At 54.9% G+C, this 461,373-nt stretch carries 394 protein-coding genes, 1 tRNA gene, 1 other RNA gene, 2 pseudogenes and 1 riboswitch (1 of these 399 cut by a window edge); of the genes and pseudogenes, 139 read left to right on the top strand and 259 right to left on the bottom strand.

What is annotated here, in order from left to right:
• Positions 1-32: 32 nt before the first annotated feature.
• From U738_RS22660 to U738_RS07015, 10 genes are all read right to left on the bottom strand, one after another.
• The gene (locus U738_RS22660) at positions 33-1,403 is read right to left on the bottom strand and encodes a CHAD domain-containing protein (protein ID WP_051912763.1); all 1,371 of its coding nucleotides are present in this window, start codon (positions 1,401-1,403) and stop codon (positions 33-35) included.
• 53 nt (positions 1,404-1,456) lie between these two features.
• The gene (locus U738_RS07055) at positions 1,457-1,858 is read right to left on the bottom strand and encodes a DUF2784 domain-containing protein (RefSeq protein WP_035578726.1); all 402 of its coding nucleotides are present in this window, start codon (positions 1,856-1,858) and stop codon (positions 1,457-1,459) included.
• Between the two features lie 9 nt (positions 1,859-1,867).
• Entirely contained in the window at positions 1,868-3,094 is a 1,227-nt protein-coding gene (locus tag U738_RS07050; protein ID WP_035578723.1) for a GGDEF domain-containing protein, read from the bottom strand.
• A gap of 68 nt (positions 3,095-3,162) precedes the next feature.
• Positions 3,163-3,960: a M48 family metallopeptidase gene (locus tag U738_RS07045; RefSeq protein WP_035578720.1), complete on the bottom strand. Its 798-nt coding sequence runs from the start codon at positions 3,958-3,960 to the stop codon at positions 3,163-3,165.
• A gap of 274 nt (positions 3,961-4,234) precedes the next feature.
• Positions 4,235-5,035, bottom strand: a complete 801-nt coding sequence (locus U738_RS07040; protein ID WP_035578718.1) for a hypothetical protein — start codon at positions 5,033-5,035, stop codon at positions 4,235-4,237.
• Positions 5,036-5,329: 294 nt separating this feature from the next.
• Positions 5,330-7,021 carry a methyl-accepting chemotaxis protein gene (locus U738_RS07035; protein ID WP_035578715.1) on the bottom strand — a complete coding sequence of 564 codons (1,692 nt, stop codon included), beginning with the start codon at positions 7,019-7,021 and terminating at the stop codon, positions 5,330-5,332.
• Between the two features lie 397 nt (positions 7,022-7,418).
• Positions 7,419-7,910 carry an arsinothricin resistance N-acetyltransferase ArsN1 family B gene (locus tag U738_RS07030; RefSeq protein WP_035578712.1) on the bottom strand — a complete coding sequence of 164 codons (492 nt, stop codon included), beginning with the start codon at positions 7,908-7,910 and terminating at the stop codon, positions 7,419-7,421.
• Positions 7,885-8,319, bottom strand: coding sequence for an NUDIX hydrolase (locus U738_RS07025; RefSeq protein ID WP_081899052.1), 435 nt, complete (start codon positions 8,317-8,319; stop codon positions 7,885-7,887). The genes U738_RS07030 and U738_RS07025 overlap by 26 nt, the downstream gene beginning before the upstream one ends.
• Before the next feature lie 53 nt (positions 8,320-8,372).
• Positions 8,373-8,963, bottom strand: a complete 591-nt coding sequence (locus U738_RS07020) for an O-methyltransferase (RefSeq protein ID WP_035578710.1) — start codon at positions 8,961-8,963, stop codon at positions 8,373-8,375.
• Between the two features lie 53 nt (positions 8,964-9,016).
• Positions 9,017-9,643 carry a LysE family translocator gene (locus tag U738_RS07015; protein ID WP_035578708.1) on the bottom strand — a complete coding sequence of 209 codons (627 nt, stop codon included), beginning with the start codon at positions 9,641-9,643 and terminating at the stop codon, positions 9,017-9,019.
• Between the two features lie 134 nt (positions 9,644-9,777).
• Between U738_RS07015 and U738_RS23705 the strand changes: the two genes are divergently transcribed.
• Positions 9,778-9,897, top strand: coding sequence for a hypothetical protein (locus tag U738_RS23705; protein WP_268746295.1), 120 nt, complete (start codon positions 9,778-9,780; stop codon positions 9,895-9,897).
• A gap of 77 nt (positions 9,898-9,974) precedes the next feature.
• On the opposite strand, the gene U738_RS07010 is transcribed toward U738_RS23705, so the two are convergent.
• Both U738_RS07010 and U738_RS22655 read right to left on the bottom strand, forming a co-directional pair.
• Positions 9,975-10,727, bottom strand: a complete 753-nt coding sequence (locus U738_RS07010) for a Crp/Fnr family transcriptional regulator (RefSeq protein WP_035578705.1) — start codon at positions 10,725-10,727, stop codon at positions 9,975-9,977.
• Positions 10,728-11,369: 642 nt separating this feature from the next.
• Positions 11,370-11,831 carry a hypothetical protein gene (locus U738_RS22655; RefSeq protein ID WP_050713548.1) on the bottom strand — a complete coding sequence of 154 codons (462 nt, stop codon included), beginning with the start codon at positions 11,829-11,831 and terminating at the stop codon, positions 11,370-11,372.
• A gap of 95 nt (positions 11,832-11,926) precedes the next feature.
• On the opposite strand from U738_RS22655, the gene U738_RS22650 reads away from it, so the two are divergent.
• The 3 genes from U738_RS22650 (at position 11,927) to U738_RS06990 (ending at position 16,041) form a co-directional block, all read left to right on the top strand.
• Positions 11,927-12,883, top strand: a complete 957-nt coding sequence (locus tag U738_RS22650) for a LysR family transcriptional regulator (protein ID WP_050713549.1) — start codon at positions 11,927-11,929, stop codon at positions 12,881-12,883.
• Positions 12,884-13,562: 679 nt separating this feature from the next.
• On the top strand, positions 13,563-14,318 hold the full coding sequence (locus U738_RS06995) for a phosphatase PAP2 family protein (RefSeq protein WP_035578702.1): 756 nt from the start codon (positions 13,563-13,565) through the stop codon (positions 14,316-14,318).
• Positions 14,319-15,483: 1,165 nt separating this feature from the next.
• Positions 15,484-16,041, top strand: a complete 558-nt coding sequence (locus tag U738_RS06990; protein WP_050713550.1) for an invasion associated locus B family protein — start codon at positions 15,484-15,486, stop codon at positions 16,039-16,041.
• 206 nt (positions 16,042-16,247) lie between these two features.
• Here the strand turns inward: U738_RS06990 and U738_RS06985 are convergent, their stop codons facing one another.
• Positions 16,248-17,039, bottom strand: a complete 792-nt coding sequence (locus U738_RS06985; RefSeq protein ID WP_035578698.1) for a 2OG-Fe dioxygenase family protein — start codon at positions 17,037-17,039, stop codon at positions 16,248-16,250.
• A gap of 352 nt (positions 17,040-17,391) precedes the next feature.
• Between U738_RS06985 and U738_RS06980 the strand changes: the two genes are divergently transcribed.
• Positions 17,392-19,173 carry a putative bifunctional diguanylate cyclase/phosphodiesterase gene (locus U738_RS06980; RefSeq protein WP_081899051.1) on the top strand — a complete coding sequence of 594 codons (1,782 nt, stop codon included), beginning with the start codon at positions 17,392-17,394 and terminating at the stop codon, positions 19,171-19,173.
• Between the two features lie 282 nt (positions 19,174-19,455).
• Here the strand turns inward: U738_RS06980 and U738_RS06975 are convergent, their stop codons facing one another.
• The gene (locus tag U738_RS06975; RefSeq protein ID WP_035578696.1) at positions 19,456-20,031 is read right to left on the bottom strand and encodes a hypothetical protein; all 576 of its coding nucleotides are present in this window, start codon (positions 20,029-20,031) and stop codon (positions 19,456-19,458) included.
• Positions 20,032-21,199: 1,168 nt separating this feature from the next.
• On the opposite strand from U738_RS06975, the gene U738_RS06965 reads away from it, so the two are divergent.
• Together U738_RS06965 and U738_RS06960 are read left to right on the top strand one after the other, a co-directional pair.
• Positions 21,200-22,363, top strand: a complete 1,164-nt coding sequence (locus U738_RS06965; protein ID WP_035578690.1) for a hypothetical protein — start codon at positions 21,200-21,202, stop codon at positions 22,361-22,363.
• A 245-nt stretch (positions 22,364-22,608) separates the two neighbouring features.
• Positions 22,609-23,166 carry a 3'-5' exonuclease gene (locus U738_RS06960; RefSeq protein ID WP_035578688.1) on the top strand — a complete coding sequence of 186 codons (558 nt, stop codon included), beginning with the start codon at positions 22,609-22,611 and terminating at the stop codon, positions 23,164-23,166.
• Between the two features lie 4 nt (positions 23,167-23,170).
• Here the strand turns inward: U738_RS06960 and U738_RS23790 are convergent, their stop codons facing one another.
• From U738_RS23790 to U738_RS06945, 4 genes are read right to left on the bottom strand one after another with little or no spacing between them, the layout of a single operon-like run.
• Positions 23,171-23,740 carry a Mov34/MPN/PAD-1 family protein gene (locus U738_RS23790; protein WP_081899050.1) on the bottom strand — a complete coding sequence of 190 codons (570 nt, stop codon included), beginning with the start codon at positions 23,738-23,740 and terminating at the stop codon, positions 23,171-23,173.
• The gene (locus U738_RS23425) at positions 23,737-25,419 is read right to left on the bottom strand and encodes a ThiF family adenylyltransferase (protein WP_197671939.1); all 1,683 of its coding nucleotides are present in this window, start codon (positions 25,417-25,419) and stop codon (positions 23,737-23,739) included. Before U738_RS23425 ends, U738_RS23790 begins: the two co-directional genes overlap by 4 nt.
• Before the next feature lie 14 nt (positions 25,420-25,433).
• Positions 25,434-26,705: a nucleotidyltransferase domain-containing protein gene (locus tag U738_RS06950; RefSeq protein WP_035578683.1), complete on the bottom strand. Its 1,272-nt coding sequence runs from the start codon at positions 26,703-26,705 to the stop codon at positions 25,434-25,436.
• 23 nt (positions 26,706-26,728) lie between these two features.
• Entirely contained in the window at positions 26,729-28,318 is a 1,590-nt protein-coding gene (locus U738_RS06945; protein WP_035578681.1) for an SAVED domain-containing protein, read from the bottom strand.
• A gap of 367 nt (positions 28,319-28,685) precedes the next feature.
• On the opposite strand from U738_RS06945, the gene U738_RS06940 reads away from it, so the two are divergent.
• A complete protein-coding gene (locus tag U738_RS06940; RefSeq protein ID WP_035583258.1) occupies positions 28,686-29,606 on the top strand; it encodes a ketopantoate reductase family protein in 921 nt (306 codons plus the stop codon).
• Positions 29,607-29,717: 111 nt separating this feature from the next.
• Here U738_RS06940 and U738_RS06935 read toward each other — a convergent pair whose 3' ends face one another.
• The 9 genes from U738_RS06935 to U738_RS06895 all read right to left on the bottom strand — a co-directional run bounded on the left by U738_RS06935 (position 29,718) and on the right by U738_RS06895 (position 38,954).
• On the bottom strand, positions 29,718-30,344 hold the full coding sequence (locus U738_RS06935; protein WP_035578677.1) for a glutathione S-transferase family protein: 627 nt from the start codon (positions 30,342-30,344) through the stop codon (positions 29,718-29,720).
• A 240-nt stretch (positions 30,345-30,584) separates the two neighbouring features.
• Positions 30,585-31,478, bottom strand: a complete 894-nt coding sequence (gene mmsB, locus U738_RS06930; protein WP_009286467.1) for a 3-hydroxyisobutyrate dehydrogenase — start codon at positions 31,476-31,478, stop codon at positions 30,585-30,587.
• A gap of 37 nt (positions 31,479-31,515) precedes the next feature.
• The gene (locus tag U738_RS06925; protein WP_035578675.1) at positions 31,516-32,631 is read right to left on the bottom strand and encodes an enoyl-CoA hydratase/isomerase family protein; all 1,116 of its coding nucleotides are present in this window, start codon (positions 32,629-32,631) and stop codon (positions 31,516-31,518) included.
• A gap of 53 nt (positions 32,632-32,684) precedes the next feature.
• The gene (locus U738_RS06920) at positions 32,685-33,839 is read right to left on the bottom strand and encodes an acyl-CoA dehydrogenase family protein (RefSeq protein WP_035578672.1); all 1,155 of its coding nucleotides are present in this window, start codon (positions 33,837-33,839) and stop codon (positions 32,685-32,687) included.
• A 196-nt stretch (positions 33,840-34,035) separates the two neighbouring features.
• A complete protein-coding gene (locus tag U738_RS06915; protein ID WP_035578664.1) occupies positions 34,036-35,028 on the bottom strand; it encodes a branched-chain amino acid ABC transporter permease in 993 nt (330 codons plus the stop codon).
• A 2-nt stretch (positions 35,029-35,030) separates the two neighbouring features.
• Entirely contained in the window at positions 35,031-35,918 is an 888-nt protein-coding gene (locus U738_RS06910) for a branched-chain amino acid ABC transporter permease (protein ID WP_035578663.1), read from the bottom strand.
• A 101-nt stretch (positions 35,919-36,019) separates the two neighbouring features.
• Positions 36,020-37,243, bottom strand: coding sequence for an ABC transporter substrate-binding protein (locus tag U738_RS06905; protein ID WP_027959157.1), 1,224 nt, complete (start codon positions 37,241-37,243; stop codon positions 36,020-36,022).
• 164 nt (positions 37,244-37,407) lie between these two features.
• The gene (locus tag U738_RS06900; RefSeq protein WP_035578660.1) at positions 37,408-38,151 is read right to left on the bottom strand and encodes an ABC transporter ATP-binding protein; all 744 of its coding nucleotides are present in this window, start codon (positions 38,149-38,151) and stop codon (positions 37,408-37,410) included.
• Complete coding sequence (locus U738_RS06895) at positions 38,148-38,954, bottom strand: ABC transporter ATP-binding protein (RefSeq protein WP_022523811.1); 807 nt, start codon at positions 38,952-38,954, stop codon at positions 38,148-38,150. The genes U738_RS06900 and U738_RS06895 overlap by 4 nt, the downstream gene beginning before the upstream one ends.
• A 326-nt stretch (positions 38,955-39,280) precedes the next feature.
• Here U738_RS06895 and U738_RS06890 point away from each other — a divergent pair, with 326 nt between their 5' ends.
• The 9 genes from U738_RS06890 to U738_RS06850 all read left to right on the top strand — a co-directional run bounded on the left by U738_RS06890 (position 39,281) and on the right by U738_RS06850 (position 49,750).
• A complete protein-coding gene (locus U738_RS06890; RefSeq protein ID WP_022523812.1) occupies positions 39,281-39,748 on the top strand; it encodes a MerR family transcriptional regulator in 468 nt (155 codons plus the stop codon).
• A 94-nt stretch (positions 39,749-39,842) separates the two neighbouring features.
• A complete protein-coding gene (locus tag U738_RS06885) occupies positions 39,843-41,012 on the top strand; it encodes an isovaleryl-CoA dehydrogenase (protein ID WP_027959155.1) in 1,170 nt (389 codons plus the stop codon).
• 10 nt (positions 41,013-41,022) lie between these two features.
• A complete protein-coding gene (locus tag U738_RS06880; protein ID WP_035578659.1) occupies positions 41,023-42,630 on the top strand; it encodes a carboxyl transferase domain-containing protein in 1,608 nt (535 codons plus the stop codon).
• Between the two features lie 12 nt (positions 42,631-42,642).
• Positions 42,643-43,467: an enoyl-CoA hydratase/isomerase family protein gene (locus U738_RS06875; protein ID WP_035578656.1), complete on the top strand. Its 825-nt coding sequence runs from the start codon at positions 42,643-42,645 to the stop codon at positions 43,465-43,467.
• Positions 43,464-45,545, top strand: coding sequence for an acetyl/propionyl/methylcrotonyl-CoA carboxylase subunit alpha (locus U738_RS06870; protein WP_050713555.1), 2,082 nt, complete (start codon positions 43,464-43,466; stop codon positions 45,543-45,545). The genes U738_RS06875 and U738_RS06870 overlap by 4 nt, the downstream gene beginning before the upstream one ends.
• 10 nt (positions 45,546-45,555) lie before the next feature.
• Positions 45,556-46,476 (top strand): hydroxymethylglutaryl-CoA lyase, encoded by a 921-nt coding sequence (locus U738_RS06865; RefSeq protein WP_035578654.1) that lies wholly within the window; start codon positions 45,556-45,558, stop codon positions 46,474-46,476.
• A gap of 86 nt (positions 46,477-46,562) precedes the next feature.
• Entirely contained in the window at positions 46,563-48,266 is a 1,704-nt protein-coding gene (locus U738_RS06860; RefSeq protein WP_035578652.1) for an AMP-binding protein, read from the top strand.
• A 3-nt stretch (positions 48,267-48,269) separates the two neighbouring features.
• Positions 48,270-49,094, top strand: a complete 825-nt coding sequence (locus U738_RS06855; RefSeq protein WP_035578651.1) for a class I SAM-dependent methyltransferase — start codon at positions 48,270-48,272, stop codon at positions 49,092-49,094.
• A gap of 92 nt (positions 49,095-49,186) precedes the next feature.
• Positions 49,187-49,750, top strand: a complete 564-nt coding sequence (locus tag U738_RS06850; RefSeq protein WP_035578650.1) for a hypothetical protein — start codon at positions 49,187-49,189, stop codon at positions 49,748-49,750.
• Here U738_RS06850 and U738_RS06845 read toward each other — a convergent pair.
• Complete coding sequence (locus U738_RS06845; protein ID WP_035578649.1) at positions 49,747-51,639, bottom strand: monovalent cation:proton antiporter-2 (CPA2) family protein; 1,893 nt, start codon at positions 51,637-51,639, stop codon at positions 49,747-49,749. The genes U738_RS06850 and U738_RS06845 overlap by 4 nt on opposite strands.
• Positions 51,640-51,739: 100 nt before the next feature.
• Between U738_RS06845 and U738_RS06840 the strand changes: the two genes are divergently transcribed.
• From U738_RS06840 to U738_RS06830, 3 genes are read left to right on the top strand one after another with little or no spacing between them, the layout of a single operon-like run.
• A complete protein-coding gene (locus U738_RS06840) occupies positions 51,740-52,018 on the top strand; it encodes a Trp family transcriptional regulator (protein ID WP_035578647.1) in 279 nt (92 codons plus the stop codon).
• Positions 52,015-53,436, top strand: coding sequence for an anthranilate synthase component I family protein (locus tag U738_RS06835; protein WP_035578645.1), 1,422 nt, complete (start codon positions 52,015-52,017; stop codon positions 53,434-53,436). Before U738_RS06840 ends, U738_RS06835 begins: the two co-directional genes overlap by 4 nt.
• On the top strand, positions 53,433-54,113 hold the full coding sequence (locus tag U738_RS06830) for an anthranilate synthase component II (RefSeq protein ID WP_035578643.1): 681 nt from the start codon (positions 53,433-53,435) through the stop codon (positions 54,111-54,113). Before U738_RS06835 ends, U738_RS06830 begins: the two co-directional genes overlap by 4 nt.
• Positions 54,114-54,131: 18 nt before the next feature.
• On the opposite strand, the gene U738_RS06825 is transcribed toward U738_RS06830, so the two are convergent.
• From U738_RS06825 to cysM, 8 genes are all read right to left on the bottom strand, one after another.
• Positions 54,132-54,380 (bottom strand): DUF1294 domain-containing protein, encoded by a 249-nt coding sequence (locus U738_RS06825; protein ID WP_231896853.1) that lies wholly within the window; start codon positions 54,378-54,380, stop codon positions 54,132-54,134.
• Between the two features lie 53 nt (positions 54,381-54,433).
• The gene (rluF, locus tag U738_RS06820; RefSeq protein WP_035578639.1) at positions 54,434-55,495 is read right to left on the bottom strand and encodes a 23S rRNA pseudouridine(2604) synthase RluF; all 1,062 of its coding nucleotides are present in this window, start codon (positions 55,493-55,495) and stop codon (positions 54,434-54,436) included.
• A 36-nt stretch (positions 55,496-55,531) separates the two neighbouring features.
• Positions 55,532-56,077, bottom strand: a complete 546-nt coding sequence (locus U738_RS06815) for a DUF924 family protein (RefSeq protein WP_035578637.1) — start codon at positions 56,075-56,077, stop codon at positions 55,532-55,534.
• Positions 56,078-56,156: 79 nt separating this feature from the next.
• Positions 56,157-58,805 (bottom strand): phosphoenolpyruvate carboxylase, encoded by a 2,649-nt coding sequence (gene ppc, locus U738_RS06810; protein WP_035578636.1) that lies wholly within the window; start codon positions 58,803-58,805, stop codon positions 56,157-56,159.
• A 38-nt stretch (positions 58,806-58,843) separates the two neighbouring features.
• Complete coding sequence (gene mazG, locus U738_RS06805) at positions 58,844-59,683, bottom strand: nucleoside triphosphate pyrophosphohydrolase (protein ID WP_035578635.1); 840 nt, start codon at positions 59,681-59,683, stop codon at positions 58,844-58,846.
• Positions 59,683-61,959 (bottom strand): GTP diphosphokinase, encoded by a 2,277-nt coding sequence (relA, locus tag U738_RS06800; protein ID WP_035578633.1) that lies wholly within the window; start codon positions 61,957-61,959, stop codon positions 59,683-59,685. The genes mazG and relA overlap by 1 nt, the downstream gene beginning before the upstream one ends.
• A 93-nt stretch (positions 61,960-62,052) precedes the next feature.
• A complete protein-coding gene (gene rlmD / locus U738_RS06795) occupies positions 62,053-63,456 on the bottom strand; it encodes a 23S rRNA (uracil(1939)-C(5))-methyltransferase RlmD (RefSeq protein ID WP_035578632.1) in 1,404 nt (467 codons plus the stop codon).
• A 2-nt stretch (positions 63,457-63,458) separates the two neighbouring features.
• Positions 63,459-64,379 (bottom strand): cysteine synthase CysM, encoded by a 921-nt coding sequence (cysM, locus tag U738_RS06790; RefSeq protein ID WP_035578630.1) that lies wholly within the window; start codon positions 64,377-64,379, stop codon positions 63,459-63,461.
• A 91-nt stretch (positions 64,380-64,470) separates the two neighbouring features.
• Here cysM and U738_RS06785 point away from each other — a divergent pair, with 91 nt between their 5' ends.
• Positions 64,471-67,203 carry an ATP-binding protein gene (locus U738_RS06785; RefSeq protein ID WP_035578629.1) on the top strand — a complete coding sequence of 911 codons (2,733 nt, stop codon included), beginning with the start codon at positions 64,471-64,473 and terminating at the stop codon, positions 67,201-67,203.
• Between the two features lie 87 nt (positions 67,204-67,290).
• Here U738_RS06785 and acpS read toward each other — a convergent pair whose 3' ends face one another.
• The 12 genes from acpS to rpoE form a co-directional block, all read right to left on the bottom strand.
• The gene (gene acpS, locus U738_RS06780) at positions 67,291-67,668 is read right to left on the bottom strand and encodes a holo-ACP synthase (RefSeq protein ID WP_035578627.1); all 378 of its coding nucleotides are present in this window, start codon (positions 67,666-67,668) and stop codon (positions 67,291-67,293) included.
• Positions 67,669-67,701: 33 nt separating this feature from the next.
• Positions 67,702-68,526 (bottom strand): pyridoxine 5'-phosphate synthase, encoded by an 825-nt coding sequence (gene pdxJ / locus U738_RS06775; RefSeq protein WP_035578625.1) that lies wholly within the window; start codon positions 68,524-68,526, stop codon positions 67,702-67,704.
• A 56-nt stretch (positions 68,527-68,582) separates the two neighbouring features.
• A complete protein-coding gene (gene recO / locus U738_RS06770; protein ID WP_035578623.1) occupies positions 68,583-69,278 on the bottom strand; it encodes a DNA repair protein RecO in 696 nt (231 codons plus the stop codon).
• An 8-nt stretch (positions 69,279-69,286) separates the two neighbouring features.
• Positions 69,287-70,186 carry a GTPase Era gene (gene era, locus U738_RS06765; RefSeq protein WP_035578621.1) on the bottom strand — a complete coding sequence of 300 codons (900 nt, stop codon included), beginning with the start codon at positions 70,184-70,186 and terminating at the stop codon, positions 69,287-69,289.
• Positions 70,183-70,875 carry a ribonuclease III gene (gene rnc, locus U738_RS06760; RefSeq protein WP_035578619.1) on the bottom strand — a complete coding sequence of 231 codons (693 nt, stop codon included), beginning with the start codon at positions 70,873-70,875 and terminating at the stop codon, positions 70,183-70,185. The genes era and rnc overlap by 4 nt, the downstream gene beginning before the upstream one ends.
• Positions 70,876-70,942: 67 nt before the next feature.
• Positions 70,943-71,746 (bottom strand): signal peptidase I, encoded by an 804-nt coding sequence (gene lepB / locus U738_RS06755; RefSeq protein ID WP_035578617.1) that lies wholly within the window; start codon positions 71,744-71,746, stop codon positions 70,943-70,945.
• 15 nt (positions 71,747-71,761) lie between these two features.
• Positions 71,762-73,579, bottom strand: coding sequence for a translation elongation factor 4 (gene lepA / locus U738_RS06750; RefSeq protein WP_035578615.1), 1,818 nt, complete (start codon positions 73,577-73,579; stop codon positions 71,762-71,764).
• Positions 73,580-73,774: 195 nt separating this feature from the next.
• Positions 73,775-75,190 carry a DegQ family serine endoprotease gene (locus tag U738_RS06745; protein ID WP_035578613.1) on the bottom strand — a complete coding sequence of 472 codons (1,416 nt, stop codon included), beginning with the start codon at positions 75,188-75,190 and terminating at the stop codon, positions 73,775-73,777.
• Positions 75,191-75,272: 82 nt separating this feature from the next.
• Positions 75,273-75,752, bottom strand: coding sequence for a SoxR reducing system RseC family protein (locus tag U738_RS06740; RefSeq protein ID WP_231896718.1), 480 nt, complete (start codon positions 75,750-75,752; stop codon positions 75,273-75,275).
• 34 nt (positions 75,753-75,786) lie between these two features.
• Positions 75,787-76,836 (bottom strand): MucB/RseB C-terminal domain-containing protein, encoded by a 1,050-nt coding sequence (locus U738_RS06735; RefSeq protein WP_035578609.1) that lies wholly within the window; start codon positions 76,834-76,836, stop codon positions 75,787-75,789.
• A gap of 55 nt (positions 76,837-76,891) precedes the next feature.
• Complete coding sequence (locus U738_RS06730; protein WP_035578607.1) at positions 76,892-77,620, bottom strand: sigma-E factor negative regulatory protein; 729 nt, start codon at positions 77,618-77,620, stop codon at positions 76,892-76,894.
• A gap of 306 nt (positions 77,621-77,926) precedes the next feature.
• Positions 77,927-78,526 carry an RNA polymerase sigma factor RpoE gene (gene rpoE, locus U738_RS06725; protein WP_035578604.1) on the bottom strand — a complete coding sequence of 200 codons (600 nt, stop codon included), beginning with the start codon at positions 78,524-78,526 and terminating at the stop codon, positions 77,927-77,929.
• Between the two features lie 360 nt (positions 78,527-78,886).
• Here rpoE and U738_RS06720 point away from each other — a divergent pair, with 360 nt between their 5' ends.
• Positions 78,887-79,963, top strand: coding sequence for a 3-deoxy-7-phosphoheptulonate synthase (locus U738_RS06720; RefSeq protein ID WP_035578602.1), 1,077 nt, complete (start codon positions 78,887-78,889; stop codon positions 79,961-79,963).
• A 46-nt stretch (positions 79,964-80,009) separates the two neighbouring features.
• On the opposite strand, the gene dinG is transcribed toward U738_RS06720, so the two are convergent.
• Positions 80,010-82,139, bottom strand: a complete 2,130-nt coding sequence (gene dinG / locus U738_RS06715; protein ID WP_035578600.1) for an ATP-dependent DNA helicase DinG — start codon at positions 82,137-82,139, stop codon at positions 80,010-80,012.
• Positions 82,140-82,144: 5 nt separating this feature from the next.
• Positions 82,145-83,419 carry an ATP-dependent RNA helicase RhlB gene (rhlB, locus tag U738_RS06710; protein ID WP_035578598.1) on the bottom strand — a complete coding sequence of 425 codons (1,275 nt, stop codon included), beginning with the start codon at positions 83,417-83,419 and terminating at the stop codon, positions 82,145-82,147.
• A 144-nt stretch (positions 83,420-83,563) separates the two neighbouring features.
• Here rhlB and U738_RS06705 point away from each other — a divergent pair, with 144 nt between their 5' ends.
• Together U738_RS06705 and xthA are read left to right on the top strand one after the other, a co-directional pair.
• Positions 83,564-83,821: a hypothetical protein gene (locus U738_RS06705; protein WP_035578596.1), complete on the top strand. Its 258-nt coding sequence runs from the start codon at positions 83,564-83,566 to the stop codon at positions 83,819-83,821.
• Positions 83,821-84,648 (top strand): exodeoxyribonuclease III, encoded by an 828-nt coding sequence (gene xthA, locus U738_RS06700; protein WP_035578594.1) that lies wholly within the window; start codon positions 83,821-83,823, stop codon positions 84,646-84,648. Before U738_RS06705 ends, xthA begins: the two co-directional genes overlap by 1 nt.
• 63 nt (positions 84,649-84,711) lie before the next feature.
• On the opposite strand, the gene U738_RS06695 is transcribed toward xthA, so the two are convergent.
• The 14 genes from U738_RS06695 to U738_RS06630 form a co-directional block, all read right to left on the bottom strand.
• Positions 84,712-85,806: a hypothetical protein gene (locus U738_RS06695; protein WP_035578592.1), complete on the bottom strand. Its 1,095-nt coding sequence runs from the start codon at positions 85,804-85,806 to the stop codon at positions 84,712-84,714.
• Positions 85,807-85,810: 4 nt separating this feature from the next.
• Positions 85,811-86,575, bottom strand: coding sequence for an energy transducer TonB (locus U738_RS06690; RefSeq protein WP_035578590.1), 765 nt, complete (start codon positions 86,573-86,575; stop codon positions 85,811-85,813).
• Positions 86,572-86,979, bottom strand: a complete 408-nt coding sequence (locus tag U738_RS06685; RefSeq protein ID WP_035578588.1) for an ExbD/TolR family protein — start codon at positions 86,977-86,979, stop codon at positions 86,572-86,574. Before U738_RS06685 ends, U738_RS06690 begins: the two co-directional genes overlap by 4 nt.
• Entirely contained in the window at positions 86,972-87,514 is a 543-nt protein-coding gene (locus U738_RS06680) for a MotA/TolQ/ExbB proton channel family protein (RefSeq protein ID WP_035578586.1), read from the bottom strand. The genes U738_RS06685 and U738_RS06680 overlap by 8 nt, the downstream gene beginning before the upstream one ends.
• Before the next feature lies 1 nt (position 87,515).
• On the bottom strand, positions 87,516-88,862 hold the full coding sequence (locus U738_RS06675) for a MotA/TolQ/ExbB proton channel family protein (protein ID WP_035583255.1): 1,347 nt from the start codon (positions 88,860-88,862) through the stop codon (positions 87,516-87,518).
• A 47-nt stretch (positions 88,863-88,909) separates the two neighbouring features.
• On the bottom strand, positions 88,910-89,692 hold the full coding sequence (locus U738_RS06670; protein ID WP_035578584.1) for a DUF3450 domain-containing protein: 783 nt from the start codon (positions 89,690-89,692) through the stop codon (positions 88,910-88,912).
• A gap of 211 nt (positions 89,693-89,903) precedes the next feature.
• The gene (locus tag U738_RS06665; protein WP_035578582.1) at positions 89,904-90,305 is read right to left on the bottom strand and encodes an NUDIX hydrolase; all 402 of its coding nucleotides are present in this window, start codon (positions 90,303-90,305) and stop codon (positions 89,904-89,906) included.
• A gap of 48 nt (positions 90,306-90,353) precedes the next feature.
• Positions 90,354-91,325 carry a class 1b ribonucleoside-diphosphate reductase subunit beta gene (gene nrdF, locus U738_RS06660; protein WP_007114779.1) on the bottom strand — a complete coding sequence of 324 codons (972 nt, stop codon included), beginning with the start codon at positions 91,323-91,325 and terminating at the stop codon, positions 90,354-90,356.
• Between the two features lie 105 nt (positions 91,326-91,430).
• The gene (gene nrdE / locus U738_RS06655) at positions 91,431-93,638 is read right to left on the bottom strand and encodes a class 1b ribonucleoside-diphosphate reductase subunit alpha (RefSeq protein ID WP_081899049.1); all 2,208 of its coding nucleotides are present in this window, start codon (positions 93,636-93,638) and stop codon (positions 91,431-91,433) included.
• Positions 93,620-94,054 carry a class Ib ribonucleoside-diphosphate reductase assembly flavoprotein NrdI gene (nrdI, locus tag U738_RS06650; RefSeq protein WP_035578580.1) on the bottom strand — a complete coding sequence of 145 codons (435 nt, stop codon included), beginning with the start codon at positions 94,052-94,054 and terminating at the stop codon, positions 93,620-93,622. The genes nrdE and nrdI overlap by 19 nt, the downstream gene beginning before the upstream one ends.
• Positions 94,055-94,063: 9 nt before the next feature.
• The gene (nrdH, locus tag U738_RS06645; RefSeq protein ID WP_035578578.1) at positions 94,064-94,285 is read right to left on the bottom strand and encodes a glutaredoxin-like protein NrdH; all 222 of its coding nucleotides are present in this window, start codon (positions 94,283-94,285) and stop codon (positions 94,064-94,066) included.
• A gap of 250 nt (positions 94,286-94,535) precedes the next feature.
• Positions 94,536-95,147: a superoxide dismutase gene (locus tag U738_RS06640; RefSeq protein ID WP_035578576.1), complete on the bottom strand. Its 612-nt coding sequence runs from the start codon at positions 95,145-95,147 to the stop codon at positions 94,536-94,538.
• Between the two features lie 200 nt (positions 95,148-95,347).
• Entirely contained in the window at positions 95,348-96,274 is a 927-nt protein-coding gene (locus tag U738_RS06635; RefSeq protein WP_035578574.1) for an electron transfer flavoprotein subunit alpha/FixB family protein, read from the bottom strand.
• Positions 96,275-96,329: 55 nt separating this feature from the next.
• Complete coding sequence (locus U738_RS06630) at positions 96,330-97,079, bottom strand: electron transfer flavoprotein subunit beta/FixA family protein (RefSeq protein WP_035578572.1); 750 nt, start codon at positions 97,077-97,079, stop codon at positions 96,330-96,332.
• 495 nt (positions 97,080-97,574) lie between these two features.
• Here U738_RS06630 and U738_RS06625 point away from each other — a divergent pair, with 495 nt between their 5' ends.
• Complete coding sequence (locus tag U738_RS06625) at positions 97,575-99,239, top strand: electron transfer flavoprotein-ubiquinone oxidoreductase (protein WP_035578570.1); 1,665 nt, start codon at positions 97,575-97,577, stop codon at positions 99,237-99,239.
• 93 nt (positions 99,240-99,332) lie between these two features.
• Here U738_RS06625 and U738_RS06620 read toward each other — a convergent pair whose 3' ends face one another.
• The 18 genes from U738_RS06620 to U738_RS06535 form a co-directional block, all read right to left on the bottom strand.
• Positions 99,333-100,757: a GGDEF domain-containing protein gene (locus U738_RS06620; protein ID WP_231896719.1), complete on the bottom strand. Its 1,425-nt coding sequence runs from the start codon at positions 100,755-100,757 to the stop codon at positions 99,333-99,335.
• Between the two features lie 109 nt (positions 100,758-100,866).
• Positions 100,867-101,304, bottom strand: coding sequence for a phosphate ABC transporter substrate-binding protein (locus tag U738_RS06615; protein WP_035578568.1), 438 nt, complete (start codon positions 101,302-101,304; stop codon positions 100,867-100,869).
• Positions 101,305-101,315: 11 nt separating this feature from the next.
• Positions 101,316-102,545, bottom strand: coding sequence for a hypothetical protein (locus U738_RS06610; protein ID WP_035578564.1), 1,230 nt, complete (start codon positions 102,543-102,545; stop codon positions 101,316-101,318).
• Between the two features lie 161 nt (positions 102,546-102,706).
• Positions 102,707-104,932 carry an ATP-dependent helicase gene (locus U738_RS06605; RefSeq protein WP_035578560.1) on the bottom strand — a complete coding sequence of 742 codons (2,226 nt, stop codon included), beginning with the start codon at positions 104,930-104,932 and terminating at the stop codon, positions 102,707-102,709.
• Positions 104,929-105,501 (bottom strand): DUF1285 domain-containing protein, encoded by a 573-nt coding sequence (locus tag U738_RS06600; RefSeq protein ID WP_035578557.1) that lies wholly within the window; start codon positions 105,499-105,501, stop codon positions 104,929-104,931. Before U738_RS06600 ends, U738_RS06605 begins: the two co-directional genes overlap by 4 nt.
• Before the next feature lie 27 nt (positions 105,502-105,528).
• On the bottom strand, positions 105,529-106,359 hold the full coding sequence (locus U738_RS06595; RefSeq protein ID WP_035578554.1) for a TatD family hydrolase: 831 nt from the start codon (positions 106,357-106,359) through the stop codon (positions 105,529-105,531).
• Positions 106,360-106,405: 46 nt separating this feature from the next.
• Positions 106,406-106,741 carry a PilZ domain-containing protein gene (locus U738_RS06590; protein ID WP_035578551.1) on the bottom strand — a complete coding sequence of 112 codons (336 nt, stop codon included), beginning with the start codon at positions 106,739-106,741 and terminating at the stop codon, positions 106,406-106,408.
• A gap of 33 nt (positions 106,742-106,774) precedes the next feature.
• The gene (locus U738_RS06585; RefSeq protein WP_035578548.1) at positions 106,775-107,761 is read right to left on the bottom strand and encodes a DNA polymerase III subunit delta'; all 987 of its coding nucleotides are present in this window, start codon (positions 107,759-107,761) and stop codon (positions 106,775-106,777) included.
• Positions 107,752-108,405 (bottom strand): dTMP kinase, encoded by a 654-nt coding sequence (gene tmk / locus U738_RS06580; RefSeq protein ID WP_172821677.1) that lies wholly within the window; start codon positions 108,403-108,405, stop codon positions 107,752-107,754. The genes U738_RS06585 and tmk overlap by 10 nt, the downstream gene beginning before the upstream one ends.
• 34 nt (positions 108,406-108,439) lie before the next feature.
• Entirely contained in the window at positions 108,440-109,447 is a 1,008-nt protein-coding gene (gene mltG, locus U738_RS06575; RefSeq protein ID WP_035578540.1) for an endolytic transglycosylase MltG, read from the bottom strand.
• Between the two features lie 63 nt (positions 109,448-109,510).
• A complete protein-coding gene (gene pabC / locus U738_RS06570) occupies positions 109,511-110,323 on the bottom strand; it encodes an aminodeoxychorismate lyase (protein WP_035578537.1) in 813 nt (270 codons plus the stop codon).
• A 6-nt stretch (positions 110,324-110,329) separates the two neighbouring features.
• Positions 110,330-111,568 carry a beta-ketoacyl-ACP synthase II gene (gene fabF / locus U738_RS06565; protein WP_035578534.1) on the bottom strand — a complete coding sequence of 413 codons (1,239 nt, stop codon included), beginning with the start codon at positions 111,566-111,568 and terminating at the stop codon, positions 110,330-110,332.
• A gap of 192 nt (positions 111,569-111,760) precedes the next feature.
• On the bottom strand, positions 111,761-111,994 hold the full coding sequence (gene acpP / locus U738_RS06560) for an acyl carrier protein (RefSeq protein WP_008956801.1): 234 nt from the start codon (positions 111,992-111,994) through the stop codon (positions 111,761-111,763).
• A gap of 124 nt (positions 111,995-112,118) precedes the next feature.
• Positions 112,119-112,862, bottom strand: a complete 744-nt coding sequence (gene fabG, locus U738_RS06555) for a 3-oxoacyl-ACP reductase FabG (protein WP_035578530.1) — start codon at positions 112,860-112,862, stop codon at positions 112,119-112,121.
• A gap of 58 nt (positions 112,863-112,920) precedes the next feature.
• On the bottom strand, positions 112,921-113,880 hold the full coding sequence (gene fabD, locus U738_RS06550; RefSeq protein WP_035578527.1) for an ACP S-malonyltransferase: 960 nt from the start codon (positions 113,878-113,880) through the stop codon (positions 112,921-112,923).
• A 104-nt stretch (positions 113,881-113,984) separates the two neighbouring features.
• Positions 113,985-115,040 (bottom strand): phosphate acyltransferase PlsX, encoded by a 1,056-nt coding sequence (plsX, locus tag U738_RS06545; RefSeq protein WP_035578524.1) that lies wholly within the window; start codon positions 115,038-115,040, stop codon positions 113,985-113,987.
• A gap of 43 nt (positions 115,041-115,083) precedes the next feature.
• A complete protein-coding gene (gene rpmF / locus U738_RS06540) occupies positions 115,084-115,254 on the bottom strand; it encodes a 50S ribosomal protein L32 (protein ID WP_007114757.1) in 171 nt (56 codons plus the stop codon).
• 36 nt (positions 115,255-115,290) lie between these two features.
• A complete protein-coding gene (locus U738_RS06535) occupies positions 115,291-115,821 on the bottom strand; it encodes a YceD family protein (protein WP_035578521.1) in 531 nt (176 codons plus the stop codon).
• Positions 115,822-116,006: 185 nt separating this feature from the next.
• On the opposite strand from U738_RS06535, the gene U738_RS06530 reads away from it, so the two are divergent.
• Positions 116,007-116,642: a Maf family protein gene (locus tag U738_RS06530; protein ID WP_081899046.1), complete on the top strand. Its 636-nt coding sequence runs from the start codon at positions 116,007-116,009 to the stop codon at positions 116,640-116,642.
• A 20-nt stretch (positions 116,643-116,662) separates the two neighbouring features.
• On the opposite strand, the gene sppA is transcribed toward U738_RS06530, so the two are convergent.
• The 3 genes from sppA to U738_RS06515 are packed head-to-tail and all read right to left on the bottom strand — an operon-like array spanning position 116,663 to position 119,457.
• Entirely contained in the window at positions 116,663-117,811 is a 1,149-nt protein-coding gene (gene sppA / locus U738_RS06525; RefSeq protein ID WP_035578517.1) for a signal peptide peptidase SppA, read from the bottom strand.
• A gap of 9 nt (positions 117,812-117,820) precedes the next feature.
• Positions 117,821-118,465, bottom strand: coding sequence for an HAD family hydrolase (locus U738_RS06520; protein WP_035578515.1), 645 nt, complete (start codon positions 118,463-118,465; stop codon positions 117,821-117,823).
• A 38-nt stretch (positions 118,466-118,503) separates the two neighbouring features.
• On the bottom strand, positions 118,504-119,457 hold the full coding sequence (locus U738_RS06515; protein WP_035578512.1) for an RluA family pseudouridine synthase: 954 nt from the start codon (positions 119,455-119,457) through the stop codon (positions 118,504-118,506).
• A 720-nt stretch (positions 119,458-120,177) separates the two neighbouring features.
• Between U738_RS06515 and rne the strand changes: the two genes are divergently transcribed.
• Entirely contained in the window at positions 120,178-123,501 is a 3,324-nt protein-coding gene (rne, locus tag U738_RS06510) for a ribonuclease E (protein ID WP_035578509.1), read from the top strand.
• Between the two features lie 89 nt (positions 123,502-123,590).
• On the opposite strand, the gene murB is transcribed toward rne, so the two are convergent.
• The 7 genes from murB to U738_RS06475 form a co-directional block, all read right to left on the bottom strand.
• A complete protein-coding gene (gene murB, locus U738_RS06505; RefSeq protein WP_035578506.1) occupies positions 123,591-124,604 on the bottom strand; it encodes a UDP-N-acetylmuramate dehydrogenase in 1,014 nt (337 codons plus the stop codon).
• Positions 124,605-124,629: 25 nt separating this feature from the next.
• Positions 124,630-125,094 carry a low molecular weight protein-tyrosine-phosphatase gene (locus U738_RS06500; protein ID WP_035578503.1) on the bottom strand — a complete coding sequence of 155 codons (465 nt, stop codon included), beginning with the start codon at positions 125,092-125,094 and terminating at the stop codon, positions 124,630-124,632.
• 65 nt (positions 125,095-125,159) lie between these two features.
• A complete protein-coding gene (gene kdsB, locus U738_RS06495; RefSeq protein WP_035578500.1) occupies positions 125,160-125,921 on the bottom strand; it encodes a 3-deoxy-manno-octulosonate cytidylyltransferase in 762 nt (253 codons plus the stop codon).
• Positions 125,921-126,142, bottom strand: a complete 222-nt coding sequence (locus U738_RS06490) for a Trm112 family protein (RefSeq protein WP_035578497.1) — start codon at positions 126,140-126,142, stop codon at positions 125,921-125,923. The genes kdsB and U738_RS06490 overlap by 1 nt, the downstream gene beginning before the upstream one ends.
• 13 nt (positions 126,143-126,155) lie before the next feature.
• A complete protein-coding gene (gene lpxK, locus U738_RS06485) occupies positions 126,156-127,154 on the bottom strand; it encodes a tetraacyldisaccharide 4'-kinase (protein ID WP_035578494.1) in 999 nt (332 codons plus the stop codon).
• Positions 127,151-128,887: a lipid A export permease/ATP-binding protein MsbA gene (gene msbA / locus U738_RS06480; protein ID WP_035578492.1), complete on the bottom strand. Its 1,737-nt coding sequence runs from the start codon at positions 128,885-128,887 to the stop codon at positions 127,151-127,153. The genes lpxK and msbA overlap by 4 nt, the downstream gene beginning before the upstream one ends.
• 56 nt (positions 128,888-128,943) lie before the next feature.
• Positions 128,944-131,220, bottom strand: a complete 2,277-nt coding sequence (locus U738_RS06475) for a DNA internalization-related competence protein ComEC/Rec2 (RefSeq protein ID WP_035578489.1) — start codon at positions 131,218-131,220, stop codon at positions 128,944-128,946.
• Between the two features lie 97 nt (positions 131,221-131,317).
• Between U738_RS06475 and U738_RS06470 the strand changes: the two genes are divergently transcribed.
• On the top strand, positions 131,318-131,869 hold the full coding sequence (locus tag U738_RS06470; RefSeq protein WP_035578486.1) for a DUF2062 domain-containing protein: 552 nt from the start codon (positions 131,318-131,320) through the stop codon (positions 131,867-131,869).
• 23 nt (positions 131,870-131,892) lie between these two features.
• Here U738_RS06470 and U738_RS06465 read toward each other — a convergent pair whose 3' ends face one another.
• Positions 131,893-132,636 (bottom strand): ABC transporter ATP-binding protein, encoded by a 744-nt coding sequence (locus U738_RS06465; RefSeq protein WP_050713570.1) that lies wholly within the window; start codon positions 132,634-132,636, stop codon positions 131,893-131,895.
• Positions 132,637-132,676: 40 nt separating this feature from the next.
• The gene (locus tag U738_RS06460; RefSeq protein ID WP_035578482.1) at positions 132,677-133,918 is read right to left on the bottom strand and encodes a lipoprotein-releasing ABC transporter permease subunit; all 1,242 of its coding nucleotides are present in this window, start codon (positions 133,916-133,918) and stop codon (positions 132,677-132,679) included.
• A gap of 236 nt (positions 133,919-134,154) precedes the next feature.
• Here U738_RS06460 and U738_RS06455 point away from each other — a divergent pair, with 236 nt between their 5' ends.
• Both U738_RS06455 and U738_RS06450 read left to right on the top strand, forming a co-directional pair.
• Positions 134,155-135,228, top strand: a complete 1,074-nt coding sequence (locus tag U738_RS06455) for an agmatine deiminase family protein (RefSeq protein WP_035578479.1) — start codon at positions 134,155-134,157, stop codon at positions 135,226-135,228.
• Between the two features lie 28 nt (positions 135,229-135,256).
• Positions 135,257-136,171 carry a carbon-nitrogen hydrolase gene (locus U738_RS06450; RefSeq protein WP_035578476.1) on the top strand — a complete coding sequence of 305 codons (915 nt, stop codon included), beginning with the start codon at positions 135,257-135,259 and terminating at the stop codon, positions 136,169-136,171.
• Between the two features lie 93 nt (positions 136,172-136,264).
• Here the strand turns inward: U738_RS06450 and U738_RS06445 are convergent, their stop codons facing one another.
• The 4 genes from U738_RS06445 to U738_RS06430 form a co-directional block, all read right to left on the bottom strand.
• Complete coding sequence (locus U738_RS06445; protein WP_035583246.1) at positions 136,265-137,221, bottom strand: Nudix family hydrolase; 957 nt, start codon at positions 137,219-137,221, stop codon at positions 136,265-136,267.
• 105 nt (positions 137,222-137,326) lie between these two features.
• Complete coding sequence (argJ, locus tag U738_RS06440) at positions 137,327-138,556, bottom strand: bifunctional glutamate N-acetyltransferase/amino-acid acetyltransferase ArgJ (RefSeq protein WP_035578473.1); 1,230 nt, start codon at positions 138,554-138,556, stop codon at positions 137,327-137,329.
• Between the two features lie 93 nt (positions 138,557-138,649).
• Positions 138,650-141,382 carry a preprotein translocase subunit SecA gene (gene secA / locus U738_RS06435; protein ID WP_035578469.1) on the bottom strand — a complete coding sequence of 911 codons (2,733 nt, stop codon included), beginning with the start codon at positions 141,380-141,382 and terminating at the stop codon, positions 138,650-138,652.
• 103 nt (positions 141,383-141,485) lie between these two features.
• Positions 141,486-141,848, bottom strand: coding sequence for a hypothetical protein (locus U738_RS06430; RefSeq protein WP_035578467.1), 363 nt, complete (start codon positions 141,846-141,848; stop codon positions 141,486-141,488).
• A 112-nt stretch (positions 141,849-141,960) separates the two neighbouring features.
• On the opposite strand from U738_RS06430, the gene U738_RS06425 reads away from it, so the two are divergent.
• On the top strand, positions 141,961-142,422 hold the full coding sequence (locus U738_RS06425) for a DUF721 domain-containing protein (RefSeq protein WP_035578464.1): 462 nt from the start codon (positions 141,961-141,963) through the stop codon (positions 142,420-142,422).
• A gap of 181 nt (positions 142,423-142,603) precedes the next feature.
• On the opposite strand, the gene lpxC is transcribed toward U738_RS06425, so the two are convergent.
• The 17 genes from lpxC to rsmI form a co-directional block, all read right to left on the bottom strand.
• Positions 142,604-143,515, bottom strand: coding sequence for a UDP-3-O-acyl-N-acetylglucosamine deacetylase (gene lpxC / locus U738_RS06420; RefSeq protein WP_035578460.1), 912 nt, complete (start codon positions 143,513-143,515; stop codon positions 142,604-142,606).
• A 135-nt stretch (positions 143,516-143,650) separates the two neighbouring features.
• Positions 143,651-144,826, bottom strand: coding sequence for a cell division protein FtsZ (ftsZ, locus tag U738_RS06415; RefSeq protein ID WP_035578457.1), 1,176 nt, complete (start codon positions 144,824-144,826; stop codon positions 143,651-143,653).
• 34 nt (positions 144,827-144,860) lie between these two features.
• The gene (gene ftsA / locus U738_RS06410) at positions 144,861-146,150 is read right to left on the bottom strand and encodes a cell division protein FtsA (RefSeq protein ID WP_035578454.1); all 1,290 of its coding nucleotides are present in this window, start codon (positions 146,148-146,150) and stop codon (positions 144,861-144,863) included.
• Between the two features lie 301 nt (positions 146,151-146,451).
• Positions 146,452-147,165: a cell division protein FtsQ/DivIB gene (locus U738_RS06405; protein ID WP_035578451.1), complete on the bottom strand. Its 714-nt coding sequence runs from the start codon at positions 147,163-147,165 to the stop codon at positions 146,452-146,454.
• 39 nt (positions 147,166-147,204) lie between these two features.
• Positions 147,205-148,146, bottom strand: coding sequence for a D-alanine--D-alanine ligase (locus U738_RS06400; protein WP_035578448.1), 942 nt, complete (start codon positions 148,144-148,146; stop codon positions 147,205-147,207).
• A complete protein-coding gene (murC, locus tag U738_RS06395; RefSeq protein WP_035583244.1) occupies positions 148,143-149,588 on the bottom strand; it encodes a UDP-N-acetylmuramate--L-alanine ligase in 1,446 nt (481 codons plus the stop codon). Before murC ends, U738_RS06400 begins: the two co-directional genes overlap by 4 nt.
• Positions 149,589-149,605: 17 nt before the next feature.
• The gene (gene murG / locus U738_RS06390) at positions 149,606-150,703 is read right to left on the bottom strand and encodes an undecaprenyldiphospho-muramoylpentapeptide beta-N-acetylglucosaminyltransferase (protein WP_261378016.1); all 1,098 of its coding nucleotides are present in this window, start codon (positions 150,701-150,703) and stop codon (positions 149,606-149,608) included.
• Positions 150,704-150,736: 33 nt separating this feature from the next.
• The gene (ftsW, locus tag U738_RS06385) at positions 150,737-151,918 is read right to left on the bottom strand and encodes a putative lipid II flippase FtsW (protein ID WP_035578442.1); all 1,182 of its coding nucleotides are present in this window, start codon (positions 151,916-151,918) and stop codon (positions 150,737-150,739) included.
• Positions 151,915-153,303: a UDP-N-acetylmuramoyl-L-alanine--D-glutamate ligase gene (murD, locus tag U738_RS06380; protein WP_035578439.1), complete on the bottom strand. Its 1,389-nt coding sequence runs from the start codon at positions 153,301-153,303 to the stop codon at positions 151,915-151,917. Before murD ends, ftsW begins: the two co-directional genes overlap by 4 nt.
• A 58-nt stretch (positions 153,304-153,361) precedes the next feature.
• Positions 153,362-154,444, bottom strand: a complete 1,083-nt coding sequence (mraY, locus tag U738_RS06375) for a phospho-N-acetylmuramoyl-pentapeptide-transferase (protein WP_035578436.1) — start codon at positions 154,442-154,444, stop codon at positions 153,362-153,364.
• A 14-nt stretch (positions 154,445-154,458) separates the two neighbouring features.
• A complete protein-coding gene (locus U738_RS06370; protein WP_035578433.1) occupies positions 154,459-155,811 on the bottom strand; it encodes a UDP-N-acetylmuramoyl-tripeptide--D-alanyl-D-alanine ligase in 1,353 nt (450 codons plus the stop codon).
• Positions 155,811-157,304 (bottom strand): UDP-N-acetylmuramoyl-L-alanyl-D-glutamate--2,6-diaminopimelate ligase, encoded by a 1,494-nt coding sequence (locus tag U738_RS06365; RefSeq protein WP_035578430.1) that lies wholly within the window; start codon positions 157,302-157,304, stop codon positions 155,811-155,813. Before U738_RS06365 ends, U738_RS06370 begins: the two co-directional genes overlap by 1 nt.
• Positions 157,305-157,321: 17 nt before the next feature.
• Positions 157,322-159,028, bottom strand: coding sequence for a peptidoglycan D,D-transpeptidase FtsI family protein (locus tag U738_RS06360; protein ID WP_035578427.1), 1,707 nt, complete (start codon positions 159,026-159,028; stop codon positions 157,322-157,324).
• Entirely contained in the window at positions 159,025-159,360 is a 336-nt protein-coding gene (gene ftsL / locus U738_RS06355; protein ID WP_035578423.1) for a cell division protein FtsL, read from the bottom strand. The genes U738_RS06360 and ftsL overlap by 4 nt, the downstream gene beginning before the upstream one ends.
• Before the next feature lie 8 nt (positions 159,361-159,368).
• The gene (gene rsmH / locus U738_RS06350) at positions 159,369-160,325 is read right to left on the bottom strand and encodes a 16S rRNA (cytosine(1402)-N(4))-methyltransferase RsmH (protein ID WP_035578420.1); all 957 of its coding nucleotides are present in this window, start codon (positions 160,323-160,325) and stop codon (positions 159,369-159,371) included.
• Between the two features lie 68 nt (positions 160,326-160,393).
• An RNA gene (gene rnpB / locus U738_RS22720) (RNase P RNA component class A) lies at positions 160,394-160,752 on the bottom strand.
• A 32-nt stretch (positions 160,753-160,784) separates the two neighbouring features.
• Positions 160,785-161,642 carry a 16S rRNA (cytidine(1402)-2'-O)-methyltransferase gene (rsmI, locus tag U738_RS06345; protein WP_035578418.1) on the bottom strand — a complete coding sequence of 286 codons (858 nt, stop codon included), beginning with the start codon at positions 161,640-161,642 and terminating at the stop codon, positions 160,785-160,787.
• A gap of 114 nt (positions 161,643-161,756) precedes the next feature.
• On the opposite strand from rsmI, the gene U738_RS06340 reads away from it, so the two are divergent.
• The 4 genes from U738_RS06340 to U738_RS06325 all read left to right on the top strand — a co-directional run bounded on the left by U738_RS06340 (position 161,757) and on the right by U738_RS06325 (position 164,985).
• A complete protein-coding gene (locus U738_RS06340) occupies positions 161,757-163,265 on the top strand; it encodes a penicillin-binding protein activator (protein ID WP_035578415.1) in 1,509 nt (502 codons plus the stop codon).
• Positions 163,255-163,626, top strand: a complete 372-nt coding sequence (locus U738_RS06335) for a YraN family protein (RefSeq protein ID WP_035578413.1) — start codon at positions 163,255-163,257, stop codon at positions 163,624-163,626. The genes U738_RS06340 and U738_RS06335 overlap by 11 nt, the downstream gene beginning before the upstream one ends.
• A gap of 103 nt (positions 163,627-163,729) precedes the next feature.
• Positions 163,730-164,320, top strand: coding sequence for a phosphoheptose isomerase (locus U738_RS06330; protein WP_035578410.1), 591 nt, complete (start codon positions 163,730-163,732; stop codon positions 164,318-164,320).
• 92 nt (positions 164,321-164,412) lie between these two features.
• Entirely contained in the window at positions 164,413-164,985 is a 573-nt protein-coding gene (locus U738_RS06325; RefSeq protein ID WP_035578408.1) for a BON domain-containing protein, read from the top strand.
• 81 nt (positions 164,986-165,066) lie between these two features.
• Here the strand turns inward: U738_RS06325 and U738_RS06320 are convergent, their stop codons facing one another.
• The 8 genes from U738_RS06320 to zapE form a co-directional block, all read right to left on the bottom strand.
• Positions 165,067-165,573: a ClpXP protease specificity-enhancing factor gene (locus tag U738_RS06320; protein WP_035578405.1), complete on the bottom strand. Its 507-nt coding sequence runs from the start codon at positions 165,571-165,573 to the stop codon at positions 165,067-165,069.
• 66 nt (positions 165,574-165,639) lie between these two features.
• Entirely contained in the window at positions 165,640-166,266 is a 627-nt protein-coding gene (gene sspA, locus U738_RS06315; RefSeq protein WP_035578403.1) for a stringent starvation protein SspA, read from the bottom strand.
• 149 nt (positions 166,267-166,415) lie between these two features.
• Positions 166,416-167,183, bottom strand: a complete 768-nt coding sequence (locus U738_RS06310) for a cytochrome c1 (RefSeq protein ID WP_035578400.1) — start codon at positions 167,181-167,183, stop codon at positions 166,416-166,418.
• Positions 167,183-168,442 (bottom strand): cytochrome b, encoded by a 1,260-nt coding sequence (locus tag U738_RS06305; protein WP_035578398.1) that lies wholly within the window; start codon positions 168,440-168,442, stop codon positions 167,183-167,185. Before U738_RS06305 ends, U738_RS06310 begins: the two co-directional genes overlap by 1 nt.
• Positions 168,442-169,041: a ubiquinol-cytochrome c reductase iron-sulfur subunit gene (petA, locus tag U738_RS06300; protein ID WP_035578395.1), complete on the bottom strand. Its 600-nt coding sequence runs from the start codon at positions 169,039-169,041 to the stop codon at positions 168,442-168,444. The genes U738_RS06305 and petA overlap by 1 nt, the downstream gene beginning before the upstream one ends.
• A gap of 208 nt (positions 169,042-169,249) precedes the next feature.
• Complete coding sequence (gene rpsI, locus U738_RS06295) at positions 169,250-169,639, bottom strand: 30S ribosomal protein S9 (RefSeq protein WP_035578392.1); 390 nt, start codon at positions 169,637-169,639, stop codon at positions 169,250-169,252.
• 13 nt (positions 169,640-169,652) lie between these two features.
• Positions 169,653-170,081, bottom strand: a complete 429-nt coding sequence (gene rplM / locus U738_RS06290) for a 50S ribosomal protein L13 (protein ID WP_008958668.1) — start codon at positions 170,079-170,081, stop codon at positions 169,653-169,655.
• 186 nt (positions 170,082-170,267) lie between these two features.
• A complete protein-coding gene (gene zapE, locus U738_RS06285) occupies positions 170,268-171,464 on the bottom strand; it encodes a cell division protein ZapE (RefSeq protein WP_035578390.1) in 1,197 nt (398 codons plus the stop codon).
• A 208-nt stretch (positions 171,465-171,672) separates the two neighbouring features.
• Here zapE and U738_RS06280 point away from each other — a divergent pair, with 208 nt between their 5' ends.
• On the top strand, positions 171,673-172,137 hold the full coding sequence (locus U738_RS06280) for a YhcB family protein (protein WP_035578388.1): 465 nt from the start codon (positions 171,673-171,675) through the stop codon (positions 172,135-172,137).
• Positions 172,138-172,196: 59 nt separating this feature from the next.
• Here the strand turns inward: U738_RS06280 and U738_RS06275 are convergent, their stop codons facing one another.
• Positions 172,197-172,958: a Nif3-like dinuclear metal center hexameric protein gene (locus U738_RS06275; protein ID WP_035578385.1), complete on the bottom strand. Its 762-nt coding sequence runs from the start codon at positions 172,956-172,958 to the stop codon at positions 172,197-172,199.
• Positions 172,959-173,086: 128 nt separating this feature from the next.
• Between U738_RS06275 and U738_RS06270 the strand changes: the two genes are divergently transcribed.
• The gene (locus U738_RS06270; RefSeq protein WP_035578382.1) at positions 173,087-174,352 is read left to right on the top strand and encodes a Do family serine endopeptidase; all 1,266 of its coding nucleotides are present in this window, start codon (positions 173,087-173,089) and stop codon (positions 174,350-174,352) included.
• Between the two features lie 75 nt (positions 174,353-174,427).
• Here U738_RS06270 and hisD read toward each other — a convergent pair whose 3' ends face one another.
• The 9 genes from hisD to U738_RS06225 all read right to left on the bottom strand — a co-directional run bounded on the left by hisD (position 174,428) and on the right by U738_RS06225 (position 181,346).
• Complete coding sequence (gene hisD, locus U738_RS06265; RefSeq protein ID WP_035578379.1) at positions 174,428-175,744, bottom strand: histidinol dehydrogenase; 1,317 nt, start codon at positions 175,742-175,744, stop codon at positions 174,428-174,430.
• A gap of 15 nt (positions 175,745-175,759) precedes the next feature.
• The gene (gene hisG, locus U738_RS06260; RefSeq protein ID WP_035578376.1) at positions 175,760-176,413 is read right to left on the bottom strand and encodes an ATP phosphoribosyltransferase; all 654 of its coding nucleotides are present in this window, start codon (positions 176,411-176,413) and stop codon (positions 175,760-175,762) included.
• Positions 176,414-176,474: 61 nt separating this feature from the next.
• On the bottom strand, positions 176,475-177,737 hold the full coding sequence (murA, locus tag U738_RS06255; RefSeq protein WP_035578374.1) for a UDP-N-acetylglucosamine 1-carboxyvinyltransferase: 1,263 nt from the start codon (positions 177,735-177,737) through the stop codon (positions 176,475-176,477).
• Positions 177,738-177,747: 10 nt separating this feature from the next.
• Positions 177,748-177,999 (bottom strand): BolA family protein, encoded by a 252-nt coding sequence (locus U738_RS06250; RefSeq protein WP_007114696.1) that lies wholly within the window; start codon positions 177,997-177,999, stop codon positions 177,748-177,750.
• A 92-nt stretch (positions 178,000-178,091) separates the two neighbouring features.
• Positions 178,092-178,430 carry an STAS domain-containing protein gene (locus U738_RS06245; protein WP_035578371.1) on the bottom strand — a complete coding sequence of 113 codons (339 nt, stop codon included), beginning with the start codon at positions 178,428-178,430 and terminating at the stop codon, positions 178,092-178,094.
• Entirely contained in the window at positions 178,427-179,068 is a 642-nt protein-coding gene (locus U738_RS06240) for an MlaC/ttg2D family ABC transporter substrate-binding protein (protein ID WP_081899044.1), read from the bottom strand. Before U738_RS06240 ends, U738_RS06245 begins: the two co-directional genes overlap by 4 nt.
• Positions 179,069-179,189: 121 nt before the next feature.
• On the bottom strand, positions 179,190-179,654 hold the full coding sequence (mlaD, locus tag U738_RS06235; RefSeq protein WP_035578367.1) for an outer membrane lipid asymmetry maintenance protein MlaD: 465 nt from the start codon (positions 179,652-179,654) through the stop codon (positions 179,190-179,192).
• Between the two features lie 16 nt (positions 179,655-179,670).
• Entirely contained in the window at positions 179,671-180,471 is an 801-nt protein-coding gene (mlaE, locus tag U738_RS06230; RefSeq protein ID WP_035578364.1) for a lipid asymmetry maintenance ABC transporter permease subunit MlaE, read from the bottom strand.
• A 59-nt stretch (positions 180,472-180,530) separates the two neighbouring features.
• Positions 180,531-181,346 carry an ABC transporter ATP-binding protein gene (locus tag U738_RS06225; RefSeq protein WP_035578362.1) on the bottom strand — a complete coding sequence of 272 codons (816 nt, stop codon included), beginning with the start codon at positions 181,344-181,346 and terminating at the stop codon, positions 180,531-180,533.
• Positions 181,347-181,654: 308 nt separating this feature from the next.
• On the opposite strand from U738_RS06225, the gene U738_RS06220 reads away from it, so the two are divergent.
• The 10 genes from U738_RS06220 (at position 181,655) to U738_RS06175 (ending at position 188,872) form a co-directional block, all read left to right on the top strand.
• Positions 181,655-182,641 (top strand): KpsF/GutQ family sugar-phosphate isomerase, encoded by a 987-nt coding sequence (locus tag U738_RS06220; RefSeq protein ID WP_035578360.1) that lies wholly within the window; start codon positions 181,655-181,657, stop codon positions 182,639-182,641.
• A 53-nt stretch (positions 182,642-182,694) separates the two neighbouring features.
• Complete coding sequence (locus U738_RS06215) at positions 182,695-183,237, top strand: KdsC family phosphatase (protein WP_035578357.1); 543 nt, start codon at positions 182,695-182,697, stop codon at positions 183,235-183,237.
• Positions 183,238-183,807, top strand: coding sequence for an LPS export ABC transporter periplasmic protein LptC (gene lptC, locus U738_RS06210; protein WP_035578355.1), 570 nt, complete (start codon positions 183,238-183,240; stop codon positions 183,805-183,807).
• Between the two features lie 11 nt (positions 183,808-183,818).
• A complete protein-coding gene (gene lptA, locus U738_RS06205) occupies positions 183,819-184,313 on the top strand; it encodes a lipopolysaccharide transport periplasmic protein LptA (protein ID WP_035578352.1) in 495 nt (164 codons plus the stop codon).
• A gap of 11 nt (positions 184,314-184,324) precedes the next feature.
• Positions 184,325-185,074 (top strand): LPS export ABC transporter ATP-binding protein, encoded by a 750-nt coding sequence (gene lptB / locus U738_RS06200; RefSeq protein WP_081899043.1) that lies wholly within the window; start codon positions 184,325-184,327, stop codon positions 185,072-185,074.
• A gap of 164 nt (positions 185,075-185,238) precedes the next feature.
• Positions 185,239-186,651 carry an RNA polymerase factor sigma-54 gene (locus U738_RS06195; protein WP_035578349.1) on the top strand — a complete coding sequence of 471 codons (1,413 nt, stop codon included), beginning with the start codon at positions 185,239-185,241 and terminating at the stop codon, positions 186,649-186,651.
• Positions 186,652-186,749: 98 nt separating this feature from the next.
• A complete protein-coding gene (gene hpf / locus U738_RS06190; RefSeq protein ID WP_007114683.1) occupies positions 186,750-187,058 on the top strand; it encodes a ribosome hibernation-promoting factor, HPF/YfiA family in 309 nt (102 codons plus the stop codon).
• Between the two features lie 4 nt (positions 187,059-187,062).
• A complete protein-coding gene (locus U738_RS06185) occupies positions 187,063-187,533 on the top strand; it encodes a PTS sugar transporter subunit IIA (protein ID WP_035578346.1) in 471 nt (156 codons plus the stop codon).
• A 91-nt stretch (positions 187,534-187,624) separates the two neighbouring features.
• Positions 187,625-188,557: an RNase adapter RapZ gene (gene rapZ / locus U738_RS06180; protein ID WP_035578343.1), complete on the top strand. Its 933-nt coding sequence runs from the start codon at positions 187,625-187,627 to the stop codon at positions 188,555-188,557.
• A gap of 45 nt (positions 188,558-188,602) precedes the next feature.
• Positions 188,603-188,872: an HPr family phosphocarrier protein gene (locus U738_RS06175; protein WP_035578341.1), complete on the top strand. Its 270-nt coding sequence runs from the start codon at positions 188,603-188,605 to the stop codon at positions 188,870-188,872.
• A 20-nt stretch (positions 188,873-188,892) separates the two neighbouring features.
• On the opposite strand, the gene pmbA is transcribed toward U738_RS06175, so the two are convergent.
• On the bottom strand, positions 188,893-190,233 hold the full coding sequence (gene pmbA, locus U738_RS06170) for a metalloprotease PmbA (RefSeq protein WP_035578338.1): 1,341 nt from the start codon (positions 190,231-190,233) through the stop codon (positions 188,893-188,895).
• Between the two features lie 124 nt (positions 190,234-190,357).
• Here pmbA and yjgA point away from each other — a divergent pair, with 124 nt between their 5' ends.
• Positions 190,358-190,891 (top strand): ribosome biogenesis factor YjgA, encoded by a 534-nt coding sequence (gene yjgA, locus U738_RS06165; protein ID WP_035578335.1) that lies wholly within the window; start codon positions 190,358-190,360, stop codon positions 190,889-190,891.
• Between the two features lie 10 nt (positions 190,892-190,901).
• Here the strand turns inward: yjgA and tldD are convergent, their stop codons facing one another.
• From tldD to U738_RS06130, 7 genes are all read right to left on the bottom strand, one after another.
• On the bottom strand, positions 190,902-192,353 hold the full coding sequence (tldD, locus tag U738_RS06160) for a metalloprotease TldD (RefSeq protein ID WP_035578332.1): 1,452 nt from the start codon (positions 192,351-192,353) through the stop codon (positions 190,902-190,904).
• Positions 192,350-196,204 (bottom strand): YhdP family phospholipid transporter, encoded by a 3,855-nt coding sequence (locus U738_RS06155; protein WP_035578330.1) that lies wholly within the window; start codon positions 196,202-196,204, stop codon positions 192,350-192,352. The genes tldD and U738_RS06155 overlap by 4 nt, the downstream gene beginning before the upstream one ends.
• Positions 196,205-196,206: 2 nt before the next feature.
• Complete coding sequence (gene rng, locus U738_RS06150) at positions 196,207-197,670, bottom strand: ribonuclease G (RefSeq protein ID WP_035578327.1); 1,464 nt, start codon at positions 197,668-197,670, stop codon at positions 196,207-196,209.
• Between the two features lie 71 nt (positions 197,671-197,741).
• Complete coding sequence (locus U738_RS06145) at positions 197,742-198,323, bottom strand: Maf family protein (protein ID WP_035578324.1); 582 nt, start codon at positions 198,321-198,323, stop codon at positions 197,742-197,744.
• Positions 198,320-198,808 carry a rod shape-determining protein MreD gene (mreD, locus tag U738_RS06140; RefSeq protein ID WP_035578321.1) on the bottom strand — a complete coding sequence of 163 codons (489 nt, stop codon included), beginning with the start codon at positions 198,806-198,808 and terminating at the stop codon, positions 198,320-198,322. Before mreD ends, U738_RS06145 begins: the two co-directional genes overlap by 4 nt.
• The gene (mreC, locus tag U738_RS06135) at positions 198,808-199,767 is read right to left on the bottom strand and encodes a rod shape-determining protein MreC (protein ID WP_035578319.1); all 960 of its coding nucleotides are present in this window, start codon (positions 199,765-199,767) and stop codon (positions 198,808-198,810) included. The genes mreD and mreC overlap by 1 nt, the downstream gene beginning before the upstream one ends.
• 24 nt (positions 199,768-199,791) lie before the next feature.
• Positions 199,792-200,829, bottom strand: a complete 1,038-nt coding sequence (locus tag U738_RS06130; protein WP_007114671.1) for a rod shape-determining protein — start codon at positions 200,827-200,829, stop codon at positions 199,792-199,794.
• A gap of 230 nt (positions 200,830-201,059) precedes the next feature.
• Here U738_RS06130 and gatC point away from each other — a divergent pair, with 230 nt between their 5' ends.
• The 3 genes from gatC to gatB all read left to right on the top strand — a co-directional run bounded on the left by gatC (position 201,060) and on the right by gatB (position 204,356).
• Entirely contained in the window at positions 201,060-201,347 is a 288-nt protein-coding gene (gene gatC, locus U738_RS06125; RefSeq protein ID WP_035583239.1) for an Asp-tRNA(Asn)/Glu-tRNA(Gln) amidotransferase subunit GatC, read from the top strand.
• 94 nt (positions 201,348-201,441) lie between these two features.
• Positions 201,442-202,902 (top strand): Asp-tRNA(Asn)/Glu-tRNA(Gln) amidotransferase subunit GatA, encoded by a 1,461-nt coding sequence (gene gatA / locus U738_RS06120; protein WP_035578317.1) that lies wholly within the window; start codon positions 201,442-201,444, stop codon positions 202,900-202,902.
• Positions 202,902-204,356, top strand: a complete 1,455-nt coding sequence (gatB, locus tag U738_RS06115; protein ID WP_035578314.1) for an Asp-tRNA(Asn)/Glu-tRNA(Gln) amidotransferase subunit GatB — start codon at positions 202,902-202,904, stop codon at positions 204,354-204,356. The genes gatA and gatB overlap by 1 nt, the downstream gene beginning before the upstream one ends.
• Before the next feature lie 167 nt (positions 204,357-204,523).
• Here the strand turns inward: gatB and sixA are convergent, their stop codons facing one another.
• The 4 genes from sixA to U738_RS06095 form a co-directional block, all read right to left on the bottom strand.
• A complete protein-coding gene (gene sixA / locus U738_RS06110) occupies positions 204,524-205,003 on the bottom strand; it encodes a phosphohistidine phosphatase SixA (protein ID WP_035578311.1) in 480 nt (159 codons plus the stop codon).
• Entirely contained in the window at positions 204,996-206,063 is a 1,068-nt protein-coding gene (locus U738_RS06105) for an NAD(P)H-dependent glycerol-3-phosphate dehydrogenase (protein ID WP_035578308.1), read from the bottom strand. The genes sixA and U738_RS06105 overlap by 8 nt, the downstream gene beginning before the upstream one ends.
• Before the next feature lie 107 nt (positions 206,064-206,170).
• Entirely contained in the window at positions 206,171-208,105 is a 1,935-nt protein-coding gene (gene htpG / locus U738_RS06100; protein WP_035578305.1) for a molecular chaperone HtpG, read from the bottom strand.
• 136 nt (positions 208,106-208,241) lie between these two features.
• Positions 208,242-208,574, bottom strand: a complete 333-nt coding sequence (locus U738_RS06095) for a YkvA family protein (RefSeq protein WP_035578304.1) — start codon at positions 208,572-208,574, stop codon at positions 208,242-208,244.
• Between the two features lie 138 nt (positions 208,575-208,712).
• On the opposite strand from U738_RS06095, the gene U738_RS06090 reads away from it, so the two are divergent.
• Positions 208,713-210,662 (top strand): transglycosylase SLT domain-containing protein, encoded by a 1,950-nt coding sequence (locus U738_RS06090; RefSeq protein WP_035578301.1) that lies wholly within the window; start codon positions 208,713-208,715, stop codon positions 210,660-210,662.
• A 38-nt stretch (positions 210,663-210,700) separates the two neighbouring features.
• Here the strand turns inward: U738_RS06090 and U738_RS06085 are convergent, their stop codons facing one another.
• A complete protein-coding gene (locus U738_RS06085; RefSeq protein ID WP_035578298.1) occupies positions 210,701-211,357 on the bottom strand; it encodes a LysE family translocator in 657 nt (218 codons plus the stop codon).
• 133 nt (positions 211,358-211,490) lie between these two features.
• Here U738_RS06085 and U738_RS06080 point away from each other — a divergent pair, with 133 nt between their 5' ends.
• Positions 211,491-211,694: a cold-shock protein gene (locus tag U738_RS06080; protein ID WP_007114660.1), complete on the top strand. Its 204-nt coding sequence runs from the start codon at positions 211,491-211,493 to the stop codon at positions 211,692-211,694.
• A gap of 79 nt (positions 211,695-211,773) precedes the next feature.
• Here the strand turns inward: U738_RS06080 and U738_RS06075 are convergent, their stop codons facing one another.
• From U738_RS06075 to U738_RS06060, 4 genes are all read right to left on the bottom strand, one after another.
• On the bottom strand, positions 211,774-212,586 hold the full coding sequence (locus U738_RS06075) for a hypothetical protein (protein ID WP_035578296.1): 813 nt from the start codon (positions 212,584-212,586) through the stop codon (positions 211,774-211,776).
• Between the two features lie 44 nt (positions 212,587-212,630).
• Positions 212,631-213,587: a lipid kinase YegS gene (gene yegS, locus U738_RS06070; protein ID WP_035578293.1), complete on the bottom strand. Its 957-nt coding sequence runs from the start codon at positions 213,585-213,587 to the stop codon at positions 212,631-212,633.
• 44 nt (positions 213,588-213,631) lie between these two features.
• A complete protein-coding gene (gene pepN, locus U738_RS06065) occupies positions 213,632-216,262 on the bottom strand; it encodes an aminopeptidase N (protein WP_035578290.1) in 2,631 nt (876 codons plus the stop codon).
• 66 nt (positions 216,263-216,328) lie between these two features.
• Positions 216,329-216,814 carry a YajQ family cyclic di-GMP-binding protein gene (locus U738_RS06060; RefSeq protein ID WP_035578287.1) on the bottom strand — a complete coding sequence of 162 codons (486 nt, stop codon included), beginning with the start codon at positions 216,812-216,814 and terminating at the stop codon, positions 216,329-216,331.
• A gap of 248 nt (positions 216,815-217,062) precedes the next feature.
• Here U738_RS06060 and cobO point away from each other — a divergent pair, with 248 nt between their 5' ends.
• The gene (gene cobO, locus U738_RS06055) at positions 217,063-217,662 is read left to right on the top strand and encodes a cob(I)yrinic acid a,c-diamide adenosyltransferase (RefSeq protein ID WP_035578285.1); all 600 of its coding nucleotides are present in this window, start codon (positions 217,063-217,065) and stop codon (positions 217,660-217,662) included.
• A gap of 82 nt (positions 217,663-217,744) precedes the next feature.
• Here cobO and U738_RS06050 read toward each other — a convergent pair whose 3' ends face one another.
• The 11 genes from U738_RS06050 to U738_RS06000 all read right to left on the bottom strand — a co-directional run bounded on the left by U738_RS06050 (position 217,745) and on the right by U738_RS06000 (position 230,948).
• Positions 217,745-219,040, bottom strand: a complete 1,296-nt coding sequence (locus tag U738_RS06050) for an adenylosuccinate synthase (protein WP_035578283.1) — start codon at positions 219,038-219,040, stop codon at positions 217,745-217,747.
• Positions 219,040-220,236, bottom strand: coding sequence for an ATP phosphoribosyltransferase regulatory subunit (locus tag U738_RS06045; RefSeq protein ID WP_035578281.1), 1,197 nt, complete (start codon positions 220,234-220,236; stop codon positions 219,040-219,042). Before U738_RS06045 ends, U738_RS06050 begins: the two co-directional genes overlap by 1 nt.
• Positions 220,237-220,435: 199 nt before the next feature.
• Complete coding sequence (hflC, locus tag U738_RS06040) at positions 220,436-221,332, bottom strand: protease modulator HflC (RefSeq protein ID WP_035578278.1); 897 nt, start codon at positions 221,330-221,332, stop codon at positions 220,436-220,438.
• Complete coding sequence (gene hflK / locus U738_RS06035) at positions 221,333-222,610, bottom strand: FtsH protease activity modulator HflK (protein WP_035578275.1); 1,278 nt, start codon at positions 222,608-222,610, stop codon at positions 221,333-221,335.
• A 148-nt stretch (positions 222,611-222,758) separates the two neighbouring features.
• Positions 222,759-224,069, bottom strand: coding sequence for a ribosome rescue GTPase HflX (gene hflX / locus U738_RS06030; RefSeq protein ID WP_035578272.1), 1,311 nt, complete (start codon positions 224,067-224,069; stop codon positions 222,759-222,761).
• 37 nt (positions 224,070-224,106) lie between these two features.
• The gene (gene hfq / locus U738_RS06025; RefSeq protein ID WP_007114649.1) at positions 224,107-224,355 is read right to left on the bottom strand and encodes an RNA chaperone Hfq; all 249 of its coding nucleotides are present in this window, start codon (positions 224,353-224,355) and stop codon (positions 224,107-224,109) included.
• Positions 224,356-224,546: 191 nt separating this feature from the next.
• Entirely contained in the window at positions 224,547-225,485 is a 939-nt protein-coding gene (miaA, locus tag U738_RS06020; RefSeq protein WP_035578269.1) for a tRNA (adenosine(37)-N6)-dimethylallyltransferase MiaA, read from the bottom strand.
• A 47-nt stretch (positions 225,486-225,532) separates the two neighbouring features.
• The gene (mutL, locus tag U738_RS06015; protein ID WP_035583237.1) at positions 225,533-227,476 is read right to left on the bottom strand and encodes a DNA mismatch repair endonuclease MutL; all 1,944 of its coding nucleotides are present in this window, start codon (positions 227,474-227,476) and stop codon (positions 225,533-225,535) included.
• 18 nt (positions 227,477-227,494) lie between these two features.
• Positions 227,495-228,958, bottom strand: a complete 1,464-nt coding sequence (locus tag U738_RS06010) for an N-acetylmuramoyl-L-alanine amidase (protein WP_035578266.1) — start codon at positions 228,956-228,958, stop codon at positions 227,495-227,497.
• Complete coding sequence (gene tsaE, locus U738_RS06005; protein ID WP_035578264.1) at positions 228,949-229,464, bottom strand: tRNA (adenosine(37)-N6)-threonylcarbamoyltransferase complex ATPase subunit type 1 TsaE; 516 nt, start codon at positions 229,462-229,464, stop codon at positions 228,949-228,951. The genes U738_RS06010 and tsaE overlap by 10 nt, the downstream gene beginning before the upstream one ends.
• An 11-nt stretch (positions 229,465-229,475) precedes the next feature.
• Positions 229,476-230,948, bottom strand: a complete 1,473-nt coding sequence (locus U738_RS06000) for an NAD(P)H-hydrate dehydratase (RefSeq protein ID WP_035578261.1) — start codon at positions 230,946-230,948, stop codon at positions 229,476-229,478.
• A 144-nt stretch (positions 230,949-231,092) separates the two neighbouring features.
• On the opposite strand from U738_RS06000, the gene queG reads away from it, so the two are divergent.
• Complete coding sequence (gene queG / locus U738_RS05995) at positions 231,093-232,184, top strand: tRNA epoxyqueuosine(34) reductase QueG (RefSeq protein WP_035578258.1); 1,092 nt, start codon at positions 231,093-231,095, stop codon at positions 232,182-232,184.
• Positions 232,185-232,200: 16 nt separating this feature from the next.
• Here the strand turns inward: queG and orn are convergent, their stop codons facing one another.
• Positions 232,201-232,794, bottom strand: a complete 594-nt coding sequence (gene orn, locus U738_RS05990; RefSeq protein ID WP_035578256.1) for an oligoribonuclease — start codon at positions 232,792-232,794, stop codon at positions 232,201-232,203.
• Positions 232,795-232,930: 136 nt separating this feature from the next.
• Between orn and rsgA the strand changes: the two genes are divergently transcribed.
• From rsgA to asd, 3 genes are read left to right on the top strand one after another with little or no spacing between them, the layout of a single operon-like run.
• Complete coding sequence (gene rsgA / locus U738_RS05985) at positions 232,931-233,950, top strand: small ribosomal subunit biogenesis GTPase RsgA (protein ID WP_035578253.1); 1,020 nt, start codon at positions 232,931-232,933, stop codon at positions 233,948-233,950.
• An 18-nt stretch (positions 233,951-233,968) separates the two neighbouring features.
• Positions 233,969-234,811 (top strand): sulfurtransferase, encoded by an 843-nt coding sequence (locus U738_RS05980; RefSeq protein ID WP_035578251.1) that lies wholly within the window; start codon positions 233,969-233,971, stop codon positions 234,809-234,811.
• 10 nt (positions 234,812-234,821) lie between these two features.
• The gene (gene asd, locus U738_RS05975) at positions 234,822-235,664 is read left to right on the top strand and encodes an archaetidylserine decarboxylase (RefSeq protein ID WP_035578249.1); all 843 of its coding nucleotides are present in this window, start codon (positions 234,822-234,824) and stop codon (positions 235,662-235,664) included.
• Here asd and U738_RS05970 read toward each other — a convergent pair.
• Positions 235,641-236,303 (bottom strand): TetR/AcrR family transcriptional regulator, encoded by a 663-nt coding sequence (locus U738_RS05970; RefSeq protein ID WP_050714189.1) that lies wholly within the window; start codon positions 236,301-236,303, stop codon positions 235,641-235,643. The genes asd and U738_RS05970 overlap by 24 nt on opposite strands.
• A gap of 180 nt (positions 236,304-236,483) precedes the next feature.
• Here U738_RS05970 and U738_RS05965 point away from each other — a divergent pair, with 180 nt between their 5' ends.
• Positions 236,484-237,677, top strand: coding sequence for an HlyD family secretion protein (locus tag U738_RS05965; protein WP_081899042.1), 1,194 nt, complete (start codon positions 236,484-236,486; stop codon positions 237,675-237,677).
• A 38-nt stretch (positions 237,678-237,715) separates the two neighbouring features.
• Positions 237,716-239,224 (top strand): DHA2 family efflux MFS transporter permease subunit, encoded by a 1,509-nt coding sequence (locus U738_RS05960; RefSeq protein WP_035578246.1) that lies wholly within the window; start codon positions 237,716-237,718, stop codon positions 239,222-239,224.
• A 20-nt stretch (positions 239,225-239,244) separates the two neighbouring features.
• Here the strand turns inward: U738_RS05960 and epmA are convergent, their stop codons facing one another.
• Together epmA and efp are read right to left on the bottom strand one after the other, a co-directional pair.
• A complete protein-coding gene (gene epmA, locus U738_RS05955) occupies positions 239,245-240,225 on the bottom strand; it encodes an EF-P lysine aminoacylase EpmA (RefSeq protein WP_035578243.1) in 981 nt (326 codons plus the stop codon).
• 82 nt (positions 240,226-240,307) lie between these two features.
• Positions 240,308-240,874 carry an elongation factor P gene (gene efp / locus U738_RS05950; protein ID WP_035578240.1) on the bottom strand — a complete coding sequence of 189 codons (567 nt, stop codon included), beginning with the start codon at positions 240,872-240,874 and terminating at the stop codon, positions 240,308-240,310.
• Between the two features lie 99 nt (positions 240,875-240,973).
• Here efp and epmB point away from each other — a divergent pair, with 99 nt between their 5' ends.
• The 10 genes from epmB to atzF all read left to right on the top strand — a co-directional run bounded on the left by epmB (position 240,974) and on the right by atzF (position 253,894).
• Complete coding sequence (gene epmB / locus U738_RS05945; RefSeq protein WP_035578238.1) at positions 240,974-242,008, top strand: EF-P beta-lysylation protein EpmB; 1,035 nt, start codon at positions 240,974-240,976, stop codon at positions 242,006-242,008.
• Positions 242,009-242,219: 211 nt separating this feature from the next.
• Positions 242,220-242,342, top strand: a riboswitch (guanidine-I (ykkC/yxkD leader).
• 57 nt (positions 242,343-242,399) lie between these two features.
• Positions 242,400-243,515: a putative urea ABC transporter substrate-binding protein gene (locus tag U738_RS05940; protein WP_051912762.1), complete on the top strand. Its 1,116-nt coding sequence runs from the start codon at positions 242,400-242,402 to the stop codon at positions 243,513-243,515.
• A gap of 76 nt (positions 243,516-243,591) precedes the next feature.
• Positions 243,592-244,419 carry an ABC transporter permease gene (locus U738_RS05935; protein WP_035578235.1) on the top strand — a complete coding sequence of 276 codons (828 nt, stop codon included), beginning with the start codon at positions 243,592-243,594 and terminating at the stop codon, positions 244,417-244,419.
• Positions 244,416-245,210 (top strand): ABC transporter ATP-binding protein, encoded by a 795-nt coding sequence (locus U738_RS05930; RefSeq protein WP_035566453.1) that lies wholly within the window; start codon positions 244,416-244,418, stop codon positions 245,208-245,210. The genes U738_RS05935 and U738_RS05930 overlap by 4 nt, the downstream gene beginning before the upstream one ends.
• Positions 245,207-245,944 (top strand): urea amidolyase associated protein UAAP1, encoded by a 738-nt coding sequence (locus tag U738_RS05925; protein ID WP_035578232.1) that lies wholly within the window; start codon positions 245,207-245,209, stop codon positions 245,942-245,944. The genes U738_RS05930 and U738_RS05925 overlap by 4 nt, the downstream gene beginning before the upstream one ends.
• Positions 245,945-245,956: 12 nt before the next feature.
• Complete coding sequence (locus U738_RS05920; RefSeq protein ID WP_035566457.1) at positions 245,957-246,595, top strand: urea amidolyase associated protein UAAP2; 639 nt, start codon at positions 245,957-245,959, stop codon at positions 246,593-246,595.
• A gap of 75 nt (positions 246,596-246,670) precedes the next feature.
• Positions 246,671-250,300 carry an urea carboxylase gene (uca, locus tag U738_RS05915; protein WP_035578229.1) on the top strand — a complete coding sequence of 1,210 codons (3,630 nt, stop codon included), beginning with the start codon at positions 246,671-246,673 and terminating at the stop codon, positions 250,298-250,300.
• A complete protein-coding gene (locus U738_RS05910) occupies positions 250,297-251,358 on the top strand; it encodes an isopenicillin N synthase family dioxygenase (protein ID WP_035578227.1) in 1,062 nt (353 codons plus the stop codon). The genes uca and U738_RS05910 overlap by 4 nt, the downstream gene beginning before the upstream one ends.
• The gene (locus tag U738_RS05905) at positions 251,358-252,071 is read left to right on the top strand and encodes a hypothetical protein (RefSeq protein ID WP_050713594.1); all 714 of its coding nucleotides are present in this window, start codon (positions 251,358-251,360) and stop codon (positions 252,069-252,071) included. Before U738_RS05910 ends, U738_RS05905 begins: the two co-directional genes overlap by 1 nt.
• 2 nt (positions 252,072-252,073) lie before the next feature.
• Positions 252,074-253,894: an allophanate hydrolase gene (atzF, locus tag U738_RS05900; protein WP_035578225.1), complete on the top strand. Its 1,821-nt coding sequence runs from the start codon at positions 252,074-252,076 to the stop codon at positions 253,892-253,894.
• A gap of 79 nt (positions 253,895-253,973) precedes the next feature.
• On the opposite strand, the gene U738_RS05895 is transcribed toward atzF, so the two are convergent.
• Together U738_RS05895 and U738_RS05890 are read right to left on the bottom strand one after the other, a co-directional pair.
• Positions 253,974-254,360, bottom strand: coding sequence for a type II toxin-antitoxin system VapC family toxin (locus U738_RS05895; protein ID WP_035578224.1), 387 nt, complete (start codon positions 254,358-254,360; stop codon positions 253,974-253,976).
• Position 254,361: 1 nt separating this feature from the next.
• Positions 254,362-254,601, bottom strand: coding sequence for a type II toxin-antitoxin system Phd/YefM family antitoxin (locus U738_RS05890; protein WP_035578222.1), 240 nt, complete (start codon positions 254,599-254,601; stop codon positions 254,362-254,364).
• Between the two features lie 239 nt (positions 254,602-254,840).
• Between U738_RS05890 and U738_RS05885 the strand changes: the two genes are divergently transcribed.
• Both U738_RS05885 and U738_RS05880 read left to right on the top strand, forming a co-directional pair.
• On the top strand, positions 254,841-255,206 hold the full coding sequence (locus U738_RS05885) for a hypothetical protein (protein WP_035578221.1): 366 nt from the start codon (positions 254,841-254,843) through the stop codon (positions 255,204-255,206).
• A gap of 10 nt (positions 255,207-255,216) precedes the next feature.
• Entirely contained in the window at positions 255,217-257,298 is a 2,082-nt protein-coding gene (locus U738_RS05880) for a pyrroloquinoline quinone-dependent dehydrogenase (protein WP_035578219.1), read from the top strand.
• A 73-nt stretch (positions 257,299-257,371) separates the two neighbouring features.
• On the opposite strand, the gene U738_RS05875 is transcribed toward U738_RS05880, so the two are convergent.
• From U738_RS05875 to U738_RS05865, 3 genes are read right to left on the bottom strand one after another with little or no spacing between them, the layout of a single operon-like run.
• Positions 257,372-258,490 carry a hypothetical protein gene (locus U738_RS05875; protein ID WP_035578217.1) on the bottom strand — a complete coding sequence of 373 codons (1,119 nt, stop codon included), beginning with the start codon at positions 258,488-258,490 and terminating at the stop codon, positions 257,372-257,374.
• Positions 258,491-258,523: 33 nt separating this feature from the next.
• Positions 258,524-260,230 carry a 2-isopropylmalate synthase gene (gene leuA, locus U738_RS05870; protein ID WP_035578210.1) on the bottom strand — a complete coding sequence of 569 codons (1,707 nt, stop codon included), beginning with the start codon at positions 260,228-260,230 and terminating at the stop codon, positions 258,524-258,526.
• Between the two features lie 35 nt (positions 260,231-260,265).
• Positions 260,266-261,138, bottom strand: coding sequence for an ion transporter (locus tag U738_RS05865; RefSeq protein ID WP_035578209.1), 873 nt, complete (start codon positions 261,136-261,138; stop codon positions 260,266-260,268).
• A gap of 163 nt (positions 261,139-261,301) precedes the next feature.
• Between U738_RS05865 and U738_RS05860 the strand changes: the two genes are divergently transcribed.
• From U738_RS05860 to U738_RS05835, 6 genes are read left to right on the top strand one after another with little or no spacing between them, the layout of a single operon-like run.
• Positions 261,302-264,142: a monovalent cation/H+ antiporter subunit A gene (locus U738_RS05860; protein WP_035578207.1), complete on the top strand. Its 2,841-nt coding sequence runs from the start codon at positions 261,302-261,304 to the stop codon at positions 264,140-264,142.
• Positions 264,142-264,474, top strand: a complete 333-nt coding sequence (locus U738_RS05855) for a Na+/H+ antiporter subunit C (RefSeq protein WP_035578205.1) — start codon at positions 264,142-264,144, stop codon at positions 264,472-264,474. The genes U738_RS05860 and U738_RS05855 overlap by 1 nt, the downstream gene beginning before the upstream one ends.
• Positions 264,471-265,982 (top strand): monovalent cation/H+ antiporter subunit D, encoded by a 1,512-nt coding sequence (locus U738_RS05850; RefSeq protein ID WP_035578203.1) that lies wholly within the window; start codon positions 264,471-264,473, stop codon positions 265,980-265,982. Before U738_RS05855 ends, U738_RS05850 begins: the two co-directional genes overlap by 4 nt.
• Entirely contained in the window at positions 265,979-266,476 is a 498-nt protein-coding gene (locus tag U738_RS05845) for a Na+/H+ antiporter subunit E (RefSeq protein ID WP_035578201.1), read from the top strand. The genes U738_RS05850 and U738_RS05845 overlap by 4 nt, the downstream gene beginning before the upstream one ends.
• Positions 266,470-266,739: a K+/H+ antiporter subunit F gene (locus tag U738_RS05840; RefSeq protein WP_008958594.1), complete on the top strand. Its 270-nt coding sequence runs from the start codon at positions 266,470-266,472 to the stop codon at positions 266,737-266,739. The genes U738_RS05845 and U738_RS05840 overlap by 7 nt, the downstream gene beginning before the upstream one ends.
• A 43-nt stretch (positions 266,740-266,782) precedes the next feature.
• Positions 266,783-267,169 (top strand): Na+/H+ antiporter subunit G, encoded by a 387-nt coding sequence (locus U738_RS05835; RefSeq protein ID WP_035578198.1) that lies wholly within the window; start codon positions 266,783-266,785, stop codon positions 267,167-267,169.
• A gap of 60 nt (positions 267,170-267,229) precedes the next feature.
• Here U738_RS05835 and serB read toward each other — a convergent pair whose 3' ends face one another.
• The 5 genes from serB to pgi form a co-directional block, all read right to left on the bottom strand.
• The gene (gene serB / locus U738_RS05830) at positions 267,230-268,150 is read right to left on the bottom strand and encodes a phosphoserine phosphatase SerB (protein WP_035578196.1); all 921 of its coding nucleotides are present in this window, start codon (positions 268,148-268,150) and stop codon (positions 267,230-267,232) included.
• 20 nt (positions 268,151-268,170) lie between these two features.
• Positions 268,171-270,417 (bottom strand): DNA topoisomerase IV subunit A, encoded by a 2,247-nt coding sequence (parC, locus tag U738_RS05825; protein WP_035578195.1) that lies wholly within the window; start codon positions 270,415-270,417, stop codon positions 268,171-268,173.
• Between the two features lie 83 nt (positions 270,418-270,500).
• Complete coding sequence (locus tag U738_RS05820) at positions 270,501-272,465, bottom strand: methyl-accepting chemotaxis protein (RefSeq protein WP_035578193.1); 1,965 nt, start codon at positions 272,463-272,465, stop codon at positions 270,501-270,503.
• Between the two features lie 109 nt (positions 272,466-272,574).
• A complete protein-coding gene (gene parE / locus U738_RS05815) occupies positions 272,575-274,470 on the bottom strand; it encodes a DNA topoisomerase IV subunit B (protein WP_035578191.1) in 1,896 nt (631 codons plus the stop codon).
• A gap of 152 nt (positions 274,471-274,622) precedes the next feature.
• The gene (gene pgi / locus U738_RS05810) at positions 274,623-276,305 is read right to left on the bottom strand and encodes a glucose-6-phosphate isomerase (protein ID WP_035578189.1); all 1,683 of its coding nucleotides are present in this window, start codon (positions 276,303-276,305) and stop codon (positions 274,623-274,625) included.
• A gap of 108 nt (positions 276,306-276,413) precedes the next feature.
• Here pgi and cmoA point away from each other — a divergent pair, with 108 nt between their 5' ends.
• Positions 276,414-277,157 carry a carboxy-S-adenosyl-L-methionine synthase CmoA gene (gene cmoA, locus U738_RS05805; protein WP_035578187.1) on the top strand — a complete coding sequence of 248 codons (744 nt, stop codon included), beginning with the start codon at positions 276,414-276,416 and terminating at the stop codon, positions 277,155-277,157.
• 2 nt (positions 277,158-277,159) lie between these two features.
• Positions 277,160-278,170: a tRNA 5-methoxyuridine(34)/uridine 5-oxyacetic acid(34) synthase CmoB gene (gene cmoB / locus U738_RS05800; RefSeq protein ID WP_035578185.1), complete on the top strand. Its 1,011-nt coding sequence runs from the start codon at positions 277,160-277,162 to the stop codon at positions 278,168-278,170.
• Positions 278,171-278,250: 80 nt separating this feature from the next.
• Here cmoB and U738_RS23420 read toward each other — a convergent pair whose 3' ends face one another.
• The 9 genes from U738_RS23420 to U738_RS05755 form a co-directional block, all read right to left on the bottom strand.
• Positions 278,251-279,375, bottom strand: a complete 1,125-nt coding sequence (locus tag U738_RS23420; RefSeq protein WP_050713599.1) for a hypothetical protein — start codon at positions 279,373-279,375, stop codon at positions 278,251-278,253.
• A 227-nt stretch (positions 279,376-279,602) separates the two neighbouring features.
• Positions 279,603-280,637, bottom strand: a complete 1,035-nt coding sequence (locus U738_RS05790) for a WD40/YVTN/BNR-like repeat-containing protein (protein WP_152561129.1) — start codon at positions 280,635-280,637, stop codon at positions 279,603-279,605.
• Positions 280,638-280,796: 159 nt separating this feature from the next.
• Entirely contained in the window at positions 280,797-281,921 is a 1,125-nt protein-coding gene (locus U738_RS05785) for a WD40/YVTN/BNR-like repeat-containing protein (RefSeq protein WP_035578181.1), read from the bottom strand.
• Positions 281,922-282,001: 80 nt separating this feature from the next.
• A complete protein-coding gene (locus U738_RS05780; RefSeq protein ID WP_144814615.1) occupies positions 282,002-282,904 on the bottom strand; it encodes a hypothetical protein in 903 nt (300 codons plus the stop codon).
• A 2-nt stretch (positions 282,905-282,906) separates the two neighbouring features.
• Positions 282,907-285,051, bottom strand: coding sequence for a type VI secretion system Vgr family protein (locus tag U738_RS05775; protein WP_235208635.1), 2,145 nt, complete (start codon positions 285,049-285,051; stop codon positions 282,907-282,909).
• 271 nt (positions 285,052-285,322) lie between these two features.
• Positions 285,323-285,997, bottom strand: coding sequence for a zinc metallopeptidase (locus U738_RS05770; protein WP_035578179.1), 675 nt, complete (start codon positions 285,995-285,997; stop codon positions 285,323-285,325).
• Between the two features lie 118 nt (positions 285,998-286,115).
• Positions 286,116-287,234 carry an App1 family protein gene (locus U738_RS05765; protein ID WP_035578177.1) on the bottom strand — a complete coding sequence of 373 codons (1,119 nt, stop codon included), beginning with the start codon at positions 287,232-287,234 and terminating at the stop codon, positions 286,116-286,118.
• Positions 287,234-287,797: a type 1 glutamine amidotransferase domain-containing protein gene (locus U738_RS05760; RefSeq protein WP_035578175.1), complete on the bottom strand. Its 564-nt coding sequence runs from the start codon at positions 287,795-287,797 to the stop codon at positions 287,234-287,236. The genes U738_RS05765 and U738_RS05760 overlap by 1 nt, the downstream gene beginning before the upstream one ends.
• A 102-nt stretch (positions 287,798-287,899) precedes the next feature.
• Positions 287,900-288,787 carry a helix-turn-helix transcriptional regulator gene (locus U738_RS05755; RefSeq protein WP_035578174.1) on the bottom strand — a complete coding sequence of 296 codons (888 nt, stop codon included), beginning with the start codon at positions 288,785-288,787 and terminating at the stop codon, positions 287,900-287,902.
• Positions 288,788-288,923: 136 nt separating this feature from the next.
• Between U738_RS05755 and U738_RS05750 the strand changes: the two genes are divergently transcribed.
• The 3 genes from U738_RS05750 (at position 288,924) to U738_RS05740 (ending at position 291,261) form a co-directional block, all read left to right on the top strand.
• The gene (locus U738_RS05750) at positions 288,924-289,628 is read left to right on the top strand and encodes an ABC transporter permease (RefSeq protein WP_035578172.1); all 705 of its coding nucleotides are present in this window, start codon (positions 288,924-288,926) and stop codon (positions 289,626-289,628) included.
• Positions 289,625-290,356, top strand: coding sequence for an ATP-binding cassette domain-containing protein (locus U738_RS05745; protein WP_035578170.1), 732 nt, complete (start codon positions 289,625-289,627; stop codon positions 290,354-290,356). The genes U738_RS05750 and U738_RS05745 overlap by 4 nt, the downstream gene beginning before the upstream one ends.
• A 95-nt stretch (positions 290,357-290,451) precedes the next feature.
• Entirely contained in the window at positions 290,452-291,261 is an 810-nt protein-coding gene (locus U738_RS05740; RefSeq protein ID WP_035578168.1) for a substrate-binding domain-containing protein, read from the top strand.
• Positions 291,262-291,329: 68 nt separating this feature from the next.
• On the opposite strand, the gene cysN (U738_RS05735) is transcribed toward U738_RS05740, so the two are convergent.
• The 6 genes from cysN (U738_RS05735) to U738_RS05710 all read right to left on the bottom strand — a co-directional run bounded on the left by cysN (U738_RS05735) (position 291,330) and on the right by U738_RS05710 (position 296,567).
• Positions 291,330-292,772 (bottom strand): sulfate adenylyltransferase subunit CysN, encoded by a 1,443-nt coding sequence (cysN, locus tag U738_RS05735; RefSeq protein WP_035578166.1) that lies wholly within the window; start codon positions 292,770-292,772, stop codon positions 291,330-291,332.
• Between the two features lies 1 nt (position 292,773).
• Positions 292,774-293,751, bottom strand: coding sequence for a sulfate adenylyltransferase subunit CysD (gene cysD, locus U738_RS05730; RefSeq protein ID WP_081899041.1), 978 nt, complete (start codon positions 293,749-293,751; stop codon positions 292,774-292,776).
• Positions 293,752-293,926: 175 nt separating this feature from the next.
• Positions 293,927-294,697 (bottom strand): metallophosphoesterase, encoded by a 771-nt coding sequence (locus U738_RS05725; protein ID WP_035578164.1) that lies wholly within the window; start codon positions 294,695-294,697, stop codon positions 293,927-293,929.
• On the bottom strand, positions 294,697-295,143 hold the full coding sequence (locus U738_RS05720) for a DUF1249 domain-containing protein (protein WP_035578163.1): 447 nt from the start codon (positions 295,141-295,143) through the stop codon (positions 294,697-294,699). Before U738_RS05720 ends, U738_RS05725 begins: the two co-directional genes overlap by 1 nt.
• A gap of 2 nt (positions 295,144-295,145) precedes the next feature.
• Positions 295,146-295,835 (bottom strand): NUDIX domain-containing protein, encoded by a 690-nt coding sequence (locus tag U738_RS05715; protein WP_035578161.1) that lies wholly within the window; start codon positions 295,833-295,835, stop codon positions 295,146-295,148.
• A gap of 72 nt (positions 295,836-295,907) precedes the next feature.
• Positions 295,908-296,567, bottom strand: a complete 660-nt coding sequence (locus U738_RS05710) for a tetratricopeptide-like helical (RefSeq protein WP_035578159.1) — start codon at positions 296,565-296,567, stop codon at positions 295,908-295,910.
• A 171-nt stretch (positions 296,568-296,738) separates the two neighbouring features.
• Between U738_RS05710 and greB the strand changes: the two genes are divergently transcribed.
• Positions 296,739-297,269 carry a transcription elongation factor GreB gene (gene greB / locus U738_RS05705; protein WP_081899040.1) on the top strand — a complete coding sequence of 177 codons (531 nt, stop codon included), beginning with the start codon at positions 296,739-296,741 and terminating at the stop codon, positions 297,267-297,269.
• Between the two features lie 33 nt (positions 297,270-297,302).
• Here greB and U738_RS05700 read toward each other — a convergent pair whose 3' ends face one another.
• From U738_RS05700 to U738_RS05685, 4 genes are all read right to left on the bottom strand, one after another.
• Positions 297,303-298,031 (bottom strand): SIMPL domain-containing protein, encoded by a 729-nt coding sequence (locus U738_RS05700; RefSeq protein WP_035578156.1) that lies wholly within the window; start codon positions 298,029-298,031, stop codon positions 297,303-297,305.
• 120 nt (positions 298,032-298,151) lie between these two features.
• A complete protein-coding gene (locus tag U738_RS05695) occupies positions 298,152-299,156 on the bottom strand; it encodes a methyltransferase (protein WP_035578154.1) in 1,005 nt (334 codons plus the stop codon).
• A complete protein-coding gene (locus U738_RS05690; RefSeq protein WP_035578152.1) occupies positions 299,153-299,992 on the bottom strand; it encodes a methyltransferase domain-containing protein in 840 nt (279 codons plus the stop codon). The genes U738_RS05695 and U738_RS05690 overlap by 4 nt, the downstream gene beginning before the upstream one ends.
• Positions 299,993-300,027: 35 nt before the next feature.
• Complete coding sequence (locus tag U738_RS05685) at positions 300,028-301,545, bottom strand: amidase (RefSeq protein WP_035578151.1); 1,518 nt, start codon at positions 301,543-301,545, stop codon at positions 300,028-300,030.
• Positions 301,546-301,921: 376 nt separating this feature from the next.
• Here U738_RS05685 and U738_RS05680 point away from each other — a divergent pair, with 376 nt between their 5' ends.
• The 5 genes from U738_RS05680 (at position 301,922) to U738_RS05660 (ending at position 307,599) form a co-directional block, all read left to right on the top strand.
• Complete coding sequence (locus U738_RS05680; protein WP_035578149.1) at positions 301,922-303,652, top strand: HD domain-containing phosphohydrolase; 1,731 nt, start codon at positions 301,922-301,924, stop codon at positions 303,650-303,652.
• 100 nt (positions 303,653-303,752) lie between these two features.
• Positions 303,753-304,769 carry a LacI family DNA-binding transcriptional regulator gene (locus tag U738_RS05675; RefSeq protein ID WP_035578147.1) on the top strand — a complete coding sequence of 339 codons (1,017 nt, stop codon included), beginning with the start codon at positions 303,753-303,755 and terminating at the stop codon, positions 304,767-304,769.
• A 96-nt stretch (positions 304,770-304,865) separates the two neighbouring features.
• On the top strand, positions 304,866-305,849 hold the full coding sequence (locus tag U738_RS05670) for a sugar kinase (protein ID WP_035578144.1): 984 nt from the start codon (positions 304,866-304,868) through the stop codon (positions 305,847-305,849).
• An 89-nt stretch (positions 305,850-305,938) separates the two neighbouring features.
• Positions 305,939-306,913: a 2-hydroxyacid dehydrogenase gene (locus U738_RS05665; protein WP_035578142.1), complete on the top strand. Its 975-nt coding sequence runs from the start codon at positions 305,939-305,941 to the stop codon at positions 306,911-306,913.
• A gap of 8 nt (positions 306,914-306,921) precedes the next feature.
• On the top strand, positions 306,922-307,599 hold the full coding sequence (locus U738_RS05660; RefSeq protein WP_092490850.1) for an HAD family hydrolase: 678 nt from the start codon (positions 306,922-306,924) through the stop codon (positions 307,597-307,599).
• A gap of 23 nt (positions 307,600-307,622) precedes the next feature.
• Here U738_RS05660 and U738_RS05655 read toward each other — a convergent pair whose 3' ends face one another.
• Complete coding sequence (locus tag U738_RS05655; protein WP_035578137.1) at positions 307,623-308,831, bottom strand: amino acid deaminase; 1,209 nt, start codon at positions 308,829-308,831, stop codon at positions 307,623-307,625.
• A gap of 111 nt (positions 308,832-308,942) precedes the next feature.
• On the opposite strand from U738_RS05655, the gene U738_RS05650 reads away from it, so the two are divergent.
• The 4 genes from U738_RS05650 (at position 308,943) to U738_RS05635 (ending at position 313,332) form a co-directional block, all read left to right on the top strand.
• Positions 308,943-309,806: a MurR/RpiR family transcriptional regulator gene (locus U738_RS05650; RefSeq protein WP_035578136.1), complete on the top strand. Its 864-nt coding sequence runs from the start codon at positions 308,943-308,945 to the stop codon at positions 309,804-309,806.
• Between the two features lies 1 nt (position 309,807).
• Entirely contained in the window at positions 309,808-311,295 is a 1,488-nt protein-coding gene (locus U738_RS05645) for an N-acyl-D-amino-acid deacylase family protein (RefSeq protein ID WP_035578135.1), read from the top strand.
• Positions 311,292-311,684, top strand: coding sequence for a RidA family protein (locus U738_RS05640; protein ID WP_035578133.1), 393 nt, complete (start codon positions 311,292-311,294; stop codon positions 311,682-311,684). Before U738_RS05645 ends, U738_RS05640 begins: the two co-directional genes overlap by 4 nt.
• Before the next feature lie 148 nt (positions 311,685-311,832).
• Positions 311,833-313,332 carry a sodium:solute symporter family protein gene (locus U738_RS05635; protein WP_035578131.1) on the top strand — a complete coding sequence of 500 codons (1,500 nt, stop codon included), beginning with the start codon at positions 311,833-311,835 and terminating at the stop codon, positions 313,330-313,332.
• 84 nt (positions 313,333-313,416) lie between these two features.
• Here U738_RS05635 and uxuA read toward each other — a convergent pair whose 3' ends face one another.
• The 8 genes from uxuA to U738_RS05595 form a co-directional block, all read right to left on the bottom strand.
• Complete coding sequence (gene uxuA, locus U738_RS05630) at positions 313,417-314,589, bottom strand: mannonate dehydratase (RefSeq protein WP_035578129.1); 1,173 nt, start codon at positions 314,587-314,589, stop codon at positions 313,417-313,419.
• 15 nt (positions 314,590-314,604) lie between these two features.
• Positions 314,605-316,074 carry a mannitol dehydrogenase family protein gene (locus U738_RS05625; protein ID WP_035578128.1) on the bottom strand — a complete coding sequence of 490 codons (1,470 nt, stop codon included), beginning with the start codon at positions 316,072-316,074 and terminating at the stop codon, positions 314,605-314,607.
• 5 nt (positions 316,075-316,079) lie between these two features.
• Positions 316,080-317,360 (bottom strand): TRAP transporter large permease, encoded by a 1,281-nt coding sequence (locus tag U738_RS05620; RefSeq protein ID WP_035578126.1) that lies wholly within the window; start codon positions 317,358-317,360, stop codon positions 316,080-316,082.
• A 2-nt stretch (positions 317,361-317,362) separates the two neighbouring features.
• Positions 317,363-317,941, bottom strand: coding sequence for a TRAP transporter small permease (locus tag U738_RS05615; RefSeq protein WP_035578123.1), 579 nt, complete (start codon positions 317,939-317,941; stop codon positions 317,363-317,365).
• A 95-nt stretch (positions 317,942-318,036) separates the two neighbouring features.
• A complete protein-coding gene (locus U738_RS05610) occupies positions 318,037-319,005 on the bottom strand; it encodes a TRAP transporter substrate-binding protein (protein WP_035578122.1) in 969 nt (322 codons plus the stop codon).
• An 84-nt stretch (positions 319,006-319,089) separates the two neighbouring features.
• Positions 319,090-320,112, bottom strand: a complete 1,023-nt coding sequence (locus U738_RS05605) for a Zn-dependent oxidoreductase (protein WP_035578119.1) — start codon at positions 320,110-320,112, stop codon at positions 319,090-319,092.
• 48 nt (positions 320,113-320,160) lie between these two features.
• Positions 320,161-321,372, bottom strand: coding sequence for a D-mannonate dehydratase ManD (gene manD, locus U738_RS05600; RefSeq protein ID WP_035578116.1), 1,212 nt, complete (start codon positions 321,370-321,372; stop codon positions 320,161-320,163).
• Entirely contained in the window at positions 321,369-322,106 is a 738-nt protein-coding gene (locus U738_RS05595; RefSeq protein WP_035578114.1) for a GntR family transcriptional regulator, read from the bottom strand. The genes manD and U738_RS05595 overlap by 4 nt, the downstream gene beginning before the upstream one ends.
• Before the next feature lie 362 nt (positions 322,107-322,468).
• Here U738_RS05595 and U738_RS05590 point away from each other — a divergent pair, with 362 nt between their 5' ends.
• Genes U738_RS05590 through U738_RS05575 form a run of 4 tightly spaced genes read left to right on the top strand, consistent with a single transcriptional unit; the run spans position 322,469 to position 328,419 of the window.
• On the top strand, positions 322,469-324,031 hold the full coding sequence (locus U738_RS05590) for a sensor domain-containing diguanylate cyclase (RefSeq protein ID WP_035578111.1): 1,563 nt from the start codon (positions 322,469-322,471) through the stop codon (positions 324,029-324,031).
• Between the two features lie 44 nt (positions 324,032-324,075).
• Positions 324,076-324,744, top strand: coding sequence for an ABC transporter ATP-binding protein (locus tag U738_RS05585; RefSeq protein ID WP_035578109.1), 669 nt, complete (start codon positions 324,076-324,078; stop codon positions 324,742-324,744).
• A gap of 4 nt (positions 324,745-324,748) precedes the next feature.
• A complete protein-coding gene (locus tag U738_RS05580) occupies positions 324,749-327,250 on the top strand; it encodes an ABC transporter permease (RefSeq protein WP_035578107.1) in 2,502 nt (833 codons plus the stop codon).
• Positions 327,247-328,419: a lipocalin-like domain-containing protein gene (locus U738_RS05575; RefSeq protein ID WP_035578105.1), complete on the top strand. Its 1,173-nt coding sequence runs from the start codon at positions 327,247-327,249 to the stop codon at positions 328,417-328,419. Before U738_RS05580 ends, U738_RS05575 begins: the two co-directional genes overlap by 4 nt.
• Positions 328,420-328,432: 13 nt before the next feature.
• Here the strand turns inward: U738_RS05575 and hutG are convergent, their stop codons facing one another.
• The 5 genes from hutG to hutU all read right to left on the bottom strand — a co-directional run bounded on the left by hutG (position 328,433) and on the right by hutU (position 335,399).
• Complete coding sequence (hutG, locus tag U738_RS05570) at positions 328,433-329,251, bottom strand: N-formylglutamate deformylase (RefSeq protein ID WP_035578103.1); 819 nt, start codon at positions 329,249-329,251, stop codon at positions 328,433-328,435.
• On the bottom strand, positions 329,248-330,456 hold the full coding sequence (gene hutI, locus U738_RS05565) for an imidazolonepropionase (RefSeq protein WP_035578102.1): 1,209 nt from the start codon (positions 330,454-330,456) through the stop codon (positions 329,248-329,250). Before hutI ends, hutG begins: the two co-directional genes overlap by 4 nt.
• Before the next feature lie 8 nt (positions 330,457-330,464).
• Positions 330,465-332,021: an HAL/PAL/TAL family ammonia-lyase gene (locus U738_RS05560; RefSeq protein ID WP_035578100.1), complete on the bottom strand. Its 1,557-nt coding sequence runs from the start codon at positions 332,019-332,021 to the stop codon at positions 330,465-330,467.
• Positions 332,014-333,606 carry a BCCT family transporter gene (locus U738_RS05555; protein ID WP_035578098.1) on the bottom strand — a complete coding sequence of 531 codons (1,593 nt, stop codon included), beginning with the start codon at positions 333,604-333,606 and terminating at the stop codon, positions 332,014-332,016. The genes U738_RS05560 and U738_RS05555 overlap by 8 nt, the downstream gene beginning before the upstream one ends.
• A 125-nt stretch (positions 333,607-333,731) precedes the next feature.
• Entirely contained in the window at positions 333,732-335,399 is a 1,668-nt protein-coding gene (gene hutU / locus U738_RS05550) for a urocanate hydratase (RefSeq protein WP_035578096.1), read from the bottom strand.
• A 261-nt stretch (positions 335,400-335,660) separates the two neighbouring features.
• Between hutU and U738_RS05545 the strand changes: the two genes are divergently transcribed.
• Positions 335,661-337,022 carry a formimidoylglutamate deiminase gene (locus U738_RS05545; RefSeq protein ID WP_035578094.1) on the top strand — a complete coding sequence of 454 codons (1,362 nt, stop codon included), beginning with the start codon at positions 335,661-335,663 and terminating at the stop codon, positions 337,020-337,022.
• Positions 337,023-337,072: 50 nt separating this feature from the next.
• Positions 337,073-337,351, top strand: a complete 279-nt coding sequence (locus U738_RS05540; RefSeq protein WP_035578092.1) for a hypothetical protein — start codon at positions 337,073-337,075, stop codon at positions 337,349-337,351.
• Positions 337,352-337,378: 27 nt separating this feature from the next.
• Here U738_RS05540 and U738_RS05535 read toward each other — a convergent pair whose 3' ends face one another.
• On the bottom strand, positions 337,379-338,242 hold the full coding sequence (locus tag U738_RS05535; protein WP_035578090.1) for a LysR family transcriptional regulator: 864 nt from the start codon (positions 338,240-338,242) through the stop codon (positions 337,379-337,381).
• A gap of 72 nt (positions 338,243-338,314) precedes the next feature.
• On the opposite strand from U738_RS05535, the gene U738_RS05530 reads away from it, so the two are divergent.
• Entirely contained in the window at positions 338,315-339,328 is a 1,014-nt protein-coding gene (locus U738_RS05530) for a YeiH family protein (RefSeq protein WP_327050251.1), read from the top strand.
• 43 nt (positions 339,329-339,371) lie between these two features.
• Here U738_RS05530 and U738_RS05525 read toward each other — a convergent pair whose 3' ends face one another.
• The 10 genes from U738_RS05525 to U738_RS05480 all read right to left on the bottom strand — a co-directional run bounded on the left by U738_RS05525 (position 339,372) and on the right by U738_RS05480 (position 348,555).
• Positions 339,372-340,382 carry an ABC transporter ATP-binding protein gene (locus tag U738_RS05525; RefSeq protein WP_035578086.1) on the bottom strand — a complete coding sequence of 337 codons (1,011 nt, stop codon included), beginning with the start codon at positions 340,380-340,382 and terminating at the stop codon, positions 339,372-339,374.
• Positions 340,382-341,167 (bottom strand): ABC transporter permease, encoded by a 786-nt coding sequence (locus U738_RS05520; protein ID WP_035578084.1) that lies wholly within the window; start codon positions 341,165-341,167, stop codon positions 340,382-340,384. The genes U738_RS05525 and U738_RS05520 overlap by 1 nt, the downstream gene beginning before the upstream one ends.
• Entirely contained in the window at positions 341,164-342,027 is an 864-nt protein-coding gene (locus tag U738_RS05515) for an ABC transporter permease (RefSeq protein ID WP_035578082.1), read from the bottom strand. Before U738_RS05515 ends, U738_RS05520 begins: the two co-directional genes overlap by 4 nt.
• Before the next feature lie 75 nt (positions 342,028-342,102).
• Positions 342,103-343,137, bottom strand: a complete 1,035-nt coding sequence (locus U738_RS05510) for an ABC transporter substrate-binding protein (protein WP_035578081.1) — start codon at positions 343,135-343,137, stop codon at positions 342,103-342,105.
• Positions 343,138-343,169: 32 nt separating this feature from the next.
• Positions 343,170-344,012, bottom strand: coding sequence for a PfkB family carbohydrate kinase (locus U738_RS05505; RefSeq protein WP_235208660.1), 843 nt, complete (start codon positions 344,010-344,012; stop codon positions 343,170-343,172).
• A gap of 56 nt (positions 344,013-344,068) precedes the next feature.
• Positions 344,069-345,031, bottom strand: coding sequence for an ADP-ribosylglycohydrolase family protein (locus tag U738_RS05500; RefSeq protein ID WP_268746294.1), 963 nt, complete (start codon positions 345,029-345,031; stop codon positions 344,069-344,071).
• A gap of 47 nt (positions 345,032-345,078) precedes the next feature.
• A complete protein-coding gene (locus U738_RS05495) occupies positions 345,079-345,786 on the bottom strand; it encodes a GntR family transcriptional regulator (protein ID WP_035578078.1) in 708 nt (235 codons plus the stop codon).
• A 410-nt stretch (positions 345,787-346,196) separates the two neighbouring features.
• On the bottom strand, positions 346,197-346,910 hold the full coding sequence (hutC, locus tag U738_RS05490) for a histidine utilization repressor (protein WP_035578077.1): 714 nt from the start codon (positions 346,908-346,910) through the stop codon (positions 346,197-346,199).
• 57 nt (positions 346,911-346,967) lie between these two features.
• Positions 346,968-347,570, bottom strand: a complete 603-nt coding sequence (locus tag U738_RS22640) for a HutD/Ves family protein (protein WP_050713611.1) — start codon at positions 347,568-347,570, stop codon at positions 346,968-346,970.
• Between the two features lie 13 nt (positions 347,571-347,583).
• Complete coding sequence (locus tag U738_RS05480; RefSeq protein WP_081899039.1) at positions 347,584-348,555, bottom strand: isopenicillin N synthase family dioxygenase; 972 nt, start codon at positions 348,553-348,555, stop codon at positions 347,584-347,586.
• 441 nt (positions 348,556-348,996) lie between these two features.
• Between U738_RS05480 and hutH the strand changes: the two genes are divergently transcribed.
• The 13 genes from hutH (at position 348,997) to U738_RS05415 (ending at position 361,775) form a co-directional block, all read left to right on the top strand.
• On the top strand, positions 348,997-350,529 hold the full coding sequence (hutH, locus tag U738_RS05475; RefSeq protein ID WP_035578075.1) for a histidine ammonia-lyase: 1,533 nt from the start codon (positions 348,997-348,999) through the stop codon (positions 350,527-350,529).
• Between the two features lies 1 nt (position 350,530).
• Positions 350,531-351,799, top strand: coding sequence for an alpha-hydroxy acid oxidase (locus U738_RS05470; protein WP_081899038.1), 1,269 nt, complete (start codon positions 350,531-350,533; stop codon positions 351,797-351,799).
• Positions 351,796-353,184, top strand: coding sequence for an FAD-binding oxidoreductase (locus U738_RS05465; protein WP_200882485.1), 1,389 nt, complete (start codon positions 351,796-351,798; stop codon positions 353,182-353,184). The genes U738_RS05470 and U738_RS05465 overlap by 4 nt, the downstream gene beginning before the upstream one ends.
• 219 nt (positions 353,185-353,403) lie before the next feature.
• The gene (locus U738_RS05460) at positions 353,404-354,237 is read left to right on the top strand and encodes a transporter substrate-binding domain-containing protein (protein WP_035578074.1); all 834 of its coding nucleotides are present in this window, start codon (positions 353,404-353,406) and stop codon (positions 354,235-354,237) included.
• Positions 354,238-354,316: 79 nt separating this feature from the next.
• The gene (locus U738_RS05455) at positions 354,317-354,976 is read left to right on the top strand and encodes an amino acid ABC transporter permease (protein ID WP_035578073.1); all 660 of its coding nucleotides are present in this window, start codon (positions 354,317-354,319) and stop codon (positions 354,974-354,976) included.
• Positions 354,973-355,635: an amino acid ABC transporter permease gene (locus U738_RS05450; RefSeq protein WP_035578072.1), complete on the top strand. Its 663-nt coding sequence runs from the start codon at positions 354,973-354,975 to the stop codon at positions 355,633-355,635. The genes U738_RS05455 and U738_RS05450 overlap by 4 nt, the downstream gene beginning before the upstream one ends.
• A 13-nt stretch (positions 355,636-355,648) precedes the next feature.
• A complete protein-coding gene (locus U738_RS05445; RefSeq protein ID WP_035578071.1) occupies positions 355,649-356,533 on the top strand; it encodes an amino acid ABC transporter ATP-binding protein in 885 nt (294 codons plus the stop codon).
• On the top strand, positions 356,533-357,651 hold the full coding sequence (gene hisC, locus U738_RS05440; RefSeq protein WP_035578070.1) for a histidinol-phosphate transaminase: 1,119 nt from the start codon (positions 356,533-356,535) through the stop codon (positions 357,649-357,651). The genes U738_RS05445 and hisC overlap by 1 nt, the downstream gene beginning before the upstream one ends.
• Before the next feature lie 70 nt (positions 357,652-357,721).
• Positions 357,722-358,477, top strand: a complete 756-nt coding sequence (gene hutC / locus U738_RS05435; RefSeq protein ID WP_035578069.1) for a histidine utilization repressor — start codon at positions 357,722-357,724, stop codon at positions 358,475-358,477.
• Positions 358,478-358,616: 139 nt separating this feature from the next.
• On the top strand, positions 358,617-359,525 hold the full coding sequence (locus U738_RS05430; protein ID WP_035578068.1) for a 3-keto-5-aminohexanoate cleavage protein: 909 nt from the start codon (positions 358,617-358,619) through the stop codon (positions 359,523-359,525).
• Positions 359,522-360,475, top strand: a complete 954-nt coding sequence (locus U738_RS05425) for an L-carnitine dehydrogenase (RefSeq protein ID WP_035578067.1) — start codon at positions 359,522-359,524, stop codon at positions 360,473-360,475. The genes U738_RS05430 and U738_RS05425 overlap by 4 nt, the downstream gene beginning before the upstream one ends.
• Positions 360,475-360,930, top strand: a complete 456-nt coding sequence (locus tag U738_RS05420) for a thioesterase family protein (RefSeq protein ID WP_035578066.1) — start codon at positions 360,475-360,477, stop codon at positions 360,928-360,930. The genes U738_RS05425 and U738_RS05420 overlap by 1 nt, the downstream gene beginning before the upstream one ends.
• A 23-nt stretch (positions 360,931-360,953) precedes the next feature.
• Complete coding sequence (locus tag U738_RS05415; RefSeq protein WP_035578065.1) at positions 360,954-361,775, top strand: alpha/beta hydrolase fold domain-containing protein; 822 nt, start codon at positions 360,954-360,956, stop codon at positions 361,773-361,775.
• Between the two features lie 26 nt (positions 361,776-361,801).
• Here U738_RS05415 and U738_RS05410 read toward each other — a convergent pair whose 3' ends face one another.
• The 3 genes from U738_RS05410 to U738_RS05400 form a co-directional block, all read right to left on the bottom strand.
• A complete protein-coding gene (locus U738_RS05410) occupies positions 361,802-362,755 on the bottom strand; it encodes an ABC transporter substrate-binding protein (RefSeq protein ID WP_035578064.1) in 954 nt (317 codons plus the stop codon).
• A gap of 106 nt (positions 362,756-362,861) precedes the next feature.
• Positions 362,862-363,830, bottom strand: coding sequence for a GlxA family transcriptional regulator (locus tag U738_RS05405; protein WP_035578063.1), 969 nt, complete (start codon positions 363,828-363,830; stop codon positions 362,862-362,864).
• A gap of 31 nt (positions 363,831-363,861) precedes the next feature.
• Positions 363,862-365,097: a GAK system CofD-like protein gene (locus tag U738_RS05400; RefSeq protein ID WP_231896724.1), complete on the bottom strand. Its 1,236-nt coding sequence runs from the start codon at positions 365,095-365,097 to the stop codon at positions 363,862-363,864.
• 192 nt (positions 365,098-365,289) lie between these two features.
• On the opposite strand from U738_RS05400, the gene U738_RS05395 reads away from it, so the two are divergent.
• From U738_RS05395 to U738_RS05365, 7 genes are all read left to right on the top strand, one after another.
• Positions 365,290-366,816 carry an aminoglycoside phosphotransferase family protein gene (locus U738_RS05395; protein ID WP_152561127.1) on the top strand — a complete coding sequence of 509 codons (1,527 nt, stop codon included), beginning with the start codon at positions 365,290-365,292 and terminating at the stop codon, positions 366,814-366,816.
• Positions 366,809-367,717: a GAK system ATP-grasp enzyme gene (locus U738_RS05390; RefSeq protein WP_035578059.1), complete on the top strand. Its 909-nt coding sequence runs from the start codon at positions 366,809-366,811 to the stop codon at positions 367,715-367,717. The genes U738_RS05395 and U738_RS05390 overlap by 8 nt, the downstream gene beginning before the upstream one ends.
• Positions 367,717-368,826: an HprK-related kinase B gene (locus tag U738_RS05385; protein WP_035578057.1), complete on the top strand. Its 1,110-nt coding sequence runs from the start codon at positions 367,717-367,719 to the stop codon at positions 368,824-368,826. The genes U738_RS05390 and U738_RS05385 overlap by 1 nt, the downstream gene beginning before the upstream one ends.
• A complete protein-coding gene (locus U738_RS05380; RefSeq protein ID WP_035578055.1) occupies positions 368,826-369,518 on the top strand; it encodes a histidine phosphatase family protein in 693 nt (230 codons plus the stop codon). Before U738_RS05385 ends, U738_RS05380 begins: the two co-directional genes overlap by 1 nt.
• Before the next feature lie 27 nt (positions 369,519-369,545).
• Complete coding sequence (locus tag U738_RS05375; RefSeq protein WP_172821678.1) at positions 369,546-370,877, top strand: metallophosphoesterase; 1,332 nt, start codon at positions 369,546-369,548, stop codon at positions 370,875-370,877.
• Entirely contained in the window at positions 370,878-371,159 is a 282-nt protein-coding gene (locus U738_RS05370) for an amphi-Trp domain-containing protein (RefSeq protein WP_035578050.1), read from the top strand.
• A gap of 111 nt (positions 371,160-371,270) precedes the next feature.
• Positions 371,271-371,588, top strand: a complete 318-nt coding sequence (locus tag U738_RS05365; RefSeq protein WP_035578048.1) for a hypothetical protein — start codon at positions 371,271-371,273, stop codon at positions 371,586-371,588.
• Between the two features lie 48 nt (positions 371,589-371,636).
• Here U738_RS05365 and U738_RS05360 read toward each other — a convergent pair whose 3' ends face one another.
• Positions 371,637-371,891, bottom strand: a complete 255-nt coding sequence (locus tag U738_RS05360; RefSeq protein WP_035578046.1) for a DUF333 domain-containing protein — start codon at positions 371,889-371,891, stop codon at positions 371,637-371,639.
• A 218-nt stretch (positions 371,892-372,109) separates the two neighbouring features.
• On the opposite strand from U738_RS05360, the gene U738_RS05355 reads away from it, so the two are divergent.
• Together U738_RS05355 and U738_RS05350 are read left to right on the top strand one after the other, a co-directional pair.
• Complete coding sequence (locus U738_RS05355; protein ID WP_035578044.1) at positions 372,110-372,598, top strand: pyridoxamine 5'-phosphate oxidase family protein; 489 nt, start codon at positions 372,110-372,112, stop codon at positions 372,596-372,598.
• Positions 372,591-373,151 carry a CAP domain-containing protein gene (locus U738_RS05350; protein ID WP_231896725.1) on the top strand — a complete coding sequence of 187 codons (561 nt, stop codon included), beginning with the start codon at positions 372,591-372,593 and terminating at the stop codon, positions 373,149-373,151. Before U738_RS05355 ends, U738_RS05350 begins: the two co-directional genes overlap by 8 nt.
• Positions 373,152-373,173: 22 nt before the next feature.
• On the opposite strand, the gene U738_RS05345 is transcribed toward U738_RS05350, so the two are convergent.
• Positions 373,174-373,671, bottom strand: coding sequence for a CreA family protein (locus U738_RS05345; RefSeq protein ID WP_035578040.1), 498 nt, complete (start codon positions 373,669-373,671; stop codon positions 373,174-373,176).
• A 54-nt stretch (positions 373,672-373,725) separates the two neighbouring features.
• Here U738_RS05345 and U738_RS23785 point away from each other — a divergent pair, with 54 nt between their 5' ends.
• Positions 373,726-373,968 (top strand): tetratricopeptide repeat protein, encoded by a 243-nt coding sequence (locus U738_RS23785; RefSeq protein WP_081899037.1) that lies wholly within the window; start codon positions 373,726-373,728, stop codon positions 373,966-373,968.
• Between the two features lie 420 nt (positions 373,969-374,388).
• Here the strand turns inward: U738_RS23785 and U738_RS05335 are convergent, their stop codons facing one another.
• Together U738_RS05335 and U738_RS05330 are read right to left on the bottom strand one after the other, a co-directional pair.
• On the bottom strand, positions 374,389-375,039 hold the full coding sequence (locus U738_RS05335; RefSeq protein WP_035583205.1) for a BON domain-containing protein: 651 nt from the start codon (positions 375,037-375,039) through the stop codon (positions 374,389-374,391).
• 104 nt (positions 375,040-375,143) lie between these two features.
• Positions 375,144-375,644, bottom strand: a complete 501-nt coding sequence (locus U738_RS05330; RefSeq protein ID WP_035578038.1) for an Hsp20/alpha crystallin family protein — start codon at positions 375,642-375,644, stop codon at positions 375,144-375,146.
• 373 nt (positions 375,645-376,017) lie between these two features.
• On the opposite strand from U738_RS05330, the gene U738_RS23750 reads away from it, so the two are divergent.
• The 3 genes from U738_RS23750 (at position 376,018) to U738_RS05320 (ending at position 378,825) form a co-directional block, all read left to right on the top strand.
• Positions 376,018-376,230: a poly-beta-hydroxybutyrate polymerase N-terminal domain-containing protein gene (locus U738_RS23750; protein ID WP_092490853.1), complete on the top strand. Its 213-nt coding sequence runs from the start codon at positions 376,018-376,020 to the stop codon at positions 376,228-376,230.
• Positions 376,214-377,755 carry a PHA/PHB synthase family protein gene (locus U738_RS05325; RefSeq protein WP_050713617.1) on the top strand — a complete coding sequence of 514 codons (1,542 nt, stop codon included), beginning with the start codon at positions 376,214-376,216 and terminating at the stop codon, positions 377,753-377,755. The genes U738_RS23750 and U738_RS05325 overlap by 17 nt, the downstream gene beginning before the upstream one ends.
• A gap of 368 nt (positions 377,756-378,123) precedes the next feature.
• Positions 378,124-378,825 carry a helix-turn-helix domain-containing protein gene (locus tag U738_RS05320; RefSeq protein ID WP_050713618.1) on the top strand — a complete coding sequence of 234 codons (702 nt, stop codon included), beginning with the start codon at positions 378,124-378,126 and terminating at the stop codon, positions 378,823-378,825.
• A 256-nt stretch (positions 378,826-379,081) separates the two neighbouring features.
• Here U738_RS05320 and U738_RS05315 read toward each other — a convergent pair whose 3' ends face one another.
• Positions 379,082-381,748 (bottom strand): bifunctional acetate--CoA ligase family protein/GNAT family N-acetyltransferase, encoded by a 2,667-nt coding sequence (locus tag U738_RS05315; protein ID WP_035578036.1) that lies wholly within the window; start codon positions 381,746-381,748, stop codon positions 379,082-379,084.
• A 263-nt stretch (positions 381,749-382,011) separates the two neighbouring features.
• Here U738_RS05315 and U738_RS05310 point away from each other — a divergent pair, with 263 nt between their 5' ends.
• The 3 genes from U738_RS05310 (at position 382,012) to U738_RS05300 (ending at position 383,362) form a co-directional block, all read left to right on the top strand.
• Complete coding sequence (locus tag U738_RS05310) at positions 382,012-382,386, top strand: hypothetical protein (RefSeq protein ID WP_235208634.1); 375 nt, start codon at positions 382,012-382,014, stop codon at positions 382,384-382,386.
• Positions 382,387-382,435: 49 nt separating this feature from the next.
• Positions 382,436-382,885, top strand: a complete 450-nt coding sequence (locus tag U738_RS05305) for a hypothetical protein (protein ID WP_035578034.1) — start codon at positions 382,436-382,438, stop codon at positions 382,883-382,885.
• A gap of 150 nt (positions 382,886-383,035) precedes the next feature.
• Positions 383,036-383,362, top strand: coding sequence for a TraR/DksA family transcriptional regulator (locus tag U738_RS05300; RefSeq protein WP_035578032.1), 327 nt, complete (start codon positions 383,036-383,038; stop codon positions 383,360-383,362).
• Between the two features lie 27 nt (positions 383,363-383,389).
• On the opposite strand, the gene U738_RS22630 is transcribed toward U738_RS05300, so the two are convergent.
• The 4 genes from U738_RS22630 to U738_RS05280 all read right to left on the bottom strand — a co-directional run bounded on the left by U738_RS22630 (position 383,390) and on the right by U738_RS05280 (position 386,474).
• Positions 383,390-384,391 carry a GGDEF domain-containing protein gene (locus tag U738_RS22630; RefSeq protein WP_050713621.1) on the bottom strand — a complete coding sequence of 334 codons (1,002 nt, stop codon included), beginning with the start codon at positions 384,389-384,391 and terminating at the stop codon, positions 383,390-383,392.
• A 66-nt stretch (positions 384,392-384,457) separates the two neighbouring features.
• Positions 384,458-384,943 carry a hypothetical protein gene (locus U738_RS05290; RefSeq protein ID WP_035578029.1) on the bottom strand — a complete coding sequence of 162 codons (486 nt, stop codon included), beginning with the start codon at positions 384,941-384,943 and terminating at the stop codon, positions 384,458-384,460.
• 280 nt (positions 384,944-385,223) lie between these two features.
• Positions 385,224-385,529, bottom strand: coding sequence for a chaperone modulator CbpM (locus U738_RS05285; RefSeq protein WP_035578027.1), 306 nt, complete (start codon positions 385,527-385,529; stop codon positions 385,224-385,226).
• 3 nt (positions 385,530-385,532) lie between these two features.
• Positions 385,533-386,474 (bottom strand): DnaJ C-terminal domain-containing protein, encoded by a 942-nt coding sequence (locus U738_RS05280; RefSeq protein WP_035578025.1) that lies wholly within the window; start codon positions 386,472-386,474, stop codon positions 385,533-385,535.
• Between the two features lie 331 nt (positions 386,475-386,805).
• Between U738_RS05280 and U738_RS05275 the strand changes: the two are divergent.
• Positions 386,806-387,785: pseudogene (locus U738_RS05275) on the top strand (IS30 family transposase).
• 170 nt (positions 387,786-387,955) lie between these two features.
• On the opposite strand, the gene U738_RS05270 reads toward U738_RS05275, so the two are convergent.
• From U738_RS05270 to U738_RS05245, 5 genes are all read right to left on the bottom strand, one after another.
• Complete coding sequence (locus U738_RS05270; protein WP_050713624.1) at positions 387,956-388,726, bottom strand: SapC family protein; 771 nt, start codon at positions 388,724-388,726, stop codon at positions 387,956-387,958.
• A gap of 73 nt (positions 388,727-388,799) precedes the next feature.
• The gene (locus U738_RS05265) at positions 388,800-405,377 is read right to left on the bottom strand and encodes a malectin domain-containing carbohydrate-binding protein (RefSeq protein WP_161786293.1); all 16,578 of its coding nucleotides are present in this window, start codon (positions 405,375-405,377) and stop codon (positions 388,800-388,802) included.
• A gap of 1,234 nt (positions 405,378-406,611) precedes the next feature.
• Positions 406,612-406,688, bottom strand: a tRNA-Arg gene (locus U738_RS05255).
• 66 nt (positions 406,689-406,754) lie between these two features.
• The gene (locus U738_RS05250) at positions 406,755-407,702 is read right to left on the bottom strand and encodes an AEC family transporter (protein ID WP_035578020.1); all 948 of its coding nucleotides are present in this window, start codon (positions 407,700-407,702) and stop codon (positions 406,755-406,757) included.
• A 139-nt stretch (positions 407,703-407,841) separates the two neighbouring features.
• The gene (locus U738_RS05245; protein ID WP_035578018.1) at positions 407,842-409,863 is read right to left on the bottom strand and encodes a diguanylate cyclase; all 2,022 of its coding nucleotides are present in this window, start codon (positions 409,861-409,863) and stop codon (positions 407,842-407,844) included.
• A gap of 259 nt (positions 409,864-410,122) precedes the next feature.
• On the opposite strand from U738_RS05245, the gene U738_RS05240 reads away from it, so the two are divergent.
• The 8 genes from U738_RS05240 (at position 410,123) to U738_RS05205 (ending at position 425,800) form a co-directional block, all read left to right on the top strand.
• Positions 410,123-412,123, top strand: coding sequence for a capsular polysaccharide biosynthesis protein (locus U738_RS05240; RefSeq protein ID WP_035578016.1), 2,001 nt, complete (start codon positions 410,123-410,125; stop codon positions 412,121-412,123).
• Between the two features lies 1 nt (position 412,124).
• Positions 412,125-413,366 carry a capsule biosynthesis protein gene (locus tag U738_RS05235; protein WP_035578014.1) on the top strand — a complete coding sequence of 414 codons (1,242 nt, stop codon included), beginning with the start codon at positions 412,125-412,127 and terminating at the stop codon, positions 413,364-413,366.
• 80 nt (positions 413,367-413,446) lie between these two features.
• On the top strand, positions 413,447-414,244 hold the full coding sequence (locus tag U738_RS05230) for an SDR family NAD(P)-dependent oxidoreductase (protein ID WP_035583194.1): 798 nt from the start codon (positions 413,447-413,449) through the stop codon (positions 414,242-414,244).
• Complete coding sequence (locus U738_RS05225) at positions 414,237-415,907, top strand: LTA synthase family protein (RefSeq protein WP_035578012.1); 1,671 nt, start codon at positions 414,237-414,239, stop codon at positions 415,905-415,907. Before U738_RS05230 ends, U738_RS05225 begins: the two co-directional genes overlap by 8 nt.
• The gene (locus U738_RS05220) at positions 415,904-423,325 is read left to right on the top strand and encodes a type I polyketide synthase (RefSeq protein WP_035578011.1); all 7,422 of its coding nucleotides are present in this window, start codon (positions 415,904-415,906) and stop codon (positions 423,323-423,325) included. The genes U738_RS05225 and U738_RS05220 overlap by 4 nt, the downstream gene beginning before the upstream one ends.
• The gene (locus tag U738_RS05215) at positions 423,322-424,647 is read left to right on the top strand and encodes an aminotransferase class I/II-fold pyridoxal phosphate-dependent enzyme (protein WP_035578009.1); all 1,326 of its coding nucleotides are present in this window, start codon (positions 423,322-423,324) and stop codon (positions 424,645-424,647) included. The genes U738_RS05220 and U738_RS05215 overlap by 4 nt, the downstream gene beginning before the upstream one ends.
• Positions 424,648-424,682: 35 nt before the next feature.
• Positions 424,683-425,204 (top strand): transcription/translation regulatory transformer protein RfaH, encoded by a 522-nt coding sequence (gene rfaH, locus U738_RS05210; RefSeq protein ID WP_035578007.1) that lies wholly within the window; start codon positions 424,683-424,685, stop codon positions 425,202-425,204.
• Between the two features lie 86 nt (positions 425,205-425,290).
• Positions 425,291-425,800: an REP-associated tyrosine transposase gene (locus U738_RS05205; protein ID WP_035578004.1), complete on the top strand. Its 510-nt coding sequence runs from the start codon at positions 425,291-425,293 to the stop codon at positions 425,798-425,800.
• 359 nt (positions 425,801-426,159) lie between these two features.
• On the opposite strand, the gene U738_RS05200 is transcribed toward U738_RS05205, so the two are convergent.
• The 8 genes from U738_RS05200 to U738_RS05165 form a co-directional block, all read right to left on the bottom strand.
• Positions 426,160-426,498, bottom strand: coding sequence for a type II toxin-antitoxin system PemK/MazF family toxin (locus U738_RS05200; RefSeq protein ID WP_035578002.1), 339 nt, complete (start codon positions 426,496-426,498; stop codon positions 426,160-426,162).
• Entirely contained in the window at positions 426,489-426,695 is a 207-nt protein-coding gene (locus tag U738_RS05195; protein WP_035578000.1) for a hypothetical protein, read from the bottom strand. Before U738_RS05195 ends, U738_RS05200 begins: the two co-directional genes overlap by 10 nt.
• A 195-nt stretch (positions 426,696-426,890) precedes the next feature.
• Complete coding sequence (locus tag U738_RS05190) at positions 426,891-427,379, bottom strand: hypothetical protein (protein ID WP_035577998.1); 489 nt, start codon at positions 427,377-427,379, stop codon at positions 426,891-426,893.
• A gap of 80 nt (positions 427,380-427,459) precedes the next feature.
• Complete coding sequence (gene pgm / locus U738_RS05185) at positions 427,460-429,064, bottom strand: phosphoglucomutase (alpha-D-glucose-1,6-bisphosphate-dependent) (RefSeq protein ID WP_035577996.1); 1,605 nt, start codon at positions 429,062-429,064, stop codon at positions 427,460-427,462.
• A gap of 649 nt (positions 429,065-429,713) precedes the next feature.
• Positions 429,714-430,487, bottom strand: a complete 774-nt coding sequence (gene cysQ / locus U738_RS05180) for a 3'(2'),5'-bisphosphate nucleotidase CysQ (RefSeq protein ID WP_035583192.1) — start codon at positions 430,485-430,487, stop codon at positions 429,714-429,716.
• A gap of 91 nt (positions 430,488-430,578) precedes the next feature.
• Positions 430,579-432,483: a sulfate adenylyltransferase subunit CysN gene (gene cysN / locus U738_RS05175; RefSeq protein WP_035577994.1), complete on the bottom strand. Its 1,905-nt coding sequence runs from the start codon at positions 432,481-432,483 to the stop codon at positions 430,579-430,581.
• A complete protein-coding gene (gene cysD / locus U738_RS05170; RefSeq protein WP_027958948.1) occupies positions 432,483-433,385 on the bottom strand; it encodes a sulfate adenylyltransferase subunit CysD in 903 nt (300 codons plus the stop codon). The genes cysN (U738_RS05175) and cysD (U738_RS05170) overlap by 1 nt, the downstream gene beginning before the upstream one ends.
• Before the next feature lie 57 nt (positions 433,386-433,442).
• A complete protein-coding gene (locus U738_RS05165) occupies positions 433,443-434,183 on the bottom strand; it encodes a helix-turn-helix domain-containing protein (RefSeq protein ID WP_035577992.1) in 741 nt (246 codons plus the stop codon).
• A gap of 184 nt (positions 434,184-434,367) precedes the next feature.
• On the opposite strand from U738_RS05165, the gene U738_RS05160 reads away from it, so the two are divergent.
• Positions 434,368-436,095 (top strand): SLC13 family permease, encoded by a 1,728-nt coding sequence (locus tag U738_RS05160; RefSeq protein WP_035577990.1) that lies wholly within the window; start codon positions 434,368-434,370, stop codon positions 436,093-436,095.
• A gap of 447 nt (positions 436,096-436,542) precedes the next feature.
• Here the strand turns inward: U738_RS05160 and U738_RS05155 are convergent, their stop codons facing one another.
• The 15 genes and pseudogenes from U738_RS05155 to rfbB all read right to left on the bottom strand — a co-directional run.
• Entirely contained in the window at positions 436,543-441,984 is a 5,442-nt protein-coding gene (locus U738_RS05155; protein ID WP_081899036.1) for a non-ribosomal peptide synthetase, read from the bottom strand.
• A 251-nt stretch (positions 441,985-442,235) separates the two neighbouring features.
• Positions 442,236-442,922, bottom strand: a complete 687-nt coding sequence (locus U738_RS05150; RefSeq protein ID WP_035577987.1) for a 4'-phosphopantetheinyl transferase family protein — start codon at positions 442,920-442,922, stop codon at positions 442,236-442,238.
• Between the two features lie 163 nt (positions 442,923-443,085).
• Positions 443,086-444,144 carry a glycosyltransferase gene (locus U738_RS05145; RefSeq protein ID WP_035577985.1) on the bottom strand — a complete coding sequence of 353 codons (1,059 nt, stop codon included), beginning with the start codon at positions 444,142-444,144 and terminating at the stop codon, positions 443,086-443,088.
• The gene (locus U738_RS23320) at positions 444,141-444,812 is read right to left on the bottom strand and encodes an aminoglycoside phosphotransferase family protein (protein ID WP_161786292.1); all 672 of its coding nucleotides are present in this window, start codon (positions 444,810-444,812) and stop codon (positions 444,141-444,143) included. The genes U738_RS05145 and U738_RS23320 overlap by 4 nt, the downstream gene beginning before the upstream one ends.
• A 466-nt stretch (positions 444,813-445,278) precedes the next feature.
• A complete protein-coding gene (locus U738_RS05135) occupies positions 445,279-447,516 on the bottom strand; it encodes a glycosyltransferase family 2 protein (protein ID WP_035577981.1) in 2,238 nt (745 codons plus the stop codon).
• Between the two features lie 240 nt (positions 447,517-447,756).
• Positions 447,757-449,109 (bottom strand): hypothetical protein, encoded by a 1,353-nt coding sequence (locus tag U738_RS05130; RefSeq protein WP_035577979.1) that lies wholly within the window; start codon positions 449,107-449,109, stop codon positions 447,757-447,759.
• Between the two features lie 88 nt (positions 449,110-449,197).
• On the bottom strand, positions 449,198-450,196 hold the full coding sequence (galE, locus tag U738_RS05125; protein ID WP_035577977.1) for a UDP-glucose 4-epimerase GalE: 999 nt from the start codon (positions 450,194-450,196) through the stop codon (positions 449,198-449,200).
• A gap of 397 nt (positions 450,197-450,593) precedes the next feature.
• Positions 450,594-451,343 carry a sulfotransferase family 2 domain-containing protein gene (locus U738_RS05120; protein WP_035577975.1) on the bottom strand — a complete coding sequence of 250 codons (750 nt, stop codon included), beginning with the start codon at positions 451,341-451,343 and terminating at the stop codon, positions 450,594-450,596.
• 12 nt (positions 451,344-451,355) lie between these two features.
• Positions 451,356-452,438: a polysaccharide pyruvyl transferase family protein gene (locus U738_RS05115; protein ID WP_035577973.1), complete on the bottom strand. Its 1,083-nt coding sequence runs from the start codon at positions 452,436-452,438 to the stop codon at positions 451,356-451,358.
• Positions 452,439-452,451: 13 nt separating this feature from the next.
• Complete coding sequence (locus U738_RS05110) at positions 452,452-456,204, bottom strand: rhamnosyltransferase WsaF family glycosyltransferase (RefSeq protein ID WP_081899035.1); 3,753 nt, start codon at positions 456,202-456,204, stop codon at positions 452,452-452,454.
• Between the two features lies 1 nt (position 456,205).
• A complete protein-coding gene (locus tag U738_RS22620; RefSeq protein ID WP_152561126.1) occupies positions 456,206-457,924 on the bottom strand; it encodes a sulfotransferase family protein in 1,719 nt (572 codons plus the stop codon).
• A gap of 10 nt (positions 457,925-457,934) precedes the next feature.
• Positions 457,935-458,447, bottom strand: a pseudogene (gene rfbC, locus U738_RS05095) (dTDP-4-dehydrorhamnose 3,5-epimerase).
• A 36-nt stretch (positions 458,448-458,483) separates the two neighbouring features.
• Entirely contained in the window at positions 458,484-459,374 is an 891-nt protein-coding gene (rfbA, locus tag U738_RS05090; RefSeq protein ID WP_035577967.1) for a glucose-1-phosphate thymidylyltransferase RfbA, read from the bottom strand.
• A 104-nt stretch (positions 459,375-459,478) separates the two neighbouring features.
• A complete protein-coding gene (gene rfbD / locus U738_RS05085; RefSeq protein WP_035577965.1) occupies positions 459,479-460,396 on the bottom strand; it encodes a dTDP-4-dehydrorhamnose reductase in 918 nt (305 codons plus the stop codon).
• 108 nt (positions 460,397-460,504) lie between these two features.
• Positions 460,505-461,373, bottom strand: partial view of a dTDP-glucose 4,6-dehydratase gene (rfbB, locus tag U738_RS05080; protein ID WP_035577963.1) — the 3' portion only. It continues 202 nt past the right edge of the window; the window shows 869 of its 1,071 coding nt (coding positions 203-1,071); the start codon falls outside the window, past its right edge — the gene reads right to left on this strand; the stop codon is at positions 460,505-460,507.

Here is a 461,373-nt window from a genome sequence, read left to right as displayed (position 1 = left end):
ACGATTGGCGGCAAGGCTACCTGATTACGTTGTTACGGGGACACGTTGGCCATAGGTTCCAACGCCAATACTTCTTTGCGCAGCACAAGCTTCGGCTTCTCTAACGAATCACGCCACTGAACACACTCCTGCTGTTGCTGCGGGTCGTTATCGGGGCTTGCGCCAAAGGCATCCAGCCAGGCCTGACGGGAACACAGGTCTTGATACTCGCCGAGCAGGCGCTGGCGGTGCTTCAATTGAGATAGAAACGGCTCAGGGGTCTCTGGATTCAGATCAGCCAGGTAACGAATCCGCTTCACGCCCTTCCGCAGTTCATGGAACCCGGTGTCATGGGTATCCAGCGAGAGTGCCGCCTGGTCTTCATCGTGGCGTGCGATACGCTCATTCAGTACCGTACGGATACGCTTTGGCGTCAGTTTCGAAAGTGCCTTACCAACGTCATCGGAAGCGATAAAGTACTGCCATGCCTCCATCTCCTCAGCATAAGCCGGTGCATTTAACTGCTGACATAGCGCCTGGTGGCGCTCCCGCTGGCAAGCCTGGAGCCACTGCATCAATCCCTGGCGACTACCAGAAGTGAGCGGCGGGGGCGTCTTGGCTATATCCTCCAGAAACACATCAATATCACGCAGGTCACTGGTAGCCTGGGCACGTTGCTTGAGCCGCTTAAGCATCTTTTTCAGGCCAGGCACTCGGGTAATGGCGCGCACGGATTCACCCACTGCCCGGCTACGACGCAGATTAACCCGGTACTGGTGCAGGAACTCAGGATCAATGCCTGCGATGACACCGGCTTCCAAGGCACGGATCATCTGATACTGGTGCTCCAGCATGTCACGCATGCGGCTGGCGGTGTCGTTATTGCGTTTGGGTGGTTGGGGGGCAAGGCGCTGAAAAAGAGGATAGCTGGCCGTTTCCGGGGTCAGGCACCCTGCCAGTTTGGCTCCGTTATGCCCCACGCTTTTCCAAGAAGAGCCGGACAGCGTGAAATGCAGCACACTCCCGGTGGGCAGCGAATGCGGCGCTGTCTGGTCGAGCCAACGAGCCAGATCATGCAGCGCCGGGTTATGCCCAATCACCAGGACTCTTTCGGCTTCGTTTGGCAACGATTCGACCCAGGCCTGCAGCCCGCCACCATCGAACGTATAAAGGTCTTCATCAAAGTGAACCTGGTTGACCAGGGTATGATCAGGCAGTTGGCCTGCGATCTTGTCGAAGGTTTCCCGCGTGCGAGCCGCTGTACTGACGTAAATCCCCCCTTCTAACGCTTGCCAGTGCTGAAGTACATGCGCCATAGCCGCTGCCTGACGTTTACCACGCTTTCGCAACGGCCGTTGGTGGTCGGTCATGTCGCCACTGGGCTGTTTAGCTTTGGCGTGCCGCATTAGGTATAGGTGCCGCATGGGTTCGCTCCCAAGCACAGTATGATACGCAAAGTTTAGTACACGCCCATCTTCTAGGAAGAGTGCTGACGAGGCTTCACCACAAACCAACTGGCCAACACCAGGCTACCGAATAGCGTGTACACCACCACAAACACCCACTCCGGCAAAGTGAAATAGAGCAGGCTATGCAGCCAGTACTGAATAAACGAGCCCGAATAAGTAGCGGCGCCCGCCTCCGCCCTCAGCGCCATTTCCCAGGTGGTTAACGGGCAAACCACCCCGAGCCAAGCCTGAACCACCACATAGCCAATGGCGCAAAGATGTACGATGCGGAAGGTTTTATTGCGAACCCACCGCCAGTTGAAGAAATAGCCTGCGTAAATGGCGACCAGGCCTAACACCACGAAGGCCACAAACAGCACGTGGAGAATTAGAAGGGTGTCGGCGAGCATTAGCAGCAGTGATGGGGGCATAGGAAAGCGCTACTTGCTGCCAACGGGTGAATCTGGTGCTTCGACGACATCGCTGCAGACGACGACTTGGTTCCTCCCAGCGCGCTTGCCAACATAAAGCATCTCATCCGCTCGTTTAATTAAAGACTCCAGATCGGCTTCCTCTGAATCGGTAGCCGCAACGCCAACGGTGACGCTGGGGCGCAGTTTGCCCATCTCTTCTGTTAACGAAAGTTCAGCCACCTTCTTTTTCAAACGCTCTGCTACCATTTGCGCATCGTGCGAGCTGGTGTCCGGCAATGCAACGACAAACTCTTCACCACCAAAACGTCCTATCACATCCGTTGGGCGCAGCGACTCGGCACAGACTTCGGCAATTTTGGTTAGCACCCAATCCCCGTGGCTATGCCCCCAGGTGTCGTTAATGTGTTTGAAGTGATCCACATCGATCATAAACAGGCTAAATGGCACCTTGTGGGATTGCGAGTGCTGCAACAGATCTTTAGCCAGTTTTATAAAATGGCCGCGATTATTCAGGCTGGTCAGCGCGTCCTGCTCAGCGACTACCCTCAGCTGTTCTTCCAGTGATTTTCGGTGCGCGATCTCTTTGTGTAATTGGTGGTTATTCTCTCGCTCTTCTTGAAGCAGTGCATATTGCTTACGTTGCAGGCATTCCAAGCGCAGCAGGGCGAAAAACCCTACAACGCTGCCCATAATCAGCAACAGTGCGACCAGCAGCGTCGCTATCGGGCTAAGCCCCGCAAACAGTACCGCAGCCACTAAAAAGCCAATATTTAAATAGAGGCTGGCCGCTGTCACGACTGTTAGCGGATTGGGAATCAGAAGATAAAACGCCATGGTAGCCACCACCACCGCGGTGATTTGAGTGGGGAGGCTTTCGGGTCGTAGGGGGACAATCAATATAATGCCCGTGGCAAATACCCACAGCGGTAAGGCGTGCAACCAAGCACGGTAATCATTGCCACCCCAGCGCCGCACAACGAGTGCCACCAACAGGCAAATGCTCACCACCACTATTCGCATGGTAAGCAGCAGATAGAACTCCCTGGTAAGGCCCAGCAGGTAGTAATCCGCAATCGCGAACATGCCAAAGACACATGCCGCAACGCTCACAGCAAAGCTAAACTCAAGCCGCACGCTTTCCTGGATAGAGCGGCGATACATCAACTCACGGCTGGCATCGCAAAACTGCCCCGTTAACCCATGCACCTGATACTGTTGTTTCTGTAATGGCACAGCCCCACACACTCCCGACGTCACGTGGCAATTTTTCTTATTTTATCAATAACGCGATGCCACTCACCTCAACATTCAGCAGGCGTAACCGTACGATAGCTGGCCGTGGCCTTTTCCAGCCCTTGCTGTAATGCCCGAATGCGCGATTCATGGGCAGGATGCGTAGAAAGAAATTCAGGGGGCTGACCACCACCGCTAGCAGCCATGTTGCGCCACAGGGTCACGCTCTGCTGCGGGTCAAACCCCGCACGGGCCATAATTTCCAAGCCCATCAAATCGGCCTCCTCCTCATGGGTGCGGCTGAAAGGCAGGCTAATCCCCAACTGGGCACCGATACCCAAGGCCTGCATCAATTGCTGGTTGCCAAATTCCTCTTCCCCTAATAACCCCACCACCAATAACACGGCTTTAATGCCAAGCTGCTGGGTAAGCCGCTCATTGCCATGATCCGCCAACACATGCCCCACCTCGTGCCCAATCACCGCCGCTAGCTGGGCTGGCGTCTCGGCCACCCGCAGTAGCCCGCTATGCACCCCGATGCGTCCACCCGGCAGAGCAAACGCATTGGGGGAAGCATCCTCAAATACCACCACTTCCCAGCGTTCAGGGAAAGCGAGCCCTGGGTAGCTCGCCTTAGCGCCAGCCACCACTTTTTCGGCCACGCACTGCACTAATTGATTAGCCTGCGTATCGCGATTGATCGGCTGGCTATTGCGCAGCTGATTAAAGGCATCTTCCCCCATGTCAGCCATTAACGCGTTCGGTACTAACGCCAATTGGGAGCGCCCGGTGGGCGTTTCCCCGCAGCCTGCCAAAGAGGCCAGCAACATCAAAAGAAAAAGAGGTAACAGAAATCGCCGATGCATCGGATAGTATCGCCTGGATTAAGAAATGTGCAGTAGAGTGTAAGGCGCTTCGCAGGCGTGGCGCTCGTCGCGTTCATCAACGCTACCCAGCCCAAGGTGCCGGTCGTTATCGTAGGCTACAAACAGGCGGTCATGATCCAACTCAGTACTAAGCTATAACGAGCCTTCCGCACCTTATGGGGCGGTAGATACCGTCGATGACCTCCCCGTTCCAGTAGCGGGGAGGCACGCCTATATCGCTGTGCTGCAAGATGTTATGCGTTAAGGCTGTAAATCACTCAGGCGTTTGCGCTTCGTCGCGCATCACTTCGAGCGAAGTGATTTCAACGGTGAGCGCATCACGCGTTGTTTCTAACTCACTTACCCGATCACCGACCGCTGAAAGTTGGTTATTGGCCTCTTCAATCTGAGTATTTAGCGCTTCCAGGTCAGCTTCAACCTGACTGCGGGCATCTTCTGCCTCTTGACGAGCCTGTTGCGCGGTATCGCTGGCGGCTTCGGCCTCTTCAATCTCTGTGTTGAGCGCTTCAAGATCTGCTTCAGCCTCGCTGCGAGCGTCTTCTGCGTCTTGACGAGACTGTTGAGCGGCATCACGGGCGGCCTCGGCCTCTTCTTTCTCTTTTTCTACCTCGGCGTAGGTCTCATTCAGCTCTTCAAGGCTGCTCTGCCGTTTGTCGACCTGCTCATTGAGGGTCTCTACTTCTTCTTCACGGGTTTCACGCTCGCCCTGTAAAGCATTCAAATCTTCTTCAGCGTGGGCAATGTCTGATCGGGTTGAAGCTAGCTCGGCTTCAGCATCAGCTTGCTCAACCTCAAGGGCGCTCATTCTCTGCTGCAGTGTTGCTAAATCAAGCTCCGCGGCTTCAACCTCAGACATCTCCGCCTGAATCTGTTGATGCTCTCGCTCAGTTTCAGCCAGCTGCGCTTCGAGCGCTTCCATACTGTCTCCCCGCGCCCCTGCAATGGTGTGCGCCACGATGGCCCAGACCACCGCAATAACCGCGATGACCAAGAGTACCTTTACCCGATTATCACTCAGCAATGCTATCGTTGATGGTTTATTTGTCCCTGTCATTGGTGCAATCCTCTCGCTTTATTAGTAAAGCTAATTTAGTAGATAACGCATCTACTTCAGCGCTTGTTGTCTGGCCTGTTGTTAATATGGAGGAAAGTTTCTAATTGGGCTAGGAGCAGCCATTTATAAAAATGTGGCGTTAAAACACGCTCGTTTGTTTTACATGATATTTCAAGCTAGTAATCAGGCACTCACTGCCTTGGAGACTACTATTTTCAGAAAGCAAAACCCGGCCGTTTTGGCCGGGTTTAAAACACGATTGAATAATAATCTACTCCTGAAATGAGCGCCTATTCAAAACGCTTCCCACTCGACTTCTGCTACTTTGGAGCTGGGCGCCCTCCCTCTTGCAGGCCGAGCCTGTTTTATAGAAGGCACTGCCTTGGGTGCAGAATTGCCGATGGGCAGAGACCCACGGTTCTCGCCATCAGCCAATTTGAAGGTAGCCACAGCCGATTCAAGTTGGGCTGCTTGCTCTTCGAGTGAAGCTGCTGCTGTAGCAGCTTCTTGTACTAGGGCTGCGTTCTGCTGTGTCACCTCATCCATCTGCGAAACGGCTTGATTGACCTGCTCAATACCATCACTTTGCTCCGAGGAAGCAGCGGAGATTTCATCCATAATATCGGCAACACGCTTCACGGAAGCCATTATATCTTCCATTGTTCGGCCAGCCCCCTCTACAAGGTTAGAGCCCTGCTGAACCTGGCCCGCTGATGTTTCAATTAATGCTCTAATCTCCTTAGACGCATCAGCGCTACGACTTGCCAAATTGCGTACTTCAGTGGCTACTACGGCGAAGCCGCGTCCTTGCTCACCCGCACGGGCAGCCTCAACAGACGCATTAAGTGCCAGAATATTAGTCTGGAAGGCAATCGAATCGATCACACCAATGATGTCGCTAATCTTTTTAGAGCTTTCCGCTATACCATGCATTGTCGCAACTACTTCGCCTACGGCTTCACCACCACGTGCTGCCGTTGTAGACGCATCACTCGCTAGGGTGCTGCCCTGCCGCGCATTATCTGAGTTTTGCTTCACGGTGGCGGTGAGCTGTTCCATGCTGGCAGCTGTCTCTTGTAGTGAAGCGGCCTGTTGCTCTGTACGGGAGGAGAGATCGGCATTGCCTCCGGAAATTTCTCTCGCGCCAATATGGATGGAACCACTGCTATCACGCACGGATGAGACAGTTTGTGAAAGACCTGTCTGCATATATTTCATAGCCGCGAACAGTTGGCCAATTTCGTTTCGTCCCCGGTCTGCGATTTTATGCGACAAGTCACCTTGGGCAATGCGCTCAAAGTGATGGACGGCTTCCTCAATAGGACGAATGACAACTCGCATCATCCCCATTCGAACGAAAGCGACACAAAGAAAAACCAGAAGCAATGCAGCCAATCCTATATAACCAGATGTTGTCATGGTCGATTGATAATCGGCCATCAAATTTTGACCACGTGTACTGGCATAGTCATTGAAGGCTACATTCGCCTGGATATAGGCTAGGTTGAGCTGGTCACCTTCACGTTTGGCTGTACGAAAGGCACTTTCATTATTGCTCAGTAGGGCCTGATATTGTGGTTCTATACCGCGTGATACAAGTTGAGTAAAGGCGGCTTCTATCGCATCTGCAAAGGGCTTTCCTTGCTCAGACTTTGGTGCCGCTACAAATGCTTCAAAACGCTGCTGCGCCGTTTGCAGCATTTGGCCTGCTTTTTCAAGATGGGCTTCTGCCAGCGCCTGCTCCCCTTCGTTCAATGCGTCGAGATGATTAAGGAAAAACAGCTGAGTGTCAGCGATATTCACTTGCGCACGGTTAAGCGCGTTCAGTTGCTCAACGTTAATACGGTTAAGTTCATCTATCGAACTCGCTCCCAGAGTGCTGGATTGGTAGCCCAAAGCCGCGACAAGGAGGATCAAGGCTGTAAACAAGCCCAGAACAGCCGTTAAGCCTGCCTTAACGGATAGGTTTTTCAATAGGTTATGCATTGTCTACTCTTATGTAGAGAATCAATCGTTAACGAATGATTCCAGCCACGGGGAGGGTGTTACTCCATAACAAGCAAGCTAACTACTTGTTATAGGTAAGTGCTATAAATTATCGGCAGCAGTAACCCGACATTTAGCTTTCAAAAACGTTAATTTCAATATATTGATCCAGGTCAATTTATTAATTTACTTTTCAGATGGTGGCGATGGTTCCAGCTTGATATAAATCAATTGCTTAACAAACCAATAGGGCAATAAATTAGATTAGCCAGCTATCGACTATTAAGATAAAAGCTTGATATAAATAACAATAAATAAAAATATCGAAAAAAGCAGCGAATATCATTACGTCGCCTAAGTTTATCTTTGAAGCTGGCCTTAATGTGTTGAGTGACAATTAGGCATTCAGATTTAGCTGCCAATAGCCAACGTCGTGCCACTGATCGAACTTAAACCCTACCATTTCAAAATGGGCCACTTTTTTCATGCCCATTTTTTCATGCAGTGCAACGCTGGCAGGGTTGGGAAGCGTGATGCCGCCCATCACCGCATAAATCCCGCTCTCTTTGAGCTTGGTAAAGAGTGTTTCGTACAGCTTTGCACCCAAGCCCCTACCATGCGCCTGGTTGGAAAGGTAGACGCTGACTTCGACTGAAAATCGATAAGCGCTTCTCTCTTTCCATTTTGTCGCGTAGGCATAGCCCACCACAGCACCATCTTCCACTGCCACCAACCAAGGCAAACCTGCCCCCTGGACGTTTTCAATCCGGCCTTGGATGTCTGAACCCAATACTGGCTTTTCTTCAAATGAAATAGCGGTATTTTCGATGTAGTAGTTATAAATGTGCGCTATGGCTTCCGAATCACCCTTTGCGGCATCTCTGATCATGGTTTATTCCATTTATATTCTGACGGTTTACGTTCATCGAAAACGACTTTTGAATAGCTTTCGCATAGCCTATGGGCAAATTATCTGGCAATTCATTGACTGGAAACGTTTCAATATTGCTGTGCTCGTGACTCACTACAGGGTTAAACCGCCCAATTAAGCAGCAGCTATAAGTGACGATGAATACATGTTTGCTCGGAATCACCTCAAAGAGATAGGTATCAATAAGGCCGTTTGCCTCAACATCTATAGCAAGCTCTTCTTTAAACTCTCTAATCAGGCACTCGGTAGAGCTCTCTCCAATCTCAATGCGTCCACCGGGCAGCTCCCACTCATCGCGGTCATTGAGCGCCAGCACCACCTCATCAGATGGCAAGACCAAAACACCTTTTATTGATACTGGAAACATAGTGTTCTCTCCCGCTCATCCTGGTTAAGCCAAGCCACGATAAGAGCCGCCCTCTAACCATCGCACCGCGTTGCCAGAAACTCGCCATTGCCGACAGGTACAGTGCACGTGGTGAAATCGGGGTCTGCCGATACCAGCGCCATAAAATCAGCCATTTCATCTGCATGGGAAGTGGCGTTATCAACCACAAGCAGCCCGCCCTTGCATAAAACTCGCTGGATATTCGGCCACCACTGCACATAATCAGAGCGTTTTGAGTCTAAAAAGAGCAGATCGAAACAGGCATCGTCCAGGCTTTCAAGAAGCCCTCCTGCTTCCCCTCGCTGCTGAGTGATGACCTTAGAGAGGCCGGAGCGCTCAAAATTTCTCGCGGCCATCTCAAGCTTGTATTCGGAAAGCTCAACAGTGGTAACTTGCCCACCAACCCTCTGAACTGCCTGGGCCAGCCACAAGGTGGAGTACCCATTCGAGGTGCCAATTTCCAGCACTCGCTGGGCATTGGTTGCTTGAACAAGTACCGATAAAAACTCACCCGTATCACGAGTAATATTGAGCATTCGTCTTGGGCGTTCAGAAATGGCAGCATCGTTTTGTTGGCCAAATTGCTCAAGTTCCGTTAGCAGTTCTTTAAGGGTTTCACTCACAGTTGTCTCCCGCTAGGCTCAGCATTTCCATCATCAAATTTAGCGGCCTTTGCTTACGCAGGCCGCTTGGCAAGCAGCGCCCAGACACCCGCTGAAGAGAGTAACGTTCCGCCAACCAAGTTGAAGCGACGCTGGGCACGACGCGATGCCAGCATCTTACGCACCGACGTTGCGAATACGGCGTAGAGAGTGGCATTCAGCGTTGCCAACACCACAAACGTGATCGCAAGTATCCACAGTTGTTGCCCAGCATCGGCATTCGGGCTGACGAATTGCGGCAAAAAGGCGACGAAGAAGATAATGCCCTTCGGGTTGAGCGCAGTAACGAGATAGGTATTGGTGAAAAGCTTCCAGCGCGAACCCGATACCGCCGGTGTTACTGGCTGCACCGACGATATACCGGCACGCAACAGCTTGATGCCCATATAGAGAAGGTATAAACCGCCGATCCACTTGATCACGGTGAACCAAAATGCCGAGGTGGCTAACACCGCTCCCAGGCCAAGCAGTGAAAAGAGCAGCGCCGTTGAGTCACCCAATGCCACCGCAGCGACAAGCGGAATATTGGCGCGCCTACCTTGAGCAATGGAGTAGCTAACCACGGTCAAAATCGTTGGCCCGGGGATGGCGAGCAACGCCACGGACGCAAGAGCAAAGGCGAACCAGATTTCAATAGACATGGAAAGCTACCTCACAGGTTGTTAATGCTAAGTTAGCATAAGCTCAACAATGATTGGAATGCTCTGTTAGAAGCTAAGCGGCTCTAGCTATCAAGCTTGCTTTTAACTATCACCATATATCCAGCTGAACGACGATTCAGCGCCCCGATGCGAGGGAACCAGCCCAGCGTGCGCCCTGGCACACATTGCGACTTGGACAACGCCTTACCGAAACCTGGGTGGAATGGGTCGAGGAAGTGATAGAGGAAAAGTAGCTTTTGGTGAAACCAGCTTCTCGTGGAAGCTGGGGCTTTGGTGGGGGCTTGATCAGCCAATAGAGGCTACCAGCGCTTTACGGGCTCGCTTTTAAAAGTTCAGAAAACGAGGGAGGTAGGAATTCATCGATATAGCTATCATTGAATTCGACTAACCGCGCCAACGCTTCGGGGTCGGGCAGCTTCACGTGCTGGCGGTTTCGGATCACCAGCCCCTCATCACGCAGCATCGAGAAAGTCCGGCTTACGTGTACCGGGCTCATCCCCAGCGCATCGCTAATCAGCTCCTGCGTGAGCGGCATGAAGAAGCTATTATCCCTAACAGCCTTGATCCGCTTGAGTCGCAGATAAATTTCGTAGAGAAAGTGCGCCAGTTGCTCGTGGGCTGAATACTTGCCGAGGTAGATCAGCCGCTCGGAGAGTTGCGCCTGCTGACGCGTTGCTGTGGCCACGATACCGGCAGCTAGGCTTGAACGCCCAAAGAGCTCAAAAAGCTGCTGATAGGAGAAAGGACAGATCACACCTTTATTAATCATTGCCGCACTTGCCAGGCGGCGGGTGAAGCCAAAATCACGAATACCTATTATATCGCCAGGAAGGTAGAACTTGAGGATCTGCTTTGAACCATTTTTCAAGTTACGATAGGAGTATGCCCAGCCCTCCTTGACCACGCAGAACAGATCAGCATCCTCGCTCTCTTGCCAGAGCACCTCACTAGCTGACATGTATCTAGGGCTGAGTTCAAGACCCAGCAATAGCGCTTTGTCTTCCTGAGACAGCGCACCTTGAGTACTAAGGCCCCGCATCACTACTGTATCGATGAGAGACACTCTGTTACCCCTCAGGCAAATGGTTTATTAGCGTCATTCTAAAACATTTGCCGACCTCACTAACCTAACGTAGGTTATGAATTATGCTTGTTATCAAATGGTTGCATGAATCCTATAGGGATGCCCTGGTTCCCGAATGCCACACGGCAACTTCGTTTTGGCAACATTTCAGGCAGCACCATCAGGTCAGCCCTCGCGACTGGGGCAAGACCTTCGGCGACAATGCCTGACTATCCTGCCAAACTTCTCGTGTCAAAACGTCAGAATTGACGCTGCGTACCCCTTCTCAAAGCAAAGGAGTTGCAAATGAAGCACCATGGAAAACTTGGACAAGTTGGGTGCAAAAGCTTTTCCCTGCCGGTGGCTATAAGCCGAGTTTACCTTGGGGTTCATTGGCCGACCGATGTGCTTGCCAACTGGACGGCCGAGGTGAGCTGGGCAGCGCTGGATGAAGCGGCATGGGCAGGTAGAGACGGAAAATAGCAGGTCGGACACCGACGACTGCAGTCTTTGCGGCGCTTGGCGATTACGTTCTTGGGTATCCCTACGCCGAGGATCGCCTCACGGTTTTAGTCGTCTGGGTATAAGAGCCTGAAGCTATGGCAGGCCACATCTTCAGGTCCCAGATAGAAGTTCTCCCGGTCACGTATACTGGCCGTCGGCGTCGTTGGTTGGATGCTTAGGTGTTCCAGAAGCTGTCAGCGGTTTGAAACGCTCAAACTGGGCCCAAAGGGTCATTCCGCCGGTTGCCACCAAGATGGCAGCGAGCGGCAGTCCGGCGGGATTCAACACCACATGAAACGCCACAATCACCGCCATCACAGGCGCAAGCAATGCCAACCCTAGTGCAGGCGCTCGATTGCTCAGCAACAACGAAGCGCCGATCAGTTCGATAACTTTCATCAAGGGCCAGAAAAATCCAACCTCTTTGAGAGCGGCTTCAAAAGCCAGACCATCTACTGATGTCGGTGGGTGGATGAGGTGCGATCCAGTGAATATGTACCAAAACCCATCAATTGCGCCGGTCAGGAAGATGCCTCCAAGCACCAGTCTTGGGCCAGTATCAACAAATAGAGTCTTTGCGTTTGGTAACGAGAGTGCCATCGTGAATTCCTTTCAGCTGTATATTGATCTTTGACCGATACGGGGCCATTATGCTGGGAATTCCGTGTCATAAAAGCAAATAGTATTCATTTAGCATGAATGAAATTCAGATTAGAAACCTGGACCTTAACCTGCTTTTGGTCTTCCGTGTGTTGATGGATGAGGGCAGTGTCAATCGGGCCGCAGAACAACTCGGCCGGACGCCTTCGGCAGTCAGCCATGCTTTAGGTCGGTTGCGCGACCAGCTTGGTGATCCGCTTTTGGTTCGTGTTGGTGGAATTATGCAGCCCAGTCCAAGGGCTCTCGCACTTTACCAAGAGATACAGCCGATCCTCGCCCGGATTGAACGCGCCGTGCAGCCGCCAGCAGAATTTAATCCCTCGAAAAGCACACGTATTTTCAAAATAGCCGGCCCCGGCTTGGACATTGTGGCCACAGAAGTTGTCAGAAGGATGCACAGAGAAGCACCAGAGTCCGGCCTTGCATGGCAGCCCCTGTCAAAGGAGACCATGGGTCAGATCGTAAGTGGCGAAATAGACATTGCTTTTGGGAACGCAAACTTCCCTCTCCCGGCAGGATTGAAGGCTAAGGCTCTCCCCCCATTAAAACGCTATGTCTTCGCTCGTCATGGACACCCAGCTTCAAATGACTGGACAACGGAAAGTTGGATGAGTTGGCCTCATGTCGTTGTGCGCGCTCCAGGTGCAACACATGGAACCGTAGAAGAGCGGTTCGACAGCTTAGGTCTGAAACGCCGGATTGGGTTACACGCTGCCAGTTGGTCAGGCATTGGTGCGGTCTTGAACAATACCGACATGCTGGGTAATTTTGTCGCGCTGTGTCTATTGGGAGGCGCTCAGGGTGAAGATATTCAGGTATTTGAGCCTCCCGAACCCTTGCCTGACGTGTCTTTTCGGGTGATGTGGAAATCAGAACTTGATGGTGACCCCGCCACCCGGTGGCTACGCAATATTGTTTTGGCGACATTCGATGCGCTAATCGATGAGGCTGACCGACGCCTCGCAGCATCTGACATCATCAAGCCACGCTAAAGCACCTGTTAGGCTGTCGCAAAATTTACGGGCAACGAGAGCTGGGTTGGTGATGTCAGGTAGATCGGGACGAGCGCTGAGCCTGCAGGCTCGGAGTGATTATGCGGCGATGGTGCGAGTGCTGTGATCGCGGAGGCTATCAATTTCTTGGCCGTGTCCGGCAATACCAGTTGTCTCGATCTACTGCCGCAGTAGTGGCCGTCTGGTCTCACCGATATCCGGATTGGGTCGAAATCAGCCCTCCAACCAGGTGCATCTAGAGCAATAATCTGCGCTTACCTTCACCCACTCTACGCGCAGATTTTCAAAATCTTCTTAGCGTCAACGCTTCCAGATAATGATTGCTGCCATCGCTGGAAATTAGCCTTTTATACCACCTTCATTTATAGGCAGTGAACACAATAAGCTTGGCGGCAACGCCGCTCCCAAGGATGAAGCCAAAATCGCGAATGCCACACGGCAACTTCGTTTTGGCAACATTTCAGGCAGCGCCATCAGGTCAGCCCCCGCGACTGGCGCAAGATCTTCGGCGACAATGTCTGACTATCCTGCCAAACGTCTCCTATAAAACGTCAACAAGCCCTAGAAGTAAGCGGTTTTCCGCGCTATTGATAACGCAGGCACAATAAGCCGTCATAACCGACGTTGCGTATCACTTATCAAAGCAAAGGAGTTGCCAATGAAGCACCATGGAAAACTTGGCCAAGTTGGGCGCCAAAGCTTTTCCCTACTGGCTCGGCTCGGCCGCTACGAACTAGCGATGCTGCTATGCGTCGCGGTACTTTCCGGTGGGATTTGGGGGTTCGTCGCGCTGGCCGACGAAGTTATCGAGGGGGACACCCATAGCATTGATGAGAGCCTACTGCTCGCCCTTCGCAACCCCGCAGATCTTAGCGACCCAATCGGGCCGGGCTGGGTTGAGGAAATGGGCCGGGACTTCACCGCACTGGGCGGTGTCGGCGTGCTAGTACTCATCACATTGGGCGCCCTGGGCTACCTGTTACTTGCCAGATACTATCGCGCGGCTCTCTTTGCCTCAATCGCGGTGCCCGGCGGCATACTACTCAGCACCGTGATGAAGCTAGGCTTTGACCGCCCTCGCCCAGATCTCGTGCCTCATGAAGCTATGGTCTACACCGCGAGCTTTCCCAGCGGCCACTCAATGATGTCTGCCGTGACCTACCTCACCCTGGCCGCGCTGCTCATCCGCGTACAGCCCGCGCTGAGGCTAAAGGCTTACCTTTTGATACTGGCGATATTGTTGACCCTGCTGGTGGGCATAAGCCGCGTTTACCTTGGAGTTCATTGGCCGACCGATGTGCTTGCGGGCTGGACGGCCGGGGCGAGCTGGGCAGCGCTGTGCTGGATCGTGATGCGCTGGATGCAGCGGCATGGGCAGTTAGAGCCGGAAGAGAGCAGTTCGGGCACCGAATAACGTGGCTCAAACAGCGCTGGGCAACACAGAGGGTGTTGCCCAGCCAACTGGAAGAACGCATATTTAGCTCGAAGCCGATTAAAAGAGGCTGATGACATCCAGACCAGCCAGTCACACCAGAGCAATACTTGCAAAATCAGCGCTTTTGGGGCGTTCTGGGAGGCAAATAGCCGCTTAAAAGCCAGCGTAGAATATTGCGCGGTTCAATTATCGGACAAAAAAATAACTTTAGTCAAAGCTAACAAATAAGCTTAACCCTATAGAAACAAAGAATTAGGTTGTATTGGAGCAAGGTGCGGTCTATCAGTCACCTTGCTACTTCCTGAGGATTTCATAAGGCCAGGATGAGGCCAGCTTTTACGTTTTAGCAGGGTATTAACTATATACAATGCGCGTCGACACTTTATGCGCTAACATCAGCTCTCCGAAGCTGGTTTCATACAGCTTAACGGGTCAACTAATGGATTAATAGAGGCAAATAGCATGAGCAAAGGAAAAGACAGTAAAAAAGACACTAAAAAGAAACCCCTTCTAACAGCGAAAGAAAAGAAAGCTGCTAAATCATCAAAGAAAAGCGAAACCAACGTACTAGGTAACTAAGCGAGCCTAACTCAGCACTACCGCTCACTGCTAAGACTAAATAGCAAAATACAGTAGTGTTAGGCGTTGCTTTTGATAGAACGAAACTTTGTTACCTTACATAATTTCAAACAGCCCCTTCACACTCTTGCCTTTCACTTTTAATTGACCACTACACAAAACACGCCAATAAAAACTGCAAAGGTAAGCGGACATATAAATACAGCCTGGGTATATCAGAATATTGCTCAGGGTATAATGCCAGATTTATATCGGCAGGATATCTGACGGTGTTTTTCAGCTTAGGGAGACTCAGCAGCAGTTGCACCGCTATACGCGGCAACACGCCTGCCAAGCGTCCTGTGTAAGCCTTAATCGCCACTCCGGAGTTCACCTATATAGCGAATGGTTTTACACATAAAATCTATATTTACCTTAAATAAAAAAGCGCTCAGGAAAACCGGTTGGAGAGGAAAGTAAACCGCCCAACCACGCTCTCGTAAATCAAGGGCTCGACCTCAAGCGAACAAGCAGGCATGGTGAGTATTATCATCCACCATCAGCGAACCAACAGGAGGTTACTCAAATGCCGCACTCTCTTACTCAAAACCTGTCTCAAAACCTGTCTCAAAACCTATGCAGGATGGGGCTATTATCGCTCTTGGCGTTGTCCCCCAATGCCTTCAGCCAACAACAACCGGGGGCAGCCTCCGGTAATGATGTCACTACCGAGTCGTTCCAGGACTGGGAAGTCCGTTGCCAGCGTAGTGCCGAGGGCCCGAGCCCTTGTGCGATGTCGCAATTGATCACTCAACCTGACAGCGACCAGCCCTTGATGCAGGTAATTCTCGACTACCCGCCTCAGATCGATGACCCGGTGATGAGCTTCTTCGTGCCGCTGGGGGTACGTCTGGCCCCGGGCTTGCAATTCAGTGTGGATAACGCTGAGCCAGTCCAATTCCCCTATCAGGTATGCCAGGAGCAAGGGTGCCGTGCTGACGTGCCCATTGAGTCGTCGATGTTGCAGCAACTCCGCAGTGGCAATACAGCAACCCTCAGCATGATTAGTCCACGCGGTGAACGCATGGACATAGATATTTCACTGCTCGGCTTTACTGACGCCAGTAACCGCATCGCTCGTTAACCTTCGGGGCCTTGCCCAGACAAAGCCGACTTAAAAGGGACACGTTTACTCAGCCGTTGCCAGCAGCCGCTCACACAGCGTTGGCCAGTGGAGACAGACACCCTTGCCGTCGGCCAGCACTTCCCCTTGCCGGGCGCACAACCAAAACGCCCCCGGAGTTCCGGGGGCGTGGGTGTTGCTAGGTTCTCAATTTACCGAGAGTGTCATTAGCTCTCATTGAGGACCGCTTCCGGGAAGTAGCGACGCAACATCCGGTTTTGGAAGTCGTCCACGAAGCGACTATTGATGATGATAATGAACCGCTCGAAGGGTGACTCGCTGTCGAGCTGTTCGATCCCGTCGACACTGTGGAATAGCCGGTCATCGTTCAGATGAAGGATATCACCCGGATTCAGGGTGATATCGACCAAGGGTTGCGTGCCAGCCTTGTCTGCGTAGAGGTGGTTTTCGGCGCCCGCCACGTTTTCCCGATTGATGACCAGAATGCTTAGGGCCTTGCAGCCATCGGCATGAATTCCCTGTCCCTGAAGGGGGTCGATGCTGCCTTCCCCGCGAACCCCGGTGATCTGCATCAGGATGGGTTCGTGCGCACCGATACTCCACAGCCTTGCCCAGGCGCGAACGAAGGCTTTCACATCGGGGCGTGCCATAAATTCCCGAGTCAGCGGATCATAGTACCGCAGGCGATCCGCCATGCTTTCCGCGTCGTTGAAGGCACCCCCCTGGGCCATGGGGCATTGGCCCATATCCTCGACATCACCCTGATCATTCAGGGCGAGCCATGACATCCGCTTCCATCGCTGGTTAACGTAGGGATCGCGCGGCAGGTCAGCGGTAAACCCCTGCCAGGCAGTCAGATCGATTCGCTCCCGAATATTGGTTTTCGCCCAATCCTGATGCCTCAGCGCCTCTATCACTCCCGGATTCCAATAATCGGCGAGTGAATCGGCAGGCATGGAGGTGAGGTCGAAACCGTGCTTGAGAGTATCGAGTTTCATGTTGGTATTCTCCTGTTAACTGGGCTGAATTGCCCGGTGTTGCCGGTGTAAACACTGAGGTCAACAGGTAGAAAATGAAAAGATTTGCAACGATATGTCAAAGAAATGTACTAAAAAGAGTGATTTTTTTGAAAACAGGATCAGACCGTTGATGACGTATTTGTAGGTTATCTCCTACAAATAGGTGTAGGATAATCACAACAAAGTGCCCCTCTCGTTGCCATTATGATGGTTCTTGACAGTGTTTTTTCTTTAAGTGGATCCCATGACTGCCAGCGATCCCCGACTTCACAGAGATCCGAAACGCCTGAAGGAGAACCGCAGGAAGTTTTCCGGTGCACTCGTGTTGAAGATGTCAAAGACACCTTCAACTGATGGCATCGATTCGCATGATGCCGGTAGGGAAGAAGTCGAGTTAGTACGCCGCCAGTATCTGGAGAGTGAGCAGCAATTCCGCTCCCTGCTGGAGAGTCTGCCGAAAGTGGCAGTTCAGGGTTATGATCGCGATCGGCGGGTGATTTACTGGAATGAGGGTAGCACTCGTCTCTATGGCTATACCGCTGAGGAAGCCCAAGGACAGTTACTGGAAGATCTGATCATTCCTGCCTTCATGCGTGACGGGGTGATCCAGGCGCATGATGCCTGGATCAAAGAAGGGGTCGATATACCCGCCGATGAACTCCAGCTCAAACACAAAACCGGTGAACTGGTATCGGTCTTTTCGCAGCATCTGATGCTCAATGAGCATACCGACTCCCCCCTGATGTTCTGCGTGGATGTCGATCTTTCCGACCAAAAGCGCGCCCACCGTGACCTGGAATTCGCCACCCGTTTCGACAGGCTCACCCATCTCCCTAACCGCCAGACCTTCGAAGTCGATCTGAACAGTCTGTTGGATTCCTGTCGACGCCAGGGTCATGGCCTGGCAACCATCTACCTGGACATCGATCACTTCGTCGAAATCAATGATGCCCTTGGCTATGATCAGGGCGACCGCCTGCTCATTGAGCTGACTCGGCGACTAAGAGAGTGCCAGCGGGTCACTGACCTGGTGTCCCGTGTTTCTAGCGATGAATTCGTGCTGGCCTTTCCCGGCGTCCACTTGCCCCCCGATGTCAGACGGGTCGTTCGCCATGTCCAGAATGTCTTTCGGGAACCTTTCGTCCTGGATGGTCGAGAGCGTCAGGTCACGGCCTGCCTGGGTGTGGCACTCTTTCCCGAGAATGGTGAATCGTCACGCGAATTGATCCGTAATGCCGATGTTGCCAAGAATCGTGCCAAACTGGAGGGCCGGGGTGCTGTACGTTTCTTCCAACAGAAGCTCCATGATGAGCTGGTTCGCCAACACTATCTCTCGGCGCGACTCGAGGAAGCCCTTGATAACGGTGAATTCTCCCTCCACTACCAACCCCAGGTCTCGGCGGCCAGTGGGAGAATAGAGAATCTCGAGGCCTTGATACGCTGGGAGCCTGCCGAGGGCCCGCCGATCTCGCCTGCCGAGTTTATCCCGCTGGCCGAGCGTTCCGGTGTGATCCATCGTCTGGGCGACTGGGTCATCGAAGAGGCTTGCCGCCAGCAGGTGGAATGGCGTGCCAAGGGATTTCATGAGCACCGCATCGATATCAATGTCTCGGGGCGTCAACTGGTGCGTCCCGATGCCCTCAAGAGCTTCGAGGACTCGCTGCAGCGCCACGGCTTAGGCCCGCGGGATATCGGCATCGAATTGACCGAGAATGTCCTGATAGAAGCCGACGAGACCGTCCTCGAGGATCTGCGGCGCCTCTATCATCGCGGTATTCACATTGCTATCGACGATTTCGGAACCGGTTATTCCTCCCTGAGCTATCTCAAGCACTTTCCAGTCACCGCCCTGAAGATAGATCGCTCCTTCATCCACGACGCTCCCACACAGCCGAAGGATAGGGCCATCCTGGAAGGTGCCATCTTCATTGGTCATCGGTTGGGATTGGAAGTGGTGGCCGAGGGCGTCGAGAACGCCGAACAGTTGTCATTGCTTCGCGAAATGCATTGCGACCTCATCCAGGGGTTCTTCTTCTACCGTCCAATGCCTGCCAAGGAAATCGACCGCCTGCTGGGCGGTTTCGTGCCTGGTCACGAAGGGCTGTCGAGCTGAGACTCGTCGTGATTTGGCGTCCAATGCCCGGGGTTGCCATGACCTGGAGAACTTGTTAGCGATCCTGATGCTCATTGATCGCAGGGACTGACACTGCTGGCCCTAGCTGGATTGCCGTTATCGGCCAGAAGCAGACATTCAGCACAACTGAAATAACAAGTAATACAGCCACAGCGAAACCGTTATCTGCAATTGTAAGCTAGGGCTAAATCGCAGTCGTTCACTAGGCTGCTCGCCCGCTATCGCCGATCTTGGCCTGCGCAGCCATGCTACCAAACTGAATTAATATCTATACACCAAGTGATCATAATCAACATCAATAAATCCAGATTTAACACCAAACAGGACTCCAATTTCTTTTATCGCACAGAGAACGTCTCGTTGAATCTTCTGCATGCTTCTTTCTGAGAAATCGTGCTGAAACTTAGCTGCAAAACTGAAACCTATATAAACTACCGGATCCTTATAATGAACAAGATAGTTTCGCATATCAAAAAGATCCTGGATGCCAGCTCTCCAACTTGAATCGCCATAAGGCAATCGAGAGATTTTGTACAATTTTTTTAGCTTGGCTGTTGTGCTTCCATAGCTTCTCTCATTCTCTTCTTTAGCTATTGGATGAGCATGCCAAACTAAATTTACAAATGCCTCAAATGAAATTGCCCAGCCAAGAATAGCTTCAATGCAGAGAGCAATAGTTTCATCATCTTCAAACCCTGGACCTTTAAAGGAATAAGGTTTTCCAGACTCTGGCACAGAATCAGGAACCTCAACCATCTTCTTCTTAGCTTCATCAAAACTATTGTTTGCTCTCCTTAGCATGAGCTGCTCAACATTGAGCCTGTATCCATATGTCATATATTTCTCTGCGCTTCAAAGTTTCATTAATCTGGCTTTTTTTTCGGCCAAAAGCAAGCGTTGAGCATAGCCTAATCTAAACATAGTCGATCGTTAAGCCGACACCGGCAATGCAATAGACCAATCAAACCAAAGCTCCTCGGAGCTATTAGAAAGACCGATCCAGTTTACCCGGACATCTTTCGCGGCAGAGCTCGCATTCGCCTCGGCCAGTTGGGTATTAAAAGCGGATTCCGCTAGTGCTCCTGGTGTGAGTACGCAAAGTGCTCCAAAAGTGTAATGGTTGCTCGTCCATGAAGGTGGAAACTTTACTTCATATAGAAGTTCACACGTTCTCAATGTCGATCGGTACCTAAAGTGTCCTTCTGGGCAAACAAGAAATTCGTTAAATGTCAGCTTCCCGAGTGGAACCTCAAGAGTCGGCAGCTTGAAGCCCTGCTTCGGGCTGTCATTAGTGATGGCAAGGGCCACTGAGCGAGCAGCCCCATCCACATAGAATTCGATCTGCGCTAGCGCGTCCCCAAAATTATATTGCCATATCTCCTCGCACTGCCGGTGCGGCGGACCTAGTGATGCAACCACGAACTCTTTGGAAACCCCAGGGCCTATGTGCTCGAAAAAATTCCGCGGAGTCTTCTTAGCTTTGATTCTATGGGGAACGAGTCGGCCGTAAAGATACTTGACTCCCGCTAAGAAAGCGGACCCACCCAATCGAGTTGCTAATGTTTCAAATATCACAGGCGCCAATATCCTTTGGTCTGACGATAATCGGTGGCCGATCGGCTCCAGCGACCGATGCTGCGGCCGTTACATCAGCATAGCCTGAAGCTACCCCATTCGGCCAATTGCAGTCGTTCGAGAATTGTCCTAGGCGACCCTAAATACTAAACACTCGGTCAGTAGGTGCGTGGCTCTAGCCAATCGACAGCCTCATGCTCGCTTTAAATCTGACGAAGCACGACCACTGACTACTCCCTTGATCACCCGCTCTGTCAACGGAACTGCCGCATATCCTTCTTTACATTGTGCCCCGACTTGGAATAGCCTGAAAAGGTGCCTGTCGAGGCATGAAAATGGGTGTTTGAGTCAACCGGACTCAGCGCCGGCACACCCTGTGCCCTGACCAGGCGGGAACCTGGATATGACTCATCATTGGTATGGAGTCCTTATGACACAATCCTCTCTAATTGCGGTAGCATCTGCTCGTGCGCAATCATTTCTTACCAAAATAAGCAAACGACATGAAGGCATCTGGCAGCAGATTGACGGTGTCCGCCAGCTCGCTCATGAGCATGATACCAAGTGGGACCGGCGTTGCTTCATTCCCACCAGATTTTTGAATCACGAGTTTCAAGACCCCTTCCCTGCGCGCGGTCGCTACAGCCGACCAGGCAAACTGGAACAGAGAAAGCGCTTAAATGACATCGATGTCATTGCCGGCCTAGCTTCTTGGCGCCTCACGAAAGGGATATTTGTGATGAGCGATGAGGACGTTACGGACGCCCGTGAGAACGGTATTCCTAGCGATCCTGATCCCAAAATGTTCCTTCACCTTCCACAACCATGTATCTACGTGCCTACACCGGGGTTTTCATGGCTGGGAGATCCCTTGTCCGGTTTCTTTGCCTATCTCGACGACCATCTCGATGGAGAGTTGGGACTGATTCTATTGATGGACCGTGACGAGCCGCTTTTTCATTCGCTGACCGATATCGTCCATGTGCGGATCGAATACCAGATTCACAAGGTGCGCGAGCCCATGAACTCACGTGCCGACATCATTCGAAACTGGAAGAAGGGCGCGTCTTGGTGGGGAATGAACAACAATGATCGAAACCTCTTCCAGGCAACGGTTCTAAGGGATTATAGGAAGCGCCCACCACTTCTAAATGAGAGCCAAAAACATCCTGAGGAACTCCTCGAAATCCTGAAAAGCACCCTGGAGGAAGATATCCTTCCCATCGCGGGCTTGCTTTATCGGCTTTGTGCCATAACAGCTGAGGTACCCCCTGCAAGTAGGCCTTCTACCCCAAAGCCCAAGCGGACCCCATCTGGATTCCAGATGATTCCTCCAAAGGAAATCACCGCCTGGGATGTTGAAACTCGAACCCGCCAACTTCGCAAACGCCCCACCTCATCTAAAGCTGGTGACGAAAAGCAGGGCGGCGGCACTAGCCAATCCAAGCGCACACATGCCCGAAATGCTCACCTTCGGAAGCTCTCCAACGGGAAGCAGGTACAGATCCCATCGACCATTGTGAACGCTGCAGCAACATCTCCGGACGATAGGCCCATAACAACTGTCATTGTGCCTCCTCTCAACCATAACTGACTCTGCTCTACAAAAAATGCCAGTACTCGTCACGAGTACTGGCATTACCTAGCAGAGAGAAGCCTATCGCGCTTGGCTGAAATCGGCCAGGAGCGGACGCTTTAAGCTGTCGATGGCAACTAAGATGATGCTTTTACCACAGCTCAGGATCGATCAAACACTTCAGGGCGGGACGAAGGCCACCAAGCGATAGCCGAAAAGCCACAAAGAATTTCTCCCTTTTTACAACCGGAGCACCTCGGCCCATGAGCAAGAAACACGAAGTTTATATTTCAATTGACGTCGAGACCTCAGGCCCGATTCCTGGAGAGTACAGCATGCTCACAATTGGAGCGTGCAATGTAGATAAACCTGAGCAGGTGTTCTCATGTAAGCTGAAGCCAATATCGACCAATGCAGATCCTGAAGCACTAGCGGTGACGGGACTTTCTTTGGAGGCCCTAGAAATTGAGGGACTCAATCCAGAAATTGCGATGGCACAGTTCCAGAGCTGGGTCGGGGAAGTTGTTGGTACTGAAAACTTGCCCGTATTCGTCGGGCTCAATGCGCCATTTGACTGGTCCTTCGTAAACTATTACTTCCACCGCTATCTCCAGACAAATCCCTTTGGCTTTACCGCGCTAGACATTAAGGCACTGTACATGGGAGCAACTGGGTCAAATTGGATAAATACCCGCTCTAGCCAAATGGCCGCTCGACTCCAACCCAAATTACAACCGGACCATCAGGCACTGCATGATGCTCAATACCAGGCCGAGCTGTTTCGCATGATCAGGGAAATCATACAGCAAACGAAGAACTGATCTTTCACTCTGATTTACATGACCCGTTTTGGAGATCTCCGATAGTTCGTGCTGCCCCCTTAAACTGGAGATTCGTCTTGCCACAGGCAATCGTAGCTTCACAAAGTTGTGTCCACTCACGAGATGGTTGGCATGAGGCCAGCCATACACCCATGTTAGGCACGCCACCATGATTACCTATTATCACCATGAGATAACGAGATCTCTCTCCATGGAATGAGTCGAGATATTCCCACGTAGTCTTTTGATCCCGAGCTGAGGGCGACGGATATATCTCTGGATGTGTATGCCACAAACCAACCACATGCCTGTTGTGCGAGAATTCGATCTGTCTATTTCTATCGGAGGCTTTTATATCAGGGTTCCAGGCGCATCTACGTCGGTAATCAGCGCGGTTGGGACCAGTAGCGGTGTGGATGACAAGGCCGCTGGAGCCCGGCTCTGAACTGAATACCTCACCGCCAGCTTCTTTCTGCCATAGTCTCCTTTGGGCATGAGCATACATATGAGACAAGGCTTGCTCAGTAAACAGGACATAACGGGTATTATCGGGATAGAAGAATATCCTGATCATGGAAATTGCCTGTTCAAGATCAACCCATCGTGAACGCTAGCATCCTTTGCCCATTCTTTATGCGTAAGCCCAGGCCAGTGCTTGTCTAAAAAGCGTTGCCCACGTACCCAACTCCGTACTGATGAATCGGTAGTAACTGTTGCTGAATTGTCGATCATCTCCAGCGAGCACTCAGCCACCAATGCAACCGCATGCTCTGCAGCCGCAGCCGTATAGCTTTGGAAGCGGCTACTGCACCCAGGCTCTTGTATAATCACTTCACTTGGCCATACCACTGCTTCTAAATAAGACAATGGATCTTGTGCTCCCTTCAACCATTTCTGACCTGCAGGCAGCATGCAAGCATGAGCGGCAGCCACATAAGGTTCCATCCACCCGATCAGCAAGGGGCGTGGGTAACTTAAGCGGACTTGTTCAATCTGCACTCGTACATCAGGCTCGCCAGTGAGATCGAGCACCACGTCTACATCTACCAAAGTGTTTTTCTTTAACCACTCTGCTGTGCTCATCGCATACGGAGTCACTTCTGTAGCCGGGTAAGCCAAGTTAATCCGCCTAGCAATTGCATCCACCTTATTTTGACCTATAGAGTCAGCCCCAAGCAGGTGCCGCCCAATGTTCGCAGAAGACATGGTGTCAGCATCTACCACGGATATCCGACCAACACCTGCCTTGGCGATATGATCTACGATCGGGCTGCCGAGAGCCCCGGCCCCCAAAACCAGAACGTGCTTACTTTGACGCCCACTAATCTGAGGATGCTGATCTCGCCCGACCGTCCAATCTGGATCTAAGCGGGATGTCATCAGTGGTAGCGGTTTAGGAAGAGAAGGCCTAGCTTTCTTTCCTCGGTATACGTCTAGAACGGTTGGCGGACCACCGGGAAGCAAATAGGCAAAGGACACTTCATTATTTCTTAAAAGAACAACGCAGTATATGCCTCGCCCTTTGCGACTGCGGCAATTTTTAAGCCTCAAATACTCTGCAGGAAGAAGCCTACCCTGTAGAATGCGCTCCAGATCAGACATAGAGCTTGGCCAAGTAGACGGCGTAAATGAATGTGAAATCGGAATATCTGCCACTAGCACGCGAACACGCTGCTTCGCTGCAAGCCCCATGGACTGCACTAAACGATTGGTGATAGGCAACTGCTCATCTGCCGCAATAATGACCCTATTTGGAATCAAGAGCAGTCCGCTTCTAACTCGTGCCTTTGGTGGAGGCGAATCAACTGTCCATAAACCTCTAACGGCATCGAACTTTGAACGTGCCTTAGTTACCGCTATAGCCCAATAATTCAGTGCCTCATTTTCGAAGTCACCATCGAGTTCACCATTCAGCCAAGGCCTCAGGAACTGTTCAACATAGCCATGCAAGGTTAACTTAACCCTGTCCTCTGGGGAATATCCGAGGCCAGGGCCTGGGTCGCCTTCAATGCAAAGCACTCCAGCTCTATCGAGATGCGGTATACGCAAGACAGCATCTGGAGATAACTGAATGAATGCTTTGCCATACTCAGGAAACCCCTTGGGCAAACGCAGCTCAGCCCACTTAAATTCTCTTCCCTCTTGAAAAGGAGGTAGCCGCAATTGGTAGGCAGTGACTCCTCCCTCCCGGTGCAAAGCTGATAGCTGAAGCTCAGGGAATTGCTCGCACAAAAAGCTCGAATCCAGCGCCATTAATCCTCCATTTTTTAAGCCAAACCGCGACTTGCTGGAGTGGCTCTAGGAGCTGGAGGCTGAATTGTAGTCAAGCCGTTGCCCCCACCTGTTGGGGCAGCAATCCCAAAAACATCGCGCACACGTATGGAAATAGCCTGAGGGTCTTTCAGAGCAAGAATGGATTGGAGATCAGCAGATAGTGCGTTTGTCCAAGTCATGAATGATTTATAACGCTCGCCGTTATCATCATTCCATTTCTCAGCGAAGTTCTCTCCCTCGACTGTTGGGTTATCAACCCGGTATTTACCATCGAGTTCCAGCACGAGGTGCGGCATAAGGGTAGCGAGTTCATCCAGCAACTCTATTGGGTGTTCAAATGATCGACCTAAGTCCGCCAGACCCTCATAGCAACTGGTGAGTAATGTCACGATAATGACTGAGATTGGCTTGGTAGCCGCATCAATTATCCCACGCCTAGCGCACATATCTCGGTGGCGTTTAAACAACCGGATAGCAACCCGAAGTGTGTCTGTGATGTCTACGGTCTGATCCGGCACCGGAGAAATGCTTGCTGCAGCCCTATCATATGCATGCGCTTCCATCACATTTGACCAAAGGAGGCGGCGCTCCGACGTGTCGTTAACCCACTTGCTCATACCCTCAGAATTAGAGGTTTTCCAGCTTTCGGTGGGCATATCAACGACCGCAAGCGCGGTTTCTCCATATCGCGCTACGCTATAGCGCGGCGCCATAGAATGTAGGGTTTGCTCCGATATAGTATTCAACGGTATAGAAGGGGTAAATTCGAGATAAAATTTCCGTCCGGTGAAAGGTATCTTCCAGCAGCGCCGTTTGGGTTGAGCCTCTAGCTCTTTCAAAGCCTGACCTATTGACTCAAAAAATGACACGGGATTATCCGCCTCAATGTGAGAGATGTCGATTTTGCATACAGCATCAATGTCGAATTTTTCACTTCCATAGGGGGAGCGAATCAAAGTCTTAGTGCTCACCGAGCCTTGTGGCTTGATCGAAATAGATTCGGGGGGCCAAGAGAGGTTAGTGGCTAAATAATCTGCAACTTCATTGTATGCGTCAGTTGCAGCCGCGATTTCTTCCTTATCCACAGCGATATGCGAATTCGCTTCACTAAGCGCCTTAGCCCAAAGACCATATTCTTCCAGCCTATTTATAGCACCAGCTATGTAGCCCTCTCTGAGAGCCGCAAACGATTCAAGCGACTGCGTTAAACGAGTAGGACATTTTTGTTCAGCATGCTTTACCAATTCTGCGCTTTTAGTGATCATGGTATCAAACTCATTTGGGCTGCTTATCGCAGATTAACTATGTAGGTCTGCTGACCGTCAGTGGCCGAAACGTGATGGCCAGTAATCGACAAAGCAGGTATGAATTCGTAGTCACGACCTGCTCGGTCATAGATGATGTATTCGGGATGGTGCCCCGCCTGCAGCATCTGCCCGAAACGGAACACTGTGCTGGCGGGACTTACGGCGATAAGGTGTACCTTCTGAACCCTCATCACATCCTGAACATGCATGATTGCTTTACGGGCAACCTCTGCGAACTGGTCAAGATCATCAGGGTGCCCGATACAATTGATTCCTGTATTCGAACTTGTAACGCGAATCCAGGGCAGATGACCATTATCTATACGAGTTTTAAGGTCGGCAGGTAGGGCCCCTTCATCCACGTGAGCCGTTAGCTCAAGAGTAATAAGAACCTCTATGGCGTGGTCCAGCGAAAGTGAATCAACGTTAAAGGTGTCTCTGGAATGAGGAGCAACCTGAGGGTTCCAAGCCCATGTCTTCCGATGCCTGTCGTACTGAAATATCTGAATGGCCTGTGCCTCCCCCATTATGCGTCCTGCTAAAACAAGCGTCGGGATGTGGTGTAAGGGAAAAACGGCCAAGTTTTCAGTAACAGACCCACTGCACGATTCAAATCCAGTAACTAATTGGCGAATATGGTGTTCATGTTCTCTTAAATACTGATGCCAAAATCCTGGCAAATGACGATCATCTCTCTGCGATTTCCGTCGAACATAGTGGACCACCCCTGGCAGCATCGCTCGTCTCGTTGCAATGATGGCTTCAATGAGCTCGGAGTCGTGGAAGTAGGTTGGTACGTTTGCTAGATTGGCATGCAAAGTGACTGCTTTCGTAGGGGGGAATGCCAAAGAATCCAAGTAGTTTCGAACCATATCCCGATGAGACTTGCGCATCTCGTAAAGGATTTCTTCGGTGTAGTGCTCAGGCGCGAACGAGTCGATCAAGCGATGGTGTTCATCGCACATCAACATGATGTTGTCTGGGTTATTTGCGAGCCGATGAGAGTCCTCTTGGTTCCCCCGAGGCCCTTCGGGGTCAGATGCAACGATATGGGCTAAATATCCAACCTGGGCGGCTTTTGTCCAGAGATGGATCTCTGACAAATCCTTGCTACAGCCTTGGAACATGCATCTCCCACCTGCGTCAGCCCACACTTTCTGTGCTGTTTGCTTGGAAATCTCTGGCCCTCTACCTCTGGCTTTGCCGAGCAGCCCATCTCGTGTGGCAATGAGCAAATCTACACAGGGCTTGCTTTTCACTTGGTCATATATCCAAGTGCTGTCGGCAACCCGCGCGTTACTCAGCGCTTCACTCGAAACCTCAAGGCTGAATAGCAGCTTCTTGCCGACTAGCTTCTTTAGACGAGCCTTGGCCTCTGATCCTGGATCAGCTGGATGGAGAACGGGGGCGGACTCTTCAAGATCAACCACCTTGCTCAGGTACCCAGCGTGGACATATGCCACACGATGCTCTTGGGCCAAACAGGCATCCAGCCAGACAGCTAGGCTCTGATCATCAAAATTGCCTGGAGCGACGGTGTTGTTCAAAAGTGAGTCAGAGGCTTGGGGCATTTCTCGCTATTCCTTGGTCGAACTATGAATTGAGCCGCTGTTTGCTAAGGATGACAATGACGATTTTAATGGAAAGCTCCATTATTTTGCTGCTAGGTATTGCCTTTCGAAGGACGTGCAAGGTAGCGCGAATGTCTGCAAAGGGTCGAAAACAGCCATCTAATAATTCTTCATGACAACATCGGGCATCATACGCCGTCACACATTGACCACTTCACCACCAAATTCACTTAGCTTCAAACTTATCAGACATTATTTACCACCGTCACTAGCCATTAGTCCCCTTTGCTCGGCTTTTTTACCTTCGCGACCCTAAACCAAACGCGGTAAGCTTGGCGGCAACGCCGCTGTAGAGTACATGCTTGATATGACTACCCACTGGATACTCGGCCCGGGTGCCATTGGCCGCCTGCTGGCCCATTCGCTTTCACCCATAGCGGCCACCACGCTACTCGGTCGCCGTGCGCTGACTGCGCGCCAGATGCTGACCACGCCGGAAGGCGAACAGCTCGTGCTGCCGTTAAACTCGTTGACGATAGATCAACTGGCATTAAAGACGCTGGTACCGCCCGCCTTTGTGCATATCACTACCAAAGCCATGGTGGCTGAGTCGGCGTTGGCTGGCATTACTGACTGCATTTCCCCTGCTACACCGCTAGTGCTGTGGCAAAACGGTTTTTTGGCGCAACCGCGTATTACCCAGGCGTGGCCGGGGCCGGTGCTGTGCGCGACAACAACCGAAGGTGCTTATCTAACCGGTGATGATGGCGTGGTGCATGCGGGGCGTGGGCATACCTTTGTGGGTGATTTGCATAACCACCACGGTGCGCTGGCGGAAGAATTAGCGCAAACATTAACCCAGGCAGGGCTTGCCGCCACAAAGGTGTGTGATATTCGCCAGCGCTTATGGCAGAAGCTGGCGGTGAACGCGGCGATTAATCCGTTGGTGGCATTAAATGGTGTGCGTAATGGTGAATTGCGCGGTGAAGCTTATGCGGGCCGTGTGTTGGCTGTGGTAAAGGAAGTCGCGGCGATTATGATAGCCGAGGGCATTGCGCCGCCTAATGATGGCAACGGTGAAGATGCATGGTTGGCGTTGGTGTGGCAGGTGGTGGAAAACACGGCAAACAATAAGGCTTCGATGTTGCAGGATGTAGAGGCTAAACGCCCCACCGAGCGCGGGGCGATCTTGGGGCCGTTGATTGAGAGTGCCCAGCGCTATGGGTTGGCGTGTGAGGTATTGCAGGGGTTGGATGATGAGTTGGCGGAGGTTGAGGCGAGCTTTTAGGCATTACCCTGGGGCAGCTTCGCTGCCCTCCCGCGGGTGCCTCGTTTCTCGCTGCGCTCGCTACTCGTTACCACGCGCTACAAGTACGCTTACCTCATTTACATTCAAGCATCACGTTACAGGAATCACCACCACTTTTTGGTAGGCGGGGCGTTCAGCGATTTGTTGGTACCAGCGTTCTAGATTGGGGCGTGGCTGCCAGGTTAAGCCGATATGCCATAAGTTGTAGATAAAGGGTGCAACGGCAATATCACCCAGGCCAAACTCATTGCCCGAGAAGAACGTTTGCTTGGCCAGCACGTTATCCATCAACTCAAACAGCTCTTCACACGCCTGCATACCCGCTTCAATGGCAGCGTTATCGCGTTTTTCGGGTGGGGTTCTGACATAGCCCATTAGGATCGTGCGGTGCCTGGGTGACAGGGTGCTGTTCGACCAATCCATCCACTTTTCTGCCTGCGCCCGTTCGGCGGGGGCTTCGATCCATAGCTTGCTTTGCCCGTACTGCGCGGCAAGGTAGCGAATAATCGTATTGGATTCCCACAGCACGCTGTTGGTGGCGTCATCTTTGAGTAGCGGCACTAGGCCGGTGGGGTTCATGGCCAGGTATTCCGGCGTATTGTTAACGCCGTGCTCCAAGCCAGCCTGGATCTGCTCGAACGGTAGTTCCAGCTCTTCTAGCACCCAGCGCACTTTCTTGACGTTGGTGGAGTTGTTGCGGCCCCAAAGCGTGATCATGGTAGTCCTTGTATATGAGCAGTTTCTTTAAGTTTGCCCGCCCTTGAGATCGGAGACAAGCTGTGGCTTTGGTGGGATAGCTGGGGCGGCTTCGCCGCCCTTTCGCGCGGGGCCGTCCATACGGGTGCCTCGTGTTGCTCGTTCCTCGCAAAACTCGTTACCACGCGCTACAAAACCCCGCTCCTCACCACTTACGATTCATACCTCACGATTCACACCTCACACCTCACACCTCACGCCTCACTCTTTATCCTGATAAAACTGCATCAGGCTTGAGAAGTCGAGTTTACCGTTGCCTTTGGCTTTATGCAGGGTGAACAGTGAGCGGGCGGCGGAGCCCATGGGGACTGCGGAGGCGCTTTGCTGGCTGACATCCATGGCAAGGCCTAAGTCTTTGATCATCAGGTCGACCTGGAAGCCACCCTGATAGTTTTTGGAGGCCGGTGCGTTTTCCATGACGCCTGGGTAGGGATTGTAAACATTGAGCGCCCAGTTACCGCCGGAGCTCTGCTTCATGATTTCCGAAAGCACCGCGGGATCCAGGCCGTTTTTGACGCCCATATTGATCGCTTCGCAGGTGCCCGCCATCAGGATAGAGAGCAGCATGTTGTTGCAGGCTTTGGCCACCTGCCCTGCGCCGTGATCTCCGGCGTGGAAGATATTTTTGCCCATGGCTTCCAGCACCGGCTTGGCCAGCCTGAACTCGACCTCGCTGCCGCCCACAATAAAGGTCAAGGTGCCCGCTTGAGCGCCGCCCACGCCACCGGAAACCGGCGCATCGATAAAGCCGATACCCAGCTTCTCGCCCTCCTCAGCAACGCCTCGGGCAGTGGCACCGTCAATGGTAGAGCAGTCGATGACCAGCGCTCCACGTTTGATCACTTCAAACAGCGGCGCATCGTCTTCAATATATAGCCCGCGTACATGCTTTCCGGCGGGCAGCATTGAAATAATAAAATCGGCGTCGGTGGCAGCTTCCTGGGCCGAGAAAGCCACTTCACAACCATTCGCCTTGGCGGTCTCTTGCGCCTCTTGAGAAAGATCAAAGGCGCGCACGTCAAAGCCCGCTTTTACTAGATTGGCAGCCATGGGGCCGCCCATATTGCCCAGGCCGATAAATGCGATGGTGTTCATTTTATTATCCTTATTAGCCGGTAATGGGAAGATTATATTAGCGTAGATCCGCCAGCGGATTTTGCGACCATGCGGAAGATAGTAGCTCGTTGATAAAGCTCTCCTCTACCGAGGCCACATCGGGATACGTCCAGTTCGGTTGCCCGTCTTTATCGACCAGCAGTGCGCGCACACCCTCGGGGAACTCGCGGTGGCGGCAGCACTGCACCGAGAGCGACATTTCGGATTGGAAAACCTCTGCCAGCGACATATGTTTAGCCCGCTTTAGCTGCTCATCAATCAATTTCACTGACACCGGGCTACCGTGGGCCAGCGTTTTCTGTGCCTTGCCAAACCACTGATTGTCGCTTTTTACCGCCGTAATGGCGGCGACAATTTGCTCCACGCTGTCGTGATCCATCAACTCGCGAATCAGCGGCGAGTGCTGGTAAACGGGCGCTTCCAACTCGGCAAATACAGGCTGGGATGTTTGCTCAAGCTCACGCATGATGCGGTTAACCACACCGTTGGCATCGGTATTCTCCCCGGCTCCCCATTGTGCGTCGGTCAGCTGCTGCAGCATGGCATCACGGTGGTGGCTGGCGATACAGCGGTCTGCCAAGCCTAGATGTACAGCATCTGGCGCATTGATCTGGCAGCCGGTCATGGCTAGAAAGCGCCCTGCGCCGTTGGGAAGCCGGTTTAAAAACCAGCTGGCGCCTACATCCGGGTAGAGGCCGATGGTGACTTCTGGCATGGCCAAACGCGAGGTCTCGGTCACGACACGGTGGCTGCTGGCGCTTAACAGCCCCATGCCGCCGCCCATCACAATACCATTGCCCCAGCAGATCACTGGTTTGGGGTATGTATGGAGTAGAAAATCGAGTCGATACTCGGTCTCGAAAAAGCGCTCCGGAAAGCTGGGGTCGCCCTCGCCGGTAATCGTTTTATATAGATTCACCACGTCGCCACCGGCACAAAAGGCTTTTTCGCCTGCGCTATCCAGCACAACCGCCACCACCCGCTCGTCGGTGGCCCAGGCGCGCAGGCGGGGCAGCATCTCTTCACACATTTCAAGCGTTAAAGCGTTCAGCGAGCGCTCGGCATTGAGCTTAACCTCAGCAATTACGTGGCCGTCTTGGGTGGCGTGTTCGGTAAACAGTACGCTGCTCATTGGCATTCCTTATCCGTCGCTATCGTATCCACCGTAATCTTATTCATCGTCATTTACAGCTCGGTGGCACCGTCTGCCAGCACCCGGCGGGAGATGATCAGTCGCATGATTTCGTTGGTGCCTTCAAGAATCCGGTGTACCCGGGTATCGCGCACGTAGCGCTCCATCGGGTACTCCTTGATATAGCCGTTGCCGCCGTAAAGTTGAAGCGCTTCGTCGCACACCTTGAAGCCCACATCGGTAGCAAAGCGTTTAGCCATGGCACAGTAGGTCGGTGCATCGGCGTGGCCTGCGTCCAGCTTGGTAGCGGCCATGCGCACCAACTGCCGTGCAGCGACCAGCTCAGTGACCATATCGGCTAGGCGGAACTGCAGCGCCTGAAACTCGGCTAAGCGCTTACCGAACTGTTTGCGCTCCAGCATATACTCCCGCGCTTTGTTGATCGCCTGCTGGGCGGTGCCGATAGAGCAGGTAGCAATATTGATACGCCCGCCGTCGAGGCCCTTCATGGCGATTTTAAAACCGTCGCCTTCATTGCCGAGCAGATGATTGGCGGGTACCCGCACCTCTTCAAAGGTAATCATGCGGGTGGGCTGGCTGTTCCAGCCCATTTTCTCTTCCTTGCGCCCATAGCTAATGCCGTCACTCTTGGCATCAACCGCAAACGCCGAAACGCCGCTGGCGCCCTCACCGCCGGTGCGCGCCATCACCACGAGAAAATCGGTGCTTCCGGCGCCGGAAATAAACATCTTGCTGCCGGTCAATACGTAATGGTCGCCGTCGCGCTTGGCAGTGGTTTTCAGCGAGGCGGCGTCGGAGCCTGAGTTAGGCTCGGTTAAACAGTAAGAACCCAGCAGCTCGCCCGTGGCCAGTTTTGCGCCCCACTGCTCGACCGCTTCCGGAGTACCGAAATCCGCCAGCATCCAGGTGACCATATTGTGAATGGTTAGGTAGGCCGTGGTAGAGGTGCAGCCCATGGAGAGCTGTTCGAAAATGATGCTGGCGTCCAACCGCGAGAGGCCTAGCCCACCCACGCTTTCAGGTGCATAAAGAGAGCAGAAGCCCAGCTCGCCTGCTTTACGAATCACATCGACGGGAAAGAAGGAGGTTTGATCCCACTCGGCAGCGTGGGGCTCGAATTCGTTTTGGGCAAAGGCCCGCGCCATATCGGCAAAGGCCACCTGGTCTTCGTTGAGTTCAAAATTCATGGCGTATCTCCGCAGATGCGCGTGCGCACTGCTGTTGTCGTTATAATTGACGTTAACGTTAACTTATCCATTTACTCGGCTACAAGCAACCTGCCAACGCTTGCTACCTTAGGCGTAGGCCTTATAAAAGAATCAAAAAAAGGGCGCCAAACGGCGCCCAAAATCGGACAGAGAGAGTGCTATTTAATAAAAACGGTTACTTAAAGTTTTTGCGATACATCTTGTCCAGCTCACCGATTATTCCGCTACGGAAACTGAGTACACAGACCACAAAGATGATACCGAGAATAACGCTAACCCAATTCCCCAGCGGCGACTGCGCCAGGATATGCTGAAGGCTGACCACGATTCCCGCACCCATTAACGGCCCCAGCAAGGTGCCCACACCGCCCAGCAGGGTCATCAAAATCACCTCACCGGACATATGCCAGTGCGCATCGGTCAGCGAAGCCAGCTGGAAAACCACGGTTTTGGTCGAACCCGCCAAGCCCGCTAAACCTGCAGAGATCACGAACGCCACTAGCTTATAGGCATCGGCGTTGTAGCCCAGCGATACCGCGCGGGGCTCGTTTTCACGAATCGCTTTTAGTACCTGGCCAAACGGCGAGTGCACCGTGCGCTGAATCAGCGCGAAGCCGAAGATGAAAATCGCGAACACAAAGTAGTACATCGCCAGGTTGCTGCTTAGGCTGATAAACCCAAATAGTTCGCCACGGGGCACGCCGTGCAAGCCATCCTCACCGCCGGTAAACGGTGCCTGTACAAACATGAAGTACACAAGCTGGGCGATCGCTAAAGTCACCATGGCAAAATAGATGCCCTGACGCCTGATGGAGAGCACCCCAAACACCACCCCAAGCAGCGTGGCCAAAACAGTACCGGCGATAATACCCAGCTCCGGGGTTAATCCAGGGTAGCTCGCCAACAGGTAGCCGGTTACGTAACCACCAGTGGCCAAGAAAGCCGCATGGCCGAAAGACAACAGACCCGCATAGCCAAGCAACAGGTTGAACGCACAGGCAAACAGCGCAAAACAGAGCACTTTCATCAAGAACACGGGATAGGCCAAAAACGGCGCTACCAGCCCCACCACGATTAGCGCCAGATAGAACATATTGCGGCGAAACTTGGCCCGTTTCTGACGTTCCAGCACCGCGGATGGCGCCGCCATTGATTGAGATTCTGCCATGTTCATGCCTCCTTACCGAACAGCCCAACGGGGCGCAACATGAGCACGAGGATCATGACAAGAAAGATCACCGTATTAGAGGCTTCGGGGTAGTACACCTTGGTCAGCCCTTCGATGATGCCCATGGAAAGCCCGGTAATAATGGCACCTAGAATCGACCCCATTCCCCCGATGACCACCACCGCAAACACCACGATTAACAAACTCGACCCCATGGTCGGCGATACCGGATAGAGCGGCGCTGCTAACACGCCGGCAAACGCAGCAAGACCAACCCCAAACCCATAGGTGAGCGTGATCAGCAGCGGCACATTAACGCCAAAAGCCTGCATCAGCTGCGAGTTTTCAGTACCCGCGCGAAGGTAAGCACCCAACCGCGTACGCTCGATCATAAACCAGGTAAACAGGCACATCGCCAGCGCTGCCACCAGTACCCAAGCACGGTATGTCGGTAGGAACATAAAGCCCAGGTTCAAACCGCCCTGAAGGATCTCCGGTGTAGCGTAACGCGCCCCGGAAACACCGAAGAAGTTGACCAGCGTGCCCTCAAAAATGAGCGCTAAACCAAAGGTGAGCAGCAGCCCATAGAGGTGATCCAGATGGGCAATACGGCGCAGCAAAAAGCGCTCCAGCAGTACCCCAAAAGCACCAACCACTAGCGGCACTAACAGCAGCGCCAGCCAGTAATTAATGCCCAAATAGCGAAAGCCTAACAGCGCGGCGAAGGCTCCCAGCATGTATTGCGCCCCATGGGCAAAGTTGACGATCTTCAACAGGCCGAAGATGACCGCCAGGCCCAGGCTAAGCAGTGCGTAAAAGGCGCCATTCACCAGGCCCAGCGTTAGCTGGCCCATGAAGACGGCCATTGGCACGCCGAATATCATCGTCATAACGCGACTCCCCTCGCCCTCAAACAGTTGGCGGCAACTTGCCGCCAACCGGTTCTACACATCACTTGCTATGGCTATCTGGTTCAAGCTCAGCCGGGAAATTAGTTTTGCACCAATTTGCACTGGCTTTCAGATAGCGGGCGGTAGGCTTCTTCGGCGGGAATGGTGCTGAGGATTTCGTAAAGATCCCACTCACCGGTGGACTCATCCGGTGTTTTCACCTGGGCCAGGTACATGTCGTGGATCATGCGGCCATCTTCACGAATGCTGCCGTTACGGGCAAAGAAGTCCTCGATAGGCATCTCGGCCATTTGTGCACGTACGGTTTCAGGGTCGTCGGTGCCAGCGGCTTCAACGGCTTTCAGGTAGTGCATGGTGCTGGAGTAGATACCCGCTTGTACCATGGTCGGCATGCGGCCTACTTCATCGAAATAGCGCTGTGCCCATTCGCGGGACTGCTCATCCATATCCCAGTACCAGCCGGTAGTTAGCAGCAGGTTCTGAGTGGCTTCCAGGCCAAGGGCGTGAACGTCATTCAAGAAAATCAACAGGCCTGCTAGCTGCTGCCCAGATTGAGTCAAGCCAAACTGGCTGGCCGTCGTGATCGCGTTAACGGTATCGGCACCGGCGTTGGCCAAGCCAATAATTTTCGCGCCGGAGCCCTGAGCCTGAAGAATGTACGAAGAGAAGTCGTTAGTCGGGAAGGGATGACGAACGCCGCCCACAATTTCACCGCCGCTCTCTTCCACTACTTTGGTGACGTCAGCTTCAAGCGCATGACCGAAGGCGTAGTCTGCGGTCAGCATAAACCAGCTGTCGCCGCCCTGCTCTACGACAGCTTTGGCGGTACCGTTAGCGAGCGGATAGGTGTCGTACACCCAGTGGATGTGATTAGGGGTACAGTGTTCGTTGGTAATGCTAGAAGCCGCCGAGCCGGACACGATACCCAGGCCATTGTTCTCTTCCAGCACTTTGGTCACTGCAATGGACACAGAAGACGCTACTAAGCCGCCCACCATATCGACGTTATCCTGATCGATCCAACCACGCACGGTATTCGCGCCGACGTCAGCGCTGTTGCGATCATCTGCACTGGAAATAACGATGGGCGCGCCATCTACACTGCCGCCAAAATCGGCCACCGCCATCTCCATGGCGGTTAAGCCGCCGGGGCCTGCGAGGTCGCGATAAGTGCCGGACATATCGGCCAGGTAACCAATGCGGACTTCACCATCACTCATATCAGCCTGGGCGGTAGACACGGCGAGGCTTGAAGCGGCCGCAACGGCGATGCTGACGGCCAGCGTTTTTTTCATAAAGGTCATATTCGTCTCCTGGCCCGGAGGCCTTTGTTGTTGTGTTGTTTTTGAGCTGTTGTGTAGTCTTTGAGCTGTCGTGAAAGTGCGTACTGCAAATTACTGATTAATATTGTTGTTTTGTGAGCAGCGAAACTGTTGGCGGAATGAACATTTAAGTGTCTAGCCGTGTGTTATACCCCTAGCATTGAGTTGAGATGTTCCCGACGCGATGGCAGCTGCGCGGCGCTGATTTCTTCGACAATCTGACCGTGATCCATCACGAAGTGGCGATCCGCAAGCGGCGCCGCAAAGCGAAAGTTCTGCTCCACAAGCACAATGGTCATACCGCGCTCTTTCAACTGAACCAGCACTTCGGCAAGCTTCTGCACTATCACCGGGGCCAACCCCTCGGTAATTTCATCGAGCAGCAGCATGCGCGCTCCGGTGCGCAAGATACGCGCCATGGCTAACATCTGCTGTTCACCCCCGGAAAGCCGCGTCCCCTGGCTTCTACGCCGCTCATAAAGGTTCGGGAACATGGCGTAGATTTCGTCCAGGCTCATACCGCCGGAACGCACAGTGGGTGGAAGCAATAGGTTCTCGTGCACATCCAAGCTTGCAAAAATGCCGCGCTCTTCCGGGCAGTAACCCACTCCGAGACGCGGGATATGGTGCGGCTTCATATGCAGCGTTTCATTACCGTTAATCACAATAGAGCCCGTTCTGCGCCCCACCATGTTCATGATCGATTTCAACGTGGTACTTCGCCCGGCGCCGTTACGCCCCAGCAGCGTTACCAGCTCGCCACGCTTCACATCAAAATTGACGCCGTGCAGGATGTGCGACTCGCCATAAAAGGCGTGTAGATCCTGCACGCGCAACATTTCCAGGCTTTGCGTGTTTTCAACCGGCACTTCGGCCTCAGCGATATTCATACGGCAGCTCCCTCTTTTTCAGAACCATCCTCTTCCGCGGCATCGCTGCCCATATAGGCTTCGCGTACCAATGGATTCCGAGAGACAGCGTCGTAATCGCCCTCAGCCAAAACAGCGCCTCGCGCCAACACGGTGATGCGGTCACATAGGCGGCTAACCACGCTCAGGTTGTGCTCCACCATTAATACGGTGCGCCCCTGGGAGACACGCTTAATCAGCGCCACGATGCGGTCGACGTCTTCTGCGCCCATGCCTTGGGTAGGTTCATCAAGCAGCATCATGGTGGGGTCAAGCGCAAGGGTAGTGGCCAGTTCAAGTGCTCGTTTACGACCGTAGGGCATCTCTACCGTTAGCGTATCGGCATATTCCCGCAACCCCACTTCTTCCAGTAGCTCAAGCGCGCGCTCATTAAGGTGATCCAGGGATTTCTCAGATTTCCAGAAATGAAACGAGGTACCCAGTTTACGCTGCAGGGCCACTCGAACATTCTCCAACGCGGTCATGTGGGCGAATACCGCAGAAATCTGAAACGAACGCACCAACCCTAACTGAGCTATTTCGTTGGATTTTTTACTGGTGATTGAGTTGCCGCGATACAAAATATCGCCGCGGGTAGGCGGCAGAAATTTGGTCAATAAGTTAAATACGGTGGTTTTACCAGCACCATTGGGGCCAATCAGTGCGTGAATATGCCCTTCCTGTACCTGGAGGTTGACATCGTCCACGGCGGTGAAGCCGCGAAACTCTTTGGTCAGCCCTCGGGTTTCGAGGACAGGTCCCTGAAGGACATCGTTTGCACTCATAGAGTGGCAAGCCTCTTATTGTTGTTGTGCTAATTCTTTACAGGCATGGCAAAAGCGGCTGCTACTGCCTTACCTGAACGTAAGGTGTATGTGCAAACTAGCAACTGTCGCTATAGCAATACAATTACAACTTTGGTCTATCGACGACATTCTCCTGAATTAACAACTGTCTTCAAAACATAAATATCAACGACTTACCTGATTTCAACGCTTTTCAACTGCTAGCAACAATTGCTTTACGTTAACGTAAACTTGTTTTAGCCTCAGTGGCAGTGTTCCATAGGCGTCATATATTGGGAACAACGACTTTGTGAGAGAACGTCACCATGAGCAAAACTTACTCGATCAGTGAACTAGCCAACGAGTTTGATTTAACCACCCGTAGCATCCGCTTCTATGAAGATCAGGAGCTGCTCCACCCTACGCGCCGCGGGCAAACCAGGGTTTACAGCAGCAAAGACCGTGTACGTCTGAAGCTCACCATTCGCGGTAAGCGGCTGGGGTTTTCATTGGCAGAGATACGCGAACTGTTCGAACTTTGGGACGAAACCCGCAGCGGCAGCAAAAAACAGCTGCATCTAATGCTTAGCAAAATAGGCGAGCGCCGTGCGGCGCTGGATCAACAAATGAAAGACATCACCATGGTTCAGCTAGAGCTTGAAAGCGCTGAGATCCGCTGCCGCCAAGCGCTCGAAGAACTACTCGAAAAAGAGCCTCAAGAAACACAAAACGAAGAAGAGCACGCGAGTTCGGCCGATAAAGCCTCAGCCCCCTCTTCCGCCACTATGCACTGACGCGTCCGCCAGCTCGATTAGCCGACACAGCTACGCCAGCCCAGATGGCTAATTACAGATAGCAAACACAAATAATCAGCACAGGTGATTGACCATGTTTTCACACTACTCAGAACTCAATTTTGGCCTCGAAGACGAACTGAACATGTTACGCGAGCAGGTCAACGCCTTTGCTGCCAGCGAGATTGCCCCCCGTGCGGCCGAAATCGACCGCAACAACGAGTTCCCTAACGACCTGTGGAAGAAGTTTGGCGATATGGGGCTATTGGGGATTACCGTCTCTGAAGAGGATGGCGGCAGCGGCATGGGCTATCTGGCCCACTGCATCGCCATGGAAGAGATCTCCCGGGCCAGCGCATCGGTAGCGCTCTCTTACGGCGCCCACTCCAACTTGTGTGTTAACCAGATCAAGATCAACGCCTCCCCCGAGCAGAAAGCCAAGTACCTCCCCAAACTGATCAGCGGCGACCACGTGGGCGCTTTAGCCATGTCGGAACCCGGCGCAGGCTCGGATGTGGTCTCGATGCAGCTGCGTGCCAAGCAGAATGGCGATCACTACATCCTTAACGGTAATAAAATGTGGATCACCAACGGTCCGGATGCGGACGTACTGGTGGTGTACGCCAAAACAGATCCAGACGCCGGTTCCAAAGGCATCACTGCGTTTATTATCGAAAAAGGCATGCCCGGTTTCTCCACCGCCCAGAAGCTCGACAAGCTAGGCATGCGCGGTTCCAACACTTGTGAGCTGGTATTCCAGGATTGCGCCGTTCCCGCTGAAAACATTCTCGGTGGGGAAGGCAAAGGCGTACGCGTACTCATGAGCGGCTTGGATTACGAGCGCACAGTGCTTGCAGCTGGCCCGATCGGCATTATGCAGGCCGCCATGGATGTGGTGATGCCCTATATCCACGAGCGCAAGCAGTTCAACCAGTCAATCGGTGAGTTCCAGCTGGTGCAGGGCAAAGTGGCGGATATGTACACCACCCTGAACGCCTGCCGCGCCTATTTATACGCCGTAGCCGGTGCCTGTGACCGTGGCCAAACGTCCCGCAAAGACGCTGCCGGGGTGATTCTCTACTGCGCCGAAAAAGCCACTCAGGTAGCGCTGGACTCCATTCAACTGCTCGGCGGCAACGGCTATATCAACGAATACCCCACCGGGCGCCTACTGCGCGACGCCAAGCTGTATGAGATCGGCGCAGGCACCAGCGAGATTCGGCGGATGCTAATTGGTCGCGAACTCTTCACCGAAAGTAAGTAAGGGTCCTGTCATGAGCTCCATTTCCACTCAGATCAACCCGCGCAGCGATGTGTTTCAAGCCAACGAAGCCTCAATGCTCGGTGAAGTGAACAAACTGCGTGAACTGACCGCTGCCGTCGCCCAGGGTGGCGGTGCCAAAGCCCGCGAGCGTCACGAAAGCCGCGGCAAGCTGTTTGTACGCGACCGCATCGATCACTTGATTGATGAAGGTTCGCCATTTCTAGAGTTTTCCGCCCTTGCGGCGCACAACATATACGATAGCGAGATCCCTGCCGCTGGTGTGGTCACTGGTATTGGCCGTGTTTCCGGCGTGGAGTGCGTGATCGTCGCTAACGATGCCACGGTGAAAGGCGGCACCTACTTTCCGCTCACGGTGAAAAAGCATATTCGCGCCCAGGAGATTGCCCGCAAGCATCGCCTGCCGTGTATCTATTTAGTCGATTCCGGCGGTGCCTTTCTGCCCCGCCAGGATGAAGTCTTCCCCGACCGTGATCACTTCGGGCGCATTTTCTATAATCAGGCGACCATGTCCGCCGAGGGCATCCCGCAAATCGCCGTGGTGATGGGGTCGTGTACCGCAGGTGGCGCTTATGTGCCTGCAATGGCGGATGAGTCGATCATCGTCAAAGAACAGGGAACGATTTTCCTGGGTGGCCCGCCCTTGGTAAAAGCCGCCACCGGTGAAAGCATTAGCGCTGAAGATCTGGGCGGTGCAGATGTTCACGCCAAGGTCAGCGGTGTCGCCGACCACTACGCGGAAAACGACGCCCATGCGCTACAGTTGGCTCGCGCCTGTGTGTCGCGGCTGAACTGGCAAAAGCGTGGCAAGCTCGCCATGCAGGCACCCAAGCCACCCAAGCTTGACCCTGCTGAGCTGTACGGCATTGTCGGTACCGACCTGAAAAAGCCCTACGACGTGCGGGAAGTGATTGGCCGCATCGTCGATGACTCCGACTTTGACGAGTTCAAGCGCTACTACGGTGAAACCCTGGTCACCGGCTTTGCCCATATTCACGGCTACCCAGTGGGTATTGTGGCCAATAACGGCGTGCTGTTTTCCGAAAGTGCGGTGAAAGGCGCGCACTTTATCGAGCTTTGCGCCCAGCGCAAGATCCCGCTGATCTTCCTGCAGAACATTACCGGCTTTATGGTCGGCTCCAAATACGAGCACGAAGGCATCGCCAAGCACGGCGCCAAACTTGTGACTGCCGTAGCCTGCGCCAAGGTGCCCAAATACACCGTTCTGATTGGCGGCAGCTTCGGCGCCGGTAACTACGGTATGTGTGGCCGCGCTTACGACCCCAACCTGCTGTTTATGTGGCCCAACGCGCGCATTTCAGTGATGGGCGGCGAGCAGGCGGCGGGCGTGCTGGCCCAGGTTAAGCGCGAGCAACATGAGCGCGAAGGCCGCGAGTGGAGTAAAGCGGACGAAGAAGCCTTTAAGCAGCCCACCCGCGACCAGTACGAGCATCAGGGCCACCCCTACTACGCCAGCGCCCGCTTATGGGACGACGGCGTGATTGATCCGCTGCAAACCCGCGATGTGTTAGGGCTTTCTTTAGCTGCCGCGATGAACGCAGAAATCGAAGAGACACGCTTCGGCGTGTTCCGGATGTAAGGGGGTCTTACCATGGCTTACTCAACACTGAATATAGAAGAGGGTGTGGCGCGCCTGACCTTAAACCGCCCCGAAGTGCATAACGCTTTTGATGACAGCCTGATTGCTGAGCTAAACGCGCACCTTGACCAGTTGCATTCGTTGGCCGAATCAGGCGACGTGCGCGCGGTAGTGCTGGGTTCAGAAGGCAAAAGCTTCTCCGCGGGTGCCGATCTGAACTGGATGAAGCGCATGGTCGATTACGACCTGGAAGATAACCTCGCCGATTCCCGCAAGCTCGCCGCGCTAATGCATGGCCTGGATACGCTGCCCTGCCCTACCCTCTGCCGTGTGCAAGGCGCAGCCTTTGGCGGCGCGGTGGGCTTGGCTGCTTGCTGCGATGTGGTGATCGCCTCGGGCAAAGCCAAATTCTGCCTTTCGGAAGTCAAAATTGGCCTATCGCCCGCAGTCATCAGCCCTTACGTGCAGCGGGCTCTGGGCGAGCGACAGATGCGCCGCTATGCGTTAACCGCAGAAGTCATGGACGCCGAAATAGCGCTCGCGCTGGGTTTAGTCCATCTGGTGGTGGAGCACGATAAGCTAGACGACGAAGTGGACGCCCTGCTGGCAACCCTGTTAGCCGGCTCGCCCCAAGCCCAGCGCGCCACCAAAGCGCTGATGGCCTCGGTCGCTCAAGCGCCTGACAGTGACGCCACCCGCGAACATACCTGTCAGGTGATCGCCAAACTGCGGGTAAGCCAAGAGGGCCAAGAGGGCTTATCCAGTTTCTTTGAAAAGCGCCGCCCCGCCTGGGCCGATTCTAATAACACACCCCACGCTTCGGAGCGTCGCTCATGAGTCATTCACCCCCAATTGATAAAAACGAAAGAGCCGAAAAAGCCGCTCGCACGACGCCTTTTGACACGCTTCTGGTCGCCAACCGCGGTGAAATCGCCTGCCGCGTGATGCGCACTGCCCGCCGTATGGGCCTGAAAACCGTCGCGGTTTACTCTGACGCCGATGCCAGCGCACGCCACGTGCGTGAGGCCGACGAGGCCGTTCGTCTGGGGCCTGCCGCCGCGCGGGAAAGCTATCTCAATATTGATGCGGTGATCGAAGCTGCCAAGCGCACCGGCACCGGCGCTATTCACCCCGGCTACGGCTTTCTTTCCGAAAACGGTACCTTCGTCAAAGCCCTTGAAGAAGCGGGCATTACCTTCGTCGGCCCGCCCGCCTCAGCAATTGCTGCCATGGGCGATAAATCCGCTGCTAAAGCGCGTATGGCCAATGCGGGCGTGCCGCTGGTGCCGGGCTATCACGGCGACGATCAGGACGACGCCCTGCTGCGCAGCGAAGCCGACAAAATCGGCTACCCGGTGATGCTCAAAGCCAGCGCCGGCGGCGGTGGTAAAGGGATGCGCGTGGTTGAGTCTGGTAATAGTTTTCAGGCCGCATTGGATGGCTGCCGCCGTGAATCCAAAGCTGCTTTTAGTGATGACCGGATGCTGATCGAGAAGTATCTGGTGCAGCCCCGCCATGTGGAAGTGCAGGTATTTTGCGACCGCCATGGCAACGGCGTTTACCTGTTCGAGCGGGACTGCAGCGTTCAGCGCCGTCATCAAAAGGTGATCGAAGAAGCCCCCGCCCCCGGCATGACCGCGGAGCTACGTAGCGCCATGGGCGATGCTGCCGTACGCGCCGCCCAGGAGATCGGCTACGTAGGCGCAGGCACCGTCGAGTTTCTTTTAGACATTGATGGTTCGTTCTACTTTATGGAGATGAACACTCGCCTCCAGGTCGAACACCCCGTCACTGAGATGATCACCGGCCAGGATTTGGTCGAGTGGCAGCTGCGCGTCGCCATGGGCGAGCCGCTGCCTTGCACCCAGAACGAACTAACGATTACCGGCCATAGCTTTGAAGCGCGTATCTACGCCGAAGACCCGGACCAGGATTTCCTGCCCGCTACCGGCCTGCTCACTCGCTTTGCACTGGATTTAGAAGGCGCTGGTCTAAGCGGCGACCAGGTACGTTTGGATAGCGGTGTAGAGAGCGGCGATGCGGTGTCGATGCACTACGACCCCATGCTCGCCAAGCTAATCGTTCACGGCGCCGATCGTGATGCCGCGCTGGCTACCCTTAATCGTGCGCTGGCAGCTTTAGATGTCCAAGGAGTCGTGACTAACCGCGCCTTCCTAATGCGCCTGGCAACGCATCCGGGCTTTAAGAACGTGGAGCTGGATACCCGCTTTATCGAGCGCAACGAAGCGACGCTGTTTGCAGCCCGTACTTACAGCATGGAGGCCTACGCGAGTGCCGCGCTGATTGGCCTGAATCAACTTACCCAGGAGTGCGAAAGCGACTCGCCCTGGGATCGCCACGACGGCTTCCGCCTCAACGCCCCGCACACCATTCGCATTGCCCTGTGTGACCCGGCAAGTGCACAAGCGCCGGATAGCGATGAAGCGGTAGTGATCGTCGAAGGTAAACGCAGCCCTGGCGAGTCGCTGTGGAATCTCACTATTGGTGATGAAACCCTTACCGCGAGTTTGCAGCCGCTCACCGGCGATGCGGTAGCAGTTACCTTGAATGGCCACCGCCGTCGCCTGCAGGCCCGCCGCGACGGTCATGTGGTGGTCATGGCCGACCCCAGCGGTGAAACCCGCCTGTTCTGGCGGCGCATCGATGCCATTGATCACGGTCACCACGAGGCAGAATCCACGCTAACCGCACCCATGAACGGCACGGTCGTTGCATTGCTGGTAGAGCCCGGCGTTAATGTTGAAAAAGGCATGCCGCTAATGGTGATGGAAGCCATGAAAATGGAGCACACCATGACCGCTCCGACGGACGGCAGCGTGGAAACCTTCCACTTCCAAGCCGGTGACACCGTGAGCCAAGGCGCCGTGCTGCTCGACTTTGCGGCCAACGAATAAGGAGCTCTCCATGACACTGCGCCAATCTACCTTACCTCAGCAAGTTCGCCTGTTTGAAATGGCCCCCCGGGACGGCCTACAAAACGAGCCAGGGGGGATTGTACCCACGGCGACCAAAATTGCCCTGATCGAGCGGCTTGCCAAGGCGGGTATGACGCATATTGAAGCCGCCAGCTTTGTGTCACCCAAATGGGTGCCGCAAATGGGTGACGCCATCGAAGTGATGGCTGGTATTAAGCGCCAACCCGGCGTGGTTTACTCAGCGCTCACGCCTAACCTGAAAGGGCTTGAAAACGCCTTATCCGTTGGCGTTGAAGAGGTCGCAGTATTTGGTGCTGCATCTGAAGCTTTCTCGCAAAAGAACATCAACTGCTCAATTGCCGAATCGCTGGCACGCTTTGAACCGGTGCTCAAGCGCGCAGGCGATGCGGGCGTACGTGTACGCGGCTACGTCTCCTGCGTATTGGGCTGCCCTTATGAGGGCGAAATCGCGCCTGGCAAAGTAGCCGAAGTCACCAAGGCACTTTATGAGATGGGCTGCTACGAAGTGTCGCTAGGGGACACCATTGGCGTCGGTACACCGCTGGCTGCCAAGCGCATGATTGAAGCCGTTCAGCAGCAGGTGCCCATTGAGTTCCTGGCGGCCCACTTTCACGATACCTACGGCATGGCGCTGGCCAATCTGTACGCGGTAATGGAAGAAGGCGTCAGCGTTATTGACGCTGCCACGGCAGGCCTCGGCGGCTGCCCCTACGCCAAGGGCGCCTCCGGCAATGTGGCCACCGAAGACGTGCTCTACATGCTTGAAGGGCTGGGGATTGAAACGGGTATCGACCTGCAGGCAGTGATCGATACCGGCTTTTGGATCACCGGCGAGCTAGGCCGCAAGCCCAGTTCCAAAGTCGCCCTGGCAAAAGGCCCTAGCCGTTGAAATGAGAAGTGAATAATAAAAATTAAAAGCAGCTAACTATCCTCTGCCTTCCCGTTCGGACAAAAAAAATCTCGGAGAGATACACCATGGCATCATCTACCCTTACCCAACCCAGCTACTCCAGCAGCATGGCAGACAAGCCGCTTCTAGGTATGACGATTGGCGATAAATTTGATCAAATCGCGACACAGCATGCTGATAACGACGCCCTGATTGTGCTGCACCAGAATATTCACTGGAGCTATCGCCAGCTTCACGAAGAGGTTAACCGCTGTGCCCGCGCGCTGCTCTCCATTGGCGTTAATAAGGGTGACCGCGTTGCCATGTGGGCGCCTAACTGCAGCGAGTGGACGTTAACCCAGTTTGCCACCGCCAAAATTGGCGCCATCCTGGTCAACATTAATCCCTCTTACCGTACCCATGAGCTGGAATACGCACTGAACCAGTCTGGCGCGCGCTTTCTGGTCACTGCCAACAGCTTTAAAAGCTCTGACTACAGCGCCATGCTGTATGAGCTGGCACCCGAATTAAAAGCCAGTAACGATGGCGAGCTGAAGTCACAAAAGCTGCCCGACCTTGAGTGCATTATTAATTTAAGCAGCGAAAAGCTCAGCGGCATGTGGCGCTGGTCTGACCTGATGAAAGAAGCCAACAAAGTTAGCCAAACTGACGTTGACGACCTGCAGGCGACGCTGCAGTTTGATGATGCGATCAATATCCAGTACACCTCGGGCACCACGGGCTTTCCTAAAGGCGCAACGCTTTCCCACCACAATATTCTCAATAACGGTTTTTTTGTGGCGGAAAGCATGGGCTTTACCAGCGAAGACCGTTTGGTGATTCCGGTACCGCTCTATCACTGCTTTGGCATGGTAATGGGCAACTTAGGCTGTGTTACCCACGGCGCCACTATGATCTATCCGGATGAGGGCTTCGATCCCGGCAAAGTACTTAAAGCGGTTCACGAGCAGAAAGCCACCGCGCTCTACGGCGTGCCCACCATGTTTATCGCCGAGCTTGAACACGAGGGTTTTGCTAGCACTGACTTCTCCACACTGCGCACCGGGATTATGGCGGGCTCGATCTGCCCTGCGGAAATCATGAAGCAGGTGATCAACAAGATGAATATGAAGGGCGTGCAGATCGCCTACGGCATGACGGAAACCAGCCCGGTCTCCACTCAAACGGGTGCCAACGACAGTATTGAGAAACGCGTTTCCACCGTGGGCCGCACCCAGCCTCACTTAGAGAACAAAATTGTCGACCCTGGCAACGGAGGCATTCTGCCTCGGGGCGAAATCGGCGAGCTGTGTACCCGCGGCTATAGCGTAATGCTGAAGTACTGGAACAACGATAAAGCCACCGCAGAGGCCATCGACGAAGCGGGCTGGATGCATACCGGCGACCTCGCCACCATGGATGAAGAGGGTTACATCCAGATCGTAGGCCGCATCAAAGATATGGTCATTCGCGGCGGCGAAAACGTTTATCCCAAAGAGATTGAGGAATTCCTCTACGCTCACCCGGCCATCTCAGAAGTACAGGTCACCGGCGTGCCGGATAAGAAGTATGGCGAAGAGCTGATTGCCTGGGTAAAACTCAACAACACCGCGGATGAGGTGACCGGCGAAGCGCTGCGCGAGTACTGCAAAGGCAAGATCACCCACTTCAAAATTCCGCGCTACTTTAAGTTCGTTGACGAGTTCCCGATGACCGTCACCGGCAAGATTCAGAAATTTAAAATGCGTGAAATTTCCATTCAAGAGCTGGGCTTGGATCAAGAATCGTAAGCGATGACCCCTTCCAACCCTTTAGCCGATCACTATCAGCGTGCCCTGCGCGCTGATGAGGTATTGGCACAGATTGACGCCCACTACCCCGCTGGCCCCACGCTGCATCAACTGGCCCCTTTGGATCAGCTGCATATTGGTGGCGTGGCGGCCTCTACTCGGCTGCTTGCACGCCTCAACCCTGACACCCACAGCAAGGTACTGGATATCGGCGCAGGACTGGGCGGATTAATGCGCCAGGGTGCTTCGCTGGGTTTTAAGATGACTGGGCTGGATATTACGCATGGCTTCAGTGCACTGAACAAAGCGCTGAGTTTACGGGTTAACCAGGCTGACTCGTTACCACTCATCTGGGTAACCGGTAACGCGAGCGCCCTGCCATTTGCCAATAGCAGCTTTGATGCCGTGCTCTTTCAGCACAGCCTACTCAATATGCCCGATGCCACCAAGGTAATCGCAGAAAGCCAGCGTGTTCTGCGCCCTGGCGGGCAGCTAGTGATGCATGAAGTCATCAGCGGCCCCAACGTGGCACAGCTTCGCTATCCAGTGCCTTGGGCGGCCTCTTCTGAGCACTCCCATCTAATGACCATTGCGGAGCTGACTCAATTGCTGGAAACAGGCGGTTTTCGACTTGAACACACGGAAGACTGGAGCAAAATAGCCTTGGAGTGGCGCCAGCGACAGCGGCAAAAAGAGCAGACGCCACGCCAAGCGGTGCTATCTCCACAGTGGGTATTTGGCGAGCGCTTTATCACAATGGGTAAAAATTTAGTCGATAACTTAGCAGAGGGCGCAATTAAAGTGGTGGAAATCCAAGCCAGTTGCTAGTCTGAATGGGATAGCTTTTTCTCCCGGCCCGTATTCTCACACCCCATGGGTATACGACAATATATGGGTATAAAACAATAGGTGTACGAAAAATGCCAACCAAACGCTTGGCAAGCACCCTGCTCTGCTGCTCCGTTCCTTGGTTTAGCAGCTACGCCGACGATACCCCGCCGGTCATGGCTTATACCGCTCCCAATAGCGAACTCATGCAGCTGGATAACGGCGTTATCTTAGAAGGCAGTGACCTTCAAAGCCTTGATAACTATACCAGCGGTTTTCGAGTAACCGCAGGCTACAGCCCCTGGCGCCTCCCCCAAATCGATATTGGCGCTGAAATCGCCTACCGGGAAAGCGAAGAAATCGCCACATCCTCCAGCATTAATCCGCTGATTATGGATACACTGAGTTTAGGCGGTGCCATTGTTGCCGGTGTTCGCATGGGCGCCTTCAGCGTCTATGCGAAGTCCGGCATCACTGAGTGGCGTGGTGAAAGCGACCTGGAAGGCGCCGATGAAAGCGGCACCGCGATGCTGCAAGGTTTCGGCGCCACCATGACCATCAACCGACTCGTTAGCCGCCTAGAGTACGAACGCATCGACGCCCCATCCCTCAGTCATCTCAATATGTTAAGCGCTTCCTTACATCTGCCGTTTTAAACTGCATCGCGACTTTGGTCTGGCGGTGTCCAGATAGGAACATCCTGCCGTTGCGGCTCGGGCCAATCCTGCTGCATAGCGGTATTGAGCGCTTCTTCGAGTTTCATGAACAGCTCACTATAGCGAGGGCCGAAAGCACTCCCTCCCTCAATATCCTTCCATGTTGCAAACAATTCATCCTCATGGGCATCTTCGTTCTGTACAAACGCCCAAGTCATCTGCTTGGCACGCATGGGATGCACGCCCATGGCAGTCAGTGCGTGCCCGCCCAGTTCCAGCGCTGAGTGGTAGGTTTCACTGATAACGTCGTCGGCCCCTGCGTCACGTAGCTGATAGCCGTGTCCCCGGTCGAATGCACGGGCCAGCACCCACACTTGGGGGTAGGCATGCTTCACATGCTTAACCATTTGTACGGCACGATCACGATCGTCTAACGCGATAACCAGTAACCTAGCGTGCTCAATCCCTGCGGTCTCTAGCAAGTCGGAGCGGCTGGCATCGCCAAAGTAGCTTTTGATGTTAATTTTGCGCAGGTTCTCGATCTGCTCAATCTCCAGATCCAGCGCCACGATGGGAATATTATTGGCGCGCAGCAAGCGGCAGATAATTTGTCCAAACCGGCCTACTCCCGCAACGATAACCGGTGCCTGCTCCTCAATAGCATCGGCTTCGCGATCATCGTTTTTAGCGATAAGGTACCGCGGTAGCACCAGCCGGTCGTAGGCAATAAATAGCAACGGCGTTAAGAACATTGATAGCGCCACCACCAGTGAGAGAATCTGAGAGATATCAGTAGGAATCACGTTGTTTTGAACACTGTAGGTTAGCAGCACAAAGCCGAATTCACCGGCTTGGGCAAGGCTTAAAGTAAACAGCCAGCCGTTGCTACCATGCACTCGAAATAGCAGCGCCAAGCCCAGCAGAATCACACCTTTAACAACGATAACCGCCACGCCTAGCGACAGCACCGTGCCCCACTCCGCTGCTAACACTGAGAAGTTGATGCCCGCCCCTACGGTAATAAAAAACAGCCCCAGTAGTAGTCCTTTGAAGGGCTCAATATTGGCTTCCAGCTCGTGCTTAAATTCACTGTTGGCGAGCACCACCCCCGCCAGGAAGGCCCCCAGGGCGGGGGATAAATTGACCACACTCATCAGTGCGGCGATGCCAATCACCAGCATCAGCGCAGTAGCGGTAAATACTTCACGCAGGCCAGAGCCAATCACATAGCGAAACAACAGCGGCATCAAATAGTAGCCAGCGGCAATAACGCTTGCGATAGCTGCCACGACCACTAAAGCGTGCGCCCAGCCGGGCAAGTGGGCTACCAGGCTTAAGCTGGCATGGCCATCATCGCCGCCCGCGCCCATTAATTCCGGCAGCGCCAGCAGCGGAATCAACGCCAGCATTGGGATCACCGCAATATCCTGGAATAGCAGTACCGAGAAAGCGCTGCGCCCGCCTTCTGTTTTGGCGAGCCCCTTCTCATTGAGTGTTTGCAATACAATGGCCGTGGAGGAGAGCGCAAAAATCAGCCCCACCGCCAGAGCGGTTTGCCACACAAGCCCCAGCCACCAAGCAATGGCAGTGCCAGCAGCGGCCGTTAGCACTACCTGAAGCCCACCCAGACCGATCAGCCTAACGCGCATCGCCCAAAGGCCCTTGGGGTCAAGCTCCATGCCCACCAAAAACAGCATCATCACCACGCCAAACTCGGCAAAGTGCTGAATGGTGGTGGTCTCCTGCCCCACTAGCCCAAAAATGGGGCCAATCACCACCCCAGCAACCAAATAACCCAGCACTGACCCCAGGCCAAAGCGCTTGGCCAGCGGTACCGCAATCACCGCGGCGACAAGGTAAATAAAAGCTTGAATAAAGTATCCGGTCATCGAATTCCCTTAACGTAAATCAACACGCATTGCTTGACTTTTCTGGCCAACAATATACCGTACTAGTACGCTAGTACACGCTTATTAACCGGCCTTGACCATGCTCACAAACGAACACTACCAGGCTGAGCTCATTCGTCACCTGCTCGCCATCGACTCGCCGGACGCAATGGATGAGGCGCTGGCCAGCCTGCTGACTCCTGCAGAGTACCAAGAAATCAGTAAACGCCTACAGATTTTTAAACTGCTGCAGGAAGGCGTGCCTCACCGCAAAATAGCCGAAACCCTGGGCGTGGGCATCGCTACGGTTTCGCGGGGTTCCCGCGCGCTGACCACGTTACCCTCTTCAAGCCCTTCTTCACGGAATGATGCATCATGACCACTGCCAATACACAGGCCTCATCAGGCCCGCAGCCTTTTACGCTGCCACGCAAACCTCACTATGTGACCTTGGCGGCGGACTGCGACTTCTTTGCCCTGTTTCAGAAAATCGAGCGCCGGTTTGATACCTGCTACATGCTGGAGTCATTGGGCGAAGATAGCCATATGGCGCGCCACTCGATCATTGGCTTTGATCCCGAGTACACGCTTTACGCCAACGGCAACACGCTGACGATCGAAGACCGCAAAGGCAACGCCAAACACTACCCCAGCGATAACCCCTATGAGCTGCTGCGCAGTCTGATCCCGCAGAATATTATTTCCCGCAAGTATGCCGGTGGGTTAAGCGGTTACCTTGGTTACGACGCCATGCAGTACTTCGAGCCCTCGCTTACGTTAAAAGCCAGCGATGATTTCGACACCTTCCGCTTTGGGCTCTACAAAGATGGTCTTATCCTCGACAAGATGACCGGGGAAGTCACCTACTTCTACTACGATAATAGCCGCTACGACTTTCTGCAGACACTGATCAATGCAAACGATGAGCCAGCAGGCCCGCTGCAAATCACCGCTCTGGGCGACACCATGAGTCAGGCAGAGCACGCCGAGGCGGTGGCCAAGGTGAAGCAGGATATTATCGACGGTAAGGTGTTCCAGTGTGAAGTCGGCTTTAAAAAGCGTTTTAGTATCAAAGGCGATACCTTGGCGCTGTACGACCAGCTACGCACCATTAACCCCTCGCCGCAGATGTACTACGTCAAATTTGGTGAACAGAAGCTGATTGGCGCCAGCCCCGAGCTTCTATTCCGGCTGCGCCAAGGGGAAATGGAAACCTTCCCCCTGGCGGGCACCACGCTGCGTGGCCAAACGCCCCAGGAGGATACCCAGCTCGCCCGGGCGCTGCTCAACGACCCCAAAGAGATCGCCGAGCACAATATGATTGTGGATCTACACCGCAATGATATTGGTCGTGTGGCGCAATTTGGCACCGTCAAAGTGCGCAGCCTGATGGATATCAAACGCTTCAGCCACGTTCAGCATATTTCCAGCGAGATCGTCGGCATTATCGCCGAAGGTGAAGATATGTTTACCGCGCTGGCCAGCAACTTTCCCGCGGGCACTCTCACCGGCGCCCCCAAAATCGAGGCGATGAAAATTATCGATGACCTGGAAACTGACGGTCGGGGCCCCTACGGCGGCGCAGTGGGCCAGTTCTCGTTTAACGGCGACTGCACCTTTGCGATTCCCATTCGCACCGTGTTTGTGAATGGTGAACGTGCCTACGTGCAAACCTGCGGTGGCAATGTGTTTGATAGCAACGCTGCCGATGAGTACGAGGAGATCCGCCGCAAGTTTGCCGGTACACGCAAAGCCCTTACCCCCTTTATGGAGACGGACATGGAGAGCCAAGCATGAAGGTACTGATCATCGATAATTACGACTCCTTCACCTATAACCTCTACCAGTTTATTGGAGAGATTCTAACCACGGAGAAGAATCGCGGCGGGCTGGCCAATTTCGAGATACTCGTTAAGCGCAATAATCAAATCGATTTCCACGCCATCGAAGCCATGGCACCGGATCGCATTATTATCTCCCCCGGCCCCGGCTCGCCGGATGACCCGCGCTACTTTGGTGTGTGTGCAGAAGTGATCGAAAAACTGGGCAAAACCACGCCGCTGCTGGGAGTATGCCTGGGCATGCAGGGCATCGTGCACGTGTTTGGCGGCAAGGTAGTCAAAGCGCCGCTGCCGATGCATGGCAAGATCAGCCCGATCAACCACAATAACGCATCGGTGTTTAACGGCGTGCCTGACCAGCTTGAAGTGATGCGCTACCACTCGCTAATTGCCGATGCGATCACTCTACCCGAGTGCCTGGAAGTAACCGCCACCGTAGGCGCACTTGCAGCCGATAGCTTTGAGCAGCGCAGCCGCTGGCAGGCACTGGGCGAATTCGAACTAATGGGCGTTAAACATCGGGAGTACCCGATTCATGGCATCCAGTTTCACCCGGAATCGTTTGCCACCGAGGGCGGTAAAGAGCTAATCGCTAATTTTCTTTTCGCGCCCAGCAACCACGCCAGAGCGTAGGTACCCAGCATAGGGTGGCTAAATGAGACTCAATGAAACCATTAGCCACCCTACACAGACCAGATTTACGACAACTGTCAGCCAGAACGTAACTTGAAAAGCGGTTTTCTGGGTTTTATGTCTCAGTTGCTGTTGGGCCAGTAGCGCACCCGGCCAGCCCCCCACTACCCCAAGCAGATGTAGCGATTTCTCACTCACCCGACGGCGGTTATTAATAGCCGCCTTTTTGTCGATAGCGTAAGTGATATAAGCGATAACGCTAATCACAGAGTAAAAAGCGACGATTGGAATCACAGTGGAAACTCTTGAATGGTTAGCAGCTACTTGCGTCGCTGAGAAGGTTTGCCGCCCACCGCTGGCTTGCCGCGGCCTTTACCCACGGGCTTACCTTTAGCACCAGGCTTGCTTTTAACACCGGGCTTGCCGGGGGCTTTACCTTTGGGGTGCGGTTTACCGGCACTGCCCTTCGGGCCGGTACTGACTTTTCCGCTGGCAGCTTTTTTACCTTTGGGAAGCGGTTTAGCTCCGGCGGCCTTGGCACCAGTCGCCTTCGAGCCGGCTTTGGCCGGGCGCCCTTTCGCAGCGGGCGGCTTTGCCTTTCCTGCGCCTGAGCTGTAGTTGGGTCTTTCAGGCTTAGCTTTACTTTTCTTCTCGGGTGCCGCCTCTGAGCGTTCGGTCAACGCGATAATGGTATCGATCTCTTTGGCAGTGAGATCGCGCCAGTCGCCCAAGGCCAAGCCTTTGAGGGGCACATTCATAATGCGCGTGCGAATAAGCTGGGTAACTTCATAGCCGAAGTATTCGCACATACGGCGAATTTGCCGATTGAGCCCCTGCACCAGGGTAATGGTGAACACAAAGGTGGACTCTTTTTGCACCTTGCAGCGCTTGGTCACCTTGCCAAGAATCGGCACGCCGCTCTGCATGCCCTCTATAAACTCGTCGGTGATCGGCTTGTTCACCGTCACCTGGTACTCTTTTTCGTGGTTGTTATTGGCGCGCAGAATCTTATTAACCAGATCGCCGTTATTGGTTAAAAAAATCAGTCCCTGGGAGTCTTTATCGAGCCGCCCAATGGGGAAAATACGCACGCCATGCTTCACAAACTCAACGATATTGTCCTTTTCGCTGGATTCAGTGGTACTGACAATGCCCACCGGTTTGTTCAGCGCGATCAGTACCAGATCCTCCTCTTCTTGAGGCTCAATCTCCTGGCCGTTTACTTTAACCAAGTCACCTGCCAACACTTGATCACCGGTGGTCGCGCGGCGACCGTTTATCCACACGTTGCCCTGCTCCACAAAGCGGTCGGCCTCGCGGCGCGAGCACATGCCACTTTCGCTAATGTACTTATTGATCCGGGTAGATTTTCGCAACGACATATAACGCCATAGGGCTAAAAGGGAATAAATATACGCTTAAAAAGAGGAGCCGGGCTGCTTTAGAAAGTCCAGCTCCTCGTCGCTAGAGGCCCGCCCCAGCAATGCATTGCGGTGCGGATAACGCCCGTAACGATCAATAATCGCCTTGTGGCGTACTTCAAAATCGAGATTATTCTCTAGTCCCGGCTGGTCAAACAGCTGCATCGCCAGCTCATGAATGACCACAGACTCGCTATGCATATAGGGCATATACAAAAACGCCCGCTGCACTCTGGAAAGCGGAGCATCGGCTCCAACGGCCACTGCCTCTTGGGCCAGCGCCAGCGCTAAGGTATCGGTGGCAAAGGCGCGGGCGTCGTCGCGGTAGATATTGCGCGAGAACTGATCCAACACAATGATCTCCGCGAGCCGCCCTTCGGCTGTTTGCCGCCAAGCGTAGCACTCGCACTGTGCGGCCTGGACATGCAGCGCGCCAAACCTCTGCGAGATTGTACGATCCAACTCAGCGTCTTTTTTAAACCACTGAGCAGCCGTCAACTCCTCAAACCAAAAGTCGAGTACCGCTTGAGCATCTGAGGACATTGGCGCCTCTCTGTAGTAGTAGAACGTTGTAGTAGAACGTTACGGTTAAAAATCACGGTAAAAATCGTATCAAAACAGCCTAGCCGGTGTTGCGCAGCCCTGCCGCTATGCCCGCCATAGTGACCATCAACGCCCGAGAAAGGTCGGCGCTAATCGCCCCATCGGCATCGCGATTACGCTGCAGCAGCTCCGCCTGCAAACCGTGCAGCGGATCAATGTAGGGATTGCGAACATCGATTGCCTGGCGAATCAGCGGGGTGTTCTCCAGCAGCTTCTCCTGCTGAAGAATATCCAGCACTGCTTCTTCCAACGACGCGAACCGCTGGCGTAACTGTTTACCCAACGCCTTCAACGAGGGCTCGTCGACTAAGCGGTGCTCGTAGTAGGCAGCAATGGCCACATCGGCTTTGGCCAGCAGCATCTCAAGCATGTCCAGGTAGGTGCCGAAGAAGGGCCACTCGTTGCGCATCTCCTGCAGCACATCACGGCCACCGGGCTGTTCCAAGCGCCGCGAGAAGGCTTCGCCGCTGCCCAGCCACGCGGGTAGCATCAGGCGAATCTGCGTCCAGGCGAAAATCCATGGAATGGCGCGCAGGGTTTCCACCCCGCCATCCTGACGCCGCTTGGTGGGGCGGGAGCCTAGTGGCAACCTGCCCAGAGCGCCCTCCGGGGTGACCGCCCGGAAATAAGGCACAAAGTCCGGGTCTTCCCGCACTACGCCTACGTAAGCCGCGTGCGCTACCTTGGCGAGCTGATCCATCTCCTCGCGCCAGTGAGGTTCTGGTGTGCGTGGAGGCAATAGCGTGGCCTCCAGTACTGCACAGGCGTAGATCTCCATGGAACGCAGGGCAATATCCGGCTGGCCAAACTTGAAACGAATCATCTCGCCCTGCTCAGTAACCCTGAGGCTGCCGTTTACCGAACCAGGGGGCTGGGAGAGAATAGCCGCGTGGGCCGGGCCGCCACCGCGGCCGACGGTGCCGCCGCGGCCGTGGAACAGGGTTAAATCGACGCCGTGTCGATTACACACATTCACCAGCGACTCCTGTGCACGGTACTGCGCCCAGGCAGCGGCCAGCTGGCCGGCATCTTTTGCCGAGTCGGAGTAGCCAATCATGACCTCCTGACGGTCATCGATCAGCGAGCGATAGCCAGGAATTGAGAGCAGTTTATCGACAACGTCGCCTGCGTGATCCAGGTCGTTAAGGGTTTCAAATAGCGGCGCAATAGGTAGCGTTACCTGTCCCCCAACCTCTTTCATGAGCAGCGCGACGGTGAGCACGTCTGAGGGCTCAGCGGCCATGGAGATAATGTACGTCCCCAGCGCTTCAGAATGCTCCTGGGCGATGACTTTGAAGGTGTCCAGCACCTCCCGGGACTCGGCGGAGCACTCCCAGCGGCGTGGAATCAGCGGGCGACGCGAGGAAAGCTCGGCGAGCAGAAACTCTTGGCGCTGAGCCTCGTCCCATTCGCGGTAGTGGCCAAGGCCCAGCGTGCTGGTCAGCTCTTCTATCACCTGGGCATGGCGGCTGGCTTCTTGGCGTAGGTCGAGCTTGGTCAGCGTGACGCCAAACACGGCTACCCGGCGCAGGGTGTCCAGCAGTGCGCCATTGGCGATGGTGTCGAGACCTACATCGCACAGCGAGCGGTAGCAGGCGAGCAGTGGCGAATAGAGCTGATCGCGGGTTTCGATAATCGGCCCGCCGTCGTAGTTGCGCCCTTCCAGTTCGGCCTTGGCCCAATCCCGGGTCGACTCCATCTTCGCAAGCAACCGCTTCAGCACTTCGCGGTAAGGCTCAGCGACATCGCCCGCTTCGGCTTTAAGTGCACTATTAGCCTTCCACATGGAGAGCTCGGTTTTGAGCTGCTCAAGATCGCGCAGATAGAGGTCGGCGGCCATCCAGCGGCCTAACAGCAGAACTTCGCGGGTTACTCGGGCGGTCACGTTGGGGTTACCGTCGCGGTCACCGCCCATCCAGGAGGCGTAGCGTATCGGTGCGGCGTCCAGGGGCAAGCGCTCGCCGGCGGTATCCAGCAGCAGGTTATCCAGATCGCGGTGGAAGTCAGGCACCGCCTGCCACAGCGAGTTTTCGATCACTGCAAAGCCCCATTTGGCTTCGTCTACCGGGGTGGGCCGCTCGTGGCGGATCTCGTCAGTGTGCCATGCCTGACTAATCAGCTCTTCCAGACGCCCTTGGGCACGGGTGCCACGCTCGGGATAATCTTCAGAGCTCTCGATGGCGGTTAAACACTCATCAATGGCGTCATATTTTTGGATCAAGGTGCGGCGAATAACTTCGGTGGGGTGCGCGGTGAGCACCAACTCTACGCGCATATTGGCGAGGGCCTCGACCAGATTACGCGGTGAGTTGCCCGCCTGCTGGGCGCGCTCAAGCAGCTCCCCCAGCACCGGCTGAGAGCCGGGTTTGTAGTCCTCTACCCGGCGAAAGCGCGCCCGATAGTGCTGTTCGGCAATATTGGCGAGGTTTAAAAACTGGTTAAAGGCTCGGGTGACCGGCAGCAGGTCGCTCTCCGGGAGCTCACGCAGATACTCGATCAACTCGCGCTGTTGCAGCGAGTCGCCCTGGCGCCCGCGCTTGGCGTGGGCGCGGATGGTTTCAATTTTATCGACAAATGCTTGGCCCAAATCATCGGCAATGGTGCGCCCCAGGCTGTCGCCTAGAATACGCACGTTATCGCGCAGAGATTCGTGTAGGTCGTGACTCATTGGCATGGCCTCCTTGCAGGGGTCGCATCATTATTAAATCAGGGATGGGTAGGTTGTTTTTCTTCTGCTTTCGCCGCCTGCCAGTGGGCTTCCATCTCGTCTAGAGAAGCCTCCGTTAATGGCCGCTGGGCAGCGCTCAGCTCGCGCTCAACAAAACGAAAACGGCGCTCGAACTTGGCATTGGTAGCGCGCAGGCACTGCTCCGGGTCGGCACTCAGCGTGCGGGCAAGGTTGGTGACCGCAAACAGCAAATCGCCGACTTCTTCCTGGGCGTGCTGCTGGTCGCCAGCGGCAAGCGCTTCTTCGACCTCGGCCAACTCTTCACGAATTTTGTCAATGACACCGCGGGCATCGGGCCAGTCAAAGCCTACCCGCGCGGCGCGTTTAGACAGCTTGGCAGCGCGGCTTAGCGCAGGTAGCGTGCGCGGTACATCGTCGAGCACAGAGGGCGCCTCAATGGCCCTTTCAGCACGCTCCTCGGCTTTCAACGACTCCCAGCGGCTGTTGACCTGCTGGGTTTGCACTTCCTCGGCGCTCACTCCCGGCGGGCGGCGTGAGGCCAGGGTGCCCTCCGGAAATACGTGGGGATGGCGACGCAACATCTTGGCGGTCAGGGTATCGACGATATCAGCAAAGTCGAAGCGCTGCTCCTCCGCCCCGAACTGGGCGTAGTAAACCACTTGAAAAAGCAGATCGCCTAGCTCTCCGGGTAGCTCGTCAAAAGCGCGTCGCTCAATGGCGTCGGCGACCTCGTAGGCCTCTTCCAGGGTGTGGGGCACAATGCTGTCCCAATTCTGCTGGAGATCCCAAGGGCAGCCCTGCTCCTGGTTACGCAGCACCTGCATGAGCGTCAGCAGGTCGTCGATACCATGGCGCATTATGCTCCTCCCTTGCGAACTTGTTGATCCGGGTCGGCGTTGCGCAAACGGCGCACTTCGGTAACGTTGGGCAACTGCTGAATACGCGAGAACAGCCTCCCCAGGGACTCCAGACCGTCGACTTCCAGCGTGATACGCAGCCGGGCAATACCCTCATCAGTATCGGTTAGCGTGTTCACCGCCAGCACGTTAACTTTTTCATTACCCAGCAAACCAGTGACATCACGCAATAGGCCGGAGCGATCCCAGGCCTGAATCTCGATGGTCACCGGGTAGCGGGTTTGAGCACGTTCGCCCCACTCTACTTCGATAATGCGTTGGGGCTCATCCAGGCGCAATTGCAGAATATTGCTGCAATCTTGACGGTGAACAGTAACGCCGCGCCCCTGGGTAATAAACCCGATAATCGGTTCGCCAGGCACCGGACGGCAGCAGTTGGCCATACTGGTTTTCAGGTTGCCGACACCCAGCACGGTAATATCGCTTTTGGTGGCTTTGCTGGATTGGCGTTTTGGCTTGGCGAGCAGGCGGTCGAGCTGCTCTTGGTCGTCAGTTTCACCAAACAGCTGCTGAGCCTGGTGCAACACCTGGCCGATACGCAGGTCACCGGCGCCGATGGCGGCGTACATGTCCTCGGCATTTTGGTAGTTGACGGCCTTGGCCAGCTTGGGCAGATCGAGACCCTCGACATCCAGGCGGCGCATTTCACGGTCAAACAGCACGCGCCCCTCGTCCAGGTTTTGATCCCGCGCCTGATGTTTAAACCACGCCTGGATTTTGGCCCGAGCCCGGGAAGTGCGCACATAGCCCAGGCTGGGGTTTAACCAGTCGCGGCTTGGCCCACCCTTGGTGGCGGTAAGAATTTCTATCTGCTGGCCGGTCTTTAACTTGTAGGTGAGCGGCACAATGCGCCCATTAATCTTGGCGCCTCGGCAGCGGTGACCAATTTCGGTATGCACCCGGTAGGCGAAATCGATCGGTGTGGCAATCCGCGGCAGATCAATCACGTGGCCGTCGGGGGTAAATACGTAGATACGATCAGGCGCTACATCGCTGGAGAGCCCTTCGCGCAAATCGCCAAAGCCGCCCACTTCGTCCTGCCACTCCAACACTTGGCGCAACCAAGCAATTTTCTCTTCGTAGCTACGGCTTTTGGCGTTGGTATCGTGGCCTTTGTAACGCCAGTGGGCGCACACGCCCAGCTCCGCTTCGTCGTGCATAGCGAAGGTACGAATCTGGATTTCGAGCACCTTATTTTCCGGCCCCATTACGGCGGTATGCAGCGACTGATAGCCGTTCTTTTTGGGGTTGGCGATATAGTCGTCAAACTCGTTGGGCACGTGGTGCCAGCGCGAGTGGATAATCCCCAGCACGGTGTAGCAGTCGGCTACTTCCGGCACCAGAATGCGCACCGCGCGTACGTCGTGTACCTGTGAGAAGTCGATCCGCTTACGCTTCATTTTGCGCCAGATCGAGTAGATATGTTTGGCCCGACCATCCACGTCATAGCGGTGGATGTGCTGGGCTTCCATCAAAGCTTTGATGGTTTCGACGACATCGTGGATGTAGCGGTCGCGGTCAAGACGCTTCTCCGCCAGCAGCTTGGCTATCGCTTTGTACTCGTCTTCGTGCAAATACCGAAACGATAGATCTTCCAGCTCCCACTTAAGCTGACCGATGCCCAGGCGGTGAGCCAGCGGTGCGTAAATATCGGCGACTTCCCTGGCCACTTGTAAACTTTTTTCCCGGGGAGCGTCTTTTACCTGGCGCAGGGCACAGGTGCGCTCGGCAATTTTGATCAGCGCCACGCGCACATCGCCGACCATATTGACCAGCATCTTGCGTAGGTTTTCCTGCTGGTTGTGCTGGCCCATACCGTGATCAGGCGCCAGCGGATAGCTGATAGCGGCCATTTGCAGCACGCCATCAATCAGGCTGGCCACTTCTTCGCCAAAGCGCTTTGACACCGACTCAAGGCTCAACAACCCTTCCCGCACGCCACGGTAGAGAACGGCGGCCTCTAGCGTCGCTTGATCGAGCTTTAATTCGCCAAGGATATCGGCCATTTCCAGGCCCATGCGAAAGCTAGAACCTGGCGACAGCCATACACGATGAGTACGCGGCGCCTCAAGCTCTAACTGCTCAGCGAGCTCACAGGCCTCGACTAAACGCTCAGGCTCAGGTAGGCGCACATCCTCCTGCAGGCGCGTTAACCACTGCTGTATGTCCACCTTTCCGCTTGCGGTTAGCGGCTGGTCTTCACGCACTTTCACCATGACAATCACTTATCCTTTCAGGAAGACGGTCTCTACACGGCCGTCACCGTGGCTTGATGCGATGGGGCAACACTAGCCCCCCAACTTTTAACATCAGCTTTTAACATCAGTTTCAAACAGCATCAGCGTTTCCATATGCGCAGTGTGAAGGAACATATCCGCCACTGCTACTTGCTTGACCCGGTAACCTGCATGCACAAGATGTGCCGCATCCCGGGCAAGCGTCGCTGGATCACAGGAAATATAGACCACCCTGGGCACAGGGTGCTGCGCCAACGCCTGACAAATGACTTCAGCGCCACTACGCGGCGGGTCGAGGACCAGCGCATCACTATCGCCGTGATCGTTTAACAGCTCCTTAACGCTGACAGTGCTGTTTAAATCGGCCTGCTGGCCGCTGACCATTAGCTGGTTACGCTTGGCATTAATGGCAATGCGCGCCACCATGGCGGGGTTACCCTCCACCGCATGCACCTCAGCTCCCGCGGCCGCGATGGGCAGGCTGAAATTACCGATACCGGCAAACAGGTCGAGTAGCTTTTGTCCTGACTTAGGCGCTAACCACTGGATGACCTGAGCGACCATTTGCTGATTAACCTGGGCGTTGACCTGTAAAAAGTCCCCCGGCGCAAAACTTAAACTCAGCGGTGGCTGGCCGTTAACGGTTAACGACTCTTCTAGCGTCGGCGGTGCGCCATGCCAGTGCAGTGTGGGCGATTCACGCCCCAACCAAGTGCCCAGCGCTACTGCCTGCTGCTGTGCAAAGGCTTGCCAGCGTTCGGCGTCTTTACCATGCTCCTTTAACTGACGCACCAACACCACCTGTGTTGCAGGCGTTGCCAGCAGCTCTATATGGCCTACCTGGCGCGGGGCCTCCAGGGTTTCCAGCAACTCGCGCAGGGGCGCTAGCAACTGCTGCAGGGGATTCACCAATACCGGGCAGCGTTCGATATCCACCAGGCGGTGGCTGTGGGCAGCGCGAAAGCCAAGCCGCGTATTACCCTGGCTATCGACTTTGACACCCAACCGCGCTCGGCGACGGTAGCCTTGATCATCCCCCTGAATCGAGGCGATCTGATCCAGCGTGATGCCTTGACGCGCAAAGAGGTCGCGCACTACTTCGCGCTTATGGGCACGCTGGGCATCGATATTTAAATGCTGCAAATCGCAACCACCGCAGTGGCCAAAATGCGGGCACGGCGGTGTAACGCGCTGCTCCGACGTCGTTAGCAATGACTTGATATGCGCTTCATCAAAGCGCTTGCGAGTGAGGTGAACGGCTACTTCCACCTGTTCACCGGGCAGCGCCTGATCAACAAACACGGTTTTACCGTTGGCAGCGTGGGCAACGCCACGGCCATCGTGGGCCAAGCGCTCAATCACCAGGGGCGATGTATCATCCGTCGCGGTATGCCGCGTTTTGCCGCCTGGCGTGCCCGCTAGACCAGAATGACCTGACGCAGGCCTGGGTGGCCGCCGTTTTCCCAACATGGCCATGGTTATACTCCTGGGGCAAAAAGGCCAGTGGAGAGATAGCGGTCACCACGGTCACAGACAATAAACACAATCACTGCATTTTCGGTTTGCTCAGCGATGCGCAGCGCGCCCGCGAGGCTGCCACCCGACGACACTCCGGCCAGAATACCCTCTTCGCGGGCCAGACGTCGCATGTGCTCTTCGGCTTCCTGTTGGCCAATATCCAGGGTGACATCCACTCGCGGCGCCTCAAAAATAGCCGGCAGGTAAGCTTGTGGCCAGCGGCGGATGCCGGGAATACTCGCGCCATCGGCAGGCTGCAAGCCGACAATTTGAATGGCTGGATTTTGCTCTTTCAAATAGCGCGACACACCCATAATGGTACCCGTGGTACCCATGGAGCTAACAAAGTGAGTCACCTCGCCGCCCGTCTGTTGCCATACCTCCGGGCCGGTGGTGCGGTAGTGCGCCAGGGGGTTATCCGGGTTGGCGAACTGATTGAGCGGCTTCCCCTCGCCTCTGGCAATCATGCCATCCGCGATATCCCGAGCCTCCTCCATGCCCCCGGATTTGCTGGCAGAAATTAATTTAGCCCCAAAAGCTGCCATCGCCTGCTTACGCTCATCTGAGGCGTTTTCCGGCATTATCAGCACCATCTGGTAGCCTTTAATCGCCGCCGCCATGGCAAGCGCAATCCCGGTATTGCCCGAAGTCGCCTCAATCAGCGTATCGCCAGGGGTAATATCGCCCCGCGCTTCTGCTTCATTAATCATGGAGAGCGCGGGGCGGTCTTTGACCGACCCGGCAGGATTATTGCCTTCGAGCTTGGCCAACAGTGTATTGTTACGTCCAGCGCTAATGCGCTTCAGGCGTACCAGGGGCGTGTTACCAACCACATCTTCTAACGTGGGATAGCTCTTGAGATAGCCCTTGAGATCATTCATGAATGTTCCTTATCGTCACCGTTATGCTGCATTATATCGGTGCTGCCTTGGACTGGACAGGCAACCTTATTGAATCAACGAGCTTCTTTTCATGTCATTGAATACCCGTCTTCTATTTGCCTTACTCGGTTTTCCACTCCTGGTGTACGCCCTGATGGCGGTAATGCTGGTCATATTGAGTGATACGCAAGCGCGCGCGGCCCACCAAGAGCGTTTAGTCAGCGTCGGCGAGTTGCTGGCCCCAAGCCTTGCTGATGCGGTCGAAACGGCTGATACCCAGCGCTTGGAGACCTTGGCCCGCCAACTGCTCAATATGCAAGGGCTGCGTACGGTTGCGCTCTTTAATCAACAAGGCAATCGTCTTTTATTAATGGGTCAATCCAACCCACCACCGCTAACCGCCCCCGCTGATCAGCAATTGATTAAGGAGCAAGAGGCTTGGCGACTGCGTTTGCCACTAAGCACTCCCCAGACCAATGCCAGCCAAGCAGACAATAGCAGCGTTGGCTGGCTAGATATCGAAATGGACACCCGGGCGTTAACCCTAGGACGCTATAAACTGATCGCTAGTCTAAGCTTAGGCGGCATGCTACTTGGCCTGCTGCTGTTTTTAGTTGCGTTTGCCATCAGCCGCTATACCACCCGCCCTATAGAGGAAGCCAACCAGGCCCTTTATCGTCTATCCCGCGGTGACTATCGGCTACGCCTGGCGCCCTCTAATACAACAGAGTTTCACCACTTAAGTAGCTATATCAACGCCCTGGCCGAGCACTTTCAGCAGGCCCAGCGGGATATGCAAACGCAAATCGAGCAGGCCACCAGCGAGCTGCAAGAGTCAATGGAAACCATTGAGGAGCAGAATATCAAGCTCGATTTGGCTCACCGCAGTTCTCTGCGAGCTAACGCCGTGAAGTCTGAATTTTTAGCCAATATGAGCCATGAGATTCGCACGCCGCTAAACGGCATTATCGGCTTCTGCCGTTTGCTCGGGCGCTCGTCGCTGGATACACGACAGCAGGAGTGGCTGCAGCATGTGCACCGCGCTTGCGACAATCTGCTGATACTGGTTAACGATGTACTCGACTTCTCCAAGCTTGAAGCCAACCGCCTCACTCTGGAAGAGACGGATATCGATATCGTCGCCCTGGTCGACGAAGTGGTGGGGCTGCACGCCCCAGAAGCCCAGCGCAAGCAGCTGCACTTGGTGGCCATGGTGTATGACGACGTACCCACACCGCTGACCGGCGACCCGCTGCGCATTCATCAGGTGTTGAATAACTTAATTGGCAATGCGCTCAAGTTCACTCATGAAGGCGACGTGATTGTGCGCGTCATGCTGGACAACCTGGAAGGCCAGCATGTGGTGCTCAATCTCAGTGTCAGTGACACGGGGATTGGCCTAAGCGAGGCCCATCAGGAAGCACTGTTTAGCGCCTTTTCTCAAGCAGAGCCCAGCCATTCGCGGCAATTTGGCGGCAGCGGCCTTGGCCTTACTATCTGCCGACAATTGATTGAGCGCATGGGCGGAGAGATTGGCGTCGAAAGCGAGCTGGGCAAAGGCACGACGTTCTCCTTTACACTGCCCATGCTGGCGCACAAAGCCATCGAACGGCCAGCGGAAATCAGCCTTGCCAATCCGGCTATTCGTTTATATGAGACTCACGCACCGACCCGACACGTACTCGAGCATTTACTGCAGCGCTGGGAAGCACAGCCGATCGCCTTTGATGCCTCTGAACCAGCGCAATTACTCATATTAGGGTTGGAGCACGGCGACTTTAACCCCGAATGGCACGCCCATTGGCAAACGGTGATTGATCAAACGCCCTGCCCCACACTCATTTTAGCCAATGGCAACAGCTTTGATCTGCCACCGCTGCACTTAACCCATGGCGGCGAGACTCTCTACAAACCTTTTTCCCGCGCTCAGTTGGTGGCCTCCCTCAAGCAGCTACTATTATCTGCGTTTACACCTACTAACATCGACCAGGAACAACTAGCGCTTCCAGCCGCGACTCCACCACTCAAGCTACTGATTGTCGACGATAATGCGCCGAACCGGGAGCTGCTCAAAAGCATGCTTGAAACCCCAGCTCTGCATGTCACCACGCTAGAAAGCGGCCATCAGGCGCTTGAGTACGCCCGCACCCATAATGTTGACATGGTGTTAATGGACATTCGTATGCCGCGGATGGATGGCGTCCAGACCACCCAAGCGCTGCGCCGAATCAGTAGCACCTGGGCCCGCTGCCCGATTATTGCCGTCACCGCCCACGTGCTCAGCAGCGAACGCCAGCAATGGCTCGCGGAAGGCCTTGATGACGTGCTGATAAAACCGATTGATGAGGAGCAGCTCGAACAGTTGCTAAAGCGCTTTTTGGGGGTTACCCATCGGCTAACCGCCAGCAACCCTGCACCGACCGACTCTCAGCGCGATAGCAAAACCCCCACCAAGCCACGCTTCAGCCACACGGCACCCGCTAAGCTACCTGTCGTTGATCTTGAGATTGGGGCGCGCCTAGCAGGGGGGAAAGAGGACTTGGCGCGAGAGCAGCTCAAACGCCTGATCGACAGTTTGGATGAAAGCGAACAGCATATGCGCACCGCTTTTAGCCAACAACACTTACCCACACTGCTCGACTGGGTACATGGACTCAATGGTGCCAGCCGTTACTGCGGCGCGCCGGAGTTAGCTTTGCTGGTCGAGGCCTTGGAAACCCGCCTTCGTACCAGCGGTTTAGACCATGTTGAGGGGCTATTGGACGAGCTATACCAAGCAATGGCGCGGCTACGTGCGCACCGACCACAGCTACTTAGACATTAAATTACCGGACATTAAATTACCGGCCATTAAATCATTTGGGCGTTAAGTAAATCGAGCACCCAGCAATCCTTAACGTTAATCTTGAAATTATCGCTCAAGCACCACAAAAGCCACCGCGTACTCAGCTTCATCGCTCAAGGTCACATGGCTGTTGATCACACCGGCGGCTTGCAACAGCCGTTCGGCTTCGCCGCTGAGCAGGAAATAGGGCTTACCCAAGGCATCGTTCAGCACCTGAATATCACTCCACTGCAATCCCTGGCGCAGGCCTAGACCCAGGGCTTTTACAAAGGCCTCCTTGGCAGCAAAGCGTTTGGCCAGAAACGCCGCGGGTTGGGATTTCTGCAGCCAAAGCGTCTGCTCATCGGGGCCTAAAATACGCTGGGCAAAGCGTGGGCCGTGCCGCTGCATGGCCCGCGTAAAACGCTCAACGCGGGCAATATCAGAACCGATTCCCACGATCATCGCCTAAACAACCTCTCAGTAGAAAACTGCTGATTAATGCCCGCAGCAGCCATTATGAATATGCTCAGCGTGGTCTGCATGATCATGATCGTGGGCATCTAAGGCCGCCATTAACCCTGCCTCTTGGCCAGCGACGATCAAGCGCTTCATCTCCTGCACAGCCTCTTTCAGGCCAACAAACAACGCACGGGCGATAATGGCATGGCCAATATTGAGTTCGTTAACGCCCGGCAGTGCCGCAATCGCTTCCACGTTGTGATAGTGCAAACCGTGGCCAGCGTTAACCACCAAGCCTAGTGAGATAGCGTGAGTCGCAGCGGTGGTTAAGCGATGATACTCCGCATTGGCGGCATCGCTGCCGGAACGCGCTTCGGCGTAAGCCCCGGTGTGCAGTTCAATCGTCGGCGCCCCGGCGCGCTGAGCAGCGTCAATCTGCTCAATATCAGGGTCGATAAACAAGGATACATCGCAACCCGCCGCGCTCAACCGCTGACAGGCGCTGGCAATGGCGTCAAAACCGCCAACGACATCCAGACCGCCTTCGGTGGTTAGCTCTTCGCGTTTTTCCGGCACTAAACAGACATGTGCGGGGCGAACGTCTTCAGCCAGGGCCAGCATTTCTTCAGTGACGGCCATTTCCAGATTCATGCGCGTGTTCAGCACTTCGGCCAGAATGCGCACATCGCGGGGCTGGATATGCCGCCGGTCTTCACGCAAATGCACCGTAATGCCATCGGCGCCCGCCTCTTCAGCGACTAAGGCCGCCTGTACGGGATCGGGATAGCGAGTATCTCGGGCTTGGCGAAGTGTCGCGATGTGATCAATATTGACGCCTAACAGTATCCGAGGGGGGTGCATAGAGCCTCCAGCGCAGCGATAAAATAAGAGTTTGTGAACACAAAATTTAAAACAAATCAGGACCGATGACGACGCCGCGCTAAATCAAGCATCAGTTCCCGTGAACGTAAAACGGTAGTCCCCAGATGGGGCGCAAGCGCCGCGCGCATTACCGCTTTGAGCGCATTGGCAAGCCCTTCATGCTGCCAGTCACCCTGTTCAATGTAACGTAGCGTTCTGCCATCGAGCCCACGCTCAGCAGGCATAAATGCCCGGCTGTCGGTGTCAAAACGGTAGCGGAGTTGAGGGTCCAAAACGCTACCCTCTGGCGTCGTGAACTGTGGCGTGGCCTCAAGCGCCTCTAGCAGCGCCCACTCATAGCGGCGAAGCGCCAGCGCTCGCTCGGCAGGGGCTGGCAACGCCTCAAGTAGCGCCGTATAAAACGCAAACAGTTCGGGTGCAGGCAGCTCTAACGGCAGCAGCCGGGTGGCGATCTCATTGGCGTAGAGCCCGCATAGCAGGCCTTCCCCAGCCAGCAGCGCCGTCTGGCCGCGGGACTCCATTAACGTGAGCCGCTTTAAGTCGCGGCTGCCCTGCCAGGTCACAAACAGCGGTGTAAACGGCTGCAGGCGCTGGCGTGATTTTGAGCCAGGCCGTTGCCCGCCATGGGCCACAGCACGCACCCTACCGTGATCAAGCGTTAATAGATCCACCAGCGCACTGGTTTCACGGTAGGGCCGACGGTGAAGCAAAAAGGCCGGCTCTGGCGACATCGTTACCTTCAATCGAGGTCGTAACCCAAGCTTTTCAAGGCGCGCTCGTCATCCGACCAACCGCGTTTTACTTTCACCCATAAATTGAGCATCACCTTGGTACCCAGGGCGCGCTCCATATCCAGGCGCGCCTCGCGACCTATGCTTTTGAGGCGGTCACCGTTTTCACCGATCAAAATGACCTTTTGCCCCTGGCGCTCGACCAGGATCAAGGCGCTGATATGAGTCACCCGTTCAGTCTCGCGAAACTCTTCAATTTCGACGGTCATCTGGTAAGGGAGCTCATCGCCCAACTGGCGCATGACCTTTTCACGCACCAGCTCCGCGGCCATAAAGCGCAGGCTTTTATCGGTAATTTGGTCTTCGGGGAAGAAGTGGACGCTTTCGGGCAGGTGTTTGGCCACCTCCTCTTCCAGGGTATCTACCTGGGTGCCGTGCTTCGCTGAAATCGGTACGATAGCGGCAAAATCGCGGCGTGCACCAACCTCTGCCAGCCATGGCAGCAAATCGCCTTTTTCGCCCAGGCGGTCGACTTTATTAACCGCCAGAATCACCGGCGCTTTAACATGCTCCAAGCGCTTTAACACCGCCTGGTCTTCTTCCGTCCAGCGGGTGCGGTCGATAATAAATACCACACAATCGACATCGCGCAGCGCCTGGGTGGCCGCCTGGTTCATAAAGCGGTTAATGGCTTTATTGCGGTCCTTGGACATGATGTGCATGCCCGGCGTATCCACATAGATAAACTGTGTTTCATCAACCGTTTTAATACCCATGACCTGGTGGCGCGTGGTTTGTGGGCGCCGTGAGGTAATCGATATTTTCTGCCCCAGAATACGGTTCATGAGGGTCGATTTGCCCACGTTGGGTCGGCCAACGATGGCAACGAATCCGCAGGTTTGGCTCATGATTTATCTCCAGGGCTTTTTTCGAGGTAGGACAGCGCTTCTTCTGCCGCTTGCTGCTCAGCATGGCGGCGGCTAGGGCCTTTACCGGTGGTATGCTCAGCCAACAGGTCAATGTAGCACTCCACGGTAAAGGTCTGGGCATGCGCCTCACCCTTTACGCAGACAACTTCATACCGCGGTAACGCCGCTTGGCGTGACTGCAAAAACTCCTGCAACCGCGTTTTAGGATCTTTTTGCGTATCTTGCAGTGAGATATTACCCAGCCGCTCGAAGTACCAATCCAACACACGCTCGCGCACCACATCCATCCCGGCATCCAGATAAATGGCGCCAATGATGGCTTCTACCGCATCCGCTAGAATTGATTCGCGCCGGTGCCCGCCGCTTTTCATCTCACCAGAGCCTAGCCGCAAGCATTCACCGAACTCCATTTCCCGGGCTAATTCTGCCAGGGTTTGCCCCTTCACCAACCGCGCACGCAGGCGCGAAAGCTGCCCTTCACGGGCTTGGGGGAACCGCTGAAATAGCGCTTCAGCGATCACAAAGTTGACGATGGAGTCACCCAGAAACTCCAGGCGCTCATTGTTACGACCACCGAAGCTACGGTGGGTCAAGGCCAATTCCAATAGCGTATCATCGCCAAAGGTATGGCCGATTCGTCGGCAAAAAGCGTTCAAGGAATTACTCACAGCTCTCCTACGTCATTGACGTTAACTAAAGTGACATAACTAACTAAATTCAGTCTAAGCAGCGCTTTCATTCAATCCGCCGCACGCTGGTAAAGCTTGGCAACCCACCATCCCAATGCATCCATACCGCAAACGCACGCCCCACAATATTCTCTTCCGGCACGAAACCCCAGTAGCGGCTGTCGTTGGAGTGATCACGATTGTCACCCATCATGAAATAGTGCCCTTCAGGGACTTCCACTTCACGCATTTGCGGCCCAGGGTCGCGGGGGTTGTTATAAATAAAGTGCTCGGCTTCGCCCAGCTGCTCTTCTAACAGTAGCTGCTGTGGCGAGCCATCGGGCCCCTCTTCGATCAACTCCTTGGCCACCGGCTCACCGTTAACGTAAAGCTGCTTGCCTTCGTAGCGAATACGGTCTCCGGGCATACCCACTACCCGCTTGATGAAATTGACCGAGGGCTCTTCTGGGAAACGGAACACCATCACATCACCCCGCTCAGGGTCATCGACTTCGATAAAGCGGGTGTTAATCACCGGCAGGCGTAGGCCGTAGGCAAACTTGTTGACCAGAATAAAGTCACCCACTTCAAGCGTCGGCCGCATTGAACCCGAAGGAATCTGAAAGGGTTCAATGATAAAGCTACGCACCACCAGCACCACCAGTAGCACCGGGAAAAACGAGCGCGCATAGTCGACCGGCCAAGGCTCTTTAAGCAGCTTTTCGCTGGTAACTGGGTCCAGACCTTCCGGGGTCTTGGCCTCCGCTGTGGCGAAGCGTTGGCGGCGTTTGGGCTTTAATAGCCACACGTCCAACAGGTAAATAACGCCCGAAAGCGCAACGGCAAGTACCAGCAGTAATGAAAAATCCATGAGTGGCGTTCTTTCCTAGTCGTTAACCTTGAGCACAGCAAGGAAGGCATCCTGGGGAATTTCCACGCGCCCCACTTGTTTCATGCGTTTCTTACCCGCTTTCTGTTTCTCGAGCAGTTTTTTCTTACGGCTGACATCACCGCCGTAACACTTAGCCGTCACGTTTTTGCGCAGCGCTTTCACGGTGGATCGTGCCACCACTTGGCCACCAATCGCCGCCTGAATCGCCACGTCAAACATCTGCCGTGGAATCAGCTCTTTCATTTTTTCGACCAGGAGACGACCACGCTGGTGGGCATGATCGCGGTGAATAATCACCGCTAACGCGTCGACTTTGTCGCCATTAATCAGCACGTCGAGACGCACCAATTTGGCCTCTTCAAAGCGCTCGAAGTTGTACTCAAGCGAAGCGTAGCCCTTGGAGATCGATTTCAAGCGGTCAAAGAAGTCCATGACCACTTCCGACATGGGCAACTCGTACGCTAGCTGAATTTGGTTGCCCAGGAACTGCATATCCAGTTGCGTACCCCGGCGCTGCTCACACTCGGTGATCACGTTCCCCACATACTCCTGGGGAACCAGAATACTGGCGCGCACCACCGGCTCACGCATTTCATCTACGTCGGCCATGTCGGGTAGCTTTGAGGGGTTGGAGACATAGGTAATATCGCCATTTTTCATCGCCAGCTCATAGACAACCGTCGGCGCGGTGGTAAGCAGATCAATATCATACTCACGCTCCAAACGTTCCTGGACGATCTCCATATGCAGCGTGCCCAGAAAGCCCACCCGGAAGCCAAAGCCAAGGGCATCGGAGTTTTCCGGCTCGTAGGCAAGCGAGGCATCGTTAAGTGCCAGCTTCTCAAGCGCATCGCGGAAGTCTTCGTAATCATCCGCACTGACCGGGAACATGCCGGCATACACCTGCGGTTTTACTTTTTGGAAACCAGGCAGACGCGCGACATCTGGCGTTTTGGTGTGGGTAATGGTATCGCCCACCGGTGCGCCGTGAATCTCTTTGATACCGGCGACAATAAAGCCGACTTCACCTGCACGCAGAATACCGGTCTGCTTACGCTGCGGGGTAAAAATCCCCACCTCAGTGGTGCCCCAATCGCGGCCCGTCGATTTAATACGGATCTTATCGCCTTTGCGCAGCGTGCCATCAAACAGACGAACCAGCGAAACTACACCAAGGTAGTTATCAAACCAGGAATCGATAATTAGTGCTTGCAGCGGCGCTTCCGGGTCGCCCTTGGGCGGCGGAATATCGCGCACCAAGCGCTCTAGCAAGGCATCAATGCCCAAGCCACTTTTGGCCGAGACCTGGCAGGCGTCGGTGGCATCCAGGCCGATAATCTCTTCAATCTCCTGGGAAACCTTGTCGCAATCCGCCTGAGGCAAATCGATTTTATTGAGTACCGGCAGAACTTCTAGTCCCTGTTCGATAGCGGTATAACAGTTGGCCACCGACTGTGCCTCTACCCCTTGTGCGGCATCGACAACCAACAACGCCCCTTCACAGGCGTATAGCGAACGCGAGACTTCATAAGAGAAGTCAACATGCCCTGGCGTATCGATAAAGTTCAGCTGGTAAACCTGACCGTCTGCAGCGGTGTAATCCAGCGTAACCGACTGCGCTTTGATGGTAATACCACGTTCGCGCTCGATGTCCATAGAATCGAGCACTTGCTCTTTAAGCTCACGCTCGGTTAACCCTTCGCAAGTCTGAATCAAGCGGTCAGAGAGCGTCGATTTACCGTGGTCGATGTGGGCGATAATAGAGAAATTGCGTATGTGCTTAAGCTTTCCGTTGGGAACGTCTTGGGACATCGAGTCTGTTCTGCCTTAGTGGTACGCAAGCGACCGCATTAGCAGGCCGCTTCGAGAGTTCAAAGCTCGAAAACAGCTGCCGTTTAAAAATAAGGGCCATTTCCGACAAAAAGATATCCGCTATTGTAGCGATATGCGCAGGCTAGGAACAGCGGTCCGGCGAGAACCGCCGAACCAGGAGTGAAAATAGGCGGGTTATTCCAGACGCAGCGCTACGAAAAGTGAACGCCCATCACGGAACAGACGTACTGGTATAGCGCGATCAGTGGGCAACGCCTCGACAATCTCTACCAGTTCATCGGACGAGGAAACGCTGCGATGATCGATGCTCACCAACACATCTCCTGAGCGAATACCTGCGTCAGCGGCCACGCTGCCGGACTCTACCTGGCGGACGACTACGCCGCCGGGAATATTCAGCTGCTCGCGCGTTGCGTCATCAATTTCAGCGACCATCACGCCAAGCCGGGCTTGATTATTGCTGCTGGCCTGCCCTGGCTGTTGCTCGGCATCTGGCCAGCTACCCAACTCGACTGACTCGGTCAGCTCTTCGCCGTCACGCATTAAGGTGAGTTCCACCTCGGTGCCTGGTGCGCCTTTACCGATTAGGCGCGGCAGTGAGCTTGAACGCTCAACCTCTTCGCCATTGACCTCAAGAATCACGTCGCCGGCCTGCAGCCCACCTTGGGCCGCGGGGCCTTCGGGATCAAGGTCAGCAATCAAAGCGCCAATCGCACTCTCCATCCCAAAAGATTCGGCCAGATCCTCAGACACAGGCTGAATCATGACGCCTAACCAACCACGATCCACCCGTCCGCCTTCACGCAGCTGTTCGGCCACATCCATAGCCACATTGATAGGGATAGCAAACGACACGCCCATAAAGCCGCCGCTACGGGTAAAGATTTGCGAGTTAATACCGACCACTTCCCCGTCTAAGTTAAACAGCGGGCCACCGGAGTTGCCGGGGTTGATCGCCACATCGGTTTGAATAAAAGGTACATACGCATCCCGCGGCAAGGTGCGATTAATCGCACTAACGATGCCCGCAGTAACCGAGTGATCAAATCCGAAGGGGGAACCGATAGCCGCCACCCACTCGCCGACTTTGAGCTCGTCCGAGTCGCCTAGATTGAGCGTAGGCAAGTCATCTGCGTCAATTTTAAGCAATGCCACATCGGTTTGCGGATCGCTGCCGACCACTTCCGCACTCAATTCGCGACGATCATTGAGGCGCACCAGTATCTCATCGGCATCTTGCACCACGTGAGCGTTTGTCATCACGTAGCCATCTTCGCTGATAACGAACCCCGAACCTAACGATTGACGCTCTTCCGTCCGCCCTTGCCCGTTGCCAGGTGGTGCTGGAAAGCTGTCACCAAAGCTCTCTCCAAAAAAATGGCGGAAAATTTCCGGAATTTCCTGCCCACCGAAACTAGGCGCGCTACTGCGCTGAATCGTTCGGCTGGTCGAGATATTCACCACCCCTGGGGCGGCGTCTTCAACTAACTCGGTGAAATCAGGTAAACCTTGTGCGCTGGCGGCTTGGCCAAACGTTAGCAAGGCCACCACACAGATCCAGAGCGTGGAAGGGAGAATCAAGCGCTTCATGCAAGAGCTCCTACTTAATGTAATAGTAATCGAAGGCAGATCAACAACTCACAGCGAGATGCTGGAGAACCAAATTGACGAACTAATTGACCAAGCGTGGGCGAAAGCGTTCCCCACGCTCACGCATTAGACATTTAATACTCAACGCTCCGCCCGCCAAGGCAATAAAAAAGACCAGCGGCGCCAGCCAGATTGCGGTACTGACGAACGAGACCAGGCCGGATAGCAACAGGGCTAACAATAACGGCAGCCCATAAACACAAAAAGCCAGCAGCGTGACAGAGGCACGCGGCAGGCTGATAGTGACTTGGCTGCCTAACGGATAGCTTTGCTCAGCGCTGTGCACGTTGGGGGGAAGCGTGACGGCAATGCGCTGGCTGCGCTGGCGCGCCAGCAACCCAATGCCGCACCCTCGCCCTTGAGCACACTGCTCACAGCCCTGTTGGGCGGAAATTTCTACGATAAGTCCTCTCGGTGCACAACCGAAAGGGAAATAGTCAACAGTCGTGCCCATGCGAAGCAGAGGGGTACTCAGCTGAGAAGCACAGTGTACGGAAGTCATCAGCTATCTTCTCGCCATGAAACAATAACCAACACTACTGTTCAGCCTCATCGTCACTCTCATGAACTTCACCTTCAAGGAGGTCGAAGGTAATTGAGCGTACAATTCGCTGCAATGTTGCTACCGGCAGCTCACCAATGGCTATCAGTTGCCAGCGCCCTTCAGCGGTAATAGTGTGCTCAATAGCAACGGCCGACACGCCCAACTGCTGCACCCCTTCTTGCAAGGCGGTCGTTTCTTCAGAGGCGAGAGGCTCTACAAAAATACTCACCGTGGCTAAACCATCGCTGTAGACACGCTGATGGCCCTTATCACCAGCCAAGGAAACCGGCTGCGCAACAAAGCCATCGGGCAACCAAGTGGCATGCCAAGGAGTATTGGGAATAACGTTGGGCGTACTCGCTCTAACACTACCGGTATACTTTTGGGGTGATTGGAGCTGGGTAATTTGGAAGGTTTCAATGATCTGGCCTTGCTGATCACTGAGCACATGCTTAAGCAGCAGGCTGGTATCCCGGTCTAACCACCACTCATGAGAAAAACGCCATTGATCGACAGGCTTAAAAACCAGTTTGACGGCGTCTCGACCAGCTACCCGGGCGTCATCCTCTAGCTCAATAGCGTAATATTTCTCAAGATGAGCCGCCCACCTTGCAGGCGAAGGTAATTCACCGTTGCTATGCTCTTCGGTCCAGGCCAACCGACCCACTGGCGAGCGGCGCTCAATGCTGACAGAGGGGCCGTCTAAATACTGAACCACCTGTTGACGAATGCCGTCTTGAATACGGTGTGAAAGCGCCAGCGTGCGCACATCAACGGCATCGATAGCCACCGCTCTGGCCTGAAAGGCATAACAGTGGCTGGCCCACAAACCACGCTCCAGCCACTGCGTTGGGCTGCTGGGCTGCGCTTCGGGTTCCAATGCACACTCGTAGCCCGCATGGTTGCCAGAAGGCGTGCTGGTTGCTGAGGGACTATTGGCCGATGAAGCACTATCGGCGTTTTCCGCATGCGTTTGAAAAGGGAGCGTACCGATGACGACTGCCAGCACCCATGCGCGCTTAGCTCGCTGGGGAACCATCATGTTGCGCACTCCCTACTCACCTAACATGCACCATCAAAATAGAGCGACATTCGGTTTAGCGCTGGCCTAAAGGCTCAGTAACTGCCGATGAACGCATCAGCGGCATCCAACTGTCGCCACTGCCGTAGGCGGCACTCTGAGTGTGCTGCTCTAAATAAGACTGCAGTAAGCCAATCTGCTCGATATCAATATTAGTACCTTGGGAAGCGGTTACTCCCTGAGGCGTCTGAGCCGAGAAGCCACTTTCGCTAATATTCATTAGACCACTTTGACCTGATTGGCCGCTAAGCCGAAACGGCGTTGGCTCAAACATGGGCATGTCAGCACGCGTAGCCATTGCCGACTGAGACGCCAGACTAACGGGCTGCACTTGGGTAGCTCCGTTGGAACCAGACGCTGTCGTCGCAATGTCACTACTGCCCTGGCGAACGGATGAGTCATTGCCAAAGAACTGAACGCCAGTGATCACCATCAATGATACTGCAGCCGCAACCCCGGCACCTCGGGCAAACGATATACCTCCCGCACGGTGAGCCACAGGCTCAGCGTCTTGCATCATTGGCGCAGTCTCGTCGCGCAAACGGGCCATAATACCCGCCGAAAGGTCAACGCTTACATCTACGCCTTGCTCGCGCTGCATCATACTGCGGGCAAGGTGATAACGGCGCCAAGTATCTGCGGCATCGTCATCATTAGGCAGTGCCTTCAACACTCGGCGAAGCTCAAGCTCATCACTTTCGCCATCCATTAACACCGAAAGTGATTCCCGTGTGTTTTGACTCATACTTCACACCCTCACACTGTTTAAAAGAAGTACTGGGGTGATGGGCCATCATTCTGCGCACCACCACTCCGACGACTTCCAAGGCCAAGACTCCGCCACACACTAATAAATTACCAACCCCCATTAGTCTGCAACGCTAAGCTCATGACGCTTTGCACATTGATATATCATTTATCGATACATCGAACGTACTCATCAAGATAGTCAGGCTTTATGACGCCTTACATGCCAGACAGTTCACAAAAAAAGATAAAACCTTTATTTCGGCGTCCTATGGCGACCATGCTGCCTACCCTCTACTGACCACTACTCATCGCGACTGTTCCGCGCGGTGGATACTAATGGCCGGATATGTTCATCAACCGCCTCGCGAGCGCGGAAAATCCGCGAACGCACGGTGCCCACCGGGCATTGCATGACCTGCGCTATATCTTCGTAAGCAAGGCCATCCAGCTCACGCAGAGTAATCGCCGTGCGTAGATCATCCGGCAGGTTTTCAATTGCTTGATAAACCGCAGCTTCTAGCTGGTCTCTGGCAATCGCCGCTTCCGGCGACTCTGAATCGGCCAGCCTTCCGCTTTGGTCGATAATTTCAGCATCGACGATATCCAGATCACTTCCCGGCGGGCGCCTTCCCCGTGAGACCAGATAGTTTTTCGCCGTGTTAATCGCGATGCGGTACATCCAGGTATAGAACGCACTCTCTGAGCGAAACTTGCCCAAGGCGCGATATGCCTTAATAAATGCCTCCTGGGCCACATCCTGAACTTCAGAGTGATCATGAACGTAACGACCAATCAGGCCGATAATTTTATGCTGGTACTTTTTTACCAGCAGATCGAAAGCGCGCGTATCACCTTTTTGGGCACGTTCAACAAGCTGTTGGTCTGTTTCCCGAGTGCCCATTCACACGCTCCTCCAGCTCGTACGGCGTGCGCCGAGCCCCATTCCTATTAGCCCTGACAAATGGGCGTTCACAGCAAGCAGCATAGCGTCCCTTGGGCATTGATTAATAATAGAGTTAGTAAAAGAGCGAATACATCGCCCGAGTATGTTGCTGCATTTTATAACGATATGCGGCCAGTGTTGCGCGTTCTTTGCAGCGTATCAAGCGCTTAGCCCCTTTCGCAAAACCCTGCGGCTGACACTTTTAATGCCGCTATAGTTCCACAGCAATTGATTTTTACCTGCTCGACAAGCGATAGTAGGTGCCACTTTTATCGCCCCTCACTTTTTTTCAGCCATCGCGCAAGCACAGGTAGCAAGATGTCAGAACAGCAGGTTAATAACCTTAACGTCCTCGCTCAAGACGTTCTCACCACCCCAGAAGCGCTCAAAAATGCCGTGCCGTTAACCGATGCGGCAGAGCGCAGCGTAATTGAAGGTCGTCAAACCATTCAGAATATCCTGGATGGCAACGACCCGCGACTCTTAGTCGTCGTCGGCCCGTGCTCAATCCACGATGTGGAAGCCGCGCTTGATTACGCCCGCCGCCTGCGCGCGCTGGCTGATCAAGTCAGCGACAGCCTGTATATCGTGATGCGCGTCTATTTTGAAAAGCCGCGCACAACAGTGGGCTGGAAAGGTCTGATCAACGACCCGCACCTCAACGACTCTTTTGAGATCGATGAGGGCCTGCATATCGCCCGCAAACTGCTGGTCGATCTGGCCGAAATGGGCTTACCGCTAGCCACCGAAGCACTCGACCCCATCTCGCCCCAGTACCTACAAGACTGCATCAGTTGGTCAGCAATTGGCGCCCGCACCACTGAGTCGCAGACTCACCGGGAAATGGCGTCTGGCCTCTCCTGCCCGGTCGGCTTTAAAAACGGCACCGACGGCAGCCTGGATGTGGCGATCAATGCACTCCAGTCCGTGGCCAGCCCACACAACTTCCTGGGCATTAACCAGGCAGGCCAGGTGGCGATCATTCGCACCCGCGGCAATGCCTACGGCCACGTCGTCCTGCGCGGCGGCAACGGCAAGCCCAACTACGATAGTGTAAGCGTTGCCCTTTCTGAGAAAGAGCTTGAGAAGGCCAAGCTATCGCCCAACATTATGATCGACTGCTCCCACGCCAACTCTAATAAAGACGCGGCGCTACAGCCGCTGGTACTTGAAAACGTCACCAACCAGATTTTGGAAGGCAACACTTCCATTATCGGCTTGATGGTTGAATCCAACATTGGCTGGGGCAATCAGAAACTAACCGCAGACCTCAGCCAACTGCAGTATGGTGTGTCGATTACCGATGCCTGCATCGACTGGGACACCACGGTGGAAACCTTCAATCGCATGAACGAGAAGCTGGCCGCCACCCTGGCTAAGCGCATTGCCAAATAACACTGCGTTCAACACCTGCAAAACCCCGCTACGGCGGGGTTTTTCATTACCGGCTAATTTCGCGCCGAAACGGTGGCAACGCATCCAACAGTGCTTGCCCGTAGCGGCGGGTAATCACCCGTTTATCCAATATTGTGATCGTCCCGCGATCACTCTCTTTGCGAATCAAACGCCCGCAAGCCTGTACCAGTTTGATAGACGCATCGGGCACGCTAATGCGCATAAACGCATTGCCGCCCTGGCTCTCTATCCACTCGGCTAGTGTCGCGCCCACGGGGTCGTCGGGCACTGCAAAGGGCAGTCGCGTAATCACCACATGGGTCAGGTAATCACCAGGTAGATCGATTCCTTCGGCGAAGCTCGCCAAACCAAAGATAATACTACCAGCCCCTTTATCCACCGCCGCCCGATGGCGCTCAATAAGCTCACGCTTAGGCAGCGCATCCTGGGCAAGCACGCGTTCCTTCACACTTGCGGGCAGCGCTTTATCCACCGCCCGCAGTTGAGCTCGGGAAGAGAACAGCACCAGTGCCGCCTCGGTGTCGGCGAGTTGCGACACAAACGTGACGATGGCGCGTTCGTGTGCGTCCCTATCACTGGGGTCGGTGGCCTCTTTGGGCACGCGCAACACCGCATTGGCGTAATCAAAGGGGCTAGGCAACGCCTGGTAGCGGTAGCGATTGGCCAACCCTGCCCGTTCCTGAAGACGCTCGAAGCGTCCCAGGGCGGTCAAGGTCGCCGAGGTGACGACGGCGCCATGGCAGCGCCCCCATAAGTGCTTGGCCAGAGTATGCGCCGCCGACACCGGGCTGGCTGAAAACTCAACCTCCGGCTCGCCGGCTACGCGGCTTAGCGTGACCCAGCGGGCGCTAGGCGCTTCATTAGCTACGTCCTGCTCGCTAAACGCCTGCCACAGTGCATGCGCCTCTAACGCTCGCCCGTGTAGCAGTGCCACCAACGGCAGCCAGGTTTCCGCCTGCTCACGGTCAAGGCCGGTCTGCTTATCGGGATCAAGGCTTTCACGCAGAATATCGCTGATGCTTTCCAGACAGCGCGCTAGCGAAGCAAACATCACCAATAGCTGCTGCGCCTGCTCACGCAAAGCATCGGGCACTTGGCCCTTCTCAAAGCGCGATTGATGGGTAGCCTCTTCATCAGCCAAACCGTTGGGCCGCCCCGCCAGCTGATGCCCCATGCTAAATACATCACCCAGAGCGGGCTCCAGGTTATGGATCAGCTCTGGCAAGCTTACCAACAGGCGAGACACCGTTGGCTGAATGGCCAACGCTTGGTGAAGGTCGGTCAAACTGCTTCTCAGCGTTTTCAGCCAGCGCAAACAGCCGTGCACCGCAAAGCGGTGGGCAAAGTGAGAAAGCGCCTTCTCCGGCAGGTGGTGACCTTCGTCAAACACGAAAATGCAGTCTGCTGGGTCAGGCAGAATCGCGCCGCCACCCAAGGCCAAATCAGCCAGCACAAGATCGTGGTTGGCGACGATTACATCGGCATTTTCAAGCTCCCGGCGGGAACGAAAAAACGCGCAGGCGCCAAAGTGCCCGCAGCGTCGTCCCGTGCACTGGCGGTGATCCACCGTCAGCCTGCGCCAGTGGGCATCCTCAATCGCCTCGGGCCAGTTGTCGCGATCCCCTTCCCACTCACCCTGCCCATAGGCTTGCGCCATATCACTGGCAATGACATTGAAGTCGCTACTTTGGGTTTGCAGAGACTGCTCAAACAGTGACAGCGTCGGGTTGGGTTCACTCCCCTCCAGCGCCTGATCTAACCGCGCGACACACACATAACGCCCCCGCCCTTTGGCTAACGCGTAGCGAAAGGCAAGGCCACTATGGCTGGCCAGCGAAGGTAGATCCTGGTTGAGCACCTGCTCTTGAAGCGCAACCGTCGCGGTCGAGATGATTAGCCGCTTGCCGCGCGCTTTCGCGATCGGCAAGGCGGCGATCAGATAAGCCAGCGTTTTGCCAGTACCGGTGCCTGCTTCAAGCACACAGACATGGGTATCGCTGGTTCGCTTACCCTCGCCGTCGCTCTCTATATTACCCAGCGTCCGGGCGATTTCGGCGATCATCATGCGCTGTCCGTAGCGTGGGGTCAGCTCAAGGGTGTCCACCACGCGACGGTAAGCGTCTTGAATCTCGCTTTTGAGGGCTGTATCGAGCATGCGACTTAGAGCATACCTTCCGGCGGATGCACGCAGGGCAGCTTGTCGTTGATATAGCGTTCGATTTCCGGCAGCGAGAAGGCATCCTCTTCACCGACGAAGCTGATCGACACACCCTTGGCGCCAGCACGGCCGGTACGACCAATACGGTGCACGTAGTCTTCCGGGTCTTCGGGCAGGGTGTAATTGATCACGTGGCTAACGTCTTCAATATGGATCCCACGGCCAGCCACGTCGGTGGCGACCAATACCTGAATTTCGCCTTCGCGGAAGCTTTCCAGGGTTTTGATGCGCTGATTCTGGGGCACATCACCCGACAGCATCGCAGCACTGACACCGGCTTTTTTAAGCAGGTCATCCAGCTTACGCACCAAATCACGGCGGTTGCCAAACACCATGACACGCTCAAAGCTCTCCTGCTGAAGCAGATTCACCAGTAAGCGCTGCTTGTCGTCATCGGACACCAAGTACACCCGCTGATCGATATCCGCCTGGTTCTCAACGGTCACTTCGATCTCGACGTGGGCTGGGTCTAACGTCCACTGACTGGCAAGATTCAAGATGTCTTCGGTAAAGGTGGCCGAGAAGAGGAAGGTCTGACGCTCCTCTTTTTTCGGCGTGTAGCGAATAATCCGCTTCACGTCGGGAATAAAGCCCATCGACAACATCCGGTCAGCTTCATCCAGCACCAATACTTCAACTTCATTGAGGTCGATATCGCGCTTCTGGTGGAAATCCAACAACCGCCCTGGCGTTGCCACCAGAATATCGATCTTGCTGCCCAGGCTTTCACGCTGCTTCTGGTAGTCCATGCCGCCGACCACACTCGCCACGTTGAGCTGTGTGAACCGTGCTAACGCTTTGGCATCTTTTTCGATCTGCAGTGCCAGCTCGCGGGTAGGCGCAATAATCAACGCCCGCGGCGCGCCCGGCTTTTGCCCATTGGGCGTTGGCTCTTCCAGGAAGTAGGCCATCACCGAGATCAAAAAGGCCGCGGTTTTACCGGTTCCGGTTTGCGCTTTGCCGACAATGTCGCCACCTAGCAGCGTTTGGCGCAGGGCCTCAGCTTGAATAGGCGTGCAGTATTCAAACCCTTGGGCATGAATCGCGCGCATTAAGGGCAGCGGCAGATCAAAGTCATGAAAGCGCCACTTGCCGGCCACGGCAGGCACCTGAAACTGACGAAGATCCCAGTTCGACTGGCGACGACGCGGTTTACGACGGCGGCGTTTTGGCTTGCGATTCTGGGCCGGGGCTGTGGTCTGTTCCGACTCGCTCATAGGCTGTCTATCTGTCCATTGCTGTGGAAGTTGGCATCATGAAGCGCGCATTGTACCAGGGCTTGGCGATAAGAGCGCGTCCTGCTGTCGAAGGAGTCCCAAGGCCTGTTAGAATAGCCGTTAAATCGACGTAAGGAGCGCGACATGACGCGTAAGAAAAAAACTCGTTCACTGGCCGACAAGGTGACTATTCGTACCGGTCGACGCAAGGATTACAAAAAATGGCGCCACGACAACCCTGATCAAGTCGCCCCTTCGCGCCGTTTTGTGGCTAAAAAGCAGCAACAGCGCAAACTGCAGGCAGTGCGAAAACTCGCCCGTCAGCAGAGTGGTCAAGATATCGCTATTCACCCTGACAAAACGGATAGCGGTGCTAACAAGCCTCAGGGGGACGACTCGTAATGCGCTTGGTTTCGTTCAATATTAACGGTATTCGTGCCCGTCTTCACCAGTTACAGGCATTGATCGACACCCAGCAGCCTGACGTAATTGGCCTGCAGGAAACCAAAGTACAAGACAGCGAGTTTCCTATCGCAGACGTGGAAGCCATGGGCTACCACGTCTTTTATTACGGCCAAAAAGGCCACTATGGCGTTGCCCTAATGTGCCGTCAGGCGCCCCAAGAGGTGCTCTACGGTTTCCCCGACGATGAGGAAGACGCCCAGCGCCGCATGATTGGCGTCCGCCTGCTGGCCGAAGATGGCGAACCGGTGACGGTGTGGAACGGCTACTTCCCGCAGGGCGAAAACGTCACTCACCCGACCAAATTTCCCCATAAAGAGCACTTTTATGGTCAGCTAGCGCGGCTGCTTAACGAACAGCACCGCCCTGACGAGCGGCTGGCGATCATGGGCGATTTTAATATTTCACCGCAAGACCAGGATATCGGCATTGGTGATGCCAACCGTAAGCGCTGGCTGCGCGAAGGCAAAACCAGCTTTCAGCCCATTGAGCGCGAGTGGCTGGAAGGCATTAAAGCCTGGGGACTATCCGACAGCTATCGTCTCTGCCATCCACACAGCGATGACCGCTTCAGTTGGTTCGACTACCGCTCAAAAGGGTTTAACCAGGAGCCCAAGCGCGGCCTACGTATCGACTATATTCTAGTTACCAAGCCGCTAGCCGAGCAGACCACCAACGCGGGCATCGACTACGACCTGCGCGGCATGGAGCGGCCTTCCGATCATGCGCCTACTTGGAGTGACTTCGCTCTTACGCTTAAGACATAGCACTTGAGACATAGCACTTGAGACATAGCACCTGAGACATAGCACTTCCTACATTAGCCTTACCTACTTGAAACTGGCCAGCCACTGCTCCGCCTCCTCGTCACCTAACGACGAGGCGCGGGCAAACGCCTGCTTTGCCTGGTTATTTTCACCCCAGGCATAAGCGAGCTGGCCATAGCTTCGCCAGTCAGCGGCTGTTTGGGTATGCAACGCTAACGTCTGCCAAGCACTCAAAGCCTTCTCAATGTCTTTAGCCTGTCGCCAGGCGCTGGCCAGCATGCGTAGATTGGACTCATCGCGAACAATATCGCCCTCATTCAACGCCAGTTCTAGGTGTTCAGCCGCGCGGGCGGGCGTACCTGCCGCCAGATGGAGTTGAATCAACAGCCAAAAATCTTCCTGCTCGGTTAATTTACCTAATTGCCATGCTGTCTCCCACAGGCCAGCGGCTACACCCGACTGACCAGCCTGCTGGGCAAGCCCCGCGGCTTGACGCCATTCGGCGGCTTCACTCTGCGTATTTAAACCGTCAAGCAACCACCCTAGGGCCCGACCACCTTGCCCAGCGTTGCGATAGATGACAAGCGCCAGCGCCTGTTGCGCTTCGCTTAGCCCTTCATTAATGGCAGGCTCTTGCTCAAGCGCCTGATCAAGCCACTGCGCGGCTTCGTCCCAGCGCTCCTGCTGCGCCAGCAGCCGGGTTAACTGCCAGGTGGCATCACTATCCTGATGGCTGGATAACCACTCACTGAGCAGATCAATGGCATGATCACGCTGGCCCGCAGCACGTCGCAGGGAGGCCTCCTCACGTAGCCAGCGAGCCGCCTGGGCGTCATCAACACCATTTAAACCACGGGCAATCGCCAACCGATCTGCTGCCGCTGCGTGCTGATCCTGGCGCGCCAAGGCGCCTGCCGCCAGCTGTTGATAGAGCGCGCTGGCCCATTGATCCGATTGGTTCCCCGGCGCCAGGCGCTCGGCCTGTGCGGTCGCCCGCTCTACAACGCTGGATAACGCTCCATCTTGTAGCTGGGCCTGGAGCGTATTGAGATCGTCAATCACACCGCCTTGTAGCGCAGGGCTGGCCAGCGCCGAGAAGGACCACGTGGTTAGTATTAAACACATGCTGAGCAATAAAACCGATAAATGACGCTGCATACCGCTACCTCAACTGAAACTCGATCCGCTGGGTGGCATTGCGTAACCGATCACTGGGTTCAAATTGCCACTTAGCAATCGCGTCACGCGCGGCATCATCAAACACCCGGCTTGGCTGCGCATTGGTGACGCGAATGGAGGAACTATCAACACTGCCATCGCGCTGAATCGTAAAGGCCACTTCTACATAACCCTCCATACCCCGCCGCTGTGCACGTGGCGGATAGCTTGGGTTGACCCGGCTGGTCGGCGTCGCTTGGCCAACGCTGACCGGCTCGTTAGAAGGAGCAGGCTCAGCTTCCGGCGCGGCTTCGCGCTCGGCGGGCTCACTCTCTACTGCGTCTGAAGCAGGCGCTGGCTCAGCGGGCACTTCTTGTGGCGGCGGTTCCGGCGCAGGCTCGGGAGTAGGCTCTGGCCGAGGCTCCGGCGTCACTTCCGTCAGTTCGGGGAGCTGACTATCCATTTCAACCGGCTCAACGGGCTCATCCGGCAGCTCTACTTCCGGCAAGCTAATCGTGCTCTCAGTGACTGGCGGTGGCTTGGGGGCTGGCATGGGCGGCGGCGCCTGCTGGGGTGCCGCTTCTACAGGCTGCGGCGTGGGCGCCTCCTGCTCAGGGGCAACTTCCGGCGCTTCAACCATCTTCATCGCCATACTCATGGTCAGCTCTTCGGGCTCCCGCTCAGGGGGGGCAACCAGCTGCGCCAGCAGCCAGAATAAGCCCACCGCCAGCACAACGCCCCCCAACAACGACAGAAGGTGGCGCATCATGACCCACTCCGACTCGCCGCCACCGCCACTTGGTCAACCCCCGCCTCACGTAGGCGATCCATCACTTCGATCAGCAAGCCCGTGGTCGATTCGCGATCCGCCTGGATAACCACTGAGCCATCTTCACTCAGCATATCGGCCACCTGCTGCCCAACCCGGTGAACATCTACCGGGCTACCATCCACCCACACAGCGCCCTCGGAGGAAACCGCGACAAGCACCTGAGCATCAGGGCGCGGCGTGGCGGCACTGGATTCAGGTCGCTCAATTTCGACACCACTCTCTTTGACGAAGCTGGTGGTGACGATAAAGAAAATCAGCATGATAAAAACCACGTCGAGCATGGGCGTCAGGTTCACCTCATTACTCTCAGCGGTCGCATCTATGGAACGGCGTCTACGCATCACTTTCCTCCAGTGCCCGCGCCAAGCGATCATGCAGCCGCTGGTCTTCGCGACGAATGACGTGCTCTAAACGACTAATAAATAACAGTCCTACCACGGCAATGGCCATGCCGGTTAAGGTCGGCAGCGTCGCCCGGGCGACGCCGTCTGCCATGGCACGGGCTTGATGGGTCTCGCTCAGCGAAAGGCTATCAAACACGCTAATCATGCCCGTTACCGTGCCTAACAACCCCAGCAAAGGGCACAACGCGACCAACAGCTTTAACCATGGCAAGGGTTTGCGCAGCCTAGCGACCAATGCTTCTGCCCAAACCTGGCGCAGCGTACGCGCACTCCAACTGGTGTGATCGCTGCGCGCCGCCCAGCGACGTAGCAATTGTCGCCGCGCTATACGCCAGGTAATCCGGTAGTACCACCATCGCTCCATGGCCATGGCAAACACCAATACGGCCACGACGGCCAAAACCACCAGTACCGCACCACCCGCCTCCACTAAGCGCTCAACGGGTTCGAGCCAGAGAGGAAGTGTGGACATGTTAGTTCACCACAGGTGTGTGTGATTCCAGGTGATCCGCCAATGTGGCGCTCGCCTGCCCTTCAATCACGTGGGTTAAGTAGCGGCTGCGGCCTGCCAGCGCTGTTTGCACGAACAGCAACGGCACAGCGGTAATTAGACCCAACACGGTGGTAACCAGCGCCTGGCTAATACCGCCCGCCATTAGCTGCGGGTCGCCGGTGCCAAACACGGTAATAGCCTGAAAGGTAACGATCATGCCGGTCACTGTCCCCAGCAGACCGAGCAGAGGAGCAATAGCTGCAAGCAGTTTCACCATCGGCTGACTGCGCTCTAGCTTGGGTAGCTCGGCCAATACTGCTTCGTCCAGCCGCGCTTCTAGCGCTTCAGGGGTTTGATGCTTGTCCATGCCTTCAAAGCGTAGCAGTACCCGCCCCAGCGGGTTATTGGCCTGCAGTTGATCAAGGGAGTGACGCTGACGTTTAACACGCAGACTGACCAGCACCAGATAGAGGTATTGGCCAAGCCCAATTATCATCCCCAAAACACCCAGTGCCACGACCACGTAGCCGACATAGCCGCCCTGCTGGAAGCGCTCCCATAGGCTGGGCTGCTGGGCCAAAGCTTCCAGTACGCTGCCCTGGGTAGGATCCAACGCCATCACGTTACTTTCGCCTTGGTAGTAATTCGCCAGTAAACCGCCAATGGCATCGGGCGTACGCGGCAACACGACGAGATTGCCATCGCTTTCACCACGTTCTAAAAGCTCGCTCGCGGTAAAGGCAGCGAAATTGCCCAGCCTCACCAACTCGCGGGTGGTCACTTCACCGCTAGCATCAGCGACCGGCATTGAAAGCCGCTCGGCGCGCCCGGTGCGCGCGGTTAACGCCGCTAAATGATCCACTACATCTTCCAACTGGTGGCGTTCCAGCACTTCGACTTCATCCAAGCGCGGCGGCAGTGACCCCACCTCTAAGGTGAGCAGGCTCTCTTCACCCAGCGAATTACGAATCTCGGAGCTATGCCGGGCAAGATTTGCGAGCAGACCTGAAAGCGCCTCGCCCTGCTCCGCTTGGCGCTCGCTTAGCTCGCTGGCTTGATCTGTTTGCTCTGCCTGCTGAGCCGCTAACGTATCATGCTGCTGCTGGGCCTCTTCATGCTCGGCGCGCGCCTCTTCCAGTGCGGACTCTAATGCTTGCTGATCATCAAGAAAGCGCATTAACCGCTGCTGGTCTCGCGCTTGCGCCGCCTCACGGGCTTCCCGCAGCGAAGTCGCGCTCTCGGTTTGCGCCATTGATACGCCACTGACCGCTACCAGCCCCAATACAACGCAGGCATAGCCAAGTTGGCGAAGCGTTAGCCGACGCATGGATAGGCGACTAGCGGGTTGGCGGTTAAGTGTTAGGCTGAAACGACTCATGGCTGCTCTCCCTGCAGGTCATTGGCACTGATCGAGAACGGCAAGGTGAGTAGATCCGGAGCGCGCTGATCTTCCGCCATGCGCAACCCACTGCGCACTTCACGCAGGTATTCATCTTCCAGCGGCTCCCATGCGCCACTTTCAGCATTCCACACACCGCCTTCACGGCCGTCAGGGGTTAGGTAATAAAAGCCGATACGCCCAATGCGCAAGAAATCCACTTCGCGTTCGCGGCTATCCTGACTTAGACGCCCCCGCCAGCTGTCCATCTCCTCACCATAATCAAGCTCAACTCGCCACGCTTCGAGCAGTCCGTTGATACGTTCAATGGTATTTTGACCCTGCTCGTCGGGCTGACGCTCAACCCGTGCCAACCGCTCTTCGCGCAGAAATGGCAGGTCACGTTCGATCCACTGGCTAAGCTGCACCGACATATTTTGTTCAATGACAGGCAGCGCGGCACGGGTCTCTTCCAACGTATCCAGCGCAGTCGCCAGCCGCTGCTGGCGCTCAGCCTCTTCCGCCAAGCGTCCTGTCAGCGAAGCATTATCAGCCTCTAACTGGCGGGTTTCACGCTCTAAACGACGTAGCTCTTCCAACTGTTCGCGGGTTTGCTCATCGGCAGCGTCTATCTGCTCTTGAAGCGCTGCCTGGGTTTGCTGGGCTTCGACACTTTCGGCCGCTTGAGCCACTGCTTGTTCACTTGCCAACAGCGTGCCACTGGCCAGCACTCCCGCTAGCCACCATCCACGCAAGGCAAAGAAAGGCCTGTTCAGCACGTCGACTCTCCGTCACTGAGTAGCGGGCGGCGGACACCGCCCAACTAGAAACTAATTGGGTATCAGAACGATTTGCGTTTATCTTTTACGGGCCATAGCCTACCACTAATAGAAGAAATGACAATATTTATCATTAACAATCAATCGATTTTGCTTACCTTGCTCGCACAAAAAAGGCGCCCATCGGCGCCCTTTATCACAATATTCAACTTCAATGCTTCACTACTACGTACTCTTTTGTCAGCGGCGCCAGCGGTAGCTGCCAAGCCTCTTCACGGGTGACCCATCTTGCTTCGGCGATTTCAGCCGCCGCTTCGACAGGCTCATCAATAACCAGGCTAAACAGGTGCGCTTCAAGCGCCATGCCCGGCTCATTGGCGGCGGGAGCGCTGTGCACGCCTAGCGGAATCAGTTGATCTTCATTAACCTGCAAGCCCAACTCCTCCTTCAGCTCACGGCACAGCGCCCTTAGAGCGGTTTCCCCCGCATCGATCTTGCCGCCGGGCTGCATAAAGAAAGACGTATTGTGCTTACGCACTAATAGCAAACGCCCATCGGGGTCGCTCACTACGGCAGCGGCGATCTTCAATAGGTTAGCTTCGCTAGCTGACATACATCCTCCTCTATGACCATGACTTCATGCCCATAACTTCCGGTGATATTAAAACGCCCAGTCGTCGTCTTCGGTGGCGACGGCTTTGCCGATGACGTAGGAGGAACCGGAGCCGGAGAAGAAGTCGTGGTTCTCATCGGCGTTGGGTGACAGCGCCGCCATGATGGTCGGATCCACATCGGTGACGCTGCTGGGGAACAGCGGCTCGAAGCCTAGGTTCATCAGCGCTTTGTTGGCGTTGTAGTGAAGGAATTTTTTCACGTCTTCACTCAGGCCTACCTCGTCATACAGCGACTCGGTATAACGCACTTCGTTGTCGTACAGTTCCAACAGCAGCTCGTAGGCATAATCTTTCACTTCCTGCTGACGCGCGGGTGTCGCTTCCGCCATTGCCTGCTGGAATTTGTAGCCAATGTAGTAGCCGTGTACCGCTTCATCGCGAATGATGAGACGGATCAGGTCAGCGGTGTTGGTCAACTTGGCATGGCTTGACCAGTACATCGGCAGGTAGAAGCCAGAATAGAACAGAAACGACTCAAGGAAAACGCTGGCAACTTTGCGCATCAGCGGGTCATCCGAGCGGTAGCGCTCCAGAATCAGCTGGGATTTTGCCTGCAGCGTGGGATTCTCTTCGCTCCAGCGAAAGGCATCATCCACATCGCGGGTGGTGCAGAGTGTCGAGAAAATCGAGCTGTAGGAGCGCGCGTGCACCGACTCCATAAAGGCGATGTTGGTATAAACCGCCTCTTCGTGAGGCGTGCGGGCATCTTCCATTAATACCGGTGCACCGACGCTGCTCTGAATGGTATCGAGCAGTGTGAGACCCGTAAACACGCGAATCGTCAGCTGTTTTTCTTTTTCTGTCAGCGTGTTCCATGACTGAATATCGTTAGACAGCGGCACCTTTTCGGGCAACCAAAAATTACTCGTTAAGCGGTTCCACACTTCCAGGTCTTTATCATCCTGGAGTCGGTTCCAGTTAATCGCGTCAACCCGCGATAAACGTTGCATGGTGTTCATATCACTCTCTCAAAGCCCGGCCATCACAGCCGGGCTAGCAAAGCTTGGTTATATAAGCAGGGTTATAAAAACTAACGCTCAAAAAAACCTAACGCGTCGGCGCGATTACAGCGTGCACGACACACAGCCTTCCACCTCGGTGCCTTCTAGCGCACTTTGACGCAAGCGGATGTAGTAAAGCGTTTTGATACCCTTTCGCCAGGCGTAAATTTGCGCCTTATTGATATCCCGGGTGCTTGCGGTGTCCGGGAAGAACAGCGTCAGCGATAGGCCTTGATCGACGTGCTGCGAAGCTTCCGCATAGGTGTCGATGATCTTTTCCGGGCCAATTTCGTAGGCGTCCTGGAAATAGTCAAAATTGGCTTCATCCAGGAAAGGCGCGGGATAGTAAACACGCCCTAATTTGCCCTCTTTACGAATCTCGATTCTCGCCGCCACCGGATGAATACTGGAGGTGGAGTTGTTGATATAGGAGATCGAGCCCGTCGGCGGCACCGCCTGCAGGTTACGATTGTATAAACCGTGGGCCATGACCGAGGTTTTAAGCTCCTGCCAATCGTCTTGAGTCGGCAGCGCGATACCGCTGCGCTCGAACAGCCCACGTACTTTTTCGGTACGCGGCAACCACGCCTGATCGGTGTACTTATCAAAGAAGCTACCCGAGGCGTAGGTAGAATCGGCAAAACCTGCGAAGGTGTCTTTATGCTCAATGGCCAATCGGTTCGACGCGCGGATTGCATGGAAGGCCACGCAATAGAAATAGAGATTGGTAAAATCCAAGCCCTCATCAGAACCGTAGTAGATATGTTCACGCGCCAAATAGCCGTGCAGGTTCATCTGGCCCAAGCCGATCGCCCGGGACTTCGCATTGCCTTCGGCAATCGACGGAACGCTGCGCAGATTGCTCATTTCCGAAACGGCGGTAAGGCCGCGAATGGCGATATCCACGCTGGTGCCGAGATCGCCTGAGTCCATGACTTTGGCTATGTTCATGGAGCCCAGGTTGCAGGAGATATCCTGGCCAATATGGCGGTAACCCAAGTCGTCGTCATACTCCGTAGGCGTATTCACCTGAAGTATTTCAGAGCACAGGTTACTCATGTTAATGCGGCCAGCAATTGGATTGGCGCGGTTAACCGTATCTTCGAACATCAGGTAGGGGTAGCCCGACTCAAACTGCAGCTCGGCCAGCACCTGGAAAAATGCCCGCGCATTAATCTTGTGCTTACGGATACGCGCATCGGCGACCATTTCATGGTACTTCTCGGTAACGCTGATATCGCCAAAGGGGACGCCGTAAACGCGCTCGACATCGTAGGGCGAGAACAGGTACATATCGTCGTTACGCTTGGCGAGCTCAAAGGTAATATCCGGAATCGTCACGCCCAGCGAAAGCGTTTTGATACGAATTTTCTCATCAGCGTTTTCACGCTTGGTATCCAAAAAGCGCAGGATATCCGGATGGTGAGCGTTGAGATACACCGCCCCGGCACCCTGACGCGCCCCCAGCTGGTTAGCATAGGAGAACGCATCTTCCAGCAATTTCATAATCGGGATGATGCCCGACGATTGGTTTTCGATGCGCTTGATGGGGGCACCCGACTCACGAATATTGCTGAGCAGGAACGCCACGCCGCCGCCACGCTTGGAGAGCTGCAGGGCGGAGTTAATCGCCCGGCCAATCGACTCCATATTGTCTTCAATACGCAGCAGAAAGCACGACACCAGCTCACCGCGCTGCTGCTTACCACAGTTCAAAAAGGTCGGCGTCGCAGGCTGGAAACGGCCGCTAATAATTTCATCCACCAGCGACTTCGCCAGCGTTTCGTCACCCCGCGCCAGGGTCAGCGCGACCATGCAGACGCGGTCTTCGTAACGCTCTAAGTAGCGCTTGCCGTCAAACGTCTTCAGCGTATAGCTGGTGTAGTACTTAAAAGCGCCCAAAAAACTGGGGAAGCGAAACTTATACGCATAGGCCTGCTCGAACAGCGCCTTGATAAAGGCGAAGCTGTACTGGGCTAGCATTTCTGCTTCGTAGTACTGCTCTTCTACTAAGTAATCGAGCTTTTCCTCTAACGAGTGGAAAAACACTGTGTTCTGGTTAACGTGTTGCAAAAAGTACTGCCGCGCCGCTTCACGATCTTTATCCAGCTGCAGCTCGCCATTGGCCCCGTACAGGTTGAGCATGGCATTGAGGGCGTGGTAATCCAGCGTGCGCGCTTCAGAAGTAGCCGCAGGCCGTTTTGCCTCAACATTTTTAGGGGCTAAATCTTTAGAGGCTGTGTCTTTAGAGGCTAGGCTTGTCGTTTCCAAAACTCTTCTACTCCTTTGCGGACGTTGGCCACGTCGTCGTCGGTGCCAAACAGTTCGAATCGATACAGCAGCGGCACGTTGCACTTTTTGGCGATAATGCGACCAGCAAGGCCATAGGCTTCGCCAAAATTAGTATTGCCCGCTGCAATGACCCCCCGCAGGAGGCCCCGATTATGCGTGTCGTTGAGAAAGTGGATTACCTGTTTGGGCACCGCACCCTGCTCACTTCCCCCACCATAAGTAGGGGTAATTAAAATATACGGCTGGGTGACACGTGGAACAGGCTCGTCTCGATTCAGCGGCAGTCGCTTTGCGGCAAAACCAAGCTTTTCTACAAAACGATGGGTATTGCCTGATTTAGTAGAGAAGTACACCAAACTGCCGGCCGCAGGCGCGGATGTGCAACTTGCCAGCATTTAGATGACTTAAGCCAGCGCTTGAATACGGTCTGGACGGAAACCCGACCAGTGATCTTCGCCGACTACCACGACGGGAAGCTGGCGATAGCCCAGCGCTTCAACTTCTTCTTGGGCACCAGATTCAGCGGTAATATCGATGACGGTGTACTCAAGCCCCTGCTTGTCTAGCGCGCGGTAAGTCGCGGTACACTGAACACAAGCTGGCTTGCTATAAATTTGGATTTCCATGGCTATTTTCCTTTTCATAGCGGCATTTTTCGGGTAGAGCACATCTAGTGCCCGCCCCCTCTAGAAGATACAACGCATACTATATATAGACCAATAGAAAATCAATTCAAGCATATGTGGTATTTTTCATCCACAGGATATTGACAACTAATGCCCCACGTTATCCCAGGCAATAAAAAAACCGCCCACTAAAAGTGGACGGTTTTTTCACAACGCCGCAAAGCGGCGCAGCTAGCGGATCATAGCAATATTAGCTAATCGCCGCCTGGTAACGACGCTCAACGTCTTCCCAGTTAACAACGTTAAAGAACGCTGCAATATAGTCAGGACGCTTATTTTGATACTTCAGGTAGTAGGCATGTTCCCAAACATCCAGACCCAGCAACGGCGTGTTGCCGTGCATCAACGGGCTGTCTTGGTTCAGGGTATTTTCTACTACCAATTTCTTTTCAGGGGTAATGGATAGCCATGCCCAACCACTGCCGAAACGGCCAACGGCTGCTTTTTTGAACTCTTCTTTAAAAGCTTCCAAACCGCCCAGCTCAGAATCGATGGCTTTTGCAACATCGCCCTGGGGGTTACCACCGCCGTTAGGCGACATCATTTGCCAAAACATGGAGTGGTTGGCATGACCGCCACCGTTATTGATAACGGCTTGACGCTTGGCTTCTGGAACGCGATCTAGATTGGCGACCAGCTCTTCAACGGGTACATCTTCAAGACCCGTGCCTTCCAGCGTGGCGTTCAGGTTGTTGATGTAGGTTTGATGGTGACGAGAGTGGTGAATTTCCATCGTCATCGCATCGATGTTTGGTTCGAGAGCGTCATATGCGTACGGCAATTCGGGTAATGTATGTGCCATATCATCATCTCCTTGAGTGGCTTTCGTTGCTTTCACTTAACTATGTGCGGTCAGCCCGCAGCTTTTTCAACCACCGGGGTGGATTTTCTTACCTTTTGCCCCAGTACTTTAGTCAACTATTGGCAGTTTACCTAATAGACCCGGCACAAAAAAGCCGACTTCTGGCGAAGTCGGCTTTTAAGACTTAGCTGTTCAACCGCTTACAGCTTGCTCTCGAGCTCCGGCAGGATCTCAAACAGATCCCCCACCAGGCCGTAGTCCGCGACCTGAAAAATCGGCGCTTCGTCGTCTTTGTTGATCGCGACGATCACCTTGGAATCCTTCATGCCCGCCAGGTGCTGGATGGCACCGGAGATACCCACGGCAATGTAGAGATCCGGAGCAACGATCTTGCCAGTCTGGCCGACCTGCATATCGTTGGGCACAAAGCCTGCATCCACCGCGGCGCGGGAGGCGCCAATGGCCGCGCCTAGTTTGTCGGCAATGCCGTCAAGCAGCTTGAAGTTTTCGCCGTTGCCCATGCCGCGACCACCGGAGATCACCACCTTGGCGCCGCCCAGCTCGGGGCGATCCGATGCCGCCAGCTCTTCTTTAACAAAGCTGGATTGGCTGTTTTCTACCACAGTGTTGACCACTTCGATGGTGGCACTGCCGTTTGTGCCCACAGCATCAAAGCCGGTCGTGCGGATGGTGATGACTTTTAGCGCGTCGTCACTTTTGACCGTGGCAATGGCATTACCGGCATAGATCGGGCGCAGGAAGGTGTCGGCACTTTCTACACCAAGTACATCCGACAGTTGGCTGACGTCCTTTAGCGCCGCCAGGCGCGGCAGCACGTTTTTGCCAGTGGTGGAGGCGCTGGCAAGTACGTGGGTGTAATCACCTGCCAGTTCGACCAGTAGAGTACCCATGGGCTCGGCCAGCTGGTGGGCGTAAACGGCGTTATCGGCGACGCGCACTTTACTCACGCCGTCGAGCTTGGCGGCAGACTCGGCCGCGGCTTGCACGCCTTCACCGGCAACGAGAACGTCGATATCGCCGCCGATTTGTTGGGCGGCCGCAATCACGTGAGCCGTCGCACCGGCCAGTTGGCCTTCATGCAGATCGGCAAGTACCAAAATGCTCATAAAATCAGCTCCTTCAAAAGCGCTTATCTCAACGTACGGGGGTAAACAACCGACTTCAGAGAACTTTGGCTTCGTTTTTCAGTTTGTCGATCAGCTCGTCTACCGAGGCGACTTTAACGCCACCCTTGCGCTCCGCTGGCGATTCGACTTTTAGCAGGCTCACCTTGGAGGCAACCTCGACGCCGTAGTCGGCGGGGGTTTTCACATCCAGCGGCTTTTTCTTGGCCTTCATGATATCGGGGAGCTTGGCGTAGCGCGGCTCGTTGAGGCGCAGGTCGGTGGTCACAATCGCCGGCAGCGTCAGGGCAATGGTTTGCAGACCGCCGTCGATTTCACGGGTCACATGCACCTTGTCACCGTCCACCGCCACTTCTGACGCAAAGGTGCCCTGGGGCAGGCCGGTCAACGCGGCAAGCATCTGGCCGGTCTGGTTGTTGTCGGTGTCGATGGCCTGTTTGCCGAGAATCACTAAGCCCGGCTGCTCTTCCTCGACCACTTTAGCCAGTAGCTTGGCAACGGCCAGGGATTCGGCGCGCTCGTCGGTTTCGATATGAATAGCACGGTCGGCGCCCAGCGCCAGTGCCGTACGCAGCTGCTCTTGGGCGGCTTTGGGGCCAACGGTGACAGCAACCACTTCGGTGGCCACACCCTTCTCTTTCAGGCGTACCGCTTCTTCCACGGCAATTTCGCAGAACGGGTTCATGGCCATTTTGACGTTGGTAAGGTCGACGTCCGAGTGATCCGCTTTAACGCGGATTTTGACGTTGTAGTCGATGACGCGTTTAACCGCGACGAGTACTTTCATAGGTTCCTCGCTTGGCTTGTCGTAAAGCCGTTACCCTGAGACGGCACCCGCCCGGCGGATACCCCTTAATTTAAGACGTGTCGTGAAGACTGACTGGCCACTTCCTAACAGCGACCCACCTGCCTTAACACAGCTACTGCCAACAGCAATGGTGGCGCGTTTAAATTCAATGGATTAAATTCAATCAAGCGTTTGATAGGTGCGCAATTGAGAAACCCTACCAATTTGCCATAGCCTGCTGCAAAACGACAACACCTAATGCCTAAACAACCACTACGGCCTTAGTCGTAGCACTGAACGCTGATTAGCGAAGCATACAGCCAATAAATGCCTCTTTCACCATCGTAGGCGTGACCTGACACAGGTATTATGCCTATCATGGCATATAACCAGAAGCAAACGACCGTTTTAAATTAAGGCCGATTTTTTATAAGCTAGTTCTCATTCGCTAGTGTGTATAAATAATGGCACTTAAAGAGAATAAGGAGAAACCGGGTGGAAACTGTTGAACGCGATGTAATGGACTTTGATGTCGTCATTGTCGGTGCGGGCCCATCCGGGCTTTCCGCCGCATGCCGCCTAATGCAGCAAGCCAACGAAGCTGAGCAAGAGCTTACCGTCTGCGTAGTTGAAAAAGGCTCGGAAGTGGGCGCGCATATATTGTCAGGGGCGGTATTTGAACCCCGCGCCCTGGCAGAGCTATTCCCTGACTGGGAAGAGCGCGGCGCACCGCTCAATACGCCGGCGATTCGCGACGATGTTTTTTTGCTCAAAGACGCCGAAAAAGCGCAGAAAGTGCCCAACGCCTTAGTGCCTAAAAGCATGCACAACACCGGCGGCGACCTTACCCGCTATGTGATCAGTGCTGGCAATCTGTGCCGCTGGTTGGCCGAACAGGCCGAAGCCCTCGGCGTTGAGATCTTTCCAGGCTTTGCCGCCCAGGACGTTATCATTGAAGATGACGCCGTGCGCGGCATTTTGATTGGCGATATGGGCGTCGCCGCAGATGGCACCCCCAAAGATGGCCATATGCCGGGTATGGAGCTTCGCGCCAAGTACACGCTGTTTGCTGAAGGTGCGCGCGGGCATTTGGGCAAACGCCTAATTAAAGACTTCTCCCTGGATGCAGGCCGCGACCCGCAACACTACGGGATCGGTCTCAAGGAGCTGTGGGATGTACCTGCTGAACAACACGAACCAGGGCTTGTACTCCACGGCTCAGGCTGGCCACTGGACAAAAACACTCACGGCGGTTGGTTTCTCTATCACGCGGAAAACCAGCAGGTCGTCGTTGGTCTAATTATGGACTTGGGCTACCAGAACCCATGGCTCTCGCCCTTCGACGAGTTCCAGCGCATGAAGCATCATCCAGTCCTTAGCCAGTACCTGGAGGGTGGCAAGCGCGTGGCTTACGGCGCCCGGGCGATTACCAAAGGGGGCTTTAACAGCCTGCCTAAAATGACCTTCCCAGGGGGGCTATTGATTGGTTGCGATGCAGGCACCCTCAACTTCTCCAAGATCAAGGGTCTGCACACCGCCATGAAGTCAGGCTTGGTCGCGGCAGAGAGCGTATTTGAGGCGATCAAAGCTGGCGATGAGGGTGCGCAGGAGCTAACGAGTTTTACCCAGAAATGGGAAGCGAGTTGGGCATATCAGGAGCTTAAAGAGAGCGCCAGCTTCGGCCCCGCGATCCATAAATATGGCACTGTGGGCGGTGGAGCATATAACTTTGCCCACCAGTTGCTGGGCAACAAGCTGCCTAACGTCCACGACACCACTACCGACCACGGCGCCCTTAAGCCTGCGGCCGAGTTTGAAAAGATTAACTATCCCAAACCGGACGGCAAGCTCTCCTTCGACAAGCCGACCTCGGTATTTCTGTCGAACACCAACCATGAAGAGGATCAGCCGTGCCACCTGCACCTTGATGATCCTGACCTGCCGATCCGCGAAAACCTGCCCGAATACGCCGAACCGGCACAGCGCTACTGCCCGGCCGGTGTTTACGAAGTGGTGGAAGATAGTGCAGGACAGCCACGCTTTCAGATCAATTTCCAGAACTGCGTGCACTGCAAAACCTGTGATATTAAAGACCCGGCGCAGAATATTACCTGGGTAGCCCCCGAGGGCGGCGGCGGACCCAACTACCCCAATATGTAGCACCCCAGTATGTCGTAGAGACGACTGATACTTAAGGCGTCGGCGCTCGCCGACGCCATTTAAGATGATGAAACCAGCTTGAGAGTTTGGTACTTAACTCAGCGCTATGCTACAGAAGTGCACATTGTTTTTACCCGCTTGCTTGGCTTGATACATCGCCACATCCGCATTTTTCATTAAGCTTTGTTCATCGAGTCCATCAGCGGGGAACAGCGACACCCCGATGCTTACCGATATATGACACTCTTGACCCGCTAAGATAAATGGCTGCCTCATGGAGGATAGTAATTCGTTAGCAATCGGTACAATTTGCTCGGTTCGACTTACTTTGCGTAATAGAATAATAAACTCGTCACCCCCCAGTCGGGCTACCACATCACTTTCGCGTACCGCTCCAGTCAGCCGCTTAGCCGCTTCTTGCAGTAGATAATCGCCCACAGCATGCCCCAAAGAATCATTGATTAATTTAAACCGATCAAGATCCAAGAAAAGTAGTGCGAAAGATTCGCCATGGCGACCACAAAGGACAACTTCCTGGCTCACTAGATGACTCAAAAAAGCGCGATTAGGCAAATCGGTTAGCGTGTCATGAAAAGCCAAGTGCTCCACTTGCTGAGCATGCAATACACGCTCGTCCATTACCCGCTGCCGCTCCCGCTGAAGCTGCCAGCTCAGGCGGCCGAGTATCACCAGAATCATGAGCAACAGAGCACTTGTCCACGCGGCTCGCTGCCAATACTTTTGCACTAGCAGTTGAGCCTCTGCCAACTGCTCCTGGGCCGAAAGCCCTACGACGATTGATAGTGGAAAATCATAGAGTTTGCGCACCAGTGTGTAGCGTTCCACACCTTGCCAGTGGGTCAGAAAGGGGACACTAACAGCATCCAGCGTACTACTTTGCCAAGCCGCTAACTCCATCAACTCGCCTGAATTAATAGACTCCCCGGTACGCCTGACGCGGACGATGCCATCCTCGCCGACTAGCGCCAGCATACCCTGCTGGCCCAAAGAACGAGCTTCATAGCTGCTCACAAAATAATTGGCATCAATAGCAATAACGACCCAGCCCGAGCCTATCTCTTGCGTTGGCGCTTGCCCCGGCAGTAGTGGCCGGGTAAAGGTAAGCTGCTTCTCTTGTTCAGTCTGTGCTTCACCCACAGCTAAGTAATCACCCTCTTGCGTGGCTTGCAAAGGAGGCCTCAAGCGCAGCCCAAGCAGCTCTGAATCAGTCGACTCAACCACCATACCCTGGGCATCAACAAGACTGATGGTAAATAGCAACGCAGGTGGCAATAAGCGCTGTTCATTTAATGCATTGAGCACGTTCGCGTGGCCGGTGTTGTTGGCGGTGAAACGGACTAATTTCAATGCCGTGTCAATTTCCCTGAGAGCTCTTACAACGCGTGCTTCATAGGTGTCGGTAATTTCCCCAACGGAGAGCTCTGCCTGACGCTCAATGGCCACACGCTCTTTATTAACTAAAAAATAAGTACTCCCCCAGACAACCAACAGCATCATAAAAGCTACTATGCTGAATAGCACCAGTGGCTCTACAAGATGATGAGGCCATCGCTTAATAAAGGCTTTGGTTGAGCTGAACCGGTGAGGACTTCTCTGCTCATTGAGACTACTCAATTGTCAACACTCTTAAACGCTCATCAAGAAAAGCAGGGTCTATATAACCCAGTGCTTTTGTATCACTGACCAGCCGCTCTACCACAGCACGACTATTAGCGAGCGCTTGGGGCGGCTGCCCCCGTCCGGTAAATATCTGCCTGGCCCAGTGCGCCTTGATCTGCGCGGGGGTTTGCCCCGTGAAGTGAGTGTAAAACTCGCTTCTCGCCGCCGTACCTTCAGACTGATCCAAAGGTACCACCATCATCCCATCGGCTATTTGCGTACGGCGTCCTAAATAAATATCCCTTAGATCACTGCTTGTGAGGCGAGAAAAAGGCGCGTCCGCTGATACAACCACCAACACCTCAGCTAAAGCGGGGTTATAAATCAGGCTCAGCATTGCCCCCAATAAGAGGCTGATTCCAGGCGCAATAAGACGTTTAACCATTGTCACTCTCCTTAAAACACAAAGTCGAGCGCAAGGCTGAACAAGTTAATACGTTCACCTGGGGTAAACTCGGACTGTTGATTAATCAGCCCCCCGGATGACCCTGAACGCATATCGATATGATCATACTGGGCTGTAAGTGCCATGCCCGGCCTGAAATCCCAGCGAGCCCCAACCGTAATACTGTCTTGCTGCATTCTGCTGGATAGAGTCTCATTTAACACACCATTAAGAAGCTGCGCGCCTTCTGCATAGGGCGATGGGTAGAGGGCAGCATTCAAGCCCGGTTCTGAGGTGCTACTGGTGATTTTTGCCCGCGCCACACCCACATAAGGCGTCCAGTCGGCGATACGATAGCCGAAAGTCATGTAGGCTCCTTCACTTTTGCCTAACAGAGACGACGACGAAAAGTGCGCCCACTCTCCCATCACAAACCATGAACCGGGGTCATAACTCGCCCCTAAACTCAGCAGGCGCGCACGCTTACCATCAACTTCGTAACGGCTAGCAAGCTCTTCGCCAGGCAGACCAAAGAGACGGTAAATATCGAAGAATTGTGTGAGCTCATCAGCGCTTACTTTCAGTTCGCCGTAGCTGGCAAACAGGGTGGTACTCCCCCAATGCGTGCGATGAGACACACCCCATGAATCGCTGGCGTCGATACTTCCAGTTTGATAATCAGCGCTGCCACCCCCAAAATTCATCTGCAGCTCATTGGTGGCACTTCCGCGGTGGTATCGATAGCGCACATCAACACCATCGAAATTAGCCACAGGGATTAAACGGTAAACTTCTTGTGGTGGTCTAACCCACGGGGTGGCGTAATTAACCTTGCGGTGCTCAGAGGCCATAAAAGAGCTCTGCACCATACGCCCAACGCGCAGACTAAGATCAGGGGTAACATCGTATTGGACATTCGCCCATTCAATATCAGGTGCGAATGAGCCGTCGTGTCGCTTCTCGCTGACCACCTGCACAACAGAGGAGAGCTGAGGCGTCATTCGTAGCGTTGCTTGAAGCCCTAAGCGGCTATCAACTTCAGCGCTCCAGTCATTACTATACCCCGCACCTTCTGAGGCAAAGGGGTCAGCAACGAAGTCAGCGTCACGCTCATCAGAGTGAACGACCCCTAGCGTGCCAAAACCATTAAATTCCAAGTTCGGCATACCGCTATCGGCCAGCAAGGCGCCGCTTTGGGTGACAATCAAAATGGCGCAGAGCCAAGTGGCTTGCCTTACCATGCCCGTTCCCTATTTCATCAGTTATTATGCGATGAGCTGCTGAGTATTAGCTCGGTAGGCTTGTGGGTATTAAATCGGCAGGGCCATGCTAAGTCAAACCGCCCTAAAGCTTAATTTGACGGCAAGTGTGAAAGAGTGTGTCTTGGCGTTGAATCAACTACTTACCCAACAAGCGTTGAGCCATTTTTCAACACTTCAATGGGTGCCCGACGGGCAATCAGCCGCCGTCTTCCCGCCTGATCAAAGCGCACATCAATCACCGGGTCGCTGGCACTTCCCTCTACCGCCGCTACTTCGCCCTCGCCAAACACCGCATGAAGCAGCCGCTGGCCAGGATAAAAGTGCGTCTCTCCGGAAGAGCCCGCGCCTGAATAACCGGCTTTGGTCTCTTCAACCTGCGCCGGGGCAAGCACAATGTCGTCGCGCCCAAGACGCGCCAGATAGCGCTCTACCAGCGCCACCGAGGTCACCTGTAGCGAAGCAGCAGTTGAGCTTTCAGCAACCAGGCAGGCAGCGACGCGCATGCTATCTTGCCAGGCGCTTTCGGCGATAAAACGGCTAGGACGGTGCACGCCGCCGTCATGCAGCACCAGCAGTTGCTCTTGGGCGCGGGTGATCGCTACATAGAAAAGCCGTCGCTCCTCCTCCAAACGCTCATCGCTGAGCGGGTTATCGCGGCTATAGTGGGGGAAATCTTCCTCATTGACCCCGGCCACCGCTACCAGTGGCCATTCAAGCCCCTTGGCACCGTGCACAGTACTGATCAGCACGCCGCCCGCCTGGTTCTCTACTGGGCGTTCCAATAGCTCGATAAAAGCGTCGGGGTCTTGCACGCTTTGTGCTTGTTCAATCAGCACGTCGAGTAAGCGAACATCCTCTTCGCCTTTATCCCGTCGCGCCGCCGCGCGCTTCAGCGTCTTTTCAGCATCGATACTTTCCACCACGTGACGTAATAGCTTGGCGGGTGGCCAGGCACTTAATTGCGGCAGTTCGCAAAGCAGTACCCAACGTTTTTTCAGCGTACGGCGCTGAATCGGCTTTAGCTCCGTCAACATGGGATCGTGCCGTTCGGGCCACTGCTGAGTAGCAGCCAACTGATAGGCTAGCCGCTGCAGCCGCTCACGGGCAACGAAGGGCGTCGGCTGGGAAAGCAGCAGTAGCAACTGCTGGGGGTCGCGTAGCAGGTCAGGCCGACGCGACAGCTTTAAATAGCCCGCCAAGGCCTGCACCAGCGGCAAACGAAACACAAAGCGATCCTCGCGCTGCAGCCGAAACGGAATGCCTGCCTGGAGCAGCGCCAGTTGAAATGGCACCGAGAGTGCCCAGCTACGCACCAGCAGGCTGGCCTCGTTAAACGCTCGCCCCTGGGCCTGCCAATCCATTAATGCATCGAGTAGCAGGCGGCTGCCCTGCCCCACCGCAACGCGAGTTTCGGGGTTATTGGCCGCGGCTAAACACAGCTGGTTAGGGCGCCGCTGGTTAGCGGCAATGGCATGATTAGCGGCGAGCGCTAAGGCGTGACCGTGGCGAAAGGTTGTCGATAGCGGATAGTCGGTAGCACTGCCGAAGGTGGCCGTAAAATTTTCCAGCATGGTGTCGGGTTTGGCGCCGCGCCACTCATAAATACACTGGTTAGCGTCGCCCACCGCCATTACCTCGGCCGTGCGGCCCACCAGCACGGATAAAAGCCGTTGCTGCGCGGCGTTAATGTCCTGATACTCGTCAATAATGACATGATCGAGAAACCCTTCCACGCGACCACGCAGGTCAATATCTCCCTCTAAAGCCAACAGCGGGCGGTAGAGCAGATCGGCATAGGTCATCACCCCTTCGGTTGCTAGCAGCCGCTCGCCCTCGGCAAAGGCCGCCGGAAAATAGTCCGTGTCGGGGTCTAAATTGAGCCGCTCATAGAGCGCTTCCGGGGTGATCATTTCCGCCTTCACTAAGCCGCAAAAGTGGGCCAGGGTTTCAAGACGATCCCCTTCCAGTGCAGCATCGCGGCGTTCAACTGCGTCACGCAGCACATTGAGACTCGCTTGGCGAAGCAGCCTTTCCAGCTGCCAATCAGCGGACAGTAGCTGGCGTGGCGCCAGCGCACCCCATCGACATAAGCTTTGGGTTAAACGGTGGCCCAGGGAGTGAAAAGTGCGCACATCCGGCAGCGCCTGCCCAGCGGGTGCCATTGAGGCTAACCGGCGTTGAAAATCATCCTTGGCGGAGCGGTTGAACATCAGCACCAGGATACGCTTTGGCGGCACACCGCTAGCCAATAGATGCAGTACCCGGGCAGCCATAGTGGTCGTTTTACCGGCCCCAGCCACTGCCGCCACCCGCGCGTGCCCAGCTTGGTGATTAACCACAGCCTGCTGTTCAGCGGTTAACTTCACGGCGCCTCGCCCAATGAATCGTCGTCGAGTTGCCCCAGCGCAAACCAGTGCCCGGCGCTCATCAGCCCAATTTCGCTAGTGCCATTGCCTAAATCACGGGTTTCGGCGGCCTCTACCAGTTGGTAATAGACATTACGGTGCAAGCGCGCAGCCAGTCCAAAACGTACCGGCAGTTGCGGCACCGCCTCTCCTTGCGGCGTTAACGTAACGGAGAGCGGATGTTCGGCATCTAAGCGAATAACGTCGTCAAACTGGGTGGTAAACCACCAGGCATTATCACGAAAGTCGGCTTCTACCGCGACCAGCGGCAGGTCTTCAACCTGAACACGCCAGCGCTCCACCGGCGTGACCAGGCAGTAACCCTGGTCATCAAAGCGCAGCAGCGTGGCCAACAAGCGCGCCACCTTGGGGCGGGCAAACGGCTGACCTTCGTGCCACCAGCTACCGTCAGCGCGAATGCTTATATTCATATCGCCAGAGAGCGCCGGCTGCCACTCATCAAGCGGCGGAATAGCGCCAGCGCGCTCTTGCTCTCCACTACCTTGCTGCAGCAATCGGTCAATATTCATCTCGCCCACCTCGCTTAAGCGTATTCGCTATAAAAGCCCAGCGTTTGCCAGTGCCTGTTTAACGTGTTCTGGGGCATCCGGCGCGGCGGCACGAAAGAGCTGGTAAAAGTTGGCGGTGGTTTGCATGGCAACTTCATCGACACTGATCCCCCGTTGCTTGGCGATGCACTCTGCCACTTGCGCCACCCAGGCTGGCTCATTGGGCTTGCCGCGATATGGAACGGGCGCTAGATAAGGGCTATCGGTCTCAATCAGCAGGCGGTCCAGCGGCAGCTGACGAGCAAGTTCACGCAGCGCAGCAGCGTTGCGAAAAGTAATAATACCCGACAGCGAAATATAAAACCCCAGCCTCACCGCCTCACGGGCCATCGCCAAGTCTTCTGTAAAACAGTGTAATACACCGCCCACGCGGGAGTCGCTATATTCACGCAGCAGCGCCAGGGTTTCTTGTTTGGCTTCGCGGGTATGAATAATCACCGGCAACTCCAGCTCTTGCGCCGCGATCAAATGCCGCTTGAAGCGCTCATGCTGAATCTCTACAGGTACGCTGTCACTGTAGTGATAATCCAGGCCGGTTTCGCCAATCGCTACGGCGCCATACTGTCCAGCGGCCTCTTTAATATCCGCAACACTGGGTTCGCGCTCAACGCTATATAAAGGGTGTAACCCAGCGGAAATTGCCACATCGTGATGGGCACGGGCAATGGCCGCCAGCTGCGGCATATCCTCTAACGTCACCGCCACAGCAAGAAATTGGCTGACGTGGGCAGCACGAGCAGCGGCCAGGGTAGCGGCGATATCGCCCTCATGGGTCTGGTCGGATAAACGGTCTAAGTGGCAGTGTGAATCAACAAACATGCAGGTCTCGACAACAGGTGGGCTATAAGCGTTTTAACCGTCTGATTTAGAGCGTAAACGACGGGGCTGCTTTATCTAATTGACCGGCAAGCAGCGTCTCAATGCGGTCACGCACCGGGTAATCTTGCTGGCTGAAGTGCAGGCCAATACCTGGCATACGGCGGCCACTCACCCCCTCTGGTGATACCCACGCCACCTGACCGGTGACCGAAAGGCGTTCACTTTCACCCGGTAGCGTGAGCAGTAAAAACACTTGCTGGCCAAGGGCGTAAGGGGTTTGAGTGGGCACAAACATACCCCCATGATCCAGAAAAGGCATATACGCGGAGAGCAGTGTCGGCACATCCGGAACAGTAAGAGAGAGCGCTTTTTGAGCTGCCATAACGACCTCGCTGCAAAACGTTAAGATATGCCGCTATGAGCGCAGCAGCGCCGCCCAGCGCACCAACCATGCTTCAAGCACTAACTGCGGATTGGGGTTGGCCCCCACCGCCAACAACCGCCGCTGCTCGCGGGCGTAATCCAGCAGGCGAAACCAATCCTGCACACGACCATTTTTAACCGCCTGGCGATAGAGCGGCTCAAGATCGGGGTTATGCAACACCTCTGCTTCACCGGATAAGCCCAGTCGAATCAGGTCTTCCAGCCAGGCGATACCGTACCATAAGATGGCATCAATCGCCTGGCGATCCAGGCGAGCCGCCTCTGAAACAGGCTCAGCGCCGCGCACTAGCTGCTCAAAACTGTCGTGAATCTGGTGGCGCAATGCACGCTCTTCCGGGACGGCCAGCTCCACCGCAAGCAGCGGCAGACCGCCAGCCACCTGCCACCAGAAATAGGCTTCATCGGCGCTGCCCAACTGCTCAATTAACCAGCCGCGACACGCCTCATAAGCAACGCTTGGCAGCGACCACTGCTGGCAACGGGAACGGATCGTCGCCAGCATCCGTGAAGGCACGTCTGAGAGCAGAATAAACAGCGTTTTATCGCCAGGCTCTTCTAGGCTTTTGAGTAGCGCATTGGCGGCGGCAACGTTCATTGCCTCGGCGGGCGAAATCACAATCACCCGGTAACCACCCTGCTGGGCCGTTTGCGAAACAAAGCGATTAACCTCGCGAATCGGGTCAATACGGATTTGGCGCTTCCCCTCTTCCGGCGAAACGCGCAGTAAGTCCGGGTGGTAACCCGAAGCCAGCATGGCACAGCTATGGCAGTGGCCACAGGCCTGGTCGGCAGGCGATGCACATAGCGTCCGGGCAATTAACGCCTCTGCCAACTGCTGCTTACCCACGCCGTGAGCGCCGTGAATAAGTAGCGCATGGGGCATGCGTCCGCTATTGGCCAGGCGGGTTAACTGTTGCCACGTGGCCTGGTGCCACGGCATTACGCCGGTTAACGCCATGCCGCGACCCGTGTGAGCAGGGCTTGATGAATTTGCGTTTGTACTTCTTCTAGCGGGTGCTGGGCGTCGATCAACGCAAAGCGCTCCGGTGCTTCTTTTGCTCGCGCTAAATAGCCATCACGCACCGCCTGGAAGAACTCGGCCTGCTCCTGCTCAAAGCGATCACGCTGTTCATGGCGATCACGCAGGCGTGACTCTAAGCGCTGTTTTGCCGCCTCTTTGGGCATATCGAGCAGTAGGGTTAAGTCCGGCGAAAGCCCCTGCTGAACAAAGTTTTCCAGCACGGCTATACGCTCCTTTGCAATGCCCCGTCCGCCGCCCTGATAGGCAAAGGTGGCATCAGTGAAACGATCACACACCACCCACGCCCCTCTGGCCAGGGCGGGCAGAATTTTTTCCGCTAAGTGCTGCGCGCGGGCGGCGAACATCAGCAACAGCTCAGCATCCACATGCAGCGGCTCTTGGGGGGCGGGATCCAGCAGCAGTGCGCGAATCGCTTCGCCACGGGCGGTGCCGCCCGGCTCGCGGGTGCGCACCACTTCCAGCCCTTGGGCTTCCAGACACTCGGCGACAAAGCCCACATTGGTGGACTTTCCGACACCTTCGCCGCCTTCTAGCGTAATGAAGCGTCCACGCTTACTCATCATGCTCCCTTAATGTGGTAATCAGTCATGGCTATTATCGGTTGCGGATATAGCGATTAACGGCATTGTTATGCTCTCGCAGGGTACGCGAGAAGTGGTGCGTACCATCACCACGGGCGACGAAATAGAGTGTTTCTCCGGGCAACGGGTTCACAGCCGCTTCTAGCGAGGCCCGCCCCGGCATGGCGATCGGCGTGGGTGGCATCCCGTCAATCACGTAGGTGTTATACGGCGTGGCCTCGCGGATATCGGCGCGAGTAATCCGCCCGTCATAACGCTCGCCCATACCGTAAATAATCGTCGGGTCCGTTTGCAGGCGCATGCCCTGCTCCATGCGGCGCTTAAACACCCCGGCAATTTCGCGCCGCTCCTCAGGTGCACCGGTTTCCCGCTCGATCAACGAGGCCATGATTAGCGCCTCGTAGGGGGACTCAATGGTTAGGTCGTCCGCGCGCTCTTCCCATACCTCTTCAAGGATGCGCTCCATCCGCGTAAGTGATTGGCGCAGGATATCGACGTCGCTCATCCCCAGGTGGTAACGATAGGTATCGGGGAAGAACCAGCCTTCGGGAAAGGTGTCTTCGCGGTCAAGGAGCGTCATTACCTCGGCGTCGCTCAACTCAGCGGTACGATGGTCGAGTTTCGGTGCGGCATTGAGCAACTCGCGCATCTGTCGAAAAGACCACCCCTCAGGAATCGTCAGCGAGTAGGTGACCACCTTATTGCTGCCTAACAGTGCCATCATTTCCAGACCGCTCATATCCGGCAATAGCTGGTACTCGCCGGTACGCAGCCGTGGCACGCGTTCTGGCTCAACCCGTGCGAGCAGACGAAACGCCCAGGCATCTTCCAGCACACCCTGCTCTTCCAATTGCGCCACAACCTGATTAAAGCCCGCGCCAGATGGCACCTGGTAAAGCATTGGCTCATCAAGCGCAAGCGGTGCCTCTAATCGGCTCTGCCAATAGAAATAACCGCCTGCTGCAGCTGCAGCGCCGACCACCACTAACACCAATAAAGCGGTTAATAACCGTTTCACCATGACACCTCTAAGAAAATTACCAGGCGATATCTGAACAAACGATATCTAAACAAACGTTGGTGTTTAAGCAACACCCAATAGCTGATGTGCCAAGCGTTGGAACGGGTCAGACTGAAATAAGGGCCAGCGCTGCAACAGCGAGCCATCCGCTGCAAGTAGCGTAGTCACTGGCCATACCCCCTGGACAGAGTTTGCCACCCATAGCCGTTCGACATCCGCGAGTTGATGAAGCAAAAGCGAAGCTTGAGCAACGGCACCTTGTTCAAGCATTGCAGCACGCAGCGTTCCCGCCACTCCGCACTGGTCAAGCGGAGGTGTCAACACCTCCCCCGCCTGCTGCCAAAAAACATTCATACTGGTGGCTTCTACGACAAAACCTTCGCTATCGGCCAGCACCCCTTCGGCAATAGCGCTATCGCTCCACTCTTGGCGGGCCAGTACGTTTTCCAGTCGATTTAGGTGCTTGATACCCGCCAACCGAGGCTGACGAGCAAGCTGCAAGTCGCAAAGCCGTACCGCCACTCCCTTCTGCCAGCGCTCAACCGACGGTTGAAACGGCGCTCGACGGCTAAGCAGTCGCGGTGCCATCTGATCCGGCTGGGCATAGCCACGCCCGCCACTGCCACGGGTCAGTATCAGCTTAAGCACTTCGAATTCAGCCGTGGGGTCTCCCTGCCAAGCGGCGTCAAGCGCCTGCTGGCAAGGTAGCGGTATTCCCAGACGATGACAGCCCTGCGCCAAACGGGCCACGTGATAGCGCCACAGCACGGGTGACCCAGCACGCAGCAGTACCGTCTCAAACAGACCGTCACCATACGCCAGCCCACGGTCATCAAACGGCACAGACTGTTCGTCAGATAGCGCGGGCGGCAGCATGGTCAACTACACCTTCTTAAACAGCAGCGAACCGTTAGTGCCACCAAAGCCGAAGGAGTTCGATAGCGCCATATCAATAGGCATATCACGCGCTGTATGCGGCACGTAATCCAGGTTGCAGCCTGCCTGGGGGTTATCCAGGTTAATCGTGGGTGGTGCAACCTGATCGCGTATTGCCAAAATACAAAATACTGCCTCTACAGCGCCTGCTGCACCCAAAAGGTGGCCAATCATCGACTTGGTGGAGCTTACTGCCACCTTAGCAGCGGCATCGCCTAAGACGTTTTCAATAGCGCGACTTTCCGCCAAATCTCCTGCAGCCGTCGATGTGCCATGCGCATTAATGTAATGCACTTTAGAAACATCTATCTGGGCATCTTTGATCGCATTGCGCATAGAGAGCGCTGCGCCACGCCCATCTTCCGGCGGCGACGTCATGTGATAAGCATCATCGCTCATACCAAAGCCCACCAGCTCGGCGTAGATATTGGCGCCCCGCGCCTTAGCATGCTCATACTCTTCAAGCACCAGCACACCCGCACCATCGGAGAGCACAAAGCCATCGCGGTCAGTATCCCACGGGCGGCTTGCCGCTTCCGGATCATCATTACGTGTAGAGAGTGCACGAGCAGCCGAAAAGCCGCCCAGGCCCAGCGGCGTGGTGGCCATTTCAGCGCCCCCGCAGATCATCACGTCAGCATCACCATAGGCAATCGTCCGCGCGCTGTAACCAATATTGTGGGTACCCGTCGTGCAAGCTGTGGTAATGGCGATATTGGGACCTCTGAAGCCGTGCTGGATCGCCATATTGCCGGAGATCATATTAATGATGGAGCCCGGCACGAAGAATGGCGACACCTTACGAGCACCGCCTTTGTTCAGCGCGTTGTGGTTATGCTCAATCATGGGGAGACCACCAATGCCTGAACCGATAGCCACACCGATACGGTCGGCATTCTCCTCAGTGCACTCGATACCGGAATCTTCTACTGCCTGGGCGCCCGCCGCCATGCCGTACTGAATAAACAGATCCATCTTGCGGGCATCTTTAGGATTCAGATACGGGCTAATATCAAAGTTTTTAATCGATCCACCAAAGCGGGTGTTAAAGCCGCTGGTGTCAAAATGCTCTATGGGCGTAATACCGCTTTTACCGGCCACGATGTTAGCCCATGACTCATCAACGCTATTACCCACTGGGGTCACCAGGCCTAACCCAGTTACCACTACCCTTTTCCGTGCCATCAGCTTTCCTCCAGGCATCCATGGTGACGCGACCCACTTGGGTCATTTGCTGCTTAAATTTGGTCAACAGTATAACGGAGATTGAACGTTATAAGCATTGTGGCAGCAAAGCAAAAAAGCCGCCCTGGAAAAGGACGGCTCTTAAGGCGGGTGGCTAGCACCCCACCCTGGTTCGATGCATCGACACAACCCTTACTGGTGGGCGTTCACGTAATCGATGGCTTCTTGAACCGTGGTGATCTTCTCAGCTTCTTCATCAGGAATTTCAGTATCGAATTCCTCTTCCAAAGCCATGACCAGCTCAACGGTGTCGAGCGAATCAGCACCCAAGTCTTCTGTAAAAGAAGAGCTGTTTTGGATGTCTTCTTCTTTAACGTTCAGGCGCTCTGCTACAACTTTCTTCACGCGCTCTTCAATAGTACTCATTAACGTACTCCAGTCGTTCACATTAGCCGTTTTTGATAACCAGCTATTTGGAAACCGCAAGCCAAAAGCTGCGGGGTAGTTTATAGACGCCCTTGGACAGACGCAACCGCCAAGCCCAAGGCCATCAACGCATATTCATGCCGCCATTGACGTGAAGCGTCTCGCCAGTGATATAACCGGCTGCATCACTGGTCAAAAAGCCTACCGCGGCGGCGATCTCTTCCGGCGCCCCTAAACGGGCCAACGGAATTTGCTTAAGCAACATCTCGTGCTGTGCTTCAGGCAGTGCCTCGGTCATGTCGGTGGCGATAAAGCCCGGGGCCACAGCATTGACCGTAATCGCCCGTGAAGAGACCTCGCGGGCCAGAGCGCGGCTAAAACCTTCCATACCGGCCTTAGCTGCAGCATAGTTAGTTTGGCCCAGGTTGCCCATGGTTGCCACAACAGAACTAATTGACACAATACGCCCAAAACGCGCCTTGGTCATACCGCGCAAACACGCCTTGCTCACACGATAGACCGATTTCAAGTTGGTATCCACAACGGAGTCCCACTCGTCCTCTTTCATGCGCATCAGCAGATTATCTCGGGTGATGCCAGCATTGTTGACCAAAATAGTGGGCGCACCAAAGCGCTCAGTGATGGTTTTCAGCACACTATCAATGCTGGCCTGGTCGGTCACATTAAGACACAAACCGGCCCCTTCAATGCCGTGCTCTTTCAAATCGGCATCAATTTTTTCAGCACCTGACTCGCTGGTCGCGGTACCAATAACCGTACGGCCTTGGCGACCTAACTCGCGAGCAATGGCTTGGCCAATGCCGCGACTCGCCCCTGTCACCAGGGCAACTCTACTCTCTTGTGTCATAACGTTCTGCCTCTAACCGTGTAATCAAGCCTGGATAGCGAAATAAAGAGCCCCTTGGTCACGCCTTATCAGCCAAGGTTTCACGTGCCAGCTCAAGCGCCGCCTCCAGGCTGTCAGGATCATTTACCGCCAACCCTCTGCTACCCTTTACGATACGCTTATTGAGGCCAGTCAACACCTTTCCTGGCCCGCACTCAATAAATACCTCCACGCCCTGACCCGCCATTGCTTCAACGCAGGCGCTCCAGCGTACCGGCTGATAGAGCTGTTCGATTAACCGTGTGCTGAGTGTTGCGGTATCGGCATGGGCCTGTGCATCGACATTCTGGATGACCGTATAGCGCGGCGCCCGCAGCTCAATGCTTTGCATAGCCGCTGCCAGGCGCTCGGCCGCAGGGCGCATTAGCGCGCAGTGCGAGGGCACGGAAACCGGCAACGCCACGGCACGCCTGGCACCGGCCTCTTGACAGGCAACGATCGCACGGTCGACGGCTACTTTAGAGCCCGCTATCACCACTTGCCCTGGGGAGTTGTAGTTAACCGCTGACACAACGTCGCCCTGGGCAGCCTTTTCACAGGCGGCTTCAACCGCATCGTCTGCCAGGCCCAAGATCGCCGCCATACCGCCTTCACCTGCGGGCACCGCCGTCTGCATGGCCTCCCCGCGTAGACGCACTAAGTTGACGCCCTCGGCAAAACTCATAACGCCTGCGCATACCATGGCGCTGTATTCACCCAGGCTATGGCCCGCCATCACTGTCGGCCGCGGCCCTTCTAACTCTTGCCACACGCGCCAAATAGCGACGCTTGCAGAGAGTAGCGCAGGCTGGGTGCAGGCGGTTGCATTAAGCGACTCTTCGGGGCCTTCTTGGACGACTTTCCACAAATCGTAGCCCAAAGCATCCGACGCTTCCTCAAATGTCGTTCCCACCACACTGTAGCGCTCGGCAAGCTCTCGCAGCATTCCAAGCTGCTGAGAGCCTTGCCCGGGAAAAATGAGGGCAAGGGGTTGAGACATGTCGTTCACCTTTGCTCTTGTAGGCATTTGCTCATATGAGCGATAGGCGAGATTATTGGCACATCCTGATGCCACCTATAAACCCGCAAAAAATTAGCTATTTATTATCTCCATGGCTGACGTGCGCCATCGCCTTCACTTGATGACGTCTGCCAGCGGCCTGCGATCCGCGCAGGTAAATCATGTTCTACCTCTTGCAGGGCACGCCGGATAGCGTAGTAAAAACCATCGGCGTGAGTACTGCCGTGACTTTTTACCACGATGCCGCGCAACCCTAATAAGCTGGCCCCGTTGTAGCGCACGGGATCAAGCTCTTGCTTTAAGCGCTTCAACACAGGCTTGGCCAGTAGACTTGCTAAACGTCCGCTTAGACGCGATTCAAATGCCATCTGCACACGTTCAACCAACATACTGGTCAAGCCTTCGCTCGCCTTGAGCACAGCATTGCCCACAAAGCCATCACACACCACCACATCCAACTGGCCTTTAAACAGATCACCACCTTCAGCATAGCCCTGATAGTCGAAAGCACTCGCCTTGGCATACTCGCGCAGCAGACGGTCAGCCTCACGCACGCTAATACTCCCTTTGGTGGCTTCGGCACCAACATTGAGCAGCGCCACACGGGGCACCGCGGTGCCATCTATACACTGCGCCATCGCCGCCCCCATCAGCGCAAAATCGACTAATCGATGAGCGGGGGAATCCACGTTGGCGCCCAAGTCCAGCAGATAACAGCGGCGCCCTTGGCGTGCGGGAATCGCAGTACTGATCGCCGGTCGAGAAATCCCCTCAACCATGCCCAGCTCGCGCCTTGCCAAAGCAACAAGCGCCGCCGTATTGCCTGCGCTAACGCCGGCAACCGCTTCACCCTGAGCGACACACTGCAGCATGTGCACCATGCTAGTGGCATGGCCTCTGCGCAATGCCCAGGCAGCCGTTGATCCGGGCGCCACGCTATCGGGTGCATCACGCGCCACCAAACGTGACGTTGCCGCAGCCAGAGGCTGCGGCAAGCGCGAAAGCTCAGCAAGAATCTGCTGACGCGGGCCAAACAGAATCAGCTCAAGGTCGGGGTATTCCACCACCGCCTTTGCGGAGCCTGCGATCATCGCACGAGGGCCTTGGTCACCCCCCATCACATCAATCGCTAAGCGCATACCGCACTGAGTCCGTTTAGCCGCTTAGTAACGCAATTGAGGTTTATACCTCAACCACTTTACGACCACGGTAGAAACCGTCTGGAGAAACGTGGTGACGCAGGTGAGTGGTACCGGTTTCTTTGTCCTGGGACAGCGTCGGAGCGGTCAGCGCATCGTGGCTGCGACGCATGCCGCGCTTGGAACGAGTTTTACGGTTCTGTTGAACTGCCATGGGTGTTTACTCCAAGGTATTTAAGGTAAAGGGTGCTTATTTTTTGCCTTTCAAGACATTGAGCACCGCGAAAGGGTTCGTCGCTGGCGTTGTTTCCGACGCCGCGCCTTCTGTTTTGCTGACCAGCTGCTCCGCCGAGACATGACATTCGGCTTCATCGTGATAGACCACCTGGGGCAGGCTGAGAATTAACTCATCTTCAACCACCGTCAGGAGATCCAGCTGTTCCTTTTCCACCAGCACCGGTTCATGACTAGCAGGCAACTCGGCCGCTAAGGCTTCGTCAGTGACCATTCCAAGCAAAAAGTCACTGCTAACCTCTTGAGGCAGCGGCACCAGGCAGCGTCGGCAGGCAAGCGCCAACGTCGCTTGCAAGTGGCCACGAATTTCACGACGACCTTGAGCGTCGACGCCAAACTCAAGCACGACTTGACAGTCGCCGGTTTGGACACCCGCTTCTTCGGCAAGACGTGGCAGCTTATCAAGCGCTACCAAGCCTTCGATTCGTTCGTGGCGGGCTGCGAGCTTATAAGGCTCCACCCGACTGGGGAGTTGTGAGGTCAACATAGGCGCGCAATGATAGGCACTCCCCCTGCTGGTGTCAAAGCTGTCGGTATATTTCTTCATGCCTACCTCAGCAAATAATCCACATAGGCGACAATAAACAGCCAACATAGGCACTTGTGTTGGCTTTCGCTACACTCTACTGCTTTAGATTTCGATACGTGTAACCCCGTTGCCAGGAGCTATTTGTGACGTCCTCATTACCAACAGAGCCATCAAGCAACCAGCTATCAACGGCAGAACTGGTACTTGCTTCAAGCTCACGCTCGCGGCGCGAGCTACTGAACCGCCTACAACTCCCCTATCAGTGTCTCTCACCGGATATTGATGAAACGCCCCAGCGTGGCGAAACGCCCCAGGCATTAGTGCATCGGCTAGCGCTAAGCAAAGCCAACGCCGTTGCGCAGCATTTCACTCACCACCTCATTATAGGCTCTGACCAGGTGGCGGTATTTGAAGGCGACATTCTGGGCAAACCCCATAGCGCCGAAAAAGCCTGCGCCAACCTTGCTCGCTTCTCTGGTCAGCGTGTCACCTTTCTGACCGGCTTAGCGCTACTGGATACCCGCCACCAGCGCCATCAGGTTCATGTAGAGCCTTTTGAAGTGGTCTTTCGCCCCTTGAGCAACCAAGAGATCGAAAACTATGTCGCTAAAGAGCAGCCTTTAGACAGCGCTGGCAGCTTTCGCATGGAAGGCCTCGGCATTGCGCTGTTTGAAAAACTGGAAGGCCGCGATCCCAACGCGCTGATTGGCCTGCCGCTGATTGCGCTCTGCGAGATGTTGCGCCAAGCGGGTCTCGACCCGCTTGGCGCCGCCCACTAACCATGAGAGGCTATGCCAACCTAGAAGCGCAGCGGGGTGTTGGGCGCACTAATACCCAACACCTCGGCGGCAACCTGGGTAAAACGCCGCGTAAAGCGCTCAAATGGATCAAGGCTCGGCGTATAGTCTACCCAGTCGGTGTTACCGACCTGATCGCGAGACAGCTGTTCGAGGCTACCCAATTGATCGACTAAACCTAGCCCGATGCTTTGCTCGCCACTCCAGATCAGCCCTGAGAAAATGTCCGCACTATCGCTGAGCCTTTCGCCGCGACCGGCGCGCACATCATCGATAAACTGGCGATGGGTTTGGCTGAGCACACCTTGCCAAAATGCCTCTGCATCGTTATCCAGCGGCTGGAACGGGTCTAAAAAGGCTTTATTCTCCCCGGCCGTGAGCACACGGCGCTCAACACCAATACGCGCTATCGCCTCTTCAAAACCAAATCCTGCGTAGATAACACCAATTGAGCCCACCAAACTCACTGGTGAGGCAACAATTTCATCCGCCGCCGCCGCAATATAATAGGCACCGCTGGCACCGATATCTTCAATCACCGCAATAATCGGCTTATCGCCCTGCTCGCGCAGGCGCATGATTTCTGCATAAATCCGCTGAGACTGCACAGGGCTACCGCCGGGGCTATTAATGTGCAGCACCACGGCAGCCGCGCTTTCGGCATCCCAGGCTCGGTTTAACCCTTGGATGATGCGCTCCGCATTGGCTGGCGAATCGCTGGCGATTACTCCATTAACCTCAACAATGCCCAAGTGGCGCTGGGCGGGCGTTGCGACAGTCGGCGAGCCCCAGAACAGGCTATACAGCGCGGCAGACAGCGCCACCAGCACAACAGCGAGAAACATCAGCCGGAAAAACAGCTTCCAGCGACGAGTACGCCGCTGTTCGGTCAAGACGCCACCTATCCAGTGATCCATCATTTCCAGCTGGGCGAGTCGCTGGCGTTCGCGCAGGGTTTCGGCATCGTCGCCTGACGCCCCATACCCCTGCTTAGCCCCTTTCCCGGGCGGAACCTCAGGCCCTTCAGTCCAGGGATCCTCATTTAGCTCACTGGACTGGCCACTATTATCAGCGTCGCTACGGCGGTAGCCGCTGGCCGGGCCATCATGCCCTTCATCTGAACCACCTGGGCGGGTTGGATCGTCACTCATAAAATATCCTTATAACCGGTCAAAAAGCTCGTCGACGCTATGGGCAATCCACTTCGGGCGGCTCAGCGCTAACCGCTCCGGGGCATGAACCCCGTATGTGACTCCCACTCGGTCCATACCGATTGCGCGGGCCATTTCAAGGTCGTACTCGGTATCGCCAACCATCACCGCCCGCTCTACTGGAACCTCAAGTTCTGCCAACAGCTCAGACAGCATTTGCGGATGCGGCTTAGAGCGGGTTTCATCCGCAGTGCGGCTGGCATGAAACCACCCACCACTGCCTGTTTCAGCAAAAATGCGATCCAAACCACGCCGGCTCTTACCTGTCGCCACCGCTAAACGCTGCTGCTCACGCCCGCGCAAACGGGCAATTTGCACCTCTACGCCGCCAAAAAAAGCCATCGGCGTAGCGTCAGCATGTACAAAATGGTGCGCATAACGCTCGCGAAGCCGCTCAGCCTGGGCAGGCAAAATGCCTGGGCAAAGCTGTGCAATCGCCTCTGGCAGCCCCAGGCCAATAATATCTTCCACCTCCGGCGCTGAAAGATCGCCCCACTCGGCCTCTACAGCCGCCGCCTGCATGCAGGACACGATGCGCGGCACGGAGTCCATTAACGTCCCATCCCAATCAAATATAATCAGCTCGTACTGCATGGCAACTCCTTGTTGCTGGACACACTTATAAGGTCGTATCAGCGAAGGGCATTTTGCCGGGCGCGCCTAAGCGTCTCTTCCAAGGCGTCAGGCAGCGGTGCTTTAACGGTGACTGGACGTCCGTTACCAGGCTCTGGAAAGGTCAACGCTCGGGCATGCAAAAACAGCCGCCCCAAGCCCAACTGCTTAGTGAGAAACCCGCTTTCGCGGGTAGCGTACTTGTCGTCACCTAACAGGGCATGCCCGGCATGGGCGGCATGAACGCGAATTTGATGGGTTCGCCCGGTGACCGGCTCAGCCTCTATCAAGGTTACTTTTTCGAAGGTTTCGACCACCGAAAAATGGGTACGCGACACTTTACCATTAGGGTCCACCCTTACCCGCCGCTCACCATTGCCCGCATCAAAGCGATCCAAACGGGCGCTCTCATAGGTTTTTCGGGCTGGCCAACGCCCACTCACCAAGGCTAGGTAGCGCTTATCCATACCGTGTTTTTTCAGCGACTCGTTAAGGGTCACCAGCGCATCACGAGATTTGGCCAGCAGTAAACAACCGGACGTATCGCGATCCAAGCGGTGAACCAGTTCCAGGAAGCTCAGATCATCACGCACCTGACGTAGAGCTTCTATTAACCCAATTTTAACTCCACTGCCGCCATGTACGGCCAAACCAGAGGGCTTGTTAAGCACCATCCAGTCTGGGCCTTCCATAATGACGCTCCCTACCAACAGGTCGCGCAAATTATCGCTGACTTCCTTAACGGCTTCGCGAGGCGCCAAGCGTAGCGGCGGAACGCGGACTAAATCGCCCGCCTGTAAGCGGTAATCGACCTTTACGCGCTTTTTATTAACGCGCACTTCGCCTTTACGCACGATGCGATAGATAAGCGCGCGTGGCGCCCCCTTAAGACGCGTCATGAGAAAATTATCAATTCGCTGCCCAGCCTGTTCCGGGGCGATATCCACCCACTGCACTTCACGCCCTTCGGACATTACCGCTTACTCCTGCTCTGCTGTGACGCTAAAAACGGCATTCTAACGTAGACCCAAGGGCATTGCGTCAATTGCTGGTCGTTGTCTTTACTGTTATATTCAAAGTTGTTCACCAGCTAAGCGCCGAAAGCTTCCTTGTCTAGCGCTAGTGACTAGCTGAATGATAGCTAATTGATTAAATTTGTTAGCAAAGAGCATCACCGCTGAGCTTGGTTAATGCGCCTGCCCGACTAACACGCAGGCCTGAACACAAAACGGCACCAGTGTACGCATTGGCCGTTTTTCCAGTATTAAAAACTGATCTTAAAAATGCAGTAACTCTGCCGCCCGTTTTATGCCGGCAGATGAAAGTAAGCCTAGCCCTCAACGGCAGGCAGTAACTAAACAACGCCACGCCCTGAGCAGCCCCTCCTTATTCGTCACAAGGCGCTGGCTGACTCCGGGCGAAAAGTTCAACGCTGTGCCGGTGGCCGGCGTTGGTGAATCGATGAATGCCAGGTGTTGGCGGTGTCAGCAGGGCCGGATGGACGTGACAGAACCACCGGAACACGTCCTGCCTCCGCCACGTACTCAACGCCCTATTGGCCGGGTCGGCGATGACGCCCTCCCGGCTTGACGCGTCAGCATAGCAATGCGCCGAGCACAAGCACGCAGCACCCAGCGGTTCGCCTACGTCACCCCATAGGCCGTTCGCCGGTACGCAACGCTATGCGAGACACTATGAAACGGATGCTTATTAATGCGACCCAGCCCGAAGAGCTGCGTGTCGCTTTAGTTGATGGACAACGCCTTTACGATTTAGACATCGAATCCGGCGCAAGAGAACAGAAAAAAGCCAATATCTATCGCGGCAAAATCACCCGCGTAGAACCCTCCCTGGAAGCCGCCTTTGTTGACTACGGTGCGGATCGCCACGGCTTCTTGCCTCTGAAAGAAATTTCCCGTGAGTACTTTGTCAAAGACGTTTCCGGGCGTCCAAGCATTAAAGAAGTGCTTAAAGAGGGCCAAGAGGTCATCGTTCAGGTTGATAAAGAGGAGCGTGGCAATAAAGGCGCCGCGCTAACCACCTTTGTTAGCCTTGCGGGCCGCTTTTTGGTGCTGATGCCAAACAATCCGCGGGCGGGTGGCATTTCACGCCGCATCGAAGGCGACGAGCGCAGCCAGCTCAAAGACGCCATGGGCCAGCTGACCGTGCCCGATAAAATGGGCCTGATTGTGCGCACCGCTGGCATCGGTCGTAACCCAGAAGAGCTACAGTGGGATTTGGATTACCTCGTTCAGGTGTGGGAATCGATTACCACCGAGGCTGCCAAGCGACCTGCCCCCTTCCTGATTTATCGTGAATCCAACGTCATCATCCGCGCCATGCGCGACTATCTTCGTCAGGACATCGGCGAAGTATTGATCGACAGCCCCGAGATTCACGCCGAGGCGCTGGGCTTTATTCGTCAGGTCATGCCCTCGTATCAGCAGAAGATCAAACTCTACGCGGACGAAGTGCCGCTGTTCTCGCGCTTCCAGATTGAATCGCAAATCGAAACCGCCTATCAGCGTGAAGTGAAGCTGCCTTCGGGCGGCTCGATTGTCATTGATCACACTGAAGCGCTGGTTTCTATCGATATCAACTCCGCGCGCGCTACCCGCGGTAGCGATATTGAAGAGACCGCCCTACAGACCAACTCTGAAGCCGCCGATGAGATCGCCCGCCAGCTACGCCTGCGCGATATTGGCGGCCTGGTGGTGATCGACTTTATCGACATGGGGCCCGCGCGCAACCAGCGTGAAGTTGAAAACCGCATGCGCGATGCCCTAAAGCTGGATCGTGCACGGGTACAGATTGGCCGCATTTCCCGCTTTGGCCTGATGGAGATGTCCCGTCAGCGTCTACGCCCTTCACTAGGTGAGACCAGTGGCGTGGTTTGCCCGCGCTGTAATGGACAGGGCACCATTCGCGATGTGCGCTCGCTGTCGCTCTCCATCATGCGCCTGATTGAAGAAGAGGCCATGAAAGAGAATAGCGCACAGATTCGCGCCATTCTGCCGGTACCGGTGGCCACTTACCTGCTCAATGAAAAACGCAGCGTGCTGGCTGATCTTGAGTCTCGTCAGAATGTTCGCGTCGTACTGCTGCCCAATCCTGAAATGGATACGCCCCACTACGACGTACAACGCCTGCGCGACGACCATCTGGACGAGGATGACACTCAAAGCCTTTCGAGCTTTGAACTCTCGACCGATACCGAAGTGGGCAAAGAGCCGACACCCAGCTTTGTGCCACCCGCCATGCGGGCAGAAGCGGCGGTTAAAAGCGTCACCCACAACGCGCCAGCACCCGCTTCGCTGCAAACCGAAGAGAAAGCGCCTGCGGCTGCCCCAGCTCCTGCGGCCCAACCAACACCGGCGACCAGCGAGCAACCCAGCGTTATTGGTCGCTTTATCCGCGGTTTCGCCAAACTGCTTGGCAGCGACGAAAATACAACCGAAGCCACACCAGCGCCAAAGGCTGAAACCCCGGCGCCACGCAAGCCGAGCGAGCGTAAAACTACTCAGCGCAGCAGCGAGTCGCGGCAGAAGTCTTCGCGCAGCGAGCGCGGCGATAGCAGTGCCAGAACTGAGCAAAAGGCTGAACAAAAAGCCGACCAGAAAACTGAGCAGCGCAGCAGCACACCGCGCCCAGCCAATGACGACAATAGCGAAAAGCGCAGCGGCCCTAACCGTACCCGCAACCGCCGTCGTCATCCTCAGCAGGAGGATGCCAATGGTCAAGATTCGGCCAAGGCACCTCGTAAAGAGTCCCAGGCTGATAACTCTTCTAAAGACGGCGCCTCCAAAGGCAGTACTGCCAAAGAGAGCTCTAAAGAGAGCAACAACAGTAAAAGCGCAGGGCAAAAAGAGCCACGCCGTGATAGCGGTGCTGAAAAAGCAAGCGACAATCAGCGCGATGAAACGGCTAAGCAGGACGACGGCAAGCCGAAGCGTACCCGTAACAACCCGCGTAACCGCACGCGTACCCAGGCGATTAATCCCCAAGCAGAAGCTGAGCAGTTAAAGCTGCAGGCCCAAGCCCAGGATGACGCGCCAGCAGCCGCGCAAGCGCCGAGTGAAGCACCTGCTACAGAAGCACAGGCACCGGAGGCTAAGGCAGCGACAAATGAGACACCGATTACTCCCGAACCGACATCGGGACCGGAATCGGATGATCGTAACCCCGCGCCAACAGCCGACACCGCTCAGCCAGAACCGACAGCAGCTGTAGAGCCCGATACCACAACGGAGCCCGAGGCTAAGAGTGCGCCAGAGCAAGCGGACAACGTTACAACCACCGACCAGCCCGTGGCAGAGAACGCTAAAGCGCGCAAGTCGACGCACCAGCGTCGTCAGCCTAAAGCGGCACCTGGGGAAACCACCGAGGATAGCGCTGAGCAGCAGGCAGCCCCCGCTGCTGAAGCGCCCCTGGCTGAAGCCAACGCGGAGCCTGCTGACACTGAGCAAACTGGCGATAGCCAGCCCAGTGCTAGCGAACCGGTAGCGCCTGAAGCCATCGAACCGCCTGCGGCCAACGCTGTTGATCCAGCAGAAGCAATTGAAGAGGCCGCCTCCTCTGCGCCTTTCCATAGCGCTGGTTCAGACGAGCGTCAGCCTGAAGCGTCAACCAACGTCCAGGAAACTGGCACTCCCAGTGCTGCTGAGAGTGTCGACGCTGAGCCCTCAACTGAAGAGCCATCCAGCAGCGAGCTAAAGCCAAGCGCCGAAGCAAAAAACGATGAGCCACAGAACGTTGAAGAGAGTAGCGTTGAACTGAATAATACGGAAGAGAGCAGTACTGAAGATAACAGCACTGAAAAGAAGAGCAGCGATCTAGAAGCCCCTGCGGCTGAAGCTGAGCCTCAGCCCGCTCAGTCGGTCGCCAACGAAGCACCTGCTAAAGAGGAGCCTGCAGAAACGGTTAATGAAGATATGCCTAAACCGCGTCGTCGCACCCGGGCCCACAACGACCCGCGCGAGAAGCGTAAACAGGCGCAGCAAGACACCCACTCCGAGTAAATCGGTCAGCGTGTTGCAACAGCAAAAAACCCCGCTTCGGCGGGGTTTTTTACGTTATCGGCACCGTTAGCACCCGTTAGTAATAAGCATTAGGGATTAACCAACCGCGGCTCAGGTTCTAAACGTAGTCCAAAGCGTGCTTCCACTTGGGCGGCGATATAGTCGGCTGTTTTCATCAGCCCCTGACGATCTCCGCCGCCAAAGTGCACCAGCACCAGCGCTTGATGCTGGTGCACCCCGAAGGCGCCATCGCGCATCCCTTTCAAGCCGCACTGATCGATTAACCAACCCGCCGCCAGCTTTGTTTGACCGCCCTCCTGGGGGAAGTGCGGCATGGACGGGTGTTCTTTCAGCAGCTGTGCTGCCCATTGATGGCTAACGAGTGGGTTTTTGAAGAAACTTCCCGCGTTGGCCAGCACCTGAGGGTCGGGCAACTTCTCGCGCCGAATAGCGCATACCGCTTCGGCGACGGCAAGCGGCGTGGGAGTGAGAGAGTTCGCTAAGCGTGCAGCGAGATCGCCATAGCCGAGCCGGGGTGCTGGCGTACGTGACAAACGCAAAACCAACTGGGTGATCACCACACTACCCGCCAATTCACCTTTAAATAGGCTGTCACGGTAACCAAAAGCACACTGCTGAGAGCTCAACCAATCAACCTGCCCGGTGGCAAGTTCCATTACCTGTACCGCTTGCAGCGTATCGGCAAGCTCAACGCCGTAGGCACCAATGTTCTGCACCGGTGCGGCACCACAACTACCGGGTATCAGCGCCAGATTTTCAATGCCCCATAGGCCGCGTGCAGCTGTGGTCATCACCAGCGTATGCCAATTAACGCCAGCCCCCACGTGGGCCAATACATCCCCTGGACGCTGACTAAGCCAGTACTGCTGCAAAGCAGGACGCACCACCAACCCTGGTAACGTTTCGGGCAGCAGCACATTGCTACCGCCGCCCAGCAGCGTGACCGGCCAGCCCTTACGGCAAGCCTCCGCTAGCGTTTGGCGTAAGGCTGTTAATGTCGTTGGCGCTGCGAAGCGCTCTGCTTGGCAGGGAAGCCGAAGCGTGTTCGCCGCGGACAGATCGACATTGCTGAAAATAGTCATTTATTTAGCCACACCATCAGCCCCATTAAAGCCCACGCTTGAGGTGTTGAATCAACCCATCTGATGCGGCCTCAATCATATTCAGCACGTTCTCAAACCCCTCATCACCGCCATAGTAAGGATCTGGAACTTCGGCACCCGCGGAACCGGCAAAATCCAAAAAAAGCCCCACATGCGCCTGGCTATTGGCGGGCTTCAGCTCGCGCATGGCGCGTAAATTGTCCTGATCCATACCCAGCACGTAATCGAATTCACGGAAATCCTGCTCGCTTAGCTTACGGGCCCGCAGGTCACTTAAATCGATACCGCGCAGTCGCGCTGCCTGCTGGGCACGGGCGTCCGGCGCTTTGCCTAAATGCCAACTGCCGACGCCGCAGGAGTCAATTTTAACCTGCCCGGCCAACCCCGCTTGTTCAACAGCACGACGAAAAACACCCTCCGCGGTGGGTGAGCGGCAAATATTGCCTAAACACACAAATAACACTTTCACAGTAGCGCTCCTTTACAACTTATTAGCGTCACTCGTCATTAACCACAGGCTATGTTAATAGCGCGCTAAGCCAGCAGCGCCCGAACCCGCGCTAGATCCTCAGCCGTATCGACCCCAGCAGGGTTGACTTCGCAGGCCAATGCCACCTGAATCACGTGGCCGTTCTGCAGTGCACGCAGCTGTTCGAGCTGTTCAAGTTGCTCAAGGCTTGAAGCGGGCCAGTCCCGGTAGGCGGCTAGAAAACTAGCCCGGTAGGCATACAGGCCGATATGACGCAGCCAAGCATCGGTTGCCAGCATGGTGGGCGGCGCTTTGAACTGTTCACGATCCCAGGGAATTGGCGCCCGGGAAAAATACAGCGCGCGCCCCTGAAGCGTACGCACCACCTTAACCACATTAGGATTAAACAGCGTGTCCACATCATTGATAGGCTCGGCGAGCGTGGCTATCGATGCCTCGGGATCGTCGGCCAAACGCAGCGCCACCTGGTCAATCAGCGCGGGGGGAATTAACGGCTCGTCACCCTGCACATTGACCAGCAGCGCATCATCCGCCAACGCTAAGCTAGCAGCCACCTCGGCTAAACGGTCGGTGCCCGATGGGTGATCGTCACGGGTCATGATCACCTCGGCACCGTAAGGCAGCATGGCATCGCGAATGCGGCTATCGTCTGTCGCCACTACCACTCTGGCGGCGTGGCTCTGCCAGGCGCGACGCCATACGTGGGCAATCATTGGCTCCCCGGCAATCTCAAGCAGCGGCTTGCCGGGTAACCGGGTAGAGCCATAGCGCGCGGGTACGACAACCGTATATTCAGGAAAAGCCATTAAGCGCCTCCTGAATGTCCTGGAGAGCGTCCTGAAGAACTGGGTAACTTTTCATCGGCATCCATTGTGCGGGCCTCTTCAGGCAACATCACTGGAATCCCCTCTTGAATGGGATAGGCGAGTCCATCGTAGTGGCAGCGCAGCTCTTGAGCGTCGCGGTCATATTTCAGCTTACCGTTACACAATGGGCATACCAGCATTGCCAGCAGTTCCTTATCCATGCGCATATCTCCTTTAGGAAAGAGCCGACAGCCGCGCTGCCAGCCAGTGCTCAAATTCGGGTGGAAGGGTTGCTTCCACGTCTAGTACCCAGCTATTCGGCGGCGCCAGGGCGTAACACTTAACGGCGTCTTTGGCGGTCATAATCACCGGGCGCGACTCTGCAAAGCTTAGCGCGTCTGCATCAAAATGCTGGTGATCAGCTAGCGGGTGCCACTCGCCCTCAATACCCAGCGCAGAAAGGGTACGAAAAAAGCGTTCGGGATGACCGATACCGGCGACCGCGTGCACCGGCAGCGTAAACGGCAGTGGCGCAAGAGGAAAATGCACGCCATCGTCAAGGCGGCGCCAGCGCAGCGGCGCTAGTTGCATGGTAGTGACCGAGGCGACCGGCAACGACGGCGGTGAGTCGCCGTTGACGATTACCGCATCAACACGCTGCAACCGGCTAGACGACTCGCGCAGTGGCCCCGCGGGCAGGCAGCGGCCGTTACCCAGCCCGCGGGCACCATCAACAACGACCAGCTCAATATCCCGGGCCAGCGCCAGATGCTGCAAACCGTCGTCGCTAAGGATAATATCGCATCCCGCATCAACCAATGCCTGAACACCCCGCACGCGCTGGGGATCCGCCACCACTGGCAAGCCGGTTTGCTGTGCCAGCATCAGCGGCTCATCGCCGCTTTCGGCAACGTTGCTGCTGGCGGTAACAAATAATGGGTAGTGCAGCGCTTTTCCGCCATAGCCGCGACTAACAATGCCTGGCGACCAGCCTTGAGCCACCAGCCAGCTAGCCAACCACGCCACCAGCGGCGATTTTCCCGTTCCCCCCAAGGTAATATTACCGACCACAATAACCGGCACGGGGGCTTCCCAGGCGGCCTTGCTGCCACGCTGATATGCCTGCTCCCGACGCACCATGGCCCACTGGTACAACGCCCCTAATGGCCTCAGTGGCAATAGCCAGCAACTGCCTTGATAGGCGCCCTTCAACCAGCGCTGCGACAGTGTCATAGCACCTCTTGGAACTGTAGCTGGTGCAGTGCCGCGTAGGCGCCCTCGGCATCCAGCAGCGCCTGATGCGAACCCTCTTCGATAATGCGCCCCTGATCCATCACCACAATTCGGTCGGCTCTTTCAATGGTAGACAGGCGGTGAGCGATAACCAGCGTAGTACGCCCTTCACAAACCCGCTCAAGGGCTTTTTGGATATAGCGCTCGGACTCCGTATCCAGCGCTGACGTCGCCTCATCCAACACCAGCAACGGCGCATCCTTAAAGATCGCCCGAGCTATCGCCAGCCGCTGGCGCTGCCCGCCCGAGAGCATCACACCGTTTTCGCCCACGGTGGTGGCATAGCCATTGGGAAGCTTGTCGATAAACTCATGGGCATAGGCAGCCTCTGCCGCCGCCTGAATGGCCTGGGGATCAGGATTGTCCACCCCATAGGCAATGTTATCGGCGATCGAGGCGTTGAATAGCGTCACCTGCTGGGACACCAGGGCAATTTGCTGGCGTAGTGGCCCCAGCGCGTACTCATCAACGTTAATGCCATCGATGCTAATACGGCCCTGGCTGGGCCGGTAGAAACGCGGCAGCAGGCTGACCAGGGTGGACTTGCCACTTCCCGAACGCCCGACAATCGCCACCAGTTCACCCGGCGCTAGGCGCAGATTAATATCGTGCAACACTTCGGGCTGGTCGTCAGCGTAGCGGAAGCTAACCTTATCAATCACTACCTCGCCGCTTAAACGGCTGGCGATGCGCTTACCGCTATCCTCTTCAGGGGTCATATCCAGTAACCCGAAAAGTTCTGACGCGGCCGCTAGGCCTTTCTGGATCTCACCATTAATCTCAGTCAGTTGGCGCACTGGCTTGATCATCAGGGCGGCTGCGGTAATAAAAGCCACAAACTCACCGGGCGTCATGTTCTCCATCAGCGAAGGCGCCATGGCCAGCCAGACCAGGATAGCCATGGAGATAGCCACCAGCATCAGAATCACTGGGGAACTGACCGCACGGGTCATGGCCTCTTTCATGCTTTGGCGGCGATTCTCTTCACTGACCCGCTCGAAGCGCTGCTTTTCATAATCTTCCGCGCCGTGGGTTCGCACTACCCGGTAGCCCGACAGCGCCTCAGAGGCAATATGGGTGACATCGCCCATGGAGTGCTGAATACGCTTTGAAATGCGCCGAAATCGTTTACTCACGTAGCTCACCACTACCGCGATGATCGGCGTTACACCCAAGAACAGCAGCGTTAACATCCAGTTAGTCCACAGCAAATAGAGCACCAGACCGACGACGAACAGTCCCTCACGCAGAATAATCGTCACCGCTTTGGTGGCCGCCCCGGCAACTTGCTCCACGTGGTAGGTCACCCGCGACACCAGTTGACCGCTGGAGTGGTGGTCAAAAAACCAGCCGGGCAGATGGAGAAGATGGGCAAACACGTCGCAGCGCAGGGTATGAATCACGTAGCGGCCCACATAGGCCATAAAATAGGTGCTTAAAAAAGTACCTAGCCCCCGGGCGGAAAACATAATAATCACAAACAGCGGTAGAAATAGCCGAAAGGCCGCATCCGGGTTTTGAATGCCATCAATTAGACGCTTCATCATTTCCGCAAGCGCCGTACTCGATGCGGCATACACCACAAACCCCACCACCGCCAGTGCAAAAGCACGCCAATGCGGCTTAACATAGCCCAACAACCGTTTATAGATAACCCAACCTGAATCAGTCACACGCGCTCCTGGCCATAGTGTGCAGTGTCGGGAATTCTACCTGATGGCGGCGCGCTTCAACACTGGTTACGTCGTCCCGGCAATGGTCGCGTTGTTTCAACCTGAACGGGATGGGCCGCGTTTAGCCAAAAACGCAGTGCTCCGTCATGCACCGTGTTCCATAGACAGCTTCCCTGCTGGCGAAAACGGCGCACAACATCATCGACCGGATGCTGAAAAGCGTTACCCCGCCCGGCGCTAAATATCACATGTCGAGGTGCGGCATGGCGCACAAACTGGATACCCGAACTAGTGCCGCTGCCATGGTGCCCAGCAACCAGCACGCTAACGGGCCGCTCTACCTCACCCAGAAAGCGCCGCTCTACCTGCGTGCCCACATCCCCGGTAATCAGCAGACGCTGCTCACCAACGCTCACCTCAAGTACGCAGGAGCGATCGTTGGCAGAAAAATCGTTATCTCCCGCGGGCGGCCAAAGGATGCGGTAATTTACGCCGTCGCGCTGCCAGCGTTGACCACGCTGGCAGTCATGGCTTGAAACAGGCAGCGCCTCACCCGCGGGCGCCATCCACTGCCTGACCCGATGATCGGCTAGCAACGCGCGAATACCGCCCGCATGGTCATTATCAGCGTGGCTAACAATCACTTGATCAAACCGCTGCCCCGGCGACCAAAGCGTCTCTAGCGGCATAAAGCCGCTACGAAAGCGCGGCCCGGTGTCGTAGAGCAGGCGATAATGTTCGCTGCGCAGCTCTATCAACTGCCCCTGCCCAACGTCATACACACTAACTCTGAGCGTATTGGGAGGAATCGATGACGGCAGCGACCACCAGGGCAGCGCTAGAACCAGCGCGGTAGCAGACAACCGCAGCCCCGGCAGCACGGCAGGCAGCCCCCAGCATAACGACAGTAATAACAATGCAAAAGCGAGCGGGTAAGTTAACGGCCGATCAGGCTCCCACAATGGCCAGTGCTGCACAGCAAGCGCCAACAGCAGATGGAAAACGTCAAGTGCCTGCTCAAACAACCACCACAGCGCTTCTCCCACCCCAGGTATCGGGGACAGCAGCCACCCCAGCAGCGCCGAGGGTACCATCACCGAACTCACCCAGGGCACGGCGACTAAATTGATTAACGGCGCGGCGGGCGCCACCCGTCCAAAGGCCACCAGTACCGCAGCGGCCATTAACGGGGCGAGCAGTAGCTGAGATCTCACCAGCGCCCAGCACCAGCCTTTCACCCCTTTGGGTCGCTGCCGCCCCTGCCAAATAAGGATTAACCACGCTACGGCTACGAACGACAGCCACATGCCAGGGCGCCATAAAGCCAGCGGATCAACGATCAGCACCAGCGCAAGGGCCAGCCACCACGCTTGCCACGGCCCTGGCGCATGACGCCCGCTGAGCACCCACAGCCCTATCAGCGTCATTACCATCGCGCGCATGGCGGGAGGCGCCATTCCGGCAAGGGCGGCGTAACCGACGCAGGCTACTGCCGCCAACCACCATGGCCAGGTACGCATGCGCCAGTGGGTGGGCGTCGTCAAACGCGCGGCTAACTTGGCGAGTAGCAGCGCAAACGACGCCACCAGACCGACATGCAAGCCTGAAATCACTACCAGATGCGTGGTGCCGGTAGCATTCAGCAGCGACCAGTCATCCTGGGTAAGCTGTTCGCTATCTCCCAGTGTTAGCGCCGCTAACCAACGCTTCGTACGCTCGTCAATTGTTTGCTGGGCTAAAAAATTCAGCGCCAGTTGGCGCAGCGAAGTGCTGGCGGGAGAGAGCCGCACCGGTGCAGGGTCCTGGCGCAGGTAGCCCGTGGCGTGGATTCCCTCACGCCATAGCCACTGCGCATAATTGAAGGTATCAGGATTGGCAAAGCCGCTTGGAGGGCGCAAACGCAGCGTCATTTGCCACGCTTCTCCGGGCTTAAATCGCTCATCGCTATAAGCGGTTATGCGCACCTTGGAGAGCGCCGAACAGCTGGGCCGGGCTGGGCTATTTACAGCACTGTGGCACTTATCAACGCTTAACAACAGGCGCGTTGCATTGCCCAACGGCTGAGCGGTCAACACGGTCGCCTCCACGGTAATATCTTCACCGCTGAGTCCCGCCGGCAAGCGACTTCCCCACTCACTTTGTACGCCAATGAAGACCCACGCCCCGATTAGCAGCCATCGACCTGAGCGCGGCCGCCACACCATTACCAGCAAAGCAGCTACCAACCCCCACTCAAACCCACGTTGGCTCAGCGCGGCAGTGTGGCTATACCAAGCAAAAGTGCCTCCGGCGAGTGCTGCAAGTGCCGCTGGCATGGCAACACCTAAGCGCATAGAACCCTCCCTGGTGACGCATCATTGATGGCCTAGCATAGCCGAAAGGCAGCTCGATATGGATAATGGGCCACATCGATAGGTAAGAGTATCCATCATGCCGCGCCGGTTCCTGCAGCGCTACATGCCCAAACCCGACACCATCAGGAAGCAGCGCTCGCTACGCTTTATGGCACCGCTGATTGCCGATCCAGGTTTGTGGCTTTTAACTCGCCGAAGCGTTGCCAATGCATTTAGCGTGGGCGTGTTTTGCGCGATGCTGCCTATCCCCTTTCAAATGGTGGTCGCCGCGCTGGGCGCGCGCATAACACGCTGCAACTTAGCCCTCTCGGTGGGTTTGGTATGGATTACCAACCCCTTAACAATGCCGCTGATTTTTTACGGCAACTACTGGATTGGCACCTTTATACTCGGCGCGCCCGTGCGGGAAGCCCCCTCGCGTATCTCTTCACGCTGGATCGCCGAACAGATGCACGACATTATGCCGCCACTGATCGTCGGCTCATTGGTAACGGCGGTCGTATTGGCCATCGTCGCTAATATTGGCATTCGATTAATCTGGCGCTGGCACGTCTCCCATAACTGGAAACGCCGCCGCCAGAAACGTCGGCAGCGGCGCGCACAGATTGAAGCGGAATTTGATGAGTAATGATGGATGATTGAGCTCGACGGTTAGAGCGCTGGAGCCTGCTCTACCAACTTACCCGCATCCAGTTTAAGCACCCGGTCTTGATGGGCCGCAAGGCTCACGTCGTGGGTCACAATCACAAAGGCGCAGGCGCTCTCTTTGGCCAGTTCGTCCATCAGCGCCAAAATAGTCGCCGCCGTGGTCTGGTCCAGGTTACCCGTCGGCTCATCCATAAGCACCAGGCTAGGATCGGTGACCAGCGCGCGGGCGATAGCCACGCGCTGGCGCTCCCCGCCGGAAAGCTCTCCCGGCTTATGATCCGCACGGGGCTGCATGCCTACCCGCTCGAGTATCTGCATCGCCCGCTGCTCGGCTGCCTTTTTCGACTGGCCGCGAATAATCAGCGGCAACGCAGCATTTTCGACGGCGGTGAATTCCGCCAACAGATGGTGAAATTGATACACAAAGCCAATGTAGCGGTTACGGAAGCTACCCAGCGCCGCTTCATTTAAGCCCGAAAGCGGCTCACCGGCGATCACCACCCTGCCTTCGCTGGGACGATCCAGCCCCCCCAGCAAGTTGAGTAGCGTCGTCTTACCCGACCCCGAGCTACCTACGATGGCCACCCGTTCCCCGGCACGCACCTGCAAGTTGAGCTTATCCAGCACCGTGAGATCCTGAGGGCCCTCACTGTAGGTTCGTGTCAACGCTTGGCAATCGAGCATCACCGCCGCCTCTTGCCCACCGTGGGTAGACGTAGCGTTTATAGTCGCCGAATTCATAGACATCGAGTCATCCTTATTCCTGAAGTCATCATTCCGGAAGCCATTATTCATAGCGCAACACATCCGCCGGCTGAACTTTTGCTGCCCGCCAAGCAGGATAGAGTGTCGACAGGAACGTCAGACCAAAGGCTGCCAAAACGATCCGAATAACATCGCCCCACTGCAGTTGAGAGGGTAGATCGCTGATGAAGTAGACCCCGGCATCCAAGAACTGGATACCTATCGTTCCCTCAACCCAGCCGATGAGATCGGCAATGGTGAGCGCCAGCAACACACCCACAGCCACCCCGATGGCGATACCGATAAGCCCGATGGCCATGCCCTGGACAATAAAAATGCCCATAATCGAGCTCGGTTTAGCGCCGATCGTACGCAGAATAGCGATATCCGCACGCTTGTCGGTAACCACCATGACCAGCGTGGAGACGATATTAAACGCCGCCACGGCGATAATCACGGTTAGCAGCAGCGCGATCATGCGCTTTTCCATCTGTATCGCCTGGAAAAGGTTACCTTGGGAGAAGGTCCAGTCGCTGCCGCGATACTCAGGGCCAAGTTCATTGAGAATTGCCTGGGTTTCGCTACTGGCGGCAAATAAGTCATCCAACTGCAGGCGAAGTCCGCCTACCGCATCGCCCATCCGTGCAAGGGTCTGCATATCTTCGATACTTGCGTAGGCCAAATTGGCATCAAGTTCGGCGCCAACGCTAAAAATACCGCTAACGGTAAAGCGCTTTAAGCGCGGGAATACGCCGGCGGGGGTAATGGATGCTTCCGGCACTAACAGTGTCACCCGATCCCCCACGCCAACCCCCAAGTTGCGCGCCAGCATCGACCCTAGCACCACATTCCACTCACCGGGCACCAGATCGGCCAGCTCGCCTTGGCGCATATGCTCGCCGATGATAGACACCCGTCCTTCCCAGTCAGGATTAATACCGGTCACCATAGCGCCCTGATTGCGCCCCCCCACGGAGAACATGCCCTGCTGCTCAACGTAGGGAGCCGCGCCAATGACGCGCTCGCGCTGCATTAACTCTTCAGCCAGGGACTCCCATTCGACCATCCCCACACGGGACTCGATTTTAGCGTGGGGCACCATACCTAAAATACGCGTGCGCAGCTCATGGTCGAAGCCGTTCATCACCGACAGCACCAGAATAAGTACCGCGACCCCCAGCATTAGCCCCAGCATCGAGGTAAGTGAAATAAACGAAATAAAGTGATTCCGGCGTTTAGCGCGCACGTAGCGCAGCCCCACCAGAAAAGGCAAACGATCAAGCATGGCGTCATTCCTTATCAATAAGCGCTCATGGTACGGTTTTTTTAGTCTCTCTGCATGTTCCAAACGGCCATTAGAGCGGCCTTCGCCGTGAGCGTTCATAATAAAAACGTTACGCTTGCAACTTGCCCCGCCACACCCTACATTGCGCCGATTTACTGCTGACCGTGTGGCTACCTTTGTGTCTTAGCCTCGGTTAGGTTTATTTACTCCAAAAGGCCTTCATGACATTGGCGACTATGACCTATCGTTTGCTACCCGAATGGCATCCCCAAGACGGGATACAACTGACCTGGCCTCGCCATGACGGCGATTGGGCGCCACTGATCGAGCGCATCGAAGCCACTCTCGAACGCATTGTGATGGCCACGGCTCACTACCAGCGGCTACTTATATGTATCCCCGATGAGGCCACAAAACAGCGTTTAGCGGTCACTTTTGACGCCTACGGCGTGCCCGCTGAACGCCTGCAGCTTATTGTCGCACCTACCGACGATACCTGGGCGCGGGATCATGGACCGATCAGCGTGGTCGATGAAGATGGCCAATGCGTCATGCTCGATTACACCTTTACCGGCTGGGGTGGCAAATTCCCCGCCGAGCGTGATAATCGACTCACCCAGCGGCTTGCTGATGCAGGCGTATGGGCCTGCCCGGTGGTAAGTCGGGATTTTGTGCTGGAGGGCGGTGCCATCGAAACCGATGGTGAAGGCACCCTGCTGACCACCGAAGCATGCCTGCTAAACCCCAACCGTAACCCCATGCAATCTCGAGTTGAGGTAGAAGCACGGCTAGCCCAAGATTTCGGCGTTGACCGCGTATTGTGGCTGGCCAACGGCCATTTAGAAGGCGACGATACCGACAGCCATATTGATACCCTGGCGCGCTTCTGCGATCCATCCACCATAGCTTACGTGCGCTGCGATGACCCCAACGACCCGCACTACCCGGCCTTGGCAGCCATGGAGCGGGAGCTGCAGGCTTTCCGCCAGCGCAATGGCGAACCTTACCGGCTTATCGCCCTGCCCTGGCCCCAGCCTTGCTTTGACCCGGAAGATGGTCACCGCCTGCCCGCCACCTACGCCAATTTTCTGATCATTAATCAGGCCGTGTTGGTGCCCACTTACGGCGATCCAGCGGATGTCACCGCGCTAAACGCACTGGCGGTTGCTTTTCCTGAACACACGCTTATCCCTATTGAGTGCGTCAGCGTTATTCGCCAGCACGGCAGCCTGCACTGTTTAACCATGCAGCTTCCACAAGGCACGCTTGTCCGGGACACGCTTGTCCAGCACTCGGCTGGTACTGATTAGATAATACTGACGAAATAAAGGAGCCATTATGTCGATTAAATCCCGTTCGACGCTAACCGTCGGTGTTGTGCAGCAACCCGCCTGGCCGGACAAAGCCCAAAGCCTGTCAGCAAGCGAAGAAGGTATCCGTAGCGCCGCTAAACAAGGCGCGCAGTTGGTACTGCTGCAAGAACTGCACGCCACCCACTACTTTTGCCAATTTGAAGATCCCGCGCTGTTTGATCTCGCGGAGCCCCTCGACGGCCCATCCGGCCAGCGCCTGGCGGCGCTCGCTAAAGAGCTGGATATCGTCTTGGTCGGGTCGCTATTTGAGCGCCGCGCCCCCGGGCTCTATCACAATACCGCTGTGGTCTATGACCGTGCTAAAGGCCGCGTCGGGCAGTATCGTAAGATGCATATTCCCGATGATCCGGGGTTTTATGAGAAGTTTTACTTCACGCCGGGTGATCATGACAGCGCCCGCGGAGAAGGCTTTACGCCGATTGAAACCTCGCTGGGCCGTCTCGGCGTACTGGTCTGCTGGGATCAGTGGTATCCCGAAGCCGCCCGCCTAATGGCACTGGCCGGCGCGGACTTACTGCTCTACCCGACGGCGATTGGCTGGGACCCGAACGACGACAACGCAGAAAAGACCCGCCAGAAAGATGCCTGGACGGTGATTCAGCGCGCCCACGGCGTGGCTAACGGCTTGCCGGTAGTGGTGGCCAATCGGGTGGGCTTTGAGGCAGATCACTCCGGGGTCGGCGATGGCATTCAGTTCTGGGGCGGCAGTTTTGTCTGCGGGCCGCAAGGTGAACTATTAGCCCATGCAGGAGAAGAGACAGAGCAGCTTGTTGTACAACTTGATATGGCGCGCAGTGAAAACACCCGGCGCATCTGGCCCTATCTGCGTGATCGCCGCGTGGACGCGTATGGCGATCTAACCCGCCGCTACCGCGACTAGGCTTGTTAAAGAAAAAAACGCCTGCCTTGGATAACTACCGAGGCAGGCGTTTTTCATTACATAGCGCTTTTTATGCGTTCTGGCTTGGCCGGTTTACTTCCAGAAATCACGGATTGAGGCGATCCCTTGGGCGCCCACGGCGCGGGCGTGGTTAGCGTCAAAGCGCGTCATACCGCCCAATGCAAACACTGGCATACCGGCGCGCTCGACCAACTGCTGGAAATCATGCCAGCCGAGCGGGAACACTTCTGGGTGTGACGGCGTAGTGCGCAAAGGCGACAGGCTAACAAAGTCGCAGCCTAACACCGCCGCCTGGGTAAGCTGCGTTTGGTTGTGGGTCGATGCCGACAACCACTTGTTTTCGGCAATCGGGCGACGCTCAAGCTGCATCAAACGCTCGCTGGTCAAATGAATACCATCGGCGTCAATGTGATCAAGCAGCGTTGGCTCACCATTGAGCAGCAGTCGCGCGCCATGCTCACGACACAGACTCAAGGCACGCTGGGCACGGGCCAGATAAGCCGCCTCATCCAACTGCTTGGCACGCAGCTGTACCAGGCGAATCTTGTCTTCACGCAGCGCACGCTCCAGGAACGCATCGAAACGCGCCTCATCCGACTCTTCCCCGGTAATTAAATACTCGGTAGGCAGCCTTACTGCGCGCAGAATCGGCAAATTCGCCGCCGGGAAAGGGTAATTGGAGAGCTCACTCATGGGCACCCAGCGCACCGCCTGCCCTTCACGACCAAAGGGCTCGCCAGCAAACTCGTGTACCTGCCATACATCGAGCAGGATGTGCTTGTCGGGGTACTCATGGTGGACGCGAATCAATGGCTGGGCGCACACAATCTCGACGCCCAGCTCTTCGTGCAGCTCTCGCTTTAACCCTTCTAGACCGGTTTCATAAGGGGCCAGCTTGCCGCCTGGAAACTCCCACAGTCCGCCATGGTCAACGTTTGACGGCCGACGAGCAATCAGTACTTGCTGTTGATCGGCGCTGATAATCGCAGCCGCCGCGACGTGAACCCGTCGTTTTACCTTTACACTCATTACGTCTTTATCCACTGTCTGCGCGCCGCCATTCTGCATGACGGCGCTATCTCGCTGCGTTTGCCCATTACCACCGCTAATCAGTCCCCTCTTAGGGCAACATGACTAGCTGCGATAATCCGCGTTGATCGACACATAGTCATGGGAGAGGTCGGAAGTCCATACCGTGGCACTCTCCTCACCGCGCCCCAAGTTAATGCGAATGGTAATTTCTGACTGCGCCATCACGGCGCTTCCTGCCGCTTCGGTGTAGCCCGCTGCACGTCCACCCTGCTCGACTAAACGTACATCACCTAAATCAATCACCACACGATTCACATCAAAGTCACTCACCGGCGCTCGCCCGACAGCCGCCAAAATACGCCCCCAGTTAGCATCTGAGGCGTAAAGCGCGGTTTTAACCAGCGGCGAGTGCGCAACGGTAAAGGCCACATCAAGCGCCTCTTGACGGCTTTTAGCTTCGCCCACCTGCAGGGTAACGAACTTGGTTGCGCCTTCTGCGTCGCGAATAATCGCTTGTGCCAGTTCGGTCATTACCCGCTGTAGAGCGTTGCTGAACACCGCTATCTGCTCATCATCGGCGATGCGAGGGCCTGTCCCGGTTGCCGCTAGCATACAAGCATCATTGGTCGAGGTATCGCTGTCCACGGTAATGCAGTTAAACGAGCGGTCGACCGTTTCCCGCAGCAGGCGATCCAGCAGCGGTGCTTCGATAGCCGCGTCAGTCACCACAAACCCTAACATGGTCGCCATATTGGGCTTGATCATGCCCGAACCTTTGGCGATACCGTTAATCGTCACCGGCTGGCCATCCATTTCCAGCGTCACAGTCGCGCCTTTGGCCCGGGTATCGGTAGTTAGAATGCCTTGGCCTGCGTGCTGCCAGGCGGCAGCGTCACTGGCTAAACTTTCGATCGCTGGCGCCAAACCCGCTAACAGCCGCTCCATGGGTAGCGGCTCACCAATCACACCGGTCGAAAACGGCAGCACGTCCTGCTCCGTCACGCCGACCTGCTTAGCCAGTTCTGCACAGCTTGTATGGGCATCACGCAAGCCAGCATCGCCAGTGCCTGCGTTGGCATTGCCGGTATTGATCAGCCAAAAACGCGGCGAACGCTTTTCTGCACGGCACTGTTCAAGGTGCTGCTTAGCCACCACCACGGGCGCTGCACAAAATGCATTACGGGTAAAAACCCCTGACACTGTCGCGGTATCGGGCAACTCAATCACCACCACATCACGGCGATCCGGCTTTTTGATACCTGCCATTGCAACCCCCAGGCGCACCCCTGCTAAGGGGGGCATCGCTGGAAAGGGAGTGTTTCCTACCGCCATGATTCTTCTCCTTCAGGCAGACGCTTAGGCGATGCCTGACCACCCGCTACGCTCGCTGAGTGTTCAGGCACGCTGGATCAGACATACTCGCCGTTAACTTAATTTTCCGCAGCACTGCTTATATTTTTTACCCGAACCACAAAAACATGGATCGTTGCGGCCAACCTTGGGGCCTTCGCGCCGCACAGGGCGACCATCTACACCCGGTGCTTCCTGCTCGGCTGTGGACGGCTCCGGGCTCGGGGTGTCATGACGGCTTGCCGCCGTGGCGGTTTCCCGCGCCAGCGCTTCGCGGCGCTGTTGCTCAAGGGCGTCTACTTCCTCGGGCTGACGAACCTGAACGTGGCTCAGAATGCGCGTTACATCGGCTTTAATATGCTCTAGTAAGTGCTGGAAGAGCTCAAAGGACTCACGCTTGTACTCTTGCTTGGGGTTTTTCTGCGCATAGCCGCGTAGGTGGATACCGCGACGCAGATGATCCATCGATTGAAGGTGCTCTTTCCAACGCGTATCCAGCACTTGCAGCATGACCTGCTTCTCAAAGCGACGAATCAGCTTCTCACCCGCCGCCTCGATTTTGGCTGCATAGGCCTCGCGATGCATCGTCTGCAGACGCTTGCGCAGCTGCTCTTCACTGAAACGGTCATCCTCAGCGGCCCATTTAACCACGGGCGCATCAAGGTTGAACTCGGTCTTCAGGTGCGCTTCCAAGCCGGGCAGATCCCACTGTTCAGGCAGGCTCTGGGGCGGCACGTAATCGCTGATAGCCGTCTCCATTACCTCTTCACGGATACCGATGACAGCATCGGCAACATCGTCCGCAGCCAGAATTTCATTGCGCTGGTCGTAGATCACCCGGCGCTGGTCGTTGGCAACGTCATCATACTCAAGCAGCTGCTTACGAATATCGAAGTTACGTCCTTCGACTTTCTTCTGGGCGCGCTCAACGGCGTTAGAGACCATCTTATGCTCAATGGCTTCGCCGTGCTCAAGTCCCAATGCCTGCATCAGGCGCTTGACACGATCAGAGCCAAACAGCCGCATCAGACTATCTTCAAGCGACAGGAAGAACCGCGTCGAGCCAGGGTCACCCTGGCGCCCAGCACGGCCACGCAGCTGATTATCGATCCGCCTGGACTCGTGGCGCTCAGAGCCCACTACGTGCAGGCCGCCCGCGGCCAGCACACCATCGTGACGCGCTTGCCACTCGGCTTTAAGTGCATCAACCTGCTCTTGGCTTGGGTTTTGCAGCTTGGCGACTTCGGCTTCCCAGTTGCCGCCCAGAACAATATCGGTACCACGACCGGCCATATTGGTGGCGATGGTAATCGCCCCTGGACGGCCCGCCTGGGCAATAATTTCGGCTTCGCTCTGGTGCTGCTTGGCGTTCAGCACGCTGAACGTCAGGCCCGCTTCACGCATCAGCTTGGCAAGGTACTCGGATGTCTCAATGGAAGCCGTACCCACCAGTACCGGGCGACCGGCTTCAGTCTCGGTTTTGACATCTTTAATGATCGCTTCGTACTTCTCTTCCGCGCTCAAGTAAACCAAATCGTTGAGGTCTTTACGGGCCAATGGCCGGTTGGTGGGAATCACCACCACGTCGAGGCCGTAGATTTGCCTAAACTCAAAAGCTTCGGTATCTGCCGTACCGGTCATCCCAGCTAATTTTTCATACAAACGGAAGTAGTTCTGGAACGTCGTGGAGGCCAGTGTCTGGCTTTCACGCTGCACCGTGACGCCCTCTTTGGCCTCAACAGCCTGGTGCAACCCTTCCGACCAGCGGCGCCCTGGCATCGAACGGCCAGTGTGCTCATCGACGATCACCACCTGACCTTCAGAGACAATGTAGTCGACATCCCGGTTATAGAGATAGCGGGCACGCAGGGCTGAGTGCATATGCTGAAGCAAGTTAAGATTTTGCGCGGCATAGAGCGACTCTTCATCGCCCAACAAACCCTCAGCGCGCATCAGCTCTTCAACTTTATTATGCCCCTGCTCTGTTAGCTCTACCTGTTTCTGCTTCTCGTCGACTAAAAAGTCACCGACCACGGCGGCCTCTTCATCTTCAATCTCCTCGCCTTTCTCAAGCTGTTGGGCAAGTTGATTAACGACTTTATAAAGGTCGGTATTCTCATCCACCGCGCCGGAAATAATCAGCGGCGTACGCGCTTCATCGATCAGAATCGAGTCAACTTCGTCGACAATTGCATAATGCAGTCCACGCTGGACTTTATCTTCTAACGAAAACGCCATGTTATCGCGCAGATAATCGAAGCCGAATTCGTTGTTGGTACCGTAGGTAATATCGCAATGATAGGCATGACGCTTCTCTTCGCCAGTCTGGCCGGAGAAGATAACGCCAATGGTCAGGCCTAGAAACTCATACAGCGGGCGCATCCACTCGGCATCGCGCCGAGCCAGGTAGTCGTTTACCGTGACCACGTGCACGCCCTTAGCCGGCAGCGCATTCAGGTACACCGCCAGCGTCGCTACCAGCGTTTTACCCTCACCGGTTTTCATTTCAGCAATACGACCACGGTGCAGGGTCATGCCCCCCACCATTTGCACGTCAAAGTGGCGCATGCCCATAACGCGTTTACTGGCTTCTCGAACGATCGCAAAGGCGGGCGCTAGCAGCGCATCAAGGGACTCACCAGCCTCTAAACGTTGGCGCAGTTCGGCCGTCTTTCCCTGCAACTCCGCATCGCTAATCGCCTCAAGCTCTGCTTCTAAGGCGTTAATCTGCGGCACATTTTTGTGCATGCGTTTAACATCGCGGTCATTTTTAGAACCCACGACTTTACGTAATAAATTATTAAGCATGAAATATCCAAGTATTCACGAGCGTCCTAGCGGACATTGCCCTTTTACGACAGGCTTTTCACCGCACACTCTTTCTCTGCAGAGCATGCCCAATGTAGGTGTATTAACGACAGACTCGTTGGGAAGGTGGGCCGCGCTGGGTCAAGACATCCCGTGCAGCGACCAGCATAGCCATTGGGGCAAACCAGAGGCATAGGCGCCGAATAGGCGCAAATCGCCGGGGGCTTTGCGCCCAGCGCTGCAGGGCACGCCGTCGCTTGGCAATCCAGTGCGACTGGGCGCGTAAAATCGCGGGCACCCAAAAACAGATAGCCACGCTACGCTCGCCACTGCGCAACGCATCTGCAGGGCCTAAACTGGCGGGCAATAGGCAGCTCACTAGCAAACCGGCCAGCCACCAACGCGCTATACCGTAACGGCGTTGGCGCCGCGGCAAAGCTGATTGAACATCAAGCGTAGGTGGCATGCTGTAGACCGGCTCCTGAGCGTGGTAAAATCGGCTAAAGTGAAATCGGCTAACATTTCCGACATCGTCATTAGCGGTACCCTAGGATAGCGGTACCCTAGGAATTAAGCGTATGAGTATAAAGGTTAAGCGTTCTCGCGCACAGCCCATTGCCCGCCTGCTCTCGAAGTCGGGCGATATTAATAAGCTAATGCGCCTATCTCGGTTAATCGATCAGGCGCAGCGTCACCTGCGCGCCCACCTGCCCGAAGAGATGCGTGAGCATATCTTTGTGGGTGGCTTTAGCGAAGGTCGCTTAACCCTGATTAGCGGCCAGGCGAGCTGGTTGACATGGCTACGCTTTGAACAGCGGCGGCTGCTGGAACTGCTTCACCAGTTACCCGGCTTTGAAGGGGTCAGCGGCTTCACCTTTAAAGTGCGCCCTGTGCGCCCTATTGTGGCTCCCCAGCGCAACACACGCAGCCTATCAGCCGACGCGGGCAAAACACTGGCGGAGTGCGCTGAAGACACCACCAACCCCGCGCTTAAACGGGCGCTTGAACGTCTTGCCTCTCACGCGCGACCGGCTAAATAATCAGCGTACCGACCGACGTTACTTGTGGTCGATTTTAAACGCATAAAGCACCGCCTAAGCGATGCTTTATTAACTTACCTGCCCAAGCGACTTGATTCCTATAAACTAGCTCGTATGATTTGATGCATATAACTTAGCTCAAATGATCTGGCTCATAGCGCTCGGATTAGCTGGCACAACATCAGGCCATAGCAGGCGCTGCATAAGAGATCGGCGCCACAGCCTTGTCTTCTTCAAAGGTAACGATTTCATACGCCTCTGGCTGCGCCAATAATTCGCGACACAGCTGGTTGTTTAGCGCGTGGCCAGACTTCACCCCACGGAACTCCCCGATTAAGCTATAACCCAACTGGTACAAGTCGCCAATCGCGTCTAACACTTTATGCTTAACAAACTCATCCTCGTAGCGTAGACCGCCTTCATTAACAATGCGGTAATCGTCCACCACAATAGCGTTATCTAAACTTCCGCCTAACGCCAGGTTGTTTGAGCGCAAAAACTCTAAGTCGCGCATAAAACCAAAAGTACGCGCTCGGGAAACTTCCTTGACGAAAGAGGTCGTCGAAAAATCGATCAGTGCGGTTTGCTTCTGCTGCTCAAAAACCGGGTGATCGAAGTCGATAGCAAACGAGACCTTGAACCCTTGATGGGGTAAGAAAACAGCTTCTTTATCGCCATCGGTCACCGCCACGCGGTGCTTGATACGAATAAATTTCTTCGCAGCGTCCTGTTCCAGGATACCCGCCGACTGAATCAAAAACACAAACGGGCTAGCGCTACCATCCATAATGGGCACTTCAGGTTCGCTAACGTCCACATAGGCGTTATCGATACCCAATCCAGCAAAGGCCGACATCAGATGCTCGACGGTGGCTACCTTGACCCCATCCAGAACCAGCGCAGTACACAATTTAGTGTCTTCCACCAATGCTGCCCGCGCGGGCACGTGTGCAACGGGATCCAGATCGGTTCTAACAAACACAATCCCCGTATTGGGCGGCGCCGGACGCAGAGCCAGATGGACTTTTTTGCCAGAATGCAGGCCCACTCCGGTGGCGCGAATGACGTTTTGCAGGGTGCGTTGTCTGATCATGGATAGTAGCCGAGCTCTGATGACGGTAATAACCGCAGGGGAAAAAGTTATCAAACAGTGTTCACTTTAACAGCAAACGAGCGTTTTAGCCAATAAAACGCTCGCTCGCTGCTGCAGTGAGCCAGATATCGAGAATCAATCCGCCTGGCGGCGTAGAAACGCGGGTATGTCCAGATAGTCATCGGCTTCAGCAGCGCGACGCTTTTCAGGACGAGGTTTTGCGGCCGTTTCAGGTGCTTCAGAGCGGGCCGTTGCCTGCTGACGCATCACCGTCGGCTGCTGCAGCTTGCGGTAATCCGACGACTCCGTCGCCGAACGACGCGCTGGCTCGCGGGCGGCCGTTTTAGGTTTTTGTCCATCTAAACCAGCAGCCACAACGGTGACACGCAGTTCATCGGACATTTCCATATCAATGGAGGTGCCCACAACGATAGTGGCGTCTGGAGAAGCGAACTCCTGCACGGTAGCGCCCACATCGTTGAACTCACCGATCGACAAATCGGGACCAGCAGTGATGTTGACCAAGATACCGCGCGCGCCGTGAAGATCGATATCTTCCAATAGCGGGCTACGGATAGCCTTCTCAGCAGCTTCACGAGCACGATTTTCGCCCGTGGCCCCACCGGTACCCATCATCGCCATGCCCATTTCAGACATAACGGTGCGCACATCGGCAAAGTCGACGTTGATGATGCCTGGGCTGGTAATCAGCTCTGCAATACCTTGCACAGCGCCCAGCAGCACATCGTTCGCCGCACTGAATGCCGTTAGCAACGTAGCATTCTTGCCCAGCACGGAAAGCAGTTTTTCATTGGGAATAGTGATCAACGAATCCACGTGCTCAGAGAGCTCTTTCATGCCCTCTTCAGCAGCGCGCATACGCTTTGGCCCTTCAAAGGGGAAGGGGCGCGTCACTACCGCGACGGTGAGAATCCCCAGCTCTTTGGCGACCTGAGCCACAACCGGGGCGCCTCCGGTACCGGTACCACCACCCATGCCAGCAGTGATAAAGACCATATCGGCCCCCACCAGCAATTCCGCAATCCGTTCGCGGTCTTCCATTGCTGCCTGGCGTCCCACGTCGGGATTGGCACCTGCGCCTAATCCTTTAGTGATTTCGCTACCCAATTGCAACACCGTCTTCGCTGCACAGCGTTTCAGCGCCTGGGCGTCCGTGTTAGCGCAGATAAACTCAACGCCTTCAATATTACTCTCGACCATGTGGTTAACAGCATTGCCGCCACCGCCGCCAACACCAACCACTTTGATGACCGCACTGCTCGAGGGTGCGTTATCTACTAATTCGAACATAAGCCCCGTCTCCTGAACCGCGCTTGCGGCCCTGTCAGAAATTTCCTTTGAACCAGCCTTTAATTCTTGCCAGCGCCGAATGGTCTTCCTTGATATCACGCCGGGCAAGCTCGTTGCGGCCCTTATGAGCTGCAACCACTCCCCCGTGGCTTCTTAGACCTTGCCCATGACGCGTTTCCTGCAAGGCATAATGCAGTAGCCCGACGCCTGTTGCATAAATGGGGTTATGAACGACATCCGCCAAACCTCTTACATTTTGCGGACATGCGATACGAACGGGCATATGGAAAATCTCTTCCGCCAATTCGCTAACCCCCTCCATGCGCGAGGTACCACCAGTAAGCACTATCCCAGCAGCCACCATGTCTTCATAGCCACTACGGCGCAATTCGTCTCTTATTAGCGTAAACAGCTCCTCATAGCGCGGTTCTACCACTTCAGCGAGCGCTTGACGCGATAGATCACGCGCAGGACGATCGCCTACGCTAGGTACTTTAATCATTTCATCGCTTGCGGCTAAATGGGTAAGCGCGCAAGCGTATTTAACTTTGATCTCTTCAGCGTGCTGCGTTGGTGTGCGCAGCGCCATGGCAATATCGTTAGTGACTTGGTCACCCGCGATAGGAATAACCGCCGTGTGGCGTATGGCGCCTTCACTGAAGATAGCCATATCGGTCGTTCCGCCGCCAATATCTACCATACAGACGCCAAGTTCACGCTCATCTTCAGTGAGCACTGCCATGCTTGAGGCCAGCTGCTCTAAGATAATAGCATCAACTTCTAAACCGCAGCGGCGTACACACTTCTCAATATTTTGCACCGCGTTTAATGCGGCCGTCACTAAGTGCACCTGCGCTTCCAAGCGCACTCCGGACATACCTAGCGGCTCACGTATACCGCCTTGAGCATCAATCGAGAACTCCTGGGGCAGCACATGCAGCACACGCTGACCTTCTGAAATGGCGCGCGCCCTTGCTGAGTCAATCACGCGTTCAATATCGGAGGGCGTTACTTCACGCTCTTTAATGGCCACAACGCCATCCGAATTCATTGAACTAATATGGCTACCGGCGACGCCAACGTATACCGAGTGGATATCACACCCGGCCATTAACTCTGCTTCTTCAACCGCCCGCTGGATAGACTGTACCGTTGATTCAATATTGATCACCACGCCACGTTTCATACCACGCGAAGGGTGCGAACCAATACCAGCAATTTCAATTCCGCCATCATCGGTAGGTTGACCGACTATCGCGACGACCTTGGACGTTCCAATGTCCAGCCCGACCACCATATTGGATGCGTTGGGTGAGCCTGCCATGAGTCGGGAAATCTCCTTGCGTCATTGTTAAAAATAAATATAAATAGGGTGACGCTTAACATTGAAGGCGTACTACCCGAAATAATCAGTGCTGTTTCTCAGACACTCGCTAATTGTCGATAGTCGAAATTAAAAACTATTTAACTCGTGTCTGGCCCATAGTATAGAAACAATAGTCGCAATACGACTAGTACAAAACCACAATAATAGGCTTGAAAAGCAATTTAAAGCCGATTATTGGCTTTTTCAACGATGGCAACCACTCACTTTTACACCTTATTTGCATCAAGTAATAGAAAAGTTACTCATCTTGCACCGCAAATTCACTTTCTCCATGCCACGCAACAGCAACACCGTTAGGGTAGCGTAGATCAATATAGCGAATCTGTTCGCTAAGAGAACTTAACTCCCGCTGCCATGAAGCCGATAAACGTGCTAAGCGTACTTCATGCTGTCGCCTCCCCAACATCACCCAAGCGCCATCGTTTAATTGCAGCCGCCAAGCACCGCGTGGCTCTAAACGAAGCTGAGTGAGTTCGAGCGATAATTGTTCGAAGTGGGATTTTAGCCGATGGTAATAGTTCAACACTTCTTCGCTGCTACCAGCGGGGCCTGCCAGATCAGGCATGCCTGACGGTGGCGTTAAAGGCGCAAAGGCGAAAGGCTCGCCATCAGGGTTAAGCAAGAAATCATCATTCCAGCGCGCGACGGGCTGCTGCTCAATGAGCTCAAACACCAGGGCGTTAGGCCACTCACGGGAGATGCGCACTTCGTTTAACCAGCCTACCTGTAGAGCCCGGTCGCGCAGCTCTCCCAGATCTGCCGACAGCCAAGTGGCATCGACCACCAGTGGGGCCAGTTGAGTGCGCAGATAGTCGGCGCTGACGTACTCCCATTCGCCACGAATAGACACCCGCTCAATAGGGCGATCTAGCCACAGCCAAAGCGCACGCCCGCCTGCCCCCATCAGCAGCGCCAGCAGGATAACTCCCAACCAAGCATTACGCCTTTTCATAAGGCACTTTTAATAAGGCGCTTTTAAATAAGTTATTGCTCATGCGGTGAACGGCTCGCCTGCGGTGTTGAGTATGTGCAGCACTAGATCATCAAAGCCAATACCCGCATGCGCCGCTGCTTGAGGCACTAAACTATGATCGGTCATGCCTGGCACCGTATTGACTTCCAATAACCAAAAACGCCCTTCGCTATCGCGCATGACATCAACCCGGCCCCAGCCTACCCCGCCTATGGCTGTAAACGCCTGCTGGCACAGCTCAGCCAGTGCTGCTTCATCCTCGGCAGATAAGCCGCAAGGCAAGTGGTACTGGGTGGTATTAGCGATATATTTGGCTTCGTAGTCGTAGAAGCCGCCGGGCACTTCAACACGGATGGCGGGCAACACCTGGTCACCTAGCAGCGCGACCGTATACTCGTCGCCCACTACAAAGCGCTCCGCCATCACGCGGGCGTCGAACTGGGCTGCCTCGCGGTAGGCCGCCTCAAGCGCTGCCTGACTTTTTACGATGCTAATTCCCAGCGTCGAGCCTTCGTGTACCGGCTTCACGATCAGCGGTAAGCCGAGCTGCGCGACGACCGCTGACCAGTCCGCTGTTTGATCCAGCATAATGCTTTCAGGGGTAGGCAGGCCAACTGCACTCCACACCTGTTTGGTGCGCTGCTTATCCATCCCCAGCGCCGAGGCCAGCACCCCGCTACCGGTATAAGCAATACCCAGCAGCTCTAATGCCCCCTGCAGGGTGCCGTCTTCCCCGCCGCGACCATGCAGGGCAACGAAGACCACCGAGGGAGCCAGTTGCTCTAAGCCTACCAAGCCGTTGTCTCGGGGGTCGTAGCCGCAGGCATCGACACCTTTACGCTGCAGCGCTTCAAGTACCGCCGCACCGCTTTTCAGCGAGACCTCGCGTTCCGCGGAGGTGCCGCCGTAAACAACCACGACTTTTCCAACAGAGTGGGGAGTTGCTACGTCGACGCTCACAGATCCACCTCGTTCATCGCTAGCTGTGCCTGAGCCAGACGCAGGGAGATCCCCCCCACATCACCGGCGCCCTGGGTAATTAAAATATCACCTGGGCGTAATACGTTGGTTAACAGCGCAGGCAATTCATGTTTATTCTCGACAAACAGCGGATCGACGTCACCGCGCTGGCGGATAGAGCCCGCCAAGGTGCGCCCCTCTGCGCCAGGAATCACCGCTTCACCGGCACTGTAAACATCAAGCAACACCAGCGTATCGACTTGAGAAAGCACGCGCACAAAATCTTCGTACAAATCGCGGGTACGGCTGTAGCGATGGGGCTGGTACAGCATGACCAGCCGACGCTCAGGCCAGCCTGCACGAATCGCTTGAATGACCATATCAACTTCGCGAGGATGGTGACCATAGTCGTCCACCAGCATGATGTCGCCGCCACCTTTAGGCGCAGGAAAGTGGCCGTGCACCTGAAAGCGACGCCCCACCCCGGCAAAGCCTGCCAAACCGCTCAAAATAGCCCTATCACTCACCCCGGCATCGGTGGCCACCACGATCGCCGCCATGGCGTTTAAGGCGTTATGGCGGCCCGGCATGGCCAAACGCACGTCTAACGGCGCGGCGCCACCAGGGCGTAGGGCTGTAAACGATACTTCACCGCCTTGCTGGGCAAAATCCACAATGCGGTAATCGGCATCGCTGTCAAACCCATAGGTCACAAACTGCCGTTTCACCTGTTCGCATAGCACACGCACGTGAGGGTCATCGATACACAGCACTGCCAACCCATAGAACGGCAAGTTGTGCAGAAATTCGATAAAGGTACTTTTCAGCCGCTCAAAATCACCACCGTAGGTAGCCATATGGTCTGCATCGATATTGGTGACAATCGAGACCATCGGCTGCAAGTGCAAAAACGATGCATCAGACTCATCGGCCTCGGCGACTAAATAGTCACCCTCCCCCAAGCGGGCATTAGCACCGGCGCTGGTCAGTTTGCCGCCAATCACAAAGGTCGGATCGAGCCCACCTTCGGCCAGCAGTGTCGCCGTTAAACTAGTCGTGGTGGTTTTGCCATGGGTGCCCGCCACGGCGATGCCGTGACGAAAGCGCATCAGTTCAGCAAGCATTTCAGCCCGACGCACTACCGGCACGCGGTGTTCATGAGCCCAGCGTATTTCCGGGTTGGTTTCATCAATGGCGCTGGACACGACCACCACATCGGCGCCTTCCACATTGGCCTCGGCGTGCCCGATCGCCACACTGACACCACATTGACGCAGGCGCTCCAAGACCGAAGAGTTTTTGGCATCACTACCGCTCACGGTATAGCCCTGATTCGCCAGCACCTCCGCAATACCACACATGCCCGCGCCACCAATGCCAACAAAATGGAGTCGGCGTATCCGACGCATGCCAGGGCCCGCAGCAGTCCGTGAAGGTGTCATGGTTTGGTCTGAATCGATCACACAGAGTCTCCTACCGGCACCATCGCCAAACACCCTTCAGCCAAGCGCTTCGTCGCGTCTAGATGCGCGGCCTGGCGTGCTTTTGACGCCATCGCAGCCAGGGTGTTTGGGACGAGCAATTGATTTAAAAATTCACTTAACCGCTCAACGGTTAGCTCAGACTGAACAACGCACTGGGCAGCACCTGCCTTGACGAGTACCTGGGCGTTGATGCGCTGATGGTCATCCACAGCAAACGGGAACGGCACCAGTAGCGCGGGCTTAGCCGCAGCCGCTAATTCAGCCACTGTCAGCGCACCAGCGCGGCACACCACTAAGTCAGCCCACTCGTAGGCGGCGGCCATATCGTCAATAAAAGGGCTAACCTCAGCGCTCACGCCGTGCTGCTGATAATTTTCAGCAGTGGCCGTTTCACGCTCCTTACCCGCCTGATGGCGCACCTGGGGACGCTGTTCGATAGGCAGTGCAGCCAGTGCGGGGGCCAAGCGCTCGTTAAGCGCGACAGCGCCGAGCGAACCACCCACCACCAGCAAACGTAGAGGCCGAGAAGAGAGTGTTTTCTCATCCCTCGGCGTGCTCCCCAAGGCGGCGATATCCTCCCGCACTGGGTTACCGACCACTTCGGCGCGCGCCCCAAAAGCCTCAGGGAAGGCAGCGTAGGTGCGCTTTGCCAGCCGCGACAGCACCCGGTTGGTCAGACCGGCTACGGCGTTCTGCTCATGGATCACCAGAGGAACACGGGCCAACCATGCAGCTAGCCCCCCCGGCCCACTGGCAAAACCGCCCAGGCCGACCACGACATGGGGCTTGAAGTCACCAATAACAGTGCGCGCCTGCAAAATCGCGCGGCTAAGGTTCAGTGGTGCTTTTAGCCAGCCCGTTAAACCGTTGCCGCGCAGCCCACTCACTGCAATGGTATGTAACTTAATTCCTGCCTCGGGCACCAGACGGTTTTCAATTCCCCGCGGGCTACCCAACCACTCAACATCGACCTGCTGTGCCTGCAAAGCCTTGGCAAGCGACAGCGCCGGGAACACGTGGCCGCCGGTACCACCGGCCATAATCAGTACTCGTCGCCTTACGTTCGTCGTCACATCAAACTCCTGATAACACCCAGCGGCATAGCGTTACGATAAACGCGGTTCATGGCGCGATTTATACGGGGTGGAGGCGCGCCGGGGCCGATGGCGTGTTTCGGCATCTGTACGCAGCAGCAGACCGACCATAATCCCCGTCACGAGGAGGCTAGAGCCGCCATAGCTCATCAGCGGCAACGTTAGCCCTTTAGTCGGCAACAGGCCAGAACTGACCGCCATGTTAATAAACGCCTGGGCGGCTACGACAAAACCGACCCCGTAGCTTACATAAGCGCCAAATAGATGCCCTGCCAGTTCAGCTTTGCGCCCTATCCACATAGCGCGGGTAATAAACAGCGTGAACAACAGCACGACGATAATCGCGCCGATCATGCCCAACTCTTCAGCGATTACGGCAAAGATAAAGTCGGTATGCGCTTCGGGCAGGTAATGCAGTTTTTGCACACTGTTACCCAAGCCAGTACCGGTGACGTGCCCCCGTCCGAAGGCGATTAACGCTTGGGTTAACTGGTAGCCGGTTGCAAACTGATCGGCCCAGGGGTCTAAAAAACTGGTCCACCGGGCCAGCCGGTAGGGTTCTATCAACACCATTACAACCGCCCCGGAGCCGAGCAGCAGCCCGCTGCCAACCAGCAGCACCAGCGAGGCACCGCACATCATCAGCATGCCAATCACGCAGACGGTAAAGACCACCATCCCGCCGAAATCAGGTGCTAAAAATAGCAGCCCAACCGGTACGGCCAGCACGGCCAGAGGGCGCCACATGCTGAACGCTCGGCGACGCAAATCGTAGGTAAAACGCGACATAAACGCCGCCATATAGAAAATCAGCCCGACTTTGGCAAATTCAGAGACCTGTAAACTCGGCAAGGGCCCCGGCAACGCTATCCAGCGCTTACTACCATTGATCTCCTGGCCAACAATCAGCACCAAAACCAATAGAAAAATAGTGGCGAGTAGAATTAGCGCTGCGTTTTGGCGCCACACTTCAAGCGGCACACAGAGCATAAATACGCAGGCGATGATGGCAAGCACCAGGAAAACGCCGTGCTGACGTGAGTAGTGATAGGTATCTTCCAGCAAGCCAATCGACGCCGAACTAACCATGACCCAACCCAAACCTGCCAAGGCAACCGCTGCCACGATGAGCCAGACATCGCAGGGTAAATCGCGCGTTGAAAGCGTCGCGCGAAGACGTTGAAGTCGACTCATAGTGCCCCCTCGCCTGTTGGTGATGCCTTTTGCTGCACCCAACGGCGAAATACGTTGCCGCGCTGCTGGTAGTTGGCAAACTGATCCAGGCTTGCGCAGGCGGGCGAAAGCAGCACGCAGTCACCAGGCTGGGCAAGCTCAAAGGCTGTCTGCATCGCCTGGGTTAAATCCTCTACCTGCTGAATACTAACGTGTTCAATCAATGCGTCGGCTAGCCGTGGGGCATCTAACCCGAATAACAGCACGTGACGTGCGCATTTTGAAAGAGGCTCGGCCAAGGGAGAAAAATCGGCGCCCTTGCCGACCCCGCCCGCCAATAAAATCAACCGCCCTTCCAGCGTAGCGCCAATGCCATTAATGGCCGCTAAGGTAGCGCCCACATTAGTACCTTTAGTGTCATTAACCCAGGTGACGCCGTTAATTTGCGCAATCACTTCACTGCGGTGCTCCAAGCCTTTAAATGCGCGCAGCGCGCTGCACATGGGCCCAGCCGCGAAACCCAACGCCTGGCCCATGGCCAGTGCCGCCAGGGCATTCAGGTAATGGTGCTGCCCGGCCATGTTTAACTCATCAATGGCCAGCCAGGGTGTTTTACCCTGCATTAATGTCAACTTATCGTGGTGAAGCGCCAGCCCCCACTCGCCCCCCTTAGGGGCAGCTTGAGTAAAGTAAGCCACTTGTGCCACTGACTGCTCAGGCCATGTCAGGGGCTCATCGGCATTCACCACGGCACTCTCTGCACCGATAAAAATACGTTGTTTTGCGGCGCGATAGCCATGCATATCCCCATGACGATCAAGGTGATCTTCGGATAAGTTCAGAAAAGCCGCACAGCTCGCACCAAGAGAGGGAGTCGTCTCAAGCTGAAAGCTTGAGAGCTCAAGAATATACAGCGCAGCACCAGGATGACTGGCCAATAGATCCAGAGCAGGCGTACCCAGATTACCGCCCACCGCCGCGTTGACACCGGCGGAAGCGGCCATTTCTCCCAGTAGCGTGGTGACCGTGGATTTGGCATTAGACCCGGTGATAGCGGCGATGGGGGCGTTAGCGGCACGTACAAAGAGGGCAATTTCGCCCACCACCCTCGGCTCGCCGGTGCGCGGATTAAGCTGATCCACCAGCTCTATCAAGCCCGGCATTCTCGGATCAAGACCAGGGCTAACGACTACCTCTTCAACATCACGTAGATCCAGCGACGTTAACGGGCCACAGTGAACTTCAACACCCGGATGAGCGGCTTTAAAGTCATCCAACCCCGGTGGCTCGGCACGTGTATCCGCCACCATGTAAGGCACCTTTAAGCGGCTTAAATGGCGACAAATGGCACGACCCGACAGCCCTAGCCCCACCACCAACGTTAAACCTTTAGCAACTTGAACCATCACAGGCTTCCTCTCGCCTCATGCTCACGACCAATAGCGGCACACATGGTCACCTGCATTAACGAATTTTGAGCGTTGCGAGGCCAAGCAGCACCAGCACCACGGTAATAATCCAAAAGCGCACGATAACCCGCGGCTCGGGCCAGCCTTTTAATTCATAGTGGTGATGCAATGGCGCCATGCGGAAGATGCGTCGCCCAGTGAGTTTATAGGAGCCCACCTGAAGAATGACCGATACCGTCTCCATGACAAAAATACCGCCCATGATAAACAGCACGATCTCCTGACGCACGATCACAGCCACCACGCCCAACGCAGCTCCCAGCGACAAGGCGCCTACGTCGCCCATAAAGACCTGGGCGGGATAAGTGTTGAACCATAAAAAACCCAGCCCGGCACCGGCAATAGTGGCACAAAAAACCGCCAACTCGCCGGTACCGGCAATAAACGGAATATGCAGGTACTCAGCAAACAGGGTATTGCCACTCGCATAAGCAAACACCGACAAGCCCATAGCGACCAGTACCGTGGGCATAATCGCCAAGCCATCAAGACCATCGGTCAAATTAACCGCATTGGAACTGCCCACAATCACAAAGTAGCTAAGCACGATATAGAAAACGCCCAACGGTAGTGCAACCTCTTTGAACATCGGCACTAACAAACTGGTTTCGACCGGCGTTGAGGCGCTCAAATAAAGCAGCACTGCCGCCCCCAGGCCAACGACTGACTGCCAGAAATACTTCCAGCGAGCGGGCAAGCCACGGGGGTTTTTCTCTACCACTTTGCGGTAATCATCGACCCAGCCAATGGCACCAAAGCCAAGCGTGACGCCTAATACCACCCAAATATACAGATTGGTGAGGTCACCCCATAGCAAGGTACTTATGGCGATAGCCAACAGGATCATCGCCCCACCCATGGTCGGAGTACCCGCCTTGGAAAGGTGCGACTGAGGACCATCGTCACGCACGGATTGGCCGATTTGGCCTTCGACCAGACGCCTGATCATCCATGGCCCCAGCCATAAGCAGAGCATTAACGAAGTGAGAGCGCCTAAAATCACGCGCAGGGTTAAATAGTTGACTACCTGAAAATCAGATTGGTATTGCGACAGAAAATTCGCCAAGTGAAGTAACATGAACGGCGTTTACCTTATTTATCCGAACGCAGTGCATTGATGACATGTTCCATGCCCGCACTGCGCGACCCTTTCACCAGCAAGGTGGTGTCCGGCGGCAAAGTATTAGTGACATGACGCGTTAGCGCCTCGTGATCGTTAAAATGCAGCCCACGACCAAAGGCCTCGCTGGCGGGACCTGCGGCATCACCCAGCGTTAAAAACTGATCAATCCCTAGCTCAGCGGCGTAGCGGCCAATTTCCGCGTGCAGCGCTGCCGACTCGTCCCCCAGCTCACCCATCGCCCCTAACGCACACCAGCGTGGGGCTGGGAAACTTGCCAGGGTATCCAGGGCTGCTTTGACCGCCCCAGGGTTGGCATTGTAAGTGTCATCCAGCAACTTGGCCCCCCGCAAGCCAGGTACCACGGTTAACCTACCCGCTAGCGCAGGCAGCGCTGCCAGGCGCGCAATAATTTGCTCTGCCGACACACCCAGCGCTAATGCTGCTGCGGCGGCGGCCAAGGCATTACTGACATTATGTTTGCCGAGTAGCGGCAAACGCACCTGGCCCAGCGCCTGACCATGCTGCAGTAGCGTGAAAGCATACCGCCCTTGAGGATCACAGGAAAGCGCTGAGGCACTCACATCAGCCTGGGAGTGAAAGCCAAAACTGACAACTCGCCTTGGGGCCGCCCGAGAGGCCCAGAAGGTGTAGTAGTGATCATCGCGATTCAATATGGCCGTACCCTGCCCGTTCAGCCCAGCCAGCAGTTCACTTTTCGCCTGGGCGATCTGCCCCATGCCGCCAAACTCACCCACATGGGCACCGGTCACATTGGTAATAATCGCAATATCGGGGTTTGCCAGCGGCGCTGTCCAGGCGATCTCACCCAAATGATTAGCCCCTAGCTCTATCACGGCGGCTTTATGCTGCTGACGCAATCGCAACAGGGTCATCGGCGCGCCGAAATCATTGTTCAGATTCCCCTCGGTGGCTAGCACCTCCCCTAAAGGCGTCAACAGTGCAGCGCACATCTCCTTCACGGTGGTTTTACCGCTGTTGCCGGTGACTGCGACTAAGGGGCCTTGCCATGCACGCCGGTGCGCGCCGGCCAGTAGCCCTAGAGCTAAGCGCGTATCGGGGCACACCAGTTGGGGTAGGTCACTGGCAACAGGTGTGTCAACCAACGCTGCCACCGCGCCCAGCGCGTGAGCACGCTCAACAAAATCATGACCGTCAAAATTGCCACCTTTTAAGGCAACAAACAGGCAACCCGCCTCAATTTTACGGCTATCGGTAATCACCGCAGAGATAGTTAACCGGGCGCTTTCTGACGGTGCTTCAATACCGAGCGCCGCGGCTACTTGACCAAGATCCCAGTGCATTATTGGGCTCTCCGCAGGGCAAAGGCACGCTGAATCTCTTCACTATCGGTGTAGGGGTGGCGGACACCTTCGATCTCCTGATACGCCTCATGCCCTTTGCCAGCGATCAGCACCACATCCTGGGCACCAGCTTGTTTAATGGCCGCTGCCAAGGCTTCGCGGCGATCACCGATTTCAATGGGATGCGCGCTAGCCGAGAAGCCCGCCAAAATCTGCTCACGGATTTGCGCGGCGGGCTCGTGGCGCGGGTTATCATCGGTGATCACTATGCGATCCGCCAGCGGCTCGGCGGCCCTGGCCATTTCGGCGCGCTTACCTGTATCGCGTTCACCGCCGCAGCCAAAAACGCACCATAATTGACCCGCATCACCCAGGTGAGCGCGTAGCGCCTGCAGGGCACTTTTCAGGGCATCCGGCGTGTGGGCGTAATCAACCACTACGCTGGGAGCGCCAACATCGCCATACAGCTCCATGCGCCCCGGCACCGGCGTCAGCGCCATCGCTGCATCAAACAGCGCATCAAGGGGTTCGCCTAATCCGTACAACACGGCCATTGCCAGTAACACGTTATCTAAATTAAACCGCCCGATTAACTTTAAGCGCAGTATTTTCTCGCCGTCTGGGGTCGCAATCATCGCCTGCTGCCCCTGCTCAAACGCCTGCCAATCGAGCACCCGCAATGTCACGGCTTCGTCTTGCCCGGTGGCCAGCACGCGTACGCGGTTGCTGCAGCCGGCCAGCATTAAACGCGCCAAGGGATCATCACCGTTGACCACCGCCAAGCTAAGCTCAGAGCGTCTAAACAGCTTGGCCTTTGAAGCGGCGTAGGCGGCCATGCTGCCGTGGTAATCCAAGTGGTCACGGGTCAGGTTGGTAAACACCCCTACGCTGACGTTGACCGCTTCCAAACGGTACTGATCCAGGGCATGGGAAGAGGCCTCCAGAGCAACACGTGTTACCCCCTGCTGCGCCAGCTCTCCCAACGTCGCCTGCAGCGCCAGGGGCCCAGGCGTGGTTAGCCCGCTGTCGTTCAACTCGCCGGGGCGCCCCACACCCAAGGTGCCGACGAGGCCGGCAGGTGTGCCCAGGGCCTCGCTAAGGGCTGCGATGTAATGGGTCACCGAACTTTTACCATTCGTCCCCGTTACGGCAATGACTTCCAGCTCACCGGGCACCTTAAACAACGCTCGCCCTAGCTCTCCCAAGCGTGATGACAGATGCGGCAATGTCAGCACCCGCCCATCGAGCTGAACATCACTGTGCGCCCCCTGCGCTAAAACAAGCGCCGCACCGGCCTCAAGCGCTTGCTCGATAAAGTCGCGGCCATCACGCTGGCTGCCCGGCACGGCGACGAAAATATCCCCTTTGGCAAGCTTGCGCGAGTTCATCTCAATGCGCACCTGATCCGGCAGCTTAGGCAGATCAGCGGGCAGTGGTAACTTGGGCCATACTTTCGCAAGCGCCGTTAATACATCGCCTGGACTCAGCGTCATGCAATCTCCTTTAAAAGCTACTCCGCCTCGTGATCCGGCGGAACGTCTAACAAGCGTAAAGCATTCCCTGTCACACTGGAAAAAACCGGTGCGGCGACAGCGCCGCCGTAGAACTCGCCCGCCTTGGGATGATCAATCATTACCACAGTGACAATACGCGGATCAGAGATGGGGGCTATCCCGGCAAAAACGCTGCGGTAAGCATCGGTGGTATAACCTTGCAGGCCTACTTTACGCACTGTGCCCGTTTTACCGCCAACGCGATAGCCCTCTACACGGGCTCTGCGGCCACCGGTATAGGCCGCCACCGACGTTTCGAGAATATTCAGCAGATCATTGGCAACCGTCGGTTCGATCGCAGGAATACCCTGGGGTGGCTCAGAAAGGCGCAGCAACGAGGGTGGCAAACGCATGCCATCATTGGCTAACGCCGTGTAAGCACTGGCCAGTTGTACCGCTGACACAGACAAGCCGTAACCATAGGCGAGGGTCGCTCGCTCGCTGCGCGACCAGCGAACCGGCGACGGCAGGCTCCCCGTAGACTCGCCTGGAAAGCCGGTTCCGGGCGCCTGGCCCAAACCTAGCTGATTATACTTTTCCCAAATCGCCGTATCGCTTAACCGCAGCGCCAGGCGGGACATACCCACATTTGAAGAGTGTTCCAGAATGCCAGCCAAATCCAATTCGCCATAATTACGGAAATCGCGGATGGTGAACTGATCCAGCCGCATCCAGCCGGGCGAGGTGTCCACGATAGCGTTACGATCCACCACCCCACTTTCCAACACGGCGGCCATGGCCAATGGCTTCATCACCGAGCCCGGCTCGAACACATCTACCAGCGCCTGATTACGTAACCCGCGTGGATCAAGCCCCGCTCGATTATTAGGGTTATAGGAGGGTAAGTTAGCCATGGCCAAAACTTCCCCGGTGCGGGCATCCATCATTACCAGCACGCCGCCATCAGCCTCATTCTCAGCCACCGCGGCGCGCAGCTCACGGTAGGCCATATATTGAATACGCTGATCAATGGAGAGGGTCAGTTCGCCCCCCGGCTGGGCTTCGTTAATCACTCCCAGCTCGCGCACCAGCCGCCCACGGCGATCCTTAATAACCCGCCGTTGACCTGGGCGGCCCGCTAGGTAAGGCTGATAGGAGAGCTCTAGCCCCTCCTGACCGACATCATCCACATTGGTAACCCCCAGCAACTGGGCGGCGACCTCACCGGCAGGATAGTAGCGTTTATATTCGCGTTGCGGATATACGCCGGGCGTGCGCAGGTTAAGTATCTGCTGGGCCGCCGCGGGGGTCATCTGACGGCGCAAATACATGAACTCATGTTCACTAAAGCGCGCCACCCGAGACTCAAAGTCGCTTAACGTCATACCCAACGCCTGGGCTAACATAACGCGCTGAATGGCATCATCGGGTAATTCTTGCGGGTTGGCCCAAAGAGTCACCACTGGCGTGGAAATAGCCAACGGCTCGCCATTACGGTCAGTAATCATGCCGCGGTGGGCGGGGATCGTTTCGTGACGGAGGGTACGTGCGTCACCCTGGCTTTGCAGAAAGGGGCGGTCAATGACCTGAAGCAAGGTAATGCGGCCAATCAAAATAATAGATGCCAAGCCAATGGCAACCAGCATAAACATGAACCGCCCGCCGCCGAGAGGGGGCGCAATCGGAGCCTGGCGGGAGGTACCGCCTCGACGTTCGTTTCTCATGGCCGAATCACCTCAACATCATGGACGTCGGGGATTCGCATACCCAGGCGATCAGTGGCAATTTGTTCAATGCGGGCAGGCGTTGACCATGCGCCCTCCTCAAGCAGCAGCTGTCCCCACTCCGTTTGCAGCTGGTTCTCTTCCTGCTCCAGCTGTTGCAGCTGAGCAAATTGAACCCGCGTCATATGGGTAGTGACGACCACACCTAGCCCGGAAGCCATGCAGAGTAGAAACAACAGCGTAATAACTACCGGCCAGGTGCGTAGGCGCAGCCTGAAAGGCCATTCGGTGCGTAGCGTGGTCGCCCACTGCTCAATCCGATCCATGCTCATGATGATATTTACATCCGTTTGCGTGCAGCCCGCATGACAGCACTGCGTGCGCGAGGGTTTGCATCCACTTCCTCCTCGCTGGGACGCACGCCTTTGCCCAGCGCTTCAAGCCGCCGATTCAGCTGATCGTCGCGAATAGGCACTCCACGCGGTAGGTCGGTATCGCCGCGCACATGATGGCGAATAAAGCGCTTCACACGGCGATCTTCCAGGGAATGAAAACTGATCACCACTAAGTGACCACCCGGCGCCAACGCCTCAAGCGCGGCGTCTAAAGCACTGTCTAACTGCTCCAACTCGCCGTTGACGAAAATACGCAGGCCCTGAAACGCCTTGGTTGCTGGGTGGCGTCCCTTCTCCCAGGCGGGGTGGGCAACTTTTAATACTTCCGCTAAATCCACCGTATGGGTAAACGGCTTCTCAACCCGACGAGTCACAACGGCGCGGGCCAAACGCTTGGCATAGCGCTCTTCGCCGTAAGTTTTCAACACATAGGCAATATCTGCTTCGCTGGCACGGGCCAGAAAATCAGCCACGCTTTGCCCCTGGGTAGGATCCATACGCATATCCAGCGGGCCATCACGCATAAAGCTGAAGCCGCGCTCGGGGTCATCAAGCTGGGGAGACGAAACGCCGACATCAAGCAGCACCCCAGAAAGCTTGCCGAACACGCCCTGTTCGCGGGCAAACTCGGCAAGCTGAGCAAATTCGCGCTGGGTAATCAGGAAGCGTGGATCGGCTATTTCAGCAGCGGCGGCAATCGCCTGGGGATCACGATCCATAGCCAGTAGCTGGCCCTGGGCATCCAGACGATCAAGAATAACCCGTGAGTGACCGCCCCTCCCGAAAGTACCGTCCAGATAGATGCCCTGCGCATCATGAACCAAGGTATCGACAGCACCCTCCAGTAGTACGCTGGTATGGCGAAAGCGGGGAGCAACCTGTTCAGCGTCAGGAGAAGGCATGTTTTTCTCACACAAGATGATAGTGACAGCGTAATAAAGAGCGTGGGTGCACGCTCTGGTACGTAATATGGGGGAGTCGGCCGATAAGCCGGGTTCTGTCGTGGACAGCCATTCCTCTAGGCGCTGCGTTACCACAGCGCTCAAGCAACCTACCCGGATCCAGCGCGGGCCACGCCATTGGATCCCTATTTGGTCTTGCTCCGAGTGGGGTTTACCATGCCACGCACTGTTGCCAGGCGCGCGGTGCGCTCTTACCGCACCCTTTCACCCTTACCGGCCCCGGAGGGCTTAGGCGGTCTACTCTCTGCTGCACTTTCCGTCGGCTCACGCCGCCCAGGCGTTACCTGGCACTCTGCCCTATGGAGCCCGGACTTTCCTCCCCCAACACCTTTTGAGGGGTATTAGCGGCGACTGTCTGGCCAACTCCGGCGGCAAGCATACCAGCGCCCTCGACTAGCCTCAATGCTCACCTTTAATTGCTTGCAAGCGCGCGTACCAAGTCTGCTTGCGACCACCGAGCATTCGCGCCGCAATTGCAGCGCCCTGTTTGACGCCAACCCCCTCGGCCAACAGCGTTTCTAACAACGCATCCGCTGATATAGCCTGATGCTCACTCTGCTCGACCGGCGGGGCGCCGGCGACAATGACCACAAATTCGCCGCGAGCCTGATTAGGATCAGCGGTCAACTGCGCCAATAGCGACGCAGGGGTACCGTGCAGAAACGTTTCGAAGGTTTTGGTTAGCTCACGCGCCAATACCACATCGCGATCCGCCATTTGCTCCTGCAGTGCCTCAAGAGTGTGCACGATACGGTGAGGTGATTCATAAAACACCAGCGTCTCTTCGCGGGTTTTCCAACCGTCCAACGCTTGGCGACGCGCGCCTGGCTTGGCGGGCAGAAAACCCGCAAACACAAAGCGGTCTGTCGGCAAGCCCGCGCCTGAAAGTGCAGTAATCAGCGCGCAGGGGCCCGGAATGGGCACTATATGGCGATTGCGTGCCCGTAACTCGCGCACCAACACAAAACCTGGGTCGCTAATTAACGGTGTTCCGGCATCGCTGATCAGGGCAATATCCTCACCTGCTGCAAGGTAACTATCCAGGGTATCCACCCGGCGCGCTTCGTTGTGCTCGTGCAAAGAAAGCATGGGCTTATTCAGCCCCAAGTGCGCCAACAGGCGCCCACTGTGGCGGGTATCTTCAGCCGCAATACGCGAAACTTGTCCTAACACCCGAGCGGCACGCGCGGTTAAGTCATCCAAATTCCCAATTGGCGTGGCAACCACGTACAATGTGCCCGGATTATCGTCTGTCATTGTTGACTCTCAATTCGTTGATGGCTTGCCCTGCTGGTGCGCTATGCTTGTGCAGTGGCTTTGTCAATCGCTGACAAGCAGCGACAGCGCAAATGGAAACCTAAGGAAGGATACATGAAACAGTCATTACGTGGCTTACTCGCCGCTGCCCTCATGGCATTTCTGGTTGCTGGCTGTGCGATGCAATCGCCTAGCGTGGTAGATCGTGCGCCCGATGAAGATCCCGGCCAGCTACTCAGCCAAGCCGAACAGCAAGCACCAGAACAGGCCGCCAAGACACGCTTGGAAGCGGCTAATATTCTGGCCCGCCAAGGTGAGCGCGACAGAGCCTTTGAAACCGCCGACGGGATCGATGAAAGCCTGCTATCAGAACCGGATCGTGTCCGTTGGGCGCTGCTCTTTTCCGAACTCGCCCGCGCCCTGAATGAGCCGCGCGCCGTACTTCGTGCAGCACAAGTGCTTGACGACGAACTACCGATGCAGGCCAATCAGCAAGAGAGGCTTGCAGAGCGCCAACGCTGGGCCCGCGAGGCACTTGATCAGCCCAGCGATGCCGTTAGCGTTGCGCTACCAGAGCTCGAGGGCCAGGAAATACGCCGCATTGTGGTTGCGCTGCCTGAATCAGGCCCGCTGAGTAGTGTTGCCAACACGATCGCCACGGCCATGCGTCAGCACCATGATGTCAAAGGTAGCAATGTCGAGTTGAGCTTTCTGGACGCCTCGCGCTACTCGATGGATGAGCTTTATGACCGCGCCCAGCAGATGAATGCGCAACTGATTATTGGCCCGCTAGACAAGGATCAAGTCACCCAGCTAGAGCAGCGCGATAGCGTACCGCTCCCGACACTGGCACTCAACTATGGCAGCGGCGAAAGCAACCAAGCCCAGCGCCTGTTCCAGTACGGCCTTTCGGCTGAAGACGAAGCGCGTCAAGTCGCTCGCCGCGCCTGGCAGGATGGACACCGCCAAATGTCCATGATGGTACCGGATAACGGCTGGGGTCGCCGCGTAGGTGAAGCCTTCTGGAATGAGTGGCACAGCCAGGGCGGCGAGATCACTAACGCCGTACGCTACAACCCCGAGAGCTCGGTCTCCAATGCCGTACAAACGGCTCTCAATGTCAGCGGTGATCGTGCTCGCCTAAGCAATATTGACGCTCTGTTCCTGCTCGCCTTGCCTGAGTATGCCCGCCAGGTGCCCCCGACCATGGATTACTACTACGCCCCCGACCTACCTATCTATGCTACCTCACACTTGCATGAAGGACGCTTGCAGACGCGCCTTGACCAAGATCTAAACGATGTCATGTTTGTGGATATCCCCTGGCAGATCCCCGATGCCGCTGTGGGCGGCGAAGAGGCCCTGCCCTTTGCATCTACCTATCAAAGCCTGCGCGACGAATCCGATGCTTCTATGTTCCGCCTAATGGCCATGGGCGTAGATGCTTACGAACTGGCCATCCGCTTTTCCGATCTGGGCGAGCTTAATGGCCTTAATGGTAGCACCGGTACTCTCTACCTGAGTGGCGACGGGCGCATCTACCGCGAGTTGCCCTGGGCCAAATTCCAGAACGGTGTGCCTTCGCCCATTTTAATCCCAAACCTGGTCGACAGTGACGACTAACGCCCACACTGCCCGCGCCCGCGGTGCAGCCATTGAGCAAATTGCCGCTCAATGGCTGCGCCAGCAGGGGCTCACCCTGATCACGCAGAATCATTACGTGAAAGGGGGTGAGCTTGACTTGATAATGCGAGATGGCGATATTCTTGTCTTTATTGAGGTCAAACACCGTACGACGACGCGCTACGGGCATCCACTGGAAACCGTCACTTACCAAAAACAGCAGCGCCTGGTGCGTGCGGCACGGCTTTATATCGCCCGCGGCGGGCTTTCATCGCCTTGCCGCTTTGATATTCTGGCGATAACGGGCAAGCCACCCAACCTTGAATTTGACTGGGTGAAAGCTGCCTTTGATGCCTTTTGACGGTTTTTAAAAGCTGTTTTTAAAACTATTTGTAATAACCATTTTTTTAAAAGCTGCCTTTAAAAACACTCATTAACACTCTCATTTTACCAGGAAGCCCCTGATGGACTTTCAATCTCGGATACTCGACCACTTCAACGCCAGCATCGACACCAAGACCTACGCCAGCGAAGTACTTCCGCCGTTTATTGAAGTGGCCAGCCAAATGATGGTGCAGTGCCTTGTCAGCGAAGGAAAAATTCTCACCTGCGGCAATGGCGGCAGCGCCGGTGACAGCCAGCACTTCTCCTCAGAACTGCTCAACCGTTTTGAACGTGAACGCCCCAGCCTACCCGCACTGGCCCTGACTACCGACACCTCTACGCTAACCTCAATTGCCAACGACTATAGCTATAATGAGGTGTTTTCAAAGCAAATTCGCGCCTTAGGGCAGCCAGGTGATGTATTGTTGGCTATCTCCACCAGCGGTAATTCAGGCAACATTGTGCAGGCCATTCAAGCCGCCCATGATCGCGACATGACCGTGGTTGCGCTTACTGGCCGCGATGGTGGCGATATGGCGTCGCTATTAGGCCAGGATGACTGCGAGATTCGCGTCCCGGCAACATCGACGGCGCGCATTCAGGAGGTTCACCTACTGGTGATTCACTGTTTATGCGATCTTATCGATGAACAGCTGTTTGGCAGCGCCTAATCACTTTATTAGCGCGTTGTCACGCAGGATATTGTTTAACTGAACGTTTTTACAACCCATGCTCTATCTGCCAGCACTAAGGAGTCATACCGATGACCCAACGCCTCTCCCCCCGCGGCTTACTGGTCGCTGTGCTTTGCGCAGCACTCTTCATCACTGGCTGCGCCAATAACTCAGCCTCCAATCAGTCCAACTATGCCCAACGTAGTGACGATGTTGAAGCCGTCGATACCACCATCGAACGTGAAGTCGGTCGCGCTCTGGAACGCGCCGATGCACGTCTAGCCGATGCCCGCATTCATGCCCATAGCTATAACGGGGTTGTACTACTGGTGGGGCAAGTGCCTAGCGAAGAGCTTCGCGATATGGCGGAAGACGTCACTAGCCAGTTACGCGGCGTTAATCGGGTTCATAACGAGCTAACCATCGCCGCTAATCTACCCACAAGCCAACGCCTAGCCGACACCTGGCTCACCACCAATGTAGTTAGCCAACTAGCCACCAATGACCGCATCGACTCTTCAAAAATAAAAGTCACTTCTGAAAATGCCAGCGTTTATCTAATGGGCCGCGTTACCCGCGAAGAGGCTGATCGCATTGTCAACGCAGCCTCCTCGGTGGGCGGCGTACAGCGTATCGTAAAGGTATTTGATTACCTCGACTAAGCATCACGCCAAGGCACTCTATTAGCCACAAAAAAGCCTCGCTTAATAAGCGAGGCTTTTTTGTGCGGCTACCGCTGGGGGTTATTTAACAACCCGCAGGGTTGGCTTTTTCTTCGCCTTGCTCTTTGCTTGCGCCTCTTTATCAGCGTCTTCGCTTGAAGCGTTAGAATCGCCGCCAGGCTTTTCAGCAACCGGCTCAGTCACCGACAGCTCAGGCTTGGTAGAGGACTTCTCCTCATCCTCAATATCACCAAAGGATTCGGCACCTTCGCCCAGTTCAGGCTCATGGCCAAAGACCATTCCAGCGCCATTTTCTCGGGCATAGATAGCGATTAAGGCCTCGGTCGGTATCATCACCTGCATAGGCTGCCCGCCAAAGCGCGCATTAAAACCTATCGCCTGATTCTCCATAAAGAGATCACGCACAGCGGTCGGCGCTACGTTCAAAACGATCTGACCGTTCTGAACAAACTGGCGAGGTACTTCCACGCCTGGCAAGGTAGCGTCAACCACTAGGTAAGGCGTCAACTCATTGTCCAACAACCACTCATAGAGGGCTCGGGCGAGATAGGGGCGACTCGATTTCATCTAGACTCCCTCCTCCTTACAAGAAAGGCTCCCTGCCCTTATCACGCGCAAGGGAGCCGAATGAATTCAAGCGCGCATCTCTTTTTCACGCTCACTTAAAGATGCCTTAAATGCTTCACGCTCGAATACTCGCGACATGTACGACAGCAGCGGCTTGACCTGTTTTTCAGGCAACTCGATATTGAGCTCCGGCAAACGCCATAATAAAGGCGCCAAACAGCAGTCCACCAGCGTAAACTCTTCGCTCATAAAGAAAGGCATGTCCTCGAAAATTGGCGATATGCCAATCAGACTTTCACGCAACTCTTTACGTGCCTTATCTGCCTCTTTCTTTCCACCGCTACGAATCAGGTCGACCATTGGGCACCACTCGCGCTCAATGCGGTGCATCCAAAGGCGGCTTTGCGCACGCGCTACTGGATAAACAGGCAACAGCGGAGGATGCGGAAAACGCTCATCCAAGTACTCCATCATGACTTTGGATTCATACAGCACCAAGTCACGATCTAACAGCGTTGGCACGCTGTTGTACGGGTTGAGGTCTGCCAGCTCTTCCGGTGGTTTTTCGTCGAGCACATCGACAATATCGACGGCAACCCCCTTCTCGGCCAACACAATGCGCACACGATGACTGAAATGATCATCACTACCTGAGTAAAAGATCATCGACGACCGCTTGGCCACAACACCCATGAAAGCATCCTCACATCAAAACAATCTTGGATAATAACACGCCAGCGCTACCTTAGGGGAAGCTAGCCTGCTTTGCTTTATTGCCATGCCGACAAGCAAAAGGCGCACGGCTTACGCCGTGCGCCCTACTGACCATCAGCTACTGCTAATTAGTGGATATCTCGCCAGTACTCACGCTTGAGCAGGTAAGCAATCACACCAAAAATGAAAATAAAGATCAGTACTTTAGGCGCCAGCGTCTGGGCCTGAAGCTTGGAGGGCTCGCCTACGTAAGCCAGGAAGTTAGTAAGATCATACATCGCTTCCTCAAACTCAGCTGGTTCGAGCTCACCCGGTTCGGTCACCTGCAGCACATCACACGACTGGTACTTGCCCGATAACGCATCCGGCTCTTGGCCTTCTACCGGGTGATCCGTTTCAGCACACACCAGCTCCTGCACGCCCTGCAGAGGCTCCAACACGTTCGGCATTGCGACTAAGTCAAACACCGTGTTGTTAACGCCCGTGGGACGGCTAGGGTCTTTGTAGAAACCCAGCAGATAGGAGTAGATCCAATCAGTTCCACGCACACGCGTTTTTAGCGACAGATCAGGCGGCGGCGCTCCGAACCAACCCTCTGCATCGCCACTGTTCATGGCGTTATGCATCTGATCGTTATAGGCCAAATCAGGTGAGAAAATCAGATTCTCTTCAACCAGATCCTGAGGCATTCCCAAGTCGTCTGCCGCACGCGAAAAACGTTGGTACTGAAGCGAGTGGCAGCCCATGCAGTAGTTAACATAAAGCTTCATGCCATTTTGCAGCGAGGCTTGATCTTGCAGATCAGGATCCATCGAGTGGGGCACGCTTGCGCCCCCTGCAGCCATCGCGGTTACTGGCACTAAGGCGAAAAGGAGTCCAAATAGATACTTTTTCATTAGCCAGTCACCCTTTCCGGAACGGGTTTAGTCTTCTCCAGCTTGGTGTAGAACGGCATCAAGACAAAGAAGGCGAAATAAATCACGGTGCACGCCTGGGCTAGGAGCGTCCTACCCTCTGTCGATGGCAATACACCCAATACACCCAGAATGACAAAGCTGATAGCAAATAGCAGCAGCATTACTCTCGACATCCAGCCTTTGTAACGCATAGAGCGCACCGGACTACGATCCAGCCAGGGCAGAACAAACAGTATGGCAATCGCCGCCCCCATAAATATAACCCCCAGGAACTTAGCGTCTAAGCCAAACACCGAGAAGGTTATCGCGCGCAAAATGGCGTAAAACGGCGTCATATACCAAACGGGCGCAATGTGATCGGGCGTCTGCAGCGGGTTCGCCTGGTCAAAGTTAGGCCGCTCAATGAAATAGCCGCCGCCTTCTGGGAAGTAGAATACCACCACACAGAAAACAAACAGGAAGACGGCCACGCCAACAAGGTCTTTCACCGTGTAGTAGGGGTGGAAAGGAATTCCGTCCAGCGGTATACCCGCCTCATCTTTCTTCTGTTTGATATCAATGCCGTCTGGGTTGTTAGAACCCACCTCATGCAGGGCAATGATATGCAGCACAACAAGCGCCAGAATAACGATCGGCAAGGCGACCACATGCAGAGCAAAGAAGCGGTTAAGGGTAATACCTGAAATCAGGAAATCACCACGTACCCACTGCGCCAGATCGGGCCCGATTGCCGGAATAGCCGAGAATAGCGAGATAATAACCTGCGCGCCCCAGTAGGACATTTGCCCCCATGGTAGCAAATAGCCCATAAAGGCTTCCGCCATAAGCACCAGGTAAATCGTCATACCAAAGACCCACACCAGCTCACGAGGGGCTTTATAAGATCCGTATAAAAGGCCGCGGAACATGTGCAGATAGACGACGAGGAAGAAAGCAGAGGCACCGGTGGTGTGCATATAGCGAATCAGCCACCCCCACTCCACATCTCGCATTATGTATTCGACGGAATCGAATGCACCTTCAGCAGAGGGGTTAAAGCTCATGGTTAGCCAAACCCCGGTCAGGATTTGATTAACCAGTGCCAGCAGCGCTAACGAACCAAAGAAATACCAAAAGTTAAAGTTTTTCGGCGCATAGTATTTGGAAAGGTGCTCTTGCCACATTTGTGTCGCAGGGAAGCGGTCATCCACCCAACGCATGAGGCCTTTTTCCGCTTTGGCTTTATTCGGATTACCCATTAGGCAGCCTCCTCATCTTCGCCGATGACAATGATATCGTCATTCTCAAAGCGGTAGGGTGGAACCTCAAGATTGGTCGGCGCAGGGACGTTACTGAACACGCGACCCGCCAAGTCAAAGCGAGAACCGTGGCAAGGACAGAAGAAACCACCCGGCCAGTTATCAACACCGACACCTTCAGCGTCGGGCTCGGGACGGAAAAGCGGCGAACAGCCCAAATGCGTACAGATACCGATCAACACCCCAATTTCAGGCTTGATAGAGCGCATATGCCCTTCAATATAAGGTGGCTGCTGAGGCTCTGTTGATTCTGGATCCGCGAGCACGCCCTCCCCAAGCGACTCAGTTCGCTCGATCATCTCCGGCGTGCGATTGATAATCCAGATTGGGCGACCACGCCACTCAACAGTCATACGCTGCCCAGGCTCAAGCTTGGATATATCTGCTTGAACGGGAGCACCCGCTGCTCTTGCCCTGGCACTAGGCTGCCAAGAAGCCACAAAGGGTACCGCTACCCCGACAGCACCTACCGCACCTACTACGGAGGTGGCGCCTACGAGGAAACGGCGTCGGCCTTTGTTTACGCCGTTATCTGCCATTTCAGGTTTCTCCCATCAGCTTACCCGTTCCGCCGCAAAGAGATCCCGCGGCGACGAATATTAATTACGCTCTATGGTAAAAAAACAAAGCGCTGTGCACAAGAACAACCGCTCGTGACCATAGTGGTACAAGCAATATAATTTTTTGATATTCCAATAAAAAACGCCCAGGTCGATGACCTGGGCGTTTTGCCGCATAGCGTGGAAATTAACGCTTAGAGAACTGCGGACGACGACGTGCTTTGCGCAGGCCGACTTTCTTACGTTCAACTTGACGCGCATCACGCGTTACGTAGCCAGCGGCACGTAGCGAAGGACGCAGGTCTTCATTGTAGTTCATCAGGGCGCGGGTAATGCCGTGACGAATAGCGCCGGCTTGAGAGGAGCCACCACCGCCAGCGACAGTCACGAAGATGTCAAACTGGTTCAGGGTTTCAGTCAACTCAAGCGGCTGGCGAACAACCATGCGACCGGTAACACGACCAAAGTAGAGGTCAAGGTCTTGGCTGTTGACAGTAATTTTGCCAGAGCCCGGCTTCATAAACACGCGAGCGGTGGAAGTCTTGCGGCGCCCGGTACCGTAATACTGCTGTGTCATGGCGAAGATTTCCTCAGATGTCTAGTTCAAGCGGCTGTTGGGCAGCATGCGGATGCTCGGCACCGGCGTACACTTTTAATTTAGTGTACATGGCGCGACCCAAAGGACCTTTCGGCAACATGCCTTTAACGGCTGACTCAATAATACGCTCAGGCGCATGATCAAGCATTTTGTCGAATGTCATAGAGCGCAGACCGCCCGGGTAACCAGTGTGGCGGTAATAGGTTTTAGCCTTCGCCTTGTTGCCGGTCACATGGACTTTCTCTGCGTTGATAACGACGATGTAGTCACCGGTATCAACGTGAGGGGTAAATTCGGGCTTATGCTTGCCACGTAAGCGGCGAGCAATCTCGGTTGCCAGACGACCGAGCGTTTTGTCCTTAGCGTCGACAACATACCAGTCGCGCTGGACGGACTGCGGCTTAGCACTGAACGTCTTCATGGATAAAAATCACCAGATTAAATGTATTGGGTGACTCACACCGTTACACGGCGAAGCACCATCCCTATTCTTTTTGGTTGCTGGTTTACGCCAGCAACATGCAGCGAGGCGGCATTCTACAGTAAGGCTACTTACAAGTTAAGCCGTTTCGCGACTTTTTTATTGGGTCGACGCACACCCCGGCTCTTAAGGTTTATGCGCCAGCGCCAGGTACTCTTTGGACTGCATCTCTTGCAGGCGTGAAAGGGTTCGCTGGAACTCAAACGTCAGCTTGCCATCGCTATACAGCTCTTCAATCGGCGCTTCTGCTGACATCAGCAGCTTCACGCCGCGGTCATAAAACTCATCGACCATATTAATGAAGCGACGCGCCTGATCATCCTGCTTGGCATCCATACGCCTGACATTGGAAACCAACACTGTATGGAACTCCCGGGCCAGCTCAATATAGTCGTTTTGACTGCGCGGCCCATCGCAGAGCTCCAAAAATTCAAACCAGGCAACGTCATCATGCAGACGGCGCGTTTTTAGCACCCGGTGGTTGACCTCCAGCGATGCCTCCGACTCCCCTTCGTTCCCCGCTATTTCCCGAAAGCTGCGCGACAGTTCACGCTCAGCGGACGCATCCAACGGTGAGTAAAAGATGGCGGCTCGCTCTAAGGCGCGCAGCCGATAGTCCACCCCAGAATCGACGTTAACCACTTCACAGTGGCGGTTCACAAGCTCAATAGCCGGCAAAAAGCGCGCCCGTTGCAGGCCATCTTTATATAAATCATCAGGCACAATGTTGGAGGTCGCCACCAGCACCACTCCACGCTCGAACAGCGCTTCCAGCAAATTGGCGAGAATCATGGCGTCGGTAATATCTTTAACAAAAAACTCATCAAAGCAAATAACCCGCGCCTCAGTGGCAAACTTGCCGGCGATTAGCGTGAGCGGATTCTTTTCACCTTTATAGTGGGTCAGCTCGTTATGAACCCGCTGCATAAAGCGGTGAAAATGGGTGCGCATTTTATCGGGAAAGGGCAAGGCTTCATAAAAGGTATCGACTAGGTAAGTTTTGCCACGCCCTACTCCGCCCCAAAAATAGAGACCCTTAACTTGAGGCAAAACAGGCTCCTCAGGCGACGAGGATTTCTTACCCATAAACCCCGCCATTTTGGCTTTTAACCCTTTATGCAGGCCTTTATTAGCGACCAACGCTTTGGGGACCGTCGTAGGCGCGGCAACAAGCTCATCGTAGAGCCGCTGAAGATGCTTTACCGCCAACTCCTGAGCGGCATCATATTGAAAATCATCGCGCTCTAAGTCCGCCCGATAGCGCTCTATAGGCGATGCAGGGCGCGTCTTTATCGCTGCCCCACCCGCAGATGTTGATGACATGCACTCGCCTCCTACAGCATATAAGGCAGTAGCCAGCACAACCACTGGCAACCTTAAGAAGGCAGTGATTATACCTGTAGAGACATCTAAGCGCATGAGTGGATTGACCCAACCGGCTGACTGACGCCTATAATAGCAGCCTGTTCGATTCTTAAGCTGCTAGCTAATGCAGCCTAACTGTTATATTCAAGGCGCCAGGGAGAACACTGTGGACGCAAGCTCACCATTAACGTTTGCCATCATCGGGTTTATTGTCGGCCTAATCGTTGGAGCGGTCGCATATCGGCTGTTCAGCAAAAGCCAGCGCGAGGCCTCTTCCATGCGCCAAAAGCTACTCGAGCGCGAGCATCAGATTGCCGAGATGAAGAGCAGCGTGGGCAGTCATTTAACGGGCATTTATCAACGTTTAAGCAATATTCGTGATGAAGCCAACCAGCTTGAGCTTCAGCTCAAAGAGGACGCAGCGGAGTGGAATATTCGCGATGCAGCCATTCATCAACCCAGCCTCGATCTTTCGGGCGTCGATTCAGCCCAAGAGCAGCAGACAACGGCTGACACCAACACGCCTGCTACGCCCCGCGACTACGCGGATGGCAAAGGCGGCACGCTGTCTGAAGACTTTGGCCTGAAAGGCAATGAGGCGACGACACCCCAGCCGCCGCCGCGCTACTAGCCCCCAATAATAATTAATCAGCCCCGGCTTCTGCTATCAGCGATCCGGGGCATTGAATGTTAAGCAGGGTTATCAATATTCACAAAACGATGCTCAACGTCGTACTCATCGCTTAACCACTCGCCCAGCGCCTGAATCCCATAGCGTTCAGTGGCGTGGTGCCCGGCAGCGATATAGTGAATGCCCATTTCCCGCGCCAGATGAGTAGTCCGTTCGGAAATCTCACCCGATACGAATACCTGCGCGCCAGCATCGAAGGCAGCGGTAATCATGTCTTGCGCCCCACCGGTACACCAAGCAATGCGTTCGATATCTCCCACCTGCGGGGCTTCAATGACCAAAGGCTCACGCTGCAAGGTTTGCGCTATTTGCGCGGCTAGAGCGCTAACCGACTGCGACTGCGCTAAACGCCCTGACCACAAAAGCCCCTCCCCCAGCTCGCCATCAATACACCCTTCTACCTTCCACCCCAGGCGACGGGCCAACTCGGCGTTATTGCCCATTTCTGCATGCGCATCCAAGGGCAGATGATAAGCTAACAGGCTGATATCATTATCAAGCAGCGTTTTAATCCGCTTCTGTTTCATGCCAGTAATCGCTACGGGCTCATTCTTCCAAAAGTAGCCATGATGCACCAGCACCATATCCGCCTGCCAAGCGACCGCCTCATCCAGTAGCGCCTGACAGGCAGTCACCCCCGTCATGATACGCTTGACGTGCTCGCCGCCAGCTACCTGCAAGCCGTTAATGGTAAAATCTTTAAATTCCGCCGCACGTAACTGATGGTCACAGGCCGCCACTAATTGGTCACGATGAATCATATTGCATCCTTTATTGATTTAACTGCACCCGTGAGGAAGTTGCTAAGAAAGTGTTACCATAAAACCATTGTAAAACTTGCTGCTTTTTATCGCGAACAGCAAGACCGACCCGCTAAGGAAATGATCGCATGCGACGCTACGTGCTGCCTTACCTCTGGCCTGTTATCACAGGCGTACTGCTCGCGGTGGTGATCCTTTTTGCACTTCCCGAGCAGCTACCCAACCCGTTTCGTGGCTCATCGCCACAAGCCCCTCAGACGCCAGCCCCGGTGATTTCTACGACCCCGACACTGGTAGAGCCCAATCCCAACCGCCCCGCGCCAGAAATTCATCAAGCGGCGCCACTATCTCGCAACGAAGGCCCCGCTAGTTACGCACAGGCAGTCGAGCAGGCCGCGCCTGCAGTGGTTAACATTTACTCGTCACGCATTGTTGAGCGCGACCAGCACCCGCTGATGTCGGATCCGTTTTTTCAGCAATTTTTTGATAATCAGGGTGACGACGCCACCACCCACCAGCGGATGCTGTCTAGTTTAGGCTCTGGCGTTATCGTCAGCGAGGACGGCTACGTACTGACCAATCACCATGTTATCAACGGCGCCGATGAAATCCAGGTCGCCCTGCGTGATGGGCGCGAAACCCTGGCGGAAGTTATTGGTACAGACCCAGAGAGTGATTTAGCCGTGCTGAGAATAACTCTGGACGATCTGCCGGTAATTGAACTGGCGGATTCTGCCGATGTGGCAGTAGGCGATGTCGCGCTCGCCATTGGCAACCCTTTTGGCGTCGGCCAGACGGTCACCATGGGCATCATTAGCGCCACGGGGCGCAATCATTTAGGGCTCAATGCCTACGAAGACTTTATTCAAACTGATGCGGCCATTAATCCGGGCAATTCAGGCGGCGCGTTGATCAACCCCGAAGGCGCTATGGTCGGGATTAATACGGCGATCTTCTCGCGCTCAGGTGGCTCTCAAGGCATTGGCTTTGCCATTCCCGCCAACCTTGCCCACAGCATTCTCGATGAATTGGTCACTCAGGGACGGGTGATTCGTGGCTGGCTGGGTATTGAAGCGCAGGCGCTATCCCGCGAACTGGCGGCTTCCTTTGGGCTGCAAACGCCCCAAGGCGTCATCGTCGCCGGCGTTGTCAGCGGCGGGCCCGCCGAGAAAGCGGGGCTGGAGCCGGGCGATGTACTACTCTCCGTCGACGGTCAGCCTATTTTGGATGCCCGTAACACGATGAGCGAAATCGCCTCTATAGCCCCCGGCACTTCGCTACCGCTCACCATCGTACGCAGCGGCGAACGCATGGAAATGACGCTGGAAGTGGGAGAGCGTCCACTGCCCACCACTCCGATTAATGAAGAGACTCCCAGCCAACGCGACTCATAAAGGCCTCACATAAGCGCCTAAGTCAGCATGTCTGCTAGGCGCTTTGTTAGACGCTGTCGTTATCTATCTAAGTTATCAATCGCGAATCCGGTACTCCGCTGAGCGGGCGTGAGCGGTTAATGACTCTCCCCGCGCTAACACCGAAGCTATTTTACCCAGCTCGGAGGCTCCCTCTGCCGAGCAGTGAATAATCGAAGAGCGCTTTTGGAAATCGTAAACGCCCAGCGGTGAAGAGAAGCGCGCTGTGCCAGAGGTAGGCAGCACGTGGTTGGGACCAGCACAGTAGTCACCTAGCGCTTCGGCGGTGTAACGCCCCATAAAGATGGCACCAGCATGGCGAATATCGTCTAACCACGTTTCCGGGGCAGCCACCGAAAGCTCCAGGTGTTCAGGGGCGATCCGGTTAATCAGCGTAATCGCCTCTTGGGCGTCCTGGCAGAGCACCAACGCTCCTCGCTTACGCAGCGACTCACGCACGATTTCTTCGCGCTCCAAGGTGGGCAGCAGCCGCTCAATCGCCTCTTCGACGGCCTCTAAGTGCTCAGCATCCCAGCTCACCAAAATCGCCTGGGCATCTTCGTCGTGCTCGGCTTGAGAAAACAGGTCCATCGCCAGCCAATCAGGATCGGTCTGACCATCGGAAACCACCATAATTTCCGAAGGCCCGGCAATCATATCGATGCCCACTTGACCAAATACCGCACGTTTGGCTGTGGCCACATAAATATTGCCCGGCCCAACTATTTTATCGACTCGGGGGACACTTTCCGTGCCGTAAGCCAGCGCTGCGACGGCCTGAGCGCCACCTATGGTAAACACATAGTCGACACCTGCCAGGTGAGCCGCTGCCAGCACCAGCTCATTGAGCACGCCATCGGGGGTAGGCACGACCATAACGATTTCACGCACGCCGGCCACATGGGCAGGAATGGCATTCATCAGTACAGAGGATGGATAAGCCGCTTTTCCGCCCGGCACATAAATGCCGGCGCGATCCAGAGGGGTGACTTTCTGCCCCAGCACCGTGCCATCAGCCTCTTCATACTGCCAGGAGTTGGGCTTTTGGCGCTCGTGGTAGCGCTTAATCCGCTCGGCGGCACTGGAGAGCGCCTCTCGCTGCTCAGCAGGCAAGTTGTCAAACGCCCTTTTCAACTGCTCGGGCGTCAACTGCAGCTCATCCATCGAGGTAGCAGAAAGCCGGTCAAAACGATTGGTGGCTTCCACCACCGCCGCATCGCCCCGCTGCTTTACGCTGGCAAGGATTTCTTCTACTCGCGTCTGTACCGCTTTATCAGACACCCCTTCCCAATCCAACAGCGCATCAAGCCGATGGTTAAAGGCAGCATCGCTTGTCGATAGGCGTGAAATCGTCGCAGTCGTCTGTTTGCTCATGGGGGTCACCTCAGATCATTCGGCAAGCTGGGTCTGACGCTTTTTGACCGCACTGGCTAAGCGGTCGAGTAACGGCTTAATACGCTCATGCTTCATGGTCATGGCGGCCTTATTGACCACTAGCCGGGTGCTGATATGGGCAATAAGCTCGCGGGGCTCCATGCCATTTGCCCGCAGGGTATTGCCAGTATCGACGATATCGACAATCTCATCGGCTAGGTTCATCAGGGGCGCAAGTTCCATAGCGCCGTAGAGCTTGATCACTTCGGCCTGAATCCCCTGTTCGGCGTAGTAGCGGCGCGCCACGTTAACAAACTTCGTTGCCACCCGACGCCGGGCGCGGGCTGGCAATTGGCCGGTCACTCCCGCAGTCATCAACTTACAGCGGGCAATCTCCAAATCCAGCGGCTCGTAAAGCCCTTCGGCACCGTGCTCAAGCAGTACATCTTTACCCGCAATACCGACATCGGCTGCCCCTAGCTGAACGTAGGTGGGCACATCGGTGGCGCGGATAATCACCAGTTTTACGTCGGGCAAGTTGGTATCAAATAGCAGCTTACGGCTTTTGCTTAAATCCTCTGCAGGCGTAATGCCCGCATCGGCTAGCAGTGGCAGCGTCTCTTCCAGAATACGGCCCTTCGAGAGGGCTAAAATCAGTTGCTTACTCATCATGTCGCCCAGTGGTTATTAGCATACAGGGGCTTAGCAGCAGGGGCTCAGCAGAAATGGTCTAGCCAGGAATACGGCGAATGCGCGCACCCAGTAGCTGCAATTTCTCTTCGATACACTCGTAGCCGCGGTCAATGTGATAGATGCGGTCTACAAGGGTTTCGCCCTCGGCCATCATGGCCGCAATCACCAGCGAAGCCGACGCGCGCAGATCGGTTGCCATTACCGGCGCACCGGAAAGTTTCTCGACCCCCTCGATCAAGGCGGTGTTGCCTTCCAGCACAATATTGGCGCCCATGCGGTTTAGCTCTTGAACGTGCATAAAGCGGTTCTCGAAGATAGTCTCGACTACCCGAGAGTGCCCCACGGCCACTGCGTTCATGGCCACGAACTGCGCCTGCATGTCGGTAGGGAACGCAGGATAAGGCGCGGTACGAATATTTACCGCCTTAGGGCGCTTGCCGTGCATATCCAGGGCAATCCAGTCGTCGCCACTAGTGACTTCGGCCCCCGCCTCTTCCAGCTTAGCGATGACCGCATCCAGGATATCGGCCCGGGTACGCTTGACCTTGACCCGGCCGCCGGTCATGGCGGCGGCGACTAGAAACGTGCCGGTCTCGATACGATCGGGCATGACATCGTGTTCGCAGCCGTGCAGCTTCTCGACACCTTCGATAGTAATGGTGTCAGTACCCTGGCCGCTGATTTTAGCGCCCATTTTGATCAAGCACTCTGCCAAGTCGACGATTTCAGGCTCGCGGGCAGCGTTTTCTAGAACGGTTTTGCCTTCGGCCAAGGTCGCCGCCATTAGCAGGTTTTCGGTACCGGTCACCGTCACGGTATCAAAGTAGATAGTTGCGCCTTTCAGGCGACCGTCGACCCGCGCGCGGATATAACCCGCCTCAACGCGAATCTCCGCCCCCATGGCTTCTAAACCGCGAATGTGGAGATCCACCGGCCGCGAGCCGATGGCACAACCGCCGGGCAGGGACACATCGGCTTTACCGAAGTGGGCAAGCAGAGGGCCCAGCACCAGGATGGAGGCACGCATTTTCTTCACGAGCTCATATGGCGCGTGGCACTGGGTCACCTGGGAGCCATCCAACTGAATACTCAGTTTTTCGCCCATCACCGGCTCAACGCCCATGCGGCCAAGCAGCTCTAGCGTGGTGGTAATATCCTGTAGGTGGGGCAAGTTACCAATTACCACAGGACCATCGGCCAGCAGGCTGGCACACAGGATTGGTAACGCCGCGTTTTTGGCGCCGCTCACCCACACTTCACCGTCTACCGACCCATTGCCGGTAATAATTAATTTATCCATGGGGCGACCGTTATTGAACGTTTTCCGGTGCAGTTTGCCACTGCGCCGGAGTAAACGTTTTGATGCTAATAGCGTGGAGCGCGCCCGAGGCGATCTCATCACTCAGCGCTGCATAAACCAGCTGCTGACGTTTGACCGGAGAGAGACCTTCAAAGGCATCGCCAACCGCAATCACCTGAAAGTTACAGCCTTCACCCTGGATATGGAACTGACATCCGTCAATACGGGATTCAAGCAGTGCTTTTACCTCGTTGGGTTGCATGGCGCAAAAACTCCTTTGGGGTCATCGTTATCATTGAGCGTAATTGGGTCGACATAATAAAGAAAAGCAGCGCGCTTGGCGATGCCGTACTTTTAAACTGCCAAGGTAGCGGTGGGTTGCTCAATCAACGCATCCAATTCAGCCAGTGAGGCAAGGCGGCGCAGCGGAGCTGAAAAGTGAATGGATTGAACCTGGATACCGCGCTGCTGGCAGATGCGAAGCCATTCAAACAGCACGCTAATAGCAACGCTGCTGGCCTTTTCAACGCGGCTGAAATCAAAGCTGATGGTGGTGAGCTCGGTGTGTTTGAGCCATTTAACGCCACTGGCGGCCAAATCGGCCGCCACGGTTACCTCCACATCCCCCACTACCAGCAGGGTGGCATCATCTACGCTAACGGTGACGCTAGGGTGTGAAAACAGCGCTGTCACGCATCGCCTCCCTGCTCCAGCTCTTCAACGCCCACCTCTGGCGACCACCCATCAATTACCGCATCGTAATCGCGGTTGTTATCGCGCATGGCTTGGTCAAACTGATTGCGGAAGGTTAGCCCCAGATTAATACCATTAACGATCACATTCACCACCCGCCATTCGCCGTCAGAGAGCCTTAGACTATAGCTAACGGGATATACTTGCCCGTCACTGGCCACGACTTCCATGGCAACGCTGGCCTGGTCGTCATAGCGCTGTGCCTGCTGGGTATCCAACACCCGCAGCTCATCGTAATCAAACGTCACCAACCCGCGGGTATAGGTATCAATCAGCGTTTGCCGAAACACATCGACAAAACGACGGCGCTGCTCCGGTGAAGCATTGCGGAAATAGTTGCCCATCACGCTGGCACCGATATAGCGAAAATCTGCCACCTGGTCGAGATTGCTATCCACCAACGCCTCAAGCTCGCTAAGGTTATTGGCATAGTAATCCTTGCGGCCCTGAAGATCTGCCATCAGCGACTCAACGTTATCGCGAACCATCTCTTCTGGCGTCTGAGACTGCGCATGCGACTGCAATGGCACCATTAACGCTGCCATCATTACGACGACCCATAACCAACGCCCCCACATCAAGTTCACTCCATTCATAACGCTTATCTCCCTACCCGTGATTACACAGGGTTAGTGCCTGCAATTTGAAACATTAGCTATTTAACACAGTAGCTATTTAACACATTCGCTACTTGAAACATCAGTTACTTGCCATATTGGACACAAATTGCTGGATAAGTTCTTCCAGCACCAGCGCCGACTGGGTGTCGCGAATGGTGTCGCCATTCTCCAGCATCTCGGGGTCGCCGCCCACGCTTAGGCCAATGTACTGCTCGCCTAATAAGCCTGCAGTCAGAATAGAGGCAATCGAGTCTCTTGAGAGCTGGCCTTCAAGTTCGCTATCCAGGCTGAGCACCACCCGCGCATCGAACCACTCGGTATCTAGTTCAATCGCTTCTACTCGCCCCACCGTTACGCCCGCCATAGTGACCCTGGCACGGGGCTTTAAACTGCCAATATTGGCAAAGTTGGCCTCTAGCTGAAATGACTGTGTGGGTGCAGAGAGCGTCAGTCCACTAACCCGCAAGCCGAGGAACACAAGCCCCAGGATGCCTGCCACCATAAACAGGCCTACACCGAACTCCATGGTTTTACTGCGTTTCATGAAACTGCTCCAGCCATTAAAGGCCGCCAAACATCATGGCGGTCAACACAAAATCAAGCCCCAATACTGCAAGCGACGAATACACTACCGTGCGCGTAGTAGCACGCGAGATACCTTCCGAAGTGGGCACCAAATCATAACCCTGGAACACCGCAATCCAGGTTACCACCAGGGCAAATACGGCGCTTTTGATCATGCCGTTACCAATATCACTGAGAAAGGCCACGTTGGCTTGCATATTGCTCCAGTAGGAGCCCTCGAAAACGCCTAACCACTCGACGCCCACCAGGTAGCCGCCCCAAATACCCACCACGCTAAAACCTACCGTTAGGATAGGCAGCGACACAAAGCCAGCCCACAGGCGTGGGGCCACCACGCGGCGTAGCGGATCAACCCCGATCATTTCCATGCTGGTGAGCTGCTCGGTGGCTTTCATCAAACCAATCTCGGCGGTAAGCGCTGAGCCTGCCCGGCCAGCAAACAGCAGCGCCGCCACTACTGGGGCAAGCTCACGCAATAGCGAAAGCGCTACCATTTGACCCAGCGCCTGCTCAGCCCCGAAATCAACCAGAATGGTATAGCCCTGCAGCGCCAGCACCATGCCGATAAACAGCCCAGACACCAACACAATGGCCAGCGAAAGCACGCCAACAAAGTGCATCTGGTGCAACCACAAACGCCAACCTTCCCGGGAAGGCACGCCAATCGCTGACTGGAATAGAAACACCCCGGCACGGCCTAATGCTTCCATTAAATCGCACCCTCGACGCCCTAGCCGGGTGATACGCGCGGTGCTACTAGAGAACTTTGACTGCATTAACCCTGCCCTTTATTTGCCCTGCATGTGTGCATTTAAGCTAACGTTGTCGCCTATCCCTACGGTGTCACCGGGGCGTCACCCAGAATGTCGCGATAAAACGCTTCAGCGGGGTAGTGAAACGGCACCGGGCCATCTGGTTCGCCATGAATAAACTGGCTAACCCGCGGATCTTGGTTAGTGTCCAACGTTTGCGGCGTGCCATGGGCGACCACCTGACCATCGGCAATTAAATAGAGGTAATCCGCAATGCTCAAGGTCTCTTTGATATCATGGGAGACCACCACGGAGGTTAGCTGCAGCGCTTGATTCAGGCGCTTGATGAGCTGCACCAACACACCCATAGAAATAGGATCCTGACCCACAAACGGCTCGTCATACAGAATCAGCTCCGGATCCAGCGCTACCGCACGGGCCAACGCCACCCGGCGAGCCATCCCCCCGGAAAGTTCCGCGGGCGTTAAGTGGCGCGCGCCGCGCAGTCCCACGGCCTGTAGCTTTAACAACACCAGATCGCGCACCATGGTGTCAGGCAAATCAGTATGCACGCGCAGCGGGAAAGCTACGTTCTCGAACACATCCAAATCGGAAAACAGTGCGCCACTCTGAAACAGCATTCCCATCCGCTTGCGCAGCGTAAATAGCGCCTTCCGGGATAGCCGATGAACATCCTGACCATCAATGAGGATGCGCCCGCTCTCCGGGGTCAACTGGCCACCAATCAGTTTCAACAGCGTTGTTTTACCGGTGCCGCTTGGCCCCATGATCGCCGTCACTTTACCCCGCGGTATAGTCATATTCACACCACGGAAAATCTCGTGATCGCCACGAGAGAAATAAAGGTCTTCAATTTCTATAAAGGGTGCATCAGTCATGGATCAGTTGACTCTTAACAAGGCGCAGCTAGGACTAATTATCATACCCTACTTGCTGCTACCGCAGTTAGAAAACAGTGTTTCTAAAACATTATCGAACATTGTACTATAACGCCACAAAACATTACGGCGCGAGCGGGCCTTCCTGTTGATTAATAACATCACTGGTGAGCTAATCCCTAGACTAGGCCAGCTTACCGCTCAAGCCACCAGGGATAACGAGCGCAATTACTGCCTATAAGCGGTGTCGAGATGTTATTCTTGGCGGTTACCACTTTTTATATTTTCAATCGTTAAGAGAAAACGCTATGCGCCAGCCTCTCGCTTCATCCAGCCTATTACGCGAAAGCGCACTGCGTACGCTGCAAATTGAGCAGGCAGCGATTGGCGGTCTCCAGGCTAAACTAGACGAAAGCTTTGACCGCGCCTGCGAATTAATCCTCGCCTGCCAAGGGCGGGTGGTGGTGACTGGCATGGGCAAGTCGGGGCATATTGCTGGCAAGCTGGCAGCAACGCTTGCCAGCACGGGCACACCGGCCTTTTTCGTTCACCCCGGTGAAGCCAGTCATGGCGATTTGGGCATGATCACCCGCGCTGATGTAGTACTGGCGCTCTCTAACTCGGGTGAAACGGCCGAAGTCACCGCCCTACTGCCGCTGCTTAAACGCTTGGGTACGCCACTGGTCAGCATGACGGGGCGTCCCCACTCGACGCTTGCCAAACACGCTGATGCACATCTTAACAGCGGCGTTGAGCGCGAAGCGTGCCCGCTCGATCTGGCCCCTACCAGCTCCACTACCGCCGCTCTCGCCCTAGGCGATGCACTGGCGGTGGCGTTACTGGAAGCCCGTGGATTTACCGCTGAAGATTTTGCCCTTTCCCACCCGGGTGGCAGTTTAGGCAAACGCCTGCTACTGCGCGTTAGAGACCTGATGCACGACGGCTCGCGCCTGCCCCAGGTCGCGCTGGGCAGCCCGCTGCGCGATGCGTTATTGGAGATTACCCGGCAAGGGCTTGGCTTTACCTGTGTGGTGGATAGCGATGGACGCCTCGCCGGAGTCTACACCGATGGCGACTTGCGCCGTACGCTGGATCAGTTTCACAACCTGCGCGATGTCCGCGTTGACGACGTTATGACCCGGCCAGGCAAACGCATCGGCCCCGACATCCTGGCGGCCGAAGCGGTACGCATTATGGAAGAGAGCCGGATTACCGCGCTAGCGGTGGTGGATGAACAACAGCGCCCTATTGGGGCTCTACATATGCACGACCTGCTCGCTAGCGGCGTTATTTAACCCATCACCGTTCTACGCCGACTGGTTTTAAAAATGACTGATATGGAGGCTCTATGACCCTACCTGCTGCGCTACTTGATCGACTCCGCCGCGTACGCCTATTGGCGCTGGATGTTGACGGCGTACTCACCGATGGCCGCCTCTACTTTCAGGCCGATGGAATCGAAATCAAAGCCTTCCATACCCAGGATGGCCATGGGCTAAAACTTCTCAAACGCGTGGGCGTGCATGTTGCGCTGATTACCGGCCGCGATTCACCTATGGTAAGTCAACGCGCTGCCGCTCTGGGTATCGACCATGTCCATCAAGGCTGTGAGGACAAACTGGCGACCCTGCGCGGGCTCTGCCAGCGCCTTGATATCGAGCTGGAGCAAGTGGCCTATTGCGGCGACGACCTGCCCGATCTAGCGGCGATTAAGCGCTGCGGCGTCGGCATTACGGTTCCTAACGCGCCGGATTATATGCACACCCACGCTGACTGGACCACCGAACGTCTGGGTGGCCACGGCGCCGTGCGTGAAATTTGCGACACGCTGCTTGAATCTCAAGGGCACTGGGGCGCGGTGCTTGACACCTATCTGCACGGTCGACCATAAATGTTGAAACGGCTTAACCTACGCCTCTGGCTCGGCGGGCTTGTTATCGCGCTAGGCGCGCTGTTGGTGTGGCTTGACCCAGGCGGGCCTCAAGATACCGCTATCGACCCTGAAGCACAGGCTCAGGAGCCAGGCCACGTACTCGAAAACGCTGAAATTACCCTGTTTGGTGATAACGGCAAGGTGTTGCAGTCGCTAAAAACGCCGCGCCTAATTCATACCCCTCAGCGAAGCGAAACCTGGACCGAAGAGCCCGAAGCCGTACTATACGACAGCGAAAACCGTCAGTGGCTGGCCAGCGCCGATGTCGGCACGCTCAATACCGCTACCCAAGCCCTGCTGCTGTCAGGTTCAGCTCGCCTGGTCGCGCCGGATGAAGGCTGGCAGCTAGACACCGAGCTATTGCATTATGATGGCCTAACTCAGCATGCCTGGAGTGAAACACCGGTAATGCTGCAGCAACCGCCCCAGCAAATGAGTGCCTCACGCATGGATGTGTGGCTTAACAATAGCCAGGTTCGGCTAACTGATAATGTGCGCGGCACGCACCCCCCGGCCACGCAACGCTAATAGGAATTGTCATGAAAGCACTTATTTACACAGCCCTTTTTGCGCTCGCGATGCCGCTACTGGCACTGGCCCAAACCTCACAACAGGCTCCGGTGGAAGTCGAAGCCGACCGTTTAGATCTCGACCAACGGGCGGGCACCGCCGTTTATACCGGGAATGTGGATATTCGTCAGGGCGAGATGCAGCTGCGCGGCGAGCGGGTAGAGATCGAACGCAACGCGGCTGGCGAACTCTCGACGGCAACAGCCACCGGCGAGCGCGCCTACCTGCGCCATCAAGCCGAAGGGCAAGATGGCCCGACGGAAGGTTGGGCGCGACGGATTATTTACCACGTCGCCGAGCGCCGCGTAGAGCTAATCGACCAAGCCGAACTGATCCAACAAGAAGATACCTTTAGCGGTGGGCGCCTTGAGTATTTTATTGACCGCGAAGTGATTCAAGCGCGCTCTGACGTTGACGGCAGTGAGCCCCAGCGCATTCGTATGACTATTCAGCCTGAACAATAGGGAGCCAAGCTGTGGCAACTGCTGACACTGCGCCGATCAAAACCCTGTATGCCCACCACCTGGCGAAAAGCTACAAGCGCCGCCGAGTGGTCAAAGACATCAATTTAGAGATCTCCCAAGGCAGCATTGTTGGCCTACTGGGCCCCAACGGCGCAGGTAAAACCACCTCGTTCTACATGATTGTCGGGCTGGTGAAATCCGATGCTGGCAAGGTCGGAATCGATGCGGTGGATTTAACCCGTGCGCCGATGCACGAGCGCGCAGCGGCGGGTATTGGCTACCTCCCCCAAGAGGCGTCTATTTTTCGCAAACTATCGGTTGCCGATAACATTATGGCGATACTCGAGACGCGCAAAGAACTTGACCGCACAGGACGCGAACAGCGCCTGGAAGCGCTACTCGAAGACTTTCATATCACCCACATCCGCGACAACCTTGGCATGAGCCTTTCGGGCGGTGAGCGCAGGCGTGTAGAAATTGCCCGCTCGCTGGCCACTGACCCTGCCTTTATTTTACTGGATGAGCCCTTTGCTGGCGTCGACCCTATTTCGGTAGGCGAGATCAAAACCATCATTCGTGCGCTGAAGCAACGTCATATTGGCGTACTGATCACCGATCACAACGTGCGTGAAACCCTCGATATTTGCGATATCGCCTATATCGTTGGTGATGGGCAAATCATTGCCAGCGGTTCACCCAGTGCCATTCTCGATAATCAGAAGGTCAGAGACGTATATCTGGGTGCTGATTTTCGCCTTTAAACTGATCAGCTATGCCTACAATCACCGCCTGCCCATAAACCTATTTTTTGGTTCTGTAAATAGCGCTCTGCAACAACTTTACTACCAATGGCATGCTTATTGCACTTGCACCAGACACTCACTCGCACTAGGGTGGAGCATTCTGATTAACGAGTGGTTCTCAGATGGTCATGAAAGCTTCTCTCCAACTGCGTATCGGCACACAGCTGACCATGACGCCCCAGTTGCAACAGGCGATTGCGCTGTTGCAACTCTCGACGCTGGACCTTCGTCAAGAAATTCAGCAGGCCCTAGATGCCAATCCCATGCTGGAGCAGGAAGATGAATTTGGTGAGCAGGCTGTCAGCGAGCCTAAGGAAGAAGAGTGGTCAGAGGGCATCCCCACTGAACTCTCAGTAGATAGCGACTGGTCAGATACCTATCAAGATATGGGTAGCCAGGGCGGCAGCAGCGAAGGCCCTGATTTTGAGCGTCAGGCAGCCGGGCAGAGCCTGCATGGGCACCTACTATGGCAGCTTGCCATGACCGACTTTAGCGCCCGCGAACAGCTTGTCGCAGAGAGCTTAATCGACGCGCTCGACGCCAACGGCTACTTAACCCAGCCGCTTAACGATATTCGTGAGGGCCTGCGTGCCCAGGGCATTGACGGGCTTAGCCAACGCGAGGTAGAAACCATTCTGCTCAAACTCCAGCAGTTTGAGCCAACCGGTATCTTTGCCCGCGACCTGCGTGAATGCCTGATGCTGCAGCTCGCCGCCCTGCCCGATGATACGCCGCTACTGGTTCCCGCCCGCCGCCTAGTGCGGCAGTTCCTCGAAGCGCTTGGTAAGGATGACATGCGCCTGCTAAAGCGCCGCCTGGGGCTCGATGACCAACAGCTGGCCGATGTTATCCTACTTATTCGCAGCCTCGACCCCCGCCCAGGCAGCGCCTACGGCGACACCGATGACAGCTATGTAACCCCCGACCTGGTCGTCCGCCACGACCACGAAGGCTGGCATTTAGAACTCAACCCAGAGGCCCTGCCACGGCTGCGCATTCAGCCCGACTACGCCAGTTTGATTAAGCGTGCGGACAAAAGCGATGACAACCAGTTTCTCAAAGAGCACCTACAGGAAGCGCGCTGGCTGATTAAGAGCCTCTCGAGCCGTAACGATACGCTGCTACGCGTGGGGCGCGAAATCATCACCCGCCAGATTGGCTTTTTAGAGCACGGCGAAGAAGCCATGAAACCGCTGATACTGGCCGATATTGCCGAAGCTGTGGAGATGCACGAATCGACGATTTCACGGGTCACGACGCAAAAATATATCCATACCCCCCGGGGCGTGTTCGAGCTCAAGTACTTTTTCTCAAGTCAGGTGAGCGGTCAAGATGGCGACAGTCACTCCAGCACCGCCATCCGCGCGCGACTCAAGAAATTGATTCAAGAGGAGCCACCCGGCAAGCCGCTCTCAGACAGCCGCCTAGTCACGCTATTAGGCGAAGGAGGGATTCAAGTAGCGCGGCGTACGGTGGCTAAATATCGCGAGGCCATGGGCATTCCTTCCTCCAGTGAGCGACGTCGTTTACGCTAGGTTCTGTCGACGTTGCAGCGAATCTCTCGACAAGGGCTTTGCAACGCGGCAAAAAGGGTTACAATCGAAGTACAGTCCGATGGATAAGGAGCACGTCAATGCAAGTAAATATCACTGGTCATCACGTAGAACTGACTGACGCCTTGCGTGACTATGTCAACGAAAAGCTTGAGCGTGTAGAGCGCCATTACGACAATATAACCACGGTGCAAGTCACCTTATCAGTGGAGAAAGAGCGCCAGCAGGCCGCTTGTACGCTGCACGCCGCAGGTGCTGACTTACATGCGGAAGCCCTCGACAGTGATATGTACGCCGCTATCGACGCCCTAGCGGATAAAATCGACCGTCAACTCGTTAAACACAAGGAAAAAGCACAAGCTCGCGCCCAAGGCGCAGGTGTGCGTTAATTCAATGACGTTGGAAACCATACTCCCCCCGGAGCGCGTTCTTTTTGACGTACCCGGGGGCAGCAAAAAAAGGGTGCTGGAGTTTTACAGCACCTTTATCGCGCAAAATATCCCCAGCCTGGACAGCCAAGAAGTGTTTAGCCGTCTAATCGGCCGCGAGCGCTTAGGCAGTACCGGTATCGGTAACGGCGTGGCTATTCCCCATGCGCGCAGCCCCCACTGCACCGCCCCTATCGCTGGTTTTTTAAAACTCTCAGAAGCGATTGATTTTGACGCTATCGACGGAGACCCGGTAGATCTGGTGTTTGTCCTGCTGGTACCTGAAGAAGCAGATGACACACACCTCTCTCTGCTCGGCCAAGTAGCGACCATCATGAATGATGCGGATACACGCCAGCAGCTGCGTAAAGCAGCCAGTCAGCGCGAGCTACTTGAGCTGATTACCGCCAAAATTCGTGAGCAATCCGCGGCCTAACGGTCTTCAAACCTGTTTTAAGGTTCGTTACGGCAGGTAATGTTTCGCTCACCACCCTCAACGCAGCTTGACCAAAGCAAAGAGAGACTCTATGCAACTGGTGATCATTAGCGGCCGCTCCGGGTCAGGCAAATCTATCGCTCTACAGGCGCTGGAGGACCTTGGCTATTATGCGATTGATAACCTCCCCGCTATGCTGCTGGGCTCGTTGGTGGACGAATTACGCGACCAGGGTGACCGCGCTCACTTGGCGGTCAGTATCGATGCCCGTAATTTGCCGGGAGCGCTGGAGCGCCTACCGTCTTTGTTAGAAGAGTTGCGCCAGCGTAAAATCGATTTTCAAGTTATTTACTTGACCACCGATGCCCGTATCCTGCTTGAGCGTTACTCCGCTACCCGGCGACGCCATCCGCTGACTCGGGATAGCGAGATGACCCTGGAAGAGGCGATCAATAAAGAAGAGGAGACGCTGGAGGATATTCGCGATCTAGCCGATCTATTGATCGATACATCTCGCTTATCGGTACACGATTTGCGCCGTCGCATTACCGACCAGGTAGCGCACCAGCGCCGCGATAAGCTAACGCTGACCCTTGAGTCGTTTGGTTATAAACGCGGCGTGCCGTTAGACGCTGATTTGGTCTTCGACGTGCGCTGTCTGCCGAACCCTTACTGGGACCCAACGCTACGCCAGTTCACCGGCCGCGACGCTGAGATTGTGGCTTTTTTGAGCGGCTATCCCATTGTTGACGCCATGAGCGACGACATTCTGGCTTGGCTAGAGCGTTGGCTACCCGCTTACCAGAATAGCCAACGCAGCTACATGACTATCGCGATTGGCTGCACCGGTGGCCAACACCGCTCGGTCTATATGGTCGAGAAGCTGGCAGAAAGGCTGGCCACCAGCATGGGCGACGTTCAATTACGCCACCGTGAGCTGGGGCTGCACTACACCTTAAGCGATCAGTCGGCGGCCCCTCTCCTCAGCGCTACTCCAAACAACGAGCGAGAAGAGACTTCTTAAGAGCGCCTATCCATTAATGACACCACTCGGCGAAAAGGAACCAGGGTGCCAGAAAGAATACTTACACTCACCAATCAACGCGGGCTACACGCGCGCGCAGCGACAAAACTGGTCAAATGCGGCCAACAGTTCTCGGCTAAAATACGTGTTTACAAACAGCAACAGGTTGCCGACGCCGCCAACATCATGTCGCTGCTGATGCTCGCCGCCCCTTGCGGTACCGAGCTAACGATCAGCGCCGAAGGTGATGACGCCGAACAGGCACTTGAAGCTATTCAAGCGCTGTTCGACGCGCGTTTCGAGGAAGATCAGTAGCCGCACTTGGCTATTTGGACTTAGTCACCGGCTACCGTCATGGCATCGATTAACCAGCTACCCGTGTGAACACTGCCACGGGTATCGGTGTCATCGCCGATACCGACTAGCCCAGCAAACATCCGCTCTAGATTACCGGCAATGGTGAACTCTTCGACCGGGTACTGCACCTTACCGTTTTCGACCCAAAAGCCTGCGGCACCGCGGGAGTAGTCGCCAGTCACACCGTTAACGCCTTGGCCCATCAGTTCAGTTACCCAAATCCCCCGCCCCATCTCCTGCAGCAGGCTTTCGCGTGATTGCAGCGGCGCCGCTAAACGCACATTACGTGCGCCACCGGCATTGCCCGTGGTTTGCATATCGAGACGACGAGCGCTGTAAGAAGAGAGCATATAGCTGGCAATGCTGCCCTGATCGATAAAGCGATTATTACGGGTTTGCACGCCCTCGCCATCAAACGGCGAGCTCGCCGTGGCACCGACCTCCATGGGACGCTCTTCTAAGCTAAACCAGTCGGGAAACAGCGGCGTGCCGAGCCGGTCGCACAAAAACGAGGCCTGCCGGTAGAGCGCGCCACCGGCCAAACCACTGAGAAGGTGGCCGATTAAGCCACTGGCCAGCGAGGGATCAAACAGTACCGGAAAAGTGCCCGTGGGCGGGCGTTTAGCACCGAGCCTGCGCAGCGTTCGCGCGGCGGCCTCGCGGCCCACTTCGGCAGGGTCTCGCAGTGCCTTGGGGTCGCGGGCAGAAGTGTAGTCGTAGTCGCGCTGCATACCGGCCGCGTCTTGGGCAATCAGCATGCACGAAAGAGAGTGACTACTGCCTTTTTGGGTACCTAAAAAACCGTGGCTATTGGCGTAAACGCGTACCCCTTCGCCGCTGGAGAGTGACGCGCCATCCGACTGAGAGATGCCCTCAACGTCGCTTCCCGCCTGCTCACAGGCAAGCGCCAGCTCAATCGCCTCATCCGTTGTCAGGGACCAGGGGTAGTGCACTTTTAAATCGGGCTGCTCGGTGGCCATCAACGATGCATCGGCCAGCCCAGCGGCAGGGTCTTCGCCGGTATAGCGGGCAATCGCCAGGGCTTTCTCCACGGCGGCCTGAATTGAGGCGCTGCTGGCGTCTGTGGACGAAGCACTGCCTTTACGCTGACCTACGTAAAGCGTGACGGCAATGCCCTGGTCACGGGATAACTCAACCGTTTCAACTTCGCCCAGGCGCACGCTGACACCGATGCCCTGGTCTACACTTGCGCCCACCTCAGCAGCATCTGCGCCCAAGCGCTTGGCCAGCGCTAGCGCTTCTTCGGCACGCGCGGTCAATAACGACTGCTGCGCGGATGCATTAAATGCCTGTGCCATATGGCCTCCTTTTTCAACCGCATGTCTCTCAAGCGAATGTCTTTCAAGAGAGTGTCTTCGGCGAATCAATGTTGTACTCGCAGCTGGTATAATGCCGCTACGAATCTTGTCTGTGAGTCACACTATGCGTAAGCAACGTCCCGATACCGTCTCAAGTACTAATGAAGTAGAAGAGCAGGAAGAACGCCCTAGCAAGTCGCAACTCAAACGCGAAATGCATGCCTTACAGGCACTTGGGGAAACCTTAATCGCCATGCGACCGGCGGAACGCGCCCGATTCCCCCTCTCTGACGATATGCTGCGCGCTATCGAGGAAACCTCGCGCATCCGTTCCCATGAAGGTCGCCGCCGCCATATGCAGTATGTCGGTAAGCTAATCCGTAAAGAGGATCTCACCGCCATTCAAGGCGTATTCGATTCCATCGACCAGGAGCAGGAGCAGCGCGACCACGCGTTCCACCGACTGGAAAAATGGCGGGAACGCTTAATTGACGAGGGCGATCCTGCTGTCGACCTGTTTATGGCGGAGCACCCCGATGCCGATCGCCAGACCCTGCGTCAATTGATTCGCAACGCCCAGCGGGAACGCGAGCAGGGCAAACCGCCGACCAGCTCGCGCAAGCTATTCAAACACCTGCGCGAAACGCTCGCTCTTTAAAGGCGGCTCATTAAGACTGCGTGCCGCCGACGGTCAGCTCATCCAATTTCAGGGTGGGCTGGCCGACACCCACCGGTACGCCCTGCCCCTCTTTACCACACACGCCAATACCGGTATCCAGCGCCATATCGTGGCCAATCATGGAGACCCGCTGCATCGCTTCTGGCCCGTTACCAATCAAGGTGGCCCCTTTTACCGGCGCCGTCACCTTACCATCTTCAATCAGGTAGGCTTCGCTGGCGGAGAACACGAATTTACCCGAGGTGATATCCACCTGACCGCCGCCAAAGCTGACCGCATAAATACCGCGCTTAACGCTTTTGATAATATCGCTGGGCTCATCTTGGCCCGCAAGCATAACGGTATTGGTCATACGCGGCATCGGCAGGTGAGCAAAGGATTCTCGCCGCGCGTTGCCTGTGGGTGCCATGCCCATTAAGCGAGCATTTAGCTTGTCCTGCATATAGCCGGTCAAAATGCCGTCTTCGATAAGCGGCGTGTATTGCCCCGGCGTGCCCTCGTCATCCACGCTCATGGAGCCACGGCAATCCGATAAAGTTGCATCATCAACAATCGTTACGCCTTTAGCGGCCACGCGCTCGCCCATCTTGCCTGCAAAGGCGGAGCTGCCCTTACGGTTGAAATCGCCTTCAAGGCCATGCCCCACTGCTTCGTGGAGCAAAATACCCGGCCACCCAGACGCCAGCACTACGGGCATTTGACCCGCGGGCGCATCGACGGCTTCCAGATTAACCAGCGCCTGACGCACCGCTTCTTTGGCGTACTGCTCGGCGACTTGATCATCGCGCAGCTTAGCCATGGAATAACGGCCACCACCGCCTGCGCTGCCGCGCTCACGGCGACCATTCTTAACCGCAATAACGCTGACATTAAAGCGTACCAGGGGGCGAATATCGGCAGCCAGAGTGCCGTCGCTGGCCCGCACCAACACCACTTCATAAGTACCCGACAGAGAAGCGCTCACTTGGCTAATGCTCGGATCAGCCGCACGCGCCACACGGTCAGCCTGTTTGAGCATGGCCACTTTCTCTTCGGCGCTTAGCCCGGCTAAGGGATCAATCCCTGCATAGCGCGACATAGCGGAAACGGGCCGAACCAATTGCCCAGGTAAACGTTGACCGCTGCGCACAATACCTGCCGCGGTGCGGCCAGTGTCCATTAGCGCATCGGCCGTAATTTGGTTGGAGTAGGCAAAGCCGGTTTTTTCACCGGCCAGTGAGCGCACGCCGACACCGCCGTCAATATTGTAGCTGGCCTCTTTCACCTCACTATCTTCCAGCACCCAGCCCTCTTGCCAAGTACGCTGAAAATAGAGATCCGCGTAGTCAATGCCCGCGCCCATGGCGTAGCCCAACCCCGTTTCCAGAGCCTCTAAATCGAGTCCTCCAGGGGTCAACAGAATGGCAGCAGCCGTATCTACATCACTTTTATATGCGGTCATTGGGGGCCTTCTAAAGTAACCTGCGGCGAGGTCCAAGGGCCTCGCACGCGATAATGGAGTGTTGTGGCACGATCTAAAGCGTCGCCAAACATCTGGTCAGCAAGGAACAGCGCGCCGCCCACGATGGGCGCGCCAACGGCGATCGCCGCGATCGGTAAACTTTGCGTCACTGGTAGTGTGACGCCAAGCCGCTGGTCAAGTTCACGCGACACCAGGTCGACACTGCCGGTAAGCGTTAGGGTGGTGGCCGGCGCATCAATTTGCAATGGCCCGCGTAGCGTCAGCAACCCACCGGTAACGTCGGCGGTGCCCTGGACACGATCAAATGCCGTGCCCCGGCCGGTAACGTCAGAAAAATCCAGGCGCAGACGACGTAAAATATTATCGAAATTAAGCAAGCCGATTAAACGCGCAGGCGCCGATTCCAGGGTAACAAAACGGCCATCGCGAATGTCGGTACTGATAGTGCCATCCGAGCGGCTTAGCTCCAACTGCCAGGGAGCTCCCGGCCAATCAAGCGAGGCGGCCACATCGGTACTACGGCTGCGCATGGCCACCGGTTGGTCAAGACGTTCAAGGGCGGTCCCAATGTCGCCCCCCTGAATGGTAATGTCCGCACGAGTATGACTGGAAACAGCGTCCCCTTCCCAGTAAAGCTCGCCTCGCGCAGAGAGCTGGCCCAGGGTTAAGCCAACGGGGGTAAGCGAAAAACGCTCACCGTCGGTTTTCCAATAGGCCGTCAAGGGACCAAAACGACGCGGCCCCATCGCAATTTCGGCTAAACGCAATCGCCCATTGGGCACATCGGCTAGCCAGTCAGGAATGGCCAACGGCGCCTGACGCTGCGTTTCGACCGATCCCATCCAGGAGTCTGGCATCGGTGCATCGCTGTCATGCTCAACATTGGCTAACGCCAGCAAGCGATCAAGCGCCAGCGCTTCAATGGCCATATCTAAAGGTTGTGATGATTGAGCATCGTAGTTTACACGCCCGGTGACCAGGTTACCGCTTAGGCCCAAATCGATCAGGCCAGCGTTAATGCCTCCAGATGCGTTTAGAGAGCCTAAACACTCGCCTTGGTAAACCACGCAGGGGGTGGTTAACGAGACCGCCAGCGGCGTTTGAGTGCCTGCGCTTGACTCCCCGGGTGCCCCACCAGCCATTAGCGGTGCAATCGCCCGCTGCCACGCTAGCGGGTCAAGCCTTGGCACGGCAGCGTTAAGGCTAAACCCAGGTTGGGTGGGCCAGCCGGGCAGACGCTCCGCTTGGCTGCCTAAATTTAGCGACCCGGCAAACTCGCCATTACGCTGCTGAATTCGGGCTGCGACGATATCGGCCAGCTGTGTTTCAAGCCGTTTGGCATCTAAATCAGCGGTCAAAGTCCAGGGCCAGGGCTGCTGTGGAGATTTGGCAAACGGTTCGGGCAGGTGGCTAGTAACACCGAGCAAGCGGCTCTCAAGGCGAAGGGTGGGCGTCGGGACTATGCTGACAAGGCCCTGCCACTCTATCGGCCCTTCTAAGGGCAGACGTCCTTGGCTACTGTCTAACCCGGCAAGCCCGAACAGCGCCGCGGTAGCGACACTCCCTTGCAGTTGTATGCCGTCGCTTTGAGTATCAATATCAGCGTTGATAGCCCCCCCCAGCAACTGCCCTTTAGCCTCGCCGACGAGCCCCGAACTCTCCCCATCTTGAAGCCAGGCGAGATCCCCCTCAACCGATTGAAGACGTAAGTCGAGCGGTTGATAAACCACTTCCGAGAAGCGCGGCTGAGCATTAATTTCCAGCTGCAGCGCCTCAGGGTTTGCCAATGGCAATGACAGCGCAATATCGCCGTTAACATCCCCCGTCACGCGCAAATCACTTAGTTGGGAAAGGTCGACCTCAGGCATCGCCTGTAAAAATGATATAAGCGCTGGCCCATCCGAGATTAACTGCCCCGAAAGGTTGAGCGTCTCATCCTCCATCACCACCTCGCCCTCTGAAGCCGTAACACCATGGCTCTGGGCGTTATCAATTTCAGCCTCTAACACCCTGTTTTGCCACTTCAGTCGCCCCTCGACATCGTCAAGGCGTGGCCAGCCTGGCGCGATCGGCAAATGCCCTTGCGTCACCGCCAAGGCAAGCGTTGCTGTAAAGTCTTGGGCAGTCGCCCCTTCGCCTAACGGCTGGCTTAGCTGCAGCGAGCCTTCGCTGACGTAACCACCCATATCATTAAGCAGCCATTCGCGCAGCTCATCGTCCATCACGCTGAGCGGCAACCACTGGGCAAGCGGACGCTCAAGAGCATCCACGTCGCTAAAAGTTAGGTCTAAACCAAAATGACCACGCTGATTGCCGGTCACCAAACCGAAGCCACCCGCTATCTGGGCACCGTCCCAGTCGACGCTTAGCCGCTTGCCACTCACCATGGTATTGGGGCCGTCATATACCCACTCCACTTCCCCTTCAGCACGCCGTAGCTGCATGGGAGCGGCAAAAAACTCAGGAAAGTAGAGGGTGCTATCGCCGTTGCTGCTAAACAGCACGCGGCCGCGGAAATCCCGCGCCTGCACCCAGGCATCCAGCGGGCCACCGCCCGGCGCCTGCTGCCACGGTGAAACCTCTACGCCGGTTAGCGCCGCGTCCACCCCCCAGTGGCCATCCTGCTGCCCCACGTGTAACCCTTCGACTTGCCCGCGGGGGGCCAGGGTTTGCAATACCCGGGTGACGGATTCAGGGAGCAATACGTAGTCACGCCAAGCAGTCAGCGAGGCGAGCTCAAAGGCACTGGTGCGCACTTCCCACTGCCCAGGCTGGTGGGTGGCGTGCCAGTGGCGTGGCAAGGCAGGCCCGACGCTGCCACCGGGGGGCTGCGCCCACTCTACACTGTCGGCATCACCGCTTAGCCACGCTTCACCGCCGTCGCCGTCGCGCTGCCATAAACCGTTAGCCTTGATGTCCCTTAACACCGCGTACTGAACCTGATGGCGTAGCGTCAACTGGGGAACATCGACAGCAATGCGAGACTCCTCAAGGCGTCCGGCGCTCCAGCGCCCCCACAGCCGCGCACTGCCGCCGGCTTGCTCTAAATAAGCGGCATGATCCGGCCGGAACATATCCGCCAAGACGACTAACTGATCAAGCTGAACATCCAGTTGCAACGCTGCCGAAAAATCGCTGAAGCCCCGTCGGCCGGGCTGCATTTCGACCTTCATTTCAACCGCGGGCAGATCCACCTCGCGCGCCTGCTGTAGCGATTCTGCGATATTGATAGCGCCTTCCAGCCGTGTCCGCCGCTCATCGCCGGTCAGCAGCAGTGTCTGCGCATGGAGCATCACGGTGTCTTGCTTGCCGTGCAGCACCACGCGGGTGTCATCCACCCAGAGACGTTGACGCAAAATCAAGCCTGCCCAATTATCAATCGTGGCCAGATCCACGTCTGGCTCCGCCGCCATCAATAGCGGTAACTCTGCGGGCTCAGGCCACTGCAAAGACGCCCCCGAGCCTTGATAAAGATGAAACTGGGTACCGCTGATGCGTGCGTCGCTAAAAATCGGCGCCATGTTGACAAGCGACGCCCAGGTATCCAAACGTAGCCCCGCATGCTCCAGGGAAAACAGCGCTTGGCCATCCGGGGTTTCCGCGTTTACGCCATCAAGGCGTAATAGAAGATCGCTCCGGGCGAGCGAAAGCGATAGCCGCTCGATGGTGACCGGCACGCCAATGCGCGCCTCTAGCAGCGCTTCAATACGTGGGGTTAGGGCATCGGATTGGCTAATCGCCAAGCGCAGCAGCAACAGCAGCACAGCCGTGCTGCCCAGTAGCCAGGCTGCGATCAGCAAACTCCAACGCACCAGCGAACGCGTTAGCATGGTTACATCAGCACAATATCGTACTGCTCTTGGGAGTAGTGCTGTTCAACCTGAAAGCGGATGGTTTTATTGATAAACGTCTCCAGGTCAGCCACCGCGGCTGACTCTTCATCCAATAAACGATCAACGACAGGTTGTGATGCAAGCACCATGTAGGTTTCAGCACTATAGGCGCGCTCTTCGCGCAGTATCTCACGAAAGATTTCGTAGCAGACGGTTTCTGGCGTTTTAAGCGTGCCCCGCCCACTGCAGGTGGGGCACGCTTCACACATCGTTTGCTCTAGGCTCTCCCGGGTGCGTTTCCGGGTAAGCTGAACAAGGCCAAGCTCGGTAACGCCGGTACACTTGGTTTTGGCATGATCACGCTCTAAGGCTTTTTCCAATACCCGCAACACCTGACGCTGATGCTCAACATCGACCATATCGATAAAGTCGATAATGATAATGCCGCCCAGATTGCGCAACCGAAGCTGGCGGGCAATGGCCGTAGCTGCTTCAAGGTTGGTTTTGAAAATAGTCTCTTCAAGGTTGCGGTGACCAACATAGCCCCCGGTATTGACATCAATGGTGGTCATTGCCTCAGTGGGGTCAATCACCAGATAGCCACCGGATTTCAGCTGTACCTTGCGCCCCAAGGCTTTTTGGATCTCATCTTCGACGCTGTAGAGATCAAAGATGGGCCGCTCGCCGGGGTAGTATTCAATCCGCTCCACCGCGTCGGGCATAAACTCTTCGGCAAACTCCACCAGCTTGACGAAGTTTTCCCGCGAATCGATGCGCACTTTTTCGATATCGTCGCGCATTACGTCGCGCAGGGTACGCATAAAGAGCGGCAAATCATCGTAAATCACGCTTTGCGGCGTCGCGGTCACTTTACGCTCGCTAACCTTACGCCACAGCCGCAGCAGAAAGTGCATATCGCCTTTTAGCTCTTCGTCACCCACGCCTTCCGCGGCCGTACGAACAATAAAGCCCCCCGTCACTTCCAGCGTCTGCTCCGCCACGCTATTATCCAGCAGAGCTTTTAACCGTTCGCGTTCGCGCTCATCCTCAATACGCTGCGAAACGCCGTGATGCGGCGAATCGGGCATATAGACCAGATAGCGAGAAGGGATCGACAGGTGCGTGGTTAAGCGCGCCCCTTTGCTACCGATAGGGTCTTTGGTCGCTTGTACCACTAACGCCTGGCCCTCATGGAGTAACTGGCCGATGGTCTGCTGCTCATCGAGCGGTGTGCCGGGTGGCATCACTTCGTGGGCGTGAATAAACGCTGCCCGATCTAAGCCAATATCAACAAAAGCAGCCTGCATGCCAGGCAGTACACGAACCACTTTGCCTTTGTAGATATTGCCCACGATGCCACGCCGACGGGAACGCTCGATCAGTGCCTCTTGCAAAACGCCATTTTCAACCAGCGCGACGCGGGTTTCCATTGGCGTTAAATTGATGAGAACTTCACCGCTCATGCAAAATTCCTTGTTGGTTGACGTATTCCTTGCCAGCGATACAGGTGCTCGATACCTTCAATCCAAAGGTGTCAGACACGCTGCCAGATAGGAACTCCCTGTCGGCATAGCAAGTGCGTCGTCTCAAACAGCGGTAGCCCTACCACTGCCGAGTGACTGCCTTGAATCTGTTTTACAAATATGGATGCCAATCCCTGTATGGCGTAACCACCGGCCTTATCAGCAGGTTCACCGGTACACCAGTAGGCAGCAATTTCATCGGCGCTTATCTCACGCATCGTCACCTGAGTGGCCACACAGCAAGAGAGCATCCCCGCCGGCCCACTCACTGCCACGGCGGTAAGCACCTGATGGCACCGACCCGAAAGCAGCCCCAGCATTTCAGCGCCCTCCCCTGCATTCGCCGGTTTACCTAGAATACGCCCATCGACCACCACTGCGGTATCTGAACCTAGCGTAGGCAGGTCAGTGAATGGCACTGCCGCCTCAGCTTTGGCCATCGCTAAGCGCTGTACATAGGCTTGAGCCGACTCACCGACCAGCGGCGTCTCATCAATATCACAGGGATACACCTTGACCGGCACCCCAATAGAAGCCAGCAAGGCCCGACGGCGTGGAGAAGCAGACGCTAAGCACAAAACAGGCGTCGTCATGAAGCCGCCAACCGGCGCTCTAACGCCTGGAACATCGTCGCCAGCCACGGCCATAGCAATGCACTGATCAGCGCGGGAATCAAAAACGCTAAATGAATTGAAAAATCACCCACGATAGTGCGCAGCCACTGGGCGACTAGCTGCATCAAGCCCAACAGTACCAGCACCAGTGCCGACTGCTGTACCAGCGAATAGGCCCGAAAACGGGGGTAGACCAGAGCACACAAAAACGCCAACAGCGCATAGATAAGCGCATGCTGCCCCAACACGGTGCCTTCAATTAAATCCATCAAAATACCCAGTACAAAGCCGTGAAAAACACCCACTCTGTCGGGAGTACGCATACACCAGTAGATCAGCATCAACCCCAGCCACTCAGGGCGATATACCTGCCAGCCATCGGCTAGCGGCATAACTTGCAAGCAGAGGGCTAGGATGAGACTAAACCAAATAACCACTAATGGAACAATCGGTGCTCGCGGCATCAGGGCACCTCTGGAGATGATGCATTTTGTGCGGGAAGCGCTTCTTCAGGACTGGCGAGCTGAAGAGAGGAGCGCAATGCCTCTGCCGAGATATCCAGCGTATCATCCCAGGCACTCTCTTCCACTTCCTCTCGCAGAGGTGGGAAAAGCAACAAGAAGTGACGTGAACGCTGCAACTGCGCCATGGGTTCGGCCGTTACGCGCGCAAATGGCTGGCCTGGATCGTGGTACACCTCAGTAACGCGCGCCACGGGGTAACCCGGAGGAAAGCGCCCAGCCAAGCCCGATGTGGTCAACAAATCACCTTCGCGAATATCCGCCGTATCAGGCACGTGCATCACATTAACGCTACTGTAACGCCCCGCCCCCTGGACAATAAAGCGCAGCCCATTGCGGTTTAACTGAACCGGCAAGGCGTGACTGGCATCGGCCAATAGCAGCACACGGCTGGAGTAAGCAGAGACTGCGGTAATTTGCCCCACCAATCCAGAAGCATCGATGACCGGCTGACCTACATAGGCGCCGTTACGATGGCCACGGTTAACCACCATCTGATGACTAAAGGGGTCATTATCCAGCGACAGCAGCTCAGCCGTGATATAGGGAATATCACGCCGCTTCGCCGCCTTCAGCAAATCGCGCAGTTCGCTGTTTTCCGCCGTCAGGTTGGCCATCCGCTGACCACGATGGGAAAGGGTGAGAATCTGCTCACGCAGGCGGCGGTTCTCATCCACCAGCGCCTGTTGATCAGAGAGCGCAAGCGACCCCCAGTTCAACAGGTCGCTAGGCACACTAACGACCCATTGAATAGGAGCAACGACCATCGACATCTGCGCACGGACTTGCTCCATACGCGTGAAGTTCTGGTCGACAAACATCAATGCACTGGCAGCCAGGACACAAAAAAACAGCCGGTAGCCCGGCAGTGGCCCGTGCGAAAACAGCGGTTTAATAGGCAATCCCCCCGCAATTAACCGCTGCGATTAGTCGCTCGACAGCAACTCAAAGGTGTGCTGATCAATCATTTCCAGCGCTTTACCACCGCCGCGAGCAACGCAGGTCAACGGATCTTCGGCAACGATCACCGGCAGACCTGTCTCTTCAGCAATCAGCTTGTCCAGATCGCGCAACAGCGCACCACCGCCCGTTAACACCAAGCCTCGCTCGGCGATATCAGACGCCAATTCAGGCGGTGACTGTTCAAGAGCGCTCTTAATCGCGGCCACGATAGACCCCAAGGTTTCTTGCAGCGCTTCCAGGGTTTCGTGGGAGTTGAGCGTAAAGCTACGTGGAATGCCTTCGGCCAGATTGCGCCCGCGCACGTCAATTTCGCGCAGTTCGCCACCGGGGTAGGCGCAGCCAATTTCTTCCTTAATGCGCTCAGCCGTTGCCTCACCAATCAGGCTGCCGTAGTGACGACGCACGTAGGCGGTAATGGCTTCATCAAAGCGGTCGCCACCCACCCGAATAGATTCGGAGTAGACGACGCCGTTAAGTGAAATGATCGCGATCTCGGTGGTACCACCACCGATATCCACCACCATCGACCCCTGTGCTTCATCAACTGGAAGGCCTGCGCCAATCGCCGCCGCCATGGGTTCTTCAATCAAGAACACCTCGCGGGCACCGGCACCTTCTGCTGACTCACGAATCGCCCGACGCTCTACTTGCGTTGACATGCAAGGAACGCACACCAGCACACGCGGGCTGGGGGTCAAGAAGGTGCTTTGGTGAACTTTGCGAATAAAATGCTGGAGCATCTGTTCGGTGACGGTGAAGTCGGCAATAACGCCATCTTTCATCGGCCGAATCGCGGTAATATTACCCGGCGTGCGCCCCAGCATTCGCTTGGCATCGGTACCGACTGCCGCGACGCTGCGCATATTGCCAGACTGGCGGATAGCAACCACGGACGGCTCATCGAGCACGATACCGCGACCGCGTACATAAATCAGTGTGTTGGCCGTACCCAAGTCGATCGATAGATCGCTGGAAAACAGCCCCCTCAAACGTTTAAACATGGATGTTGTTACCTAGTGCAGACCGGGAACCCTGTGCGGATGCAAACGGTATCACCGCAACCCCCTGGCAGCAAGCACGAGTCGCGCCTAACACTGCCCGTTAAGGCCAAGATGTGGTACCTTTTGCGGCTATTTTCCACGTCTGCGACACAAGACGTATTTTTTGATATCGGTATGTATACCGCTTAAAGCGGATTATGTTCCATCACATTTACGAGGAAGACTCGATCATGGCGCTTGAAGAATCTCATGTGCGCCGGGCCGCTCACTTGGCCCGACTCGCCGTCAGCGATGACCAAGCCAGCGGCTTTGTAGACGACCTAAGCCGGATTCTGGACATGGTCGACCAGCTACAAAGCCTCGATACTGAAGGCGTTATGCCGCTCGCCCACCCGCTCGATGCGACCCAGCGACTGCGCGCCGATGAAGTAACGGAAACCAACCAGCGCGACACCTTTCAGCGCTGTGCTCCGGCAGTGGAAAATGGCCTGTATCTGGTGCCCCGCGTCGTTGAATAAACTCAGTGAACAAACACGCTGAGTAACGGCATACGAGCATTGGCAGCCACCACTATTGCCACTTTTTTTCTCCCCTGAACGGAGCTTCTGGGTCATGCATGAGAAAACCTTAACGCAACTCGCTGCCGCCTTGAAAAGCGGCGAGTTTTCCAGCCGCGAGCTGACCGCTCACTATTTACAGCGCATTGACAAGGCTGACGGCAAGCTGAACAGTTTTATCAGCGTGACCGCTGAGCAGGCGCTGAAACAGGCTGAAGTCGCCGACAACGCCAGAGCGGCGGGCAACGCCGGGCCGCTGGCGGGCATTCCTCTGGCGCTGAAAGATATTTTTTGCACTCAGGGTGTAAAAACCAGCTGCGGCTCGAAAATGCTGGATAATTTTATCGCCCCCTATAACGCCACCGTGGTTGAAAAGCTCAACGCAGCGGGCACGATCAGCCTGGGTAAAACCAATATGGATGAGTTCGCCATGGGCTCCTCCAACGAAAACAGCTACTACGGCCCGGTTAAGAACCCCTGGGATCTTCAAGCCGTGCCCGGCGGCAGCTCAGGCGGCAGCGCGGCCGCAGTGGCGGCAGGCTTGGTGCCTGCCGCCATGGGCACCGACACCGGCGGCTCTATTCGCCAACCGGCGGCGTTTTGTGGCATTACCGGCCTAAAGCCCACCTATGGTCGCGTCTCGCGCTTTGGCATCATTGCCTACGCCTCAAGCCTTGATCAGGCAGGTCCAATGGCGCGCAGCGCTGAAGATTGTGCCCACCTGTTAGGCGTTATTGCGGGTCACGATGGCCGCGACTCCACCAGCGTTGCCCGCGGCGTGCCCGACTATGTGGAAGGCCTAAACGCCCCGCTCTCAGGCCTTAAAATCGGTCTTCCCAAAGAATACTTTGGAGATGGTTTAGCCCCGGAAGTCGAAAAAGCCGTCCGCGAAGCAGTGAAAGTCTACGAGTCACTAGGCGCCACGGTGCGCGAAGTTAGCCTGCCGCATACCCACTATGCGATTCCGGCCTACTACGTCATCGCCCCCGCGGAGGCCTCGTCGAACCTGTCCCGCTACGACGGCGTGCGCTTTGGTCACCGCTGCGACAACCCCAGCGATTTGATTGACCTGTATACCCGCTCCCGTGCAGAGGGCTTTGGCGAAGAGGTCAAACGACGCATTCTCATCGGCACTCACACGCTCTCTGAAGGCTTCTTTGACGCCTACTACACCAAAGCCCAGCAGGTGCGCCGTTTGATCCGTCAGGACTTCCTGGACGCCTTTGAAGACGTCGATGTACTGATGGGCCCCGCTTCGCCTACGCCAGCCTTTGACCTGGGGGCCAAAAAAGACCCGGTGTCGATGTACCTGCAGGATATCTACACTATCGCGGTGAACCTGGCGGGCATTCCCGGCATCAGCGTACCGGCAGGGTTTGCCGGTGGCCGCCCCGTCGGCCTCCAGATTCTGGGCACCCACTTTGCCGAAGCGCAGCTGCTTAACGTCGCACACCAGTTTCAGCAAGCGACCGACTGGCACTTACAACGTCCTGCCTTTGCCGAGGAGTACGCCTAATGCAATGGGAAACCGTGATTGGGCTTGAAGTCCACGTTCAGCTCGCAACGCGTTCAAAAATATTCTCCGGTGCCTCCACGGCGTTTGGCGCTGAGCCAAACACCCAGGCCTGCGCAGTGGATTTAGGCCTACCCGGCGTGCTGCCAGTACTCAATGAGCAGGCCGTGGCCATGGCCGTGCAGTTTGGCCTGGCAGTGCATGCGGATATCGCCGAAGTCTCGGTGTTTGACCGGAAAAACTACTTCTACCCCGACTTGCCCAAGGGTTATCAAACCAGCCAGATGTACCACCCCATCGTCGGCCCTGGCGACGTTGAGATTACCCTGGAGGATGGCAGCACCAAGCGTATCCGCATCCACCATGCTCACCTGGAAGAGGATGCCGGCAAGTCACTGCATGAAGATTTTCACGGCATGACCGGTATCGACTTAAATCGGGCGGGCACGCCGCTGCTGGAGATTGTCTCTGAGCCGGATATGCGCAATGCCAAGGAAGCCGCGGCGTACCTCAAGGCGATTCACTCCATCGTGACCTACCTGGGCATTTCCGACGGCAATATGGCGGAAGGCTCCATGCGTTGCGACGTTAACGTCTCGGTACGCCCCAAAGGTCAGGAAGCCTTTGGCACCCGTGCAGAAATTAAAAACGTTAACTCATTCCGGTTTGTCGAACGTGCGATTGCCTTTGAGGTTGAGCGCCAGATTGAACTGATCGAAGATGGCGGCAGCGTGGTTCAAGAGACCCGCCTGTTCGACCCTGACCGTGATGAAACCCGCAGCATGCGCACCAAGGAGGAGGCCAACGACTACCGCTACTTCCCCTGTCCTGACCTACTGCCGGTGGTGCTTGACCAAGCCTACCTGGATCACCTGCGTGGCCAGTTGCCCGAACTGCCTGCGGATAAGCGCGAGCGCTTCCAGAATGCGCTGGGGCTGTCTGCTTATGACGCCAACGTCATCTCCGCCAGCCGCGATATGGCCGAATTTTTTGAAGCCGTACATAGCGAGTGTGGCGATGCCAAGCAAGCAGCCAACTGGGTTCAGGGTGAGCTTTCCGGGGCACTTAACCGCGAAAACCTAAGCATTGCCAATAGCCCGATTTCTGCCCGCCAGCTAGGCGAGCTGATCAGCCGCGTGTTGGATGACACCATTAACGGCAAAGCCGCAAAAGAGGTCTTCCAGGCATTGTGGAATGGCCAGGGTGAAAGCGCTGATGAGGTGATTGACGCCAAAGGTCTCAAGCAGGTGACTGACACCGGCGCTATTGAAGCAATGATTGATCAAGTGATTGCCGACAGCCCCGCCCAGGTCGCCCAGTACCGCGACTCGGAGCCGGAAAAACGCGGCAAGATGATTGGCTACTTTGTGGGTCAGGTGATGAAAGCATCACGGGGCACCGCCAACCCCCAGCAGGTTAACGGCTTGCTAAAAGAGAAGCTCGACGCGTTGTTGTAACAGGGAGACGATCCGAACAACTCTTCGCGGTGGCGCTGTGAACCCCTCCCTGGGCGCTACTTTCGCCATCCCTGGCGAAAGACCCCCGCTACGAGCTGATTCGGATCTGAAAGCTTGCAAATACTAGCGGCTGCATTGGCAGCCGCTTTTTTTGGCATTTAAGGTTCTTAAAGCTGGCTGGGCTGGGTAAAGCGCTTCAACTGTGCACACCCCGCCGCCCATACGTCAGCCTCAAGCTCGGCGATAGCGGCGGTAGGGAAGCCAACTCCCTGGGCTGGGCTACCCTCGACTAATAATCCGGCCAACTCTCCCACCAGCGGCATATGGCTGACCAGCATAATTGGCGCGCCCTCAGGCTGCTCAAGTAGCCAGTCGCTTACTGCACCGGGGGAATCATCCGGGGTAATAAAATCAAGCGTCTCAAGTGATGTTTTCAGCGCGTCACAGAGCGTTTGCGCGGTCTGCTGCGCGCGGGCATAGGGGCTGGCATAAACCCTCGGCACTGGCAACTCACCCGCAGCAATACGCTCGGCCAGCCAGCGCGCCATTTTTTCGGCTTCCAGCTCGCCGTGAGGCGTCAACCGGCGCGCCTGGTCGGGATACCCCGGCGCGGCCTCGCCGTGGCGCATCATTAGCATATCAGGCATGCCAGCCTCCATTTTCTCTATGCGCCTGCTGCACCGCTTCACGGGGCAGAATAAACTCTACGTCACTGCTCTGCTCACCCATCATTAAGGTACGCGCCATATCCTGGGCAGGTACGCCGTCAAACAGCACGTGATTAAGGCCCTCAGCAAGCGGCATGTAAACGCCCATTTCACTCGCTTTAGCGCATACCAGCTTAACGGTATTCACCCCTTCTGCGACTTGACCAAGCGCATCAACCGCTTCTTCCAGCGTGCGGCCTTCCCCCATGGCGTAGCCGACCCGGTAATTGCGCGACAGGTTAGACGAGCAGGTAACAATCAAATCCCCCACCCCCGCTAGACCTAAAAAGGTCATCGGGTTAGCCCCCTGGGCGACGGCAAAGCGGCTCATTTCCGCTAAAGCGCGGGTCATCAGCATGCTGCGGGTGTTTTCCCCCATGCCCAGCGCTGCCGCCATACCGGCAGCAATGGCATAAATATTCTTCAGCGCACCACCCAGCTCAACGCCGTGGCGGTCATCGCTGGCGTAAACGCGGAAATAGCGGCAGCCCAATGCCTGCTGAACCCGAGTGCGGGTTAACGGATCTGCACTGGCAATCACCGTGGCGGTTAGCTGTTTATCGGCGATTTCAGAGGCCAGATTGGGGCCAGCAATCACGCCAATATGGCTAAAGCCCGTCTCCTGCTCAAGCACTTGGCTCATCAGCAGAAACCCATCCTGCTCAATTCCCTTAGTCGTACTGACCAGGATCTGCTCGGGCCTCAGCCATGCTTTCGCAGCTTGCACGACGCTGCGAAAAGCCTTGGAGGGAATCGCGATCAGCACTAGCTCGGCGTCGGCCAGCACGGCTTGAAGGTCGGTTGAGGCCTCCATGGCCGGATTCATTGCGTAATGCGGCAGATAACGTCCGTTACGGTGCTCTTGGTTGATTTGCGTGACCAGCGTTTCATCACGCATCCACTGGCGAACACGGGCGCCGTTGTCAGCGGCAATACTCGCCAGCGCCGTACCAAAACTACCGCCCCCCAGCACCGCTACGTTGATTTGCTGCTCAGCCATAATAATAGTGTCCTAAGAAGTCTTGCAGAACGTAAACCCTACTCTATCAAAACAGACGGCCCGCTGGGGTAACCAGCGGGCCGTCGTCGTTAACGCAGCGTATTTTATTAAGCCGTTAGAACGCTATTCAGGCGCTTCACGTAGGCAGCAGGGTCATCCAAGTGGCCACCCTCGGCGATGATCGCTTGATCCAGCAAGATGTAGGCTAGCTGGGTAAACAGATCGCCTTCAGCACCTTCCAAACGGGCTACCAGCGCATGGCTGGGGTTAAGCTCAAGGATCGGCTTCACCTCGGGCAGCGGCTGACCAGCGGCCTCCATAATGCGGCGCATCTGGTAGCCCATCTCATGCTCGGGCAGCACCACGCAGGCCGGTGAATCGGTAAGACGGTGGGTCACTTTGACCTCTTGAACGCCATCGCCCAGGGCTTCTTTAACACGCTTGACCAAATCTTCTTTGGCTTTAGCGGTCTCTTCCTGGGCTTTCTTCTCTTCTTCGTTTTCCACATCGCCAAGGTCAAGCTCGCCCTTGGCCACATCGGCAAAGGTTTTGCCGTCGAACTCGGTGAGATGGCTCATTAGCCAGTCATCAATACGATCAGACAGCAGCAGCACTTCGATGCCTTTTTTGCGGAAGATCTCCAGGTGCGGGCTGTTTTTGGCCGCATTGAAGCTATCCGCCACCACGTAGTAAATCTTCTGCTGACCCTCTTTCATACGCTCTACGTAGTCTGCCAGCGCATGCTCTTGGGTAGCTGTATCGGTGTGGGTTGAGGCAAAGCGCAGCAAACCAGCAATTTTTTCGCGGTTGGATGGATCTTCACCCGGCCCTTCTTTAAGGACGCTGCCGAAGGTATTCCAAAAGGTTTGATACTGCTCTTTATCCTTGGCGAGCTTTTTGAGCATATCCAAGCCGCGTTTGGTGAGCGCCGCTTTGATCTTATCCACATTGGGGTCTTGCTGGAGCAATTCGCGGGATACGTTGAGCGACAGTTCGCGGGTATCCAGCACGCCTTTGACAAAGCGCAGATAGAGCGGCAGGAACTGCTCAGCGTCGTCCATAATGAACACGCGTTGGACGTAGAGCTTAACGCCCCGGGCGCCGTCGCGGTCAAACATATCAAAGGGCGCACGACCCGGCACATAGAGTAGGCTGGTGTACTCAAGCTTGCCTTCGACCTTGTTGTGGCTCCAGGTCAGCGGGTCAGAGAAATCGTGCGCAACGTGCTTATAGAACGCCTTGTACTCATCGTCGGAAACCTCGCTCTTGGGGCGCGACCAAAGCGCCGTCGCTTCGTTTACGGTTTCCCAGGTAGTCACTTCACTACCTTCGATGGGATTGCCTTCGTCATCTTTCGCCGTTTCCGTTTTCGGCATGCGCACAGGCACTTCAATATGGTCCGAGTACTTGCGCACCAAGCCTTGCAGGCGATAATCGTCGGCAAACTCTTTGGCGTCGTCTTTCAGGTGCAGGGTAATTTCGGTGCCGTGCTGGGCACGCTCGATATCGGCTACGGTAAACTCGCCTTCCCCTTTTGAACGCCATTCAACGCCCTCGGCGGCTGGCGTGCCCGCTTTGCGGGTACGTACCGAAATTTCATCAGCGACAATAAAGCCCGAGTAGAAGCCAACGCCGAACTGGCCGATCAGCTTGGCATCTTTCTGCTGCTCGCCGGAAAGCTGCTTGAGAAACTCAGCGGTACCGGAGCGCGCGATGGTACCCAAGTTGGCAATCACGTCTTCGCGGTTCATACCGACACCATTATCACGTAGCGTGATGGTGTTGGCTTCACTGTCGTGCTCGATTTCGATACGTAGTTCGCTGTCGCCTTCGTAAAGTGCATCGTTATCAAGCGCCGCGTAGCGCAGCTTGTCGCAGGCATCTGCCGCGTTTGAAATAAGCTCGCGTAAGAATATCTCCCGGTTGGAGTACAGGGAGTTAATCATTAAATTCAGCAGTTGCTTAACTTCGGTTTGAAAGCCAAGGGTTTCTTCGTGGTTGGCTGGTTTGTCGGTCGCTTGTTCGTGGGTAGCTGTCGTCATGCGCTTAGCCCTTATCAATCACGTTGAGTCATGTACCCCTGCGTGATACCTGCAGGGGCTTAAAGTGGTTTCGTGAACTTGATATGGGGCTAAGCAGGGATTTTTCAAGCAGCGGAATGTTAACAAATCGTGGGTATTAAGAAGGTGTCATATCGGGATCGGTATATTTCCAGGCCCGATAGCCCTCTAAGCGCTGATCGATACGATTTAGCAGCCAGCCGACAATCAGTACATCGTCCACCACACCGATTAGCATCAGAAAATCGGGAATCAGATCGAAGGGCATTATCAAATAGCCCAGCGCTAATGCCATCATGCCAAATGCTGACCAGGGGATAGGCCGAAAATCACCGCGGAGCACATCGCGGGTCATGGGTATAAACAGTTTTAACGCACGTACAATGCGTTTTGTCGCCCAAAGGCGGGATTTGAGTCGACGTAAGAACCACCAAGTGGATAATGGGGCCATCGTAATTAGATCCTTTAAGTATCTGGGCGGTCAGATCATGACTGCGGGTATTCGTTCAGTATAGCGGTTGCTCAGCAAACTAGGTGGGCTGCTCCCGAGCCCAGATAACGTGCCACCGATTGATAGAGAGAGAGCACCATGTTGGTTTCGCCATTTCGCCATATCGCTCGTCTGCTGTGTACAGCACTGCTGGCTGGGTTACCCGCGCTTTCCTGGGCGGCTTCAGACAGTGAGTTACGTGATGCCCTCGCTGCCGCAAGGGAGCAGCAGTGGGCGCGGGTAGATGAACGCGCCATTGAAGACCACACGCTGCGTGGCTACGTGGAATACCACCGCATAAGGGGACAACTGCCGAATGTCTCCCCTGACCGAGTGCAGCAATTTATTGATCAATACGCCGACTCTCCGTTAGCGGGCTGGATACGCGGTCAAGCCATTGCCAAGTATGGTCACGCGGGGCGCTATAGCGACCTGCTCGCGGTAGCCGACGGTGAACCGGCGGGCACCGCTCGCCAATGCCACTACTACACGGCGTTGCTCGCTAGTCAACCCCAACTGGCGAGCGAGGCAGGGTTAGCTTTATGGCGTGTAGGCAGCTCTCAACCTGACGCCTGCGACCCGCTATTTGAGCGTCTGCGGGCCAATGGCACTATTGACGCTACGGCTATCTGGGAGCGCAAAATGCTCGCCTGGCAGGCAGGAGAAACACGCCTCTCAAGCTATCTTGGCGGGTTATTAAGCGGCCAATGGCAAACTGCCCTGGATACGGTCGATAGCGTGGCAGCGCGCAGCAGCGCGATTACCCAGGCGCCCGCTTGCCTAGGCCCGGAGTGCGCCGCCACGGCAAGCTTCTACCAGGCTGCCATGCAGCGCTATACCCGCGAAGATACATCGGCAGCCTTTGCCGCTTGGCAAACACTATCACCACGCTTAAACCTGCTGCCCAGTGACCGTGCAGCCATCGAAGAAGAGCTTGCCTTTTACGCTCTGGTGCGGGATGTCCCAGGCACGCTTAGCTGGGTCGACGGCGTATTACCGACACTTGACAGCGAGCGGGTGTTAGAGCTGCGGGTCCGCCATGCGCTGGCCAGCCGTGACTGGAATGGGGTTATCCACTGGATCGCTGAAATGCCCGCTAGCCAGCAGGAGAATAGCCGTTGGCAGTATTGGCTGGGCCGCGCCAACGGACAGCTTGGCAATCAAGCAGCGGCAGAAGCGCGCTACCAGCAGGCTTCCCAGGATCGCAGTTTTTACGGCTTTGCGGCAGCAGAAAAGCTTGGCCAACCCTATCAACTGAATCTTGAGCGCAACCATTTTGACGCAGCGTCGCGCCAACGTGTTGCCCAACTCCCCGCCGTACAGCGCACCGAGGCCTTGCTACGCATTGGCGAAGATGGGCTGGCCAACAGCGAGTGGTTACACGCGGTACAGAGCGGCTCTCCCCAGCAGGCGCGCGCATTAGCCGACTACGCCGCTCAGCAGCAGTGGCATGCGCGCTTAGTGCAGACCACCATTGCCGCCGAGATGTGGGACGCCTTGGACTGGCGCTTCCCTCAGGCTTACCACGACAGTTTTCAGCATTGGGGCCGAATGACGGGCGTTGATCCCTACTTATTGATGGCGATTACCCGGCGTGAAAGCGCTTACAACCCCAACGCCCTATCACCTGCAGGAGCCCGCGGGCTTATGCAGTTGATGCCCGGCACCGCTAGCCAAGTCAGCCGCGAACTGGGTATTAACGACCCTGGCCCCTACGGCGTACTCGACCCCGAGCTTAATATCCGCCTGGGCAGCACCTACCTGCGCGATAAACTGCAACGCTATCAGGGTAATCGCCTAGCCGCCGCGGCGGCCTATAACGCAGGCCCTGGCCGCGTCGACCAGTGGCTTGGCGATGGCGTAGAAGCCTTCGATCTGTTTGTGGAGAGCATCCCCTTCCGCGAGACCCGCGACTACGTCCAAGCGGTGCTCAGCTATCGGGTGATTTTTGAGAGCCTTGCCAACGGCGGCAGTAGCGAAGGCGTTTCGCTGCTAAGCGATAACGAACAGCAGGTGCGCTACGACCGGGCGCTACTTGCCCGCCGCTAAACCGCATCCTCTGCTTTAGATTGACGCCAACGCCCGGTTTATACCGGGCGTTGTGTTAATGCCAGCCGAATACCAAACACCACCAATACCGCCCCCGTAGCGGCGTTTAGCGTTTGCGCAAAGCGCGCACTGGCCAACCACTTACCGGCACTCCCCACCATTAGCACTACGCCGATTTGCCAGATATTGGCGATGATAAAGTGCACCCCCGCCAACCACAGCGACTTCAGTAAAGCAGGCTCGCCGGGCGCGATGAACTGAGGCAAAAAGGCCATATAGAACACCACTGTTTTAGGATTCAACACATTGGACAAAAAGCCCTCTTTGACCGGCTGCCAGCGAGAAACAGCCGATGTGCCCTCTAGCACGCCATTAACCGGCAGCGGCTGGCCTTTCCGCGCCGCCAACAAGCTGGTGATCCCCAGCCAAATGAGGTAGCCCGCCCCCACTAGTTTCAGCATATGAAACGCCCAGGCGGATTGCAGCAAGATCAGCGAGATGCCCAACGCCGAGATCGTGGCATGCACAAACAGGCCACAGCAGATAGCAAGACTGGTGGTAACCCCATCCCTAATCCCCCCACGCGCCGTATTACGAATCACCAACAGGGTGTCAACACCGGGGCTAATCGTTAGCAGCGTGATCGCTACTAGAAAGGAAATAAACTGTGCATCAATGAAACCTAACTGCATCATGAGTGCTTACTCGCAACGAAATAAAAAATCTTAGGAATGTCGCTGGACGACAGCCGCGTTTGCATCTAGAGTAATTGTAGCGGGTGGACAATTGAGTTGCCCGTGATTACTAAGCATGTTAAGGAAATAGAAAATGGCAACTGGCACTGTTAAGTGGTTCAACGACACTAAAGGCTTCGGCTTCATCTCTCCTGATGACGGCGGAGACGATCTGTTCGCCCACTTCTCCGAAATTCAAGCTGAAGGCTTCAAGACCCTGCAAGACGGTCAAAAAGTCAGCTTTGAAGTGACTCAGGGTAAAAAAGGCCTTCAGGCTTCCAACATCCGCCCAGCTTAATTGCTAACGGATGGACAAAGGCCCGCATTTGCGGGCCTTTTTTATTGCTGATCGATAACGCTAATCGAGCCCTCAGCGATCACCCTTCATCACTGCGAGAATCACCGTTCGCACCGCTTTCCTGGCTATTTTCACTGCTTTCAACATCGCTGCCAAGTTCGCTTGATGGCTCAACAACCGCGCCACTCTCAGCCTCTCGATTTTCTAACTCTTGATACTGCTCTTCAAGCCGCTGCTGTGCTTCTTCAAAGCGGCGTTCGGTATCTTCAATCAAGGCATCAACATCGGTTGCCTCGCGATCATCCTGCAACGGCGTGCGCTCTGGCAAACTGCTTTCGGTGTCCCAACTCGGCGAGACATCCTCACTTTCCATCGGCTCTAATGATGGCGCCTGCTGCTCCACCTCCTGAAACTGCTCTTCTAAACGCTGCTCCGCTTCTTCGAAGCGGCGTTCAGTTTCGGCAATGATCTCATCCACATCAGAGCGTGTAGCCTCACCCGGCATAGCACCCTCTTCATCGAGCACATCTTCAGGATTAGCCGCCAGCGTATCTTCTCCCGCTTCAACCTCTTCACCGTCTGCCGTCGCATTGCCACTGACGCCACTAGACTGGGTATCGTCCTCGCGTAATGCTTCCGCTCGCTCAAGCTCTTCAGCGGCTTGGCGCGCTTCAATGTCATCCTCTACCTCTTCGGGACTGGACATATCTGCCGCATTTTCAGCGGCGTCTGGAACCTCTTCCTCGCCCGCCCCCTCATCACGAGTCGGCTCTTCATCCGTCACCGCAGCATTATCATCAGGTGTCACGCTGGGATCATCCTGGGAGTCTCCGCAGGCACTCAGCAACAGTGCCACGGCGGCGAGTGCGGGTATCCACACGCGATTTGCCATTTGATTCTTCTCCTTTGTAACGTTAAAAATCTAAATCCAGCCTGTCATGGATGATTGGAGGAGAGCAACGGGCACTCCTCAGGTAGCAATACGCGCAACGCAAGGGGCACTACTTCCGCGCAAAACTGATCATAGTAGCGCGCCTCGCCATCGAGCGTGAGTGGCCAAGGTGACTCATTTGGCTGAGTGGTCACCGTCAGTTGGGTAGTGGTGAAATAGCGCACGAATCGCCCGTCATAGGGAAAGCTTTGCAGCTCGCTGATGAGCTTGGTCAGTTCCGTTACCGAGCTGAAGTCTTTAACCAGCAGCACGTCCAAGCGACCATCATCCAGCTTGGCACGGGGCCCTAGCACTTGGCCGCCGCCTGATTGACGCCCATTGCCCAGTGCCAATAGCAATAACGAGGCGCTCTCCTCTTTCTCGTCCCAATGCAGCGTGCCGCGATAGCTGCGATGGCGCCACGCTTTTAGCGCCCCCATCACGGAGTATGCCCCGCCCCCGAGCAACCGCTTTAAGGTTTTCGGTGTCGATGAGGTGATTTCAGCGCCAAACCCACCGGTGGTCATATTGATATAGTAGCTGGTGGCTGATTCACCACCAGCGCCTGCGGTCACGCGCACAACATCAATGGGATAGGCGTTCAATTCCCTTGCCGCAGCCAAAGCGGCGCTTGGCTCCAGCGGCAGGCCGACCGAAGTCGCAAAGTCATTGGCACTGCCTAGTGGCACAATGCCCAATGCAGGCCGTCGATCATGGGGCAGACGCATCAGCCCATTCATGACTTCGCTAACGGTGCCATCACCGCCACAGGCAATCACATGGGTGATCCCCATGGCGTCAGATTGCTCAGCAATATCAGCAGCGTCGCCCCCTTCCCAGGTGGCGCGAACAGTAATCAGCATCCCTGCCCGACGTTGTTCGTCGACTGCTTCACGCAATGCCGGATTACCGGCGGATTTACCATTAATAATCAGTAAATAGTGTTGCTGAGAATCTGTCACTGTTGTTATTCCTTTCCTTAGGATACACGTTTAATAGCAATACCTTATGCCAATGCCTTCTCGACCACCTCGTAAACATTTGCCGATAGCGGCTGTTGCTTAATGCGTTCAAGCTCAGACCGCATCAATGCTTGGCGGGTTTCATCAAAGCGCTGCCAGCGGGTTAGCGGCGTGATAAGCCGTGCGGCAATCTCTGGGTTGAGCCGATTAAGCTCAATGACCACATCGGCCAGCAGTTGGTAGCCTTGGCCATCCAGGCGGTGGAAATTCACTCGGTTCTGAGCAAAGGCCCCCACTAGCGCGCGGACTCGGTTGGGATTTTTGAGTGAGAAGGCGGGGTGCTGCATCAGATACTTCACCCGCTCAAGCACATCCGGCTGGGGACGCGATACCTGAACCGTGAACCATTGATCCATCACCAGCGGGTCATGGGCCCACTTCTCTCCGAATGCCTTCAAGGCGGGTGACGCCAAATCATCACGATCACTATGCACCAGCTGGGTTAGCGCTTGACGCACATCGGTCATATTGTGATCAGCAGCAAACTGCGCCTCACACAAGGCCAAGCCCTGCTCATCCTCAATCGACATCAGATAAGCAAGCGCCACGTTTTTCAGGCTACGCTGAGCAATTTGCTCCGCTGTCGGCGCGTAGGGCTCCTCCGCCACATTGGCCTCATAGACAGCCAGAAACTCATCGCGCAGGGCTACGGCCAACGACTGGCGGACAAATTCACGCGCAGCGTGTATGGCATCAACATCAACAATAGGCTGCTGCTCGGCGATATAGGCTTCAGAGGGCAGCGTCAACATCTCAGCCAATACCGCTTTATCACTCATTGGCCCGTTCAGCAGGGCTTTAAAGGCATCCACAACGCGGCTGTCCATGACCTTTTCAACCCCATTGCGATGGGCGGCAATCAAGTCATCCAAGGCCAGTAGTGCCAGGCGTTGGCCCGCATCCCAGCGATTGAAACCATCGCTGTCGTGGGTCAACAAGAAGGCAAGGTCTTCCCGTGAGTATGGGTAATGGATCTTCACCGGCGCTGAGAATTCGCGTAGCAACGAGGGCACCGGCGCTTCGGCAACATCGGTAAACACAAACGTCTGCTCGTCATCACGCAGGTGAATGACCGCATCTTTGCCTATTTTTTCGCCATTGAGTGTCAGGGTGAGATCCTGGCCCGACTTGGTACCCACCAACCCCATACGCACCGGAATATGCAACGGTAGCTTATCCGGCTGGCCTGGCGTTGCAGGCGTGCGCTGACGCAGCGTTAAGTGGTACTCACCGTGCACGTAGTCATACTCGCCGTGGGCATCAATGTCCGGCGTTCCCGCCTGGGAGTACCAGCGCATAAACTGGCTAAAATCTTCACCGGAGACTTCCGCCATACAGCCGACGAAGTCTTCAATGGTCACCGCTTGGCCATCGAAGCGTTCAAAGTAAAGGTCTGAGCCGCGGCGAAAATTCTCCTCTCCCACCAAATTACGCAGCATGCGGACAACTTCAGCCCCCTTCTCATAAATCGTCAGGGTGTAGAAGTTGGTGATTTCAATATAGTGGTCGGGGCGAATCGGATGCGCCGTGGGACCGGCATCTTCGGCAAACTGGGCAGTACGGAAAAAAGACACATCCTGGATGCGCTTAACCGGCGCTGAATTGGTATCCGCCGAAAAGCACTGGTCACGAAAGACCGTAAAGCCCTCTTTCAGCGAGAGCTGGAACCAGTCGCGACAGGTGACACGATTGCCCGACCAGTTATGAAAATATTCGTGGGCAACGATCCCTTCGACACTCTGAAAAGCAGCGTCAGTGGCCGTCTGAGGATGGGTCAGTACCGCCGCAGAGTTAAAGATATTGAGGCCCTTGTTCTCCATCGCCCCCATATTGAAATCGTTGACGGCCACGATCATAAATAGATCCAGGTCGTACTCGCGGCCATACGCCTGCTCATCCCACTCCATCGCCCTCTTTAACGCGGCCATGGCATGTTCGGTTTTATCCAGGTTGTCTTTTTCCACCCAAATCTGCAGCGTCACGTCACGCCCGCTCATGGTGGTGAAGTGATCCTCTACACTATGCAGATTACCTGCCACCAGGGCAAACAGGTAGCAGGGCTTGGGGTGCGGGTCTTCCCAAGTGACAAAATGACGACCGCCTTCCACCTCGCCGCGCTCTATTGGGTTACCGTTTGCCAGCAAAATCGGCTCGCGCTGCTGATCACCGATCACGGTGACCTTAAAGGTCGCCATAACGTCCGGGCGGTCGGGGTAAAAAGTAATCCGACGAAAGCCTTCAGCTTCACACTGGGTGCAGTACATAGCGTTGGACTGATATAGCCCCTCTAACGCGGTATTCTCCTGCGGAGCGATCTCCACCTCGCTTTCCAATGCAAATCGCTCGGGCACCTGAGCAATGCGCAGGCCTTCATCATCGAGTGCATATGCCGAGGCTTCCAGCGGCGTTTCATCAATAGCCAGGGAGATCAGCGTCAGGTGCTCGCCATTTAAGACCAGCGGGGCATTAACGTCAGCCTCTGGATGTCGCTCCATCAACAGTCGCGCTTTCACACGGGTCGCGGCGGGGTCAAGATCAAACGTCAGCTCGGTATGAGTTACCCGGTAGGCGGGTGGCTGGTAGTCGCTTAAATAAACCGGCTGCGGATCAGACATAGTGCGTGACTCCTGTATAAAACGAATGTTACATAATTAAAATGTTCGACAGCTGAACACCATCGCCTAGTCGCGGAAATTATCAAACTGGAGTGGCAGATCCGGCCCCTCTTCGCCGCGCAGCAACGCCATAACCGCTTGTAAATCGTCGCGCTTTTTGCCCGTCACACGCACCTTCTCACCCTGAATTTGCGCCTGTACTTTCAGCTTGCTGGCTTTAATGCGCTTGACCACATCTTTGGCTTCCGCCGCGTCGAGCCCCTCCTTGAGAGCGACTTCCTGGCGCGCTTTCACGCCGGAGAGTAGCGGGTCTTGCACATCCATACAGCGGGCATCGATGCCCCGGGCGATGAGACGTGCGCGCAGCACATCGAGCATTTGCTTAAGCTGGAAATCAACTTCCGCCTCGAGCTGCACTTTGTCGCCTTCAAGGGTGAAGCTGGCATCAACACCTTTAAAATCAAACCGCGACTGCACTTCTCGGTTGGCTTGATCAACGGCGTTAGCGCCTTCGTGTTTATCGAACTCTGAGACAATATCAAATGAGGGCATGATGTAATTCCTGATAAGAGATGGCTCCTATTCTAGAGCAGCCAGACCCCTAGGGGCCAATTCTGTTGTTTTTTGTTGGTTTTCAGAATGAATTACTAAGACAAAGGTTCACAAGGCATAGAAAATATCTATACAAAAATTATCTCAAAGTACGACCATAGAGATGTTCAACCCTCGGCGGATGGCTTAGGCTAACGGATTATGAATTTTGGTTATTTTTTAGCTTGCTGCTTTTACCAGGAGATATCATGAGTGACCGCGACACCCGCCACAAAGCCTCTATGGAGAAGCTCAAAGCGCGCGTAGAGGAGAAAGTCGCCAGTGCCAACGAGCAGCGCGGCCTAATCATTATTAACACCGGTAATGGAAAAGGCAAAACAACGGCTGCCTGGGGCACGGTTACACGCGCCTTGGGCTACGGCTACAAAGTGGGCGTGGTGCAGTTTATTAAGGGCCTGTGGGAGTGCGGCGAACGCAATCGATTGGAAGATGATGCCAACCTAGAGGTGGCGATAATGGCCACTGGATTTACCTGGGATACACAAAATCGCCAAGCGGATACTGACGCCTGCCAGGCGGTGTGGAAAGAGGCTGAGCACATGCTGGCCGATCCAGAGACCTATCTGGTAGTACTCGACGAAATCACTTATATGCTCAAGTTTGGCTATTTGGACATCGCCACAGTTAAGCAAGCATTGGAGAATAGACCTCAAGAACAGACGGTGATTATTACTGGCCGCAACGCTCACCGCGAGCTCGTCGCTATGGCCGATACGGTGACCGAGATGCAGGAAGTTCGCCACGCCTTCAACAATGGTCTTAAGGCACGCCGTGGCATCGACTTTTAAATAGCAAAAGGGGCAACTAAGTTGCCCCTTATTGTTCATCTGCCCATCTGCATACTCACAATGACCAGCGTGCGAACCAATCTTAACTATCGAAGGGGTTACGCAGTACGATGGTTTCCATGCGGTCTGGGCCGGTGGAGATAATATCGATGCTGGTACCTACCTGCTGTTCGAGATAGCTGATATAAGCGCGGGCGTTGGCAGGCAAATCCTCTACCTTTTTAGCGCCTAAGGTAGACTCTTTCCAGCCTGGCAGGTCTTCGTAGAGAGGTTCGACCGCTTCATAACCTTCTGAATCCACCGGGGTTTCCAGCACTTCACCATCTTTACTGCGATAACCCACGCAGACGCGAATATTTTCCAGTCCATCCAGCACATCCAGCTTGGTCAAGCAGATACCTGAGACCGAGTTGATTTGCACCGCGTGACGCAGTGCCACGGCGTCAAACCAACCGCAGCGGCGGGCACGGCCAGTGGTAGCGCCAAACTCATGGCCACGCTCGGCAAGATGGCGGCCATCGACGTCAAACAGCTCCGTGGGGAACGGGCCTGAACCCACGCGTGTTGTATACGCCTTGGTGATACCCAGCACGTAGTCCAAATAGAGCGGGCCGACGCCAGAGCCTGTCGCTGTGCCGCCTGCGGTGGTATTCGAGCTGGTCACGTACGGGTAAGTACCGTGGTCGATATCCAGCAGCGAGCCCTGGGCACCCTCAAACAGGATGTTCTCACCCGCCTTACGCAGGTCGTGCACCATACTCACGGTATCGCATACCATGGGGCGCAGCTCTTCGGCCATCTGCATCGCGGTGTCCAGCACTTCCTGGAAGTCGACTGCCGGTTCGCCGTGGTAATTCACCAATACGAAGTTGTGGTAGTCGAGCACTTCGCCCAATTTGGAGGCGAAACGTTCGCGATGCAGCATATCACCCAGGCGCAGGCCGCGGCGGGCGACTTTGTCTTCGTAGGCGGGCCCAATGCCCCGGCCTGTGGTGCCAATTTTGGCGATGCCACGGGCTTTTTCACGGGCCTGATCCAGACGCACATGGTAAGGCAGGATCAGCGGACAGGCCGGCGAAAGACGCAGACGCTCACGCACCGGAACGCCTTTGGCTTCCAGCTCACGGATCTCTTTGATCAGCGCTTCAGGTGAAAGCACCACACCATTACCAATCACGCAGGTTTTACCTGGACGCAAAACGCCGGAAGGTATCAGGTGGAGAACGGTCTTTTCACCGTCGATGACCAGCGTATGACCGGCATTATGACCACCTTGAAAACGCACCACGGCGGATGCTGATTCGGTGAGCAGGTCAACGATTTTACCCTTGCCCTCGTCACCCCATTGGGTGCCCAGCACTACGACATTCTTACCCATTATGATGCACTCGTCTCTTGTGTCAGGGCCGTTGGCTGCCAACGACCATCGATAAGCTCAAGACGGCGGTCACACTCATGCTCCGCCGGCCCAGTACGCTGCCCTGGCAGCGCTTGAATCACGCGTTCCCCCTGCTCACGCAGCGCGACAATGGCAGCGTTAAGCGACTCATCCTGCGTAGCGGGCGCCCAAATTGCCCCATGGCTTGGGGATGCCAGCGCCAGCGATGCCAGCTGTTTCAGGTCCATCGAGAAGCCGGTGGCCGGACGCGCACGCCCAAAGGCCCGCCCCGTATCATCATAGCGCCCGCCTTTCGCCAGCGCATGGCCGTAGCCTGGCACGTAGGCGGCAAACATCATACCCGTGTGGTACTGATAGCCGCGCAGCTCCGCCAGGTCAAAGTAGAGCGATACATCAAAGCGTGCCAGCACTCCCTGATAAAGGGCATCCAACTGATCCAGTGCCGCCGTGACTGAAGCGGGTGCGCCGGCAAACCGCTCCCGCGCCTGGCGTAGAATATCTGCGCCACCGTGCAGCTCACCCAGCGCCAGCAGCATATCCGCTAATGCCGGGTCGCTGACACTGGCGTCTACAAGCTGCGCCAGTTGACTCGGTGATTTTAGCGCCAGCGCCTCAAATAACGCACGCTCTTGTTCGTCGCTGAGCGCTGCGGCCTCTACCAGGCTGCGGTAAATACCGATATGCCCCAGCGCCAAGTGAATCTCTTCGGCGCCTGCGGCTTTCATGCTGGCCAGCGCCAAGTGAATAATTTCACTATCCGCCTCAAGCCCTGCATGACCAAACAGCTCAGCACCCACCTGCACCGGGCTACGCCCCCCTTGATGCTGATCCGCCTTAGCGCGCAATACGTTGGTGCAATAGCACAGCCGTACCGGCCCCTGACGCTTTAGCGAGTGGGCATCCATACGTGCGACTTGCGGCGTAACGTCAGCCGAGGCGCCCATCATGCGCCCCGTTAACTGGTCGGTCAGTTTGAAGGTCTGAAGATCCAGATCCGTACCGGTACCCGTTAGCAGCGAGTCCAGAAACTCCACTGGCGGCGGCATGACCTGGTCATAACCCCAGCAGTGGTAAAGATCGAGCAGCGCACGGCGCAGCTCTTCCATACGGCTTGCCTGAGGCGGAAGCACCTCATCCATGCCGTCGGGCAGCAGCCAGCGGTCAGCAATGGTCATGTAAACAATCCTGCAAGACGATGAAGGCCCAACAAATTCAATCAGTAACGTAGCATGGTCATGGGCGACATTAGCGTTAAACGAGGGCCACAAAAAAACCGGGCGACGCCCGGTTAGTAAATTCTATCACGTTTATGGGCCGGGTGAACCCCGCTTGGCTGTCAGCCAACCAAGACGAGGAGCACCGGCCAACGGCGGTTTACTCGCCGTTGTCTTCACCGCTTTCTGGTTCAGCGCTGCGCAAATAGCGGAAGAAATCGCTACTCGGTTCCAGCACCATCAGGTTGCCATCGCCAGCAAAGCTTTCGCTATAGGCATTCAGGCTACGCCAGAAAGAGTAGAACTCCTGATCCTGACCATACGCTTCAGAGAAGATCGCAGCGGCCTGGGCATCACCCTCACCGCGCAGTGTCTCTGAGCGCTCATTGGCCTGAGCAAGTAGAACCTGACGCCGACGATCCGCATTGGCGCGAATACGCTCGGCCTCTTCCTGACCCTGCGCGCGCCATTCACGGGCTTCACGCTCACGCTCAGAACGCATCCGCTCAAATACCGCGGCCGACACATCTTCCGGCAAGTCGATGCGCTTAATACGAATATCACGAATGGCCACCCCGAGCTCTTCGCGCATAAGCGCGTCGAGTTCTTCGGTGGGGCCCGTCATTAGATCATCACGGCGCTCAGCAATAATCTCCTGAAGGTTGAGGCGGCCAAATTCATTACGCAGGCTTTCATCCACCCGCGGCTGAATCAAGCGGATAGCCATCAATTCATCACCCGCCGTCGCTTCGTAGTAGCGCGTGGGATTCACCACCTGCCACTTAACGTAGGAATCGACGATCACCGCTTTCTGCTCAAGGGTCAGATAACGGCTGGTATCGGTGTCCAGCGTCAGCAATCGAACATCAAACTTACGGATCGTTTGCGCGATCGGCACCTTGGCGTGCAGGCCAGCCTGAATATTCTCTTCAATGACCTCACCAAAACGCAGCTTAACGGCGCGCTCGGTTTCGTCTACGACATACAGAGTGTTGCTCGCCAGCCACGCCACGGCAGCCAGACCACCAACAATCAGCAGGGATCGATTATTAATCATTTACCGGCCCTCCCTGCGGATGGAGCTACTATTGCTATTCGATGAAGAACTGGAGCTGCCCTGGGTGTTGCGTAACCGCTCAAGCACACTCGGGTCTAGCTGTTCATCGCTGTTGTCGCTTCCGCTGGAAGAGTTATTTCGATTACTGCTTCCACCGCTTAGCTGATCGAGGGGCAGGTACATCAACGGCGCATTTTCGCTTACATCCAGCAGTACCTTCGGCGTTTTGCCAAACACCTCTTCCATCGTGTCCAGATACATACGCTCGCGCATGATATCAGGCGCATTGCTGTACTCGGTCAACAGCGAGTTAAAGCGGTTGGCTTGACCCTGCGCTTCAGCGACGACCGACTCACGATAACCCTGGCCCTGCTCAACAATACGCTGCGCCTGACCTTGCGCTTCAGGAATGATCGCATTGGCGTAAGCAATACCTTGGTTGATGGTACGCTGGCGATCTTCACGAGCACGAATAACATCATCGAATGCGTCAATCACTGGCGCGGGCGCCGAGGTAGACTCAATGTTGATGGTTTGTAGACGAATACCGGCACCATAGTTGTCGAGATAGGACTGCAGACGACTAGCGACCGAGCTACCCAGAATTTCACGACCCGAGGTCAGGATATCGATCATATCGGTACCACCAACGACGTGACGGAGCGCCGAATCCAGTGCGTTCTCAATCGAGATGGCAGGATCACGTACGTTAAGTACGAAATCGCCCGGATTAGCCACTTGGTACTGGGCAGAAATTTCCACTTCGACGATGTTTTCGTCGCGGGTCAGCATCGACTGCGTTTGTGACAGCGAACGCACACGTGTCACGTTGACCATGCGGACATCATCAATCAACGGCGGATTCCACTGGAGACCGGGGTTGACAACGCCTTGGTATTCACCAAAGCGGAGTACAACACCACGTTCGGATTGGTCAACCAGATAGAAGCCCATGGCCGCCCAGATAGCCAGTGCCACGATAATCAGCAAGCCTGGCAGCGCAAAGGGGTTGCGGTTTTTATCACTACCGCCACCGCCGGTTTTTTTACCACCGCCTTTTTTACCACCACCCAACATACCGTTGAGCTTGTCCTGAAACTTTTTCAGCGCTTCATCCAGGTCAGGAGGCCCTTGGTTGTTGCCCCCTTTATTACCGTTATTGCCGCCGCCGTTGCCATTGTTATTGCCACGGTTTCCATCACCATCATTTCCACCGCGTCGGCCGCCGCTACTCCAAGGGTCGTGCTGGTTGCCACCACCAGGCTCATTCCAGGCCATACTTCTTCTCCACTAAGGGTATTCGCTCGCGCATCTGGCTTCGTAAATCAACGAAGCGCTGGCGTTTTGATATTATTGCTATGTAAATCTTGTACCGTTTTTATACAAAAGCAGATACTGACAGCGTACTAGACATTAAACGGTGAGGCTACCAATCTTCAGTTTCCTGCAACGCTGCAGGTAAATAGGTATTGGCACGCTCGCCTAGCTGAGCCATTAGCTGGTTGAAATCGCGCCGCGGCAAACGCACATCCAGCACCGACTGCCCCTGCTCGTCAAAAGCCTCTTCGCGAACAGCATTCAACTCGTGAAGGCCAGCGCGCAGCTTACCTTGCTCAGGAGTGAGTGTCAGCGAAAAGCCAATGACATCGTTGGCCAGGCGCTCGGTTAATGCTTCATGGAGTAGCTCAAGGCCCTGCCCCTGCTGGGCCGAGAGCCAAACCACTTCGGGTACGCCATGGCCATCACGCTCTATGCGTGGGGCACTATCGAGCTTATCAATTTTGTTCATGACCTTGAGTACCGGCACATCATCCGCGCCGATCTCTTTGAGCACTAACTCCACCTGCTCCACGTTTAACTCGCGGTCAGGGTCTGCGGCATCAATGACGTGCACCAACAGCGACGCTTCCGATGCTTCTTGAAGCGTGGCTTGAAATGCCTCAACTAACTTGTGTGGCAAATGGCGAATAAAGCCCACGGTATCGGCCATCACGACGGCGCCAACGTCTTCAATCTCAAGCCGTCGCAGCGTGGGGTCAAGTGTCGCAAACAGCTGGTCGGCGGCATACACCTCGGCGTTGGTCAAGGCGTTAAACAGCGTCGACTTCCCGGCGTTGGTGTAACCGACCAGCGATACGCTATGAATTTCCGCGCGCGCACGCGCACGGCGATTCTGGTCGCGCTGGCTACGTACTTTATCGAGGCGTTTATGAATCGATTTAATTCGCCCGCGCAGCAGGCGGCGATCCGTTTCAAGCTGCGTCTCACCCGGGCCGCGCAGGCCAATCCCGCCTTTTTGGCGTTCAAGGTGTGTCCACCCACGAACCAAGCGAGTCGACATATATTCAAGCTGAGCAAGCTCTACTTGCAGCTTACCCTCATGCGTTCGAGCCCGCTGCGCAAAGATATCGAGAATCAGACCGGTACGGTCAAGCACTCGGCATTTGAGCTCTTGCTCAACATTGCGCTCTTGAGAGGGACTTAAGCTATGGTTGAAGATCACCAGCTCAGCCTCGTGAGCCGCGAGCAATGCCCGCAGCTCTTCCAACTTACCTGACCCAATAAAGGTGCGCGAGTCAGGTCGGTGGCGGCTAGCAGTGAGTAGAGTCGCAGGCTCTGCACCCGCAGAGCGTACGAGCTCTAAAAACTCACCCGGGTCTTCACGTTTTTGTTCATCATGAAAATCGACATGAACAAGAACTGCCGTTTCACCGGCGTCTGGGCGTTCGAAAAACAATCAATACCTCGTGGACTCTCTTGCTGCTTCAGCGGTGTTAAATCTCCGCATCTTGCTCTGCCGGGTCTTGCGCAGGCAGGCGTACGTTGCGAGATGGAACAACCGTAGAAATAGCGTGTTTATAAACCATCTGACTGACGGTGTTACGCAACAGGATAACAAACTGGTCAAACGATTCGATCTGGCCCTGCAGCTTAATGCCGTTGACCAAAAAGATAGAGACCGGAATGCGCTCCTTGCGCAGAATGTTCAAGTACGGGTCTTGAAGGGACTGCCCTTTGGACATGTTGCTCTCCCTAAAACTGTCGTTGGGGTTAATTATCAAATGGCGTGCCCTACTGGTGCTACGCCGCACTATTTATTACTGCCCGAAAGGCCGAGTGATGCCCGAAGAGCTTTGAGGTTCGCGACAGGCCCAATCACTCAGCCAATCGAAAACACACTTACTAAGTTACTATCTTAGCGGACTATCTTACGCTAAGCACCGCTGTCACGCACGAGTTTCAGCACCTGATCCAGCGCGTCTGAACGCTGTGAATCAACCCAATTAAGCTCTGGCCAGCTTCTTAACCAGGTTAATTGACGCTTGGCTAGCTGACGAGTTGCGATCACGCCTCGCTCAACGAGCGAGGAATAGTCATACTCACCTTCCAGGTACTCCCACACTTGGCGATAACCAACACTCTTCATCGCCGGCAGGCCTAAATGTAAGTCATTACGCTTTTTGAGGGCGGCGACTTCATTTATCAAGCCCTCACCCAACATTACTTCGAAACGCTGGGCAATGCGTTGATGCAAAAGCGCCCGATCATTAGGTGCCAATGCTATCGACAACACACGCCAGGGAAAGGTTTCCGGCTGTTGTTCCGCCCATAGCTCACTCATTGGACGCCCACTGGCGTAGTACACTTCCAGCGCACGCATTATGCGCTGGGGGTCATTGGGATGGATACGCTGAGCAGAGATCGCGTCCACCTCAGCCAACTGCTTATGCAGCGACGATAGCCCTTCACTTTGCCATTGCGCTTCGAGCCGCTGACGAATGACCGGGTCAGCAGAGGGTAAATTCGCCACACCTTCGATTAGCCGCTTGTAATAAAGCATGGTACCGCCGACCAGGAGAGGAACTCTGCCCGCCGCGCTCATTTGTCGCATTAGCCGTAGCGCATCTTCACGGAAGTCGGCGGCGGAATAGGGTTCGGCAGGATCACGGATATCGATCAAGTGATGGGGCGCTCGGGCAATCTCAGCCGCGCTGGGTTTGGCGCTGCCAATATCCATGCCGCGATACACCATCGCCGAGTCAACGCTGATCAGCTCGTGCCCCAGCCGCTCGTGGAGCGCCATCGCGGTATCGGTTTTCCCGGCGGCCGTTGGGCCCATCAAAAAAATCGCCCAGGGGCGCGTATCAGCCATGCGCGGTTCCATCAGGTAAGAAAAGAGTAGCTGTAAAAGAGTAGTGACTATTGCCCGCGCAAGAAGAGCCGATCGAGCGCTTTAAGCCCCATCTGTGTCCAGGTAGGGCGGCCATGATTGCATTGGTCGCTGCGCTCGGTGCGCTCCATATCCCGCAGCAGCGCGTTCATTTCGTCGATCGTCAGCCGTCGGTTGGCACGTACGCTGCCGTGGCACGCCATGGTGGAAAGCAGCTCATGCAAGCGCGCCTCGACTTGATGGGTACGTCCATAACGCGCCAGCTCCTCCAGCATCTGACGCACCAGCGCTTCAGGGTCAGCCTGGGCAAGCAAGGCGGGCAATTGGCGCACCAGCAGCGTCTCTGGCCCGGCAATATCGAGCTCAATGCCCAGCTGGGAGATCGCCTGTTGCTCGCTCTCAGCAGTGGCCACCTCTGCCCGGCTAGCGGCAATGGAGACGGGCACCAGCAACGGTTGCGCATCCAACCCTTTAGCAGCGGCCAGCTGTGTTTTCATACGCTCATAGACAATGCGCTCGTGGGCGGCATGCATATCCACCAGCACCAGCCCTTCGGCGTTCTGGGCCAGAACATAGATACCGTGCAACTGCCCTAGCGCAAAACCTAGCGGCGGCGCTGCAGTGGGGTCGTTGTCGGGCATTGCAAGGGGCGCTTCACGCACCTCACTGCCCCGCCCACTGGGGACATTCGGCTGAGGCGTTAATAGCGTCTCTTCATGATCGGGGTGAAGCGCCTGATAGCCCTGCATAAAGCGCCGCACGCGCGCCGCACCTGGGTGGCGATCCGGCGAGTGGGTTAATGCGATGCCCTGCTGCTGCCATCGGGGCTGCTCGGCGCTCGCCTCTGAAGCCACGCCCTGTGGCGATGCGCCTGGCGTATTGGCCTCATCGGCAACCCCCTCGTCTGAACTATCGCCCGAACTATCTCCTGAACTATCTCCTGAACTCTCAGCAGGTTTAGCGGAGGCCAGGCAGTGGTGGAGGCTCGAATAGAGAAAATCATGCACCATGCGGCCATCGCGAAAGCGCACTTCGTGCTTGGTGGGGTGAACGTTGACGTCCACCACATCCGGTTCGAGCTCCAGATAGAGCACAAACACCGGATGACGGCCGTTAAACAACACGTCGCGATAGGCCTGGCGCACCGCGTGGGCAACCAAACGGTCACGCACCACCCGCCCGTTAACAAAAAAGTACTGCTGGTCGGCCTGGGAACGCGAATGGGTGGGTAGACCCACCCAGCCGCTTAGCCGCAAACCGCCCGCTTCGCGCTCGATATAGCGGGCGTGCTCGATAAAATTTTTGCCTAGCAGCGAGGCAATCCGCCGCTCCCGGGCCGACGCTGAGTGACCGGCAGGCAGTTGGTGAATGACTTTTTGGTTATGGCGCAATACCCAGGTGATGTCGTAACGCGATAGCGCCTGGCGACGAAACGCCTCTTCCACGTGGGCAAACTCGGTCTTTTCAGTCCGCAGGAACTTGCGCCGAGCGGGGGTATTAAAAAACAGATCGCGCACGCCGACGCTGGTGCCACGGGGGTGCGGTGCTGGCGTCACTCTGGCGTCCATACCCCGCCCTTCGGCTACCACTCGCCAGCCGTGACGGGGATCCTCTTCGGCATTGGAGATCAGCTCCAGCCGTGAAACGGAGCTAATTGAGGCCAACGCTTCGCCGCGAAAACCTAGTGAGCTGACACCCTCTAAATCTTCCAGACTGCCAATCTTGCTGGTGGCGTGGCGGGCCAAGGCCAGCGGCAAGTCCTGTTCGCCAATGCCGATACCATCATCGCGCACCTTAATCAGCCGCGCGCCACCCTGCTCAATTTCCACCTCGATGCGCTGGCTACCGGCATCGATAGCGTTTTCAATCAGCTCTTTGGTTACCGATGAGGGGCGCTCAACCACCTCACCGGCGGCTATCTGGTTAGCCAGCCGCGGGTCGAGCACATGAATACGCGGTGCAGTAGCGGTCACATCAGTCAACACGACACCTCATGAACGGGGAATCTGTAACACTTGGCCAACGCGGATCACGTCACCATTCAGGTCGTTGGCCTGCTTCAACTGATTCACCGGTACGCCGTGGCGCACGGCAATCGCCGACAGGGTATCTCCCGACTGAATACGGTACTCATTACCCGACGGCTGGCGTTGGTTATCACGCTGCCAGGCAAGCAGGCTGGCCGGCGGTGGGAAGCGCTCAAAGTGATCGCGCAGCCCACTGAAAATTGCTTGCGAAAGCCCCGACTGGTGCACAGGGTCGCGTAGACGACGCTCTTCGTCGGGGTTCGAGATAAACCCCACCTCAATCAACAGCGAGGGGATATCGGGAGACTTTAATACCATAAACCCAGCCTGCTCGACGCGGGACTTATGTAGCCGATTAATTCGCCCTAACTGTTCCAACACCTGCCCGCCGATAGACAGCGAATCGTTTAAGGTAGCGGTCATGGTTAAGTCCAACAATACCCCGCGCAGCACCTGATCTTTATCGCGCAAAGAGAGGTTGCCATCAACGCCGCCAATCAAGTCGGAGCGGTTCTCGCTATCCGCCAGCCACTGGGCGGTTTCCGAGGTAGCGCCGCGCTGGGAGAGCGCATACACCGAACTGCCTTGAGGGCGTGGGCTAGTAAAGGCATCGGCATGAATGGAGACGAAGAAGTCCGCCTTCTGCTCCCGCGCCAATGCGGTACGCTGGCGCAACCCTATATAGTAGTCGCCGTCGCGCGTTAGCACCGCCTTGAAGCCCGGCGTGTCATTGACCTCCGAGGCCAAACGACGGGCAATTTCCAGCACCACGTCTTTTTCACGGGTACCTGAAGGGCCGATGGCCCCTGGGTCTTCGCCACCGTGACCGGCATCGACGGCGATAATAATGTCTCTACGCGGATGCGGCTTGGCTTCCTGAACCTCAACCGGTACTGAGTCACTGGGTGGCTCTGCTGTGCCCGGCAACTGGTTTTGCGCCGATGCCCGCTGGGCCTGAATTTCCTGATCCCGAATCATCGCCTCGATAGGGTCGATCGGGTTCTCAACGGCGCTTTCACCGGGATATTCGAGATCCACTACCAGGCGGTGCCCGTATTGATCATTGGGCGTCAGGGTGAAATGACGCGGCTCAATCTCACGGTTAAGTTCAAGCACCACCCGCAGGCCACCTCCCTCCCGTACGCCTGTGCGTACCGATTCAATCGCACTGTCATTCAAAGGCAGCGTGCTTGGGTCGGTACCCATTTGGGTATCATCTAAATCAATCACCAAACGCGCAGGATTCTCCAGCGAAAACACGTTGGCATTGGTGGCAGCGGAGAGATCAAATACCAGCCGGGCATGATCCGGCGCCGCCCACAAACGCATACTTTCGACGCTGGACGCTTGAACATTAACCGCCGCTAGGGCAAAAAAACTGGCGGCCAATAAACGATATACGCGTGCCGCTATGCCCTTTATTTCCATTGAATCACACCACTCTCCAACTGGTCGGAACTTAGCTTACTTGCGTTACTTAGCTGACGTTGCAAGGAGGTCAATATGCGTTCACCTTGCTCACTACCCGCGGCCAAGGAGACCAAACGCCCTGGATCAGCCACTTCCAGCACCAGACGAAGATCCGGCACTGGCAGCCATCCTTCACCGCGGCTGGGCCACTCAATAATGCAAATCGCATCGTCGGCCAGCACGTCACGACCACCGATAAACTCTAGCTCTTCTGGATCAGACAAACGGTACAAATCTAGATGATAGATCCGCTGGGAGCCTAGTTCGTAAGGCTCCACCAGCGTATAGGTAGGACTTTTAACCGCCCCTTGATGCCCGTAAGCGCGCAGAATGCCACGTGTTAGTGTCGTTTTACCGGCACCCAGTTCACCCTCTAGATACACCCGTCCGCGTCCTTGCAACACTTGCCCTAATGCTTCGCCAAAAGCTACCTGGGCCTCTTCACTGTCTAATCGCACCTGCATGTGGGCTGCCTTCACGGATTAATCAATTTTCGCGCATAGGATGCCAGATCGCTGGCCAGCAGGCCACGCTCGCCTTCTTCCTCGGCTGCGCGATCTGCCGCTAGCGCGTGCACCATGGTACCCAGCCAAGCGCTAAACTCCACGTCACCACGCTGCGCCATCAGTGCCCCCAGCATGCCGCTGAGCACATCGCCCATACCCCCGCTGGCCATGCCTGGGTTACCGTAAGGGCACACCACCAAGCCACTGGGGCCAGCAATTAAACTGCCTGCACCTTTTAGAATCACCACGCCCCCCCGGGCACGTTGCAGTGCCAGGGCGGCGGCAGGCCGATCCGCCTGAATATCGGCCACTTCACAGCCCAGCAGTCGCGCGGCTTCACCGGGGTGCGGCGTCAATACCCAGTTATCGCGGCGAACATCCGGCCACTGGCGCGCCAAAAGATTCAAGCCATCGGCATCAACCACCAAGGGCGCGTCTGACTGCAGCGCACTCTGTAGCACCGCCTGCCCCCAAGCAGCCTGACCCAGCCCTGGCCCGACCACCACAACGTCAACGTTGTTGGGCAACTCAGCGGCCTCAGCGCCACCGCGAACGCCATGGGCCATCACTTCCGGGCAGCGCACCAAGCTGGCGGCAATATGTTCAGGCGCCGTTGCCAAACTCACTTTACCCGCCCCCAACCGCGCGGCGGCCTGGCAGGCAAGTAGCGCCGCCCCGCCAAATCCAGGAGCCCCGCCCATCACCAGTACGTGGCCCATATCCCCTTTATGGTGGGTACGCAGGCGGGGCGCAAAGGCCTCTTCCAGTAACGAATCATCCAGCCGCCAAGCCGTGGGCGGAATATCAAAATAGGCCTGAGCCTTGACGCCTAGGGGGCGAAAATCTATTTCGCCGGTATAGGCCGGCGCATTCCCTGTGTGCAAACCCACCTTATCGCCAATAAACGTCACCGTGCAGGCGGCTTTAACGGCAATACCCAGCACGGCGCCAGTATCAGCCACTAACCCAGAAGGAATATCAATCGCCAGTACCGGCTGATCTGCGGCGTTAATCATTTCAATAGCCCGCTTGAAGCGCCCTTCTACCTCACCGGTCAAACCGGTACCTAGCAGTGCATCGACAATTATTTCGCCAGTAAGCACTATCCCGGCGCTCCACTCTTCGCAGCCTACGCCTGCGGATGTCGCCAGCGCTGCTGCACGCGCCGCGTCGCCGCTTAGTTCCTCAAGGGGTTTAAGGGTTACCCGCTGCACTTTAAGGCCAGACTGCATGGCCAGCGCTGCCAGCACATGACCATCGCCGCCGTTGTTCCCGCTGCCACACATCACGGTGATGCCACGCGCTTGGGGCCAGCGCGAGCGGAAGCTGTGCCAAGCGCTCGAGGCGGCGCGTTGCATCAACGCAAATCCATCGATACCACCGGCAATGGTGCGGCGATCGAGCTCCTGCACCTGGGCGGCTTTATATAATGGGCGTAGCATGGAAGTATTCGGGATCGACACGATCGCTCCTTTCACATGTTTTGATGGCTGCCAATGCGTTAGCATAGCGCGGCTAACGTCTAGCCGTTGAGTATCAACTTCCAATTCCTTTGGCTTTTCATTTTTCGCGACAAAACGGCGCCCATGCTTTCAGAAAACACTCTTACCGATCTTGCCGACCTGATTAAAACCTGGGGACGCGAGCTGGGCTTCCAGCAGGTAGGTATTACCGATACTGAACTGTCCGCTCATGAAGCCCACCTCGACGCATGGCTGGAAAACGGCCATCACGGCGAAATGGGCTTTATGGCCAAGCATGGCACCAAGCGTACCCGTCCTGCAGAACTTGAACCCGGCACTCAGCGCATTATCAGCGTGCGCATGGATTACCTGCCTGCCGAAGTGGAGAGCACCAAGGTGCTTGGCCAGCCCAGCCGCGCCTATGTTTCGCGCTACGCTTTAGGGCGTGATTATCACAAGCTAATACGCAAACGGTTAGCCCTATTAGCAAAAAAAATTGAGCAGGAAGTCGGCGACTTCGGTTATCGCGCCTTTGTCGACTCCGCGCCGGTCATGGAGCGCGCCCTAGCGCAAAAAGCCGGGCTCGGTTGGTTCGGCAAAAACGCCATGCTACTCAACCCCAAGGCGGGCTCGCTATTCTTTCTGGGCGAACTCTATACCGACCTCCCGCTACCCATTGATGCACCCTTTGAGCATGAACACTGCGGAAGCTGTAGTGCCTGCCGAACGGCCTGCCCCACCGGCGCCATCGTGGACGACAAAGTGGTCGACTCACGCAAGTGCATTTCCTACCTCACCATTGAACTGCACGGCGCTATTCCGGTTGAGTACCGTCGCGCCATGGGTAATCGTATTTACGGCTGTGACGACTGCCAGCTTGTGTGCCCGTTCACTCGCTTTACCCATATTACCCAGGAAGATGACTTTGCACCGCGCTACGATCTAGACCGCGCAACGCTTATCAGCCTGTTTTGCTGGGGTGAAGCGGAGTTTCTGGATAAAACCGCCGGCAGCCCAATCCGGCGCATTGGCTACGAGCGCTGGCTGCGCAATATCGCCGTTGGCCTGGGCAATGCACCCTGGAGCGAAGCCGTAGAGGCCGCACTGTGGGCACGCAGAGCCTACCCAAGTGCCCTGGTACGCGAACACGTCGCCTGGTCGCTTGAGGAGCAGCGCCTTAAACGCAGTGAGCGCATTGCCACTGACGCGTCTTAAACGCTACTCTTCTTAGCTATTCTTCTTCGTCGCTGCGCTGATCAACGCGCAAAAACGTATTGCGATAATGAGCGAGCTCGGCAATCGACTCTTTAATATCGTCCATGGCCAAGTGCACATTTTGCTTACTAAAGCCGGCCAGCGCGCCGGGGTTCCAGCGTTTGGCGACCTCTTTAAGTGTCGACACATCGAGATTGCGGTAGTGGAAAAAGTTAAGCAGCGCAGGCATCTCACGCTCCAGAAAACGCCGATCCTGATGGATACTGTTACCGCACATCGGCGACGAGCCTGCCACCGCGTACTGCTGTAAAAACGCCAGGGTTTGCTGCTCGGCTTCAGCAGTTTCCACTTGGCTGGCTTTAACACGGGCAACTAAGCCCGACTCGCCGTGGGTTTTCTGATTCCAGTCATCCATCTGCGCCAGCAAGCTGTCCGGCTGTTTCACCGCAATCACCGGCCCTTCCGCGACCACGTTTAAATCCGCGTCAGTAATCAGTGTGGCCACTTCAATGATGCGCTCTATATTAGGATCCAGACCGGTCATCTCTAGATCAATCCACACCAGCAGATCATCCCGTGGCACCGCTGAATCCGTCTTTTCGTTGCTCATTACCGTTCTTCCTTTGCCCAAATGGCCATTAATATCATCCAAGTGTGCCTTAAATAAGCCCATCAAGCAGCTATACAGGACAGCTTGGCTAGTTGGTAGGTACAATGACCGCCATTGTAACGATCATCAGGTGATCATGAGCAAACGTAAATTAAGTCGCCAGCAGCAGTGGCGAGTCGAGAAAGTCCAGGCGGAACGTGCCCAGCGTGCGGAAAAGCGCGACGTACAAGACGCTGAAAAACTTGCCGCGGGCGAATACGGCGCAGAACAGCCGGGCCGTGTCGTTGCTCACTTTGGGCGCACTCTAGAGGTGCGCAACAGCGACAATGAACCGGTTCGCTGCCACTTACGCGCCAATTTGGACGGCCTGGTCACCGGTGACCGGGTGATTTGGCGCGCCGGGCAAGAAGGCTCCGGCGTGGTCGTCGCTCGAGAGGAGCGAGACAGCGTGCTCAAGCGCCCTGACGCCCGCGGCCTGCTCAAACCGGTAGCTGCCAATATTGATCAGCTGTTGATTGTGTTCGCAGTGGAACCCGCGCCCCACGCCAACCTTATTGATCGCTATCTGGTGGCTGCCGAAGCCACCGGTATAGCGCCGGTGCTGGTGCTCAATAAAACCGATTTGCTGCCGGAAGATGGTGGCGAGCTGGGTAAACTACTCGAGCGCTATCGTGAGTTGGGCTATCCCGTGGTGCGCACCACCACCGCCACAGAAACGGGGCTAGACGAGCTGCGCAGCCAGCTTGAAGGGCGTACGTCGGTGTTTGTTGGCCAGAGCGGCGTCGGCAAGTCATCGCTGATCGACCTTTTGCTACCCGACGAAACCCTGCGCATTGGCGCGCTTTCGGAAGATTCCCGTAAAGGTACCCATACCACAACCACGGCACGCCTCTACACCATGAGCCGCGCTGAAGTGGCTGACGGCGATCTCATCGATTCTCCAGGTATTCGCGAGTTTGGCTTGGTGCACCTTAATGAGCAGGAAGTCACCGACGGCTTTATTGAGTTTCACGACTATATTGGCCACTGCCGTTTTCGTGACTGCCGCCACCGCAATGAGCCCGGCTGCGCTTTACTTGCAGCGGTTGAGGCAGGCAAGATTCATCCAGCACGCTTTACCAGCTATCGGCGCATTCTCGATAGTTTGGATAGCTAGGATTTACAGGAGTTAGTCATGAGCACAGCAAGCCAATCGTCGGAAGCCAACCTGCTGCCGCTGATCGTTGAACCCGAACAGCTGCAGGAGCATTTGGGTGATTCACAGCTACTGATTATCGATGTGCCGGTCAACGGCGACAGCTATCGCCAGGGCCATGTACCCGGCGCTATATTCCTCGACTTCCGCTACTTGATGCGCGGCGAAGGGCCGGTGCCCAGCGATGTTCCCGATGTGGATGCGCTATCAAGACTATTTAGTGCCTTAGGCCTGACACGCGATACCCATGTAGTGGCTTACGATGACGAAGGCGGCGGCTGGGCGGCACGGCTACTGTGGACGCTAGACCTGATCGGCCACACCCGCTACTCCTACTTAAACGGTGGTATTCACGCTTGGCGCGATGCAGAATTCGACGAGAGCATCGAACCGACAGCCCCGACACCCAGCGATTACCATGCTGAGATCCTCAACCCCGATGCCCTGATCACTTGTGAAGAGATCAAAGAGAAGCTCAGCGATAAGCAGTTCGCGGTATGGGATGCACGCTCCAAAGATGAGTACGATGGCGTACGCGGTAACAATAAGCACCTGGGCCACATTCCCGGCGCGGTCAACATGGACTGGCTGCAGGCCATGGATCGCTACCGCGCGCTGCGCATCCGCGATTACGCCGAGCTTATCACCGAGCTAGGCGCACTCGGCCTCACGCCCGACATGGAAATTGCCACCCACTGCCAGAGCCACCACCGCAGCAGCTTTACCTGGCTGGTAGGTAAAGCCTTGGGCTTCAATATGCGCGGCTACGCGGGCTCCTGGGGTGAATGGGGCAACCGCGACGACACACCGATTGAGAAGTGAAAATATTACTGTGACTCTTTCCCAAAAAGCCTTTTCGCTACTCCAATATCCGCTGCCTCACCACGCGCTCTCGCGCCTGACTGGCAAGTTCGCCCAGTGCGACAATCCGTGGGTGAAAAACACCCTGATTAACGCCTTTATCAAACGCTTTAATGTGGATATGAGCCAAGCGCTGGAGCCCGACCCCACCGCCTACGCCACGTTTAACGACTTTTTCACCCGCGCGCTAAAAGCCGATGCGCGCCCACTGGGCGATGGCATCCTGAGCCCCGCCGACGGCACGCTCTCCCAATACGGGCTGCTACAGGCTGGGCAACTGGTACAGGCAAAAGGCCACACCTACTCCGCCCAAACCCTGCTCGGCGGCGATACCGCTCTGGCAGAAGAGTTTCTGGATGGCAGCTTTGCAACGGTTTACCTATCGCCACGGGACTACCACCGGGTGCATATGCCGGTAACCGGCACCCTGCGAGAAATGATCTACGTCCCTGGGCGATTGTTCTCGGTCAACCAAGCCACCGCCAACTACGTGCCAGGTCTGTTTGCCCGCAATGAACGATTAGTCTGTATCTTTGATACCGAGCAAGGCCCCATGGCAATGGTATTGGTCGGTGCCATGATTGTCGCCGCCATTGAGACCGTCTGGTCTGGGCAGGTAACACCACTCTCGGGTTACCCTCAGCGCATGCAGTTTGGCCAACCGATCACACTAGAAAAAGGCGCCGAGATGGGCCGTTTCAAGCTCGGCTCCACGGTCGTCATGTGCTTCGCCAACCAGGTCAATTTCGCACAGCTTCCCCCTGCCACCATGGTGCAAATGGGGCAGACGCTAGGAGCGGGCCACACCCGATAGAAAAATCGCGACACAGCGCCTTGCCCGGGCGCTGCACTGCGCCTCGTCAAGGCACAAACTGCGGCCAAGCAGCGCGTCAATATGCCACTCACCGAGCAACATACCCATAAACATACCGGCTGCTTCGCGGGGATTATCGAGGTTAAGGCGACCGGCGGCGGCCTGTTCGCCAAGATACATCGCTAACGCCTGACGCGTCTGGTCGGGGCCGCGAGTAAGGAACAGCTCGCAAAGCTCGGGGGACCGCTCGGCCTCAAAGGCCAAGCCGCGAACCAGACGAATCACACCGGGGTCACACACCAGCGTCAACATGCGGCGTCCCAGCTCATAAAGCACCTGCTCTAGGGCATGATGATCCCGCCGCCCCTCTTCCAGCACGGCCCAGGCGGTAGAGATATGGCGCTCCATGGCCGCGGTAAATAACCCCTCCTTGCTGCCAAACTGCTTGTACAGTGTCGCCAGTGACCCACCCGCGCGGGCAACCACTTCATTAACACTAGCGCCTGCATAGCCCTGTTCAAGAAAGACATCTCGGGCAGCGTCCAACAGGCGTTCGCGACGCGCCATACCCCGTGAAGTCACTATGGCATCCGCCCTATTAGGGCAATCGGGCGGACCTGATATTGTTGAACGAGGCATTTCCACTCCCGTTGAAGCATCCGAGTAATCGTCAATGATAGAGGCGCTAAGCGTGAATGACATGTGTTAGTGCTAGATATGTAGTGTAGCATTCATTACACTATGTATCTTCACTTCCAAGGGTGGTGTCTGCACCTCCCAGGAAAGCCCCTTTGTGACGGTAGGTATTGAGGAGTGGCCATGACAACGGATGGCAAGCGCAGCGAGGCTCAGGCCAAACACCAGCGCGACGATTCAGTCACAGGTCGAAAGGCAGGATCCAAAGGAAAAGCTAAGCGTAAACTACTCATCGTACTGGTCGGGCTCACTGCCTTGTCGGCGTTAGCCTGGTGGGGGCTGGGCTGGTGGCAAACCGGCCGTTTTATCGAAGAAACCGACAACGCCTATGTGCGCACCGACAGTGTCGCGGTGCGCACCGAGCTTTCAGCGCGGGTCGCCGAAGTAGCGGTGGACGACAACCAGATAGTGAAACAAGGCGATTTGCTCGTACGCCTGGACGCCGAAAGCTACCACGACCAAGTCACCCAGGCTGAGGCGCAGCAGGCCGTGGCGGCGGCCTCTATTGCTCAGTCCCGTCGTCAGGTGGAACTCCAACAAGCAGCTATCGATCAAGCTATAGCGGAGCAGCAGGCCACCCAGGCTAACGTTGATCAGGCGCGTCAGCACCTCGAACGCTCCTCCTCCCTGGCTGCCAACAACTATGCCTCACGCCAGCAGCACGAGGACGACCAAGCCACACTGCGGGTTGCCGAAGCCAACCTGGCTAAAAGCCGTGCCGCCGTCGTATCGGCCCGGCGACAGTTGGCCGTCGCCGAGAGCGATGTAACCCGCGCCGAGGCTAATCTAGATGCTGCCAGCGCCGATCTTGACTATGCTCGCCACCAACTGGACAAGACCCAAATCGTCGCCCCTCGCGATGGGGTGATCGGTAACCTGAGGGTCGAGACCGGTACGCTGGCACAGCCATCGTTGACACTTCTGCAGTTAGTGCCGATTGATTCGGCCTACGTGGCGGCCAACTTTAAGGAAACCCAGCTCACCCGGATCCGTGTCGGCCAGCCGGTCGAAGTGCACCTTGATGCCTACCCGGACATCACTTACCAGGGGGTGGTCGACAGCTTGTCGCCAGCCACCGGTACCGAGTTCAGCCTGCTGCCCCAGGACAATGCCACCGGCAACTTCAACAAAATCGTCCAGCGAGTACCGGTCAAAATTCGTGTTACCGGCCCCGCCGAGGCGCTAGGCAGTTTGCGCGCAGGGTTATCCGCAGTGCCCGAAGTCGATACCCGTGATTTGAACCCTCGAAAGGATGATGCGACCGAAGAGAGTCATCGTCCGATGGCCACATCTTCCGGCACTCTGGCCGATTCGTGAGCAACGTGGCCGCAGGTTCAGTCGCAGGCGTCAGCGATATGCCACCCTGGCCGCAGCGCATCGGCTTCATCGCCGCAGTGTTTGGCATGTTTATGGCGATTCTGGATATTCAGATTGTCGCCAGTTCGCTCAACGAGATCCAAGCGGGTCTGTCGGCTAGCGAAGACCAGATCTCCTGGGTGCAGACCGCCTACCTGATCGCCGAGATTGTGATGATCCCGCTATCGGGCATGCTGATGCGGATCCTCTCGACCCGAGTCGCCTTCACCCTCTCCTGCGTCGGCTTCACCCTGGCGAGCCTCGGCTGCGCGCTGGCCACTTCGATTGAGCAACTCATCGTGCTGCGGGCCATTCAAGGCTTTATGGGCGGGGCGATGATTCCCATTACCCAGGCGGTGAGCTTTTCAATTTTTCCCCGGCGCGTGATGGGCAGCGTCCAGGCAGTGATCGGTATGGTGGTGACCATGGCACCCTCGGTCGGCCCCACGGTAGGCGGCTATATTACCGACACACTGAGCTGGCACTGGCTGTTCCTGGCCAACGTGATTCCCGGCGTACTGGTCTGCTGGCTGGCGTGGTCTTACTTAGATATCGACAAGCCTAACCACGCGGTAGCGCGCAACCTGGACGTCATCGGGCTGATACTGATCGCCTTGTTTCTCGGCTCGCTGGAGTTTGTGCTTGAGGAGGGGCCCGGCGACGACTGGTTCGCCAGCCAGCGGATAATACTGTTCAGCCTGACTTGTCTGGTAGCGGGGGTGTGGTTTTTTACCCGCACCTTGCGCCACGACCATCCGATTGTCGATCTGCGCGCTTTTGCCAACCGCAACTTCGCGATCGGCGCGGGAATGGGTTTTATCATCGGCATTGCGCTCTATGGGCTGGTCTACATCATGCCGCTGTTCTTCGGTTTTGTGCGCGGCTATTCGAGCCTGCAGATCGGCCAAGTGATGTTTGTCACCGGGGTAACGATGTTTCTGTGTGCACCGGTCGTCGGTCAGCTGACCAACCGCCTTGACCTACGCATTATGCTGTTCATTGGCCAGCTGCTGGTTGGCGTGGGCACCATGATGAACAGCAACCTCACCGTAGAGTCGGGTTTCTGGCAGTTCTGCGTGCCCCAGATCGTACGCGGCATGGGGCTGATCATGTGTATCATCCCAGCCTCACGTATCGCCATGGGCACGCTGCCGCCCAGCGAGGTGGGCAACGCCAGCGGGCTGTTCAGTGTAATGCGCAACCTGGGTGGCGCTATTGGGCTGGCGCTGCTTGATACCGTGCGCGATATTCGCGAGGACTTTCACTGGAACCAACTGATTCCGGCCATCGATACCAGCCGTGAAGTGGTGGTGGCAGAGATCGCCAAGTACCAGACGATGCTCGCCGGCTCGGTGCCCGATGCCTACCACGCCGCCGTCGCGATGCTGGCCCAGAGAGTCTCACAGCAGGCCCAAGTACTGGCCTTTAACGACATTTTTACCTGGCTGGGGCTAATCTACATCGCCACGGTGCCGTTGGTGTTCTTACTTAAACGCATCGAGGCTTAGGCCCTAGGCTTACGCCGCCCCTAGCAATTGGGTGTCGAGAACGCCAGCACCTCTTCCAGACGCGCCTTACCTAGTGCCAGTTGAATCAAACGATCAATCCCCAGCGCCACCCCGGCACCTGCCGGCATCCCGTGTTCAAGGGCGGCCAGCAGGCGCTCATCGATATCCACTTCCGGTAAACCTAACCGGCGGCGCTCGGCGTTATCTTCAGCAAAGCGGGCGCGCTGCTCAGCCGCATCGGTCAGCTCATCGTAGCCGTTGGCCAACTCAATACCGTTTAGATACAGTTCAAAGCGGGACGCTACCCATTCACCGTCGGCATCTTGGTGGCGGCGCGCCAAGGCTGCTTGGCTTGCCGGGTAATCAATCACCACACTTAGCTCATGCTGGCCTAGCTGCGGCTCGATCACCATGCTCATCAACAGGTCAAGGCAGGTATCACGGCCTTCGCCAGCTAAGGACTGGGCAGTCATTTGCGCCCGCTTAGCGGCCAATGAGCGCAGCTTTTCCAGCGAGGTGGTAAAAGGGTCAACCTCTAAGTGAGTATGAAACAGCTCCCGGTAGCGGTAATGCACAAGCGGTCCCGGGAAACTGGGTAGCAGCGACATGACCAGGGTAGCGGCCTCATTAATCAGCTTTTCCAGCGTAAACTGTGGTCGATACCACTCCAGCATGGTGAATTCGATATTGTGGCGGGCGCCGATTTCAGCGTCGCGAAAACTTCTGGCGAGCTGAAAGATCGGCCCACTGCCAGCCGCTAACAGCCGCTTCATATGAAATTCAGGGGAGGTTTGCAGCCACAGACGGCGCTGACCTTTATCCGTCCGCGCCAAGGTGTGCAGCGACACCAAATGCACATCCGTACTGCCCCCCTGCCCCAGCACCGGTGTTTCTACTTCCAACACGTCACGCTGGGCAAAAAAAGCTCGCACTTTGGCCATTAACCGCGCACGAGCGCGGAGCGTTTCAATTGACGCCGAGGGTTGCCAGTCAATGGCCATCACTACTCCTTAGACACACGATTCACAAGTAAAAATGGCCACGCACAAGGCGTGGCCATCAAAAAGTGCGAGTAAAAAGTGATTAAGCGCGGGAGACGTAGTCGCCACTGCGGGTATCAATTTTCAATACTTCGCCCTGATTGATAAATAGCGGTACGCGGACAACAGCGCCAGACGACAGCGTCGCAGGTTTAGAACCGCCCTGCGCAGTATCGCCTTTCAAGCCAGGATCTGTTTCAACGACTTCCAACTCAATGAAATTGGGCGGCGTCACAGAGATCGCCTTGTCATTCCAAAGCGTAATAATGTAGGGCACCTGCTCCTTGAGCCATTTCTCGGTGTCACCCAAGGCTTTCTTCTCCACCGCGTACTGCTCGAAGGAGCCATCGGTTTTCATAAAGTGCCACATGTCGCCGTCGGTGTAGAGATATTCCATCTCCAAATCCATGACATCAGCACCTTCCAGCGAGTCACCGGACTTGAAAGTCTTCTCACCCACGCGGCCGGTCATCAGGTTGCGCAGCTTAACGCGGTTAAACGCCTGCCCCTTACCCGGCTTGACCAGCTCATTTTCAACGATCGAACAAGGATCGCCGTCGAGCATTACTTTCAGACCGCCTTTAAATTCATTGGTAGAATAGTTCGCCATATTGCCTCTCAATTACCTATTCTTAACGACTTTGTCTGCGAAGCCGCAGCTTCACGCTTGTGATCAGTGCGCCGCATGATAACCCGAAGGAGGGCTTTTTTGCAGGAGAACATCATTATTGCCGCGTCTGAAACGCAAAGCCATGGCAGCTCAATGGCACGACCCACTTGGCAGCAGCAACTTTCCCATGCCATTCGCGACCCTCAGGCACTATGCCAACGGCTGGGGCTCAGCCGCGAATGGTTGCCCGGCGCCAAGTTAGGCCACGAACTGTTTGAGGTATGCGTGCCTGAAGCGTATCTCACCAGAATAGCCTATGGCGACATAAACGACCCGCTGCTGCGCCAAGTAATACCGCTAGGCGAGGAAGCGCTTACGCCTCAGGGCTACGTTGTCGACCCCCTGGAAGAGGCCGATCACCGGCCCGCTAAAGGGTTGATTCATAAGTATGCGGGCCGGGTGCTGCTGATCGCCAGCCCTAACTGTGCCATTAACTGCCGCTACTGCTTTCGCCGCCATTTTCCCTACAGCGACAATTCACCTTCCAGAGCCCAGTGGCAGGAAGCCCTCGACTACTTACACAACGACACCACTATCCACGAGGCGATTCTTTCTGGCGGCGACCCGCTGGCCGCCAATGACCGCCAATTGGCATGGCTGGTGGAACAGCTAGAAAGCATCCCGCACCTTAAGCGGCTACGCATTCATACCCGCCTACCGGTCGTGGTTCCTGACCGCATTGATGACGCCCTACTCAATTGGTTATCCACCACCCGACTACAAAAAGTCGTGGTGCTGCATATTAACCACGCCAACGAGATTGACCAGGCAGTCGTTGATGGCTGCACGCGGCTTAAACAAGCCGGGGCGACGCTACTCAATCAGAGCGTACTGCTGCGCCGAGTGAACGATAGCGTCAGTGCGCTTGCAGCGCTATCTGAGCGGCTATTTGAAGCGGGCATTTTGCCCTATTACCTACATGTATTAGACCCCGTGCAGGGCGCTGCGCATTTTGATGTGCCGGATAGTGAAGCCAGTGAACTCGTTGCTCAACTGCGCGATCATTTACCGGGGTTCTTGATGCCACGCCTGGTGCGGGAAATTCCTGGTAAGGGCAGTAAAACACCTCTTTGACGCTGACCAAGCGACACAAATCAGTGCAGAAGCCCACTTTTTCGCACTATTAAGATGCATGAAGCGGGCCCATGCCCCTGCCGCTCTGCAGGATTTTGCACTGTAATTATCTGAAACGGAAAGATTTAGATTGAATCGGCCACGATTTTGCCTTGTATCTAAGCGTAACAAACGGGGTATCGGTGGCTAACGCTGCCACACAATTTAGTTTCCAATAGATCGCTAGGGTTCCGACACCATCAACGTACGCCCCCTGATGGCTGTGGCTGGTCCGAGAGCAATCGACCTAACGCTAAGGCGTTAGGTTACACGGCGGGACAAAAGCCCGGGAGGATAAGGTGCAGTGATGCGCCGATGCCCCCGAGTTTTCTCTTAGCCGCTGGAGGCTGCCATGACCCGTTGCAAGCGCATTTCCCCAAATCGTGTATCCCCAAACCGTACTTCGAAAAGCCTATCCCTTGCGCCGCTATCGGCTGCCCTGGTGATAGCCGCTCTTACCTCCCCACTCTCGGTTACTTCTGCCCAGGCCCAAGAGCGCGATGAATTCAGCGTCTGCTGGTCGATTTATGCTGGCTGGATGCCCTGGGCCTACGCCGATGTTGAAGGCGTCGTCGACAAATGGGCCGACGAGTACGGCATCAGCATCGATGTGGTGCAGGTCAACGACTACGTTGAGTCAATTAACCAGTTTACCTCGGGCAATGTTGACGGCTGCGCCATGACCAATATGGATGCGCTGACAATCCCCGCCGCCAGTGGGGTTGACTCCACCGCACTGATTATTAACGACTACTCCAACGGTAACGACGGCATAGTGCTCAAAGGCAGCGACGATCTAGCCGATATCGAAGGCCGCGAGGTCAATCTCGTTCAGTTCAGCGTCTCCCATTACTTTCTCGCTCGCGCCCTTCAGAGCGTCGGCTTAACCGAACGCGACATCGAAACAGTCAACACCTCCGATGCGGATATTGTTGGCCTGTTCTCTAGCGACACCACCGAAGCCGTGGCCGCCTGGAACCCACAGCTAAGCGCTATTGCTGAGATGCCCGACAGTAACGTGGTGTACACCTCAGCGGAAATTCCCGGTGAAATCCTCGACATGATGGTCGTCAACACCCAAACCCTGGCGGACAACCCAGAACTTGGTCATGCCCTGGTAGGCGCTTGGTACGAAGTGATGGACTTGATCGAAGCAGACGACGAGAACGCGCTGAGTATTATGGCTGACGCTGCAGGCACTGATGTGGAGGGCTATCGTAATCAGTTAGACGCCACCTACCTCTACACCGACCCTGCCGAAGCTATCGAGTTGATGGAGAACCCCGAACTGCTTGACACCATGGAGCGCGTAGCCGAATTCAGTTTTGAGCACGGTCTACTCGGCGATATTGCACCCAATGCAGGCGTGGTCGGCATCGAAACCCCCAGTGGCGTATTCGGCGATGAGAGCAATGTGCAACTGCGCTTCGACCCTAGCTTTACCCAAGCTTACCTCGACACTCAGTAACGGGGTCCTCCTGCATTAGCGCGATGGGAGCGGCGCCTGCCGCTCCCTCTGCACTCATCTTCTGTGGACAACCGCCATGAAGCGATTGATTAACCTAGCGCCCTCCCGGGGCAGCCGCTGGCTTTTAGGCCTACTGCCTTTTTTGCTATTGGCGATGCTGTATATGAGCTTCTCCAATGCAAGGCTGGCGGAAAACCCTGATGACCGCCTGCTGCCTACGCCCTCGACCATGGCCAGCACTTTTTACCATTTGGCCACCGCTGAGAACGTGCGTACAGGGGAGGTGGTGCTGTGGACAGACACCTTTGCAAGCCTGGAGCGCATCGTCATTGGAGTGGGGATCAGCGCGTTGATTGGCTTGGTCGTGGGCATCTTAAACGGCGGCATTCCCATCCTTCGTGCCAAGTTCTCGCCGCTGGTCACCGTCGCCTCACTGATTCCTCCCATGGCGATACTGCCGATTCTATTTATCGCCTTTGGTACCGGCGAAGCCGCCAAGATTGCACTGATTGTGATTGGGGTAACGCCCTTCCTTATTCGTGACCTACAAGGCCACGCCTTGCGGCTACCCGACGAGCAGTTGATCAAAGCGCAAACCTTAGGCGCCAGCTCCTGGCAGGTGTTGTTAAGAGTTCTGCTGCCACAACTTACCCCACGGCTATTAAACGCCACCCGTTTGGCACTGGGCACCGCTTGGCTGTTTTTGATCGCCGCCGAAGCCATTGCCGCCCAGGAAGGGCTTGGCTACCGCATCTTTTTGGTACGCCGCTACCTCTCCATGGACGTGATTCTGCCCTACGTGGCCTGGATCACCCTGCTGGCGTTTTTGCTTGACCAGCTGTTGGCCTGGGTATCGCGGCTGGCATTCCCTTGGTACCACGCTGGCGAAGGAGATAACTCATGAGCCTGCTAGCGGCCAAACGGCTAGAAAAGCACTACGGCAATCATGTGGTGCTCGAAAATCTTAATTTCAGCGTTGAGCCTGGAGAATTTGTCACCTTAGTGGGTGCTTCAGGCTGCGGTAAAACGACTTTTCTGAAAATGCTGTTAGGTACCGAAGCCATTTCGCGCGGCAGCTTAACCCTGGATGATCAGCCCATTCCCAATGAGCCAGGACCAGATCGCGGCGTGGTGTTTCAGAAGTACTCGGTGTTCCCCCACTTAACCGTGCTCGGCAACGTAATGATTGCCGATGAGTTACACAGCTCAAAACTGCTGGGCAAAAGCTTCGGTGCCGCCAAGCGCCGCGCAATAGAAAAAGCGCGCGCTCGGATTGAAGAAGTCGGCCTGGGCCACGCGCTTAATAAATACCCTCATGAGCTTTCCGGCGGTATGCAACAGCGCCTGGCCATTGCCCAGGCGCTGATGATGCGGCCACGCATTTTATTACTCGATGAGCCTTTCGGTGCGTTAGATCCCGGCATTCGCCAGGATATGCACGTGCTGATCAACCGCCTGTGGCAAGAGCAGCAGCTGACCATCTTTATGATCACCCACGACCTTAAAGAAGCCTTTGAGCTGGGCACACGGCTGTGGGTATTTGATAAAACCCGCCACGATCCCCAGGCGCCGGAAGCCTATGGCGCCACGATTACTTACGACTTACCTATTTCACGCGATCGTCCTTCGAACGAACTTAAAGAAGCGCTTCACCAGGGCGGCCTGCAAACTCACACCCAGGAGACGCTGCTATGACAGACGCTGTTATGAATAGCCAACCCGCTTACACCACCCACTTACCCGGCGGGCATCACTGGTCGCTGCGCCTGCGCCGCGGCACCACCCTCACGCTGACGGCCAAAGAGGCCGACAGCAACGTGGGGCTTTTGTGCTATAACCCGGAAAACCTGCTGGAACGCTTAAACCTGCCCGATACCTTGAAGGGCCAGCACACCTTTAAGCTTACCCAGGGTCACTGCCTTTACTCAGATATGGGGCGCATTTTCGCCTCTATCACTCATGACGACCTGGGCTGGCACGATAGCGTTGGCGGCAACCTGATGCCCCATCACTTGCTAAAGAAAGGCTGGCAGCCGGTCAGCTATCAGCAGGCTCACAACGACTGGACGCTTACTGGCTTCGACGCCTTTTTGGTTGAGCTTGCCAAGTACGGCCTGGGCCGTCGGGATATGGCGGCCAACCTCAACCTGTTTTCTCGGGTAGAAAGCGACGACGAAGGCAAGCTGCGCTATGTGCCCGGCCACTGCCAGCCGGGCAAAAGCGTCACGCTGCGCTTTGAGATGGACACGCTTGTCCTGTTGCATACTTGCCCTCACCCCCTCGATCCCAGTGCTGACTACCCCCACCGTGGCGTGGACATTGCCCTCGGCACCGCCGAGCCGGTGACAGAAGACGACCCCTGCTACCGCTCGCGGCCTGAAAACGCGCGTGGTTTTGCCAATAACCGCCTTTACCACCTCGGCTTATAAGGGAGACACCGCATGATTATTGAAAGCACTCTACGCCCCGAAAACGCCTTGAGCCGCACAACGGTGAACGCAGGTGATCACTACATTGGCACAGTCAAGCGCGGCCAAACCCTGCGCATTCTCGATTTAGAGGGTAACCAGGCCGCCGACACGCTGTTCTTTAGCGCTGACGATACCAGCGAACGCTACAGCGCTATGGATACGGTACGCGAACAGGGCGCGGTTTATCTCACCGCAGGCACGACGCTAATGTCCAGTGAAGGCCGCGCCATGCTGACGATCAGCGCCGATACCTGCGGCCGTCACGACACCCTGGGCGGCGCCTGCGCCAGCGAAAGCAACACCGTGCGTTACGACCTGGAAAAGCGTCATATGCACTCCTGCCGAGATAACTGGATGCAGGCCATCGCCAACTTTCCAGAGTTCGGCCTGACCAAGCGCGATATCACCCACAACATCAACTTCTTTATGAACGTGCCGGTCACTGCCGACGGCGGGCTGACCTTTGAAGACGGCATCTCCGCGCCGGGCAAGTATGTGGAGATGATCGCTGAGATGGATGTGATCGTGCTGGTCTCCAACTGCCCTCAGCTCAACAACCCCTGCAACGGATACAACCCAACGCCCATCGAGCTATTGGTTTGGGAATAAGTACTTCGCCCTAGGGACGACCCTAGAAGGCCAAGCAACCTGCGGGACGACCCGCCTTTGTTTGCAGGCAGTGCCATGTCCATCAATACAACGTTTAGCAAAGTTCTGATTGCCAATCGCGGCGCCATTACCGCACGCATTTTACACACGCTGAAAGCCCTCGGTGTGGGCAGCGTGGTGGTTTACGCAGATGCGGATCGCGACGCCCCCTACGTCCACCAGGCCGATGAGGCTTACTCTCTCGGCGAAGGCGGCGCCAGCGATACCTATCTTAATATCGATAAGTTGATCGCCATTGCCCAACAGAGCGGCGCCCAGGCAGTGCACCCCGGCTACGGCTTCTTGTCAGAGAACACCCGCTTTATCGCTGCCTGCGATGCCGCAGGGCTGACCTTTTTAGGCCCAACCGTCGAACAGATTGAGCAGTTTGGTCTTAAACACCAAGCGCGTGCGCTGGCCGAAAAAGCCGGTGTACCGCTAGTACCCGGCTCCGAGCTGCTTGCAAGCGTTGATGAAGCACTCAAAAGCGCCGAGCAGATTGGCTACCCGGTGATGCTCAAATCCACCGCCGGTGGTGGCGGCATCGGCATGCAGGTATGTCAAAACGCCGCCGAACTTGAGCGCGCCTTTGACTCGGTCAAAGGTCTGGGCGAGCGCAACTTCGGTGACGGCGGCGTGTTTCTCGAGGCCTATATCGCCCGCGCCCGCCATATCGAAGTGCAGCTCTTTGGCGATGGCCAGGGCAATGTCGTTGCCCTGGGCGAGCGTGATTGCTCGACCCAGCGCCGCCACCAAAAAGTGCTCGAAGAGTGCCCGGCCCCTAATCTACCGGAACATGTTCGCCAGGCGCTGCACGCCACCGCTGTTCAGTTGGGCAAAGCGGTCAACTACCGCAGCGCCGGTACCGTTGAGTTTATTTACGATACCCAGCGCGAGGCATTTTATTTTCTTGAAGTGAATACCCGGCTCCAGGTTGAGCACGGCGTCACCGAGATGGTGTATGGCATTGATATCGTTGAGTGGATGGTAAAACTGGGCGCAAATCAACTGCCCACGCTTGAAACACTGACAAAAGATCTCGCCCCCAGCGGTCACGCAGTGCAAGCACGCCTCTACGCCGAAGACCCCGCCCACGATTTTCGCCCCAGCGCAGGTTTGCTGACTGAAGTTGATTTCCCACAGGCTGACGGCCTGCGTATCGACCACGCCATAGAAGCCGGGCTGGAGATCTCAGCGCTCTTCGACCCCATGCTAGCCAAAGTAATCGCTCACGCCAACAGCCGCGACGCTGCTATTGAGCAGTTAGCTGCAACGCTTGATACCGCCAGTGTTTATGGCATCACTACTAACCGCATCTGGCTGGCCCATGTGCTGCGTGCCGAGCGTTTTCAACATGCCGACCTGGATACGCACTGGCTTGCTACCCTTGAGTGGGCGCCCCCCGTCGTAGAGGTGATCGCTCCTGGCACAATGACGACGATTCAGGACTTCCCAGGCCGCCAGGGCCACTGGGATGTGGGTGTGCCGCCTTCCGGGCCATTTGATGACTGGTCATTTCGCCTGGGCAACCGCCTGCTGGATAACCCCACCGATGCCGCCGGGCTTGAAATCACCCTCACCGGTCCAACGCTACGCTTTCACCGTGCGACCCAGATCGTGCTGGCAGGTGCCAGGCTCCCCGCTACGCTAGATGGAGAAGAAGTAGCCTTTTGGCAGGTAGTGGATATTCCTGCCGGTTCCACGCTGACGTTGGGCAAGGCCGCGGCGGGCGCTCGCGCCTATCTATTGGTACGCGGCGGTATTGCCTGCCCTCGTTACCTGGGCTCCCGCAGTACCTTTACCCTGGGCCAGTTTGGCGGCCACGGCGGCCGCGCGCTAAGAAGCGGCGATATGCTAGATTTACCTCTGCTCTCGCCTACCTCGGCGGCTCAGCTTGATAAGACGCTCATCCCGACCTTTGGCAATCAAGGCAGCGGTAAAACCTGGCGAGTGGCGGTACTTTACGGCCCCCACGGCGCGCCGGACTTTTTCACCGATGACGATATCGAGCGCTTTTTCGATCACGAATGGGAGGTGCACTACAACTCCAGCCGCACAGGGATCCGGCTGATTGGTCCACGCCCCGAGTGGGCGCGAGCCGACGGCGGCGAGGCGGGACTACACCCCTCCAATATTCACGATAACGCCTATGCCTTTGGCACTATCGACTTTACCGGCGATATGCCGGTTATTCTGGGCCCCGATGGGCCTTCACTTGGCGGCTTTGTCTGCCCCGCCACCGTAATCCGCGCCGAACGCTGGAAGCTGGGACAGCTCGCCGCGGGCGATAAAGTACGCTTTGTCCCGGTCAGTCTTAACACCGCTCGCACCCTGGAAGAGCGCCAGCTAGACCAACTGGCGTCTCTCACAGCAGCGCCCGTCGAAGAGATTCAGCCAGAGCGTGACACCCCTGTTGTGCGCGACGTACCCGCCGAGCAAGCCGGTGAGCGAATTGTCTACCGCCGCGCCGGGGATGATTTCCTGCTGATCGAGTTCGGCGCCATGGAGCTGGATATCGCGCTGCGCTTTCGGGTTCACGCCTGGATGCTGTGGCTACGGGAACACTCGCTGCCCGGTCTGCGGGAATTAACCCCCGGTATTCGCTCGCTGCAGATTCACTATGAGCCATTAGCACTGTCCTTGGATAAGCTGCTCGCCCATCTGCAAAAAGCCGAGCAGGCGCTAATAGATGTGGAATCGCTGGAAGTGGAGTCGCGGGTGGTGCATCTACCGCTCTCCTGGGACGACCCCGCCTGTCAGGAAGCCATCGATAAATACCAGCGCAGCGTGCGCCCGGATGCGCCCTGGTGCCCCAGCAACCTGGATTTCATTCGCCGTATCAATGCGCTTGAAAGCGAACAGCAAGTGCGCGATATCGTCTTCGATGCCCGCTACCTGGTAATGGGGCTGGGGGATGTCTACCTGGGTGCGCCTGTGGCGACTCCTCTTGACCCGTGCCAGCGGCTGGTGACCACCAAGTACAACCCCGCTCGCACCTGGACAGCTGAAAACTCCGTGGGCATTGGCGGCGCTTACCTGTGCGTTTACGGTATGGAAGGCCCCGGCGGCTACCAGTTTGTTGGCCGTACGCTGCAAATGTGGAACCGCTACCGCACCACGGCACACTTCGAGACCCCTTGGCTGCTGCGCTTTTTTGATCAACTGCGTTTTCATGAAGTCAGCCACGAAGAGCTTGAGCAAATTCGCCGCGACTTTCCCCATGGTCGATATGACCTATCTATTGAAACCGCACGTTTTCGCCTAGCGGACTACCAAGCCGAGATCGATAAAAATGCTGAAGCGATTGAGACCTTCCGCACCAAGCGCGAAGCTGCTTTCCAGGCAGAAATAGCCGCTTGGCGGGCCAATGGCCAATTCACATTCGAAGATCAGGCACCGGAAAGCGCCGAAGTAACAGCGCTGGATGACAACGAGCTAGGCATCGAAAGCCCCGTCACCGGCAGCCTTTGGAAGTTACTGGTTGCAGAAGGTGAGCAGGTAACCGCTGGCCAACCGGTGGCACTGGTGGAATCGATGAAAATGGAAGTTGAGATCACCGCCCACTGTGGTGGCCGCGTCGTTCGCCTGCCGCTTACAGAGGGAGCATCGATTGCCCCCGGGCAGCCCATCGTGGTGCTTAGCAGTGAAGCGGAGGCAACCCCATGAGCCAATCAACGAACGATCAGCGCCTCGCCGATTTTCAGGCGATCCCAGTGATCGATATTCATGACCTGCTACATGGAGATGTAAGCGCGCGCCAAGCCGTTGCCGAGCAACTTGGCCGCGCCGCCCGAGAGGTGGGTTTCTTTCAAATGGTGGGGCACGGCATTGATCGCCCCCTTCGCGAAGGGCTAATCAGCCAAGCCAAGCGCTTCTTTGCCCAGCCAACCGAGACCAAAATGGAGCGCTATATTGGTCTTTACCACCACCACCGGGGCTATGTGCCGCCCGGTGAAGAGTCGCCGGATCCCAAAAAGCCGGATATGAAAGAGGCCTTCGATCTTGCCTTTGAACTCCCCAGCGATGATCCTGAGGTCTTGGCAGGCACTCCCCTGCTCGGCCCCAATCCCTGGCCCGACCTTGAGCACTTTCGCGAGCCGGTCGCAGCCTATTATGACGCGGCCTACCAGGTTGGCCGCACACTGATGGGCGGCTTTGCCCTAGCGTTAGGGCTTAAAGAGAACCACCTACTTCACCATGTGACTAAACCGCCCAGCCAGCTGCGCCTGATTCACTACCCCTATAACCCCGATGCCGAAGATGCTCAGGGCATTGGTGCCCATACAGATTATGAGTGTTTCACCCTATTGCTCCCCACCGCACCGGGTCTTGAGGTGATGAACGGCGCAGGTGAATGGATTGATGTGCCGTTTCGAGACGACGCCTTGGTGGTCAATATCGGCGATATGCTGGAGATATGGAGCAACGGCGAGTTTGTCGCCACCTCTCATCGGGTGCGTAAAGTAAAGGAAGAACGCTACTCTTTCCCGCTGTTTTTCGCCTGCGATTATCACACCGTGGTCGCCCCGCTGCCCGAGCTGGTGACCCGCCACGGCCAAGCATATTACCCACCGCTTAAAGCGGGGGATCATCTCTACGCGCAAACGATTCAAACCTTTAAATACCTGCGTGAACGGCTAGCCCAGGGAGAAATCGCGCTGCCCGATGGCGCCCGCGAAGTGGGCAGCCTTGGCCAGCACGGCAAGCATAAGGAAACCCCATAATGAGCGTTTCCTTACCCAGTATCCCGCGCGAATTTCGTGGGGGTTGGCAGCGCACGCTTTATGCCGAGCCCGCCACCGAGCCCTACCAACAGGCCGATAGTACCAGCCAGGTTGTCTGGCTCCAGGGCGAGCACTGGCATGCTGATTTACGCCTACCTGCCAACGGCCCGGATTTTTCCGGCATTACCGGCCTAGAAGCGTGCAACCGATCACAGCTTGAGTGGTTGGCAAGCCTGACCGCCTTTGCGGGCGTTACCCAAACCGAAGAAGGGCTATGCATATGGCACCGCTATCAGGATCTTTGCCCCAGTTTAGAGCGTGATGTTGGCCTACTACGCTGGCTTGATGACACCACCCTAGAAGAGCGGCCCCCCCATGGGCTCTACGTTGAGCACTGGCAGCGGCTTTCCGGTAACGCCGTTGAAGAAGTAGTTCGTTGCGATGAGCAAGGCCACCTTCGCTGGCTGCAGCTGGGCGAATACGCCATAGCGATTACCCCTCGCTCCGCAACGGCCAATCTAGCAGCTTTATTTGAACCAGTAAGTGACTTAACTGAAGGCGCTTTACGCTGGCGCGCCAGCCTTTGCTTCGACTACTTAGAGCGCAGCCAAAACGGTTGGCAGATAGTGCTTTCGACTCACCCCTGGCGGGTGGGTGAGCTACTTTCAGTATCAACGTTTAATGACGGTCACCGTTCACAGATAGGAGTTTAATAATGTTACCCATCGCATCACTGGATATTGCGACCCTTCACACCGCCTACCAACAGGGTGAGCTTACCCCCGCTGCGTTAATCGACGAGCTGCTGGCCCAAGCTGAAAGCCACGGCAAAGAGCCCGCCTGGATTACTCGTTTAACGCGAGAGCAACTGGAGCCTTACCTACAGCGCTTGGAAGGCGAATCACCAGACACACTGCCGCTTTACGGCATTCCCTTTGCGATGAAAGACAATATCGACTTGGCGGGAATTCCCACCACGGCAGGTAGCCCGGCGTATGCCTATACGCCAACCGAAAATGCTTTTGTGGTGCAGCAGTTGATCGGTGCGGGCGCGATCCCGATGGGTAAAACCAACCTGGATCAATTTGCCACTGGTCTGGTGGGTGAACGAGCGCTGGATGTATACGGTACGCCTGCTAATGCCTTCGATCCTAAGCTGGTACCCGGCGGCTCCAGCAGCGGTTCGGCGGTGGTCACTGCGGCGGGGATGGTCAGCTTTGCGCTGGGCACCGATACCGCTGGTTCTGGGCGCGTGCCCGCCTGCTTCCATAACCTTTACGGGGTCAAGCCAAGCCTGGGGCTGCTTAGCACCCGAGGCGTAGTACCTGCCTGCGCGACGCTAGACACCATTAGCCTGTTTACCTTCACTGCCGACGATGCCGCTAAAGTGCTCGGCATTACCGCTGCCTATGATGATCAGTGCGCTTGGTCGCGGAAGCATGACTTTGCTGTGCACGGTAAACGCTATGGCAAAGCCCCTGCGGCGTTCCGCTTCGGCGTGCCGCTGGAATCCCAGTGGCAAACCGATGAGGCGTATACCAAGGGAATGCACCACGCGATTGCCGAACTGGAAGCTCTCGGCGGTGAGAAAGTCGAGTTGGACTGCTCGCCATTACTCGCAGCAGCACGCCTGCTTTACGAAGGCCCTTGGGTGGCGGAACGCTACCATGTTATTCGCGAGTTGATGCAATCACATCCTGACGCTATCCACCCGGTAACGTTTGAAATTACCCAAGGCGGCGCTACACCACTGGCCGTGGACGCCTTCGATGCGCGCTATAAGCTCGCCGAATTTAAGCGCCAAGCCGACGCGTTAATCGCTAACGTCGATATCATGCTTTCGCCCACCACAGTCACGCACCCAAGCAAGGCCGAAGTAGCGGCGGACCCCATCGGCGTTAACTCCCGCCTGGGCACCTGGACTAACTTTATGAACCTGCTCGACTACAGTGCTCTGGCCGTGCCTGTAGGCTTTAGCGAGCGCGATTTACCAGTGGGCGTGACACTGTTTGGGCCGGTGTTTGCTGACTTAACGCTGCTCTCCCTCGCCCGTGCCATAGAAGCCCGCTTAATGCTGCCGTTAGGTGCCACAGGCGTTGCCCATCCGGCGTTATCTGAGCCCTTAACCAATGCCCAAGACGGCACCATGGAGCTGGTAGTGTGCGGTGCACACCTGCAAGGACTGCCGCTTAACCACCAATTGACCGAACGCGGCGGCGTATTAGTGAGCACCACCCAAAGCGCGCCGCGCTATAAGCTGTTTGCCCTGGCAGGCGGGCCGCCCAAACGCCCAGCATTGCTACGCGACGAAAACGGCCAAGCCATTGAAGTGGAAGTGTGGCACCTGCCCATCGAAAGCGTGGGCAGCTTTTTAGCAGGCATTCCCGCCCCGCTCGGTTTAGGCCAAGTGGAGCTTGCCGACGGTAGCTGGAAGTGTGGCTTTATTTGCACCGCCGGAGCGCTTAATGAAGGTGGCGAAGCACAAGACATCAGCGAATTTGGCGGTTGGCGCGGATGGCTGGCGAGTCGTTCATAGCGCCAACATATCAGGCCCATCTAGTCGATGGGCTTTTAAGCGAAACAGATTTTTAACCTACGGCTCACGAACGAAACGCTCATACTTTTCTAATTGGGCCAGCGTACTGAGCCACCAGCTCATCCGCTGTGATTAGCAAAAAACCTTCAGCCTCTGCCTGGGCCACCAAAATCCGATCAAAGGGGTCTTTATGAATGCTAGGTAAATGAGCGACGTTAAGTGTATGCAGTGAACTGATGGGGAGTTCTAAATAGCCATTATCCACCAACCCTCTTCGCAATAAGTGCGGGTCAACTTGAAAATCAGGGCGCTGCAGGCTGTTCTTGATCACCACTTCCCAGATGCTGGCGGCGCTAAAGTAGAGCCTATTATTCTCGTCATTGATCAGCGATAGCGCATCCGCCGGGAGTTGCTCCGGTGACGCCGCTGCCCAGAGCAAAACATGCGTGTCCAGAAGCAGATTCACATCAGCCTCCAAACATCTCAGCTATTTCCTCCTGCCCCATCCGATCAAAGTCATTAGGCACTTTAAACTGGCCTGCCAAAAAACCTAGCCGCTTCTGCTGACCAGGCAGAGGGCTGTCAATCGCCGTTACCCGCGCCATCGGCTTACCCGCTTTGGCGATAATAAACCCCTCGCCCTCGGCAGCCCGCGCGACTAGCTGCGACAAGCGCGTTTTGGCTTCGTGTATGTTGATAGCTTCCATATGAAGTTCTCCCGAGAAACACGACTTAGTTCAATTAGTTTAGTTTATTCGAGATAGGCAATTTTGCAATGCCTTACCTCCACTGAAAAAAAACAGTGCGACGTGTTGCGACATTTGATCAGGTTACGGCCCCCAGATCATAAAGGTACCGTTTTCTGCTAAAGTTATAGTGCTAACGATTTCTGACGTTGAATTAGCCTCAATGTCAGGCTTTCCACTCAGCAGGAGGCCAACACGTTATGTCGTCACCCCTCTCATCAAAATCGGGCGCTATCGTCCTTCTGATAGCCTCACTCGCCGGGCTTGCAATCGCTCTATATGCCTATTTCACACCACTTACCGGGGTCACGGGAACACTCGGGGCACTGGTTGCCATTGTGGCCTGTTGCGTTCTTGCGGTGATGGCGCTATTGCTCATGAAAGTCAAAACACGCGGGGCCTCCCTCACACTGAGAGGGCTTATTCTGCTAGGGCTCGCCGGTACATTTTTCGCCGCAATGCTGCTCCATCAGTGGTGGATTGGCGTTGCCATGGTGCTCGGCCTGATCGGTTTGATTGTGGACATGGTTCGCCCAGCGCCTCACGCACGCCTCACTCACAACTAAGGAGCTGCCCATGCCAACTTTATTATCCGCCCCGAGCACTCCGTTTAAATTTGTCACATCGGGCTTAGGCGCGATTACCGCTCTGGCTATTTGCTTTACGCCCTTGCCGCTACTCGCTCAGGAGCCGTCAGTAGATACACAGCAACCCACTGCTCAAGAACAGTCAGGTGAACAGGCATCGCCAGGGGAGCAAGAGAACGACACACCGGAAGAATCGACTAGCGCCGCCCCCATTCCGCTGGTGCCTGGAGAGCCGACCTGGGACAGTTTTCATGGTCAGCTCAACGCCCAGAAATATAGCCCGCTTGATCAGATTAATGCCCACAACGTTGGCGAATTGGAAAAAGTCTGGGAAGTGCATACCGGCGATGTAGCGGATGGTTCAGGTGATTTACCAGCGACCGTTTGGTCTGCCACTCCGGTGTTTGCCAACGACACGCTGTATATCGGCACCCCCTTCTACCGGATTCTGGCCCTAGACCCCGCGAATGGCGAAGAGAAATGGAGCTTCGATACGCAGTCCTCTCTCGAAGCGCTGACCCAGCCCGCCCTGAAGAATCGCGGTGTGGCTTATTGGGAAGCGGATACCCCGGAAGCAGGCGAGCCCTGCCAAAAGATCATCTACATGGGCACCATGGATGCGCAACTGTTCGCGGTCGATGCCGATAGCGGTGAACAGTGCGCAAACTTTGCCGATAACGGCGTGTTGGACGTCAACCAGTGGAATGACACCAATGAAAAATGGCCGTTGTCGCTGCTACAGCCACCCACTGTGGTGGGCGACCATCTAATTCTTGGCTGGGCAGGCATGGACTGGGCCTATGAAGAGGCTCCCCCTGGCACCGTATTTTCAATCAATGCCCGCACCGGCGAGCTCGAATGGACGTTCCAGGCGCTGTCTGATGAGATGCGCGAGCAGAGCGGCACCGCCAATGTCTGGACGCATATGTCCGCCGATGAAGAGCTTGGCCTAGTCTATTTACCGGTCTCCTCCCCTTCACCGAACTACTGGGGCGGTAACCGCAGCGAAGAAGTGCCGCTAGGCACATCGACCACCGCGGTGGATATCGAGACCGGCGAAGTGGCTTGGTCGCGGCAGTGGGTTCACCACGATATTTGGGATTACGACATTAACGCAGCCCCAACGCTGATGGACATTACCGTCGATGGCGAAGAGATCCCGGCGCTGATTCAGGCGACCAAAATGGGCTTTCTGTTTGTGGTCAATCGAGAAACCGGTGAAGATGTTTGGCCGATTGAGGAGCGCCCAGTACCCAGCGGCGACGGTAGTGTTGAGGGCGAAGTCTATGCGCCGACTCAACCCTTCCCCACCAAACCCGCGCCACTGTTAGATCAGTCCGAGAAACCCAACGTCTGGGCGCTGGCTGATGCGGTTAGCTTTGGGGAGTGCTCTGCACTGTGGGACGATCTCAGCTATGAAGGCATGTACACCCCACCGACGACCCAAGGCGAAGGCACCCTTGGCTTTCCCATCAGCGCGGGTGGCGTTCAGTGGGGCGGCGTAGCCTTCGACCCCGAAAGCCAGACAGCGATCGTCAATACCTCGCACATTGTGCAGTACATAAAACTCTATAATCGCGAAGATTATGACAAAGCGGATAGCGGATCCGGCAATGAAAGCGGTTTTGCCCCACAGGAAGGCGCGCCCTATGGGATGCGTTTAGAGGTCGCGCTCAATCGGTTGGGCATGCCCTGCTGGGAACCACCCTTTGGTGAGCTTGTTGCCCTCGACATGACGACAGGTGATATCAAATGGCGTCGTCCCATCGGCGCATCGCAACAGTACGGTTTCTATATGCCAGAGAGTTGGGGCTCGCCCACCATTGGCGGCCCAGCGGTAACCGCTGGCGACGTTATCTTTATTGGCGCTTCCATGGATGCCAAGGTGCGTGCCTACTCGCTGGAAACCGGTGAGGAGCTGTGGTCAGATCAGACCGAAGCCCCCTCCGTCTCGAACCCTGCTGTCTACGAGTACAACGGTCGCCAATACGTCGCCTTTGTTTCCGGTGGCAACAGCATCTTGAAAGATCAGGTAGGTGATCAGGTTGCCGTTTATGCCTTGCCGGAATAACGCTTGCGGTTGATCAATAGAAAACAAACGGGGCGGCCTTAAGGCCGCCCCGTTTATGTTACATCCCATCTTCTTAGTTAGTCTCGTCGACTTGCCTTGGAGTACGTTTGGCTAACGCATGGTTAGCAGTTTTAAAACATACCCGCATCAACGGCACTAGCAGCCACAGCAGCGGCGTCAACAGCCAGCGATAGGCAAATCGCGCCACTATCAGCACCGGCAGTAGCACAACCAGCCAAATAAGAAACTGGCCCAACCATACCGGCCAGCCTAGCCAGGTAGAAAGGTTGGCGCCCAGCGCGCTAACTAGGCTTGGGTGGCGAACCACCACATAGGCGGTGCCCGCTACCGCTGCAATCTTGGCCATACGCGGCAGAGTCGCAAAACGCCCGCTGGTGGCAACAACTCCCTGGCGCAAGCCAACACGAGCGCCCTGGGCTTCAACGCTCCCTACCCGCGCAGCACGAGCGGCCTTGCCCGCCCGCAGCACCTTAACGGTGCTGGCCATGACCAGTAGATCGACACCGGCCCAGCCCAAATCGGCTGCGCCAATAGCGTCGCCCCGCCGCCACTGGCTTTCGAGATCGCGCAGGCCGCTGGTAAAGAAATCGCCAACGCCCGAGACCAGCCGTTCGCCCTGTAGCCACTCCACGTCGCCTTGTTCACTGACTACAAACTGGTTGAGCAGCGCGTGACCATTGGCATCCAGCAGCGCAATACCCATCTGCCCGCGGCGGTAAGGGGTGAGCGCCGAATCCGCGTCGCCCTCTTCATCGCTCCACCAATGACTAAGCTGCTGATAGCGCTCACCAACCCAGTGCTGCGCCCTTAGCGTCGCTACATCGTGGCTGCGAAAGTAGCTGATAGGCAGTACGGCGTCGGCGCCAAAGCGCACCAGCACCTGCTGAAACTGAGGCGATAAACCGTACTCCACCAGCACATCGCGGGCTATATCACCATGGCGTAACATCGCCAGCGAAGCGCTCATCCACAGCGCCTGATCGGCGGCGTAGCTGAGAAAAAGCGCGTTGAGCTCTGGCGACTCCTGCTTAAGCGATGCCTCTAGAGCGGGCAGCGCCCGCTGAGCTTCCAGGCGTACCAGCTTGGACTCAAACGGCTCGTGGGAAGCCACGGCTGATGCTAACCCAGCCAGCACTAACGCGATTAACACTATGATCTGCCAGGGCCGCATCGCTTTCCACCTTGTTATGTTGGCAATCGACTACTAGCCCAACGTCTCCGCCGTCACGTTCGCCGCCGCAGGCTGGGTGGAGTGGTGGCGATTGATCGCGCTAAGGACGCCTTTCATGGAGGCACTGGTAATGCTCTCATCGGTGCCTACACCAAACACCGCTTTGCCATCGATGCGCACTTCGACATAGGCAATAGCTTCAGCGTCGGCGCCCTGGCCACGGGCGTGCTCGTGGTAGTCGATGATTTCCACATCGTGCCCAGCGGCGGCCAACGCTTTAATAAAGGCCGCTAGCGGGCCGTTGCCCTCACCAGTAAGCGTTTGCCGCTCACCGTTTTGTTCGACCACGGCATCCAAGGTGATTTTAGGGCTGTCGGGCTCCGACGACAAACGATGGCTCACTAGCGCGAAAGGTGAGCGCTGCTCTAAATACTCATCGGCAAAGGCCTGATAAATCATCTGCGAGGTAATTTCTTTACCGGTGCGCTCAGCCACTTCCTGCACCACCTGGCTAAACTCGATGGAGAGCCGACGAGGTAGCTCAATACCGTGTTCCTGCTCTAGCAGGTAAGACACCCCGCCTTTGCCCGACTGGCTGTTAACCCGGATCACAGCTTCATAGCTGCGGCCCACGTCCAGCGGGTCGATGGGCAAATAAGGGACGTCCCAAACGGCATCAGGATTTGCGCGCCGATCCGCCATGCCTTTTTTGATCGCGTCCTGGTGGGAGCCAGAGAAGGCGGTAAACACCAAATCGCCCACATAGGGGTGACGGGGATGGACCGGTAGCTGATTGCAGTACTCCACTTCACGCATGATGGGAGTGATATTGGAGAAATCGAGCGCAGGGTGAACGCCCTGAGTGTACATATTCATTGCCAGAGTAACGATATCCACATTGCCAGTACGCTCGCCGTTACCAAAGAGAGTACCCTCAACCCGGTCGGCCCCAGCCATCAGCGTTAACTCGGCTGCCGCTACGCCGGTGCCGCGGTCGTTATGGGGGTGAACGCTGACGATCAGATGATCACGGTTTTTGACGTGGCGGCAGAACCACTCAATTTGATCGGCATAGTTATTCGGCGTGGCAACTTCTACCGTGGCCGGGAGGTTCACGATCATGCGCTTATCAGCGCTGGAACCATAAGCCGCCATGACCGCTTCGACGATCTCAACGGCAAAATCCATCTCGGTAGTGGTGAACAGCTCAGGCGAGTATTGAAACGTCCAGTTAGTTTCCGGTGCAGCGTCCATCTGCGCGCGTATCTGCTGGGTCGCCTCTACGGCGATTTGCACGCACTCAGGCTTATCGACGTTAAACACCACCCGGCGAAACATGGGATCAGTGGCGTTATAAACGTGGACAATGGCGTTCTTGGCGCCTTTCAAGGCTTCAAAGGTGCGTTCAATCAAGTGCGGGCGCGCCTGGGTCAGCACCTGAATGGTCACATCCTCAGGGATTTTATCCTGCTCAATCAGCGAGCGCACAAAGTCGAAGTCCGTTTGCGATGCTGACGGAAACCCTACCTCTATCTGTTTAAAACCAACGCTGAGTAGCATGTCGAATAAGCGCTGTTTACGCTCCTGATCCATAGGGTCGATCAGCGATTGATTGCCGTCGCGCAGGTCAACACTGCACCAGATAGGCGCTGATTCAATGCGCTGGCTCGGCCACTGACGGTCCGGTAGATCAACGGCCACAAAGGGGCGGTACTTTTTGGCAGGATCAGTCAACATCATGGCGGCTCTCCTAAAATCAGTCAGTTGTGGGTTTGTCAGTGTGCTTTACCGCCCGCGTCATTCTGGTGTGTGGGGGCTGTCGAGTAGGCTTGAGCGAGGGCTGACTCCATGCGGTCAAGCTGTGCTTTCAGCCCGCGAACATCATTGCGTAGCGACTGCAGCTCGGCTTCTTCGCCTTCGCCGTTGTCCAGCGCCATTTGCGCGCTCTCTTTCTGCATCACATCCAGCACAATACCAATCATCATATTGAGAAAGATAAAGGCATTCAAAAAGATAAAGGTTAAAAAATAGATCCAGGCATAGGGATAAACCTCCATGGCCGGATAGAGCACCGCAGTGGCCCAGCTCTCAAACGTCGCCACCTGAAATAGCGTCAGCATGGCCAGGGAGATGTTACCCCATAGGCCCTCGTCGACATTGTGGAACAGAAAACTGCCAATGGCGGCGTAAATATAGAAGATGATAAACATCAGCAGGACCACATAGCCCATCCGCGGCACCGATTTCACCAAAGCGCTAAGGAGCATCTGTAGTTCAGGTATCATTGATACCAAGCGGAGTACCCGGAAAATACGCAGCAGCCGTGCCAGCAGCACCATTTCCGAGTCGTCCATGGGAATTAGGCTGGCGGTGACAATCAGGAAGTCAAAAACATTCCAGCCCTTTTTAAAAAAGCTAAGCAGGCTGCGTTCTGCGGCCATTCTGATTAAAATCTCAATCAGGAAAAAAATCGTCACTGCGATATCGAGATAGAGCAGCCACTGCTCAACCTGGGAAGTTTCGTCGTAGGTCTTGGCCCCTATCACCAGGGCGGAAAGGACGATAATGGCAATCACCACCGCTTCAAAAAACTTATTCGAGCGCAGCTTTTCAAAACGGGACTGCCAGGTAGTAAAGGAGTTACTCATGTAACAAAAAATCTCTTAACGGTTAATCCGCACACTTTATACTAAAATTACACACCTGCTACACAAGTGATATCCTGTTGTTTCACTTGATGTATCCTACGCCACCAGAACGCCTCTATAGGCGCCCTGTCGGTACTCTTTTGTTTAGACGCTGGATGACCCCATGACACTGCTTTGGATAGCCTTATTGCCTCTGCTAGGCGTACTGGTGCCGGCACTCACCGCACAGCGCGGGCGCGGTTTCTGCTCACTTGCGACGGCTGTGCTGCCGGCGACTGCCTTAGTAATGACGCTACTCAACGTGCCGGCTCTGCTAGACGGCGAGCAGCTGCGTTTTTCGGCCACCTGGATGCCTGAACTGGCACTGAACCTAGCGTTTCGCCTGGATGGACTGTCGCTACTGTTCAACCTGCTGATACTCGGCATTGGCCTGTTGATTATTCTCTATGCACACTACTATTTAGCCAAAGATGAACCCTATGGCCGATTCTACGCCTTCCTGATGCTTTTTATGGCGTCAATGGTGGGTATTTCAATATCAGACAACCTGATACTGCTTTGGCTGTTTTGGGAATTAACCAGTCTGTCATCTTTTCTGTTAATTGGCTTTTGGTCCTACCGCAGCGACGCTCGCAAAGGCGCACGTATGGCGCTAACCGTAACGGGCGCAGGCGGCCTGGCACTGTTGGCAGGCTTACTGCTACTGGGCGATATGGCAGGCAGCTTCAACATGGGCGATGTATTGGCCAGCGGAGACGTTATTCTTGCCGACCCGCGCTATCCGCTTATGTTGGGGTTAGTCCTGTTGGGTGCCTTTACCAAATCAGCCCAGTTCCCGTTTCATTTTTGGTTACCTCATGCCATGGCGGCCCCCACGCCGGTATCAGCCTATCTACACTCGGCCACCATGGTGAAAGCAGGCATTTTCCTGATGGCACGGCTACACCCCGCTATTGCGGGCAGCGAGCTATGGAGCGTGGTGGTCTCGTTGGTGGGTATCATCACCATGCTTTATGGCGCCTGGTTTGCGCTGATGAAAACCGACCTCAAGGGCATTTTGGCGTTCTCCACCGTTAGTCATTTAGGCTTGATCACCGTGCTGTTGGGCATCGGTAGCCCCATGGCCATTTTGGCTGCCCTGTTTCACATTCTGAATCACGCCACCTTTAAAGCCGCCCTGTTTATGAGTGCCGGCATTATCGATCACGAAACCGGCACTCGGGAGTTGAAGCAGTTGGGGGGGCTGAGAAAAGCCATGCCTGTGACGGCGCTACTGACCACCCTGGCTGCGGCAGCAATGGCGGGCGTACCGCTATTTAATGGCTTCTTATCCAAAGAGATGTTCTTCACCGAGGCGCTGGCGACACCCGTTTTAGGTGGCCTAAGCTGGTTATTACCCGCATTAGCGGCGCTTGGCGGCATTCTTTCCGTGGCCTATTCACTGCGTTTAGCACACGCCGTTTTCTTTAAACCCGCCCGTGAAGCCCCTCCGAAATCTCCTCACGAGCCGCCACACCTCATGCGGTTGCCGGTAGAAATATTGGTAGTCCTGTGCGTGGTAGTGGGCCTGTTCCCGGCCTTTATGGCAACAGGCTTACTTGAACTCGCCAGCCAAGCGGTGATCGGTAGTCCGCTCGATTTCCACCTGGCTATCTGGCACGGCGTAAATCTGCCACTCATCATGAGTTTGCTCGCCTTCATAGTGGGTATTGCACTCTATTGGCGCCATGCCGAGGTGCGTCGATTTACCCAGCAGTTTGCCGGAGTGGATGCTCGGCGCGTGTTTGAACGTATTCTTGTTTCCATGGGCTATCGCGCCGAGCAGCTTATCGCCGCGCTTGAAGGCAATTCGCTACAGCGCTATGTGGGCTGGCTGTGGCTGGGCGCACTAGTCATGGGTGGGATCGGTCTGGTCCAGATCACCGACTTAACGGGAGCTGCTGGCAATCAAGAGCTGGATGGTATCCTTATACTTGGGGCGGGGATGTTGATGTTTGGCGGCGTAGCCACTGCTGCCACTCACCGCTACCGGCTGATTTCACTGCTGATGCTATCGGTCGTCGGGCTATTTGTGGCGCTCACCTTTGCCCGCTTCTCAGCACCCGATTTAGCGCTGACACAGCTTTCGGTGGAAGTGGTGACCATGATTCTGCTGATGCTGGCGCTGTTTTTCCTGCCGCAGAAGACCCCACGGGAATCCAGCCCACTGCGCAACGTTCGCGATATGCTGCTGGCAGGCACGCTAGGCTTGGTGATTGCCAGCCTTAACTACGCGGTCATGACCCGCGAGACGCTGTCGATTTCCAGTTTCTTTGTGGAGAACAGCAAGCCCGGTGGTGGCGGCTACAATGTGGTCAACGTGATTCTGGTCGATTTCCGGGGATTTGACACCCTAGGTGAAATCACCGTACTGGCCATCGCTGGCCTGGCGATCTTTAAGCTACTCAACCGCTTACGCCTGTTTATGCCGCACAGTGACGGCGAAGGCCGGGTATGGTCACCTGACCGCTACCCAGCGGTACTCACGTCAATTTCAATGACGCTGCTGCCACTGGCACTGTTGGTATCTGCCTTTATCTTCCTGCGCGGCCATAATCAGCCTGGGGGTGGCTTTATCGCCGGGTTGATTACTGCGGTCGCCTTGATCCTGCTGTACATGGCCCGGGGTGTGGCGTGGGCGCAAGAACGTTTGGACTTCCCGTTCCAACCGGTAGCCGTCATTGGGGTGGCGATAGCCACTCTAACCGGGCTGGGTAGTTGGCTATTCGGCCATCCGTTCTTAACTTCGGCCTTCGGTTACTTCTCGCTACCACTGATCGGTACCTTTGAACTTGCCACCGCGTTGCTCTTTGACCTGGGCGTTTATTTAGCGGTAGTGGGTGCCACGCTGATGATTCTTGCCAATCTGGGCAAGGTCACCACCGCCCACCGCCCGGTTACTGAAGCTTCAGAAAAAGATGCCGACGCCAGCGCGGCAACGCCCTCTGCCAAGGAGCCTCGCTAATGGAACTGCTCTATGCGATGACCACCGGTGTATTGACCGCCTGTGGCCTGTACTTGACGTTGCGAGGCCGCACCTTTCCAGTAGTGGTGGGCCTTACGCTGCTCTCTTACGCCGTGAATCTATTCCTGTTTTCGATGGGCGGCTTAACCACTGATGGCCCCGCTATTGTGTCTGAGGGAACTGACTACGCCGACCCGCTCCCCCAGGCGCTGGTGCTCACTGCCATTGTGATCGGCTTTGCGATGACGGCCTTTGTGGTGATCCTGGCGATGCGGGCGCGTAGTGAAGTGGGTAACGACCACGTCGACGGTAAAAAGGAAGACCGAGAATGATGCAGCACCTGATTGTTTTTCCTGTTGTTCTACCGTTAGTGGCGGGCATCTTACTGCTCTATCAACGCCAAGGACTGGTGCGCTATAAGCGTATTGTCAGCGTTGCCGCCACTGCGCTACTGCTGCTGGTAGCGATTGGCTTGTTACGCCAAGCCGCTAGCGGTGAAATCACTTACTACGCACTCGGTGACTGGCAAGCCCCGTTTGGCATCGTACTGGTACTTGATCGCCTCTCGGCGTTAATGCTGCTGCTGACCGCTGTATTAGCCGTTGGCGCAGTGGTCTTTGCCTGTGCGGGTGACGACGAAAAAGGCAGTAACTTCCACGGCCTTTTTCAGTGGCAGTTGCTGGGCATTAATGGGGCTTTTTTAACCGGCGATTTGTTCAACCTGTTCGTCTTCTTTGAAGTACTGCTGCTAGCTTCTTACGCCCTGCTACTGCACGGTGGCGGCAAAGCGCGCATTCAGGCAAGCGTCCACTATGTGGTGCTCAACCTGGCGGGCTCTTCGCTGTTTCTGATTGCGGTGGGAATTCTCTACGGCGCCACGGGCACGCTGAATATGGCCGATATGGCCATCCGGGTCGCTGACCTACCGACAGAACGCGACGGTTTAGTGACCGCCGGTGCACTAATGCTGCTGGTGGTGTTTGGGTTAAAAGCGGCGATTCTACCGCTCTACTTTTGGCTGCCCAAGGCCTACGCCTCCGCCCCGGCCCCGGTGGCTGCACTGTTTGCGATTATGACCAAAGTGGGGATTTACGCCATTCTGCGCGTTTACTCACTTATTTTTGGCGATAGCGCTGGCGGCTTGGAGGCGCTGGAGCAGCCCTGGGTATGGTGGCTATCGCTCGGCACTCTGGCAGCCGCAGGCGTTGGGGTAATGGCCGCGCGAGATCTGCGCTTGCTGGTGGCTTACCTGGTGTTGGTGTCGGTGGGCACGCTGCTGGCAGGTATTGGCATGCGCTCACCTCAGGCGGTCTCTGCGCTACTCTATTACCTGATCCACACCACGCTAATCACTGGTGGTCTATTCCTGCTAGCGGAAATGATTGGCCTACAACGCGGTAAAGCAGGCACCCGTTTGGTCAAGGGTCGCCCTATGGTGCAAGGCGCCGTACTCGCCATGCTGTTTTTTGTCGGCGCTATCGCCGTCGCGGGCATTCCACCGTTTTCCGGCGCTTTCGGCAAGGCGTTGATGCTTAATGCCGCCGAGGGCACCCAGCGCTTATGGCTCTGGCCACTACTGCTGCTGACCAGCCTGGCCTCGCTGATCGCCCTCTCCCGGGCTGGCTCTACGCTATTTTGGCGTAGCCACCGGGGCACCACCAGCGGTAGCTCACTACCCGCTTGCCAGTGGTTTGGGGTTATCTGGCTGCTGAGCGCAGCGCCGCTATTAGTCGCACTTGCAGGGCCTGTGAGCGGCTACACTCAAGCCACAGCTGAGCAATTAGCCAACCCCCAGGTGCTGATTCGCACGCTACTACCTGATGCTGGAGATGCCCAATGATCGCCCCGCGTTCCTGGCTACCCACGCCTGTATTATCGCTACTTTTGCTGGTCGTGTGGCTGCTGTTAGTACGCAGCTACGCCTTTGGACAATTCGTGTTGGGCGGCTCGTTAGCTATCCTGATTCCCCTGCTGACCCACCGCTTTTGGGATGCACGGCCTCTGATCGCTAAGCCTTTCGCCCTACTGCGGTTTATCTTCCGGGTACTGGGAGACATTATCACCGCCAACTTTGAAGTGGCTTATTTGATCGCCAACCCCTGGCGCAAACTAAAGCCTCACTTTATCGAATACCCGCTAATGCTCGAAGAGCGCTTCACCATCACGTTACTCGCCAGCACCATCAGCCTGACACCGGGTACCGTGTCGGCCAATCTGCGTATGGATGGTAAGTCACTGCTGATTCACGCCTTAAATGTCGACGATGAAGAGGCGCTGATTAACCAGATTCGTGAGCGCTACGAACGCCCGCTCAAGGAGATTTACGAATGCTGAGCATTGCGCTTTATATCACCTTAGCGCTGGTGGTGATGGCACTGTTGATGAACCTATATCGGCTGACCATCGGCCCTAGCCTGCCCGACCGAGTACTGGCTCTAGACACCATGTACGTCAACTCGATTGCACTCATTGTGTTGTTAGGGCTGTGGCTGAACAGCAAAACCTACTTCGAGTCGGCGCTGCTGATCGCGATGCTAGGTTTTATCAGCACCGTGGCGGTATGCAAATATATTCTACGCGGAGACATCATCGAATGATTAACATGAACTATCGAATGATGAATCTAGGTCAGGGGGAGCTATGTCAGTAATCATTGAAGCGCTTATTTCACTGCTGCTGATCGCTGGCGGTATCTTCGTTTTCATCGGTTCGCTGGGGATGGCGCACCTGCGCGATTTCTATATGCGTCTGCATGGCCCTACCAAGGCCACCACCTTGGGCATCGGCTGCATGCTGATCGCTTCAATGCTGTATTTCTGGAGCATTGACGGCAAACCGGATGCTCAAGAGCTGCTGATTACGCTATTCCTGTTTATTACCGCCCCCGTCAGCGCCCACCTGTTGGCCAAGTCAGGCCTGCACCTGCGCTTAAAACACGCTGATAAAACCCAGGGTAAGCCGGTAGAGCTGCGCCCTGAGGAAGTAGGCGACAAACCAGTACCGCATCCGGATAAAGGTCATGGCTAAAAACGAATAGAGGCACTAAAAAATATAAAACAAGGCGGCGCCCAGTGGCACCGCCTTTTTTTACGGCGTTAAATCCTGCTGATGGTAGCCCAGCAGATAGAGCACACCGTCAAGACCCACCGACGATATCGCTTGGCGTGCCTGGGCACGTACCAGAGGTTTGGCGCGAAACGCGACCCCCATCCCCGCTTTGGCAAGCATTTTTAGATCGTTGGCGCCGTCACCCACCGCAATCGTTTGACCCAGGCTAAAACCTTCCCGCAAAGCAATGGACTCTAATAGTGCGGCTTTGCGTTCGGCATCGACAATCGGTTCGCTAACTGCGCCTGTGACCTTGCCCTCCTCGATGATCAGCTCATTAGCATGTATCTCGTCAAAACCCAGCTTTTCCTGCAAGTGAAGAGCAAAGTAGGTAAAGCCGCCAGAGAGAATTGCGGTTCGATAGCCCAAGCGTTTTAGATTGACCATCAGCCGTTCAACGCCGTCCATCAGCGGAAGCTCCGCAGCGATTTCCGCCAGCACCGACTCATCCAAACCGCCCAGCTTACTCATCCGCTCGCGGAAACTTGCTTTAAAATCAAGTTCGCCGCGCATGGCCCGCTCGGTGACTTCTGCGACCTCTTCACCAACGCCATGGCGGCGCGCCAGTTCGTCAATCACTTCGGCTTTGATCAGCGTGGAGTCCATGTCGAAACAGACCAAACGGGGCTGAACGTGATCTCGCGTATCTGCTTGGATAACAATATCCACGCCCAGGGTTTCGCTCAGTACCAGTGCGGCATTGCGCACGGCCTCAACATCTACCTCGCCTACCAGACGCTGCTCAACACAGTCGATACTCTCGCCCTGCTGTATATCAGCAAGGCGCTGGGTGCTCTTTTGCTGTAGACCAAATTGCACGATAAGCGCGTCTATCTGAGCCTGAATATCCGCGGTGAGTCGCGGCGCTAAAACGGTTAGGATCAAGTCACCGTTTGCCATCACTTAACTCCTACCATTATTTATTCCCCTGCCTCTAAACGGTCAACTTTTTGGAAGCCGCGGGGCAGCTTGCTGCCGCGTCGGCCACGCTCGCCACGATAATAGGCCAGATCGTCGGCTTTTAGGGTTAGCTTGCGCTTACCGGCATGAATCATTAGTGCATCGTTAGACGCCAGCACGGTAAGACCGCAGACAAACTCTTCTCTGCGCGCAGCCCTTGGGCCGGGTATATCGAGCATTTTATTGCCTTTGCCTTTGGACATCTCAGGCAGTTGATCTAGCGGGAACAGCAGCAGTCGGCCTTCGTTTGAAACCGAGGCCACCCACAACTCGTCGCCCTCAGGCACTTCAACCGGCGCCATCACATTGCAGCCTTTGGGCAGGCTAAGCACCGCTTTACCGGCTTTATTTTTACCGGTGAGCGTATCAAGGCGCGCCACAAAGCCATAGCCACCGTCGGTAGCGAGCACAAAGCGGCGTTCGGGCGGCGCAAACATCAGCCCCGCCATTTTTGCCCCGGCGGCGACATTAGCACGCCCGGTAACCGGCTCACCCTGGCCCCGGGCACTGGGCAGGTTATGCGCCGATAGCGTATAGGCACGCCCGGTGTCATCCAACAACACCAGCGGTTGGTTGGTTTTACCTTTGGCCGCTAGCTGGAAGCTATCCCCAGCTTTGTAGGAGAGCCCTTCGGGATCAATATCATGCCCTTTGGCGGCACGAATCCAGCCTTTGTCCGACAACACCACGGTAATCGGGTCAGCGCCCAACAGCTCCACTTCAGACAGCGCTTTGGACTCTTCACGTTCCACCAGTGGTGAACGGCGTTCGTCGCCGTGCTCTTTACCCGCGGCGCGAATCTCTTTTTCGATCAGGGTGGTGAGCTTGGCTTCGCTGCCTAGCAGGCCTTCTAAATACTTGCGCTCTTTTTCCAGTTCGTCCTGCTCTCCGCGAATTTTCATCTCTTCGAGCTTGGCAAGGTGACGCAGGCGCAGCTCTAGAATCGCTTCCGCTTGACGCTCGGAGAGACTAAAAGTCGCGATCAGCGAGGCTTTCGGGTCATCCTCTTCACGGATGATGCGGATCACTTCGTCCAGATCGAGGTAGGCGATCAGCAGGCCTTCCAGGATATGCAGGCGGTCTTCGACTTTACCCAGGCGGTGCTCTAACCGGCGGCGCACTGTGCTGCGTCGGAACTGCAGCCACTCGCCCAGCATTTCGGGCAGCGGCATCACCCGTGGGCGCCCATCCAGGCCGATCACGTTCATGTTCACCCGCACGTTCTTTTCCAAGTCGGTGGTAGCGAACAGGTGCGCCATCAACGACTCAACGTCAATGCGGTTGGAGCGTGGCTCAATGACCAGGCGCGTTGGCTCTTCGTGGGTCGACTCATCGCGCAGGTCGGCCACCATGGGCAGCTTTTTGGCCTGCATTTGCGCGGCAATCTGCTCCAGCACCTTGGCGCCGCTGACCTGATACGGCACAGCGGTGATAACAATATTGGCTTCTTCGCGGATATAGCGCGCGCGCAGCTTGACCGAGCCACGGCCGGATTCGTAGAGCTTACGCAGATCCGCGGGCGGGGTAATAATTTCCGCATCGGTGGGGAAGTCCGGCGCGGGCACGAATTCCATCAAATCGGTGGTGGTGGCCTTGGGGTTGCGCAACAGGTGGCAGGTGGCTTCGACGATTTCCGAGACGTTATGGGGTGGAATATCGGTAGCCATGCCCACGGCAATCCCAGTGCCGCCGTTAAGCAGCACATGGGGGAGCTTGGCAGGTAGAACCAGTGGCTCCTGCATGGTGCCATCGAAATTAGGCGCCCAGTCAACGGTGCCTTGGCCCAGTTCGCCGAGCAGCACTTCGGCAAACTTGGAAAGTTTGGCCTCGGTGTAACGCATGGCGGCGAAGGATTTAGGGTCGTCGGGGCTACCCCAGTTGCCCTGGCCGTCAACCAGCGGATAGCGGTAGCTAAATGGCTGCGCCATCAGCACCATGGCTTCGTAGCAGGCGCTATCGCCATGGGGGTGGAACTTACCCAGTACGTCACCGACGGTACGCGCCGACTTTTTGTACTTGGCGTTAGCGTGCAGCGCCAGCTCGCGCATGGCGTAAATGATTCGCCGCTGCACGGGTTTCATGCCGTCGCCGATATTGGGTAAGGCGCGGTCGAGAATGACGTACATCGAGTAGTCGAGGTACGCTTTTTCAGTGTAGTCGCGCAGGGAGAGACGTTCGACGTCGCCCTCCGCTACTTGAATATCCATGTCGATTATATCCTACCTTGACAACAAAACCGCCCCAGTCGGGGCGGCTGATAAGCGGACGCGCGGCCACTTAACATGGCTCGCTATGTTAATTGATACCTTTCGTTTGGTGCCTTCGTCTCGTGTGACAGTGCAGCCGCTTGAGAACTGCCATGAAACTCATCAAGCAATCCTTTCAAGCGCTGGGCCTGGAGCGACAGCTCATTGGCAGCACCAGCGGCCTGGCTGACCAAGCCAGCGTTCTGTTGAGTTACCGTATCCATTTGGGTAACCGCCCGGTTGATCTCGTCAATGCCGTTAGTCTGCTCGCCAGACGCTTGGCTGATTTCACTGATCCGTGCGGTCACCTCTTCAATCGCCACCACTATGTCTTTCATGGCAGATTCAGCTGCCTGAGCATAGCCACTACCGGTCGCAATCTGCTCAGAAGTGGTTTTAATCAGCCCATTAATGTTTCTGGCAGAGGCAGCACTGCGTGACGCCAGCTCGCGAACTTCGCTAGCCACCACAGCGAACCCACGGCCATGCTCACCCGCACGCGCTGCCTCAACTGAGGCGTTTAGCGCCAATATATTGGTTTGGAAAGCAATATTCTCAATCACACTAACAATGGTAGACACTTCACCGGAGCTTTCGTTGATCGCCTCCATGGATTGCGCCAGCCGCGATACCTGTTCACCACCTTGCTTAACTTTTTCCGCTGACTCTTTCGCTCGCTGATCCGCCTCTTGGGCGTTGTCAGCGTTGCGCTTCACCGTCGCGGCCATCTCTTCCATCGTGGAAGAGGTCTCTTGCAAAGAAGCCGCCTGCTGCTCGGTGCGGCTAGAAAGCTCGGTATTGCCCGCGGCAATTTCCGTCGATTCACTGGCGATAGCATCAGCTACGCTGCGCACGTCGCCGAACAGATGCTGCAGTTTATCCGAGTAGCGGTTTACAGCGCTGCGTAGCTCGCCAATTTCATCGTCGCGATAAATAGTCAGCTCACGGCTAGAGCCACCCTGCCCTAACTGATCAATCTGCAGCGTGGTACTGCGAATTTGCCGCAACAGGATGCGTCCACCCCACCAACCCAGTGCAAGCAACAGCGCTAACAGGGGCAGAATGACAACCAGCAAATCACGCGTTAAGGTTCGCGCCAGCGCCGTCACTTCTTCTTGCGGCGTCATTAACCCAAGCGTCCAACCGGTATCCTGCATATCAAACAAGCGCACCGAGGCGGGAGCATCCAGCACTCCTGCTGTCTCAACGCTGATTTCGTCGCGCCCTTCATTGAGGCCATCAATAACGGGCTGCAACCAAGGCATATTGCTGGTTAAATTCGCTAAGCCCTGCATTTCATCCGTTTCCAGGTCAGCACCTGGGAAATGAATTACATTACCCGCACTATCAAGCACAAACGCATAGCCACCGGTAGCACCGCCGTTTTCGGTTAAGAACTCGGCAACACCTTCTAGCTGCATATCAATAGTGGCCACGCCCGCAAACTCATCATCAAGATAGTAAGGGACGCTACACGTCACCATTGCCACGCCCGTGGCAGGGTCACGATACGCCGTTGACCATACGCATTGCCCCGGTTCGGCACCACGGGCGCTGCTGTACCACTCTTCATCCTGATAAGGCGACATACCGGGGGCATTATAATCATCTAAAAACTCAAGCCCGCCTTGCTCGTTTCTTGCCCAGAAGAAACTAAAACGCTCAACCCCCTCTTCAAATGCATTGGGCTCTGGCCAGATGCCACCGCCAACAATGACGCTGTTACTATTGTCATCCACCACTCTTGGGAAGGCTTGCAAATAAAGTTCTTCTTCGCGAGGTAACGACTCAGCCAAGGCGGCAAGACTCGAGGTATTGCCTTCAACCCGCGATAACTGCGCGTCCAAAGCGTTGACTATCGAACCGCCTGTTCGATCCACCAACGACTGGCTTGCTTCAATCACCAGCGGTTGGCCACGCCACGCCATCACGGCGTAGATACTGGCGGCCATCAGTAGCATAAGTGCGAGTGCGGCCAGCGTTAGCTGCCTAGATATGGTTTTAAACAACGTTTTCCCCTTGAATGTGCGGTTTTTAGAGTTTGTAAGCCCTACATTCAACTATCGGCTAAAGCACGAGTTACTGTAACAACGCCTTGTTAACGCTTATCTATTTTATTTATACCTCGATATCAGCGAGGTTGCCGTAATCTTCCAGCCACTTTTTGCGATCACCGGCACGTTTTTTGGCCAGCAGCATATCCATCATTTCCATGGTGCCATCGCCATCGGTCAAGGTGAGCTGCACCAGGCGCCGGGTTTCCGTCGACATGGTGGTTTCACGCAGCTGCAGCGGGCTCATCTCCCCCAGGCCCTTGAAACGCTGCACATTAGGCGTGCCGCGCTTACTGGCCAGTTGCTTGAGAATGGCGGCTTTTTCGCTCTCATCCAGGGCGTAGTGCACTTCTTTACCCAGATCAATCCGGTAGAGGGGCGGCATCGCCACATAGACGTGGCCGGCATCGACCAAGCTCGGGAAATGGCGCACGAACAGCGCGCACAGCAGCGTGGCGATGTGCAGGCCGTCGGAGTCGGCATCGGCGAGAATACAGATCTTGTGGTAGCGCAGTTTTTCCAGATCAGCGCTGCCGGGGTCGGCGCCGATGGCCACGGCGATATCATGGACTTCCTGGGAGCCGTAGATATCGTGCGTTTCTACTTCCCAGGTATTCAGGATCTTACCGCGCAGCGGCAGTATCGCCTGCGTTTCGCGGTTGCGGGCCTGTTTGGCACTGCCGCCGGCAGAGTCCCCTTCGACCAAAAACAGCTCGCTTTGCGCGGGGTCTTGGCCGGAGCAGTCGGCCAGCTTACCGGGCAATGCCGGGCCGGACGTGACCTTTTTACGAGCGACCTTCTTGGCTTTTTTCTGGCGATTCTGCGCCGCGCTGATGACCAGTTCGGCAATCGCTTCGGCTTGATCCACATGATGGTTTAGCCATAGCGAGAAAGCGTCTTTAACCACGCCGGAAACAAAACCAGCAATCGTGCGCGATGAAAGCCGTTCTTTGGTTTGCCCGGCAAACTGTGGGTCGAGCATTTTTACCGAGAGCACAAAGGAAGTGCGCTCCCATAAATCATCGGCGGTGAGCTTGATGCCGCGGGGCAACAGGTTGCGGTATTCGCAGAACTCGCGCAGGGCATCCAAGAGCCCGGAACGGAAACCGTTGACGTGGGTGCCGCCCTGGGGGGTAGGAATTAGGTTAACGTAGCTCTCCAGCAGCGCTTCGCCGCCTTCGGGTAGCCACTGGATGGCCCAGTCCACGCCGTGTTCGTCGTCGCTAAAGTGGCCGACAAACGGCTCGGGGGGCAGCACTTCATAGCCATCGGTGGCTTCTACCAAATAGTCGCGTAGGCCGTCGGCGAACTCCCACTCAGTGGTGGTGCCCTCGGGCTCTACCAGCTTGACCTTGAGCCCAGGGCAAAGCACCGCTTTGGCACGCAGCAGGTGTTTGAGCCGCGTTAGCGCTAGTTTGGGACTATCGAAGTAGCTCTCATCGGGCCAGAAACGTACCAGGGTGCCACTCGTCCGCTTGGGCGCTTTACCAATTTCATGCAGCTCTTCGACTTTTTCACCGAACTCGAAGGCCATGGCATGGCGTGCACCGTCGCGGGTGACTTCGACATCCAGTCGGCGCGATAGCGCATTCACCACCGAAACACCGACACCGTGCAGGCCGCCGGAGAAGCGGTAGCTGGTGGAGGAGAACTTTCCTCCCGAGTGCAGTTTGGTAAAGATCAGCTCAACGCCGGATACCCCGTGCTCAGGGTGCAGGTCGATAGGCATGCCGCGGCCATTGTCCTGCACTTCGATCCCGCCGTCGCTATGCAGCACGACGTGGATCTCGGTGGCGTGGCCTGCTAGAGCCTCATCGACACTGTTATCAATGACTTCCTGGGCAAGGTGGTTGGGGCGAGTGGTGTCGGTATACATACCGGGACGCTTACGTACCGGCTCGAGGCCCGACAGGACTTCGATGGAACTCGCGCCGTACTGAGAGGCATCAAACTGGGTCATGTAACGTCGGTTCCCTGAAAAATCGTACTGGCAGCCATATTGAATGCTGAATCGAGTAATTGGCGGCTGGCAAAGAAGCACAGGATAGCGGAAAAGCAAAAAGCTGTATATCTAGCCATGCTTATTACCAGGGGCGCCGGGGACAGGACAGATCACTCTTGCTCCGCCGCCCAAAATGCCTCAATCAACCCACGGCTTGAGGCATCCATCCGCGATAGGTCTCCTTCACCGTCGATGATTTTCTGGGTATCGGTGGCAATCTGTTTACCCAACTCAACGCCCCATTGATCGAACGGGTTGATATCCCAAATCACCGCTTGAACAAATACCTTGTGCTCGTAAAGCGCAATGAGCGCCCCCAGCGTAGAGGGCGTCAGTTGATCAAGCAGCACCGTGGTGGAGGGCTGATTGCCCCGATAACGTTTATGCTCCGGTCGTGGGCCGTCATCTTCCAAAGCATCGTCACCGAGCATCAACACACGGGACTGGGCAAAGCAGTTAGCCAGCGCCAGGCGGTGCTGGGTTTTAAGGTGGCGACGGGTATCCGGGTCTTCCACCTCATCATAACGCTTGAGCGGCGCGATGAAATCGCATACTACCGGCTGGGTGCCTTGGTGCAGCAACTGGTAAAAAGCATGCTGGGCATTAGGGCCAAGCTGGCCCCAAAGTACCGGGCATGTGGAGTAGTTAACCGGCTGGCCTTGGCGGGTGACCGACTTGCCGTTGGACTCCATCTCAAGCTGTTCAAGGTAGGCGGCAAAATACTCCAATCGTCCATCGTAGGGCAGTATGGAGTGCGCGCGGATATCCAGAAAATTAACGTTCCAGATTCCTGCTAACGCTAGCAGCACGGGCAGGTTCTCCGACATTTCTGCCTTGGCGAAATGGTGATCCATGGCGTGCGCACCGGCTAAAAATTCGCGGAAATTCGCCATCCCCACCACCAGTGCAATCGGCAAGCCGATAGTGCCCCACAGCGAGTAGCGCCCGCCGACCCACTCCCAAAAAGTTAACTGATGGTCGTCCGCAATGCCCCACTCGGTCATTTTCTCGGGGCTCGCCGACACCCCGATAAAGTGCTGGCGAACAACTAACTCTGCGCTGATCGGCGTCGCGCCATGCTGAGTCAAACGACCCAGCAGCCACTCCCGGGCAGTGTTAGCGTTGGAGAGCGTATCAATGGTCGTGAATGATTTGGACGACAGCACAAAGATGGTGGTTTCAGGATTCAACCGACTCAGATAATCCGCTAACTGCGAGCCATCCATGGTGGAAGCAAAATGCACCTCAACCGGGTGAATATCTTTGGGACGGAAATCCGCCAACGCATGGGTGACCATCAAGGGTCCCAGATCTGAACCGCCAACGCCCAGATTCACCACATGGCGAATCGGCTTGCCGGTGGCACCGCGCCACTGCCCTGCGTGCAGCCGGCTCACCAAGCGCTCCATTTGGGCAAGGCTTTCGTGCACGGCAGCGACGATATCTTCACCTTCAACATCAAGCGAGGCATCGGCGGGCAAACGCAACGCTGTATGTAACGCCGGACGGTTTTCGCTAACATTCACTCGCTTACCGCTTAGCAGTGCCTCAATCGCCGAGGGCACCCCCGCTTCAGTCGCCAGCGTAAACAGATGCTCGAGCGTATCGTCATCCCAGCGCTGTTTGGAGAGATCCAGCGTCAAGCCCGCCACCTGGCGAGTAAAACTCTCCCAGCGCGAGGGCTCGGTGCCAAACAGCGTTTTTAGGTGAACGTGCTGCAGCGTTTCAGCGTGATGCTTTAACGTCTGCCACGCGGGTAACGTATCGGGGGTAGCGCTTGATGCTGAGGCCATGTGGCATCTCCAGTGGCGTCGTTCCATGCAAGGTCTGTTCTGGCGTACTGTTCTGACTTACGAAGGACGCGTAAACTACGCAGCCTCATTAACAATACCGGCTTGCCCATGAGTGATGCATCTTACCGTGACGCTATCTTTTCGACACCCCTTGACCGCGTAGCGCGGTTCTCTTTCGATGAGAAGGTCGTCGCATGCTTTCCTGATATGATCCGTCGATCAGTGCCTGGATACGGGCAAATTCTGGGCATGCTGAGTTTAATTGCCCAGCGCCACCTTCGCCACGGTGCCCATGTATATGACCTGGGCTGCTCCCTTGGCGCCTCCGGGCTTGCACTGGCGGGCGCGCTGCCGCCTGATGCTTTTCGCTACACAGGTGTCGATCTTTCCCCCGCCATGGTGACTCAGGCACGGCAAACCTTCGCTGACGAGTGCCCAGCGTACGCTATGCAGGTCGAAGAAGCCGACATTCGTACCCTAGAGTATGCGCCTTCGGGCATGATCATTCTCAATTTTACCCTACAGTTTCTACCCGCCGCTGACCGCGATGCGCTACTGGCGCGGCTTTATGCAGCACTGGAACCCGGCGGCGTGCTGATTCTTTCCGAGAAAACCGTCGATGCCGACGAGCGCGATAACGCCTGGCGGGTCGAACGCTACCACGACTTTAAGCGCGCCAATGGCTACAGCGATTTAGAAATCAGCCAAAAGCGCACTGCCCTGGAAAACGTGCTGGTACCGGACACACTGGACGCACTGCATGGGCGGCTAAAGCAGGCAGGCTTTCCGCGCTCAATGACTTGGTTCCAGTACCTCAACTTTGCCTCGCTGATTGCGTTTAAGGAGGGCTAAAGGTGGCACCGTTATCCGACGATCATCGCGCAATTTATCAGGCGTTTTTAGATCAAGCTACACTGGATGCCTCGCTAACACCCTGGCTAGCGAAGCTGCCTGAGCAGCTAGCTTATGGGCTTGACCGCAACCGCCACGGCGACTTGTCTGCCTGGGAAAAAGCTGTGGCCAAACTGCCCACGCTGCCCTCTGAGCGGCGCGTGGATTTAAACAGTGATACCGTCAGCGTTGAGCTCGACCTTAGCGATAGCCAGCAGCGCCAATGCTTTAACCTGCTTAGAAAGCTTGCCCCGTGGCGTAAAGGCCCTTTTCAGCTAGGCGGCATTTATATCGACACCGAGTGGCGCTCTGACTGGAAGTGGCAAAGAGTGGCGCCACACCTGGCACCGCTAAAATATCGCAAAGTGCTCGATGTGGGTGGCGGCAGCGGTTACCACGCTTGGCGGATGGCCGGGGCAGGGGCTGCTTTTGTGCTAATCATCGACCCTTCGCCACGTTTCTACTGGCAGTTTCAGGCAGTACGCCACTTTGTGGGTGATGCGGATGGCGGCAGAACGCAGTTTTTACCCGTGGGCATTGAAGATGTGCCTGAGAATCTGGGCTTTTTTGATACGGTATTTTCCATGGGCGTGCTCTATCACCGCCCTGCCCCGCTGGAACATCTTCAGCAGCTAAAAGCCGCCTTGGCACCGGACGGCGAGCTGGTGCTGGAGACCCTGGTAGTCGAAGGCGACGAACAGACCGTATTTGTGCCCGGCGAACGTTACGCCGCCATGCCCAACGTCTACTTCCTGCCCTCTTCTCAAGCGCTCTGCCACTGGCTGGAGCGCTGCGGTTTTACCAACGTGCGCGTGGTTGACGAAGCCGTTACCACGTTAGACGAGCAGCGATCGACGGAGTGGATGACTTACCAATCGTTGGCCGATTTTCTTGACCCGAACGATCGCAGCCGCACAATCGAAGGTTACCCAGCACCGCGGCGGGCGGTGATTTTGGCGAATAAGGCGGGGTAGATAACATGTCGCCCGCCCCAGCGGCAACTTCAAAATGGGGCTTAGCCGAAAGCCATAGTTTTAAGCCATCATGCTCGCCCTCATGGTGTTCCATCACTTTTTATTTCCAGGTTTAGCTCTTCTTCTATCGCTAAATAATTAGGAACCAAACTTACCATTAGGTTTTCTCTTCCTTTCCATTTTGTATTTTTGACAACTGATCGATGAGAAGCCCTCGCCTCCTCTAGCTCTTTCCAGCTAACCTGCTCGTAAAATTTTTTCCAATGAGCGCTTTCGACTATTCTCTTTCCTTCTTTATCATGAAGCCTGGTAGTAAAATCTAAATCGCGAAATGGCTCTAACTGAGGAATGTCTGGAAGAGGTTGAGATACATCCATATAACGACATAACATATCCCATGCCGCCTGATGCTCCGCGACACCTCCATCTACTTCTAATATAAAATCAAGTGGCTGATAAGCGGTAGGTGAACGGCTATCATTAGGATAACGATGAATTATATTTAAAGCGTATTTGTGGTCACCTAATAAGCTTACTTTCCTGACAATATAAGCATCAAATTCATAAAACAAAAACTCTCCCCACGGTGCAACAACTTTTCCAGTCTTGCGTGAAAAATAAAATTCGTTCAAACCGCGTAGAGACAACCGATGGTATTTATGATCATTTTCCACCCACTTAACTACTAAATACGCTCCTGTCATAAATACAACTATCCAGCCTATAGGGCTTATTAGCACTGCTAGCAGAGAGTATGGATCCATCTTATAAGCAATGATTACAGAAATCGAAAATATGCAATAAAAAAACTTCTCAGATGAACTTGCACTACCCCAAAACCTAAACCAGTCATTATATAATCTTCCAAAATAACTTTTAATGACGTCAAAATCATTAAACGCCTCATTTATTCTCATTAACCAACGCGTGTCGTTCACTTCGCAATCTTTTCTTCGTTGGGGATCCATAAAAAACGCTGAGGGAGTTTCAGAATACTGATATGACGTAGGGTGCACTCCTAGGTAAGAAGACCACCCAAGACGTTTTACAAGCTTCTTTTTCTTAAGTCTAAAATCCGCATACGCATTTTCTTGAGCAGGGATAGAGTCTAATCTAAACGCCGTTTCTGAATACCCAGACTTACAACCATTAGGTGAATACTCTTTCTCTGAGAGTAATTTCTCGTCTTCAATTTTATCAGTCATAATATCTCTAGCTTACTATCATTTTAAGCTTTAATCTTCCGGAAAAAATAGAGCCCTTCACATGCCTACTCCTGCCCTCCAAAACTAAGAGGGTTAATACAACAACCGCAGCTCCAATCATCTCCTTGCTTATATTGTCTTATAGTCACTACATCTACTATTGAGTAGCAAAAGCTATATTACCCCTGCTTCATCAGGCGTTTCTAACAGTTGTAACACCATACTATTTAGGGAATCTCTCGCCGATAGAGTGAATAGCCAGCCACCCGCCAACGTTCGCCTGTGCGGGTGTCGTAGTAACCTCCCTGAGCGCTGCGACCTTCATCCTCTATACGCCAGTCAGCACCACCATCGTAGTTAACGGCCGTAACGTCTTTACCCAGCAGGCTGCCTTCGTTAACCCCATCGAACAATAATCCCTCTTCCGGCGTGATGTAGAGTGCATAGCCCACCAAGTCGCTGTCGAACTCATGTAGTTCCGTCAGTTGACTGCCATTCCAGTGCCAGATAGATGTAGGGTGATGTACCAACTGTTCCTTGGGCATCAGGGACGTCGGGCGTCCTTTGCGGGCCAGAATATAGACCTCACCCTGTTCATTAGCGGCAATATCATTCACGCCGTAATCGCCGATGGCGACCTCGAAGCGTGGCTCGGTTTCTCCCCACGGTAGTGAGTAGATAACGCTTTCGCCACGAGCTTGATCGAAGAATGTCATCCGCAGAACGTTATCCTGGCCAAGGGCAACTAGATCGAAACGCTCCCGTTCATTTTCCGGATCACGCGCTTCTGCTGGCACAGGGATTTCCTCCCAGTGCTCACCACCATTCTCGGTACGCCATATATGTGGTCCCCAACCAATCAGGTAGCCTCGCTGGGCGTCGAGAAACCGAAATGCCGAAATATTTTGGTCTTCTGGCCAGCGTAACTTCTCCCAGGACTCGCCCTGGTCGGTGGATTTAAAGAGTTGAGTTGCTTGAGGGCGATAGCGCTGACCTACAGGCTTATTAGCAGTACGGTCTGACCAGCCTGTCGCTAGATATAAGGTATTCCAATCTGGAGACAGCCACCAGTCGGCCTGCTGGGCAGGCTCTTCAAAGCGCCGTTCAACGCCTTCTTCAAGCGAGCCACCAAGAATACGTACCGTACGGCGATTAGCTGTTTCGCTTGGGCTATACATCCACTGTTCAGTAAACTCAGCCCGTGTTGGGTCGCTTCGCTCTTCACGCGACTTCGTGGTTACTTCAGGATTTGTAAGCTTCATGGACAGCACTTGCTCTCCACTCATCCTAAAGTCCCCTGGCCCGTAGGGCGTATCTTCCTTCATAAAGTCGTTACTAACACGCTCCCACTCCGTGCCATGGGTGAAGGCCCAGTATGCAAATAGCACGCTCCCTAATAGGAAGCCATAGCGCTTTTTCATTTAGGGAATTTCGCGTCGGTAAAGCGAATAGCCAGCCACCCGCCAGCGTTCGCCCGTGCGTGTATCGTAGTAGCCTCCTTGGGCGCTGCGGCCTTCATTCTCTATCCGCCAGTCAGCACCGCCGTCGTAGCTAACGGCCGTAACGTCTTTACCCAGCAGGCTGCCTTCGTTAACCCCATCGAACAATAATCCCTCTTCCGGCGTGATGTAGAGTGCATAGCCCACCAAGTCGCTGTCGAACTCATGTAGTTCCGTCAGTTGACTGCCATTCCAGTGCCAGATAGATGTAGGGTGATGTACCAACTGTTCCTTGGGCATCAGGGACGTCGGGCGTCCTTTGCGGGCCAGAATATAGACCTCACCCTGTTCATTAGCGGCAATATCATTCACGCCGTAATCGCCGATGGCGACCTCGAAGCGTGGCTCGGTTTCACCCCAGGGCAGTGAGTAGATAACGCTTTCGCCACGAGCTTGATCGAAGAATGCCATCCGCAGAACGTTATCCTGGCCAAGGGCAACTAGATCGAAACGCTCCCGTTCATTTTCCGGATCACGCGCTTCTGCTGGCACAGGGATTTCCTCCCAGTGCTCACCACCATCCTCTGTGCGCCAAATGTGGGGTCCCCAGCCAATCAGATAGCCCCGCTGGGCGTCGAGAAACCGAAATGCCGAAATATTCTGATCTTCGGGCCAGCGTAACTTCTCCCAGGACTCGCCCTGGTCGGTAGATTTAAAGAGTTGGGTCGCCTGAGGGTGGTAACGCTCACCTGCAGGCTTATTAGCAGTACGGTCTGACCAGCCTGTCGCTAGGTATAAAGTATTCCAATCTGGAGACAGCCACCAGTCGGCCTGCTGGGCAGGTTCTTCAAAGCGCCGCTCGACGCCCTCCTCAAGCGAACCCGCGAGAATGCGTACCGTGCGGCGGTTGGCGGACTCACCGGGTTTCCCCATCCACGCCTCCGCAGGTTCTGCTCTATTAGGATCACTCCACTCATCACGTGGCTTAAACGTTATTTCAGGATTCGTGAGCTTCATTGACAATATCTGCTCACCACGCATTCGAAAATCCCCCGGCCCGTAAGGGGTGTCTTCCTTCATAAAATCGTTACTAATGCGCTCCCACATACCACCACTCCCTATCACGTATCCTGCTATCAAAATGACCAATGTTGCTGCTGCCCACTGATATCGGCGCATAGTGGCTCCTAGCGTATATGATTCATCAGCCGCGAAAGCGCCTGCTCCACAGCACTGAGACCCTCATTCGCCGCCTCGGCCGCCGCTTGTGCTCGGCTTGAGACAGCATCCTTGGCACTGTTAGCTTTGTCCCAGCCGACTTCAACAGCGCTGTCCCAAGCCTGCTTCCACGTCTCGCCATCCAACCACTCTTCAGCATTGGGCTGGGTGCCAATTCGCATCAGGTCGGTGATCGGTAAATCAGCAAGGCCCGCATCAAGATAGGCAGGTACATGGGTATTGAAAGCAAAAGTTTTGAAGGTGATGGGATCGACTTCCAGCTCATACTGGGTGACTTCCATCTGAACGCTGCGGTTGGGGTAGCGGCGGCAGACCACAGAGATGTAATCGCCATCCATATTGTCTTCAAGACCAGTTTCTATATTCTTCTGTAGCAAATATCGCGCTTCTGCTAACCACCCTTTCCCAGCATCGCTTAAACGAGGTTGAAGTCGCTCCCCATAGGTATAACAGTAGTAATATCCGTAGCTGATGTAATAACCCGGTGGCAGATGCCCGCAGCCAATATGGCGCATCATAAAATTGGCGTGCCGCGACCAGTGAGAATGGGCGCTATCGGGTGCAATAATTTCATCCCGGTTAGCTAGAAAACGGAGGAATACGTCAACATTGTCAAAAGGGTTCCAGGTGGTGGCCCAGGCTTTAAGAGCTTCCCAGCTTGCAACGCCGCTTTTATCAATAAACTCATCGTGAAGAGGACGATAATACCACTCGCAGTTGCCTAAAAAGGCCTCATTGGCGGGTGGCACCTGCTTGTTACAGACATGAAGATTAACGGTGACAGGCTGTGTGTCATCGGTGGGGGTATAGGCCGCATCAGCAGCACCTAGAACATCATCATTCGTAGACACCCTTAGACTCCTAAGATATCGATATGCAAGCGGCCAGGTACGTCGCTTTCGGTGAGCTCGGTTTCACCCAGTTCATTAGTGCGCCCTTCTTTTACGACGCCACCCTGCGCATCGGTAATGCGATAGCGCATATTGGCGGCAGGTATATTCGTACCGCTCCATTTAGCGACAAAGGCTTGGTTATAGCTACCAGCGTCACTTTCACTGCCACTAGGCCGCAAAGGGTCTAAGACCGCCTGTCCACTCCCCAAGCCGGGGCTACCCCCAGAGTTGAACTTGACCTGAGCACCAACGATGGTAATGCCGCTAAGATCAAGTTTTACGAAGCTGCCCCCGGCTTTGAGGGTGATCTCTGCTCCGGCATCGATCACCGTTTTGCTGCCTGATTTTTGATGCACTTCCTGCCCCGCTTCCATCAGCTGCGCCTGGCCAACTTTTTCATGGCGGGTGCCGTCGATTCTCAGGTGGTCGTCACCATCGACTTGGGTATGGCGGTTGTTATGCACCGTGTGGTGATCGTCGTTATCAATCTCGCTGATGCGGTCATTGTGCACCTTGAGATGGCTGTCGCGGCGGATCTCTTCGGTGCGGTCGTTAAGTGTTAACAGGTCCAGGTCTTTCTGGGCGTGGAGCCAAATTTGCTCTTCGCCCGCTTCGTCTTCAAAGCGCAGTTCGTTGAAGCCTTCGGCCTTGTGGCTTTGGGTACGGATGACGGTGCGGGTTTTGTGTTCCGGCAGCGGGTAAGGCGCCGTATTCACCGCGTGGTAGGTACGCCCGGTAACCAGCGGCTGATCTGGGTCACCCTCTAAAAACGAGATAATCACTTCATGACCAATACGCGGAATGGCGATACTGCCATAGCCGCCACCTGCCCAGCCTTGGGCAACACGCACCCAGCAGCTCGCCGTTTCATTAGGTTCGGCGTAGCGATCCCAGGGGAACTGCACTTTCACCCGGCCGTGCTCGTCGCAGTGGATCTCTTCGCCTTCGGGGCCCACGACAAAAGCCACCTGGGGCCCATCGACGCGGGGCTTGGGATTAGGCGTGGCTCGCCAGGGGGCATCTCCGGGGATCAGCGTGACCTGATTGTGATAACGGGTCATCCCAGCGCTGTCAGAAGCGGTCATCCCGTCCTCTTCCAGCGCCTGGGGTTGCTCACCAAAGTGTCTCACTTCAATGGCTTGCCAGTCGCGGTTTAGACTGTCGGTGTCATGATTAGTCAGAGCAAAGCGCAGGCCGGGGGCCAGTTCGGGAAGGTCGCTTTCGGCGCTGGCGGTGATCGCTTCCCGGCGCAGCTGCTCCAGGCGAATGCGGGCAAACGGCTCGCCAGAGGCGTCCTGCTTATAGCGACCGGGGTAGTCGTAATGCTCGTAGTCAGCTTGCTGCCCACTAGCTTCTACACCTCGGCCCTGGTAGTCGTGCAGCTGTGCATAGGCGGGGTTTTTAAAGCTATAGTCTTTCAGCGTGGCGGACGCGGTCGCAACACGGGCAGTATGGCTGAGTTTGCGCACATGGCGGCTGGGGGCGGTGCCGCCTGCACGGCTGTGGTAAGTGCGTTCGCCGAGGTTGGTCAGTACCTGCGGGTCATCGGCGAAGATCAGCCGATGGCTACCCTCTGCAAATTCATGGAAGTAAAACAGGCCCTCTTCGGCGGCCAGGCGCTCGATAAAGGTGAGGTCGGTTTCACGGTACTGGACGCAGTACTCACGCTCGGCTAGGTCGCGGTTTACCGCAAATCCAACATCGGTAATACCCCGCTCATCGCACAGGGTATTAATGATGGTGAGCGGGTCGACCTTTTGGAAAATACGCGAGTTCTGACGCAGCGAAAGCCGCCAGAACGCTGGGCGCAGCCCCAGCGAGTAGAAGGTACGGCGATGGCCGCGGTCGCCCTGGCCAAATTCACTAACGATACCGTGCACTCGGCGCAGCGGTTCGCCATCCTGCCAAATAGTCAGTTCTGCCTCACGATCCAGCAGCTCCGCGGCGTCCAGGCTGCCATCGCGGCTGGCAAGGTTGAGCGCCAGCTCGAAAGGCTGGGAGAGCGCTTCATGGTAGGTGAAGTCAATCACCGCCACGTCATCCACCCCCGGTAGCGTTAGGGTGAATTGAAGGCCTGTCTTATCCGCCCCCATCCTGTCAGACATAATGCCGCTCCCTGGACCATCATTCGCTAATGAGAAACGCTCAGCATAGCGAGCCAAAAGCGAAGCGCAACCCTTGCAGGGCAAGTCACAGAGATCTCTTACACGCATGTAAGAGATCTCTTACAAAACTTTAAGCGATGGCTTACAGAAATCTCAGCACTCCCTCACTTAGTAGTGCTTTTTAGCAATAGCAGACCAACATTGAGCTATAGCTTTGTAGTCATCAGTGGCACTGAAAACCTGAATTCAGCAACAAAGATGCAATACACACTTACCGCCGCAAAATCACCAGCCAACGGCCCAAATTCATGACGCTGGCGAGCGAGGCGGCTACGTAGGTGAAGGCGCAGGCGGTGAGTACATGCCGGGCACCGGGCATATCGTAGGGTGGCACATACTCTTTTAGCAGCGGCAGTGCGCGATTAAAGCTGGCATCGAACTCTACAGGTAGGGTCACCAAATGCACCAACGCCGCCGTGCCAAAGCTGATGACCGCCATGGCAACCACGATCGCCAGGCCACCTGGCAAACGGGTCAATAGAAAAAGAAAAGGCGCGGCCATCATCAATAGAGCGCCGAGTTTTTCGGCTTTTTGAGCGACGCCGACTAACCGGCTGCGCGCCAGCAGTGGCGCGTAGCCCTGATGATGCTGAATAGCGTGACCGACCTCATGAGCGGCCACGGTGACGGCAGTTAGCGAACGGCCATCATAGTTGTCCGGGGAGAGCCTCACGCAACGTGTTTCGGGGTCGTAATGATCGCCAAACTCGGTGCGCTCTACGCTTGCGCCCTCAATGCCCAACCGACGCAGCAAATGATCGGCCAACTCGGCCCCTGTACCGGGGTAGTCGTCACGACCGCGGGTGTGGCGTTTGAGTACCCATTTGGCCCACACATTGGGGAGCACAAAAACCGCCAGCGCAAAAATGATCAGCAGAACAACCATGGCAGCCCCTGTTGATAAGCAAACGTAGGTAAATAGCCACACGCAACTATTTACTCATAGCCCGAAGGGCTGTTTTACCATGGGGACTGACTTGGCAACAGCGTTATACAGGTATGAGTTAGGTAGGATGGTTGCGGTGCTCTTCTACGTCGCGCTGAACCGCCTGCAAGCCGTGAGCAGAGATATCGCCCTGGGCGTGGGCGTGTTCGGCAATCAGCACGCTATCAGCGGCTAACACCAACTCACATTGGGTACCTACTAACTCATCGCGCAGGCGCTGAATCGCCTGCTCGCGCTTGGGATTTTTATCCACCCGACGTATATAGATAGCTTTAATACGGTTTGGGTAGGCCTTGACGATCTCGATATACACTTCTGGATCGTGCTGACCGCTGTCGCCAATCAGTATGCACGGCAGCTCGTTGTAGAGGGTCAACATGCGATCAATCAGATCGCGCTTATGCTCTTCGGCACGGCGCGGCCACGGGCGGCGCAAAGAGATGCCCCACTCGCGTAAAAAAATAATCGGCCCGACAGGAATGCGATTGATCTGAAAAAAGGTTTCGAGCATTTCATAAATGGCCCAGGGCCCCCGGGAGACATACAAAATAGGCCGTTCGGCGCGTTCACTCACGCCACGATGCAGCGCCTGATAAAGCGATGCTACACCGGGAAAAGCGGTGCGGCGATGGGGTTTTTTAACAAATAAGCGATACAGCATTTTGAGCTTTTCCGCCACGCCGGTAAACATCACGGTGTCATCGATATCACTGATCACCAGCAAATCGGCTTCGGGGGGCGGTATGTAAACTTCTACGTGAGTACGCACTGGCGTTTGATTGGGGCAATGCACCACAATATCGGCGCGGTGCCAGGAGACATCAATGGGTAGCGTGTGACTAATCGGCAAATGCACGTCGAAATAGCCATCGCGATCCGTACCCACGCAGAGCTGATTTTCGCCGATATGAATTTCTACCTGTGCATCGGCCAACCCGCGGCGCAAAATTCGCCGCGCCACATCTGCCGTATCTCGCAACATGCCATGGCGTGGGATGGCTCGACCTAGCGCAGCTTGGCGAAACACCCGGCCCATGACAAATACTTCACGCTGGGAGCCATAGCCGCGGTAAGGGTGCACCACCATGCCACCGCGGCTACTGTCTCCTTTAATGGGTTTGGCGATGACGTGGACAAGCCTTTTTACAAAGCTTGCCCACTGACGAATTAGCGCCATCAAGCGTGCTGGCCGGAGTGACGTCCTTCCTGCAGCTCTTCAAGTAACTTGGCATTAAAGGCATCCAAGTCTTTCGGCGTACGGCTAGTCACGAGTCCGCTATCCACAACAACCGGCTCGTCGACCCATTCAACGCCGGCATTGCGTAAATCTTGTGCAACGCTTGGCACGGAGGTCATGCGACGGCCTTCAACCACACCCGCGTTAATTAAAATCCAGGGGGCATGGCAAATAGCCGCGACAGGCTTGCCTGTCTTGAAAAACGCCTTTACGAAGTTCAGGGCATCGTCGTTAATGCGCAATGCATCGGGATTGAATAAGCCACCTGGAAGTACCAGTGCGTGGTAATCAGACTCACTGGCATCAGCAAGGGCTTTATCAGCTTCATAAGTGTCGCCCCAGTCGGTTTCCGCCCACGCGCGAATTCCTTTGCCTTCCGGGGTCACTACGTGAACCTCAACACCCTCTTTTTGCAGAGCAGCGCGCGGCACACTCAGTTCAGACTCTTCAAAACCATCGGCGGCTAAAATCGCCACGCGTTTACCGTTTAATGCTTGTTTCATCATGCTCTCCTTTTCGTGATGATTTGCGTTAGTAACGCTCCACCATTGTGGCGCATACAGTAACAGCGTCAAGCTAACCTGCTAACGATGTAAGCGAGTGCCTTAAGCGTTATAGACAATTTTTCCGGCCTCTCCGATATCATAGCCACCTAGCATGGCAGCCCTCTCGGCAAAGCGCGCTTGTTGCGTGAAAGCCAACAACCGCTGCAAGGCAGGTTCGAAATAGCTGCGCCGCTGCATAATTAAATCAAACGGCTCGTCGCAGAGTGGAATGAAGCCCAATTGCTGGCGATGGGCGGCGGCTTCAACGCCCAGACCCACATCGGCCTCGCCCTGACCAATACTGAGTGCCAAATCATCTTCACTTAAGGATGCGTGCGGCGCCCAGTTAAGCGCCGAGCTCTCTATCCCTGCTTGCTGTAGCAAACAGCTCAGCAGCCTTGCTGCCCCCGCATCTGGCTGGCGGTGCGCCACGCGAACATCGGGCCGCTTTAAATCGCTCAGCCCGGTGATTTTCAGCGGGTTATCAACGGGTAAGAGCAGCCCCTGGCGACGTTTGGCCCAGTGCACTATCAACAGGTCACGCATGCCGCTTAAACCGAGCAGGCTGGGCTCGTTGTAGCGTTGGGATGAAGCATCTAGGAGGTGAATACCCGCCAGCATCGCCTTGCCATCAATCAAGCGCCGTACACCATCGCCACTGCCCTGGCAGAGCATCGCCAAGTCAGAGCCACTCTCTCGAATCGACCACTCCAGCAGCGGATCCTGGCTCCCCGCGACGACCAGTGGTACCGATAAACGCTGCGCCTGATCGCCCTCCAAATGGCTCAGCACCCATAAATCAATCTGTTGACGGGGAAACAGCAGCTTTCCCGTTACCCGACTACAGGGGATCTGGCCTTGGCGCACCAGGTCGTAGACTTTGCGCTCTTTTAAGCGCAAATAGTCAGCGACTTCTGCGGTGGTCAGGTAAGCATATTGTTCAGCCATCACAATGAGCCCCTCCGCTGAGTATAAGCAATAAACAATTTACTGCATAAGGCTGCACTAATTTCAGCCTCAAGTGCATTAAGTCACTTTTCAGTACATTATGCTCAATATCACATAATAATGACGCCGATGCTCAATGCTAACCAGTGACAACCCCTTTAGTACCGCCCTCGCACTAATCCTGAGTATGGATAGCGCGTTAATTTCCATCGTGGCGCTATCGCTGCAGGTATCGCTAATGGCGGTGATGATTGCCAGCCTGATAGCCCTCCCCTTAGGCGCGGCTCTGGCGCTATGGTGCTTTCCCGGGCGTAACATCGTCATTGTTGCCCTTAATGCCTTAATGGGCTTACCGCCTGTCGTCGCCGGGCTTTGCGTGTACCTACTGCTTTCACGCGCGGGTCCACTGGGCGAATGGGGGCTGCTATTTACGCCGACGGCGATGGTGATCGCCCAGGTCATCCTGGTACTCCCGATTATTGCCGCCCTCACCCGCCAGCAAGTTGAAGCGCTTCACAGTGAGTATGCTGAACAGCTGAACTCACTAGGGCTAACACGCTTTCGCATGATCCCCACCCTGCTTTGGGATGCGCGCTTTGGGCTCCTCACGGTGATTCTTGCCGGCTTTGGCCGTGCCAGCGCCGAGGTTGGCGCGGTGATGATTGTCGGCGGCAATATCGATGGCGTTACCCGCGTCATGACCACCAGCATTGTGCTGGAAACCAGCAAGGGCAACCTACCCATAGCACTAGGGTTGGGGATTATTCTACTTGTCCTGGTCACCATGATTAACGCTATCGCCCATATAATCGGCGAAACATCGAAGAGGCGGCTGGGATGAACGCACACCACATGCCTCCCGTCGCCACTCTTGAGTTAGACAACGTGGGCTTTATCCATCGCGGCCATACGCTGCTTAAGCCCACCTCACTGCGTCTGGCGGGCTGCCAGCGAACGCTAATTATGGGCCCCAACGGCGCGGGCAAAAGCCTGCTTATGCGCCTGGCCCACGGCCTATTAACGCCTACCAGCGGCACGGTTCGTTGGCAAGGCGCACCGCCCGCACAAGCCATGGTTTTCCAGCGCCCTGTGCTGCTGCGCCGCTCGGCGCTGGATAATCTGACCTATGTGTTAGCCATCAACAAAGCGTCGCGATCAGAACCTAAAACATTAACCCGGAAAGCACAGGCCATGAGTGCCCTTGAGAAGTTCGGCCTGGCGCATCTCGCCAAACGTCCAGCACGGGTGCTTTCTGGAGGCGAACAGCAACGTTTAGCACTGGCGCGGGCTTGGCTACTCAATCCCCAGGTGCTGTTTTTAGATGAACCCACTTCGGCACTCGACCCCGCCGCCATTAAGGCCGTTGAAGATGCGGTGCTTGAGTTTCATCACAGCGGCACGCGCATTGTGATGACCACCCACGACTTGCACCAAGCACGCCGCTTAGCCAATGACGTGCTGTTTTTGCATAACGGCGAATTACTTGAACACACCTCCGCCAGCGACTTTTTTACCGCCCCCACCTCTCGTGAGGCAGGCGCGTTTATTCGCGGTGAGCTGGTTTGGTAGTCCCAAAGTGGGCGAACCCTGGGTATGAAGAAAAAGTACTGAAGCAAAAGCACTGAAGAAAAATGATTAATGCCAAACGATCAAGGAGCAATCACATGAATAAGACCACCGCATGGTTAACCGCAGGCGCGCTAGGGCTGACCTGGAGCGGCACACTGCTGGCAGCGGATGACTACATTACCCTGGCGTCGACCACTTCTACCGAAAACTCAGGCCTGTTTGACGCGATTATTCCTACCTTCACTGAAGCAACAGGGATTGATGTACGCGTAGTGGCCGTAGGCACCGGCCAGGCGTTTGAAATTGGCCGCCGTGGCGATGCCGATAGCCTGCTGGTTCACGACACCGCGGGTGAAGAGCAGTTCGTGGCCGATGGCTACGCCACCGAGCGCCTTAATGTGATGTACAACGATTTTGTGATCGTTGGCCCCAGCGATGATCCTGCTGGCATCAGTGACAGTGAATCAGTAACCGATGCCATGCAACGCATAGCCGAGAGCGAGTCGCCCTTTGCTTCACGGGGCGACGATAGCGGCACCAACCGCGCTGAGCTGCGCTTGTGGGAAGATGCGGGCATCACGCCCCAGGGCGAGTGGTACCGTGAACTGGGCAGCGGCATGGGCCCCACGCTGAATACCGCCGCGGGCATGGATGCCTATACGTTTACCGACCGCGCTACCTGGGTTGCCTTTGACAACCCGCAAGACTTAACCCTGCTGTTTGAAGGCGATCAAGCGCTATTTAATCAGTACGGCAGCCTACTGCTCTCAACCGAGCGCTTCCCACACCTAAAGCATGAGCTCGCCGCCCAGTGGCACGAATGGCTGGTGTCTGAACAGGGACAGCAAGCGATTGCGGATTATGAAGTGGATGGCCAGCAGCTGTTTTTCCCTAACGCTGAGTAATCTTGCAAGCCCCCAAAATAGTAACGGCACGCCTTGAAGGCGTGCCGTTTTGCTTTAAGCGATTATATTTAGCGGTTAAACAAGCCGCTAATATCTTTCGCTTCCCAGTGGGGGAAATGCTTACGCACCAGGGCATTCAGGTCACGCTCAAACGCCGCCCAATCAGTGGTGTTTGAAGCAGTGCCTGGGGCGCTTGCGGTGCCGCGAATCATGCCCGCGCCTACGGTCACATTGGTCAGCCGATCAATAATAATAAAGCTGCCGGTGCCCGGGCTGGTGCGGTAGTCATCCACAGGAATCGCAGCAGTCAGCTCCACGTCGCAGCGGGCAATGGCATTTAAGCCCAGCGAATGCGTGGCATGTTTCTCCAAGGTATTGACGTCGATTTGGTAATCTATCGCGCTTACCTGGCCGGAAAGATCGCGGGTCGCTAGCTTGAAATCATATAGCTTACCCGGGGTTAACGCCTCTTCCTGCATCCAGACAATATCGGCTTTAAAGGTGTTGGAGAGCGGCAACTCGCTATCCGCCGCCACCAGCCAATCGCCACGGGAGATATCGATCTCGTCTTCCAAGGTCACCGTGATCGCCTGACCTGGATACGCCGCGTCAAGGTCACCATCATAAGTAACAACCCGTGCAACCCGCGACGTTTTACCCGATGGCAGCACTTTAACGGCTTGCCCTGGGCGCAACACACCCGCGGCTAAGGTGCCGCAATAACCACGGAAATCAAGGTTCGGGCGGTTGACGTACTGCACCGGCAAGCGCAGATCGCTAAGGTTTTGATCGCGGGTGATCTCGACACTTTCCAATAACTCGATCAGCGTTTTACCCTGGTAACTATCGGTAAAGTACCAGGGCGTTTGCTCGCTGCGATTCACCACGTTGTCACCATTCAGCGCCGACATCGGCACGAAGCGAATGTCCGGTGCTTGGAGGTTAGTGGCAAAAGCGCGGTACTCATCGACTATCTCATTAAAGCGCTGCTCGGAGAAGTCCACCAGGTCCATCTTGTTGACCGCAATCAACAAGTGCTGAATCCCCAGCAAATCGGCAATAAAACTGTGTCGGCGCGTTTGCGTCTGCACGCCGTAGCGAGCATCGATCAGGATAATCGCCAAACTGGCCGTTGAAGCGCCAGTGGCCATATTGCGGGTGTACTGCTCGTGCCCCGGCGTATCGGCGATAATAAACTTGCGCTTATCAGTGGAGAAAAAGCGGTATGCCACATCGATGGTAATGCCCTGCTCACGCTCCGACTGCAGGCCATCCACCAATAGCGCCAGATCAACCGTATCACCGGTAGTACCACTGGTTTTAGAGGCCTGGGTGATCGCCGCCAGCTGATCTTCAAAAATCATTTTCGAGTCGTGGAGCATGCGACCAATCAGCGTCGACTTACCGTCGTCGACGCTACCGCAGGTAATAAAACGCAGCAGATCCTTGTTCTCGTGCTCGTGCAGGTACTCTTCGATATTATCGGCGATTAAATTGGATTGATGAGACATATTAGAAGTACCCCTCGCGCTTTTTCTTCTCCATGGAGCCCACTTGGTCGCGATCAATGGCGCGGCCACTACGCTCGCTGGTTCGGGTCAGCAACATCTCTTGAATAATTTCCGGCAGCGTCGCGGCTTCGGATTCCACAGCGCCGGTTAAGGGGTAGCAGCCCAGCGTTCTAAACCGCACCGATTTCTCTTCCGGGACTTCGCCAGGCGCCAACGGCATGCGGTCGTCATCCACCATAATTTGCATACCGTCGCGCTCGACCACCGGGCGCTTGGCCGAGTAGTAGAGCGGCACGATAGGGATCGACTCTAGGTAGATGTACTGCCAGATATCCAGCTCGGTCCAGTTGGAGAGCGGAAACACGCGGATCGATTCGCCTTTATTGACCTTGGCGTTATACACATTCCACAGCTCAGGGCGCTGATTCTTGGGATCCCAGCGGTGATACTTATCGCGGAAGGAGTAGACGCGCTCTTTGGCCCGGGACGCCTCTTCATCACGGCGGGCGCCGCCGAAGGCCGCATCAAACCCATGTTTATCCAGCGCCTGCTTGAGCGCTTGGGTTTTCATGATATCGGTGTATTTGGCGCTGCCATGATCGAAGGGATTGATATTGGCTGCCCGCCCCTCTTCATTGGTATGCACGATCAGCTCCATCCCCGCCTCTGCCGCCATGCGGTTGCGGAACTCGATCATCTCGCGAAATTTCCACGTGGTGTCCACATGCATCAGCGGGAATGGCGGCGTACCGGGGTAAAAGGCTTTACGCGCCAGATGCAGCATGACCGAAGAGTCTTTACCAATGGAGTACATCATCACCGGGTTGGAGAACTCCGCGGCGACTTCACGAATAATATGAATAGACTCGGCTTCTAACTGCTTGAGATGGGTCAAACGCGCAGCATCAGGGGTGTTAAAAGCCTCTCCCGGTGGCGCTGAAGACCGCTCCTTTGAAGAAATAGTAGACAATTGGGTCATGGCCCCTTACCTCACAAAAACATGCTCGTCACACAAGCTAGAAACAGTGTACGTTCTAAATATTGTACGTTCGAATGCAGGTAGGGTAACGCCAAGCTGATAATAACCCAAAAGAATTAATAACTATCTTTTTATTCCTAAATCACCTATCCAAGAATGAAACAGAGATAATCTTCTAATCGATGCGCTCAATCCAGCTCTGCCACTCGCCTCGTTGGGCATCGCTCCCGGTCAAATCAACAATGCGATAGCCAGGCCGAGAGGCTTCATCAATGGCGAACTGTTCGGCGCCGGGTAGAAACTGATCCGCCATCGCCGGGCAGCCATACACATCAATCGTGGTTTCGCCTAAGCCTTCACCTGTACCTTCGCTCAAAACATGCTGCTCGGCGTAGGCTTGATGCGCGTGACCAAACACGATGATTTTGACCTGTGGGTGCCTGCTTAGCAGCTGCCAAAACGCTTCGCGATCTTGCAACCCAATGGCATCCATCCACACCGCGCCTACATCAACCGGCGGATGGTGCATGGCAATCAGCGTGGGGCGATCGTCCTTCTCTAGCTGCTCAGCAAGCTTGGTTAGCCGCTCGCTTCCCAGCTCCCCAAAAGGCTTGCCTTCTACCTGGGTATTAAGCAGCACTATACGCCACGCACCCACGTCCACTTGATCGACCATCGGGCGCTCAGCAGCCATAAATTCGGGCTGGTCGTGGTTACCCGGCAGCCAGTACCAGGGGCAAGGCAATTGCTCCATCGCTTGAGCTGCCAAGGCATAAGAAGCGGCCGATTCATCCTGACTGATATCACCGGTAAACAGCACAAGATCGGGTTTGGCGGCAACAACGGCACTTAATACCTGCTGAAACTGACGCCAAGGGATGCCCGCTCGGGAGCGCGCTTGGGTATCTGCATAGAGATGAGCGTCGGTAATCTGCACCACCCGCATTAGGGCATCTCCGGAACATCAGCGGTATGGCCGTGGGCAAGGCCGTGAGCCAGCCACTCGCCTAGGAAACGGTTGAGCTGCAGCTTCTCATCGGGCTGATGCATGCGGGCATTGGGATAGCGGTAGCGGCCACTAAAGTGGCGCTCGCGCTGAAAATCGGTCACTTCCGCCATACGGACATCGTGATAGAGGTGCACCCGCATACGCGGCCCTTCCAGAACAGTATCTAGCGGACCGGTCTGAGAAACATCCACCATAGTGGTGTAAGGCGCCTGCTGTTGAATATAGAGATGCAAATCGCCGAAATGCTGTTTATTACCGCGCAGGGCAATATCACGGCGCTGGCCGGTCTCCATATCGCCCACCAGGCGCACCAAACGTAAATAGTTGGCGCTGCACTCCCCTTGGAGCGATTTTAAATCGGTGACATAGGCCGTTCTCGCCATGATCACTCCTTATCTGTTTCGCTTTGCGTCGTTTCGCTTTTCGTTACCGCGCGCTGAGAGGCGGCACGCAGTGACGCTCGCTGGTTATTCAGCCAATGTAGCCCAATCAAACACATGGCGTTGTCGAGTCGTCCTTGGGTTAAGAGTTCCCAGGCATCTGGAAAAGACACCACGTGAACACGAATGTCCTCATGCTCTTCGTCTAAGCCATGAATCCCGCCTAAGCCTTGGGTATCTACCAAACCACAAAACAGTGTCACTTGCTCGTTGCAGGCGCCAGGACTGGGATAATAAGTGTGAAGTTTGGTCAGTTGGGCCACTTTACAACCGGCCTCTTCCCACGCCTCGCGACGCGCCACGTCTTCCAGCGATTCATCTTTTTCTGCCAAACCGGCGACGATTTCCAATTTCCAGGGCGATATGGCGTCATCAATAGCGCCAGCGCGAAACTGCTCAATAAGCACCAGTGAGTCGCGTTCGGGGTCGTACAGCAGTACGCCCACCGCATCAAAGCGATTATGCACTTCACGCCGCATAGGTTCGCTCCAACCGCCTTCAAATAGCCGGTGGCGAAGCTCTAACGCTTCCAAACGGAAAAACCCCTGGTGCAGCGTCTCACGCTTGTGCAGCTCAACATCGTCGAGCTTTAACGGCGGAACGCTAAGCGATGGGGCAGTGGGACTCGTCGACATGCGGCACTCCCGGTGGTGATAATCGCTCTATTATCAATGCTTGCCACCGGGAATGCCAATTCAGCGGAAGGATTAAAGCTGATTAAGCAACGCCTCGGCATCGCGGCGCAGCGCCTCATCAGAGAGTTGTCGGTTATCGCGGGCGGTACCGTTAACCGCCCGCTGGGCGTGCTCACGGGCGGCCTGCCCGTTGCCCTCCTCTTGCAAAAAGGCGGCATAATAGTAGTTCACATCAATACCGTCCGGACGAATTTCCAGAGCACGCTGGAACATGCGTTCAGCGGTATCGCTATTGCCAAAACCAAGCGGACGGCCTGGAACACGATCATAGAGCGCGCCTAGCGTGACGTAAGCCGAGCCATTCAGCCCTTGAGGGTCGATTTCAATCGCCTTTTCCAGCGCCTCGCGCGCATCACCAGCGGTGCCTAACGCGCCTAAGCCACCGCGCTCACGAGCATAGGAGGCCAGCACGATCCCTTCCCAGACCAATACATCAGCTTCGTCACTGTACTGCTCGGCTAACTGCTTCGCTTCACCCGCCAATGCTTTTAACGTGCTTTCCCGCTCGTTGTCGGGCAGTTCCGCCACGCTATGCTCCCACCTGTTTTTCAGCGAGAAGAGCTCGCTTTCAAAGGCCGAAGCGGCTAGCGGCGACAGCACCAGCGCGCTGCCAATGGCGGCGGCAATTAATGAGCGTGGTAAAGAGATAGATAAAAAAGAGGGCGTTCGCATAGTTGCTCCTAAATTATTGTTGTCCGGCTTATACCCACCCATGGCGGGCCTCTCCCCCAATATAGCAAAAAATCTAACGAACGTTTGAATGATTCATCAGCGGCATGCTGCTTGGTTGCTTGGCGCAATTAACGTAAGGTAGATAGCTCGAAACATAATGGGGAACAGGTAATGAAAGGCCGCAACATGACCCGCTGGCGCGATCCAGCCAAAGATCCGCGTCAAGCCCCTAAGAGCAACCTGATTACGCCAGAAGGGGCGGCCCGCTTGCGCGCTATTTTAGATCACCTCTCGCGGGTTAAACGTCCGGCTATTTCAGCGAAGGTCGGCGAAGCAGCCGCCCAGGGTGACCGCAGTGAAAATGCCGATTACACCTATAACAAAAAAGAGCTGAACCGCGTTATTGCCCGGACCACCTACCTGACAAAACGCTTGGACGAACTGCAAATCGTTGACCGCCTACCCGCTGACACCAGCAAGGTGTTTTTCGGTGCGTATGTCAGCCTGGAAGATGGCAACGGCGAGCAGGTGCATCTTAGAATTGTGGGCCACGACGAAATCGACACCAAAAAGCGCTGGATCAGTATCGATGCGCCCATGGCCAAAGCACTGCTGGGTAAACAAGTGGGTGATGAAGCAAAGGTGCTCACGCCTAACGGTGATACGTTTTATACCATCACCGCCATCGATTACACCGCCTAACTGCTGCTCCTTTAACACTTAATCCTGCTGCACCTAATCTTGTAAGGCATAGTCTACCGTGGTGACAACGCGGACACGCTTGGTTTGCGGCGTGTAGCTATCCAAGTCTTCGATGGAAAAGTAGCCTTGTGTTGCTTGGCGAATTTGGCCCACTTGGCTACCGGAGTCTTCGGCAAACTGCTGTGCGGCGTTGCGCGCATCAGCAGTGGCTGCCGCGATCATTTCGGGCTTGATCGCGTCAAGACCGGTAAATAGAAACTCCGTACGGTACTCATAGCTTGGCGAGAGCAGTACACCCTCGCGCACCAGTGACGTCGCACTAGGGATCGCCTCAATTACGCCCTCAACATTGGGGGAGCGCAGTAGCAGCGTCGCTTCGGCACGGTAGCGTTCATCCGGGCGCTGACCGCCGTATTGGTTGCTAAATTGATCGGTAATTCGTGGCGGTGTCGAGCTAACATGCTCTGGGGCAAAGCCCTGGGCCTCAAGAAAATCGCGAATCGCCTGCTCATCCCTGGACAACTGCTGCTCAAGGTCGCCCAAGCTGTTGGCGCTGACACTGTAGTTGAACGGCCACAGCACCAAATCAGCAGGTACTTCTCGCTCAGCTAAACCTCGCACCGTGACGCTACGTGACGACTGCTGCCATACTTCCGCAGCGCCCTTGATATAACTACCGCTCCATACCAGCCCCAGCGCCAGCAGCCCGCCCAGCAAAATAGCGCTGCCCAATACCGCTGTATTACGAATGTTTCCCGCCATTTCGGCCACTCCCACTAACGTTCGTTAAATTAACGACTACTTATTTGCATCATAGCCCTTAAAGGTAGGGTCGTCGGCGGCTGATTGTGGCAAGTTTGAGGAAATATCTATGCGTTAGCTCTAACGCCCTGACTTAATCGCACCGTAAACCTTGAAGCGACGATTATCCGCCAGGGTCTGGAAATCCTGAAACGCCCGCTGCAAGTGATCTGGATAGGGTAAAAAACCATTGGCAACAATGACTAGACGCCCACCTGTGTTTAGGTGCTCGGGCGCTTGGCTAATCAAGCGTTGGCTGGGACCATAGCTAATATCGCGCTCTTTATGGAACGGCGGATTGCTGACGATCCAGTCAAACTGCTCACCTTCAAGGGCGCTAAAAACATCACTGCAGAGTACCCGCCCCGCTAGTCCATTGGCTGCTAAGCTGCGCTTACACGCCTCCACTGCAAAGGCGCTAACGTCCACAGCAGTCACATGGTGACCACGCTGAGCCAACCAGGCGCTAATGATGCCGTCGCCACAGCCCATATCCAGCACTTTGAGCGGTTTTTTCGGCAAACTACTTTCCAAACTCTCCAACAGTAATAGCGTGCCTTCATCGACTTTGCCGTGACCAAAAACGCCCGGGTGACTGTTCAGCGTCAGTCCTAATGTCTCGAATTGCTGCCAAGCGCTATCGCTAGTCGAATCCAATGCAACGGTTTGGGTGGCAAAGAGTGAACAGCGCCGGGCGTTGTCGCGCTTATCCCAAGGCATACCCAGCTCATCAAGCATCTTGGGAACGCGTTTGATCCCCCCTTGGTGTTCACCGACAATTTCAATGGGTGTGCCTTCGGGTAGCTGTTCACATAGCCACTTGAGCCACCAAATTCCCAGTTGGTGGGCCTTCGGCCAAAACAGCACAATCTCTTTGCTTAAGGGCTCCCCCGCCGCCAAGTCAAAAGGCGTTCGGGCCTGCTTGCCTTTCGCCTGCCACTCACGCAGTACGTCTAAGTCACCACTGATCACGCCCATCGATTGATCGATAAGCCAGCTATCAGTGGGTGGGCCAATGGCCCACAGCGCTGTATAGGTATCATTTTGACGCTCTAACAGCTGGCATGCGGGTGCTTGGGCACTCATTCAGCGAACTCCGGTTTAGTTAATGTGTAAAGTAGGTAACGGCCCAGGCGCCAGTGGGGGTCTTGGCGACAGTACTGCTTTTCCAGCGCCAGCAGCGTGGCATTTTCTGCTGGCGTGGCGGGTGGTTGGCGTAAGTAATCTTGAAAGACGCGGATACCGGCAACGGCGTCTATTCGCAAACCGCTCTCTGCGCTCCACTGTTCAATCTCCGCGTGGCTAACGGGCGAAATAGGCGTCAATCGTTGGCGTTTGCCCTTCCCCGCTAAGCGGTCACTCAACGCCTTCTCCAGATTGCCTTTGACCGCGTTGGAAAAGCGCAGTGCATCGCGATTAAACACCATCAAGCTCAACTGGCCGCCCGGTGCCAGTAACTGACTCAAAGTAGCTAGCGCTGTCTGAGGATCGCCCAGCCATTCCAACACTGCGTGGCAAGTGATTAAAAGCCATGGGCCAGGGGCCTGATCGGCCAGTTCTTGCAGGGGCGCCTGCAGATAAGTGAGCGCCGCTTCCGGCAACGTCTTAGTACCCTGGTGCCAGGTTTTCGCATAATCCAGCATATCTGCTGAGGGCTCCGCCATCACAACGCTATGGCCCCGCTCAGCAAACCATGCCGCTTGTTGGCCCAGGCCACCACCGACATCGAGCACTTTCTGGCGGCTCAAAGTAAGCATTTGCGGCAACAGGTAGTCCAGCATTGCTAAACGCAGCTCGCCACGCGGCGCTTGATAGAGCGAACGCGAAAACTTATCGACTAACCCGTCAAAATAGCGATCGCCAGCCTGGGTTAATTGATAGTTTTTAAATTCGGGATTTATTAATTTATCGTTGGGGTGCATGCATAAGACCAAGCGTCGCATCAAAGCGGCGTAGTTTACCCTGCTTGCGCGTGGAACGCCTGCGGGGGTAAGAAGTGTTGCCAATCATCGTGCTGTTCCATGGCAGCAGCGAGCTGAAGCAGTTGCTTGTCCTGCCCAAGGCGGCCCACCACCTGAACACCAACCGGCAAGCCATTGCCCCCAATATGCATAGGCACTGACATGGCAGGCTGCCCGGTAAGATTGGCTAGTTGGGTAAACGGCGTACGGCTGAGCGCGTCTACCGCCAAACGTTTTAGCATCCCCGCCTTCAACGCCAACGATGGTACCCCCGGGATCGCCAACAGGCTCATCATCCGCTCTCGCGCTTCTGAAGGGTATAGCTCGCCAATCTTTGGGGCTGAATCAGCGGCTACTGGCATCACCAGTGCATCATAGCGCTGATGAAACAGGCTCATCTGCTCGGCCGCCATATGCCAGTAACGTTTCGCCAATTCGTAATCCCGCGCGGAGAGCTTTGCTCCCAATCGTCCAATGGCGCGGGTTGAAGGCTCAATATCGAGCTTGCGGACAGATATCCCGGTTTGCTGACTAACCCAAGCCAGGTCCGCGGCCAAATGGCCCAAATATAGGGTGAGATAACTATCGGCTAGCGCCTCTCCATCAACGGGCGGGTCACACCACTCGACCTCATGACCCATCGCTGCCAGCGCCACAGCCGCCTTCTCAACCGCCAAGCGAACCTCACAACTTAACGTCGTTCCCAGGCCTTGGCTTAGTGGCTCGCCCAGCGAGATGGCAATGCGCAACGGTGGAGGCGGAACTGACAACGCTGCCACATAGCCGGTTTCCCTCGGCACCGGGTAGGGCCCCGACGCCGCCATACCGTTGATCTGTTCAAGGAGAGAGGCACTATCACGTACGCTACGCGTCACGGCATGCTCAATGACCGCACCTTGCCATACCTCACCATGGGCAGGCGCAAGGGGAATCCGTCCACGCGAAGGTTTAAAGCCAAACAATCCACAGTAACTGGCAGGAATGCGAATAGAACCTCCACCGTCCCCAGCGAGGGCCATCGGCACGATACCGCCGGCCACTGCTGACGCGGCGCCACCGCTGGAACCGCCAGGGGAGTACCCAGCCCGCCACGGGTTTTGGGGGTGCGGATAAGCTTTCGGCTCAGTAATCCCCATCAAACCAAGCTCAGGGGTGGCTGTCTGCCCTACGAATACCAAGCCAGCAGCTCTTGCACGCTGAATCAGTAACGCATCTTCCTTGGGGCACCATTTCGCCAGCGACGCACTACCAAAGGCCAGCGGCTCACCGGCCAGCCCCATTAAAAGGTCTTTACTTAAGGTGGGCACCCCACCGAACGGAGTATCAGCCGGGAGTTTTTGACTCTCTTGCCGGGCACGCTCATAACGCGTTCGTACCACAGCGTTCAAGGCAGGATTAAGTTTCTCAATAGCCGTTAGGGCAGCTTCCAACACCTCATCCCGACTGACTTCACGGCGGCAAATCAGCTCGGCCAAGCCCACCGCGTCATACTGCTGGTACTCGTCAAGATGCATGGTAGTCGCCTCATATTTTTTTCCCAGCCTAGCAGACAGCATACATATCGTGCCTATCAGCACTCCAGCAACATGCCCCTTAGCCCCACCATCTAACGCTGGTAGCCATTTTTGCCCAAAAACATTGACCATGCTCAGCAAGTACTGGTTTTCAATGTCACCTAAGCCCACGCCACCACAACAAAAAGGCTATCAAGGAACATTTCATGATAAACAAAATAAATTGATATGTGTTTGCAAATGCTTTCGGAATACTAGCTAATAAACTGATAGTTTATTGGCAGATATTTTATACACATTCCCGACAGGTGCTTACTAAAAATCGACAAATAAAATCACCTAACTTTACAAAAACAATACAAAAGGTGGGATTGACATGCTTATCGACACAGCCATTCAAAATACTACCAGCCAAATAATGAAATCGTTGTTCGATAAAGACCACACCATTACGATTTTTTCTAAGGAAGCTGCCCAATCCATAGCGGCGACAGCTATTAAAGTTGAGCCCGATAATAGAAAAATTACGTTAGAGATAAAGTACGCGGGTCTTTCGCTGTCTCCTTACCTAAATAACGACACCATATCGTTTGATATAGAGGCTTCGCGGCATGGGCATGATGCTGAAGAAATTTATAATATCGAGCACGTTCCTGCTCATATTATTCAAATAGACACCCACACTTACCACCTAACGTGCCAATTACCCAACTCCATTTTTTCCTCTGATAACCGTGGTGCATTAAGAGTCCCTTTTGTTCTTGGCATGCACGCCCGCGTTTACCTGGAAGTGTTTGCCCACGAGCTCAATATAGAGGGGAAAATACGAAACCTTTCAGTGGGTGGCTGTATGGTGGATGTGCGCCTAGAAGACAGCATTGCGCTTTCTGTCGATCAGATACTTCCAGGCGTAACGCTAAAATTTCCAAATGGAGAGGCATTTAGTACCCAAGGCCGCATACGTCATATGCGCCCTTTTGGCAATCATGGTCATGCCGCCGTTGGCATAGAGTTCATTGATATGAGCCCCGCCGCAACGGAAACGCTGTTCCATTACGTTGCTGAAGCTGAATTTGAGGCCGCTTTACGCTCGGGTACTCAACATAACGCGCGGGCAAGATCAAAACTGTTTATAGCCGATGCGAAAGAGAAAAAAATGCAGCGTCAAGAAGAGCATGACCAGCTAGTAAGTGCGCAACATACCCCCTTACTGCGAGGCGTCCTCGAAATAGCCCAGCAGCTCCAAATCATGTTGATGTTTATGAAAAATAAACATTTATTACCAGCAGAAATTTTATATGAGTGCGTGGATAGCATCCTGTATATGGTCAACCATGACCGCAAAGCCCTACAGTATGCCCTGACGTATTTGCACGATGAGCCGGAGTGGGTACGCCACGCCATCCAAGTGGGTAGCCAGCTCGCCATGATGCTGATTAGCCGCGACCCCTACGCCTACAAAACGCGGGAAGCAGTAGCGGGCGCCTTGCTTCATACCATGGGCAAACCACTGCTCATTAGTGAGCAGTTGCCCTCACTGAAAATACACATGTCACCGCCACACGCGGAGATACTCAAGCAGCATGTACATGCCCTTAGCAAAAAACTGTCGGTTCTCGACTGGACACCTAGCCCAACGTGCAGCGACATTATCCTCAATGCAAACGAAAGGCTCGATGGCAGTGGCTACCCCACGGGAATGCAAGCAGAGGCGCTATCAGAAGTTGTTCGCTTAATGAGTGTTATCAAAATAATCAACAAGCTGACACATGAACGCAATGGGCAACACCCACAGCAACCTCTGGATGCTTACCGGTGGGTTAATAGCCGTCCAGAGAAATATGAAAAGTCATTGTTGGTCGAGTATATCCAACACTTTGGCCTTTACCCTATCGGCAGCCTGGCTAAGTTTTCAAACGGTTTTCTAGCCTGGATTGTGGATGTAGATGCAAAGGGCATGCCTTGTAAGGTAGACGTTGTTAAAAATTTGGCTTTTAGGGATACGTCCATTGATACAGTGCTGTTCAGTAACGACTTTAACCAGATTGGTCGACTCGAGGGGACGGTCAACCCTAGCGATTATAATGTCAGCATGAAAAAAGCATAGCTAGGCTTACCGTTCTCAAACATAGCTACCTTCAAAAGGTCGTTGCTAAGTAATAAGTGATTGCTCAAAATGGAACCGATACCATTACTTTAAGTGGTTTATGTCGTCTATCTCACGTCGCTCCACCATTGTTGAAGTAGCCCGTCTCGCTGGCGCCTCTAAAACCAGCGTTTCGCGCTATTTTGGCGAAGAGCGTGACCGGCTCTCGCCTTCACTTCAGGCGCGCATAGCCCATGCGGCAGGCACCCTTGGCTACCAGCCAAATCAAATGGCACGCGGCTTAAAAGGTGGTCGATCTAAATTGATCGGCATGCTGGTCGCCGATATCCGCAATCCATTTTCAGTGGCCATCACCCACGGTGTTGAGCAAGCGTGCCGCCAATACGGCTACTCGTTGGTCGTGTGTAATACCGACAATGACCCGGAACAGGAGCGCCAGCACTTAGACCTGCTTGGCGCCTATCAAGTGGAAGGTCTCGTGGTCAATGCGTCCGGCAACCCAGAACGCCAACTGCACACCTTTATTAGTCTGGGGACACCCATCGTGTTGCTAGACCGGGAAGTCGACCATGTAGAGGCGGAAGTGGTCGGGCTCGATAATCACCTAGCCATTGATATGGCGCTCAAATACTTAGCCGGTCAGGGCTACCAAGCCGTGCTGTATGTTAGCGAAGCGCCTGAACAATCAAGCACACGGCAAAGGCGTTTGTCCCGCTTTCACCAAGCTGCCGAGCAGCGAGGTCTGCATAACGCGACATTACTACTCGCCGCCCCAAATGGCACGGCAGCGCAGCAAACGCTAAGCGACTTTTTAGCCGCCCATCAACAGCACGCCTGCGCGGTTTTGTGTGGTAACGGCACCGCCACCCTAGCAGTGACCCGCCTGTTTCAGCAGTTGGGCTTAACGCTTGGCAAGGTAGGCTTGATGGGAATCGACGAGCTCGATTGGTGCGCCTTAGTCTCCCCCGGCATTACCACGCTTGCCCAGCCCACCGATGCGATCAGCAAAACGGCGGTTGAGTGCTTGATGCATCGCATTGCGCCGCATACATCGGCAATGCCGACCACGGTAAGTTTTGCCCCTAGCCTGATTGAACGAGGCTCCACCCAGCGCTAATTTTTAAGGCACCGCTAGAAAAGAGTCGCAAAAATGGTATCGTTCCCATTGAATGACAACAAACAGCACCAAGACAGCACAAAGAGAGTATCGACCATGCCCCACTCCATCTCTAGCCCACCCGAAATTCTCACCTTTGGCGAAGCCATGGCCATGTTTGTGGCGGATACGCCGGGCGACTTATCCAGCATTGAGCGTTTCCACCGACGCTTGGCCGGTGCCGATAACAATGTCGCTATCGGCCTCTCAAGGCTAGGTTTTCACGTCGGCTGGTTAAGCCGAGTGGGAACCGATAGCTTTGGAGGTTTTATCCAGGCGGCATTAACAGAGGAAGGTATCGATGACCGCTATATCCACGCCGATGCCCAGCACCCCACCGGGCTGCTTTTTAAAGAGCGCGCCCAAGACGGCGCCGACCCGCGAGTCGAGTATTTCAGGCGTGGCAGTGCCGCCAGCCACCTTACTATTGACGACGCCCAGAGTGTCGACTTTCAGGCGCTGAAACACCTTCACGCGACGGGCATTACCCCGGCGTTATCTGAAAGCGCCTGCCAGCTGAGCCATCATTTGATGGAACAGGCCCGCGCCCATGGCGCCACTATTTCCTTTGACCCTAATTTGCGACCATCACTTTGGCCCAGCGAGAGTGTTATGCGTTCGACCCTCAATGAACTTGCCGGCCGTGCTGACTGGGTTCTACCAGGGCTTTCCGAGGGCCAGCTGCTCACCGGGCAGAAGACACCTTACGACATAGCAGGCTACTATCTGGATCAAGGCGCCTCCGCGGTGATCATCAAGCTGGGGCCGGAGGGCAGCTATTATCGTGGCAATCTGGATGGGCAAGAGGAGAGTTTTACAGTCAGCGGTTGCCCTGTCGCTGAGGTGGTGGATACCGTGGGCGCAGGCGATGGCTTTGCCGTCGGAGTGATTAGCGCCCTGCTTGATGGCTTTACAGCACGCCAAGCCGCCCAGCGGGGAAATCTAATCGGCGCTCAGGCAATTCAAGTCATTGGTGATATGGAAGGCCTTCCTAATCGCAAGCGGTTACAAGCGCTTGAAGCAGAGCAACCCTCTGCCTAATTCGCCTCCGATGTTCTTAGTATATGGTTCTTAATATATGGCTTTTAATAAACGACCTTTAATAACAGGCTTTTACCCAGGAGATAACAATGAAAAAACGCCTAGTGGTTCAAGGACGACTCAGCGACGCCCAACTAGCGGCGCTTAATGACTTGTTTGAGGTAGACGTACTGCCGAAGACCACCGCGCTTGATGCCCCTGAAAATCGCGCGCTGTTAGCTGACGCTCAAGGCATTATCGGCTCCGGCTTGGCGATCACTCCCCAGTTGCTGGACGCAGCACCCAACTTGAAAGTCATCGCCACCATCTCGGTTGGCTACGACAACATCCCTGTTGATGAACTGACTAAGCGCGGCATTATGCTGTGCAATACGCCTGATGTGCTTACCGAAACCACCGCCGACACCGGCTTTGCGTTGATCATGGCCGCGGCGCGCCGGGTGGTTGAACTAGCCGAGTGGGTGAAAGCCGGTGAATGGCAAGCCAGCATTGGCCCCGCACTGTTTGGCAGCGATGTACACGGCAAAACACTGGGCATGGTGGGGTTTGGACGCATTGGTCAAGCCGTTGCCAGGCGCGGTGCGCTAGGCTTTGGCATGCAGGTGCTCTACTCCAACGCTTCACCCAAGCCCGATTTAGAGAGTGAACTTGGCGCGCAGCGCCGCGAACTCAGCGAGCTATTGGCCGAGGCCGATTTCGTCTGTGTCACTGTACCGCTTACCGCCGAAACCGAGCATTTGATCGGTACCCAAGAGTTCGCGCTGATGAAGCCTTCCAGCATTTTTATCAATATTGCCCGCGGCAAAGTGGTCGATGAGCGCGCCTTGATACACGCACTGGAGAACGGAGTTATTCACGCGGCCGGGCTGGATGTCTTTGAGCAGGAGCCACTACCCGCTTCGTCACCGCTGCCGAAGATGGCCAATGTCGTCGCCCTGCCCCATATCGGCTCTGCTACCCATGAAACCCGCGACGCCATGGCCCAGCGGGCGGTGGATAATATTCGCCTAGCGCTTCAGGGCAAGCGGCCGATTAGCTTAGTCAACGAGGACGCCTATCAATGAACTCTGCGATGAACACGGCCACACCTCTCTGCCTGCTGTTTGACTGCGATGGCACCCTGGTGGATAGCGAAATACTGCTTGCCGAGGTGATGGGCGACATTCTTCCTGAGTTCGGCTTACCTTTCTCAGCACGGCAATATATGGATGAATTTCGCGGGGTACGTTTCCAGACCATCGTGCAAACGCTAGAAAGCCGTTTTCAGGCATTGGAAGAAGACACGTTTTCCCAGCTTGAAGCAGGTATGCGAACCCGTATGGAAGCCCGGATGCGTGCCGAACTAGTGGCAATACCCGGCATGTCCAATGCGCTGGAACAGCTAAGCAGCCATCCCAAGGCCGTGGTATCCAATGGCCCTGAGCGCAAAATTCGCTGCGCCCTGGAAAGCACTGATCTAGGCCACCATTTTGCCGACAGGCTGTTTAGCGCCTATACCCTCAACGTCTGGAAACCCGACCCAGAACTGTATCGAAAAGCAGCCACTGCCATGGGCTACTTACCACAAGCGTGTGTTGTGATCGATGATGCGGCAGTGGGTGTGGAAGCGGGGCTAGCGGCAGGCATGCATGTGATTCATCTCAACCACTTTCCGAATGAAGAAAGCACGCCCGAAGGCGCGGTGGGTATTCACCACGCCAGCGAGCTGCCCGCGGCAATCTTACGCTTAGCGACAGCCACTACCGCTTAGCGGCGGGAAGGCGCGGGCGATTTTTAAAAGCAGGTCACCAAGCGCTCTTTAACGTTTAATTGATCATCGACGAGCAATAGCTGGCGCCACTTATCAAAGGTCAAACACGGATGAGAGGCGCCAAATGCGACGATATCACCCACCTCAACGTCCTGCGCCTCATCGGGAAGCCGCACGAATGTATGTTGATCCATGATTTTCGTCACTTCCCAACCACCCACCGACAAGGGCTGCGCGGGGTCACCTGCTTCCCGGAACCGACGTAGCGCAATAGGTAACTGGTCATGACCAATATCACGCTTACCTAGGGCCACAATAGCCAGTCCAGGTTCAGGCAGCGACTGCACCTGGGCAAAAACTTCCAGGGCAGGCTCAAGCCCCTGGTGCAAATCTGGTCGACGGTTTAGCACGGCGGACTGCGCTTCACGATAGAGCCCATGGTCGTGGACCACATAGCACCCAGGCCTTAGCACCGGGGTAAAACGACCCTGTAGCGGCGCGCCTTGAAAGGCTTCCGCAATCACGTCATACCAGGCAGAACCTGAGGCCGTTACGATCGGGTTTTCCTCCGCAAAGCGTCCAGCAGCTTCGAGCTCTACTGCAACATCCACCAGGTATTGAGCATAAGCACGAATGCCAGATTCAGGGTTATCCCCGTGAACCACACCTTCATAGCCCTCTAGCCCCACCAGGGAAAGCGCTGGCTCATTAGCAATTGTCTCCGCCAGCGAGAGAATCTGCTGCTTATTGCGGCAGCCGCAACGGCCACCGGTGACACCCACCTCAATAAGTAGCGCCAAATTCAAATCACGCTCAGCAAAGAAACGCCCGAGCTGGCGCACGTTTTCCTGACTGTCAACCACACAGTAAAACGTCGCGCCCTGCTCAATCAGGCTAGCGATGATGGCCATATTAGCCTGACCGACTAATTGGTTAGCCATTAATAGCTGGGTAACACCATTAGCAAAGGCCGCACGACACTGGGGCGCCGTCGCCAGGGTGATGCCCCACGCACCCGCCTGAAGCTGGCGATGGAAAAGTGCCGGGGTCATGGTGGTCTTGCCGTGAGGGGCCAAACGGGCACCATGGGCTTCCGCAAAGCGTTGCATCCACTCGATGTTATGCGCCAGCGGGCCTTCATGCACCACCGCGGCGGGCAGGCTGACACCGGACAGCATATTGGGCCCCACTTCGATACCACCTTTGTCCAACGCTAACGCCATTGTCTGCATTCGCCCATTTCCTCTTTAGCGTAAAGCACGCATGTTAGTTACTTTCACAAGCATTGACTTCAAGTTAGAAACTAACATATTTTCTAAGGAAGGCAATCATAGGAGTCCACGGTGAGCCAAGAAATTGACATTTTGTCACGCATTACCACTGACTTTGCCGCGCTGCGCGACGCTGAAAAGAAAGTTGCTGAGCTGATATTCGCTGACATTGAGTTTGTTACCGAAGCCAGCATCGGTGATATTGCCCAGCGCGCCGGGGTGAGCGACGCCAGCGTCACCCGCTTTGCCCGCGCCATCGGCTGTACTAACGTGCGCGACTTAAAAACACGCTTAACCCGCGCCTTAGCTGCTGGCCGTCGTTTTATTCAAGAAGCAACGCCAGAAGACAACTCAAGCGTGGTGTATGACATTGCCACCCAAACCCTGGCGCTTAACCGTGACCTACTTGCCCAAGCCGACGTAGCAGGCGCGGTTGAACAGCTAGATAAAGCCCGCCAGATACTGGTGTTTGGTGCTGGCGGCGGTTCCAGCATGCTTAGCCAGGAGCTCCAGTTTCGTTTGGTACGCCTTGGCTATGCGATCAGTGCTTACCCGCAAGCACTGTTGCCCCGCATGGTGGCATCCACCCTTGAGCCCGAAGATGTAGTGGTTGTACTCTCCGCCACCGGCTACACCCCTGAAATGGTGGAGTCTGCTCAGATTGCCAAGCAGTACGGCGCTAAGGTGATTGCGATCACCGCGATGAATTCTCCGCTAGCCGACACATCCGATATCGTGCTGCCAGTGACCTCCCGCGAAACCGACTTCATTTTCCATCCTTCCGCCTCCCGCTACGCGATGCTCGCCGTTATCGATGTATTAGCGCTTGAACTCGCCATGCGCCACCGCGAGCGCTCGCGGACTAAATTGCGCCGCCTCAAGCTGAGTCTGGATGACCATCGCGGTGGTGATAACCGCCAGCCTCTAGGAGATTAAGATGGTTTACGACTTACTGATTCGTAATGCCAACGTGCTGGATGGCTCAGGCGCTGCCCATTTTCGTGCCGATGTAGCTATTCAGGGCGAACGTATCTGCGCCATCGGCGATATGCCCGACGCCACTGCCACCACTATCATTGACGCCCAAGAGCGCTATCTGGCCCCTGGCTTTATCGATGTCCACACCCACGACGATACCAACGTCATTCGTACCCCCGAGATGCTGCCGAAGTTGACCCAAGGGGTAACCACAGTGGTAGTAGGTAACTGTGGTATTAGCGCAAGCCCTGTAACGCTTGCTGACGAAGTGCCCGACCCAATGAATCTATTGGGCAATCTAGAAAACTTTCGTTATCCCAGCTTCGCTGACTATGCCAACGCCGTAGACGCCGCTACGCCAAGTATTAACGTCGCCGCCTTGGTGGGGCATACCAGCCTACGCAGCCAGGTAATGGACAGCTTTGCCCGCCCCGCCACACAGCAAGAAATATCCGCGATGGAGGCTCTGCTACGCCAAGCGCTGAGTGAGGGCTCGTTAGGGCTTAGCTCGGGGCTTGCCTATCGCAATGCGATTCAGGCGCCCACCAGCGAAATGGGGCCACTGGTGGCGGCTGTTGGGGAGTCAGGCGGTGTCTATACCACTCATCTTCGCGATGAATTTGCGGGTTTACTGGGTGCCATGGATGAAGCCTTTACCACTGCGCGGGAGGGCAAGGTGCCGCTAGTCATCTCGCACCTGAAATGCGCTGGGGCAGGCAACTGGGGAGGAGCGGGTAAGGCGCTGAGCAAGTTGGAAGCGGCCGCACAGCATCAGCATGCCCACTGCGACTGCTACCCCTACACCGCGGGCTCTTCCACCCTCGATTTGGGCCAGGTCACGCACGAGATTGAGATCACCATTACCTGGTCTCAGCCCCACCCAGAGCAAGCACGCCGCCCACTCAAAGAGATCGCCGCTGAGTGGGGTTTATCGCTGCTAGAAGCTGCCAAGCAGCTACAGCCTGCGGGCGCGGTTTACCACAACATGAGCGAAGCGGATATGCAGCAGGTGTTAGCGCACCCGCTCTCCATGGTGGGATCTGATGGCCTGCCGAACGATCCGCATCCACATCCGCGCCTTTGGGGTGCATTCCCGCGTGTACTGGCCCACTACAGTCGCGATTTAAATTTAATGCCACTGGCAGAAGCGGTGCGCAAAATGACCAGCCTCTCGGCGGCCAATTTTGGCTTAACCGATCGCGGCGTGATCCGCATCGGTGCTTACGCAGATCTCACCCTGTTTGATCTCGCGGTGCTGGAAGATACCGCGAATTACGAGACTCCTATCGCCGCCGCAAAGGGCATCGATATGGTCGTGGTGAACGGCCAGCTCGCCTACTACCAAGGCGCGATTACCGACCAACGCGCTGGCCGAATGCTGCGCAGAACAGCGCGTATTTCTCAAACCCTCACTCCCTCACAACCCAACCAGGAGCAAACCCCATGAGTATTACTCGATACGGCACCGAAGGCGGCGTAGGCACCGGCGGTCAGAAGCTGCCCTTTGCGCGCGCCGTAGAAGCAGGTGGCTGGCTATACGTCTCTGGCCAAACGCCGATGACCGATGGCGAAGTGGTGGAAGGCGGCATTGTGGAGCAGACCCGCCTCGCCTTCGACAACTGCCTGGCCATTATGCAGGAAGCCGGGTATGGCGTTGAAGACGTCGTACATGTCACCACCGTGCTCACCGATGCGCGCTATTTCACCTCGTTCAACAAGGTGTTTAAGGAGGTCTTTGGCGACAACCCACCGGCACGTATCTGTAGCGTTCAAGACCTAGTGGTGGATTGCAAAGTAGAAGTTGACGTGAAGTGTTTCAGAGCGGATCGCGTTTAAACACCGGCTCTAAAAAAAGCGCCGCGCCCCGGCAAGGGCGCAGCGCCAGATTACCGCGTGATTAGGATAATAAAGCCCCGCGGTAATCGCTTCCATTGCCTACCTTCGGCCGCGGCAACGGCCGGATACACAACGACAAGAGGTTAACATGAACAGTCAACTATTCCTTATTACCTTCGTGCTCTACATTGTCGCCATGATCGCGTTTGGCTGGTGGGTGTCCAGGCATAAGCGCGGTAGCGGTGACGACTTTCTACTTGGCGGGCGAAGCGTGCCGCTCTTTTTAACCGTGGGCACCACCGTCGCGACCATGGTCGGCACCGGCTCCAGTATGGGCGCCGTCGGCTTTGGTTACGCCAACGGCTGGGCCGGTGCTTTATACGGGCTTGGCGGCGCAGTGGGTATTTTACTGCTCGCGGTCTGTTTTGCCCCAGTACGTCAGTTTCGTTTTATGACCATGAGCGAAGAACTGGCCTATTACGTCGGCGCTAACCGGCTGGTGCGCAACGTTGTCGCGCTACTTATCTATATCGCCTGCATCGGCTGGCTGGGTGCGCACATTCTGGGTGGCGGTCTCTACCTCTCTTGGATGGCGGGCATCGACCTGACCACGGCGCGTATTTTGGTGGCACTGGGCTTCGGCATCTACTGCGTCGTCGGCGGTTATTTTGCGGTTATCTGGACCGATACTATTCAAGCCGTTGTGCTCTTCGCGGGCTTTATTTTAATGGCAATATTGGCGCTGATAGAGGTGGGCGGCCTCCCAGGTCTTACGGAGGGTATGGATGCGGGCGCCACTAGCTTTTTAGGTATTGGTCAAATAGGCGCGCTCCCGGCACTATCGTTGGCGGCTGTTATCGCTATTGGTGTGCTGGCAACGCCCTCTTTCCGCCAACGTATATACTCTGGCGAATCAGTCAAGTCGGTACGCCGTTCGTTCTTAATCACCGGCGTGCTATACCTGGGCTTCTCGATTATCCCCGCGATTATCGGTATGGCCACCCACGCGCTTAATCCTGGGCTCGACAATAGCAACTACGCCTTCCCTTTTTTGGCGACTGAAATTATGCCGCTGGGGTTAGGATTGCTGCTATTGGTAGCGGGCCTCTCCGCCACCATGTCCAGCGCCAGCTCCGATGCCATCGCCGGTGTTTCCACCCTGATTCGAGATCTCTATGTGCTGGCCACGGGCCGCACGCCATCCGCGCGTAACGTGGTGCGCTTCTCGCGTATTGCGCTGGTGGCTACCATAGGCTTGGCGCTGCTGTTCGCACTCGCCTCGGACAATGTGATCACCTACATCACCCGCATGATCTCGACGATTCTTTCAGGGCTGTTTGTCAGCGCCATGCTGGGCCGCTTCTGGCCACGTTATAATTGGCAGGGCGCTATTGCGACGCTTATTTGCGCGTCGGTGACTTCCTTGACGATTATCGCCAATAGCGATTGGACAGCCTTCTGGGGTAACCCCAGCATCCCCGCGGTGCTAGTAGCGCTGGTAGCCGGTGTGGTCGTCAGCCTGGCAACACCCGCTTCCCGCGTCACTTCTGCCCAGGCCCTGGCGATTCTTGACCAAGAACGTAAACGTATGGAGCAAGTGCCCGAGCCGACACTGACCGGTGCAGAAGCGCCGTCTACTTCGCGCTAACGGTTAGCCATTCGTACACAAAACCCCCGCTGATTGAATCAATCAGCGGGGGTTTCTATATGAAGGTAGTGTCTTGATAGGTAATTAGGTTAACTGCCGCACTGCCAACTCCACACCGCGCAGTTCGGCAAGGCCGCGCATACGGCCATAAAGCGGGTAGCCGGGAGCCGTATTGCGTCGTTGATCATCAAGCAGTTGGTGACCATGATCCGGGCGCAGTGGTAAGCGCGCCCCGCCCTCTCGTTCGCGTCGCCGCTCTTCCTCCACCAAGGCATGTATCACCCCCACCATATCCACATCGCCGGCCAAGTGCGGCGCCTCGTGGAAAGAGAGCGTATCCGCTTCACGCTGCGTGGCGCGTAGATGAATAAAGTGTATATGCGCGGCAAAGTGGCGGGCCATCGCCACCAAATCATTATCGTCACGAACACCGTAAGAGCCTGTGCAAAACGTCAAGCCATTGGCCGGGCTGGGCACGTGATCGACAATCCATTGGGCATCCTGCCGCGTCGACACAACCCGGGGCAGGCCCAGCAGTGGCCGCGGTGGGTCATCCGGGTGGATAGCCATTCGGACACCCACCTCTTCTGCCACCGGAATCACCGCCTGCAGAAAGTAGCCAAGGTTTTCCCGCAGCCTGGCGGCGTCAATATCAGCGTACCCTTCCAATACAGTGCGAAACTGCTCAAGGGTGTAGTGCTCTTCGGCGCCCGGTAGCCCAGCGATCAGCGTATTGACCAGCTTGTCACGACGGGCTTTATCCAACCCGTCTAAATAGCGAGCTGCCTGACTTTTTTCCTCGGTACTGTACTCGTTCTCAGCACCAGGGCGTTGAAGCAGATACAAGTCAAAAGCTGCAAACGCCACCTGCTCAAAGCGCAGCGCCAAAGCGCCATCGGATAGCTCATAGGTCAGATCGGTGCGCGTCCAATCAAGGACAGGCATGAAATTGTAGCAAACAGTATCGACGCCACAGGCAGCTAAATTGCGCAGGGTCTGGCAGTAGGTGGCAATTAACCCGTCACGTTCGGGCAAGCCTTTTTTAATCGACTCATGTACCGGCACACTCTCCACCACCGACCATGTCAGACCAGCCGCTTGGATCATTTGCTGGCGCTCACGAATCGCCTCGACCGACCAAACCTGATCATTGGGCACCTCATGCAGTGCCGTCACGATACCGGTAGCGCCTGTCTGGCGGATCTCTTCTAGGCTAATCGCATCATTAGGGCCGAACCAGCGCCAAGTATGCTCCATTGGGATCTCCTTATATTAGTTGTGATCAAGCGCCGCGAGCGCCCCGCGCAGCCCATCATGGGTCAACGTCTGATAGGCGACCACCACCGCCTGGACAAATCCCTTATTCGCTGCCAGTTCCCTCGGCACCACATCGTCCATAGCCAAAAAGGCAGCCACTAGTGCAGCGCTATCGGAACCCTGTGCTTGGTGCAGCGAGGCAAACCGCGCGGCCAACGGGTCGTCGACGGTGTAACGATTCCCAAGCAGATCTTCGCCTGCGGTATAGCGAATCCAGGCCGCCATCCCCAACGCCACGCAAGGCGATGATTGACCAGCGGCGCTGCGTTTTAGTGCGCCGGAGAGCCAGCGCTGCGGGAGCTTTTGGCTGCCATCCATGGCGATTTGCTGCAGGCGATGGCGCAGGCTGTCATTAGCAAAGCGTGCCAGCAGCGAGTCGGCATAGGCGTCTAAATCGATTCCTGCGGGCAACTCAAGGGTAGGCGCCGCCTCTTCAAGCATATAACGACGCAGTAGCGCGCGAAGTTCGGCGTGATTGACGCCGTCAAACACGGTTTCAATGCCCGCCAATGCGCCCAGGTAAGCGAGTAAAGAGTGGCTGCCATTCAGCATGCGTAGCTTCATGGTTTCAAACGGCGCCACATCGGCGACCATTTCAACGCCCTCGGCTTCCCAGCTTGGGCGCCCCATAGGAAAGTGATCCTCCACTACCCACTGAGAGAAAGCCTCACATACCACCGCATTGGGATCAGTAACGTCCAGTGCCGCTAAACGCCCGAAGTCCGCGTCGGTCATCGCGGGCACAATGCGATCCACCATGCTGCAGGGAAATGCCACCTTATTGGCGATCCAGCTGGCCAATTCTGCGTCTCGATGTTCGGCCAGTTGCATCACCGCTTGACGTGTTCGCTTACCGTTATCCGGCATGTTGTCGCAAGAGAGCACGGTAAAGGGGGCTATGCCTGTCTCGCGCCGCCTAGCTAACGCTTCCACCAATAGCCCAGGGGCAGTACGCGGCTGTTGGGGCGAAGCTATATCACCGATGATCATCGGGTCATCGACTCTTAGTTCACCGTTGGCGGGGTTTAGAAAGTAGCCCTTTTCGGTCACCGTTAAAGTAACGATACGGGTATCCGCAGAAGCCATTCGCACCAGCAAAGCCTCCCTGTCGCGGCTCCAGTTACCCGCGCCATCACGGCCCGAGAACAGCGTCTCTTCAATCACGCCTACTTCACGCAGCGTGATGTTATCGCTATCAGCGTACTCTGCTACATGATAACGATGCCCAGCCGCGCTCAATCCATCGACTAAACCAATGCTAGCGCGTAGGTTAGCGCTGCATATACCCCAGGCAGTATCGCCGCTGCGCTGACGATAGCGCTCTAAATAGACAGCCTGATGGGCGCGGTGAAAAGCGCCTAAGCCTAAATGGACAAACCCGATCTGGCCGCTTTTAGGCATGGCGTCAAGACGTTGCTGGTCCATAGTCACTACTCTCCCATCAGCAAGTTAGGCAACCAAAGCGAAATCGCGGGGACATAGGTCACCAACAGCAGCACCGCTAAGTTGCAGAGCAAAAAGGGCACGATGGCTCTGGCAACGGTCAACATCGGAATTTTGCCAATGCCGGCCACCACAAACAGGCATACCCCTACCGGCGGTGTGGTTAAACCAATCATCAGGTTCAACACCGCGATCACCGCAAAGTGAACCGGATCGACACCCACGCCAGTGGCTACCCCCACTAAGGCCGGGAAAAGAATAATCAGCGCGGCGATGGTCTCCATAAAAGCGCCGACAAATAGCAGAATCAGGTTGAGAATAAGTAAAACAATGAGCGGGTTATCGCTGATGGAGAGAATAAGCGCAGCGATCATCTGCGGGATCTGCTCACTGGTGAGTATCCAGCCAAACAAGTTAGCCAACCCTACCATCAGCAGGAGTGCCGAAGAGGTTAATACAGTATCCGACAAAATCGCCGGGAGCTTTTTCCACGACAACCCTTTATACACAAACATCCCCACGACCAAGGCATACAGGCAAGCCACAATGGACGCTTCGGTGGGGGTAAAGAACCCGCCAATAATGCCGTACAGAATAATCACGGTCATCAGTAGTGCCCAGAAGGCTGTTTTGGCTTCGCGCAGCAGTTGCAAAAAAGGTACCCGCTGCTCTTTTGGATAGCCACGCCGAACGGCCAGAATGTACACCGTGATCATCATGGCGAGGCCCATTAAAAGCCCCGGAACTGCACCGGCTAGGAACATCCGCCCGACCGAAATACCGCTAAGTGAACCGGCAATAATCATCGGTACGCTGGGCGGTATAATCGGCCCAACGGTTGACGAGGCGGCGGTAACCGCAGCAGCAAACGGCTTGTCATAACCCGAGCGCGCCATACCGGGAATCATCACCGAGCCGATGCTGGCGGAATCGGCTACGGCCGTACCGGAGATACCGCCAAAAATCATCGATCCGGCCACGTTGGCCAAGCCAAGACCGCCGCGAATATGGCCTAACAGAGCGTTGGAAAAGCGCACAATATGATCCGTAATATTGCCCACATTCATTAAATTGCCAGCCAGCACGAAACCGGGGATACACAGCAGCACGAAGGTATCGATACCCGCATACATACGCTGCGGCACAATGGTTAATGAAATGCCTTCAAGCAGAAGATAAGAGAGCGACGCTAACCCCAACGCAAACGCAATGGGCATGCCCACCAACAGCAAAACCAAGAAAACGCTAAAGAGGATAATAACTTCCATGCTTACGACTCCTGAAGGGAGGCAGAGGAGCGACACATTGCGATAATTCCCTCAAGACACCCTAGTAAGCTGTAAACCAGGAGTAGCGCAAAGGTGACTACCGTTGAGAAAAAGATATACAGCATGGGAACATGCAGCGTGGGCGAGGTCTGCCAGGCGCCGTTTTGCGCATACTGCCAAGCGTAAGGCAGCACCAGAAAGGCAAACAGGCCAATCAGCGCACAGATCAACACTTGAAAAGCCGCCTGCATACGCGGCCCTAGCAGGTGATGAAAAAGCTCGACGCTAATGTTGCGGTTCTGGCGCAGTACCACGCCAGCGGATAGCGCCACCATATAAATAAACAGATAGCGCGAAAGTTCTTCGGTCCAAGCTATCGAAAACGGCAAAAAAAGCCGCGAACAAATTTGCAGCAGTACCGTGGCGGCAATCGCTACAAGTGCCACAACAGCCAAGGTCAGAAAGCACCTATCCACCCAGCCAATCACGCGTCCGATGGGGCCCTTTAGCTTAGGCACCGCCGACATTGAATCCAGGCTATCCAACGCTTCCTGTTCAAGCGCTTTGTGATCCGAGTTCATAACCGTATCCTTATAGGCAAGCTGCATGTGCAGTTCGAAGATGGGCCAGCAAGATGCCAGCCCATCGCCATTACCAATTCACTGCAAATACGACCTTACAAATCCTGGATAGCGTCGAAGAGTTCGCGCTGCTCTTCGGTTAAGGCCTCAAGCACGGCGGGGCGAGCTTTCTCTGCGAACGCATCAACGTCGACTTCCACGAACTCCATGCCACGCTCCTGAAGCGCTTGCTCAAGACGTGCCTGGTCATCAACAAAAAGCTCGGCCTGATACGTTTGCATTGTTTGGGCGGCATCACGAACCACCTGCTGAAGCTCATCCGGCATGCTTTCCAGCTGGTTACGGCCAATCACTACATAGATCCAGCTGCGCACATGGCCGGTCATGTTGACGTAGTCCTGGACCTCATTGAAGCTGGCGCTTTCGATCAGACTAAGCGGGTTCTCCTGACCTTCCAGGGTATTTTGCTGTAGCGCGGTGAACACTTCGCTAAACGCCATTGGGGTTGGACGTGCCCCCATTGCCTGCCAGGTATCAACGAACAGCGGCACGTTCGGCACGCGTAGACGTAACCCATCCAGCTCATCAGGCGTTCGGATAGGACGATTGGAGGTCAGCTCACGGGGCCCACGCTCAAACCACGCCAAGGGCACCAGGTTAGTACGCTCAGTGATTTGCGCTTCAATTTCAGCACCAATATCACCATTCACCGCCGCATGAAGATGTTCGGAATCTCGAAAGGCGTAAGGAACCGCCATCATCGCGGCTTTAGGCGCCCAATTCTGTAAGCTTTCACCGGTGATCGTCATATCCGCCGTACCTAGCTGGATACTGTTGATCACGTCCATCTCGTTACCCAGTTGCTCACTGGGGTAGAGACGCACCTCAATCTGCCCCTCGGAGTTCGCTTCGACCTCCTGTTTAAATTTCTCGGCGGCCTGGTGCCAAATATTCTGCTCGTTGGCTAAATGGCCAAAACGCAGCGTGTAATCTGCCGCCATTAATGAGTGGCTGCCTAGCATGGCGGCCCCAAGAACAGCGCTGGTGATCAGTTGTTTAATCATTGTCTTTCTCCTGCACGCGGGTGTTGTTAGTTGTTAATTGCAGCTTCTAATTGCACGTGGGTTGGCGTGGGTGGGTGTAGCCCCTCAAGCACCGATTTGAATCAGCACCTTGCGGGCCTCTTCTGGGCGGTGTTCAAGCATGTCAATAGCGCTGGGCATGTCGCTTAGCGGCAACCGATGGCTGACTAACGCCAACGGATCCAATTGCCCACTTGCCATTAGCTTAAGCACCTCCGGAAACTTACGGTTGTTAAGTCGCGAGCCGACCAGGGTCAGCTCTTTCTTAATCACCTCTAACTGCACTAGCTCGCTGGGCTGAACGCTAAAGCCCAGCAGACCAATGCGCCCTGCCGGCGATGCTAAGCGCAGCATTTGCGGTAGCAGCGCGGGCACGCAGGCCGCATCGGCAATCAGCGGCACACCTTCACCCTGGGTTAAGGCAAGCACCTCTTTTTCCACATCCTGCTCGCGGCTGTTAAAGACCTGCGTTGCCCCCAGCTGTTTTGCCGCCGCTAATCGCTCATTAATAACGTCCGTGACGATGACCTCTTCGATACCCTTGGCCAGAGCCATCTGCAGAATCGTCAGGCCAATAACGCCAGCGCCCAAAATCATCAGTCGGTCGCCGGGATGCGGCTGCATACGATCAAGCACGTTAGCGGCGATGGTGTAGGGCTCAACCAAGGCCGCAGCATCTAGCCCAATGTGATCAGGTAGCTGGTGCAGATTTTCAGCGGGCACGGCGACTAACTCTTCAAAACCGCCATTGCGATGCACGCCGATCACCTCAAGCGTACTGCACACGTTGGGACGGCCAATCCGGCACGGGTAGCACTCGCCGCAGCTAATCACGGGGTCAACGCATACGCGATCCCCGACGGAAACGCCGAGCACGCCTTCCCCCACTGCTTCGACTACCCCGGCAAACTCGTGACCGGTGATACGCGGAAAGCGTACAAAAGCGTTATCGCCATGGATAATATGCATGTCCGAGCCGCAAATGCCGGCAAATGCCACACGCACCAGTGTTTCACCAGTGGCAGCCTTGGGCGTTTCAACGTCCGCTACCTGATAGTCGTGAGGCGCCTTCACCTGGAATGCTTTCATTGATGTAAATCTCCTTTACCCGTGCGTTAAGTTACCAATGCCCCTAATTCACCAATGCCAGAGCGTGCCATCTTCCAACCGGTTAACCGGCAAGCTTGCGCGCTTATAGGGGTACTGCTTGGCTAGCCGTTCATCGATATCAACACCATGCCCCGGCTTTTCGCCGACAATGAAATGCCCATCTTCAAAGCGATAGTCGTGGGGGAAGACCTCGTCAGTGGCACGGGAATGGGGCATATACTCCTGGATACCGAAGTTGGGCACCCAAGTGTCAAAGTGAATCGCCGCACCCAGACACACCGGAGAAAGGTCCGTCGGCCCGTGGAAGCCGGTACGCACGTGATAAAGGCCTGCTAAATCGGCGATTCGGCGCACATGGGTAATACCACCCGCATGGGTTAGCGTGGCGCGGATATAGTCGATCCACTGATTTTCAATCAGCGCTTTGGCATCAAACAGACTGTTGAAAACTTCGCCGACGGCCAGCGGTGTGGTGGTGTGCTGGCGGATAAGCCCAAACGCCTCCTGATTTTCAGCCGGTACGCAGTCTTCAAGCCAAAATAGATGGTAGGGCTCAACCTCTTTGCCTAAGCGGGCGGCCTCGATGGGCGTCAGGCGGTGGTGAACATCGTGTAGAACATGCAGGTCTTCACCGAAGCGCTCACGCACGGCGGCAAACAGCTTGGGCACATGATTTAAATATTTGCTGGTACTCCAAACGTGCTCGGCGGGTAAATCAGAATCGGCTGGCTCATAGGGCTCGCCATCTTTTTTGGCAACACCATAAATGCTCGCAATGCCGGGCACACCGGCCTGCACACGTACCGCTTTGTAGCCCTCATCCACATGACGGGCGACCTCTTCCAGGCAGGCGTCAATATCACGCCCCGTTGCATGGCCGTAAACCATGACGCGGTCTCGGCTTTTACCACCTAACAACTGGTACAGCGGCATGCCCGCGAGCTTTGCTTTAATATCCCAAAGCGCCATATCAACGGCGGCAATCGCACTCATGGTGACAGGCCCACGCCGCCAGTAAGCGCCGCGGTAAAGGTAGTGCCAGATATCTTCAATACGCTGAGGGTCTCGGCCGATCAAGGTCGGGATTACATGCTCTTCCAAATAAGCCACTACGGCCATTTCACGGCCATTGAGCGTTGCATCACCAATGCCGTACTCGCCCTGATCGGTCACAATCTTTAGCGTCACAAAATTGCGCCCCGGCGAGGTCACAATGGTATAGGCGTGCTCAATTTTCATCGCATCGACTCCTGCTTTAGCTGTTGATTTTCTTGTTCTTCGAACATGGCGGGGAAACGGCGCACCAGATCAGGCATAGAGACCAAAATTTCACGCAGATGAAGCATCATCGTCTCTTCAGCTTGCTGAACGTCTCGCGCCTCAATGGCCGCCACGATGCTGGCATGCTGGTCCACAAGCCGTTCGAGCGGGGTGCTATGGGGCACACTGAGGTAGCGCACCCGGTCAAGCTGAGCGCGGACTTCTTCAATGACTTTCCAGGCTGCATGCTGCTTTACCCCCAGCGAAAGCGTCCGGTGGAAAGCTTCGTCAAGACGATAAAATCGGTCATTATCATTAGGCTCAATACAGCGACGCTGCCGCGCTAGCAAATCATGCAGCTCCGTCAGCATCGCTGGCTCAATCCCCTTCTCTGCCGCCAATTTCACTACGGCTACTTCAACGGCTTCACGTACAAAGCGTGCCTCAAGCACCGCCCGCTGGGATATTTTGACCACATAGGTGCCACGCTGAGGTTTAACCTCCACCAGCCCAGCCTCAGAGAGCCTTATGAAAGCCTCCCTCACCGGCTGACGGCTAACCGAAAAGGTATCGGCTATCTCCTTTTCAGATAACACCTGACCCGGCGCCAGCACCATTTGGATAATCGACTGCCTCAGCACGTGAAATAGCCGTTGGCGAACCGATTCTCCATCGTGGGTTTCCTGCCAAAGCGTTTGTAATGTTGTGGGCATGGCACCTGATCCTGATAGAGAAGTGCGTGTAGGTTAGCTGCGAGAACTGATATGACTAGTATGGTAGTTGACTTAAGATAAAAAAAGCCCGAATGCGTCACTCTTTAGTCGCATTCACGATTAACGCCCACTAGCCAAATTCATACATACCTTGTAAGAAATATCTTACATAACAACCCGTTTTGGGTTATTTTTTGAGCATTGCTCTGCAAAAAAATCGCCAGCTAAAATTAAGTATTTCGCAACCTAATCGCTTAACATGCTTTGATACAAACGACTGAATACGATGACCACTGCCCAGTACGGCAATTGCCATGGACGGCCGAGGGCTGCTGCGAGCCAATACCAGTTAGGAGAGAGTAATGCAGGCCATCCAGGCAAGGGATAATTCGAAAGACCTGGTCTTAACGAAGGAACTTCCGTCATTTTTGGTAGCGGATCTACTCAAGTGCCCAAACTTACCTACCCTGCCCACTGTTGCTGTTAATGTCTTGAAAATGGCACGTACAGAGCGTCCTTCGGTTAACGACTACGCGAATGCCATTGAGCGTGACCCAGCTTTGACTATGCGTATCATTACCCTTGCCAACAGCGCCTTTTTTTCGCGTAGCCATACGAAGGTACACGGGTGTCAGGAAGCGACGGCTCGCCTGGGGCTAGACACCACGCTGGCAGCGGTAATGAGCTTTAGTCTGCTGCAAAACAGGGGGATTGATGCCCATTACCAACGGGTATGGATGCGTTCTATCATCGCCTCGTTAGCAGCACGACACCTGGCCATACAGCTCTGCCCCGATATAGCAGGGCCCGTGTTCACCGCCGCCTTACTACAAGACATTGGCATCATGGCCCTAAGGGCGACATACCCTAAAGAGAGTAATGAGATATATACCGAGGTGGCCTTATCTCATCGACAGTTATCCGAGTCTGAACAGCGGCTTTTTGGCTGCGATCACTCTCAAGTGGGCGCTTGGCTTGCCGCCAAGTGGGGCGTTCCGACACCGCTTGCTCAGCGTATCTGCGATAGTCACGGCGAACCTGATATTACAGCCCTGGACAGGCTGTGCATTCAGCTCTCTGGCCCCATCGCCGATGCCTGGCTCTCGTCTCACCCTGCGCAGTCGCTAGTCGCCGTGGTGCGAGAGTTTGAAACCTATCAGGGGGCCCACTCGATCTCGTTACGGCATTTACTCGAGAATATTCAAGAACAGTTGCCTGCGCTGGCAGATATGCTGCAAATGACGGCGCCCCCTTTACAGGATAACGAGTCGCTGCTTGCCGAGGCCCAGCAACTGCTGTTTCAGCAAACGCTACAGCTCAAGGCGCGCCTTGATACCCAGCAAGCAGAACTCGGCTCCCTGCGTCAGCGCCAAGATGAGTTAGAAGAGCGCTCACGAACAGATATGCTTACCGGGCTTGCCAACCGATCCTGGCTTGAAGAGCAGACGCATCAGCGCTTTATACTTTGCAAGGAACAGGCTCGCATCATGTCGGTGGTGTTTATTGATCTTGACCACTTCAAGAAGCTAAACGATCAATACGGCCACCAAATGGGTGACCATGTGCTGCAAAAATTTGGTAAAACGCTACAGGCACTTATTCGCGAAGGTGACCTTGCAGGGCGCTGGGGCGGCGAAGAGTTTCTGGTCATTTTGCCCGATGAAGATGCCCAGGCAGCCCAGCTATTCGCCAAACGAATTGCCCAGCGTTTAGAAAAAACACCCATGGCTCACGATGACCAGCAACCCATCCATGTATCCGTCTCGATTGGCATTGCCTGCTTGGATGATGGCGGATTTGGCGATGCAGGCGAGCTTATAGATGCCGCTGATAAAAGTATGTACTTCATTAAACGCACAGGCCGGGGGGGAATAGCGGTGTATGGCGAGCGTGGTGCTCCAGGCGCACCTCCTAGCATCGACTAGCGTATGCTTATTGTTTAGCCCTTCAGTTGACGACAAGAGCAGCCATGCTGGAACTTCACCAGATACACAAAACCTACGCGACGCCACAAGGCCCGCTGAAGGTACTTGAAGATGTCTCCTTTCGCCTAGCGTCAGGGCAAAGTATGGCGCTAATGGGTGTATCCGGCAGCGGCAAATCCACTCTATTACACCTAGCCGCCGGATTAGATCTGCCTGACCAGGGAAACATCACCCTGGCAGGAAACAACATCGCCTCTCTATCTGAACCCTCCCGTGCCAAGCTGCGCCGAGAAAACCTGGGTCTGGTCTTTCAGCAGTTCCATCTAGTGCCTAGCTTGACCGTCATCGATAACCTGCGCCTTCAGGCGCGCCTCGCTGGTCGCGACAATGCCGGCTGGACAGCGCACTTACTCGAGCGGCTAGGGCTGACGAGCATGGAAAAACGTTACCCGGAACAGCTCTCCGGTGGTCAACAGCAGCGCCTGGCCATTGGCCGCGCTTTGGCCCCGCGCCCGCCTCTGCTACTGGCCGATGAACCCACAGGCAATTTGGATGAAAACACCGCTGGCGAAGTGCTTGAACTGCTATTGAGCCTGGTTCGCGAAACGCAATGTGCGCTGTTAGTCGTGACTCACAGCCAGCAGGTCGCCGCGCCACTTGATCGCTGTCTGCATTTACGCCATGGCCAACTGATCAATAGCGCACATGTTTAGAGCAATGCCCACCGTTCTGGCCACGCTCCTTAGCCACTACCGGCGTCACCCTGGGCAACTGGCCATGCTGCTACTTGGTCTTTGGGTTGCCAGCGCTTTATGGAGCGGTATTCAAGCGATCAACGCCACAGCAAGAGACAGCTACGCCCGCGCCGATGCACTGTTTGCCACCCAACTGGACCAGTTTGAGCGCCGCGATGGCGCCCCACTCACCCGCGCCGAGTATCACGCTCTGCGCCAAACAGGCCTGCCTGTTTCGCCTATGCTAGAGGGTGAAGTCGTTACCCAAGATGGCACCCGACTAACGCTGATCGGCATTGACCCGCTTACCCTTTCCAGCGATAACGCGCTGGCTCAAGCAAACACCTCCGCGTCGTTAAGCGACTTTCTAACGCCGCCGTGGCAAACACGCCTAGCGCCTGATGCCTTGGCAGCCCTGGGGATAGAGCGCGACAATGCACCGGGTGCTAGCCCAACGTTGGCAGATGGCAAAACGCTACCTCCGCTCGTTTTAGCGCCAGCGTTGCCGCCGGACACTCTGATCATGGATATTGCCGCAGCGGCACAGTTACTGGAAAGCGGCGACGAGATTACCCGAATCGTTAGCGCACCGGGGGCACTTGCGAAAGCGCCCGCAGGATTGACCCTCACCCGTGCCAGCAACTTAGCCACCCCGGGCCAACTGACTGAAAGCTTTCACCTAAACCTTACCGCCTTGGGGCTACTGGCCTGGGTGGTGGGGCTATTTATCGTTCAAGCAGCGCTGGGTCTAGCCTTAGAGCAACGTTTGGGTATGCTGCGCACCCTCAGGGTGCTGGGTGTATCAGGGCGCAGTTTAGTCGTGACACTCAGTTTAGAGTTACTCCTGCTCGGCCTGATCGGCGCGCTTGCCGGTATTGCCAGCGGCGTCTGGCTGGCACGCCTGCTGCTACCCGATGTGGCGGCCACCCTGGGCTCACTTTATGGTGCAGGCGTGGGTCAAGAACTCAATCTACCCTGGCATTACTGGGTCGGCGGGCTGGCAGTTAGCCTTGGCGGGCTAGTGCTGGCGGGCAGTGGCGTGCTATGGCGTGCCGCCCGTTTAAACATGCTGGAGTTAGGCCAGATGCAGGCCTGGCGTAGTGGTTACCGTCGGCAATTAACGCTAATGAGCATGGGCGGTGCACTCGCCTTGAGTATTGCGTTAGCGCTATACGCCTGGTTACGTTTACAGCCCCCTGGCGATGGCTTAGTGGCAGGTTTTGGACTAATCGCAGCCCTACTGCTGGCCAGCGCCCTGTGGTTGCCACCCTTGTTAGCGTTGGTATTGAAAGTGCTGGCGCACCTTGCCCGGCGGCGGCCGCTTATTCACTGGGCAGTCGCGGATATGCAGCTTCAGCTACCCAAGCTTTCGCTGGCCATGATGGCCTTGCTCATCGCGCTGGCAACCAATCTGGGTGTCGGCAGTATGGTAGGCGGCTTTCGTTTGACCTTTTTAGACTGGCTTGATCAGCGCTTAGTCGCCCCACTCTATTTAAATGCACCCGCCGAGCAATATGCAGACATTGATGCCTGGCTGGCGGATCGCCCGGAGGTCTTTGAGCGCCTGCTCACTCGGCGCAGCGACGCAACCCTTCAAACAGTTAGCACACCCGAAAGCAACCGCTCTTTAGGCACGCCTATCGAGCTTTATGGTATTACCCCTGGCGTATCGCTGACACCTCACTGGCCGCTGCTGGAGACACAATCAGGTCGCGCCGCAGCCTGGGCAGCTTTCGACCACGGAGCGGTTTTTGTTAACGAACAGTTAGCCACGGCTGAAAACCTTGCCCCCGGTGATCGGCTAGCATTGAGCGCGCCAGGGGTAAGCGAAAACCTGATCATAGCCGCTGTCTATCCCGATTACGGCAACCCCAGCGGCCAAGTGTTAATGGCGTCGCCCCAGCTCGCCGCACGGTTTAATGCACCGCCTAGCTCGATAGGCTTGGTGCTACATGACGATGCCGATGTGGGTGCTCTACGAGCAGCCCTTACCGTGCGTTTCGATTTAGGCAGCGATGCACTTACCGATCAAGCCGAAATCAAGCGCATTGCCACCGAGATTTTTGAGCGCACCTTTACCATTACCCGCGCGCTTAATGCACTAACCCTAGCCGTCGCTGCCCTGGCACTATTCGCTAGCCTGCTGGCCCAGGCACGCAGCCGGCGCCAGCAGTTAGCCCCACTCTGGGCGCTGGGCGTCCCCCGGTCACAGCTAGCATGGCTAAACTTAGCGCAGCTGGGTGGCGCGGCATTCGTCACCGGCCTGCTGGCCGTACCACTGGGCATTGCGATTACCTGGGGCTTAGTGGCGATTATCAATGTGGCCGCCTTCGGCTGGCGTCTGCCGCTCTACCTATTCCCTTGGGAAATGTCCGTGACACTCGCCACGGCAGTCGTCGTGGCGCTGCTGGCTGCTGCCCTGCCCGCGCTGCGTTTCTGGCGCGCATCACCGCGTGCATTGCTGGCGGAAGAGGCCAATCAATGAGCATACGCCGACGGCTAAACCTGCCACTTCTACTGATAGCCATCGTTGCTTTGATGCTTCAAGGCTGCGGCGATGAAGACGTAACCTCAGCCAGCAGTGCGGGGTTTGCCGGGTTGGGCCAGGACGCCGACGGCTTCCAACACGCCGTGCCAAACCAATTACTGACATTCCCAACGGATCACTCAGCACACCCGGATTACCGTATCGAATGGTGGTATTTAACCGCCAATTTGGAAGATGAATCCGGCGAGCCACTCGGCCTGCAGTGGACACTATTTCGTCAGGCGCTGATGCCACCCAACGAGCGACCCGAACCCACGCCCTGGGCAGCGGATCAACTCTGGATGGCCCATATGGCAATCTCACAAGGCGAGCAGCACTACGTTGCTGAGCGCTTTGGGCGCAGCCACTCACAGGCCCCATTGAGCACTCCCCAGGACAGCCAGGCGGGGGTTATCGCTTCACCCTTCCACGCTTGGCTGGATGATTGGCAGCTTAAAGCAAACGAGCAGGCCGATAGCAGCGATTTCAATAGCCTAACGCTCACCGCCTACAGCGGCGAAGGCGCGTCGCGGTTTGGTTATACGCTGGAACTTACCGCCGAGGGGCCGCTGGTGCTGCATGGCGACAAGGGGTTTAGCCAGAAAGCCGCCAATGGCCAGGGCTCGATGTACTACAGCCAACCCTTCTGGCAGATAGAGGGCGACGTCACGCTCAATGGAGAAACCAAAACGGTCAGCGGGCGCGGTTGGTTAGACCGGGAATGGAGCAGCCAACTACTGGATGCCCGCCAATCTGGCTGGGACTGGTTCTCGATTCACTTTGATGACGGCCACAAGCTAATGGCCTTTCAGCTGCGTGGCGGCTCCGCCCAAAATGCCGACTACCGCTCTGGCACCTTGATAACGCCTGAAGGCCGAGCCACCCCCTTAGCCAACAACGACATCACACTCACACCGCTGGCAAGCTCGGCAGTCGGCGGGCGCGAGGTACCCACCCAATGGCGGTTGGAAATACCGTCAGTGGAAATCGATATCAACATTGAAGCCCCTCACGCCAACCGCTGGATGACCACCAGCGTGCCCTACTGGGAAGGCGAAGTAGTGGTCAACGACCGCGCCAGCGGCGAGCCGCTGGGCGAGGGCTACCTGGAAATGACCGGGTATTGAGCTAACAAACACATTAACCCTTTGCGTAGCGAGCCTCCCCCCATCGCTGCATCGCCTCAAGCACTTCACGCAGCACCGGTCGTACCTCGGCGGCGCGATCTTCGCGATAGGCGAAGATAGGCTGGTCATCATCGGGTTCGTTCATATAGGTGCGCTGGGAGAGTTCGAGCTGCGCCGCGTGAATATGGTTGGCGGGATCGCCATAGCCGCGCGTAATATGCCCGCCTTTAAAGCGGCCATTGATCACATGCGTAAAACGCGACTGAGCAGCACAGACGGCTTGTAACGACTTGCTAAGCTCAGGGTCACAGCTCTGCTCCTCAAAGGTACCCAGGTTGATATCCGGCAGTTGGTCGTCGAAGAGCCGCGGGATGCGAGAGCGGATAGAGTGGGCGTCGAACAGCAGCGCATAGCCGAAGCGCGTCTTTAGCCGCGCAAGCTCCCTCGCCAGGGCATTGTGGTAAGGGCGCCAAACATGCTCCTTTGCCCACTCGCGCTCTTCCTTGCTCGGTACTTGTCCGTCTCGAAACAGTGGGTCACCGTCGAAGTCGATGTCGGGAAATAATCCAGTCGTCGCACCCGCGTAGAGCGGCGCGTCATTCTCAGGCCGATTAAGGTCGATAACGTAGCGCGAATAGCGCGCCTCAAGTCGGCTCGCCCCAAGCTCGGCGGCGAAGTCGTAAAGCTTGGGTATATGCCAGTCGGTGTCGGCAAGGCTGAGCGCAGCTTTATTAAGCCCCGCCTCTACCTCCGGCGTTAGCGCGGTGCCTGCGTGAGGCATTGAAACCAATAGCGGCGTATCGCCCTGGGTGAGTTGGTAACTTTCGATCATGCCTCTAGCTCCTTACCTGCTTTGAATACCGTGACCGGCAATTGCCCGCCCAGCCAGTAGCTAAGCTCCGCTGGCCCGGTAATCTCCCAGACGACCGCGTCTGCCCATTTACCTACTTCTAGCGAACCGTGAGTGGCATCAATACCCAGCGCTTTAGCGGCATTGATGGTCACGCCTGCCAGCGCTTCTTCAGGGGTAAGGCGAAACAGCGTGCAGCCCAGATTCATCATCAGTCGTAACGACAGTACGGGTGACGTCCCGGGGTTAAGGTCGCTGGCCAGCGCCATGGTGACGCCCTGCTCACGAAAGTCTGCAACCGGCGGTAGCTGGGTTTCACGCAGGGTCAGAAAAGCCCCCGGCAGCAACACGGCGGCAGTACTGCTTTGTGCCATCGCACGGGCATCCGCTTTATCGGCGTATTCGACGTGGTCCGCAGAAAGCGCGCCAAACTCCGCAGCCAGTTGGCAACCGCCAAGACGCGACAACTGCTCAGCATGTAGCTTGAGCGGCAGGCCCAATTGCTTTGCAGTTTCAAATACGCGCCGCATCTGTTCCACAGAGAAGGCGATACCTTCACAGAAGCCATCGACGGCGTCGACAAGACCTTCCTTCGCCAGCGTCGGCAGAATTTCCTCGCAGACTAGATCAATATACTCATCGCTACGTTCGCGGTATTCGGGCGGCAGCGCGTGAGCCGCAAGGCACGTCGTGAGCACTTCGGCAGGTAGCCGTTCCCCCAGCGCCCGGGCCACCTTGAGCATTTTGCGCTCGCTCTCCAGATCAAGCCCATACCCCGACTTGACCTCTAGCGTGGTGACGCCTTCACGCAGCAGTACTTTGGCGCGCTTCTCGGCGCTGGCCAGTAATTCGTCAAAGTTGGCCTCGCGAGTTGCCCGCACGCTGCTAACGATCCCACCGCCCTGTTTAGCTATCTCGCTATAGCTCACGCCCTCCAGGCGCTGCTCAAACTCATTACTGCGGTCACCGCCAAACACCAGGTGCGTGTGGCAGTCGATCAACCCCGGCGTTAGCCAGCGCCCACCCAGGTCACGCACTTCATCGAATGCCACATCGCGGTCAAGTTGCGCCTCAGTGCCAATCCAGGCGATGCGTCCCGCGTCTATAATCAGCGCCGCATCGCGCACAATTCCGTAGCGGCCACCCGCCAGGGTCACCGCATGGCAGTGGTGCCATAGCTGTTTCATGCTTCCTCCTAATCGCTAGGCTGCCGACTCGGCAGTAAGTTCGGGGCAATAGACAGGAGCTTATCGATCACTTGAGTCTCCTTTAGGCGCTGGTAAGCCGCCTCAATATCCAGGTGCAGCGCATGCTCTTCCTGGTAGGCAGGCAACACTTCTCGCAGTGATTTCCAAGCCAACGATGTGCCCTTGGCAAACTCATCGCTGCCAATTAAATCAAGGGCCTGAGAGGCGAGTAGATATTCGATCGCAAGAACGTAGAAAGCATTGTCGAGGCTCTTGTCCAGTTTCAGGGCAGCACTTTCGCCAAAGCTTAGATGGTCTTCCTGGAGGCCTGAGGTGATAAAATTGTCGGTCACTGCGGGCTGCGCCAGACGTTTGTTATCCGCCACCAGGGAAGCCGCCGAGTAGTGGGCGATCATCATGCCGGACTTGACGCCGCTTTCAGTGGTCAAGAAAGGTGGCAGCTGATTTGCCTGGGGGGTCACTAAACGGTAAGCGCGCCGCTCGGAGATCGAACTCCACTCACAGGCCGCGATGGCCAACAGATCGCAGGCCATCGCCACCGAGGCGCCGTGAGGATTAGCCTGAGACACAACCTGATAGCCATCTTCAACGGGAATCACTAACGGATTATCGGTGGCGGAATTAAGCTCTTTCTCTACCTGCTTTGCCGCATGGTCGAGCTGGTCGCGGCAAGCACCATGTACCTGGGGCATGGAACGCAGGCTTAGCGCATCCTGTAGCCGCTGCCCTTTATGACGCGCCAGGTGCGCACTGTCCGCAAGAAGCCGGCGCAAGTTGTCGCCAGTTTGCTGAACGCCTGGGTGGCATTTGAGGGCCGTCACCTCGGCCATAAACGCATTCAACTGCCCGCCCAATGCCTCAAAGCTCATGGCACCGATAATATCTGCCCAGGCGGAGAGGCGCGCTGCATCGTCAAGCGCCAAACAGGCCAGCCCGGTCATCGCGGGGGTGCCGTTCACCAGGCTCAGCCCATCCTTGGGCCCAAGCGTTACCGGCACCATACCGATGGCCTCCAGCGCCTGCTTGGCAGGCATCCGTTGGCCACGAAACTCAACATCGCCGTGACCGATTAGCGCCAAGCCAATGTGTGCCATATGAGTGAGATAACCCACCGAGCCGCGTGAGGGTACGACGGGAATAATCTGCTCATTGAGCAGCCTTATCAGCCCCTCCACCACGGCCGGACTGATACCGGAGTAGCCGTGACTGTAGTTGATCACCGCGCTGCACATAATGGCGCGAACTTGCTCCGTTCGCAGCGGGCTACCAACACCACAGGCATGGCTCATCAAGGTGTGGTGCGAGAGACGTTGCAGCTCATCCTGCTTGAGCACTACATCGCACAGCGCGCCTAACCCGGTATTGATACCGTAATGGGGCACGCTCGAAGCGGCAATCTTCTCGACGGCTTCGCGGGCGCAGCGAACCTTCTCCCAGGCCGAGGGCGACAGCGACATCGGATACCCGTCGCGGGCGACCCTGACCACCTCCAGCCAAGCTGGAGGCGTATTGCCAATTTCCACGTAGCGAGACAACTCACTCATAAACATCCTCGGCGGGTTTAACACGCGCCTGGCTCTCTTGGGGGTTATTAGCGCCATCCAAGATGAAAACCTTCACCGCAGAAGCCACAATCAGCAAAAACAGAAACAGCACGATAAAGCCCCCCGCTGCCGCCAGGAACTTAATACCGTCTACCCCCTGAGCACCGCCGCCAAAGGCCACCATGACATAGGCGATAATAGCGATTGATAGCCCCCAGAGGATCTTCTGCTTGCGGGGAGCTTCCTCCTCCGCCGTCATGTTTCTAGTGCAGATGGTAGCGATGGTCGATGACATAGAGTCTGCGGCCGTAGAGAAGGAAATAATCAGCGTAAAAATAGCTAACGGGATCAGCAAAGCGGACATTGGCAGGTTTTGCAGGAAGCCCCAAAGTCCCGAAACTGCGCCGTTCTCGGTCACCACGCTAACCAGATCGAGAGTGCCATCCATCTGCCACTTGATCGCCGACCCGCCCCAGATAGCGAACCAAACGATGCCGAACACGGAAGGCAGGATCCAGTTAATTACCAAAAACTCACGTAGCGTTCTGCCATAGGAGATCCGCGCCAAAAACAGACCCATCAACGGGGCGTAGGCGATCCAGATCGACCAGTCGTACATCGTCCACCAGGTGACCAGCGCTTCACCGCCAGACTCTTTGGTATCGAATGACCACAGGAAGAAGTTATCGAACCAGTAACCCAAGCTGGTTACCGACAGACTCAGGATGTAGCTCACTGGGCCAATGATCAGCAGAATGACGACAAAAGCGTAGAAGATGTAAGCATTGACCGATGAGAGGAAGCGGATGCCCCGCTTAAGCCCAGATAACGCAGAGGTAATAAAGATCGCCGAAATAACCAGCGTTAAAATCAGCCACGTCATGGGGCTCGAAGCGATACCGTACTCAGCCTCAATGCCGGAACTGATCAGTGCGAGGCCCGCCCCTAACGATGATGCCAGCCCAAGCGCAATGGCAAGAATAGAGATAATATCGACCACGGCTCGTACGGTAGGGCTTCGCTCGCGACTCCCTAAGAGCGGGGACAGCGTCGAAGAGATCGAGAAACGCTCTTTGCGATTAAAGTGCATATATCCAATCATCAAGCCAACGATGGAGTACATGGCGTAGGGAATAAAGCTCCAGTTATGGAAGCTTCTTGCCAGTGCAAAGATGGCCGCTTCGCCACTGTTGGGCTCAAAAGATTGATTGGCGATCTCGCCATAGACATTGCCCAGATAGATGATGGGCTCATTGACCGAGTAGGTCACCACCCCCGTCGCTATCCCGCCGGTTAGCGCCATGGCAAAAGTCGCCGCCAACGAAAACGTGGGTTTAGCGTTCGCCCCACCCAAACGGATATTGCCTGCCTTGGAAAAGAAGATAAACGCCGTGACACCCAGCGTCGAGATAGCCAACAACTGATAAAGCCAACCAAAGTCGGAAAGCGAAAGATAGAACAACTGCCTGGCAACGCTGACCAGTAGTTCGTTATTAACCAAGCCAATGATGACGGCCAGCATAATAATCACGAAGGCCGGTATAAAGACGCTTCGCTTTAACTGTTTCCTGTCTGTTTGTGACATTGTATGTCTCCTGTCGAGGTTTATTCTTATAACGCTTTTTTATTAGGTGCCGACATGCTGTCTGTCGACACCCGTATCTGTGTATCCAGCAACGTTAAAGGGAGGGAGGTAGTTGATAAGGAAGATTACTTAACCATCGGCAAATCGAGCCCCTGCTCACTGGCACTCTGTTTGGCGATGTCGTAGCCAGCATCGGCATGACGCATGACCCCAGTGGCCGGATCATTACGCAGCACGCGGCCCAATCGGGCATGAGCGTCATCCGTGCCATCGGCGACGATCACCACCCCTGCATGCTGGGAGTAACCCATGCCCACTCCACCGCCATGGTGAAGAGAAACCCAGGTAGCGCCCCCGGCAGTGTTGAGCAGCGCATTGAGCAGCGGCCAGTCGGAGACGGCATCCGAGCCATCCTGCATTGATTCAGTCTCACGATTGGGGCTGGCCACCGAGCCGGAGTCCAGGTGGTCGCGACCAATCACAATGGGTGCTTTGAGCTCACCACTGGCGACCATGGCGTTAAACGCCTGCCCCAAACGCGCACGATCCTTTAAGCCCACCCAGCAGATGCGCGCCGGTAAGCCCTGGAAGCTGATACGCTCCTTGGCCATATCCAGCCAGTTATGCAGATGCGGATCATCTGGGATGAGTTCTTTGACTTTCTGGTCGGTCTTGTAGATATCTTCTGGATCACCGGAGAGCGCCACCCAGCGGAATGGGCCAATTCCCTGGCAGAACAGTGGGCGAATGTAGGCAGGCACAAAGCCGGGGAAGCCGAAAGCATTAGAAACGCCCTCCTCCTGAGCCATCTGGCGAATGTTATTGCCATAATCGAAGGTAGGTATACCCATTGCCTGGAAGTCGAGCATGGCCTGCACATGCACCGCCATGGAGCGCTTAGCCGCCTTGACCACCACCTCGGGTTCGGTCTTCCCGCGTGCCAAATACTCATCCCAAGTCCAGCCTGCCGGCAGATAACCGTGCAGTGGGTCGTGAGCGCTGGTCTGGTCAGTCACCATATCCGGCTTGATGCCACGCTTAATCAGTTCCGGCAGAATCTCAGCCGCATTACCATGCAGCGCAATCGAGACGGCTTTACTTTCTGAGGTATAGCGCTCCAGGCGCGCCAGGGCATCGTCGAGATCACTCGCCTGCTCATCCACATAGCGGGTACGCAGACGCATATCAATGCGGCTCTGCTGACACTCAATATTAAGGCTGCAGGCCCCCGCCAGCGTTGCCGCCAATGGTTGCGCCCCGCCCATACCGCCAAGACCAGCCGTCAGAATCCAGCGCCCGGCTAGCTTGCCATCGTAGTGCTGGCGACCAGCCTCAACAAAGGTCTCGTAGGTGCCCTGAACAATGCCCTGAGAACCGATGTAGATCCATGAGCCAGCCGTCATCTGGCCGTACATCATCAGGCCTTTCTTATCCAGCTCGTTGAAGTGCTCCCAGTTGGCCCAGGCGGGCACCAGGTTGGAGTTGGCGATTAATACCCGTGGCGCATCCTTATGGGTCTCAAACACCCCCACCGGCTTGCCGGACTGGATCAGCAGCGACTGGTTATCTTCCAAGCGCTTGAGGGTCTCAACGATGGCATCGAAGCACTCCCAGTTACGGGCGGCGCGACCGATACCGCCATACACCACTAACTCTTTGGGGTTCTCGGCCACATCTGGATCAAGGTTATTCATCAGCATGCGCAGCGGTGCTTCCGTCAGCCAGCTCTTGCAGGAGAGCTCGGCTCCATGAGGTGCCCGAATTTCGGTATCGCGAAAGCGTGAAAGAGACATGGTAACTCCTGTTTGCTGTCAAAGTTTGTATATACATTATGACAACAAACGCTTCTGCGCAATCACCTAAATCGCCCTTTTTAGCAAAAAAACAACTCAGCCCTAAATATTCGCCAACATAGTGCAAACGCCAACAATAGGGCGAAATTACGCACCAAAATGGACTTTACGAGGAAATTCCAACTCTCTTCTTTACCTAAGAAGCGGACTTCGCTATATGTATATACATTAGCCGTTATTCGTTAACAAAAAGGAGCCCCGATGACCCACTGCTATTTTGCTGATCATGCCCTACTCCCGACTGGATGGGCCTCTCAGGTGCTGTTCGAAGTCGATGCCACCGGCATGCTTATATCGGTACTGCCCAACAGCTCGCCCGGCAACGCCCAGCGCTTAGCCGGGCCAGCGCTACCCGGTATGCCTAACCTACATTCACACGCTTTTCAGCGCGCCATGGCGGGCCTGGCAGAAATCGGTAGCCCCCAGCCAGACAGCTTCTGGAGCTGGCGAGACCGCATGTACGGCTTGGTTGACCGCCTGACACCGAATCAAGTGGGCACTATTGCCCAATCGCTGTATGTCGAAATGCTTAAGGGCGGCTATACCCAGGTCAGCGAGTTTCATTATTTGCACCACGATCTATCGGGCAAGGCCCATAGCGATCCTGCTGAGATGGCCTGGGCGATTAGCCAAGCGGCCGAGCGCAGTGGCATTGCGCTTACCTTGCTACCGGTGCTTTACGCCCACAGCGGCTTTGGCGGCCAGCCACCCAATCATGGGCAAAGACGTTTTATCCACGCCGTACCAGATTTTTTGAAATTGCTTGAGACGTTGAAGCCAAGCTTTGCCGACCACTCCACACAGGCACTAGGCATGGCGTTTCATTCCCTGCGCGCGGTGACATTGGAAGAGATCCAGGCGGTGCTGGCGACGAACCCTGTCGGGCCACGCCACATTCATGTCGCCGAGCAGCAACGCGAAGTGGAAGACAGCCTCGCCTATTCAGGCAAACGCCCTGTGCGCTGGCTACTGGATAACGTTGAGGTGGATGAGCGCTGGTGTTTGATTCATGCCACACACCTGGACGATGCAGAGATACGTGACCTCGCCACTAGCGGCGCCGTGGCAGGGCTCTGTCCGACCACCGAGGCCAATCTGGGCGACGGCATCTTCCGCGCAGTGGAGTATGCCGCCCAGGGTGGGCGTCTGGGCATTGGCTCCGACAGCCATGTCTCACTCGATGTGGTTGAAGAGCTACGGCTACTTGAGTATGGCCAGCGCCTTGCCACGCAACAACGCAACTGCCTGCACAATAGCGACATACGCCCGGTGGGCGACTGGCTTTATCGCCAGGCCTTAGCGGGAGGCGCCCAGGCCTCTGGCCAACCCATCGGCGCGCTCGAAGCGGGCAAACGAGCCGATATAGTCGTCCTCGATGGCAGCGATCCCTACCTCGCCACGAGTAACGACGAAACACGGCTAGGACGTTGGCTGTTTGGCGGTTCAAAGCAGCAGATACGCGATGTGATGGTCGCAGGCCGCTGGGTTATCCAGCAGCAGCGTCACGCCCTCGATGAATCAAATAATGCCGCGATGACCAGGCTGTTTCGCGATATCGGCTAACCAACAAGCGCCCCGCTGACCAAAACTCTCCAACTGCCCTTGGAGCTCCTATGCCTGACGCAAACTACACCCTCAAAGCCACACCAACCGTTCTGTGTAAGCTACTGGTGCCCAGTCTGTTAGGCATATTGGTATTCTTTGTACCATTGCCCATTGGTGGTAAAACCGCCGTGCGCAGCATGCTTGGGGGTACAGCGGCCTACTACGTCATGGCGGTGATCGTCGCAGGCGCCCTCTATCCGGTGATCACCGGGCAGTGGGCAATGCGGTTGGCAATCAGCAGTCTGTCGCCTCCCGCCTTTTGGGCCTGGCGGCTTTTTTATGGCTGATGTCCTTCGAATTTCTAACTCAGGACACTAAGTCAAAGCCTCCATAAACGCCTGCACCAAGGGTGATTTAATCGCCTCAGGCGAACATATCCATGAGAATGACCGCACTAATGTCAGGTCGGTGTTAAGCGGTACAAAACGGCCAGACCCATCAGCATCTAGGGAGAGGTGTGATAAACACCCTGCCCCCAGCCCACTGAGCACAGCTTGTTTAATAGCCTCCTGACGGCTCAGGGTTAAGCGTATCTTCGGCTGAACGCCTACCGCCTGCATGGCGGTATCAAACACTTCCCGTGTGCCGGAACCCGGTTCGCGGACAATCCAGTCCAGGGTTCCCAGTTGCTCGGCCGACACCTGGTTTTCTTTTGCCAACGGGTGATCCCGGGTTACAAACAACGCCAACCGATCCTCCTGCCAGCGCCGAATCTGCAAATAGTCGTGCACCGCCGGCCCTTCTATCAGGCCGATCTGCGCCTGTCCGGTTTCCAGTTGTTGCAACACGCCCCGGGTGTTTTGAATATCGATGGTCGGGCGGATGCCCGGGTACTGGCCCGTCAGCCGGGCCAGTACGCCGGGGACTACATAACAGGCAATAGTGGTACTGGCGGCAATTCTAAGCTGACCTGCCAGCTCATCGCCCGACCCTTCAGCCAGCCGCTGGCAATCGCTGAGGATCAACCGCACCTGCGGCAAACGATCACGTCCGGCAGGAGTAAGCACTAACTCTCGACCTCTCCGCTCAAACAAAGCCAGCCCCATTTGTCGCTCCAGCTCCGTTACCGCCTGGCTCGCGGCAGACTGGCTGATCGCCTGTTCTTCGGCCGCCAGTGTGAGACGCCCAAGACGGGCTGTCGCCTCGAATATGGCCAGTTGGCGCAAGGTAAAATTCATAAGTTAAACCGAACTTTTAGTTAAGTTATATCCATTATACTTATCATAGTCACCAAACTACAGTAATCGCACTTGAACAGGAGCTATGTGATGGTGTGGATACTGGTAGGTTTGGCAGGCGCGGCCTTGTTGCTGTCTCAACTGCCGTTGCTGGCGGGCATAGGCCTGAGCGCCCTGCCGTTGGCCGTGCTGATTGGTGCGCTTTATGGCAATTCACCGCTGGCGACCGAACCAACTGCAAAATCTAAAGACGTTCTGGGGTTTGCTCAGCAAAAGCTGCTGCGCCTGGGTATTATTCTGTTTGGTTTTAACCTGAGCCTAACCCAGCTCGTCGCCGTCGGCTGGCCTGCCCTGGTGGCCGATGCCATTATGATCGTGGTGGTGCTGAGTTTCGGCATCTGGTTTGGCATTCGCTGCCTGAAGATGAGCCCGGAGCTTGCTTCACTGACCTCGGTCGGCAGCGCCGTCTGCGGTGCCGCTGCCATCATGGCCGCCAACCCGGTGATCAAGGGCCGTGATCAGGACGTTACACTAGCCGTGGCACTGGTCGTTATTTTCGGCACACTGGCCATGTTCAGCTACCCTCTGCTGTTCGCCTATTCCGGGCTGGACCCGGCCTGGTTCGGCATTTACATAGGCAGCACGGCCCATGAAGTCGCCCAGGCGGTCGCTGCTGGGCAGTCCATGGGTCCGGAAACGATGGAGTTCGCGGTCGTCACCAAGCTGGTACGCGTCATGATGCTGGCACCCGTTGTGCTGGTGCTGGCGCAAGTCTTCATCCGATTGCGTCAAAACGAAACAACAGACACCACCCAAACCCGCTTGCCTATCCCCTGGTTCGTTTTCGGTTTCATGCTCGCCGCTGGCATCGGCAGCCTGGGCTGGTTGCCGCCCGTGGTCATTACCGCTCTGCAATGGCTGGCCCAGGCGGCACTGGCTTTGGCGATGGTCGCCCTCGGTATCAAAGCCTGCTGGTCAGACCTGAAAGCCGCTGGCTGGCGCCCGGTAGCACATGCTGGGGTGTTGTTTGTACTGCTGTTGGGTGGCGGGCTTGGGGTAACGTCTGTTTTGGTGGCGATATTTTGAACTAGAAAGCCTGGCTGAATGCCGATGACGAGAAGCCAATCGTTCATGCTGACACCGCAATCGTGTCTTCTGGCGACCAACTTAGCCAGACATTGCCATCCCGTGGCAGTTCGGGGATATCCCTATCCCGCGCGACCAGTTTCCACTGCTGCCCATCGACATCAATCAGACAGGTGGCCATAGCTCCGGCAAAAATGCGCTGAGTCAGCCGCCCCCGAATAGAATTGCGCCCATCCTCTGGCACCGCGCCGATTGTCAGCGCTTCGGGCCGAACGGCAAAGCTGCGCCCAACGCGACCACCCGGGAGGGCAAGGCTGCCCAGACGGCTTTCCGGCAGCCAATTCGCTTCTCCCAGGAACCCTGCGGCAAAGGCGTCTTTGGGATGATCATACACCTCTCGCGGGGGACCTGACTGCACGATACGCCCTGCCCGCAGGATGCCGATGCGATCCGACAATGTCAGCGCCTCTTCCTGATCGTGGGTGACAAAAATCGTGGTGATGCCGATTTCACGCTGGATGCGTTTAAGCTCGATCTGCATGTCGATCCGCAGCGATTTGTCCAGAGCCGACAGCGGTTCATCCAGCAGCAGAACCTTGGGGTTGGTCACGATGGCCCGTGCCAGCGCCACCCTCTGCCGCTGCCCGCCCGAAAGCTGGCTCGGGCGTCGTCCGGCCATCGCACCAAGCTGCACGAGATCCAGCACCTCGGCGATCCGCCGTTTTTCCTCTGCTGCGCCCACTTTACGAACCCGCAGGCCGAAACCCACGTTGTCCGCGACGCTCATATTGGGAAACAGCGCATAGTTCTGGAACATCATGCCGATGTCGCGCTCTTCCACCGGGATCTTTTCCACGTTCCGATCCCCGATGCGGATGCTGCCGCCTTCGGGATAATGGAACCCGGCGATAGTGCGCAGCAGCGTCGTCTTGCCCGATCCCGACGGACCAAGCAGGCCAAAGAAACCGCCATCTTCAAAAGTGATCGACACTTCGTCCAGTGCAATCGCCTGGCCGAATTTTTTCGTGACGTTCCGCACATCGACGAGCGACATCAGCGTTCTCCTCCGAACTTGGAATAGCGGGTGGCAAGGAACATGATCAGCATCGACAGGGTGATGATGATGGTAGAAATCGCGTTGATCTCCGGGGTGAACCCCTTGCGGATGGCGGTGTAGATCAGGACAGGCAACGTGCTGTCGCCCGGTTCCGACAGGAAATAGCTGACCACGAACTGGTCAAAGCTGACGGCAAAAGCAAAAAGCGACCCTGCCACGACACCCGGTGCTATCCATGGCAGAGTTACGCGCCGCAACACTGTCCAGCCAGAAGCCCCCATGGAACGGGCGGCTTCTTCCAGCGTGATGTCAAAGCTCGACAGGCGCGCGGTGACGGTGACGATGACATACGGCAGGGCAAGCGCGACGTGGCCAATGATGACCGCAGGCGTGCCCCGCCCTATGCCGATGGCGAAGAAGAAGATAAGCATGGCGGTGCCCGTGATCAGCCACGGAATGGCGATCGGCGGGAACAACAACACCTGAAATACGCGTTTGCCCGGAAAGTCATAGCGGAACAACGCGATCGAGGCGGCCGTGCCAAGCGCCGTGGCGATCACCGTCGTTGCCAGCGCGATCAGCACCGACCGGACGGCAGCCGCGATGATCTGCTGGTTCCCGCTCATCTGTTCATACCATTCCGTCGAGAATTTGAACGGCAGTTGATAGAACGGCGAGGCGTTAAAGGACATCGTCGCCATGACAAGGATCGGCGCATAAAGGAACACGAGGATCAGCACCAGCCAGAAGCGGCCGATTAGCGAAAGAATGGAACTTTTCATGTTCTTGCCCTTTTCAGGATCGGGCTGGACAGCGCAAGAACCAGCAGAACCACGGCCAACAGGATGAACGACAGCGCCGCGCCCAGTGGCCAGTTGTAGACGGCAACGAATTGATCCTCGATCACCGTGCCGAAATAGGTTCCCATCCGGCCACCCAGAATGCGCGGCTCCATGAACGATCCGACCACCGGTACGAAGACCAAAACGGCGCCCGCCAGCAGTCCCGGCAGCGACAGTGGCAACAACAGCCGCCACAAGATCGTGATCCGCGATGCGCCCATGGAGCGAGCCGCATCCACAATATCGTCGTCAATGGCCTGCAGCGCGAGATACGAGGTCAGAATCACATATGGCAGGAAACTGTGCACCAGCCCGATCACCACGGCTTCGGTCGTGAACATCAGATTCAGTTGGATGTCGAAGGGCAGGATGAATTCAAGGCTTCGTTCCAGCACGCCGTTGCCACGCAGCACGATGGCCCATGAGAAGATCCGGACAAGCGAATTGGACCAGAACGGCAGGATCACCAGCAGGAACAGGGTTTCGCGCGCGCGTCCCTTGATAGTCCGAGCCAGCACCAACGCGCAGGGATAGCCGATCAGGATGCAGACCAGAGTGACGGTAAAACCCAGCTTCAGCGATTTCCACAACAGCGTGGCGTAAGTCGGGTTCGTCAGGAACTGGTTGTAATTGCCCAGCGTGATCCGCCAGTCCGGGGTATCCTGTGGCAGGTCGGTCAGAAAGCTGAAGAACAGCATGGCCGAAAGAGGCAGGAACACCGCGACCAGCAACCAAAGATAGGCGGGCGACAGAAGCGCGAACAGGCGCCTTCGATCCATCGGAGCAGTGGGTTGAGCCATTCCAATCTCCTTCCTTTTTATATTCTACGGAAGCATAGCGATTGCCGGACCCTGTATCGGGGTCAATTTTGACATTTACTGGGCGGCTTTCAGTCCCTGCCATATTTCTAAATAGGCCTCGCGCGACTCATCCGTGACGGGCGCTTGGAACTTCGCTCGCGCAACCACCTCCGGATCTCCCAGAACGCGTTTGTTGAACGCATCTTCTGGCAGAGCCGCCGCCGCATCTGCGTTAGCGGAGGCAGGCGCGCCCTCCTGATCCCAGCGGGTGTAGAATTCAGGATCAATCATCCAGTCAATGAACTGCTGCGCAGCCTCCCTGTGTTCAGAGGTCGCGGGGATCGACAAGGCATCGAGCCAGCCAATCGCACCCTCTTTCGGCACCACGAATTCAACCGGCAAGCCAAGGGAGGCGGAGCGGGCGGCCGAACCGGACCAATAGCTAGCAATGTCCAACTCGCCTGCGGCCATGTACTGGTTCCAGTCGTTTTCGCTGCTCCAGAAGGTTCGTAAGTTGGGCATCAGCGCCGCGAGCTTTTCTTCCGCCGCGTCCAGGTCTTCAATATTATTGATGTCCTGCCCGGTCGCGAGCGCAGCCAGTTGCATCGCCTCAAGCGCATCGTCGCGGATCGAAATGCGACCTGCATAGGCAGGATTCCACAGCGCCTCGATGCTGTCGGGCGCTTCCTCAATCACCGATGTGTTGAAAGCAAAGGATGTCAGGCCCCATGTCCATGGCACACCGTAGACGTCATTATCTGAAACCAGTTTTGAGTCCTGCGCAAAGCGCTCCGGCACACCCGCATAATTTTCGATGACCGAAGCGTCAATGGGCGCCAGCAACTCTTCCTCAATGGCCTGCGGAGTGAAGACGGCATTAATCATTACCACGTCATAAGCGCCAGGGTTGGTTCGCAGCTTTGTCAGCATCTCCTGCTCGGAGTTGAAATATTCATGCACAACGGTATGGCCGGTCGCCTCTTCAAAGGGCTCGATGGAAAAGCTCTGGTCAGTGCCGTAGCCCTGCCAGTTTAAAACGCGAATTTCATCCGCCAGGGCGGTACCCGTCGTCAGAGCAAGCGCGGAAAGGGAAAGCAATGTTGTCTTCATCACAGATACTCCTTGTTATTGGTGGTATGAGATCAGACCAGAGCCAAAACCTGCCTATGCTCTGGCGGGGTCGCCGAACCGGCCCGTGTCGTGGACAGGGCCGCAGCGATGTTGGCGTAACGCGCGGCACGCAGAGCGTCGCCGGATCGGGCAAGCTCGGCGATAAAACAGCCAATGTGGCAATCCCCCGCGCCGTTGGTGTCAATGGCCTCAACCCTATGAGGCTCAATCCGGTGCACCTGACCGTCAGTGGCCAGCACACAACCTGCCGCCCCGCTGCGCAGAACAGCGCCCTGGCGGTCTTGGGCCAGGGCGCTAGCGGCCTCCGCCGGATCGGACTTACCGGTCAGCACTGCTGCCTCGGCGGCATTGGCACTGATCCAATCGGCACGGGACATGACCGTGCGCAGGATCACTTCGGACAACAACGCTACGACGGGCGAGGGATCGAAGATCACCGTGATATCCGCCTGCAGACCGGCAACCCAGTCGGCCAAGGCAACCCGTGCTGCGGGGTAGTAAAGGGTATAGCCCGAGAGCATCACATGAGTGACACCTGACAACTCGATCTTCGCCAAGTCCGAGGCCGTGATCTGTCCTTCAGCACCGGGATATCCAACAAAGCTGCGTTCTCCATCCGGTTCCAGCAGCACGGTGCAACACCCCTGATCGTGTCCTGGGACTGCCGGGCGGGCACAGTCGATGCCCAGCTCCTTCAGTCGTTCTGCCACGATCCCTGCCAGCGGCCCAGTGCCGATTGATCCACCCAGGCGCACCGCCATTCCGGCTGCATGCGCCGCGGCCATCGCATTGAATCCACCGCCAACAACCATGGCAAAGCCCGTAACCTCCGCCTCCGTACCCGAGGCGGGCATGGCGCGGACATTGTAGGTCAAGTCCATCACCGGCCCAGTCATCTGCAGCAGCAGGCTCATCCTATGACCTCTTCGCAATCTACACCGCGCAGCGCCAGCAAACCCCGCGCGACTGCGTCGATGTCCAGATCGTTGGCCGCCATGACTTGCGCCTCTGCCGCGGGAGGAACATCACCGCCCAAAGCACCAGCCATGGCTCCCACTATCGCCCCAATGGTATCGGTGTCGTCGCCTGCATTTGCGGCAATCAACAGCCCCCGCCATAGATCGCCCTGCGCCAGACGCAGGATGCCGAAAGCCGCCGGAACACTTTCGCGGCTGGCGACAGAGGTGCCGATCCCGGCGATAAGAGCTTCTTCGTCGCCGCCTTCGGCCAGGTACAGAGCGGTTTCGATACGCCCGGCCATGTCAGTTTCACCCACGGCATGGCCAGCGGTCTGCCCTAAGCGGCACGCCTCCAGTGCATAATTCAGCGCCGCGTCCAGATCGCGCCCAGCGATCCCGCAGCTAACCATCATGGCGACGGCTGACGCCGCGGCGATGGCCTCTCCAGTGTTATGGGTTACCCGGCAGGTCAGTGCAACCCGTGCAACCACTGTTTCTACCTCTGGTGGAGTCATGATTCCAACAGGCGCAACCCGCATTGCTGCGCCATTGGTTGTCCCACGCCACCCGGACTCTTCGGACGAAGCTCCGGCTAACAGCGCGTCAATCGCCGTGCGGGAGGACGGACCAAGCAGATCCGACAGTCCCTTGGCGCGAATAGCCGCTTCCCACTCCAGTAGGTCGTGCGCCCAGGCCTCATGGTCGAACCCCTCGGGGTGGGCGATAAGCCTTCGGGCCAGCAGCAGCGTCTGTTCGGTGTCATCGGTCACCTGCGCGGCGCGCAGCCCGTGGGAAACTGGGTGCCCTTGAAACGGGGCGACGAACCCTTCAATCCGGCCGTAATGGGCCTGGATGGCGCTGCGCGTCAAAGTCTGTGCCGGCATCCCAAGCGCATCGCCCATTGCGAGACCCATTAGCGTCGCGCGAGCCCGGTTCAATATCGCATTCGTTACGCTCATCTTCAGAACTCCAAGTGCAGACCAAAAAGTCCCGGATCAAGAAGGCTTTCCACATATTCGACAATGTCACCAGACACCGTGCGCGTCAGCCGACGCAAGCGCAGCATCGGCTCGCCCACTGCACGCCCCATCAGCGCTGCGTCCTCAGGCGTAAGAGCGGGCAACACATTGGCCCACTCCTCGCCCGAGGCAGGCGATAGGTTCCGCGCCTCCAACGTCTGACTGAGCGAACCGTTCTCCAGCCCTTCTGCCAAAATCGGAGCAAAGTCGTCGCGCCACGGCACACGGGATCGCTCTAGTGTCAGCGCGCGGCCTGTATCTTTCCGAAAGCGGATACGGTCAACGGCAAGCACGTACTCTGCTGTGAACTGCTGGACGTCTAGATCCATCGGTTGCCGCACGATCTGCAGAATCCGCGCGCCCATCTGCGTGCCAGTATCCGATAGGGCAAGGCTCCAGCCCGGCCCGTTATCAATCACCGCACCGCCATAGGTCACAAAGGAGCCAATTCCGACCCTGGTTCGGATGAGCCCCTTGGCGACGAGGATACCCAGCCCCTTGCGTACTGTTGTACGCGAGACGGCAAAACGCTCCACCAGGGAGCTTTCACTAGACAGCGCCGCTCCATCATGCAGCGAGCCAGAGCGAATTTCCGCCTCCAGCACACGGGCAATTCTTTCGGATTTGGACTTTGGTGCAGCCTGTATCATGCAGCCTCCTTTTCTATTCACCATACTATACAGGTCTAGTCAGGAATATCACAAAAAATTACTAATCATCTATTTAAAGAGCGTAAAATTCTATTTTATCAGCACCTTATGAATACATTAAAAACACCTGTATGGTACCTGTATTATTTATAAAATCAATTATTCCAGCCAAATGCCGCATACGCATACCCTAAGCTGCTCTATCAATGATCATAGAAATGACTTAATTCCTGGCAAGCAACGCGGCTAGGCCATTGGCTGTTTGGCGGTTTCAAGCATCAGATACGCGATGTCATGGTCGCAGGCCGCTGGGTTATTCAGCAGTGGCGTCACGCCCTCGACGAGTCAAACAATGCCGCGATGACCAGGCTGTTTCGTGAGATAGGCTAGTTGTTGTTTCGCGAGAACGACTACTTAGAAGAGTGCGCCATGGTGCGCAATTTATAGCGGTCACCGGGATGCAGCAGGTGAGCATAACTAATTAGGCGGTCGCCTGACCAAGTGCGCCGACGAACACTAAGGCAGGGTAGCGCAGCATCAATTTCTAGCCACTCTGCCGCACCCGCCTCAGGCAGCACCGCCTCTACCACGTGCTCCATATCAGTAATCGGGCAGGCGGCAACCAACACCTCGTTGGGCGTTTGGCGATTGAAGTCTGCCTCCAGATAGTCAGGCACCCAGCGTGGATTGACGAAGCGCTCTTCGAGCTGGATCGGCTGGCCATTTTCCAGGTGAATAAGAATCGAATGAAATAACCTAGTCCCAATACGCACACCCATCCGCAGGGCAATCTCATCGTCAGCATTCAGCGCTTCGCAACTCACCACACGATTAGCGTATTCGTGGCCACGGCTGCGTACCTCATCAGCGATATTATTAATTTCGGCCAATGGCGACTCAGAGCGACGATCCGTCACAAAAGTGCCGATCCCCGATTGACGCACCAGATAGCCTTCCTGCACTAGGTCGCGAATGGCCTTGTTGGCCGTCATCCTGCTGACACCGAAGGTAACCGCAAGCTGCTCCTCAGGCGGGATCTTATGGTCGACGGGAAAATGACCTGTTTGGATATTATCCAGCAAGTACTGTTTGATCTGTTGATACCGGGGCGGTTGGCGTCCCACGTGCTCTCCTCAAATCCCTTTCACCACCCCGCTTTATTAGCACTCTGAAAAGAATTATCAAACCCGCGGAAACAGGTCGATCCTAATCAGGCGCGTTGCAGGCAGCGTCTCAAATGTCATTGTGTGACAGCTTTCGGTCGCTAACTCGTCATCAGCGATGGGCCTGGGCCAGTGCCAAATATCGCCACCATTAAGGGGCAGTGACGGCTCACTGACCAACCACGCCTGCCCACCAAAAGCTAAGATAAGTGCCTCAGCGTTCGGGGCTTGCCTTAGCGACTCCCCAGACGTTAGCCAGCGAACAGAAGCCTGCCAGTTTGCTGGATTGTACATTAAATTCAGTGCCCGGCTCGGCCCTTCAGGCAACAAGCAATTCACCGCAGCTTCGCCTTCGAAGATAAAGCTTTCCCGAGCCACCAAAACAGCACGCTGATCAGGCAAAACAAGTGTGACCGGATGCTCGCCTATCACCGTAAAGTGACGCCTGACCCCAGCAATAATCGAGAATGGCCCTTCCCTGTCAAGTTCAGCCACCGAAACCCGCCAACCCGGCGACTCACCTTCTCCCTCCTGGCGAGCCACTTCACGTGTTACTCCACCGCCATTTTGCCAAGCGACGGGCAAAAGATCGGTAAAGCGTAACCTTTCGGGTAGCTTCATTGATTGCTCCTCATCAGGATGCGGCAGCCTTGCGGTAGCTCATTGAGGCATCAATGCGACCCAAGATGTAGTCACCCGCGGCTACCGGCGGATATTGAGCTTCTGCTGCTGAGACACCAAGGTCGGCAGGATCAACGCGAGCCGTATAGTCGGGGTCATAAAAGGTCGCTATGGAGTAGCGTTCCCGGCCACTGGTATTGATGACACGATGCAACGTAGAGCGAAAGCGGTCATTTGACCATCGCGCCAACAGATCACCGACATTAACCACCAACGAGCCCTCAATAAAGGGGGCGTCAACCCAGCGCTCGCTACCCAGCTCGCGCACCTGTAAACCACCGACGGCGTCTTGGTAGAGCAGCGTCACGCAGCCATAATCAGTATGCGGCGCAACGCCAAATTGATCCGCCGGTCGATCATCAGCCTGCACGGGGTAATAGACCGCCTGGGTGCGCTGCAACGGCTTAGTGTATTTTGCCGCGAAGAACTCAGGGTCGATTCCTAGGCTCACCGCAATCGCACGCAACAGATCTGCGCCACAGCGACCTACCTCAACAAAGTAGCGATCCATTGCTGGCTGAAACTCCGGCATAAAGTCTGGCCACTGGTTCGGCCCACGCAGTGCCTCGCCTGCCAGTACGCTTGGGTCATCCTCGGCCAAGTCCAGCCCAAAACCATAGAACTCCTTCTCATCAGGTCGGGTTGCCTGATACATAGTGGCACCACCGCGCCGATGAAAACCACGGTGGTGCTTATTAACCGCCACCTGCGCCTTGCGCTCCAGTGGCTCAGCAAAGAAGCGCTGAGCGGCCTGCATAGCATCGTCTATTACTGCCTGTGATAAACCATGGTTGATGATGTAAAAGAACCCCACCTGGGTACAGGCGTTGTGTATCGCCTCCCCCGCCCGCGCGAGGCTATCAGGGTCGCCCTCACGCACGCCCTGCATATCAACCAGCGGTATGGTCATTGCTGAAGTTGTCATTACTTGAGTCTCCACTGTCAACGAAAAGCCAGCCCAATCCTTACCCGTGTTAGTCCACTTAGGCTATCGGTAGCGGCTATAAACAAGAACAGCCACAAGCAATAAGTATATACATATAAAAATACTTTTATCTATCCATGTCATTAAAACAAATCCTATAAAATTTCGCCTAAAACGCACCAAAATCACACAAAAAGCACCATTAATGCACTAAAAATTATCATTTTAAAATAATCTCTAACAGCGCCAGGAAACTTAACCAATAGAACTTGCATAAACACCACCTACCTGTATATACATAATAGCAGCGTCCGATTTCATAGACACAGATTCTCAACGACAGCTGGGAAGATCTAAAAACCATTTTCAACACCCGCTGAGTGAGAAAAAGACTGTTTAGATGCTCCCAAATGATGCCCGTAAAGCACTTCAGAGGTCACCATGACATCAGTACAACGACTCTCCCCAGGCCAACTTACGCTTGCCACACTTCGCGCGCTTTTTGAGGACAGCCCCACTATCGAGCTCGATGAGGAGAGCAGGGCTAGAGTCGCTCGGGCCGAAGCAACGGTTAGCGACATTCTGGATAGTGGCCGCACCGTTTACGGTATTAACACCGGCTTTGGCGTGCTCGCCCAGACCTCAATACCACGCGCGTCACTCACAGAGCTCCAGCGAAACTTAGTGCTGTCACACAGCACAGGGGTTGGTGACAACTTAGACGATGCCACCGTTGGTTTGATACTGGCGCTTAAGGCCGCCTCGCTGGCCCGTGGCCACTCCGGCGTACGCTGGCTGATCATTGACGCATTGCTGGCGCTTTACAACGCCCAGGTCTACCCCTGTATTCCCGCTAAAGGCTCAGTAGGCGCCTCAGGGGATCTTGCGCCGCTAGCGCATTTAGCCGCCACCCTGCTCGGCGAAGGCCGTATGCGCCATAAGGGACGCGAGATGCCAGCCGTTGAAGGACTTGCCCTAGCGGGTCTGGCACCGCTGACACTAGCGCCCAAGGAGGGGCTGGCACTCATCAACGGAACACAAGTTTCCACTGCACTTGCGTTGCGCGGCCTGTTCGCCACCGAAAAACTATTCACCGCTGCCGTGGTCGCCGGTAGCCTGACAGTGGATGCTTTAAAAGGCTCAGACACCCCGTTTGACGAGCGCATCCAGGCCGTTCGCGGCCACCCCGGTCAGTGTGATGTCGCTGGTTTCTACCGCGAGCTGCTAGCGGGCAGCCGGGTGCGCGAATCCCACCGCGACTGCCCGCGGGTTCAGGATCCCTACTCGCTGCGCTGCCAGCCCCAGGTGATGGGCGCCTGCCTCGACCACTTACGCTTTGCAGCGGGCGTATTTCTACGTGAAGCTAACGCCGTTTCTGATAATCCGCTGATCTTTGACAACGGTGACGTCCTTTCCGGCGGCAACTTCCATGCTGAGCCGGTTGCCATGGCCTCCGATGTGCTGGCGCTGGTGATCTCAGAAATCGGCGCGCTGTCGGAAAGACGTATCGCCCAACTCGTCGACCCCGCCCTCTCAGGGCTACCGGCGTTCTTGGTCAACGACAGTGGCCTTAACTCTGGCTTCATGATCGCCCAAGTTAGTGCGGCGGCACTGGCGTCCGAGAACAAAACCCTGGCCCACCCCGCCTCAGTAGACAGCCTGCCGACCTCCGCCAATCAAGAAGACCACGTATCAATGGCGACGTTTGCGGCAAGGCGACTGGCCGACATGGCGTTTAACTCCAGCGCGGTAGTCGCCATTGAGCTACTGGCGGCGGCCCAAGGGGTGGAATTCCACCGCCCCATGACCACGTCACCTTCCCTCGAAGAAGCGCTGGCACTGATTCGGCGCGACGTTAAACATTACGACCGGGATCGCTACTTTGCCCCCGATCTCGTTGCCGCCCAGCGCTTTGTTGACGAGGCTATCTTCGAACCACTGCTGCCCCGCCCACGCCTCTACGCCGAAGGTTGATATGAAACGACGCTACGCCCCAAGCCACCGCTGGCGACACGCCCAAAGTATCGATGAACTGGCCACGATGGCCAGTAGCCGACTGCCCGCCTTTGCCTGGGAATATCTCAATGCAGGTGCCGAGGACGAGCACACCCTCAACGACAATCGCAGAGCATTTCAACGCTGGCAGTGGCGACCACGCACGCTGGTTGACCTAAGTGAGATCGACAGCCGCACCACCCTTTTGGGCCAGGAGTGCGCAATACCCCTGGCAATCGCCCCCACCGGCTACAACGGCATGCTGTGGCGTGACGCTGATATCGCCCTAGCCCGAGCGGCGCAACGTCACGACGTGCCCTTCACGCTGAGTACCGTATCCTGCAATAGCCTTGAGGAGGTTGCCGCCGCTGTCCCAACCGGTCGGCTGTGGTTTCAGCTCTATCCACTACGCGATAAATCAGCGACCCAGGATCTGATCGAACGCGCTCAAGCAGCTAATGCAGAGGCTCTTGTAGTCACTACCGATGCAGTGGTGCTCGGTCGACGCGAGTGGGACAGCCGCAGCTACCTGAACCCTCGACGCCTGACCATGGGCCATACGCTAGATGCTTTGTGCCACCCACGCTGGGCCGCCCAGGCACTCTGGCCCAACGGCCTACCGACACTGGGTAACCTGCTCAAATACTTGCCCGCAGGGGAGCACAGTGCGGCCAGCGCAGCTACCTACATCAGTCAACAAATGGCGACCGACTTAACGTGGGAAGCGCTAGCCGAGATTCGCCAGCAGTGGTCGGGCAAGCTGATCATCAAGGGTATTCTCAATGCTGAGGATGCCCGCCACTGCCAGCGGCTAGGGGCCAACGCCATCGTGGTTACCAACCATGGTGGACGCCAACTGGATGGCTCGCCTGCCAGCCTCGACTGCTTGCCACCCATCGTCGATGCGGTGGGAAAAGAACTTGAGGTTCTGCTCGATAGCGGCATTCGCCGAGGTAGCGATATTGCCAAAGCGCTAGCTCTAGGCGCCAATGGCGTACTCAGTGGAAGGGCCACGCTATATGGTCTCGCGGTTGGCGGCGAGGCAGGCGCTAATCATGCCCTGACGCTACTCCAGCAACAGTTACACAATACGCTTGCTCTGCTGGGTCGCCCATGCGTGTCCCAACTCGACCGCGACTGTCTGGGTCTTCCCCTCCATCTTTCACACGACAACTCACATTACCTCACGGCTAATTCGGTGGATTCGCCCACACAAACCGTGCAGCCGACTATGGGAGATCTATCGTGAGCATTAAACCCAGTAAAGACGATGCCTTCCTAGATCTGTTGCTAAGCGCCTTTGGCGACAACGTGCTGCTGGGCGAGTCAATCCCGGCGTCTTGTCATAGCGATTGGACCGGCCACGCCGCCTGTCGTCCACTGGCGCTGGTACGTCCAACCAGCACACAGGAAGTCTCCAAGCTGCTGCAACTTTGCAACCAGCACCGTCGCGCCATCGTCCCCCAGGGTGGCATGACGGGTTTAGCCGGTGGCGCCGTACCCACGGCTGAGAGTGTCGCGCTGTCATTAATCAAGCTCAGCGGCGTGGAGAACGTTGACCAAGTTGCCGCCACACTGACGGTGCGAGCGGGCACTACACTTCAGGCCGTCCAAGACGCGGCTATAGAAGCAGGCTTTTGCTATCCAATTGATTTTGGCGCCCGAGGCACTTGCCAGATCGGCGGCACCTTATCCACCAATGCGGGCGGCCATGGCGTGATTCGTCACGGCATGACACGTGACCGTGTGCTCGGCCTTGAAGTAGTGCTAGCCGACGGGCGGATTCTCGATTTGATGAACAGCATGATCAAAAATAATACCGGCTACGACCTTAAGCACTGTTTTATCGGTGCCGAGGGAACACTAGGCGTCATCACCCGCGCTGTACTGCGTCTTGCCCCGCCCCAGAGGGAGTCCCGCACGCTTTTGTGCGCGCTACGCGACTACCCGGCGGCGGTCAGTCTGCTGCATCGACTGCGTGGCACCGGACTAGCCCTAGAGGCATTCGAGGTGATGTGGCAGGACTTCTATGCGATGAGTTGCGAGTGGCAGAGCAACCAGTCGCCTCTCCCATCAAGCTACCCTCTTTACGTGCTGTGTGAGGTCGAAGGCGATGCAAGCCACCTAGAGATGGTCCTGGAAGCCGCTCTGGAAACTGGCGAAGTGCAAGATGCCGTCATGGCAAGCACGATCAAACAGGCCCAAGAACTATGGGCAATTCGGGAGGCGACTGGCGAATTTCCCGTCAAGTTGGCACCGATCAACTTCGACATCAGTTTACCCATTGCAAAAATTGGCGACTTTGTTGAAGCGGCAGGCAAGCTGCTCACGCACCGCTGGTCAGGCATCCGCATCGTCAATTTCGGCCATATTGGCGACAGCAACCTGCATCTCACTGTAGATAGTAACTCGCTAACTGAGAACACCTCGGCGACTCACCACGCTATCGAAACTGATATCTACGGGCTGGTCGGTGAATACCGCGGCTCCATTTCTGCCGAGCATGGCATTGGTCTGCTTAAGCGTGAATTCCTGCATCACAGTGTCCGCCCCGAAGCGTTGAACGTTATGCATGCCCTCAAGCAAACATTTGATCCAAACAACATTCTCAATCCCGGCAAGGTGCTCAGTTAAGCCACCTTTATTCACCAACAACCGCACTCAAACAGGGCGAAGTTAATTCGCCCTTTAGTGCCAAAATTTGCAAAACCATTATGTATATACAGGTAAGTACTTTTTGGCATGCAGTTTGCTTTTATAAAGCTGACGTACTGGTACGCATTGTCAGTTTCGCCTCCAACAGATCCAGGCGCCCTGACAGTTTCTTAATCATCCCGATGGAGTCATGACTCGATGAAAAAATCCAATCTACTCAAGCATTCACTCTCTTACCTGGCGATAAGCCTTGGTACTTCTTTTGCAGCCAGCACCGCCTCTGCGGATCTGCTTGAAGAGGTTCAAGAACGGGGGGTTCTCAATGTAGGTACTGAATTTCATTTCGCCCCATTCGCTTATCTAGACAATGGCCAGCAGAGCGGACTCAACCTTGAACTTATGGAGCGTGTGGCTGAAGAGCTAGAGGTAAGTATCAATTGGATCGATCTGCCCTGGCCCAGCGTACTGCCAGGCCTTGAGGCTGGAAACTATGACTTCGTAGCTGGTCCGGCGATGATTACTCAAGAGCGCAAGCTACGTTACAACTTCACCCTGCCCATCGCTGATGCCACCGTCGCCATCTTAAAGCGTGCTGACGACGACTCTATACAAACACCCGAAGATATCTCCGGCAAAGCGGCCGGTGGTGGTCGCGGCACTGCGCAGCTTGAGCAGCTAAAAGCGTTTGCCGCTGAATTGCCCGAGCCCCCAACGATTACCGAGTACGTTGATTATAGCCAAACCTACGCTGATCTTGCCGCGGGTCGGATTGATGCAGTAGCCAACTCACTCCCCAATATTGCTTACACCGCTACCCAACGGCCAATGTTTGAGGTGGTCCATCCCCCCTTTGGGCAACCCGCCTACTTCGGCTATATGGCGCGCAACGATGAGGAGTCCGCCTCACTGGTGGAAGCCATCAACGAGGTGCTGTTATCGATGCACGAGGATGGCAGCCTAGCTGAGCTGCAAACCAAATGGTTCGGCGAGCCGATGGATGTTCCCAGCGAAGATTTTGAACCGGAGATCTAATCAGCTTGTGACGTGTTCGGGCGGTCATTGAGCTAGATACCGCCCGGTATGCTCTCCCTCACCTCCAGGGATATTGCCAATGTTCGACTGGCCAACCTTTCTTTTCAGCCTTCCGTTGCTTGGCAAGGCACTGCTTATCACGCTACAGACGTCGTTGCTGGGTAATACCTTTGGCTTTGTCATCGCGATACTTATTTCCAGCATGCAACTGGCAAAAATGCCACTACTACGGCGCCTCGGTGGCAGCTATATCTTTATCTTTCGGGGTGTACCGCTGCTCGTGCAGCTATTGGTCATCTACTATTTGGCGCCTATGTTTGGCCTACCCAACCTTTCCCCTATGGTCGCCGCGGTGATGGCGCTCTCGCTCTGCTCAGGCGCCTATATCGCAGAAATATTACGCGGTGGCCTGATGGCAATCCCCTCAGGGCAGAGTGAAGCGGCACATCTACTAGGCATGAGCCGTCCGGCTATTTTGCTGCGTATTGAGCTGCCCCAAGCGGTTCAAAGCACCCTCCCTTCACTGGTCAACGAGCTGGTATTGCTGATTAAGGCCTCAGCGTTAGTGTCGGTGGTCGGCCTGGCGGACCTTACCCGGGTGGCCCAGAACCTCGCCTCGTCAGACTACTTATTCTTCCAGCATTACCTGGTGCTAGCGGGGATCTACTGCCTGATTAACATACCGCTGACCATGTTCGGGCGCCGACTTGAGCGTCATTTAGAGAGGAGTCTGGCGTGACTTTCGATCTATCCATTATCACTGCCAATGCCGGAGCAATCTGGAACGCATTTTTAGTCACCATTTATACCTGGTTGGCAGGTAGCGTGCTGGGCCTTATGGCGGGATTACTGATTGCTGCGCTGATGCTCTTTGGTGGGCGGCCATTACAGCTGTTACTAAGAGTATTCATTGAGCTGGTACGCGGCACCCCCTTTCTGGTGATCCTGTTCCTGGTCTACTACGGCGGCCCCTCATTTGGCCTGCGGCTCGGCGCGATGACGGCTGGGGTGCTCTGCATCGCCTTCTATAGCAGTGTCTATTTTGCGGAAATTTTTCGTAGCGGTTTTGCCGCGGTGCCACGTGGGCAGCTGGAAGCAGGCGAGTGCCTGGGGCTTGGCCGCCTTCAGCTACTGTGGCGCGTACAACTACCGCAGATGCTCGTCCTTATCCTGCCAGCAATCGTCAATATGCTGACCATTCTGTGCAAGGAAACCGCCGTACTGTCGATTATCACTGTGCCGGAGCTAACCGCGGTGCTCACCGGTATTGGCACCCGCACCTTTACCTTTATTGAAACGTTATTAGTGCTCTGCATCGCCTATCTATTACTGATCGAGATCACCTCACGCGCAGGCAGGTGGCTTGAGCACCGCGTCGGCATCTACTTGCAGCGCTGAACAGGAGCTAGCTATGTCGCTTTCCCTATCTTCGTCCACATCTACCCCTGCTGCGGCTTTAGTCGAAGCTACGCAAAAAGGGGGTGATAAGACGCCCCCCATTATCCATCTCTCCGCCGTCGGCAAGCGTTTCGGCGAGCATCAAGTACTCACTGATATCAACCTTGATGTGCATCACTCGGAGGTAGTCTGCCTGATTGGCCCATCGGGGTCGGGTAAAAGTACGCTGCTGCGCAGCATGGCCTTTCTTGAGGAGTATGACGAAGGGGAGATTCATATCGAGGGGCGCCTACTCGGCTGGGAAATCGATGACCGGGGGCGCCGTCAACACGCCGGACGCAACCGCCTCAATCAGGCCCGACGCAACCTGGGCATCGTCTTTCAGCAGTTCAACCTGTGGCCACATATGACAGCGCTGGGCAATGTCACGGAAGCGTTAGTCAGGGTAAGGCGCTTACCGCGACAGGAGGCTGAAAAAAAGGCGATGAAGGCGTTAGACAAAGTTGGCCTCAGTGAAAAAGCCAAGGAGTATCCCGCACGCCTTTCCGGTGGCCAACAACAACGCGTGGCGATCGCCCGGGCACTGGCGATGGAACCCAAAATCATGCTGTTTGATGAACCTACTTCGGCCCTCGACCCGGAACTGGTGGGTGAAGTGCTGGCCGTGATGAAACAGCTCGCCCAGGAAGGCATGACCATGGTGGTGGTGACCCACGAGATGGGCTTTGCAGCCCAAGTTGCCGACAGCGTCGTTTTCCTGGATCAGGGCAGCATCGTTACCCGCGGCACCCCCAATGAAGTATTCCGTGATACCAACCATCCACGTCTACGCCAGTTCCTACAGAACTACCTTGACCGCAACGCCTTTTGGCATACGACCCCGGAGCAAACGAGCTGATGCCCAACCTCGACCCGACCCATCTGGCGCGCCGGGAAGTTCGCGAACTCAAGGGTTACAACGCCGGACTCTCAAGCGAGCAGGTCAGCAAGCGCTTCGGCGTAACACGTATCGCCAAACTGGGTAGCAACGAAAACCCTCACGGCCCCTCTCCACAAGTAGCCGCTGCGCTCTCTAAAGCCTTGATGGATAGCGGCCTGTATCCCGATGCATCCTGCAGTCTGTTACGTGGAGCGCTCGCGGCGCAACTGGATATAGCCCCTGAACGGCTGGTATTTGGCAATGGCTCTGAGGATCTGATTGCGATTTTGTGCCGGGTATTTCTCGACCACGGCGACAGCCTGGTGACGATCACCCCCGCCTTTGGCCTGCACACACTCTACCCGCACTCGCTAGGGGCCCATATCCACTCGGTGCCATTGCTTGATGGGGGGCGTTTCGATATCGATGGGTTGCTGGAGGCACTGGTCGAGCCGCCACGCGTGCTGATGTTCTCGTCGCCCTCCAATCCGGCTGGCAGCGCTTTATCCGCCGCTCAGCTTGATCAATTGCTTAATGCGCTCACCCCCTCCACCCTGCTGGTCTTCGACGAAGCTTATTATGAATACGCCAAAACGAGCCCCGATTACCCAGACGTGCTGGCCCAGCTGGCTCACCAGCAAATTCCCTGGATCGTACTGCGCACCTTCTCAAAAGCCTACGCACTCGCTGGTTTGCGGATTGGTTATGGCATTGTCAGCAGCCCCGCCCTTGCCGACTTAATCGACCGCCTGCGTACGCCATTCAACGTCAACCGCCTCGCGCAAGTGGCGGCGGTGGCAGCACTCCAGGACACGACGCACCTTGAAACAAGCCTTGAGCTGACAATGAGCGAGCGCAGTCGCGTGGCGCAAGCACTGAAGGATATGGGGCTGACAGTGGTACCGTCACTGGCTAATTTTCTGTTCTTCGAAACGACCCAGCCATCAGAGCAGGTGCATGAGGCGCTGCTGGCTCACGGAGTGATCGTTAAACCTTGGCTAGAGCCGGGATACACCCATTGGGTACGTGTTTCAATCGGCAGCCGAGAGGAGAACGACCAGTTCTTGGCCGCACTAGCGGCTTCAATGCCACACTAACCTAGCCCTAGCTGATTGCCTTATTATGACGTCACTAGCGATTAGCTCTAAGCCATCACTGGAGTAGTGGATGAAAAAATCCGGCACCGATAGCGTCACCGCACCAAAAGCACTTTATTTACAGGCCAAACAGTTTGTATTGGAACGCGCCGCCTCAGGTTTTTGGAAACCTGGCGACATGATTCCATCTGAAAATCAATTAGTTAATGAGCTCGGCATGTCGCGTATGACGATAAACCGGGCGCTGAGGGAACTGACTAACGAGGGTTTCTTAGAACGTACCAGCGGTGTAGGTACTTTTATTGCTGAGCGCAAACCACACTCCAATTTATTGCAGATAGCCAATATTGCTGACGAAATAGCCTCCCGTGGCCATCGTTACCATTGCGAAGTACTCGAACTTGGTCGTGTAGCCGCACCGTTCTCCATTGCTTCAGCGCTTGAGCTGACCACCGGTAGCTCGGTCTATCATCTGCGCTGTGTTCACTACGAGGAAGAGCTCGCTGTACAGCTTGAGGATCGCTACGTTTCGCCTGCCATGGCCCCGGATTTTATTCACCAGCAATTTGATGACACATTGCAGCCTTCACGCTACTTATTGAACACCATCCCCGTAGACGAAATAGAGCATATCGTCGATGCGCTATTGCCCTCGGAAGAAGATGCCAAAGCGCTAGATATTGATGTCAACGAGCCCTGTTTAGCACTTATGCGCCGTACCTGGAGTGCCTCACGGGTCGTTACTTACGTTAAGTTTCTCCATCCCTCCATGCGCTATCGTCTGGGTAGCCGCTACTCAGTGGATGCGACCTCCCATGCTGGCTGACGCTCCACACTTTGCGCCATCCCCCCATAGATGATTGTGAATAGCCAGCTATGTATAGCGAATGTCGCTTTACGACAACTAATATTTGCCCACCGCGACACACTAGTAAGCGAATAAACCGCTGACTAGAGAGCACGCCATGAACCGCAATGTCATCCTAACCTGTGCCGTCACTGGCGCGGGGGATACCACCGCTAAAAACCCCAACGTTCCCATCACGCCCAAGGCCATTGCGGCGTCCTGCATCGAAGCTGCTCGTGCCGGGGCCAGCATCGCGCATATCCATGTTCGCGACTCGGAAACTGGCGGCATTAGCCACTCGACTGAACAGTTCCGCGAAGTGATGGAGCGCGTTCGTGAGGCCGATGTTGATATCGTGATGAACATCACCGCTGGCGGTGGTGGCGACTGGATACCCGATGCCCTAGATCCTACGCGCGGCGGCCCCGGCACCGATATTCAAACGCCCGCTGAACGTCATGCGCCGGTAGCTGAACTGCTTCCAGAATTGTGCACGCTGGACTGCGGCAGCCTTAACTTTGGCGATATGGTCTACGTGAACCCAGCCGACTGGCTACGCGAACACGCCCGTTTGGTGCAAGCCGCCGGCGTTAAGCCGGAGCTGGAGTGCTTTGATCTGGGCCACGTCTGGTTTGCCCGCCAGCTTCAGCAGGAGGGCCTGATCGACGGCGACCCGCTCTATCAGCTCTGCCTGGGCATTCCCTGGGGCGCCGAAGCCGATACCGAAACCATGCTGGCCATGCGCAACAAATTACCTGCCAACGCCAACTGGGCCGCCTTCGGCATTGGTCGTCATCAAATGCCCATGGTCGCCCAAGCGGTGCTGCTCGGCGGCCACGCCCGGGTTGGCTTGGAAGATAACCTGTTCTTGAAGAAAGGCGTGCTGGCCACTAACGGCCAACTGGTCGAAAAGGCCTCGACGATTATTGAGAATCTCGGCGCCCGCGTGATGACGCCTGCAGAAACCCGCGCGCATCTCAAACTGCGTGACCCAGAGCTGCGCAACCCGGCAGGAGGTGACGCATGAGCCGTTTAGCCATCATTGGTACCGGCGTGATCGGCAACGGCTGGATTGCCCGCGCTCTCGCCCAAGGCTGGGATGTAGTGGCCTTTGATCCAGACCCTACAGCGCCAGCGCGCACCCAGTCGTTTATCGACAACGCCTGGCCTTCGTTAACCCAGCTCGGCCTGGCGCCCAACGCTAGTCCTGAACGGCTAACGTTTGTAGCAACGATTGAAGAGGCCGTGAACGGCGCTGATCTGATTCAGGAAAACGTCCCTGAGCGCCTTGAGCTAAAACAAGAGATCCTAGCCGCAATTGACGCCGCTGCCGCACCAGACGTCATCATCGGCTCGTCCACCTCTGGCTTTAAGCCCACTGATCTGCAGCAGCAGTGCCAACAAGCGCCAGGTCGGGTGATCGTTGCCCACCCCTTCAACCCAGTCTATTTACTACCGCTGGTGGAGCTTGTTGGCGGCGAAGCTACTCAGCCCGCACAGATTGCCACCGCCCAGGAACTCTACCAGTCGCTCGCCATGCGCCCGCTGGTAGTTTGCCGGGAAATTGAGGGCCATATCGCCGACCGTTTGATGGAAGCGCTGTGGCGGGAAGCCCTGCATCTGGTCAACGATGGCGTGGCCACCACTGAAGAGATCGACGCTGCAGTAGTTTACGGCTGTGGACTACGCTGGCCGTTGATGGGCACCTTTCTCACCTTCCACCTTGCGGGCGGCGAGCCCGGCATGCGACATATGCTGGAGCAGTTCGGCCCGGCGCTAAAACTGCCCTGGACAAAACTGGAAGCCCCAGAGCTCACCGACGAATTGATTGATAAGGTGGTAGAAGGCTGTGAGCACCAGGCCGCAGGCCGCTCAGTGGCCACGCTTGACCGCCGTCGGGATGACTTTTTAGTCGAGCTGCTGGAGGTGGTACAGAAATACTGGCCGGAAGCCGAAGGCTTAAAAGGACGCATTTAATGATCATTTATGAGACCCAGGTCGCTCCCGAGTGGGTCGACTACAACGGGCATATGAACGACGCGGAGTACGCCCGCGTCTTCTCTCAGGCCTGCGAAGCGCTTATTGATCACATCGGGCTGGATGAAGCGGGTCGCGAGCACTACGGCTACACGGTTTATACCCTGGAAACCCACCTTTGCTACCGCCGCGAGGCGCACCAAGGCCAGCCGCTCAACGTAGACCTTACATTGCTTGATAGCGATGCAAAACGGCTGCATGTGTTTTTCGCCATGTTCGATGATGAAGGCAACCTGCTGGCGACCAGCGAGCAGATGCTGATGGGTATGAAAAAAGCGTCAGGACGGCCAAGTCCGTTTCCAGCGAAGATTGCGAACTGCATCGAAGAACTGCCCAAAGCAAATAGTCAGGCGTGGCCGACGTTAGCGGGCCGCACCATCGGAATACGGCGCTGAGCTATTAAAAACAGGCTAACGCTATGCACATAGACGCTTTTATTGATCGCTTTAGCGCAGGGCTAAGCGATATCGAGGCACTGCCTTTCCCCGAGGCTCGGCGCGCCTACGATAAGCTTTGCCGCACATTCGCTCCGGCCAACCCAGCCGGCATGCATATTGAAGATAGCGCTATAAACGGCGTTAGCGTGCGTCGTTTTAATCCCCAGCAGCCATCACCGGGATGTGTGCTTTTTATCCATGGTGGCGGCTTTACCATCGGTTCAACCGATAGCCACCATGGCCCCGCCGCCAGCTTGGCACAGCAGCTTGAGCGTGAAGTGGTCAGCGTTAACTACCGGCTGGCACCGGAGGTGAAGTACCCCGCCATGCTGGAAGACTGCAAAGCGGTGTTAGCAGCCGTTCAACCTGTTGCTCTGGTGGGTGATAGCGCGGGTGGACGATTAGCTATCGACCTTGCCCACCCACTGAGTGAAGCGCCGCCGTTGGGGTTAATCTACCCACCCGTTGGCGAGCTTTCGCCAGCCTGCCTAGGCGAAGATGCCCCACTGCTTGCGCGCAACGATGTACTGAGCATTCGTCAACATTGCCCTGAAATCATTGCCACGCATCGAGATAGCACCCCTCCTGCCAATAGCATTGAAGTACTGACGGTGGAGCGAGACCCATTAACGCGGCCTATCGAAGCTGCATTGGCAAACTGGCGAGCAGCAGGCGCCTCCGTGGGCTACCGCTGTGCGCCGCAGATGGTCCACGCCGCTCTGCACGCCCAATCGCAGCTATCCGATATGGGCAGCGCGTGGCAGGCGTTTTGCCACGCGCTCAAGCAACGCCTTGATGGATAAATAAACTATTTAAGAACAGAACTGGGTTAAGAACCGAACTGGGCCCGCACCTGCTCAATGGCGGATTCGCCATCGCGAGTTTCAACGCCCTCTAGCCACTCAGCCACAGTATCCAGATTGTTGCCGATCCACTCGTTCGCTACTTCATCTGCTGGACGCTCTTCATAGCTGTACTCGTGTACCCAGTCGTTCTGGTCTTCGATATCGATCACATACTGCGACAGGAAGCGGTGAACTTCCGGCGCTTCGTCCACCAGGCTGGCAGGAGTAATCGTCCATACCGTACTTTCAATGGAGGCCACGCCTGCATCATCGCTATCGGCTAAATAGGCCAAATCGAAGCTCACGTTCATCCAGTGAGGCTCCCAGCCAACAAAGGTCACCCACTCTTCATCGGCCATTTTCTGCTCGGCCTGGGCCAGCATGGCCGAGGTTGAGCTTTCGCGAAGCTGCCAATCGCCCAGTCCTGCAAGGTCGTTATCAATGGCGTTGAGAATGGCATCGTTGATGCCGGTGCCCGCTTCAATGCCCTGGATTTCACCATCAAAACGGTCGTGGTGTTCTGCCAGCTCGGACACTGTGGTGACACCCGCATCGTAAACATACTGGGGAACCACCAGCCCGGAATTGGCGCCGCGGATATTGGAAACCACTTTTTCTACTTTCCCGTCGGCCACCAAGGGCTCGACCATATCGGTCTGAACGGGATACCAGCCGCCCAAATAGATTTCCAGGTCGTTACGCGACAAACCTTCCAGAATGACGCTCACGGCTAAATCCTGCTGCCGCGTCTCGTAACCCATCGTCTCCAGTAGCTGGGCTGCAACTTCTGATTTTACCGTTACGCCAGGCCACGGCGGTACCCCAAAACGTAGCTCATCAAGCTCCGCCATGGCAGGGGTGGCGGCAAACGCAGAGAGTAAAAACCCTGCTGTTAACGTCAATGACTTGGTGGTGGGAGAAATGGTAGTGGGAGACATTTAGCTAAACCTCTTATTCGTTGGGTTTAGTTAGTATGCGCGGCTGCCTCCCCACTACTAGGCGTAAGGCGACGATTACCAGGCATTACACGACAATTATTGAGCCTTAAACGCCTTTCTCCCGCACCTGCCGAGGTGAATAGCCATAATGAGTTCGAAACGAACGCGCAAAGCTAGACGACGAACTGAACCCGCAGGCTAAACCCACCGCCAGCACCGCGAGATCTGTCTCCGCTAGCAGCCGCCGGGCGCGCTTGATGCGCAGCTGCAAATACCACTGCCGCGGGGTCACGTTCAGTTCCTGCTCGAACAAGCGCTGCAACTGGCGAACCGATACATCTACCCGGCTGGCTATCTCGTCAAGGGCGAGCGGCTCTTCAAGGTTCTGCTCCATCAGCGCCACCGCCTCCACAACGCGCCTGTTGTGAGTGCCTAAGCGTTTCACCAGCGCCATACGCTGCTGGTCGCTGCGAGTGCGAATTCGGTCATGAATAAGTTGCTCGGAAACATCGATGGCCAGCTTCGCCCCATGCCGCCGTGCGATCACTTCCAGCGCCATATCCATCGCTGCCGCCCCACCCGCGCAGGAGAAACGCCGTTCGCCCAACTCATACAGCTCATCGGTAGTATCAATACCCGGAAAGCGCTCACGAAAGGCGGGCAGGCTCTCCCAGTGCAGCGCCACCCGCTGGTGCTTTAACAACCCGGTGGCAGCCAACAAAAACGCGCCGGTATCAATGCCGCCTAAACAGCAGCCCGCCTGATCCAACTGATGCAGCCAGGCCATTAACGGCCGGGTAAGATGCGCCTCAGGAGTGAAGCCACTGCATACCGCCAGTGAGGGTAGATGGTGGACATCCGCCGTTGCCTGATCGGTCATCAGGGTCATGCCGTTAGACGCCGTGACCGGCCCGCCATCCGCACTGATTAGCGTCCAGTCGAACAACGGACTATTGGCTATGCGGTTGGCAATTCGCAGCGGCTCCACTGCCGCAAAAAAGGCCATCATGGAAAACTGCGGCAGCAGTAAAAATCCGACCATTTCAGGCAGCGGGCCCTGATAACTAAGACGCATAGCAATGCCTAACATTTCTAGTGTGTGGATATCAGGTCAGCCCAAGCAGCGCTTCAGCCAGCTTAACGTCATCATAACGGTGGCTGTCAGTGTTCTCCGGCGCAAGATCCAGGTCAATCACTTGTATCCCCATTGCATCACGGATTGTCTCAATCTGTTGGGGAGAAACACTCAGCAGCTGCGAATCAAACAGTAAAAAATCAATGGAAGACCGCTTAGACGATAGGGGCTCAAGTGTGCAAGACAAGTGCGCATTGAGCACTTGAACCTGGTCTACCAGTGTCATGCCTCGGGTTTCAAGGTCAGCGCCTAGACTCGGCACATAGACCTTAGCTGAAGGGTTCTTAGCCAACGCCCTATCCACCCCTTTGGGCAGTAGGTTGGCAATGATGCTGCTGTAAAAGCTGCCTGGCGGGAAGACGATCAACTCTGCCGAATCGATAAGTTTACGGGTCTCCTTGCGCACCTTGGAGGCATCCAAGGTCTCGATATCATCCGCATCACCGGATAATTTTATCGCCTGGATAGGCGAGTCGATTTCAGCCGTCTCTTTGCCGGTAAAGCGGTGCTGGCCAATAATTTTTCGCCCATTCTCTAGCAACACCTCCAGTTGAAGGTCGGCGTCTGTCGTGGTGCGAACGGTACCGCGGGTTTTGATCAGCTGGCCAAATAGAAAGGCGATTGGGTCCAGGGAGCGATCATGAATTAGATAGCCGCCGGTCAAGATAAGGTTCCCGACACTGGCACCATTGAGGTTAAAGTCCTGGGGCATGTGTTTATAAAAAGCGGCGATATAGCTCTGAATGAGCGACCGCATGGGTTCAGCGATCGCCTTAAGCAGCGGGTGCTTAGCGCTAACAAGGGCCTGCAGGCTTTGCTCAAGGGCGGCCTTTGCCGCTGTGTTGTCCCGCCCCTGGGCGGCTAACCGATGGGAAAAAAGCGCAGCTACCTCTGGGTGCCCGGTGACTGAGTCGTCAGCCAGCGCCAGCAGGCGTGCTCTCAGGTCGCCCACGGCAGGCATCGCAAAGGCCCGGCGCAATTCTGCCGAGCTGCCGCCTGAATCAAAGGGGGTAACCAGATGAATGGAATTATGGGTATAGTCTGTCAACACCTCAGAAAAGCGTTTCAGTGCTGTACCACCGCTGAAAAAGAGGATTTTCGGCCCCAGCTCGGGGGCTTTTCGGTATCTGGCCAAGCGCAGTTCCCGCCCCCTGCCAAGGTCACGGGGCAGGCACATTCGAGTATAGGTAAAACGTCTTTTTTTCATACAACTCTTTGAACTGTAAGAAACGTGTAACGTAAATGACGGCCCGGTTATTTATACTAGTTACACTAAAATACAGTGGCTATCCAAGCGCACTTTATCTCGGTGAGGCAGCGTATCAATACGTCGATTTTGGAGCATTTCTATTTTCTACGATTCGAAGTCGAAAATCACTTCGAGTTAGTTGAAGCTTATGTGACTAAGCCCAGTGAACCTCTTGTTCAGCGCCTCATCAATCGCAAGGGCTATAGAAGCACGCTGCTGGAGAAAGTAGAGCTCGCCGTCGCTATGGATGTGCAGCGACGCAAAATCGATGGCCAGGGTTTTCAACAATCTAAATCCCTTGAACGCTTAGCCCGTTTGCTTGACCAGCTCGGCCAAGCCTGCCTTGAATTCACCGCCATTAAGGCGCTAAAACAGCTTCCTGATAAGTCGCGAAAAGAGTACGCCAAGCTGATTCGGTTGGTAGGCAAATCATTGAAGCTGGTGATCATTAACATCGATGACGCAAATATTCGCCAAGGCCTAAAAATAGGCCGACGGATACCCAATATAGCCGCTCGCTTAACGGCTGCTTTCGGTCCTGACAATTCAGCCGTCAAAAACAGCGCCGTGGTAGATTTTCAACTTCACCGCATGATTCATCTGCTTTCAGAACTTGCCGACGCCCTACTCGCCGCCAACTTTGGCCCCGCCGTACGGCTGCAAAACTATAAGCAGCTGCAAAACGCCGCCCACGCGATGACCGCCCAGAGTGAAGACTTTAGCGTTGAGCGGCTGGCGCTTACCCGCAGCGGCAGCACCATCGCTACATTGAAAGCCGAGCATGCCGCTTCTGGCAATATGATGGCCGTCTACAAAGAGGGTGAAAGTCAGAAAGTCATTGAAGAGCTGTACGGGGTAGATCAATGGAAGCGGGTCTACCCCAAGGTGGCGCCCACGGTGCTCTCCCACCATGTGGAGCAAGGCGATGAACTGGGCTCGATGGTCATCGAACACCTACCAGGTCAAACGCTTGAATCACTGCTGTTAAACGGCCAGTGGAAATCAGCCAAGCAACTTACCCACACCCTCCAACGAACGTTGAGAAAAATCTGGAAGAGTTCACGCACCCCTGAACCCGCTCAGGCCGAATATATGCAGCAGCTGCGTAAACGCATGCCGGAAACCCGCCAAACGCACCCGACACTGTTTAATGAGCGCCAGACTATTTGTGGACTGCCCCGCCCCAGTTTTGATCAGCTGATCGATAGGGTTGAGCCCCTTGAGGGCCAGCTTAGAGCGCCATTTTCCGTGCTGATCCACGGCGACTTTAACGTCGATAACCTAATCTACGACGAACTCAAAAATCGCATCTACTTCATCGATCTCCACCGAGCCTCCTACTCTGACTATGTTCAGGATCTATCGGTACTGATGGCGTCGATTTATCGGCTGCCCATTATGGATGAGCCCCCTAGAGCCGAACTAATGGCATTGATCAGGCAGCTCTATCAGTTTGCTCGACGGTTTGCCAAAGAGAATAACGATACACGTTTTGACGCCCGGCTAGCCATCGCCTTGGGGCGCTCCTTTGCTACCTCCACGCGCTTTATTTATGACAAACCTTTTGCCAACCGGCTCGCCCTTAGAGCGAGCTATTTGTTAGAAGCCATAACGCTTCTAAACCCGGAAAAAATTGAGCAGTACAGGCTTCCCCTAGAGGATATTTTTAGTGATTAATAAGCGGATTGCGGTCATCGGGATACCGGGCAAATGGTCAACCGAGGTCTTGGCGAATCATTTAGAACAGCGCACCGGCTACCGCTGCGTCGTTGATATGGCAGACGTCGTGCTGGAACTTGAAAGCGGCCAGTTGCGCTATCAGGACACCCTGCTCAACGCCCTTGACGGCGTGATCATCAAAAAAATAAGCGAAACCTACTCCCCTGCCGCAGACGACCGACTCCGTATGCTCAGCAGCCTCGAAGCGGACGGTGTGCGCTGTTTTAGCAGCCCACACCAGGTAAGCCGTTTGATTAATCGCCTTGAGGGCACCGCCGCCCTGGCAGCAGGCGGCGTCCCGCTTCCCGCAACGCGAGTTACCGAGAGCACTGATGCAGCGCTGGCGGCTATCCACGCGTTCGGCAAGGCGATCCTAAAACCGCTCTACTCAACCAAAGCTCGCGGCATGATGGTGTTACAAGCAGCAGACGGTGTAAAAGCCAACACCCAAAAGCTGGATAAATTTAAGGCTAAGCACGGTCTGTTTTACCTTCAGCAGTTCGTGAACCTGGGCGGTCAGGATTTAGGCATGGTGTTTCTCGGCGGCGAGTACCTGTGCACCTATGCCCGTGTTAGCGATGGCAAAGCCTGGAACACAACGATACACAGCGGGGGCAAATATCAACCCTTTGATGCCAGCCCTGAGTTGATTGAGCTGGGCCGCAAAGCCCAGTCATGCTTCGATCTAAGCTTTACCACTGTAGACATTGCCTTGACCGATGAAGGCCCCGTGGTGTTTGAGGTTTCCGCCTTTGGCGGGTTTAGCGGCGCAAAAAAAGGCTGTGGTATCGATGCCGCCGAAAAACTGGGTGATTATGTACTGGGCCAATTAGAGGCAGCGACAGCAGAGGCAGGCTAATGATCAACCTTTTTGACAACCAGCAAATCATTCAGGCCAAGGCCGCCTGTCGCTACACGCTACCGCTGACGTTTAATGGCTTAACGGTGCGCGTATTGGCCGACCAACCGGCCATTCTTGACCATCTAGAGGTTTACTATGCTGGTTTAACGGCGTCAGGTTTACTCCCGAAAGAAGTCCATACCATTGACCAGCCAGAACTACCGGTATGGCTACTGGATCAGCAGGTGGATACCAGCGGCCGCGAGTGGACAGCGGTCAAGCGTGCTAAAACCAGCGCGCTAGGCCTGAAAGAGGCCTACGTGGATACGCCCCAAGGGCGCTGGATTCATAAAGTACGCACGGGCATGGTGCTGTTCCAGTCATTAACGGCGCCGGTCGCGGTGGGCGAGTTAAACAAGCATCACTCACAAGTCATCAACTTTATTAACAACCAGTTTCTTAATCATCATCAACGCGGCGGTTACCTGCTCGGCCACGCCTCGGCTTTCGATATTGATGGCAACGTTACGGCCATTGCCGCCAGTTCCGGTGGCGGTAAATCGACGCTGATGCTGAAAGCGCTGGAAACCGCACAGGCGCGCTTTCTCTCCAATGACCGGGTTCTGTTTAAACCCGACAACGGCCAGATAAACATTCTCGGAGTCGCCAAACACCCCCGGGTTAATCCGGGCACGCTGATCCACTCCCCGCGCTTGATCGACATACTGCCTGCCCATGAGCGTGCCCGTTTTGAGCACATGCCCAGCAGCCAGCTATGGGATATTGAGCAGAAGTACGATGTACTGATTCCCAACGCCTACGGCGCAGACAAAACCGCCCTATCCGGCACGCTTAAACACCTGGTTCTGCTGGACTGGGCATTAGACTCGACGGCCCCCACCGCGCTGAGCAGCGTGGATATCGCCACCACACCTGAGGCCCTGGAGGGCTTACGCAAAAGCCCAGGGCCGTTTTTTCAGCGCGCGGATGGCCATTTCCCAGCCGAACAAGCCCAATCTGCCCAGGCCTATGCCGAATACCTAGCGGGCGTTGACGTACTGCGCCTCACCGGCGCCATCGACTTTGCACGGGCAATCGAACTTTTCAACGACAGAGGCATTCTCTGATGGCGGCGCTGGCACTGATTCGCCACGGGGCTTATGCACAGTTGGCGAATACGCCCAGTGCCCTGCAGCCCTACCCCCTCACTGAAAAGGGTGCACAAGACGTTCGAGAGCAAGCGCGGCAATTCGGTGAATGGCTAGCGACTTCAGGCTATCAACTTCATGCCGAGATTCACTGCTCGACGCTGTTAAGAGCCTGGCAAACGGCCGACATATACCGCGAAGAGCTCACACCACTGTTTGCTGAGCCACCCCGCTTGCGCAGTTTCTCAGCCCTATGTGAACGCAGCGTTGGGGCACTAGCCAACCTTAGTGTTCAGGAAATAGAACGCATCGTTGCCCTTGACCCCCGCCTTGAACCTCTTCCAGCGGGCTGGAAATCGGCCAGCGAATTTAAACTGCCCTTCGATGGCGCGGAGTCACTGTTAGAAGCTGGTGAGCGGGTCGCTGCCCATTTACAAGCCCTGTTAGCGCCATCGCCAGGGCTTGAAGCAGCGAAACAACTGCAATTGGTCGTGGGCCACGGCGCCTCCATTCGCCATGCGAGCTATCATTTAGATGTCATCCCCTTCAGCGATATTAAACGGTTAAGTATGTTTCATGGTCATCCGGTCGTTTTCGAGCGACATCACCAAGGCTGGAGCCGACTATACGGCAACTGGAAACAGCGCCAGCCGGCAGACCCACTCGATTAAACGATAGCGACCTATAAGATGGCTTCCATGACAGCGTCCAATGTTATTCCGCAAATTAACGACCACCCCTATCACAACGCCATCTTGGCTCGCCTGCCAACGGAGTGGGCGCCCTGGCCCGATGATGCCACCTCGGTCAATCACGACGAAGCGCTAAGCACCTTTGTTAAGCGTGCGCAGAAAAAGGGCTTCACTTGGCCCAAAAAACCGGTGGTGTTTATTTCAGACCCCCATGCGGATGCCGAAGCCTTTGAGGCATCCCTAATTGCTGCCGGGGTGATCGAGCGTGACGGTGACCACCTATGTGAGTATGCGCTGACAAAATTCGGCAAAAAAGCCGACATCGTTGTGGGCGGCGACTGTCTGGATAAAGGCCCCAGTAATCTGATGATGCTGCGCAGCCTGGCCCACTTATACCGCCTTAACGCCAAGGTCACCCTGCTGGCCGGCAACCATGACCTACGCCTGCTGATGGGGCTGCTTTCCCTGGAACGCGACACTGACGCCGGTAGCCAGCACCTCTTTGTACGCATGGGTAAAAAGGTGATACCGCTGTTCAAAGAGGTCTTCGATCAATACCTGGCCGATACCCAGTGGGACAAAGGGTTACCGTCGGAGGAGGCGTGCCGACAGGCGCTGTTTCCAGGCAGTGACTGGTTCGAGAACTTCCCCTTCTATGCCGCCGGGTTTCTGACTGATGAAGGCATAGCGCGTGAAATTAGCAAGATGACGACCAAGGCCCAGAACTTTGAAGCGCACTGTGCAAAAAACGGCCTGTCGCTCTCCCAGGTCTACGCCGCCGCCATGAAGTGTCGTTCGCTGTTTCTCAAAAAGTCGGGGGAATTTAGCTGGTTTTTCCGCCGCATGCGGCTGGTCAAAAAGCGCGGTTCCTTTCTGTTTCTGCATGCGGGCCTCGATGACCATATGGCCGAACTGCTCGCCAATCACGGCGTCAAGTATGCCAACCGCGCCTTCAAACAAAACCTGATGAACCAGAATCTGTTCAGTTTTTATTACGGCTCTTTGGCCAACACCTTTAGAACGAAATACCGTAAAGCCGACCTGCCCCTTACGCCCCGCGGCGCTTACGTTGCCCGACAGGCAGGCATTCAGGTGCTGGTTCACGGCCATATCAACCAACACTTTGGCCAGCGGGTGACGCTTAAAAACGGCCTTATCCATATCGAAGCCGATATCACCTTGGACGCTCACTCGCGTAAAAATGAGGGGCTCGACGGCTGTGGTGTGGGGGTAACGTTAATCGACAAAAAACGCGGGGTGATCGGCCTGAGCTGTGACTACCCTCAGATAAAAGTGTTCAAACCCAGCCTCAAAAGGAAACGGGTAGGAGCCCACTAAATGAAGTCCAAAACTAAATTCAGTCACGACTCGCTGCTGGATCGTCAGGCAACCCAGGAGCTGTTGATCACCCTGGCAAACGCGATCAATAAAGGCGAGCTGGCCTTCCAGGAGAGCGAAGGCGAGCTAGTGCTGACACCCCAGCAGTTGCTGCAAGTCTCCCTACGCGCCAGCGATGAAGGCGATAAGCAAGAGGTGGAAATAAAGATTAAGTGGCGCACCAAAGAGAAAGAGCTTTCCGATACGCCCCCCAAAATTAAAACCAAAGCGGGTAAGCGTTAGGCCGAGCATTATCGCGATGTCCCGTGCCCTACCACGATGAATGTGGGAACATGATGCCAATTGCCCCAGAGCCCTTTCGGCTCACGGAAGAAAGGCTATGGGAGCGCAGAGATGGACGTCACACATTTAGAGCACGTCATTATCGCTTTGGTCATTCAGCTCTCACTATTACCGTTTGTTTCTGCACGCGTGGCGGGGGTTATACCGGTGGCGATACTGCTTGGTCGCGAGATCGCGCAGCACGAATACAGGCTAGGCATTCAACGTGGATGGGCGTGGAGCGAAACGCTACCAGTCGGTATGTTTGAAGGCGTCTGGCGCGGGTGGACGTTAGACTCAGTGTTTGATGTGCTGCTGCCAGCACTGGCGTGCGGGCTGCTAGCGGTTATGGTTGGCCTTAAAAAAAGCCATAAAACCAAGAACAGCTAAGCCCCTTGGACTAGGAGTGACTGGCCCAAGTGCGATAAAAGGTGACGACTAGTCATTATCAAGGCGCTCTTTACGATAAAGCTGCCACTCATTTTCAACCCGGCCATCAGGCAAGCGGCAATAGCGGCCAGTGCCTAAGCTGCTTTCGCGAATTTCATTCTCCCCGCCGAGGCTTCTACAGTATTCAGCCGCGTATTGCGTCATCTGATTGTCAGAATCCGGGCCACCCCCGCCCGAGGCACAGCCGCCGAGCATGAGTAGCACTGTTATTGCACCGTAGCGGTATATAAATCTTGTTAGCATTGGAACCTCCCTCCCTGCGCATACAGTTCAGCGTCAGTTTGATTTTGGTGAGTAACCGCGTGCACATCAAGCAGGATGTTACCTGGCGAGAGGTATGATTATTTAATAGAGCGTTTGCTGATGTCGAAAATGGTAGCTAGGCTGTAGCTAGTCATCTTCGATGTACAAGCATTGTCTATGGCTATTTTTAGTACCGAATTCATATGGAGAGTGAAGCTATGTCCAGCCCGGAACATAAGCAAAAGATCTGGAAGATGATCAAAGATATCAAAGTGGGCATGCTCGTGACGTTGGATAACGACACACCCCGAGCGCGCCCCATGCATCTGGTGCAAGATGAGTACGATGGCACCCTGTGGTTCTTCACCCGCCGCAGTGCCGAAAAGGTATTTGAAACCCAAAGCGACCACGATGTGTGCCTTAGTTTCTCCGACCAGGAAGATGGCGTCTACGTTTCCCTATCGGGCAAAGCCAACCTTACCGATAACCGCGAACTGATCGAGAAATACTGGAATCCTTTCATCGCGGCCTGGTTCCCTGAAGGTAAAGACGACCCAGACGTTGCACTGCTGGAAATTAAAGTGCAGATGGGTGAGCACTGGAAAGCCAAAGAGAGCAAGACGTTCCAGCTTTACGAAATCGCCAAAGCTAACCTCAAACAGGATGCCACCCCGAACCTTGGTGAGAATGAGAAGTTCGGTGGGTAACGTCCTACCCAAGCGCCCCGCTACCGGGGCGCTTTCCAGCCTGATAGTTGTCATGCTCCTGGGTTCAAGCGGCGCTTGGGCCAATGATCAGCCCCCGAGTGACGATGCTATCAGTCAGGATAAGTGCGAACTTACCGACCAACAGCAGGCAATGCTGTCGCTGGTTAACGAAGCGCGTAGCCAAGCACGACAATGCGGCGACCAGCCGTTTGAGGCCGTAGAGTCGTTAGCATGGAGCTGCAAGCTTGAAGCAGCGGCCAAGAGCCACTCCCAGGACATGGCCGAGAATGACTACTTTAGCCATACCGGCCCGGATGGCGCGGGAATTGAGCAACGGGTGGGCAATCAGGATTACGCATGGCAAGCCGTGGGAGAAAATATCGCCGCTGGCCACACCACTGTTTCCGCCGCGGTTGAAGGCTGGCTAGACAGCCCCGGCCACTGCCGCAACATCATGAATGACGCCTTTACCGAGATGGGCATGGCAAAAGCCGAGGGTTCAGAGTCGCGCTACTCAACCTACTGGACACAAACACTCGGCAAACCCCGCTAATCGCCCACAAATCGATTACAGGTCACTCCTCTATTTCACCTTCCCTAATGCCACCATAGTTAACGGCCGTAATTGCATTTTTAGGTGAGCCGTCTACCAGCTTGGTGCTATAGGTCAGGTACACAAAGGTCTGGGTTTCGGCGTCATGCATGCGCACAACGCGCATATTCTTGAAAAGCGCAGAGCGACGTTGGCTAAAAATCACCTCTTGCTCGTCTACTTCTGCAGGGTCGAAGACAATCTCCCCCGTCTGCCGACACGCCACGCTCGCCTCACTGGCTTCCTCAGCCAACCCCACCGCACCGGAAATCCCGCCAATCTGTGAGTAAGAGAGATAACAGGAGATACCCTGAACCTTCGGGTCATCGAAGCGTTCCACTTCAATGGTATTGTTCGGGCCCAGCAGCTTGAACTCGGTACGCACGCTGCCGATATGAGCATCCTGAGCGAATAGCGTGGGCGGCAATAGCGCAACCATAGCAATGAGCAACGTGAGGGCAGCGCGTTTTGGGAAAAGCATGGGTAACTTCCTTGGGATTAGTCAGACTAAGAGACAGGCAAGCGCTAAGGATACATGATGTACAAACTTCCTGGAGAACCATCAGCAGGCAGAATCCCACTTCCCTTTTTACTTCTGAAACGTAATATTGCGCATTATGAGCATGGCTGGGGCGTACCAGAAGACGACGTAGAAGCCACAAGGTGGTTTCGTCTCGCGGCGGTGCAAGGGTATCCAGAGGCACAGTTTGCTCTCGGGGCCCAGTACGAATTTGGGAGGGGCGTAAATCAGGACGATGTAACCGCGTACATGTGTTAAACCATTTTTGAAGCCGACAGTGATAGAACAAATGGAAATAAAACAGATTTCGCCGAAATAATGACAGACGAAGACATAGCTGAAGCTGAACGGCGTGCAAGTGTGTGCATGTCCTCCAACTATCAACCAGGTTGTGAATAGAGTACTACTGGCAACATTGAGCCTAAAGAGAGTGGATTCACAGACGTTATACTAATTAATACTGTGGCACTCTGTTTTATCGGCGAACATGGCAGCAGCATTGAGGAATACAACACGCTAACGCCCTACTCAAAGTCGGGGCGCTCATAACTCCAGCGTCACCATCAATCTACCCACCACCCCCGCTACATTTCAGAAAAGGGAAGCCACAAAGGCAAAGGGTCGTCGAAAGCATCCCTGGGATTCGACGACCCTTCACCCTTCTCAACAGCCAACGCATTAAGCTTTTATATTATCTGTAACCTTCCAAACACCGGGTGAGTTCCAGACCGCATTATGTATTAAGCTTTTTTCGGCGAGGCTGTGTACCTTTCCACTCAGTGTTACATCATGATCATGCACTTCTACTTTGATGGCGTTAGCATCCTGAACAGCCCTACGTTTCAGTGAGGCTTCAATATCGGCCTTGACAGCCGCCGCTGTCGGCTTAGGTTTTAGAATGATTTGATTGCTAACACCGGTAACACCGGCCAGGTAACGAATAGAACTAGCAGCCAAACGGCGTTGATACTCCCAGGGAACTTCGCCAGTCAGCGTCACCCAACCATCCTCGACCATTACTTTCAACGGATCATTGGGTATAAATACATTCCACTCCAGCGTGTTCTTCACCGCTCGTGCGATATCGGCATCGGTACGCTGATTACTTCCTGGCAACTTCACGTCAATTTCTACCGCAACCCCCTTCACACCGCTGACTCTCTGTGCTGCGGTTTCTGCATGCCACTTCTCCGCATAGCTATCGACATGCCCAGCCAATGTCACAATGCCGTCTTTCACCTCCACTCCAATATCTGTAGCGCGAACGGAAGGTTCCCATTTGAGTTCAGCAAGCACATCTTGCTGAATTTGAGTATCTGACTTAAACATGTCTACATCTCCCTTAAACGCATGAGTGATCTTTAGGCACATAACATACACTTTCAGTTAGCACCTCATTACATATCAACAATTGCTTACCTGCCTTAGTTGACTCATTTAACTTCTAACTTGCGTCGCGAAGTCTTTTTCGTTTTTGGCAGAGTAATTGTTAAGATACCATCCTTAAACTTAGCGTCAGCATTTTGTGCATCCACCTCAGCTGGCAAAGCCACGGTCCTAGAAAAAGAGCCTTGCCATATTTCCGAATAAAAATATTCATCCTTTTTTTCTTCGGTCTCACCAGAGCGATGCCCTTTTAACGTTACCGCATGCTCAGTGACTTCAACCTCTAATTCTTTTCGATCAATTCCGGTAATTTCAGCGCGTACTATGATCTCTTTTTCGCGATCAATAATATCAACCTTAGGATTGCGTTGAGAGAACAATCCCAACCGCTCTTTGACTGAATCGTCTTTAAAGAAAGGCTTCATCCAACTGCGTTCAAAAAACCCTTCCATCATTCGGTCAAACTCCTCCAGGGGACTCAATGCACGGCTAGAAGTCTGGGTATCGTTTTTACCCTCTACTGAAGACTTGATGGCTGTCTTGCTCATGTTATCACTCCTTTTTAGGACCCTTATAATAAGAAATACAAATATATTACTTACCTTAGTTTTGATAGCTTTTCCCAATGGTTATAAAAACCACTTGGTTAGTTATAGCTTAACTTTGCATGGAGAGTAGATTATTGGGATCATTAAAAAGTGTTAACATACGTAAATTTTGACCTATGTCAAAATAAAGCATCATATTCAAAAAACTATTTTAAAATATTAAAAAAACCATCTAAACCTCTTAACAGTTTCTCTTAGCCACATGCAAAATTTGTAACTTAAGTATTCATCGTTAACAGCCACACTGGCGAGGAAAAGGTCACTGAGTCTAAATAGGTATTAATAAAGCTATTTTAATAACCCTTTGTGAGGCATGAGATATATGTTTTTCGGAAATTCTCAGCATCAAGATTTTGATAGACTAGTGCGTGCCTCACTGGCGGGGATGACAATGGGTATTTCCCCTATGTCGGTTATGCTTACATATTTGGACTGGTTATCCAGCATGGTACTATCTCCAGGAACCCAGGCTCATTTGCTACAAAAAGCCTTAAAAAAAACAGCTGCGCTTGTTTTCTTGGGCTAGCCACTCGGCTTTTGATCCCAATGCTGCCCCTTGTATTACCCCCTTACCTCAGGATCGTCGTTTTCGCGACCCTAGCTGGCGCAGCTACCCTTACAATGTGCTTTATCAAAGTTTCTTATTGCAACAGCAGTGGTGGTATAACGCCACAACAGGCTTACGCGGCCTCTCACCTCATCACGAACAAGCCTTAGAGTTCGGGGCTCGGCAATGGCTTGATGTGCTGTCGCCCTCCAACTACCTGCTGACCAACCCTGTCGTATTAAACAAAACTTTCTTCAGCGGCGGAGCCAATCTGCTTCAGGGAATGCAACACTACTATGAAGATATTCAGAACCATTTACTCGGCAAACCTCCCGTTGGCACCGACACTTATGTAGTAGGAAAGGATGTGGCGATCACACCTGGCAAGGTCGTTTACCGCAACCATTTGATCGAGCTTATTCAGTACACGCCTACGACCGACAAAGTGCATGCCATACCTACGCTGATAGTGCCTGCTTGGATCATGAAGTATTACATTCTTGACCTCTCACCACATAATTCGCTAGTCAAGTATCTGGTTGATCATGGGCAAACCGTGTTTATGATTTCCTGGCGTAACCCTACCGCCGAGGATCGTGATATCGGCATGGATGACTATCGCCAGCAAGGTATTCTCGCGAGTCTCGACACCATCGCGCAATTAATGCCCAATCAGAAGATACATGGCGTTGGCTACTGTTTAGGCGGAACGCTATTAGCTATCACTGCTGCGGCTATGGCTCGAAATAAAGATGATCGCTTAGCATCCATGACACTTTTGGCTGCACAAACCGATTTTCGGGAAGCTGGTGAGCTCATGCTATTTATCGATGATAAGCAACTCGCTTTCCTTGAGGATATGATGTGGGCTCAGGGCATTCTTGATACCAAGCAAATGTCGGGAGTATTTCAGATCCTTCGGTCTAACGATTTAATATGGTCTCGAATGATAAATGAATACCTGCTAGGCACACGACAACCCGTAAACGACTTAATGGCCTGGAACACAGATGCAACGCGCATGCCCTACCGTATGCATTCTGAATACCTGCGCAACCTATTTTTAAATAACGATTTAGCCGAAGGTCGCTTGCGGGTGGATGACCGCCCAGTAGCGCTTAGCGATATACAGGTGCCGATCTTCTGTGTCGGCACCGAATGGGATCACGTTGCACCTTGGCGATCCACTTACAGGCTGAACTTGCTTTCTGATGCACCTGAAACCACTTTCCTACTCACCAGCGGTGGCCATAATGCGGGGATTATTAGCCCTCCAGAGCACTCTCATCGGCACTACCGAATGACAGTGGCGCATGAAAACGATAGTTATATTGACCCTGACACTTGGCTAGAGAGCACAACTATACAGCCAGGCTCCTGGTGGAAGGAGTGGCAAATCTGGCTGGAGAAACACTCAGGGCCTCTGGTTAGCAAGCCAGCTCTGGGTTCAAGCGACTACCCGCCATTAGAAGATGCACCGGGGAGCTATGTGAAGCAGCCATGAACAAGGTTTTCTTTTCGGCGAGATAAATTGGACACCAGTTCGCCAGCGAAACGCGAAGACTAAATAAACTGGCAAAAAAGCACCTTCAGGATGCTAACTAATATTGATGGCACCTCCCCCTCTTTCCTAACCTAAAAATCATCTTACAAGTCATTTTGTTACTGACATAGGCTTTAAATATAAAAATAACTAGCTTTTATCACTGTATAACTCACAACATCTGCTACGCTTAACTTCCCCAACGTCTAAAAAAACCAAAAACCACATAACTATCTGAATTATAATACTTTCAAGAGAACCTTCTTTAAAAATCGTTCGTGGCTCATAGAGTTACACAAAAATTTTATTGGGGAACCTAGGATAAACGTATGGAGAAGTCAACTGGTTTGGATAAGCCATATGTCGAACAAGGAGTGCTTTACAGTCATTCCTCTCTCTTATTTGTACAAGAATTGAAAAACCTGTCTCAATACATATTAACTTTGCGTAGAAAAAACACACTATTATACCAAGGAGATCCTTTTCAAGGCTTATACATCGTGCAATGTGGCATGCTAAAACAAATGCTTCAGTCTAAAAACGACAATGAGCAGCTCACACACTTTTTTCTACCTGGCGAAATTATTGGCCTAGATGCTATTGGCGAGGGATTTTATGCAGGCACCGTGATTGCCATTGAAACATCAGGCTTACTGCACATTCCCTTTAGACGAATTGAAGAGTTTCCCAACCTTCAAGCTAGCCATATGCAATTGCTGCGCTGTTTGAGTCGGGCTATGAGCCTAGAGCACTCACGAATGTGGCAAATGATTAGCCAGCCTGCAGACGTCAGATTAGCCTGTTTTTTTGCTGCAATGTCGAGGAGTTTTTTTGCTCGGGGCTATTCGCCCTACTCTTTCAGGCTTGCCATGTCACGACATGAAATGGCCGATTATCTCTGTATGGCAGTAGAGACGCTCAGTCGCCTCATCAGCCGCTTTCAGCAACAAGAAATATTAACAGCACGTGGTCATGAGTACTGCATAGTAAACCCTGATGCATTAGCGTCTATAGTTGTAAAAAGGAAGTGAATTTATCGCAGACGACATTCTCCTAAGCGACCGTTTCTATCTTAGGAACAGGCGCGCTCTATCGCTCTCCTTTTACACAGTACGCATTATAATAAAAAACAACATCTTGGCCATCTCGTTTCCTCAACTTAAACACACTTTTATCGCCATTGGCCATGCGAAAGGCTTAACCATCCGCCAGACAGGAAAAGCAGTGAGCAAGCCTTGCTGTGCTGGCCTGACAGCGCATAACATTCGGTTCGGCGACGAGTTCCCATTACAGATTTAGCACGACGGTGACGCTATCCGCCTGATGATCCGTTGGCATCACCAGAAATCCAAACTCTTTTACCATCTTGAGCATTGGGTGATTCTCGCGCAGCACATCCGCAAATAGCTGCTTAATCGCGTTCATGCGGGCAAAATCAATAATCTGCTGCATAAGGCTATAACCCAGTCCGGTTCCTTTAAAATCACTACGCACCATGACCGCAAACTCCGCTTTCTCTTTATCGGGATCGGCAGACAGGCGCACTACCCCCACAATCTCGTCGCAGCCAGAAGGTATCGCTACAAAAGCCATTTCCCGGTCGTAGTCTATCTGGGTTAGTCGCGCCGCAAAGGCATGGTCGAACTTTTTGATGGCTGCAAAGAAGCGCAATCGCACATCACTGGGAGAGGAATGGCCCAGCATGTTGACCAGCGCCGCTTCGTCTTCGGGGCGTATGGGACGCAAGAAATAGGCTTGGCCACTGCGTGTCGTGATTGTTTGGGCGAGCTGCTTGGGATAAGGGCGGATGGCCATTGGCAGCCGTTGTTGCTGACCGGATCTAATCACGATGCGCGCATCCAAAGCCATCACACCAGAAGCGTCAGCCAACAGCGGGTTGATATCAAGTTCGACTACGCGTTCCAAGTCGCTGGCCAGTTGCGACAATTTTATAAGCGTGAGCGTGATCGCATCCAAATCAGCTGCTGGACGATCACGATAGCCTTGCAACATACGCGATATGCGTGTCGATCTGATCATATCTTGAGCCAGCAGTGAGTTAAGCGGGGGTAAGCCAACCACGCGATCACCAATGACTTCAACGGCTTTACCCCCCTGCCCAAACAGAATAATGGGGCCAAAAACGCGGTCTTCAGCGACGCCTAGAATGAGCTCATGCGCACCTGGACGACGAATCATCGGTTGCACATTGAAACCATCGACCCGTGCCGAGGGGGCCTCCTGATGGACTACCCTAAGCATATTCTCGGCCGCCAGATACACGGCCTCGGACGAAGCCAAGTTTAATTGCACACCCCCGACATCAGACTTGTGAGAAATATCGCGCGACAAAATTTTCAGCACGACCGGGAAGCCCAGCTGCTCTGCTACGTGACAGGCCTCCTCCGGCGTGCGAGCCAACATGGCCGGCACCGTAGGTATGCCATAGGCAGCCAAGACAGCTGATGCTTCGGGCTCCGTCAGTACGCTGCGGCCCTCATCAGTAACACGATCAATAATCGCGTTCGCGCTAGCCATATCGATGGTAATGAGATCGGAAACAGCCGCAGGCGTCTCCATAAGGGCCCGCTGATTGCGCCAGTAGCTGGAGAGGTGCAAAAAGGCACGAACCGCCTGCTCCGGCGTGCCATATGAGGGAATACGTTTCTCCGCAAACAGTCGTCGGGCTTCTGCGGGCGCGCCTTCGCCGAGCCAACAGGTCAAAACGGGTAGCCGATGTTTCTCAAGTGTCGTCATTACCGTTTGAGCAGCATCCAGGCTGTCGGTAACCGCTACTGGGCAATTAATAACGAAGAGTGCATCAGCACCGCGTTCATCAAGCAGTACGTCAAGCGCCTCAGCATAGCGTTGGCCCAACGCATCGCCGAGAATATCAACGGGATTAGCGTGTGACCAAGCCTTGGGTAACACGGCATTCAAACGCGCCAAGGTCGCCTCGGAGAGCTCTGCCAAGTGGCCGCCCAAATCGATCAATTCATCCACGGCTAACACACCGACTCCACCACCGTTGGTGAGTATAGCCAGCCGATCTCCCTGCACGCGGATGCCCGTGGCGAGCGTTCCTGCCGCCTGAAATAGCTCATCTAGGGTTTTCACCCGAAGCATTCCCGCACGCCTAAAGGCAGCGTCATAGATAGCATCGGATCCCGCCAGAGCCCCAGTATGCGAAAGCGCCGCTTTGGCACCTGCATCGCTACGGCCGGCTTTCACCACGACGACCGGCTTGTTTCGTGAAGCCATGCGCGCCGCCGACAAGAATTTACGTGCGTCGGAAATGGCCTCGACGTAGAGCAGAATGGAATGCGTTTTTGGGTCAAGCGCCAGGAAGTCGAGCACATCGCCAAAATCAACATCGCTCATTGCGCCTAGCGAAATAATATACGAGAAGCCGATACCTCGCGCTGACGCCCAGTCGAGCATCGATGTTGCCACAGCCCCCGACTGGGTAACGAAAGCGATATCGCCCTTCAAGGGGGTAAGATGAGCGAAACTGGCATTGATACCCTTGTGAGGAGCCAAAACACCCAAACAGTTGGGCCCTACAATACGCATTAGATAAGGTCGTGCCGCCTCGAGCATTGCCTGCTGGAGCGCCTTTCCATCTGACTGCTCTCCTTCGCCAAAGCCTGCGGTGATAACCACCGCCGCACGACAGCCCTGCTCACCAAGTTCCTTTATCAGGCCCGGAACGCTCTCCGGCGGGGTTGCGATGATCGCCAGATCAGGAGTGAGCGGCAATTCACTAACAGAGTGGTAGTTTAGGGTTGATCGAATGGCACGCTCACTAGGGTTGACGGTGAGCACCGGCCCTGCAAAACCAGCACTGAGTAAATTTCGTGCCAACACGGCACCCACCGACCCAGGCTGGTTGCTAGCACCAATGAGCGCAATTGTTTCAGGAGAGAACAGTACATCTAAATTGCGAATCGACATCTAACATCTCCGATCATGGTGGGATTTCGGGACGCCTCACATCGTGTTTAAAGTCACCTGAACCAAGTAAATTGAAGCTCGCACTGGCCTTGAGCGAGAAATGACGTGGACTACTCATTGTATGACGCTACTTTTTGCAGTAACTGTTTATTAACTTATTAACAGCAAAAATATTGATCTACAACATCAAAGCATTGATTAATGGGTAAGCCAAGGGGCCTATTTGCTTCTATACTTCCTTTTAGTCCTTAGGAGGTAAAAAAATGACAACCATGACAACTTTACAATCAAAACACCCCAAAAAGGCTTTGAACGCATTCAATTATGATAACGTTTTTATATGGTGGTACCAGCCCTGGATGACAACCAATGGCTCGGCTGCCAAGTTACAGGGTATTTTGTTTGATTCCCTCAATGATACCATGCGCCATGAACTCGAACTGTTTTCGACCATGGCCGATTCTTATAGCAAGCTAACGAGCTGTCTACTTGGGCTTGAAGGAATACAGACACCGCTATCGATGGCGTCTTGCTACCATAAAGTAGCGAGTGACATGGCTGACGTAACCATGAGGCGAATGCATAAGGTGTCTGAGCTTAACGAAGACTTCAAAGAACTTCTCTGGTGCGAAATATAGCACACCGAAAACCTACAAAAATAAAACTCTAACCAAAGCTGGATAGACAATGTCAGTCGAAACTATTCAACAAATGTTGAAGATGACGCGTTTATTACACACCAACTTAGCTTATAGCTTAAACAAAGCATCCCTTTCAACAAAAAAAGAAAAAGTGCGCATGCTGCTTGATTACCTATCACTGCATGAAAAAGAGCTGAGTCGTGTCTTGGCGCTGAGTGAGCAAGATGCTCAATCAGCTGCTATTCACACATGGTGTGTTGAGCACTTCGACAAGAACTTTATCACACTCGAAAATATTGATTACAGCAACATGACCTTCGCAGAAATCATGTGCTCAATCGTAACAATACATAACAAGATCATTGAGCTTTATCGCTATTTGGCGCTGCGTGCAGAAACAGTAGTTGCAAATGAGCTACTTAACAACCTCCTCACTCTTGAACAGCATGAAGCAATGCGCATGGTTCGTGACGCGCAAGAGCTTGAAGATCTTTAGCGCTCTAACTAAAGGCACTCACGAGGTTTAACAATTACCAAAGCCCACCTTGCATTCAAATACTTTCTAGCCGTAGAGACTGAACATTAGACCATTATGCTAAATAAAGAGCGCTTCATTTTACTTTTTATCAAGCACTGAGGGTGTACCATGATTGCAAATGACAGAAGAATACAGCTTGTGGAGCTCCGAGTAGAATTACTCGAACGTATACAACGCTACGAAGCACATCAGCACCAGCGAAGTGGTGCCTTAGATAAAGATTTGGAAGAACAGGCGCTTGAAATTCAGAGTGATGATGTCGTCGACCTTTTGGAAAATGAAGCACGTGCAAAGCTTACGCAAATTGAAAAAGCCCTCACTCGTATTGACGCCAACGTGGGAGAGCTCTGTGAGGTGTGTGGCGGAGTGATCGATATTCACCGCCTCCAGGCCTTACCTTACGCGACACGTTGCAATGAGTGCGCTATTCCATAAAGTGATGCGCTATTAATTCAGTAATCATCAGGCTGTGAGAGCAAAAGAAGTACATTCGATGCGGTTACGGCCGTTTCGCTTGGCATTCAATAGCAAGTGATCGGCACGGTTAATCAAATTATCAATGCAGCGATCATTCAGTTCAAGCGTGGCGATGCCAATGCTAACAGACAGCCTGGCGCTCTGCAGAGTGTTACTCAGTCGCTCTGCTATAACCTGGGCGCCTTGGATATCTGTTTCAGGTAATATGATGATAAATTCGTCCCCACCATAACGACCCAATAAATCCCAATCGCGCACCGTGGAACGCATCGCATGGGCTAAAGTTTTCAGCATATGATCACCCGCCGCGTGCCCCTGCTCATCATTGATAGTCTTGAAGTGGTCAATATCCAACATCATCACACAGAGCGATAAGCCATAACGAGCAGCCCGCTTGAACTCAGTGTTAGCCAAATCAAGGAGATGGCGTCGATTATACGTTTCAGTGAGGCCATCATGGGTAGCCAGGTAGGTCAGGTGCAAATTCGTAGCCACCAACTCAGCGGTGCGCTCTATCACCCGGCGTTCCACTTCTTGCTCGGAGTATTTCGCAACCTGCGTAATGTTGGTCATATTTGAGCTCAACACGATGCAGAGTAGATGCGACACTACCCCTGGTTGGTGCATGACAGGAAATAGAAGCAGCTTAAAGCTATGCTGGTCCCCCCCTTTGTTGAAGCAACCATCCGCCACTTCAAAATGAACAGGCACTTCCCCTTTAACACAGCGTGTGCAGTTTACGATCAACTCCTCGGCTAGGGGTGATGGAAGTAGATTTCTGAAAGGTTTACCCACACTTATTAGATGGTTGCTAAATTCAGCAGATTGCAGATGCTTAATCTCTTCAATAATATAGTGATTTCGCTCAGTAACACGAACGATTATCATCTCTTTAGGAAAACACTCCCAAAGGCTTTTTGCCACTAAATTCAAATCGCTATTAAGACAGCTAAAAAAATCCGGTTTATTACATACTGAAGTAAGCATGAACACACCTCAATGATATGAGCACATATATGTACAACACACTACTTCGGCTTTGACTACGACAAGCTACTTATAAAAACCTATAGCCCGTTGTTCGCGACACTCCTGTATGACGCGAAACTCATTATTTTTCTGCGTTACGAAGTCGAATAAGGTATTGTGTAACTCAGGAGTGGCATTAGTTTCTAGCAGCCAGCAAAAAAATGTCCATGACACTTCAGCAGCTTCTTCAGCTTTGGCGAGGATTTGATGCCCTATTTGATCGTCCACAACAAAAAAATGCTGTTCTTTTGTATTGAGCAAATGTATGTTCCCTTTTTGCTCAGTATTAATGCAAGCGCCAAGCTCCATTTTCCTAGCCACTTCTTGCAAATTGCAAAGGCGATGCATGCACTCCATGCTAATTGCGGTCATCAAACGACTAACCGATGAATCAAAAGGTAGGAAGGTAAGTGCTAGCCATCGATACCGTTTTAGCTCAGAAGCTTCATTAGAATAGGCTAAATTCAACTGTTCTTGAGGTAGAAGAGAAAGAGCTGCCAAGTTATTCATGATAACGAACCTTTGGGCAATAAAAAAAGGATCAGAGCGGGGCCCACAGGTGCATACTAGAGCATGATAAAGCCTACTTTCCTTGATATTCGTCAATTTTTATAGCGCAATTAAAAATATACAAAAAACGAATTAACAAGCTAATCCACTAACGCTAAGTTATTTTTAATAAAATTAACATTATTTAATAAAAGCTAATATTGAAATTCCGTATAAACAAAAGCACTAAACTACACAGGTAAAACCTTTATTAAAAAACACCTCATTGGGTAGTGTATTTTCAAAGCCCAGCAGCGCGCAATCTATCTTTTAGTCGCTGGTTTTCCTCAATTAAATCGGTCGTCAATGCGGCAAGTTCGGGTGCAGCCTCAAAATCGCGCTCCAACTGGTACATCCGCCGAGCACGTATCAGATCTTGACTGGTGAAGCGCCAGCTCGCCACATAAGGGGAACCATCAGCCAATAACCCGCTCTCAATACGCTCGATGACCCAGTCGGTTTCCACTGAGCAGGCACGCGCCAACTCATCAAGTGTCAGGGTCGCCTCATCAATCAAATCACCGCTAATAATAGCTCGCTGTACCATGGCTTAGCCTCCCTTCCGTTGGCGCGGATCAAAAGCCAGTTCCCGCGCCATGGTTTCATAGAGCTCCCGTGCCTTATAGCTATCGGCCGGGGGCAGTACGACCTCTAATTCCACATACAGATCACCCGGCTCAGGCCCGGGAATACCACGCCCCTTCAAGCGCAACCGACGCCCTGATTGAGAGCCAGCAGGCACCTTCAATTTCACGACCCCAGAAGGGGTGGGAGTTTCAATGCTGGCTCCTAACGCAGCCTCCCAGGGCGTTACCGGTACTGTCTGATGCACATCACGCCCTTCAACACGGTAACGCGAGTGGGGGGTAAAGCGAATCTCAAGGAACAGATCCCCCGGAGGCCCCCCGCCCACACCGGGGCTCCCCTGCCCCGTGAGACGGATATGCTGGCCGGTTTTAACGCCCTTGGGAATTCTTACGCTAAGGGTATGTTCCCTGGAACTGACGCGGCCTTGGGCATCGGCCTGTGGCACAAGCAGCGTGATCGACCGGGTAGCCCCGAAGTAGGCATCCTTGAGATCAATAACAACTTTCGCGTGACGGTCTTCGCCGCGCATTTGATAGCCGCCGGCGCCTCTTCTTGGGCGACGTGCATGGCCGAAAATATTCGCAAAGAAATCACTGAATTCACCGAGGTCAGCCTCCTCGAAGCCACGGCCGCTGAACTCAAAACCTGCATCCCAGTCCGGAGGGGGATGGAAATCCTGGCCAGAGTGATACTGCTCAGCCAGTTGGTCATAGGCGAGACGCTTCTCGGGATCAGACAGCACTGCCTTGGCCTCATTGATTTCCTGCATGCGCTGCTCGGCATCTGGCTCTTTGCTCACATCGGGATGAAACTTGCGAGCCAGCTTGCGGTAGGCTTTTTTAATCTCCTCGGACGTTGCGGTCTTCTTCACGCCGAGCATCTGATAATAATCCTTAAACTCCACGTTGAGAGCCTCCCGCAGTCGGAATGGGCTCCAGGCATTGTTCCGCCAAGTATCCCGGGTAACAAGCAGTAAATGACTTAAGGATAGTCGAGGCTCACGTCGCATGCCTGTAAGTTGGACATCTATTGATACCCAATTTAGAACATCAGAATTAAAGCCGTAGGCCCTTTAAGCAACCGTGGAGACGCCTGGCGTTGGCACACCACTTGCGGGTGCGACACTAGCACCTCCTGGATTCATAGAATAAGCGCAGCACTTTGGATCACAAGGTAGAGGCAGGAGGGCCAGCGCCAGTACCCTCTCTGCCTTACCTACCAAAGTGAAGCAGAGCATGGGATACCGACAACTGACCCAAGTCCAACGATACCAAATTTTTGCCTATCTTGAGACCGGCATCAGCCAGCGACAGATCGCCAAGGCCATTGGTGTCCACAGCAGCACCATTAGCCGCGAGATAAAACATAACGGTCTGCCCCGTGGTTATCCCAATTGGCAAGTGATCAGCGCCGACGCACTGCCTGGAAAGTGACTAAACGACTACCAAGCCTGGTTCGCTGGGTCACTGGCCAATTGATGGACGAATGGAGTCCTCAACAAATCAGTGGTTTTATGGCCAATGCCAACGGAGTCTGCGTAAGCCATGAGTGGATCTATGCGTTAATCTGGGACGACAAGAAGCACGGTGGAACCTTATGGAAACGGCTCCAGCTGTCACGCCAGCGGCGCTATCAGCGCCAATTGGCTAAGCGGGCGGGGTTAGGCAAAATCCCGCACCGAGTAGGCATCGAGCAGCGCCCTGCCAAGTTGGAAGAACGTCGCCATATCGGACATTGGGAAGGCGACACGGTGCTTAAGGGCCACAAAGAATCCGGGCTGGTGACCCTGGTCGAAAGACGCAGTGGCTACCTCTTGACAGCGCGGCTGCCAACAATCACCGCCACTAGAACGGCACAGGCGATGACGCGGTTATTGGCACCACGCCGAGGGGCAGTGCACACCATCACTTTGGATAATGGGTCGGAATTCGCCGAGCATCGGAAGGTTGCCAAGTCCGTCTCGGCCAAGACCTATTTTTGCGACCCGTACCGCTCATGCCAGCGTGGTACTAATGAAAACACCAATGGTCTGATTAGGCAGTATTTTCCTAAAGGTACTGACTTCCGCAAAGTGACCAATGCCGAGCTACGAAGAGTCGTCAATAAGCTAAACGATAGACCAAGAAAACGGCTGGGATACCGAACCCCAGCCCAGGTGTTCTTAGGTGAATACTCAGGAGCACTAGAAACCGCAGGTGCTGCACTTATTAGTTGAATTCAGGATAATAGTCAGTCGAGCGATGATCAAGCCTAGAGGATACGTTAATCCAGGAGAAAGCTCAGCGATTATCAAATTACAGGGACACATTAACTAAGTGCTATTTATTGTTACGAGGTGCTGAATTCGATGCTCGATAGAATGAAGCCAACAACTACGTAATAAAATCAAAATTTAAACTCATCTCCGTCTTCGTAAAATAGATCAATATCATTTTCAAGCTGTGACTGTTTAGCCTGCTCTTGCGCATGGAATTTCACTCGTTCTGTTAACTGAATTACTTGACTCATTGAGAATAGTTGAGCGTAGGCTAACGGCAAGGCACCACGGCGATGTAAATCAGCTAACGTTCCTTCTCCTAATTGGTTCAGAGCTTGCTGATTAATACAATGTAAACCCTGCATATGCAGTGACGCCTGCTTGTCACCCCAGGTCAGCTGTAGAGGCCAAGGCTCGATTAGGCCTGCTTCACTTAACACTTGGCAGGCAGCAGTCGTTAAGTGTCGGTTACACTCGCTTTGTTTGAGAAAACTCAGTGTTAGTTCGACTTGATTAGCAAGATTTCCCTTCCCTCCAAAAAGTGGCTCGGCGCTCAAATCGTCAGTGAGGTGCTGCCGTTCTATGCAGAATACTTTTTTATTCGTCTCGGCCTTTGCCAAGGTAAACGGATACTCTCGCAGCGACGCGGGCACGTAATCACCCAGCCAACGACCATCGCGATGCAAATACAAGTTGCATTCGTTAAATCCCAGTACTGCTACTGGGTGATAACCCTCATTCTGGTAAATAAAGCCCAATACATAATGGGGTACCAGACTGGCTAGCTCTTCCAGAAGAATGGGAGCCAAGTGATATTCTGCAGAAAAGAAATAGCCTTGACGTGACCAGAATCGTTTATTGACATGCTGAGTACGTGATATGGCGATCCATTCAAGCATGAGTGCACCTACTGTTCTTCAAAAAAAAGGGGCTGGTGAAACCAGCCCCTCATGCTACTAAGCTACTAACTTATCAAAAACTTCCTACCGTTGACTCATCATTAATACCAACTAGGCCAACTTCTTGGCTCATTGATGAGGGATTGAGAGTTCCAAACTCATCATCTCCCGGCATATCACTTATAGAGTTACTCTCGAACAGAAGGGTTGCATCATTACTTAGTTGGCTAGCACTGGCGTTATCAGCCACAGTAATAGCAAGCGTTGGAGCAGTCCGGTCTCCTCCAGCCGCCTCGACAAAGCGAGTCCCACCAGTTCCTTCTATTTTGACCGTGATCAGATCTCCTGAGTTAAGCCCCTCCTGAGCAATAAGCGAATTAAGTTGATTTGCCAAGTTAATACCTACAGTTATATTTTCACCATCCTGCCATGTACCTGTAGACTGCCACACTTCCTCTTCAGAGAGATAATTGCGGTTAGTGACTGAGCCGAAGCCCGCTCCGTTGAGTGAGTTCTCTACGGAGAAAGTCATCGTCGAGTTGGCAGAATGCGTCCTATCAGATACCCAACTGATAATCGCACTATCAATAGTTTCACTATCATCAAGATTAATATTATCAGGCACGGTAAATTGAATACCGACAACATATGAGCCTATCTCTAAATCAGGACTAGACAGAGATGAACCCTGTTCAATGTCGCCATTAGCACTCTCGACCATGGCGACAAAGTAAGTATCTGGCTCGTTTTGATCCTCTGGCACCACCACCAACTCAAAACCTGCTGTCGCAGTAGCACCATCTTCATCGGTTACCTGAACTTCCAGCGCGTAATTACCTACCCCTGCACTAGGGCTCCCCGAGAAAGTCTTCGTTTGTGCGTCGAAGAAGACTCCATCAGGTATGTTTAGGGCTTCATAGGTCAATATATCGCCATCCAGGTCGCGAAAGGTATCATCAGGAATCTCGAAGAAAAACTCATCTTCAGCTTCGATCGTCTGATCTTCAAGAGGGTTATTAACGAAAGGCTCGGTATCACCACTAAGTATAAAGGTAGAGTTCGTCGCGTTTATACTTGGCGCATTGCCTTGGTAAAGCTCAAAGAAGTCAATATGGAAGCCTTCGGAACGGCCTGCGAAAGTAATCGTATGAACACCGGCGTCAAGCACAAACTCCGCTGGGAAATTCGGTACCGAATCCGAGGTGCTATCGATAAAGTTCGCGAAGCCAAAATCGCCTGTTGCATTACCATACAGCTTTATAAACCCACTATTATCTATCGCATTGACATTACTAACGAGAAGCTCTTCAGCATTGTCATCTATCTTCACCCAGACATCATTCTGGGCATCGCTGGCCCCACCTGGATCCCGTGTCCCCCGAACTCGCAAGGTAAACTCCCCTGCTGCCGACTCAGGAATGACGAATGTATAGGTCAGTTCTGCCTGCGGCCCATTAAGAGCCTCACTGTCCTCATCGCCCCAGAGATAGTAACCAACTCCCTGGAAGTTCGCCTGGTTACCATTTTCGTCTGCCTCATCGAAGAACTGCCATTTGCCAGGAGGGTTTACTCCACCAGGTCCATTTATATCCTCAAACTGTACTTTAAGACGACTGTCCTCCATAAGGTAATAACCTTCCGACGGGATTGTCGTATCGCCATCCACAACAGGCGTACCATTCGAAATTAGATAGATCGGCTGCGATACCGGCCCCAATCCCAAGCCATCAGAGGTATTCGGGTTATCAATGACGGATGCAACAAAACCAAGCGGAAGTGTGTCATCTCCATCGAAGCTGGAGGTGTCGTTCAGGAAATCCCCATAGGTAAACTCCTGCGAAACATCGGCTGTGCCACTGGCGCCCAGCTGTACATCTACAAACTGGAACTCTGCAGCATTGTTAGCAGGGAAATTCTTATCCGCTAGACGGGCATTTACAGTATCGGCAATGCCATCCTGATTATTGGTTACTGGCTGGTGCCCTTTAGTCATGACGACTCGCACCCATTCACCAGCTGGCCCGCTAACAATTACCGAAGGTACTTCACCACCGTAGGTCCCTTGACTACCGGCAGAAAGCCCGTTGACACTCAATTCGGCAACTAGGTTAGGTGGCGTTTCACTCACCAGCACTTGTGCTCCAGCCTGGCTGCCATCGCTCATCAATTGTCCGCTGGCAGTACTACCATCAGTAAACTTGATATACACATTGGAGCCGATAAGTTCCGCCCCTGAGATCCCCCCCACATCCCAGAAGGGAATCGATCCCGTATCGACACTGGATTTGGTAAAGCCAGCAATCGAGTTAGGATCCATATCACCACTGAAACCAACTGTTTCACCGTTAGTAAATCCACCGTTGGCAGTGGCCGAAAATTTCACCAAGGCCCCACGGTAACCACCATTATTATCTGAATTCTCAGGCTCAGGATCGATTCCCGGCAGGAAATAATGCTCGTAGCCAGACGACCCCACAGGCTGAATTGCCCCGGTGTTACCGGCACTGTTGATCGCCCACTCCTTGGCTGTCGCATCCCCACCTTTGCCATCGGGATCAAACACGCTATCGCCATAGAGGGCTGTCGTCACATCAAAGAAAACCGCGGCGATCTTCTTATCTCCGGTATTTTGCACCTGGAACGAGTTACTGCCGTAATTGGAACTCTGTACGTCATTCCCGCCAGGAGTCACAGTGACCAATGCAGAGCCAACATCACCTTGATCATAGCTATCCGATAATTCGAGGTTAGCACCAGCAAAAATTTCTTCGATCTCGGTCGCCGGCACCGGCAAAGGAGTGCTAGTGTCTTCCTTGGCACTTACCTCGAAGTAGTCATAGGCAGCGGTAAAGGCTTCCGCCGCACCATGCGTGTGGGTAATCCCTACGCCGACCGAAGCTGCAGGGTCTAGTATCGCCTCCTTAAGGGCTCCGGTGAGTTCCAACCCGCTAATGGTCACGCTGGCATTACCCGGTAAAGGTTCACCTGATGCGTCCAGTAAAGTGACTGTCGCCGTCGCCATAGTATTGCCGACGTTATTGACACTGACATCGAGTACTAGCTTCGCTTTTGCAAAATCACCAAAGCCATAACCATCTGGGAAGTCAGCCCCAAGTTTGGTTTCGGCGTTGTTGTCGCGCGAGGAAAACTCAATGTCCTGACCAACACTGCCAAATACCAACTTGGCAAAATCATTACTGTTCACACTAACCGCCAGCCCTAGCTGCGAATAACTACCGGGCGCCGAAGCAAAGGGGTTATCCACCACGGACTCCAGGATGAAGCCTCCATCACGAATAATGCCCAAGTGATAATCATTCTGTGGCGTATTTGCAGACCCCGTATCACCACTCGTTGTCGTGACCCTGAGTTGATTATCGGCAACGATGCCGGCGCCGGTATCTTCGTCCTGGAATGCCGCATCAGAACTGGCCATAACCCCGGTGAAACCGTTCTGATAGGGAGTGCCGTTTACTTCGAAATTAAGGCGTATGCTTTCGCCGTCGGCCAAAGGCTGCCCATTTTGGGCGTCATAAGCAAAGACATCATCTACATTGGCATCACCATCACCATCAATATCTTCATCCGCCTGATTGGCAGTGCCATCTTCGTCCAGGTCATCACCCGGGGCATAACCGCCAAGCGGGCTGCCCTCATCAAAGTCAATCATGAAGCTCGTCGATGGCGTTGAATCGACAAGGTTGGCATTCTCTGAGGCATCTGAGACCGCCCCCTGAGCCACCCAGACCGTATAACTACCATTTTCATTCCAACCTCCAGCTGGAGACGAGATCGCATAAGTTGCTTCGCCCGTCGTTGCGTTGAAGCCATCGAAGCTGATCGTGGCAGCAACTGGAACCCCATCCAGCATGAGTGCGATGTCACTGTTATCAAGCGTCTCCGTAGCGATGCCCGAGGCATCAGCGTAAGTGACAACAACCGTAAGTTCCGCGTCGGTGTTGACTGGCTGTAGGATAGCAATCGTCGCGACCGGCTTGTCGTTATCGTCAGTGGATTCTTCGCCCTGTTGCTGAATACGCAAGTAGTCATAATTAGCAACAAAAACTGGACCGGAACCAAACGAGGTCTGGGTTACGCCAACACCGAACTCTTCTCCCGCACTAGTAATGGCTGTATTCAAAGGGCCATCCGGTAGGAGCAGTGCTGGCAGAGCCGTATCTCCCAAACTTTGTCCTGATGCATCAAGGAAGGTCATGGTGCCCGAGAAACTTGCCATGCCACCATCAACACTGGCTTCGATAGCCACAACAACATCAGCAATCTGCGCGAAGCTGATGCTTGGCGGCAGGCTGAAGGTCTGTTTGCTTTGTGAACCTCCTAGCTCATAGGAGTATTCAATTTGCCCGCCTCCGACGTTGCCGAAGGTTACCTTCAGATATTCGTCCTGGCTGAGGCTTATATTAAGACCCAGCTGCGAATACTGTGCAGGCAGCGAAGGGAAAGGGTTGCCAAATTTAAGCTCAGCAGTAAAACCATCACCTCCAGACACATTAGTATAGTAATTATCATTGGCGTTATTACTGCCTCCAGCATCACCCTCACTGGCCGAAATAACCAAATTTCCATTAATGATTTCAGCTGTACCGGTTTCCTCTGTGTCAGTACCCGAACCTTCAGTCACTCCGTCAAATAAGCCTTGTAGAGTCTCACCTTCATCGAATTCAAGATTGATCGTCGCAGGATCGGTGCTGGTAATATCATCCTCCGTCACCGTTCCCATTGCCGTCGCAGCAGCGGGATCGATAGCAAACGCCTCATCTGCAATCCCATTCAGGATGACACTGACCTGCTCCGGGCCGTTGGCTTGATCATCGTTGGCGACGTCAACCGTCAAACTGCCGACGCCGCCGGTGAAGACCACCGTGCGGGGCTCGGATGTACCATTAATAGTGAGATCCAATGCCACCTCGCCGCTGAAGCCTTCCGAAGCGGTGAGGCCGAAACTTAGCGTGGTGGCACCCTCGTCGCCGCTTTCGACCATCGGATCAGCATCGGAAATGCCGATCAAGGTCGGCGCGGGTGGCTCGACGATTCCCGCGGGCACAAACTCGATATAGTCGATACGTGCGTATTCCAGCGTAGCCGCAGTTGCAGAGAGCGCCAGAGTAGCATCGTCGCCCACTGTGACATTTTCGAAAGTCACTGTGCGGAAGCTTGACGCTTGGGCAGCATTGCCACTGGTGGCGTCGTTATCGAAGATCCAGTCGCCGCTGAAGCTCTGGCCCTGGGCATTACCGATGCTCAACTGCGCCGTACTTTCGCCGTCGTTTTCGTCAAAATACCCGACAATCACGGTGTAAGTGCCCGCCGCAACCGCACCGGCTAGCGCGTAACTGGCCGTGCCCGACTCGCCACCCTGCAGCCGGATACCTTGACCCTCATCCGCTGCGCCGATGTTCTCGACGGTGTAATTGGTTGCCGTGGTAAAGTCCTCGGCCTGAAGGCGTACGGGCGTTGTTGGCGCGACCTCGTCATCCTCTGTCACTGTGCCCGTTGCCGTTGCAGCAGCGGGATCGATAGCAAACGCCTCGTCTGCAATCCCGGCTAGGATGACACTGACCTGCTCCGGGCCGTTGGCTTGATCATCGTTGGCGACGTCAACCGTCAAACTGCCAACGCCGCCTGTGAAGACCACCGTGCGGGGCTCGGATGTACCATTAATAGTGAGATCCAATGCCATCTCGCCGCTGAAGCCTTCCGAAGCGGTGAGGCCGAAACTTAGCGTGGTGGCACCCTCGTCGCCGCTTTCGACCATCGGATCAGCATCGGAAATACCGATCAAGGTCGGCGCCGGTGGCTCGACGATTCCCGCGGGCACGAACTCGATATAGTCGATACGTGCGTATTCCAGCGTAGCCGCAGTTGCAGAGAGCGCCAGAGTAGCATCGTCGCCCACCGTGACGTTTTCGAAAGTCACCGTACGGAAGCTTGCTGCCTGGGCAGCATTGCCACTGGTGGCGTCGTTATCGAAGATCCAGTCGCCGATGAAGCTCTGACCCTGGGCATTACCGATGCTCAACTGCGCCGTACTTTCGCCGTCGCTTTCGTCAAAATACCCGACAATCACGGTGTAAGTGCCTGCCGCAACCGCACCGGCTAGCGCGTAACTGGCCGTGCCCGACTCGCCACCCTGCAGCCGGATGCCTTGACCCTCATCCGCTGCGCCGATGTTCTCGACGGTGTAATTGGTTGCCGTGGTAAAGTCCTCGGCCTGGAGGCGTACGGGCGTTGTTGGCGCGACCTCGTCATCCTCTGTCACTGTGCCCGTTGCCGTCACAGCAGCGGGATCGATAGCAAACGCCTCATCTGCAATCCCAGCTAGGATGACACTGACTTGCTCAGGGCCGTTGGCTTGATCATCGTTGGCGACGTCAACCGTCAAACTGCCAACGCCGCCGGTGAAGACCACCGTGCGGGGCTCGACCACCCCATCAATATCCACGCTCAGGGCCACCTCGCCGCTAAAGCCTTCCGAAGCGGTAAGGCCGAAGCTTAGCGTGGTGGAGCCCTCGTCGCCGTTTTCGACCATTGGGTCGGCGTCGGTAATACCGATTACCGTTTGGCCAACATCATCTTCTGTCACTGTGCCCGTTGCCGTTGCAGCAGCGGGATCGATAGCAAACGCCGCGTCTGCAATCCCGGCTAGGATGACACTGACCTGCTCCGGGCCATTGGCTTGATCATCGTTGGCGACGTCAACCGTCAAACTGCCAACGCCGCCGGTGAAGACCACCGTGCGGGGCTCGGATGTACCATTAATAATGAGATCCAGAGCCACCTCGCCGCTGAAGCCTTCCGAGGCGGTAAGGCCGAAGCTTAGCGTGGTGGTGCCCTCGTCGCCGTTTTCGACCATCGGATCAGCATCGGAAATACCGATCAAGGTCGGCGCCGGTGGCTCGACAATTCCCGCGGGCACAAACTCGATATAGTCGATGCGCGCATATTCGAAGGGTGCCGCCGTGCTTGCCAGGTCCAGAGTGGCGTCGTCACCCACCGTGACGTTTTCGAAAGTCACCGTGCGGAAGCTTGCTGCCTGAGCAGCATTGCCACTGGTGGCGTCGTTATCGAAGATCCAGTCACCGCTAAAGCTCTGGCCCTGGGCATTACCGATGCTCAACTGCGCCGTACTTTCGCCGTCGTTTTCGTCAAAATACCCGACAATCACGGTGTAAGTGCCCGCCGCAACCGCACCGGCTAGCGCGTAGCTGGCCGTGCCCGACTCACCGCCCTGAAGCCGGATGCCTTGCCCCTCATCCGCTGCGCCGATGTTCTCGACGGTGTAATTGGTCGCCGTGGTAAAGTCCTCGGCCTGGAGGCGTACGGGTGTTGTTGGCGCGACATCATCATCCTCTGTCACTGTGCCCGTTGCCGTCGCAGCCGCGGGATCGATAGCAAACGCCTCATCTGCAATCCCATTCAGGATGACACTGACCTGCTCCGGGCCGTTGGCTTGATCATCGTTGGCGACGTCAACCGTCAAACTGCCAACGCCGCCGGTGAAGACCACCGTGCGGGGCTCGGATGTACCATTAATAATGAGATCCAGAGCCACCTCGCCGCTGAAGCCTTCCGAGGCGGTAAGGCCGAAGCTTAGCGTGGTGGCCCCCTCGTCGCCGTTTTCGACCATTGAATCGGCGTCGGTAATACCAATCAATGTCGGCGCCGGTGGCTCGACAATTCCCGCGGGCACAAACTCGATATAGTCGATGCGCGCATATTCGAAGGGTGCCGCCGTGCTTGCCAGGTCCAGAGTGGCGTCGTCACCCACCGTGACGTTTTCGAAAGTCACCGTGCGGAAGCTTGCTGCCTGAGCAGCATTGCCACTGGTGGCGTCGTTATCGAAGATCCAGTCACCGCTAAAGCTCTGGCCCTGGGCATTACCGATGCTCAACTGCGCCGTACTTTCGCCGTCGTTTTCGTCAAAATACCCGACAATCACGGTGTAAGTGCCCGCCGCAACCGCACCGGCTAGCGCGTAGCTGGCCGTGCCCGACTCACCGCCCTGCAGCCGGATGCCTTGACCCTCATCCGCTGCGCCGATGTTCTCGACGGTGTAATTGGTCGCTGCGGTAAAGTCCTCGGCCTGGAGGCGTACGGGTGTTGTTGGCGCGACCTCGTCATCCTCTGTCACTGTGCCCGTTGCCGTCGCAGCAGCGGGATCGATAGCAAACGTCTCGTCTGCAATCCCATTCAGGATGACACTGACCTGCTCCGGACCATTGGCTTGATCATCGTTGGCGACGTCAACCGTCAAACTGCCGACGCCGCCGGTGAAGACCACCGTACGGGGCTCGACCACCCCATCAATATCCACGCTCAGAGCTACCTCGCCGCTAAAGCCTTCCGAGGCGGTAAGGCCGAAGCTTAGCGTGGTGGTCCCCTCGTCGCCGTTTTCGACCATTGAATCGGCGTCGGTAATACCGATTACCGTTTGGCCAACATCATCTTCTGTCACTGTGCCCGTTGCCGTCGCAGCCGCGGGATCGATAGCAAACGCCTCGTCTGCAATCCCGGCTAGGATGACACTGACCTGCTCCGGGCCATTAGCTTGATCATCGTTGGCGACGTCAACCGTCAAACTGCCGATGCCGCCGGTGAAGACCACCGTGCGGGGCTCGGATGTACCATTAATAGTGAGATCCAGAGCCTCCTCGCCGCTAAAGCCTTCCGAGGCGGTAAGGCCGAAGCTTAGCGTGGTGGAGCCCTCGTCGCCGCTTTCGACCATCGGATCAGCATCGGAAATACCGATCAAGGTCGGCGCCGGTGGCTCGACAATTCCCGCGGGCACAAACTCGATATAGTCGATACGCGCATATTCAAAGGGTGCCGCCGTGCTTGCCAGGTCCAGAGTAGCGTCGTCACCCACCGTGACGTTTTCGAAAGTCACCGTGCGGAAGCTTGCTGCCTGAGCAGCATTGCCACTGGTGGCGTCGTTATCAAAGATCCAGTCGCCGCTAAAGCTCTGGCCTTGGGCATTACCGATGCTCAACTGCGCCGTACTTTCGCCGTCGTTTTCGTCAAAATACCCGACAATCACGGTGTAAGTGCCCGCCGCAACCGCACCGGCTAGCGCGTAGCTGGCCGTGCCCGACTCACCGCCCTGCAGCCGGATGCCTTGACCCTCATCCGCTGCGCCGATGTTCTCGACGGTGTAATTGGTTGCCGTGGTAAAGTCCTCGGCCTGGAGGCGTACGGGTGTTGTTGGCGCGACCTCGTCATCCTCTGTCACTGTGCCCGTTGCCGTTGCAGCAGCGGGATCGATAGCAAACGCCTCATCTGCAATCCCGGCTAGGATGACACTGACTTGCTCCGGGCCATTGGCTTGATCATCGTTGGCGACGTCAACCGTCAAACTGCCAACGCCGCCGGTGAAGACCACCGTGCGGGGCTCGGATGTACCATTAATAGTGAGATCCAGAGCCACCTCGCCGCTAAAGCCTTCCGAGGCGGTAAGGCCGAAGCTTAGCGTGGTGGAGCCCTCGTCGCCGTTTTCGACCATTGAATCGGCGTCGGTAATACCGATTACCGTTTGGCCAACATCATCTTCTGTCACTGTGCCCGTTGCCGTTGCAGCAGCGGGATCGATAGCAAACGCCGCGTCTGCAATCCCGGCTAGGATGACACTGACTTGCTCCGGGCCATTGGCTTGATCATCGTTGGCGACGTCAACCGTCAAACTGCCAACGCCGCCGGTGAAGACCACCGTGCGGGGCTCGACCACCCCATCAATATCCACGCTCAGAGCCACCTCGCCGCTAAAGCTTTCCGAGGCGGTAAGGCCGAAGCTTAGCGTGGTAGTGCCCTCATCGCCGTTTTCGACCATCGGAACAGCATCTGTTATGCCAATCAGTACCTGAGGTTCGGCCTCTTCGGTCGAGGACACCTGGAGATAGTCGTAAGAAATGTCGAAAGTATCAGGCGACTGGCCACCGGTGGATGTTTGTATAAAGCCTACGCTGACGCCCTGAGCTTCATCCTTAATTGCTGAAGCCAACGGATCAGTCAGCGTTATTTCTCCCGAAGCACCGTCAATTATATTGGTATTATTCAACGTCAATACAGAGCGAGTGAGTGCCTTAACTTCGCCGGATGTAGTATCTACGACTATTTCAAGCATCAGCTTCACTGAAGCTATGTCGCTGTAGACAACACCACTCGGTAAGGCAAAGGTCGCGCCTGGAACAGCAGGTGTTGCTCCCTCTACCTGTTTATTTTCATGGGCGAGCTGGAAAGCAGCGGTACCGTTCGCACCGAAAATCCATTTCACTAGATTGTCTTCCGAAAGACTGACCGCAACACCACCAGCCTGGTAGTTAAGTGGTGCCTGCAGGCCCTCTTGCTGATCATCGAAGTCCGGCATAGCAAAACTTGTCTCAACGATAAAGCCACCAGGATTCTTCACCCCTACCGCATATGCATCCTTCTGAGAATTGTTGTTGGTATAGTGATCACCTGTATCGGCTACAATATTAAGTGTGCCATTCTCGACACTTGCTGTACCGCTCTCGACAGCTCCAGCAGAATTACTCTCATTTGCCCGGCCCATTAACCCCGTCAGGCCAGCCTCATAGGGACTCGCGGTGTCTTCTTCAAAGTCAAGCAAGAAGGTTTCGCCAGCCGCTAAAATCATGCCATTAGCAGCATCGTATGGGAAAAGGTCGTCATCATTATTAACGCCGTCCTCATCCAGGTCGTCCGGATTGGGCACAGAGCCCTCATCGTCTTCGGTCACACTGCCCGTTGCTGTGGCCGCCGATGCATCAATTTCAAACAACCCTGTGCTATTGACTGCGACCAAAGTGACTGAAATTTCGTTGGTACCATTAGCCACATCGTCATTAGGCACATCAACCGACAGGATGGCGGTGCCGTCGCTGAAGTTCAACGTATCCGTCACGGTCACGCCATCGATGCTCAGGGTCAATTCCACCTCGCCACTAAAGCCATCTGAAGCGGTGAGGCCGAAGTTCAGTGTCGTGAAGCCATCGTCTCCATTCTCGATGATGTCAGGAGCATTAACGATAGCCAGAGTAGTGGTGGGATCCGTTGGCTCTGAAATGAGATCCGGCGAGGTAACGTTGAGATAATCCCAACTAGCCATGAACGACTCTATGGGATTGTTGTAATCAGTTGAAGTGACCCCAACTGCCGTTGTTGAGTTCAGATCAGTAAGATTACTTAGCACTGCGGGTGGCAACACCTCAGGGGACGCCGTTGCGAAACCATCGGTTGCCTCGGCACGCAAGCCCCCCAGAACATTTTCGTTAGTATCGAAGAAAGTAACGATAGGAGTCACAGTACCGGCTGTCTTGTTGACGACTAGCGTCAGTTCTACAGAGGCAATATCATTCAGGGTTGTTGAGGCATTACTCAGCATATTCGCAAGCGGAATGACTGTATCAATGGCGCTTTTGGACCAGATTTGCACCCCGTTACCGCCATTACCACCGAACACTAGCTTGACGAGCTCATTATTGCCCTGACTGCCAAGACCGAAGACTATGCCTTGCTGGGCAAAGTTCGGGACAGTATCAGTTGGTAGCTCTTGGGCTGCGAGAGCGGCAGGGAAGGGATTATCAAAGCGCGAGGTAATGTTTATCGTCTCTAACGCTGGATCGCCCAGTGCCACATACTTGATAAAGTCATTCGCACTCGGGTCAGCCGCTTGTGAAATGTCGCCATTGGATGTCCAGACGATCAGTTCGCCACCCTCCACAGTAGTGAAGACCGTATCATCTACAACGTCACCCAGCGTGCCATCAAAACCGCCTTCCTCAAGCGGCGACCCGGGATTCTCGAAATCAAGTTCGAGGATGACTCCATCGCTCGAGTAATTCACATAAACCGAACTAGCCGTTGCGCTGTTGCCATTGTTATCGCTATCGAGTACTGCATTGGCGGCGACTGAAGCGGTGATTGTCCCGGTTTGCCAGCCGCTCTCAGGGGCGTCAAAGGTATAGGTGGCAATGCCACTGGCGCTATCATAAGCCACCAGCGAAGGAGTAACTAACGCACCAGCGGCAGAGGAAACAGTGACATCGGTAGCACCGATCTGTGTGCCGGAAATGTTGCCATCGTCAGTGTACTGGACAGTGACAATAACCTGTCCATCGCTCGACTCCGGCGCTTCAATCGAAAGAATGCTGGCAATCGGTATACCGCTGTCGACTGCCTGATAAATAGCTATGGCGTTGAAGCCCGGCTCGCCGTTATCCGCATTGACATCAATAACGATCTTGCCATCTGTCACTATAACGTTTTTGGTAAGAACGGTTGGCTTGTCGGCTCCTCCCGCTGCTATAAAGGCATCAAAGTTCTCAGCAAACAACTCGCCTTGTATCGTGTAGTCACCCTGGCGCTGGCCGCCCTGGGTTTGATAAAGCTCAGCAAAATGCAGCTCCACCACATATAAACCATTGGGCACTTCATAGGTTGCTGTGTATGAGCCAGCAGCAGAGTCACGATAGGTGTGGTAGGCAGAACCATCCAGATCGACCCCACCACTGTTGCTACCGGTTGCTCCGGCTTTACCATCAATATTACTGACTGTTTTTGTACTCGGCGAGTAATACGCGGGGTCATCCGCCTCAAGATCGATACCCAGGATCGGATCATTAGTGATGGCACCGCCATAAGTATTTTTATCATCACCCTCGAGACTATTATCGATAGTGTTGCTGGTTGGTCCGACGTTTATCGCTCTTTGTAACGCCCCCTTGACGAGCTGTTCAAGGTTCCGGGCAATAATGACATCCGTTTCAAAAGCGGCGACACCAAGGCCTGTCGTATCAGTAAAGCTACCTGCAGCAACGCCAACCTTGAAAGCACCATTTTCCCAAGCATTAGAACCTGTCGGCGGGGAAATGGTGTACTGGATAGTAGCGGTCTTGCCATCATTGCTGAGTGTAATAGCATCGTTATCAGCCAGGGAGACGGCACCAGGCTCATAACCGGTAAAAATCAGCTCATCACCATTGATAGAATCAACATTAATTCCAGCGTTATCGGTAACCACTACTGTGGCCAAGATGTCACTGTCGTTATCGAAAGGTTGATCGATCATTATCGACACTACTTCCGGTGGTGTTACATCTTCAGGTGGCACATAGGTTCCACCAACTTGCCAGACCACCAAACCGCTGATTTTGGCCTGGTTGACCGAGGCATCGAAGCCAATGTTGAGAACACCATCAGTGACGGTAACGGCGTAGGTCTTGATCACTTCGGTTGCTGCGCTACCAACATCGCCAATGATGTCATAGTCATCTTCCACCAGCGCATCCTCAATGCTAATGTCAAAGACACGCGCCCCAGTACCGCTGCTGTTTTCCACACCATGGTAAATCTCGGCGAAATACATATCGATCAGGTATTCACCGTTCTCGACCGGAATCGAGTAGCCCCATTCGCCGGCATCTTCTGCCGAGCGCTCAGACTGATGCAGCTCATCGGGGACACTGCCGTCGATGTCGACTACGTTGACATAATCTTTGGAGGTGACACCGCTAACCCAGCCATTAACCTCAGCGTTGGTCATGTCTGAGAGGAAATCAATTGTCTGGTCACGTACGGTGACGTTGTTAATATCGGGCCCCCCCGAGCTGATCGCGGCAACCGCAGTCAACGCAGGTACAGTGGTAATGCGCGTCCCGTTAGCGGTGGACGTGAAGCTGAATACTGACTCGCCAGTACTGGGATCGAAGTCTTCAAAACCCTCACCACTAAAAGTGATTGCCGTTTCGTTATTGATAGTAATGATCGCGGATCCAGCTTGATAGGTTACGTCGCTGGCATCGAACGAAGCACCCTGAACAACGACTTCATCGTCGGGTGTGAAGTCGGTGATTTCAGTACCGTTTATAGTATCGAGCGTACCTTGGAAGCTGTCGGCTCCACCGCCCCCTGTAAACGTATTATTGCCACTCCCGGCGATCATCACGTTGTCGCCGCCATTACCAGTGGCATGAAAATCTGCCATGGTGCCGGAGCCATCGAAGTTCTCGACGCTGTCATCCAGCGGCGACAGTACGGTATCGGTTCCGGTATAGATAATAGTGTCAATACCATTAGAGCCTTCGGCCCCCACACCGCCAGCCGAATCTGCCTCAATCTCATTACCGAAGCCATTTATTTTGAGGTTTTCGAAGTTAACCGGTGCAAGAGGCGCACCTTCACTGGTTTCAGCTAGGAAGCCAAAAGCAGCTCCAGAGGGGGCCTGGGAATCACCATCGCTGATGGTATGATTACCTGTCAGGACGTCACGTAAAACACCCTCAGGCAGCGTAAAACCATTCAGAGGCAGTTCGGTAAAGGCATCCTGGCTATTGAAACGGTAGCCCGCGTAGAGGGCGAAGCCGTCAGCCATATCAATCTCTAGGTATAATTCAACCTGCGTCACAGCAGTATCTGTGAGTGCTGGCACCGCCACTTGAGCCAACGCCTGATAATTGTTGTCGTTGATTTCATAACCAACTTCAAAGCCAGCTTCTCCGTTTACCTCTCCAAACACAAGGCGTACGAAGTTGGCCTGAGTACCATCGCCAAACATGAGTCCAGTCAGTTGGCCATCTGCAACACCGCCATTATCGGCAACCCAGTTGAGCACCTGTGTTGTTGCCACCAGACGCTGAACATCACTGCTGGGATTGACACCTACATGCATAGCATCACGAACGCTATTTGCAGGACCGACCACAGTGCCCGGCACAACCTCCTTGATTTGGAACAGTGCGGCATTGGCACCGGGAATGATATTACCGCCGATATCATAAAGGCCGGGAAGCCCCTGATCCGGGTTGGCATCCTGATTCGGCGTCGCACCATCAAGTGCTGCGCCCATCAAACCAGTATCACCGATGGTGCCGGGATAGGGAGCCTCGGTAGGCTGAAAATTCATGACGATGGCTTCGCCTGGCGTCAGCGCGAGACCATTTGCGGCGCTGTACTCAAATGGGTCATGAATATGGTTAATGCCGTCAAGATCATGATCAGTCGGATCAGCGGCTTCACTGCCGGCGAGAGGAACAGCCCCATTATTGGGCTGGAGGATTTCGATTTTGGTACCACTTCCGCTGTAAACAGTTGCCCAAACAGAACCACGAAACGCTGCCTGGTTATCCCATGCAGATAGGTCATCGCCAATAGAAGCCAGCCCAAGAGGACTGCCTGACAACGCCAATGTGATCCTCTCAGCAGCTTTTACCCCACCGCTACCGCTAGCGGTTTGCATGACGCCATTCTCATCCCGTCCCATCACGATGAGGTTGCCACCGCCCAACTGTACTGCCATAAGAGCGCCGGACATCTTCGTCTCACCATCATCAAAAACGGTCGACGTATATTCGGTCAAACCATTGATCGACCCCGTACCTGAGTCAATTGCGCCATCGTTATATCCCCCTTCGAGATAGTTGCCTTCTATAACGTTAAGTGTGGCCACCACGTCATCAATATCTGCCGGCACCCCAGCGGTTCCGAGTACACCGGATCCTCCGATACTCGACGGCGTCTGGGTATAGTCGCTAGTCAGGTACGCCTCACCATTTTCGGTAATGTAATACAGCTCTCCAGGAACTAAGCTAATAACGCGGCTTGTAAGATCCCCAGAAGACACGCCGTTAGACTCATCCTCAACAGTTACCAGCCAGTCGATAACACTGTCGTAGTGCTCTTCAGATACCAGCAGGAAAGCATCCTCAACCCCATTCTTGGGCGTAAAGAGGAGCCCAGCTTCACCGCCACTGGCACGTGTCGGGTTCGGGTGACCGCCGTAAACCAGGGTTAAAGGATCGTCAAAGTCAGGATGCGCCATTACGTAGGTGGCGGCGCCCGCCTGACCAGCGGAAAGAACCCGGCCAGCGAGATCGTCTGATCGAGTGATTTCGTGAAACTGATCGAGGTTTTTAGGATTCCAAGCTTCAGTATTGATGCTGTCACTACCACTACCATCACCGTTATTAAGATTGGTAGCTATATAGTTTTCATCTTGTTCAGCATCGATATTGCCACCATTATCCCCCGCCTCGCCAACAGGGCGACCGCCCCAGCTATTATTAGCGCCGTTATCATAAGTCCAGACGCGTCCATCTTCGGTAACTTCTACATCATAGGCATTACGATACCCCGCAGAATAAATCTGCACTGGGCCGTTAGGATCTATTTTTCCCCCGTTGAAGCCATCATTACCACCAAAGGGGTCAGTGAGCGCTTCTTCGCTCGGGGAGCGTGAGGGGTCGTTTAAGGTAGGAATGTCATAGACGTAATTGCGGCCATCATCGTTTTTGATCTCCATGGATTTAAGTTGATCAAGATCGACCTCTAAAATCGCCGCACTATAGGCCGTTTCCTGCTGTCCAGAAAAATTATTCGAAGGTGCACCAGCATTGGCATTACCCCCGTTAGCAACGATGAGCCTCTCACTTAGTAAACGACCGTTATCGTCAAACTCTTGTATGACTTCCAAACCATTAAGAGAGTGATTCTCTTCGGAACGAGCAAGTCCCCGGACAAGATCTAGTGCTTCCCATCCATCTACTGTCTGCGTTAGGCGCGTAATGATGCCAGAGTTTGTATCGAGACCTGTGTCAGAGCCACTACTCCCAGCACCAATGCGATTATCACTAGATGTCACATAGATATTGACTGCCGGCTTTCCATTAATTATGACCGGGTCACCGTTTTCATCATATTGCGGGGTTACATCAATACCCGTAACTTGACGATTGTTAGATCCCCCCTCGGTACCATCATCGTTATGGTTAGGTAATTCCTTTACTAAAAAAACAGTTTCAGCTTCAACGACATAGAAACTTGCCGTACTGTCACTATCTGCTGTATTAGGATCTCCAAATGCTACGGTTAAAACCTTGACATCACCACTCTGCTCAGTGATATAGAGGCGACCATCTGCCCCCCACACCAGTGCGGTAGGTTGGGACAAGGTAATTTTTCCGTTGAGATCTAAACTGCTTTGAGAAAAATTATTCGTAACCATGATGGGAGGATCCTTTTAACTGATTATTTTAAAACAGCTTTCGGGCAACAAATTAACTAAAAATTACTAAAACAGAACGCAAGCCCTACTTCGCATCATGAACTTTAATCTGCAAGCAATTTTCAGCTTCATTAGTTTTATCAACAATGCTAAAGCTACGCGGCAACAAACGCTGCTGCATAGCTTCCACGCAAAGCCACGCACTGGTTAAAAAATAGTTCGGATAAAAAAAAACATCAACAGACTTATTATAAAAATCAGGCCAACTAACCAAGAAAACAAAGTTTAGGTTTTATTTTTTACTGTTACCAAGCAAAAGAAACATTAAAAATAATACATTTTCCGTTTAAAAAATGACGCCAACTAATGCTTTTTTACAGTAGAAACCTAACTATCAAGGACTAAAAACATACCATTCCAGGCCACATCCAGAAGCTAATTCACTGATTTCTTATTAATAAAATCAATCAAGAAAGCTTCCCTTGCTTTATTTTAAACAACTGAATAACCGAGGAAATACATTTGACCACCTCGTTTGAACAAAGCATTGTTTAAGCGAGTGTATGTATTAGCCCTTTTAAATGACTGGGAACTTATTCGTGCAAGAAAAAATCAAGTGGTGGAAATTGTCTTTAATAAAATCGTAAGTTGGTAGCCATAGTTTTCGTGACGTACAGATGTCCAGCCGTGTTACTCAGCAGCACAGACGACCAAACAAACGATAAGCACTTAAAGGCAGTCACTGTATTTCATCCACTGGTATAGAAGGCGGTCTCAATAACCAAGCGCACACGACGTGACTGCCACTCCAGTTCGATCTACATCGTTCGGGCGTGATGGATGTCAATGGCATCTATTAGCAGATAGAGTTTGGCGTCCCTGGCAGGAGTCGAACCTGCGACCTGCCGCTTAGGAGGCGGCTGCTCTATCCTACTGAGCTACAGGGACAAACGTGGTCTTAAACTTGCGGGCGCGTAGTATAACGCGTCGACTTAGGTAGGGCCAACCGAATGGCTATATCCAGCCCAGCAAACGCAGCGCGAAGATGCCTAGCGTAACGGTAATGCTCGCCATCAGCGTGGTGATGGCGATGATATTGGCTGCCAGGGCCACATTGCCGCCTATCGCTTTCACCATTACAAAGCTGGCGGCGGCAGTGGGGCTGGCGAAGAACAGGAACAGCAGGCCCAACTGCTCGCCTGAAAACCCCACTAGCCAAGCCGCCACAGTAGAGAGTATTGGGAGCGTGACCATCTTCATCAAGCTAGCGCCGAGAGCCACCTGACTGCTGTCGCGCATGCTCGACACGGAGAGCGTCGCCCCAATGCAAATCAACGCCAGCGGCAGTGTTAACGAGGCAAAATAGTCCCCGGAGGTAATCACCCAACTGGGTAGCGGAATAGAAAGTGCCGTAAAGGGTAACGCCGCAAACACAGAAATAATCAGCGGATTTTTGGCGACATGCTTAAGCAGGCTGCGCCAATCGGTGGACTGGCCCGGTTGGTAGAAGGCCAACACCACAACCGAAAACGCGTTATACATCACTATCACCACGCCCAGTAGAAGACTACCCGCTGAAAGGCCATAGTTACCGTACATCCCCGCTGCCAACGCCAGCCCTACTATCCCGCAGTTGCCGCGAAACGCCCCCTGAACGTAAATGCCGCGATCATGATGCACTACACGGTATCGCGCCCATACCCAGCTCAATAAAAACTGCCCCAGCGTAGCCACGGCAAAAAACACCATCAGCGAGACGTCTAAAGCAACGCTTAGGTCGGCTTTAATCAAACTAAGGAAGATCAGTGTGGGGAGCGTTGCTCTAAATACCAGTGCGGAAGCGGTCGAGACAAAAGCGCTATCGATCCATTTCAAGCGCTTAAGACCCAGGCCAAGAAATACCATCGCGAAGACAGGCAGCGTGACATCAAGCGTGCGGGCAAACAGTTCAAGTAGGTTCACAACAGTATCTCGGTCAGCTTTGATTTAAAAACTGGCTTCCAACAACAAATTTAGCACCTGCTTATACTGTACTGCCGGACGACGTTTGTCGACTGGCAAGCGCCCCTGAGTGTAGAACAGAACACGCGCTTGCCAGACGTTATGTGGATTGGTCAAAGAGCTCCACCACACCATCATTGGGCATATTAACCACCACACCATCACGACCCAACCCCTTGGCTTTATAACTACCGGCATCGGCCCGCGCCAGGACATCGGCCACGTTGGAGTCAACTTCATCAAAGGTGGTGACACCGATACTGAGCGTCACCATGTACTCTTTACCTTCATGGGTAACAGAGATTTCACTGACCGATTGACGTAATGACTCGGCGATCCTTCTCGCTTGAGCCAGGGTGCAACTGGGCAGCAACACGCCAAACTCGTCTCCTCCCTGACGTGCCACATGGTCGCTGCGGCGAACTTCCCAGGCGACCACCTGGGCAATACGGCGCAGCATTTCATCGCCTAACGCGTGGCCACCTTCATCATTGATAGGCTTGAAGTGGTCCAAATCGAACAACAATAGGGCTGAAGGTGTACTGGTTTTTTGGAAGTCGGCAAAGGCTTCGTCCAGGCGACGCTCGAAACCACGGCGATTCAACAAGCCCGTTAACGGATCATGTTCTGCTTCCCAGCGCTGAATAGCTTCCTGCTCGCGGCGCTCGGTAATGTCTTTTACCACCCCGACCAACCCAAGGGTATGGCCATCCTGGGAAAGCATCACCACACGGGCATGAATATCCAGCCACAGCAGCTCTTTATCGCTGCGCAAAAAACGCAACTGTCGGATGAAATCGCTGCCGCTGTTAAGGCTATGCAGCCACATATCCTTGGCATCGGCGAGGTCGTCACTATGGATCTGGGGCAGCCATGTCTCCATTGGCGCGTCAGCAGAAACCCCCAGCATCTCTAAAAGCGCAGGATTCATATAAGTAATGCTGCCCTTAATATTGGCGACAAACATACCTTGCGGTGCGGCGCTCAACACCGAGTCTAGAAACGCCTCACGCTCTTGAAGATAACCGAGCAATAGCTGCCGTTCTTCTTCTACTCGGTTGAAGGTACCCGCTACCTGCTGCAACTCCTGCATATTCGTCGCCAGGGTTACATTCTCACGATAGCCGAGCCCCACCTCGCCAATTTGCCTTTCCAAATGCTTCAGGGGCGAAAGCACTTGGCCTAACATCCACCACAGCAAAGGCAGCATGGAGAGCGCAAACAGTACCCACAACCACCACAGTTTCTGAATAAAGCTAGCCAGCGGAAGTTGCGCTTGATGAACCGGCAAGTAGAGACCCACCACCCAGCCTGCAGGCCATACCTGAGCATAAGACTGAAGCGCCATTTGACCATTTAATAGTTTGCCTAAACCATCTCCCTCCCAGCCATCCAGCGCAAGGTCTAACCACGGGTTAAATGACTTGTCGGGAACAGGGCCATTAATTAAGGTGCGATCCGGGTGATACAACACTTTCCCTGACGCAGTGGCAATACCCGCATAGCCATTCTCACCCAAACGCACCTTGGCTAAACGGCTGAAGATGCCCCCTGAATCAAGACTAAGAATTCCCCCCACAAAGCCATCGAACTCGCCCTGTTCGGTGAAGCGCGGCACACTTACTAACACCATCGGCATACCGCTCGCCCGCCCTTTAAATGGCTCGCTCACATAGGGCCGACGAGTACCGCGCAACATGCGGAAATACTCAAGCTGTGAGGTTTCCAGCCCTACCCGGCCAACAATGGCGGGCCAATCGGCCACTATTCTCCCCTCGCGATCAGCCACGACAATGCCCTCGAACCAGGCCAGCAAACTATCGTTTTGCTGCAGTTGATAGCTGATCCAAGACGCATCATCGGTGTTACCAATCATTCCGCGTAGGCGCTCCAATGCCTGGAAACGCAGCTCAACCTGTTGAGTGACTTCATCAGCCAGCAGAGTAGCTTCATAGCGCAGGTGCGACATATTGGTTTCTTGCACCATGGTTTTACCCAACTGCCAGGACATGCCCAGCACCAGGGTAACGACCAAAAACCAAGTAGCGGCAAGACCCAGCAGTAGCCGGCCTCTTAATGAGCGGGAAATATGCATTTTTTTCAGCAGGGCAGCCAGACGCACGAGGAGCCCCTGAATCTATAGAATAACGGCAGCATTTGTATCCATTTGCTGTTGTTGGGGGTGATGAGCGTATCGCTCAAGCCACTTCAAACACTAATTTACCAAACTTGTGGCCTAACGAGCGTTTCACTTATCAACTAAGCGTGCCCTTTACATGATCTAGCCTATCACTTAAAGGAGGATGAATTGATTACCCTAGCCAATTAACGTATGTTCGCCCGCCTACTCCTTGTCCTGTTACCTCACTGCGGCCTTATTTATGGCGAAACGAACGGCAGGTTACACATCCTCAGGTATTCGCAAGCTGGCTGCCCTGCCTGCGCTGCTGCCCGAATTTGACCAATTCGTCCGTATAAGTTCACTTAGGCCGCCCCCCGACGCAGTAATTGGCTGGGGGTTAAAGCCCACCAGCGTCCGCGCCAGGCAGTATGCTCAGCGTCGCCAGCTAGCCTATATCGCCTTGGAAGATGGCTTCATACGCTCGTTAGGCTTAGGCGTAAACGGCTTTCAACCGCACAGCATGGTCGTCGATGAAACCGGTATTTATTACGATGCATCGCGACCTTCGGATTTAGAAAACTGGCTCAACTCAGCCACTTTCGACGCTGAGGAGTTAGCCCAAGCAGAGCGCTGTATAGCACTGATTGCCCACTACCGGCTCTCCAAATATAACCACGCCCCAGATCAACCTATTAACAACCGGGGACGCGTGCTGGTTGTTGACCAAACCGCTGGGGATGCCTCTATACACTACGGCGGCGCCAGCGGTAATAGCTTCGATCAGATGCTTGAGGCAGCGTTAGCAGAGCACCCCGACGACGACATCCTGGTCAAGATTCATCCGGATGTGATCGCAGGCAAAAAACAGGGCCACCTGCTTAACGCCGCAGACCACCCGCGCTGTCAGGTAATCGGTGAAGACCTTAACCCCTGGGCGCTATTTGATCAGGTCGACCATGTCTATGTCGTAACCAGCCAACTTGGCTTTGAAGCACTGCTTGCCGGCAAACAGGTGCACTGCTTTGGCATTCCGTTTTATGCAGGATGGGGGCTGACCCATGACCAACTGCCCTGCCACCGACGTCGCACTCAACGCACGTTAACGGAAGTGTTTGCTGCCGCCTATTTACGCTACTGCCGCTACGCCAACCCCTACACCCGGCAGTCCGCCACGCTGGAAGAGACGATTGCCTTAATCGCCGACCAAAAGCGCCAGCAGGAGCGCTACCGGGGCAACTGGCGGGCGTGTGGTTTCTCCTCATGGAAACGGCGCTTTATTGGCGATTTTTTAGGCATCGCCGCCCAAGTGAAGTATGAGCCCGAACTGCCTTCCCACGAGCAGCCCGACGAGCGGCTACTGGTGTGGTCGAGCCGCATTGATGCCGATTTTAAACGTCAGTACGCCCAGCACATGGCCAAGCTGTGGCGCATGGAAGATGGCTTTATCCGCTCGGTAGGCCTGGGGGTGGATCTCACGCAACCGCTGTCACTGGTCATTGACTCTCAAGGCATCTATTACGACCCCAGCCAGCCCAGCGATTTGGAAGCGTTGTTCAACGACACCTCGTTCAGCGACGACCTACTGCTACGCGCCAAGCATCTACGTGAACGGCTAGTGGCACTCAAGCTCTCCAAGTACAATGTACGCGGCACGGCAGATATCGATCTGCCCAAAGGGCGTTACACCATACTGGTGCCCGGCCAGGTAGAGAGCGACGCCTCGATTGCCACCGGCTCTCCGCGCATCAACACCAATAGCGGACTGCTGAGCGCCGTACGAGAAGCACACCCGGATGCCTACATAGTCTACAAGGCCCACCCGGATGTGCTGAGTGGTGCGCGTGTCGGAGCACTCGATACTAACGCTAAACGCCTGTATGATCTGGATGCCAGCGCTATCGACATTGCCACCCTGTTAGAGCGTGTCGATGCCGTGCACACGATGAGCTCCTTAACCGGGTTTGAAGCACTGTTACGTCAGCGAGAAGTCAGCACCTACGGCCTGCCTTTTTATGCTGGCTGGGGGCTAACCCAGGATGCGCTTAGCTGCCCACGCCGTAAGCGCTCACTCTCGCTGGATGCGCTGGTTGCCGGCACCCTGATTCTCTATCCCGGCTATGTAGATCCCACGACCCGCCAGCTATGCAATGCTGAAACCGTCGTCAGCCTGTTGGAACAGGCAAGAGCACAAAAAAACACCCTTACATGGAAACAGCAACTCTACCGCTGTTATCGTAACTTGTTGATCGGAAGGCATTGAGTTGAAGGATCAGAAGCGTGCATTCTTATTTTTGCAGGGCGTATGCTCACCGTTTTACCAGCGTTTAGCCAAGCGCCTGGTCAACGATGGACACCGCGTCGTTAAGGTCAACTTTAATGCGGGCGATATCGTCTACTGGCAGCGCACCCACGGCGAAAGCCACCTGTTCCGTGGCCCCACGTCCGAGTTACCCGGCTATATTAAAGCGCTGTGGGATCAATACGGCATTACCGATCAGGTTGTGTTCGGCGACCGTCGCCCTATTCACCGCCCCGCGGTCGACAATGCCGCTGCAGCCGGTGTTCGCACCCATGTGTTTGAAGAGGGCTACTTTCGCCCCTTCTGGATCACCCTGGAGCGCGAAGGCGTTAACGGCCACTCGCTGCTGCCCCGTGACCCAAGTTGGTTTTATGAGACTGGCAAAGCGCTGCCCGAACCCGCTGCGCCGGTGCGCTTTCGCTCCTCGTTTAAAATTCGCGCAATGCATGATGTCGGCTACCACTTGGCCGGGCTAACCAACCCGCTGGTGGCACCGCACTACCGCAATCATGCGCCGATCACAGCCCCCGTTGAATACGCGGGCTACCTCAAGCGTTTTGCTCAATTAAAGGCGGTTTGGAAAAAGCGCGATGCTGAGCGCATCAAAACGCTGATCGAAAGCCGTCGCCCTTACTTTATGCTGCCGCTGCAGTTGAATAGCGATGCGCAGATTCGCGACCACTCCCCCTACGCCAATATGCAGCAAGTGATGGACGATGTGATGGCCTCGTTTGCCCAGCACGCGCCCAGCGATACACAGCTATGCATTAAGAACCACCCGCTGGATATGGGGCTGGTCAACTACCCCAAGATCATCAAACAGCTTGAAGAGCGCCACGGCCTGCAAGGCCGTATCGTCTATTTGGAGTCGGGGGATCTCAACGCCCTGCTAAAACACGCCAACGGCAATGTGACCGTTAACAGCACCGTGGGCATCGTATCGCTGGAGAAAAACTGCCCCACCTTCGCGCTTAGCGACCCAATCTACAATCTGGACGGGCTGACCTACCAAGGCGACTTAGCGGATTTTTGGCAGCAGCCGCAGCCGCCTAACAGCGAGCTATTTGGCTATTTTCAAAAGACCGTGATGCACGCCGTTCAGGTTAACGGTGGCTACTACTGCCAGCCCGGTATCGATTTAGCCGTAGAGAACGCCGCCCGCATACTCGAAGCCTGCCCGTCGCCGCTGGAGAAGTTACTGTGACAGTTACTGAAACAGCTCCGGAGAGAGCCACTGAGAGCCCCCCAGAGAAAGCCCTTGAGAAAGCCCCTGAGAAAGCAACGGTGAATAAGCCTACTCAGAACCGCTGCGTGCTGATCACCGGCGCCACCGGCGCGATTGGGGGTGCCCTGGCAAACGCTTATGCCACCCCTGGCACCCACTTGGTGTTGCACGGGCGACAGCAGGAGAAGCTAGAGGCACTTGCCGAGACCTGCCGCCAGCAAGGTGCCCAAGTCACGCTCTCAACCATCAACCTGACCGATGATCACACCCTGCAAAGCTGGCTAGCCGAACTCTGCGCTCAGCAGGTGCCGGATATTGTGATCGCCAACGCAGGCAAAAACACCCACCCCCAAGGGCCCGCTATCTTAGAGCCCTGGGCAGACGTGCAAGCGCTGCTGGATATTAACCTGAAAACGCCTATGGCTATGGTGCAGCACCTAGTACCGGCCATGCAGGCCCGCGGCAGCGGCCAGCTGGTGCTGATTAGCTCCCTTGCTGCCTGGCACGGCTTACCCACCACGCCCAGCTATAGCGCCAGCAAGGCGGGTATTAAAGCCTATGGCGAAGGGTTGCGTGGCCTACTCGCGCCCCATGGCATTGGCGTAACGGTGGTTATGCCCGGCTATGTCACCTCACCCATGTGCGAAGCCATGCCCGGCCCCAAACCCTGGGAGTGGCCGCCCGAGCGCGCAGCCAAGGTAATCAAACGCGGCATCACTGCCAACCGCGCACGTATCAGCTTCCCCTTTCCGCTCAATTTTGGTACCTGGTGGCTGGCGGTACTGCCTGCAGGGATTTCTCAATGGTTAATCAAACGCCTGGGCTTTAACCACCCGGGAGACTCGCCCCATGACTAACGCGCTGGTATGGCCGCTGCTCCTGGGGCTATTGATCAGCGGCGTGTTTGAAGCCCTGCTTAGCCCACGACCGCGCCCGTTTTGGCAGCGCGGCCGTGCGGCTAATTGCGTGCATATCGGCTCATGGCTACTGCTTTTCGGCATCTTGGTATTGCTACTTCAGCGCCCCTGGTTTGCGCTGATGGTGTTTCTCTCACTGCAACTGGTCGTCGTGCAGTCGAGCAACGCCAAATCACATACCCTCAACGAGCCGTTTATCTGCCACGACTTCGAGTACTTTTGGGACGCCATTCTGCATCCTCGCCTGTACGTGCCTTTTTTTGGCGTTGGCTTGGCAATCGCCGCCAGCAGCGCCGCTGCCGTTGCGATTGGTGCGTTCTTCTACTGGGAAGGCTCGCTGGTCACCAGCGAGGGCGCTAGCCGCTTTTTAACCACAGTATTGGGATTAATCGCAGCAGGCGCCCTGCTGCTCACCCTCAGCCTACGCAGGTTGCCCCCCATCGCTTTGCGACCCATCGATGATATGCACCGCTTAGGGCTTTTCGCCAGCTTATGGGCTTACGGTGTGGCGCTGATGCGCTCCCCCGTGCCAGCACCTGAGCAGTCCCCCTTTCACGCTTTAACGCCGGTCGCGAGCGCGCATCAAAGCGAGCAGCCACTGCCCAACGTAGTGCTGGTGCAGAGCGAGTCGTTTTTCGACCCGCGCCCCTGGTGTCATGAGGTAAATGCCGACCTACTGCCCGATTTTGATGCCACCCGCGCGAGTGCCAGCCTGCACGGCACATTAAACGTGCCCGCCTGGGGCGCCAACACCGTGCGTACCGAGTGCGCCGTGTTAACCGGCATTGCCCCCAACCAGTGGGGCGCGCGCCAGTTCAACCCTTACCGCACCCTGTCACGCCACCCAATGCCCAGCCTGGCGAGCGCGCTAAAAGCCGCGGGCTATCGCACAGTGTGTGTGCATCCATACTTGGCGAGCTTCTATTTTCGCCACAAGGTAATGCCCCAGTTAGGCTTTGATCAGTTTATAGATATCAATGCCTTCCAGAGCAGCGACAAAAGCGGCCAATACGTTAGTGACCAAGCGGTGGCACGAAAGATTGGACGGCTGCTTGAAGATGACGATAATAGACCGCTATTTGTATTTGTTATCACCATGGAAAATCACGGCCCACTGCATTTAGAAGCTCCACGCCAGGCAACGTTAGCCACCACGCTGCCCCGTGCACCCTGGCCGCTGCCCAACCATTTGCGTGACCTTGCGGTCTATTTGCAGCATTTAAGTGAATCCGACAAGATGTTGGCAGGCGTTAAAAATTCGCTGAATACTGCAAAACGACCGGGGCTGCTAGGCTGGTATGGGGATCATGTACCAATTCTGCCTGAGGCGTATGCACACTTTACGCCTCCTGATAGCCGCACCCCCTACATGGTATGGTCAACGGGTGAGAAGGCAGCCGCAGGTGAGCAGTTGGCGACGGAGCATTATGCAAATAATCATTTTGCAAAAAACCATGTTGCGAAGAACCATTTCGCAAAGAACCATGAGTCACAGGAATTGGCCGCAAACGAACTTGGTGTCCAGTTATTCAAACATGTGTTTGGACACGATATAAGTAACGATGTGATCAAGGCAGAACCAGAACCTCAGGAGCAAGAATGACTAAACGCGTTGCCATCATCGGCGCCGCCCATCGTTTCCCCGGCACCACCCCTGAAACGTTCTGGCAGGACCTGCAAGCCGAAAAAGATTTAGTTACCGAAGTGGCCGCTGACCGCTGGAGCCACGACGTCTACCAGCATCCAGATAAGCGTCACCCCGGCACCAGCGTGACCTTTGCCGCCGGTAGCCTGGGCGATATTAGCGGCTTTGACGCCGAGTTTTTTGGCATTTCGCCCCGCGAAGCGGCCAACATGGATCCCCAGCAGCGCATGCTCCTAGAGCTCGCCTGGGAAGCCATGGAAAATGCCAGCATTCCGCCCAGCTCCCTGCGTGGCAGCCAGTGTGGGGTGTTTTTAGGCGTTGCCAGCCTCGACTACTCTTATCGAATCGCGGACGATTTGGCGGCGATTGATGCCTCCACCGCCACCGGCAACACTTCGAGCATCGCCTCTAATCGATTGTCGTATGTGTTCGACCTACACGGCCCCAGCATGTCGCTGGATACCGCCTGTTCGTCTTCCATGGTGGCCTTTCACCAGGCCTGCCAATCGATTCGCAGTGGTGAAACCACGATGGCGCTGGCGGGCGGTATTAGCCTGCATCTGCACCCTTACGGCTTCATCATCTTCTCCAAAGCCAGCATGCTCTCGCCGACGGGCCGCTGTCAGGTATTTGATGAAGCAGGCAACGGCTATGTACGCTCGGAAGGGGCAGGCATTTTCCTGCTCAAAGATTACGACCAGGCGGTAGCCGATGGCGATGATATTATTGCCGTGGTGGCTGGCTCCGCGGTCAACACCGATGGTCACAAATCCGGCCTGACGGTACCTAACCCCAGCGCTCAGATTGACCTGATGCGCCGCGCTTATCAGCAGGCAGGCATCTCGCCGGACGAGATCGACTACCTGGAAGCCCACGGCACCGGTACCGCCGTTGGTGACCCGATTGAGGCCCGTGCGATTGGCGAAGCGCTTGGCCAGCAGCGTAAAACGCCGCTGCTCATCGGCTCGGTAAAAAGCAACCTGGGCCACCTGGAAACCGCTTCCGGCGTGGCAGGGCTTGCCAAGGCGCTCTACAGCATTCAGCACCGGGAAGTCCCGGCCACGATTGGCATTCGCAAGCTTAACTCGCGCATCAAGTTTGATGAGTGGAATATCTCGGTGGTCACCAAAGGCCAACCGCTGAAAAAACAGGGCCGTTTGGTCATCGGCATTAACTCCTTCGGTTTTGGTGGCGCTAACGCCCACGTTATTCTGGAAAGCCCACCCGAGCGGGTCAAACCCGAACCGCAGGCACCAAACTCACCGCTACCGATTCGCCTTAGCGCCCGCAGCGAAGCCGCGCTCACCCAAAGCGCCGAAACCCTGGCTAGCTATTTGCGTGAAAATGACTTGCGCGAAAACGACAGCGCCAGCTTTTACGATATCGCCTACACGCTGTTTAACCACCGTGACCGGCATAGCCATGGCGCGCTGCTGTTTGCCCAAACCGCGGAAGAAGCCGCTGCAAAGCTGAGCGAATTTGCCGCCGGTGAAGCAAACGGCGTTACTACGCTGGAGCGCCTGCCCACCCCGGTAGGTCCAGTGTTCGTTTACGATGGCAACGGCTGCCAGTGGGAAACCATGGGCCGCGATCTGCTTAATGATTCGCCAGTTTTCGCTGAAGCCATTGATCGCGTTGACGCACTTTTTCAGCAGCACGGTAATTTCTCGCTACGTGCCGAGCTTGAAGGTCGTAATAGTGAACAGGAAAGTGATGACAACCGCTTCGCGCTGACCGAAATCGCCCAGCCTGCGCTATTTGCACTACAGGTAGCGCTGACCGAGTGGCTGCGCGATCAAGGCATTGCCCCCACGGCGGTCTTTGGCCATAGCGTGGGTGAAGTGGCCGCTGCCTGGGCCAGCGGAGCGCTTAGCCTGGAAGATGCGGTAAAAGTGATTTACTACCGCAGTGACTACCAGGGCAAAACCCGTGGCCAAGGCGAAATGACCGCCGTGGCCATGAGCGCCGACGACATCGCCGAGTGGCTCGAAAAGCCCGAGTTCAATCAGGTTTGCCTGGCCGGCATTAACAGCCCCAAAGGCATTACCCTGGCGGGTGATAGCCAACAGCTAGGCATTCTGGAAGCCGCTCTGAGCGAGCAGGATATTTTTGCCAAGCGCCTGCCGCTGGACTATGCCTTCCACAGCCCCGCGATGGACAGTATTGAAGCAGGCGTCATCGATGCGTTAGCCGACATTACCCCACGGGCCACGCAGATCCCCTACTACTCCACCGTGACCGGTGCGCTAAGCGACGGGCTTGAACTGGATGCCACCTACTGGTGGAAAAACATCCGTGAGCCGGTGCTGTTTGACGCCGCCGCTAGCGCGTTAATCGAGCAGGGCAGCAACGTCTTTATCGAGATTGGCGCCCACCCCATTTTGCGCCGCTATCTCAATGAGTCACTCCGCCAAGTGGAACGCCCAGGACTGGTATTTGGCACCATTGAGCGCCATAAACCGGGAATTGAGGGTTTACAACGCTGCCTAAGCCAACTGCTGCTGAGTGGCCTTACCTTGGCTAGCGACCAGTTACCCGTGGTAGGACAGCGCGTGCCGCTACCCCGCTATGCCTGGCAGCGTAGCCACCACTGGGTGCACGGCACCAACGACAGTCAGGGCCTGCTTTCGCGCTACTACCAGCACCCGCTGCTGGGGTACGCGATGGCGCAGCACGAACACACCTGGGAAAGTCAGCTCGACACCCAGCGCCAGCCCTGGCTGGCCGACCACGTCGTGGGTGAAAGTGCGGTGTTCCCTGGTGCCGGTTTTGTGGAACTCACCCTGGCAGCGGCACTGCAGCTAAAAGACACCCCGCTGCTGGATATCGAAGAGCTGGAAATCCGTGCCCCGCTGCTGCTGGATGGCCCCCATGGTCGCGCCATGCGGTTGACCTACCTGCCAGTAGACGGGCGCCTGGAGATCCACTCCCGCGAACCAGCTACCGGCGTTGAGTGGCAGCTAAATGCCGTGGCCCGCACCATGCGCGAAAGCCGTGGCTTTCTGCTCAACCGCACAGCGCCAGTGCTGCCCTCCCGTGCGCCGGACTACACGCTGGCAGACCACTTGGAAATGGCCGAGCGCATTGGCCTGCATTACGGGCCCGCTTTCCAGGCGATTTCCCACGGCTGGATTGAAGGCGATGCGGTAATTGGCGCAATCGCGCTGTCAGACGAAGTTCAAGCGCAGCTCAGCACATTGCACGTGCACCCCGGCATTCTGGATAGCGCCTTCCAAATGTTTATCCCGCTGCTGGCGCAACACAGCGAGTTTGCAACACAGCTCGCCTTCGTGCCGGTTCGCGTGGGACGCATTCAGGTCAACACTCAGGCCGGTGCGCCGGTACTCGCCCGCGCCGTTATGGGCAAGCGTGCGCCGCACTCCTTCACCGCCGACTTTGAGCTGTATGACGCCGCCGGTAATGCCGTCGCCGTTTTAAGCAAAACCCGCTTCAAAGCAATTCGTCTCAACCGCGCCCATCATCAACACTTTAGCTATCTGGATGTGCAGCTCACCCCAGCGCCGCTGCAGCCAGAACCGCTGGCACTGCCCGGCGATGCGCTCGCTCGGCTGGCCGATATCGCGAGCGTTTACGCCGCCAGCACCGGGCAGCGTTACGGCAATGAAGTGGCGCCGCTACTCGACACGCTTAGCGAAGCGTTTGCCCAGCAAAACGCTGTGGTTAAAGACCAAGATCAGGCAACCGATGACGCACAGCACTCGCCAGACGTTATCTGGCAACTGCTGGTGCAGGACTACCCCGACTACTTTGCGCCCATTCACCTGGTGGGCCGCTTAGGGTTTCACCAGCAGGCGTTACGCAGCGGCACAAGTGACCTGGAAGCACTGGGCATTAGCCGCGACCAGTTGGCGCGCTTAAACCGTGTGCTGGTGGGTGAAAGCGGCTGGCAGGCGTTGGCAGGCGAGTTAGCCGAGTTGATCGATGCCCTGATAGCAGAGCTTCCCGCCGGACAGCGCTTGCAACTGCTGGAAGCGGGCCCCAGCGCGCCTGCGTTGGGCGAGCGACTGCTGGAGCGCAGCGCCCAGGCGCTTTACCACGACCTTACCCATTACCGTGTTATCACCACCCTCGATAGCACGCGCCATCAGGCCGAGCAGCTGCAAGAGCGCTTCCCGCTGATGGATATGCAGCACCTGGGGCAAGATGACGCCACCGCGTTGACCGCCCCCACCCGTGTTGAAAAAGCCCAATTGGCGTTTGTCAGCGTGGATATCACCCAGCCTGCCGCTACGCGTCAGTTGATTGAAGCCTTACCTGATCAGCTAGCCCCTGGTGCTCAGGTCATGCTGATCGGCATTGCGCCCAGCCGCTGGTTAGATGATCTGCTGGCCACACCCGGCGTCGATCAAACCGCCCTGGAGCAAGAGACGCTGATCGGCTGGCTCAACGACCAAGGCTTTGTGGTTTCCACGCCGATGGCATTGGAAGAGAGTGACAGCGGCGCTTATTTACTCCACGCCCACTATCCGCTAGATACGCCATCAGTCGACATTGAGGCCAGCGCGGCGCAGCGGCGGCACCTGGTCGTTGCGGATCACAACAGTGAAGCGCTTGCCGCCAAACTGGTCGAGGCCCTGCAACAGCGGGGAGATTCAGCCCTACTCAGCGTTAGCCAAGCCGCCCCCGCTGAACTGCTGGCTCAATCGGCACTCGACAGTCAAGCCGAGCTAACGCTCAATGTGATTGATCTGCGCGGCCTCGGCGCCAGCACCACCGCAGAGCAAACCGCACGCTGTGAGCACGCCCTACAGTGGACGCTAGCCCTGGAGCAGCACGGCCTTGCTGCTTCCCTGTGGCTGGTGACCAACGGCCTGAGCACACTCTGGCAGGCAACGCCTGCCTCCGGCCTTAGCGATAGCGATGTCCCTGGCGATGCGGCCTTATGGGGCTTTGGCCGTTCGCTGGCCAACGAAGCGGTAGGCCATAACGTCTACCTGCTGGATGTACCCGCGGCGGTGAGCGAACCCGCGCTTAGCGCCTGGGCGATGCTGCTTGCCCAACCGGATGGCGAAAACGAAGCGCTGATTGATAACCAGGGCCACCGCTTTGCCACCCGGCTGCGCACCCTGCCAGCGCCCCGCCCAACACAGGCGGAAGCCGCTAAAACCAAGCGATCTCATCAAGCGATGACGCTAGGCTTTGCTATGCCCGGCCAGCTGCGCCAGTTAACCTGGCGCCCGCGCCCGCTACCCGAAGCCAATGCCGACGAAGTGGCCATTCGCGTTAAGGCCACCGGGCTTAACTTCCGCGATGTGATGTACACCCTCGGCCTGCTCTCCGATGAAGCAATTGAGAACGGCTTTGCCGGGCCAACCTTGGGCCTTGAATTTTCAGGCGTGGTAGAAAGCGTGGGTAGCAACGTTACCCACCTAACCCCAGGGCAAGCCGTGGTCGGCTTCGGCCCCGCCAGCTTCAGCGATAAAGTTATCGCCAGCCAGCACGCCGTGGCGCCGCTGCCGGAAGGCATTAGCTTTGCCGCCGCGGCGACAATCCCAACTACCTTCTTTACGGTTTACTACGCGCTTAAGCATCTGGCGCGGGTAGAGCCCGGCGAGAAAGTGCTTATTCACGGCGCTGCAGGCGGCGTGGGGATCGCCGCGCTACAAATCGCCCAGTGGCTGGGGGCCGACATTTACGCCACCGTAGGCTCTGAAGAGAAGCGCGACTTCCTGCGTTTGATGGGGATCGAGCGACTTTACGACTCGCGTTCGCTCACCTTCGCCGAAGAGATCCTTGAAGACACTAATGGCGAAGGCGTCGATGTGGTGCTTAACTCCCTGGCCGGGGAAGCAATCAACCAGAACCTGCGCGCACTGCGCCCGTTTGGCCGCTTCCTGGAACTGGGTAAACGTGATTTCTACGAAAACACCCATATCGGCCTGCGCCCGTTCCGCAACAACTTAAGCTACTTCGGTATCGACTCCGACCAGCTCATGAAGGTGCAGCCCGCGCTCACCCAGCGCCTGTTTGGCGAAATGATGGCGCTGTTTAACGACGGTACTTTAAGCCCGCTGCCATTTACTTCGTTCAGCCACACCCAGGTGATCGACGCCTTCCGCTATATGCAGCAGGCGCGCCAGATCGGCAAAGTCGTGGTGACTTACGAACAGCCCATCGCGCCGCCCCAGAACGAAGTATTGGGCACGGCAACGATGCAGCTGTCCTCGGAGGCCAGCTACCTGGTCACCGGCGGCCTGGGAGGCTTTGGGTTAAGGACTGCCCAGTGGCTGGTAGACAAAGGCGCCCGGCAACTGATACTGCTCAGCCGCAGCGGCGCGGCCAGTGAAGAGGCCCAAGCAGCCATTGCGGCATTTGAACAGCAAGGCGTTACGGTACTCGCCGCCGCCTGCGACATTACCGACCGCGCTGCGCTGGCCGATGTGCTGGAACGCGCCAAGGGCGAGCTCGCGCCGCTGCGTGGCATCGTCCACGCCGCCACGGTGATTGACGACGGCCTTATTCGCAACCTGGATGCCGAACGCATTCAGAAAGTGCTAGCGCCAAAAATCGACGGTGCCCGTCATCTCGATGCGCTCACCCGCGAAAGCGAGCTGGACTTCTTCGTGCTCTACTCGTCGGCCACTACGCTGTTCGGCAACCCCGGCCAGGCTAACTACGTCGCCGCCAACCACTGGCTGGAAGCGTTTGCCGCCAACCGCCGTGCCGCGGGCTTACCGGCCACCTGTGTACGCTGGGGCGCCATTGAAGATGTCGGTTTCCTGGCCCGCAACACCCGCACCCGGGATGCGCTGCAAGAGCGCCTGGGCGGCTCCGCGCTGCGCTCGGAGGACGCGCTGAAAGTACTCGAACAGATGCTGCTGACGCCAGGGCCAAGCCTGGGCGTGCTGGAACTGGAGTGGGGCGCACTTGCCCGCTTCTTACCGACTGCCGAAGCACCGCGCTTTAACGAAATAGCCCGCGCCAGCGACGACGACGGCAGCGCCGATGCCGATGACGACATCAGCGCCCTGCTGGCCGAGCTCTCGCCCGAAGAGTTGCACAGCACGGTCACCGAGCTGTTGCGCGCTGAACTGGCCAGCATTCTGCTGGTGGATGAAGAGAAGCTCGATATTCACCGTTCGGTTTACGATATGGGCTTTGACTCCCTAATGGGGGTTGAACTCATGACCGCTATCGAGAACCGCTTAGGCGTTCAGGTGTCAGTGATGGTGCTCAGTGAAGCATCGACCCTCGACAAACTGGCGGGCGTGCTGATTCAGAAATTGCATCAGCATGACGATGTTGAAGACGCTCCTCAGGATGCGATAGCCTCACTGGCCGCTCAACACGGGGCCGAAGGGTTCACCACCGAGCCTGCGTCTGCCTCCTCATCACCCGCGACCGAGACACCATGACTGCCAAGCGCTCTGAACTGAAACAGCAACTACTGGAAAAAGCACGCCAGCGCACCGCGCCGCGTGCTGCCAGCGCCACCGCTCCCGCCGCCAATGGCCAGGGGAGTGAGCAGCGCACGGTGCCGGAGCGCTTCACGCGTTTTGACGCCCAGCCCGGCTATCAGCAAATTGCCATGATGCGCCAGGCCGCCGACCAGTTAGGCTTGGTCGACCCGTTTTTCAAGGTGCACGAAGGCACCGCCGGGGCGACTAGCGTGATCAACGGGCAGACCTGCATCAACTTTGCCAGCTATAACTACCTTGGCTTCTCAGGCGACCCGCGTATCAACCAGGCCGCCTGCGATGCCGTGGCCCGCTACGGCACCTCGGTTTCCGCCAGTCGTGTGGTCTCCGGCGAACGGCCCATTCATCAGGAGCTGGAACAAGCCCTGGCCACTGCCTACGACGTCGAAGACGCGGTAGTGTTTGTCAGTGGCCATGCCACCAATGTCTCTACGTTGGGCCACCTGCTGGGGCCCAAAGATTTAGTGCTCCACGACGAGTATATCCATAACAGCTCGCTGGTCGGCGCGCAGCTTTCCGGCGCCAAGCGTATGTCGTTTAGCCATAACGACCCCGCCGCGCTGGAAGCCCTGCTGGCCCGCCATCGGCATCAGTTTGAACGCGTGCTGGTGGTGATCGAAGGGCTCTACAGCATGGATGGCGACATCCCTGAGCTGCCGCGTTTTATCGAGCTCAAGCAGCGCTATCAAGCGTGGCTAATGGTCGATGAAGCCCACTCCTTCGGGGTGATGGGCGAAACCGGCCTGGGGCTGCGCGAGCATTTTGATATCGACCCGCGTGATGTGGATATCTGGATGGGCACCATGAGCAAAGCCATGGCTGGCTGCGGCGGCTATATCGCAGGCAGCAAACCGCTGGTGGAAACGCTACGCTACCTCGCCCCCGGCTTTCTCTACAGCGTGGGCATGCCCGCGCAGGTCGCCGCGCCTTCGCTAGCCGCGCTGCAGCTAATGCAGCAAGAGCCCGAACGGGTTCAGCGCCTGCACGCTATTTCGCGCTACTTCCTCGAACAGGCCACTGCCCGCGGGTTAGACACTGGCAATAGCATTGGCGCCGCGGTGGTACCGGTGATTATCGGCAGCTCCGCCGCAGCCGCCCGGCTTTCCAACGCCCTGTTAGAACAACAGATTAACGTACAGCCAATCCTGCACCCGGCGGTACCCGAAAAAAGCGCACGGTTACGCTTCTTTCTCTCCTGTGACCACACCCAGGCACACATTGACCAAACCCTTGATGCACTCACCAGACTACTGCCATAATTTTGTAACGCTTTTCTCGACACAAGGATGATGGCATGGACGTTTTCAACGACCAGGAAAGTGCAGCAACGCCCGCCTGGTACGTTATTCATTGCAAAGGGGGCGAATCATTTCGCGCCGCTGAACACCTCGCCAACCAAGGTTACGAGGTGTTTCACCCGGTGCTGAATAGCCAGCGCAAGCGCCAGGGCAAGCTCACCACGGTGACCGAACCGCTATTCCCCTACTACCTGTTTATCTATTTGGATCAACTGGTCAGTAACTGGCGACCGATTCGCTCCACCCGCGGCGTTCTGCGTTTGCTTACCTTCGGCGATAGGCCCGTCGCCGTACCCTCTCAACTGGTCGAAACCCTGCGTGCGCAGCCGCACCGACAGGAAGGCATTCACAGCTATTTCAGCGCCGGTGAAAAAGTCACCATCACCGACGGCCCCTTCAAAGACCTGGAAGCCATCTTTACCCGCCTTAAAGGCGAAGAACGCGCCATCGTGCTGCTGAATGTACTCAACCGGCCACAGCATCTGGAAATACCGCTAGCCACCTTAAGCAAGAAGTAACGACGCCCCACGCCAATAACGATGCGCTACAATAGGTTTTTATAACCCAGGTTTTTATAACCCAATCATTCTGCATGGAGGCACGGGTGGCAACCTATCAACGCGCGCATATACCTGGCGGCTGCTACTTTTTCACAGTCGTCACCTACGCACGACAACCCCTGTTGGCGGATCGCCTAAATATTAACGCCCTCGGGCGAGCCTTCAGCAGAGTTCGAGAAGAACGCCCCTTCGTCATGGATGCGTTTGTGCTCCTCCCCGACCACCTCCACTGCCTATGGACACTCCCCGAAGGCGACGCCGACTACTCCTCGCGCTGGAGGGACATCAAAAAATACGCCTCGCAGGAATTTCTATTTCCACCCGGCACCCAGAACGCCTGGCAGCGCGGCTTCTGGGAACACGTCATTCGCGACGACAACGACTGGCAGCAGCATATGGATTACATCCATTACAACCCCGTCAAACACGGCTGGACGAAAGCCCCACGCGATTGGGAATGGTCGAGCTTTCGACAATGCGTACAGAAAGGCTGGTACGACCCCGACTGGGGCACCCAACAAGTACCCGATGTCGCCGACATGAATTGGGAATAAAGCCCCCGTGGCGCGTGGTAACGAGTCTCGCGAGGCAAGAGCAAATGAAGTACCCGCGGGTGGCGGAGGAACGACGCCCTGTGGCGCGGAATCAACCCGGCACCGCTGCGCGCTGCTCCCGCGGGTGCGCTAACGCTTACGCCGCGCTAGGAAAATCCAAAGGTTCAGCTTCGAGCACGCACCGTAGCGCGTGGTAACGAATCTCGCGAGGCACGAGCGAATGAGGCACCCGCGGGAGGCGGCGCAAGCCGCCCAATGGCACCCAACCAAACCCCAGCAATGCTGCGCGCTACTGCTTCCGTGGGGTCATCAAACTTATGTAAAGATAACAAATTGCAAAATGTCAGCCACAAGTTAGGTCAGCAGCAATCAAAATAACGACAAAAATCTTGATGTAGTTGTTGAAAGCGTACGGCCGTTAAAGAGCCATATTTCTTTACAACAACCTGCTTTGAAATGACAAATGTTTTTCGTACCATAATTTTAGAACGCTTTGGCAGACCACCTTCTCCTAAATCAGCTTCTTCAAGCAGTGACTCATCTTCATGCAGCCTATGTAATTGGCTACTGACAGGAACCCCAACAAAATCATCAAAAGGCAGATTATCCTTAAAAACGATCACAGGCCTGAGTTTGCGCTGTTTGGAGTCGGAGAAGTAGAACTCACACAACACAAGTTCACCTCGCCTCACTTCCATATTGCGTCCTCAGCTGCACTGCTCCACTCATCTACCAATCCCGCTGAATGTTCAGAAAATGCTCGCAGATCCGAGCTTTCGGAGTCATCTTCCAGCAAGATAACAACACGCGCATGTCTGTTGGCAAGCGCCTTGTACTCGTCAGGAATATTGACCACCCCATTCTGGATATCGGTTTCAAATTCAATCGCGTACATCACACCCCCTTTTGCTCACATATCTTGACTGACCATTGGACACCTTTTTTATTATAAATTCGAGCATTACCACACTCCGCTGCGCGCTGCCCCACGGATGCGCTTTAGGCTTACCTGGCGCTACAAGGTTTGTGCACGATCGAAAAACCGAGGAACGGTGGTGACGACCTTAAATTAATATTTATTAAGGTAAAGCTAATCTACAACCCGGACTTCTCTAAGGATGGGCACTTCGACTCTACTAAGTCCACCCAACCTCCATCCCTCAACGGGGCTACTGCCATCTGTACCCCCGAATGCCCCCCAAACCACTCGAAACGTGGTTGCGTACAAAGCCCCATCTCCCATAACGATGTTCGCATCCATATGAAAGCGACGCTTCTGCTCTTGCATTAATTCATCATCAAGCTCGGTTATTATTTCAATATCCGCGATACCGTTCTCTTTGCACGCCTCATGAAAAGCAGCAAACTTTTCATCATAATAGGGATCTGGTTCTATTTTTCGATAATGCATTGCAAGGTGTCTGTCTTTATCACCATCACAGATCGCCTGAACAGCAGCATTCACCATCCCTGTTGCTGTCTCGCTAAACACTTCCTCCTCCGCCAAGGCAGAGGAAGATAGCAGCAGAGCAAAAGCCGTAGCAGACAAAATAGAGGTTAGCTTTATTTTTTGTATCATTCCCATTTCCCTTTTGTTGTTAAGCTATTGTTGATCCCAGCCCGACTTCAAACTTAGCATCACAAGTGCCCCTCTACTGACTACGACCCCGTACTTTTCAACACCCCCGCTAACAGCGCTTTAGCGTTTTCAATCAATTCATCCAGGTGCTGCTCACCTTTGAAGCTTTCGGCATACACCTTATAAAGCGATTCTGTGCCACTTGGCCGAGCGGCAAACCAACCGTTTTCGGTGGTGACTTTGATACCACCAATGGCGGCACCATTGCCGGGCGCATTGACCAACACCGCAGTAATCGGATCACCAGCAAGCTGCTGCTCAGTCACACTCTCGGCGGTCAGTTTCTTGAACGCTGCCTTCTCTTCCGGTGAACAAGCCGTATCCACACGCTTATAGAAAGGCTCGCCGAAACGCTCAGTCAGCGTGCGGTAGTACTCGCTAGGCGTCTTACCGGTCACCGACATGATTTCAGCCGCCAGCAAACACAGCACGATGCCATCTTTATCGGTGGACCACGCCTTACCGTCACGGGTTAGCAAACTAGCGCCAGCGCTCTCTTCACCACCAAACGCCAGCCAGCCCTGGTGCAGGCCCTCTACAAACCACTTGAAGCCTACCGGCACCTCATAAAGCTCGCGCTGGTGGGAAGCCACTACTCGGTCGATCATGGAGGACGACACCAGCGTCTTGCCAATTTTCAGGCTAGCCGCCCACGCCGGGCGATGAGTAATCAGGTAATCGATGCACACGGCCAAAAAGTGGTTCGGGTTCATCAAGCCGTTGGCATCGACAATACCGTGGCGGTCGGCATCCGGGTCGTTACCAAAAGCGATATCGAAGCGGTCTTTAATGTTGAGCAGATTGGCCATCGCCGCCGGGCTCGAGCAGTCCATGCGGATCTTGCCGTCGTGGTCCGGCGGCATAAACGCAAACTCAGCATCGATAGTGGTATTCACCACCTCAAGATTAAGGTTGTAGTGTGCCGCTATCGCCTGCCATACCGGCAGCGCGGTGCCACCCATGGGGTCAGCGCCTAAGGTCAGGTTGGCCTCCTGAATCGCGGCGATATCGACGACGCTGCCCAATTTGGCAACATAGTGTGCGGTGAAATCGTACTCTTGGGCGTGGGCAATCGCCTCGTCAACCGGCACCGTAGGCACATCTTCCAACTGGCGCAGCAGGTAAGCGTTGGCGCGCAGCTCAATCCAGCCGGTGGCATCGGTATCCGCGGGGCCGCCGTGGTGCGGGTTGTACTTAATGCCGCCATCTTCCGGCGGATTATGCGAAGGCGTGATGATTAAACCATCCGCAAGTGCCACATCCGGCGCTGCCTGACCCTCTGGTTGATTGTGGTGCAAAATCGCCTGACTAATCAGCGGTGTCGCCGTGTAACCGTGATCCTTCTCGACGAATACTGGTACCCGGTTCGCGGCCAGCACTTGCAGTGCGCACTCCCAGGCGGGGCGCGAAAGCGCATGGGTATCGAAACCTAAAAAAAGCGGCCCCTGATAGCCCGCCTCACGCCGGTAGTCGACCACTGCCTGGGTAATGGCGTAAATATGCGAGGCATTAAAGGTACGCTCGCTGGAGCGGCCACGATGGCCAGAGGTGCCAAACGCTACGCGTTCCTTGACCTCGCTAGCACTCGGTTTTTCATCATAAAAAGCGCTTGTGACAACATCCATTTACGTCTCCCTTGCTCTATTTAGCCACGTATTGATTGGTTCCGTATTCAAACAAGATAGTTTACACGCAGCAACTTATGGTGTGCTACGTAGATATACGAAACCGATGGATGGGGAAAGCCCAGCTGACCATTTGGCGACCATGTTCAGCTAAACCTATACTGTGATTGTCAGACACACTAGACGCATTAGCCATGGTTAAAGAGACGAATCAGTCCGAAAGTAGAGCGAAGCAACGTGCTGCTGGACATCCAGAAGGCTTGGATCGTGCACGAATCAACCCCGGCACCGCTTCGCGCTGCTCCCGCGGGTGCGCTTCGCTTACCACGCGCTACAAGGAATATGTTCACACAAAGATCAGTGGCGCCACAAACCGTAGCGCGTGGTAACGAGAAAGCGAGTTCAGCGAGCGTTTCGAGGCACCCGCGGGAGGCGGCGGAACGACGCCCAATGGCAACCAACCAACAATGCCTACACGGGTCAACCCCGGCACCGCTGCGCGCTGCTTTCACGCCGGGCCGCCGTCGCGGGAGCGCTTCGCTTACCACGCGCTACTAAATCTCGCGTGCATATGAAGATGGGGATTCCAAGGGCATGTACACGTTATGCATATAGAAGGTTGGCAAAACAATATCGGTGGCGCCTTGGCTTAATGCCCCCACACCACAAAATAGGGGTTGAGCTTTTCGCTGGGGTTGGCGTAGCTAAGTGCAGTGCCTTCCAGGGTTTCCACCCTTCCGCCGGCTTCGAGCACTACCGCATGGGCGGCGCCGGTGTCCCATAAGCAGGTGGGGCCCAAGCGTGGGTAGGCATCGGCAAACCCTTCGGCAATGATGCACAGCTTTAGCGAGCTCCCCATGGGCAGCATGGTGTGCTCACCCAACTGTTCCAGCCACGCGGCCAAATCAGGGCTGGGGTGCGAACGGCTCCCCACTACCCGCCACGTAACGCCCGCTTTAGGCTTGCCTGCCACGGAAATAGCCTTACGGCTACCATCCGCTTCAACCTTAAATGCCCCCAGCCCTTTCGCTGCGACGTAACCCACCTCAAGCGCAGGTGCGGTCACCACGCCGAGCACCGGCTTACCGTTTTCAATCAAGGCAATATTAACGGTGAACTCGCCGTTACGCTTGATGAACTCCTTGGTGCCATCCAGCGGGTCAACTAACCAATAACGGCCTTCAGCATCAGCACCGGCAAAACCCTCAATATCCTCTTCAGAGAGGATCGGGAACTGTACCGGTAGCGCTTTCAAACCATGCACGATCACGTTGTGAGCTGCTTTATCCGCCTCGGTCAACGGGCTTTTATCGTCCTTCTCTTCCACGCTGAACTCGCGCGCGTATACGCTCATAATGGCATCGCCCGCTTCACGAGCGATACCTTCAACGGCACCCAGCAGGGCTTGGTCAATAACGGACATTGGGTTTGCAGACATAACTTTATTCCTTGCATAAAAAAAGCTGCCAAGCAGCGGCCAACCTCGCCACCACCTGACAGCTAGAGCATTTAAATCAACTGATCATCCCGCGTTCACGTAGTGCCGCAATTACGGCGTCGGCCGCTGTTTCCGCATCCATTTCGGATGTCTTCAGGTGCACATCCGGCGCTTCGGGGGCTTCATAGGTCGAATCAATACCGGTGAAGTTCTTCAGCTCACCACGGCGGGCCTTTTTATACAGGCCTTTCGGATCGCGCGCCTCAACGACATCCAGCGGTGCATCGACAAAAATCTCAATGAACTCGCCCGCTTCCAACAGGTCCCGCGCCAACTGGCGCTCGCTGCGGAAAGGCGAAATAAACGCCGACATCACGATCAGCCCGGCATCCACCATCAGCTTGGCGGTTTCTGCCACCCGGCGCACGTTTTCAACGCGGTCGGCATCGGTAAAGCCTAAATCACGGTTCAAACCGTGGCGCACGTTATCGCCATCCAGCAAGTAGGTGTGCTGGCCGTGGGCGAAGAGCTTCTTCTCGACCAGGTTAGCAATGGTCGATTTACCCGCACCAGAAAGCCCCGTGAACCAAAGCACAGCGGGCTTCTGGCTTTTAGCCAACGCACGTGCCTGCTTATCAATATCCACATGCTGCATATGGATATTCTGACTACGCCGTAAGGCGAAGTGCAGCATCCCCGCGCCAACCGTATTGTTGGTCATCCGGTCGATAAGGATAAAACCACCGGTATCGTGGTTGTCCTTGTAAGCATCAAAGGCAACGGCACGGTTAAGGCTTAAGGTACAAATACCAATACCGTTCAGGTCTAGCTGCTTACTCGCCGTGTGCTCCAGGGTATTCACATTGACCTGATACTTGATGTCCGTCACGGTCGCCGACACCGTTTGGGTGCCCAGCTTCATCAAGTAAGGGCGGCCCGGTAACAGCGGCGCTTCGTGCATCCACACCAATGTAGTTTCGAACTGGTCAGCGGTTTGGGCTGGCTGATCAACGCCGGAAATCACATCGCCGCGGGAGATGTCGATTTCATCCTCCAGCAGCAGCGTAATGGACTGCCCGGCAACCGCCTCTTCCAGGTCACCATCCAGGGTATAAATCCGCGAGACAGTGCTGGTGTTGCCAGAAGGCTGAACGCGGATTTGATCGCCAGGGCGAACCACACCGCTAGCCACCATGCCGGTAAAACCACGGAAATCGAGATTGGGTCGATTCACCCACTGCACGGGCATACGGAAAGGCGAGCGCTGAAGGTGTTCCGCATCCAGCTCGACAGTTTCCAGGTAACCCAGCAGCGTAGTGCCGTGGTACCAGGGCATTTTGGCGCTGTGCTCAATGACGTTGTCGCCCTTCAACGCCGACATGGGAATGAAGGTGATATTCTCCAGCCCCAACTGTTTGGCGAAAGCACGGTACTCTTCGACGATCTGATCAAAACGCGCTTTGGAGTAGTCGACCAAATCCATCTTGTTGATCGCCACCACCAAATGGCGCATGCCTATTAACGACATCAAAAAGCTATGCCGGCGGGTTTGGGTCAAAATGCCGTGGCGTGCATCGACCATCAGAATAGCCGCGTCGGCAGTAGAAGCCCCCGTGACCATATTGCGGGTGTACTGCTCGTGCCCGGGGGTATCCGCTACGATGAACTTGCGCTTCTCGGTCGAGAAGAACCGATACGCCACATCAATGGTAATGCCCTGCTCGCGCTCTGCAGCCAAGCCATCCACCAGCAGCGCAAAATCCATCTCGCCGCCCTGGGTGCCGTATTTTTTTGAATCTGCTTCTATCGCTGCCAGTTGATCTTCAAACAGCAATTTGGACTCAAACAACAGTCGGCCAATCAGGGTACTTTTGCCGTCGTCCACGCTGCCGCAAGTAATAAAGCGCAGCAAGCCCTTATGCTCGTGGGCTTTCAGGTAGCCTTCGATATCGTCAGCAATCAGGTCAGATGAGTGAGACATTAAAAATACCCCTCTTGCTTCTTCTTCTCCATGGATGCCGCGCTATCGCTATCAATCACTCGGCCCTGGCGTTCCGATGTTTTGGTCAACAGCATTTCTTGAATAATGGCAGGCAAGGTATCCGCTTCTGACTCAACCGCACCGGTGAGCGGATAGCAGCCCAGGGTACGGAAACGTACTTTACGCATCATCGGCACTTCACCCGGCTCTAACGGCATGCGCTCGTCATCGACCATAATCAGCGCGCCATCGCGCTCCACCACCGGCCGTTCAGCCGCATAGTAGAGCGGCACAATGGGGATATTCTGCAGGTAGATGTACTGCCAGATATCCAGCTCGGTCCAGTTAGAGATCGGAAATACGCGGATCGACTCTTTGCCATTCTTACGGGTGTTATAGAGCTTCCATAACTCCGGGCGTTGATTTTTAGGATCCCAGCGGTGCTGTGCGGTACGGAACGAAAAAATACGTTCCTTGGCACGGGATTTCTCCTCATCGCGCCGGGCACCGCCAAAAGCCGCATCAAAGCCGTACTTATCCAGCGCCTGCTTCAAGCCTTCGGTCTTCATTATGTCGGTATGAATCGCCGAGCCGTGGGTAAACGGATTGATGTCCTTCTCGACACCTTCCGGGTTGATATGCACCAGCAGATCCATACCAATCTCTTCCGCCATATTGTCGCGGAATTCATACATGGCCCGGAACTTCCAGCGGGTATCAACGTGCAGCAGCGGGAACGGCGGCGGCGAAGGTGCAAAGGCTTTGCGGGCCAGGTGCAGCATGACCGCCGAGTCTTTACCAACGGAATAAAGCATTACCGGGTTTTCAGTCTCGGCAACCACTTCGCGCATGATCTGAATGCTTTCCGCTTCCAGTCGCTGTAAATGGGTGAGTGATGTCATCATCTGTCCCAACAATTGTGTGAAAAAACATAGCGTGAAAAAGTTTGCTCTCAAGTGCTAGGAAGCCAAGCCCATATCGGCAGGCACCGGCACTAACCAAAACATCGTTTGTTGCGCCAACCAAGCCGCTACCTGCGGGCTAGCTGACAACCAAGCGCCATGAAATACCAAGGCGACTGGCCTGTTACTTTGTTCACTCTTGCCAATGAGCGCCTGCATCGCAGCCAGATAATCATCTGCCAAGGGCGGGCGCTTAAAACAGCGCATCCACAACCGGCCACGCGGGCCATGCAAATAGAGCTGATAAACCGAACGCTGCGGATGCGCCACCCGGCGCACACCACCCTGCCAACGCTGATCGGCCTCCTCTAACCTATTAAACCGCGGCGCCACGGCCTGCCGATACCACCGGCCCTGCTGCGAGCGCTGCTTAGCCAATGCGCTTAACGGCCAGGGCTCATGCTTCAGACCTTGGCTTTCCCACCAGTGCTCAATACCGCGCTGAGTCAACTCAACGCCATGCTCATCGCGTAAAAAAGCTGCCAAGTCAGCGCTGCTCCAGCCTGGTTGCTCCGCGGGGGGCGGGGCATGCAGCGCCTCCCATAACCGCTGTTGAATAGCGCTATCAAGCACATTGGCCTGCCCTTTTAAACGGCCGCGGGGGCGTACCGGCACTGCCGCCCAACCACCTTCACGAAACGCCTTCCAGGCCGCCGAAATGGTGGGGGCAGAAAGCCCGGTTTGCTGACTGACCAATGACACTGTCAACCCATCCAAGCGGAGCTTTACAGCTTGCATGCGACGCTCATTGAGCCTTTCAGGCGATAAATGTTTAATGCTCAAGATTATCGCTAACCACCTGTATTAAATATAATTTTCAAGAACCAAGGCATCGAAAATCGGCAATCATTAGACACCATCATAAAAGCCTGCGTAAAATCCAGCAAGTGAACCATGAAGTTAACGTATTTAAGGACCCACCATGACCCCCTGGGCCGTTCTGCTTTCTATTACGATTTTATTGGCACTGTTAATTAGCGGACGCGTAAAGCCTGCTATTGCTTTTGTCACATTGGCCGCTATTTTTTTACTACTAGGGTTTGTCGATACCGCGACCCTACTTACCCAATACACCAACCCGGCGCTCGCCACACTGTTACTCTTGCTGCTGGTATCGCTGGCGCTTGAACGTTCGCCGCTGCTGGACTGGTTATCGCGTCACTTATTAAAGGGTCACCCACGGCTTGCGACCGCACGATTAATGGGTAGTACGGCGGTACTTTCCGCTTTTTTGAATAACACGGCCGTGGTAGCTGCCTTTCTCGGCGCTATTTCGCGCCAGCAGCGTATTGCGCCTTCTCGGCTTTTAATCCCGCTCTCTTACGCCTCAATCCTGGGTGGTATTACCACCCTGGTGGGTACTTCCACCAACCTGGTAGTGAACTCGTTCAATTTAAGCGCCAGCGGCAGCGAGCTGGGCATGTTCCAATTCAGCTTGGTGGGCATCCCTGTGGCGCTGGTGACCCTATGCGTTCTAATGTGGCGCGCTAATGCCTTACCGCACCATCAGCTCGAAGACACCAGCGAAAAGCTCTCCTACTTTCTAGCCGCCGACCTGGAGCCCGACTCGCCCATGATCGGCAAAACCATCGAAGAGAACGGCTTGCGCAGCCTGGAAGGACTCTACTTACTGGAAATAGAGCGCAAAGGACGCCTGATTAGCCCCGTGGCGCCGGATGAGCAGTTGCTGGCCAATGACACCCTGGTCTTCACAGGGGAAGTAGGCAAAGTGCAAGCGCTGCAGCGTTTTCCCGGGCTGCAGCTGTTTGGCCATCAGGCCGATAACCTGCTGGCGACGAATTTGGTAGAGGTAGTGATTTCCCACGAATCCGAGCTTTCTGGTAAAACCCTACAGGATGTGGATTTTCGCAGCATGTTCAGTGCGGGAGTGGTAGGTATACGGCGGGGAGAAAAACGTTTGGAGGGGCAGCTGGGGAAAATCCCCCTTCGCGTGGGGGACTGCTTGTTACTGGCAGTAAGCGCTGACTTCCGGCAGCACCGCAATCTAGACCGCAACTTCCACTTACTGAGTGGCAGTTTCACCCGGCCGCAGTTGAGCAATAAGGAAAGCCTGTTCACCGTAGGCGGGTTTGCAGCAGTGATCACCCTGGCCACCGCTAACCTGCTCCCCCTGTTCCATGGGCTGCTGATACTGCTGGGCGGATTGTTGCTGCTGAAAGTGATCAGCCTGGCGGAACTACGCCGCCGTTTCCCGTTTGAGCTATGGCTGATTATTGGTTCGGCGTTAGCGATTGCCCAAGCGTTGGAAAACTCAGGGGCGGCAGGCTTGTTAGCCAGCGGTATGCAGGGGCTGTTCAGCGGCTACGGTATCTATGCTGCATTTGTAGGTTGTTACCTACTAACTCTGTTACTTACAGAAACCGTGACCAACAACGCCGCTGCCGCGCTGGCCTTTCCCGTAGCCTGGAGCACCGCCCACGCCTTTGGCGCCGACCCACTGCCGTTTGTGATGGCCGTGGCGTATGGCGCCAGCGCCTGCTTTTTAATCCCGTTTGGCTACCAAACTCACCTAATGGTGTATTCACCTGGGCGCTACCGCATCACCGACTTTTTAAAAATCGGCCTTCCGGTCAGCGTAACCTACTCAGCAGCGGTACTGCTGATAACGCCGCTGGTGTTTCCGTTTTAGGTGAAGGGTGAATCGTGAATCGTGAATCGTGAATCGTGAATCGTGAATCGTGAATCGTGAAGAGTACGAAGCGATTCACCATTTACCACTTACAATTCACATTTTTGTAGCGCGTGGTAACGAGAAAGCGGGTTCAGCGAGCGTTTCGAGACAACCGCGAGAGGCGTCGGAAAGACGCCCAAAGACACAACTCCCCCCATTCCCGCTTCGCGCGCTTCCGTGAGTGCGCTTATGCTGCGTTACTAATGACACACTATCTATAAAAGATGGCGCACACACAAACCCAGTCATGACCACACACAAAATTATGAATGATTGCTCTCAAAAAAACAGATGTATGACTGGCGGGATTACCGGCGGAATCCTTACACCTAATTAGAAACGTATATTAGCACCGCTAATTAGGAGCCCATTAATTATACCACTACATGTTCATGCAATAGCCTGTTATGAGGTCACATTCAAAATTTCAGCAGGAAGCGCGATAACATTTAGCTTTAGATCCATTTCGCCACTTTCCCTCCCAGCAAACCAGCATACCCCCTCCTCAACTAAGGTAATATTAAGTACAATCTCACCCAATTGAGCAGGAGTATGAATATACAAGTTCAATAAAGTTGACTCACCTGGCTTCAATGCTGGTAGAGGCGAGCGTCCATCTTTCTTAATCAGCAATACGCCATCAGCACTGAACCAGCGGTTTCCCAGCATCAAACCTGATATATCCGAGCCATTCCAAACTATTGAACTAACATTTCGTACCTTAACAGCCAGTAGGTGCCTGGATCCCGCGTATAGCGTTTTCGGGATATCGCTTACGGAGAGTTCAGCTCGTCTTTCAACTGGTGGGATAAACAGCGGCACTACATCAAGGGCTTCTCTCATGCAGAGGCTCACCGTTTCAGAAAGCCCTTGTATATTGGGCTTCTCAAAAAAATGGCCATGCTTTCCAGAAATAAATTTCACACGATAATTAGGGAATGCGCGCTTCCAGTACAACTCAGGTTGGCGATAACTCTGATATGGGTTCAGCTCACTTTCTTTACCATACAGCAACGCAACCGAACCCAGATAAGGCTGCACACCAAACATTTCCCCAAAACTCCACTCCATCAAAAAAGTAAGAGGCACGTTTTTTTGTCTGCGTTGCAAATGTTGCGCTATCGCCAAAGCAATTATTCCGGCCTGACAATTGCCGCCGATAAAAAGCGGCCCCTGCGGGCATAGCGCCTGGATTTCTGCCATATAACGTAGTGCCAAGTACTGAATGTTATCTTCCGTATAATCCATAATCAGATGGCCGGAGCGCATGCCGTAAAGAGGTTGCTCGTTCCCTAAATAAGAGGCCATCTGGTAAAACTCTCGTTCTCCTTGAAACACCCAGAAGAGCGGAGAGTTTTTGCCGTCTACATTGCGCCCTACAATTAAGCTATCTTCAGATGCACGTGTTCCCTCCCAACTACCTAAATAACTTTCCAACTTATAACGCAGCTCATCCGGCAACTGCCAACCGATAGCGCCAAGCACCACTACGTCTAGCTCAGAGCAAACGTCAGTTTGTTCTAATGACATGGCGACGTTTTGTATCGTGGGTTGTTTAAAAAAATTTTTCAGGGAAATCTTGCTACCAAATTCCTTTTCGATAAGAGAAGCCATCTTAGCAGAAAGTAGAGAATTGCCGCCCAGATCGAAGAAATTGTCCGTTACACCCGGCGCTTCGGAGAGCATTAAAACCGCCTGCCATAGATCTGCCAAAGATTGTTCCCGTGGGGTACGTGGAGCGACATAAGTATCCGCAGTGCGCTCTGCGTGGATCAACCCAGGTTCCGGCAAGCCTGCTCTATCTATCTTTCCGTTAGGCGTAAGAGGAAATTTATCTAACACCATTATAGCGTTGGGCACCATATACTCCGGCAGACGCAACGCCAGCTCAGATTTAAGCGTAGCTCCCAACGTTGTTTGCAGTTCACGTCGTGCAGGACTGTTCGCATAACGACAATAGTCGACCGACACAAGCCTCTTGGCTTCTTTTTCTGCTGCCTCCCATTTTGGGTTAAAAACCGCCTGGTAGCGCCCATCCGCGCCCAACTTTTGCCAAATAAGTTCGACATTAAGCGCGTTCGCCAACTGATACAGCGATTCGGGGGCTTCACCCTCCCGCACAATGTTATGGCGTATATCCTTCAAAGGTAAATACGGAGACTGTGTATCCACCAGCAGTTTGTGGTACTCAATTGCCTCACTAACTCGTAGATCTGGTACACCACGTACAACATAAGATTGCTGTGGATGTGCCGTGATTCCTTCAATCAGCGCTTCACGCCATAAACCTTCCGAATCCCAGTCGCACCAGTGCATCGTCTTGCTCAATTGTTGTTGCTCACCTAGTGTCAGGCAAACATCGTAACGGAAGCGGCTTAGCTCATTATCGTAGTCACCCGGTTTTAACCGTACTTCGGCTCTCGCTACGCCTGGCCAGTGCTGTACCAAGGCTTCAAAAAACTCCGGAGCCAGCAACAGTTCTTCTTCATCCTGTATGGCTGTGTAATAGCGACCGCACACCCATTCCAACAATGCGTTTTCATCTGCACGATGAGCAGTGACCGAGGCGTGGAAAGCTTCCAACAACGTCAGATTCCGGATGTCACCCATAAAAATACGTGCATCTGGCGTACAAACCCGACACAGCTGTTTAAACACCTCCAGCAGATAATCCATATCAGAAAAGTACTGCACGACTGAGTTGATAATCACCAGATCAATGCTATGGTCTTCAAGGAAAGCCAGTTCATGAGCCAGACCTTGCTGCAGTTCCACATGCGCAAGATCAGCGCGCGCAGAAAGTGTAGAACCTAGCCGCGCCAACACCGCTTCCGAGAAATCCAAACCAATATAACGCTCTTTCCCGGCAGCCAAACGAGTAAGCAGCAAGCCCGTACCACAGCCTATTTCCAGCACACGAGTTCCAGAGAGCGCGCGTATCTGCGCTACTGTATCTGCTACCCAGATAGTCATCTCATCTGCCGGAATGGCATCGCCAGTGTAGCTGCTGTTCCAACCGGTTAAATCGAAATCTGAAAGGCTGCCCGACTCTTGGTTAGTGTGTTGATATTGGCTATTCCACAGACTATGCCAGTGATTCAGGTGGGTATAGCGTAATTGCCCCCCCTCTTGCTGACGAGGAACAACATAACCAACCAGACGACTATTTTCGGCCTCGCCCCTCACCACCACCAGTGCCTCTTCGACCTGTTCGTGTTCGCGCAGCAGCGATTCTATTTCGCCCAGCTCTATCCGATGACCACGCAGCTTAATCTGATAATCCAGCCGACCCAGAAATTCCAGTTCGCCCTCAGCACTACGACATACCCTGTCACCAGTACGGTACAGACGCTGCTTTTTGCCAAACACCTCCAGCTCCACAAAACGCTCAGTAGTGAGTTCTGGTCGATTCAGGTAACCGCGCGCCACACCTGCGCCACCGATGTAAAGTTCACCGGGGATACTAGGCGGCAATAGCTGAAAGTGCTTATCAAGAATATAGAGTTGTGTATTGGCAATGGGTCTGCCAATACTTTTGAATAACATGTTGCTGAGTAATGGCCTTGCGGACGACCATACTGTTGTCTCAGTCGGGCCATAAAGGTTATATGAGTCAGGCGCAATGGCGGCTAACACCCTCGCCAGCTCTTCATCTATGGCCTCACCACCGGTAATAACCACTTTAAGCTTGGTGTGTGATACACCTTGATGAATGCCCCGCCAAGTGGCGGGAGTAGCCTGAATATGGCTCGGTTTTTCCTGTTGTATTAAGGCCTTCAATGCACCAAAGTCTTGGGCAACAAACGAGGGCGTAAGTAGCACCTCACCACCGACGGTAAGTGGCATAAAAATCTCAACGATAGAAATATCAAAGGAGATATTCGTTAAAGAAAGAAATTTATCTGTTGCGGTAAAATTCAAAATACAGGGAAAAGTAAGCAGCAAATTCGATAGTGAATTGTGCTCCACCATCACCCCTTTGGGCTTACCCGTCGAGCCAGAAGTGTAAATCACATAAGCCAGATGGTGCGGTGCAATCGCGATGCGTGGGTTATCGCACTCACCCGCCGAGCGATGCAATTCCTGCAACACATCCAGCATCTGAATCCCGTCTACGTTAGGCAGAGACTCAACCAAGTGGTTCTGCGTCAGCAGCAACGTCACACCGCTGTCTTCCAACTGAAAGCGGATACGCGCCTCGGGGTGACCTGCCACAACAGGCACATAAGCCCCTCCAGCCTTAAGAATTGCCAGCAGCCCGATAATCATCTCTAGGGAGCGCTCGATGCAAAGACCAACCAGTGTTTCCGGCCTAACCCCTAATTCAATGAGTCGATGGGCCAGACAGTTGACTTGACGGTTAAGTTCGCCGTAACTAAGCGATTTTTTCTCAAAGGTCAGTGCAACCGCATTGGGGTTTCGTTCTGCCTGTTGTTCGAAGAGTTGGACGATGTTTTGATCTGATGCGGGCACAGATTTGCCTTTGCTCCACTGTACCAGTTGTTCAATCTCTTGGCGCGTCGCAAGCGAGTAATAAAAAAGGGGATGGGTAGGATTAACAATAACTTGCTCAAGCAGGTAATCAAACCGATCAACCATTTGCTTCATCTCAGATGATGAAATGTAGCCCAGATTATGATTAAAATAGAATCGATAAACGCCATTTCTTACGTCATCGAAACAATATACCCTTAATGGCATCTGTTCTTGCTTGTTAGCAACATACATAAAAGGAGTGGCAGGTTTTCCAATAATTGTTGCGCCATAGTCACTGGGTATAAAGGAAAGCTCGACATCAAATACCCGATTTCTTGAGCTTTTTTGGAGACCGATTCGACGCTGAATGTCGCCCTGTGAGAAACGTGCGTGCTTATAACAACTCTTCAATTTTTTAGTGGCTTCATTTATGGCATCAACAAAAGTAATTTCTTGATCCAGCTCTAGCCGAAGAGGAATAATCTGACTAAAGAAACCCAGCGTTTCACGCTCTCGGGTCCCTCTACGATTATGGGTAGCAACGCCAATTACTAGATCACTTGTGTTGCCAGCGCGAGAGAAATAGAGATAAAGCAAAGAAAGAATGGCTTGAGATACAGAACTTCCAACGTCACTAGCGAAAGCTCGCAGTCTCTCTGCTTGCGGAGCACTGAGTGTAAAATCCAAGGAACCGCACTCATCACTACCGCTATTAACTTCCGAAAAAATAGCGGGAGGAATTGTTTTAAATTGCTGCTCCCAGAAAATGCCATCCCTAATGTATCTATCGGAATGAACATATTTTTCATCGGAGCAGACTACTTCACGGTAGTCTGGTGCTTTGTCGACTGTCTCCCCTCTGATGTGGGTATCATGAATTTCAGTCAGTGAGGTAGCCAATAGATGCAAGCTTACACCATCACTTATCAAGTGGTGAAAAGCGTAATACCAGCAGTATTGTTCTTGAGATAATTGAAGAATAGCGAACCGCCATAAAGGGGCTCGGGACATATCAAAGGGGCGCTGCATGTCATGTTCCATCCAAGCGCGCGCTGCTTCTTGCGGATTTTCCGAGGAGGAAAAGTCAAAAACAGGCAACTCAAGTGCCACATTCGGCAGAATTCGCTGCTGCGGACCATCTTCCCCTTCGACAATCTCCAGCCTTAATACATCATGTCGCGCAATAAGCCTCTCAAACATTTGATCGAGCATAGCTTGATCAACACTTGAATCAATAACAATGTATCCACCAATATTGTATTTTGAAAGATCAGGTGTTATCAGGCAATCCAGCCAAACATCACGTTGGTTAGTAGAAAGTGGAAAATAATCGTTAGAACTGGATGTTGAATTTTTATTCTTAGAAAACATTATTTATTACCCGCAGCGTATTTAAAAAAATAAACTTATTAAAAGTGATTACTAAAAACAATCACACACTACTTTCCAGCGATTTTTTTCATATCACGCACGCACAGGATAAAAATCCCAGTTTCTTTGATTGTGCTTTAGCCTTACCACTCCATCCGAAATTTTTTCGTTCTTATCGCACAAAGTCGCTTAGCATCAAAAGAAACTCTCATTAATTATCGGACCCTACATCCGCTCTTCAATGTCACCACTTATAATCCCTTTTTTATATACTTGATAGAAATAGCGGGAGGTAGAACACATAAAGATAGACAAAGCCCAAAGCCAATCCATTGAAGCATGGGAAGCACAAAACCTTTTGGGAATGGCGAAACTGCATTACGGAAGCGTAGACCATCTTTTGTAACTTCGAGCGCCTCGAAGTCAAGAAAAGTGCGGCTTAACATATACTGCGCCTTATAAGCTGCCTCTTTCATTGAAAAGATTCGAAGGGCAGCAAACTCAGGTGTTACGCTGAGAAGTTCGATTTCATTAGGTTTTGCGATTTGAGAAATGAGAGAGTTGTCGAGAGAAATAAGATTTTCAACATCGACGCCTACACTTAGGACACGGTGCGTAGAGGCGGTGACCGCCAAACAAACGCTAGCCGTATGTGTAATACTTCCAACTACCCCAAAGGGCCAGATCGGTGCGCGATCTTTCCCCATTGGAATTGCAGTAGCTGCATAACCCATCTTTGCAAGCGCTTCGCGCGCAGCAGAACGCCCTGCAGCAAATTCCGCTCGTCGTTTCTCAACTGCAAGAGCGATTGCTTCCTCTTCGATGGGAAAAATGGGTTGTATCTCTCTATTTGCTGGATCTCCGATGGAATGGGTAAGCCACTCAGGCCAATCTTCCTGATGATCGATGAGTAGACTTTCAAGTGCTTCTATGCCCATTAAGGCAACCCCAGCGGTTATGGCACGCAACTTTATCGAAAAAAGTAGTGAGACCGTCTCATTGCCATGAGATGGTGCAAAAAAGCTGTCATGGCAAAGCTCATCAGCATCCAGCTATCTTACTGGATGTTTAGCCCAGTGATTGCCACCTTCAAATTGAAGATTAAAAATCCCTACCCTGTCGCGACTGCCAAAACGTTATCACTTTCTGCGGGTCACCAATACTCAACGCATCCCGCGCCGCTTGACTTGCCATTTTAGCGGTTGCCTCAGTGTTATCGAGCAACTGCTTAAAAGCTGCCTGCCACGCGTCGGGAGAGTCTTCCACCAACAAACCATTCTCTCCATGGCGCACAACCTCCGTATAGGGGTAGCGGTTGGAATAGATGCCTATTCCGCCCATAGCAGCAATATCCAAAAACTTGATAAACGATTTTCCCTGGTTGAACGGCGTTGCTAATAGCGGCGCCAAACCAATGTGCAGGCGGCGCTCGCGCTGATATTGCTGAAAAGCCTGCCAGGGTAGCGGCGCGGGGGCTTTCACCCGAGGCAGCGCCGCCAAACGCTTAGGCATATGCTGGCCCAGCATTATCTCAAGCTCGGTATCGTCGCGCTGCTGTTGGAGCGCCTCCAAGGCCGGTGCGATATGCAGTAAATCCTGAAGGTGCGCCCGCGTACCGTGAAAGCCTATCTGCCACGGTGTTTCTGCAGAAGGGGTAACGGTAAAGTGTGCTTGGCTGGGTAACGGCGCCAGCAGCGAGGGAGTAAGCACTGACACATTGGCGTGGCGCGGGGTAAAGTAGCTAGCCAATTGGTCACTACACGCCACCACTTCATCGGCCAGGGCCAGCAAGCGCGGCTGGAGGCTGGCGATCCCCGCCATACGTTTGCGATAAGCGCTGGGTAACGTGTCATCGACGGCAGCAGCGGCTATATCATCATCAATCAAATAGACGATATAGCCAAAGGTATTACGGTTGCGCTCTAGCCAGCGCAGCCAGCTTAACGGTAGCGAGCGGCATAACAGCAAGTTTACACCAGCATAGCGGCGCTTGAAGGAAGGCCCATGCAGCCGCGCAGCGCCAAAAGAGCGAGAAACAGGAAAACGCTCGCTTAGCGAGCCCTGTTGATGCAATGCAGGTGCGGCGGATTCATAGAAATAAATATCTTCAGTTGGCCGCGCACCATCACTAAGAATAACCCAGTGGGTCTGGCCACTCACTTCACACTCCTCGCTAACAACGCCCTAGCTCTATATTTATAGAAATAATGCGACATCTCTTCGGCTTCATCCGAGTGTCGAAACTGTGGGCTTTGCGAAGCGCCTAGCCAATAACTCACTATCGTAAAACCTAAACGCAAATCACGCTGATCAGGCAGATACGCCAAAGCTTGGCGAAACGGTATACCTCGCAAGAAGCAAGCCTCGTCATATCCAAGTGGCAATTCCCCCCACCGATCCCAATCAATCAATGTCACATGGCCTGTTGTAGCATCAACTAGCACGTTGCCAGTGTGTAGATCACCATGAGAAAGCACTACGGGTAATTTACGGATACAGCGCCTCATCGCCAACAACATTTTTATATAGCCGATGTCGCACGAAAGTAACGCCTGCCGGCCAATATGCCGCTGCAAATAAACCCAGTAAGGCTGCTGACTATTGAGCCGTCTCAGATTACCGATTGAAATTGAATGTAGCTTACCAAGGGTGTGGATCACATCACGGCGAGCTTGCTCAGGCAATAACGAGGCCGCGGCATAGCTTCGACCTTCAATATAATGATAATAAAGGCAGCTCTGATGCACACCTTCCCACCCAGATAAAGGCAGTAGTGCGGGCGCAGGCAGCGAGAAGGGGGTAATAACATGCTGATAAAACGCTTGCACATCGCGCCTATGCGCAGCGTTACAATTAAGCTTTACCAGCCTATCAGGCTGATCAGGGACCCGAAGCGCCACTGCTGCCAACTCAACGTTACGTCTAAAAAAAGGCTGGAAGTGACTAGCATGAGCAGCCGATACAACGCTTGCGATTGACGCGAAAGCAGGATACTTCACTGCCTCTGTCGATAGCCAAGTGTTACTTGAAACACGCTGGGGGCTCCCCGGCAAAAGTTTACGACAGTGGGTAGTGACCTCCACCACATCCCCAGGAGAGAGAGGCAGCGGGACATTAAAACCCACCATGCTTTCGCCCCCTATAACCGCCTGCACATCGCGCCGTTCAACTTGGCAAAAGGCGCGCAGGCGCTCTTGACCATTCACCTTAATACGCACAGGCCCAGGGGTTGAACACCAACCACGCACGCCCGCTACGCTTATATGGTCAACCGAACCTTGGCCTAGCGAAGCGTTAACGGAGCGAAAAATCTTCATGCACCAGCGTTAAGTTGGGGTTATAAGCAGGGTCGTTATCTAACTTATCTGCCCATTTATCTCGCATATAGGCAACTTCCCCAGCAGCACGAGCGCGCTTCTTGGCATTGTCGTCGGCCCCACGTGAGATAGATTCGTGATGGTAAAGTTCGGCATATGGAGTCCATAAGTTGCGATAGCCTGCCTCACGTACTTTCAGGCAAAAATCCACATCGTTAAAGGCCACTGCCAAGTGTGTTTCATTAAGCCCCCCAACTGCATCAAAAACGGACTTTCGAACCAACATGCAAGCCGCGGTTACCGCCGATAAATTATGCGCAAGATGCAACCGTGTGAAATAACCAATAGCGTGGCGAGTAAAGTATTTATGGGCATGCCCCGCTACGCCGCCAATACCTAAAATAACGCCTGCATGCTGAATCGTATCATTCGGATAGTAGAGCTTAGCCCCCACACAACCAATTTCTGGCCGACTTACCTGGCTGACCATTTCGGTTAGCCAGTCCGAGTTAATCGGTTCAATATCATTGTTAACCAAGCCGATAATTGTACCCTTGGCTTGCTGGGCACCGAAGTTATTAATGGCCGAATAGTTAAACGGCTGCTCCCAACGCAATACACGAACCCGTGAGTCTTGAGAGGCGACCTTGTCCATGTAAGACAATGTTTTTGGGCAGGTACTCTGGTTATCCAGAATCAACAACTCGAAATTGTGGTAATCGGTGCGCGATAGAATAGCATCCACGCAAGGCTTCAATATTTCGACACGGTCCCGCGTGGGCACTAACAAACTCACCAATGGCTCAGGGTTAGGCATTGGCCAGCGTATGCGATAGGTATTGGCAAATGCTCCATGCTCTACCCTAGCACCGGGGTGACAGGTAGTAACATGCTCTTTGACCGCATCAAGGCCAGCCTGGGAAGTATAATCTTTTTGCCCGCTATCCATTGCGGTGGAGCCTTCTACCGCCCGCCAGTGATAAAGCACCTTAGGCACGTGAACAATCTGTTCCGGGGTCAAATGGGCAGTTACCCGAAGCACCAAGTCGTAATCCTGACTGCCTTCAAACCCTTCACGAAAGCCGCCAACTTCCCTTACCAAGTCAGTTTCATACATGCCCAAGTGGGAAATATAGTTTTGCGCCAGTAACAGATCAGGATTCCAATCTGGCTTGAAGTGCGGATCAATACGCTGCTCGCGTTCATCGAGCTTGTCTTCGTCGCTATAAAGCAGCCGTGCCTGAGGATTCTGATTAAGTGCCGCAACCATTTCCAATAGCGCTTCATTGGCCAGGCAATCGTCATGGTCTAGCAGCGCGATATACTCGCCCTCTGCCAGCGCTAGCGCGCTATTGCTGGCGGCACAAATATGACCATTGTTCTCCCGGGTGACCACATGAACACGGCGATCCTGCTCAACATAATCCGCCAACAGTGCCGCAACAGCGGGATCAGTAGAGGCATCATCAGCAATACAAAGTTGCCAGTGGGGATACGCTTGGCTTAAGACGGAATCCAGACAACTCTTCAGGTGCTCAAGCGTCGGGTTATAAACGGGAACAAGCACCGATACCAATGGCTTGAAGGCCAACCCATTTAGTGTGTTAGCCAGTTCCGTTTCGCTGGGCTTAACCTGCCCCGCAATCCAATCACCGTAGCTACGCTGAACCGAAAACCGCTCAAACGTCGCTTCATAGGTTTCCAGGGCAACTTCACGCCATGGACGACCGCTTGAAACCGCCTGCTCCTTAAGCGCCTTGATGACCTGGCGCTTAGGTACATTACGCCACTTATAGTGCATATTGGCTAAACGCTGCGCCAACCGGTCGTGAGCAAACCAAGGGGTTAACCACACAAAACGCAGGTGACGAATGGTGAAATTCCCCTCACTTTCCAACGGATCCAAGCGAAGTGTTTTGACTCCGAAAGGCATCCAAAACAGACGCTTAGTAATGCGACCGCTTTTTAAGGGTAAATAAACGCTGGTTTCCTCTTCATAACCTTTACCTCGGTTAAAAAAGAGCTGTACTGAAGCACTGGGCTGGTCATGATCAATCGCCACTTCAAGCATTTGCCAGCCGGGCAGCAAGCGTGCTTTTGTTAAAGTGAATTGCGGGTCGGCATCTGTAGCTAACCAGTTGAATGCCTTACCCGCATTCAATCGCTGAAGGTGACAACGTGGTTTACATTGGGGAGAACGTACAAATAAATTCACAAAGCTCTCTATTCTCTTCAGGCTAACAATTTAAACGTTGAGCTAATATGTTGAAACTGGATATTTTAGCTCTTTAGACCTGAATTCAGGAAACGAATCAGGGACTACAAGCATAAATGATGACTAAAATCTCAACTTAACAACCCTCTTCACCAGCCAAACATACTTAGCAGTAAAAAACGGAGTAAGCTTTGGTGAACTAAGAAATCGGCCGCTCTAGTGCCATCTATATACTTTTCATTACGCCATTTCTTTGCGTACCTTTATTTTTTCTGCAACACGTTGATGTATTTTCTGGATCCCCGTTCCTTTAGGCCGCCGCACGAGAGCCTGTTCAATTGCTAACATGGCATCATCTAAATAACCCAGCCGCTCGAGCATCACTGCCATCTCACGCAACACATCGGCATCGCGAGACTTCTCGCTGGTTAATACACGACGCGCAGCAGGGCTTAACGGATTCTGTAGTGCCGACGGCTCTTCGAACTCGATCCCAAGAACATCGAGAAGCTTGAAGAAAGTATAGTCACAGCGTCCATTATCACGTAGTGACCTTGCTGCTTGGCGAACTTGTGTCATCAACTCAGGCTCTCCCTGCTCTAGAGCCTCAAGCGGTGCGCCCAAGTTGAGCCAAGATTGGCGTGGGGCTTTTTGAGTTGAAACTGGTATCTCCGCTACCTCTGCAAGGGCAGGAAAACGTGTTACCACAGGCGCCATTTGCGGCATCAACTCGTCTAGTAGCTGCTGGCGAATATTCGCAGCTATATCGGTTTGGGATAAACCCTGTTCATCCTGCGCCTTGTCTGAGTAGCCCTGTAGCCCCCAGTCAACCCGATGAGCCAGCCCATCGGGTAATTCTGGCAACACTGTATTTAACAAGCGCTTAAGTTCAAGTGCCGACGTTACATAGCTGCGATTGGTGATGGCCACGTTACCGACTAAGGCTTTTGCCTCTTTTTCAGGCATCCCCAGCACTTCCAAGAAGCGCCGCTCAATGGGGGCGCCTCCCTGGCCAGGGCTGCGATACGGCAGAAAGTGGCACTGAGCATCCCCGTAAGCATCCGCCCATTTTAACAAAGGCAGGCCCACCAAATGTGGCGCTGGCCTGCCTGCTTGCTCCATTAACAACTGTCCCAAGCGGCGGGTTTGCATATGACGCTTGATACCCTGATTATGGTTGCCCAAAAGATAATCCACTGGATGGCGTAGAAAACCGACCACACGCACGTCTAATGTGTTGGTAAGTTGGCGCATTTGCTCGGCCTGACCATATAGCGCCTCGCCCGATACCAGCAAACAGAGCTTGCGCTTCCGCGCCTCTTCAAGCCAGCCTTCAAGCCGTTCTTTTGCCTGTTCCAACTTTCCATTAAGCAAAGCGCCTGCCAGCTGGGTATGCCCCCCGGAGACGCCATTCACATCCAGCGGATGTTCCGGATAGAAATAACCTAGCTTGGCTAATATCTCAGGATGAGTTTGGCAGAAGCGCTGAATAGCGGATGACCCCGCCTTAGGAGCACCAATATGGAAGATGACATCTGGTAAGGGCTCGACACGACTTCCTTTGCTCCACGCACGAATGGCTTTCTTGATCATAAATCCTGTATGGGCACTGCGACCCGAACCTGTGATGTATTAAAAGAGTGGAGAATACGCGCTCTATATAAAAAATGCTTTTACTCAGTCACTTGACTAAACTTGCTCGTTGTTTCTCCCACGCCCAGGCATGGCGGACAATGGTCTCCAAATCGGCATACTGTGGCTGCCAGCCCAGCTCGCGTTTGGCGAGAGAGGCATCAGCCACCAACTTGGCTGGGTCGCCGGGGCGTCGCTCACCTTCCTCTATCATGAGGTTGCACCCATCTTCTGCTACTACAAGTTGCACCGCTTCGATCACTTGTTGAACCGAATACCCCTTACCGTTACCTAAATTAAAGGCCAACGCCCCCTGCTTATGACCAAGAATCAACGCCTCTAGCGCTTGAGCATGGGCGCTACATAAATCTTCAATATGTATGTAGTCACGTATACAGGTTCCATCTTCGGTAGGGTAATCACGGCCAAACACAGTGATAGACTTACGCCGACCAGAGGCCGCTTGTAAAATCAGTGGAATAAGATGAGTTTCGGGGTCATGGCACTCGCCAATTTCACCCTCGGGATCAGCTCCACAAGCATTAAAATAGCGAAGGGATACCGAACTGAGTCCATGTGCTGTATGAAAATCTTGCAACATGCGCTCGACCATCAGTTTACTAGCCCCGTAGGGGTTAATGGGCCGCTGGGAATGCACCTCATCAATGGGAACATATTCTGGCTCACCAAACGTTGCAGCCGTCGATGAGAAAATAAAGTACTTCACATCATGACGCACCATTGCCTCTAATAAGTTAAGAGTATTAGAGACATTGTTGCGGTAATATTTGCCTGGGTCTTGCATCGACTCGCCCACCAAACTATGGGCGGCGAAATGCATTACCCCATCAAAATCATGCTTACGAAACAACCGCTCCAGCAAAAGGGGGTCCGCAAGATCACCAACCACTAACTCACAATAACGTGCCAACTCACGAAAACCGGTAGAAAGATTATCAAGCACGACCACCGAATCGCCCGCATGAGTAAGTTGCTTAACCATCTGCGAGCCAATATAACCTGCACCACCTACGACAAGAACTTTCACGTATGATTCATCCTTTCCATCCTGGATTCATAGAATAATGGCAGCACTTTGAACCACCCAGTATAAGCTGGAGAGCCAGCGCCAGTACCCTCACTGTTTTACCGACCAAATTAAAACAGAGCATGAGTTACAGACAACTGCCCAATACCCAACGATACCAGATTAACGCTTGTATTGGGGTAGGTATGAGCAAGCGACAGGCCACTAGAAATCGTGGCGTTCATAACAGCACGATACGCCATGAGTTACGTCGTAACGCGACAAATGAAGGTTATGAACCTGGGCTAGCCCAGCGCCTTAGCAATAATGACGTCCAAGGCTTAAAGTAGACATATCTACCTCTCCTTTACTGATGCCCATCTTCAGTTTTTTACGCTCTCACTCATAACTTCATCTTCTAATCAATTTTCGTGAAGGACTCTGCTTGCTGTTCAAATATTTTTTTAGCTTTTTCATATACGATTACATCTTTGTCGTATAATGGAAAAAGAGCCTTTGTTATCTTATCATCATTAATATCAAGCCCGTATTTATTGCGACTCACATTCTCCATTACGACTTGATTAGCTGGCCACTCAAACTTCATACTCAACATATTCATGAACTTATTAATATCTTCTTGAATTCCAACAAGATCTATAGATTCAAGATTTTTCAGAGCAGCGTTCACTTGAGAATGAGAGTATGTACTTCGGTTATGTTCGCCATTTAAGAAATACATTTGCGTATTGTGTAGAAATAAAAGATTTTCATTTTCTAACCAAGTTATCAAATCGCTTAAATCATCTGGATTACTAAAATCGTATTCAGTCATTTTTCTTGCTATTCTCTGAAAAGGTTTAGGATGCGCATTAAACCTCTCTTCTTCACCCGGGTCTGCAAGCTGTCTCACCCAACTTAAATGTGAGATCACATAAGACACTGGCTCTCTAAAAGATATAAGAGTAATCCACTCCTCAAGTGGCAACATCTTATCTATTACGTTATAGGGCAAATGGCCGGATATAAACTCATAACTTTCACAAATATCTTTATTCAACCCATGAATCCCTTCAATATGAAAGCGATGGGATTTCAAATTATTTGAAAAGTATTTGTTTATTGAAGAACCAGCTGTTTTTGGCACATGAATATATAATATCTTCATAAAAGCGCACCCTCACAATTTATTCTTGATATTATTTTTTAAAAGAAACTCGGAATAGTTATCATAAAGATTTTTGTATTTTTTATTAAAACCTTCATAAGTGAATTTATCTAAGATTTTACTCTTTGACAACTTAACCAACTCGTCCATATGCACAGAAGGGAAAGAATACAAGTCTGTAAACTCCATTGTTCTAGTATCATGAACAATCCAAAGAGCAGGCACCTTCATTTGGGCCGCCAACATATTGCCGTGAAATCGCCCACCAATGCAAAAATCTACCGTTTTTAAGTATTCCTTCCACACATCTACATCTTCAAAATAAACCGCGTTATCGACAAGATTTTGTCTAGATGGGATCGAACGATTCTTCATGTTCATGTAATTATCTTTAAACTCATCAATCCCTATTTCACCGGCTTGTAATTTAAGTAATTTAGATTCGCTCTGTACTAAGAATTTCGCATCATATTCACCAAAGGTATCAAATAGAAAATCTATGTAATACATTTGATTTTGTCTTGGTGCTCCATGAACTAAAATACGTGACTGAGAGACAGATGTATCATCCAATTTTAATTTTGTATCAATAGAGAAATTTCTATCCAAACTCATAAAAGCACTAGGACACCCAATAACATCAACATTCTTAATGCCAAGATTGGATAATACATCAGCTGTAAACTCACCTCTCACACCTATACTAACGCTTTTTTCAGAAACAATTTTAAGCCATCTTTCAGTCCCTGTATTTATTTTTATTGTATCAGATGTGCTAAGTGCCTGTGCCCCTAAACCAATAGGCGTAATTGGCATGTCTAAATTTTCAAGAACATCTGCCCACTTTCCTAAATCCTGTTCAGAACTGATAAAATTTGCAGAAGCAATTACTGCTCGGTCGTAATTTGAATTAATTGACTCAAAGTCTAACTTATCGGAAAACCGAAAAAAATCACAATTCTCTACTTGCTTATCTACTGAATAGCCAATTAAATAGTTACCAAAATTATTTCCTGACATATTTAGTTTCAACTTAATATCATCAGCTTTTTTTCTTGCGCCTTTTTGTGCGCCAAATACTGCTACTTTTTCCATTTTCTATCTCCTTTTAGATTTGAAAACCACTACGCCCAACAGCTGAAGCTTCATTTAAAAGCATTTGCTTTTCTAATTCCTCTTGGCTTACACCTTTCAGAGCGGCATAGTTGGCATCGTTTCTATCTTGTGCTCGTTTGGTTTGCTCGGCATGTTCTTCGCCGCTGATGAGCTTAACCCCAAAGTTATTGTAAAAAAAATCTCTTTCTATACTACTGACTTTAAGCCTAGTCTCATAATTATCATCGTGAGAATGATACACGATGGAATCTTTAGCATAGTATTTCTTTAGCCCTAACTGCACGATGGTCCATGCCCAGACTTGATCCTCACCCCAATCGATATGTGGGTAGTGAATGCTATGCCAAGCTTGCTTACAAATGGCTGAGTTGTTATCAGAATAAAACATCATCTTCATTTGCCACTCTAGCGAGCCTCGCTCTATATGTGAAGGCATAGCGTCGTGCCATGAGTAGACCTGTGGCAACATTTCAAAGTGTTTAAAATGGTTGTATATATCACGCTTTACAAAGGGTGAATGCGCTTCATAAGCTTTGTGCTTGCCAAAGACACCAACGATTTTTTCATCAACACCGAAGCTCTTTATCAACTGTTCCAGCCAATGCTGATCATAGGGCAAAGCATCTTGGGTTAAGAAAGCGACATAATCCCCTTTTGCCTTTTCGATACCCATGTCTCTGGTTTTGCCGTGCTGGAATTCTGAGCGCTGGATGCCTATGTAGCTAATGCTGTCATGTTGACTAGCATAGCGTTCAAGTATCTGTTGAGTTCCATCATCTGAGGCGCTGTCGATGACTAGTACATCGAAGCTAAATGATGTTTTTTGTGTTAAGAGTTTGTCCAGTAGCGGGTCGATTTCACCGGCGGCGTTGAGTGTGGGGATCACGACGGTTGCATGGGTTTCTGCTGAAAAGCCGGAGTTGGTGATGCTGTTGATATCCAGCGGTGTATAGTTTTCTTTGTCCAGCTCGGTGTAGAGTGCGTCATTGACATTCTGCGCAGCCTTCTCCCAACTGATGTTTTGCAAAAAGGCCAAGCCTGCCTGGATTTGAGCTTCTCTTTTGGCAGGGTTATCTATAAGTGACTGAACGCCCTTTGCAATGGCGGGCACATTAGGCTGGGCAAAAGTGACAACATCTTCACCAAACACATAGCGAGTACTTTCAACATCCAACTCCACAATGGGTAAGCCACATGCCATCATCTCAAGCGGAATCAGTGAATAGTTGGTAGCTGAGAAAACAACGCCTATATCGCAAGAATTATAAAGTGAGGCAAGTTCTTGCGGAGTTAATATACCGTGGTTAGTGTAGTCAAATTCAGGTTCGACTGGTAAGTCATCTTGCCCAAAACAGTGCACATGGATATTGTCATTATGCTTGGCCAGTTCGTTAAGACCGGCGATACCCAGCCTGACTGCACGCCTTGGTGTATAGCTTCTTGAGTAAAAGGCGATATTGAGCTTGTCTTTAACCGTATAACTTTTTTCTTCTGTGACGCTGTAAACAGTTTCATCAGCACAGAGCGGGAAATCGTAGGCAGTCATGCCTTTATCTTGTGCTTTCTTTTTGAGCCATGGCCCAGCCGTAATCGCTGTAAAACCAAAGCCATAGGTTTGTTCGGCAATAAGGTAGTTTTCTCCCATTGGGTGAAACATGGGTTCATAATCTTGGATGAAATAGCAGCGTTTCTTGAACTTGCTCATTGAGCGAACTGGATAAGCTGTCCAGCAGTCTGTGGCAATAGCAATATCTCCGCTGATCCATTCGGTATTGTCGGGTAGAAATTGAACATCTACATTTTTGCCGATGGGTTGGTAATACTTTGATATTGTCTCTTTTGCTAAAAATGGTGAGCGATAGTTATTGACATTCTGAATCCAAATCGTTTGGCGATGGCCCAGTTTTTCAAGGAAATAAATCATTCTGAAGATGGTCATATGACCACCTGCACCAATGCCGAAGTCAGGTATGACCCAGTGAATGACCAAAGAATCTTTATTGAAAAAATTGTGCATTGGCGATAATGATGTAACAGGATTCGCACTTATTTTTGGATCATCGCGCATCCATTTGTTACCGACGGGAAAGCTCTGCGAGAACTGCTTTGCCTCATCAATTATATTTTGATTATTAGGTTGCGAATAAAAAACTGCTGTTTTGAACCCTTTTATCACTGGATAAATCGCAAAAAATCTCTCCATTGCATGAGCTAATGTGGCATCAAGTTTTTCATTGGTATTTTTGAAATCATCGTATTGAAATTCCAAATTCACCAAATCTTTATAGCATTTTGTTTTAAACCACCCCATGGTGCCCGCAGCGAAGGGATAGTCCGAAAAAGATTCTTCTTCAGCAAGACCAAGACGATTGAGCAAAGAATTGATTTCAGAAACATTAGAATCACCAGAGGTATATTTTTTTATTTTATGAAAATTTTCTGGATAAATAAAGGCTAGATCATTGTCAGATTCTAGTTTGTTCAACACAGCTTTCACTGTTTTTTCAGATCCTAAAATCTTATCAAACAGATAGGTTCGCCACTCATCGCCGAAATCAGTATGCAGACTTCGCTTAGTATGAATATGGCATATATAGTCGTACTCACGCCAAGCATCTTTAAAAGCAACAAGAAGAGGAGAAACATCTCTTCCTGAATTTTCAACAACTTTAACGTATATTTTGTTTAACCTTACAGCCTTACTTAAGACTTCTTTAGCATAGATTCCATCAGCCTCTGTAATGACAGATATAAGGAGATCATACTTGATTGGTATATTTCCCAAATACTTTATTATTTGATCAACAACATCAGGGTAAAAAATGTGAGCTTGTATTGCAATCTTTACACTTAAATCACTCTCAAAACATTCATTTTCTTTTGAGCTTATTAAAAATGCATTTTCGGGTAGAGTTGGTAAATCTTCGTTATCTAAAAAATGATTGAGAGGGCATTCGCTTAACCCATTCTTCTTCATGTAGAAAAAGTTATCGAATGTTAGGGACGGGTTTCTGTTTTCCTTAAATCCAGTGCTTAGGTAATGTTGCAACGGATCTAGGCCCTTATCCCTTACATCTTGGTAAGCATTTAGATAAAACTCTGGATCAAACACCCCTGAAGACAACAACTGATCCACTTGGCTGATTTTCGCCAAATGATTGCAGTCCCGACCTTCTTTTACCCCATATTTTTGGTAGTGAGAAAAAGGATTAATTTCGTTTTCTTTCACATCCGGGTATCTGTTTAAATAAAATCTTGTATCAAACCAACTATTTGGCTTACGACCTTCTTTCCATCCAACGGTATCGAAGTGCTCACGAGGATTTACACCAGCCCGCTTAATATCTGGATAATAATTTAAATAAAACTTTTCATCGAATTCAGAAAATAATTTCAATACATAATTATCTTCTTTTTTATTGTACGATTTTAAACACTCTGAAACTGTACTCTGATCTCTGCTTTCATAATCAATTGCATTCTTAAATCGGCCTTCCTTTTTGCCATACAAAAGGTAATGCAATACCGGATGACCTCCGTTTTCCTTAACATCTTGATAATAATTTCTATACCATACTGGATCAAATTCTGCATTTGGCTTATAGTCTTCTGAGATACCTTTCGCACAGAAGTGATCAATAGGTGTGCTATCTGCCAGGCGTGCATCCCGGTAGTTTCTTAGATAGAATATTTTGTCAAAGAAATCGTTTTTTTCCAGAAGCTTCTTGATCTGCTTCGCTTTCATATTATTTCACTTCCCTATTTTCGTGCTTGAACGCCATGCTCAAATGGCGAATAGGCTTGGTGTAAACCCAGCACTTGCTTTCTTTGATGCAGGCCAGATCTGAGACGATTTGATCAATGGATTGAGACAGTAGTAGTGTTTCTTGTTCCAGTTCAGCAATGCGCGTTTGACTGGAGGCTTGTAGATCATTGAGCTGGCCTTCCAGTTCACTTTTTTGGCTCTGTTTCGCGTCTTTAACGCTTTGTAGATCCGCCAGCAGGCTTTCTAGCTCCTGATTAAGCGTGCCTTGGCTTTCATATAGCGCAGCTTTTTCCGCTTCCAGCTCGGTGATGCGCGTTTGGTTGGTGACTTGCATCTCGTTGAGCTGGCTTTCCAATTCGACTTTTTGTTTTTGTTTCGATTCTTTAACGCTTTGTAGATCCCCCAGCAGGCTTTCTAGCTCCTGATTAAGCGTGTTTTGGCTTTCACATAGCGCAGCTTTTTCCGCTTCCAGCTCGGTGATGCGCGCTTGGCTGGTGGCTTCTTCTTTACCGTAGTGCTTCTCTAACTCAAGCTGTGCGGCTTGCAACTCGCTGAACTGCTGTCGCCGCTCATCAAGTTCGCTTTCTTTTTCGCTGAGTTTTTTGTGCGTCCAATAAAGCTTCTCTGAAGGTGAACTAATCTCTTTGACATTAAGGTGGTACTGTTCACAGTAACGGTTGGGGTAGCGCCCCTCTTGCTTACCAAATTCCATATAGTGATAAGTTGGGTTAGTTTCACTCTGACGTACATCAGGATAGCGATCAAGGTAGTAGGCTTCGTCAACAAACGAAGGGTCTTTGATAGCTTCCAGGGCATTTACTAGCGCGCGCTCCTCATTCCATCGAGCATTTAAATCCCGAGCTAGTTGACTTTCAAACTGAACATCTCGGGTGTGCATGAATTGATCAATCGCTGCAAAATCATTGCAGATTCGGTCAAATTCTTGTGCAGTGACAGTGGAAAATGAGCTCTTTTGTACGAAACTGATCAGCATTAGTATAAATTGCGGTAGATTATCCGCAATATTTTTGGCATCGAGGTTATGATGCTTCAGGTTCTTTTCTAAGAAACTTTCTTGCACTTCTTTTATCGTAGCTGAATCTGGTTTTAAATCAATAAAGTCGGCTACTTTAGTCAACTCTGTTTTTGTATCATTTAAAAACTCGCTAAAATCGACAAAACAACGTGAGTAAGGGCGTGATACTCTTTCCGCATGTAAAACATACTTCGCCCATAACAATAGGGACTTTTCTACAGAAAAACCATTACGCTGCTTTAGCGAGCGTGCTATTTCGAATGGATTACGATACGGAAAAATGATCTTAATCTCTATTCCCGTTTCTTTAAGAGCACGCTCCCAAAGTGGAAAAACAATACACATTCTTGGATCTTTTAGAGCAAATACTTTGCAGTACAAGAACTCTTCTTCTATGAATCTAATGACTTCAGGCAAGTGTTTTTCAATAAGTTCTTCGGTAATCGCTAATGAAAAACGGGTATCATCCCAGTTAGATTGCATATCAGATAAGAAGGCGTCATTTATTTGCATAACCCTTACACCTTCGAAATACCCTTTTGGGTTATCTTCAGTTGCCGGCATAAGTTCTTGCGGTAACATGACTCCCATTTTTTCTAGCGCTCCGGTAATGGCAGAGGTGCCACTACGATGCATTCCTAGAACGAATACACACGTTTTCATTGCCTATCCTTTAAAAATTTACACTTTTATAAAATTTAGAGCATTCTTCCAGATACATCACTAAGCATCTTTCTCTGACAAACGTGGCCCCTGCCCCCACTAATGGCCAATCTATCGCCAGCCCTGGATCATCCCAGTGGATACTCACTTCATCGCTGGGGTTATAGTAACAAGTGCATTTGTACTGGAATTCAGCTTCACTGCTGGTAACGTCAAAAGCATGGGCAAAGCCCGGAGGCACCCATAGCAACTGCTTGTTATCTTCACTAAGCAGCACACCTACCCATTCACCATAAGTAGGCATGCTTTCGCGCATGTCTACGGCAATATCAAATAATTCACCGCGCGTTACCCGCACCAGATTGGCTTAAAGTTAGTGGTTATCCTGCACAAATTGGTAATTCCCACAGCACTGTTCAAACTCACTTTGTCGGAAGGTTTCCATAAAGCAACCTCGTTCGTCGTCGAAGACTTGAGGGGTTAGCAGTATTACACCAGGAATAGCGAGTTTACCGTAGTGCATTGGTGAACCATGAGAGGTGAGCTCACCCCTTACACTTTACTTCTTAGTCTTTAAAAGACGCTGGAGGTATTGGCCGTACTGGGTTTTGGAAAGTGGCTTAGCAAGTACAGCCAAGCGTTCATCGCTAATCCATCCATGCTGCCAGGCAATCTCTTCCAAGCAGGCGATTTTAAGCCCTTGGCGATGCTCGATTGTTTGTACGTATTGGCTGGCTTCTAAAAGACTGTCGTGAGTGCCGGTGTCCAGCCAAGCAAAACCACGACCCAAGCGCTCTACACGCAAATCGCCACGCTCTAAATAAGCGTTGTTAACGCTGGTAATTTCCAGCTCGCCCCGCTCGGATGGCTTGACCTGTTTCGCAATTTCAACAACGTCGTTATCGTAAAAATAGAGGCCTGTTACTGCATAGGCCGATTTTGGCTTTTTAGGCTTCTCCTCGATAGAGATGGCTTTACCACTCTCATCAAACTCGACGACACCAAAACGTTCCGGGTCTTTAACCAGGTAACCAAACACGCTTGCACCCTTGGTGTGGTCACCGGCGCGTTGTAACTGCTCGGAAAAGTGCTGACCATGGTAAATATTATCGCCCAGCACTAGGCAAACGGGGCTATCACCAATGAACTCTTCGCCAATAATAAAGGCTTGAGCCAGGCCGTCAGGGCTTGGCTGTTCGGCGTATTCAAACTGAACGCCAAAGTCGTCGCCGTTACCAAGCAAGCTTTTATACTGCGGCAGGTCTTCGGGTGTCGAGATAATAAGGATCTCCCGAATACCGGCTAGCATTAAGACAGAAACCGGGTAATAGATCATCGGCTTGTCATAGACAGGCAGTAACTGTTTAGAGACACCGCGTGTGATGGGGTGTAAACGGGTGCCCGATCCTCCGGCAAGAATGATCCCTTTACGTTGGGTATGTTGGCTCATGGTTACCTCCTCGGTAAGTTGATAGCCACGGACACTCACTGAAAACACGGTTAAAGGCAAAACGCACTCTTGGGTTTTTCTGTGGTATCCGTGTCTTCCGTGGCTTAAGTATTTTCGAGGTATTCTTTAAGAGTTAGGCCCAACTGAGATTGCCAGGTCGGTAGTGTGACACCAAGGGCAGTTTCAAGTTTATTCAGGTTCATTCGTGAGTTTAGAGGCCGTTGTGCAGGTGTCGGATACTCAGCGGTGGGAATGCCCGCTGCGCCTTGCGGCTTAATAGCAAGCGTTTCTCCTGCTTTGTGTGCCTGCTCAAAAATTTCGCATGCGAACCCGTGCCAGCTGGTTTCCCCACGCGGTGCCAAGTGGTAGATGCCTGAGGGGATGTGAGGCATGAGTGGTGAAGCGTGAGGTGTAAATTGTGAGGGGTGAGGCGTGAACGCTAGTGTGGTGGCCTGGGCGATTAAGCGGGCTGGTGTGGGCGCGCCTATTTGGTCGTTGACGATGCTAAGTGCGTCGCGCTCAAGGCCCAGGCGTAGCATGGTTTTCATGAAGTTGTTGCCACGTGCAGCGTATACCCAACTGGTACGGAAAATCAGGTGCTGGCAGCCGCTTTGGGTAACCGCCTGGTCGCCTTCCAGCTTGGTTTGTCCGTATACACTGTGCGGTGCCGTGGGGCTATCTTCTTGCCAGGGTATTTCGCCATCTCCTGGATACACATAGTCGGTTGAGTAGTGCACCAGCGGAATGCTGTGCTTGACAGCATACTTGGCTAACTGTGCTGGCAGCTCGGCATTGAGGCGCTTGGCTTGCTCTGGCTCGCTTTCGGCTTTATCGACCGCTGTGTAAGCGGCGGCGTTAAGGATAAGGCTTGGCTTGTGCTCTGCCAGATAGTTATCCACCGCTTGGGCGTAGGTTAGGTCGAGCTCTTGGCGTGTAGGGGCCATGATATTGCCGAATATGGCAAATTGGCGCTGGAGTTCAAAGCCGACTTGGCCGTTGCCGCCGGTGATGAAGATATTCATTGGAGGAATCCTTTTCATACACGCAGAAAGCTAGTGCAGGTAGCACCGCTTCGCGCTGCTTTCGTGCCGGGCCGCCGTCGCGGGTGCGTGCGCTTCGCTTACCACGCGCTATGAGTCGGTGCCTAGGCGTTGGCCTTGGTAGCTGCCGTCTTGTACGCGCTTCCACCAGGTTTCGTTGGCTAAGTACCACTGCACGGTTTTGCGCAGACCGGTTTCAAAGGTTTCTTCTGGTACCCAGCCTAGCTCGCGTGCGATTTTGCTGGCATCGATGGCGTAGCGCACATCGTGGCCGGGGCGGTCGGTCACGAAGGTAATCAAATCGCGGTAAGAGGTTTCTTGGGGTACTAGCTCTTGTAGTAGATCACACAAAGTTTCTACGACTGTGAGGTTGGCTTTTTCATTGTGCCCACCGATGTTGTAGGTCTCACCTACTTTTCCTTCTGTGGCTACTTTGATCAATGCGCGGGCGTGGTCTTCTACATACAGCCAGTCACGAATCTGCTGTCCATCGCCGTATACCGGCAGGGATTTGCCTGCCAGGGCGTTAAGAATCATCAGCGGGATCAGCTTTTCCGGGAAGTGGTACGGGCCGTAGTTATTTGAGCAGTTGGTTACCAGAGTGGGGAGCCCATAGGTACGCTGCCATGCGCGTACCAGATGATCTGAACTGGCTTTGCTGGCTGAATAAGGCGAGCTGGGAGCATAGGATGTCTCTTCGGTGAACAGGTCAACCGTGCCTTCAAGATCACCATAAACTTCATCGGTCGAGATATGATGAAAGCGGAACGCCTCGGCTTTGGCCGAGTCTTGATCCTGCAGCGCTTTCCAGTAGCTACGTGCAGCCTCTAGCAGCACTGCAGTACCAACCACATTGGTTTGAATAAATTCAGCCGGGCCATCAATGGAGCGATCCACATGACTTTCTGCCGCTAGGTGCATCACTACATCAGGCTGGTACTTTTCAAACAGTTGCTGCA

The sequence above is a fragment of the Halomonas sp. TG39a genome (genome assembly GCF_000744395.1).
In the GTDB taxonomy this organism is placed as follows: Bacteria; Pseudomonadota; Gammaproteobacteria; order Pseudomonadales; family Halomonadaceae; genus Vreelandella; species Vreelandella ventosae_B.
The sequence above is the reverse complement of the archived record's forward strand: the minus strand, read 5'-3'. Positions and strand labels throughout refer to the sequence as shown.

Excerpts from the sequence above, each read along its gene's own strand:
- U738_RS05875 (WP_035578217.1), bottom strand. The coding sequence starts at position 258,490 with ATGCGGCCCTGGCAGATCATAGTGTTAATCGCGTTAGTGCTGGCTGGG.
- U738_RS06635 (WP_035578574.1), bottom strand. The coding sequence starts at position 96,274 with ATGAGCATTTTGGTACTTGCCGATCTGCATGAAGGCCAACTGGCCGGT.
- U738_RS22660 (WP_051912763.1), bottom strand. The coding sequence starts at position 1,403 with ATGCGGCACCTATACCTAATGCGGCACGCCAAAGCTAAACAGCCCAGT.
- U738_RS05220 (WP_035578011.1), top strand. The coding sequence starts at position 415,904 with ATGACTAAACGCGTTGCCATCATCGGCGCCGCCCATCGTTTCCCCGGC.
- ftsW (WP_035578442.1), bottom strand. The coding sequence starts at position 151,918 with ATGAGTCGACTTCAACGTCTTCGCGCGACGCTTTCAACGCGCGATTTA.
- U738_RS07055 (WP_035578726.1), bottom strand. The coding sequence starts at position 1,858 with ATGCCCCCATCACTGCTGCTAATGCTCGCCGACACCCTTCTAATTCTC.
- U738_RS05380 (WP_035578055.1), top strand. The coding sequence starts at position 368,826 with ATGGCGGCGCTGGCACTGATTCGCCACGGGGCTTATGCACAGTTGGCG.
- U738_RS05690 (WP_035578152.1), bottom strand. The coding sequence starts at position 299,992 with ATGCACCCCAACGATAAATTAATAAATCCCGAATTTAAAAACTATCAA.
- U738_RS22655 (WP_050713548.1), bottom strand. The coding sequence starts at position 11,831 with ATGGCACTCTCGTTACCAAACGCAAAGACTCTATTTGTTGATACTGGC.
- U738_RS05310 (WP_235208634.1), top strand. The coding sequence starts at position 382,012 with ATGACAACCATGACAACTTTACAATCAAAACACCCCAAAAAGGCTTTG.
- U738_RS05560 (WP_035578100.1), bottom strand. The coding sequence starts at position 332,021 with ATGAGTGAGTTGTCTCGCTACGTGGAAATTGGCAATACGCCTCCAGCT.
- pdxJ (WP_035578625.1), bottom strand. The coding sequence starts at position 68,526 with ATGCACCCCCCTCGGATACTGTTAGGCGTCAATATTGATCACATCGCG.
- fabF (WP_035578534.1), bottom strand. The coding sequence starts at position 111,568 with ATGGCACGGAAAAGGGTAGTGGTAACTGGGTTAGGCCTGGTGACCCCA.
- parC (WP_035578195.1), bottom strand. The coding sequence starts at position 270,417 with ATGGATATTCAAGTAGCGGAGGGCGACGTCGAACGTCTCTCCCTGCGC.
- leuA (WP_035578210.1), bottom strand. The coding sequence starts at position 260,230 with ATGATGTTGACTGATCCTGCCAAAAAGTACCGCCCCTTTGTGGCCGTT.
- U738_RS05740 (WP_035578168.1), top strand. The coding sequence starts at position 290,452 with ATGAATAAGACCACCGCATGGTTAACCGCAGGCGCGCTAGGGCTGACC.
- U738_RS06470 (WP_035578486.1), top strand. The coding sequence starts at position 131,318 with ATGCCGCGCCGGTTCCTGCAGCGCTACATGCCCAAACCCGACACCATC.
- U738_RS05410 (WP_035578064.1), bottom strand. The coding sequence starts at position 362,755 with ATGTCTCCCACTACCATTTCTCCCACCACCAAGTCATTGACGTTAACA.
- U738_RS05430 (WP_035578068.1), top strand. The coding sequence starts at position 358,617 with ATGAACCGCAATGTCATCCTAACCTGTGCCGTCACTGGCGCGGGGGAT.
- U738_RS06535 (WP_035578521.1), bottom strand. The coding sequence starts at position 115,821 with ATGTTGACCTCACAACTCCCCAGTCGGGTGGAGCCTTATAAGCTCGCA.
- U738_RS06720 (WP_035578602.1), top strand. The coding sequence starts at position 78,887 with ATGTCAGAACAGCAGGTTAATAACCTTAACGTCCTCGCTCAAGACGTT.
- U738_RS06225 (WP_035578362.1), bottom strand. The coding sequence starts at position 181,346 with ATGACTGATGCACCCTTTATAGAAATTGAAGACCTTTATTTCTCTCGT.
- U738_RS06685 (WP_035578588.1), bottom strand. The coding sequence starts at position 86,979 with ATGCGTAGACGCCGTTCCATAGATGCGACCGCTGAGAGTAATGAGGTG.
- rng (WP_035578327.1), bottom strand. The coding sequence starts at position 197,670 with ATGAGCGGTGAAGTTCTCATCAATTTAACGCCAATGGAAACCCGCGTC.
- U738_RS06060 (WP_035578287.1), bottom strand. The coding sequence starts at position 216,814 with ATGCCCTCATTTGATATTGTCTCAGAGTTCGATAAACACGAAGGCGCT.
- U738_RS05215 (WP_035578009.1), top strand. The coding sequence starts at position 423,322 with ATGACTGCCAAGCGCTCTGAACTGAAACAGCAACTACTGGAAAAAGCA.
- U738_RS05510 (WP_035578081.1), bottom strand. The coding sequence starts at position 343,137 with ATGAAGACAACATTGCTTTCCCTTTCCGCGCTTGCTCTGACGACGGGT.
- nrdH (WP_035578578.1), bottom strand. The coding sequence starts at position 94,285 with ATGGAAATCCAAATTTATAGCAAGCCAGCTTGTGTTCAGTGTACCGCG.
- U738_RS05305 (WP_035578034.1), top strand. The coding sequence starts at position 382,436 with ATGTCAGTCGAAACTATTCAACAAATGTTGAAGATGACGCGTTTATTA.
- U738_RS06050 (WP_035578283.1), bottom strand. The coding sequence starts at position 219,040 with ATGGGTAAGAATGTCGTAGTGCTGGGCACCCAATGGGGTGACGAGGGC.
- U738_RS06735 (WP_035578609.1), bottom strand. The coding sequence starts at position 76,836 with ATGATGGTTCCCCAGCGAGCTAAGCGCGCATGGGTGCTGGCAGTCGTC.
- U738_RS05845 (WP_035578201.1), top strand. The coding sequence starts at position 265,979 with ATGATCGCCCCGCGTTCCTGGCTACCCACGCCTGTATTATCGCTACTT.
- U738_RS06885 (WP_027959155.1), top strand. The coding sequence starts at position 39,843 with ATGTTTTCACACTACTCAGAACTCAATTTTGGCCTCGAAGACGAACTG.
- U738_RS05790 (WP_152561129.1), bottom strand. The coding sequence starts at position 280,637 with ATGAAGCTTACAAATCCTGAAGTAACCACGAAGTCGCGTGAAGAGCGA.
- U738_RS05370 (WP_035578050.1), top strand. The coding sequence starts at position 370,878 with ATGAAGTCCAAAACTAAATTCAGTCACGACTCGCTGCTGGATCGTCAG.
- U738_RS06785 (WP_035578629.1), top strand. The coding sequence starts at position 64,471 with ATGTCATTGAATACCCGTCTTCTATTTGCCTTACTCGGTTTTCCACTC.
- U738_RS05515 (WP_035578082.1), bottom strand. The coding sequence starts at position 342,027 with ATGGCTCAACCCACTGCTCCGATGGATCGAAGGCGCCTGTTCGCGCTT.
- U738_RS06865 (WP_035578654.1), top strand. The coding sequence starts at position 45,556 with ATGACACTGCGCCAATCTACCTTACCTCAGCAAGTTCGCCTGTTTGAA.
- U738_RS06965 (WP_035578690.1), top strand. The coding sequence starts at position 21,200 with ATGACACAATCCTCTCTAATTGCGGTAGCATCTGCTCGTGCGCAATCA.
- U738_RS06455 (WP_035578479.1), top strand. The coding sequence starts at position 134,155 with ATGACCTATCGTTTGCTACCCGAATGGCATCCCCAAGACGGGATACAA.
- U738_RS05585 (WP_035578109.1), top strand. The coding sequence starts at position 324,076 with ATGCTGGAACTTCACCAGATACACAAAACCTACGCGACGCCACAAGGC.
- U738_RS06915 (WP_035578664.1), bottom strand. The coding sequence starts at position 35,028 with ATGGCAGAATCTCAATCAATGGCGGCGCCATCCGCGGTGCTGGAACGT.
- U738_RS06640 (WP_035578576.1), bottom strand. The coding sequence starts at position 95,147 with ATGGCACATACATTACCCGAATTGCCGTACGCATATGACGCTCTCGAA.
- U738_RS05200 (WP_035578002.1), bottom strand. The coding sequence starts at position 426,498 with ATGGAAGTGAGGCGAGGTGAACTTGTGTTGTGTGAGTTCTACTTCTCC.
- hfq (WP_007114649.1), bottom strand. The coding sequence starts at position 224,355 with ATGTCCAAAGGGCAGTCCCTTCAAGACCCGTACTTGAACATTCTGCGC.
- U738_RS07025 (WP_081899052.1), bottom strand. The coding sequence starts at position 8,319 with ATGTTTCCAGTATCAATAAAAGGTGTTTTGGTCTTGCCATCTGATGAG.
- yjgA (WP_035578335.1), top strand. The coding sequence starts at position 190,358 with ATGCGTAAGCAACGTCCCGATACCGTCTCAAGTACTAATGAAGTAGAA.
- U738_RS05425 (WP_035578067.1), top strand. The coding sequence starts at position 359,522 with ATGAGCCGTTTAGCCATCATTGGTACCGGCGTGATCGGCAACGGCTGG.
- greB (WP_081899040.1), top strand. The coding sequence starts at position 296,739 with ATGAAAGGCCGCAACATGACCCGCTGGCGCGATCCAGCCAAAGATCCG.
- gatB (WP_035578314.1), top strand. The coding sequence starts at position 202,902 with ATGCAATGGGAAACCGTGATTGGGCTTGAAGTCCACGTTCAGCTCGCA.
- U738_RS06945 (WP_035578681.1), bottom strand. The coding sequence starts at position 28,318 with ATGCCCCAAGCCTCTGACTCACTTTTGAACAACACCGTCGCTCCAGGC.
- U738_RS06840 (WP_035578647.1), top strand. The coding sequence starts at position 51,740 with ATGCTCACAAACGAACACTACCAGGCTGAGCTCATTCGTCACCTGCTC.
- U738_RS05590 (WP_035578111.1), top strand. The coding sequence starts at position 322,469 with ATGCAGGCCATCCAGGCAAGGGATAATTCGAAAGACCTGGTCTTAACG.
- U738_RS05720 (WP_035578163.1), bottom strand. The coding sequence starts at position 295,143 with ATGGCGAGAACGGCCTATGTCACCGATTTAAAATCGCTCCAAGGGGAG.
- serB (WP_035578196.1), bottom strand. The coding sequence starts at position 268,150 with ATGGCAAACGGTGACTTGATCCTAACCGTTTTAGCGCCGCGACTCACC.
- sppA (WP_035578517.1), bottom strand. The coding sequence starts at position 117,811 with ATGAGTGACGATCCAACCCGCCCAGGTGGTTCAGATGAAGGGCATGAT.
- U738_RS05885 (WP_035578221.1), top strand. The coding sequence starts at position 254,841 with ATGTCGTCACCCCTCTCATCAAAATCGGGCGCTATCGTCCTTCTGATA.
- U738_RS05660 (WP_092490850.1), top strand. The coding sequence starts at position 306,922 with ATGAACACGGCCACACCTCTCTGCCTGCTGTTTGACTGCGATGGCACC.
- hflK (WP_035578275.1), bottom strand. The coding sequence starts at position 222,610 with ATGGCCTGGAATGAGCCTGGTGGTGGCAACCAGCACGACCCTTGGAGT.
- U738_RS22630 (WP_050713621.1), bottom strand. The coding sequence starts at position 384,391 with ATGCTTACTTCAGTATGTAATAAACCGGATTTTTTTAGCTGTCTTAAT.
- U738_RS06155 (WP_035578330.1), bottom strand. The coding sequence starts at position 196,204 with ATGCTAACGCGTTCGCTGGTGCGTTGGAGTTTGCTGATCGCAGCCTGG.
- sspA (WP_035578403.1), bottom strand. The coding sequence starts at position 166,266 with ATGGGTGTTGTGGCCAAGCGGTCGTCGATGATCTTTTACTCAGGTAGT.
- U738_RS05745 (WP_035578170.1), top strand. The coding sequence starts at position 289,625 with ATGAACGCACACCACATGCCTCCCGTCGCCACTCTTGAGTTAGACAAC.
- U738_RS07045 (WP_035578720.1), bottom strand. The coding sequence starts at position 3,960 with ATGCATCGGCGATTTCTGTTACCTCTTTTTCTTTTGATGTTGCTGGCC.
- rplM (WP_008958668.1), bottom strand. The coding sequence starts at position 170,081 with ATGAAGACGTTCAGTGCTAAGCCGCAGTCCGTCCAGCGCGACTGGTAT.
- pmbA (WP_035578338.1), bottom strand. The coding sequence starts at position 190,233 with ATGGCACAGGCATTTAATGCATCCGCGCAGCAGTCGTTATTGACCGCG.
- U738_RS05655 (WP_035578137.1), bottom strand. The coding sequence starts at position 308,831 with ATGCAGACAATGGCGTTAGCGTTGGACAAAGGTGGTATCGAAGTGGGG.
- U738_RS05195 (WP_035578000.1), bottom strand. The coding sequence starts at position 426,695 with ATGTACGCGATTGAATTTGAAACCGATATCCAGAATGGGGTGGTCAAT.
- U738_RS06880 (WP_035578659.1), top strand. The coding sequence starts at position 41,023 with ATGAGCTCCATTTCCACTCAGATCAACCCGCGCAGCGATGTGTTTCAA.
- U738_RS05670 (WP_035578144.1), top strand. The coding sequence starts at position 304,866 with ATGCCCCACTCCATCTCTAGCCCACCCGAAATTCTCACCTTTGGCGAA.
- rpmF (WP_007114757.1), bottom strand. The coding sequence starts at position 115,254 with ATGGCAGTTCAACAGAACCGTAAAACTCGTTCCAAGCGCGGCATGCGT.
- U738_RS05520 (WP_035578084.1), bottom strand. The coding sequence starts at position 341,167 with ATGAAAAGTTCCATTCTTTCGCTAATCGGCCGCTTCTGGCTGGTGCTG.
- U738_RS06990 (WP_050713550.1), top strand. The coding sequence starts at position 15,484 with ATGCCGCACTCTCTTACTCAAAACCTGTCTCAAAACCTGTCTCAAAAC.
- murB (WP_035578506.1), bottom strand. The coding sequence starts at position 124,604 with ATGACTATTTTCAGCAATGTCGATCTGTCCGCGGCGAACACGCTTCGG.
- plsX (WP_035578524.1), bottom strand. The coding sequence starts at position 115,040 with ATGCGCTTAGCGATTGATGTGATGGGGGGTGACCAAGGCCCTCGTGCG.
- U738_RS05635 (WP_035578131.1), top strand. The coding sequence starts at position 311,833 with ATGAACAGTCAACTATTCCTTATTACCTTCGTGCTCTACATTGTCGCC.
- U738_RS06445 (WP_035583246.1), bottom strand. The coding sequence starts at position 137,221 with ATGAGTGTAAAGGTAAAACGACGGGTTCACGTCGCGGCGGCTGCGATT.
- U738_RS06460 (WP_035578482.1), bottom strand. The coding sequence starts at position 133,918 with ATGCTTGATCGTTTGCCTTTTCTGGTGGGGCTGCGCTACGTGCGCGCT.
- U738_RS05980 (WP_035578251.1), top strand. The coding sequence starts at position 233,969 with ATGAGCACAGCAAGCCAATCGTCGGAAGCCAACCTGCTGCCGCTGATC.
- mraY (WP_035578436.1), bottom strand. The coding sequence starts at position 154,444 with ATGTTACTTCACTTGGCGAATTTTCTGTCGCAATACCAATCTGATTTT.
- cmoA (WP_035578187.1), top strand. The coding sequence starts at position 276,414 with ATGAGTGATGCATCTTACCGTGACGCTATCTTTTCGACACCCCTTGAC.
- mlaD (WP_035578367.1), bottom strand. The coding sequence starts at position 179,654 with ATGAAACGCAGTAAAACCATGGAGTTCGGTGTAGGCCTGTTTATGGTG.
- U738_RS06305 (WP_035578398.1), bottom strand. The coding sequence starts at position 168,442 with ATGGGTAATCCGAATAAAGCCAAAGCGGAAAAAGGCCTCATGCGTTGG.
- U738_RS05535 (WP_035578090.1), bottom strand. The coding sequence starts at position 338,242 with ATGAATTTTACCTTGCGCCAACTGGCCATATTCGAGGCGACAGCCCGT.
- rpoE (WP_035578604.1), bottom strand. The coding sequence starts at position 78,526 with ATGGGCACTCGGGAAACAGACCAACAGCTTGTTGAACGTGCCCAAAAA.
- U738_RS05115 (WP_035577973.1), bottom strand. The coding sequence starts at position 452,438 with ATGGAAAAAGTAGCAGTATTTGGCGCACAAAAAGGCGCAAGAAAAAAA.
- U738_RS05365 (WP_035578048.1), top strand. The coding sequence starts at position 371,271 with ATGGACGTCACACATTTAGAGCACGTCATTATCGCTTTGGTCATTCAG.
- U738_RS06900 (WP_035578660.1), bottom strand. The coding sequence starts at position 38,151 with ATGAATATCGCTGAGGCCGAAGTGCCGGTTGAAAACACGCAAAGCCTG.
- nrdI (WP_035578580.1), bottom strand. The coding sequence starts at position 94,054 with ATGCTGGCAAGTTGCACATCCGCGCCTGCGGCCGGCAGTTTGGTGTAC.
- gatA (WP_035578317.1), top strand. The coding sequence starts at position 201,442 with ATGCATGAGAAAACCTTAACGCAACTCGCTGCCGCCTTGAAAAGCGGC.
- U738_RS05580 (WP_035578107.1), top strand. The coding sequence starts at position 324,749 with ATGCCCACCGTTCTGGCCACGCTCCTTAGCCACTACCGGCGTCACCCT.
- U738_RS05640 (WP_035578133.1), top strand. The coding sequence starts at position 311,292 with ATGAGTATTACTCGATACGGCACCGAAGGCGGCGTAGGCACCGGCGGT.
- gatC (WP_035583239.1), top strand. The coding sequence starts at position 201,060 with ATGGCGCTTGAAGAATCTCATGTGCGCCGGGCCGCTCACTTGGCCCGA.
- U738_RS05290 (WP_035578029.1), bottom strand. The coding sequence starts at position 384,943 with ATGAATAACTTGGCAGCTCTTTCTCTTCTACCTCAAGAACAGTTGAAT.
- U738_RS06320 (WP_035578405.1), bottom strand. The coding sequence starts at position 165,573 with ATGAAATCGAGTCGCCCCTATCTCGCCCGAGCCCTCTATGAGTGGTTG.
- rhlB (WP_035578598.1), bottom strand. The coding sequence starts at position 83,419 with ATGAGCGAGTCGGAACAGACCACAGCCCCGGCCCAGAATCGCAAGCCA.
- cysN (WP_035578166.1), bottom strand. The coding sequence starts at position 292,772 with ATGTCTCATCAATCCAATTTAATCGCCGATAATATCGAAGAGTACCTG.
- U738_RS05495 (WP_035578078.1), bottom strand. The coding sequence starts at position 345,786 with ATGATACAGGCTGCACCAAAGTCCAAATCCGAAAGAATTGCCCGTGTG.
- U738_RS05770 (WP_035578179.1), bottom strand. The coding sequence starts at position 285,997 with ATGGTTGTTCTGCTGATCATTTTTGCGCTGGCGGTTTTTGTGCTCCCC.
- U738_RS06075 (WP_035578296.1), bottom strand. The coding sequence starts at position 212,586 with ATGGCAAATCGCGTGTGGATACCCGCACTCGCCGCCGTGGCACTGTTG.
- U738_RS06730 (WP_035578607.1), bottom strand. The coding sequence starts at position 77,620 with ATGAGTCAAAACACACGGGAATCACTTTCGGTGTTAATGGATGGCGAA.
- U738_RS06370 (WP_035578433.1), bottom strand. The coding sequence starts at position 155,811 with ATGCACTGGGATCTTGGTCAAGTAGCCGCGGCGCTCGGTATTGAAGCA.
- hisG (WP_035578376.1), bottom strand. The coding sequence starts at position 176,413 with ATGAGTAAGCAACTGATTTTAGCCCTCTCGAAGGGCCGTATTCTGGAA.
- parE (WP_035578191.1), bottom strand. The coding sequence starts at position 274,470 with ATGACCCAGTTTGATGCCTCTCAGTACGGCGCGAGTTCCATCGAAGTC.
- murD (WP_035578439.1), bottom strand. The coding sequence starts at position 153,303 with ATGGTTCAAGTTGCTAAAGGTTTAACGTTGGTGGTGGGGCTAGGGCTG.
- U738_RS06475 (WP_035578489.1), bottom strand. The coding sequence starts at position 131,220 with ATGCGCTTAGGTGTTGCCATGCCAGCGGCACTTGCAGCACTCGCCGGA.
- U738_RS22640 (WP_050713611.1), bottom strand. The coding sequence starts at position 347,570 with ATGAAGCTACCCGAAAGGTTACGCTTTACCGATCTTTTGCCCGTCGCT.
- U738_RS05700 (WP_035578156.1), bottom strand. The coding sequence starts at position 298,031 with ATGGCGGGAAACATTCGTAATACAGCGGTATTGGGCAGCGCTATTTTG.
- orn (WP_035578256.1), bottom strand. The coding sequence starts at position 232,794 with ATGAGCAACGAAAAGACGGATTCAGCGGTGCCACGGGATGATCTGCTG.
- era (WP_035578621.1), bottom strand. The coding sequence starts at position 70,186 with ATGAGCCAAACCTGCGGATTCGTTGCCATCGTTGGCCGACCCAACGTG.
- U738_RS05785 (WP_035578181.1), bottom strand. The coding sequence starts at position 281,921 with ATGTGGGAGCGCATTAGTAACGATTTTATGAAGGAAGACACCCCTTAC.
- rpsI (WP_035578392.1), bottom strand. The coding sequence starts at position 169,639 with ATGACACAGCAGTATTACGGTACCGGGCGCCGCAAGACTTCCACCGCT.
- U738_RS05850 (WP_035578203.1), top strand. The coding sequence starts at position 264,471 with ATGATGCAGCACCTGATTGTTTTTCCTGTTGTTCTACCGTTAGTGGCG.
- U738_RS05860 (WP_035578207.1), top strand. The coding sequence starts at position 261,302 with ATGACACTGCTTTGGATAGCCTTATTGCCTCTGCTAGGCGTACTGGTG.
- U738_RS06405 (WP_035578451.1), bottom strand. The coding sequence starts at position 147,165 with ATGAAAAGGCGTAATGCTTGGTTGGGAGTTATCCTGCTGGCGCTGCTG.
- U738_RS06815 (WP_035578637.1), bottom strand. The coding sequence starts at position 56,077 with ATGTCCTCAGATGCTCAAGCGGTACTCGACTTTTGGTTTGAGGAGTTG.
- ftsZ (WP_035578457.1), bottom strand. The coding sequence starts at position 144,826 with ATGTTCGAATTAGTAGATAACGCACCCTCGAGCAGTGCGGTCATCAAA.
- fabD (WP_035578527.1), bottom strand. The coding sequence starts at position 113,880 with ATGTCTCAACCCCTTGCCCTCATTTTTCCCGGGCAAGGCTCTCAGCAG.
- U738_RS22650 (WP_050713549.1), top strand. The coding sequence starts at position 11,927 with ATGAATGAAATTCAGATTAGAAACCTGGACCTTAACCTGCTTTTGGTC.
- petA (WP_035578395.1), bottom strand. The coding sequence starts at position 169,041 with ATGGCAGATAACGGCGTAAACAAAGGCCGACGCCGTTTCCTCGTAGGC.
- U738_RS05865 (WP_035578209.1), bottom strand. The coding sequence starts at position 261,138 with ATGAGTAACTCCTTTACTACCTGGCAGTCCCGTTTTGAAAAGCTGCGC.
- U738_RS05760 (WP_035578175.1), bottom strand. The coding sequence starts at position 287,797 with ATGAAACAAGCATTAAACGGTAAACGCGTGGCGATTTTAGCCGCCGAT.
- hutH (WP_035578075.1), top strand. The coding sequence starts at position 348,997 with ATGACATCAGTACAACGACTCTCCCCAGGCCAACTTACGCTTGCCACA.
- U738_RS06465 (WP_050713570.1), bottom strand. The coding sequence starts at position 132,636 with ATGTCTATGAATTCGGCGACTATAAACGCTACGTCTACCCACGGTGGG.
- pgm (WP_035577996.1), bottom strand. The coding sequence starts at position 429,064 with ATGGATGTTGTCACAAGCGCTTTTTATGATGAAAAACCGAGTGCTAGC.
- U738_RS05930 (WP_035566453.1), top strand. The coding sequence starts at position 244,416 with ATGAGCCTGCTAGCGGCCAAACGGCTAGAAAAGCACTACGGCAATCAT.
- U738_RS06430 (WP_035578467.1), bottom strand. The coding sequence starts at position 141,848 with ATGCCACCTACGCTTGATGTTCAATCAGCTTTGCCGCGGCGCCAACGC.
- U738_RS06950 (WP_035578683.1), bottom strand. The coding sequence starts at position 26,705 with ATGATCACTAAAAGCGCAGAATTGGTAAAGCATGCTGAACAAAAATGT.
- relA (WP_035578633.1), bottom strand. The coding sequence starts at position 61,959 with ATGGTGAAAGTGCGTGAAGACCAGCCGCTAACCGCAAGCGGAAAGGTG.
- lptC (WP_035578355.1), top strand. The coding sequence starts at position 183,238 with ATGTTGAAACGGCTTAACCTACGCCTCTGGCTCGGCGGGCTTGTTATC.
- U738_RS06850 (WP_035578650.1), top strand. The coding sequence starts at position 49,187 with ATGCCAACCAAACGCTTGGCAAGCACCCTGCTCTGCTGCTCCGTTCCT.
- U738_RS06045 (WP_035578281.1), bottom strand. The coding sequence starts at position 220,236 with ATGACCATTGCTGACCGCTGGCTGCTGCCCGACGGCATGGATGAGGTG.
- U738_RS05920 (WP_035566457.1), top strand. The coding sequence starts at position 245,957 with ATGATTATTGAAAGCACTCTACGCCCCGAAAACGCCTTGAGCCGCACA.
- U738_RS06275 (WP_035578385.1), bottom strand. The coding sequence starts at position 172,958 with ATGATTCATCGTGACCAATTAGTGGCGGCCTGTGACCATCAGTTACGT.
- acpP (WP_008956801.1), bottom strand. The coding sequence starts at position 111,994 with ATGAGTACTATTGAAGAGCGCGTGAAGAAAGTTGTAGCAGAGCGCCTG.
- mlaE (WP_035578364.1), bottom strand. The coding sequence starts at position 180,471 with ATGCAGTCAAAGTTCTCTAGTAGCACCGCGCGTATCACCCGGCTAGGG.
- U738_RS05360 (WP_035578046.1), bottom strand. The coding sequence starts at position 371,891 with ATGCTAACAAGATTTATATACCGCTACGGTGCAATAACAGTGCTACTC.
- cobO (WP_035578285.1), top strand. The coding sequence starts at position 217,063 with ATGAGTGACCGCGACACCCGCCACAAAGCCTCTATGGAGAAGCTCAAA.
- U738_RS05320 (WP_050713618.1), top strand. The coding sequence starts at position 378,124 with ATGGAGAAGTCAACTGGTTTGGATAAGCCATATGTCGAACAAGGAGTG.
- U738_RS06615 (WP_035578568.1), bottom strand. The coding sequence starts at position 101,304 with ATGGTTAAACGTCTTATTGCGCCTGGAATCAGCCTCTTATTGGGGGCA.
- U738_RS05405 (WP_035578063.1), bottom strand. The coding sequence starts at position 363,830 with ATGCGTCTTAGTTATCAGGGCCCGCTGCCTGAAATGGTCGGATTTTTA.
- lepB (WP_035578617.1), bottom strand. The coding sequence starts at position 71,746 with ATGGATTTTTCATTACTGCTGGTACTTGCCGTTGCGCTTTCGGGCGTT.
- U738_RS06340 (WP_035578415.1), top strand. The coding sequence starts at position 161,757 with ATGAAACAGTCATTACGTGGCTTACTCGCCGCTGCCCTCATGGCATTT.
- U738_RS06855 (WP_035578651.1), top strand. The coding sequence starts at position 48,270 with ATGACCCCTTCCAACCCTTTAGCCGATCACTATCAGCGTGCCCTGCGC.
- U738_RS06325 (WP_035578408.1), top strand. The coding sequence starts at position 164,413 with ATGACCCAACGCCTCTCCCCCCGCGGCTTACTGGTCGCTGTGCTTTGC.
- rsgA (WP_035578253.1), top strand. The coding sequence starts at position 232,931 with ATGAGCAAACGTAAATTAAGTCGCCAGCAGCAGTGGCGAGTCGAGAAA.
- U738_RS05240 (WP_035578016.1), top strand. The coding sequence starts at position 410,123 with ATGGCGAAACGAACGGCAGGTTACACATCCTCAGGTATTCGCAAGCTG.
- U738_RS05710 (WP_035578159.1), bottom strand. The coding sequence starts at position 296,567 with ATGCGAACGCCCTCTTTTTTATCTATCTCTTTACCACGCTCATTAATT.
- U738_RS06835 (WP_035578645.1), top strand. The coding sequence starts at position 52,015 with ATGACCACTGCCAATACACAGGCCTCATCAGGCCCGCAGCCTTTTACG.
- mreD (WP_035578321.1), bottom strand. The coding sequence starts at position 198,808 with ATGCCGCGAGCACCGATTGTTCCATTAGTGGTTATTTGGTTTAGTCTC.
- recO (WP_035578623.1), bottom strand. The coding sequence starts at position 69,278 with ATGTCGCCAGAGCCGGCCTTTTTGCTTCACCGTCGGCCCTACCGTGAA.
- pgi (WP_035578189.1), bottom strand. The coding sequence starts at position 276,305 with ATGGCCTCAGCATCAAGCGCTACCCCCGATACGTTACCCGCGTGGCAG.
- U738_RS05385 (WP_035578057.1), top strand. The coding sequence starts at position 367,717 with ATGATCAACCTTTTTGACAACCAGCAAATCATTCAGGCCAAGGCCGCC.
- U738_RS06590 (WP_035578551.1), bottom strand. The coding sequence starts at position 106,741 with ATGGCAGCTCAAAAAGCGCTCTCTCTTACTGTTCCGGATGTGCCGACA.
- U738_RS05555 (WP_035578098.1), bottom strand. The coding sequence starts at position 333,606 with ATGTCACAAACAGACAGGAAACAGTTAAAGCGAAGCGTCTTTATACCG.
- rfbA (WP_035577967.1), bottom strand. The coding sequence starts at position 459,374 with ATGAGCCAACATACCCAACGTAAAGGGATCATTCTTGCCGGAGGATCG.
- U738_RS05765 (WP_035578177.1), bottom strand. The coding sequence starts at position 287,234 with ATGGCGCTAATTCGTCAGTGGGCAAGCTTTGTAAAAAGGCTTGTCCAC.
- U738_RS06985 (WP_035578698.1), bottom strand. The coding sequence starts at position 17,039 with ATGAAACTCGATACTCTCAAGCACGGTTTCGACCTCACCTCCATGCCT.
- fabG (WP_035578530.1), bottom strand. The coding sequence starts at position 112,862 with ATGACACAAGAGAGTAGAGTTGCCCTGGTGACAGGGGCGAGTCGCGGC.
- U738_RS06630 (WP_035578572.1), bottom strand. The coding sequence starts at position 97,079 with ATGAAAGTACTCGTCGCGGTTAAACGCGTCATCGACTACAACGTCAAA.
- argJ (WP_035578473.1), bottom strand. The coding sequence starts at position 138,556 with ATGGCGGTAGGAAACACTCCCTTTCCAGCGATGCCCCCCTTAGCAGGG.
- rlmD (WP_035578632.1), bottom strand. The coding sequence starts at position 63,456 with ATGGCCATGTTGGGAAAACGGCGGCCACCCAGGCCTGCGTCAGGTCAT.
- U738_RS06085 (WP_035578298.1), bottom strand. The coding sequence starts at position 211,357 with ATGATGCAGTTAGGTTTCATTGATGCACAGTTTATTTCCTTTCTAGTA.
- U738_RS06095 (WP_035578304.1), bottom strand. The coding sequence starts at position 208,574 with ATGGCCCCATTATCCACTTGGTGGTTCTTACGTCGACTCAAATCCCGC.
- U738_RS05840 (WP_008958594.1), top strand. The coding sequence starts at position 266,470 with ATGCTGAGCATTGCGCTTTATATCACCTTAGCGCTGGTGGTGATGGCA.
- ppc (WP_035578636.1), bottom strand. The coding sequence starts at position 58,805 with ATGAGTCACGACCTACACGAATCTCTGCGCGATAACGTGCGTATTCTA.
- U738_RS05905 (WP_050713594.1), top strand. The coding sequence starts at position 251,358 with ATGAGCGTTTCCTTACCCAGTATCCCGCGCGAATTTCGTGGGGGTTGG.
- U738_RS05645 (WP_035578135.1), top strand. The coding sequence starts at position 309,808 with ATGGTTTACGACTTACTGATTCGTAATGCCAACGTGCTGGATGGCTCA.
- U738_RS06680 (WP_035578586.1), bottom strand. The coding sequence starts at position 87,514 with ATGTCCACACTTCCTCTCTGGCTCGAACCCGTTGAGCGCTTAGTGGAG.
- U738_RS06240 (WP_081899044.1), bottom strand. The coding sequence starts at position 179,068 with ATGTGGGGGCGTTGGTTATGGGTCGTCGTAATGATGGCAGCGTTAATG.
- hutU (WP_035578096.1), bottom strand. The coding sequence starts at position 335,399 with ATGTCTCTTTCACGCTTTCGCGATACCGAAATTCGGGCACCTCATGGA.
- rfaH (WP_035578007.1), top strand. The coding sequence starts at position 424,683 with ATGGACGTTTTCAACGACCAGGAAAGTGCAGCAACGCCCGCCTGGTAC.
- U738_RS06490 (WP_035578497.1), bottom strand. The coding sequence starts at position 126,142 with ATGGATAAGGAACTGCTGGCAATGCTGGTATGCCCATTGTGTAACGGT.
- U738_RS06425 (WP_035578464.1), top strand. The coding sequence starts at position 141,961 with ATGAGTATAAAGGTTAAGCGTTCTCGCGCACAGCCCATTGCCCGCCTG.
- U738_RS05190 (WP_035577998.1), bottom strand. The coding sequence starts at position 427,379 with ATGATACAAAAAATAAAGCTAACCTCTATTTTGTCTGCTACGGCTTTT.
- lpxK (WP_035578494.1), bottom strand. The coding sequence starts at position 127,154 with ATGACACTGTCGCAGCGCTGGTTGAAGGGCGCCTATCAAGGCAGTTGC.
- U738_RS05525 (WP_035578086.1), bottom strand. The coding sequence starts at position 340,382 with ATGTCGCTCGTCGATGTGCGGAACGTCACGAAAAAATTCGGCCAGGCG.
- rsmI (WP_035578418.1), bottom strand. The coding sequence starts at position 161,642 with ATGACAGACGATAATCCGGGCACATTGTACGTGGTTGCCACGCCAATT.
- U738_RS06860 (WP_035578652.1), top strand. The coding sequence starts at position 46,563 with ATGGCATCATCTACCCTTACCCAACCCAGCTACTCCAGCAGCATGGCA.
- U738_RS06910 (WP_035578663.1), bottom strand. The coding sequence starts at position 35,918 with ATGACGATGATATTCGGCGTGCCAATGGCCGTCTTCATGGGCCAGCTA.
- epmA (WP_035578243.1), bottom strand. The coding sequence starts at position 240,225 with ATGGCCATTGACTGGCAACCCTCGGCGTCAATTGAAACGCTCCGCGCT.
- U738_RS05500 (WP_268746294.1), bottom strand. The coding sequence starts at position 345,031 with ATGGGTCTCGCAATGGGCGATGCGCTTGGGATGCCGGCACAGACTTTG.
- U738_RS06595 (WP_035578554.1), bottom strand. The coding sequence starts at position 106,359 with ATGTTTGTTGATTCACACTGCCACTTAGACCGTTTATCCGACCAGACC.
- hisC (WP_035578070.1), top strand. The coding sequence starts at position 356,533 with ATGCCCAACCTCGACCCGACCCATCTGGCGCGCCGGGAAGTTCGCGAA.
- U738_RS06515 (WP_035578512.1), bottom strand. The coding sequence starts at position 119,457 with ATGTCCGAAGGGCGTGAAGTGCAGTGGGTGGATATCGCCCCGGAACAG.
- U738_RS05150 (WP_035577987.1), bottom strand. The coding sequence starts at position 442,922 with ATGGGCATAGAAGCACTTGAAAGTCTACTCATCGATCATCAGGAAGAT.
- U738_RS05680 (WP_035578149.1), top strand. The coding sequence starts at position 301,922 with ATGCTTATCGACACAGCCATTCAAAATACTACCAGCCAAATAATGAAA.
- U738_RS05595 (WP_035578114.1), bottom strand. The coding sequence starts at position 322,106 with ATGCCCACAACATTACAAACGCTTTGGCAGGAAACCCACGATGGAGAA.
- U738_RS06925 (WP_035578675.1), bottom strand. The coding sequence starts at position 32,631 with ATGAGCAGCGTACTGTTTACCGAACACGCCACCCAAGACGGCCACGTA.
- U738_RS05940 (WP_051912762.1), top strand. The coding sequence starts at position 242,400 with ATGACCCGTTGCAAGCGCATTTCCCCAAATCGTGTATCCCCAAACCGT.
- tldD (WP_035578332.1), bottom strand. The coding sequence starts at position 192,353 with ATGACCGCATATAAAAGTGATGTAGATACGGCTGCTGCCATTCTGTTG.
- U738_RS05725 (WP_035578164.1), bottom strand. The coding sequence starts at position 294,697 with ATGCGGGTGGTGCAGATTACCGACGCTCATCTCTATGCAGATACCCAA.
- htpG (WP_035578305.1), bottom strand. The coding sequence starts at position 208,105 with ATGACGACAGCTACCCACGAACAAGCGACCGACAAACCAGCCAACCAC.
- U738_RS06870 (WP_050713555.1), top strand. The coding sequence starts at position 43,464 with ATGAGTCATTCACCCCCAATTGATAAAAACGAAAGAGCCGAAAAAGCC.
- U738_RS06130 (WP_007114671.1), bottom strand. The coding sequence starts at position 200,829 with ATGTTTAAACGTTTGAGGGGGCTGTTTTCCAGCGATCTATCGATCGAC.
- U738_RS07035 (WP_035578715.1), bottom strand. The coding sequence starts at position 7,021 with ATGCATAACCTATTGAAAAACCTATCCGTTAAGGCAGGCTTAACGGCT.
- zapE (WP_035578390.1), bottom strand. The coding sequence starts at position 171,464 with ATGTCATCAACATCTGCGGGTGGGGCAGCGATAAAGACGCGCCCTGCA.
- U738_RS05315 (WP_035578036.1), bottom strand. The coding sequence starts at position 381,748 with ATGTCGATTCGCAATTTAGATGTACTGTTCTCTCCTGAAACAATTGCG.
- U738_RS06975 (WP_035578696.1), bottom strand. The coding sequence starts at position 20,031 with ATGACATATGGATACAGGCTCAATGTTGAGCAGCTCATGCTAAGGAGA.
- acpS (WP_035578627.1), bottom strand. The coding sequence starts at position 67,668 with ATGATCGTGGGAATCGGTTCTGATATTGCCCGCGTTGAGCGTTTTACG.
- U738_RS06665 (WP_035578582.1), bottom strand. The coding sequence starts at position 90,305 with ATGTCAGCTAGCGAAGCTAACCTATTGAAGATCGCCGCTGCCGTAGTG.
- U738_RS06520 (WP_035578515.1), bottom strand. The coding sequence starts at position 118,465 with ATGCAGTACGAGCTGATTATATTTGATTGGGATGGGACGTTAATGGAC.
- U738_RS05445 (WP_035578071.1), top strand. The coding sequence starts at position 355,649 with ATGTCGCTTTCCCTATCTTCGTCCACATCTACCCCTGCTGCGGCTTTA.
- U738_RS05415 (WP_035578065.1), top strand. The coding sequence starts at position 360,954 with ATGCACATAGACGCTTTTATTGATCGCTTTAGCGCAGGGCTAAGCGAT.
- U738_RS05935 (WP_035578235.1), top strand. The coding sequence starts at position 243,592 with ATGAAGCGATTGATTAACCTAGCGCCCTCCCGGGGCAGCCGCTGGCTT.
- kdsB (WP_035578500.1), bottom strand. The coding sequence starts at position 125,921 with ATGGCTTTTCCTGAATATACGGTTGTCGTACCCGCGCGCTATGGCTCT.
- U738_RS05120 (WP_035577975.1), bottom strand. The coding sequence starts at position 451,343 with ATGAAGATATTATATATTCATGTGCCAAAAACAGCTGGTTCTTCAATA.
- U738_RS06080 (WP_007114660.1), top strand. The coding sequence starts at position 211,491 with ATGGCAACTGGCACTGTTAAGTGGTTCAACGACACTAAAGGCTTCGGC.
- U738_RS05965 (WP_081899042.1), top strand. The coding sequence starts at position 236,484 with ATGACAACGGATGGCAAGCGCAGCGAGGCTCAGGCCAAACACCAGCGC.
- hutC (WP_035578069.1), top strand. The coding sequence starts at position 357,722 with ATGAAAAAATCCGGCACCGATAGCGTCACCGCACCAAAAGCACTTTAT.
- U738_RS05540 (WP_035578092.1), top strand. The coding sequence starts at position 337,073 with ATGCCTGACGCAAACTACACCCTCAAAGCCACACCAACCGTTCTGTGT.
- U738_RS06620 (WP_231896719.1), bottom strand. The coding sequence starts at position 100,757 with ATGATGCTGTTGGTTGTCTGGGGGAGTACTTATTTTTTAGTTAATAAA.
- cysM (WP_035578630.1), bottom strand. The coding sequence starts at position 64,379 with ATGAATGATCTCAAGGGCTATCTCAAGAGCTATCCCACGTTAGAAGAT.
- U738_RS05375 (WP_172821678.1), top strand. The coding sequence starts at position 369,546 with ATGACAGCGTCCAATGTTATTCCGCAAATTAACGACCACCCCTATCAC.
- U738_RS06745 (WP_035578613.1), bottom strand. The coding sequence starts at position 75,190 with ATGAAGCGCTTGATTCTCCCTTCCACGCTCTGGATCTGTGTGGTGGCC.
- U738_RS05330 (WP_035578038.1), bottom strand. The coding sequence starts at position 375,644 with ATGAGCAAGACAGCCATCAAGTCTTCAGTAGAGGGTAAAAACGATACC.
- U738_RS06995 (WP_035578702.1), top strand. The coding sequence starts at position 13,563 with ATGAAGCACCATGGAAAACTTGGCCAAGTTGGGCGCCAAAGCTTTTCC.
- U738_RS07040 (WP_035578718.1), bottom strand. The coding sequence starts at position 5,035 with ATGACAGGGACAAATAAACCATCAACGATAGCATTGCTGAGTGATAAT.
- mmsB (WP_009286467.1), bottom strand. The coding sequence starts at position 31,478 with ATGAACACCATCGCATTTATCGGCCTGGGCAATATGGGCGGCCCCATG.
- U738_RS05775 (WP_235208635.1), bottom strand. The coding sequence starts at position 285,051 with ATGTCTGACAGGATGGGGGCGGATAAGACAGGCCTTCAATTCACCCTA.
- U738_RS06845 (WP_035578649.1), bottom strand. The coding sequence starts at position 51,639 with ATGACCGGATACTTTATTCAAGCTTTTATTTACCTTGTCGCCGCGGTG.
- U738_RS06740 (WP_231896718.1), bottom strand. The coding sequence starts at position 75,752 with ATGACTTCCGTACACTGTGCTTCTCAGCTGAGTACCCCTCTGCTTCGC.
- U738_RS05575 (WP_035578105.1), top strand. The coding sequence starts at position 327,247 with ATGAGCATACGCCGACGGCTAAACCTGCCACTTCTACTGATAGCCATC.
- U738_RS06935 (WP_035578677.1), bottom strand. The coding sequence starts at position 30,344 with ATGATCACGCTTTGGGGCCGCAACAACTCCACCAACGTCAAGAAAGTG.
- U738_RS06090 (WP_035578301.1), top strand. The coding sequence starts at position 208,713 with ATGTTGGTTTCGCCATTTCGCCATATCGCTCGTCTGCTGTGTACAGCA.
- U738_RS05615 (WP_035578123.1), bottom strand. The coding sequence starts at position 317,941 with ATGAACTCGGATCACAAAGCGCTTGAACAGGAAGCGTTGGATAGCCTG.
- U738_RS05910 (WP_035578227.1), top strand. The coding sequence starts at position 250,297 with ATGAGCCAATCAACGAACGATCAGCGCCTCGCCGATTTTCAGGCGATC.
- U738_RS05545 (WP_035578094.1), top strand. The coding sequence starts at position 335,661 with ATGACCCACTGCTATTTTGCTGATCATGCCCTACTCCCGACTGGATGG.
- U738_RS05880 (WP_035578219.1), top strand. The coding sequence starts at position 255,217 with ATGCCAACTTTATTATCCGCCCCGAGCACTCCGTTTAAATTTGTCACA.
- U738_RS06960 (WP_035578688.1), top strand. The coding sequence starts at position 22,609 with ATGAGCAAGAAACACGAAGTTTATATTTCAATTGACGTCGAGACCTCA.
- U738_RS05110 (WP_081899035.1), bottom strand. The coding sequence starts at position 456,204 with ATGAAAGCGAAGCAGATCAAGAAGCTTCTGGAAAAAAACGATTTCTTT.
- U738_RS06270 (WP_035578382.1), top strand. The coding sequence starts at position 173,087 with ATGCGACGCTACGTGCTGCCTTACCTCTGGCCTGTTATCACAGGCGTA.
- U738_RS05620 (WP_035578126.1), bottom strand. The coding sequence starts at position 317,360 with ATGGAAGTTATTATCCTCTTTAGCGTTTTCTTGGTTTTGCTGTTGGTG.
- ftsA (WP_035578454.1), bottom strand. The coding sequence starts at position 146,150 with ATGGCAGGCTCACCCAACGCATCCAATATGGTGGTCGGGCTGGACATT.
- U738_RS22620 (WP_152561126.1), bottom strand. The coding sequence starts at position 457,924 with ATGAAAACGTGTGTATTCGTTCTAGGAATGCATCGTAGTGGCACCTCT.
- U738_RS06600 (WP_035578557.1), bottom strand. The coding sequence starts at position 105,501 with ATGAATATTGACCGATTGCTGCAGCAAGGTAGTGGAGAGCAAGAGCGC.
- hpf (WP_007114683.1), top strand. The coding sequence starts at position 186,750 with ATGCAAGTAAATATCACTGGTCATCACGTAGAACTGACTGACGCCTTG.
- U738_RS05665 (WP_035578142.1), top strand. The coding sequence starts at position 305,939 with ATGAAAAAACGCCTAGTGGTTCAAGGACGACTCAGCGACGCCCAACTA.
- U738_RS05300 (WP_035578032.1), top strand. The coding sequence starts at position 383,036 with ATGATTGCAAATGACAGAAGAATACAGCTTGTGGAGCTCCGAGTAGAA.
- ftsL (WP_035578423.1), bottom strand. The coding sequence starts at position 159,360 with ATGAGCATGGATCGGATTGAGCAGTGGGCGACCACGCTACGCACCGAA.
- U738_RS05960 (WP_035578246.1), top strand. The coding sequence starts at position 237,716 with ATGCCACCCTGGCCGCAGCGCATCGGCTTCATCGCCGCAGTGTTTGGC.
- hflC (WP_035578278.1), bottom strand. The coding sequence starts at position 221,332 with ATGATTAATAATCGATCCCTGCTGATTGTTGGTGGTCTGGCTGCCGTG.
- rsmH (WP_035578420.1), bottom strand. The coding sequence starts at position 160,325 with ATGCCTTCTCCTGACGCTGAACAGGTTGCTCCCCGCTTTCGCCATACC.
- U738_RS05605 (WP_035578119.1), bottom strand. The coding sequence starts at position 320,112 with ATGAAAGCATTCCAGGTGAAGGCGCCTCACGACTATCAGGTAGCGGAC.
- mazG (WP_035578635.1), bottom strand. The coding sequence starts at position 59,683 with ATGCGCCATGGTATCGACGACCTGCTGACGCTCATGCAGGTGCTGCGT.
- U738_RS05155 (WP_081899036.1), bottom strand. The coding sequence starts at position 441,984 with ATGTTTTCTAAGAATAAAAATTCAACATCCAGTTCTAACGATTATTTT.
- efp (WP_035578240.1), bottom strand. The coding sequence starts at position 240,874 with ATGGCGAACTATTCTACCAATGAATTTAAAGGCGGTCTGAAAGTAATG.
- U738_RS06250 (WP_007114696.1), bottom strand. The coding sequence starts at position 177,999 with ATGCAACCCAACGAGGTAAAAGCACTGCTTGAATCCCGTATTGACGGA.
- rapZ (WP_035578343.1), top strand. The coding sequence starts at position 187,625 with ATGCAACTGGTGATCATTAGCGGCCGCTCCGGGTCAGGCAAATCTATC.
- U738_RS06920 (WP_035578672.1), bottom strand. The coding sequence starts at position 33,839 with ATGAATTTTGAACTCAACGAAGACCAGGTGGCCTTTGCCGATATGGCG.
- U738_RS06875 (WP_035578656.1), top strand. The coding sequence starts at position 42,643 with ATGGCTTACTCAACACTGAATATAGAAGAGGGTGTGGCGCGCCTGACC.
- U738_RS05165 (WP_035577992.1), bottom strand. The coding sequence starts at position 434,183 with ATGCAAGCTGTAAAGCTCCGCTTGGATGGGTTGACAGTGTCATTGGTC.
- U738_RS05695 (WP_035578154.1), bottom strand. The coding sequence starts at position 299,156 with ATGAGTGCCCAAGCACCCGCATGCCAGCTGTTAGAGCGTCAAAATGAT.
- U738_RS05855 (WP_035578205.1), top strand. The coding sequence starts at position 264,142 with ATGGAACTGCTCTATGCGATGACCACCGGTGTATTGACCGCCTGTGGC.
- U738_RS23790 (WP_081899050.1), bottom strand. The coding sequence starts at position 23,740 with ATGATCAGGATATTCTTCTATCCCGATAATACCCGTTATGTCCTGTTT.
- U738_RS05685 (WP_035578151.1), bottom strand. The coding sequence starts at position 301,545 with ATGCATCTTGACGAGTACCAGCAGTATGACGCGGTGGGCTTGGCCGAG.
- U738_RS05400 (WP_231896724.1), bottom strand. The coding sequence starts at position 365,097 with ATGAAAAAAAGACGTTTTACCTATACTCGAATGTGCCTGCCCCGTGAC.
- U738_RS05890 (WP_035578222.1), bottom strand. The coding sequence starts at position 254,601 with ATGGAAGCTATCAACATACACGAAGCCAAAACGCGCTTGTCGCAGCTA.
- pabC (WP_035578537.1), bottom strand. The coding sequence starts at position 110,323 with ATGCTGCCGCCCGCGCTATCTGACGAACAGTCTGTGCCGTTTGATGAC.
- secA (WP_035578469.1), bottom strand. The coding sequence starts at position 141,382 with ATGCTTAATAATTTATTACGTAAAGTCGTGGGTTCTAAAAATGACCGC.
- U738_RS06215 (WP_035578357.1), top strand. The coding sequence starts at position 182,695 with ATGACCCTACCTGCTGCGCTACTTGATCGACTCCGCCGCGTACGCCTA.
- U738_RS06705 (WP_035578596.1), top strand. The coding sequence starts at position 83,564 with ATGACGCGTAAGAAAAAAACTCGTTCACTGGCCGACAAGGTGACTATT.
- U738_RS06145 (WP_035578324.1), bottom strand. The coding sequence starts at position 198,323 with ATGACGACGCCTGTTTTGTGCTTAGCGTCTGCTTCTCCACGCCGTCGG.
- U738_RS05925 (WP_035578232.1), top strand. The coding sequence starts at position 245,207 with ATGACAGACGCTGTTATGAATAGCCAACCCGCTTACACCACCCACTTA.
- U738_RS06195 (WP_035578349.1), top strand. The coding sequence starts at position 185,239 with ATGGTCATGAAAGCTTCTCTCCAACTGCGTATCGGCACACAGCTGACC.
- uca (WP_035578229.1), top strand. The coding sequence starts at position 246,671 with ATGTCCATCAATACAACGTTTAGCAAAGTTCTGATTGCCAATCGCGGC.
- U738_RS06940 (WP_035583258.1), top strand. The coding sequence starts at position 28,686 with ATGACTACCCACTGGATACTCGGCCCGGGTGCCATTGGCCGCCTGCTG.
- manD (WP_035578116.1), bottom strand. The coding sequence starts at position 321,372 with ATGAAAATTGAGCACGCCTATACCATTGTGACCTCGCCGGGGCGCAAT.
- U738_RS23785 (WP_081899037.1), top strand. The coding sequence starts at position 373,726 with ATGATGTACAAACTTCCTGGAGAACCATCAGCAGGCAGAATCCCACTT.
- uxuA (WP_035578129.1), bottom strand. The coding sequence starts at position 314,589 with ATGGAGCATACTTGGCGCTGGTTCGGCCCTAATGATGCGATTAGCCTA.
- U738_RS06980 (WP_081899051.1), top strand. The coding sequence starts at position 17,392 with ATGTCAAAGACACCTTCAACTGATGGCATCGATTCGCATGATGCCGGT.
- U738_RS07015 (WP_035578708.1), bottom strand. The coding sequence starts at position 9,643 with ATGTCTATTGAAATCTGGTTCGCCTTTGCTCTTGCGTCCGTGGCGTTG.
- sixA (WP_035578311.1), bottom strand. The coding sequence starts at position 205,003 with ATGCCTGATATGCTAATGATGCGCCACGGCGAGGCCGCGCCGGGGTAT.
- queG (WP_035578258.1), top strand. The coding sequence starts at position 231,093 with ATGCTTTCAGAAAACACTCTTACCGATCTTGCCGACCTGATTAAAACC.
- U738_RS05480 (WP_081899039.1), bottom strand. The coding sequence starts at position 348,555 with ATGACAACTTCAGCAATGACCATACCGCTGGTTGATATGCAGGGCGTG.
- U738_RS06675 (WP_035583255.1), bottom strand. The coding sequence starts at position 88,862 with ATGCGTCGGCTAACGCTTCGCCAACTTGGCTATGCCTGCGTTGTATTG.
- U738_RS05455 (WP_035578073.1), top strand. The coding sequence starts at position 354,317 with ATGTTCGACTGGCCAACCTTTCTTTTCAGCCTTCCGTTGCTTGGCAAG.
- atzF (WP_035578225.1), top strand. The coding sequence starts at position 252,074 with ATGTTACCCATCGCATCACTGGATATTGCGACCCTTCACACCGCCTAC.
- U738_RS05420 (WP_035578066.1), top strand. The coding sequence starts at position 360,475 with ATGATCATTTATGAGACCCAGGTCGCTCCCGAGTGGGTCGACTACAAC.
- U738_RS05225 (WP_035578012.1), top strand. The coding sequence starts at position 414,237 with ATGACTAACGCGCTGGTATGGCCGCTGCTCCTGGGGCTATTGATCAGC.
- U738_RS06610 (WP_035578564.1), bottom strand. The coding sequence starts at position 102,545 with ATGGTAAGGCAAGCCACTTGGCTCTGCGCCATTTTGATTGTCACCCAA.
- miaA (WP_035578269.1), bottom strand. The coding sequence starts at position 225,485 with ATGGCTGATACGCGCCCCTGGGCGATTTTTTTGATGGGCCCAACGGCC.
- U738_RS05355 (WP_035578044.1), top strand. The coding sequence starts at position 372,110 with ATGTCCAGCCCGGAACATAAGCAAAAGATCTGGAAGATGATCAAAGAT.
- U738_RS06010 (WP_035578266.1), bottom strand. The coding sequence starts at position 228,958 with ATGGAAATAAAGGGCATAGCGGCACGCGTATATCGTTTATTGGCCGCC.
- murA (WP_035578374.1), bottom strand. The coding sequence starts at position 177,737 with ATGGATAAATTAATTATTACCGGCAATGGGTCGGTAGACGGTGAAGTG.
- pepN (WP_035578290.1), bottom strand. The coding sequence starts at position 216,262 with ATGTCTGATCCGCAGCCGGTTTATTTAAGCGACTACCAGCCACCCGCC.
- tmk (WP_172821677.1), bottom strand. The coding sequence starts at position 108,405 with ATGAGTAAGCGTGGACGCTTCATTACGCTAGAAGGCGGCGAAGGTGTC.
- hutG (WP_035578103.1), bottom strand. The coding sequence starts at position 329,251 with ATGATCGAAAGTTACCAACTCACCCAGGGCGATACGCCGCTATTGGTT.
- U738_RS06830 (WP_035578643.1), top strand. The coding sequence starts at position 53,433 with ATGAAGGTACTGATCATCGATAATTACGACTCCTTCACCTATAACCTC.
- U738_RS05345 (WP_035578040.1), bottom strand. The coding sequence starts at position 373,671 with ATGCTTTTCCCAAAACGCGCTGCCCTCACGTTGCTCATTGCTATGGTT.
- U738_RS05835 (WP_035578198.1), top strand. The coding sequence starts at position 266,783 with ATGTCAGTAATCATTGAAGCGCTTATTTCACTGCTGCTGATCGCTGGC.
- U738_RS23425 (WP_197671939.1), bottom strand. The coding sequence starts at position 25,419 with ATGGCGCTGGATTCGAGCTTTTTGTGCGAGCAATTCCCTGAGCTTCAG.
- U738_RS23750 (WP_092490853.1), top strand. The coding sequence starts at position 376,018 with ATGAGATATATGTTTTTCGGAAATTCTCAGCATCAAGATTTTGATAGA.
- nrdF (WP_007114779.1), bottom strand. The coding sequence starts at position 91,325 with ATGAACACCATGCAACGTTTATCGCGGGTTGACGCGATTAACTGGAAC.
- U738_RS05335 (WP_035583205.1), bottom strand. The coding sequence starts at position 375,039 with ATGTTTAAGTCAGATACTCAAATTCAGCAAGATGTGCTTGCTGAACTC.
- hisD (WP_035578379.1), bottom strand. The coding sequence starts at position 175,744 with ATGAGCAAACAGACGACTGCGACGATTTCACGCCTATCGACAAGCGAT.
- U738_RS05270 (WP_050713624.1), bottom strand. The coding sequence starts at position 388,726 with ATGCTTGAATGGATCGCCATATCACGTACTCAGCATGTCAATAAACGA.
- U738_RS23420 (WP_050713599.1), bottom strand. The coding sequence starts at position 279,375 with ATGACTGATAAAATTGAAGACGAGAAATTACTCTCAGAGAAAGAGTAT.
- hutI (WP_035578102.1), bottom strand. The coding sequence starts at position 330,456 with ATGAAACAGCTATGGCACCACTGCCATGCGGTGACCCTGGCGGGTGGC.
- U738_RS05285 (WP_035578027.1), bottom strand. The coding sequence starts at position 385,529 with ATGGTACAGCGAGCTATTATTAGCGGTGATTTGATTGATGAGGCGACC.
- U738_RS06330 (WP_035578410.1), top strand. The coding sequence starts at position 163,730 with ATGGACTTTCAATCTCGGATACTCGACCACTTCAACGCCAGCATCGAC.
- U738_RS06105 (WP_035578308.1), bottom strand. The coding sequence starts at position 206,063 with ATGGCTGAGCAGCAAATCAACGTAGCGGTGCTGGGGGGCGGTAGTTTT.
- U738_RS06360 (WP_035578427.1), bottom strand. The coding sequence starts at position 159,028 with ATGAGAAACGAACGTCGAGGCGGTACCTCCCGCCAGGCTCCGATTGCG.
- U738_RS05470 (WP_081899038.1), top strand. The coding sequence starts at position 350,531 with ATGAAACGACGCTACGCCCCAAGCCACCGCTGGCGACACGCCCAAAGT.
- U738_RS06450 (WP_035578476.1), top strand. The coding sequence starts at position 135,257 with ATGTCGATTAAATCCCGTTCGACGCTAACCGTCGGTGTTGTGCAGCAA.
- U738_RS05755 (WP_035578174.1), bottom strand. The coding sequence starts at position 288,787 with ATGGCTGAACAATATGCTTACCTGACCACCGCAGAAGTCGCTGACTAT.
- lpxC (WP_035578460.1), bottom strand. The coding sequence starts at position 143,515 with ATGATCAGACAACGCACCCTGCAAAACGTCATTCGCGCCACCGGAGTG.
- U738_RS06905 (WP_027959157.1), bottom strand. The coding sequence starts at position 37,243 with ATGACCTTTATGAAAAAAACGCTGGCCGTCAGCATCGCCGTTGCGGCC.
- U738_RS06365 (WP_035578430.1), bottom strand. The coding sequence starts at position 157,304 with ATGACGCTGAGTCCAGGCGATGTATTAACGGCGCTTGCGAAAGTATGG.
- U738_RS06690 (WP_035578590.1), bottom strand. The coding sequence starts at position 86,575 with ATGATGCGCCACCTTCTGTCGTTGTTGGGGGGCGTTGTGCTGGCGGTG.
- cysD (WP_027958948.1), bottom strand. The coding sequence starts at position 433,385 with ATGACATCACTCACCCATTTACAGCGACTGGAAGCGGAAAGCATTCAG.
- tsaE (WP_035578264.1), bottom strand. The coding sequence starts at position 229,464 with ATGCAGGTGCGATTAGACAGTGAAGAGGCCCAGGTAGCTTTTGGCGAA.
- lepA (WP_035578615.1), bottom strand. The coding sequence starts at position 73,579 with ATGTCCCAAGACGTTCCCAACGGAAAGCTTAAGCACATACGCAATTTC.
- U738_RS05460 (WP_035578074.1), top strand. The coding sequence starts at position 353,404 with ATGAAAAAATCCAATCTACTCAAGCATTCACTCTCTTACCTGGCGATA.
- U738_RS06000 (WP_035578261.1), bottom strand. The coding sequence starts at position 230,948 with ATGCTACGCCCATTATATAAAGCCGCCCAGGTGCAGGAGCTCGATCGC.
- cysN (WP_035577994.1), bottom strand. The coding sequence starts at position 432,483 with ATGTCTCACTCATCTGACCTGATTGCTGACGATATCGAAGGCTACCTG.
- U738_RS06895 (WP_022523811.1), bottom strand. The coding sequence starts at position 38,954 with ATGAGTGCAAACGATGTCCTTCAGGGACCTGTCCTCGAAACCCGAGGG.
- lptA (WP_035578352.1), top strand. The coding sequence starts at position 183,819 with ATGAAAGCACTTATTTACACAGCCCTTTTTGCGCTCGCGATGCCGCTA.
- U738_RS05715 (WP_035578161.1), bottom strand. The coding sequence starts at position 295,835 with ATGTCGACGAGTCCCACTGCCCCATCGCTTAGCGTTCCGCCGTTAAAG.
- rfbD (WP_035577965.1), bottom strand. The coding sequence starts at position 460,396 with ATGAATATCTTCATCACCGGCGGCAACGGCCAAGTCGGCTTTGAACTC.
- U738_RS07030 (WP_035578712.1), bottom strand. The coding sequence starts at position 7,910 with ATGATCAGAGATGCCGCAAAGGGTGATTCGGAAGCCATAGCGCACATT.
- U738_RS06185 (WP_035578346.1), top strand. The coding sequence starts at position 187,063 with ATGACGTTGGAAACCATACTCCCCCCGGAGCGCGTTCTTTTTGACGTA.
- U738_RS06310 (WP_035578400.1), bottom strand. The coding sequence starts at position 167,183 with ATGAAAAAGTATCTATTTGGACTCCTTTTCGCCTTAGTGCCAGTAACC.
- cysQ (WP_035583192.1), bottom strand. The coding sequence starts at position 430,487 with ATGTCCGTTATTGACCAAGCCCTGCTGGGTGCCGTTGAAGGTATCGCT.
- U738_RS06220 (WP_035578360.1), top strand. The coding sequence starts at position 181,655 with ATGCGCCAGCCTCTCGCTTCATCCAGCCTATTACGCGAAAGCGCACTG.
- rne (WP_035578509.1), top strand. The coding sequence starts at position 120,178 with ATGAAACGGATGCTTATTAATGCGACCCAGCCCGAAGAGCTGCGTGTC.
- xthA (WP_035578594.1), top strand. The coding sequence starts at position 83,821 with ATGCGCTTGGTTTCGTTCAATATTAACGGTATTCGTGCCCGTCTTCAC.
- U738_RS06695 (WP_035578592.1), bottom strand. The coding sequence starts at position 85,806 with ATGCAGCGTCATTTATCGGTTTTATTGCTCAGCATGTGTTTAATACTA.
- U738_RS05675 (WP_035578147.1), top strand. The coding sequence starts at position 303,753 with ATGTCGTCTATCTCACGTCGCTCCACCATTGTTGAAGTAGCCCGTCTC.
- U738_RS05505 (WP_235208660.1), bottom strand. The coding sequence starts at position 344,012 with ATGCCCGCCTCGGGTACGGAGGCGGAGGTTACGGGCTTTGCCATGGTT.
- U738_RS06890 (WP_022523812.1), top strand. The coding sequence starts at position 39,281 with ATGAGCAAAACTTACTCGATCAGTGAACTAGCCAACGAGTTTGATTTA.
- rluF (WP_035578639.1), bottom strand. The coding sequence starts at position 55,495 with ATGTCGTTGCGAAAATCTACCCGGATCAATAAGTACATTAGCGAAAGT.
- U738_RS05970 (WP_050714189.1), bottom strand. The coding sequence starts at position 236,303 with ATGCCTCGTTCAACAATATCAGGTCCGCCCGATTGCCCTAATAGGGCG.
- U738_RS06585 (WP_035578548.1), bottom strand. The coding sequence starts at position 107,761 with ATGGCGTTAACCGGCGTAATGCCGTGGCACCAGGCCACGTGGCAACAG.
- murC (WP_035583244.1), bottom strand. The coding sequence starts at position 149,588 with ATGACACCTTCACGGACTGCTGCGGGCCCTGGCATGCGTCGGATACGC.
- U738_RS05750 (WP_035578172.1), top strand. The coding sequence starts at position 288,924 with ATGCTAACCAGTGACAACCCCTTTAGTACCGCCCTCGCACTAATCCTG.
- U738_RS05160 (WP_035577990.1), top strand. The coding sequence starts at position 434,368 with ATGACCCCCTGGGCCGTTCTGCTTTCTATTACGATTTTATTGGCACTG.
- dinG (WP_035578600.1), bottom strand. The coding sequence starts at position 82,139 with ATGCTCGATACAGCCCTCAAAAGCGAGATTCAAGACGCTTACCGTCGC.
- U738_RS05625 (WP_035578128.1), bottom strand. The coding sequence starts at position 316,074 with ATGGACCAGCAACGTCTTGACGCCATGCCTAAAAGCGGCCAGATCGGG.
- U738_RS05610 (WP_035578122.1), bottom strand. The coding sequence starts at position 319,005 with ATGATTAAACAACTGATCACCAGCGCTGTTCTTGGGGCCGCCATGCTA.
- mltG (WP_035578540.1), bottom strand. The coding sequence starts at position 109,447 with ATGGTGAAACGGTTATTAACCGCTTTATTGGTGTTAGTGGTGGTCGGC.
- U738_RS05130 (WP_035577979.1), bottom strand. The coding sequence starts at position 449,109 with ATGATCAAGAAAGCCATTCGTGCGTGGAGCAAAGGAAGTCGTGTCGAG.
- cysD (WP_081899041.1), bottom strand. The coding sequence starts at position 293,751 with ATGACCCAATTGTCTACTATTTCTTCAAAGGAGCGGTCTTCAGCGCCA.